Origin of the sequence: Actinomadura madurae (assembly GCF_900115095.1) — a bacterium.
Taxonomy (GTDB): Bacteria; Actinomycetota; Actinomycetes; order Streptosporangiales; family Streptosporangiaceae; genus Spirillospora; species Spirillospora madurae.
This window is the reverse complement of the sequence record NZ_FOVH01000006.1, coordinates 56,759-439,717: the sequence shown is the minus strand read 5'-3', so window position 1 is coordinate 439,717 and position 382,959 is coordinate 56,759. Positions and strand designations below refer to the sequence as shown.

The window sequence follows — 382,959 nt, the reverse complement described above, 5'->3', positions numbered from 1 at the left end:
CCGGCTCGGGCATCGCCATCCCCTTGTGGTTGGGCGCGAACACCGCACCCAGATGCAGCCCGAACAGCGCATGCTGCACCACCATCAACACCACCGCCTTCTCCACCGGCAGCAGCGACAACGCCAGCACCAGATACCCGACCGCATGCGCGACCAGCAGACCACCCTCCACCACCCGGTCACGGCGTGAACGCCCCCGCAAGAACAGCACACTGCCGACCTTGAGGTTCACCCCCTCCAGCGTCAGCAACGGGAAGAACAACACCGCCTGGTGCCGCGCCACCCACCGCAGCACACCCCGCTGCCGCCCCGCCTGCTCCGCCGTCCACGCCAGCACACCCTCCCCCACATCAGGATCCTTCCCGACATGATTCGGGTTCGCGTGATGACGATTGTGCTTATCGCTCCACCACCCGTGCCCCATCCCCAGCAGCAGATTCCCCAGCACCAACCCCAGCCACCGATTCACCCGCGCACTCCGCGCGATCTGCCGATGCCCCGCGTCATGACCCAGAAACCCCGTCCGCGCCGCCAACACCGCCAGCGGAACACCCAGCAAAACCGTCCACCAACTGTCCCCCGCCCACGCCACCGCCCCCCACACAGCGGCCGTGGCGGCCAGGTTCAGCCCGATCGCCCGCACGTAATAGCCGCGACGCCGATCGAGCAGCCCGCTGTCACGGACACGCCGCGCCAGCGGCGCGAAATCACTGCCGGCCTCTTGCCGGGACGGTCGGGAGGGAGCGTGCAGGGCCGCGGGCATGAAGCCTCCAACGGGAGCGGGGACACGATCCCCCGAAGTTACGGAGGGTCAGCCCCAGGGGTCGCCCCGCCAAAGAGCCATCCCGGGTCTGGCTCGCAGGTCCCGGTTCCCACCGCGACCCGTCGCTCCCCTGAATGATCATCGATGGAACCCGCACCCCTGCGCGAAAGCGCCTGCTACGCCCCGATATAAGGTCACAAGTCATGGACGACGACTCTCGGTGGATCGAACTGGACGGTGCCGTCAACGCCCGCGACCTCGGCGGCCTCCCCACGACCGACGGCCGCACGACCCGCCGCGGACGCGTCCTGCGCTCCGACAACCTCCAGGACCTCACCGTCGCCGACGTCCGGCTCCTCCTGGACGGCTACGCCCTCAAGAACGTCATCGACCTGCGCAGCGACGCCGAAGTACGCCTCGAAGGACCCGGCCCCCTCACCCGCGTGCCGTCCGTGACCATCCACCAGCTGTCGCTGTTCCCCGAAGGCGGCCGCCACACCGACGTCGCCGCCGACGTGGACGTCGACAAGGCCCTGCCCTGGCAGGAACGCCCCGCCGACGGCGCCGAACAGGACCGTTCCATCGGCCACTACCTCGGCTACCTCACCGACCGCGGCGACTCCGTCGTCGCCGCCCTGCGCGTGATGACCCGCACCGACGGATCCGCGCTCGTGCACTGCGCCGCCGGCAAGGACCGCACCGGCGTCGTCTGCGCCCTCGCCCTCGACGCCGCCGGCGTCACCCGCGAGGCCATCGTCGCCGACTACGCCCAGACCGGCGAACGCCTCGACGCGATCCTGCGGCGCCTGCGCGGCAGCGACACCTACGCCGCCGACCTCGACTCCCGCCCGGCCGACACCCACCAGCCCCACGCCGCCATCATGGACAAGCTCCTCGCCCGCATCGACGAGGAACACGGCGGCAGCCTCGGCTGGCTGGCCGGCCACGGCTGGACCGACGACGACACCCGAGCGCTCCGCGACCGCCTCCTCGGCTGAGTGACCCCCACACCGCCCACTCACAGCCCGCACGCGTGCCGCGATCCTCGACCCGCCCGCACGCTGGGGATCTCGGCTGATGCTAGGTGATGGGTTTTTGGGATTGCAGGTGGGAGGTTGGGCAATCCACCCGGCGCCTTTACGTTGTAAGTTTCAAAGAAAGACGGCAGACGGCGCGGGGGCTTCCCGCCTTCTCGGTCGATCAGGTGAGGACGGCGCGGACGGCGGCCTGGGCGGCCTGGCGGAGGTCGGCGTGCAGCGCCGCGTTCGCCTCCCGGTCGGTGCGGGCCTCGACGATCCGCAGCCCCTCCCCCGCCATCGCCTTCGGCAGGTCCGCCGCCGCGTCCAGGCGGCGGTACGGGACGCCGTGCGCGGCGGCGACCGCCTCCAGGTCCACCTGGTGCGGGGTGCCGAAGACCCGCTCGAACGGGCCGTGCAGCGCCGCCTGCGGCAGCAGCGAGAAGATCCCGCCGCCCCGGTTGTTCACCACGATGATCGCCAGGTCGGGCCGGCGGTCCCGCGGCCCCACGATCAGCCCGTTCTGGTCGTGCAGGAACGCGAGGTCGCCCAGCAGCGCGTAGGAGCGGCCGCTGTGCGCCAGCGCCGCCCCCATCGCCGACGACACCAGCCCGTCGATGCCGCTCGCGCCCCGGTTCGCCATGATCCGGATGCCGCGCCGCGGCCGCATCACCTGGTCCAGGTCGCGGATCGGCATGCTCGCGGCCGTGAACAGCAGCGACCCGCCCGGCAGCCCCGCGACCAGGTCCCGCGCCAGCCGCGGCTCGCTGACCTCCGGCACCGCGTCCAGCACCGCGTCCACCGCCGCCGCCGCGGCCAGGTCCGCCGTCCGCCACGACTTCAGCCACGCGTCGTCGCCCGACACCACCGGGATCTCCACCTCCGGAGCCACCTGCGTCGCCGACCGGACCGGGTCGGGCCAGTGCGCCAGGTCCGGCGCCAGCACGATGTGCTCCTCGGCCCGGCGCAGCAGCGACAGCAGCGGGCGCGACAGCCCCGGCTTGCCCAGCGTCACCACCACCTCGGGACGGTGCCGCTCCACGAACTCCGGGACGCCCAGCAGGAAGTGGTGCGACGACAGCGCGTGGTCGCCGTAGCGGGCGTTGCCGTTCGGCTCGGCCAGCACGGGCCAGCCGGCCATCGACGCGGCCGCCACGTACCGCTTGACGTTCATCGCGCCGTCCCCGACCACCAGGACGCCGCGCCGCGTCGGCGGGACGTGCAGCACCGACCCCGGCGTCGCCGGCCGCACCTTCGTCCACGCGCCCGTCGCGTCACCGTCGAGCGGCTCGCACCACGTCTCGTCGCCGTCCGGGATCAGCGGCTCCCGGAACGACGCGTTCACATGCACCGGCCCCGGGACCGGCGCCTGCGCCAGCCCCCACGCGCGGCTCATCAGCGACCGCCAGTACGCCACCATGCCCGGCCGGTTCTCCGGCACACCGATCTCGGTGCTCCACCGCACCGCCGTCCCGTACAGCTTCACCTGGTCGATCGTCTGGTTCGCGCCGGTGTCGCGCAGCTCCGGCGGACGGTCCGCCGTCACCACCAGCAGCGGGATGCCCGACTCGTGCGCCTCCACCACCGCCGGATGGAAGTTCGCCGCCGCCGTCCCCGATGTGCACACCAGCGCCACCGGACGGCCCGACCGCTTGGCCAGGCCGAGCCCGAGGAACGACCCCGAACGCTCGTCGATCCGCACATGCATGCGGACCCGGCCAGCCTCCTCGGCGGCGTGCAGCGCCAGCGCCAGCGGCGCCGACCGCGACCCCGGCGCCAGCACCACGTCGGTCATCCCGCACCGCAGCAGCTCGTCGACCAGGACGGTCGCCAGCGCGGTCGCCGGGTTCACGGCCCCTCCTCGATCACCGCGGGGCCGTCCAGGTACGCCTGGGCCTCCAGCGCCCGGCCGCGCCACCGCGTGCCGGGGACCTCCCAGCGCCGCAGCGCCTGCTCGTCCACCACCGGCCGCCGCACCTCGATCTCACCCTCCACGGGCCGCAGCGGATCGCGCACGACGTCGCCCTCAAGCAGCGCCAGCGTCCCCAGCCCGCACGCGTACGGCAGCTCCGGCAGCGCGGCCGCGAGCGCGAGACCCGCCGCCAGCCCCACCGACGTCTCCACCGCGCTCGACACCACCACCGGCAGCCCGCACGCCTCCGCCACCCGCAGCGCCGCCGCGACCCCGCCGAGCGGCTGCACCTTCAGCACCGCGATGTCGGCGGCGCCCGCCGCCCGGACCTTCAGCGGATCCTCGGCGCGGCGGATCGACTCGTCCGCCGCGACCGGGACGTCCACCAGCCGCCGCAGCCGCGCCAGCTCTTCCAGCGTCGCGCAGGGCTGCTCGGCGTACTCCAGCTCCCACCGGTCCAGCGCCCGGATCATCCGCGCCGCGCGGTCGACGTCCCAGCCGCCGTTCACATCGATCCGGACCCTGCCCTGCGGGCCGATCGCCGCGCGGACCGCCTCCACCCGCGCCAGGTCGTCGGCCTCTCCCTGCCCGCGCTCGGCGACCTTCACCTTCGCGGTCCGGCAGCCGGACTCCTTCACCATCTCGAACGCCCGCTCCGGGCCGACCGCCGGGACCGTCACGTTCACCGGGACCCGGTCGCGGACGGGCGCGGGCCAGCCCTCGCACGCCGCCTCGCGGGCGGCGGCCAGCCACCGCGCGCACTCGGCCGGGCCGTACTCGGCGAACGGCGAGAACTCCCCCCAGCCGGCGGGGCCCTGGATCAGGGCGCCCTCCCGCCGCGTCACACCGCGGAACCGCGTCCGCATCGGGATGGAGAACACCCGCACGCGCCGACCCCCTGACCTGCCCGCTGAATCAACGTATTCCGGATCACACCGTCCGTACGAACAATTAGTAGTACCACGGGAAACGCGACCAATCGGGATCGCGCTTCTCCAGGAACGCGTCGCGTCCCTCGGCCGCCTCGTCGGTGCCGTAGGCGAGCCGGGTCGCCTCTCCGGCGAACACCTGCTGCCCCACCAGACCGTCGTCGACCATGTTGAACGCGTACTTCAGCATCCGCTGCGCCGTCGGGCTCTTGCCGTTGACCTTGCGCGCCCACTCCAGCGCCACGGCCTCCAGCTCGGCGTGCGGGACGACCGCGTTGACCATGCCCATCCGGTGCGCCGCCTCGGCGTCGTAGGCCTCGCCCAGGAAGAAGATCTCGCGGGCGAACTTCTGCCCCACCTGCCGCGCCAGGTACGCCGACCCGAACCCGCCGTCGAAGCTCGCCACGTCCGCGTCGGTCTGCTTGAACCGCGCGTGCTCTCGGCTGGCGAGCGTCAGATCGCACACCACGTGCAGGCTGTGCCCGCCGCCCGCGGCCCAGCCCGGCACCACGCAGATGACGACCTTGCCCATGAACCGGATCAGCCGCTGCACCTCCAGGATGTGCAGCCGTCCGGCCCGCGCCGGGTCGATCGTCTCCGAGGTCTCCCCCTCGGCGTACTTGTAGCCGTCCTTGCCCCGGATCCGCTGGTCGCCGCCGGAGCAGAACGCCCAGCCGCCATCCCTGGACGACGGCCCGTTCCCCGTGATCAGCACGCACCCGATGTCGCTGGACATCCGCGCGTGGTCGAGCGCCCGGTACAGCTCGTCCACCGTGTGCGGGCGGAACGCGTTGCGCACCTCCGGACGGTCGAACGCCACCCGCACCGTCCCGTGGTCCACGGCCCGGTGGTAGGTGATGTCGGTGAAGCCGAACCCCTCCACCTCTTTCCACGCGTCCGCGTCGAACAGCTCCGAGACCATGTCATCCTCTCCCGTCGGCGACCGCGCCGCGGCCGGGTCCGCGGCGCGCGTGACCCATTCAACCGGTCCCGCGTTTGAACGCGTTCAGCGGGGTCGTCTACCCTGATCAGATCATGGATCGCCCACTGCACGCCGCCGTTCTGCCGCCCGGTCCGCGCCTGTTCCAGGCCCTGGCCGACGCCCTCGACGGCGGTCCCGCGATCTGCCCGCTCTCCCCCGACCTGCCCGAGCCCGCGCTCCGCGACCTCCTGGACGCCCTGAGCCCGGACGCCGTCCGCACACCGGACGGGCTCGCCCCCCACCGCCCGCACGGCGGCCAGGTCCCCGCCGACGCCGAGACGGCGGTGCTGATCGCCACGTCCGGCTCCACCGGCCCGCCGAAGTTCGTCGAGCTGCCGGCCGGCGCGCTGCGCCACTCCGCCGCGGGGACGCTCGCGCGCATCGAGGCGGCCCCCGGCGACCGGTGGCTGTGCTGCGTGCCCACCAGCCACATCTCCGGCGTCCAGGTCCTCGTCCGCGCCCTCGTCGCCGGCACCGACCCGGTCATCATGCCGCGCTTCGACGCCGCCGCCGTCGCCGCCACCGAGGGCGCGCACGTCTCGCTCGTCCCGACCCAGCTGCGCCGGATCCTCGACACCGGCACCGACCTGTCCCGGCTCGGCGCGATCGTCCTCGGCGGCGCCGCCGCCACGCCCGGGCTGCTCGCCGAGGCCCGCGCCCGCGGAGCCCGGGTGTTCACCACCTACGGCATGAGCGAGACGTGCGGCGGCTGCGTCTACGAGGGCGTCCCGCTGGACGGCATGCGCGTCGGGCTCGGCGCCGGCGGCCGGATCCGCCTCGCCGGGCCGTCCCTGTTCACCGGCTACCGGCTGCGGCCCGAGGAGTCCGCCGAGGTCAGGGACGGTGAGTGGTTCGTCACCCAGGACCTCGGGGCGATCGAGGACGGCCGGCTCCGCGTCCGCGGCCGCCTCGACGACGTGATCAACACCGGCGGGGAGAAGGTCGTCGCCGGCGAGATCGCGACCGTGCTGTCCCGGCACCCGAAGGTCCGCGACGTGGTCGTCGTCGGCCGGCCCGACCCCGAGTGGGGCGAGCGGGTCACCGCCGTCGTCGTCCCCGCCGCGCCCCGCCCGCCGGACCTCGCCGAGCTGCGCGCGTTCGTCCGGGAGACGATGCCGGCGTACGCCGCGCCGCGCGAGCTGGAGCTGGTGGACGCCATCCCGCTGCTGGCGTCCGGCAAGCCCGACCGTGCCCGGTTGCGCACCCCGGCACCCTGACCCCGTGGTCTTCATCACGTTGCCTTCGACCAGCGCCCTTTACGTAGTAAGGTAGGGCAGGATCGGATCGGGCCGTGTGAAAGCGCCGGTCAGGGGCACCACGACCTCCTGGATCGGTCCTCCCCGATCCCGTGCGGAGCGCCGCCGCCCACGGCACCGGGAACAAGAACCCGGTCCTGCGACGTTCCGTTAAGTGCGTGCGCCACGAGCGAACACAATCCGCGCCGCACTCACACACCGAAGGGAGGGGGGTGTCTCCATGCCGCGAAGCGCCGTCGAGACCCCGCTCACGGAGTCGGCGGGCCCCGCGCTCAACGACCTCCTGAAGCGTGGCCGTGCCCAAGGGCACCTCTCGCTCGACGAGGTGAGGGGGGCCTTCGAGTCCGCCGGGCTCAGCCCGGCCCAGGGCCGCTCGATCCTGCGCGAGCTGTCCGAGGCCGGCATCAGCCTGGCCGGCGAGTCCGACACCGCCCGCAAACGGGCGGCCGCCGCCGACCACGCCGCCGACCACGCCACCGGGGAGACCGCCCAGAAGACGCCCGGCACCGCGAGGACCGCCGGGAAGCGCGCCTCCCGCAATGCCGCCGCGAAGACCGCCTCCCCCAAGGACGCCGGGACCGGCGAGTCCGCCGCCAGGGCGCCGCGGGCGGCCGCCCAGGCCGACGCCCCCGCCGACGGGGGGTTCGAGGTCACCGAGGTCGAGGCCGACGAGAGCCAGGCCGACCTGGACGACCAGACCACCGGGATGGGCGACTCCGTCCACACCTACCTCAAGGCGATCGGCCGCCGGCAGCTGCTCACCGCCGAGCAGGAGGTCGACCTCGCCAAGCGGATCGAGGCCGGCCTGTACGCCGAGTACAAGCTGGAGACCGAGGACCTCTCCCCCGCCCTGCGCGCCGACCTGGAGTGGGTCGCCGCCGACGGGCGCCGCGCCAAGGCCCACATGCTGGAGGCCAACCTCCGCCTCGTGGTGTCGGTCGCCAAGAAGTACTCCGACCGCGGCCTGTCGCTGCTGGACGTCGTCCAGGAGGGCAACCTCGGCCTGATCCGCGCCGTGGAGAAGTTCGACTACTCCAAGGGCTACAAGTTCTCCACCTACGCGATGTGGTGGATCCGGCAGGCCATACAGCGCGGGTTCGCCGACTCGGCCCGCACGATCCGGCTGCCCGTGCACGTGCTGGAGATGCTCAGCAAGCTGAGCCGCGTCGAGCGCGACATGCACCAGCGGCTCGGCCGCGAACCGACCCCGGAGGAGCTGGCCGCCGAGCTCGACAAGAGCCCCGAGCAGGTCCGCGAGCTGCTGCGCACCAGCCGGCAGCCGATCAGCCTGGACTCCACCATCGGCGAGGACGGCGAGACCCGCATCGGCGACCTCATCGAGGACACCGACAGCCCCGAGGCGTCCGAGCTGGTGGACCGCCAGCTCATGGCCGACCAGCTGCGCCGCACCCTCGACATCCTGTCCCCGCGCGAGGCCAAGATCATGGCGATGCGGTTCGGGCTGTACGACGGGACGCCCCGCACGCTGGACGAGATCGGCAAGGCCCTCGGGCTGACCCGGGAGCGGATCCGCCAGCTGGAGAAGGAGTCGCTGTCCAAGCTGCGGCACCCCAGCAACGCGCGCCCGCTGCTCGACTTCGCCGTCTGAGGCGTCCCGCCGGCACGCGAAGGGCCCGCCCAGCCATCCCGGCTCGGCGGGCCCTTCGCGTTTCCCCGGGCGCGGGTCAGCAGCCCCGGACGGCGAACGCGAGGAACTGGGTGACCTCCCGGCGGTCGAAGTTGTCGTCCGAGCCGGCGACGAGCGTGCACTCGCCCGACCTCAGCCGCGGCCCCCACGCCAGCGCCTCCAGGTTCTGCTCGGGGGCGGCGTGGCGGCCGAGGTCGGCGACGAGCCGCTTGCGCACCGGACGGAACCGCACGCCCTCGCCGAGGCGGTCGCGGTGCAGCACGTCCGTGGCGCCCCGCACGTCGAACTCGTACAGCCTGTTCCGGTAGCCGACGCCCTCCAGCCAGGTCCGCTCCAGCGCCAGGAACCGGTGGCCGTCGACGGCGAGGATCTCCGAGACCCCGCTGTCGGCGATGCCCGAGGGCGGCCGCGGCGCGGCCGGGAGCCGGTCGACGGGGTAGGCGTACTGGGCGCGGACGCGGCCGGCGCGGCTCCAGAGCGTGAGCCGGGTGAGGGCGCCGTGCCCGACGGCCGGCGGGGCCCCGTCCTCGTAGCGCGGCCCCTCGACCATCGCGGCGATGCCGTGGGAGGTGAAGGTCAGCGCCTCGAAGCCGGAGTTGCGGCGCGGGCCCCGGTGCTCCCCGGTGAGCCGCAGGCCCGGCGGCAGCGGCAACCGGCCGACGTACCGGCCGTCCCGGGACGCCCAGCGCAGCGACATCTGCGACAGCGGGACGTCCGGGTGCGTCTCGTCGGGGCGGTCGCCCTCGCTGCCCCAGAGCACCCGCCGCGACCGCGGGTCGTACCGGATCGTCTCCGGGTCGACCGACCCGGGCTTGCCGAACCCCGGGTAGGGGCCGCCGTCCGGCCGCCTCAGCGTCGACACGCCGCTGATCCGCACACCGGTGAACGCGCCCGTCGCCGGGTCGATGTCGAGCCGCCCGGTGTAGAACCGCGCCGGGTCGTACCGCCACCGGTCGTCGGAGACGAAGTACCAGGTGCCGGTGCGCGGATCGCGGTCGAGGCCCGACAGCCCTCCGAGCGCGGTACCGGCGACCTTCGTCATGTGCGGGAGGCGCCGCTCGCCGAGGAACCGCGTGATCCGCAGCTCGTTCCGCACCGCCCGCGGCCCCGCCGCCGCGTCCGCGGCCCGCGCGGCGATCCGCGCGTCCACGACCGCGGCACCCGCCATCGCCGCGAGCACGGCGGCCGTCGCCGCCGCCCCGCGCCACATCGTCCCGTCCCCGTTCAGATTGCCCATCGTTACCCTTCGCATCCGATCGAGCGCGCAGCGTCGCGCACGGTCAGTATGCGTCATCACGGCGGGTGACGGCGGCGGTTCCGTCAGTCGGCGCGGCGGAACTCCCAGATGGCCACGCCCATCAGGCCGACGCCCATGGCGAGGACGATGAGGAGCTCCAGCCAGATCGGCACGACCCAGCCGCCCCAGGTGACACCCGGGTCGAACGTCCGCATCAGCTCCGGCGAGACGTCCAGCCGGGTGAACACCGCGTGCCGCAGCGGATCGACCGCGTAGGTCAGCGGGTTGAAGCGGGTGAGGACGGTCAGCCAGGTCGGCAGCCCGCTCAGCGGGTACAGGGCGCCGGACAGGAACATCATCGGCATCATCGCCATCTGCATGAGGCCGAAGAACGACTGCATGCTGGTGATCCGCGCGGCCATCATGACGCCGAACCCGGTCAGGGCGAACGCCCCGAGGAACATGATGGCGAGCATCTCCAGCAGGAGCAGCGGGTCGTAGGGGACGCCGGCCAGGCCCGCCAGCAGCACGATCACCGCGCCCTGCAGGGTCGCCACCAGCGCGCCGCCGACGCACTTGCCGACCACGATCGCGCTGCGGCTGACGGGCGCGACGAGCATCTCGCGCAGGAACCCGAACTCGCGGTCCCACACGATCGACCCGGCGGAGAACATCGCGGTGAACATCACCGACATGGCGCACACGCCGGGGAAGATGAAGGTCTTCAGGTCGACGGTCCCGGCGGTGCCGCCGCCGCTGGCCATCAGGTTGGACAGGCCGGTGCCCATGACCAGCAGCCACAGCACCGGCTGGACGAGGCCCGACACCATCCGCAGCTTGTCGCGCCAGAACCGGATCAGCTCCCGGTGCAGGACGATCTTCACGGCGCGCAGGTCCTGCCGCAGGCCGCGCTCGGGCACCCGGACCCGGACGACCTCGGTCGCCGCCGGCTCGGCGGTGCTCGCCATCGTCACCTCCTCATCGCGCGCATCGCGGTGCGCATCCCGTCGCTCGCCGACGCCTCGGCGTCGCGGATCGTCGTGCCGGTGAACGACATGAACACATCGTCCAGCGAGGGCCGCGCCACGTTCACCGCCACGATCGGGACGCCCAGCTCGGCGAACAGCCGCGGCACGAACGCCTCCCCGGACGCGACCGAGAACGTGACCGCGCCCTCCGACACCACCGCCTCCAGGCCGAACCGGTCCTTGATCGCCGCGATCGCCGCCTCGTCGTCGGCGGTCTGGATCCGGATCCGGTCCTCGCCGACGCCGGCCTTGAGCGCCTCGGGGGTGTCGAGCGCGACGATCCGCCCCGAATCCATGATCGCGATGCGCTCGCAGAACTCGGCCTCGTCCATGTAGTGCGTCGTCATGAAGATCGTGATCTCCTCGGCCGCCTGGAGCTGCCGGATGTACTCCCAGATCGACGCCCGGGTCTGCGGGTCGAGGCCGACGGTCGGCTCGTCCAGGAACAGCACCCGCGGCGAGTGCAGCAGGCCGCGGGCGATCTCCAGCCGGCGCTTCATGCCGCCGGAGAAGGTCTGCACCAGGTCGCCGCGCCGGTCCCACAGCCCGACCATCTCCAGGACCTGCCGGATGCGGCCGGCGGTCGCCGACCGCGGCACGCCGTACAGCTCGGCGTGGAAGCGCAGGTTCTGCTCCCCCGACAGGTACCCGTCGAGCGTCGGGTCCTGGAACACCAGGCCGATGTTGCGGCGCACGGCGTCGCGCTCGGTCACCACGTCGTGGCCCGCGACGCGCGCGCTGCCCCCGCTCGGGCGCAGCAGCGTGCAGAGCATGTTGATGGTCGTGGATTTGCCCGCGCCGTTCGGGCCGAGGAAACCGAAGATCTCTCCCGGCCGCACCGAGAGCTCGATCCCCCGCACGGCCTCCACGTCGCCGAACCTCTTCGTCAGGCCGTCGACCTCGACGGCCGGTCCCCCGTCCGGCATGGGGCCTCCCTCCGCGTGGAGCACGAGCCCATGTTTTGGGCCATCCAACGTTAGGTGTACCCTATCTCTCACGTCAAGAGAGATTAGAAGCGCCAACGAAGTCCGAGGAGCCGGACGTGGAGGACCGCCCCGATCCGCTGTACGACTCGCCGACCTACCTCATGTTCGAGACGGTGCGGCTCGTCCGGCGCACCGCGACGCGGATGTTCCCCGGCCAGCCGCGGCTGCCGCACCTGCTCGTCCTGTGGTGCGCGGCGCGGCACGGGCCGCTGTCGCAGCGCGAGGTCGCCGAGCGGCTGCGGATGGACGCCGGCGATCTCGTCGGCATCGTGGACGCCCTGGAGGACGCCGGCCACGTCCGGCGCCGCCGCGACCCCGAGGACCGGCGGCGCTACGCGCTGGAGGCAACCGAGGACGGCCGGCTCAAGCTCGGCGAGGCCCTGGACGCCCGCGTCCGCCTCAACGAGATGCTGTTCGAACCGCTGACACCGGAGGAGCGGCACCTGTTCCGGGACATGCTGCTGCGGATCCTCGCCCATCACGACGAGCGGTTCACCGGCGCTCTGGAACCGCCTGGTCAGCAGACCGGCACCGGGGTCTCGAGCCGCAGCCGCGCCTCGTCGTAGCGGCGCAGCACCAGCCGCGCGGCGGCCGTGTGCGCGCCGACGGGCGGCGCGACGGCGTCGGCGCCGCAGGCCGCCATGCGGTCGTGGAAGCGGCCGGGCGCCAGCAGGTAGGACGCCACCGCCACGCGCCGGGCGCCGCCCGCGCGCAGACCCGCGACGACCTCGTCCAGCGGCGGGCCGCCCGCCGCGACGAACCCGCAAGGGACGGGCCGCCCCAGCCGCCGCGCCAGCAGGCGGGCGGCCCTCCGCACGTCGGCGATGCCCGCCGGATCGGCGGACCCCGCCGCGCCCAGGACGACGGCGTCCGGACGGCGCGACGGGGCCCGGTCCTCCCCTCCACGGGGAGACGGTCCCCCGCGCTCCCCGGCTGGGCGGGCCGGTGCCGCCAGCCGGTCGGCCAGCGCGCCCGCCAGTAGCGCGTCCGGGCCGAGCGGCCGGGAGGTCACCGATCCCGGCAGCAGCCGCCCCGCCCGGTCGGGGATGTCGATGAGCGCGTGGTAGCCGCGCGCCAGCATCAGCGGGACGACGACCACCGGGCCGCCGCGCAGCCCGCGGGCCGCGTCCTCCAGCGACGGCCGCGACAGCTCGCCGTAGGCCTCGGCGACCCGCAGCCCCGGCCGCATCGCCCGCACCCGGGCGAGCAGCGCGCCGACGACGGCGGGCCCGGCCGGATCGCGGGTGCCGTGCGCGACGGCCAGCAGGGCGGGCTCAGCCACCGGCGCCCGCCGCGAGCCGGTCGGCCAGGCGCGGGTCGCACGCCAGCCGGTAGCCGCGCTTGACGACCGTCTCGACGATGCCGGGGCGGCCGAGGCCGCGCCGCAGCCGCGCCACCGCCATCTCCACCGCGTGCTCGTCGGCCTGCGGGCGGGCCTCCCGCGGCCGCCCGTCCCGCGTCCAGGCGTCCCTGCCCGCGGGCGCGCCGACCAGCCGGCTCGGCAGGACCCCGCACAGCTCGGCCCGCGACACCACGTGCCCGGGACGCCGCGCGAGCGCCCGCAGGATCGCCATCGGCGCGGGCGCGATGGGCCGCAGCTGGCCGTCCAGGACGACGGCGTGCCCGCGCAGCTCCAGCGAGAACCCGCGCACCGACAGCCGCCGGGACCGGCGCCTCGGCAGGTCCGAGACCAGGGCCCGCACGAGCGCGCCCAGCCTGGCGCGCTCGGGCTGGACGGTGGGGACGTCGCGGTCGGTGAGCGCCTGCGCGGTCACCGGGCCGACGCACGCCGCGACGACCTGGGTGCGCATCGCCTCCAGCAGGGCCTCCTCCAGCCCGTCCTCGGCGGCGACGGCCAGCGTCGCGGCGACCGCGGGCGCGCTGGTGAACGTGATGGCGTCGACCGTGCCGGCGACCGCCTGCCCGACGAGCCGGCGCAGCGGCGTGGAGTCCTCCGACCGCGACCAGCGGTACACCGGGATCTCGATCACCTCGGCGCCGGCGCCGCGCAGCGCGCCGGTCAGCTCCGGCTCCCGCTCCCCGTACAGCTGGACCGCGACCCGCGCCCCGGCCAGGTCCTTCTCCAGCAGGTGGCGGATGACCTCGGCGCACTCCTCCGACTCCGGCGACCAGCGCTCCTGCAGGCCCTCCGAGCGGATCGCGCCGCGCGCCTTCGGCCCCCGCGCCACGATGTCGGTCTCGGCGAGCCGGGCGATCAGCCCGTCGCGCAGCCCGTGCCCGTCGGCGGCCTCCAGCCATGCCCGGAACCCGATCCCGGTCGTGACGACGACGTGGTCGAGGGGGGCGTCGACGCACGCGCGGGTGGCCTCCAGGAGCTCGGTGTCGTCGGCGAGCGGGACCAGCCGGATGGCGGGGGCGAGCACGACCCTGGCGCCGCGCCGCTCCAGCAGCGTCGCGAGCTCCTCGTGGCGGCGGGCCGCGGTCACGCCCACGGCGAACCCGGCCAGCGGCTCACTGCCGGTGCTCATCGGTGAGCGCCACCTCCACCCGGTCGCCGGCGCGGCGGACCGGGAAGGCCGGCACCGCCACCCGCGGATCGTCCAGGCAGGTCCCGGTGCGCAGGTCGAACACCTGCTTGTACATGGGGGACGCGACGGTGGGCGTCCCGTGCCGGGTGCCGAGGATCCCCCGCGACAGCACGCACGCGCCGCTGAACGGGTCGAGGTTCGACAGCGCGTACAGGGTGCCGTCGAAGGTCCGGAAGATCGCCACCTGCGTGCCCTCCACCATCGCGCAGGCGCCGCGCTCGGGAGTCAGCGCGGCGTAGGAGCAGATGTCGAACCACCGGACCGCGGGCCGGACCGCCCGCTCCCTGACGATCGTCGCATCGGGTGAAGTGGTCATCGCGCGGCAACCTCCTGGCGGGAACTGTCGATGGTCCGATCCTCGGCAGAGGCCGTTTCGCGGTTGGGTCCCCTTTGTCACCGGCGTGTTAAAAGGGGCTCACGGCCGGCGCCGGGGACGCGCCGGCGGAACGCGGCCCGGCGTCCTCCTCGCCCTGCTCGACCGGGGCCAGCCGGACGGCGCAGACCTTGAACTCCGGCATCCGCGACACCGGGTCCAGCGCGGGGTTGGTCAGCAGGTTCGCGCGCCCCTCCCCCGCCCAGTGGAACGGGATGAAGACGGTGTCGTCGCGGATCGCGTCGGTGAGCCGCGCCCGGACGGTCGCCGCGCCCCTGCGGCTCTGCACCCGCACCTCGGCGCCGTCCTCGATGCCGAGGCGCCCGGCCAGGTCGGGGTGCAGCTCGACGAAGGCCCCGGGCGCCGCCTCGGCCAGCTGCCGGACGCGCCTGGTCTGCGCGCCCGACTGGTACTGCGCCAGGACCCGACCGGTCGTCAGGTACACGGGGAAGTCGGCGTCCACGTCCTCCGCGGCGCCGTGATGCTCGACCGGGACGAACCGGGCCCGCCCGTCCGGGGTGGCGAAGCGGTCCAGGTAGGGGCGCGGCGTCCCCGGGTGGCCGGCGGACGGGCACGGCCAGAACACCCCGCCCTCGGCCTCGATCCGCTCGTAGGTGATGCCGGAGTAGTCGGCGGCGCCGCCGGCGCTGGCGCGGCGCAGCTCGCCGAACACCGCCTCGGGGTCGGTGCTCCACTCCCCCGGCGCCGCCAGCCTCCCGGCGAGCGCGCTCAGGACCTCCAGGTCGGTGCGGACGCCGTCCGGTGGCCGGACGGCGCGCCGCCGGCGCAGCACCCGGCCCTCCAGGTTCGTCATCGTCCCCGACTCCTCGGCCCACTGCGCGACCGGCAGGACCACGTCGGCGCGCCGCGCGGTCTCCGACGGCACGAAGTCGGCGACCACCAGCAGGTCGAGCGCGCCGAGCCGCTCCTCCACGGCCGCGGCCCGCGGCGCCGACACGACCGGGTTGGACCCGAACAGCAGCAGCGCCTTCGGCCCGTCGGCGGTGCCGAGCGCCGACAGCAGCTCGTAGGCCGACCGCCCGGGTCCCGGCAGCGAGCCGGGATCGACGCCCCAGACCCGCGCGACGTGCGCGCGGGCCGCCGGGTCGTCGATCCTGCGGTAGCCGGGCAGCTGGTCGGCCTTCTGCCCGTGCTCGCGCCCGCCCTGGCCGTTGCCCTGCCCGGTCAGGCAGCCGTACCCGGAGCCCTCGCGGCCCGGCAGCCCGAGCGCGAGGGCCAGGTTGATGAAGGCACCGACCATGTCGGTGCCGCGCGCGTGCTGCTCGGCGCCCCGCGCGGTGAGGACGTGGGCGCGGCCGGCGCGGGCGAGCAGCCGGACGGCCTCGCGCATCAGCGGGACGGGCACCCCGGTGATCCGCTCGGCCCGGTCCGGCCAGTAGGCGTTCACGACCGTCCGGACGGCGTCGAACCCGGCGGTGCGGGAGGCGATGTACTCCTCGTCGGCGAGGCCCTCGGCGAGCGCCAGGTGCAGCAGCCCGTTGGCGAGGGCGATGTCGGTGCCGGGCGTCGGCTGCAGGTGCAGGTCGGCCTGCCGGGCGGTGGCGGTGCGGCGCGGGTCGACGACGATGAGGGCGCCGCCGCCCTCGCGCATCTCGGTCAGGTGCCGCATGAACGGCGGCATCGTCTCGGCGACGTTGCCGCCCGCGAGCAGGACCGCGCCGGACGCCGCCAGGTCGGTGACCGGTCCGGGCAGCCCGCGGTCCATCCCGAACGCCCGCGCGGACGCCGCCGCGGCCGACGACATGCAGAACCGGCCGTTGTAGTCGATCTGGGACGTGCCGAGCGCGACGCGGGCGAACTTGCCGAGCTGGTAGGCCTTCTCGTTCGTCAGCCCCCCGCCGCCGAACACCGCGACGGCGTCGGGGCCGTGCCGGTCCCGCAGCCGCGTGATGCCGGCGGCGATCCGGTCGAGCGCCTCGTCCCACGTGCAGGGCTCCAGCGGCGCCGTCCGGCTCCGGCGCATCATCGGGGTGGTCAGCCGGTCGGGGACGGTGAGCAGCTCCGCCGCCGTCCAGCCCTTCTGGCACAGCCCGCCCCGGTTGGCCGGCACGTCGTCGCGGGGCGCCACCCGCAGACCGCCCACGTCCTTCTCGTCCCGCAGCGTCATGCCGCATTGCAGGGCACAGTACGGGCAGTGCGTCGGAGTCCCGATCATGCGCCGAGACTCGGCGGGCGCCGTTTCGCCGGCGAGTCCCGGAGGTGACTCCGGCGTTAAATGCGCTTCACCCCCGCGCGTCCGCCGAGGTCAAAAGCCCAGCATGGCGGCGCCCCGGCGACCTTGACGAACGCGTGTCAAGCGTTGTCGAGCCCTGTCATGGCCCTTTCGTCGTCATTTGCCCGCCTATCGAACGGATTCATGGTGACCCGGCGATCTCGCGGTGAATGCGGGCGCCGCCCCGGTACGCCCCGGATCATCGCACGGTGATCACGCCTAACCTCGGTACATGCCCGACCTTGCCTACTACGCCTCCCTGCCGCGCGCCCGCGGCGCCGCGGCGGCCCTGCTCCTGGACGAACTCGGGCGGGTCCTGCTGGTCAAACCCACCTACAGCGAGGGCTGGTACCTCCCCGGCGGGGTGATCGAGGCCGACGAGTCCCCGCTGTCGGCGTGCGTGCGCGAATGCGAGGAGGAGCTCGGCCTCGTCCCCCGGCTCGACGGCCTGGCCTGCGTCGACTGGGGCCCCCCGCGCGACGACGGCGTGGACGCCGTCAACGTCTTCGTCTTCCACGGCGCCATCACCGGCGAGCAGATCGCCGCGATCCGGCTGCCGCCCGAGGAGCTGTCCGACCACATGCTGGTGGCGCCGGAGAAGGTCCCCGAGCTGGCGCCGCCGCACGTGGCCCGCCGGATGGACCCCAGCCTGCGGGCCATGTCCACCGGCCGCGCCGTCTACCTGGAGGACGGCCGCGAGCAGCCGTTCGGCGCCCCCGCGCCCGAACCCGGCGCCGCCTGAGCCCGGCGCCCGAGCCGAGTCCCGCTCACACCGGGACGCTACGCCGGGACCGCGTCCTGGATCGAGCGGGCGCGCTCGGGCTGCTCGGCGCGGGCGCAGTGGGCGCAGCAGTAGAAGTGCCCGCCCACGTCCACGCCGTGCCCCATGATGCGGCACTGGCAGTGCTCGCAGATCGGCGCCATCTTCGTGACCGCGCACTCGAACGAGTCGAACGTGTGCACCTCGCCCTGCGCGTGCACCTCGAACGCCATCGCGTAGTCGTTGCCGCAGACCTCGCAGGTCGCCATCGCTCCAGTCTCCGTTCCCCCGCCGCCCTCGCGGTCCGGTCCTACCCTGACCGGCCCCGCTCTACCCCGCACCTCACAGCCCGGCGGGACACGCTGTGCAGCGGAGTTATCACTGCCGTATGACCGGACACACACGTGCGAAACGCCGGATTCCTACGGTCGGGCCGTCCGAGCGACCCAAGGAGACCGCCTGATGACCGTCACCACCGAAACCGCGCGCCCCGGACGGGCACCTACCCTGAAGGGACGCTGGATCGACGACTGGCGGCCCGAGGACCCCGAGTTCTGGGCGGCCGGCGGCGCCCGGACCGCCCGCCGCAACCTCATCTTCTCGATCTTCTCCGAGCACATCGGCTTCTCGGTGTGGACGCTGTGGTCGGTGATCGTGCTGTTCCTCGGCCCCGCCTACGGCATCGACCCGGCCGGGAAGTTCACCCTCACCGCCGTGCCCGCGCTGATCGGATCCGCGCTGCGGATCCCCTACACCTTCGCCGTCGCCCGCTTCGGCGGCCGCAACTGGACGATCTTCAGCGCGGCGCTGCTGCTCGTCCCGGCCGGCCTCGCCGCGTTCCTCATCGAGCCGGGCGTCTCGTTCACCACCCTGCTGCTCCTCGCCGCCGTCGCCGGCGTCGGCGGCGGCAACTTCGCGTCCTCGATGGCCAACATCAACGCGTTCTACCCGCAGCGGCTCAAGGGCTGGGCGCTCGGGATCAACGCGGGCGGCGGCAACCTCGGCGTCGCCGTCGTCCAGCTCGTCGGGCTGCTCGTCCTCGCCACCGCCGGCAAGGACCACCCCGGCCTCGTCGCGGGCGTCTACATCCCGCTCATCGTCCTCGCCGCCCTCGGCTCCGCGCTCTACATGGACAACCTCTCGCACGCCCGCAACGACCGGCGCGCCATGCGGGACGTCTGCAAGGACGCGCACACCTGGATCATGTCGGTGCTCTACATCGGCACGTTCGGGTCGTTCATCGGGTTCGGCTTCGCGTTCGGGCAGGTCCTGCAGGTGCAGTTCAAGGCCGACTTCGACACCCCGATCAAGGCCGCCTACCTGACGTTCCTCGGCCCCCTGCTCGGTTCGCTGATCCGCCCGGCCGGCGGCTGGCTCGCCGACCGGGTCGGCGGCGCCCGGGTCACCTTCTGGACGTTCGTCGCGATGGCCGCCTCCGCGGGCCTCGTGCTGGCCGCCTCGCAGAGCGGATCCCTCGCCCTCTTCCTCACCGGGTTCGTGCTGCTGTTCGTCTTCAGCGGCGTCGGCAACGGCTCCACCTACAAGATGATCCCGGCGATCTTCCGGGCGAAGGCCCAGCTCGGCGTCGCCAACGGCGGCGACCCGGTGGCCGCCGAGCACGAGGCCCGCCGCCTCGCCGGCGCGCTGATCGGCATCGCGGGCGCCGTCGGGGCGTTCGGCGGCGTCCTGGTCAACGTCGCCTTCCGGCAGTCGTTCCTCACCTACGGGACCGGCGACGGCGCCTACGTCGCGTTCATCGCCTTCTACGGCCTGTGCTGCGTCCTCACCTGGCTGGTCTACCTGCGGATCCGCCCGGGGAAGCCGGCGGGCGTCTGACCGCCTGCCGCCCCGCGCGGCGCCGCCGCGTCCGGCCGGGCCCCTCACCGGGGTCCGGCCAGCGCGGCGAGCGGCCCGACGAGCGCAGCACCGCCTCCCACGCGTCCCCCCGCTCCAGCGGCAGGTGCGGGACGCCCCAGTGCCACGCCGACACCAGCAGGTCCGGGTCCCGCGGCCGGTAGTCCGCCCCGGCCGCGCGGGCCATGTCCCAGGCGTGCAGGTGCCACTCCACGCAGGCCGCGCCCGCGTGGTCGCCGACGGTGTACTTGGTGCCGCGGTAGATCAGATGCGTCCGGTCCCACATGTCGGGCATCAGGTCGGCGTAGGCGCCCGCCGACACCCCGAACGCCAGGATCCGGTCCGGGCCCGGGTCCGGCGGGAGCACCGCCAGCTCCGCCGCGTTCTGCCGCGCCTGCTGCCTGATCAGCACCGCGGTGGCCGCGTCCTGCGCGAACAGCTTCGCCAGCCGGCTGTCGGGCGCGTCCTGGAGGTACTCCAGGAAGTTCTCCGCCACGCACCGCAGGTGCCCCGCGAGATCGATCAGCCGCCAGTCCGCGCAGGGCGTGGGCGCGTCCCAGTCCGCGACGGCCTCCGCCAGCGCCCGGATCGCCCGCACCCCGTCCTGGTAGGACTCGAGTACGCGGCACCGGTCCGGCGGCGTGCGCTCCACCTGACTTCCCCCAACGTCCAGAGCACCGTGTGCCCTCCCCACCGGGCGCGACCGCGCGCACGCCACGCCGGTGCGGCGTGCGGAGCGGGGCGCCCCCGGCGTTCCCCGAGAGGGCAGACTGTCAAAGATCGGCGGCCGCTGCCACCGGGTGGCGCTGTGTCGTCACACGCCGGGAACCTCTCAGACGCGCACCGCCGGGCGCGTCCGAAAGGCGAGCCGGTGCGCCTCGCGGGCGGTGCGCAGCCGGTCGACCTCGTCCGTCCACGGGCGCACCGCCGGGCGCGCCTTGGCCTTGCGGTAGGCGAGCTCCGCGGCGCGGCGGGCCTTGGCGTCCTGCGCCTCCGTCACGTACGTCCGCGGGCCCGCCGCGACCCGCTCGGCCGCCTCCGCGGCGGCGAGCACGGCCGTCAGCGCCTTGTCGAAGGCGAGCGTCAGCTCGCTCAGCTCCGGCTCGGGCGCGTTCGCGGCCTGCGCGTCCCGCAGCGCCCGCTCCGCCTCGCCCGCCGCCGCGAGCCGCTCGTCGTACTCGGCGGCCAGCCGCTGGTCGGCCTCGTACGGCTCCGCGACGTCCTTGCTCACCCGGCGGCCCAGCGGCATGGTGGTACTCCCTCGACGGTCGTGCGATGTCCGGTCCTGCTGTGTTCGATCGAGGTAAGCGTACGCGGCGGTCAGGCGTGTTGTGACGGTGGACACCCGGCTTCGGCCCTTTACGTAGTAAGGTGCATGCTCATGGTCCGGCAGCCCAGCATCAACGCCCAGCACCGCGCCCCGCTCACCACCGAGCGGATCATCGAGGCGGCGCTCCAGATCGTGGACGGCCAGGGACTCGGCCGCCTCACCATGCGCCGCCTCGGCGACGCGCTGGAGGTCGAGGCGATGGCGATCTACCACCACCTCCCGCGCGGCAAGGAGCAGCTCCTGGACGGCCTCGTCGCGCACGTCGCCTCCTCCCCCGCCGCCGAGGCGGCCGCCGGCCCCTGGCAGGACGCGCTGCGCGCGTGGGCCCGCGACTACCGGGACCGGCTGCTCGCGCACGCCGGCGTCCTGCCGCTGGTCGTCACGCGCCGCAACCCGGCCGCGCTCACCGCGACGGCCGCCTCCCTGCGGGAGGTGCTGCGCCGCGGCGGCGTCCCCGAGGACCCGGCCGCGGTCGCCGCCCACGCCCTGCTCGGCTACGTGATCGGCCACACCGCCCTGGAGGTGCGCGGCACCGCCGAGGACGGCGCCGACCGCGCGGTCGACTGGGACGCCCGGTTCGCCGCCGGCCTCGACCTCGTGATCGCCGGCGTCCGCTGACCCGCGGCCGCCCCGGTCAGGACGGCTGGTCCTCGACGACGAGGACCTCCAGGTGCCGGGGGCCGTGCCCGCCCTCGACCCGCGCCGCCTCGACGCCGTGGGTGGCGGACGGCCCGCTGATCCACGTCAGCGGACGCGCCGGGTCGAGCCGCGCGACCGCCTCCGGGACCGTCCCGACGATCTGGTCGGCGTGGACCACGCACAGGTGGTAGTCCGGGACGAGCGTGAGCGCCCGCCTGCCCTGCGCCCGGCCGCCGTCCAGGACGACCGTGCCCGTCCGCGCCACCGCCGCCGCGCAGCCGGTGACGACGCCGTCCGCCGCGGCGAGGGTGCCGAGATCGACCGGCGGGGTGTCGGCCAGCGCGCGCACGCCGTCCAGCTCCGCCAGCCACCCGAACGGCAGGTCCGCCGGGACGACGATCCGCTTGGCCTCGCGGCCCCACAGCGCCGCCGCCACGGCGGTGCCGAGCTCGTCCGCGCCGACGTGCCGGACCGCGGCCCGGTTGTCGGCGACCCGCTCGGTGAACAGGGCGAGGACGTCCGCCCGGCTCCCGGCCTCCGCCTCGGGCAGCCGGCGGGCGTAGGAGCGCGGCACCGGCGGGCGCGCTCCGCGGTCCCCGCCGAGCGCCTCCCGGACCCGCCTCAGCATCTCCTCCCGCGCGCTCATGTGCGCGTCCTCGCCCACCAGGCGCGGAAGCTCTCCGCCGGCGGCGCCGGCAGGTCGCGCGCCTCGGTCCACGCGCCGAGCAGCCCCGGCAGGCGGCGGATGCGCCCGCCGCGCGACAGCAGCCGCGCCCACCGGGCGCCCCGCCGCAGGGCCGCCTCGTGCCTGCGCGGGTCGCCCATCGTCCAGGCGAGGCCGCGCATCAGCACCATCTCGGGCGTCGGCACCGGGCGCCGCCGCCGCGACTCCACCACCATGCCGCGCAGCCGCACCAGGACGTCCGGGATGTCGATCATCACGGGGCAGACGTCGGCGCAGGCGCCGCACAGCGTCGACGCGTAGGGCAGCGACGCGTCGGCCGCGCTCTCCACCCCGCGCGTCAGCGGGGTCAGGATCGCGCCGATCGGGCCGGGATGGACCGGGCCGTAGGGCCGGCCGCCGGCCCGCTCGTAGACCGGGCAGACGTTCGCGCACGCCGAGCACCGGATGCAGCGCAGGGCCTCGCGCCCGGTGTCGCCGGCGAGCGCGCGGGTGCGGCCGTTGTCGAGCAGGACGAGGTGGAACGCGCGCGGCCCGTCGCCCGGCGTGAGGCCCGTCCAGGACGAGACGTACGGCGTCATCCGGTCACCGGACGACGAGCGCGGGAGCAGCTGGAGGAACACCTCCATGTCTTCCCATGCCGGGACGACCTTGTCGATGCCCGCGACCGTGATCAGCGTCTCGGGGAGCGTGAGGCACATCCTCCCGTTGCCCTCGGACTCCAGCAGCACGAGCGTGCCGGTCTCGGCCACCAGGAAGTTCGCCCCGGTGATCGCGACCCGGGCGCCCAGGAACCGCTCGCGCAGGTGGGCCCGCGCCGCCGCGGCCAGCGCCTCCGGGTCGCCGGCGGGCCCCGGGGCCGCCGCCGGAATCTCTCGCCTCAGCAGCTCCCCGATCTCCGCGCGGTCGCGGTGGGCGGCCGGCGACAGCGGGTGGGACGGCGCGTCCTCGCCGAGCTGGAGGATCATCCCGGCGACGTCGGTCTCGCGGACGGTGGCGCCCGCGCGGGCCAGCGCCTCCACCAGGCCGATCTCCCGGAGCGTCGCCGACGCCGCCTTGACGACCTCCCTCGCCCCGGTCTCCCGGAGCAGGCCGGTAACGATGCGGCGCGCCTCCGCCGCGTCCGCCGCCCAGTGCACGGTGCCGCCCGCCTCCGTGACGGCCCGCTCCAGCTCCTCCAGGTGGACGTCCAGGTCGAGCAGGGCCCGGTCCCTGATGGCGCGCCCGGCCTCGCGCAGGTCGTCCCAGTCGGAGATCTCGGCCGCCGCGGCGGCCTCCCGCTCGCGCAGCGCGGCGGTGGCGCCGCGCAGGTTGCGGCGCAGCCGGGTGTCGGCCAGCGCGGACCGCGCGGCGGCCGCGAACTTGGGCCGCGGCGGGGCGGGCCCGCTCGTCCTCGCGGAGGACGGCGTCGTCCCCGGGGAGGAGGCCGTCACGGGGGCCTCGTCTCGGCGAGGATCTCGGCCAGGTGCATCGTCCGGACGCCGGCCCGCAGCCGCGACAGCGCGCCGCCGATATGGGCCAGGCACGCGTCGTCGACCGCGCAGACCACGTCCGCGCCGGTGTCCCGGATGTGCCTGACCTTGTCGGCCACCATCGCGACCGACACGTCGGCGTTCTTCATCGCGAACGCCCCGCCGAACCCGCAGCACTCTCCCGCGGCGGGCAGTTCGACCAGGTCCAGGCCCTACACGGCGCGCAGCAGCCGCAGCGGCCGGTCGCCGGCGCCGAGCGTCCGCATCGACTGGCAGGACGGGTGGTAGGTGACGCGGTGCGGGAAGTAGGCGCCGACGTCGGTGACGCCGAGGACGTCCACCAGGAACTCCGACAGCTCGTGGACGGCGATGCCCTCGGCGGCGCGCGCCAGCGCCGGGTCGCGGGCCGCCCGCGCGATCTTCGGGTAGGCGTGCCGGACCGTCGCGGCGCACGACGCGGACGGGGCGACCACGGCCTCGCAGCCCTCGAACGCGGCGGCGTAGGAGCGGGCCAGGCCGGCGGCCTCGCGGTGGTAGCCGGCCGTCCAGTGGATCTGGCCGCAGCAGGTCTGCCCCGGCGGGAACACCACCTCGTGCCCGAGCCGCTCCAGCAGGACGGTGGCGGCCTTGCCGGTTCCGGGGAACAGCGCGTCGTCGAAGCACGCGACGGACAGCGCGACCCTCACCGGCCTCACTCCCCCCATTGGGGCTTGGCCCACGCGCCCGGCAAGCCCGTTCCCCGCCGAACATCGTAGGGGCTTCGACCCCCGGCGGCGTGTCGTTCTCCGCCTGTCATCGCGCGGGAGGTAGTGCTGTGCCTGGCACCTCGGGGTGAGAGGGATCACAGCCGTCCGGTACTCCGGTACCAACGGACAACCGTCCCAACGGGCTATGGCCGGTGTGGGGCGAACCACATCACACTGGGGTGCGTCATACAGGAAAGCATCACGACCGACCAGTAGTTGAGACCGGAGGCACACGATGTGCCCGCACCAGCCGCCCTGTCCTTCCCACGACGCACCCGACCGCGACGCCGCCCGCACGCTGGCCTCGCACCCCGAGCAGGGGTGGAGCCTTCTGTGCAACGGTGTCGTGCTCTTCGAGGACACCGGTGAGCTGCTGCCCGACGGGGGAGTCATCGCACCGCACCGGCCGACGGACCTGCCTGCGCCGTCCGCCGCTTGAGCGGTCCCACGGGGGACTAGTTCAAACGGGTGATCATCCTCGGGGGCACGGCCACCTGCCCTTCGACTCCGGGTCCGCACCGGACCCGGAGCGACCTACCTCCGGCCCGTCCGCACCGGACGGGCCGTCCATCTTCTCAGCCACGGCTCCACCGCCCGGCCGACCGCCCCGGGGTCCCGGTTCAGGTCGTGCCGCTCCCCGGCCAGCACCGTCACCTGCGCCGCGTCCGAGGGGTCGGGCACCCCGAACGGGTCCCGATCGCCGTTGACGACGAGGACCTCGACCCCCGCCGAGCGGAGCTCGTCCACCCGGGTCTTCTCCGGGTTGCGCGGCGGGCGCAGCGGGAACGCCAGCGCCAGCACGCCGGCGGCCCCGGCCGCCGCCGCGGTCCGGCACGCCACCCGCGCGCCGTTGCTCCGGCCGCCCTGCACGAGCGGGACGTCCCCGAACGGCTCCCGCAGCATCCCGACGATCTCCAGCCACGCGGCGTCCTGCTTGGCCACCGGGCCGGGCGCGCGGCGCCCGGCGAACCGGAACGGCTGCGTCACCCGCGCCACGGCGCCGCCCAGCCCGAGCGCCGTCTCCCGCACCGCCAGCAGGTCGGGGGCGTTCACGCCGCCGTTCGACCCGTGCGTCAGGACCAGCAGGAACTCCGGGCGGGGGACCTCGTCCACCGTCACCTCGGCCGGCCCGTGCGACGTCGCGACCTCCATACGGGCCACCGTAGCCCCCGGCCGGATCGATCTTTGCGGCAGACTGGGCGCATGGAGAAGATGACCGACGGCGAATGGCGCGCGTTCGTGATGGAGGGCACCCGCACCGGCAAGGCCGGCGTCACCCGCAAGGACGGGACGCCGCACGTCACGCCGATCTGGTTCGTCCTCGACGGCGACGCCCTGATGTTCAACACCAGCGGCCAGAGCGTCAAGGGCCGCGTCCTCGCCCGCGACCCCCGCGTCTCCATCTGCGTGGACGACCAGACCCCGCCCTACTCGTACGTGCTGATCCAGGCCGAGGCGGAGATCGTCGAGGACCTGGACGAGTCGCTCCGCTGGGCGACCGCCATCGGCGCCCGCTATATGGGGCCCGAGCGGGCCGAGGAGTTCGGGCGCCGCAACGCGGTCCCGTCGGAGTACCTCGTCCGCGCCCGCATCACCAAGGTCATCGCCGAGCGCGCCGTCTCCGACTAGCCCTCGGGCCAGTTCGGGGCGGGTGTGCCCATGGCCAGGCGGAGCCGCTCGGCGAAGCTCTCGTGCAGCAGCGGGCCCCACGGATAGCCGCTCGGGACCCGCACCGCCTTGCCGAGCACCTCGTGCGTCTCCCCCGGGCGGCGCTCCCCCGGCTCGTCGGCGTACCGGACGGCGAGCAGCGCGTACATGTGGTCCAGGGCACCGAACGCCTCGCCGGTGAGGGCGGGGAGCGTCCCGTCCGACACGGCCTGCTCGACGACCGGCTCCCACCACAGGTCGCCGGAGCCGCCGTCGTCGTCCTCGGCGTCGCCGAAGTCGCGGCGGAGCCGCGCCCGCACCTGCCCGGCCACGCCCGGGTCGCCGAGGCCGCGCCGCCACACCTCGCCCGCCTCGCCGGCGCGCCCCCGCAGCGGCAGCGTCCGCGCGAGCAGCTCGGTGGCGAGCGGCCCGACCTCGGGGTCGGACGGGTCCTCCTCCAGCGCCGCGCCGAACGCGCCGATCGCCTGGTCGAGGTAGGAGATGCCGAGCGCGACCGCGAGCCTGGCGTAGGCGTAGGGGGCGGCGCCGCGGTCGATCAGCCGCAGCCCGGCGGCGAGGATCCGCTGCGCCCGCGCCGGATCGCCCCGCTCCAGCAGCCGCTGCCCCAGGTCGTGGGCGGCGGGCGGCCCGTACTCGGCGTCACCGGTGCCGATGACCGCCTCCCAGTGGTCGCGCGCCGTGTCGAAGTCGCCGGCGTCGTCGGCGATCCTGGCCAGCGCGAGATGGGCCGGCGGGAGGTAGGCGGGGTTGCCGAAGTCGACCACGACCCGCCACGCCGGCGCCGCCCGCTCCGGCTCGCCGGCACGCTCGTGGGTCAGGGCCAGGTGGTAGGCGGCGCGGGGGCCGTACTCGGGGTCGGCGGTCGCGATGGCGGCCCGGTCGGCCTCCCGGGCCCGCTCCACCTCCCCGGCGTCGTCGAGGACGACCGCGAGGCCGAGCGCGGCCTGGGCCCGGCACGGCGTGTCGCCGAGCGCGAGCACCTTCTCGAACAGCAGCGCGGCCCGCACCGCGTCGCCGTTCTCGGCGAGGTCGCGGGCCTCCTCGCACAGCCGCACCGCGTCGTCGGATACCGGATCCGGGGACTCGCTCATCGCTCTTCTGCCCTCTGGGGGTCGGGGTCCGCGACGAGCGTAGCGACCCGCCCCCCGCCGCGTCCCGCGGCGACACTCGAAAGCCCGGCAAGATCACATTTCGTAGGCTTCGGGGGGAGGGCAGGAGCAGACCAGGTTGCGGTCGCCGTAGGCCTGGTCGATGCGGCGGACGGGGGGCCAGTACTTGCCCTCGCGCAGGGACGGGAGGGGGTAGGCGGCCTCCTCGCGGGTGTAGGGGTGCTTCCAGTCGTCGGAGACCAGGCAGCCGGCGGTGTGCGGGGCGTTCTTGAGCGGGTTGTCCTCCCGGTCGTAGCCGCCGTCGGCGACCCGCCGGATCTCCCGGCGGATCTCGATCATGGCGTCGCAGAACCGGTCGAGCTCGGCGAGGTCCTCGGACTCGGTGGGCTCGATCATCAGGGTGCCGGCGACGGGGAACGACAGGGTCGGGGCGTGGAAGCCGTAGTCGATGAGGCGCTTGGCGACGTCCTCGGCGGTGATCCCGGTCTCCTTGGTGATCCGGCGCAGGTCGGCGATGCACTCGTGCGCGACGAGGCCGTTGCGGCCCGTGTAGAGGATCGGGTAGTGCGGGGCGAGCCGGGCCGCGAGGTAGTTGGCGCCGACGATGGCGCCCTCGGTGGCGGCGCGCAGGCCGTCCGGCCCCATCATCGCGATGTAGGCCCAGGAGATCGGCAGGATGCCGGCCGAGCCCCACGGAGCCGCGGAGACCGGGCCGGGGCCCGTCCGCGGCCCGGCCTCCGCGCGGAGGGGGTGTCCGGGCAGGAACGGGGCGAGGTGCTCGCGGACGCCGATCGGGCCGACGCCGGGGCCCCCGCCGCCGTGCGGGATGCAGAACGTCTTGTGCAGGTTGAGGTGCGAGACGTCCGAGCCGAACTCGCCCGGACGGGCCAGGCCGACGAGCGCGTTGAGGTTGGCGCCGTCGACGTAGACCTGGCCGCCCGCGTCGTGCACGGCGGCGCACACGTCGGTGATCGTCTCCTCGAAGACGCCGTGCGTGGACGGGTACGTCACCATGATCGCGGCGAGCCGGTCGCCGTGCTTGGCGATCTTGGTGTGCAGGTCGTCCAGGGCGATGTTGCCGCCCTCGTCGCAGGCGACGACGACGACGCGCATCCCGGCCATGACGGCGCTGGCCGCGTTGGTGCCGTGGGCGGACGACGGGATCAGGCAGACGTCCCGGTGCTCCTCGCCGCGGGAGGCGTGGTAGCCGCGGATGGCGAGCAGGCCGGCCAGCTCGCCCTGCGATCCGGCGTTCGGCTGGACCGACACCTTCGCGTACCCGGTGATCTCGGCGAGGTTCCGCTCCAGCTCGCCGATCAGCTCGACGTAGCCGGCCGCCTGGTCGAGCGGGGCGAACGGGTGGATGTTCGCGAACTCCGGCCAGGTGATCGGCTCCATCTCCGCCGTGGCGTTCAGCTTCATCGTGCAGGAGCCGAGCGGGATCATCGACCGGTCGAGCGCGATGTCCTTGTCCTGGAGCCTGCGCAGGTAGCGCAGCATCGCGGTCTCCGAGCGGTGCGCGTGGAAGACCGGGTGGGTGAGGTAGGGGCTCTCGCGGCGCAGCCCGGCCGGGACGGCCTCGGCGGGCTCGGCGGGCTCGCCGGCCTCCGGGACGCCGAACGCGCCGAGGACGGCGGCGACGTGCTCCGGCAGCGTCGTCTCGTCGCAGGCGATCCCCACCAGGTCCGGGCCGTCCGGGCGCAGGTTGACGCCCCGCTCGCGGGCCGCGGCGGCCACGTCCGCCGCCCGGCCGGGGACGCGGGCGAGCACGGTGTCGAAGAACTCGGCGTGGACGACCTCGACACCGCCCGCGCGCAGCCCCGCGGCGATCTCCGCGGCGCGGCGGTGCGTCCGCTGCGCGATCGCGGCCAGCCCCTCGGGGCCGTGGTAGACCGCGTACATGCTCGCCATCACGGCGAGGAGGACCTGGGCCGTGCAGATGTTGCTGGTGGCCTTCTCCCGGCGGATGTGCTGCTCGCGGGTCTGCAGCGCCAGCCGGTGGGCGGCGGCGCCGTCGGCGTCGATGGACACGCCGACGAGCCGTCCGGGAAGCTGCCGCTGGAGGCCCTCGGCGACCGCCATGTAGCCGGCGTGCGGGCCGCCGAACCCGTACGGGACGCCGAACCGCTGCGCGGAGCCGACCGCGATGTCCGCGCCGGACTCGCCCGGCGGGCGCAGCAGCGTCAGCGCGAGCAGGTCGGCGGCCACGACCGCCTTGGCGCCGCGCTCGCGCGCCCGCGCGATCAGGGGCTCCAGGTCGCGGACGGCGCCGGACGCGCCCGGGTACTGCAGCAGGACTCCGAAGAAGTCGCCGTCCGGGAGCCCCCCGGACAGGTCGGCGGTGACCACCTCGATGCCGAGCGGGACCGCGCGCGTCCGGACGACCTCGATCGTCTGCGGCAGCGCGTCGGCGTCGACGAGGAACGTCCCGGGCTCCTTGCGCCTGGACGCGCGGTGGGCCAGGGCCATGGCCTCGGCGGCGGCGGTGCTCTCGTCCAGCATCGAGGCGTTCGCGACCGGCAGCCCGGTCAGGTCGGCGACGACCGTCTGGAAGTTCAGCAGGGCCTCCAGCCGGCCCTGCGAGATCTCCGGCTGGTAGGGGGTGTAGGCGGTGTACCAGCCCGGGTTCTCCAGCACGTTCCGCATGATCACGCCGGGCGTGATCGTCCCGTGGTAGCCGAGCCCGATCATGGACGTCAGCACGGTGTTGCGGGACGCCAGCTCGCGGAGCCGGTCCAGCGCGGCGGTCTCGCTCAGCGCGGCCGGCAGGTCCAGCGGCCGGGAGGTGCGGATCGCGGCCGGGACCGCGTCGTCGACCAGCGCCTCGACGCCGGAGTAGCCGATGGCGGCCAGCATCCGGGCCTGGTCGTCCGGGGAGGGGCCGACGTGCCGGTCGGCGAACGCGGAACGGGGATGCTGCGGCGAGGCCACGGGGGCGAAGAACTGGGCGGTCATGGAGAGCCTCCTGGCTGCTGCGGTCGCTCAGGGCCACCGCCGGCACCCGGGCCGGCGGCCGTCTCCCCCTCTGTCATCGGCACCTGAGAGCTTCGCCCGCGCAGCGGGGTTTCCCCTTCGGTGAGCCGCCCTCCCGCGGTGGGAGCGGCGCCTGCTTTCCAGAGGTGCCTCGCCCGCGCGGTCCTTTTGCCTGAGAGGTTCCGGGGAGGTTGCCCCTTCGGCGCCCCACGCTGGCGGCGTGGGGTCTCTCCCGCACAGGGTCGACGGCATTTCCTCCAGAAACCCTACCCAAAGACCGGATGTCGCGATCGTTCCGCCCGGTGGCGGAGGGGAGCGGCCCCGCTCCGCCGCCCCGGTACCCCCGAGTACGCTGTGCACACTCACCTGGGACGGGACGGGCTCGAGCCCGGGGGCGGAGATGGGCTGTGGGGTGGACGCGCGCGGCCGGACCGGCGGCCCGTCGCTCGACGGCCCGCCGCCGGTTCTGGGACGCTGATCACGATGACGGACGGTCAGGGCGGCGGTACGGCGTGACACAGACCCGCGGCGGCGCGGTGCGGCCGAGGCAGGGCGCGGCGGCCGGCGTGCCCGTCGACGAGCCCGCGCAGCCGGACCGGATCCGCCGGCCCTCCGACGCGATGAGGTTCGCGGCGTCGGTGGTGGGGCTGGCCGTCGTGATGCTCCTGGTCTCGATCGCCCAGCAGACCACGCACGGCCTGCAGACCGACATCGCCGAGGGCACCGCGCACGCGCCCCGGCTGCTGCTGACGCTGGCGACGCTGGTGTCGAGCTTCGGGGTGCTGGCCGTGCCGGTCGCGTTCGCCGTCGAGCGGCTGTTCCACAAGGACGGGACACGGGTCGCCATCGCGTTGCTCGCCGCCGTGATCGCGTTCGGCATCACGGTGGGCCTGGACGACCTCGTGGTGCGGGCGGGGCCCGGCGGCGTGCTGAACTCGCTGATCTGGGGCGGCACCGAGACCGCCCCGGTGCACACCGACATCGCGCCGGTGATCGCGTTCGTCAGCGCGGTCGGAATGGCGGGCCGCGCGCGCTGGCAGGCGGCGACCTGGTCGATGATCGGTCTGGCGGCGCTGACGGGGCTCACCGCGTCCTACGCGTCGGTCGCGGCGCTCGCGGCCACCTACGCGCTCGGCCGGGCCATCGGGCACGGCACCCTGTACGCGGTCGGCACGCCGAACCCGCGCCCGTCGGGCCGGACGGTCGTCGCGGCGCTCGAACGGCTCGGGCTGCGCCCGAAGCGCGGCGCGCGGCTGGACGAGCCCGCCGACGGAGCCGAGGAGTCCCGCCGCTACGGCGTCGTCCTCGCCCGCGATCCGGCCGGCGGCCTCGGCGGCGGGCGCGGCGGCCGGGTGCCGCTCGGACGGGGCGCGCACGGCGACTGGGATCTGGAGGTCCGCGTCCTGGACCGCGACCAGCAGACCGCCGGCCTTCTCTACCGGATCTGGCGGATGCTGCGCCTGCGCGGCGCCACCACCGGGCGGACGCTGCGGTCGCTGCGCCGCTCCCTGGAACTGGAGTCGCTGATGGCCTACGCCGTGGACGCCGCCGGCGTCCGGACCCCGCGCCTCGCCGGGACGTGCGAGGTCGGCACGGAGGCGGCGCTGCTGGCCTACGAGCACGTGCCGGGGCGGCGGCTCGGGGACGTCCTTGACGAGGAGATCACCGACGAGCTGCTGACCGACGTGTGGCGGCAGTTCCGCTCCCTCCAGGCGGGGCGGCTGGCCCACCGCCGGCTGCAGGAGGAGGCGGTCCTCGTCGGCGAGGACGGCCTCGCCTACATCACGGACCTGCGGTCCGGCGAGACGGCGGCGGGCGACCTGGCGCTGCGGCTGGACCTCGCGCAGCTCCTCACCACGCTGGCGCTGCGGACCGGGCCTGAGCGGGCGGTCCGCACGGCCGCCGCCGTGCTGGGCGAGGAGGCCCTGGGCTCGGCGGTGCCGCTGCTGCAGCGGGTGGCGCTGTCGCGTGCGACGCGCACGGCGCTGCGGCACGACCGGGAGCTGCTCACCCGGATCCGGGAGCAGATCGTCCGGCTCAAGCCGGAGACGGAGGCGCCGCCGGCCCGGCTGGAACGGTTCAGGCCCCGGACGATCTTCAGTATCGTGGCGCTGTCGGTCGCGGCGTACATCGTCATCCCGCAGGTGGCGAGCCTGGACCTCGGCCATCTGGCGTCGACGGCGAGCTGGCACTGGGCGGCGGCGGCGCTCGGCGGGGCGGCCCTGACCTACGTCGCGGCCGCGATGATGCTCGCGGGCTTCGTCCCGGAGCGGCTGCCGCTGGGGCGGACGGTGCTGGTGCAGCTGGCGGCGTCGTTCGTGAAGCTGGTGGCCCCGGCGGCGGTGGGCGGCGTCGCGGTCAACACCCGGTTCCTGCAGCGATCGGGCGTCCGTCCGGCCCTCGCGGTCGCGAGCGTGGGCGCGTCGCAGCTGGTCGGACTGGTGACGCACATCCTGCTGCTGGTGCTGTTCGGGTTCCTGACGGGGTCGACGGCGAAGGCGACGCAGGACCTGGCGCCGTCCCGGACGATCGTCATCGCGGTGCTGGTGCTGGGGCTGCTAGCGGGGCTGGCGATGACCGTCCCGCGGGTGCGCCGGGTGGTCACGACCCGGCTGCGGAGCATGTTCTCCGGGGTCGTGCCGCGGCTGGTGGACGTCCTGCAGTCGCCGCGGAAGCTCGCCACCGGGATGGGCGGGACGCTGCTGCTGACGCTGGCGTTCTCGCTGTGCCTGGACGCCTCGATCCGCGCGTTCGGGGGGTCGCTGCCGTGGACGACGGTGGTGCTGGTGTTCCTGACCGCGAACGCGGTCGGGTCGGCGGCGCCGACGCCGGGCGGTCTCGGCGCCGTCGAGGGCGCCCTCACCCTGGCCCTGACGATCTCGGGGCTGTCGGCGGAGACGGCGACGTCGGCCGTCCTGCTCTACCGGCTGCTGACGCTGTGGCTGCCGGTGCTGCCGGGCTGGGGGGCGTTCGCCTACCTGCAGCGCAAGGAGGCGCTCTAGGGGGCGGCGAGGCGCTCCGGGGGTCAGCCGGTCCGGCGGGCGCGCCGGCGGTCGGCCAGTTCGTCGTGGGGGTGTCCGTTAGGGTCCGCCTCGTCGGCGGTGGCGCGTTCACCGGGTAGTTCGGCCAGGCTGCCCTCCACCTCCTGCCACACCCGTCCGAGGGCGATCCCGAACACGCCCTGCCCGCCCTGGAGGAGATCGACGACCTCGTCGGCGGAGGTGCACTCGTAGACGCTGACGCCGTCGCTCATCAGGGTGATCTGCGCGAGGTCCTGAACGCCGCGGTCGCGCAGGTGGGTGACGGCGGTGCGGATCTGCTGCAGCGACACGCCCGTGTCCAGGAGCCGCTTCACGACCTTCAGGACGAGGATGTCGCGGAAGCTGTAGAGCCGCTGGCTGCCGGACCCGTGCGCCGACCGCACGCCCGGCTCCACCAGCTTGGTGCGGGCCCAGTAGTCCAGCTGCCGGTAGGTGATCCCCGCCGCGGCGCACGCCGTCGGGCCGCGGTAGCCGACATCCTCCGGTGGCGCCGACACCTGCGTGTCGAAGAGCAGGCCCTGCTCTCCGGCGCGCCGGGACGCGACATGCCTCTCGGGGGTCGCCTTGCCCTCGCCGCTGCTCACCGCCACGCGGACCTCCGGCTCCTATCATCCCGTGGCGCTTCGTCAAGGGGGTTTGACGAATTACACCACGGGTGTTCCACCAGCACGGTAGGTGCCGGTCAGGGCGTGGTCAACGTTCACCGTCGGCGCGTCGCATGCCCGGATGAACCGGCTTCACGTGGGCAAACTGCGCACCTTCGCCGCCAACGCACTCCATACCCCGATGGTCCCCTAAAGAAAACCGCCAGGTCCAGGGCCATGCGCGACCAATCACCCCAGAGCATGACCCCGGGCTCCACCGTGACATTCCCCACACCCCGCGGCGGCGCCCGGAGCAGGCGAAACCCGCGGACGCGCGCCTCCGGCCGGCCCCGGTGGCCTCAGCCGGCCCTGCCGAAGTCCTCCGGGGAGATCGTGTCGAGGAACTCGCGGAACTTCTCCACCTCGTCCTCCTGCTCGTCGGGGATGGCCACGCCGGCCTCCTCCAGCACGTCCTCGCTGGCGAAGATGGTGGCCCCGGTGCGCAGGGCGAGGGCGATGGAGTCGGACGGGCGGGCGCTGACCTCGACGCCGTTGGAGAAGATCAGGTCGGCGAAGAAGATCCCCTCGCGCAGGTCGGTGATGTTGACGGTGCGGAGCTGGACGCTGAGGGCGTCGAGCACGTCGCGGAACAGGTCGTGGGTGAGGGGCCGGGCGGGCAGCACCCCCTGCTGGGCGAAGGCGATCGCGGTCGCTTCGACCGCCCCGATCCAGATGGGCAGGTAGCGATCGCCCTCCGTCTCCTTCAACAGGACGATCGGCTGATTGGAGGGCATCTCGACCCGGACGCCGACGACCTCCATCTGCTTCACTGCGGCTCCCTGCTGGTTCTCGCTGTCTCGATCACCACGTGCAGCGGATCGAATCCTGACCGAACCATGTAGCCAACGTACACCCAGGCCCGGACACCTCGTGGTGCGGCGAGGGCGGGAAAATCCTCCGCGGCCCGCATGATCAGGGGTCGAGGCTTTCGCGTAGACCGGCGCTGACCAGCGCGGCGTGCAGCCGGACCGACAGCGCGGCGATCTCCCGCGCGGTCTCGGCGGCCTGCTCGTGGGCGCCGCTGCCGCGGCGGCGCAGCTGCGGCGCGACCATCTGCTCGATGAGGCCGACCTGGCGGTCGGCGGCGGCCTTGACGGCGCGCAGGTGCCGGACCTCGAAGCCGAACTCGCCGAGCGCGGCGGCGACGCGGGCGATGTTCAGCGCGTCGCCGTCGTAGTGCCCGCCGGCGCGGCGGACGAGGCCGTACTCCTCCAGGCGGGCGAGGAGGGCCTCGTCGATCCCGGCGCCGTCCAGGAGCTGGCGGCGGGTGAGGCGGACGGCGGGGTCGGCGGCGGTGGTGTCGGCGGCGACCAGGGTGCGGGGACGGCGCCGCTCCGGCGCGCGGACGGCGGAGTCGCAGGCAGCGGAGTCGCGGACCGCGGGCGCCGGGGCGCTCTCCCCGTGGTCGCGGGCCTCCAGGCGCTGCCTGATGACGCGCAGCGGCAGGTAGTGGTCGCGCTGCGCGGTGAGCACGAACCGGAGGCGCTCGACGTCGGCGTCGCAGAACTTGCGGTAGCCGGAGGGGCTGCGCTCCGGCTCGACGAGGCCCTCGGACTCCAGGAACCGGATCTTGGAGATGGTGATGTCGGGGAACTCCGGCCTGAGCAGCCCGAGGACGTCCCCGATCGTCATCGGGGATCGGGCCGGCTCCGCGTTCAAGGGCCCTCCCATCGTCGCCCCGTACCGTCAGCCGTGCGCCGGGTTGGTCAGGAACACCAGCCGGAACTTGCCGATCTGGACCTCGTCGCCGCCCGACAGCCCGGCCTGGTCGATCCGCTGCCGGTTGACGTAGGTGCCGTTGAGGCTGCCGACGTCCCGGACGGAGAAGGTGCCGCCCTGGCGGGCGAACTCGGCGTGCCGGCGGGAGACGGTGACGTCGTCCAGGAAGATGTCGCTCTCGGGGTGCCGCCCGGCGGACGTGCGGTCCTTGTCGAGCAGGAAGCGGCTGCCGGCGTTGGGGCCGCGCTTGACCACGAGCAGCGCCGTGCCCGGAGGGAGCGCCTCCATGGCCATCTGGTCGGGGCCGACCTGCTCCTCGGCGCCGGTGTCGGTGTCGAGGGCCTCGAACCCGCCGATGGAGATCGTGGACGTGGACTCGCCCGGCGACTCGCGGGGAGGCGGCGGCCCCGCGCTCCTCAGCGGAGTGCCGCAGTTCGAGCAGAAGCGGGCATCATCCGGGTTGGCGTGACCGCACTGCGTGCAGTAGACGCTCGGCATCGATCGGCTCGGCCTCCTACCATCGGCGTGCCGCCCGCGGCGTCCCGCCGCAACGGAAGCCGCCTGCGCCACGCGCATCCTTCACCCAACCCACGCGCCGGGGAACCGCCCCCCGGCCACGGTCCTGCTCACCGTCCGCTGTCGCGACGGTCGCCGCAACTTACGCGGCTATCACCCGAGGGGTCAACTGGAACGGTGAACCGGCTGCACCAAACTACATTCGCCGATGATCGCAGGTCCATGCCGCCGCGCGGACGGCCGCGATCGCGACGCCCCAGCCGGGCGTCCGGTTCACGTCTCCCCCGTTCCCTCTAGGGAGACCGTATCGCGCCCACGGTCACTTTCGCGCGCCGGGCGATCAGGACGGTGGCGCCGGCCCCCTCCAGCGTCCGGACGACGCCGCCCGGGATGTTGAGCGCCGTGGTCAAGGTGTGCGGGTCGCCGATGGCGAGGAAGCGGTACGGGGCGGCGAGGAGCGTGCCGTCCGCCCGGACGCCGTCCCGGCCGTCGACGAAGTGGGTGTCGACGCCGGCCCGGACGTCGTTGACCTGGATGACCTCGGCGCCGGCGTCGCGGAGCTCCTCCAGGGCGTCCAGCAGGCCGAGCGCCCTGACCCGGCCCCCGGGGTCGCCGATGACGAGCTCGATGCCGGGCCCCTCGGCCGGGAGCGTGCCCGCGAGGAGGCCGTAGGTGGCCGCCCGCTCGCGCGCGTCCTCCAGCGCGGTCCCGCCCCGCGCGTCCCGCTCCAGCTCGGCCTTCGTCTGCTCCAGGTCGCGCAGGTCGCCCCGCAGCCGCTCGGACCGCTGGCCCAGGTCGGACAGGATCCCGACGAGCTCGTCCTGGCGCGCGGTGGCGAAGGTGGTGTCGCGCTCGGTCGAGCGCACCTGGGCGACGAAGGCGAAGCCGAGCAGGAGGCAGAGCAGCCCGGCCATGACCTGGCCGGAGCCGGTCCGGGGGCGCAGCAGCGCGGCGAGGGCGGGCAGGCCGCCCGGCTCCGCCGGCGCCTCCGCGGGCTTCTTCTCCTCGCGTTCTTCCTCGCGGTCCTCCGCGGGCTCTTCCCCGCGCGCCCGCTCGCCGCCGGTCATGCGCCGAAGAGCTTCCGCCGGATGGCCGCGGCGTTGGAGAAGATCCGGATGCCGAGGACGACCACGACGCCGGTGGACAGCTGCGAGCCGACGCCGAGCTCGTCGCCGAGGAAGACGATCAGCGCGGCGATGACGGCGTTGCCGACGAAGGAGACCGCGAAGACCTTCTCGTCGAAGACGCCCTCCAGCCGGGCCCGGACGCCGCCGGACATCGCGTCGAGGGCGGCCACGATGGCGATCGGCAGGTAGGGCTGCAGCCAGAGCGGCACGTCCGGTTGCAGGACCAGGCCCAGCGCCACACCGATCACCAGCCCGATCAGCGCGATCATCCTCGGGTCACCTCTCCCCCGCTCACCGGCCGGCCCCGTCGCCCGGGACGGCGTACCGCAGCCGGGACGTCCCCGCGGCGGGCAGCCGCGCCCGGGGCGCCCGGCGCACGTCGTACCTGATGCCGTACCGCTCCTTCAGCGCGTCGAGCCGCCGGTCGGCGGCCGAGCCCGTGAAGGCGTCCCGAAGGCGTCCGGGGTCGCCCAGCGCGGTCACCTCGTAGGGCCCGGCGAGCGGCCGGTAGTCGACCAGGATCGCCTCGCCCGCGGTGCGGATCGCCGTGGTCGGGGTGAGCCGCAGTCCGTTGACGCCGATGGCCGCTGCGCCGGCCGCCCACAGCCCGTTCACCAGCACCTGGAGGTCCTGATCATAGACCCGGCCGCCGGAGGGGGCGCGGCCGGACGCTGCGTTTCCCGACTCGGCGTTCCCGGACTCGGCGTTCCCGGACGCGCCGCCGCGCGGCGAGTCGTCCAGGGTGACGACGACGCCCTCCCCCGCGGCGGGCGTGGCGGCGGCCGCGGCGGCGGCGCGCGCCAGCTCCAGCCGGAGGCGGCGGCCGGCGTCGGTGCGGGCCAGCGCGGCGGCGCGGCGGCGCTCGGTGTCGGCCCGCAGCCGGCCGAGGCGGTCCTGCAGGGCGTCGGTCTCGGCGGTGCGGGCGCGGATCTCGCCGATGAGCCGGGAGCGCCGCTCGGCCGCGACGGGCTCGCCGCGGCGGGCCTCGGCGCCGGCGACGGCGACGAGGGTCCCGGTGAGCACCAGGACGAGCAGGACGCCCCCGCCCCGCAGCCGGCCCCGGCGGGGCGGGGCGCCGGCGGCGGCCCGGCGCGCGGCCGCCTCGGCGTAGCCGGGGTCGAGCCGCCCGGCGACCAGGTCCGCGAGCAGCGACATGGTGGCGTCCGGCCGCCGGCCCGGGGTGTTCCGTCGTGCGATCACCGCCCCATCATGGCAAGCGCGGGCATCGCCCTGACGGGCCGGTCAGGCCGTGGCGGGACGGTGCAGGCCGATGTGCACGGCGAGCCCCGCGAGCACCGAGCCCATGAGGTACCGCTGGACGCGCCGCCAGCCGGGCCGGCTCGCGAGAAAGGCGGCGACCGCCCCGGCGCCGAGCACGATGAGGGCGTTGACGGTGACGGCGACGGCGATCTGGACGAGGCCGAGCAGCAGGATCTGGACGGCGACGCCGCCCCGGCCGGGGTCGGCGAACTGCGGCAGCAGCGACACGTACAGGACCGCGATCTTCGGGTTCAGCAGGTTCGTGACCAGGCCCATGGCGAACAGGCGGCGCGGCGGGTCGGCGGGCAGGTCCCGGGGGGCGAACGCGGCCGTGCCGCCGGGCCGCAGCGCCTGCCAGGCGAGCCACAGCAGGTAGCCGGCCCCGGCCAGCTTGATCGCCGTGTAGAGGGCCGGGACGAGCGCGAACACGGTCGTGAGGCCGGCGGTGGCGGCGGCGACGTAGACCAGGAACCCCGCGGCGACGCCGGCGAGGGAGACCAGGCCGGCGCGGCGCCCCTGCGTCACCGTCCGGGACACCAGGTAGATCATGTTGGGCCCGGGGGTGAGCACGAGGCCGAGGGCGAACAGGGCGATGGCCGCGGCGGCCGTGTACGAGATCATCGGGACTCCAGTCAAAGCGATGATCTCAATCTAGAAGCCGGAGTATTCTCAGTGCAATAATTATATTGCTCTCGGTGCAATTTGGAGTTCGCATGGAGGACTTCCGGCGGGCCGCCGACGCGGTGGCGGCCGACATCGCGGCGGGGCGGCTGCGGCCCGGCGACCGGCTGCCGCCGCAGCGGGCCTTCGCGCGGAGCCGCGGCATCGCGGCCTCCACCGCGGCCCGCGTCTACCGGGAGCTGGCCAGGCGGGGCCTCGTGGTGGGCGAGGTGGGCCGCGGGACGTTCGTCCGCGCCGCGGAGCGCCCTCCCGGCCCCGCGCTCGCCGAGCCCGCGGACGCCCGCGTCGACCTGGAGCTGAACTACCCCGTGGCCCCGGGGCAGAGCGCGCTGCTCGCCGCGGGGCTGGAACGCCTGCGGCGGCCGGACGTCCTCGACGCGGTGCTCGGGCCCGCCGGCGTCGCGGGGACCGCCGCCGCGCGGGAGGCCGCGGCGGAACTGCTGGCCACGCCGGGATGGCGGCCGGAGGCGGCCGGCGTGCTGTTCGCGGGCAACGGCCGGCAGGCGATCGCGGGCGCCGTGGCCGCGCTCGTGCCGCCGGGCGGGCGGCTCGCCGTCGAGGCGCTGACCTATCCGGTGATCAAGGGCGTCGCGGCCAGGCTCGGCGTCACCCTGGTCCCCGTCGCGATGGACGAGGAGGGCCTGCGCCCCGACGCCCTCGCCGAGGTCCATCGCACCGCACCGCTCGGCGCGGTGTACGTCCAGCCGACACTGCACAACCCGCGCGGGACGACGATGCCACCGCGGCGTCGCGCCGAACTGGCCGGCACCCTCGACCGGCTCGGCCTCCACGCGATCGAGGACCGCGTCTGGGCGTTCCTCCCAGAGGACGCGCCCGAGCCGCTCGCCGCGTTCGCCCCGGGGCGCACCGTGCTGGTCGACAGCCTCTCCAAGCGCCTCGCGCCGGGCCTCAGCCTCGGGTTCGCGATCCCGCCCGCGGAGCTGTCGGGACGCCTCGCCGCGGCGCTGCGCTCGGGCGGCTGGGGTCCGGCGGGCTTCGCGCTGGACGCGGCGGCCGGCTGGATGGCCGACGGGACGGTCGAGGCGGTGACGGCCGCCAAGCGCGCCGACGCCGACGCCCGGCGGCGGATCGCGGCCGGCCGCCTCGGCGGCGCGGCCGTCCGGTGGGGCCCCTGCTCGTACTTCGGCTGGTGGGAGCTGCCGACCCGGTGGCGGGCGGAGACGTTCGTCGCGGCGGCGGCGCGGCACGGGATCGCCGTCACGCCCGCCGCCGCGTTCGTCGTCGGTGGCGCCGCCGCCCCCCGCGCGATCCGCTTCGGCCTCGCCTCACCGCCCCCGGACGCCCTGGCCCGCGCGCTCGGCGTCCTCGCCGGCATCGCCGCCGGCAGCCCGGACGACGCCTCCGTCGACTGACCGGGCCCCGGTGCCGGGAGCCGGGTCACGAACCGGCGCGCTCCACCACGACCGCCCACTCCTCCAGCAGCGCCTGGGCGGCGTCCGCGTCCGGCCCCTCCGCCCACAGGTGGGTGACGGCCTCGGCGGGGTCGGGCAGCACGAGGACCCAGCGGCCGTCGTCCTCGACCACGCGGACCCCGTCGGTGGTGTCGATCGCGCGGTCCGCGGCGGCCTCCACGACGTGCCGCATCACGCCGCCCTTGGCCGCCCAGGGCGTCGGGACCGAGCGCCGCAGCAGGTGCGCGTCGGGGATCCGCCGGTCGATCTGGGAGAGCGTCAGCCGGGTCCGCGCGACCAGGCCGACGAGCCGGACGAACGCCGCGATCCCGTCGACGGTGCCGCTGAACTCCGGCATCAGGAACCCGCCGCGCCCGTCGCCGGCGAAGACCACGCTGGGCTGCGCGGCGGCCTTGGTGAGGACGTCCTGGGACGTGGACGTCCACTCGACCTGCACGCCGTGGAACCGGCACACCTGCTCGGCGACCCTGGTCGTCGTCACCGGCAGCGCCACCCGGCCGCCGCGGCGCTCCGCCGCCACCAGGTCCAGCATCACCAGCAGCGCCCGGTCGTCGCCGACCAGCTCGCCGTTCTCGTCCACCAGGGAGATCCGCTCCCCCACCGGGTCGAACCGGACGCCGAACGCGGCCCGCGACGACGACACCAGCTCGCCGAGCCGCTCCAGGTCGCGCATCCGCTCGGCGAGCGTCTCGGTCGGGTTGGCCTCGTCCAGCCCGGCGTTGCGGGTGAGGACCTCCACGCCGACCTTGCCGAGCAGGTTCGGCAGGACGAGCGACGCGACGCCGCCCGCGCAGTCCAGGACGATCTTCAGCCCGGCCTCGCGGACCCCGCGGATGTCGACGCGGCGCAGCAGGTCGCGGGTGTAGGTCTCCACGACCCGCGGCGGGTAGGCCAGCTCGGCGATCTCGCCCGGGAACGCGCGGCGGTACTCCTGCCGGCCGAAGACCCGCTCCAGCTTGCGCTGCGCGCCCTGGGACAGGTCGGCGCCGCCGGCGTCGAGGAACAGGATGTCGACGCCCTGCGGGTCGCCGAGGGTGGTGCGGAGGTAGATGCCGCCGACGGCGTCCTCGCGGCCGGTCTCGAACCGGGCGACGGTCAGCGGCGTCGCCTCCAGGTCGTGGACGTTGATCGCGCTGGCCGTCAGCGCGCTGTTCACCGCGCGCTTGAGGGTGCGGGCGGCGCGGGAGACGTCCCGTCCCGTGACGACCGTGCTGCCCTTCTTCAGCGTCGTCGCGTAGGCGCTGGCGAGCCGGACCGCCAGCTCCGGGGTGATCTCCACGTTGACGAGCCCGGACACGCCGCGCGGCCCGAAGAGGTTGCGCTGCCCGCGCGACTCCCAGATCACGCTGGTGTTGACGACCGCGCCGGCCTCGATGGTCTTGAACGGGTAGACCTTCACGCCGCTGGAGACGTACGCCTCGGCCTCGATGACGCACTCGTCCCCGATGACCGCGCCCTCCTCCACGCGGGCGCCCGCCATGATGTCGGTGTTCTTGCCGACGACGCAGCCGCGCAGGTTCGTGGACGGCGCGACGAACACGTTGTCGTGCACGACGGCCCGGTGCAGGAACGCGCCCTCCTTCACGACGACGTTGCTGCCGAGGACGGTGAACTCGCGCAGCTCGACGCCCGCCTCGACCTTGGCGTAGTCGCCGATGTAGAGCGGGCCCTTCAGCACGGCCTCGGCGTCCACCTCCGCGCCCTCGGCGACCCACACGCCCGGCGACACCTCGAACCCGCCGAGGTCGATGCCGACCTGGCCGGACAGCATGTCGGCCTGGGCCTTGAGGTAGCTCTCGTGGGTGCCGACGTCCTCCCAGTAGCAGTCGGCCACGTACCCGAACAGGCGGGCGCCCTCGGCGAGCAGCTTGGGGAACACGTCCCCGGACCAGTCGACCGGCTCGCCCTCGGCGACGTGCTCCAGGACCTCGGGCTCCATGACGTAGATGCCGGTGTTGACGGTGTCGGAGAACACCTGGCCCCAGGTGGGCTTCTCCAGGAACCGCTGCACGCGGCCCGCGTCGTCCACGATGATGATCCCGAACTCCAGGGGGTTCGGGACCCGCTTCAGGCCGATGGTGACGAGCGCGCCGTTCTCCTCGTGGAACCGCACCATGTCGGTCAGGTCGATGTCGGTGAGGGCGTCGCCCGAGATGACGAGGAACCGGTCGTCGCGCAGCGCCTCCTCGGCGTTCTTGACGCTGCCCGCGGTGCCGAGGGGAACCTCCTCGGTCGCGTAGCTCAGCGACATGCCGAGCTCCTCGCCGTCGCCGAAGTAGTTGCGGATCAGCGCGGCCAGGAACTGGACGGTGACGACGGTCTCGCTGAACCCGTGCCTCTTCAGCAGCCGCAGCACGTGCTCCATGATCGGCCGGTTGACGAGCGGAAGGAGCGGCTTGGGCTGGTTGGCGGTCATCGGACGCAGCCGCGTCCCCTCGCCTCCCGCCATCACGACGGCCTTCATCGGGGGGTCTCAGCTCCCTTCTGGTCGCCGGCCGGCGGTTCCGCGCCCGGATCGGGCGGCTCCGGCTCGCCCCGGCCGGGCCGGGCGCCGGAACCGTGAACGGCGTCCGTCCCGGAGGCCGGCGGCGCGCCGCGGCCGGCCAGCACCAGTTGCCGCGTCTGCGCCCAGTACAGGACGGCCGCCCACCAGTACAGCCCCGTCCCCCAGATGGCGAAGGCCCATCCGACGATCTTCGCCGTGGTCGCCGCGCCGCCGTCGTGGTCGCCGAGCAGCAGCAGCGGGAACGCGTACAGCAGGCACATCGTCGCGGCCTTGCCGATGAAGTGGACGGGCAGCGTGCCGCCGTACCCGAGCCGCCGCACGATCGGCGCGATCGGCAGGATCGCCACCTCGCGGGCGACCAGCACGGCCACCAGCCACACCGGGATGATGTCGCGGATGGTGAGCCCGACGAGCGTCGCCAGGATGTAGAGCCGGTCGGCGGCCGGGTCGAGCACCGTGCCGAGCCTGCTGGTCTGGTCGAGCGCGCGGGCCAGCTTCCCGTCCAGCCAGTCCGACAGGCCCGCGAACACCAGCAGGCCGAGCGCCCACCAGTCCGCCTCCACGAGGACGAGCCACAGGAAGAACGGAACGCCCACGAGCCGGGCCAGGCTCAGGATGTTGGGCACCGTGAAGATCCGGTCCTGCGGGGCCTCCTGCAGTGTGCTCACCGACGCGTTCGCCTCCCCTGGTCCCCCTTGATCCTGACCCTACCGGTAAGGGTTGGAAAGCCCTCGGGGCGGCCGCTCGCGGCGCCGGCGGAGGCTCCGCCCCGTCACTGGGGCGCGGCGGCGCCGGCGAGCGGGAGCACGGCGGTGACGGCGAATCCGCCCTCCGGGCCCGGACCGGCGTCCAGCGTCCCCCCGACGCTGCGCGCCCGCTCGATCATCCCGAGGATCCCGAAACCCCCGGGCGTGTCGCCGGACGGGCCCCTCCCGTCGTCGGCGACCCGCACGACGAGGCCCCCGCCGTCCCGGGCCAGGCTCACCTCCACGCGGGTCGCGGCGGCGTGCTTGACAACGTTGGTCAGGGCCTCCTGGACGATCCGGTACGCCGCGACGCCGATCTCCGGCGGCAGCGTCCCCACGTCCCCCTCCCGGAGGTCGACCTCGAGCCCGCCGGCGCGGGCGTCCCGCGCCAGCCCGGCGATGCCGTCCGCTCCGGGCAGCGTCCCCGGCGCCCGCACGTCGGTGCCCCGCAGGACCTGGAGGGTGCCGCGCAGCTCCGTCCGGGCGTCCCGGCAGGTGTCGGCGATCGAGGCGAGCGCGTCGGCCAGCTCCTGCCGGTCGAGCGGCCGGTCCGCGCGCACCAGATGGGCCGCGGCACCGGCCCGGACGCCGATCAGGGTGATGCTGTGCGCCAGGAGGTCGTGCAGGTCGCGGGCGATCCGCAGCCGCTCCTCGGCGACCCGGCGCCGCGCCTCCTCCTCGCGCGTCCGCTCCGCGCGCTCGGCCCGCTCGGTGATGGTCGCGAGCCGCGCCCGGTGCACCCGCCACACCTGGACGGCGATCACGACGGACACCACGGCCTCGATGACGGCGATCTGCTCGTGCAGCGAGCCGCCGCCCGCCCGCATCGCCATGGCGGCCACGCACACCGCGAGCAGGACCGCGGCGACGCTGAGGACGACCCGCACCCGGCGCCCGAGCACGGCGTAGGCGAACAGCGCGATCACCTCGGCGGGGACCAGCGCGTGGTGCTGGTACTGCGCGAGGTGGTACGGCAGCGCCAGGGCCACGAGCGCGACCAGGCCGGGCGCCGGCCACCGCCTGATCACCGCGAGCGGGAGGTGCGCCGCGGCCAGCAGCAGCGCCCCGGGCGCGTCGAGGCCTCGGACGCCCGGCCACAGCACCGCGACCGCGGCCGCGACCCCCGCCAGGAGCGTCGCGAGCAGAGCGTCCTTCGCCGTCACACCGGACCGGGGCACCGTCACCACGCGCCCATTCTCCAGGAGCCCCCGGCCCCCCGTGCATCACCCTGTGCTCCTGGAGGAAATGATCTCTCTCTTCGTGCGCTCCGCCCCGTTCCGCCACCCCGCCCTATAGTTCTGCAACACCCCGTCACGAAGGGCTGACAGTTGTCCGTCCCCCCGCCCGCCGTCCCCCCGCCCGACCTCCGCATGACGCTCGGCCGCCGAGCGTACCGATGGCCGTTCCGGATCTTCCTGGCCGCGCTCGCGGCCGGGCTCGCCGTCTCGCTGTCCACCCGCTCCAACGCCGAGGCCTGGGACCCGGAGAAGGCCCGCCAGGTCATCACCGCCTACGGCGGCGGCGCCGCGCTCGTCGCCCTCGCCGCCGTGCTCTGGGCCGTCCGGATCCATCGCACCCGCCTCATCGTGACCATCGGCGAGAAGGGCGTGACCCTCCGCCGCGGGCGACGGGAGGCCGCCGTGCCCGTGAGCGCCCTGCGAGCGGTCGGGATCACGTGGCCGGTCACCGACCCGGTCTGGACGCTCTGGCTGGAGTCCGAGGCGGCCCCCGACGTGGCGGCCGTCGCCGGGACCGACGGCCGCACGGTCACGCTGCTGCGGAACGGGTCGCTCCCTTCCGGATGGCTGGAGGCCGTGCGGGAGGCGACCACCGGCACCCTCGGCGTCGCCTGGCGCGTCGTCGACGACGAGGGCGAGGAGGTGCCGGCGCCAGGCGCGGACGCGCTGTCCTCGGCCCGCCGCGTCCTGGTGGACGGCAGGGGGCGGTACCGCGACGAGCGCGGCGGGGCCCTCCTCGCCGTCGCCTGCGGGAGGCTCGCCAAGCGGCCGGGGGGAAGGTCGGGCATGTTCCCGATGAACCCCGCCGCAGGGCGCCGGACGATCGTGCTGCGCGACCCCCACGCCCGCACGCTCCTCGTGTTCAGGCGGCGGTCCCGGCTGCTGGGCCGCGGCGCCATGCGCGTCCTCGACGCGGACGGCCGCCTCCTCGGGATCCTGCGCGGCGGGCAGGAGCCGTCCTTCCACACCACCGACGGCATGCTCCTCGGCAGCACCCGGCCGTCCGGCGACGGCTACGCCGTGACCGGCGTCGACGGGCGCAGGTCGGCCACGCTGCGGACCAGATCCACCGCCGACGACAGCCGCATGTACCTCGAGCGCTCGCCGTCCGCCCCGGACCCGCTCCGGACCCTCGTGCTGGCGCTCCCCATGATGGTGCGGATGGCCCGCCAGCTCTGACCCGCGGCGGCCCCCCGACCGCGGCCCCCTACCTCACGGACGGTGGTTGCGGCAAGCGGGGGCCGTCGGGTTAGCGTCGTGGACGACAGATCGCGGGGGCCCGGCGAACCGGGCTGAGATAGCGGCTGGGACGGCCGCTGACCGCATGAACCTGACCGGGTAATGCCGGCGTAGGGAGAGATCGAGTCGTCATGACCGAACCTGTGGTTCCAGCTGCCCGCAAGACGTACCTCCAGGGCTCGCGCCCGGACATCCGCGTGCCGATGCGGGAGGTGCCGCTGACCAGCGGCGACGCCGTCGTCCTGTACGACACGTCCGGGCCGTACACCGATCCCGGCCAGGACACCGACGTCCGCCGGGGCCTGCCGCCGCTGCGGGAGGCGTGGATCACCGAGCGCGGCGACACCGCCGCCTACGAGGGGCGCGCGGCGCGTCCCGAGGACGACGGGCGCCGGTCGGCGCCCGTCCGGGAGGGGTTCCTGCCGCGCCGGCCGCGCCGCGCGACCGGCGGCGCGGTGACCCAGCGCGCGTACGCGCGGCGCGGCGAGATCACGCCGGAGATGGAGTTCGCGGCGCTGCGCGAGGGCGTGCCGCCGGAGTTCGTCCGGGACGAGCTGGCCGCCGGGCGGGCCGTGCTGCCGGCCAACGTCAACCACCCCGAGATCGAGCCGATGGTCATCGGGCGGAACTTCCTGGTGAAGGTGAACGCGAACATCGGCAACTCGGCGGTCGCGTCCTCGATCGAGGACGAGGTCGAGAAGATGACGTGGGCGACCCGCTGGGGCGCCGACACGATCATGGACCTGTCCACCGGGAAGGACATCCACACCACCCGCGAGTGGATCCTGCGGAACTCGCCGGTGCCGGTCGGGACCGTCCCGCTGTACCAGGCGGTGGAGAAGGTCGGCGGCGACCCGGCCGAGCTGACCTACGACGTCTTCCGCGACACGGTGATCGAGCAGGCCGAGCAGGGCGTGGACTACATGACCGTCCACGCCGGGGTGCTGCTCCCGTACGTGCCGCTGACGGCGCGGCGCAAGACGGGGATCGTGTCGCGGGGCGGGTCGATCATGGCGGCCTGGTGCCTGGCGCACCACGAGGAGAACTTCCTCTACACGCACTTCCGCGAGCTGTGCGAGATCTTCGCCGCGTACGACATCACCTGGTCGCTCGGGGACGGCCTGCGCCCCGGCTCGATCGCCGACGCCAACGACGAGGCGCAGTTCGCCGAGCTGCGCACCCAGGGCGGGCTGACGAGGATCGCGGCCGAGTACGGCAACCAGGTGATGAACGAGGGCCCGGGGCACGTCCCGATGCACAAGATCAAGGAGAACGTCGACCTGCAGCAGGAGTGGTGCGACGGGGCGCCGTTCTACACGCTCGGGCCGCTGACCACCGACATCGCCCCCGGCTACGACCACATCACCTCGGCGATCGGCGCCGCGATGATCGGCTGGCACGGCACCGCGATGCTCTGCTACGTCACGCCGAAGGAGCACCTCGGGCTCCCGGACCGCGACGACGTCAAGGCCGGCGTGATCGCCTACAAGATCGCCGCGCACGCCGCGGACCTCGCCAAGGGCCATCCGGGCGCGCAGGCCTGGGACGACGCGCTGTCGGACGCCAGATTCGACTTCCGGTGGGAGGACCAGTTCAACCTGTCCCTCGACCCGGACACCGCCCGCGCGTTCCATGACGCGACGCTCCCGGCGGCGCCCGCGAAGACCGCGCACTTCTGCTCGATGTGCGGCCCGCACTTCTGCTCGATGAAGATCACGCGGGACGTCCGGCGGTACGCGGGCGAGCGGGGCCTGGCCGAGGACGAGGCCCTCACCGCCGGGATGCGGGAGAAGGCCGAGGAGTTCAGGGCCGGCGGCGGGCGCGTCTACCTGCCGATCTCCCCCGGCGGCTCCTGACCGTCCGCCGCGGGGGCCGCGGCGCCGCGCGCCGCGGCCCCCGCGCGCCCCGGCACCTCCCCGGCGGGAGGTCGCGGGACGGCCGCGGCTAGGATCGAGGGACCGTTCCAAAGCCGCGGATCCCCTCGACTCGCCGCAGGCCCGCCCTACCCGCCGGGAAGGACCGACGACCCAGGTGACCAGCGACGACACGCCGAAGGCCCGCGCCCGGCCGGTACGGGCGGACGTGCGCCGCAACCGCGCCCGGCTACTCGCCGCGGCGCGCGAGGCGTTCCAGCGCGACGGGGCCGGCGCGTCCCTGGAGGGCGTCGCCCGGCTCGCCGGCGTCGGCATCGGCACGCTCTACCGGCACTTCCCGACCCGGCAGGACCTGCTGGAGGCGGTGCTCGCCGACGTCTACGACCGGCTCGCCGCGGAGGCGCGCGGCCTCATGGCCTCTCCCGCGCCCGGCGAGGCGCTGATGACCTGGCTGCGGACGTTCATCGCGGAGGTCACCGCGTTCCCGGGGATGGCGGCGTCGGCGATGGTGGCGCTGCGCGGCGAGGGCCCGGAGCCGTCGCCGTCCCGCCGGGCGATGCACGAGGCGGGCGGGGCGCTGTTCGCCCGCGCGCAGCGGGCCGGCGACGCGCCCGCCGGCGTCCCCTTCACCGACGTGCTGAGGCTCGCGGGCGCGATCGCGGCGGTCACCGAGCGCGAGCCGGAGGCCGCCGGGCGGCTGCTGTCGCTGGCGGCCACGGGGGTGGCGCCGGGCAAGGGGCGCTAGAGGCTCGGGAAGTCCGGGTACGGGCGGCCGGTCTCCGGGTCGGGCAGGATGCGCCGCGGGCCGCGGGGCGCCTCGGCCCATTGGCGCCATTCGCGCGGGTAGCCGACCGATACCTCGATGTGCGGGACGGCTCCGGTCCAGATCGTCCGCGGGATGTGCAGGTGCCCGTACACGACGGACACCGCGCCGAACCTCGCGTGCCAGTCCGCGGTGCGCTCGGTGCCGCACCACTGGGCGAACTCGGGGTACCACAGGACGCGGGTGGGCTCGCGGACGAGCGGCCAGTGGTTGACGAGCACGGTCCGCGTCCCCGGCTCCAGTTCGGCCAGGCGCCGCTCGGTGTAGGCGATCCGGGCGTCGCACCAGGCGTCCCGCGTGGGGTGCGGATCGGGGTGCAGGTAGACCTCGTCGGTGCACACGACCCCCGACTCGTGGGCGACCTTGAGCGCCTCTTCCTTGGTGGACGTCCCCTCCGGCCGGAAGGTGTAGTCGTAGAGGACGAACAGCGGCGCGATCGTCACCGGGCCGCCCTCGCCGTCCCAGACGGGGTACGGGTCCTCGGGGGTCAGCACCCCGAGGTCGCGGCACAGGTCGACGAGCCCGCGGTAGCGGGCCTCGCCGCGCAGCTGGACCGGGTCGTCCTTGATGGTCCACAGCTCGTGGTTGCCGGGCGCCCACAGCACCGTCGCGTAGCGGTCGCGGAGCGCGCGGAGCGCCCACTCGATCTCGGCGAAGCGCTCGGCGACGTCGCCGGCCACGATCAGCCAGTCGTCCTCGGACCCGGGCCGCATCTCCTCGACGAACGCGCGGTTCTCGGAGAATCCGACGTGCAGATCGCTGATCGCATAGACGCCGCCCATCCAGAGATCGTATTCCCCGCGCCCTTCCCGCCGTTCAGCCGCCGTCGGCGGGCAGGGTGAACAGGCGGATGTGGACGGGGCGGGCCCCCGGCGGGGCGTCCTCGCGGCCGTGGGCGTGCTCGTGCAGCAGCCGCACGTAGGCCTCGAAGAACTCCGCCAGCCCCTCCTCCGTCATGTGGGCGAAGCCGCGCGACAGCAGCGCCCAGGAGCGTTCCCGCTCGTAGGCGCCGGGCAGCCCGCGCAGCATCTCCATGTCCTCGGCGTGGCCGGCCCTGAGCAGCTCGTCCAGGACGGGGCGGTCCTCGGGCGGCAGCGAGGCGGGGTCGGGCATCCGGACGTCCCGCGGGCCCTCGGCCCGGCGCCACCAGCGCTCCCGGCCGGCGGACCGCTCCGGGATCTCCTCGATGAACCCGTGCTTCTCCAGCTGCCGCAGGTGGTAGCTGGTCGTGCCGGTGTTGGCGCCCAGCGCCTCGCCGATCGTCGTGGACGTCGCGGGGCCGTGGACCCGCAGCCGGTGCAGGATCCGGCGCCGCAGCGGATGGCTCAGCGCCTTCATCCGCCCCGGGTCGTCCAGGATGACGGGCTCCTCGTCGTCCTTCATGGGGAGAAGCCTAGTACCGCAGACGGATATTTGCAGAGAACTCTTTGCAGAGTTTTCTCTGTAGTTCTAGGGTCACCGGCATGAAGACAGCGATGACCCTCCTCGTGGCACTCCTGCTCGGCGCCCTGAGCGCGGCGCCCGCCGGGGCCGCGCCGCCGGAGGCCGGGCCGCCGGGGGCCGGCCCTGTCCCGGCACCGCCCGGCCTGACCTCGACCGAGGTGAGCTTCACCGGGTCCGGCGGGCTGACCCTGCACGGCTCGGTCCTGGCACCGGCCGCGAAGGGCCCGCCCCTGCCCGGCGTCGTCCTCGTCACCGGGTCCGGCGCCGGCGTGCCGCGCGAGCACCTGCGCACCGAGGCCGTCGAGTTCGCGCGGCGGGGACTCGCCGTGCTGATCTACGACAAGAGGTCGGAGGGGTACACCAAGCTCCGCCGCGACTACTCCGAGCTCGCCGGCGACGCGCTCGGAGGGCTGCGGGCGCTGCGCGCGCAGCCCGGCGTCGACCCCGCGAAGGTGGGCCTGTGGGGGCTCAGCGAGGGCGGCTGGGTCGCGCCGCTGGCCGCGTCCCGCTCGGCCGAGGCGGCCTTCGTGATCGTGGTGGGCGGCAACGCCATGACGCCGATCCGCCAGCAGAACTGGAACGAGACCTCCGCGCTGCGCCGGGAAGGCGTCTCCGGCTCGCTGACGGACCGCGGCAAGCCCGCCCTCGCGCGCCTCGCCGGCGACGTCGGCCTGTTCGCCGAGGCCCACTTCGACGCCGAGGGCGTCCTGCGGCGCGTGCGGCAGCCGCTGCTCGGCATCTGGGGCGAGTACGACCTGCAGACCCCGCCCGAGGAGAACCCGCCGCTGTTCGCGCGGGCGCTGCGGCAGGGCGGGAACACCCGCTACACGTTCCGGTTCTTCCCCGACGCCGACCACGGCGCGCACAGGACGCCGGACCGCGGGATCACCCGCGGCGCCGAACTGGCCCCCGGCTACGCCGACCTCGTCGCGACCTGGGTGCGGGACGTGACCGGCGGGAAGGCGCCGGAGGCCGACGCGGCCACGCCGCCCCGGCAGGAGCACGCGAGCGTCGATCTGCCGCCGCTGAGGTGGTGGGAGTCGCGGTGGGCGCAGCTCGCCGCGGCGGTGCTGTTCCTCGTGGCGTTCACCGCGTACCCGCTGGTGGCGCTGGTGCGGAGGGTGCGCGGGCGGAGGGTGCGGCCGGTGAGCCGCTGGCCGCGCGTGCTGGCCGCCGCCGGTCTCGCCGCCGCGTTCGGCCCGGTCGTCTACCTGTTCTACCTGGTGGCCGGCTCCGCGCCCGATCCGGGGCCCGTCCTCGGCGGCCGGCCCCTGCCGTGGCTGATCCTGCAGGCGCTCGCCGTGGCCGCGGTCGTGGCGGCGGCCGGCAGCGCGGTGGCGTGGCGGCGGGCGGCGGCGGTCCCGCCGGGCGAGCGGGTCCGGCTCGGCCTCCTGATCGCCGCAGGCGCGGTGCTCGTCCCGTGGGGCCTGCACTGGGGGGTGCTGCTGCCGTGACGGACGCGGCCCGTGCTCCTTGCCAGGGCACGGGCCGCGTCCGCCTTGCGTGATCTCAGTTGTTCCTTCCCCAGAGGTACACCCCCAGGCTCATGGCGAGGAGGCTCGCCCAGCTGAACACCGCGCGCGCCGTGTTCCAGGCCGTCCAGCGCCCGGAGTGGTCCGACCAGATCTTCGCCGCCTCGGCCGTGTCGGCGGGGATCGTGACGGCGTCCAGGGCGTTGTTCATCGGGATGTTCACCGCGAAGGTCGGGACCAGCGCGCCCGCGAAGTACACGCCCGCGGCGACGAAGAACAGCAGGGCCGCCGCCTTCTGGTCCAAGGTCAGCAGGAACACCCCCGCCGCGATCGCCACGACCGGCACCAGCATGAACATCGCGATGAAGACCGGGTTCTGGATCTTCTGGTTGATGCCCTGCATCGCGTCGATCGCCGAGGCGGGCTTCGCGGCGTTCAGGCCCGGCATCACGCCGGTGGAGAAGCCGAAGAACGTCCCGGCCATGCCGGCCGCCATGATGAGGGAGAGCGTCACCGAGACGCCCGCGAGAGCCGATCTCATGATCTGTCTCCAATCCGTGGGAGGGGGTGGCGTCAGGGGTTCCAGATGCCGCTGGCGGCGGTCTCCCGCGCGTAGCCGGCGAAGTCCCGCGGCTCGCGGCCGAGGGCGCGCCGGACGCCGTCGGCGGGCCGGGCGTTGCGGCCGTCCAGGACGGTCGTGAACAGGTAGGTCAGGAACCCGATGAGCTCCTCGGGCAGGCCCTGCTCCGCGAGCGCCGCCGCGTAGTCCTCGGCGCCGACCCGGACGTAGGCGATCTCCCGGCCGCAGGCGCGGCCGATCTCGGCGGCGGCCTCGGCGAAGGTGAGCGCCCGCGGGCCCGTCACCTCGTAGACCTCGCCGGCGTGCCCGTCGCCGGTGAGCGCCTCGGCGGCCACGTCCGCGATGTCGCCCGCGTCGATGAACGGCTCGGGCACGTCGCCCGCCGGGAGGGCCACCTCGCCGGCCAGGACGGCGTCGAGGAGGTAGTCCTCGCTGAAGTTCTGCGCGAACCAGCTCGACCGCACGACCGTCCACGCGAGGCCGGACTCCTGGACGATGCGCTCGCACTCCTGCGCCTCCGGCTCGCCGCGTCCCGACAGCAGGACAACGTGCCGGACGCCCGCCTCCACCGCGGCGCCCGTGAACGCGCGGACGGCCGCGGGCGCTCCGGGGGCGGCCAGGTCCGGGTAGTAGGACAGGTAGACCTTCTCGACGTCCCGCAGGACGGGCGCCCAGGTCCCCTCGTCCTCCCAGTCGAAGGCCGGCGACGCCGACCGCGAGCCCATCCGGACCGGGACGTCCCGGGCCTCCAGCCGCTCGACGACGCGGCGGCCGGTCTTCCCGGTCCCGCCGAGGACCAGGATGAGGCCGCTCTCGATGATGTTCTCCGTCGTGTTCGTCATGCCCTTGAGTCAACAGCCGGCCGTTGCCAACGACCATCGTTGAGAAGCTCGCCTCCATACGCGAGCGTCTACGCTGATGCCATGGACGCTCTGGCCGACCTCCTCGACGGTCCGCGCGCACGGGGGGCGTTCATGCTGCGCGTCGCCCTGGCGCCGCCCTGGTCGATCCGGATCCAGGACGAGGCGCCGCTGTGCCTGCTCTCGATGATCAGGGACGACGCCTGGCTGCTCCCGGACGACGGGGAGCCGCAGCGCGTCGTCCCCGGCGACATGGTCATCTTCCGGGGACCCGACCACTACACCGTCAGCGACGACCCCGAGACCGAGCCGCAGATCGTCATCCACCCTGGGCAGCGCTGCACGACCCCCGACGGGACGAGCCTGTCGGGGGCGATGGACCTCGGCGTCCGCGCCTGGGGCAACGACCCCGACGGGTCGACGGTGATGCTGATCGGCGCCTACCAGATGCGCGGCGCCGTCACGCGGCGGCTGCTGTCCGCGCTGCCGGCGATGGCGGTCGTCCGCGGCGACACCTGGCGGTCGCCGCTCGTCGGCGTGCTGCAGGAGGAGATCGGCAAGGACGAGCCCGGCCAGGACGTCGTGCTCGACCGGCTGCTCGACCTGCTGCTCATCGCGACGCTGCGCGCCTGGTTCTCCCGGCCGGACGCCGAGGCGCCCGGCTGGTACCGCGCCCACGGCGACGCCGTCGTCGGCCCCGCGCTGCGGCTGCTGCACGAGGACCTGTCGCACCCGTGGACGGTCGCCGACCTGGCGGCGAGGGTCGGCGTGTCCCGCGCCGCGCTCGCGCAGCGGTTCACCCGGGAGATCGGGGAGCCGCCCATGTCGTACCTGACGGGCGTCCGCCTCGCCCAGGCCGCCGACCTGCTCCGGGAGAGCGACGCCACGCTGGACGCCGTGGCGCGCCAGGTCGGCTACGGCAACGCGTTCGCGCTGAGCACCGCCTTCAAGCGGGTACACGGCGTGAGCCCGCAGGAGTACCGGACCGGCGCGGTCCCCGTCGGCTAGTTTCGCGTGCCGCCGGACGCCTAGTGCTGCGGGCGGAGGGTGGGCTCGGCGCGGACGGGCGAGTCGTCGGCCGCGTCCGGGATGAACGGGACGACGAACGCGTACTCGGCCAGGACGGCCTCGGGCACCTCCCCCGACTCGCCGAACGCGGCGATCTCGCCCCAGCAGGGTGAGCCCAGCGACCCGCTGCGGTGCCGGACCGAGAGGCCCGCGCACAGGTTGGCGAACCGGAGCCGCTCGGCGAGCGGCAGTCCGGCGAGGGTGGCGAACACGAACCCGGCGGCGAACACGTCGCCCGCGCCGGTCGGGTCGAGGGCCTCGACCGGCAGCGCGCTCGTCTCGGCCCGCTCCCCCGACCGGGAGTCGATGGCGATCGCGCCGTCGCCGCCGCATTTGACCACGACGACCGGCACCCGCGCGGCGAGCGCCTCGGCCGCGTCCGCCGGGGTGCGGGTGCGGGTGTAGGACATCGCCTCGGCGGCGTTCGGCAGGAACGCGTCCACGTGCGCGAGCCGGTCGAGGACCTCGGCCGGCCAGGCGCCGGTCTGGTCCCAGCCGAGGTCGCCGAAGACCAGCGCGCCGCGCTCGCGCATCCGGCCGGCCCACGCCGGCACCGGCCGGTCGACGTCCACGAAGCAGGCCCGCGCGGCCGGCGGCGGCGCGCCGAGGTCGTCCAGCGGGGACGGGACCGGCCGGGCGAACGTCACCATGCTGCGGTCGGAGTCGTAGGCCATCGACACCGTGACCGGCGTCGACCAGCCCCGCACCCGGCGCGACAGCCCGAGGTCGACGCCCTCCTGCTCGGCGAGCGTGCGCCACAGGTAGGCGCCGAACATGTCGTCGCCGAACGGCGCCGCGAGCCCGACCCGCAGGCCGAGCCGGCTCATCGCGACCGCGATGTTGGCGACGCCGCCGGGCGCGGAGCCGAGCCCGTCGGTGACGATCTCGGTGCCCGGCGGCGGCAGCCCCGGCAGCCCGGTGAAGATCATGTCCATGAAGACCTGGCCGGACAGGAACACGTCCAGCCCCGGGCGCTCTCCCGGGGCGCGCAGCCGCTCCCCCGCCGGCTCCCGCTCGGCGCAGGGATCGGCGAGGGACGGCTCGGGCGCCCGGCCCGGCGCGGTCTGCTGAGTCACGAGGCCCCCCATGGCGCGGCTCGGGCACGTGTTCCCACGGACCCTAGCCCGCGCCACCGACAACGACACCTACCTCGGAACGTACAGCCGAATGTCGTCCACCTGCGCGGATCCCTCGTAGAAGTTCATGTGCGGGTCACCGATCATGAACCGGTCCGGGTAGGCGGACCCGGCGGGCCAGGTGTCGCGGTCGACGAGGGTGCCGCCCGGTCCGGTCCAGGTCCAGTCGGCGTTGAAACGGCCGTCGTACTCGTCCGGGCGCTGGTTGTAGTGCCAGATCGGCTCGCCGTCCTGGACGAACGAGCGCGTGTACCGGAAGGTCGCCTTGCCCACGTGCGCGAAGACCCCGGACATCTCCATCGTGTAGGCGCCGCCACGCCGCTCGACCGCGAACGTGTAGGGCTCCCGGGGCAGCAGCTCGGGCCGGAGGTCGACGGTCGAGACGATCGCGCCGGCCTTCTTGAACCCGCACTCGCTCTCCATCAGGTACTCGGTGCCCGGCATCGTCGGGTACCGGCGGTCGTCGGTCATGAAGATCGCGTTGACGCCGTTGCCCGTCCCGGCGGAGTACGGCTCGTACTGCCCGGTGGCGGGGTTGCAGTACAGCAGGCCGGTGCCGGTGTACTTGTAGCGGTTGTAGCCGTCCATCGCGACCTTGCGGTGGCCGTGGATGAAGACGTTGTTGTGCGGCGCCACCCGCCGGTAGTCCATGATCGACATGTAGTAGAAGCCGTTGGAGTCGGTGCGCACGTCGGCCCACTCGCACTCCGGCCTGGCGAAGTCGCCGCCCGACGCCCACGGGAAGTTGGTCTTGCAGCCTTCGGGCGAGTAGCCGTTGATCCGGCCGTCCGGATAGTCCCAGAGCCCGCCTCGCTGGCCGCCGAAGTCCAGGCCGCGCAGGGTCATCTCCACCCGGTACTCGGCGGGCAGGTCGCGGGTGGAGCGGATGACGACTCCGGCCTGGTGGGCCGGCTCGTCCAGCCGCGCGACGCCGTCGCGGGACGTCAGCGACGGGGGCGCGTCCGGCCTCCCGTCCCCGTCGGTGTCGCGGGCGGCCAGCTCGGCGGTGAGCCAGCCGTGCTTCCCGAACGAGAAGGACTTGCGGTAGGTCTTCATCGTGGCGAGCTGCGTGCGGAACGCCGGGCCGCCCACCGTGTCGAAGAAGGCGCCGTCGTTGTCGTAGATGTCGACGTTGTAGGGGCTGGACGGGCCGTCGCCGTCCGGCTTCCACGGGAATCCGGCGTCGTCCAGGCGCCGGTCGAACGGCTCGGCCGACACCAGCCGCCATCCGTCGCGGGAACCGGGCGGGGCCGGCTCCGCGCTCGCCGGGGCCGCGGCCAGCGCCGCCGGCATGAGCGCCGGCAGCGCCAGCGCCACGGCACCGCGCACGAACTTCCTCATCTCGCCGCCTTTCCTCGCCGCGCACCCGGGGCGCGGCCTCGAACGGTCACGATCGACGCGCAGGACGATCTTCCGTGACGGTAGAGCGGGCCCGGCGGCCGTGACCACGGCGAACATCGCCAAAAGTGGTATTGACCAGTCGCCACAATGGGACATACCGTGTGCGGCGACAGGAACAGCGCCGAAGGAGGTGACGTGCGTGCCATCCGCTGGCGAGTCCCGCTCCATGAGCACGAAACGGCAGGCGGTGCGCCGCGAACTGCTCGTGATGATGGACGGGCTCGACGTCGGGGACGCGCTGCCGTCCGAGCGCCGGCTGGCGGAGGAGCTCGGGGTGTCCCGGCCGACGCTGCGCCAGGCCATCGACGGGCTCGTCGCCGACGGCCTGCTCGACCGGCGGCACGGGAGCGGCACCTACGTGGCCGAGCCCCGTATCGCGGTGTCGCTGACCATGACCTCGTTCACCGAGGACATGCTCCGGCGCGGCATGAAGCCGGGCGGCCGGGTGCTGTCGTTCCGCACCGAGCCGGCGGGGGCGCGGATCGGCAGGCGGCTGGCCCTGTCACCGGCCGAAGAGGTATTTACCATTCGGCGGCTCCGGCTCGCGGACGGCGCCACCATGGCCATCGAGACCCTCTACCTGCCGCGGGCGCTGATCCCGGGCCTGCGCCGGCACGACCTGGAGGGGCGGTCGTTCTACGAGCTGCTGCGCGGCCACGGCGTCGTGATCGCCTCGGGCACCGAGACGATCGAGCCGACCGTCACCACCGCCGAGGAGGCCGCCGAGCTGGACGTCCCGGTGCACACGCCGGCGTTCCTGTTCGAGCGGGTCACCAGGGACGAGGGCGGGCGGCCCCTGGAGTACGTCCGGTCCGTCTACCGCGGCGACCGGTACCGGCTGGAACTGGACCTGCGACCCCCCAACCACTGACCGCCCGCGCCGGGCACCGCGCCCGGGCGCACGACCGTCCATCCGCGCTGACGGGGGCGACAGCGCAGGACCAATCCCCCGAGATGTGAGGCGACATCACCATGGACTTCATCAAGGAGATCCTCACGTTCCTGGCCGACAACGTCTTCGGCCAGGTGCCCATCCTCATCGGGCTGATCACCCTGATCGGGCTGATCCTGCAGCGCAAGCGGTTCGAGGACGTCTTCGCCGGAGCCCTGCGCGCCACCATCGGCGTGGTCATCCTGTTCATCGGCGTGGAGGTGTTCACCGGAGGGCTGACGAGCTTCCAGACCGTCCTCGCCAGCGCGATGGGCACTACGCCGCCGAAGGCGGACAAGACCCTCGCGGACTTCCTCACCGACCAGGGCGGGACGGTCGCGCTCGTCATCACGGTCGCGTTCCTGCTCCACGTGCTCGTGGTCCGGCTCTTCCCGGCGGCCAGGTACCTGTACCTGACCGGGCACCTGATGTTCTGGATCAGCACCGTCACGGTCGCGTCGCTGGTGACGATCGCGCCCGGCGCCGACCAGCTCACGCTGGTGCTGTGCGGTGCCGGGTTCGTCGCCGCGTACTGGACCGTCCAGCCGCTGTGGATGCGGCCGCTGATGCGCCGCGTCATGCCGGACGACCGGTTCGGCTTCGCGCACACCAGCTCGCTCGCCTGCCTGGTCACCGGGTACGCGGCCCGCCCGCTCGGCAGCCGGGAGCGGCACGACACCGAGAAGCTGAGGCTGCCCCGGCAGCTGTCGTTCTTCAAGGACGTCAACGTCAGCACCGCGCTGATCATCTCGGTGATCATGCTGATCGGGGTGGCGCTGGCCGACGACGGCGTGGTGACCAAGGCCGCCGCGGAGATGGACGACAAACTGTCCCCGTGGGTGTGGGCGCTGCTGGTCGGCCTGCGGTTCGCGGGCGGCATCGCGATCCTGCTGTTCGGCGTGCGGATGTTCCTCGGCGAGATCGTCCCGGCGTTCAAGGGCTTCAGCGACCGCGTCATCCCCGGCACCCGTCCCGCGCTGGACGCGCCGACCGTGTTCCCCGTCGCGCCGACCGCCGTCATGGTCGGCTTCGTGGCGTCCACGGCGGTGTTCCTGGCGTGCCTCGGCGTGTTCGCCGCCGCGGGCTGGTTCACCCTGGCCCCGCCCATGATCATGCTGTTCTTCGTGGGCGGCGCGGCGGCGCTGTTCGGCAACGTGGTGGCCGGCTGGCGCGGCGCGGTGCTCGGCGGTGTGATCACCGGGCTGATCCTCGCGGTCGGGCAGGCCGTCACCTGGGACCTGTACGAGCGGACCGCGCCCGAGCTGGCCACCCTCGCCGACCCCGACTGGTACGCGATCGCGTGGCTGCTGAAGGCCGTCGACCCCGTCGTCGGGGAGAACTCGGTCTGGCTCGTGCCCGCCGTCGCGCTGGCCGCGATGGTCGCCACCCTGCTGCTCCTCGGCCGCGCCGAGAAGCGCCGGGCCGCCGCGTCGGACGCGGTGCCCGGGGACGGGGACCAGGCCCCCGCGAAGGCCTGACCGAACCGACGCCGCCTGACCGAACGACAACGAAGGAAGAGCCGACATGGCACTGGACCGGCAACTGGAAGTCCTCGCGGTCTGCGGGGTCGGCATGGGCTCCAGCCTCATGCTCAAGATGACCGCCGAGGACGCGCTGCGCTCGCTCGGCGTGGACGCACGGGTGGAGAACACCGACGTGTCCACGGCGCGCGGGATGTCGCCCGACGTGGTGATCGGCCAGGGCATGCACACCGGCGAGATCGCCGACCTGGCCCCGGTGGTGATCACGATCAGCGACTTCCTCGACAAGGACGGGCTGGAGGCGCGGCTGAGGGAGCACCTGACCGAGCGGGGATGGCTGCCGTGACGGTGCTCGCGGCGGCCGACGCCGTGACCGCGGCGGACTGGCGGGAGGCCGTCCGGAAGGCGGCCTCCGCGCTGGTCGCCGCGGGCGCGGCGGGCGAGGGCTACCCGGAGGCGTGCGTGCGGGTCGTCGAGGAGAACGGCCCGTACATCGTGCTGGCCAAGGGGCTCGCGCTCGTCCACGCCCGCCCCGAGGAGGGCGGGCTCGCCGTCGGCGTCGGGGTGACCCGGCTGGCGGCGCCGGTCGGGTTCGGCCATCCTGACAACGACCCGGTCGACCTGCTGCTCGCGTTCTGCACCCCCGACGCGGACGCGCACGTCGGCACCCTGTCCGCGCTGGCGCGCGCGCTGTCCGGCGGCCTGGCCGACCGGCTCCGCGCGGCGTCCGGCGAGGACGGCCTGGCCCGCGACCTGAAGGAGGCCCTCCCCGATGACTGACCCGCCGCGGTTCCCCGACCGGGTGCGGCACCTGCTGGACGAGCTCGACGCCGCCGCGGGGAAGGCGGCCGGTGACGCCGCCGCCCTGATCCTGGGGTCGGTCGAGGCGGACGGGATCGTGCACGTCGCCGGGGCCGGGCACTCCCTGGCGATGGTGTTCGAGACGTTCTACCGGGCGGGCGGGCTGGCCGCCGTCCGCCCGATCTGGGACCCGGCCGTGTTCCCCCTCGACCACGCCGTGCGCAGCACCCGCGCGGAGCGGCGGGCCGGGGTGGGGCGCGCGGTGGTCGAGAAGGCGGCGCCCGCCCCGCCCGACGTGGCGGTCGTCTTCTCCACCAGCGGCCGCAACCCGTACCCGGTGGAGGTCGCGCAGGAGTGCGCGGCGCGGCGGGTGCCGGTCGTCGCGGTGACGTCGGCGCCTGCGTCGCGCGGCGCGCAGGCGCGGGCGGGCACGGCGCTCGCCGACCACGCGGCGATCGTGCTGGACACGCGCGTCCCGCCCGGCGACGTGCTGCACCCGGCGGCGGCGCCGCGGACGGCGGCGGTCTCCACCATCCTCGCCGCGTACGCGTGGTCGCGGGTGCTGGCCGAGCTCGACGACCTCGCCGCGGCGCGCGGGGTGGACCTGCCGCGCTGGACGAGCGCGAACGTCCCCGGCGGCGACGAGGCGAACGCCGCGCTGCTGGAGCGCTACCGGCACCGCGTCCCCGAGCTGGCCGGGGACGGCTAGCCGGGGAACCCCGCCCGGCCCCACGGCGTTTCTCATTATGGTCCGGCTCGTCCCCTATGACAGGATGCGAGGTTTACATCGGACCGGAACGAGGAGCGAGATGACGACCAGACCGACCGGGGACGACCTTCTAGCCGTGTTCACGCGCGCGGACCTCGGCGGCGATCAGAAGCTCGACCTGATGGAGTTCACGCTCGTCCTGGACGAGCTGGGGCTCGCCTGGACGCGTGCCGAGACGCAGGACAGGTTCGAGAAGGCGGACGGCAACCTCGACGGGTTCATCTCCTACGAGGAGTTCCGCGCGATCCTGGACTCCCAGGGCTGGGCCGAGGGCCCGCTGCCCGGCGCGCGCGCCTGATCACGCCGAAGACGACGGGCCCGCCGGCGCGGCCGGCGGGCCCGTTCCCGTCCGTCCCCGCGGAATCAGGCGCGGCCTGGTGAGGAGCGGCGGGGTCAGGCACGGCGGGGTCAGGCGCGGCGGCCCCGCAGCGACCGGTACCGGCGGACGAGCTCGGCCGTGGACGGGTCGGGCGCCTGCGCGGGCGGCTCGTCCGAGGTGAGCGCGGGGGCCAGGTCCATCGCCATGACCTTGCCGAGCTCGACGCCCCACTGGTCGAAGGAGTCGATGCCCCAGACCGTCCCCTCCACGAACACGACGTGCTCGTAGAGCGCGACGAGCGACCCGAGCGTCTTCGGGGTCAGCTTCGGCGCGAGGATCGTGCTGGTCGGGCGGTTGCCCGGCATCACCTTGTGCGGGACCACCGCGGCCGGCGTGCCCTCGGCGGCGATCTCCTCGGCGGTCTTGCCGAACGCGAGCGCCGACGTCTGCGCGAGCAGGTTCGCGGTGAGCAGGTCGTGCATGCCGGCGCGGTCCTCGAACGGCTCGGCGAAGCCGATGAAGTCGGCGGGGACGAGCCGGGTGCCCTGGTGCAGCAGCTGGTAGAAGGCGTGCTGGCCGTTGGTGCCGGGCTCGCCCCAGAAGATCTCGCCGGTCTGCGCGACGACGGGCGCGCCGTCGGCCCGCACCGACTTGCCGTTGGACTCCATGGTGAGCTGCTGGAGGTAGGCGGGGAACCGGGACAGGCGCTGGCTGTACGGCAGGACGGCCCGGGTCTGGGCACCGAAGAAGTCGGTGTACCAGACGCCGAGCAGGCCCATCAGGACGGGCATGTTCGCCTCGAACGGCGCGCCGCGGAAGTGCTCGTCGATCTCGCGGAACCCGGCGAGCATCTCCCGGAACGCCTCGCCGCCGATGGCGATCATCAGGGAGAGGCCGATGGCGCCGTCGAAGGAGTACCGCCCGCCGACCCAGTCCCAGAAGCCGAACATGTTGGCTGTGTCGATGCCGAAGCCGGCGACCCGCTCGGCGTTGGTGGAGACGGCGACGAAGTGCCGGGAGACGGCCTTGTCGTCGCCGAGCCGCTCGACGAGCCACTGCCGCGCGACCTTGGCGTTGGTGAGGGTCTCCAGCGTCCCGAACGTCTTGGAGCTGATGACGAACAGCGTCTGCTCGGGGTCGAGGCCGGAGAGCTTGCCGAGGATGTCGGCCGGGTCGATGTTGGAGACGAACCGGCAGGCGATCCCGGCGCCGAGGCGGTCGGTCGGGGTCGGTTGGTCGGGGAGACCCGCGAAGTCGTGCAGGGCCTCGTAGGCCATCGCGGGGCCGAGGTCGGAGCCGCCGATGCCGATGTTGACGACGGTGGTGATGCGCTTGCCGGTGAAGCCCGTCCACTCCCCCGAGCGCACGCGGCCCGCGAAGTCGGCCATCTTGTCCAGGACGGCGTGCACGTCGCCGGCGACGTCCTGGCCGTCCACCGTCAGGGCCTCGCCGGGCGGCAGGCGCAGCGCGGTGTGCAGGACGGCGCGGTCCTCGCTGACGTTGATGTGCTCCCCGGTGAACATCGCCTCGATCCGGGCGCGCAGCCCCGCGCGCTCGGCGAGCGCGGTGAGCAGCCTCAGCGTCTCGTCGGTGACCCGGTGCTTGGAGTAGTCCAGGTACAGGTCCCCCGCGGTCACGGCCATCCGGGCGGCGCGCCCCGGATCGTCCGCGAACAGCTCGCGCAGGTGCCGTCCCGCGAGCGCCGCCTGGTGCTCGGCCAGCGCGGACCATTCGGGCGACTCGGTGATATCAGCCATTGCCTCTCTCATCTCCTCGCGGGGCGAGCGCCGAACGTCCCCCGGGCACCCCGCCGTTCCCCATCCGGCGATCATAGGCGGACCGCGCGTGACCGTATCAGGGCGTCCGCGGCGCCGCGGGGATCCGCCCCGGCCGCCGGGGCCCGCACGGCCCGCGAGTAGGGTCGCCCGCAGGCTGGCAGGAGGTTTTCCGGGATGAGCGACGCCCCGCACGGCATCACGAGCATGTTCGACCTCGCGCCGCTCGGCGAGGACTCGTTCATGGCCACGTCGCCGCCGGTGGGCCGGCCCCGGCTGTTCGGCGGGCAGGTCGCCGGGCAGGGCCTGCGCGCCGCGTGCCTGACGGCCGGCGGGCGCCCGCCGCACTCGATGCACGCCTACTTCATCCGCCCGGGGACGCCGGACGAGCCGCTGACCTTCGAGGTGGCCCGCACCCGCGACGGCCGCTCGTTCTCGACCCGGCACGTGACCGCGAGCCAGGGCGGCAAACCGATCCTGGAGCTGATCGCCTCCTTCCACGACCCCGAGGCCGGGTTCGACTGGCAGGCCGCCCCGCCGTCCGGCACGCCCGGCCCGCAGGGGGTGCCCGAGGCGGAGCCGCCGGCGTTCTTCCGGCACCCGGCCGGGTTCGAGATCCGGGTGGTGAACCCGCCCGGGGAGGGCGAGTTCCCGATCGCGCACCCGTACTGGATCAGGATGGCGGCCCCGGTCGGCGACGATCCCGCGCTGCACGCCTGCGTCATCGCCTACCTGTCGGACATGGGCGTCGTCAGCAGCGCCCGCGCCCCCGGCTCGCCGCGCCGCCTCGCGACCGCGGTCACGCTCGACCACGCGCTGTGGTTCCACCGGCCGCCGCGCGCCGACCGGTGGCTGCTGTACTCGGTGGACCCGGTCACGAACCACGGCGCCCGCGGCCTGGCACGCGGCACCCTCCACACCGAGGACGGGACGCTCCTGGCATCGATCGCCCAGGAGGCGCTCCTGCGCCCGGCATCGGGCTAGGGTCGCGGACTAGAGTCCCGGTCCATGGGAGCTCGCGCGAACTACGTCCTGATCGACGCGGACGGCCTGAGCCTGCACTACTCCCACTGGGGCGCGGACGGGGTGTGCTCCGCGCTGGTCGCGGGCCCGGAGGCGGCGAGGCGGTTCATCGCCGCACAGCACCGCTGCGCCGACCCGGCCCGCGACTGGCTGGACGACCGCTGGGCCGAGGGCGGCGCGGTCGTCGACCACACGGCCCGCCGGCTGGTGTTCTACGGCGACCAGCTGATGCTGGAGATCCCGTGCAAGCGGGCCTTCCTGGCACTGCTCGGCCTGACTTGGCCCGGTTGGACGGTGCGGTGGGCCTACGACGGCATCGGCGATCTCGCCGCGGCGGCCGGGTTCGACCGGTCGCTGGTCCGCAGCCCGGACCGGGACGAGCGCGCCGTCCCGGAAGAGACCGAGACGGACCCGGACGACATGCATCACCTGCTCACGGTCCGGACGGCGGAGGGGATCACCGTCTACCCGCTGTACTGGGAGCTCCACACGGCCTGGCAGGGACCGGGCCTGGCGGACCGGCCGCCCGCCGGCGGGCTTCCGCGGCGGGATCTGGGGACCGTGCCGGTCAGCGGGCTCCATGTGGACGTGCCCGCTCGCACGGCGGGCGCCTGGGTGGGCGCGTCCTGCACGGGGCTGGTCCCCGCCCTGGAGGAGCTGTGGCCGGGATGGCGCGTGGAGTTCTGGGAGGACCGGTACGAGGAGCAGCTCGCCCGCTGCGAGGGCGCGGTCACCGTCCCGGCCCGCGACCCGGTCGCCGCCCTCGACGAGGTGGTCTCCACGCTCGGCCGCCGGCGCGGGGAAGACCCCGTGCCGCGGATGCTGGAGACCGTCCGCCGGCACGCCGGGGACCGGGAGGTCGAACTGAACCCGTACTTCACCGCGCACCGGCAGGTCGACGCCGAAGACGACGAATGGCGATCCGTCCTCGACAGCGCCGCCGAGCTGCGCGCCCGCCTCGCCGCGCGGTCCTGACCGCTCACCGGCGCCGAACGGCGACGGGACTAGGCTCGGTCTTGGCCGCCTCACCAGGGGCGGTGGATCGCGTGAGGAGGGAGTCCCGGGGTGAGCGAGCGGGCGTTCTGGGTGGGCACGTACACCGGTGAGGCCGGTCGGGGCGCCGGGATCTACCGGGTGACCCGGCGGGCGGACGGGACGCTGGAGGGGCCGGAACTCCGGACCGAGGCCGTGTGCCCGTCGTACCTGGCCGCCCATCCCTCCGGGAACGTCCTCTACGCCGTGCGGGAGGAGGAGCAGGGCGGGGTCCTCGCCTACGAGGTGGCGGGCTCAGAGCTGCGGGAGATCGGGACACGCCGGGCGGGGGCGCTGCCGTGCCACCTGTCCGTGGCACCGGACGCCGGGCATCTGCTGGTCGCCGACTACGGCTCCGGGACGGTGCGGGCCGTCCCGCTGGGCCGGGACGGAGGCTTCACCGGCGACCCCGCGGTGGCGGAGGGGCAGGGAACCGGGCCCCGGACCGATCGCCAGGAAGGCCCGCACGCGCACGCGTCGGTGCACGCCCCGGACGGGACCGTCCTCACGACCGACCTGGGAGCCGACCTCATCCGCTCCTTCCGGATCGAGGACGGCGCGCTGCGCCTCGTCGGGGAGACGCCCGTGCCGGCCGGGCACGGGCCGAGGCACCTGGTCGTCCATCCGGGCGGCAGCGTGCACGTGCTCGCCGAACTGGTCCCGTCCGTGCTGGTCTTGCGGCCGGTGGACGGGTACGCGCGGCTGGAGCTCGTGGCCGAGTCGCCCGCGACGGCGGATCCGGCGGGCGATCCCGCCCAGGGCGCGGCGATCAGACTCGGGGCGGGCGGCCGATACGCCTACACCTCCATGCGCGGCACGGACGTCGTCACCGCCCACCGCGTGCTGGACGGCGGCGCGGCGCTCAAGCCGATCGCCGACGTCCCGTCCGGCGGGCACTGGCCGCGCGACCTGTACGTGGACGGCGAGTGGATGCACGTCGCCAACGAGCGGAGCGACACGATCGCGACGTTCCGGATCGGCCCGGACGGTGTCCCGGCGCCCGCCGGGACACCCCTGCGCGTCCCCTCGCCGGTCTGCGTCATCCCGGCCGGGCCCGCGGCGTAAGGGCGTTTCCTGCCGCCCGCCACGGGCACGTCCCCCGAGAACAGGAGGACGAGCAGGGAGCATCCCGACATGACGACGATCGCCACGACCAACCCGGCGACGGGTGAGGTCGAGAAGACCTTCGACGCGCTGGCCGACGAGGAGGTCGACCGGCGCATCGCGCGGGCGGCGGAGACGTTCGCCTCCTACCGCACGACGCGGCTGGAGCAGCGGGCGGAGTGGATGAACGCGGCGGCGGACATCCTGGACCGGGAGGCCGACCAGATCGGCGCCATGCTCACCACGGAGATGGGCAAGACGCTGAAGGCCGCCGTCGCCGAGGTGCGCAAGTGCGCGAAGGCGTGCAGGTTCTACGCCGGGCACGCGGCGGAGTTCCTCGCCGACCGGCGTCCCGCCGAGGCGCGGGAGGTGGGCGCGCGGGACGCCTACGTCCGCTACCAGCCGCTCGGGCCGGTACTGGCGATCATGCCGTGGAACTTTCCGCTCTGGCAGGTGGTCAGGTTCGCCGCCCCCGGCCTGATGGCGGGGAACGTGGGGCTGCTGAAGCACTCCTCGAACGTGCCCCAGACGGCGCTGTTCCTGGAGGACCTGTTCCGCCGGGCCGGGTTCCCCGAGGGCGCCTTCCAGACCCTGCTGATCGGGTCGTCCGAGGTCGAGCGGGTGCTGCGGGACCCGCGGATGAAGGCGGCGACGCTCACCGGCAGCGAGCCCGCGGGGCGGTCCGTCGCGGCCATCGCCGGGGACGAGATCAAGCCGACGGTGCTGGAGCTCGGCGGCAGCGACCCGTTCGTGGTGATGCCGTCCGCCGACATCGAGGCCGCGGCGCGAACGGCGGCGGAGTCCCGCTGCCTCAACAACGGGCAGAGCTGCATCTCCGCGAAGCGGTTCATCGCCGACATCGGCTGCGCGGACGAGTTCGAGCGGCGCTTCGTGGAGCACATGCGGGCGAAGCGGGTCGGCGACCCGATGGACGGCTCCACCGACGTCGGCCCGCTGGTCAGCGAGGAGGGGCGCGCCGAGGTCGAGGAACTGGTGGCCGACGCGGTGGCCAAGGGCGCGACGGTGCTGTGCGGCGGCGAGCGCCCGGACGGTCCGGGCTGGTTCTACCCGCCGACCGTGGTCTCCGGGGTGACGCCCGAGATGCGGATGTACCACGAGGAGGTCTTCGGGCCGGTCGCGTCGCTGTTCCGCGTCCGCGGGGTGTCGGAGGCGGTGGAGGTCGCGAACGCGACCGGGTTCGGGCTCGGCTCGAACGCGTGGACGCGCGACGACATCGAGCGGGACCGGTTCGTCCGGGAACTGGACGCGGGCCAGGTCTTCATCAACGGGATGGTGACGTCCTACCCCGAGCTGCCGTTCGGCGGGGTCAAGCGCTCCGGCTACGGCCGCGAGCTGTCGGCGGACGGCCTGCGCGCCTTCTGCAACGCCAAGACCGTCTGGGAAGGCTGACCCTCAGAGGACGAAGCCCTCGGGGAACGGGTCGTCGGGATCGAGCAGGTAGGTGGCGGTCCCGGTGATCCAGGCGCGCCCGGTGAACTCGGGGATCACCGCGGGCAGGCCGCCGGCGTCGGCGGTGCCGACGAGCCGCCCGGTGAAGCGGGTGCCGATGAACGACTCGTTCACGAACTCGGTGTGCAGCGGCAGCTCGCCGCGCGCGTGCAGCTGCGCCATCCGGGCGGACGTGCCGGTGCCGCACGGCGACCGGTCGAACCAGCCGGGATGGATCGCCATCGCGTTGCGGGAGTGCTTCGCGTCCGAGCCCGGCGCGAGGAACTGGACGTGCTTGCAGCCCGCGATCAGCGGATCGCCGGGGTGGACGGGAGGGTCGGTCTCGTTGATCGCCGCCATGACGGCGAGCCCGGCGGCGAGGATGTCGTCCTTGCGGGCCCGGTCGAACGGCAGGCCGAGCGGTTCGAGATCGGTGATGGCGTAGAAGTTGCCCCCGTAGGCCATGTCGTAGCGGACGTCTCCGAGCCCCGGGACGGTCACGACCGCGTCCCGCCGGAGGGCGAACGAGGCGATGTTGCGGAGCGTGACGTGCTCCGCGGCACCGTCGCGGACGGCGACGCGGGCCTCGACGAGCCCGGCCGGGGTGTCGAGGCGCACGACCGTCTCGGGCTCGGTCACCTCGACCATGCCGGTCTCGACCAGGACCGTGGCGACGCCGATGGTGCCGTGCCCGCACATCGGCAGGAACCCGCTGACCTCGATGTACACGACGCCCCAGTCGGCGTCCGGCCGGGTGGGCGGCTGCAGGAGCGCGCCGCTCATCGCGGGGTGGCCGCGCGGCTCGTCCACCAGGAAGCGGCGCAGCCCGTCCAGGTGCCGGACGGCGTACCGGCGCCGCTCGGCCATGGTGGCGCCCGGGATGGGCGCGACGCCGCCGGTGACGACGCGGGTCGGCATGCCCTCGGTGTGCGAGTCGACCGCGCTGATCGACCGGGCCGACCGCATCAGGCGGCCCGCCGCCGCGCGAGCGCGTCGATCGCGCGGGCCATGTCGGCGGTGACGGCGGCGCGGTGCTCGGGGGTCAGCGGCCCGCGCGGCGGGCGGCAGGGGCCGCCGTACCGGCCGACCTGGTCCATGCCGAGCTTGATGGCCTGGACGAACTCGGTCCGCGAGTCCCACCGGAACGCCGCGACGAGCGGCTCGTAGAGTGCCCGCGCCTCCGCGAGCCTTCCGGCGGTGGCCAGGTCGTAGAGGAGCGCCGACTCGGCCGGGAACACGTTGGGGAACCCCGCGAACCAGCCGGTCGCCCCCATCAGCAGCGACTCCAGGACGACGTCGTCGGCGCCCGCGACGACCTCCAGGCCCGGCGCCCTCTCCTTGATCTCCAGGACGCGGCGGACGTCGCCGGAGAACTCCTTCACGGCGACCACGCCGTCGATCTGGGCGATCTCGGCGAGCAGGTCCGGGGTGAGGTCGACCTTGGTGTCGATCGGGTTGTTGTAGACCATGACCGGCAGGCCGGCGGACGCCACCGCCTCGTAGTGCGCGACGACCTCGCCGCGGTCGGCCCGGTACATCGTCGGCGGCAGGCACAGGACGCCGTCCGCGCCGTCCTCGGCGGCGATCTCGGCCCAGTGCCTCGCCTGGTGGGAGCCGGGGCCGTGCACGCCGGCCACGACGACGCCGTCCCCGGCGACGGCCTCGACGGCGGTGCGGGCGACGCGGCGGCGCTCCTCGTCGGTCAGCGCCGAGTACTCGCCGAGCGAGCCGTTGGGGCCGACGCCGCGGCAGCCGTTGCCGACCAGCCAGCGGCAGTGCTCGGCGTACCGGTCGTGGTCGACGGCGAGCCCGGCGGGGGCCGCGGCGTCCTCGCGGTAGGGCAGCGCCGCCGCGACGATCACGCCGCCCAGGGGCGAGGGCGCGCTCTGCGTCTGGGTGTCGCTCATGGGGAGCTCTCCTTCGTGCCGGGGTCCTCGACGGGCGGCCTCGCGAGTTCGCCCAGCCGGACGGGCTGGGCGATGGGCCGGTGGTGGGGGTGCCCGCTCCGCAGCAGCTCGGCGACCGTCGGGCCGCAGATCCGGGCCTGGCAGGGGCCGAGGCCGGCGCGGGTCGCGAGCTTCACCGCGTGCGCGGAGCCCGTTCCGAGGGCGCACGGCAGGGCGCCGTAGGGGGTGTCCTCGCAGCGGCAGACGATCGTGTCCGGCCGCAGCCAGCCGGGCCAGGCCGCGCCGATCGGGTGGGCGGCGGCCAGGCGCGCGGCGAAGGCCCGCGCCCGGTCGCGGCGGCGGCGCGCGGCCACCGCGGCGGGCGCGTCCGGGGAGCCGAGGCCGGCGGTCCAGCCGGCGAGGAGGCCCTCGGCCCGGGCGGCCGGCGCCCCGGCGATCCCGGTGATCTCCCCCGCGGCGTGCACGCCGGGGACGCTGGTGCGCTGGTCGGCGTCGACCTCGACGAACGCGCCGCCGCGCAGGCGGCACCCGGCCGCGACCGGGAGTTCGAGCCGGGGGGTGAACCCGTGGGCGACGCACAGGGCGTCCACAGCGACGACCTGCTCGGTGCCGGGGACGGCCGACCAGTCGGCACGGAGCCGTGCCGTGACCGCCTCTTCGATTCGGCCGTCGCCCCGTGCCTCGATCACGGCGCGGCCCGTCCGGTACGGGACGCGGTGCCGGGCCAGCAGCGCGGCGTATCCGGCGAGCTCGGCGGCCTTGCCGGTCTGGGCCGCCAGCTCCCAGGGCCGGCGCGTCCAGCCGCGCGCCACGGTCGCGGCGGGGTTGGCCTCCAGCACCGCCCGGACGCTCGCCCCGGCCTCCAGCAGCGACGCGGCGACGGGCAGGAGGAACGGGCCGGAGCCGGCGATCAGCGTCCGGTCGCCCGGCGGCAGCCCCTCCCTCTTCACGAACGACTGCGCCGCCCCGGCGGTGGAGACGCCGGGCAGCTCCCAGCCCGGGAACGGCAGGACGCGGTCGTGCGCGCCCGGTGCGAGCACCAGCGCGCCGGGGCGCAGGACGTGCCGGTCCCGTTCCGCCCCGTCGATCTCCCCGCGCAGCACGTGGACGTGCGGCGGGCCGTCCCCCGCGCGGTCGATCGACCAGACCGCGCTCTGCGGCCACCAGTCGCACCGCGGACGGCCGAGAACGTGGTCGCGGAGCCGTTCGTAGCCGTGCCAGGCGCGGTTCTGGCCGCCGGGTTCCGGCGCCGCGTCGACCAGGGTCACCTCCGACCCGGCGCGCAGCGCTCCCGCCGCCGCGCACAGCCCGGCCGGACCGGCCCCCACGACCACGACGTGCCAGGTCATCGGCCGCCCTCCCCCGCGCGGGACTGGGTGGTGACCGCGTCGCCGTCGCGGGCGCGGCGCAGGCAGGCCCGCACGTCCCGGACCCCGTTCACGGTCACCAGGCAGTCGAAGCACACGCCGATCCCGCAGAACACGCCGCGCGGTGTGCCGGACGGGCTCCGCCGCCAGGACCGGCGGCCGGAGGCCAGCAGCACGCCGGCGATCGTCTGCCCCTCCCTGCCGGCGAGGGTCTCCCCGTCCACGGTGATGCGCAGCGGGCTCATACGGGATCGTCCTCGCACTGGACGGCGGGCCGGGCGGCGCGGAACGGCTCCGCGTCGACGGCCGGCCCGCGGCCGAGCATCAGGTCGCGCAGGACGGCGGCGGTGCCGGTGGACAGCCCGACCCCGGCGCCCTCGTGCCCGGTCGCGTGCCAGAGGCCGTCCAGGTGCGGGTCGGCCCCGATGACGGGCAGGTGGTCGGAGACGTACGGGCGGAACCCGCCGTAGGCGCGCATGACCGGCACGCCGGCCAGCGACGGGAACAGCCGCAGGGCCTTGGCGGCGATGACCGACAGCACCTCGGGGCGCATCCGGTCGTCGAACCCGACGCGGCGGCGCGAGGAGCCGAGCAGGATCGTCCCCGCCCGGGTCGACTCGACGACGGCGGACGCCTGCAGATCCCCGGCCCCGCTCCCGACCGCGCCCACGTAGCCGGCGTCGTAGACCTTGTGGAAGACGGTCGGCGGCATCGGCGCGGTGACCAGGACCTCGCCGCGGCGCGGCGCGACCCCGAGGCGGACGCCGAGCCGCGCGGCGACCCGGCCCGACCACGGCCCGGCGGCGTTGACGAAGGCGTCGCCCTCGATCGTCCCGCCGGTGGTCCGCACCCCGGTGAGGCGGCCGCCGCGCCGGACCGCGCCGAGCACCTCGCATCCGGTGCGCACGGCGGCCCCGGCGCGCGCCGCGGCGGCCAGCAGCGCGGTCGCCGCCCCGGCGGGCTGGACCTGGGCGTCCTGGGGGTAGTGGACGGCCCCGGTGACGTCCCTGGTGAGGTGGGGCTCGGCGGCGGCGAGGGCCGCGGCGTCCAGGTCCTCCGCGGTGACCCCCGCCGCGCGCTGGGCGCCGGCGAACTCCGCCAGGGTGTCCGCCCCGGCGGAGGTGGTGGCGACGACGATGCCGCCCTTGGCGTCCCATTCGGCGCCGGCCGCGCCGGGGGCGCCGTCCAGGACGGCGGGCCACAGCTCCCGCGACAGCTTCGCCAGCTCCAGCTCGGGGCCGGGCCCCTTGTCCGAGACCAGGACGTTGCCCTCGCCGTGGGCGGTCGTCCCGGCCGCGGGCCCGCCGCGGTCGGCGACGACGACCGCGCAGCCCGCCAGGGCCAGCTCGCGGGCGCAGGCCGCGCCGACGATCCCGGCGCCCAGCACCACGACCCGCATGCGACCGCCCGCCAATCGTTCGCTAAACCGAACGATTTCGAGCGTAAGCGGGCCCCGCGCGCGCTGTCAACGAGGGTGCGGCGGCCGGTGTCAGGGGGTCTCGACCAGATGCGACGGAGCGGCCGGGGACGCGTGAAGCCGCTGGTCGGCGCTGTACTCCAGGAGGAGCACGGAGCGGACGGTCCCCTCGGCGGCCGTGTAGCGGTGCGGCAGCCGCGCGTCGAAGCAGACGTAGTCGCCCGGCCCGAGCTCCACGTCGCGGTCGTCCACCCGGACGGCGAGGCGCCCGGCCTGCACGATCGTGTGCTCGACCCCGACGTGGCCGAGCGAGTCCTGGCGGCGGCCGGCCCGGACGACCTGGTCGTACACCTCGACCATGGCGCCGCCGGACTCGATGCCCCGCAGCGGCCGCAGGTCGACGCCCTCGCCGCTCAGCGGCTCCACCTCGGCCGCGCGGACCACGGTGAGCCCGGACGGCCCCCGGTGGTCGAGCAGGTCGGAGATGGGCACCTCCAGCGCGCGGGACAGGCTGAACACCGTCTCGATGGTGGGGTTCCCCGCTCCCGCCTCCAGCTGGGACAGCGTGGCCTTGCCGATCCTCGACCGGCGGGACAGCTCCGACAGCGACAGGCCGAGGTGGAGCCGCGCGCGGCGCAGGTTGCCGGCCAGCACGTCCCGCACCGAGTCCCCTGACGCGTCCACGCTCGCCGCCCCCGTCCCGTCACCTGTCCAGCCGTTCGCTCTATCGAACGGTCAGTGTACCGGGTGGGGCTCGGCCGGGCTCAGAGGTCCACCAGCCTCCCGACCCCGGCCTCGCGGGCGCGTGCCACGATGACGGAGGCCGCCGCCGTGTCCTGCACCCCGACGCCGACGCTGTTGTAGAAGACGATGTCGGCGGCGGACGCGCGCCCGGTGGCGAGGCCGGCGACGACCGGGCCGAGCGGGCGCACGGCGCCCGGGTCCAGCAGGCCGTCGCGGACGGCGGCCACCACGGGGCCGGCGTGCTCCAGCGCGGTCGGCACGTCGTCCACCACGACGGACGCGGCGCGGGTGAGTGTCTCGCCGTCCACCTCCGTCCGGTCCGGCGCGAAGGAGCCCACGCTGACGACCGTGCAGCCGGGGCGGAGCCACGCACCCGAGACGACCGGTTCGGCGCTGGTGGTCGCGGTGACGACGATCTGCGCGTCCTCGACGGCGGCGCGGGCGGACGCCGCCGTCTCGACCGGCAGCTCCAGCTCGGCGGCGAGGTCGGCGGCGGCGGTGCAGGTGTCCGGATGGCGGCAGGTCATCGTGACCCGGCCGAGGGGGCGGACCGCCGCCATCGCCCGGACGTGCGCGCGGCCCTGGACGCCGCAGCCGATCACCGCGAGCCGGGACGCGTCCGGCGCCGCGAGGTGCCCGGCCGCCACCGCGCTCGCCGCGGACGTGCGCAGCGTCGTCACGGCCTCCCCCTCGATGACCGCGACGGGCCGGCCGTCCACCGGGTCCTGGACGGTGACGAGCGCGGCCACCGTCGGCAGGCCGCGCGCCGCGTTCCCCGGGGTGACGCTGCCGAACTTGGCGACGGCGCCGGTGCCGGGCAGCCGGGAGACGTAGCTGAACGCGACCTCGCCGTCCGGCCCGTCCAGCAGCACGCGGGGCGCGAGCCGCGCCTCCCCGCGGCCGAGCGCGGCGAACGCGGCCCGCTGCGAGGCGATCGCGGCGGGCAGGTCGAACACCGCGGCCACGTCGGCGGCGGAAAGCAGCAGGACACCGGCCATGGGGAGATCCTCGCGACCGCGCCGCCGCGCTGTCGAGGCCGAAAGGGCAAGCGGTGCTTACCGATCACTACATGAGATCGCATGCTTGCCCGTCTCGACGCCCGTGCCTGGACGTTTCACGCTTTCACCATCCCTGGCCGCGAGTGACGGAGAGGCGCCGATGACCCTGCTGACCCCGCGGGACCGCGGACGCCGGTTCCGCCTCATCGCCACCGCCGGCGCCGGGCTGCTGCTCGCCCCGCTCGCCGCGTCCTGCGGCTCGGGCGACTCCGGCGACGACGGCGCGATCAAGATCGGCGTGCCGGCGCCGCTGAGCGGCGACTCCGCCTCGGCCGGCCAGGACATCCTCGCCGCCGCCAAGGTCGCCGCCGACGAGATCAACAAGGCCGGCGGGGTGGACGGCCGGAAGATCGAGATCGTCGAGGCCGACGACCAGTGCAGCGCCCAGCAGGGCGCGCAGGCCGCGCAGAAGCTGCTCAACAGCGGCGTCGTCGCGGTGGCGGGCGGCTACTGCTCCGGCGCCGCGGTGCCCGCGATCCCGATCTACGGCAGGCGCAACGTCCCGTTCGTGATGGACGCCTCCACCAACCCGTCGCTGACGGACTCCGGCAAGGGCAAGGTCTTCCGCACCTGCGGGCGGGACGACAACCAGGGCCTCGTGGCGGCCAAGTTCATGACCGGGCCCCTCGGCGCGAAGCGGGTCGCGCTGCTGCACGACAACACGACCTACGCCAAGGGCCTCGCGGACGCGGCGGCGAACTCGGTCAAGCAGGCGGGCGCACAGGTGGTCTACGAGGACGCGCTGCAGCCCGGCCAGTCCGACTACAGCCCGGTCCTGACGAAGGTCGCCTCCACCAAACCGGACGTGCTGTACTTCACCGGCTACTTCGCCGAGGCGGGCCTGCTGATGAAGCAGCGCAAGCAGCTCGGGCTCACGTTCACGCTGATGGGCGGGGACGCGACGACCGACTCGACCGTCCTGAAGACCGCCGGCTCGGCGGCCGACGGCTACATCGCCACGACCGCGCCGCTGGCCAAGGACCTGCCGGCCGCCGCGACGTTCGTCTCGGCGTACAAGTCGGCCAACAACGCCGACCCCGGGCCGTTCTCGGTGTACGAGTACGACGCGGTCAAGGTCGTCGCGAAGGCCATCGACGACGCCGGCTCGACCAAGGGCACCGCCATCACCGAGGCCCTCCACAAGATCAAGGACTTCCCGGGCATCACCGGGCCCATCACGTTCGACGACAAGGGCGACCGGACCGACCCCCTCTACATCACCGTTCAGGTCAAGGACGGAGGGTTCACCGCCTACAAGAAACTCGACCAGAGCGGCTCCACCTGGGTGGACGCCAAGGCCTCCTGACCGGGCGCAGCCGAACGGGGTTCCATGAGCGAGTTCGTCCAGTACCTGGTGAACGGCCTGACGATCGGGGCCTTCCTCGCCCTCATCGCGCTGGGCTACTCGATGATCTACGGGGTGGTCCGGCTGATCAACTTCGCGCACGGCGACGTGTTCATGATCGGGGCGTTCGCCGGGTTCGGGACGCTGACCACGCTCGGCGCGACCGGCGGGATGGCGCTGCCCGCCATCGTCGCCGCGGTGGTGATCGGCGCCCTCACCACCGGCGTGATCGGCACCGGGATCGCCAGGGCCGCCTACGTCCCGCTGCTGGCGTCCCCGCGGCTGGCCCTGCTCATCGCGGCGATCGGGGTCTCGCTGGCGCTGGAGGAGGGCGTGAAGGTGCTCACCGACGCCCGGTTCAAGTCCTACCCGCACGCGCTGGACGGCGGCCGGATCTTCAGCGGCGCCGTCCGCGTCACCTGGGGCCAGCTCGCGCTGGTCGTGCTGTCGGTGGCGCTGATGGCGGCGCTGTGGCTGTTCGTCACCCGCACCGTGACCGGGACCGCGATGCGCGCCCTCGCGATGGACCGCGACGCCGCCCGGCTGCAGGGCATCAACGTCGAGCGGCTGATCCTCACGACGTTCTTCATCGGCTCGCTGCTCGCCGGCGCGGCCGGGGTCATGTACGGGCTGTACTACGTGCAGATCAGCTTCGGCATGGGCTTCCTCATCGGGCTGCGGGCCTTCACCGCGGCGGTCCTCGGCGGCATCGGGAACCTGCCGGGGACGATGGTCGCGGGCGTGGCCATCGGCCTCGTCCAGTCGTTCTCCGCCGGGTACGTCTCGTCCCGCTGGACGGACGTCATCATCTTCGGGCTGCTGATCGCCGTACTGGCGCTGAGACCCACCGGCCTGTTCGGCGAGCGCGTCGTGGAGCGCGCGTGAGGGCCCGGGTCCGGGCGTCCCTCGCGGCGCGGCCGGCGGGCGCGGAGGCCGCGGTCCGGTACGGCGGCTGGCCGCTGCTGATCGCGGCGGCGCTGGTGGCGGGCGGGACCCTCGACGACTACGCGCTGACCGTCGCCGGCACGATCCTGATCTACGCGATCCTCGGGCTCGGCATCAACATCGTCGTCGGCTACGCGGGCCTGCTGGACCTCGGGTTCGCGGCGTTCTTCGCGATCGGGGCGTACACCTCCGGCCTGCTGATGCTGGAACTGGAGTGGGGCTTCTGGGTCACGCTGCCGGCGGCGGTCGCCGCCGCCGCGGTGGCCGGCGTGGTCATCGGGTACCCGACGCTGCGGCTGCGCAGCGACTACCTCGCGATCGTCACGCTCGGCTTCGGCGAGATCATCCGGATCACGGTGGTGAACCTGGAGGTGACCGGCGGGCCGAACGGCCTCACCGGGATCCCGCCGGTGACGGTCGGCGGGCGCGAGATCGTCACGCCCCGGGACTTCTTCTACCTGGCGCTCGCCTTCTTCACCGTCGTCCTCGCCGCGACGGCGCTGCTGGCGCGGTCGCGGCTGGCCTACGCCTGGCGGGCCATCCGGGCCGACGACACCGCCGCCGAGGCGGTCGGCGTGCCGGCCCGGCGGGTGAAGCTGCTCGCCTACGTGCTCGGCGCGGTGACCGGGGCGGTCGCGGGGCCGCTGAACGCCGCGCAGCTCGGCACCGTCGACCCGTCCAGCTTCACCTTCCTCACCTCGCTGATGATCCTGCTCGTGGTGATCATCGGCGGGATGGGCAGCCGGCCCGGCGTGATGATCGGCGCCGTCGTGATCGTCGCGCTGCCGGAGGTGCTGCGGACCGTCCAGGAGTACCGGGGCCTGTTCTTCGCGCTGCTGCTCATCCTGATCGTGATCCTGCGCCCGCAGGGGGTGTGGCCGTACCGGCCGCGCCGCTTCCGGCTGCCCGCCGAGCCGGGGCCCGCGCCGGACCTCCCGGCCGCGGCGGGCACGCTGCTGGAGGTGGACGGCCTGTCCCGGACCTTCGGCGGCGTCACGGCCGTGGACGGGTTCGCGCTGCGCGCCGGCGCCGGGCAGGTGGTGAGCGTGATCGGCCCGAACGGCGCGGGGAAGACGACCGCGTTCAACTGCATTACGGGGATGCTCGCGCCGTCGGCCGGAACGGTCGTGCTCGGCGGGCGGAGCGTCCGGGGCCTCGCGCCGCACCGCGTGGCCGCCGCCGGGCTGGCCCGCACGTTCCAGAGCATCCGGCTGTTCGACGAGATGACCGTGGCGGAGAACGTACTGATCGGCCGGTTCGCCCGGGACCGCGGCCTGCTGCGGCCGCTGTCGCGGGCCGACCTCGACACCGTCCGCCGCTGCCTGGACTTCACCGGGCTGCTGGACGCCGCGGACCGCCCGGCGGGCGGGCTGCCCTACGGCGACCGGCGCCGGCTGGAGATCGCGCGGGCGCTCGCGGGCGACCCGCGGGTGCTGCTGCTGGACGAGCCCGCGGCGGGCGCGAACCCGACCGAGAAGCGGGCGCTGATGGAGCTGATCTCCCGCATCAGCGCGCTCGGCACCGCCGTGGTGCTGATCGAGCACGACGTCGCCCTGGTCATGTCGATCTCCGACCGGGTGACCGTGCTGGAGTACGGGCGGACGATCGCCGTCGGGCCGCCCGCCGAGATCCGGGAGGACCAGCGGGTGATCGCCGCCTACCTCGGCGTGCCGGACGACCCGGAGACCGACCTCGTCACGGAGGTGCTGCGGTGACGCTGCTGGCCGTGGAGGACCTGCACAGCCGGTACGGGCAGGTCGAGGCGCTGGCCGGGATCTCGTTCGAGGTCGGGGAGGGGGAGATCGTCGCGCTGCTCGGCAGCAACGGCGCCGGCAAGACCACCGCGCTCCGGACGCTCACCGGCCTGCACCGGGCCCGGTCCGGGCGGATGGAGTTCGACGGCCGCGACATCACCCGGCTCGCCGCGCACCGGGTCGTCGAGGCCGGGCTCGGGCACGTCCCGGAGGGGCGGCGGGTGTTCCCGGCGCTGAGCGTCGCCGAGAACCTGCTGCTCGGCGGGTACCTGCGGCGCCGCGACAAGGCCGCCGTCGCGGCCCGCCGGGAGGAGGTCTACGCGATGTTCCCGCGCCTCGGCGAGCGGCGCGGGCAGCTCGCCGGGCTGCTGTCGGGCGGGGAGCAGCAGATGCTCGCGATCGGCCGGGCGCTGATGCTGCGGCCCCGGCTCCTCGCCCTGGACGAGCCGACGATGGGGCTCGCGCCGCAGACGGCGCAGCAGGTGCTCCGGGTCGTCCGGGAGATCCGCGACCAGGGCACCACGATCCTGATCGTGGAGCAGAACGCCCACCAGACGCTCCGGCTCGCCGACCGGGCCTACGTCCTGGAGACGGGCCGGATCGTCCTCTCCGGCCCGGCGTCGGAGCTCGCGCGGGACGACCGGGTGAGGGCCGCCTACCTCGGCGGCGACCCGGTCATCGAGACGACGTGAGCAGCTTCCCGGCGGCGTCCTCGATGGCCTCCTCGGACAGCAGGACGTGGTAGGCGGCGTCACCGAGGGGGATGAAGCTGTCCTCGCCGGCGACCCTGCCCGCTTTCCCCTGGAAGCCCGCGTCGGCGAGGGCCGCCAGGACGCCCTCGGAGACGCCTCCGGTGCGGCGGGTCTCGTCCGCCACCAGGACGGCGCCCGTGGCGCGGGCCTCGCGCAGCAGGTCCTCGACGGGCAGCGGGGCCAGCCAGCGCAGGTCGAGCACCCGGCAGCCGACGCCGCGGGCCTCCAGGCGGCGCGCGGCGCGCAGGCTCATGCGCAGGCCGTTGGCGAACGTGACGATCGTGAGGTCCCGCCCGTCGCCGTAGGAGCGGGCGCGCCCGATCGGGACCGTCCCGCCCGCCGGGGCGAGCCAGCCCCCGTCGCCGTCCTCGTGCAGGTCGCGGACGTGGTAGAGCGCGATCGGCTCCAGCACCGCGCACACCCTGCCCTCGCGCTCGGCGGCGTCCGCGCACGCGCGCAGCATCCCCGCGGCGTCGTCGGGGCGGGACGGTGACGCGACGACCAGGCCCGGGATGTCGCGAAGCGCGGCCACGGCGTTGTCGTTGTGGAAGTGGCCCCCGAAGCCCTTCTGGTAGGCGTAGCCGGCGATCCGCACGACCATCGGGTTGGCGTACTGCCCGGACGAGAAGAACGGCAGCGTCGCCGCCTCGCCCCGGATCTGGTCGGCGGCGTTGTGCAGGTAGGCGAGGTACTGGATCTCGGGCACGGGCAGCATCCCGGCCGTCCCGAAGCCGAGTGCGAGGCCGAGGATCGACTGCTCGTCCAGGATCGTGTCGAACACCCGCGCGGGCCCGGCGCGCCTCATCAGCCCGCGCGTGACGCCGTAGACGCCGCCCTTGCGCGCCACGTCCTCGCCGAAGACGACCATCCCCGGGCGCTCGTCCAGCAGCTCGCCGAGCGTCCGGTTGATCGCCTGCGCCAGCGTGACCCGCTCCCCCTCCGCACGCGGCGCCTCGCCCCGGCTTGCCGCGGCGGGCCGGAGCGGCGCCATGACCTCCGCGGCGGAGCCGAGGCGAGGAGCACCGGCGACCTTCCCGGCGAGGGCCATGACCTCTGCGCGCTTGGCCTCGTAGAGGCCGACGACGTCCTCGGCGGTCGCCGCGCCGCGCTCGACCAGGAGGCGCGCGGTCCGCAGGAGGGGGTCGCGGTCGAGGTCGGCGGCCAGCTCGGCGGGCGTCCGGTAGGACGACTCGACGTCGGAGCCCGCGTGGCCCATCAGGCGGACGGTGCGCAGGTGCAGGAACGCGGGACGGCGGTGCTCGCGGACCCAGCCGGCCGCCCGCGCGGCCACGGCGTAGGCGTCGGCGAGGTCGCAGCCGTCGGCGTGGAAGTAGGGGAGGCCGGGCCGGGACCCGTACGCGGCGTGGATCCAGCCGGGCGGGGTGCGGACGCTGATGCCGATCCCGTTGTCCTCGCAGACGAGGAGGAGCGGCAGGGGCAGGCCCTGGAACCCGCAGTTGATCGCCGCGTTGACGGCGCCCGCGGCCGTCGAGTGGTTGGCGGAGGCGTCCCCGAAGGAGCACACCGCGACGGCGTCGCGCGGCCAGGGCGAGTCCAGGCCGAGGCGGGCGGCCCGTTCGATGGCGAAGGCCACGCCGAGCGCGCGCGGGAGGTGCGAGGCGATGGTGGAGGTCTGCGGGATGATGTGCAGCGGGCGGCTCCCGAACACCTTGTGGCGCCCGCCCGCAATAGGCTCCTCCGCGGCGGCGACCAGGCCGAGGAGCACGTCCCGCAGCGGGCTCTGGCCGGGGACCTGGCGTGCGCGCTCCAGGAAGAACGCCCCCGACCTGTAGTGCAGGAGGGCCGGGTCGTCCGGGCGCAGGACGGCCGCGACGGCCGCGTTCCCTTCATGGCCGGACGATCCGATCGTGTAGTAGCCGTGGCCCTCTGCCCGCAGGTGCCGGGCCGCGAGGTCCAGGTGCCGGCTGCCGAGCTGGGCGTCGAACAGCTCCAGGCAGCGCTCGCCGGTGAGCGGCCCGTCCGGGGCCGGCGAGGCGGGCGCCCCAAGGGTCGCGGCCGTCTCCAGGAAGTGGGCGTCGGCGGGCTCGGGCATGCGCGCTCCTGCGGGAAGGGAGATGCGTGTCGAGCATCGGACGCCGGCCGGCCGGAGCCAACCCGCGGGAGGCCGCGAACCGGTTGGGAGTTGGCCAAGGATCGCTTAACGACGTCCCGGCGAGAGCCTCAGCCCGGCTTGGCCTCGCGATTAGGAAGCCGCGCTCTGCCCGATCTTGGCTCTGGCGCGCCGGTCCGTTCAGGCTGGAGGCGTGCTCTCCTCCGTCATCGGCGGCGCCCGGATCCCGGCGGGGCCGCGTAAATACCGCTCGACCGACCCGTCCCGCACGTCCGAGACCGTCGCGGAGGTGTCCCTCGCGGACGCCGGCGACCTCGTCCGCGCCTGCCGCGCCGCCCGCGACGCGCAGGACGCCTGGCGGGACGTGCCCGCGCCCGTCCGCGGGCAGCTGGTCGCCGCGGTCGGCCGGCTCGTCGAGGCCAACAAGGCGGCGCTCGCCCGCGTCGTGACCCGGGAGGTCGGCAAGCCGTACGCCGAGGCGCTCGGCGAGGTCCAGGAGATCGCCGACACGTGCGCGTTCTTCCTCGGCGAGGGGCGGCGGCTGTACGGGCAGACCGTCCCGTCCGAGATGCCCGACAAGCAGCTGTTCACGTTCCGGGACCCGGTCGGCGTCGTCACCGTCATCACGGCGGGGAACTTCCCGGTCGCGGTGCCGTCGTGGTACATCGTCCCGGCGCTGCTGTGCGGGAACGCGGTGGTGTGGAAGCCGGCGGAGTACGCGGCGGCCTGCGCCGAGGCGTTCTACACGCTGTTCGCGCACGCGGGCCTGCCGGACGGCGTCCTCAACGTCGTGTACGCCGACGGCGCGGAGACGTTCCGCGGCCTGGAGCGGGCGCTGGACGGCGGGCTCGTCGACAAGGTCGGCTTCACCGGCTCCACCGAGGTCGGGTCGCGGATCGGCGAGCTGTGCGGGCGCCACCTCCAGACGCCGTGCCTGGAGCTCGGCGGCAAGAACCCGATGGTCGTCGCGGAGGACGCCGACCTGCCGCTGGCCGTCGAGGGCGCCCTGTTCTCCGGGTTCGGCACGGCCGGGCAGCGCTGCACGTCCCTCGGGACCGCGATCGTCCACGAGTCGGTGCACGCGGAGTTCCTCCGGCTGCTGGACGAGGCGGCGCGGGCCGCGGTGGTCGGGGACCCGGCGGGCGACGTCCTGTACGGCCCGCTGATCGGCGAGCGGTTCGCGGACGGGTTCGAGAAGGTCCTCGGCTGGATCGGGCCGGGCCACACCGTGCACGGGTCGTCCGCCACCGGGCGGATCACCGGGGCCGCGCCGCGCGAGGGCTTCACGGGGGACGCCGCGGAGGGCCTGTACTACCACCCGGTGATCGTGGACGGCGTCGGCCCCGGCGACGAGCTGTTCATGAACGAGACGTTCGGCCCGATCATCGGCGTCGCCTCGTACCGCACGCTGGACGAGGCGATCGCGCTCGCCAACGCCCCCGGCTACGGCCTCTCCGCGTCCATCTACACGACCGACCCGGCGAAGGTGTTCGCGTTCCGGCGGCGGATCTCCGCCGGGATGGTCAGCGTCAACAACTCCACCTCCGGCGCGGAGGCGCACCTGCCGTTCGGCGGGAACGGGCGGTCGGGCAACGGCAGCCGCCAGTCCGGCGTGTGGGTGCTGGACCAGTTCACCCGCTGGCAGTCGATGAACTGGGACACCTCCGGACGGCTGCAGAAGGCCCAGATGGACGTGCTGGAGATCTCCCCCGACCTCGGCTTCCGGCTGTAGGAGGGCATGTGGAGAGCACGGCCGAGGTCGTCGTCATCGGCGGCGGCGTGATGGGGACGAGCATCGCCTTCCACCTCGCCGAGGCGGGCGTGCGGGACGTGGTCCTCCTTGAGCGGGACGCGCTGGGGTCGGGCTCGACGTGCAAGGCGGCGGGCGGCGTCCGCGCCCAGTTCTCCGACGAGGTCAACATCCGGCTCGGCGCCCGCAGCCTGGAGGCGTTCGGCCGGTTCCGCGACCGCCCCGGGCAGGAGATCGACCTGCACCGGGTCGGCTACCTCTTCCTGCTGTCGCGGCCGGAGGACGTCGCGTCGTTCGAGCGGAGCGTGGCCCTGCAGAACGCGCTCGGCGTCCCCAGCCGGATGATCCCGGCCGCAGAGGCGCGGCGGCTCTCCCCCATGATCAGCGCGGACGGGCTGCTGGCCGCCGCGTTCTCCCCCGACGACGGACACTGCACGCCCGAGTCGGTGGTCCTCGGGTACGCGGCCGGCGCGCGGCGGCACGGCGCGGCGATCCGCACGCACTGCGAGGTCACCGGGATCGAGACCGACGGCGGCGAGGTGCGGGCCGTCCGGACGTCCCGGGGCCGCGTCGAGACGCCCGCCGTGATCTGCGCGGCCGGGGCCTGGTCGGCGGCGGTCGGCCGGATGGCGGGCGTCGAGCTGCCGGTGGAGCCGCTGCGCCGCCAGATCGTCTTCACCGAGCCGATGCCCGGCCTGCCCCGCCCGGTGCCGATGACCATCGACTTCACCACGTCGTTCTACTTCCACGCCGAGGGCGAGGGGCTGATGCTCGGCATGTCCGACCCGGACGAGCGGCCCGGGTTCCTGCTGAACCGCTCGGACGCTTGGCTCCCCCGGCTCACCGAGGCGATCGGCGCCCGCGCGCCGCGGCTCCTCGACGTGGGGCTGACCGGCGGCTGGGCGGGCCTGTACGAGGTCACGCCCGACCACAACGCGCTCATCGGCGAGGAGGAGACGGTGTCCCGGTTCCTGTACGCGACGGGCTTCTCCGGTCACGGCTTCCTCCAGGGCCCGGCCGTCGGCGAGGTCGTCCGCGACCTGTACCTCGGCCGGGAGCCGTTCACCGACATCGCGCCCCTGCACGCCGCGCGCTTCGCCGGCGACCTCCTCCGCCCGGAGATCAACCGTGTCTGACGTGCTCACGCTGATGGACGAGTGGGGCCCCGAGCGGGTCGTGTGCGTCTCCGACACCCGGACCGGGATGCGGGGCGTCCTCGTCATCGACAACACCGCCCGCGGCATGGGCAAGGGCGGCATGCGGATGAGCCCGACGGTGACCGTCGCCGAGGTGGCGCGGCTCGCCCGCGTCATGACCTACAAGTGGGCCGGCGTCGACCTGTTCTTCGGCGGCGCGAAGGCCGGGATCGCGGCGGACCCGGCGTCGACGGACCGGGAGGCGATCCTGCGGTCGTTCGTCCGGGCGCTGGCGCAGGAGATCCCGCGCCGGTACGTGGCGGGCCTCGACATGGGGCTGTCGGAGCGGGACGCGGCGATCGTCCAGGACGAGCTGGACGACCGCGGCGCGGCGGTCGGCACCCCGCACGCGCTCGGCGGGATGCCCTACGACGAGCTGGGCGTGACCGGCTTCGGCGTCGCGGAGGCCGCCGACGCCGCCGCCCGGCACGCCGGCACGTCCCTGCGGGGCGCGCGGGTGGTGGTGCAGGGGTTCGGGGCGGTCGGGCACGCGGCGGCGCGGCGGCTGGACGAGCTGGGCGCGGCGGTGGTGGCGGTCTCGACCGTCCACGGGGCCCTGTACGACCCGGACGGCCTGGACGTCGGCAAGCTGCTCGGCCTGCGCGCCGAGGCGGGCGACGCCGCCGTGCAGGAGTACGGCGGCCGGCTCCTGGACGTGGGCGCGGAACTGACCGTCCCGGCGGACGTCCTCGTGCCCGCCGCGCTGCAGGACGTCGTCGACGAGCGCGTGGCCGCGGACGTCCAGGCGAGAATCGTCGTGGAGGGCGCGAACCTGCCGACCGGCCCGGAGGCGCAGCGGGTCCTCGCCGAGCGGGGCGTGACGGTCGTCCCGGACTTCGTCGCCAACGCGGGCGGCGTCGTCGCGGCGGGCTTCGCGATGGACGCCCGCCACTCGGCGTTCCGCCCCGATCCGGACGCGGTGTTCACGGCGGTCTCGGCGAAGATGCGGGAGAACACCGTGACGGTGCTCGACGCCGCCCGCGCGCAGCGCACGACCACGCACCGGGCGGCGGTCGCGCTGGCGCAGGAGCGCGTCCGCGCCGCGATGGAGCTCAAGGGCCGGTGGCGCCGCTGATCTCCGCCTCGACGCTGCGGGCGACCTCGGTGAGGCCGCGCATGGCGTCCTTGACGAGCGGGTTGGTGTTGGTGGTGCGGCGCAGCACGGTGACGTGCCGCTGCGGGCTGCGGCGGCTGAGCCTGAGCATCTTCAGGCCCGGCGACGGGACGCAGCCGAGCGCCGGGACGAGCGCGATCCCGAGACCGCAGGCGACGAGCCCGCACACCACGGCGTAGTCGTTGCTGCGGAACGCGATGTTGGGGGTGAACCCGGCGGTGCTGCACAGCCGCAGCAGCGCCTGCGCGCCGGAGCTCTCCGGGCGGCTCGCGATCCACGTCTCCGTCCGCAGGTCCCGCAGCCGGACGGTGCGGCCCCCGGCGAGCGGATGCTCCCGCGGGACGCACAGCACCAGGTTCTCGTCCATCACCGGCGTCTCCACGATCTGGTCGGGCCAGGTGCGCGGGAACAGGTCGTACCGGTAGACGAGCTGGAGGTCGAGGTCGCCGTCGAGCAGCTCGGGCAGCAGCTCGTCCGGCTCGCCCTCCGACAGCGTGATCTCGATGCCGGGCCGGACCCGGGACAGCTCCGCCAGCACCCGCGGCAGGATGCGGGCGCTGGCGGTCGGGAAACTGCCGAGCTGGAGCGCGCCGCGCTCGCCGCTGGCGACCGTGCGCAGCTCGCGCTCCAGCGTGTCGAGGGCCGACAGCACGTCGTTGCCCTTGCTGACCATCAGGAACGCGGCGCTGGTCGGCCGCACGCTGCGGGCCCGGCGCTCGAAGAGCACCAGGCCGCAGGCGCGCTCCAGGGCGGCGATCTGCTGCGAGACGGCGGACGCGGTGTACCCGAGGTTGCGGGCGGCGTCCGCGAACGACCCGGTGCGGACGACCTCGCGCACCGTCTGGATGTGCAGGGGACTGATCATGAGAATAGATGCGCACCCCGTTCATCTCTGAACGTGACCGTCTCCCCCGCGGACGTCCTCCCTCTCGCTCAATACTCACCCGTGCCGCGGCCGTTTCGCCACCAGCGTCAGCACGTCGTACTTGGCGACGGACGCCCCTTCCTGGTTCGTGACGTCGGTGTCCCAGCGGACCTCGCCGTAGTCGGCGCCCTCGCGCGGCGAGATCTGCTTGGCGGTCAGCGTGACGGTCAGCTCATCGCCCGGCTTGACCGGCGTGAGGAACCGCAGGTTCTCCAGCCCGTAGTTGGCGAGGACGGGCCCGGGGGCGGGCTCCACGAACAGCCCGGCCGCGAACGACACGACGAGGTAGCCGTGCGCGACGCGCCCGCCGAAGAACGGGTTGGCCTTCGCGGCCTCCTCGTCCATGTGGGCGTAGAAGGTGTCGCCGGTGAACTCGGCGAAGTGCTCCACGTCGCCGAGCGTGACCGTGCGGGGCCCGCCGACGGCGGTGTCGCCGACGCGCAGGTCCTCCAGGTGCTTGCGGAAAGGGTGCTCGTCGGTGACGGTCCGGTCGGTGCCGGGGACCCAGCGCCCGGTGATCGAGGTGAGCATCGCCGGGCCCGCCTGGACGGCGGTGCGCCGCATGTGGTGCACGACCCCGCGGATCCCGCCCATCTCCTCGCCGCCGCCGGCGCGGCCGGGGCCGCCGTGCACGAGCGGGGGCAGCGGCGACCCGTGCCCGGTCGACTCCTTGGCGTCCTCGGTGTTCAGCACCAGCAGCCGGCCGTGCCAGGGCGCGGTGCCGAGGACGACCCGGCGGGCGAACTCGGCGTCGCCGGTCACGATCGACCCGGCGAGGCTGCCGCGGCCCCGCACCGCCAGCTCGACCGCCTGCTCGGCGCCGTCGTACGGCAGCAGCGTGCTGACCGGCCCGAACGCCTCGACCTCGTGCGGCTCGGCGCGGCCGGGACCGTCGGCGCGCAGCAGGATCGGGGACATGAAGGCGCCGCGCTCGGCGTCCGCGCCCACGACCTCGACGCGCTCGGGGTCGCCGTACACGACGCGCCCGGCGTCCATGAGGGACTTGAGGGAGCGCCGCACCTCGTCGCGCTGGTCGAGGGTGGCGAGGGCGCCCATCCGCACGTCCGGGTCGGCCGGGTTCCCGACCGTGACCTTCCCCAGCCGCTCGCGGACCGCCTCGGTGACGTCGCCGATCAGCTCGGACGGGACGAGCGCGCGCCGGATCGCCGTGCACTTCTGGCCCGCCTTCACGGTCATCTCCGTGACGAGCTGCCGGACGTACAGGTCGAACTCCTTCGTGCCGGGCGCGGCGTCCGGCCCGAGGACGGAGCAGTTGAGCGAGTCGGCCTCGGCGTTGAACCGGACCGCGTTCGCCACGATCACCGGGTGGGTGCGCAGCAGCCGCGCCGTGGACGCCGACCCGGTGAACCCGACGATGTCCTGCTCGGTGAGGTGGTCGAGCAGGTCCCGCGGGTCGCCGCACACCATCTGCACCGAGCCCTCGGGCAGGATCCCGGACTCGACGATCAGCTCGACCAACCGGGCCGTCAGGTAGGCGGTCTGGCTCGCCGGCTTGATCAGGCTCGGCACCCCGGCGAGGAAGGCGGGGGCGAGCTTCTCCAGCGGCCCCCACACCGGGAAGTTGAAGGCGTTGATCTGCACCGCGACGCCGTGGGACGGCGCGCACAGGTGCTGCGCCACGAACGTGCCGCCCTTGCCGAGCGGCTCGACGTCCCCCTCGACCAGAACCCTGTCGTTCGGCAGCTCGCGCTTGCCCTTGCTCGCGTAGGCGAACAGGACGCCGATGCCGCCGTCCACGTCGAACTTCGAATCGTTCAGCGTGGCGCCCGTCCTGGCCGACAGGGCGTACAGCTCCTCGCGGTGCTCTCTCAGGTGGGAGGCGAGGGCCTTCAGCAGGGCCGCGCGCTGGTGGAACGTCAGCTCTCTCAGCACCGGGCCGCCGGCCGACCGCCCGTACTCCAGGGCGGCGCCCATGTCGATCCCCGCCGAGGAGACGCGGGCGACCTCCTCCCCGGTGACGGCGTCATGCAGCGGCGCCCCCTCGTCCTCCGGTGCACGCCATGAACCCGACACATAACTGCGCAGCACAACCACTGGGACCTCCTCGTCCATATCTCCAGACCATTCTTGCCACCTCCCGGCCTCGTTCACGCATCGCAGAGATGACAGCCGGGCCGGGGGCGCTTTGTGTACTCGTTGCCCTCAGCCGCGCGCCGCCGGGGGCGGCGCGACGTCCCAGGCGTCCTGGCGGACCTCCACGTGGGCGGAGCGGCGCAGGCCGTCCAGGAGGTCCCGCCATCCGTCCGGCCACTCGGCGGCCGGGCCCGCCTGCCGGACGAGGGCGACGGCGAGCAGGTGCGACGCGACATCGTCGCGTCCGGCGAGGAGCCGGGCCGCGGGCAGCAGCCGCGCGGTCCCGCCCTCCCTGCGGACGCCGTGGCCGCCGAGCGCGTAGAACAGGCGCCGGTCGGCGATCCTCGCGGTCAGGGCCGGACGGTCGCGGAGGAGGTCCGCCACGGCGACGAGCACGTCCGCGATCCGCTCGGCGCCGGCCCCGTCCCCCGCGAGCCGGGCGGAATCCAGCGCGGCGTCGACGGCCTGGGCGATGTACAGCGGATGCTCCGCGAGCATCCGCACCAGGCGCCGGGCCAGCAGCGCGTGCCGGTGCCCGGCCGGCAGATTGCTGATCGTCTGCGCGATGGACTCCGCCCGCGACCGTGCCCGGCCGTCCGTCCCGGCGGCGAGGAGGGAGCCGAGCACGTCCAGGGCCTCCTCGCCCACCGAACCCGCTCTCACCAGGGCGTTCAGGACGGAGAGCTCCGCGTCTCCGGCCGGGTCGGCGGGATCGGCGACGGCGGTGAAGACCGTGTCGAAGCCGCCGGCGTACCACTGGGCCCACACGGCGAACGCCTTCGACGCCCGGAACCGCACGCCGGGGCCGTCCGCCGCTGTGCCGAGGCGCCGGACCAGGGCGGCGAAGGCGGGCCGATGCGCGGGCGCGTACTCCGAGGGCGCGGCCTGGAAGAGCGCGCGCAGCATCGGCTCCGACGCGTACGGGCCTGCGGCGTCGCCGAGCGCGGCCAGCGCACGCGGATCCTCGGGCATGTGGCGCAGGGCGGTCGCGACGGCGATCCGCACGTCCCGGTGCAGGCCGGGGTCGTTCCAGGCCTGGAGCAGGGCGTCCGCGGCGCCCGGCGGCCGCAGCCTCTCCAGGAGCCGGGCGGCCTGCTTGCGCGCGGTCACCTTGCCGACCGGGCCGGTCAGCGCCTCGGCGACGACCGGCCCGAGGAGCGAGGGCCGGACCGAGGCGCAGCACTGTCCCAGGGCGGCGGTCGCCACCGGCGAGCGGTCTCCCCTGGCGTGCCGCACGAGCACCGGCAGGGCGTCGGCGGGCCGGTCGGCGGCCGCCATCGCCGCCAGGGCGGCCTCGGCGAGGACGGTGTCGTCCCTCCGGTCGGCCAGGGCGACGAGAGCCGGGAGGCCGCCCGGCAGCAGGCCGAGGGACGCCACCGCCTCGGCCCTGACGCCGGCCGGGAGCCGCTCGTCCCCCGCGGCCGAGGCGAGCGCCGCGCGCACCCGCTCGACCTGGGCCGGTGTCCAGCGGCCCGCGTCCTGCCTTTCGACCCGCGGCGCCCATTCCGCCGTCTCGAACCGTCCCGTGCGGTCGCCGTCGAGGACGGGCATGAGCAGGTCGGTGCGGTGGCGGGCGACGGCTCGCCAGACGGCGGGGAGGACGACGGCGGACGCGTCGGCCGCGAGCAGCTCGACGGCCCGTCGCTCGCGGCGGGCGGGATCGGCCAGCCACAGGGCGGCGGCCCGGCGGGCGACGTCTCCGGGCGCGTCCAGGACCGCGGCGCGCAGGCCGTCCTGGACGTCCGGCAGCGCGAACGCCCGCCGGCCGAGCGCTCCCGCCAGCGCCACCGCCGCCGCATGGCCCCGCAGGTGGGGACGCAGCACGTCGGCCAGGTCACGCTCCCGCCCGCGCGGCAGCACGCGGTCGAGGCGGTGGCCGTCGAGCGCCTCCGCCCCGTACCTGGCGACGAGCCGCACGTAGACGTCGAGCGCCCAGCGGGTGAGCGCGGGCGACCCGGCGTGGGCCAGGACCCGGTCCGCGAGGCCGCGCAGCTCCCGCCGGGCCGACGGCGAGGAGTCGCGCGCGTCGACGACGGCGGCGGCGAGGTCGGCGAAGGGCCCGGCGAGCGGGTCGTCCAGGAGCCCGGCCGGCACGGAGGCCAGGGCCGCGAGCAGGTGCTCGCGGTTCGGGTCGCGCTCGTTCCGCGTCCGCCGCACCAGCTCGGCGACGAGGTCGTGCAGGAGGGCGGGGTCACCGGTGCGGACGGTCAGATCGACGAGCAGGCCGCGCGCGAGACCGCGCCGCCTCGGGTCTCCCTCGAACGCCGCCTCCCGGACGGGTCCCACCGCCTCCGCGTAGGGGAGGTGGGCCGTGAGCTTCAGCGGGATCTCCGGATCGTCCAGCCTCGACCGCGCGGAGTGCCACACCGAGCCGTGCCATTCGAGCATCCGGAGCGCCTCACCGGCCGCCCGCTCCGGCGGCAGGAGGGCCAGCAGAGGGAGGGCTCTCAGCCCTCTGTACTGATCGGCGTGGCGTTCCTTCGCGGCGTCGTACACCTCGGCCCTGCGGCGCGGCGGTACGTGCTGGAGCAGATCCCGCAACCGGTGCGGGTCGCCCAAGAGGAACTCGCCGAGATCCTCCGGCGGGAGGCCGCCGACGTTCTCGAAGTACGCGCGCGGAAGGCGGCCCCGGCGCCCGGTGCGGCGCACCACCCGGGCGGTCCGGACCACGTCCACCCGGAACAGGGACGTGACGAGCGCCTGCGGGAGCTGCCGCACGGCCCACGGGGACGGGTTGCTTTCCAGCAGCTCCAGCAGTCCGGCCGGGTCCTGGCGGCCCAGCGCCTGGAGTCCCGCCTTGCACCGGCGCCAGAACGACCACTCCGGGACCCGGTCGCGGGCACGGGCCAGGAACGGGCCGGGGTGGCGGTCGGCGAGGGCCCGCCAGGCGGTGACCGCGTGCTCCAGCTCGGGGAGGAGCCGCGCGACCGTCCCGCCGGTGCACGCGGGCAGCAGCGCCGCGGCCTCCCGGTCGCCCCAGCGGGCGCGGACGCCCGGTAGGAGCCGGTCGGCGAGCGCCGCGCGGTGGGAGTGGCGGAGCGTCCGGTAGAACGCGCGGCGCAGGTCGGCCGGCGCGTCGTCCAGCACCGCCGCGGCGGCGCCGTCGGAGACGGGCAGCGTGCGGACGGCCCGCAGCGCCGCGCGCCTCAGCGCCATGTCGGGCCCGGCGAGGACGCCCTCGACGTACGGGAGATCGCGCGCCGCCATGGCCATGTGCAGGGCCGTGCGGCGCTCGTGGCGGCCGCCCGCGGACAGGGCGGCGAGGAGGTCGCGGAGTTCGGGCGTCCCGGCGAGGCGCCGGGCGCGAAGGGCCAGCTCCCGCGTGCGAAGCGGGCAGGGCAGGGATTCGAGGGCCGGTTCCAGGACCGGCTCGGCGGGGCTCAACGGCCCGGGCGGAGACCGCCCTTCCTGGAGATCATGGGGTCGATCATGACGGACGCGGGCCGCGTCCGGCAAGCGCCCGTTGCTGAAATACTCGTGACCATGACCTATGTGGCGAACACGGACAGATACGAGCGGACTCCCTACCGGCGGTGCGGGCGCAGCGGGCTGCTGCTGCCGGCCATCTCGCTCGGCCTGTGGCACAACTTCGGCGACGACCGGCCCCTGGACGTCCAGCGGGCCATCCTGCGCCGCGCGTTCGACCTCGGCGTCACGCACTTCGACCTGGCCAACAACTACGGCCCGCCGTACGGATCCGCGGAGATGAACTTCGGCCGGATCCTGCGGGAGGATCTCGCCCCGTACCGGGACGAGATCATCATCTCGACGAAGGCCGGGTACGACATGTGGCCCGGCCCGTACGGCGAGTGGGGGTCGCGCAAGTACCTGCTCTCCAGCCTCGACCAGTCGCTGAGCCGCATGGGCGTCGACTACGTCGACATCTTCTACAGCCACCGGTTCGACCCGGAGACGCCCCTGGAGGAGACGATGGGCGCGCTGGACCGGGCCGTCCGGTCCGGGAAGGCGCTGTACGCGGGCATCTCGTCCTATTCGCCCGAGCGCACCGCGGAGGCCGCCGCGATCCTGCGCGACATGGGCACGCCGCTGCTGATCCACCAGCCGTCCTACTCGATGCTCAACCGCTGGATCGAGGGCGGGCTGCTCGACACGCTCGAGCGGGAGGGGGTCGGCTGCATCGCGTTCTCGCCGCTGGCGCAGGGGATGCTGTCCGACAGGTATCTCGACGGCATCCCGGAGGGGTCCCGGGCCAGCAAGGGCACCTCGTTCTCGTCCAGCCTGCTCACCGAGGAGAACCTGCGGCACGTCCGGACGCTGAACGAGATCGCCAAGGGGCGCGGGCAGTCGCTCGCCCAGATGGCGCTGTCCTGGTCGCTGCGGGACGGGCGGGTCACCTCCGCGCTGATCGGCGCGAGCAGCGTCGCGCAGCTGGAGGAGAACCTCGCGGCCCTCGACCGGCTCGACTTCACCGCGGACGAGCTCGCCGCGATCGACCGGGACGCGGTCGAGGCGGGCATCAACATCTGGGCGGCCTCCAGCGCCGGATGACCGCTCCGGCGTGCATCGACCCGGCGTGACGGGGCACGACCAGCACATGGAGCACCGCGACGACGGACCGCGCGACGGCGGGCCGCGGGGCGACGAGCCGCTGCACGCCCGCAGCCCGCTGCGGCTGCGGGCGGTCCTGTCCGCGGTGGCGCTGGTGGCCGCGGTCGCCGCCGCGATGGTGTTCGCCGTCGGCGCGCAGGACGACGGCACGTGGGCGGCGGCGGGCATCTGCGCCGCGGTCGCCGTGATCGCCGCGATCGACCTCGTCGTGATCGCCCGGCGCGCCCGGCACTGACCCGCCCCGCCGCCGGCGGCGGGGCTCAGTGTCGCTGCTCAATGTCGCTGCTCAGTGGCGGTGCTCAGGTGCGGCGGCCTCGGGGTTGGCGAGCAGCCAGCCGATCCGGTCGCGGCTCTCGTCGTCGGTCGGGGTGTAGACGACGAGCCGCGCCCCCGGGGACGCGGTGATGTCCATGCTCGTGGTGCGCGTGCGGATCTCCCCCACCGCCCGGTGCCGGAAGACCTTGACGGCCCCGCCGGGCAGCGCGACGTCCTGGGACGCCCACAGCCGCGCGAACTCGGGGCTCACCGCCTGCAGCCGGCGGACCAGCTCCTTCCAGCCCGGCTCGTCCAGATGCCTGCTGTAGCGGTGCCGGAAGACCGCGACGAGGCCGGGCGCCGTCTCCTCGAGGTTCACGACGGGGTTGCAGCACGGCGGGAGCGTGAACGCCATCCACATCGAGTTGCGCTCGCACGGCCCGGCCGTCGCCACGTGCGGGACCATCGCCGCGTAAGCGGAGTTCCAGGCGAGGACGTCGCAGCGGCCGTTGGACACCGTCGCGGGCATCGGCAGGAGCCCGTCCAGGATCGCCTGCATGTCCATGGGCAGGGTCGGCGCGCCCTCGTCGACCGCAGCGTCGGGGACGTCGGCCAGCCGGTACAGGTGCTCGCGCTCGGCGCCGTCCAGCCGCAGGGTGCGGGCCACCGCGTCGAGCACCTGCGTGCTGGCGTTGATCGGACGGCCCTGCTCCAGCCACGTGTACCAGGTGACGCCGACCCCGGCGAGCTGCGCCACCTCCTCGCGGCGCAGGCCGGGCGTGCGGCGCCGCGGGCCCGGCGGCATCCCCACGTCCTCGGGGGTGATCCGCTCGCGCCTGCTGCGCAGGAACGCGGCGAGCTCGGTGCGGCGGCGCGGTCCGGCCCCGCCGCGGGGGCGCCGTGCGGTGGTCGTGCCGTCGAGGGTCGTCGTGTTCACTCCCCCAGCCTCCCTTTGGACGGCCCTGTCATCCAGGTGCTGTCAGTACCAGTATCGGCAGGCTCTCGTTACCGGTACCGGTCCGCCCGCACGCTCGTACACATGACACAGACAACCGACCTGCGGGGAGTTGTTCCCGGCCGGAGGCCGCGGGACGGGTCCGGCCGGCTCGCGCTCGCCGTGATCCTGCTCGGCCAGTTCATGGCCATCCTCGACGTGAACATCGTCAACGTCGCGCTCCCGACGATGCGCGCGGACCTGCACGCCTCCGGCTCGGGGCTGCAGCTCGTCGTGGCCGGCTACATCATCTCCTACGCCGTGCTGCTGATCACGGGGGCGCGGCTCGGCGACATCGCCGGCCACCGCCGGATGTTCCATCTCGGCCTCGCTGTGTTCGCGGCGGCGTCGCTGGCGTGCGGGCTGGCGCCGTCCACCGGTGCGCTGGTGGTGTTCCGGTTCCTGCAGGGCGCCGGCGCCGCGCTGCTGACGCCGCAGGTGATGTCGATGATCCAGCGGGGTTTCACCGGGGCCGCCCGGGCGCGGGCGCTCGGCCTCTACTCGGCGGTGATCGCCTGCGGCTCCGTCGTCGGGCAGGTCGCCGGGGGGCTGCTGGTCAGCGCGGACCTGTTCGGCACCGGCTGGCGGACGGTCTTCCTCGTCAACGTCCCGATCGGCGTCGCGCTGCTGCTCGCGGGGCCGCGCGTCCTGCCCCGCGACGAGACCGCGCCCCCCGCCGGGGCGCCGCGCACCAGGCCGGACGTCCCGGGCCTGCTCACCCTCGCTCCGGCGGTGCTGCTGTTCGTCACCCCGCTGATCATGGGTCACGAGCTGGGGTGGCCGCTGTGGGGCTGGGCCTCGCTGGCCGGGAGCGCCGCGTTCCTGGCCGCCTTCACCGTCGTGGAGCGCCGCGTCGCGGCCTCCGGCGGGCGGCCGCTGATATCGCCGCGGGTCCTGCGCGCCCCGCTGCTGGTCCCGGCCTGCGTCGCTGTCGTGTTCGCACCGGGCAGCTGGAGTTCGTTCCTGTTCACCACGACCCTGCACCTGCAGGGCGACCTGGCGCTGTCGCCGCTGGAGTCGGGGCTGGCGTTCGTCCCGTGCGTGACGGCGTTCGCGCTGGTCGGGCTGAACTGGCAGCGGCTGCCCGCGCGCTGGCACGGCCGGGCCGTCCCGGCCGGCTTCGCCGTAGCGGCGGCGGGCTACGTGTGGATCGGCCCCCTCTCCGGCGGCGGCGTGCCCTACGAGGCGCTCACCGTGGTCATCGGTGCCGGGCTCGGCGTGATGCCCGTCATCATGACGACGGCCCTGCGGCACGTCGCCCCCGAGGACGCCGCGGACGCCAGCGGCCTGCTGCTCACGCTGATACAGCTGGCCCAGGTGATCGGCATCGCCACCGCCGGGACGCTGTTCCTCGGCCTGGCGGAGTCGGGCGGCTCGACGGGGCACGCCGAGTACGGCACCGGCTGGGCGCTCGCGGGCGCGACGCTGGTGGGCGCGGTGTGCGCCCTTCCCCTCGCCCGCGGGCGGACGGCGGCGTGACCGTCAGGAGGGGGTGTGACCGTCAGGAGGGCGGGGCGGGGATCGGGTTCTCGGCCAGCGCCCTGGCGACCGCCACCAGGTTGGAGGCCATCGCCCGCCCGGTGCTGTGCGACCAGTCCCTGCCCTCCTCGCTCTCCAGGTAGCTCGGGCCGGGGCCCGGGCCGCGGTTCCAGTACGTCCACGCCTGGCCCGGGATCGTGTAGCCGAACTCGTTCAGCGCGCCGCTCAGGTTGTTGATCACGTGGTGCGCGCCGTCCTCGTTGCCCGTGACGATCACGCCCGCGACCCGGTCGAAGGTGACGGGGCGGCCGGCGTCGTCGGTCTCCGACAGCATCGCGTCCATGCGCTCGATGACGCGCTGGGCGATCGAGGAGGGCTGGCCCGCCCACGTCGGCGACGCGAGGATGAGGATCTCCGACTCCAGCAGCGACCGGTGCACGGCGGGCCAGGGATCGCCGTCGCCGAGGTCGGTCTCCACGCCCGGCGGGATGTCGAGGTCCACGGCCCGGATGCCCTCCACCTCGACGCCCCGGTCCCGCAGCGCCTGCTCCACCACCGCGGCGAGGGCCTCGGTGTTGGACGTCTCGGGCGAGCGTTTCAGGGTGCAGTTGATCACTACGGCGCGCATCGGCGCCTCCCTCCGGTTCCGGCGAGCCTGTCCACGGCGGATACCCGGGGCGGCCGCGGCAAACGTCAGTACCCGCTCAGCCGGGCGCGGGCGGCCTCCACCGCCGGCGGGACGGGGCGGCGGGCGCCGGCGAGGGCGGGCAGCGCCCGCGCCGCGCCGGCCAGGGCGGCGCGGCCGTCCCGGCTGCCGAGGGCGGACGCGGCGGTGCGCGCGACCACCGGGAGCGGGCGCCGCAGCCACGCGGTCAGCAGCCGGTTGCGGGCCTGCCGCCGCCGGCGGGCGGCCGGGTCGCGGCCCAGCGCGGACGGATGGTGGTGGACGACCAGCTCCGGGACGTAGGCGAGCCCCCACCCGGCGGCGGCCAGGTCGAGCGCGAGCAGCTCCTCCTCGCCGCCGAAGTGCAGGACGTCGGAGAAGCCGCCGGCGTCGAGGAAGGCGTCCCGGCGGACGACGACGGAGCAGGCGAGGAAGCCCAGGACGGCCGGTCCGGGGAGCCCGTCCGGGCGGCCGAGGGGCGCGCGGGCCATCTCCTCGGACACCGGCTCCGGCCGCTCCTCCTCGCCGACGAGCACCCGCGCGGCGAGCAGCGCCGTCCGGGGATGGGCGTCGAGGATCTCCACGGCCCGCTCCAGTGCGCCGGGCGCCCACCAGGAGTCGTCGTCGGCGAACGCGACGTAGCGGGTGGAGGCGCGCTGGGCCCCCGCGTTGCGGGCGGCGGCGCCCCGGTTGCGCGGCAGCCGGAGGACGGTGGCCCCGGCCGCCTCGGCCACGGCCGGGGTGCCGTCGGTGGAGGCGTTGTCGGCCACGATCACCGGGGCCGTGTGGCGGCGGAGGCTGCGGCGCAGCTCCCCGGCGCGGTCGCGGGTCGCGACCACGACGGTCACATCGGCGTCATTCGCGTCGGGCACGGCCGGTCTCCTAGCTGACGTAGCGGCGGGCGGTGGATTCTCGCTGGGACGTCTCCAGGCTGCGGAGCCGGGCCTCGACGTCGCGCGGCAGCGTCCTGCGCTCGCGGGCCACCCAGGCGAACCCGGCGGCGGCCTCGGCGAGGGCCGCGGCCGTGACGCGGTCGCGCGGCAGGGTGCGCAGCAGGCCGACCGTGCGGCGCGCGGCGGTGGGCAGCGGGCGGCGCAGCCAGGTGAACCAGAGCGTGTTGCGGATGCCGTGGCGGCGCCGGAGATGGGGTTCGCGGAGCCGGGACGGCTCGTGGTGGACGACGACGTCCTCGGCGAAGCACAGGTGCCATCCGAGCGCCATCAGGTCCGCGCTGAGCAGTTCCTCCTCTCCGCCCAGCCATAGCCGGGCCGAGAACCCGCCAGCCGCGCGGAACGCGTCCGTCCTGACCATGGACGCGCCGGCGAGGAACGACCCGAGCGCGGGGCCCGGCAGCCACGGCGGCCCGGGGACGGGCGAGTGCCGCAGCTCGGGCACGATCGGGTCCTCGCGCCCGCCGGGCTCCACCAGGATCCGCCCGGTGACCACGGCGAGCCGCGGGTGCGCGTCCAGCAGGCGGGCGGCGCGGGAGGGCGCCTCCGGTTCCCACCAGGTGTCGTCGTCCCAGAACGCCATGTACGGGGTGCGGACGTGGTCGGCGGCGAGGTTGCGGGCGACGGCGCCGAGGTTGCGCGGCGACCGGACCAGCGTCGCCTCCGGGAACTCCGCGGCGACGGCCCCGGCGGTCCCGTCCCGCGAGGCGTTGTCCACCACGACGACCGGCGCCCGCTCCCCGATCTCCCGCGCGCGGGAGAGGACGGCGCGCAGGGACCGGCGGCGGTCCCGGGTGATCACAACGATGGTGAAGCGCATGGATCCGCGAGTACCCGCCGAATTCCGGTCTATGTGTGCAAATACCGCATGACCTGCTAGTTCGGCTAACTGCGACTTTTCTGACTTCGGAGTTTAGGTCCACGGTTCCCGGCAATGTCGAATCACCTATAGGGGATTCACTTCCCCGGCGAGACCGCCAGGCCGGTGTCTACGACGAAGGCACCCGCCGGATCACCGAACGCTGCACCGAAACGGGGCTCCCATGCGCGTGCTCGGAATCAACGCGATCTTCCATGACCCGGCCGCCGCGCTGGTGTCGGACGGTACCGTCGTCGCCGCGGCGGAAGAGGAGCGCTTCAGCCGCCGCAAGCACGGGAAACGCCCGGTTCCGTTCTCCGGATGGGAACTGCCGGAGCAGGCCGCCCGGTGGTGCCTGGAATCCGCCGGGCTCGAACCCGGCGACCTCGACGCCGTCGCCTACTCCTACGACCCCGCTCTTGTGGAGCCCGGTCTCGACGGCCACGACACGCAGTGGGAAAGGCTGCGGACCCTGTACGCGCGGCGCGCGCCGAACTTCCTGGCGACGGCCCTGCCGGGGCTCGACCCCGGGATCGTCCGGTACGTCCCGCACCATGTGGCGCACGCCGCGTCCGCGGCGCTCGCCGCCCCCCGGCCCGGCGACGGGGACGTGCTGGTCCTCGACGGCCGCGGCGAGTCGCACTCGCACCTGGCCGGGACGTACGAGGGCGGCGTCCTGACAGCGCTGCACGCCCAGCGCCTCCCGCACTCGCTGGGCCTCATGTACGAGGACCTCACCGAGCACCTCGGCTTCCTGCGCTCCAGCGACGAGTACAAGGTCATGGCGCTGGCGTCCTACGGCGAGCCGCGCTTCCTGAACGAGCTCCGCGAACACGTGCGCGCGACCGGCGAGGGGGGCTTCGCGGCCGCCCCGATCGACTGGGGCGCCCTCGCGAAGGCCCGCGCGCCGGGCGGCGAATGGACCCGCGACCACGCCGACCTGGCGGCGAGCGTCCAGGCGCGGCTGGAGGAGGTGCTGCTCGACCTCGCGGCATGGCTGCACGGGCGGACCGGTTCCCGCCGCCTCATGCTCGCCGGCGGCGTCGCGCTCAACTGCGTCGCGAACACCCGCCTGGCCGAGGCCGGCCCCTACGAGGACATCTGGGTCCAGCCCGCGGCGGGTGACGCCGGCACGTCGCTCGGCGCCGCCCTCCACATCGCCCGGTCCGGGGGCGACCCGCTCGCGGCGATGCCGGGCCCGGACCTCGGCCGGCACTGGGACGACCGGGAGATCGCCGCCCGGCTCGACACCGCCGGGATCCCCTACGCGCGGCCGGACGACCTCGCCGCCACCGTGGCGGACGCGCTGGCCCGCGACGAGATCGTGGCGTGGTTCCAGGGCCGCTCGGAGTTCGGCCCCCGCGCGCTCGGGCACCGCTCGCTCCTCGCCCACCCCGGGCACGCGGGCAACGTCGAGCGCCTCAACGACGTCAAGGGCCGCGAGCAGTTCCGGCCGATCGCGCCGATGGTCGCGCTCGGGCACGCGGCCGGGATCTTCGAGGGGCCGCTGCCGAGCCCGTACATGCTCTTCGTGCACCGGGTGAGACCGGAGTGGCGCGAGCGGATCCCCGCCGTCGTGCACGTGGACGGCACCGCCCGCATCCAGACGGTCGCCGCGGAGGACGAGCCGCTGGCGCACCGCCTGCTGGAGGAGTTCCGCCGCCGCACCGGCCTGCCCGTCCTGGTGAACACCAGCCTGAACACCGCCGGCCGCCCCATGGTGGACGACCCGCGCGACGCGCTGGAGTGCTTCGGCTCCGCGCCGGTCGACCTGCTCGCCATCGGACCGTTCGTGGTGAGGCGCCGGGAGGTGCACGCCCGATGAACCACACCGTGGTCATCACCGTGGTCATCCCGACCCTCGGCAGGGAGAGCCTGCGGCTGACCCTGCACGCGCTGCTCGCCTCCCCGGAGGGCGGGGCGGGACCCGCGCCGCGCGAGATCATCGTGGTGGACGACCGCCCCGCGCCCGGCGCGCCGCTGCCGCTGCCGCCGTCCGCGGGGCCGGAGATCCGGGTGATCAGGTCCGGGGGCCGCGGGCCCGCCGCCGCGCGCAACGCCGGCTGGCGCGCCGCCACGACGCCGTGGGTCGCCTTCCTGGACGACGACGTCGTGCCCGAACCGGGGTGGCCCGCCAGGCTGGCCGCCGACCTGGCCGCCCTGCCGCCCGAGGCCGCCGGCTCGCAGGGCCGCGTCACCGTCCCGCTGCCGGACGACCGGCCGCCGACCGACTGGGAGCGCAACACCGCGGGGCTCGCGGACGCCGACTGGATCACCGCCGACATGGCCTACCGCCGCCGCGTCCTCGCCGGCCTCGGCGGCTTCGACGAGCGGTTCCGCCGCGCCTACCGGGAGGACGCCGACCTCGCGCTCCGCGCGCTGGACGCCGGCCACGCGCTGGTCCGCGGGGAGCGGCGGGTGACCCACCCGGTCCGTCCGGCCGGGTTCTGGGCGTCGGTGCGGGCCCAGGCCGGGAACGCCGACGACGTCCTCATGTGGCGCGTGCACGGCACGTCGTGGCGTACCAGGGCCGGTGAGGGCCGGGGGCTCCTCCGCCGCCACGTCCTCACCACCGCGGCGGGGCTCGCCGCCTTGGCCGCCGTCCCCGCGGCACCTCGCGCCAGGGGCGGCGCGGCCGTCGCGCTCGCCGCCGGAGCCGCCTGGACGGCGCTGATGGCACGGTTCGCCGCCGAGCGGATCCGGCCGGGCCCGAAGACACCCCGCGAGGTCACGACGATGCTCGTCACCAGCGCCGTGATCCCGCCGGTCGCCGTCCGGCACCGGCTCCGGGGACTCGCCGTCCACCGCCGGGCACGGGTCTGGGGCGGGCCGCGGGCCGTGCTGTTCGACCGCGACGACACCCTGATCAGGGACGTCCCCTACAACGGCGACCCGGCCCGCGTCGAACCGATGCCCGGCGCCCGCCGCGCCCTCGACCGGCTCCGCCGGCACGGCGTGCGGATCGGCGTCGTGTCCAACCAGTCGGGCGTCGCCAAGGGGCGCCTCACGGCCGGTGACGTGCGGCGCGTCAACGCCCGCGTCGAGGAGATCCTCGGCCGCATCGACGTGTGGGAGTTCTGCCCGCACGACGGCGGCGACGGGTGCGGGTGCCGCAAGCCGCGCCCGGGCCTGATCGAGCGCGCGGCCGAGCGGCTCGGCGTGGCGCCCTCCGACTGCGCCGTCATCGGCGACATCGGCGGCGACGTCGAGGCCGCCGCGGCGGCCGGGGCGCGCGGCATCCTCGTCCCGACCGGCCGGACCCGCGCCGCCGAGATCGCGCTGGCGGCCGAGACGGCGCCGACGCTGGACGCCGCCGTCGATCTGGTCCTCGGCGGAAGGCGGCGCCGATGAGGGTCCTCGTCGCACGCCAGGACAACCTAGGCGACGTGCTGCTCGCCGGGCCCGCCGTGCGGGCGGTCGCCGGACGCGCCGACGAGGTCGTGCTGCTGTGCGGGCCGCGCGGGCGCGCCGCCGCCGGCCTGCTGCCCGGCGTCGACCGCGTCATCGAGTGGCGCGCGCCGTGGATCGACCCCGACCACGTCCCCGTCGAGCGGGCCGCGATCGACGGGCTCGTCCGGGACCTGCGGGGGTTCGACCGGGCGCTGATCCTCACCTCCTTCCACCAGTCGCCGCTGCCGCTCGCGCTGCTGCTGCGCCTCGCCGGGACGCCCTGGATCGGCGGCATCAGCGAGGACTACCCGGGCTCGCTGCTCGACCTGCGGCACCGGCCGGACTCCGACGTCCCCGAACCGCTGCGCATGCTCGCGCTCGCCGAGGACGCCGGCTTCCCCTCCCCCGCCGACACCCGGCTGCGCGTCCGGGAGCCGCTGCCCGACACCGGCCACCTCACCGGCGGGCCCGGGTACGTGGTGGTGCATCCGGGCACCTCGGTGCCCGCGCGCGCCTGGCCGCCGGGGCACTGCGCCAAGGCGGTGCGGCTGCTGGCCGGGGCGGGGCACCGGGTGGTCGTGACGGGCCACCGGGACGAGAAGGAGCTGACCGCGCAGGTCGCCGGCGAGGACGGGCTCGACCTCGGCGGGCGCACGAGCCTGCCGGAGCTGGCGTCCGTGCTGGCGGGCGCGCGCGCCGTCGTCGCCGGCAACACCGGCCCGGCGCACCTGGCGGCGGCCGTGGGCACGCCGGTCGTGTCGCTGTTCGCGCCCACGGTGCCGGCGGCGCGGTGGGCGCCGTTCGGCGTCCCGCTGGCGCTGCTCGGCGACCAGCGGGCTCCGTGCCGGGACAGCCGGGCCCGCGAGTGCCCGGTCGACGGGCACCCGTGCCTGGCGTCCGTCGGCGCGGAGGAGGTGGCGGCGGCCGTCGAGGTCGTCGCCAAGGCCCCGCCGGCGGAGGAGGAGGTGCCCGCCCGATGAGAGTCCTGATGTGGCACGTGCACGGCTCGTGGGCGACGTCGTTCGTGCACGGCCCGCAGACCACGCTCGTCCCCGTCACGCCCGACCGCGGACCGGACGGCAAGGGCCGCCCCGACACCTTCCACTGGCCGGACCGCGCGATCGAGGTCCCGCCGGAGCGGCTCCGCGACGAGGACGTCGACGCGGTCGTCCTGCAGCGCCCGCACGAACTGCGGCTCGCCGAGAAGTGGCTCGGGCGCCGCCCGGGAAGGGACGTCCCCGCCGTCTACGTCGAGCACGACACGCCCCGCCGCACCCCGTCCGACATCGGGCTCCCGGAGGAGGTCGTCCCGGACAGCCGGCACTTCCTGCACGACCGCTCCGACATCCCCGTCGTGCACGTCACCCACTTCAACCAGCTGTTCTGGAACTGCGGCCGGGCGCCGACCACGGTCATCGAGCACGGCGTCGTCGACCCCGGCTACCGGTACACCGCCGACATGCCGCGGGCCGGCGCCGTCATCAACGACCCGCTGCGCCGGGGCCGCGTCTGCGGCACCGACCTGCTCGCCGAGCTGGCCGCCGCCGTCCCCCTCGACCTGTTCGGCATGAACGTCGCGGGCGTCCCCGAACGCCTCGGCATCCCGCCCGAGTCGCTCTGGACGTTCGAGGACCTGCCGCAGGCGAGCATGCACGAGGAGCTCGCCCGCCGCCGCGTCTACGTCCACCCCTACCGGTGGACGTCCCTCGGCCTCACCCTGATCGAGGCCATGATGCTCGGCCTGCCCGTGGTGGCGCTCGCCACCACCGAGGCGGTCGAGGCGGTGCCACCCGAGGCCGGGGTGCTGTCCACGCGCGTCGCCGCCCTGGCGGACGCGGCGCGGGCCCTGGCCTCCGACCCGCCGCACGCGCGCCAGATGGGCAAGGAGGCGCGGGCCTTCGCCGTCGACCGGTACGGCCTGCCGCGCTTCCTGCGGGACTGGCGGCGAACTCTCCAGGAGGTAACGCGATGAGGATTGCCATGATCTCCGAGCACGCCAGCCCGCTCGCCGCCGACGGCGGCCTCGGCGGGGCCGACGGCGGCGGGCAGAACGTGTTCGTCGCGGAACTGGCCACCGAGCTCGGCCGCCAAGGGCACGACGTCACCGTCTACACCCGGCGGGACTCCCGCGACCTGCCCGAGCGGGTGCGGCTCGCGCCCGGCGCGACCGTCGAGCACGTGCCGGCGGGCCCGCCCGAGCACGTCGCCAAGGACGACCTGCTCCCCTGGATGCGCGACTTCGGGACGTACCTGGAGCGGCGCTGGGCGGCGGACCCGCCGGACGTCGCGCACGCCCATTTCTGGATGAGCGGCCTCGCCGCGATCCAGGCCGCGCAGCCGGCCGGGGCGCGGCGCGTTCCGGTGGTGCAGACCTACCACGCGCTCGGCACGGTCAAGCGCCGCCACCAGGGCGGCGGGGACACCAGCCCCGCCTCGCGCATCCGGCTGGAGCGCGCGATCGGGCGCGGCGCCGACTCCGTCATCGCGACCTGCTCGGACGAGGTCGCCGAGCTGGCGGCGATGGGCGTGCCCCGCGACCGCGTCCGGGTGGTGCCGTGCGGGGTCGACCTGGACCTGTTCACCCCCGAGGGCCCCGCGTCCGGCGAGGGCGGGCGGCACCGGCTGGTGGTGCTGTCGCGGCTCGTCGAGCGCAAGGGCGTCGACACGGCGATCCGCGCGCTGGCGCATCTCCCGGACGCCGTGCTCACGATCGCCGGCGGCCCGCCGCACGGTGAGCTGAACCGCGACCCGGAGGTGCGCAGGCTGCGGAAGGTGGCGCGGAACGCGGGCGTCTCCTCGCGGGTGGAGTTCCTCGGCAGGCTCGGCCGCGACGCGGTCCCGCCGCTGCTGCGGTCGGCGAGCCTCGTGGTCACGCTGCCCTGGTACGAGCCGTTCGGCATGGTGCCGCTGGAGGCCATGGCCTGCGGCGTCCCGGTGGTGGCGAGCGCCGTCGGCGGCCACCTCGACACCGTCGCCGACGGTGTCACCGGGGCCCTCGTCCCGCCGCGCGACCCGGAAGGGGCCGCCGCCGCGATCCGGGCCCTGCTGGACGACCCGGCGGCGCGCGCCGCGATGGGGTTCGCGAGCGCCGGCCGGGCGCGCGAGCGGTACTCGTGGGCGCGCGTGGCCGCCGGCACGGCCGAGGTGTACCAGCGCGCCGCCGCCCTGAGCGGGGTGGCCGCCTGATGACCGCCGAGCCAAGCCTTCCGACCCGCGCGTCCACCGTCCACGACCGGCGGCTGGAGGCGCTCGCCGAGGCGGCGCTGCTGTTCCGCGAGCGGGTCCCCGCGATCGAGGCCTGGGGGCGCCGGCTGGCCCTCGTGCTGCGCGCCGGCGGGCGGCTGCTGGCCTGCGGCAACGGCGGCAGCGCCGCCGAGGCGCAGCACCTGACCGCCGAGCTCGTCGGCCGCTTTGAGAACGAGCGGTGCCCGCTGTCGGCGATCGCGCTGCACGCCGACACCTCCTCGTTCACCGCGATCGGCAACGACTACGGTCCGGCCAGCGTGTTCGAGCGGCAGGTACGGGCGCACGGCCGTCCCGGCGACGTACTGGTGTGCCTGTCGACCAGCGGGCGCAGCCCGAACGTGGTCGCGGCGGCGCGCCGGGCCCGGCTGCTCGGGATGACCGCGTGGGCGCTCACCGGGCCGGGCCCGAACCCGCTCGCCGAGGCCTGCGACGACGCGGTCACCGTGCGGACCACCGCCGCCTCGACCGTCCAGGAGGTCCACCTCGCCGCGATCCACCTGCTGTGCGGGGTGCTCGACGAGGCCCTCGGGGCGACCCCGTGACCGCGCCGCTGGTGGTGGTCGGCGACGTCCTGCTGGACGTCGACATCGTCGGCAGCAGCAGCCGGCTGTGCCCGGACGCGCCGGTCCCCGTCGTCGAGCAGGCGGAGGAGCGCCCCCGCCCCGGCGGGGCGGGCCTCGCGGCGCTGCTGGCGGCGGCCGGGGGGCGGGAGGTGGTGCTGGTCACCGCGCTCGCCGACGACGAGCCGGGCCGGCGGCTGCGCGCGATGCTGGAGGACCACGTGGAGGTCGCCGCGTTCCACCTGCACGGCGGCACGCCCTGCAAGCTGCGCATCCGGTCCGGAGGCCAGTCGGTGGCGCGCCTGGACGCCGGGGAAGGGCAGGCCCTCGACGGGCCCGTCGGTCCGCGCGTCACCGACGCGATCGCGGGGGCCGGCGCCGTGCTGGTCGCCGACTACGGCCGCGGCGTCGCCCGGCACCGGGCCGTCCGGTCCCTGCTGGAGGAACTGCCCGGCGGCGTCCCCATCGTGTGGGACCCGCATCCGCGCGGCGAGCCGCCGGTGCCGGGCACCCGGCTGCTCACCCCGAACGAGCAGGAGGCTGCGCGGCTCGCCGCCGCGGACGGCGCCGACATCACCGGCTCCGGGCTGTCGGCCGCCGGGCGGCGCGGCCGCTACCTCGGCCGCTCCCGGCGCATCGAGGGCGTCGCGGTCACGCTCGGCCCCGCGGGCGCCCTGCTGTGCGACGGGTCGGAGGCGCCGTTCCTCGCCCCCGCCCGGCCGGCGCGGGGCGACACCTGCGGGGCCGGCGACAGCTTCGCGGCCGGGACCGCCGGGGCGCTCGCCGACGGCGCGGGCCTGGCCGCCGCCGTCACCGAGGGTGTCCGCCAGGCCTCGGAGTTCGTCCGGGCCGGTGCCGCCGCGGCCGTCGCGGCGCAGCTCGCCGAGTCCGGCACCGCCCGGCTCGTGCCCGAGCGGGGCGAGGACGCGTGGGACGTCGTCGAGCGGACGCGGCGGGCGGGCGGCACGGTCGTGGCGACCGGCGGCTGCTTCGACCTGCTGCACGCGGGCCACGTCAGCCTGCTGCAGCAGGCAAGGCGGCTCGGCGACTGCCTGATCGTCTGCGTCAACTCCGACGCGTCCGTGCGGCGCCGCAAGGGGCCCTCGCGCCCGGTCACGCCCGCCGCCGACCGCGTCCGGGTGCTGGAGGCGCTCAGCGACGTCGACGCCGCGGTGGTGTTCGACGACGACACGCCCTCGACGCTGCTGGAGCGGCTGCGCCCCGACGTGTGGGTCAAGGGCGCCGACTACGCCGGGACGACCCTGCCCGAGGCGGAGACCGTCCGGGCCCACGACGGCGAGGTGGTCCTGCTGCCTCTGCTGGAAGGGCGCTCCACCACGCGCCTGCTGTCCACGACGAAGGGAAACGCGTCATGAACGTCCTCATCACCGGCGGCGCCTCCGGACTCGGCGCGGCCGTCGCGCGCAGGGTCGCCGAAGACGGCGGGCGGCCCCTCGTCCTCGACCGGCACCCGCCGAAGGACGACGTCGAGCACATGCAGGCCGACCTCGCCGACCGCCGCTGCGCGGAACGCGCCGTGCACGGCCTGGCGCGCGCCGCGGGCGGGCTGAACGCCGTCGTCACCGCCGCCGGGATCGACGCGTGCGGGACGCTCTGCGACGTCCCGGCCGAGGACTGGGAACGGGTCGTCCAGGTGAACCTGCTGGGCACCGCCGCCGTCGTCCGGGCCGCGCTCCCCTACCTGGAGAACGAGCCGCACGGGCGGGTCGTCACCGTCGCGTCGACGCTCGGGTTCCGGGCGGTGAGCGACGCCACCGCGTACTGCGCGTCCAAGTTCGGCGTCGTCGGGTTCACCCGGGCGCTCGCCGCCGAGATGGCCGGCCGGGTCGCCGTGACCATGGTCGTGCCCGGCGGCATGGACACCGCGTTCTTCGACGGCCGCGCCGACCGGTACAGGCCGGGACCGGACGCCAGGCTGAACCGCCCGGAGGACGTCGCGGCGACCGTCGCGTTCGCGCTCTCCCAGCCGGCCGGCTGCGAGGTGCGCGAGCTGGTCGTGTGCCCCTCCGAAGAGCCGTCGTGGCCGTAGAAGGCCTCGGCGCCGCCGACCGGGCGCTCGTGCTGCGGGCGCTCGGCCTCGGCGACCTGCTCACCGCCGTGCCCGCGCTGCGGGCGCTGCGGCGCGGGATGCCGCGGGCGCGGATCGCGCTCGCCGCGCCGGCCGCGCTCGCGCCGCTCGCCCGCGCCACCGGCGCGGTCGACGGCGTCCTGCCCGCGTCCGGCCTGGACGCCCCGCCGCGGCCCGCCGGCCCCGTGGACGTGGCGGTCAACCTGCACGGCAGCGGCCCGCGGAGCCACCGGCTCCTCGCGGGCCTCTCCCCGGGCCGGCTGCTGGCGTTCGCCTGCCGCCCGTCCCACCCCGGCGGTCCGGAATGGGACCCCGCCGAGCACGAGGTGGACCGCTGGTGCCGGCTCGTCGCGGCGTACGGGTTCGACGCCGACCCCGGCGACCTGGACCTGCCGGTCCCCGCCGTGCCGTCGCCCGCGCCGGGCGCCGCCGTCGTCCATCCGGGCGCGGCGTTCCCGGCGCGCCGCTGGCCCGCCGAGCGGTTCGCCGCGGTGGCGGCGGCGCTGCGGGACGGAGGGGAGCGCGTCGTCGTCACCGGCGGGCCCGGCGAGGCGCACCTCGCCCGCCGCGTCGTCCGGCTCGCCGGGCTGGACGGGGCCGCCGACCTCGCCGGCCGCACGCCACTGCCGGAGCTGGCCGCGCTCGTCGCGGGCGCCCGGCTGGTGGTCTGCGGCGACACCGGCGTCGCGCACCTCGCGACCGCGTTCCGCACGCCGTCGGTGCTGCTGTTCGGCCCGACGCCGCCCGGCCGGTGGGGACCGCCCGACCGCGCCGAGCACCACGTCCTGTGGACGGGGCGCCGCGGCGACCCGCACGGGCGCGAGCCCTGTCCCGGCCTGCTGGAGATACCCGCGGACAGGGTCGTCGAGGCCGCCGGGGAAGCCCTCGCCCACCAGAACCGATGAAGGGGACATGATGAGACATCCACGCGCCGTCGTCACCGGAGGATCCGGCTTCCTCGGCTCCCATCTGTGCGAGGCGCTGCTCGCCCGGGGCATCTCGGTGGTGTGCCTGGACAACCTGCTGACCGGGACGTCGCGCAACATCGCGCACCTGGCCGGGCGGCGGGACTTCCGGTTCCTGCGGCGCGACCTCACCGAGCCGGTGACCGTCCCGGGCGAGGTCGGCTACGTGTTCCACCTGGCGTCGGCGGCTTCCCCGGCCGACTACCTGCGGTACCCGATCCAGACGCTGGAGGTCGGCAGCCAGGGCACCCGCAACGCGCTGAACCTCGCCGAGGCCAAGGGCGCCCGGTTCGTCCTCGCCTCCACCTCCGAGGTGTACGGGGACCCGCTGGTGCACCCCCAGCCCGAGTCGTACTGGGGCAACGTGAACCCCGTCGGGCCTCGCAGCGTCTACGACGAGGCCAAGCGGTTCGGCGAGGCGCTGACGTCGGCGTTCCGGCACTCCCGCGGCCTGGACACCGCGATCGTGCGGATCTTCAACAGCTACGGCCCGCGGATGCGCCCCGACGACGGCCGCGCCATCCCGACCTTCCTGCGGCAGGCGCTGACCGGCGAGGACCTCACCGTCACCGGGGACGGCTCGCAGACCCGCTCCATCTGCCACGTCGACGACACCGTCCGCGGCATCCTCGCGCTCGCCGCGTCCGGGCACCCGGGACCGGTCAACGTCGGCAGCCCGTACGAGGTGTCCATGGCCGAGCTGGCGCGGCTGATCATCGAGCTGACCGGCTCGCCGTCCGGCATCCGCTTCGTGGACCGCCCGCAGGACGACCCGCGCGTCCGGCGGCCCGACACCTCGCTGGCCGAGCAGGTGCTGGGCTGGCGTCCGCGTCTCACGATCGAGGAGGGCCTGCGCGCCACGATCGAGTGGTTCACCCGGGAACTGCCCGTCGCCAAGCCCGCCTGATCAGTCGGAGCCTCCCGCGGGCAGCAGGTCGCGGATGTCGGGGGGAAGGGCGTGGCGCACCTTGGCGGTGATGGAGCCCTGGGTGGCGTCGTCCACCACCCCGAGGACGCTGCGCGCGAGGAACGCGGCCTTCGCCTCGTCGGTGCCCGCCCTGATCGCGACGCGCTCGATGAACCCGTGCCTGTCGAACCGCTCCCCGGAGCCCGCCCCGCCGTAGACCTCCGTGCGGCGGAGGTGCTCGCCGATCTCGTGCGGCAGCTGCGCGGCGAGGTTGTCGGCGAGCCCCTCCGGCACCCGCTCGCCGAGCGTCTCCAGCGTCGCGCGGGACGCCCGCTCGGCCTCGCCCCATCCCCCGAGCCGCGCCCGGTCCTGGACCTGTCCGATGAACTCTTCGTGCCGCATGTCGGACGCTCCTCTCTACGTGTGAAATGCAGAGGCTGCCCGAATCGTCCGGCGGCTAACGCGCGCCGAGGACGTCCAGCAGCTCGCCGATCACCGACCCGTCCGGCGGCAGCGCGGGGGCCCGCCCGGCCCCTTCGGCCGACAGGCACCAGTCCCACCAGCGGTCCAGCTCCCGCACGTCCAAGAGGCGCCCGTCCGGCGCCGGAGCGGGCACGGTCAGGACGGCGGGCCACGACCACGCCCGCGCTTGGGCCGCCACCTTGGCGCCGCCGGCGACCGGGTCGACGGCCAGCGCGGGGACACCGTTCTTCAGCGCGAGGACGAGGCCGTGCAGCCGCGTCGTGACCACCACGTCCAGCCGGCGCAGCACCGATTCGAGCTCGGCCGCCGTCGTGAACAGGCGCCAGTCGCGCGGATCCAGCCGGGTGTCCAGCGGGAGCCGCGCGCACCCGCGCGACGCGAGCCACTCCGTCAGCTCGTGCTCGACCTGCCCGTGGCGCCGGCGCCGCCCGTACTCGGACTGGCCGGGTGCGAGGACGACACCGGCCACGGGCACCGACGGCGTCGCGGGCAGCGCCGCGAGGTCGTGCCGCGGCGCCTCGACGGGGGTGTCCCGCGCGAGGACGGCGTCGAAGCCCGTGACCGCCGGGTCGCGCGGCTCGATCACCGACACGCCGACGGCGACCCGCGTGCACTGCGCGTAACGGCGGTGCAGGTCCTCGATCTGGCCGCCGTGCAGCGGACCGCAGGCGAACACCAGATGCGTGTAGGACGCCGGATCGGCGTGGTCGAGGTCGAGACCGCCCGGACGGAAGACCGGGCTCCACGCCAGGTCGCAGTCGACCCCCGCCCCGGCGAGCGCCGCCCGCACCGCCTCCATCGCCAGCACGTCGCCCGCCGTCGCCTCACCGTGCAGGAAGCTCGGCCATCCCGTCACCAGCACGCGCATCGCCCAGCCGCCTTCCGCCGTCTCCCCCGGCTGCTACCCGGTGGCGTCCGGCCCATGTGCCGCGCACCGCCGGGACGGGAGGGCGCCTCCCCGCACGGTGACAGTTGAGACACCTACCGGTTTACCGACCGGCGCGAAGGGGGAGAGTGACCTCGCGGCCCACTCGCGAGCTCGGAGCCATGTGCCCCCAGCTGCGAGCCTGGGCCGCACCAGGCGTTTCAGCCCGCGATCGACCGGGCGATCATCATTCCGCCGTAGGCGGCGGCGAGCCCCGCCGCGATGGAGGCCGCCGCGTTGAGGACGGCGTACGAGCGCGCCCCGTCCTCGGCGAGGCGCAGCGTCTCGTACCCGAAGGTGGAGTACGTGCTCAGGGCGCCGCAGAAGCCCGTCCCGGCGAAGGCCAGCACGCCGTCGCCGGCCGGCAGGGCGGCGAGGAGGCCGAGCAGGAACGACCCCGCGACGTTGACGGTGAACGTCCCCCACGGGAACACCGAGCCGTGCCGGGCCTGGACGGCGCGGTCGGCCAGGTAGCGCAGCGGGGCCCCGAGCGCGGCGCCCAGCGCGACGAGCAGGACGGTCACGCGCCCCTCCCCGCCCCGATCACCCGCCGTGCCGCCAGGCGGGTCAGGCGGACGCCCGCGAGGACGGCCGCGAGCGCGGCCAGGAGCGTCCCGGCGAGGTACGCCAGGCCCACCAGCGGCGCGCCGGCGGTCACCGCGTCCTGGATGTCGACGACATAGGTCGAGAACGTGGTGAAGCCTCCGAGCACCCCGACACCGAAGAAGGGCCGCACCAGCGGGTGCGCCCGTCCCGTCTCGGTGACGAGCACCATCAGCGCCCCGATCAGGAGGCACCCCAACACGTTCACCCAGAGGACGACCCACGGGAAGCCGCCCGGCCGGTACGGGAACGCGTCGCTCAGCCCGAACCTTGCGAGCGCCCCCAGTACCCCGCCGGCGGAGATCGCCGCGAGCGTCCGCCAGGGCGCCTCGCGCACCTCGCGGCGCTGTGCGGGGTCATGAAGATCCACGTCGGGGTCGACGGGACGTCCGGGCACGGACACGGGCCCACTCCTACCAGTAGCGACGACATCACCGGTAGGGACCGTCGGCGGATCGCTCCGCGGTTCACCCGGTTCAGGCGCGGCGGGCCCCACCGCCGCCGTCCGGTCGCCCGGACCCCTCGCAGCCTACCCGCGGCCCGCCGCGTACCGGGACTCGATGAACCTCTTGAAGCGCTGCAGGTCCCCCTTCACCCGCCGGCCGAGGGGACCGGGCCCGTCGCCGGTCCGCCCGGCGAAGCCCGCCGGGTCGATCTCCAGCTGGACGGTGACGCGGGTGGTCGTCTCGTCCAGGCGGCGGAAGGTCACCACGCCGGCGTGCGTCGGGCCGTCCAGGGACGTCCAGGCGACGCGCCCGTCGGGCAGCAGCTCGGTGATCCGGGCGGTGAACTCGCGCGTCACGCCGGCGATCCGGACGGTCCAGCGCAGCGTGCCGTCGGCGAGCCGCCTGATCTCCTCGACGTCCTTCATGAACTGCGGGAACGTCTCGAAGCGCGTCCACTGGTCGTAGGCGGCGCGGATCGGCACGGTGACGTTGACCGACTCGCTGATCGTGCTCACGGCCCACCTCCTGCCCCTTCCCGACGGGTACCCGTGCAGGCCCCGTTCATCCGGCGTCCCAGGTGGAGCGGGCCGTCCGTGTGAGGCGCCGATCGTCGGGTAGGGCGACCGCACCGAGCGATCGCCCCCTGCCCTCGCCCGCCTCCGTACAGGAAGGCATCCGCATGACGTCGGCGCAGTCCGCCCACCGGTTCGATGACGGACAGACAGAACTCCTCCTCGCGGAGATGAACCGGCTCCCGGAGGACGATCCCCGGCGGGAACGCCTGCGGGAGCGCATCGTCAGCGTCCACGAGCCCCTGATCCGCGGGGTGGCGCGCCGGTACGCCAACCGCGGGGAGCCCCTGGACGATCTCCAGCAGGTCGCCTATCTGGGCCTGGTCAAGGCCATCAACCGATTCGACCCGGGAATCGGCGACCGGTTCATCACCTACGCCTACCCCGTCGTGACCGGGGAGGTGAAACGGCACTTCCGCGACAAGACGTGGGGCATCCGCGTGACGCGCCGCATCCAGGAGCTGCGGCCGGTCCTGCAGCGCACGGTCCAGGAGTTCACCCGCGAGCACGGCCGGTCCCCGACGACCGCCGAGATCTCCGGCCGCATGGACATCACCGAGGAGGAGACCACCGAGGTCCTCATCGCCTGCGACGCCTACCGGCCGCTGTCCCTGGAGGCGCCGGCCGACGGGTCGCAGAGCGGCGACAACGGCACCGTCGGCGAGTACCTCGGATCGGACGACCCGGCCCTGGCCTCCTTCATCGACGGCCACGCCCTCCGCCCGCTGATCGACGAGCTGCCCGAGCGGGAGCGCACGATCCTGCTCCTCCGGTTCTTCGGCAACAAGACCCAGACGCAGATCGCCGACCAGATCGGCCTGTCCCAGATGCACGTCTCGCGGCTGCTCCGCGCCACCCTGGACCGGCTCCGCACGGGCCTGCTGGCGGAGTCGTGACCTCGTCGGCCGGCGGAACGGCTCCTCTGGCCGGCACCGCCCGCCCGTCAGGGCCGGGGTAGGGCGCACCCGCCTCCCAGGACGACGTCGTTGCCGGCGCCGAGGCAGCGGGCGAGCAGGTACGTCTGCTGGCCGTAGTGCGAGCCGTGCCGGACGGTGACGGCGCCGGTGCGGTCGACCTCGCAGGGGTTGTTGAACGTGCAGCGCTCGCCGTCGTCGTTGCCGGTGTTGTTGACGCCGACGACATCGCGGGTCCGGACGTCGATGACCGGCGACCCGGACGTGCCGTGGATCGTCCGGCACCGCGGCGTGTAGCGGATGGAGTCCTTCCACGTCCAGCCGGCCTCGCGCAGCCGGTACACGGTCGCGTCGATCGCGCAGCCGTAGATCGTCCGCCAGTAGCCGGACACGACGCGGATCGGCGTGCCGTCGGCCGGCCTGGCCGTCGACAGGCGCAGCGCGGGAACCCCGTACCGCCGCCGGATCGCGGCGTAGGTGGTGTCCAGCCGGTAGACGGTCACGTCGGTGTCGGTCATGGTGGCGTACTCGATCTTCGTCGCCCGGAGCGAGCCGAGGGTCCGCCCGCCGGAGGGGTCGAGGAGCGTGAACGTCCGCGACGACCTCCGGTCCACCACGACCTCGCCGGCCTTCGGCATCCCCGACTCCAGGCAGTGGCCGTTGGTCAGCACCAGCGCGGCGTCGGTGTCCCGCGAGCGCGGCCCGCGGACGAGGGAGCCCGAGCAGTTGCTGAGCGCGACGATCCCGGTGAAGTCGACGTCCGCCCGGTGCGTGCCGGGCGCCTCCGGCGGGGCGGGCGCGGGCGCGGCCTCGGCGGCGGCCGCCGCGGTGCCCGTGCCCGCCAGCGTCCCGGCGGCGAGCACGGCCGCGGCCCCCCGTACGAGAACATCGAGGCGCCCGAGCCTCCGGATCCCTCCCATCAGTCGACGTCCACCCAGCCGTAGGTGCGCTCGACGGCCTTCTTCCAGCCCGCGTAGCCGTGCTGCCGCTGCTCCTCACTCCATGTGGGTTCCCAGCGTTTGTCCTCGTTCCAGTTCTGGCGGAGCTCGTCGGTGGTGTTCCAGAATCCGACGGCGAGGCCGGCGGCGTAGGCGGCGCCGAGCGCGGTGGTCTCGGCGACGACGGGCCGCGACACCGGGACGGCCAGGATGTCGGCCTGCATCTGCATGCACAGCTCGTTGGCGGTCACGCCGCCGTCGACCTTGAGGACGTCCAGGGAAACGCCGGAGTCCTCCCGCATCGCCTCGACGACGTCGCGGGACTGGTAGCAGATCGACTCCAGGGTGGCGCGGGCCAGGTGCGCGTTGGTGTTGAACCGCGACAGCCCGACGATCGCGCCGCGCGCGTCCGACCGCCAGTACGGGGCGAACAGCCCCGAGAACGCCGGGACGAAGTACACGCCGCCGTTGTCGTCCACCTGCCGGGCGAGGGCCTCGCTTTGGGCCGCGCCGGAGATGATGCCGAGCTGGTCGCGCAGCCACTGCACGGCCGACCCGGTCACCGCGATCGACCCCTCCAGCGCGTACACGGGAGCGTTGTCCCCGAACTTGTAGCAGACGGTGGTGAGCATCCCCGCCTTGGACCGGACCAGTTCCTCACCGGTGTTCAGCAGCAGGAAGTTGCCGGTGCCGTAGGTGTTCTTGGCCTCGCCCGGCGCGAAGCACACCTGCCCCACCGTCGCGGCCTGCTGGTCGCCGAGGATGCCGGTCAGCGAGACCTCGCCGCCGAGCGGGCCGTCCGCGCGGGTGACCCCGTAGGCGTCCGGTGCCGAGGACGGCTTGATCTCCGGCAGCATCGACCGCGGGATGCCGAAGAACGACAGCAGCTCGTCGTCCCAGCCCAGCGTCTCCAGATCCATGAGCATCGTGCGGCTGGCGTTGGTCGGGTCGGTGACGTGCACGCCGCCGTCCGTCCCGCCGGTCAGGTTCCACAGGATCCAGGTGTCGGTGTTGCCGAAGATCGCGTCGCCGTTCTCGGCGGCCTCGCGGACCCCCTCGACGTTCTCCAGGATCCACTGGATCTTGCCGCCGGAGAAGTACGTGGCCGGCGGGAGTCCGGCGTTGTGGCGGATGGTGTCGCCCTTCTCGTCGCGTTCGAGGGCGGAGGCGATGCGGTCGGTGCGGGTGTCCTGCCAGACGATCGCGTTGTAGTACGGGCGCCCGGTGCGCCGGTTCCACACCACGGTCGTCTCGCGCTGGTTGGTGATGCCGAACGCCGCCAGATCGCTGTGGCTCAGGTTCGCCCTGTTCAGCGTCGACTGGATGACGGCGCGGGTGCGCTCCCAGATCTCGGTCGGGTTGTGCTCGACCCAGCCGGCCTGCGGCAGGATCTGCTCGTGCTCGAGCTGGTGCCGGGCGACCTCGTTGCCGCCGTGATCGAAGATCATGAAACGGGTGCTGGTCGTGCCCTGGTCGAGCGCTCCGACGAAGTCGGGCATGGTCTCTCCCTTTCTGCTGGAGGGGACGGGACCCCGTCAGGAAACGTCGTACTCCGGCTCCGGCTTCGCCCCGCCGGGGCCCTCCTCCTCTTCGGGGATGAGCCGGCCGACGAGCAGGAGGTACAGCCCCGCGCCGAGCACGCCGCCGATGAGCGGGGCGACGATCGGCACCCAGAAGTAGAAGTCCCCGTACTGGTCGCGCCACGCGCCGCCGTACCCGGTGAGGTACTGGGCCAGCCGGGGGCCGAGGTCACGGGCGGGGTTGATCGCGTAGCCGGCGTTGGTGCCCCACGCCATCCCGATCGCCACGACGACCAGCCCGATGATGAACGGGCCGAGGTTGGCCAGCGGAGGCGCGTTGCGCAGGTCGGTGAGGGCGAGCACCAGGAACAGCAGGATCGCGGTGCCGATGATCTGGTCGCGGAACGCGCCCCAGGTGTGGATCGGCAGCGCGCCGTTGCCGGGCAGCGTGGAGAACACGAACTGCGACTTGATCGTCAGGCCCGGGTCGAACTTGTGCAGGACCTCGGTGTAGTTCCACCGGACGATCAGCGCCGCGACGAACGCCCCGAGGAACTGGGCGAACCAGAACGGGATGACCTTGCGCCAGGGGAAGCCCTTGAACACCGCGAGGGCCAGGGTCACGGCCGGGTTGATGTGGCCGCCGCTGATCCGGGCGGAGACGTAGACGCCCAGCGTCACGCCCAGACCCCAGGCCCAGGAGATGCTGTCGTGGTCGCCCAGCGCGGGGCCGCCGGCGACGACCTGCGCGACGACGCCCACGCCGAACAGGATCAGGATCATCGTGCCGGCGAACTCCGCGGACATCTCCGCGGCGAGCTGGGGAACTCTCGGCCGTCGGGTCATGTCTCCCCCTCCTGCCCGTGTGACGTGAGACACAGCCGCCGCGAACGTACGTACGCCCGGCAGGACGGGTCAACGGATTCCTGACGACGATGCGGACACCCTGAGCCGCCCATCACACCCCCTGGAAGATCATCGTGAGAGGGATCGTTCCCAGTGAGCGCGCAACTACACAGTGTCATCGCAGGTCGGCGCTAGTGGCCGCGGAACGCCTCCGCCAGCCACCAGGCCGGGCGCCCCCGGGTGACCTTGGCGTCCACGAGCATGGGACGGTCCCGCGGGCCGGCGAGCCAGTCCGCCACCGCGGCGAGGTCGGCCGGGCGCCGGACGGTCGCGGCCGCGCAGCCGAACCCGCGGCCGATGGCGGCCAGGTCCGCGGGCGGGAACGTGACGGTGTCCAGCGGATGCCCGGCGGGCCCGAAGTGGTGCACCTCGGCCCCGTAGGCCTCGTCGTCGTAGACGAGCACGAGCATTCCCAGCCCCAGCCGGACGGCGGTCTCCAGCTCCGCGACGGACATCAGCGCGCCGCCGTCCCCGAGCGCGGCGACCGTGAGGCGGTCGGGGCGGGCCACCGCGGCGCCGATCGCGGTGGCGAGGCCGAGCCCGACCGACTGGAACGCCTGGGTGAACACGAGGCCGTCGCCGTCCGGGACGTCCAGGAACATCGCGGGATACCCCATGAAGTTGCCGGAGTCGACGGCGACCGTACGCTCGCGGGGCAGCATGCGGTCGAGCGCGATCGTCAGGGTCCGCGGGTCGATGCGCGGGCCGTCCCCGTCCTTGGCCTCGGGATGCTCCTCGTACGGGACGTCCTGCCAGCGGCCCTCCCGGGCGAGCCGCTCGGCGACCTCGGGCGTCCGGTAGCCGGTGGCGCGGTGGCCGCGCGCCGCCAGCTCCGCGGTCACGGCCAGCGCGGTCTCGGCGGCGTCGCCGATCAGCCCGAGGTCGACGGGGCGGTGCGCGCCGAGGGCACGGGCGTCCACGTCGACCTGCACGACCTTCGTCCGCCGGCCGATGAGGGCGCCGTGCCGCGTCGTCCACATGGTCAGCGAGCAGCCCCAGCCGACGACCAGGTCGGCGCCGCGGATCAGCTCCGCGGCGGCCGGGGTGGCGAACCCCCCGCTGACGTCCAGGGCGAACGGGTCGCCGGTGAACAGGCCGCGCGCGACCGCGGACGTCGCGGGCAGCGCGCCGCAGCGCGCGGCGAGCTCGGCGAGGGCGTCCCGGGCGCCCGACAGCCGCGCGCCCCGGCCGGCGATGAACACCGGCCGGCGCGCCGCCTGCAGCGCGTCGGCGAGGCTCGCGACCGCGGCGGGCGGCGGGACCGGCAGCGGCGGCACCTGCCTCCCCCGGCTCCGCGCGGACGGGGGCGGCGCGTCGTCCGGGAGGTCGGCGCCCTGGACGTCCAGCGGCAGCCCCAGCAGGACGGTGCGGCGCTCGGCGACCGCCGTCCGGCAGGCCCGCGCCACGTCCGCCAGCGCGGTCTGCGGCGAGTGGACCCGCTCGGGGACGGCCCCGACCGCCGCGGCGATCGCCGCCTGGTCGACCCGGAAGTTGGAGCGGACCGCCGCGGCGGCCACCTCGCCCGCGACGACCAGCAGCGGCGTGCGGCTCTTGGCGGCCTCCGCGATGCCGGTGACCGCGTTGGTGAGGCCGGGCCCCTGGTGGACGGTCACGACGCCGAGGCCGCCGCTCACCCGCGCGTACGCGTCGGCCATCGTCGCCGCGCCGGCCTCGTGCCGGGCCGCGACGAACCGGGCGCCGCTCGCGACGAGGGCGTTGGTCACGTGGAAGTTCCCGCTGCCGACGACCCCGAAGACGGTGCCGGCGCCGAACCGCGCGAGGGCCTCCCCCACGGCCTGCGCGACGTTCATCGCTCGATCAGCGCGAGCACGCGGGCCGGGCTGCCCGAGCCGCCGACGATGGGCAGCGGCGATGCCACCAGCACGGTGCCGCGGGCCGGCAGCCGTTCGAGGTTCTGCAGCTGGGTGAGGCCGTACTTGCCGGCGCCGAGGAAGTAGGAGTGGCACGGGAAGGGCGGGTCGAACGCGTGGGCGCCGCCCGCGTCGGTGCCGACGGTCTCCGTTCCGAGCCCGAGGACGGGGGTCTCCTCGGCGAGCCACCGGGCGCACTCCGCCGAGATCCCCGGCGTGTGCGGGCCGTTCTCGTCGGCGTTGAGGAAGGACTCCTGGTCGCCGGAGCGCGCGTCCCAGCCCGTCCGGTAGAGCAGCCAGCCGCCGTCCGGGAGCGGGCCGTTCGCCTTCTCCCAGTCGCGGACGTGGTCGATCTCCAGCAGGAAGTCGGGGTCGGCGGCGGCGTGCGCGGAGGCGTCCAGCACCACGGCGGGGGCGACGAGGCGGCCCGGCGGCACCTGCGAGACGTCCTCGCCGTCGCGGCCGGTCGCCCAGTGCACCGGCGCGTCGAAGTGGGTGCCGACGTGCTCGCCGGTCTCGATGTCGTTCCAGTACCAGGCGGGGCCGCGGTCGTCGTACCGGCTGATCTCCTTCAGCCTGAACGGGACGGTGTTGGCGAACGGCTCCGGCAGCCGCAGGATCGGCGTCCGTTCCGACAGGGGGGCGGTCAGGTCGACGATCTCCACCGAGCCGTCGGCGACGGCGGTGAGCAACTGGGCGAGCACGGACATCGTTCCTCCGGGCGGCACGAGCGGCTGAGGGGGCGCGCGGGGCTCCACGAACGTATCGCAGATGGCCCTGTTCGGAGGGTCACCCGACGCAGGCTCCCGGGTGTTCACCGAAACCCACGTCCGGCTCCGCTTTTCGTGTGATCACGCCATGGACGCAGCGTCGCGGCGCGCTCACCATCGGGGGCGGAACCCCGGCCGATCATGCCCCACGGAGGTCCGATGCGCCGCAGGCCCTGGACGCTCGCGCTCGCCGCAGCCGCCGTCACCGCCGCCCTCGCCGCTCCCCCGGCCCACGCCGCTCCCCCCGCCCCGCCCGCGCCGCCGCCCGCCTCCGTCACCGAGCGCCCGGCCGGCTTCGACCGCCTGGTCCCCTCGTCCGACCCCGTCGAGCTGCGCGAGGCCCACCGGCCCCTCTCGGTCACCTACACCTACGAGGGCCGCGAGCACACGCTCGACGACTACCTGGCGCGGACGGGCACGCTGGGCTTCGTCGTCCTCGACGGAAACGACATCGTCTTCGAGCGCTACGTCACCGCGAACCGCGACTCCCTGTTCCAGTCGTGGTCGATGGCCAAGTCGTTCACGTCGGCGGCCCTCGGCATCGCGCTCGGCGAGGGTTTCATCGACTCGATCGACGACCCGGTCACCCGGTACGTCCCGGAGCTGACGGGGTCCGGCTACGACGGCGTCTCGCTGCGGGACCTGCTGCGGATGTCGTCGGGCATCGCCTGGGAGGAGACCTCCGACGTCCCGTTCGTGCACGTGGCGGCGAGCCTCGGATACCCGCTGACCGAACTGGCCCGGCGCCAGAAGCGCGGCTGGGAGCCGGGGACGCGGTTCGAGTACACGAGCATGAACTCGTTCGTCCTCTCCTGGGTCGTGACCGAGGCGACCGGGGTCCCGTACCACGCCTACGTCCAGAAGAAGATCTGGGGACCGGCGGGTATGTCGTCCAAGGCGTACCTGGGCAACGACTCCAACGGCAACAGCATGGGGTACTGCTGCTACTACGCCACCGACCGCGACTTCGCGCGGTTCGGCCTGCTGTACCTGAACGGCGGGAAGGCGAACGGGCGGCAGGTCGTCCCCGCCTCCTGGGTGGCGCTGTCGACGCGCCCGTCGGCGTCCTTCAACCAGGGATACGGGCTGCAGTGGTGGCTCGGCAAGGACGGCGGCTTCTCCGCCAACGGCCTCGGCGGCCAGCACATCTGGGTCTCCCCCCGGTACGGCGTCGTCATCGTGAAGTCGACCCTCGCGACCCTCCTCGGCGCGGAGGAGACCGACGCCGCGTTCGAGGCGCTCGCCGCCGAGGTCGCCCGCACCCGCGGATGAACCCCGCCCGCCCCAGGAGGAACATTCCGGGCGGATCACAGGTTAGGGTGACCTAAGTACTGTGATCTGGATCATCGGAGGATGCATGGCGACGGAACCGGCACGCAGGGGACGCAGGCTCCACCGGGGGACGGTGCTGCGCACCGAGCGCCTCACCCCGCACATGATCCGCGTGGTCCTCGGCGGCGAGGGGCTCGCGGAGTTCGGTGCCGGCGAGTTCACCGACCACTACGTGAAGCTGCTCTTCCGCCGTCCCGGCGTCGAGTATCCGGAGCCGTTCGACGTGGAGCGGATCCGCGCGGAGCTGCCGCGCGAGCAGTGGCCGGTCACGCGGACCTACACCGTCCGCGCGTGGGACCCCGCGTCCGCCGAGCTGACGATCGACTTCGTCCACCACGGCGACAAGGGCATCGCCGGCCCGTGGGCGGCGGCCGCCCGGCCGGGCGAGGACCTCTTCTTCAACGGCCCCGGCGGCGCCTACGCCCCGAGCCCGGAGGCGGACTGGCACCTGTTCGCCGGTGATGAGAGCGCCCTGCCGGCCATCGCCGCCTCCCTCGAACGCGTCCCGGAGCACGCCCCCGTCCGCGCCTTCGTCGAGGTCGCCGGCCCGGAGGAGGAGCAGGAGCTGCCCACGCCCGGCGCCGCGGAGATCGTCTGGCTGCACCGGGGCGGCGGCCAGGTCGGCGACCTGCTGGCCGAGGCCGTCCAGAAGCTGGACTTCCCGGACGGCGAGGTGCACGTCTTCGTGCACGGCGAGGCGAACTTCGTCAAGACGCTGCGCCGCCACCTGCGCGTCGAGCGGGGCCTGCCCATGGACCGCCTCTCGATCTCCGGCTACTGGCGCCGCGGCCGCGACGAGGACGGCTGGCAGGCCGGCAAGCGCGACTTCAACCGCCAAATGGACCAGGAAGAAGCCGAAGCCCTCACCTGAAAGGGGCTAGGCGGTGGCTTCGGTGCGGTCGTCCAGGTCGGGGCCGTCGTCGTCGGCGAAGCCGGGGAGCCAGCGTTCCACCTCGGCGCGGAAGGGGCCCTCGGCCTCCAGCTGGCAGAGGACGCCGCCGCAGCCGGACAGGGCGCGGCTGACGGCGAGGTACTGCGGCGGCAGCCGGAACTGGCGGGCGAGGGCGTTCGGGCGCATGTCGGAGGCGATCCCGATGCCGCGGGCGGTCTGCTCGCGGAGCCACTCGCGCGAGTAGCGGAAGCGCTCCACGGCGAACGGGGCGGCGTGCGGGCCGATGAGGTCGGCGACCTCCTCGGGGTCCACGTCGGCGTCCGGCACGAGGAAGCCCTCCTCGCGGAGCGCGTCGACGATCTCGGCGGGGTCGCCGAGGGTCCCGATGCGGGTGAGCCGGCCGATCGACCACTGGAGCTCGGCCGGGACGCGGGCGGCGCCGCCGAAGTCCATGACGCCGAGGCGGCCGTCGTCCAGCAGCCGGAAGTTCCCCGGATGCGGGTCGATGTGGATCATCTCGCAGCGGGCCGGGCCGGACAGCAGGAAGCGGAACAGCAGCAGGCCGGCACGGTCGCGGCGGTCCTGGTCGCCCTCGGCGATGACCTTCGCCAGCGGGGTGCCGTCCAGCCACTCGGTGACCAGCACGTTGCCCGACTGGGCGACGACGGCGGGGACGACGAAGTCGGGGTCGCCGTCGTAGGCGTCGTGGAACGCGGTCTGGGCGCGGGCCTCGTCGACGTAGTCCAGCTCCTTCTCCAGCCGCCGCTTGAGGTCGGCGACGACCGGCTTGACCTCGACGCCCGGGAACAGCGGGGTGAACAGCCTGCTGAGGCGGGAGATCTGGTTGAAGTCGCTCATCAGCGCCTGGGCGGCGCCGGGGTACTGGACCTTGACCGCGACCGTCCGGCCGTCGTGCCAGACGGCCTTGTGGACCTGGCCGATGGACGCCGCCGCGGCGGGCCGGTCGTCGAACTCGGCGAACTTCTCGCGCCAGTCCTCGCCGAGGCCCTCGGCGAGGACCTGGTGGGTGGTGGACGCCGGCATCGGGGGCGCCGCCTCCTGCAGGCGGGTCAGGCTGGCGCGGAACGGCCCGGCGATCTCCTCGGGCAGCCCGGCCTCGAAGATCGACAGCAGCTGCCCGACCTTCATGGCGCCGCCCTTCAGCTCGCCGAGCACGGCGAACAGCTGCTCGGCGGTGCGGCGCTGCACCTCCAGCGCGACGGCCTCGGCGGGCCGCCCGAACGTCCGCTTCCCGAACCCGAGGGCGGTGCGCCCGGCGAACCCGAGCGGCAGGGTCGCCAGCTTGGCGGTGCGCGTCACCGCGCGGCGGGGGATGTCACTCACGGCCCGGCCGTCCTCTTTTCGACGATGCGTCCAATGAATACAGCCTCTCACGGAGGCGATCACCGGGAAACGGCCCGCCCCCGTCAAGGATTCAGCGTTCGGAGGCGCCCGGGGATTCCCGGCACCCGGACGTGCCGCACGGGCGCAGCAGCAGCTCGACGACCTCCAGCGCCTGGTCGATCTCCGGCCGGTTCCCGCCCAGGTAGTGCGCGTACATGAACGAGTCGGCGACCCGGACGATCGCCTGGGCGATCGTCCGGGTCGGCAGCCGGACGCGCAGCTCCCCGCGGTCGATCTCCGCCTGCAGCTCCTTGGTCAGCAGCTCGGTGGCGCGGTCCTCGATGGTGCCCGGCATGGTGGCCAGCCGGATGAACAGCCGCGGCTCGCGCTCGGTGAACGCCTTCAGGGGCTCGGCCTCCACCACCGCGCGCATGAACCGGTCGAGGAGGGCGAGGATCCGCCCGGCGCCGGAGCCGCCGACGCCCCGCGCGGCGACCCGGTAGGTGCGCTCGGTCATCTCGCCGAGGACGGCCCCGAGGAGCTGCTCCCGGCTCCCGACCCACCGGTAGAGGGTGGCCCGCCCGACGCCCAGCTCGGCGGCCAGCGCCGACATGTCGATCGGCTCGCCGCGCAGGTAGTGGGCGGAGGCGGCGGCGAGCGCGGCCGCGGGCCCGGCCGGGCGGCCGGACGGCGCGGACGGCGGCCGGACGTGGTCGCCCGGAGCTGCGAGGCCGCTCATCCGCACAGCATGTCACAGGCGGGGCGGCGGCCGATCCGATGACATGTCGCGATCGGACGACTACCAGGGGTGAACGGGGGTAATGGGCAGGTGTGAACGAGAAACAGGGGGGCGCCGGACGCAAGGGCCGGCTGCTGATCATCGGCGGGGCCGAGAACCGGACGTGCGGCGCCGGTCCGCTGGAGACGTTCGCCGAGCTGGCGGGCGGCGAGGACGCGCGGATCGTCGTCATCACGACGGCGACCGAGGTGCCCGAGGAGGTCGCCGAGGAGTACACCGCCGTGTTCGGGCGGCTCGGCGTGTCCTCCGTCCGGGAGCTGCGGCTGCTGGGCCGGGCCGCCGCCGACGCGGCGGCCACGCTGCGGGCGCTGGAGACGGCGACCGGGGTGCTGTTCAGCGGCGGCGACCAGTCCCGGATCCGCACCCTGGTCGGCTCGCGGACCAACGACCTGCTCAAGCGGCGGCTCGACCAGGAGGGCCTGGTGATCGCCGGGACGAGCGCGGGCGCCACCGCGATGGGCCACTGGATGATCCTCGGCGGCAACGGCCACGAGGTCGCCGCCTCCAGCGTGAAGGTCGGGCCGGGGCTCGGCCTGCTCGACAACGTGCTGATCGACATGCACTTCAACGAGCGCGGCCGGCTGCCGAGGCTGATGAGCGGGATCGCGCTGGACACCCGGCTGCTCGGCGTCGGCATCGACGAGGACACCGCGATCGTCGTCGGCGACGGCCAGTTCGCCGTCGTCGGGACGGGCGTGGTGACGGTCGTGGACGCCGGGCAGTCGACGGTCGCCTACGCCGCCTCCGACGACGAGCCGATGGCGATGTTCGACGTGTCGCTGCACCTGCTGCCCGCCGGCTGCGTGTTCCAGATGAACGACAAGCTCCCGGCGATCGGCGCCATGCGCGGCCCGGAGGAGGGGTAGCGGTGCGCCTCGACCACGTCCGCCGCCTGGGCGGCCCGAACGTCTACCTCCCCCGCCCGGTCGCGATCGCGCGGCTGGACCTGCAGGGCCTGACCGGTCACGAGACCACCGACCACCCCGGGTTCGCCGAGCGGCTCGTGGACGCGCTGCCGGGCCTGTCCGGGCACCACTGCTCGGCCGGCCGCCCCGGCGGGCTGCTGGACGCGATGGCGCGCGGCACCTACTTCGGCCACGTCACCGAGCACGTCACGCTGGAGCTGTCCGGGCTGATCGGCCGCGAGGTGTACTTCGGCCGCACCGTGCGCGCGGGCGGGCCGGGCGACTACGAGGTGATCCTGGAGTGCCCGGACGACGAGCCGGCGGGAAGCCCGGTGGTGGAGCGGCTGATCGCCCTCGCGATCCGGCTCGTGAACGGGGCGCTCGCCGGGCTCGTGCCCGACCCGTCCGGCGAGCTGGCGCGGGTCGCCGCCGTCCACGAGGAGGAGCGGCTCGGGGTGAGCACCGCGGCGCTGGCGCGGGCGGCGCGCGAGCGCGGGGTGCCGGTGCGCCGGGTCGGCGACCTCAACCTGCTGCGGCTGGGGTACGGGCGGTACCGGCGGATGGTGTGGGCGGCGATGACCGACGCCACGTCGGCCATCGGCATGGAGGTCGCGGGCGACAAGCGGCTCGCGCACCGGGTGCTCGCCGACGCCGGCGTCCCCGTGCCGGAGGGGCGCGTCGCGGCGTCGCCGGCCGAGGCGCTGGAGGCGCTGCGGGCGATCGGCGGGCCGGTGGTCGTCAAGCCGCTGGCCGGGCACCAGGGCGAGGGCGTCCACATCGAGCTGGCCACGCCGCCGGAGGTGGTCGCCGCGTTCGCGTCCGCGGCCGGGGACGCCGGCGAGGTCCTCGTGGAGTCCTACATCCCCGGCAGGGACTACCGGGTGCTGGTGGCCGGCGGGCGGATCGCGGCGGCGGCCGAGCTGACGGCGGCGTGCGTGACCGGCGACGGGTCGAGCACGGTGGCGGCGCTGGTGGAGCGGGTCAACGCCGACCCGGCGCGCGGCGAGGGGCACGGCCGGCCGCTGACGCGGCTCGTCCTCGGCCCGGCCGAGCTGGCGACGGCGGCGCGGCAGGGCCACGGCCCCGGGTCGGTGCCCGCGGCCGGGGAGCGGGTGTGGCTGCGGCGCAACGCGAACCTGTCCACCGGCGGCACGAGCCGGGACGTGACCGGGGAGGTGCACCCCGAGGTCGCCGCGATGTGCGTGCGGGCCGCGGCGGCCGTCGGCATGGACGTGTGCGGCATCGACCTGCGGCTGCCCGACATCGCCTCGCCGCCGCCCGCCGAGCCCGGCGCCGCCGGCGTGCTGGAGGTCAACGCGGCGCCGGGCCTGCGGATGCACCTGGCGCCGCACGAGGGAGCGGGACGGGACGTCGCCGGCGACATCGTCGACCTGATGTACCCGCCGGGGACGCCGTCGCGGGTGCCGGTCGTGTCGGTGACCGGCACCAACGGCAAGACCACGACCGTCCGGATGATCGCCTACATGCTGGAGCTGGACGGGCGGCGGACCGGCATGACCGGCACCGAGGGCGTGTACGTGGGCGGGCGGCTCGTGCACGCCGCGGACGCGTCCGGGCCGCGCTCGGCCGAGATGGTGCTGGGCGACCGGTCGGTGGAGGCGGCGGTGCTGGAGACCGCGCGGGGCGGGATCGTGCGCCGCGGCCTCGGCTACGACCGCGCCGACGTCGCGGTCGTCACCAACATCACCCGCGACCATCTCGGCATGGACGGCACCGAGTCGCTGGACGACCTGGTCGACATCAAGGCCCTGGTCGCCGAGGAGATCCGGCGCGGCGGCCACGTCGTCCTCAACGCCGCGGACGAGGCGGCGGCCGGCCTGGCCCGGCGGCCCGCGGTGCTGCGGCGCGACCCGGTGCTCCGGTTCTTCGCGCCGGCGGCGGACGCGCCCGTCCTCGCCGACCACGTCCGCGCCGGAGGCACCGGCTACCACGTGGCGGACGGCTGGCTGACCGAGGCCCGCGGCGACCGCGCGACCCGGATCCTGCCGGCGCACGAGGTGGCGGGTTCCTCCGGCGGGCGCGCGGACCACGTGATCGCCAACGCGCTCGCCGCGTCCGCCGCGGCCCGCGCCCTCGGCGTCCCCGTCGAGGTGGTGGCGCGGGCGCTGCGCTCGTTCGACCCGCACACGCGCAATCCGGGCCGGGGCTGCGTCTACCAGGTGGGCGACAACCCCGTCCTGGTCGACTACGCGCACAACCCGGCGGCGGTGGCGGCGGTGGGCGCGTTCGTCCAGCGGCGCTGGGGGGCCGCGGGCGTCGCCGCGGTGACGCTGCCGGGCGACCGGTCCGACGAGCTGGTCGGCGAGACCGCGCGTGCGCTGGCGGGGACGTTCGGCCGCGTCGTCGTCTACGAGGACGAGGACCTGCGGGGCCGCCGCTCGGGCGAGATGACCCGGCTGATCGTCCAGGGGCTCCGGGAGCGGCGCCCGGACGTGCGCCACCACCCGGCGGGCGATCTGAAGGGCGCGCTGACGTCGGCGCTGGACATGGCGGGGCCGGGCGAGCCGGTCCTGCTGCTGTACGAGAAGCTGGAGCCGGTCACCGAGCTGCTGGAGACGCTGGGCGCGGAGCCGGCCGGCTAGTGCCGGGCGGGGCGTCCGGCGCCGGCGGGCGCAGCAGCAGGACGGTGACGGCCAGCAGCATCAGCACGACGACGCCGTCCATCCAGTAGTGGTTGGCGGTGGCGACCACCACCGCGAAGGTGGTCACCGGGTGCAGGAGCCACAGCCATCGCCACCGCGTGCGGGACGTGAGGACGAGCCCGACGGCGATGACGGCGGCCCAGCCGATGTGCAGGGACGGCATGGCGGCGTACTGGTTGGAGACCGTGTCCGTCTCGGGCGCCCCGTACACGGCGGGGCCGAAGCGGGCGGCGGTGTCGATGAGCCCCATGGCGGGCATCATCCGCGGCGGCGCCAGCGGGACGAGCAGATGCAGGACGAGCGCCACGGCCGTGAGCGCCACGATGACCCGCCGCACCCACCGGTAGTGGACGGGCCGGCGCAGGTAGATCCAGAGCAGGAACAGCCCAGTCGCCGGGAAGTGGACGTAGGCGTAGTAGGAGTTGGCCGCGTGCACGAGGAACTCGCTGTGCAGCAGGCCGTGCTGGACACCGGTCTCGCCCGGAAGGCCGAGGACGCGTTCGAGGCGCCACACCCGGTGGGCGTTGTCGAAGGCCTCGGTGACACGCCCGTTGGCCAGCAGCCGCCCGAGCTTGTAGGCGCCGAACAGCACGATGATCAGCAGCAGCTCGCGGACGGGCCGCGGCCGCCCGCCGGGACGGATCCCGGACGCCCCAGGGCGCGCGGGCCGGCGCAGCCGGGTCAGCGCGCCGGGGGCCCTGCGCGGCTGGTCGAGGAGGCTCACTGCGTGTCCTTCGCGGATCGGCGTCGTCGGGGAGATGCCGAAGCCTCTCACCTTCCACGCCCACGTTGGAAACGACGCGTGACACGCCAACGATAGAACAAGTTTGCTTGGTCGGCAAAAATGCAGAAGCTGCCAAATTACGTGACGTGCATCTCACCGGAAGGCCGCACGAAACCGGGCGAAGCGTCCTTCCTAGGTGATCGGAAGACCCACGTAGTTCTCGGCCAGCGAGGTCTTGGCCGCCTCCGAGGACACCACGTAGTCGAGGTGGGAGCGCTGGAGCCGCCGCTCGAAGTCGCTCGCGGCGGGGTCGGTGTGCAGCAGCGTGGTCATCCAGTACGAGAAGTGCTCGGCCCGCCAGACCCGCCGCAGGCACGCGGCGGAGTAGCCGTCCAGCAGCGTCTCCGACCCCGTGGCGTACCGCTCGGCGAACGCCCGCGCGAGGACGATCACGTCGGACACCGCGAGGTTCAGTCCCTTGGCCCCCGTCGGCGGCACGATGTGGGCGGCGTCCCCGGCCAGGAACAGCCGGTCGTGGCGCATCGGCTCGGCCACGAAGCTGCGCATCGGCGTGACCGCCTTGTCGGTGATCGGGCCCTCGTGCAGCTTCCAGCCGTCGTCGGTGGCGAACCGCGCCGCCAGCTCATCCCAGATCCGGGCGTCGGGCCAGGCGGCGAGGTCCTCGTCCGGCGCCACCTGGAGGTACAGGCGGCTGACGTGCGGCGAGCGGAGGCTGTGCAGCGCGAACCCGCGGTCGTGGTGGGCGTAGATCAGCTCCTCGGTGGACGGGGCGACGTCGGCGAGGATGCCGAGCCAGGCGAACGGGTAGTCGCGGGTGAACGTCCGCAGCCCCGGCACCGCCGGGCGGCTCACGCCGTGGAAGCCGTCGCAGCCCGCGATGTAGTCGCAGTCGAGGGTGTGCGTCGCGCCGCCGCTCCGGAACGTCACGCTGGGCGCGGACGCGTCCAGGTGCAGGGCCTCCGCCTCGAACCGCACGTCGCCGCCGTCCGCCAGCCGCCGGGCGACCAGGTCCTTGACGATCTCGGTCTGCGCGTACACGGTGACCGTCCGGCCGGTCAGGTCGGTCAGCGGGATCCGGTGCCCCGCGCCGCCGAACCGCAGTTCGAGCCCGTGGTGGACGAGGCCCTCGCGGTCGAGCCGCTCCCCCGCCCCGCTCTCCCGCAGGACGTCGGTCGTGCCCTGCTCCAGCATCCCGGCCCGCTGCCGGTGCTCCACGTAGCCGCGGTCCCGGCTCTCCAGCACCACCGAGTCGATCCCCTGGAGACGCAGCAGATGGGAGAGCAGCAGCCCCGCGGGGCCGGCCCCGATGATCGCCACCTGTGTACGCATCGATCCTCCTCGTGGTCCGCGCAGCTCACCCGCCGATGCTCGCGCCCGTCGCGGCCGCTTCAGGCGCCGGTCTTCCGCTCGGCGGAAAACATGTCGGGATGGCCGTGCCAGTGCGCCGCCACGTCCCGCGACAGCGCCCGCGCCGCCGTGGCCAGCGGCGGCAGCAGCCGCCGCAGGTCGGCGCCGCGGGAGCCCGCCACCAGCGACATCGCCGCCACCACCTCGCCCGCCCCGTCCCGCACCGGGGCGCCCACGGACGACGCGCCGAGCGTCATCTCGTCCCGGGTCAGGGAGTACCCGGCGCGGCGGACCCGCTCGATGCAGCGCCGCAGCTCCGCGGGGTCGGTGATGGTGCGCACCGCGTACCGGGGCAGTTCCCCGTCCAGCACCTTCTCCCGCACCTCGGGCGGCGCGTACGCCAGCAGCACCTTGCCCACGCCGGTGGTGTGCAGCGGCAGCATGGCGCCGACCTGCGTGACGACCGGCACCGACCGCGTGCCGCGCAGCCGCTCGACGATGAGCACGCGGTCCTCGCGGAGCACGCCGAGCTGGACGTTGTCGTGCGTGGCCTCGTACAGGTCCTCCATGTGCGGGAGTGCCAGCTCGCGCAGCCCGGTGACGGCGGGGGCCTGGCTGCCGATGCGCCACAGCCGGGTGCCGATGCGGTACGTCCCGTCCGGGACCCGCTCCAGGAACCCGCCCGCGACCAGCTCCCCGACGAGCCGGTGCCCGGTCGCCAGCGGCAGCCCCGCCCGCCGGCAGATCTCGCTCAGGTTGAGGCGGACGCCGCCCTGCGCGAAGGCGTTCAGGATCGCCATCACCTTGCCGGCCACGCTGACCGGCCGCGCCCGCTCCGCCCTGTGACCTGTCACGTGGCCCCTCCGCCCGGGCTCCCGCCCGTCACTCCTGCTCGGTGAGTACCCGCTGGGCGACGGCGAAGGCCGAGTTCGCGGCGGGTACTCCACAATAGATCGCCGTCTGCAGGAGCACCTCCTTGATCTCGTCGGGGGTGAGGCCGTTGCGCAGGGCTGCGCGCACGTGCATGGCCAGCTCCTCCAGGTGGCCCCCGGCGACCATCGCGGTCAGCGTGATGCAGCTGCGGGTCTTGCGGTCCAAACCCGGGCGGGTCCAGATCTCGCCCCACGCGTACCGGGTGATCATGTCCTGGAAGTCGGCGGTGAATTCGTCCTTGCGGGCCTCGGCGCGGTCGACGTGCGCGTCGCCGAGGACCTCGCGGCGCGTCCGCATGCCCCGCGCACGGCGCCCCTCGTCGGTCATGCCCTCGCTCATCGGCCTGCTCCCCTCCGGACGCGGTCCAGGTGCGCGGTGATCGCCGCGGTGACCTCCGCCGGGCGCTCCGCGTTCGCCAGGTGCCCGGCGCCCTCGATCACGGTCAGCCGGGCGCCCGGGATCCCGGCGGCGAGCCGCGCGGCGTGGCCCTCCGGCGGCGTGGGGCCGTCCTGCGCCCCGGCGATCACCAGCGTGGGCGCGGAGATCTCGCCGAGGCGCGCGGTCGCGTCGAACGCGGCCAGCGCGTCGCAGCAGGCGGCATAGCCCTCCGGGGCGGTGGCGCGGAGCATCTCGACGTACGGCTCCGCCCCGGTGAAGGACGGCGTGAACCAGCGTCCCGCCGCCGTGTCGGCGACCGGGCCGACGCCTTCCCGGCGGACGAGCGCGGCCCGTTCCCGCCACGGCCCCGGATCGCCGAAGCGCGGGGAGGTGCAGCACAGGACCAGCCCGGCGACGCGCTCCGGGGCGCGCAGCGCGAGGGCCGTCCCGACCGCGCCGCCGAGGGACACCCCGGCATAGGCGGCCCGGCCCACGCCGAGCCCGTCCAGGAGCGCGGCGATCCCGTCGGCGAGGCTCTCGACGGTCACCGGCCCGTCCGGCGGGGGCGCGCCGCCGTGCCCGGGCAGGTCGTAGCGCAGGACGCGCCACTCGCGGGTCAGCGCGGGCAGCTGCGGCAGCCACAGGTCCGTGGACGTGCCGAGGGACGGGCCGAGGACGACGACGGGCGCGTCCGGCGGGCCGTCCAGGCGGTACCGCGGCGGCGCGGCGGTCATGTGCGGCTCCTGCGGTAGGCGTCGAGGGCCTGGCCGACGAGGACGGCGGCGGCGCCCGGCCCGGGGTCGCCGCCGAGGACGTCGAGCAGGTCGTCCAGGTCGGCCCGCATCAGCTCGGTGGACACCTCCAGGCCGTCCAGCAGCTCGGCGGCCGTCTCGGCGGCGCCGCCGGTGAGGCGCAGGCACTCGCGCAGCGGCTGCCACTCGGCGTGCCACTCCCCCGCGGGCCGCTCGTGCGCGGCGGCCTGCGCGGCGAGGATCACCTGGACCTGCGCCGGAACCTGCAGGGCCGCGGAGCGGATCAGCGCGGACCGCGCCGGGTTGCGCTTGTGCGGCATCGACGACGAGCCGCCGCCCGCGCCCTCGGCGGCCTCGGCGACCTCGCTCTGCGCCAGCAGCCACACATCGGTGGCGATCTTGCCGAGCGCGCCGGCGACCAGCGCGTGCGCCGCGCCGAGGCCGGCGACCGGGGTGCGGCGGGTGTGCCACGGCAGGACGGGGCGCGCCAGCCCCGTCTCCTCCGCGTAGGCCGCGACGAGGTCGAGCCCCTGGTCCCCGAACGCGTCGAGCGTCCCGGCGGGACCGCCGAGCTGGACGGGCAGCACGGCCGCGGCCAGCCGCTCGCGGGCCTCCAGGCAGCCGAGGAGCCAGCCCGCGGCCTTGGCGCCGAACGTCGTCGGCAGCGCCTGGCGGCCGAGCGTGCGCGCCGCCATCGGGGTGTCGCGGTACCGCGCCGCGAGCCCGGCCAGCGCGTCCAGGGCCCGGTCGAGGTGGGCGAGGACCACGCGCCGCGTGCGGGCCGCGACGAGCATGGCGCCGGTGTCGAGGATGTCCTGGCTGGTGGCGCCCTTGTGGACGTGCTCGCCGGCGCTTCCGGCGAGCACCCGCAGGTCGGCGACCAGCGGCACCACGGGATTGCCGGAGGCGCGCGCCCGGCCGGCGATCCCGGCGAGGTCGAACCGGCCCGCCTCGGCGGCCCCCGTGATCGCCTCGGCGGCACCGCCGGGAATGATCCCGAGGCGGGCCTGCGCGCGCGCCAGCGCGGCCTCCGCGTCCAGCATCGCGGTCAGGTAGGCGAGGTCGCTCGTGGCGGCCTCCGCCTCCGTGCCCGCCCGGACGGGGGACAGCAGCCCCGCGTCCGGCGCCGGGCCGCGCTCCTCAGAAGCCAAGGAAGACCGTCTCCCCCTCTCCCTGCAGGCGCACGTCGAAACGGTACTCCCGCTCGCCCTCGCGTTCGGCGACCAGGGTGCCGCGGCGGTCCTCCGGGACGGCGCCGAGCAGCGGGTCGCCGGCGTGGGCGGCCTCGTCCTCGGGGAAGTACAGGCGGGTGAAGACGGGCTTGAGCAGCCCCCGGGCGAAGACCAGCACGGCGATGTAGGGGGCGCCGTCGCCGACCGCGCCGGGCTTGACGGTGCTGAACCAGTAGCCGCCGGCCGCGTCGGTGGCGCACCGGCCGAAACCGGAGAACCCGTGCCCGGCCCGTGCGATCCCGCCGGGGCGCCGCGGGATCTCGCCGTCCCCGTCGGCCTGCCAGATCTCCAGCAGCGCGTCCGGCACCGGCGCGCCCGCGCCGTCCAGCACCCGCCCGCGGATGCGGACCGCGTCGGGCCGCCAGGGCGGGACGACCTCCGGCCCCGCCGCGTACGGGAGCGCGTAGCCGAAGAAGGGGCCGACCGTCTGGGACGGCGTGGTGAGGGAAGGCGTGCTCATTCAGGCCTCCATCGGGGTGTCGCCGAGGACGATGTCCCACTGGTAGCCGAGCGCCCATTCCGGCACGGTGGTGTCCATGTCGAACCGGGAGACCAGCTTCTCCCGGTCCTTCTCGTCCGGAATCGACTGGAAGATCGGGTCGTAGGCGAACAGCGGGTCGCCGGGGAAGTACATCTGGGTGACGAGCCGCTGGGTGAACGCGGTGCCGAAGACCGAGAAATGGATGTGCGCGGGCCGCCAGGCGTTGTGGTGATTGCCCCACGGGTAGGCGCCGGGCTTGATCGTGACGAACCGGTAGCGGCCGTCGTCGCCGGTCAGGCAGCGCCCGGCCCCGGTGAAGTTCGGGTCGAGCGGCGCGGGGTGGATGTCGCCGAGGTGGTTGTAGCGGCCCGCGGCGTTCGCCTGCCAGACCTCCACGAGGGCGTTCCGCACCGGGCGCCCGGCGCCGTCCAGCACCCGCCCGGTCACGATGATCCGCTCGCCGAGGGGCTCGCCGCTGTGCTGCACGGTGAGGTCCTCGTCCAGCCGGCCGAGCTCCTGGTGGCCGAAGACCGGGGAGGTCAGCTCGACGCTGTCCGGGCCGAGCTTCGGCATGATCAGCTCCTGCGAGGGCGCGCGGAGCACGGTGCTCTTGTAGCCCGGGTACAGGTACGGCGGATGCGTCATGCGCTCTTTCCCTTCTGTTCCCGCTCGGCGACGGTACCCACGGGACCGCCGCCCACCACACTGGCAGCCGGCACCGGGTGCCCCGTCACCGGGTTTCCGGTCAGCGGAAGGGAAGAGGCGTGATCAGAGCCGCTCGGGCAGCCCGAACAGGGAGAACAGGCTCGTGTCGAAGAACACCGAGACGTGCGCGACGCCGTCGCCCGTGATGCTGAGCACCTGGAGCTGGTACGGGCTGTGAACGCCGTTCTCGTCGAGCTTGTACATCCCGAACGCCGGCTGCCCGTTCGCGGCGGCCGGGACCATCCTGATGTCGCCGGGCGCGGGGCGGCACTGGGCGATGATGAGGCGGACGACGTGGTCGGCGCCGACGAACCACTCGGGGAACGGCGGCATCTCCCAGACGACGTCCTTCTTGAACAGCTCGATGAGCCCGGTGATGTCGGCGTCCTCGAACGCCTTGGCGTAGCGCTCCAGCAGGTCGCGCTGGTCGGGGTCGGAGGGCTCGACCAGCTCGTCCCGGACGGGGGCGTGCTCCTCCAGCTGCGCCCGCGCGCGCTGCAGCGCGCTGTTCACCGCGGGGGTGGAGGTGTCGAGCAGTTCGGCGACCTCGGCGGCCTTCCACTTCAGCACGTCCCGCAGGATCAGCACGACCCGCTGCTTGGCGGGCAGGTGCTGCAGGGCGGCGACGAGCGCCAGCCGGGTACTCTCGCGGGCGGCGACGATCGTGGCCGGGTCGGTGGCGTCGGCGCCGAGGACGTCGTCAGGGGCCGGCTCCAGCCAGGGCACCTCGTCGGAGGCCACGACGGGCCGCTCCGGCTCGTCGCTCGGCCCGCCGAGCCCGGTCGGCATGGGCCGCCGGCCGCGCTGGTCGATCGCCGTCAGGCAGACGTTCGTGGCGATCCGGTACAGCCACGTCCGCAGCGAGGAGCGCCCTTCGAAGTCGCCGTACGAGCGCCAGGCGCGCAGGTAGGTCTCCTGCACGAGGTCTTCGGCGTCGTGGATCGAGCCGAGCATCCGGTAGCAGTGCGCCAGCAGCTCGCGCCGGTACGGATCGGCGAGTTCCTGGAAGTCGCGGTCTGTCTCTATGGTGCTGTTCGCCATGGTGGTCGTCACCTCTGCTCGGCGGTATCGCCCGGACGGCGGGCCCCGTCGCCCCCGACCGTAGGCGACCCCACCGACAGAACACGTGCAACGCCTTCGATGGTACGCCCGGCACCTCGTCCGAGCAGCGGTTCCAGCAGGCTCCGCGCCTCGCCGGCCGAGGTCCGGTCACCGGTCCGGCGGCAGACGATCTCCGCCCGCGCGAGATGTTCGCGCGCCTCCTCGGGCCGGCCGAGCGCCAGGTGGATCCGGCCGAGGAGCAGCAGGCTCAGGCCGCGGCCCCACCGGTCGCCGATGCCGGCCTGGATCTCCAGGGCGCGCAGCGCGTGGCGGCGGGCCTCCTCGTGGTCCCCGGCGTCGGAGTGCGCCCGGGCGATGTTGTCGAGGGTGTCGGCCGCGCCGCGCCGGTCGTCGATCTCGTACCGGATGGCCAGCGCCCGGCGCGCGTAGCCGAGCGCCTCGCCGGTGTCGCCGAGCCGCCGCTTCAGCCGGGCCATGGTGTTCAGGCTGTCCCCCTCGCCGCGCCGGTCGCCGATCTCGCGGCGGAGCGCCAGGGCCCGGGTCACGTGTTCGAGCGCCTCGGAGTACCGCCCGGCGTTGCGGTGGATGCGGGCGAGCAGGTCGAGGTCCTCGCCCTCCCCGTACTGGTCGGCGGTCTCGCGGTGGAGGCGCAGCGCCGCGCGGGCCGCGGCGAGGGCGGCCTCCTCCTCGCCGAGCCGCCACCTGGCGTGGGCCAGGGTGTTCAGGCTGTCGGCCTCGCCGCGCCGGTCGCCGATCTCCCGGTGCAGGCCGAGCGCCCGCTCGGCGAGGCCGACGGCGCGGTCGTTGCGGCCCAGCCTGCGGTGGCCGCGCGAGAGGGTGTCCAGGCTCTCCGCCTGGCCGGGCCGGTCGTCGGTCTCGGTGCGGATGCGCAGCGCGAGGCCGGCGTGGCGCAGGGCCTTCCGGTACCGCGCGAGGACGTAGTAGACCCCGGCGAGGACGTCGCGGGCCGCGCTCTCGGCGTCGAGGTCGCCGATCCTGCGCTCGATCTTGATGGCCCTGCGCGCGTGCCGGACGGCGGCCCGGAGCGCGGCCTGCCGCCGGCACGCCCTGGCGAGGAGGGTGAGGGTCCTGCCCTCGGCGGCCGGCGCGCCGATGGCCCGCTCGATCCGCAGCGCGCTCTTCAGGACGCGGCGGGCCGCCGGATAGTCGGCCAGCCGGTAGTGCACGAACCCGATGGCCTCCAGGGTCTCCGCCTCGCCGTAGCGGTCGCACGCCGCCCGCTGGATGGCGAGGGCCTCGCCCAGGCGCGCGAGCGACTCGCCGTGGTGGCCGAGGTGCTCCTGGAGCCGTCCGATCAGCGTGAGCGCCTCGGCCTCCCCGGCGCGGTCGTCCATCTCCCTTTTCGCGTCCAGGACGCCGAGGGTCGTCCGCAGCGCGCGGGCGTACCGGGCCTGCCTGCGGTCGATGTGCGCGAGCGTGAGCAGGTCATCGGTCTCCCCGTGCCGGTCACCGGTCCGGCGGCAGATCTCCAGCGACTCCTGGGCGCACTCGCGGGCCCGCGCGTAGCGCGCGGTGCGGGCGTGGATGCGGGCGAGGACGTACAGGGCGTGGCTGGCCCCGGCGAGGTCGCCGATCTCGCGCTGGATCGCCAGGGCCTCCTCGGCGCGGGCGAGGGCCTCGTCGTAGCGGCTCTGGTGCCAGCGGACGAGCGCGATCTTGGCGATGCTCTCGGCGACCCCGCGGCGGTCGCCGATCTCGCGCCGGATCCGCAGCGACTCCTTGGCGTGCTGGGCCGCCTCGCGGTACCGGCCGGTGCGTATCCCGAGCCGGGCGAGGACGTCGAGCGTCACGCCCTGGCCGGGCCGGTCACCGGTGTTCTGCTGGAGGCGCAGCGCCTCCTCCGCGTGGCGCCGGGCCGCCCTGTGATCGCCCATCCGGCACTGGATCCGCGCGATGGTGGCGAGGCTCTCCCCCTGGCCGATGCGGGCGGCGCGGCCGGCGCCCTTGCGGGTGTGCCGTTCGAGCGCCGCGCGGGCGTGGACGAGGGCTTCGCCGTACCGGCCGGCGCTGCGCTCGATCTCGGCCAGGTTGTTCAGCGTCCTGCCGAGCCCGGAGCCGGCCTTCATCCTCCGCTGGAGGGCGAGGGCCGACTCGACGTCGCGGCGGGCGTCGGCGTGCCGGCCGAGCCGCCGCTCCACGAGGGCGATGAGGTTGAGCACGGAGGCGACGCCGTGCTCGTCCCCGATCCGCTTCCTGATGGCCAGGGCGTGCCGGGCGTGCCTCATCGCCGCCTGGTACTGCCCGGAGTCGTGGTGGAAGACCGCGATGGTGCACAGCGACTCCGCCTCCCCGTACAGGTCGCCGACGTCCCGGCAGATCCGCAGGGCGCGGGAGGCGTCGTCGAAGGCCGCCGGGCAGTCCCCCAGGTTCTCCAGGACCTGCGCGCGCCCGAGCAGGCTGACCGCGAGTCCGGTGAGGTCGCCGATGTCCTCCCGGACGGCGACCGACTCCCGCGCGCACGCCAGCGCCTCCTTCAACCGCCCGCCGCGCCGCAGGGCGCGGCACATCCCGTCGAGGACCGCGCCCTGCCCGCGGCGGTCGCCGAGGCGGCGGCGGACCGCGAGCGCCCGCTCGGCGTAGCGGAGGGCGTGGCCCGTCAGGCCGAGCCGGCGCAGGATGCGGGCGATCATCTCCAGGGCGTCGGCCTCGCCCGCGCCGCCGCCCAGCTCCCGGTGGACGCGCAGCGACTCGCGGGCGTGGCGCAGCGCGGTCCGGTAGTGGGCGAGCCGCCAGTGCACCTGCGCGATCTGCTCCAGTGCCTGGCCGATCCCCTGCCGGTCGCCCTCCCGGGTCAGGACGGCGAGCGCCCGCTCCCCGTACTCCAGGGCCTCCTGGTAGCGGGAGCACTGGCGTTCGACGCGCGAGCGGGTGTTGAGGGCCCAGCCCGCCCGGCGGTGGTCGCCGAGCTCGGTGAAGATCTCGTAGGCCTCTCTGGCCTCCTTCGCGGCCTCCACGTGGTCCCCGGCGTCGCAGTGGACGACGGCGAGCTGGTCGAGCATCAGCGCCTCGGGGTGCCGGTCCCGGGCGGCCCGCGCCGCGGCCAGCCCGAGCCGGTGGACCGCCAGGTTGTCGGCGGCGTGCTTGTCGCGCCTGAGCAGCTGGAACAGCGCGTCGGCGAACTGCCAGGCCAGGTGCGGCCCGGCGCCCTCGGCCGCCCGCCGGGCGACGGCGACGACGGCCGCCCGCTCCCGCTCGAACCAGGCGAGCTCCGGCTCGGCCGGGCGCGGGGTTCCCCCCGCCGCCCCGGACGCGGGGCCGACCGCCGTGGGCGCGATCGCTTTGGCGGCCTCGCGCAGCCGGGCCAGGTACCAGTCCTGGAGCCGCCCGGTGGCCGCTTCGGCCCCCGGCCGGTCCTCGCGGGCGAGCCGTTCCGCGGCGTACTCCGCCAGCAGCTCGTGCAGGCGGAACCGGCCGGCCGTGCCCGGCTCGACGAGGTGCTTGCGGATGAGGCCCCGAAGGACGCCCCGGGCCTCCCGGACGGTCACGGCCAGGAGCGCGGCGAGGCTCTCGGCGCCGAAGTCGAGGCCGCGCATGAGGCCGAGCAGCCTGAACGCGGCCTGCTCGCGGGGCGTCAGGTTGTCGTAGGACAGGTCGAAGGCGGAGCGCAGGGCGAGCTCGGGATCGCCGTCGAGCACCAGCGCGTCCAGCCTGCCCCCGCACGTCAGTTCCCCGACGAGGGAGGCGACGGAGTCGAAGGGGCCCGCCTCCAGCCCGACCGCGGCGATCCTGATCGCCAGCGGCAGCCGGGCGCAGGACTCCGCGAGGTCGGCGATCGCCCGCGGCTCCTCCTTGCTGCGCTCGCCGCCGAGCAGCCGGGCGAGGAGCCGCCACGAGTCGGCGATGGACAGCGGTCCGACCGGGATCGAGACGGCGCCGAACCGGGCGATCAGCGCCTCCAGCCGCGTCCGCCCGGTCACCACGACGAGGGATCCGGCACCGCCCGGGACCAGCGGCACGACCTGGTCGGCGTCCGCCGCGTCGTCGAGGACGACGAGGACGCGGCGGACGGCGACCAGGGAGCGGAAGAGCGCGGCGCACCGGGCCTCGTCGGACGGGATGTCGCGGGCCGCGACGCCGAGGTCCTCCAGGAACCGCCGCAGCGCCCGTCCGGGCGTCCGCGCGGCCGGCCCGCCCATGTCCAGGAAGAACTGGTCCTCGAAGCGGTCCGCGTGCTGGTGGGCCCAGTGCAGGACGAGCGCGGTCTTCCCCGCGCCCGCCATCCCGTGGATGTGGGCCACGGTCACCGAGCCGGCCTCCCGGGCCGAGGCGAAGGCGGCGTCCAGCACCGCGAGCTCGTCCTCCCGCCCGACGAAGTCGCGGGGCGCCGCGGGGAGCTGCCGGATCGGCGGCGCGAACCGCGGCGCCGGATAGTGCACGATCTTGTCGCCGGCGACGATGTCGTCGGCGTGGACCTGGTCGTGGAAGCAGGCGGCCGGGCGGGGCACCGGGGCGTGCGGGCTGTCCGGCGCCGTCTCCGCGCCGTCGTCGGGGTCCGTGGCGTCGATCACGTCGCCTCCTCATGGCCGGGTGCGGCCTCACCTGTCATGAGCGGGGTCCTCCTCAGCAGACCGCCCGGCCTGCGGCGATGACAACGGCGCCCGGAATGCCCGTACAAGCCCGTACAGCGGCCGTCACGCGACCCCCGCCACCCGGGCACGGAGAGTCGTGGCCGGGAGCGGACGATGTGTGTCATCCGCCCCAGACAGGCGTCTGACTCCGTGTGTCAATCGGTGCGGCGGACGGCACCGGGCTCACCTCGGGGGTGCACATGGCGGCGCGCAACCCGGCAGGAAACGGGACTGGCGGACCCGATCCCCGGCGGATCGTGACCCGGCAGGACTTCGCGGCACAGCTCACCCTGCTCCGGGAGGCCGCGGGCCTGACCGTCCGGCAGGTCGCGCGGGCGTCCGGGATCCCCGACGCGAGCGCCGGGGACTACTTCGCCGGCCGCCACCTGCCGCCGCCGCGGCCCGACCGGCTCCCGGCGCTGCTGCGGGCCTGCGGGGTGACCGGCGCCGAGGCCGAGTCCTGGCTGGACGCGCTGCGCCGGGTCCGCCGGACGCCGGGACGCCGTCCCGCGGTCGTCCCCTACCGCGGCCTCGCCCGCTTCGAGGCCGAGGACGCCGGCTGGTACTTCGGGCGCGAGGCCCTGACAGCCACCCTGCTGGAGCGCGTCCGGGGCCTCGGCGGCAAGGGCGCCCTGGTGGTCGTCGGGCCGTCCGGCGCCGGGAAGTCGTCGCTGATCAGGGCCGGGCTGATCCCGGCGCTGCGGGACGAGGCCGGCGCCGTCCTGCACACGGCGGGCGAGATCGACGCCGGCGCGCTGGCGTCGCTGCGCGCCCGGGCCCCCGCGGTGCTGGCCGTCGACCAGCTCGAGGAGATCCTCGCCGATCGCGCCGGAGCCGGCGAGGAGGACCTGATCGCCGGGCTGCTGGAGCTCCCCGCCGCGGTCGTCCTCGCGCTCCGGGCCGACTTCTACGGGCGGGCGCTGCGCCATCCGGGGCTCGCCGAGGTGCTCCAGACCGGCCAGGTGCTCGTGACCCCCATGAACGAGGACGAGCTGCGCCGGGCGATCGTCATGCCGGCGCAGCGGGCCGGGCTGGAGCTGGAGCCGGGCCTGGTCGACCTGCTGCTGCGCGAGGTGAGCCCGGCGCCGGGAGCCGCGCCCGGCGCCGCCCACGACGCGGGAACGCTGCCGCTGCTGTCGCACGCCCTGCTGTCGACGTGGGAGCGGCGGCGGCACGCCATGCTCACGATCGCCGACTACCGGGACAGCGGCGGGATCCAGGGGGCCGTCGCCGCCACCGCCGAGGAGGCCTACCGGGACCTCGGCGAGACCGAGCGGCAGATCGCCAGGAGGCTGTTCCTGCGGCTGGTGCACCTCACCGGCGACACCGGGGTGACGCGGCGGCGGGTGGCGGAGCGGGAGCTCGGGGACGGGACGAGCGCCGTCCTCGCCCGCTTCGTCGACCAACGGCTCGTCACCGCGCGCGCCGACGGCGTCGAGATCGCCCATGAAGCGCTGCTGGCCGCGTGGCCGCGGCTGCGCGCGTGGGTCGAGACCGACCGGGCCGGGCTGCGCGCGCACCGCCGGCTCACCGCGGCGGCCGAGGCGTGGGAGGAGTCCGGCCGCGACCCGGGCACGCTGCTGCGCGGGGTGTGGCTCGCCGAGAGCGAGGAGCTGGCCGCCGACCCGCGGCGCGGAGCCGGCCTGAACGAGCTGGAGATCCGGTTCCTGCGGGAGTCGGTGCGCCGGCGGGAGGCGGAGGCGCGGGCGCTGCGCCGGCTGGTGCGGCGCGGGCGGCGGCTGATCGCCGTCCTGTCGGTCGTGTCGCTGCTGGCGCTCGGGCTGGCGGCGGTCACGGTGAGCCAGCGGCGCGCCGCCGACGAGCAGCGCGACGAGGCGGTGTCGCGGCAGGTGGCGGTCGAGTCCGGCAAGCTGCGCGGCAAGGACGTCGCGCTCGCGGCCCAGACCGCCCTGGCCGCGTACCGGGTGTCGCCCACTCCGGAGGCCCGCTCCGCCCTGCTGGAGTCCTACGCGGGCCCGGCGGTGACCCGGATCGCCGGACCGCGCGGCGTCCTGCAGTCGGTGGCCGTCAGCGCGGACGGCCGCACGCTCGCGACCGGCGGCGCGGACCGCGCCGTGCGGCTGTGGAACATCGCCGAACGCGGGCGCCCCGCGCCGATCGGCGAGCCGCTGGGCGGGCACCGCGACACCGTGTACGGCGTCGCGATCAGCCCCGACGGCCGGACCGTCGCGGACGGCGGCGGCGGGGGGACGGTCATGCTGAGGCGGATCGGCGGGGCCTCCCGAGCCCTCACCGGACCGCGCTCCACCGTGTACGCGGTGGCGTTCAGCCCGGACGGGAGGACGCTCGTCGCCGCGAGCGCCGACGGGACGGTCCGGTCCTGGGACCCGGCCCGTCCGGAGGCCGGTGGCCGGATCCTCCTGGAAGGCGGCGCCGCCGCCCACACCGCGGCGTTCGGCCCCGACGGGACGACGCTCGCCGTCGGGTTCGAAGACGGGACGGTCCGGCTGGTGGACATGGTCCGCCGCGAGCCCGCCGGCGATCCCCTGAAGGCGGGCTCGAAGACCGTGTTCGCCGTGGCGTTCAGCCGCGACGGGAGGACGCTCGCGGCGGGCAACGCCGACGGGAACGTCCGGCTGTGGCGCGTGTCCGGTGCGCGGGCCGTCCCGTCCGGCGAGCCGCTGACCGGCCCGAAGGGATGGGTCAACGGGGTCGCGTTCGCGCCGGACGGCCGGTCGCTGGCCGCCGCGAGCTCGGACGGCCGGGTCTGGGTCTGGGACCTCGCCGGGGGGAGCCCGCGCACCTCGCTGCCGCACCCGGGTCCGGTGACGGCGGTGGTGTTCCTGCCGTCCGGCGCGCTCGCCACGGCCGCGGCGGACGGCACCGCCAGGATCTGGGACCTGCCCGGCCCGGTCGTCCAGGGGCCCGGCGCCGGGATCTTCGCCGCGGGGCTGAGCCGCGACGGCCGCGTCCTCGCGCTCGCGAGCCAGGACGGGACCGCGCGGCTCTGGTCGGTCGCCGACCCGCGCCGTCCCGCGCCGCTCGGGCCGGTGATCCGGCACGCGGCCGGGGACGGCCGGGCGTCGGGGGCGGCGGCGCTGAGCCCGGACGCCGGCACGCTCGCCATCGGCGGCGTCGGCGGCCCGACGCAGCTGTGGGACGTGCGCTCCCCCGGCCGCCCCGCCGCGATCCCCGCGCGGCTCACCGGCCCCGCCGGCCTCGTCCAGGGGCTCACCTTCAGCCCGGACGGCCGCCTCCTCGCCGTCGCGAGCAACGACGCGAAGGTGTGGCTGTGGGACGTCCGCGACCCGCGCGGGCCGGTGCGCCTGGCCGTGCTGGCCGGCGCGACCAACTACGCGTACCAGGCCGCGTTCAGCCCGGACGGCCGCACCCTGGCCTACGGCACGGCCGACAACGAGGTCCTGCTGTGGGACGTGTCCGACCCGCGGCACCCGGCGCGGCTCGGAGGGGCCCTGACCGAGCACGAGAACTACGTGTTCACCGTGGTTTTCAGCCCGGACGGCCGCACGATGGCAACCGCCGGCGCCGACAACACCGTGATCCTGTGGGACCTCGCCGACCGCTCCCGCCCGCGTCCGCTGCCGCGGCGGCTGCGCGGCCCGACGAACTACATCTACTCGCTGGCCCACGGCCCGGGCGGCGTGCTCGCCGCCGCGGCCGGGGACGGGACCGTCTGGCTGTGGGACGTCTCGGAGCCGTCCCGGCCGTCGGCGCCGGCGACGCTCACCGGCTCGGCCGAGGCGCTGTACTTCGACGTGGCCGACTCCCGCCGGCCCCTGCTGGTGACGACCGGGGTGGGCCGGGAGGTCAGGCTGTGGGACATGGACCCGGAACGGGTCGCGGCGCAGATCTGCGCCGTGGCGGGGACGCCGGTCACCGAGGCGGAGTGGCGGCGCCACCTGCCGTCCAAGCCCTACGACCCGCCCTGCTAGAGAATTCGCACTGCTGGAAGGTCTGCACTGCTAGAACTCGAAGCCGCCGGGGCGGCCGTTGCGGTCGGCGATCAGGCCGGCGAGGGTGGCGACGGCGATCTCCGCCGGGGTCCGGGAGCCGATGTTCAGGCCGATCGGGCGGTGCACGCGGGCGATGTCGGCGGCGGGGACCCCGAGCTCGGTGAGGGCCGGGATGTGCGGGGCCGGGTGCCGGGGGTTGCCCATGACGCCGACCCACCGGACGGGCTGGGTCAGCACGTCGCGCAGGACGGGCCCGAGCTCGGGCCGGTGGTGGTCGGTCACGACGACGTCGGCCGTGGCGTCCAGCGGCGGGAGGTCGGTCGCCCCCTCGCGCGACTTGTCGGGGTCGACGAGGAACGACCGGTAGCCGAGGTCGGCGCCGTAGCGCAGGAGGTGGTCGGCGACCGCGCCGGCGAACACCGCGACCAGCGTCCGCTCCTCGGAGGGCGGCGGGACGTCGCCGTGCGCGACGTCGCAGGAGGGGTCGGCTGCGTGCGGTGTGGCCATACCGGAAAGTCTGCCCCGCGCGGCGGCGGCCGGTCCAGGGGCCACGCCTTATCGCAAACAGGTGTTTCCAGAACGTAGAACTTCGGCGCTGGAACGGGTATGCCTTCTGTCTAGACTGCTGTCACCCGGCGGCCACAGGAGGGACCGACCGTGATCGCGAGACCGGAGGGCGGCCCCCGCGTCGTGGTGGGGGTGGACGACTCCGCGGGTGCGCGCTGCGCGCTGTCCTGGGCGATCGGCGAGGCGCGGCTGCGCCGGCTGCCGCTGCTGGTCGCGCACGCCGCGCCGCTGCCCCCGCACGTGTCGGCGGCGGGGCAGCTCGGCTGCGGCATCACCGAGGCGCTGCGCGCGTCCGGGGCGGAGCTCATCGCCCGGTTGCTGACGGAGGTGTGCGACGGACCGCCCGACGGCGTGGAGATGACCGCGCTGGCGCTCGTCGGGGAGCCGGGGGCCACCCTGGTCCGGCTGGCCGGCGAGGACGACCTGCTGGTCGTCGGGCACGGGGCGCGGGGGCCGTTCTCGAGGCTGCTGCGGCCGTCCGTGCGGCTGCACTGCGCCCGCAGGGCCCGCGCGACGCTGGTGTGCGTCCGCCCGCCCGCGTTCGACACGCTGCTGGAGAGCCTGACCGCGACGGGCGAGGCGCCCGGTCATGCCCCCGACTCGCGGTTCCGCAGGCTCGGCCGCCGCCTGCGCCTCCCGCTCTGACCAGGCGGCCGACCATGCGCAAGTACGTCATCATCGGCCCGGTCGGCAGCGGCAAGGGGACGCAGTCGGAGCTGCTCGCGCGGGACCTGGACATCGTGCACATCAGCGTCGGTGACGTCTTCCGCTGGCACGTGAAGAACCACACCAAGCTGGGCGCGCAGGTGCGGCGCATCATGGCGGCCGGGGAGCTGGTGGGGGACGACCTGGCCGAGAGCGTCGTGCGGGAGCGGCTCGACCAGCACGACTGGAACTACGGGTTCGTCGTCGACGGGTTCCCGCGCAGCCGCCGGCAGACGGAGTTCTTCCTGGAGAGCTACGACATCGACGGGGTGATCCACCTCGACCTGCCGGACGCGGAGGTCCGCCGCCGCGCGCTGGCGCGCCGGCTCTGCTCCCGGTGCGGGATGGACTACAACCTGATCGCCGACCGCCCGACGGTGGAGGGGCGCTGCGACGTGTGCGGGGGCGGGCTGGTCCCCCGCGAGGACGACACCGAGGAGGCGCTCGCCGAGCGGATGCGCGACTACCACGAGAGGACCGACCCGATCCTGGAGCTGTTCGGCCGCAAGGAGTACGTGGTCACGGTGGACGCGCGGCCGGGCATCGACGAGGTGCAGCGCGAGATCCGGGAGAGGCTCGGCCTGCCGATGCCGCGATGACCTCGCCGGTCCTGGAGCTGGACGACGACCGCGCGGCACGGCGCGGCCTGCGGCTGTTCCTGAAGCGGGACGACCTGGTCCACCCGGAGCTGCCGGGCAACAAGTGGCGCAAGCTCAAGCACAACATCGGTCCCGCGCGCGAGCACGGGACGCTCCTGACGTTCGGCGGCGCCTACTCCAACCACCTCCGTGCCGCGGCGGCGGCCGGCAGGATCTACGGGTTCGCGACGATCGGGGTGGTCCGCGGCGAGGAGCACCTGCCGCTGAACGACCCGCTCACCTACGCCGCCCGGATGGGCATGCGCCTCACCTACATGGACCGCGGCACGTACCGGCGCAAAGACGAACCGGACGTCATCGCCGCGCTCCGGCGGGAATGGGGCGACTTCTACCTCCTGCCGGAGGGAGGGAGCAACGCCCTCGCCGTCCGTGGCTGCGCGGAACTCGGGGCGGAGGTCCCTGGCTTCGACGTCGTGTGCTGCCCGTGCGGCACGGGCGGGACCCTCGCCGGCCTCGCCGCCGGCCTGGCCCCGGGCCGGCGCGCCGTCGGGTTCTCCGTCCTCAAGGGCGGCTTCATGGAGGGCGAGGTCGAGCGCCTCCAGCGCGAGACCTACGGCGGGCGGCGCGGGACCTGGCACGTCGAGGACGGCTTCCACTTCGGCGGCTACGCCAGGAGGACCCCGGAGCTGGACGCCTTCATCGGCGACTTCGCCGAGCGGCACGGGATCGTCCTCGACCGGATCTACACGGCGAAGATGATGGCCGGGCTGTTCGCGCTGGCCGGCCGGGGCGCCTTTCCCGAGGGGACGCGGATCCTCGCCGTCCTCACCGGCCGCCCGGACGGCCCCGCCGGCGGCGCGGGACCGTCCGGCTGAGCGTCAGGCCGGGGGCAGGTCGACCAGCGCGGCCAGGGCGGCGCGGTGCCGGTCGGGGGTGCCGAGGGCGATGGAGTCGGCCTTGGCCCGCTTGAGGTAGAGGTGCGCGGGATGCTCCCAGGTGAAGCCGATGCCGCCGTGCATCTGCACGCACTCCTCGGCCGCCTCGACCGCGACCGCCGAGCAGTGGGCCTGGGCGACCGCGACCGCGATCGGCGTGTCCTCGTCGCCGGCGGCCACGCACGACGCCGCGTGGCGAGCGACCGCGCGGGCCTGCGTGACCGACGTCCACAGGTCGGCGAGCCGGTGCTTGAGGCCCTGGTAGGAGCCCACCGGGCGGCCGAACTGGTACCGGGTCTTCACGTAGGCGACGGTGTCGTCCAGGCAGCGCTCGGCGAGGCCGAGCTGCTCGGACGCCAGCAGCGCCGCGCCGGTGAGCAGGGCCGTGCGCACGGCACCGGTCCCCTCGGCGACGCGGCGGGCGGGGGCGCCCGACAGGGTGATGTCGGCGAGCCGCCGGGTCATGTCGAGCGAGGTCACCGCGGTGCGGCCGGCGGCGCCGGCGTCCACCGCCCAGAGCGCGCCGCCGGCCGGGACGAGCAGGACGTCGGCGGCCATGCCGTCGGCGACGCTGGTGACCTCGCCGGTCAGCGTCCCGTCCTCCACTCGGACGGTCTCGGCGGCCTCGCCCGGTCCGGTGCTGAACGGGACGGCCAGGACCGCGATCCGCTCCCCCGCCGCGAGCCGCGCGAGCAGGTCCCGCTCCCCGGCGGCCAGCAGGGCGGCGGTGGCGATCACGGAGCTGGTCAGGAACGGGACGGGCGCGGCGGAACGGCCCAGCTCCTCCATGACCACGGCCGTCTCGCGCCACGTGGCCCCCGCGCCGCCGAGGCCCTCGGGGACGGGCAGCCCGGCGCAGCCGAGCTGCCCGGCGACGGCCCGCCACAGATCCGCGTCGTACGGCTCGTCCTTCTCGGTGCCGGCGAGGACGGAGGTCCAGGGGGCCTTGTCGCCGAGCACGTCGCGGACGCTCGCACGCAGATCGTTCTCGATCTCGCCGTACAGCAGGTCGCTCATTTGGGCAGGTCCTTCCACGCCACGTCCTTGTCGACGCGGATCTCGCCGGGCAGGCCGAGGACGCGCTCGGCGATGATGTTGCGGAGGATCTCCGAGGTGCCGCCCTCGATGGAGTTGCCCTTAGCGCGCAGGTAGCGGTAGCCGGGCGAGCGGCGGGTGAAGTCCACCTCGGTGGGGCGGCGCATCGTCCAGTCGTCGTAGCGCAGGCCGTCCTCGCCGAGCAGCTCCAGCTCCAGGCCGGACACCTCCTGGTTGAGCCTGGCGAAGGCCAGCTTGGCGCCCGACCCCTCGGGGCCGGGACGCCCGGCGGCGAGCTGCTGGCGCAGCCGCGCCCCGGTGAGCCGGGCCGCCTCGGTCTCCACCCACGCCCGCAGCAGGGCGTCGTGCAGTGCCGGGGTCCGCAGCTCGGGACGGTCCCGCCAGAGCCCGGCGACCACCCCGATCATGCCGCTCTCGCGCGGCGCGGCGCTGCCGCCGATCGCGACCCGCTCGTTCATCAGGGTCGTCGTCGCGACCCGCCAGCCCTCCCCGACCTCGCCGAGCCGGTGCCCGTCGGGGATCCGCACGCCGGTGAGGAACACCTCGTTGAACTCGGCCTCGCCGGTGATCTGCCGCAGCGGCCGGACCTCGACGCCCGGCGCGGTCATGTCGCAGACGAAGTAGGTCATGCCGCGGTGCTTGGGGACGCCCGGGTCGGTGCGGGTGACGAGGATCGCCCAGCGGGCCTCGTGGGCCATGGACGTCCAGACCTTCTGCCCGTCGACCGTCCAGGCGTCGCCGTCGCGGACGGCGCGGGTGGCGAGCGCGGCGAGGTCGGAGCCGGCGCCGGGCTCGCTGAACAGCTGGCACCACAGCTCCTCGCCGGTCCACAGCGGGCGCAGGAAGCGGCGCTTCTGCTCCTCGGTGCCGAACGCCAGGATCGTCGGGGCCGCCATGCCGAGCCCGATGCCGTTGCGCTCCGGGTGGTTGGCCGGCGCGCCCGCCTCGGCGAACCGGCGGTCGACGGCGGGCTGCAGGTGCCGCGGGGCGCCGAGCCCGCCGAGCCCTTCGGGGTAGTGGACCCAGGCGAGCCCGGCGTCGAACCGGGCGCGCAGGAACTCCAGGGGCTCTGTCACCGAGGGGTCGTGTGCGGCGAGGAACTCGCCGACCCGCCTGCTCAGCTCGTCGGCGTCGGGCGGTGCTGTGCTCACAGGGCGAACCTCCGCGCGTGGCGAGGGTGGCGGCCGGGCCACCCGCAACGAACATACCAACCGGTCGGTATGATCGGTCCAGCCTAGGAACCGCCGGGACGGCGAGTCAACCGCCCGAGCGGCCGGATCAGCCAGGTGCCAGCGCCCGCGCCAGCCCCGGGTGGTCGTGGTAGTCGCGGGACTCCACGATGAGGCCGTCCCGGATCCGCAGCACCAGGATGTTGGCGACGGTGAACGTCCGGCCGGTGGTGGCGACGCGGCCGTCGTAGCCGTACTCCACGACGATCACCTCCGGATCGGCGGTGTCGTGCACCACCACGTCGCGGACGCGCAGCTCCAGCGGCCCGGCGCCGGCGGCGCGGAAGTGCCGGTCGAGCGTCGCGCGCCCCTCCAGGCGCGGCGGCGCGGGCGGGGGCGCCAACGGCTGCTCGACGACGGCGTCCTCGGCGTACAAGGCCGCCAGCTCGTCCCAGCGGCCGGCCGAGATGCCCTCACTGAGCCGTGCGAACACCTCGCGGGGCGACGCGGGCGCGGGGCGCGTCATGCCATCGCCTCGTCGAACGCCCGGTGGTGGGCGTAGTCGCGGGACTCGACGATGTGCCCGTCGCGCACCCGGAGGACGAAGATGTTGGGGACGACGAACTCGCGCCCCGTCTCGGTGTTGCGGCCCTGGTACTCGAACTCCGCGATGATGACCTCCGGGTCTGCGGTCTGGTGGACGACGACGTTGCGCGCCTCGAGCTCCATCGGCCACGTCGTCAGCCGGGCGAAGTGCTCGCGCAGCGCCTCGCGGCCCTCCAGGCGCGAGGCGGGGTGGGCGAACGGGTGCACGACCACGGCGTCCCGCGCGTACAGCTGCGGCAGCCCCTCGGGCCGCCGGGCGGTGATCCCGTCGATCAGCCGCTGGAAGACGGCCCGGGGGCTGGCGAACTCGGACATGGCTCTCCCCTACAATCGGAGTACGTGCTCCGCATGAGAAAATACGGAGCGACAACTCCACTTGTCAACGGAAGGCCGCGATGACATCACCGCCGTCCGGCAGGCCCCTTCGCGCGGACGCCCAGCGCAACCGCGCGAAGGTCCTCGCCGCGGCCGAGGAGGTCTTCGCCGTCCAGGGGACCTCGGCCTCCACCGAGGAGGTCGCGCGGAAGGCGGGGGTCGGGATCGGGACGGTGTTCCGGCACTTCCCGACCAAGGAATCGCTGCTGGAGGCGGTCCTCGTCGCGCTGCTGGAGCGGCTCGCGGCGGAGGCGGAGGACCTGTGCGCCGCCGGCGACCCCGGCGCCGCGTTCTTCGGCTTCTTCTCGCGGGTCGTCGCGCAGGCGACGGCCAAGCAGGCCGTCACCGAGGCGCTGGCGGAGGCGGGCGTCGACGCCCGCGCCGCCACCGGCCGGGCCGGGCCCGGGCTGAGGGCGGCCGTCGGCGTGCTGCTCCGACGCGCGCAGGAGGCCGGCGCCGTCCGCGCGGACGTCGGCCCCGGCGAGGTCATGGCACTGCTGGCCGGGATGTCCTACGCGGCCGGCCGCGCCGGCGCCCGCGACGACGTGCTGCGAATCGCCTTCGACGGCCTGCGCCCGCGCGACGGCCGGGCCACCGCGCCGCCCGCCCCCGCGTCATGAGGCCAGTTCCGCCGGGAGCCCCTCCCGGTGCAGGACGGTGAGGGACGTGACGGCGCGGGTGAGCACGACGTAGAGGCGGGCTAGGCCGCGCTCCTCCGCGGCGGCGATGGCGGCGGGCTCCGCGACGATGACGTGGTCGTACTCCAGGCCCTTGGCGAGCGTCGCCGGGACGACGAGCAGCCGTCCGGTGCCGTCGGAGGCGGCGCCGAGGACCTCGTGGTCCAGCCCGGCCGCCCCCAGCGCCGCCGCGTGCGCCGCGGCCCGCGCGTCGGGCACGATCAGCCCGACCGAGCCGGCGCGGGCGAGGGCCTCGCGGGCGGCCTCGGCGGCGGCCGCGGCGGGGTCGGGGACGCGGCGCACGGCCAGCGCGCCGGCGCCGGGGCGCAGCGAGCGCGGCCGCTCCAGGCCGGGCGCGATGTGCGGGAGCAGCCGGGCGGCGAAGTCCAGGACGGTCCCCGGGACGCGGAAGCCGAGGGTCAGCTCGGTGACCTCCCCGTCCTGCCCGAGGTGGGCGAGGACCTCCTTCCACGACCGCGCCGACCACGGGGTGGTGCCCTGCGCGAGATCGCCGAGGACGGTCGCCGAGCCCGTCGCGCAGCGGCGTCCGAGGGCCCGCAGCTGCATCGCGGAGAGGTCCTGCGCCTCGTCGACGACCAGGTGGCCCAGCGAGGCGGTGCGCTCGATGAGGTCGTTCAGCTCGTCCAGCAGGGCCCGGTCGGCGGCGGTCCACCGGGCCGACCGGTGCGAGCGCGCGGGCCTCTCCCACCGGAGCGCGGCCTGCTCGTCCGCGTCCAGGACGCCCTTCGCGGCCCTCGCGAGGAACTCCCCGTCCGACAGCAGCCGGTGCAGCACCTGCTCGGCGGTCACCTTCGGCCACACCGCGTCCAGGACCTGCTTGACGGGTTTGCTGCGCGCGACCTGGTCCTGGACGCGGTCGTCGGGCGCCTCGCCGCGCCGTTCCATCCGGACGAGGATCTGGTGGGCGAGCCGCTGCGCGAACACCGCGCGCCCGGAGCCGTACCGGGTCGTCCCGCGCAGGCCGGCGGCGATCTCGCGGACCTCGTGGTCGGCGAGCCGGTACCGGGCGGCGCCCCGGGTGACGACGAGGCCCTCCTCGGGCTTGCGGACGTGCAGCCACAGCGCCCTGCGGAGCACGTCCGCCATCCGCGCGTCGCCCTTGGCGGCGGCGACGGCCGCGGGCTCCTCTCCCAGCGGCTCCCCGAGCAGGTCGTCGATCGTGGCCTGCTCGACCCTGACCTCGCCGAGCGCTGGCAGCACCGCCGAGATGTAGGCGAGGAACGCCCGGTTCGGCCCGACGATGAGGACGCCCGACCGCGACAGCCGCTCCCGGTGCGTGAACAGCAGGTAGGCGGCGCGGTGCAGGCCGACGGCCGTCTTGCCGGTGCCGGGGGCGCCCTGCACGCACACCGTGCCGGCCAGGTCGGCGCGGACGAGCACGTCCTGCTCCGGCTGGATGGTGGCGACGATGTCGCGCATCGGCCCGGTGCGGGGCCGCTCGATCTCCTCGGTGAGGATGCGGGACGGGCCGAGGTCGCCGCCGTCCAGGGGCTCGTCCTCGAACGCGGTCAGCTCGCCGGCCTGGAACCCGAAGCGGCGCCGCAGCCGCCAGCCCATCGGGTCGGCCGGCCCGGCCTGGTAGAACGCCCGCGCCACGGGGGCGCGCCAGTCCAGGACGAGCGGGCGGCCGTCGGCGCCGTCGTGGACGTGCCGCCGCCCCACGTACATGACGGCGGGCAGGTCGGGGCCGCCGTCGCCGTCGCGGTCCATCCGGCCGAAGAACAGCGGGGTGTCCGGGTGGTCGGCGAGGGCGGCGACCCGCTGGTCGAGCAGCGACTCCAGGAACTGCCGGGACACCCAGTCGGCGGCGACGTCGGCGGTGAGGCTGTTCGCGTGCTCGCGCATCCGGCGCAGCGCGGCGCGCGACTCGGCGAGGTGAGCGCGCTCGGCGGCGAGGACCGCGGACTCGCTGGGTTCGGCGGGCTCGGCGGGCATGCGGGCAGACCTCCTGCGGCGAGGGGTGGAAGAGGGCGAACCCACGACCTTACCGGACCGCCGCGGGCGCGGACGGCGGAGCGACGTGCGGGGCGGACGGCGCTGCGCCTTGCCGCGCGGGGCCGGGCTGTGTGACCTTGAGCGGCATGCTGACACTCACCGGGCGGTCCGCGTTGGTCACGGGAGCCTCGTCCGGCATCGGGGCCGTCGTCGCGGAGGCGCTCGCCGCCGCCGGGGCGCGGGTCGGGCTGGTCGCGCGGCGCAAGGACAGGCTGGAGGAGGTCCTCGCCCGCTGCCGCGAGCACTCCCCCGGCTCGGCGATGTGGACGGCCGACCTCTCCGACCTGGACGCGGTCCCCGATCTCGCGGCGGACGTCGAGCGCGCGTTCGGCGGCGTCGACGTGCTGGTGAACAACGCGGCGATGCCGAAGCGGCGCCGCGTCCAGGACCTCACCTCCGCCGAGGTCGAGGACGTGATGCGGCTCGACTACCTGTCCCCGGTGCGGCTGACGCTCGCACTGCTGCCCGGCATGGTCGCGCGCGGCCGCGGCCACCTGGTGGCGATGGGCTCGGTCGCGGCGCGGCTCGGGCCGCCGCACGAGGCCGCCTACGGCGCGGCCAAGGCGGCGCTCACGGCGTTCTGGGAGAGCATGGCGGTCGACCTGGACGGGACGGGCGTGCACGTCCACGTGATCCAGCCCGCGCTGATCGCCGGCACGGAGCTGTTCACCCTGCCCGGCAACGAGGAGCCGCTGAGCGACGTCTCGGAGGCCCTGCCGCCGCGGGAGGTGGCCGACGCGGTCCTCGGCGTCCTGGAGAGCGGGCGGTTCGAGCGGTACGTGCCGGACTGGTTCGCCGAGATGGCGTCGGGCAAGGCCGCCGACGTCGACGCGTTCGTCGCGGGGGTCAAGGAGTGGACCCGCGAGCGGCTGGAGCCCCCGGCGCCCTGACCCTGCCGCCCCGTTGCCGCCGCCCTCGCCCGTCAGTAGGGTGTGGAGCCCCTGGTGACCCACATCACACGAGCCGCGAGGTGCGATGGCCGCCGCAGAGGGCCTGCTGGTCCGCGACGTGACGGTCCGGTTCGGCCGGCTGACGGCCGTCGACGGGGCCGGGCTCGCCGCGCCGCCCGGCACGGTGACCGGTCTGATCGGCCCGAACGGCGCCGGCAAGACGACGCTCTGCGACGTCATCACGGGGCTGCGGCGGCCGGTGGCGGGCACCGTCCACCTGGGCGGCGCCGACCTCACCGGCAGCGCGGCGCGCGAGCGGGCCCGGCGCGGCATCGCCCGCACGTTCCAGCGGCCCCGGCGGGCCGGGGCCTCGACCGTCCGGGAGACCGTGCGCGCCGCCGCGGCGAGGCACGCGATGACCCGCGGGTATCCGGGCCGGACGGCGCGCGACCGGTGGCGCTTCCGGTGGGAGGCCCGCCGGGACGCGGCCGGGCGCGCCGACGCGCTCCTCACCCGGGTCGGCATCGAGGAGTACGCCGGGGAGAGCGCGCGCTCGGCACCGCCCGGCGTGGCGCGGCTCATGGACCTGGCGCGGGCCCTCGCCACCGAGCCGGCCGTCCTGCTGCTGGACGAGCCGTGGCAGGACCTGCCCGAACGGAACGCCCGCGCCCTTGAGGTCCTGCTGCGCGACCTGGCGGCCGAGGGCCTCACGATCCTGCTCGCCGGGCACGAGCTGGAGCCGGTGCTGGGCGTCTGCGACGCCCTCCTCGTCCTGGACGGCGGCAGGGTGATCGCGGCGGGCGCGCCGGCGGAGGTCCGCGCCGACCCCCGGGTGAAGGACGCCTACCGGGACGGGCGGCCCGTCACCAGGTGTCGATCCACCGGCGGGGACGCTCCGGCGGGGGCGGGGCCTCGGCCAGCGCGGCGGTGATCCAGCGGCGGGTGTCGGCGGGATCGATCACGTCGTCCAGCTCGAAGACCGTGGCGGCGTGGAGGGCCTTGCCGTACTCGTAGGCGGCGGCGACCATCTCCTCGAAGAGGGCCCGCGGATCGTCGGCGGCCTCCAGCTCCTTGCGGAACCCGAGCCGGACGGCGCCCTCCAGCCCCATGCCGCCGATCTCGCCGGTGGGCCACGCGAGGGTCGCGAGCGGCGCCTTGAACCCGCCGCCCGCCATGGCCTGCGCGCCGAGCCCGTAGCCCTTGCGCAGGACGATCGTGATAATCGGGACGCGCAGGTTGGCGCCGATGACGAACAGCCGGCTGAAGTGGCGGACGGTGGCGGTCTTCTCCGCGTCGGGGCCGACCATGAAGCCGGGGGTGTCGCACAGCGACACGACCGGGAGGCCGTGCGCGTCGCACAGCTGGAGGAACCGGGCGGCCTTGTCGGCGGCGTCGCGGTCGATCGCGCCGCCGAGGTGCGCCGGGTCGCTGGCGATCAGGCCCATCGGGCGGCCCTCGACCCGGACCAGCGCGGTGATGATCCCGACGCCGAAGGCGCGGCGCAGCTCGAGCACCGAGCCGCGGTCGGCGAGGTGGGCGACCGCGCGCCGGACGTCGTAGGCGCGCAGCCGGTTCTCCGGGACGACGTGCCGCAGGATCCGCTGGTCGTCGCACTCCCAGCCGTCCGCCGGCCCGCGGAAGTAGGAGAGGTAGCGGCGGGCGGCGGCGACGGCCTCCGCCTCGTCCTCCACGACGATGTCGACGACGCCGTTGGGCTCCTGGTCGCCGATCGGGCCGATCTCCTCGGGGGCGAACACGCCGAGGCCGCCGCCCTCGATCATGGCGGGGCCGCCCATGCCGATGTTGGCGTCCCGGGTCGCGATGATCACGTCGCAGCAGCCGAGGAGGGCCGCGTTGCCGGCGAAGCAGCGCCCGTTCGCGATGCCGATGGACGGGACGACGCCGCTGAGCCGCCCCATGGCGTGGAACGTCGTGACGTCCAGGCCGGAGATGCCGGAGGTGTCGGTGTCACCGGGCCGGCCCCCGCCGCCCTCGGCGAACAGCACCAGCGGCAGGCGGCGGCGGTGGGCGATGTCGAGCATCCGGTCGGTCTTGCGGTGGTTCTGGTGGCCCTGCGTCCCGGCCAGGACCGTGTAGTCGTAGGACATGACGACCGCCCGCGCGCCGTCGATCTCCCCGATGCCGCAGACCATGCCGTCGGCGGGGGTGCGCTCGATGAGGTCGTCCAGGGACCGGCGCCGCCGCTGGGCGGCGATGGCGAGGGCGCCGTACTCGGTGAACGTGCCCGCGTCGCACAGGTCGCCGATGTTCTCCCGCGCGGTGCGGTGGCCGCGCGCGTGCCGCTTCGCGACCGCCTCGGGCCGGGCGGCGTCGAGGCCGGTCCCGTGCCGGCGCAGCGCCTCGGCGAGGTCGGCGCGGATCAGGCCGAGGTCGGTCCCGGCGTCCTCGGCGGCGTGGTCGCCGTCCGCCTCGGCGGGCTCGGCGAACAGCAGCGGCGCGCCCTCGGCGACGGTGTCGCCGGGCGCGGCGGCGAGGGCCCGCACGATGCCCGGCTCCCCGGCGCGCACGACGTGCTCCATCTTCATGGCCTCGAGGATCAGCACGGGTGTCCCCGACCGGACGAGGTCGCCCTCCGCCACCTCGACGCTCACGACCGTCCCCTGCATCGGGGCGGGGACGGCGACCGTGCCGGGAGGGGCGTCCGGGGCGGCGGCGGCCTCGGGCTCGGCCGCGTCCCGGGCCGTCTCGACGTAGTAGCGGCGGTGCTCGCTCTCCAGCAGCTCGGGCAGGTGCTCGGCGACGAAGGAGGTGTCGGCGCCGCCGGCCGTGAAGCCGGGGTGGCGCAGGACGCCCTGCAGGAGCGGGATGCTCGTCGCCACGCCCGCGATCTCGAACTCGCCGAGCGCGCCGTGCGCGCGGACGGCCGCGGACGGGAGGTCCTCCGCGCGGGCGACGACCTTGGCCAGCAGCGGGTCGTAGCGCAGGCTCGTGCGGTAGCCCGCGTAGCCGCAGGTGTCGACGCGGACACCCGGCCCCGACGGCGGCGCGAACGCGGTCAGCGTCCCCGCCCGGGGCCGGGGCGTGCCGTCCGCGCCGATCGTCTCGGTGTTGACCCGCACCTGGACGGCGCAGCCCGACGCCGGCGGCGGAGCGGCCAGGCCGACGGCCGCCAGGTCCTCCCCCAGGGCGAGCCTGATCTGCGTCTTCACCAGGTCGACGCCGGTGATCTCCTCGGTGACGGTGTGCTCGACCTGGAGCCGCGGGTTGGCCTCCAGGAACCAGAACTCCGCGCCGGCGACGAGGAACTCGAAGGTGCCGAGCCCGTCGTAGCGGACCCGGGCGGCCATCCGCAGCGCCGCGTCCAGCAGCGCGTCCCGGACGCCGGCGGGCAGCGCGGGGGCGGGCGCGATCTCGATCAGCTTCTGGTGGCGCCGCTGGACGCTGCAGTCGCGCTCCCACAGGTGGGTGACCGCGCCGGTGCCGTCTCCGGCGATCTGCACCTCGACGTGGCGGGCGCGCGGCACGTACTTCTCGGCGAACAGGTCGCCGGCGCCGGACGAGGCGAGCGCCTCCGACCGGCACCGCTCGTACGCCGCGGCCACGCCGGCGGGATCGGTGACGGCGCGCATGCCGCGCCCGCCGCCGCCCGCGAGGGCCTTCAGCATGACGGGGCCGTGCTCGCGGGCGAACGCCTCGGCCTCCGCCGCGCTCACCGCGCCGCCCGTGCCGGGCAGGACGGGCACGTCCGCCGCGCGTGCGAGGTCCCGGGACCGGGCCTTGTCGCCGAACAGCTCCAGCAGCTCCGGGCGGGGGCCGGTGAACGTCAGCCCGGCGGAGGCGCAGCGCGCCGCGAACTCCGCGTTCTCGCTCAGGAACCCGTATCCGGGGTGCACGGCCGTGGCACCGGTCTCCTTCGCGGCGGCGATGAGCGCGTCGGCGTCCAGGTAGCCGGCGACGCCCTCGCCCGGCAGGGGCCGGACCGCGTCGGCGCGGCGGGCGTGCGGGGAGCCGGTGTCGTCGCGGGTGTGCACGGCGACCGTCCGCAGGCCCAGCTCCGCCGCGGCCCGGACGACCCGCAGCGCGATCTCCCCCCGGTTCGCCACAAGGATCCCGCCCACCCGGCCTCCCCACCTCGCCTGAGCCGCCGAGCCCCCACTCTAGGGAGCGACCGCGCCGGCGACGAGGTCCCGGTGGGCGCGGATGATCTCCGCGTAGCGGTGCCCGCTGTCCTTGACCACGCGTTCCTGCGTGGCGAAGTCGACGTGCACGAGCCCGAACCGCTGGGTGTACCCGTACGCCCATTCGAAGTTGTCCAGCAGCGACCACGCGAAGTAGCCGTCCAGCGGGACGCCCCCGCGGATCGCCGCCGCGCACGCCGACAGGTGCGCCTCCAGGTAGGCGGTCCGCTCGGCGTCGTGGACGGCCCCGCCGGGCGTCACGGTGTCGCGGTAGGCCGAGCCGTTCTCGGTGACCATGACGCTGCGCGGCGCGTACTCGGCGGTGACGCGCAGCAGGATCCGCTCCAGCCGGTCCGGGTGGATCTCCCAGTCCATGCCGGTGCGCGGCGTTCCCGCCGGGGTGATCTGCCGGGCGCGCGGCGGCGGCCCGGCGGGATCGGCGACGTTCACCGACCGGCGGTAGTAGTTGACGCCGAGCCAGTCCAGCGGCGCGGCGATCACCTCCAGGTCGCCGGGGCGCACCGGCGGCTCGACCCCGTACTCCTCGATCATGTCGGCGGGCAGCCCGCGGCCGTGGACCGGGTCGAGCCACCAGCGATTGTGGTGGCCGTCCTCGCGCCGCGCCGCCGCCACGTCCTCGTCCCGGTCGCTTCCCGGCTCGCAGTCGGTGAGCAGGTTGACGATGCCGACGCGGGCGTCCGGGACGGCGGCGCGGACGGCCTGCGCGCCGAGGCCGTGCGCGAGCAGCAGGTGGTAGGAGGCGGGGACCGCCGCGCGGACGTCGGCGACGCCCGGCGCCATCTCCGCCCGCAGGTGCCCGAGCCAGGCCGCGCAGACCGGCTCGTTGAGCGTCGCCCACGAGGCCACGCGGTCGCCGAGCGCGGCGGCGACGACGGAGGCGTACTCGGCGAACCGCTCGGCGGTGTCGCGGGACGGCCAGCCGCCGCGGTCCTGGAGCGCCTGCGGCAGGTCCCAGTGGTAGAGGGTCGGGTGCGGCTCGATCCCCGCCTCCAGCAGGGCGTCCACCAGCCGGTCGTAGAAGGCGAGGCCGGCCGGGTTGACCGGGCCGTCCCCGGCGGGCAGCACCCGCGGCCAGGCGATCGAGAAGCGGTAGGCGCGCAGGCCGAGCGCCGACATCAGCGCGAGGTCCTCGGGCCAGCGGTGGTAGTGGTCGCAGGCGACGTCGGCGGTGTCGCCGCCGGCGATCGCGCCGGGGACGCGGCAGAACGCGTCCCAGATGGAGGGGGCGCGGCCGTCCTCCGCGACGGCGCCCTCGACCTGGTAGGCGGAGGTGGCCGCCCCCCAGGCGAAGTCGGGGCCGAACGCGGTCAGGTCGTCGATGGGCACAGGTCTCCCTCTTCGTGGGTCGGGCGGGTCCGTGGTTCGGGCTGTCGGGGGTTCGGCGGGTCACTTGACGGAGCCGGCGGTCAGGCCGGCCACCAGGAAGCGCTGGAGCAGCAGGAACCCGGCGACGACGGGGACGCTCACCACGAGGGAGGCGGCCATCACCTGGTTCCAGTAGACCTCGTGCTGGGTCGAGTAGCCCTGCAGGCCGATCGCGAGGGTCCGGGTCTGGTCGTTGGTCATGACGGAGGCGAACAGCACCTCGCCCCACGCGGTCATGAACGCGTACACCGTCACCGCGACGATGCCGGGCCGCGCCGCCGGGACGATCACCCGCAGCAGCGCGCCGACCGGGCCGCAGCCGTCCACCCGGGCCGCCTCGTCCAGCTCGCGCGGGATCGACTCGAAGTAGCCGGCGAGCATCCAGATCGAGAACGGCAGCGAGAAGGTCAGGTAGGTGAGGATGAGGGCGCCCCGGCTGCCGTACAGGGCGAGGCCGGTCGCGTTCCCGGCGTTGACGAAGATCAGGAACAGCGGGAGCAGGAACAGGATCCCCGGGAACATCTGCGTGGAGAGCACCGTCACCGTGAACACCCGGCGCCCGGCGAACCGGTACCGGCTCACCGCGTACGCGGCGCCGATCGCGATCGCGACCGAGGCCAGCGTGGCGCCGCCCGCGACGATGACGCTGTTCACGAAGTAGCGGGCCAGCGGGACCGTCGACCACATGTCGATGTAGGGGCGGATCGTCGGCTCCGACGGTATCCACCTGAACCGCCGCTGGACGTCCTCCAGGGGTTTCAGCGACGAGCTGACCATCGCGTAGACGGGGACGAGGGTGAACGCGGTCAGCAGCGTCAGCACGACGCGGCGCGTCCACACGAAGGAGGCGGGCGGGTCGGTCGGCCCGCGGCCCTTCCTCCGGCGTCCGCCGATCGGGCGCGTCTCAGCCATGGGCGGGCCTCCGCCTCGAGGTGACGATCAGGTACGACGCCGTGACCAGCAGCAGGAAGAGCAGGAGCAGCACCGACATCGCCGAGCCCGTCCCGAAGTTCCAGGTGACGAACGAGGCGTGGTAGATGTGCACCGAGATCAGGTCGCCGCCGGCGGGCGCCGCCCTTCCGAACAGGACGAACGGCGTGTTGAAGTCGTTGAACGTCCACAGGAACAGCACGAGCACGAGCACCTGGTTGATGGGGCGCAGCGCCGGCAGCGTGATGTGCCGGATCTGCCGCCACATGCCCGCGCCGTCCAGCGCGGACGCCTCGTACAGGTCGCGGGGGATGTTCTGCAGCCCGGCCATGAGCACGAGGAACGCGAACGGCCAGGACCGCCACACGATGACGGTGACCAGCGCCCAGAAGCTGTTGTCCCCGATCAGCCAGAACGGCCGGTCGCCGCCCGTGACGCCCAGCTGGTCGGCCAGCACGTGGTTGATCATGCCGTTGTCGCGCTGGAACATGAACGCCCACGTCATGACGGCGGTGTAGACGGGCAGCGCGTACGGAACGAGGAAGATCGCCCGCAGCGGGCCCCGCCCCCGGAAGCGGTCCTGCATCAGGACGGCGGCGGCGGTGCCGAGCAGCCAGGACAGCCCGACCGCCAGCAGCGTGACGGCGAGCGTGACGAGGAACGAGCGCAGCAGGTCCGCGCCGATGGCGCCGTCGAGGTCGACCGCGACGCGGTAGTTGCCGAGGCCCTTGCCGGGCGCCCTGGACCATTCGCGGATGTAGAAGAGCGTGAGCTCCTTGAAGCTCATCCAGACGCCGACGGCGATCGGCACGATGTGGACGACCAGCTCGGCGACGATCGCGGGCGCCAGCAGGAGGTAGGGCAGCGCGCCCCGGGGCGGGCGGAGCCGGCGGCGGCGCCGGGTCGCGGCGGGGGGCCCGCCGCCGCGACCCGGCCGGTCCCGCTCCGGTCCCCCGGCGCGGGACGCTCCGGGCGCCGAGACGTTGGCCGACGCCATCCGCTACTGGCCCATCTGTTCCTGGGCGGCGGCGAGCTTCTGCCTCACCTTCTCCTCGGTGATGGGCCGCCCGGCGGCGGCGTCGGCGAACAGCTCCTTCATCGCGGTGCCGACGGCCGTCTCGAACTGGCTCTCCTCCGGCACCTGCGGCAGCGGCGCCGCGCTCGTGGCGAGGATGTTCTTGAAGACCTTCAGGTCGGGGGTGTCGAACGCCGGGTCGTTCTGCGCGGAGGTGACCGCGGGCAGCGAGCCGTAGGCCTTGTTGAGGATCTTCTGCTCCTCGTCGCCGGTCATGAACTTCACGAACTCCAGCGCGCCCTCGCGGTTGTCGGTGTTCTTGAAGACGGCGATGTTGATGCCGGCGACCATGGAGGTGACGTCGCGTCCCCCGGGCGGCGTCGGGGACGGCTTCGGGATGGGGACGACGCCCCACTCGCCGGGCTTCATGCCGAGGTTGGTGAGGCCGCTGGTGGTGGCCTGCCACAGCAGCATCGCGGCCTTGCCGGTGGCGAAGTCGTTCAGCGACTGGTTGGCGGAGTACTCGGCGTTGCCGGGCGCCGCGATCTTCTCCTTGGCGAGCAGGTCGACGTAGGACTTGACCGCCGCGACCGCCTGCGGGGTGGCGAACTGGGGCTTGCCGTCCGCGGTGAAGAAGTCGGCGCCGTACATCTGGCCGAGGTTGAACGCCTGGTGGACGTTCTCGGGGATGCTGGCGCCCTCGATCGCGATCCCGTACTTGCCGCCCTTGGTGAGCTCGCGGCCGGCGTCGATGAGCTCCTGCCAGGTCTCGGGAGGCTCCAGGTCCGCGTCCGCGAACATCTTCTTGTTGTAGTAGAGCCCGTAGGCGAGCGAGTAGAGCGGCACGGCGGCCGGGTCCTTGCCCTTGGCCCCGGCGGAGGCGAGCGCGGCCGGGACGAACCGCTGCGCTCCGCCGACCTTGGCCATCGTCGCGGAGTCGAACGGCAGCAGCCCGCCGGTCGCCTGCAGGGACGCCGACCAGGTGTTGCCGATGTTGAGGACGTCCGGCCCCTGGCCGGAGGTGGTGGCGGCGAGGATCCGGTTGAGCAGGTCGGTCCAGGGGACGACCTCCATCTTGACCTTGATGCCGGTCCGCTTCTCGAACTTGGCCAGCTCGGGGTTCAGCACCTTCTGGTCGGCGGCGATGTCGGTGCCCTGGTTGCTGGCCCAGTACGTCAGCGTCTTCGGGTCGCCGTCGCCGCCACCGGACGCCGTCCCGCCGCCGCAGGCCGCGGCGGCGGCGAGCAGCAGGGCGGAGGCCAGGACCGCGGCGGGCCGGAGGGCGCGGGCCCGGGGGCCGCCGGCGGGGACGGGCGTGTGCGCCCGCGAGGTGGGATGACGCATCGGCTCGGCCTTCCGGTCAGAGTGACGGGGGTCACTCGGAGAGTTAGATCACACCTTATTTCACGACGTGATCTAAGCAGTGACATAATGGCCGGGTCAAGACCTGAGAACCTGCGGGGGACGCGGCCGGCCGGGCCGCGCGAAAAGGGGGGCCGATGCCGGAACGGCGCCGGAGGACCGTGCGCGACCTGCGCCGCACCAACCGCTCGGTACTGCTGCGGCGGCTGTACTTCGACGGGCCGCTCAGCCGCCAGGACCTGGCTCGCGAGACCGGGCTCAGCCCCGCCTCGGTCAGCAACGTGGTCAGCGAGCTGATCGAGGCCGGGCTGGTGGTGGAGGCGGGCAGCGTCGAGTCCGACGGGGGCCGGCCGCGCGTGCTGCTGAAGACCGCGGCCGGATACGGCCACCTCGTCGGCGTGGACGTCGGCGAGACCCGGGTCATGGTCGAGCTGTTCGACCTGGAGCTGACCCAGCTCGCCAAGGCCGACCTGCCGCTCGGGGACGGCGGGCACGACGAGCGCGCCGTCGTCCGGCAGATACTGGACGGCCTCCCCGCGGTGATCGAGGGGGCGTCGGTCGATCCCGCGTCGATCATCGGCGTCGGGGTGGGCGTCCCGGGCGTGATCGAGCACGGCCCCGAGGCGGTCGTGCACTGCCAGACCATCGGCTGGGACGGGGTGCCGCTGGAACGGATGCTGCGCGACGGCATGGGCGGCCGGCGCCCCGCCCCGCCGCTGTTCGTCGACAACGGCGCGACCTCCCTCGGCCAGGCCGAGATGTGGTTCGGCGCGGGCCGCGGGCACCGCAACGCCGTCGTCGCGCTGATCGGGTCCGGCGTCGGCGCCGCCGTGATGATCGACGGCTCGCCGTACCGGGGCGCGGCGGGCAGCGCGGGCGAGTGGGGGCACACCACGTCCCGGGTGGGCGGCGCGCCGTGCCGGTGCGGCTCCCGCGGCTGCCTGGAGTCCTACGTCGGCGCGACGGCCCTGCTGGAGCGGTACCGGGCGGCGGGCGGCCCGGCCGGGACGGACGAGGAGGCGGCCCTCGCCGGGCTGCTGGCCGACCCGTCGGACACGGCGGCGGCCCTGCGCGACGACATCGCCGAGCACCTCGGGGCGGGCATCGCCGACCTGGTCAACCTGTTCAGCCCCGAGAAGATCATCATCGGCGGCTGGGCGGGCCTGCTGATCGGCGGCCGGATGCTGGACCGGGTCGTGGCGGCCACCGCCGCGTACGCTCTGCGGCAGCCGTTCGCGCAGACCGCGATCGAGCTGTGCCACCTCGGCCCGGAGGCCGTCGCGGTCGGCGCGGCCACCCTCCCGCTCGCCCACCTGCTCGACGGCGGCGGCGACCCGGCCGGGGGCGCGATGGCCCGGCCGGGGGCCCGCGGGGGATAATGGCCGCCCAGCCCGACACCCTGGAGGAACGACGCCCATGGGCACCGCCGGCCGTTCCGTGCGCGAGTCCCTGCTGGACGCCGCCGCGCACCTGCTCGTGGAGCGCGGGTACCGGGCCGTTCGCATGCAGGACGTCGCGTCCGCCGCCGGGGTGAGCCGGCAGACCGTCTACAACGAGTTCGGCGACAAGTGGGGCCTGGCGCAGGCGGTCGTGGTCCGCGACAACGAGCGCTACCTCGACGGCATCGACGCGGTGCTGTCCGAGCACGACGACCTCTACTCGGCGGTGGTCGCGGCGGTGACGTTCACGCTGGAGATGTCGGCGGACGACCAGCTGGCGAAGGCGGTGCTGACCGGCGCGGGCGGCGACGAGATGCTCCCGCTGCTCACCACCCAGGCCGAGCCGGTGCTGTTCACCGCGAGCGCCCGCATCGCCGAGCACGCCCTGCGCCAGTGGCCGCATCTGGACCGCGAGGCCCTCACCGAGGTCGCGGACGCGGCGGTGCGGCTGACGATGAGCCACATCATGCTGCCGTCCGGCCCGCCGGAGGTCCTCGCCCACTTCGTCGCGCGCATGGTGACCCGCTACATGGCCGCGTCCGGGAGCTCCGCGAAAACGCCTGGCCCGCAGGCGGTCCCCCGCGCTAACGTCTGAACCGCCTCGCGGCTGCTGAACCCGAGGACCGAGCGGCGCCGCAACGCCCGCTCCCCCGCCGTCGCGCCTTTCACGCGAACGGCTCTCCCCCCGCGCGCATCGGCGCGCCTCTCAGCAGCCATGAAGGATCCAGCGAATGCCCGCACGTCAAGACCACCGGCTCGTCCGCACGGGCGAGCACTGGTGCTCCCTCCCCAACCCCTCCGGCGTCCCGGTCGACATCTGCGCGAACGATGACGTCCCTCTGGAGCCCGCCGCCGTGGACGAGGCGCTGGCGCTCCTGGAGACCGCCGCCACCCTGGAACGCCTCGCCGAGGCGACCCCCGGCTACGACGGCCCCGCGCCGCGCATCACCCGCGCCGCCCTCACCCCCGACCTCCACAAGGGCGCCGGCATCCCGATCGGCACGGTCCTGGAGACCGAGCACGCGCTGCTGCCCCAGGCGGTCGGCAACGACGTCAACTGCGGGATGCGGCTGGAGGTGACCACCCTGCGGGCCGACCGCGTCCGGCCGCGGCTGGACGCGCTGGAGCGGCGGCTGCGGCACCTGTTCTTCGAGGGCGGGCGGCGGATCGCCCTCACCCCCGCCCAGCGCGAGGGGCTCCTGCGCGACGGCCTGCCCGGCCTGCTGCTCACCGGCGAGCCGCGCTGGCCCGGCCTGCGTCCCGAGGACGCCGAGGACGGCCTGGACCGCGTGCACGCCTCCGGCTACCCCGCCGGGACGGCCGAGGCGTTCGCCGACTGGATCGGCGGCGCGGGCGGGGCGAGCCACGACAGCGTCATCGGCGGGATCGGCGGCGGGAACCACTTCGCCGAACTGCAGTACGTCGCGCGGGTGCACGACGCCGCCGCCGCGCACGCGTGGGGCCTGGCGCCCGGCACCGTCGTGACGATGGCGCACAGCGGGTCGCTGTCGCTCGGGCACCAGGCCAACGCGACCGCGCTGGACCGCCTCCGCGCCGCCTGGCCCTCCGGGCTTCCCCGTCCCCGCAACGGGATCCTGCCGTTCCTGCTGGACGAGCGCTCCGAACCGCTCCGGCGCGGGTACCTCGACGCGTTCGGCAACGCCGCCAACTTCGCGGTCGGCAACCGGTTCTTCCTCGCGCTCACGATGCGCGCCGGGCTCGCCGCGGAGTACGGCGACATGGCGTCCCGGCTGCTGTACGACGCGCCCCACAACCTGTTCTGGCGGGACGGCGACCGCGTCGTGCACCGCAAGGGCGCGACCCCGGCGGGCGGGCACGCCGAGATGGCGGGCGGCCCCTACGCGATGTGGGGCGAGCCGGTCATCGTGCCCGGTTCGATGGGGGCGTCGAGCTTCGTCCTGCGCGGGCACGGGGACCCGCGCACGCTCGCCAGCGCATGCCACGGCGCGGGCCGCCGGGTGCCGCGCGGCGCGTCCGCCCGCGGCGGCGACGCCGAGCTCGACGCGTTCCTGCGCGAGTTCCGGGTCGTGACCCCGCTCGACCACCGGAACCCGGTGGTGGCGCGGCGGTCCGACGTGATGGCCGCGTGGCGGCGCGACCTCAAGCAGGAGGCTCCGTGGGCGTACAAGGACATCGGCCCGGTGGTGTCGAGCCTGCGGGGCGGGGGCGTCGCGACGCCGGTCGCCGAGCTGCGGCCGCTGCTCACGGTCAAGGGGTGACGCTCAAGGGCGACGGTCAAGGGACGACGGCCTGGAGGTGCACGACCTTGACGGCCGTCATCTCGTCGAGCAGCTCGGGCCCGTAACCGAACCCGCGGCCGCTGGCGCGGCGCGGGGTGGCGGCGCCGCCGGGCGCGCCGCCGAACACCGCGTTGATCTTGACCGTGCCGGCGTTCAGCGCGCGCCAGGCGGCCTGCGCGTGCGCCATGTCGCGGGTGAGGACGGTCGCGGCGAGGCCGTAGCGGGAGCGCCGGGCGGCGTCCAGGGCCTGCTCGAACGAGGCCGCGGCGCGGACGGGCGCGACGGGGCCGAAGGTCTCCTCCGCCATGACCTCCATGTGGTCGGTGCAGCCGGCGAGGACGGTGGCGGGGTAGAACGCGCCGGGCCCGGCGGGGATGCGCGCGCCGGTGAGGGCGCGCGCGCCGTCGGCGAGGGCCTTCTCGACCTGCTGGTGGACCCGCGTGCGGTGCCGCTCGTCGACGAGGGGCCCGAGCTCGGTGGACACGTCCGCGCCCGGTCCCATGCGCAGGTTCCGGGCGCGGTCGGCGAGCGCCTCCAGGAAGGGGTCCGCGACGGCCTCGTGCACGTAGACGCGCTCGACGGAGGTGCAGATCTGCCCGGCGTTGGCGAAGCAGCCGGCGGCCGCCTGCTCCGCGGCCCAGGCCGGGTCGACGCCGGCGTCGACGATCAGCGGGTCGGCGCCGCCGTTCTCCAGCAGGGTCCGCGCGCCGGTCCGCGCGGCCAGCTCGGCGACGCGGCGGCCCGCGCGGGTGGAGCCGACGTGCGCGACGACGTCCACGTCCGGGTGCCCGGCGAGCGCCTCCCCGATCACGGCGCCGCCGGTCACCAGGTTCAGGACGCCGTCCGGCAGGCTTCCGGCGAGCAGCTCGGCGAGGAGGGCGCCGGTGTGGGGCGTCCGCTCGGACGGCTTGTGCACGACCGTGTTGCCCGTCGCCACCGCCGCGCCGATGAGCCCGCAGGCGATGGCGACCGGGTCGTTCCACGGCGTGAGGACGGCCGCGACGCCGAGCGGCTCGCGGGTCGTGAAGTCGGCGGCGTCCCGTCCGCCCTGCAGGGTGCGCCCGCCGTGCAGCGGCCCCAGCTCGGCGTACTGGCGCAGCGTCCCGATCCCCGCCTCGATGCCGCCGAGCGCGTCACCGGACGGCCTGCCCATCTCCGCGGTGACCAGCGCGGCCAGCTCGCCCATGCGCTCCTCGACCGCCCGCGAGGCGGCGTGCAGGGCCGCGCCCCGCTCGGCGGCGGGAACGGCGGCCCAGCCCGGCGCCGCGCCGCGCGCCGCCGCCACGGCGGCGTCCGCGTCGGCCGCGGTGGACACGGCCACCCCTCCCAGCGGCTCGCCGGTCGCCGGGTCGGTCACCGTGAACACCTCGTCCCCGCCGCCCTGGCCCCACCGGCCGCCGGTCAGCGTCCACCTGTCACGCGGTCGCATTGCGCTCCCCTCCAGACTCCCCGTCGCGGTGTCGCCTACCCCCGGGCGCGGTGTTCAATGACCACCCGCGTCAGTGACCACTTACTTCGATCGGCTACCGTGGGGCGCACGCGACAGTTCCGAGGGAGGCGCGGTGGACTTCGACCTGCCGGAGAGCGCGGCCGCGGTGCGCGAGGGCGTGCTGGCGATCGCCGGGAAGTACGACCAGGACTACTGGGGCCGCTGCGACGCGGACAAGCGCTGGCCCGAGGAGGTCTGGCGCGAGCTGGTCGCCGGCGGCTGGCACGCCCTGGCGATCCCGGAGGAGCACGGCGGCGGCGGGCAGGGCCTGCTGGAGCTGGCGGTCGCCCTGGAGGCCCTGGCCGAGGGCGGCGCGGGCGGCGCCGCGTCCTTCATGTACCTGCTGACGCCGGCGTTCGGCGGGCTCACCCTCACCCGGCACGGCACCGCCGAGCAGAAGCGCGAGTTCCTGCCGAGGATCGCCTCCGGCGAGATCGAGACCTGCTTCGCCATCACCGAGCCCGACGCGGGCAGCAACTCCATCGCCATCTCCACCCAGGCCCGCCGCGACGGCGACTCCTTCGTCGTCAGCGGCCAGAAGATCTGGATCTCCGGGGTGGAGCGCGCCGACTTCCTCGTCCTGGTCACCCGGACGACCCCGGCGGCCGAGGCGCGTCCCCGCACGTCCGGCTTCACCGTCCTGCTGGTGGACGTCGAGCGGGCCGTCGCCGACGGCACTCTGACCTACCGGCCGATCCCCAAGCTCGGCACCAACACCGTCGCGTCCAGCATGGTGTTCCTGGACGGCGTCCGCGTGCCCGCCGACCGGGTCCTCGGCGAGGTCGGCCAGGGGTTCGCCGTGCTGTGGGACATCCTCAACCCCGAGCGGATCCTGGCCGCGGCGGGCGGCGTCGGGTCCGGCGGCCTGGTGCTGGGGATCGCCTGCGGGTACGCCGCCGAGCGGGCACCCTTCGGCACGCCGATCGGCGCCCACCAGGGCATCGCGTTCCCGCTCGCGCGGATCAAGGCGCAGCTGGAGCTGGCCCGGCTGATGACCTACAAGGCCGCCTGGCTGTGGGACCGGGGCCGCCCCTGCGGCTCGGAGGCCAACATCGCCAAGCTCACCGCGGCGGACGCCGCCTGGCAGGCCGCCGACCGCGCGTTCCAGACCCACGGCGGCATGGCGTACTCGCTGGAGTACCCGGTCGCCCGGATGTTCCGCGACGCCCGCATCGCCAAGAACATCCCGGTGGCCGAGGAACTCGTCCTCGCCCACATCGCCCAGCACGAGCTGGGCCTCCCCAAGTCGTACTGACCCGCCCGGGCCCCGGACGCGCCCCGTCCAGGCCTCCGCCGGGCTCTGCTCAGGGCTCCGCCCGTTCGAAGTGTTAGGGGAACGTTAGACCTCCGGCGATTACGCTGCGCGATCACTCGCCTGCGGTGAGTCTTTGATCTGCAACGGCTCGCTCGCAGGAGGCTCCCATGACACGTTCCCCGGTCGGCGGACCGCCGGACCGCATGCCCTGGCGGGCGGTGATCGGCGGCTCGATCGGCAATCTCGTCGAATGGTACGACTGGTTCGTCTACGCCAGCTTCGCCACCTACTTCGCGGCGGCGTTCTTCCCCCACGGGAACGCCACCGCGCAACTGCTGAACACCGCCGCCATCTTCGCGGTCGGGTTCTTCATGCGCCCGGTCGGCGGCTGGCTGCTCGGCCGGTTCGCCGACCGGCGGGGACGGCGTCCGGCGCTCACCCTCAGTGTGTCGCTGATGTCGGCCAGCGCGCTGCTCATCGCGGTCGCCCCGACCTACGATTCGGCCGGGCACCTCGGCGCGGCGATCCTGCTGGTCGCCCGCCTGATGCAGGGGCTGTCGGTCGGCGGGGAGTACGCGGCGGGCGCCGTCTACCTCGCCGAGTCGGCCCCGCCGGGGCGGCGCGGCCTGGCCTCGGCGTTCCAGTACGTGTCGATGACGGCCGGCCAGCTCACCGGGCTCGGGCTGGAGATCGTTCTCCAGGAGGCCATGTCGGAGCAGAAACTGGAGTCGTTCGGCTGGCGGATCCCGTTCTTCGTCGGGACGTTCGGCGCCGCGGCCGTGTACTACCTGCGGCGCGGGCTGCTGGCGGAGACGGAGGCCTACGCCGGGCAAGAGGACGGCATGCCGGCCCCGGAGCGCGGCACGCTGCGCCGCGTCCTCGCGCACCGGCGAGAGGCCGCGCTCGTCATGGCCCTGACGATGGGCGGGACGGTCGCGTACTACACCTACACGACCTACCTGACGAAGTACCTGTCGTCCACGGCGGGGCTGTCCCGCGAGACCGCGTCGCTGGTGAGCTTCTGCTCGCTGGTCGTCTTCATGCTGCTCCAGCCGGCCCTCGGCGCCCTGTCCGACCGCATCGGCCGCCGCCCGCTGCTGATCGCGTTCGGGCTCGGCGCGAGCCTCGGCACGGTGTCCCTGCTGTCCGCGCTGTCGCGGGTGACCGGCTTCGCGTCCGCGCTGGCGCTGTCGCTCACCGGCCTGGTGATCGTCAGCGGGTACACCTCGGTCAACGCGGTCGTGAAGGCCGAGCTGTTCCCCACGCACGTGCGGGCCCTCGGCGTGGCGCTGCCGTACGCGCTCGCCAACGCGCTCTTCGGCGGCACGGCGGAGTACGTGGCGCTGCTGTGCCGCAAGTGCGGCGTCGAGTCCGCCTTCTACTGGTACGTGGCGGGCTGCTCGGCCGTCTCGCTGGTCGTCTACGTGTTCATGCGCGAGACGCGCGACACTGCACTCACGCAAAGTGACGAAAGCGCCGACGACGTGGCCGCCCATGTCTAGGGTGGCAGGAATGCGGGTGCTCCTGGTCGAGGACGACGACCGGTTCGCCGGGGCGCTGGCGGGCGCCCTCGCGAGGTACGGCCACACGACCGAGCGGACCACCATGGCCACCGACGCCCTCCGGCTCGCGGGCGGCGCCGACTTCGTCCTGCTCGACCTCGGCCTGCCGGACATGGACGGCCTCGACGCGCTGCGCCGCCTGCGGCGCGTCTCCCCGGTGCCGGTCATCGTGGTCACCGCCCGCGCGCAGCCGCGCGACCTGCTGCGCGCGCTGCACTCGGGAGCCGACGACTACCTGGTGAAGCCCTTCCTCATGGCGGAGCTGGTCGCGCGGATGCGGACGGTCATGCGGCGCGGCACCCGGCCGCTGCCGGCGCGCGAGCCGGTCGCGGTCGCCGGCGACATCCGCATCGACCTGGAGGGCCGGGCGGTGACCGTGGCCGGCCGCGCCGTCCGGCTCGCCCCGCGCGAGTTCGACGTGCTCGCGCTGCTGGCGAGCGAGCCCGGCGTCGTCCGCGACCGCGCGGAGATCCTGCACGCGCTGTGGGCCGACACGTCCCAGCCGGCGTCCCGGTCCCTGGACGTCCACGTGTCGGGGATCCGGGCCAAGACCGCGCGGCCGGGTCTCGTGGTGACGGTGCACGGCGTCGGCTACCGCCTCGGCGTCGACACGGCCGGCGACCGGTGAGGGCCCGCCTCGCCGCGCTGTTCACGGCGCTGATGGCCGCGGCGCTCACCGCGCTGGCGGTCCCGCTCGGCTTCGCCTACGCCTCGCACCGCACCGAGCATCTGCTGCTCAAGCGGCGGCCGGAGGTGACCCGGTTCGCCGCGATGGCCGACCGCAGCCTGCACGAGGGCGACTGCACGACACGAAAGGTCGAACGCGAGTGCGCGCTGCTCCTGGAGATCGAGCGCTACGCCGACCTGTACGACGCGGTGCTGCGCGTCTACGACCGACGCGGGCGGCTCGTCCTGGCCGCCGGTGACCTGGACGCCGCCGCCGAGGCCTCGGCGCGGAAACTCGCGGGCACGACGATGCGCGGCGGCAGGATCGAACGGATGCCGCCACTCGGCCCGTTCGGCGCCGGCAGGGTGGCGATGGCCGAGACGGCCGGACGCGACGCCGAGGTGTCGGGCGCGGTGCTGCTGTTCGCGTCGACCGAAAGCGCCCGCTTGGACATCTTGTGCGTGTGGGCGCTCATGGCGGCCGCCGCGGTGGTGGCCCTGGCCTGCACGACCGCCGGTGCCCACGGCCTGGCCCGGTGGATCCTGCGGCCGATCAGCGAGCTGGACGCCACGACCCGCGACATCGCCGAGGGGCGTCTGGAGGCGCGCATCGTCCCGGACACGGGTCCGGTGGAGCTGCGGCGGCTGATGATGCGGTTCAACGCGATGACCGAGGCGGTGTGGGCCGCGATCGACCGCCAGCAGGCCTTCGTCGCCAACGTCTCCCATGAGCTTCGCTCCCCGTTGGCCGTGCTCTCGCTGCACCTGGAGAACCTGCAGCCGCACATGGACTCGGAGGGCCTCGCCGGGCACGAGGAGGCGATGGCGGAGCTGGGCCGGCTCACGGCGTTGCTGGACGGGATGCTCGCCCTGGCCCGCGTCACCTCCGGGCCACCGGCCCAGGACGTCGACGCCGTCGAGGAACTGCGGCCCAGGCTGGCGGCCTGGGAGGAGGCGCTCACCGCCAGGAACCTGACGCTCACGGTGGACCTTCCCGCCGAACGCCGCGTCCGCGCCGTTCCGGACGCCCTCACCCGCATCACCGACACCGTGCTCGACAACGCCTGCAAGTACGTCCCCGAAGGCGGCACGGTCGCGGTCCGGATGGACGGCACCGCGCTCCGGTTCGCCGACGACGGGCCGGGCCTGACGGCCGGCGAGTGCGCGGAGGCGACGGAACGCTTCTGGCGCGCCGTCTCGCACGAGAACGTCCCGGGAAGCGGGCTCGGGCTGGCGATCGCCGCAGATCTGGCGAAGTCCGGCGGCGGGGCACTGCGCCTGGCGCCGAACGAGCCGCACGGCCTGGTGGTCGAGCTGATGTTGGCGGACCCGGCCGGCGCGCGCTCCCGCTAGTCGTAGACGGAGGAGTAGTACTCCCTCGCACCCGGGTGCAGAGACACGTACCCCGTGCCGATCGCATAGCGCTCGTTCAATGAGCGGCCCGGTAGATGCGCGGGGTTGAGCTCGTTGCGGGCCTCGAAGAGAGTCCTGGTGACCTTCTCCGCCTGTTCCTCGGCGAGCCCCGCCCGGCAGAGCAGGTAGCTGGCCGTCCCGACGGTGGGAACCGCCTCCCCGAGACCGTACTGGCCGGCCGGTACGGACGCGTTCTCGTAGACGGCGCCGTGCTCGGACGTCAGCGCCGGGACCACCTCGTCCAGCCGGACCAGCCGGATCGGCGTGCCCTCCTTCACGAAGTCGACGATCGCGGGGGTCGGCGCGTCACCCGACCAGAAACAGGCGTCGATCCTCTTCGAGCGGAGACCGTCGAGCGAGGGGGCGAGGCGCTTCTCCAGGGTGCGGGGAGGGGCGGTGAGGCCGGCGCATCGCAACACACGCCCCGCGGTCAGCGAGGTACCCGAACCATGGGCACCGATCGACACCGTGCGGCCGGCCAAGTCCTCCAGCAGGTCGATCCCGGAATCCGCGCGCACGATCAGATGCAGGTAGTTGAGGTACATGCGGGCCAGGGCGGCCACGGTGCCCCGGTCGAGCCTGTAGTGAGCGGAGTCGGAGAGCACGAAGGCCAGATCGGCGCGGTTCTGCGAGCCGAGGTCCGCAAGCATTTCGAGGTTCTGCCGGCTGGCGTTGGTCGCGACCGCCGTGACACGCAGGCCTCGGTCCTTGAGCTGTTCCGCGAAGAGCCGCCCGAGCTTGTAGTAGGCGCCGCCCTCCTCCCCCGTGGCGAGCGTGAGTGCGGAGTCGCTCGCGATGCGCCCGCAGCCTGACACGGCGGTCGCGGCGGCCAGGAGGAACGTCCTACGGGATAGGCGCATACAGGTAACGCTATGTGAGTAGCCCGTCACCGACCTTCGGAAGGCGGCGGGCTTTACCCGGGTCGTGGGCGGCCCGGAGTTCATGCGGATCTTGCCGGAGTGGTTGCGCGGGACGGCCTCGACCACCTCCTACCAGCGCGGGCACCTGAAGGCACCGATGCGCGCGGCGCCGCACGCGTTCGTGCGGGTCGCGGGGAGCGCGGCGCCGCCCGTCCCAGGCGGACGCCCGGGGGCTCAGCCGAACTCGGGCGGGCGCTTCTCGCGGATCGCCGCGACGCCCTCCCGCACGTCCGGGCCGGTGAACCCGAAGAACTCCATCGCCAGGGACGCGTCGAACGTCGGCCCGGCCAGCCGCAGCCAGTTGTTCAGCGCGTGCTTGGTGAACGACAGGGCCTCGGCGGGGCCGGCGGCGAGCCGGCCCGCGATCTCCAGGGCGCGCTCGTGCACCTCGCCGTCGTCCACGCAGACGGAGACCAGGCCGATCCGCTCGGCCTCCTCACCGGTGAGGACGTCGTTGAGCAGCAGGTAGTACTTGGCCTTGGCCATCCCGCACAGCAGCGGCCACACGATCGCCGCGTGGTCGCCCGCGGCCACGCCCAGCCGCACGTGCCCGTCGATGATCTTCGCGGTGCGGCCCGCGACGGAGATGTCGGCCAGCAGCGCCACCGCCAGGCCGGCGCCCACCGCCGGGCCCTGCACGGCGCTCACCACCGGCTTGGAGCAGTTCACCACGTTCATCACGATGTCGCGCGCCTCGCGCATGATCCGGCGGCGGGCGGCGTGGCCGGTCATCATCTCCTCGATCAGGGCGATGTCCCCGCCGGCGGAGAACGCCGTCCCCTCCCCCCGCACGACGATCGCGCGCACGTCGTCGTCGGCGTCCGCGTCCCGCCAGATCTCCGCGAGCTCGCGGTGCCCGACCGTGTCGACCGCGTTCAGCTTGCCGGGCGTGCTGATGGTGACCCGCAGCACCCCGTCCGCCGCCCAGTCGATCCTCAGCCGCTCGTAGGCGTCATACCGGTTCATGCCGCACTCCCCTGCCGCGCGTGGTCGTCGAATGCCGCGCGCAATCGTCGCACAGCGAACTCCATCGCCTCGGCACCGGCGTCGAAGATCTCGGGGAGCAGGAAGAAGGAGTGCACGACGCCGTCGTAGCGGCGGCGCCCGACCGGGACGCCGGCCGCGGCGAGCCGGTCCGCGTACGCCTCGCCCTCGTCGCGCAGGATGTCGTACTCGGCGGTGATGACGGTGGCGGGCGCCGCGCCGGACACGTCGGGGGCGCGCAGCGGGGCGAGCCTGGGGTCGGACGGGTCGGCGCCCGCCCGGTACAGGTCCATGAACCGGGCCAGCGTCCCGGCGTCCAGCCCGTACCCGGCGCCGTACTCCCGCCAGCTGGGGGTGTCCATCGCCGTGTCGGTCACCGGGTAGACGAGCAGCTGGTGGACGAGCGGCGTCCCCCGGTCGCGGGCCATCAGCGCGACGGCCGCGGCGAGGTTCCCGCCGGCGCTGTCGCCGGCCACCGCGACGGCCCCGGGCACGACGCCGTAGGCGCCCGGCTCCCGCGCCACCGCCGCGACGACGGCCCAGGCGTCGTCCACGGCGGCGGGGAACGGGTGCTCGGGGGCCAGCCGGTAGCCGACGTTCAGCACGGCGCACCCCGCCGCGGCGGCGAGGTCGCGGCAGGCCGCGTCCACGTTGTCGACGCCGCCGAGCACCCAGCCGCCGCCGTGCAGGTAGACGACCGCCGGCAGTGGTCCCCGCTCGGGTGGCACCGGACGGTACAGCCGCACCGGCACGGGCCCGCCGGGACCCGGCACCGTGATGTCGCGGATCCGCGCGAGCTCCCGCCGGACGGCGGGGAACGCCGCGCCGATCCGCGCCCGCATCTCCTCGATCGTGGGCTCGGCGCCGGCCTCCCGGCCCGGGGGCGGGGCCGTCCACGAGGCGAGCAGCTCCAGGAAGCGCGCGGTCTGCGGGTTCAAGGGCATGCGGCGGCCTCCGGTGGTCGGGTTTGCGGCGGAATCTACCGGAACGCCTTCCCCCGGAACCGGACCGTCAACCCCGGGTCAGCGACCGGCGGCCTCGGCGACCAGGGCCTCGAACAGGCGCCGGTCGTCGCCCTCCTCGGGGTGCCACTGGACGGCCAGTCCGAACCGGTGCCCCTGCAGCTCGACGGCCTCGACGACCTGGTCCTCGGCCCACGCCACGGCGGACAGGCCCTTGCCGAGCCGGCCGACGGCCTGATGGTGGTAGGCGGGGACCTCGGCGGCGTCGCCGAGGATCTTGCCGACCAGGCTGGTCGCGCTGATCTGCACCGGGTGCGAGCCGACGATCCCGGTCTCCGGCGCGTGGCCCTTGTGCCCCACCGCCTCCGGAAGGTGCTGGATGAGGGTGCCGCCGCGCGCCACGTTCAGCACCTGCATGCCCCGGCAGATCGCCAGGAACGGCAGGTCGGCCTGGACGACGGCGCGGGCGAGCGCCAGCTCGAACCGGTCGCGCTGCGGCTGCGGCGGCCCGGTCTCGAAGTGCCGGGCGGCGCCGTACAGGTCGGGGTCGATGTCTCCGCCGCCGGCCAGCACGACGCCGTCCAGCCGGGACACCAGGGTCTCCACGCCGCGCAGGGTCGAGGCGGGCGGCAGCAGGACCGGGATGCCGCCGGCCCGCTCGACCGAGCGCGCGTACGGCACCGGCAGCAGCGCGGCTTCGCGCACCCAGACGCCCCAGCGGGCCGGCTCCTGGTAGGTGGTGATGCCGATGAGCGGCGGCGCGCCGTCATCGGGCGCGGGGCGCGGGGCCCCGCGGGCGGTCTCGGACATGCGTGTTCCCCCTCTGCTGAGCACTGGCCACGGGACGCCTTCCGATTTGGGTGATTCGCCCCCCTTTGGCTGCACCTCATGGTGCCTCACCCGCCCCCTCGGACCGTCCCGTCCCCCGGCCTTCTCCCGGCCAGCTTGCCGCACGGCCCGGATCTTCGCAGTCGGAACCGGCGAGCATCCGGCCCGGGGGCGCGCGATGCGGAGGCCGGTCCCGGCCACGCGTACCGGAGAATCGCCAAATCTTCCACCCTGGACCGGATTCGTCCACCACCGGGACACCGATCTCTACCGGGATGCCGGACCAACCGGCAATACCGATCAGTATGCCTACGCGACTCCGCCACTCTCCGGTGACGGACGCGGAGAGATCGCTCACTCTTCGTGACGACCACCGCCTCCCCGGCGGGCCCGTCCTTGAGCGATCGTGAAGCCCGCTGCGAGAATCTCACCAAGCCGGGCACCCGACCTGCCGCGATCGCCGGTGTCCCGCCTTCGACTAGGGAGCGTGCCGGTCATGTCACCGGAACAGCGAATCCTCAAGGAGTGCCTAGCCCGGCTCGACACCGATCCGGCGGGCGCGATGAACTACTTCTACGGGCGCCTGTTCACGGCGGAGCCTCGGCTGCGGGCACTGTTCCCGCCCGCGATGGGCCACCAGCACGACCGGTTCTTCGGGGCGCTCACGCGGCTCGTCTCCGGCCAGGACCACCCGGAGGAACTCGCCGCCCACCTCGAACGCCTCGGCCGCGGCCACCGCAAGTACGGGGTGCTGCCCGAGCACTACCCGGCCGTCGAGGCGGCCCTGACCGCCACGCTCCGCGCCTTCGCCGCCGGCGTGTGGACCCCCGAGGCCGAGGACGCCTGGCGCACCGCCTACCGGTCCGCCGCCGACACCATGATCCGCGCCGCGGAGCGGGACGCGGAGGACGCGCCGCCCTGGTGGGTCGCCGAGGTCGTGGAGCACGACCGCCGCGCCCCCGACCTCGCGGTGCTCACGCTGCGTCCCGAGCGGCCGGTGCCGTTCGCGGCCGGGCAGCACGTGCCGGTCCAGACGGCCCGCTGGCCCCGCGTGTGGCGGCCGTACTCGATCGCGAACGCGCCCCGCCCGGACGGGCTGGTCCGCCTGCACGTCCGGGCCCGTCCCGCCGGCTGGGTGAGCGGCGCCCTCGTCCGGCACACCGGGCCCGGCGACACGCTGCTGCTGGGCCCGCCCGACGGCGGGATGACCCTCGACCCCGGCTCGGACCGGCCGCTGCTGCTGGCCGGCGGCGGCACCGGCCTCGCGCCGATGAAGGCGCTCGCCGAGCAGGCCATCGCCTCCGGCCGCGACTGCGACGTCCACCTCCTCGTGGCCGCCCGGCACGCGACCGGCCTGTACGACCTGCCCGAGCTGCGGCTGCTGGAGTCCCACCACCCCCGGCTGCGGGTCGTGCCCGTCCTGTCGCGCGGCACGGCGGCCGACGGCCTGAGCGGGCGGGTGCCGGACGTCCTGCCCCGCCTCCTGGAGGGCGTCGGCGGCCGCGACGAGCACGAGGCCTACGTGGCCGGACCCGTCCCGATGGTCCGCGAAACGGTCACCGCACTGCAGCGCCTCGGCGTGCCGCTGGCCCGCATCCGCCACGACCTGCTCGCCGCCGGCGGCTGACGCCCGGGATCACATGCCGGCGCGCTCGCGCAGGAAGTCGGCCGTCTCCCGGTCCGCCGGGTAGAACGACTCGATCGCCAGTTCCGCCACCGTGATGTCGACCGGCGTCCCGAACGTCGCGATGGTGCTGAAGAACGACAGCTCCCGGCCCTCCAGCCGCATCCGCAGCGGCACGAACACCTCGTGGCCGGCGGGCGGCGCGATCGCCTCCCCCACGTCCCCCGGGAAGCTCCGCAGCTCCTTGTAGAGCTGGGCGAGCGCCGCGTCCGCGGTCAGCGCCACGTGCCGCCGCACCCGGTCGATCATGTGCGCCCGCCACTCGGCCAGGTTCAGGATGTTCCTGGCCATCCCGTCGGGGTGCATGCTGAGCCGGAGCACGTTCAGCGGCGGCTCCAGCAGCTCCGGCGGCGCGCCCTCCATGAAGAACGCCGCCGCGCCGTTGGCGTCGATCAGGTTCCAGAACCGGTCGACGACCACCGCCGGATAGGGCTCGTGCCCCTCCAGCACCTGCCGCAGCGCCGCGCGGACCGTGTCCATCCTCGGCTCCTCGATCGGCGTCTCGTCGAACACCGGCGCGTACCCGGCCGCCACCAGCAGCAGGTTGCGGTCGCGCAGCGGCACGTCCAGGTGCTCGGCGAGCCGCAGCACCATCTCCCGGCTCGGCGCCGACCGGCCCGTCTCCACGAAGCTCAGGTGCCGGGTCGACACGTCCGCCTCGGACGCCAGCTCCAGCTGGCTGAGCCTGCGCAGCTGCCGCCACGCCCGCAGCTGCTCCCCGATCGGTCTCACGTCGCTCAACGCCGTCGTCATCGTGGTCACGTCCCGACGCTACCGGCCGCCTCGTCGCCCCGGCGATTACGCCCGGGGTAATGGACGAGGGGAGGGACCGGTCGCCAGAGTGACCCCCGTCCACCCCGTCCGAGGAGGCCGAATGACCGTCCAGATCACCCCCGCCCAGCTGACCGACGCCATGCCGTTCGCCCGCGCGCTCGGCGTGGAGATCGACACCGCCGGGCCGGAGGAGGTCACCGGGCACCTGGACTGGGCGCCGGACCGCTGCACAGCGGGAGGCGTGCTGCACGGCGGCGCGCTCATGGCGCTCGCGGACACGCTCGGCGCGGCCTGCGCGTTCCTCAACCTGCCCCCCGACACCTCCACCACGACGCTGGAGTCGAAGACCAACTTCTTCCGCGGGGTGAAGGACGGGCAGGTCCGCGGCGTCTCGCGCCCGCTGCACGCCGGCCGCACGTCGATCGTCGTCCAGACCGACCTGTTCGACGCCGCCGGCCGCCGCGTCGCCCAGGTCACCCAGACACAGGCGGTGCTGCGCCCGTGACGCCCTGAGATCCGTCGGCCGCGTCCGCCACGATCCTCCGATCGGCACAGCGAGAAGAACCGGGCCTGGATCGCAAGGCCTGGCGGCCGTCCTCCGCTCCAAGCCCGGCACCTTTACGTTGTAGATTTTTTAGCGATGTGCTCGGCGAAGAAGGTGAGGATGCGGTCCCAGCCGTCGGCGGCGTTCTCCCGCCCCTTGCCGAGCCCGAAGGCGATCTTCGCCACGGGGCCGAGCGGCGGCCCGGGGGTGAACTCGGTGAGGAAGCCGTGCCCCGTCCCCGGATACTCCTTCACGTCGTGCGCGACGCCGGCGGCCGTGAGGGCCCGCTCCAGCTTGGCCGCGGCACCGCGCAGGGTCGGGTCCGCCCCGCCGTAGCTGGCGACGATCGGGCACGCGCCCCGCAACGACTCCTCGGGCCTGCGCGGAAGGATCGCGTAGTTGGCGGCGGCGGCCGTGAAGTCGTACTTCGCCGCCGCGACGAGCGCGAACCCGCCGCCCATGCAGAACCCGCACACGCCCACGTCGCCGGTGCAGTCGTCCCGGCCGGCGAGCCAGGCGCGGGCCGCCTCGATGTGCTCGTACGCGGGGCCGCGCTGGGCGCGCATGTCCCGCATCGCCTTGGTGACGCAGCGGATCCACGGCGCGCCGCCGTACAGGTCGGGCAGGACGGCGACGTAGCCGTTGGCGGCGAACCGGTCGGCCTGGGCGCGCATGTCCGCGTTCGCCCCCATCGCCTCGAACACGATCACGACGCCGGGCCAGGGCCCCTCCCCCTCGGGGACGGCGAGGTACCCGGGAATCTCACGGCCGCCCGCCGGGATGCTGATATCAGACATACCGTCGAATGCTGCCGCAGGCCACACCGCGCGCCTAGGCCCAACCCGCCCCGGAGCAGGGTCAGACCTTGCGCCATTCGGGGACCCAGGAGCCGTCCTCGACGACGTAGTCGCCGAACAGGTCCGGCGCCTCCTTGCGCATCACCTCGCCGATCTTGCCGAAGAGCAGGCGGATCTCCTCCTCGGCCCCGGGCGCCGTGCGGTTCTCCAGCGTGTGCCGCAGCGTGCGGACGTTGGCCGTCCAGACCAGGCCGGTGCCGACGCCCTCGGGGGCGAAGCGGCGCATGAACGAGGTCTTGTGCTTCTTCTCCTTGAACGGCACGCCCTCGTCGTCCAGGCCGAAGTGCGCGGCCATCCAGCCCTGGAACTCCTCCATCTGCTCCAGCATGGCGGTGGCGCGCTTCATCAGCTCGGCGTCCTCGCGGGCCCACTCGGGGAACCAGAAGGGGATGTCCTGGAGCCGGACGAACCGGAGGGACTCCTGCGAGATGGCCACGCCGGGCCGGTGCCGGACGAGCTCGTGGGTCAGGACGCGGCTGACGTTGTGCAGGACGAAGCTGAAGCTCACGTGCTCCAGCACCGAGCCGTGCAGGCTGCGCAGGATGTTCTGCAGGTACTCGCCGGAATCCGTGCGGATCCTCTTCACGTTCGGGTTCAGGCCCGGCTCCCACGAGCGGTAGCAGAGCCGGCCTGCGAACTCCGCCAGGTTCTGCGGGTCGTTCAGCTCGTCGTCGAGCTCGCCACGGTCGAGCCGCTCCAGCCAGCCCTCCCCGCCCACGTCCCGCAGGTACCGGGCGACCTCGTCGTAGTCCAGTTCGGGGCGCGCAACGAGGAACACCTCGGGCTCGACGCTCTTCACTCTCGTATCTCCCCACGGGTCGTTTCCGTCGCCCCTAGGAAACCACCCCGGTCCGGCACCCGCGACCCGGGGACGGCGGTCGCGTGTCATGAGCATCCGGAACAACGCTCATGATGGTCCATGGCGCAGACTAGTGGGGTTCGTCCAGGTAGGGAGGGTGGATGCGGTCGGAGCTGAAGGTGCTAGGGGCCTGCCCGCTCGACTGTCCCGACGGCTGCTCATGGGTGGTCACCGTCCGGGACGGAGAGGCGGTGGGGCTGCGGGGCAACCCGGACCATCCGTACACGCGCGGGGCGCTGTGCGCGAAGGTGAACCGGTGGCTGGAGCGCGCCGCGCAACCGGACCGGATCCTGCATCCGCTGCGGCGCGTGGGCGCCAAGGGCGAGGGCCGGTTCGAGCGGGTCGGGTGGGACGAGGCGCTCGACGAGATCGCCGGGCGGCTGGAGGAGATCGTCCGCGAGCACGGCGGGGAGGCCATCTGGCCGTACTGGGGGACGGGCACGCTCGGCTACCTGCAAGGCCTCGAGGGGTGCTCGGGCCGCCGGTTCTTCAACGTGCTGGGGGCCTCGGCGCACGACGCGAACATCTGCTCGGCGGCCGGCAGCGCCGGGATGACCGAGGCGGTCGGGTCGCCGGGCGGCATGGACCCCGAGGACCTCGCGCACGCCGGGCTCGTCCTGCTGTGGGGCACGAACCCGCTGACCAGCGGCCACCACGTGTGGAAGTTCGTGCAGGACGCGCGGAGGACCGGCGCGCACCTGGTCGCGATCGATCCGGTGCGGACGCGGACGGCGCGGCAGGCCGACGAGCATCTGGCGCCGCTGCCCGGAACGGACGCGGCGCTCGCGCTCGGGCTGCTCAACGTCATCGTCCGCCTCGGCGCGCAGGACGAGGACTTCCTCGCGCGGCACACGCTCGGGTGGGAGGAGTTCCGGGAGCGGATCGCGGACTTCCCGCCCGAGCGGGCGGCGGAGATCACCGGTGTCCCGGCGGAGCGGATCGTCGCGCTCGGCGAGCGGATCGCCCGGACGCGCCCGACCGGCATCCGCGCCACGCAGGGCCTCCAGCGGCACTCGGGCGGCGGCGCGGCGCTGCGGGTGATCGCCGCCATCCCGGCCGTGACGGGCGACTGGGCCAGGCGGGGCGGCGGGGTCGCGTTCTCCACGTCCGGGCACGTGAAGCTGGACAAGGCCGCGCTCTGGCGCGACGACCTGCGGCCCGGCCCGGTGCGGACGCTGTCGATGAGCCGGCTGGGCGAGGGACTCCTGGACGTCCAGGATCCGCCGGTGAAGGCCCTGTTCGTCATCGCGGCGAACCCGGCGGGCAGCACCCCGCACCAGACCAAGGTGCGCCGGGGCCTGGCCCGCGACGACCTGTTCACGGTGGTGCTGGAGCAGTTCCCCACCGACACCGCCGACTACGCCGACATCGTGCTGCCCGCGACGGCGCAGCACGAGCACGCCGACCTGCACGAGGGGTACGGGCACCTGTACCTGACGTGGAACGAGCCGGCGGTGGCGCCGCCGGGCGAGTGCCTGCCGACGACGGAGACGTTCCGGCGGCTGGCGCGGCGGATGGGCCTTGACGAACCGGCCCTCCACGACTCTGACGAGAGCCTCGCCGAGCAGCTCCTCGCCTCTGACCATCCCTGGATGGCGGGAATCACTCTCGACCGGCTCCGCAAGGAGGGCTTCGTCCGCATGTCGGTCCCCGACCCGTTCCTGCCGTACGCCGGGGGCTTCCCGACCCCAACGGGCAAGTTCCAGTTCCGCTCCCCGGCCGCCGGGCTGGCCGGGTACGTCCCACCGGTAGAGGTGGCGGACGCCGAGCGGGCCGGGCGATACCCGCTCGCGCTGGTCTCGGCGGCGTCGCACGAGTTCCTCAACACCCAGTTCGGCAACAACCCCGAGCTGAGGCGGCGCTCCGGCGGCCTCACCGTCCGGCTGCACCCGGACGACGCGGACGCGCGCGGGCTGAGCGACGGCCAGCAGGTCCGGGTCGGCAACGACCGGGGCGCGTTCGAGGCGGTGCTGAAGGCCACCGACCAGGTCAGGCCGGGCGTCGCCGCGACCGGCAAAGGGCACTGGGCGAAGCTGTCCGGCGGCGCGAACGCCAACGCCGTCGTCGACGAGCGCGACACCGACCTCGTCGGCGGCCCCGTCTTCCACGACACCCGCGTGGAGATCACCGCTATTCCCGACTGATCACGAATATTCAGTTGAATTCGCCGGCCCCCGGCTGATCTCCTAGAGCCATCGCCCTTCCGGTGCGAAGGCCACGGGTTACTTCCCTGTTAAGGAAACCCAACCCCGAGGCCATGTCTGATCTCGGAGGGGCTCGACAACTCCAGAGCGTGCCCGGTGCGCAGGTGAGGGATACTTCGTTTCGGGAACGAGAGGTTGCGGGTTCGAGTCCCGCCGCACGCGCCATGCGCGGGCGTAGCTCAATAGGCAGAGCGCTGACGTCTCCTTCGCCGTCCTGATCTCGGGCACGACCTCTGGCCATAACTGAAAACACGCACCTCCCGGTGCGCAGGCGAACGGATACTTCAGGGTTCGATTCCTTGCAGCTCCACACGTGGGGCTGTGCCCGTCCGGCGGGCGGGCCGTACGCCGACTTGATCTCGGGAGGGAGCACTTTTTCGCGGGTGCCCGGTGCGCAGGCAACGGATACTTCCTTTCTAATCCATGGGTCGTGGGTTCGATTCCCACCGTCGCCTTGTGCGGCGTAGCTCAGTCGGTAGAGCAATGGCGATGGCCGTCGCCGACTCTGATCTCGGGCACCTCCGCGGACTCCAGGGCTCCCTCCATTTTGTCGAAGGGAGCCCTAGCTCATGGCGAAGTTCAACCGCACCGCGGTCCGCAGGGCCGTTTCCAGCCCGGTCCGCACCGAGGCGACGCCGTCCGGCCGCACCCACGAGGGCGCGCCCGGCTACGCCCGTGACGCCAAGGGCGAGCTCTTCCTGCTCGCCGTCGCCAACATGGTCGGCGAGAAGACCTTCTACGAGTCCGCCGGCGACCGTGACGCCCGCTTCCGCGATCTCGTCCACCGGGTCGCGGTCGACGACGTCGAATGGATGGCGGGCTTCCTGCCGTGGCTGCGCGGCGAGGCGAACATGCGCTCGGCGCCCGTCGTCGCCGCCCTGGAGGCCGTCCGGGCGCGTCTGGCCGCCGGGCTGGCCGGCGAGAACCGGCAGCTCGTGGCGAGCGTCCTGCAGCGGGCCGACGAGCCGGGCGAGGCCCTGGCGTACTGGACCTCGACCTACGGCCGGGCGATCCCCAAGCCGGTCAAGCGCGGCGTCGCCGACGCCGTCCAGCGGCTCTACACCGAGCGGTCCCTGCTGAAGTACGACACGGGCGCGCGCGGCTTCCGCTTCGGCGACGTCATCGACCTCGTCCACCCGGCCCCGGCGGCGGACAAGCCGTGGCAGGGCGACCTGTTCGAGCACGCCCTCGACCGCCGCCACGGCCGCGACGAGCCGATCCCCGACCGCCTGGAGACCCTCAAGGCCGCGCAGACGCTCGCGGCCCTGCCCGTCGAGCGGCGCCGCGACCACGTGCTGAACCCGGAGCTGGTGACCTCACCGGGCGGCCTGGCGGGTGCCGGGTTCACCTGGGAGCGGCTCGCCGGCTGGCTGCAGGGTCCGATGGACGCCGCGGCCTGGGAGGCGATCATCCCGTCCATGGGCTACATGGCGCTGCTGCGCAACCTGCGCAACTTCGACGAGGCCGGAGTGAGCGACGCCGCCGCCGGCAAGGTCGCGGCGCGCATCGCCGACCCCGAGCGGGTCGCGCGGTCCCGGCAGTTCCCCTTCCGGTTCTTCTCGGCGTATCTGGCGGCTCCCTCGCTGCGCTGGGGCCACGCCCTGGACAAGGCGCTCACGGCCGCCACGGCGAACGTCCCCGAGTTCCGGGGCCGCACCCTCGTGCTGGTGGACACTTCGGCGTCGATGACCGGTGCGGGCGTCTCGGAACGGTCGAAGATGACGTACGCGCAGATGGCCGCCCTGTTCGGCGTCGCCCTCGCGGCGCGCGGCAACACGGTCGACCTGCACGGCTTCGCCGACGGCACGTTCCGGCACGACGTCGGCCGGGGCGCGTCGGTGCTGCGCGAGGTCGAGCGGTTCGTCGACCGCATCGGCGAGGTCGGGCACGGCACCCGCATCGCCGACTCCGTCCGGGCGACCTATGCGGGCCACGACCGGGTCGTCATCCTGTCGGACATGCAGACGTTCGGCGGCGGCTGGGCGGGCGACGTCACCGGCGCCGCGCCGAAGCACGTCCCGATGTACGGGTTCAACCTGGCCGGATACCGGCACGGCGCCATGCCGACCGGCTCGGGCACGCGCCACGAGCTGGGCGGCATGACCGACGCGACGTTCCGGATGATCCCGCTCCTGGAGGCGGGCCGGAGCGCCGACTGGCCGTGGCGGTCCTGACGACGTGAGGCCTGATGATCTTTCGGGCCGGTACGGTGTGGTCCGGAGGGTTCGATGACGATTCAGGCCGAGACCGGCGCCCTGCTCGACCGGGCCCGCAAGTACGAGCGGCAGGGCAGGCCCGCGGAGGCCGCGGCGGTGTTCGCGAAGGCCGCCGAGGCGATGGAGGCGCACGGCGACCGGATGTCCGCGGTCGCGGTGCGGGCCCGGCAGGCGCGCGCGCTCGCCGCGGCGGGCACCACCGGCGAGGCCCAGCGGCTCCTGGACGTGCTCGACCGCGGCGCCGCGGCCCTGCCCGCCGAGGTCCGGGCCGGCCTGGACGCCCAGGCCGCGCACGTGCTCGCGGCGGCCGGGCGGACGGGCGAGGCCGCGCGGCGCGCCTGGTCGGCGATGTCGGCGTTCGGGGCGCTGCACGACCCGAAGCGGGCCGGGGCCGCGGGCGTGCACGCGGCGCGGCTCATCCTGAAGGACGCCGGGCCGCGCGGGGCGGAGCGGCCGCTGCGCGAGCTGCTGGCGCAGATGCCGCCGGGCGGGGACGACCACCGGCAGGTCGCCAAGCTGCTCGCGGACGCCGAGCGGCGGCCCGGCCGGGACCACGACGTCCTCGTCACCGACCCGGGCAGTGCCGCGTGGGGGCGGCTCGCCGCCGCCCTGGCCGTGGGGGCGCACCTGGCCGTCGGCAACGGGGTCGCCTGGAACGCCCTCGCCGACCGCGGCGCGCGCGACGACCGTGTCCTGCTGGAGCGCGACTGGGGGATCACCGGCGCCGAGGGCTGGCGCGAGCAGATGGACGCGCTGCTCGACGCGCAGAACAGCGACCCGGCCATCCAGATGGTGCTCGACCGGCGCGGGCGCGGCACCGGGGAGCGCGCGTGGCGCGAGGCGATCACCGCCTGGTGCCGCGAGCGCGACATCTCCGACGAGACCGTCCGGCAGGTCGTGGGGCTGTCCGGCCAGATCCTGCGGTACGAGGCGCGGTTCCGGGCGGACGGCCTGCTCCCGCCGGACGGCCGGGTCGAGAGCGTCTACGGCTACGACTTCGGGCGCGCGGTGAACATGGCCCGCTGGGGCCTGAACGCCGGGTACTGCGACGCCGAGGAGGCCGAGAAGTGCGTCCTCACGGCCGGGCACCGCGCCAACCAGGTGTATCCGTCGTGGGGGTCGTTCTCGGCGGGGTACGTCCTCGGCCGGATGCTGCGGTTCGACGAGGGCGAGTTCGGCGAGTGGTACGAGCGCTCGCTCGCCGGCCACCGCATCCTCTCCGAGGACCCCGACAGCCCGTGGCGGCGCATGGCCTGGGGCTGACCGCGCCGCCGGCCCGTCAGCCGAGGGCGTCGATGTCGGCGATGATCGCCTTGCGGCCGTCCTCGTCCAGGCAGGAGGCGGTCACGGCGTTGCGGGCCAGGGCGGCCAGCTCGGCGGGGCCCAGCCCGAACACCTCGGCCGCGACGCGGTACTCGCCGGTCAGGGTCGTGTTGAACATCGGCGGGTCGTCGCTGTTCAGCGTGACGAACAGGCCCTCCTCCAGCATCCGCGGCATCGGGTGCGCGGCGAGGTCGGCGACCTGGCCGGTGCAGACGTTGGACGTCGGGCACACCTCCAGCGGCAGCTGCGTGTCGCGCAGGTGGTCGATGAGGCGCGGGTCGTCCACGCAGCTGATGCCGTGACCGATGCGCTCGGCGCGCAGCCCCTCGATGGCCTCCCAGATCGTCTCCGGGCCGGTCATCTCCCCCGCGTGCGGAAGGCTGCGCAGCCCGGCGGCGCGGGCGGCGGCGAACGCGTCGCGGAACGCGTCCCGGTGCGGCGGGCGCACCTGCTCGATGCCGCCGATGCCGAAGCCGACGAGCGCCTCCGGCGGGTGCCGCAGCGCGTGGTCGAGGGTGCCGCGGGCGCCCTCGGCGCCGAACTCGCCGGGGATGTCGAAGATGTAGGCGACGCGGACGCCGAGCCGGTCGCGGGCCTCGCGGACGGCGTGGTCGAGCGCCTCGGTGACCGCGGGCATCGGCATCCCGGCCCGCTGGTGGGTGTACGGGGTGACGGTCAGCTCGACGTACCGGACGTTCTGCGCGGCGAGGTCGCGGGCGACGCCGAAGACGAGCGTCCCGACGTCCTCGGGCGTGCGGACGAGGCCGGACACGGCCTCGTACACCTCGGCGAAGTGCGGGAAGTCGCGGAACTCGTAGAAGGCGCGCAGCTCGCGCTCGTCCACGGGGACCGGCCCGTCCGGGTGGCGGCGGGCGAGTTCGAGGACGGTGGGGACGGAGGCGGAGCCCACGAGGTGGACGTGGAGCTCGACCTTCGGGAGGGCGTCGATGAACGCCGCGAGGGTGGTGTTCTCGGTAGGCACGCCGCGAAGCTAACAGTCCGCCGACCTGCCGGGACAGCCGAACCGGGCGAACCTCCCAGGAAATTGTCAGGAACGCTCGGCGATGGGGCAGGATGGTGCCGTGCGTGCTGCTCGGCTGATCTCTGCGGTGCTCCTCCTCCAGTCGCGGGAGACGATGACGGCGGCGGAGCTGGCGCGCGAGCTGGAGGTCTCCGAGCGCACGGTGTACCGCGACATGGAGGCGCTGTCGGCGGCCGGCGTCCCGGTCTACGCCGACCAGGGGCGCGGCGGCGGGTACCGGCTGGTCGGCGGGTACCGGACGCGGCTCACCGGGCTGACCCGCGAGGAGGCCGAGGCGCTGTTCCTGTCGGGGCTTCCCGGCCCGGCCGGCGACATGGGCCGCGCGGACGCGCTGGCCGCCGCCGAGCTGAAGGTCCTCGCCGCCCTGCCCGCCTCGATGCGGGACGCGCCCGCCCGCGCGAACCAGCGGTTCCACCTGGACGCGCCAGGCTGGTTCGGCGAGACGGGCCCGCCGCCGCTGCTGCGCGACCTCGCCCGCGCGGTCTGGGATGACGAGACCGTGGAGCTGCGCTACCGCCGCAAGGACTCCGAGGTCACGCGGACGGCCGAGCCGTACGGGCTCGTCCTGAAGAACGGCACCTGGTACCTGGTCGCGCGGGTCGGCGGCAGGACCCGCACCTACCGGGTGGACCGCGTCACCGCCGTGCGGCCGACGGGTGAGCGCTTCGACCGGGACGAGGGCTTCGACCTCGCCGCGCACTGGGGCGAGCAGGCCGGCGTGTTCGTGCGCTCGCTGCTGCGCGAGGAGGTCACCGTGTGGCTGAGCCCGGCGGGGATGCGCGCCCTGCGGTACGCCGTCGAGCCCTACGCCGCCCGCCGGGCGGCCGAGGAGGCCGGCCCCCCGGATGAGCGGGGCTGGGTGGTGACGGCCCTGCCCGTGGAGTCGGCGGTCGTCGCGGAGTCCCAGCTGATGCGGCTCGGCCCCGAGGTCGAGGTGCTCGCCCCGCCGGAGCTGCGGGAGCGCATGGCGGGTGCCGCCGCCCGGCTCGCGGAGCTGTACCGGGCGGCGGGCCCGCGGGCCCCCGGTCCGGCTACCGGTAGCCGGTGACGTCGGCGGGAAGGTCCTTGTCCTGGACCTCGACGACGTAGCGCCAGGCGTCGGGACGGCTGCCGTCGGCGTCGGTGAACCCGTAGACCTTCGCGAGCCCGCCGCTGGACAGGGAGGCCCCGTTCCAGCGCGCCCGGTCGGGGTCGGCGGCGAGGGCGGCGACGGCGCGCCCGACGTAGACCGGCGACTCGGAGATCGCGAAGTGCGGGACCTTCTCGGTGGCGTCGCGCCAGGTGTCCTCGGTGACGCCGAAGTGGTCGAGCATGGCCTCCGAGCGCAGCCAGCCGGGCGTGAGGGAGAGGGCCGTCGCCCCGTAGGAGGCGATCTCCTCGGACTGGGCGAGCGCCATCCGGATGACGGCGCTCTTGGCGAGGTCGTAGAAGAACCCGACGTCCCGGCGGTACTTCGCGTTGTAGTCGGCGGTCCCGTCGGTCACCTCGACGACGAGGCCGCCGGGCTCGCGGATCAGCAGCGGCAGGGCGTGGTGGCTGGTGATGGCGTGGGTGTCGATCGCCAGGCGGAGCATGTGCAGGCCGTCCTCCAGGGACTGCTCCCACAGCCGCTTGCCGAACTCGAAGAGGTGGTCGCCACCCCAGACGTCGTTGACCAGGACGTCCAGCCGGCCCCGCTCGGCGTCGATGCGGCGCACCAGCGCGGCGACCTGCTCCGGGTCGAGATGGTCGACCCGGACGGCGATGCCCTCGCCGCCCGCCGCCGTGACCAGCTCGGCGGTCTCCTCGATCGTCTCGGGACGGTCCATCTCCGACCGGTGCTCCCTGGTGGACCGTCCCGTCACGTACACGGTCGCGCCGGCGGCGCCGAGCTCGGCGGCGATCCCTCGCCCCGCCCCGCGCGTCGCCCCGGCGACCAGTGCGGTCTTTCCTGTCAGTGCACGGCTCATAGGGACGATGCTGGCATCGAAACCTGACAGGTAACGTCAGGGTTTCGTCCCGGCCGCGCGAATTTCGGTCAGGTGAAGATGCTCACCCCGAAGGGCCCGACGAGCAGCCCGACGACGATGAGCACGATGCCCCAGAGCAGGTCGCGCCGGGCGAGGATCACATAGATGCCGGCGATCACCAGGATCACCGCGATGAGCCACAGGATTGTCATCATGGCTCCGGGGGTCCCCCTGGAGAACGCCAAGAAACACCCAATTCATCTTGGATGTCCAAAAAGCCCGTTTTAGACGCGGGAGGGAGGGTGGCCCCCCTCCCTCCCGCGTCCGGGATAACGGCGATCATCCGCGCCGGCCGAAACCGCGCGATGTGGCCGGAACCCAGTCTTCCGCCGCGCCCCCGGGCCGCGACAGGACCCTCGGGACCATTCCGCGCGCCGTCCTCTAGTGCCTTGGGACTAGGGCCGGATCCGCTCGGGGGACGGCCGCCGTCAGGGCCGGCACAGGCGCAGGACGTTGGCCACGATGCGGTGGCCCGCCCCGCCGGCCGCGGTGAGGATCGACTCCGGGTGGAACTGGACGGCCCAGCGCCGCCGCTCCGGGTCCTCGACCGACATCACGACGTCCCCCGTCACCGCCGTCACCTGGAAGCCCTTCACCCGGTCGGGCGTGGTGTGCAGCGAGTGGTAGCGGGCGGCCGTGAACTCGTCGGGCAGGCCGGCGAACAGCTCGCCGCCCGTGACCTTCACCTGGCCGGGCTTGCCGTGCGACGGCTCGGCCAGCAGCGTCAGCTCGCCGCCGGCGTGCTCCACCATCGCCTGCAGGCCGAGGCAGACGCCGAAGACCGGCAGGCCCCGGGCGTCCAGCTCGTCCAGGAGCGCGCGGGTGCCGAAGTCCTCGGGGCGCCCCGGGCCGGGCGACAGGACGACCAGGTCGGGCGCCTGCTCGTCCAGCATCCGCACCGGGAAGCCATGCCGCAGGGTGACCACGGAGGCTCCGTGCTGGCGGAAGTAGTCGGCGAGCGTGTTGACGAACGAGTCCTCGTGGTCGACGAGGAGGACCTTCAGGCCGTCGCCCGGATGCGCGGGAAGCGGCGCCTCCTCCGCCCCGGCGGCCCCGGCGGGCCGCTGCGCGGCGGCGAGCGCGCTCAGCAGCGCGCTGGCCTTCAGGTGGGTCTCGCGCTCCTCCTCGTCGGGGTCGGAGTCGTACAGCAGCGTCGCCCCGGCCCGGACGGTCGCGACGCCGTCGCGGATCTGCGCGGTCCGCAGCGTGAGGCCGGTGTTCATCGAGCCGTCGAAGCCGACGAAGCCGACCGCGCCGCCGTACCAGCGGCGGGGCGACTCCTCGTGGTCCTCGATGAACTGCATCGCCCACGCCTTCGGCGCGCCGGTGACGGTGACCGCCCACATGTGGGTGAGGAAGGCGTCCAGCGCGTCGAAGCCGGGGCGCAGCCGGCCCTCGATGTGGTCCACGGTGTGGATCAGCCGCGAGTACATCTCGATCTGCCGGCGGCCGAGGACCCGCACGCTGCCGGGCACGCAGACCCGCGACTTGTCGTTGCGGTCCACGTCGGTGCACATCGTCAGCTCCGACTCGTCCTTCGCGGACGACAGGATCGCGCGGATCTGCTCGGCGTCCTCCAGGGCGTCGCCGCCGCGCTTGATCGTCCCGGCGATCGGGCAGGTCTCCACGCGGTCCCCGGTGACCCGCACGAACATCTCGGGCGACGCGCCGACCAGGTACTCCCCGTCGCCCAGGTTGAACAGGAACTCGTAGGGCGCCGGGTTGGTCTCCCGCAGCCGCTCGAAGAAGGCCGCGGGCGCGTCGCAGCGCCCGTACATCGCGTGCCCGGGCGTGACCTCGAACAGGTCGCCGCGGACGAACTTCTCCTTGGCCTCCCGGACCATCCGCGCGTACACGCCGGGGACGGGCTGGGCCGGCGATTCCGCCCGCGGCCGGACGGGCGTCGCCCCGGTGTCGCGCGGCAGCCCCCCGGTGCCCGCCCCGTCCACCTCGAAGTCGTAGGAGATCCGGTGCGAGGTCTCGCGCTTGCGGTCGACGACGACCATCTCGTCGGCGAGGTGCAGGACGAGGTCGCGCTGGTCGTCCGGCCGCTCCAGGCGGGTCCGCAGCGGCTCGAACTGCAGCGACAGGTCGTACCCGAAGGCCCCGTACAGGCCGAGGTGCGGGTCCTCGCAGCGGAACAGGTCGACCACGGCGCGCACGGCGGTGAAGACCGTCGGCTGGCGGCTGCGCTCCTCCTCGGCGAAGAACTCCTCCGAGGGCGGGACGAAGACCTCGAACAGGCCGGGCTCGTCCGCCCGCACCTCGCCGGCGCCGCGCAGCGCCCCTGCCAGCGCCGGCAGGACGACCCGGCCGCGCCCGTTCAGCGGCCGGACGGCGACCGTCCGGCCGCGGGCGACGATCTCCAGGCAGGGATCGACGTAGGCCATGTGCCAGCGGCTGTAGCGGCCCGGATACTCCATGCCGGAGCTGAGCACCCCGCCGCGCCGCTCGCCCACGGCGGCGACGAGTGCGTTCAGCACGCTGGACTTGCGCTCGGAGTCGACCGGGGTCGCCGTACGGGTCACCCGTACGCCCCCGGCCGTGACGAACTCGCTGGTCAGCGGCTGCTGTGAGACGGTCTCCACCGTTGGTGGCCCCTCAAGTCGGGCCCCACCCAGGCGAAACGAGAAACGACCGCCGGGTGAGGACGGTCGCCTGGTCTGGAACACGCACGAACCGGCGCCGCCTCAGCGGCGCCACCACCACCGGGAGGCTGCGGTTCGCATGCGGCGAGGTTACCATGGGGACACGGCAAGGGATCACTTACGGCACGGAGAGCGGCGCCCCATGACCAGGAAGAACACCGAGTTCGAGCTGCGCGGGGTCAACCATCTCGCGCTGGTCTGCAGCGACATGAAGCGGACGGTGGACTTCTACGAGGGCGTGCTCGGCATGCCGCTGATCAAGACGATCGAGCTGCCGATGGGCTGGGGCCAGCACTTCTTCTTCGACTGCGGCGGCGGCGACGCCCTGGCGTTCTTCTGGTTCCCCGACGCCCCGGAGCCGGTCCCCGGCGTGTCCGCGCCGAAGGGCCTGCCCGACCGGGGCGAGCTGCTGTCGGCCGTCGGGTCGATGAACCACATCGCGTTCGACGTCCCGCCCGAGCGCATCGAGGAGTACCGCGACCGCCTCATCGCCAAGGGGATCGACGTCGGCGTCCTGCTGAACCACGACGACAGCGAGTTCGGCGTCGCGCCGGAGAACCACGACGGCGTCTTCGTGCGCTCGATCTACTTCAAGGACCCCGACGGCGTCCTGGTGGAGTTCGCCGCGTGGACGCGGGAGCTGAACCTGCCCACCGACGTGCGGCACGAGCCGAAGACCGCCGCGGACCGGACCGTCTGACCGTCCCCTGACCGGCCGTTGATCCGGCTTGACCTGGACGTTCCTGAAATGGACCGATCCATCCAAGTCGTACCGCGGCCGAGATCGAGCTGTGATCAGCGGGTGTGTAGGCTCGCCCGGCCGCATACCCGGGCACGGCCCCCGTTTCGCGAACCGGACGGACCGTGCGCGGGCGAGACGAGGAGGACCCCCTTGGCTCCCGACACATCCAAAGAACCGGCCCCGGACCAGCCCCCGCCGGGGGACGCCCGCTCCGACCGGAGCGCCTGGAACTGGCTGCTGGTCGTCCCGGTCGTGGTCCCGCTGCTGACGCTCCTCTACAACAGCGACAGCCCGCGGCTCGCCGGCTTCCCCGCCTTCTACTGGATCCAGCTCTCCTTCATCCCGCTCGGCGTGGCCTGCACGGTCATCGTCTACCAGATGACGAAGAAGCGGGGCTGAGCCGATGGCGAGCGACCACATCACCGAGATCACCGTATTCGCCGTGCTCTTCCTGCTCGTCAGCGGGATGGGCTTCGTCGCCGCCCGGTGGCGGCGGCCCGACACCATGCACAACCTCGACGAGTGGGGGCTCGGCGGGCGCAGCTTCGGCAGCTGGATCACCTGGTTCCTGATCGGCGGCGACCTCTACACCGCCTACACCTTCGTGGCCGTCCCGGCCCTGGTGTTCGGCGCGGGCGCGGCGGGCTTCTTCGCCGTCCCGTACACGATCGTCGTGTACCCGCTGGTGTTCCTCGTGCTGATCCGGCTCTGGTCGGTGTCGCACGTGCACGGCTTCGTCACGCCCGCCGACTTCGTCCGGGCCAGGTTCGGCTCGCCGACGCTGGCCCTCGTCGTCGCGATCACCGGCATCGTCGCCACGATGCCCTACATCGCGCTGCAGCTCGTCGGCATCGAGGCGGTGCTGAAGGCGATGGGCGTGAACGGGCACTGGCCGATCATCATCGCGTTCGTGATCCTGGCGGCCTACACCTACCAGTCCGGCCTGCGGGCGCCCGCGCTCATCGCGTTCGTCAAGGACCTGCTGATCTACCTGGTCATCATCGTCGCGGTGCTGTACATCCCGGCCAAGCTCGGCGGCTGGGGCGACATCTTCGACGCGGCGAAGGACAAGTTCGACAAGACGCCGGCGCCCGGCGACGGCATCACGATCGCCGGCAGCGGCCAGCTGAACTACGCCATGCTCGCGCTCGGCTCGGCGATGGCCCTGTTCCTGTACCCGCACAGCGTCACCGGCGTGCTGGCCAGCAAGAACCGCAACGTGATCAAGCGGAACATGGCGGCGCTGCCCGCCTACAGCCTCGTGCTCGGGCTGATCGCGCTGCTCGGCTACATGGCCATCGCCGCGGGCGTGACGCCCGTCGGCACCGACGGCAAGGCCGACACCAACACCGTGGTCCCGGTGCTGTTCGACCGCATGTTCCCGGACTGGTTCGCCGGCGTGGCGTTCGCCGCCGTCGGCATCGGCGCGCTGGTCCCGGCGGCGATCATGTCGATCGCGGCGGCCAACCTGTTCACCCGCAACATCTACAAGGAGTACATCCGCCGCGACGCCGACGCGAAGGAGGAGGCGACCGTCAGCAAGCTGGTCTCGCTGATCGTCAAGGCCGGCGCGGTGGCGTGCATCCTCGCGCTCGACCCCGAGTTCTCGATCGACCTGCAGCTCATCGGCGGCGTCATCATCCTGCAGACGCTGCCGTCGGTGGCGCTCGGGCTGATGACGCGCTGGTTCCACCGCGGCGCGCTCATCGCCGGCTGGGCCGGCGGCATGGCCGCGGGCCTGTGGATGCTGTACCAGATCCCGAACCCGGCGAAGGGCAAGGAGCACTTCGGCGGCTCGGCCTACCCGCTGAGCGACCTCGGCCTCGACACCAAGATGACGGTCTACGCCGGCATGCTGGCGCTCGCCGTCAACGTGGTGGTCGCGGTCGCCGGCACGGTGGTGTGCAAGGCCGCCAAGCTCGCGGACGGGGAGGACGCGACCCGCGGGTCGGACTACCTGGCCGACGAGGGCGACCCGAAGGTCAAGGACCTGGAGCTGTCCGCCAGCACCTGACCGGCACCGGCCGGGCACGCAGACGGCCCGGTCGTCCGCTCACGCGGACGGCCGGGTCGTCTTCTTTTCGGCTCTTGACAGGCGGACGGGTGGACATCCATGGTTTGTGAACGATCACGTTAACGTTAATGTGACTCAGTCGACAACGGAAGGCCCCCGCGCATGAGGACCTCTCGTCCCCCCGCCCGCCCCGCGCTCAGGACGGTCACCGCCGCCCTCGCCGCCCTGCTCGTCCCCGGAGCCCTGCTCGTCCCCGCCGGCGGGGCGCAGGCCGCCCAGAAGGGGCGCCGCGGGCTCGACCTCCGGATCGCGACCTACAACACCTGCGGGCACGGCTGCCTGCCGACCGAGCAGGAGTGCGTCGACACGATCGGGCGCGACTGCGCGACCAAGCTGGCCCCCTGGGCGGACGGGCGCGCCGCCCGGGTCGCCGACGACATCGTCCGGGCGCGCGCCGGGGTGGTCGTCACCCAGGAGATCGGCAACAACGCGACCCCGACGCAGCCGGGCGTGGACGTCGAGTCGTTCCGCGCGCCGCTCACCGCGGCGATGCGCGCCCGCGGGTACGCGGAGGCCCCCGCGGACTACGCCGGCACGCGGCACCCGCAGGAGGGCTACCCGCTGAAGTCGGGCGCCGGACGGTTCACCTACTACGACGCCCGCCGCTTCTCCCACCTCGACGAGCGCGGCGGGGCGCTCCCCCACGACCTGCTGTGGCTGCCGGACTCGACCGAGATCTACGGCAAGACCATGACGTGGAACACCCTGCGCGACCTGCGCACCGGGACGCGGTTCGTCGTCGTCGACATGCACCTGGAGTACCGCAAGAACGGCGCGACCGACCCGAACGGCTGGACGAAGAACTGGGACCAGGTCCGCTACCTCGACGCGCGCCGGACGGCCGAGTACCTCACCCGGGACAACGCGTCCACGCGCCGGCTCCCGATCGTGTTCGCCGGCGACATGAACTCCGCGTCCAAGGAGGAGGGGCACAGCGCCTACGACGCGTTCGCCGACGTCGGCTACGTCGACGCGTTCGAGGCGGCACCGCCGAACCGCCGGACGGGCGAGGAGTACGCCTCCTTCAACGGCGGCAAGATCCCGCTGCCGAGGTCCGCGGACAAGATCGACCACATCTTCGTGAAGAACGGCACGCGCGTCCTGCAGTGGACGCTCGTCCCGCAGACCACCGCCCAGGCCGGGGAGCCGCGCGACCTGCTGCGCTCCGACCACAACATGATGCACGCCACCGTCAGGATTCAGGAGCCCACTCGATGACGACCCCCGCGAGCGAGCGGTCACCGGCCGCGGAACTCCGCCGGGCCGACCCCGCCCTGTCCCGTTTCGACCCGCTGGACAGGATCCTCGTCCACGACGACTTCAACACCGGGACGCACGGCTGGATCGAGCTGCTCGGCAACTACGACGGGCACGGGAACCTCGACACCGTCGACGACCACATGCGCGACTTCCGGCCGCCGCAGCTCAGCTCCTGCAACTTCTTCGACGTCGGCACGCACGGCGCGATGTCGGGGACGTACGCGCTGAAGGTCGCCACCCGCCCGCTCGCCGGGCACACCGGCGTCGCCATCCGCCGGCTGACGATGGCGGGACGTGGCCGCGTCCAGTTCGAGGCCTACCTGACGTTCAAGACGGAGGCGGCGTCCGAGGAGAACCAGGCGGCGGACAAGGCCGGCGCCGGGCCGTGGGACGCGAACCTGCACCCGTCCGAGCAGCAGTTCGGCGCGTTCACGATCGCGACCGACATCTGCGACGGCGTCCGCTACCACTGCGTCGCCCGGTACCTGAACACCGACCTGGAGAACAACCTGCGGCGGGAGTGGGTGTACCCGACGGTGCCGGAGCCGACGCCGCGCGAGCACTTCGAGGGCAGGATCAAGCTCCCGCCGACCGCCGACTTCACCGCGCCGGAGCCGGACGACTGGAAGCCGTTCGGCGGGCCGCAGGAACTCTGCTACAACGAGGTCCCGACCAAGGTGAACTGGCACTACGTGCGCTGGACGATCGACACGAGCACCAGGTCGAACGTCGAGCTTCAGGTCAACGACACCGTGTACGACATGCGGGACGTGCCGGTCCCGCCGTACGCCGAGGAGTACGGCTCCCTGCGGAACCTGCTCAACTTCTACGTCTCGGTCAGGACGCACACCGACGTGCGCAACTTCCTGTACCTGGACTCGGTACTGATCTCGGTGGACTGGTGAGGAGCCCCGGAAGCATGCGCGAGTCGTTCACGGCCGTCCTGGAACGCAACCGCACCCTGGCGGGCGAGTTCGCGACCGAGCCCTACGAGGTGGCGTGGGCCGCCGAGGCGCGCTGGTTCGTCCGGACGCTGGAGCGGACCGGGACCGGCACCCGGATGCGGGTGACCACGCAGGTCTCCCCCGACGGACTGCACTGGTGCGACCTCGACGCCGAGCGGGAGGTGGCCGGCGACCTGGCCACCTGGGAGTCGTCGGGGTTCGGCGGCTGGCTGCGGCTGAAGGGCACCGTCGAGGGCGAGGCCGGCGACGGCGCCGAGGCGGCGGCCAAGGTGATGATCTACCTCGCGCTGAAGAGCTGAGGGGGACCGCCATGGACGTGCGCAGGCGCGAGTTCCTCGCCCTGGCCGGCCTGGCCGCGTCGGCGGTGGCGCTCGGCGGCTGCGGCCGGCCGGGCGGCGCCGGGGCCGCGCCGGGCGGATCGCTGCGGGCCGCGTTCGGGCAGCCGGTCACCGACCTCGACCCCTACAACGCGGGGACGGCGGTCGACGAGGCCTCGCTGATCGTCAAGCGGCTGGTGTTCGACACGCTCGTCCGGTACGACGGCGAGCGGCTCGCCCCGGGCCTCGCCACATCCTGGCGGCGGGCGGACGAGACGACGTGGGTGTTCGAGCTGCGCCCCGGCGTCCGCTTCCATGACGGGAGCCCGCTCACCGCGCGGGACGTCGTCGCCTGCCTGGAGCGGACCAAGGCGGTGAAGTCGGCGCAGTCCGCGCTGTGGGCGACGGTGAAGTCCGCGCGGGCGGACGGCGACCACCGCGTCACGTTCGTGACGGACGGGCCGATGGGCACGCTGCCGGTGAACCTGACGCTGCTGTTCATCGTCCCGGCGCGGCTCGTCGCCGACCCCGCGCAGAAGCGGCGGCCAGTGGGCTCGGGGCCGTTCCGCGTCACCGGGTTCACCCCGTCGACCGCCGTGGAGCTGGCCCGGTTCGACGGGTACTGGGGCGGCCGGGCCGGGCTCCCGGGGATCTCGATGCCGTTCATCGCCGAGGCCTCCAGCGCGATCACGGCGCTGCGGAACGGGGACGTCGACCTGTTGTGGCCCGTCCCGTCCGACCAGCTTGCCGAGGTGCGGGGGGAGCGCGGCGTCAGGGTCGAGACGGTGCCGAGCTGGACCTACTACCTGACGTGGTTCAACTGCGGCCGCAGGCCGTTCACCGACCCGCGCGTCCGGCGGGCGATGTGGCAGGCGCTCGACCTGGAGGAGATCGTCGGGAGGCTGTTCGGCGCGGGCGCCGAGCGGATGCGCGCGCCGATCCCCTCGACCGTGTTCGGGCACGCCGGGCAGCGGCCGTACGGGCACGACCCGGACGCGGCCCGCGGGGCGCTGCGGGACGCCGGGCTCGGGGACGGGTTCGAGACCACGATGATGTGGTTCGACGCGACCGGCCCGCTCGCCCGCGAGCTGGCCCAGTCGATGATCTCCGCGTGGGACGAGGTCGGCGTGAAGGTGACCCCGCAGAGCATCGAGAAGGCCCAGTGGCTGCAGCGCCTCAACTCCCTCGACTGGGATATGGAGCTGCAGACCAACACCGTGACGACCGGCGACGCCGCGTTCACGCTCGGGCGGCTCTACACGTCCAAGGCCGACCGGATGGGCTACAGGAACCCCGCGCTGGACAAGGTGCTCGCCGAGGCCGGGCAGTCCGCCGATCCGAAGCGGCGCGAGGAGCTGTACGCCCAGGCGTGCGAGACCATCTGGGACGACGCGGTCGGGATCTTCCCGGCCACGCTCACCACCGCCTACGGGCTGCGGAGCGAAATCACCGGCTTCACCCCGGCCGCGAACAACCAGCCCGACCTGTCCACGGTCAGGAGGACCCCATGACACCCCGCCGCAGGGCCACCCTGCGCGACATCGCCGCCGCCCTCGACCTGTCGGTCAACACCGTGTCCCGCGCCCTCGCCGGCAAGGACGCGGTGAGCCCCGAGACCCGCGAGCGGGTGCGGGCCGAGGCGGAGCGGCTCGGGTACGTGCCGAACACGATGGCGCGGTCCCTGGTGCAGGGCAACGCGATGACGATCGGCCTGGTGATCACCAACCCGTCCAACCCGTTCTACGCCCGGCTGATCAGCGCGATCGAGGAGCGCGGGCGGGTGCACGGCTACGCGCTGATGCTGATGGTCACCGAGGACAGCGTGGAGAACGAGCGCCGCGTCGTGGACGAGCTGATGCGCTGGGGCGTGGACGGCGTGCTCGCCGTGCCCGTCCAGCACGGGTCCGACCATTGGGAGCGGCTCCGCAAGTCGGGGACGCCGGTGGTCCTGCTCAACCGCGACCTGCCGGAGCTGGACACCGACCTCGTCGGCGTCGACTACTACGACAGCGCCCGGCGGGCGACCGAGCACCTCGTGGCCGGCGGCGCCCGCGACCTGTACCTGGTCGAGGAGGACCTGGACATCTCCCCGGTGGCGGAGCGCGTCCGGGGGTTCCGGACGGTTTTGGACGAGCACGGCGTCACGGTCCGCGACGACCACATGGTCAAGGTGCCGACGCGGCGCCGCGAGGCCAGCTCGCAGCCGTGGGACCCCGTCGACTCCTACGAGATCGGGCGGGAGCTCGCCGCGCGCATCGGGCCGGGCGCCGCCGTCCTGGCCGGCAACGACTACTTCGCGCTCGGCGTGTACCGGGCGTTCACCGAGCACGGGCTGCGCATCCCGGGGGACGTGCGGATCGCCGGGCACGGCGACCACGCGTTCGCCGCCTACCTCGCGCCGCCGCTCAGCACCGTCCGGCTGCCGGCCGCCGACGTCGGCGCCACGGCCGTGGACCGGCTCCTCGAACGGATGTCGGGCGAGGCCGCGGCGGGCTCCCCGCGGCAGACGCTGCTGCCCGCCGAGCTCGTCGTCCGCGCGTCGTCCCGTGCGGGAGGCGGCTGATGGGACGGTTCCTGCTCAGGCGCGCCGGCCAGGCGCTCATCGTGGCCTGGGGCGCGATCGCTCTCGTCTTCGTCGTCGTCCGCGTCGTCCCCGGCGACCCCGCGACGCTGATCCTGGGACCGGACGCGAGCCCCGCGCAGCTCGCCTCGGTCCGCGCCGACTTCGGTCTCGACGATCCACTGTGGCGCCAGTACCTCGCGCACATGGGCGAGGTGCTGCGGGGCGACTTCGGCGACTCGTGGCGGCTCGGCGGCGGCGCGATGGGCGCCGTCCTCGACCGGTTCCCCGCCACCCTGTCCCTGGCCGCGCTCGCCCTGGTCATCACCCTCGCGGCCGGCTACCCGCTCGGCATGCTGTGCGCGCGGCGCCCCGGCGGCGTCCTCGACTGGCTCGTCTCGACCGGCTCACTGATCGGGCAGGCGGTGCCGTCGTTCTGGCTCGGGATCGTGCTGATCCTGCTGTTCGCCCGGCAGCTGAACTGGCTGCCGAGCACCGCGGGCGGCGGGCCCGAGGCGGTGGTCCTGCCGTCGGTGACGCTCGCGCTCCCCTTCGTCGGCTGGCTCGCGCGGCTCGTCCGCAACGGGGCGCTGGAGGAGAGCGGCAAGGACTACGTCCGCACCGCCCGCGCGAAGGGCACCGGCGAGGGCGCGGTGATGTACGTGCACGTGGCGCGCAACATCGCCCTGCCCGTCGTCACCGTCCTCGGGCTGCTGATGGGCAACTTCATCGCCAACGCCGTGATCGTGGAGGTCGTCTTCTCCTGGCCGGGCATCGGCTCGCTGATGGTCGACGCCATCACCAACCGCGACTACGCGGTCGTCGAGGCGGCGATCGTGACCATCACGGTCTCCTACATCGCGCTGAACCTGCTCGTCGACGTCCTGTGCGTCGCGCTTGATCCTCGCCTTACCCCGGAGAACGCATGAGCGAAGCGAACCAGGGGGCGTGGGGGGTCGCCCCCCACAAGGAGGCCGCATGAGTGCCATTGCTCCTGCCGCGATCCCGCCGCCGGACGTCCGGCGGCGGAGAAGGAGGCCGCCCGCGCGGGCGTGGGCCGGGCTCGGGATCGTCGGCATGTTCGTTCTTGCGGCCGTGTTCGGGCCGATGCTGCTGCCCTACGACCCGGTCGCGACGGACCTGCCGCACCGGCTGCTGCCGCCCGGGTCGCGGCTCGGCGACGGGTCGGTCGCGTGGCTCGGCACCGACCAGGTCGGCCGGGACATGCTCACCACGCTGCTCGCCGGGAGCCGGGTGTCGCTGCTGGTCGGCACCGCGACCGTCCTGATCGGCGGGGCCGCCGGCCTGGTGGTGGGGCTCGTGTCCGGGTACTTCGGCGGCTGGGCCGACACCGTGCTGTCCCGCTTCGGGGACATGCAGCTGGCGTTCCCGTCGATCCTGCTCGCCATCCTGATCGCGGGCGTCCTCGGGCCGAGCGTCACCAACATCGTCATCACCCTCGCCGTGACCCGCTGGGTGATCTTCGCGCGGGTGGTGCGGGCGTCCGCGCTCGCCACCCGCGACCTGGAATACGTCGACTCGGCGCGGGTGCTCGGCGCCGGGAACCTGCGGATCCTCTTCCGGCACGTGCTGCCGTCCTGCTGGCAGCCGCTGCTGGTCGCCGCCACCGTGCAGATCGGCCTGGTCATGGTGGCGGAGGCGTCGCTGAGCTTCCTCGGCCTCGGCATCCCGCCGGACCAGGCGTCGTGGGGCGCGACGGTCTCGGCGGGCCGCGACTACCTCGGCTCCGCCTGGTGGATCTCCACGATGCCGGCGCTCGCGCTGGCGGCCGTGGTCACCGGCGTCGGCATCGTCGGCGACGCGTTCCGCGACCTGGCCGATCCCCGGGCCCAGATCTGATGGCGCACGTTCCTGAGAGGCGCACATGACCGTTCCAGCCGTCCACCCCGCGCAGACCCCGGCGGCCGGGGGCGCCGCCGCCGAGCTGCGCGGCGTCCACATCGGGTTCCGGTCCGGCCGCCGCCTCACCCCCGTCGTGCGGGGCGTCGACCTGCGGCTGCGGCGCGGGCGCGTGCTCGCCCTGGTCGGCGAGTCCGGCAGCGGCAAGAGCCTGACCTCGCTCGCGCTGATCGGGCTGCTGCCGCCCGGCGCGGAGGTCACCTCCGGGAGCGTCGTCCTGGACGGCGAGGACACCGGCGGGTTCTCGGCGCGGCGGTGGCGCGAGGTGCGCGGCGGCCGTGTCGCGATGGTCTTCCAGGATCCGATGGCGGCGCTGAACCCCGGCTTCGCCGTCGGCCGGCAGATCGCCGAGCCGTTCCGGCGGCGCCTCGGGCTCGGCCGGCGGGAGGCCCGGGAGCGGGCCGTCGCGCTGATGCGCGAGGTCGGCATCGCCGACGCCGAGTCCCGCTACGGCGACCATCCGCACGAGTTCTCCGGCGGGATGCGGCAGCGCGCGGTGATCGCGATGGCGCTGGCGCTCGGCCCGTCGGTCCTGCTCGCCGACGAGCCGACGACCGCGCTGGACGTCACCGTCCAGGCGCAGATCCTGCGGCTGCTCGCCCGGCGGCAGCGCGAGGCCGACCTCGCGACGCTGCTGGTCTCGCACGACCTCGGCGTGGTGGCGCGGGTCGCGCAGGACGTCGCGGTCATGTACGCGGGGCGGATCGTCGAGAGGGGCCCGCTGGACGCCGTCTACACGCGTCCCGCGCACCCCTACACGCTCGGGCTCCTGGAGGCCGTGCCGGACGCGGAGGCGGACGGCCGCCTCAAGCCGATCAAGGGCGTCCCGCCGGACCCGAGGCGCCCGCCGGGCGGCTGCGCGTTCCATCCGCGCTGCCCGTTCGCGACGGAGGTGTGCCGCGAGGAGGACCCGCCGCTCGCCGAGGACGGCGACCGCGCCGTCGCCTGTCACCACTCCGCCGAGGTCACCGCCGCCCAGGACACCGAGGAGCCCCGATGACGGCCACCGCGCAGGACACCGAGGTCGTGCTGAGGGTCAGCGGCCTGGAGGCGGGATACGAGCGGCCCGGCCGGCACGGGTTCGGGCGGCGGCGCGTGCCCGTCGTCGCCGGGATCGACCTCGCCGTCCGCGCGGGGCGCACGCTCGGCGTCGTCGGCGAGTCCGGCTGCGGGAAGTCCACGCTGGCGCGGGCGATCGTGGGGCTCCGTCCCGCCTTCGCCGGCGCCATCGAGTTCGCCGGCGCCGACCTCGCGGCGGTCCCGGCCCGGCGCCGCCGGCGGATGAGCCGCGACCTGCAGATGGTGTTCCAGGACCCCTACACGTCGCTGAACCCGCGGATGACCGTGGCCGCCGTCATCGCCGAGGGCTGGCGCGTCCACCCCGGGATCGTGCCGCGCGAGCGGGAGGACGCCGAGATCGCGCGGCTGCTCGACCTGGTCGGGCTGTCGGCGGAGCACGGGTCGCGGCACCTGCACGAGCTGTCGGGCGGGCAGTGCCAGCGGGTCGGCATCGCCCGCGCGCTCGCACTGCGGCCGAAGCTCATCGTGTGCGACGAGGCCGTGTCGGCGCTGGACGTGTCGATCCGCGCGCAGATCCTGAACCTGCTCGCCGACCTGCAGTCCGAGCTGGGCGTGGCGTACCTGTTCATCTCCCACGACCTGGACGTCGTCCGGCACATCGCGCACGACGTCGCCGTCATGTACCTCGGGACGATCGTGGAGCGGGGCGCCGCCGCCGAGGTGTTCGGCGACCCGCAGCACCCGTACACGCGGGCGCTGCTGTCGGCGGCGCCGTCCGTGCGCGACCGCCCGGACGACGCCGCGCGAGAGATCGTGCTGCGCGGGGAGGTGCCCTCTCCCGCCGCGCCGCCGAGCGGGTGCCGCTTCCGGACCCGCTGCTACATGGCGGCCGAGGTCTGCGAGCGGGAGGTGCCCGGGCTCGTCCGGCGGGACGGGCTGCCCCAGGCGGTCGCCTGCCACTTCGCCGACACCGCGGGGACGACGGCGCCGCGCTAGCCGGGCCCGTCCGCGGAGCGGGCGCCGGACGCCGCCGCCGGGAGCCCGCCGAGGACCAGGTCGACGAGGCCGTCCACGACGGTCTCGCGCGGCACCTCGTCGACGTGGTCGAGCCACCAGTCGCCGGCGGTCTGCACCATGCCGACGATCGCGTGGCCCCACACGTAGGCGCGGGTGCGGTCGGTCATCTCGCCCTCGGCGACCATCACCTCGGCGAGCTCCCGGCTCACGTCCCGGATCATCGTGCTCATCGCGCTGTGCGTGGCCGTGTCCTCGGCGCTCGCCCGGTGCATGAGGAACCGGTAGAGGTTGAGGTTCCGGGAGACCGTCTCCAGGTAGGTGTCGATGGTGGAGCGGGTCCGGTCGCGGATCGGGTCGCCGCGGGAGAACTCGTCCCGGATGCCCTTGATCAGCTTGCGCGTGTGCCGCTCGGCGAGCGCCTGGTACAGGCCGCTCTTGTCGCCGAAGTGGCGGTACAGGATCGGCTTGCTGATCCCCGCCTCCGCGGCGATGGCGGCCATGGACGCCTCCGGGCCCTCCCGCTGGATCACCCGGTCGGCCGCCTCCAGCAGTGCGCGGCGGCGGCCGGGGTCGCGCCGCGATCCGGGCCCCGGCCTGCTCGCCGTCGTGGTCATGGACAGAAAGGTATCCGGGGTGTTACCCGGGGACAACACGGCCCGCCTGCGCGGAACCCGCCGCCCTCCGGACCGGCGGGGGCGGGGACCGCGTCCCCGCCCCCGCCGGTCCGGTGCGGCTACTTGGCGAAGGCCTGCAGCTCGGCGGCGCGGACGAGGCCCGCCCGGGGGCTGGCGGTGCCGCAGTCGGTGCTGGACCGCGGGTCGTCGTCCTGCTCCCCCGCGTACGCCGGCGCGCCGGTGCACTGGCTGGACACCACCTGCAGCCGGAGGTGCGTCGCCTTCACGTCCCGCAGGTCGAACGAGCGCAGCGTGAGGTCGGGCGCGGTCGGCCGCGGCCGGTCGGCGGGGAACGCGTCGCGCGGGCTGGTGTAGACGGTGCGGAAGGAGCCGGCCTTCGAGCAGTCGGCCTTGGTGGCGTCGCACGCCAGGAGCCGGAAGGCGCGCAGGGCGCTGAAGCGGTTCTGCGCGGTGTTCGGGCCCTCCGGGTCACCCGCGACGGTGGGCCGGAGCATCGCGCTGACCTGCACCCGCCCGACCTTGACCGCCCGTTCGCCGGCGAGGTCGACGGTCACCTGGCGGCCGGCGACCGGAGCCTCGACCGACTGCCAGTTGGTCGCCTCGGTCTCGTCCAGCAGGGAGGGCTGGGACAGGCCGTCGCCGGTGGCGGTCGCGCCGTTGGCGCCCGCGGCCTGGTTGCGGGACATGTCCACCCGCAGGCTCCGCGACCCGCTGACCGTGGCGGTGAACCGCTTGTGCCCGAAGCCCTCGCCCACCGCGACGAACGAGTAGCGGCCGGGCGCCATGGAGAAGGCGTCCCCGAGCGGCGTCGCCGGGTCGGTGTCGGCCACCGGGACGGCCCGCGCCTCGTAGTCGCCGACGTACAGCCGGACCTTGCCGCCCTTCGCGTCTCCGCCGGGCCGGAGCGTCAGCTCGGCGTTGCGCGACATCGGCGACGCGAAGCTCGGCACCGGGTCGGCGTCGGCGGGGCCGTTGCTCGCCGCGCCCTCGCCCAGGCCGTGCTGCGCGAAGACCTTCCACATCAGCTCGTGGTCCTTGCCGCCGAAGCGGATGCTGTCGGCGGCCAGCAGGGCGTCGCGGTGGTCGACGTAGCTGACCGCCCCGGTGGCCATGAGCAGCAGCGCGTCGAACGACAGCTGCGCCCACCGGCGGTTGCCCGGGCACTTGGCGACCGGCACCGCGCCCTCCGCGCACTTGCGCTGCAGGGAGGCGCTGCCCGAGCCGTAGCGCTTGACGAACGCCTGCCGCAGGTCGAACTGCGTGGCGCTCCAGATCTCGCCGTCCGCGTGGACCTGGGTGCCGACCAGGTCGTAGCCGAGGTCGGCGTAGTTCAGGGGGCTCCGGCTCATGTCGTAGTTGCGGATCCCGCTGCGCGGGTCGCCCGTGACATAGCCGCCGACGACGTAGGGCGTCCGGCCGGGCGCCCGCAGCCCGTACTCGCTGAGGTACTCCACCGCGAACAGGTCGGAGGTGCTCTCGTTCATCGCCCCGGCCTGCGGCCCGTTCCACCCGGCGTCCGGTCCGGCGATCATGCGGCCGGAGATGGCGTGGGTGTACTCGTGCCCGATGACGCTCATGTCGAAGTCGCCGTCGACGCACGGCGAGTAGAACGCGCCGGCGATCGGCTGCCACAGGTACATGTTGGTGATGGCGGGGGTGCCGTCGGGCGGCGTGATCTGGTTGGCGTTGTCGCGGATGGTGGGGAACCGGGCCCCGGCCTGCGCGTTGCCCTGCTCCGGGTCGCCGCCCAGGCCGCCGCGGTCGCCGTTGTCGACCTGCATGTTCCAGGCCGTCTCGGTGAAGCCGAGCCGGTAGGACCAGTCGTGCATGCGGTTGTGCTGGACGAACAGGTTGGAGATGGCCGGTTCGAGGTCCGCCTCCTGCGGGCTGTCCAGCGTCGCCGGGTCGCACTTGCTCCTGTACCACTGGTTCTTCCAGGGGTAGAGGTAGTTGCGGTCCGCCTTCGGCGCGCTGGTACGGGTGCCGACTGTGAACGGGTCGTCGCTCGCGCGGTTGTCGAACGAGCGGGCCGCGTTGCCGAGGCTGGTCGTGGTCGAGGCGCCGGTCGCCGGGTCGGCGTCCCAGGGCCGCCCGCTGGACGGGTCGCCGCCGACGACGAACCGGCAGCCCCGCGCGGGGGCGAAGCACCAGACCTGCCGCGCGTCGCGGGAGGAGTAGTCGCCGGGCGGGGTGGCCGGGAAGACCGCCCAGCGCGGGTTGTCGCTGTCGTGGTCGACGAGGTTCTCCCGCACGAGGACCGCGCCGGTGCGGGCGTCGACGTAGGACGTGACCGCCTTCGGCTCCGCGCCGGCGGAGTCCATCAGCGTCACCTGGTACGCGCTGCGGACGCCTCCGGCGGTGGGCACCGCCACGAGCCGCACCTTGCGGGTGTCGTCCGCGGAGACGGCGATCCCCGCGTCGCGGCCGGCCGCGTTCACCGCCTCCTTCTCCGAGAGCGTGGCCGGCGCCGGGGCGGCGCCGTCGCGGGAGAGCGTCGAGGTGACCGAGACGACCTCGCCGCCGGTCACGCCGACCGCCACGAGGCCGTCGTACCCGGCGGGCAGATCCCCGAAGCGCTGGCGCAGGAGCACGGCCGCGCCCTCGCCGACGGGGTTGACCGCGACCTTCTCCAGCGCGCCGACGGCGGCGGCGTCCAGTCCGAACAGGTCGCGGTGCCGGGTCAGGTAGGCGCGCGCCGCCTTCTCCGGGTCGTCCGGGAGGCCGGTGGCGAGGGGCCCGGCGGCGGTGACGGCGGCGGGCGTGCCGAGCCTGTTCCACCGCACCGTCACGCCGCGGGCGGCGCCGCGCTGCCCGCCGGTCGGGGCGAGGCTGCCGGTCCGGGCGTCCCGGTCCGGCAGTTCGGGCTGCTCTCCGGGCGGCACGGGGCGCGGCGGCGGCTGCTCGGCGCGGCCGGGGGCGGCGAGCCCGGCGGTGAGGAGCGTCGCGGTGACGGCCAGCGCGGTGACCCTGGTCCGGCGGGTCCTGGGCATCCTTGCCTCCCGGAGGCGGCGGACGACCCCCGTCTCCGGGGATCGGCCGGTTGATCATCCGGCCGATCACGAGACAAGCAGCAGCCCGGGAGGGCGGCCACGGCGATTGCGACGTCAAGTGGGCGCCCACAGCGGCGATCTTCGCCGTTGACAGCGGCGGCTTGCCATGGTTCGCGAGCTAGGCGAAGGAAGGGCCGCGGTCCCGCGCCGCGTCCGCGGGGACCCTGGCCATGTCCGGCCGGGCGTCAGGACGCGTCGGGCTCTCCGGCGTCCCGGGGGGCGAGGAGCCGGTCCATCATCACGTGCATGTGGGTGCGGAAGGAGGCGACCGCGCGGGGGTCGTCGGACCTGCGCATGCCCGGCGACTTCTGGAGCAGCCCCGAGCCCAGGTAGCCGTGCACGCACCAGACCATCGTGCCGACCAGGTAATAGGGGTTGACGTCCGGCGGCACCACGTCGCGGATCTGGCGGACGGCGATGTGCATCAGCGGCCTCGCGTACCGGTCCTCCAGCTCGGTGATGTCGGCGGCGTCGGCGACCCAGCGGTGGGCCCACAGCAGGCGGTTGTGCGGATGCGCCAGGTGGAAGTCCAGGTAGGCGTCGACCATGCGGTGGACGGCGCCGCGCCCGGGCTCGGTCACGGACACGACCTCGTCGAGCATGATGCGCTCGGCCTCGAAGGCCTGCCGCATCACCTCCAGGTAGACCGCGCGCTTGTCGCCGGCCACCTCGGTGATCGCCGCGGGCGTGACGCCCACGGCGTCCGCGATGAGCCGCACGGAGGTCCCGTCGTAGCCGAGCTCGCTGAACAGCCGGGTGGCCACGTCGATGACCTCTTGCCGCGAAACCACGGTCGCCATGCCGTCACCGTACGCAGGATCCCGCACCGCCAAACGCGCGTCCGGTCATGGCGGGTTCAAGTCACGGCAACGTCCGCGATCCCGCGGCTACAGCACGAAGGACGTGTAGTCGCTGCGGTAGGCCTGGCTGGCCGCCCTCGCCGCCGCGAGCCAGGAGGACCTGTTCCCCGGTGTCGGCGTGGAGATCGGCCCGTCGGTGTTGAACCAGCACGCGAACGCGGCCCTCGAACGCTCGCCGCCGCCCGGCGTGCTGGTCAGGTAGGCGATCTGGTCCCGCATCCAGCGCGCGTCCTGGGTGCCGGTCCTGCCGTAGCCGATCTCGGGGACCGCCCACGCGATGCCCTTGGACCGGGCGAACCGCACGGCCGGCCCCCACAGGGACGCCCCGCTCCCGACGTGGGAGTAGCCGTCCACCCCGAAGCAGTCCACCAGCCCGTCGCCGGGCCAGGTGTCGGCGTACGTCGTGCCCGCGGACGGGGAGGTCCCGCTCCAGGTGGTGAGGATCTGGATGGTGTACAGGCGCGGGCGTCCCTCGGCCTGCACCTGCTTGACGAGCCGGCAGAACCGCCGCAGCGCCGCCCTGTACGCCGCCGCCGAGAACTCCCCTCGCCTGATCTTCGCGTCGCCCTCGTGCCAGATGCTGACGAACGCGACGTGGCTCCTCGGGATGGACCGCAGGAACGCCAGGGTCCGCCGGTCGAGGGACCCGTCGGCCATCGCGCCGACGGGCGGCTTGCCCGACCAGCAGGAGGCCCGCTTCCCGACGTCGGCGCCGCCGTTGCAGTCCGCCCAGCTCGCGGGCATCCCCGCGGCCGCCGGCTGGTAGCTCCTCCTGATCGTGAGCGGGCCGAACCGCCGGTCCATGGCCGGGAAGTCCGAGCCGCTCAGCCTTTCGGGGGCGGCCCCCCACAAGATCGCGTTCCTGTCCTCCACCACGGGGCCTCCACGGTCGCCTGGACTCGCCGACCCCACCGACAGTCTGCCCCGGCGCAGAGTCACCGACCGTGCCGTCACGGCTACAGAAGGCTCTCCCCCGCCGCGCCCACCTGGAAGCGCTTCGGGGGCGGACGCTCACCCGACGCCGCCTCGGCGACGATCCGGCCTATGAGCGGCGCGAACTTGGCGCCGTGCCCCGAGCACGGCGAGGCCACGGTGATCCCGCCGGCGCCGTCGACCACGAAGTCCTCCGTGGGGGTGTTGGTGAACAGGCAGGTCGTCTCGGCGTACGGTTCGGGGACGAGGCCGGGCAGGGTCCGCCGGACGTAGGCGATGAGGCGCTCACGGTTGGCCGGGTCGATCTCGCCGTTCTGGACCGCCGCGCTCCGGATCGGCCGGCCGCCGTTGTACTCGGCCACCTTCAGGCCCGCCCGGCCGTCCGGGAGGGCGCCGTCGCGCCCGCCGGGCAGGCCGTAGACCAGCATGCTCGACGCCTTGTGGATGAACGTCGGCCATGGTTCCTCCGGGGCGTCCCGGTAGGGGAAGTGGTAGACGTTCTCCTGCATCACCCGGAGCGGCGGGATCGCGGCCAGGAAGCCCTCCGGCAAGGGGAGCCGGCCGAGCAGGTCGGGCAGCCAGCCGCCGGCGGTGACGACGACGGCCTCGGCCTCCTCGGTACGCCCGTCCGTGCTCAGCACGCGATGGCCGGCGCCCGCCCGCTCGACCGAGGCCACCGGCCAGTCCGTCTCGACGCGGGCGCCGCCGTCCCGGGCCAGCCGCAGCATGGCCGCGACCGCGGTCTCTGCGTCGATCACCCCGGCGGCCGGGTGCCACAGCACGCCGGCGCCGTCGTCGGCGAAGCGGAACCGCGGCCAGCGCGCGGCCGCGCCGGCGGTGGTGAGCAGCTCGTGCTCGACTCCGGCGTCCTCGAACACCGCGGCCAGGGCCTCCGGGGCCCGGCCCGCTCCGAAGTCGAGCGAGCCCGTTGGGGTGATGAGCCGCTCGCCGCCGAGGCGCTCCAGCTCGTCCCACTCGGCCCGCGCCTCGACCACCAGCCGGGCGTAGAACGGGTCGGGATAGCCGTAGCGGAGGATCCGCGCGGAACCGTGGGAGCTGCCCTGGGCGTTGGCCGGTGCGGAGCGCTCCAGCACGGTCACCTCGTGGCCGCGCCGTGCCAGCTGCCAGGCGGTCGCGGCTCCGGTGAGGCCCGCCCCGACGACGACGAACGCGGTCATGGCGACGCCTCCCGGGCACCCGGCGCGACGGGACGCCCGGCGGCCACGATCGTCGCCGCGAGCGCCATCCGGTGGTCCTTCGTCCAGGGCGGTCCGAGCCTCGCCCGCGGGCCGTGGAGGATCTCTTCGGCTCTCGCGCCCAGGAGCCCGGCCGCCCGGCTCTCCACGTCCTTGGCGTCGTACAGGTGGACGGCCCAGCCGCGCGCCTCCGCCGCCTCGGCCACGACCTGGCGGTACATGACGGAGTCCGCGCGGCTCTCGTACGGCACGCGGCGCTGGACGGCGATGTCCTCGGGGAAGTCCGGGGGCCAGGCGCGGAGCGAGACGGAGACGACCGGCTCCCCCAGCGCGGACGCGAGGGCGTCCAGCGAGGCCGCGGTCGCGCGGGCCGCCGACGACCGGACCCGCGCCACCAGTTCCGCGGCCTCGGCGTCACCGACGGAGCCCGCCAGGTGGTGGACGGGCGCCGCCGGCACGCCGGGCTCGATCAGCTCGACCCGCCGGCGGTCCGCCACCCGGTGGCCGGCCGATGCCGTGACGGCCACGGCCCAGCCGAAATGATGGGCCAACCCCACACGCATGCCCCCGAGTATCGCATCGCCGCCCTCGGCGGCCGGCTATCCGGCGGGGTCCGAGGCGACGCTCGATCCGAACGCGGACCCGTCCGGCACGCCGTCGCGGCCGGCGAACCAGTTGTCCGCCACCACCGCCGTGCCGAACAGCGCCCGCCACGGGATCCCGTGTGCGGCGCCCTTGCCGGCATGGCCGGGGGCACCGACCACGACATGTGCCGCGCCGGGGCCGAACGCCAGCGCCGCGCCGAACCGGGCGCCCGCGCGCGGCTCCTCGCCCAGGCCGTCGGTCTCCTGGCTGATCGCCCCGTCCACCCGCGGGAAGGCCCCGACCTGCACGCCGTGCACCCGGCCCGCGTCGGCCAGGTCGCCCACGTCCTCGCCGGGCGCGCCGATCGCCACCGACAGCTCCGGGCCCGGCAGCGACGCCGACTCGACGGCGCCAGCGGCCACGCTCGCGCCGAACCCGTCGCCGTCCTCGTTGGCCCCCGGCACCCCGGCCGTGTTCTGGTGCACGGCCAGGACCTCGGTGGCCTGCCGGCCGTCGTAGCCGAGGACGGTCACCATCCCGGCGTCCGCCGCGTCGCCGAGGTCCTCGCCGGGCGCCCCGGCGGCGACGCGCACCGGCAGGGAGGGGTCCCAGGCCGCCGCGACGCTCGCGCCGAACCGGTCGCCGGGCTCGGACGCGCCGCTCACCCCGGCGGAGTCCTGGCCGATCCCCGTCTCCTCGATCGCCACGACCGGGTCCTCGACGATGTGGATCATCCCCGCGTCCTTCTTGTCGGAGACGTCCTCGCCCGGCACCCCGATCACCGCGGTTGGCTTGTCGAACGAGCCCGCCGCGAGCGACGCGCCGAAGCGGTCGCCGGCCTCCACGGTGCCGTCGAAGTCCTGCCGGTCCTGGGTCAGCTCCGTCACGCCGCCCACCCGGCCGTCGTCGATCGACACGACGTGGACGGCGCCGGCGTCCGCCTTGGCCTCGTTGTCACCCAGGTCCTCGCCCGGCGCGCCGACGAGCACGGTGCCGCCCATCGCGGCCACGGCGGACCCGTAGCCGTCGCCCGCCTCGGACCGGTCGGGCACCCCGCCGCCGCCCTGCCGCAGGGTGATCGGCGCGGGCTGCCCGTCCCGCCCCGGGCCGAAGACCACGTGCACCGCGCCCGCGCCGTCGTTCTCCCCGGGCGCGCCGACGACCAGGTCGTCGGCGCCGTCGCGGTCGATGTCGGCCACCGCGACCGACGCGCCGAACCGGTCGCCGGCCTCGGGGCGGTCGTCCAGGCCGGCCGCGCCCTGCCGCACCGACAGCCACCGGTCGCCGCACCACACCTGGACCGCGCCGGCCCCGGCCTGCCCGTCGACGGCGGCGGCGGGGTCGCCCGCCGCCGCCCGCAGCTCGCAGTTCTCGGCCGCCCGGGCGGTGCCCGCCGGCACCGGCGCGGCGAGCACGGCCGCCGCCGCCACTCCCACGATCCTTCGCCGTCTGCTCATGAACGCCTCTCCCGCGGGGATTCCTGCATGATCACCTTTAGAAGGGAGACGCCCGATGCCCCGCAACGGGTTACCGCGCCCCTCCCTCCGCACGGCCGGCGCGGTCACCGCTCCACCAGTGGGCCCGGCAGTCCCTTGACACACATCGGACTCCCGTGGTTCGCTCCACACGATCAAGCTCGCTAGACCAATGGCCTAGACCACTCGCGTGGACGCAAGCCGTTTCCGGGGGACGAACCCGGGCGCCGCGCCCAGCACCGGCGCCCCCGAGCCGGGAGCAGGCATGGGCCGGATGAGACGCCTGGCAGCGGTCACGACGACCTTCACGGTGCTGCTCGCCTTCACCGCCGGCGGGACCTCGGCCACGACGTGGGCGAGCAACGAGCGGCTCCTGCAGCCGGTGCAGCGGCCGGCGGGCCGGGGCATCGAGGGCCGGGTGGACGCGCTGCTCGCCAGGATGACGCTGGAGGAGAAGCTGCAGCAGATCCAGCTGCTCTCCGACGGGCAGGTGACCGAGGAGGACGCCCGCAAGGGGCTCGGCTCGGTCTTCAGCCTCGTCGACCCGGTGAAGATCAACCGGCTGCAGCGGATCGCGGTGGAGCAGTCCCGGCTGAAGATCCCGATGTTGTTCGCCTACGACACCATCCACGGCTACCGCACCGTCTTCCCGGTCCCGCTGGGCGCGGCGAGCAGCTTCGACCCGGCCGTGGCGGCCGACGACGCCTTCTACGGCGCGCGGGAGTCGGCCGCGGTCGGAATCAAGCAGGTCTACAGCCCGATGGTCGACGTCGCCCACGACCCCCGCTGGGGCCGGATCGTCGAGGGCGGCGGTGAGGACCCGTACCTGAACGGGGTCATGGCCGCCGCGCGGGTCAAGGCGGCGCAGGGCGGCGACTACGGCAGGCCGGGGAAGGTCGTCACCAGCCCCAAGCACTTCGCCGCGTACGGCCAGCCGGAGGGCGGCCGCGACTACGGCGCCACCGAGATGTCCGAGCAGCGGCTGCGCAACCTCTACCTGCCGCCGTTCAAGGCGGCGATCGACGCCGGCGCCGACACGGTGATGTGCTCGTTCAACAGCCTCAACGGCGTGCCCGGATGCGCCAACCGGTACATCGAGACCGACATCCTCAAGCGCGAGTGGAAGTTCGACGGCTTCATCGAGAGCGACTACACCGCCGTCGCGGAACTGCGCGCCTGCCCGCCGAAGGCGCCCGACGAGGGGCCGTGCGGCCACGGCGTCGCCGCCGACGGTCCCGGCGCCGCCGAGATCGCGTTGAACGCGGGCACCGACTCGGAGATGGTCAGCACCACCATCCGCGACAACGGCCGGAAACTGCTCTCCCAGGGACGGATCTCCATGCGGCGCATCGACGACGCGGTGCGGCGGATCCTGCGGGTCAAGTTCCGCGCCGGGCTGTTCGAGCACCCCTACGTCGACCCGTCCAAGGCCGAGGCGGCGCAACTGCGCCCCGACGCCGTGGCGGCCGCGCGCAAGGCCGCCGCGCGCTCGATGGTCCTGCTCAAGAACGACGGCGGCGCGCTCCCGCTGGATCCGGCCAAGAAGACCGCCGTGATCGGGCCGCTCGGGAACTCCCGGCACGACATGCTCGGCCCGTGGTCCGGGCAGGGCCGGGACGAGGACGCCGTCTCGGTCTACGAGGGCGTCAAGGCGCAGAACCCGCGGACCACGTTCGCCCCCGGCTGCGAGATGATCGCCAAGGACCCGCCGGACAACACGCCCGCAGACGAGTGCGGGTCCGACGCCGGCTTCCCCGCGGCCGTCGAGACGGCCGAGGACGCCGACCAGGTCGTGCTCGTGCTCGGCGAGAACAGCAACCAGAGCGGGGAGGCCGCGTCCCGCAGCGACATCGGCCTGCCGGGCTTGCAGGAGCGGCTGCTCGAGAGGATCAAGGCGACCGGCAAGCCGTTCGTCGTCGTGCTGGTCAACGGGCGCCCGCTGACCCTGTCCAAGGTGGCCGCGACGGCGCCGGCGATCCTGGAGGCGTGGTTCCCGGGCGTGCAGGGCGGCAACGCGGTCGCGGACGTCCTGCTGGGCAAGGTCAATCCCGGCGGAAAGCTGCCGGTGTCGTTCCCGCGGACGCTAGGGCAGATCCCCGTCCATTACAACCGCGAGCCGACCGGGCGCCCCTGCGACCCGGCGGTGAAGTGGAACTCCCGGTACCGCGACCTGCCGCACTGCGACGCGCTCTACCCGTTCGGCCACGGGCTCAGCTACACCACGTTCAGCATCTCCGGCCTTGAGCTCAGCTCCGCGACTATGCCGTCGAACGGCGAGATCACGGTCTCGGTGAACGTGCGGAACACCGGCAGGCGAGGCGGGGACGAGGTGGTCCAGCTCTACGTCAACGACCCCGTCGCGAGCATCTCCCAGCCGGTGCGCAGGCTGCGCGGGTTCCAGCGGGTGACGCTCGCCCCGGGCCAGTCGAGGAAGGTGACGTTCAAGCTCGGCAGGCAGGACGTCGGCTTCTACGACAACCGGGGCCGCTTCGTGGTGGAGCCCGGCGCCATCAACGTGTACGCCGGTGACAGCTCCACCGCGAAGCTGGGCGCCGCCTTCCGGGTCACCTCCCGCTGACCCCGTCCGAGGGGGTCAGGCCGCGGGGGCGTCCGCGCCGGTGTAGACGAGGTGGACCACGCCGGTCCCCTCGAAGGTGGTCGAGGACAGCAGCTTCAAGGGCACGGTGTCGCCCTCGGTGAAGAGCTTGGCGCCGTGCCCGACGACGATCGGGTGCACGAGCAGGTGCAGCTCGTCGACCAGGCCCTGCGCGAGCATCCAGCGCACCAGTGCGGCGCTGCCCGTCGTGCCGAGCCGGGTGCCGGCCTTGAGTCTGGTCAGCTCCGCCGCGACGTCACCGTTGATCAGCGAGGAGTTCTCCCAGGTGGCCTCGGTCAGCGTGCTGGACACGACGTACTTGCGCGCGCTGTTCATGGTCTTGGTCATCGGGTCGGCGGGATCGGCGTCGGGCCAGTACGAGGCGAACCCCTCGTAGGTGTGCCGGCCGAGGAGCGTCGCCTCGGCCTCGGTCATCAGCTCGCCCACGACGGCGCCCATCTGGTCGTCGAAGTAGGGGAAGTGCCAGGTCTCCGGCGCTTCGATCACGCCGTCGAGGGAGATGAAGAGGCTGGACTTGATGAATCCCATCGGGATGCTCCTGTGGTCGTCCGGGCCGGCGGCCCCGGGAAGGATGGACACCGTCGACCAGAGGTCGAACGGCGCCTCGGTGAATCGACAACCTAGCGGCGAATTCTCCCGGAAGGCGCCGGTTCATGCGGCGGCCTCCTCGTCGCGGGGGAAGAACGGGAGCGCGATGTGCACCCGGTCGGCGGCGGCGAGGATCTTCGCGGGGTCGTCGACCGGCGGGTGGATGGCCTGGTTGATCCGCCTCTTGATCTCCTTGCCCTCCGGGCCGGAGGCCATCACCCGGCGGTCCCAGCCCCGGGTGAAGATCGCCCCGGCGGCACCGAGATCCAGGCAGGTGACGTACGGCCCCGGGGTGAAGTCGCGCGGCGGCACGCCGAGCAGGTCGGCCGCCGCGTTGTACCCGGCGACCTTGCCGAGCGGGGTGGCGTGCTGGCAGGCCTGCATGACCGTGTGGTCGGCGTCGAACGCCGCCGCGGCGGTGTCGCCTGCCGCGAAGACCTCGGGGAGGGCGCGCAGCCACCGGTCCACCGGCACCCGCCCGAGGTGGTCGAGCCGGTCGGAGATCTGCCGCGTGAGCCCGCTGGCCCGCATCCCCGCGGCCCAGACCACCGCGTCCGCCTCGACCTCGGTGCCGTCGAACAGGACGGCGTGCCCGTCGCCGACCTCCGCCACGGACGTGCCGAGGCGGCGTTCGACGCCCAGCTCGTCCAGCGCCGCCTCGATCGCCTCGCGCGGGCCGGGCCCGAGCGGGTGCGCGATCACCCGCGACCGGTCGACCAGCAGCACCCGGCCGCGGGCGGCCAGCTCGGTCGCCGCCTCCAGGCCGACGAACCCGGCCCCGACGACCACCGCGGCGTAGTCCTTCCGGCCGCGCAGACGGCCGGTGAGCCGCCGGGCCCCCTCCAAGGTGTCGATGTCGAAGAGCCGCCTGGCGCCGGGCAGGTCCCGGGGCCGGACGAGCTCGCTGCCCGCCGCCAGCACCAGGCGGTCGTAGCCGATCTCCTCGCCGCCGGCCACCACCGTTCGCCGCGCGGTGTCGATCGTGCTCACCCGGGCGCGCAGGTGCTCCACGCCGATCGGCTCCAGGATCCTGCCGAGCTCCACCCTGGCCAGGTCGGGCTCGGGCTCGTACAGGCGCGGCCGCAGCACCAGGTGCTCGTCCGGCGCGATGAGCGTGATGCGGAGACCGGCGTCTCCGCGGGCGGTCCGGCGCGCCAGCGCCGCTCCCGCCGCGCTCCACACGCCCGCGAATCCGCCACCGATGATCACAACGTGGGCCATCGTCCCGTCCTCTCAGCCTCGTCCCCCCGGGGATCGGAGGGGTTCGGCAGGGAGTCAAGACGGCGGCGTCAGATGTGACCGATGTGCGCGAACTTCTCGGGATTGGCCAGTCTCCGCAACGCCGTGATCCGCCCGCCGGCGATCTCCACGGTGTCGAGCCAGACCAGCTCGCCGCCGCGGTAGGTCGCGAGGGCCGGCCGCCCGTTCACCTCGATGATCGAGAACGCGTCGGGGCGCCGGAGCCCGATCTGCCTGATTGCCAGCACGGCGATGCGCTCGGCGCCGCGGACGGGCTTGCGCGCGGCGGTCACCTTGCCGCCGCCGTCGGCGACATAGACGGCCTCCGGATCCAGCAGCTCGACGAGCCCGGCCATGTCGCCCGCCTCGGCGGCCGCCCGGAACGCCTTCAGGACGCGTTCGGTCTCCGTCCTGGACGCCGTCGGCCGCTCCCGCACCGCGGCGACCCGCGCCCGCGCCCGGGAGGCGAGCTTGCGGCCGGCGGCGGGCGTGGCACCGAGCACCTCGGCGATCCGGTCGAACGGGAAGCCGAAGACGTCGTGCAGCACCAGCGCGACGCGCTCGGCGGGGGTGAGCGCCTCCATGACCACCAGCATCGCGGTGCTGACCGACTCGTCCATGAGCACCCGGGCGGCGGCGTCGGGCCCGGTCAGCAGCGGTTCGGGCAGCCAGGGCCCGACATAGGACTCGCGCCGGACGCGCGCCGAGTTCAGCACGTTGTAGGACGTCCGGGCGGCCACGGTCACCAGCCAGGCGCGCAGGTCCCGCACCTCGGACAGGTCGGCGGCGGCGGCGCGCAGCCAGACCTCCTGGGTCACGTCCTCGGCCTCGGTGACGGTGCCCAGGATCCGGTAGGCCGCCCCGAAGACCGCCGGCCGGTGGGTCTCCCAGTCGGCCTCCGACAGCGCGCGCGTCGCCTCCACGAAGGCCACCTTAAATGTCCGCAAAGCCGGAACAACGCCGGTTTCGGGCCGTTGTCGTCCGGCGATGGGAGAGGCCGTCCGCTCTCCGGCCATCGCTCACCGCCTCGGAGGACTCCCATGACCAGGCACCTGGACGGGCAGACGGTCGTCCTGATCGGCGGCAGCGCGGGAATAGGGCTCGAGACCGCCCGGCTCGCCCGGGACGAAGGGGCCCGAACCGTCCTCGCCGGCCGCGACCCCGGCCGGCTGGAGCGGGCCGCACTGGACGTCGGGGCGCAGGGCACGATGACGCTCGACGCCGATGACGAGCCCGCCGTGGCGCGCCTGTTCGAGGGCCTCCCGCCGCCGGTCGACCACGTGCTGATCACGGCCGGCGGCCCGCACTACAAGCCCCTGATCGAGATGGACGCCGGCGACGTGCGCCAGGCTGTCGGTGGGCACATGGCGCAGGCGCTGCACGTGGCACGCCACGGCGCGCCGAGGATGCGGCCCGGAGGCACGATCCTGCTCATGGGAGGCACCGGCGGGCGCCGTATCCGCCGCGGCCTCGGACTCATCTCCGCCGCCACCGCCGCCATGCCCCCGTTCACCGCGACCCTCGCGCTCGAACTCGCCCCGGTGCGCGTCAACCTCATCGCCGCGGGCTTCGTCGACACGCCGCTTTCGGCGTCCCTCCTCGGAGACCGGCTCGACGAGCGCCGGGAAGAACTGCGGGCCACACTCCCGATCGGCCGCGTCGTCGGCCCGGAGGACGTCGCCGCACTGGCCGTCCACATCATGGCCAACACGGCGCTCACGGGAGCCACCTACGACATCGACGGCGGCCAGCAATTCGTCTAGCGCGCGAAGGCGAGTCGCGTGCCCGTCACCGGCGAATTCCCGCCGATGCGTGGAGGAACATCTAGCATTTGGTCCAAATGCTAGAGATATCTCTATCGATCGCTCGGCGTGGGCGGTGATCTGCTTGCCGGCATGGCGACGACAGGACGAACGATGGTACCCGCCGGAGAGGGCCGGGCGGTCCGGGTGCGCAGCGGACAGCGGGTGCGGGTGGTGGACGTGGAAGGCGGGCAGGTCGGCGACCTGTTCGCCTTCGCCGCGGACGACCCGCGCGAGCATCTGAGCGCCGCGCATACCCGCAGCGTGACGAGCCGGCTGTTCCCCGAGGTGGGCGAGTCGTTCGTCACCGGCCGCCGGCGGCCGATCCTGGCCCTGGCGGACGACACCTCGCCCGGATCGCACGACATGCTGATCGCCGCGTGCGACTCGGCGCGCTACGAGGCCCTCGGTGCCCCCGGGCACGCCTCGTGCGCCCGGAACCTGGACCTGGCCCTCGCCGAGCTGGGGCTGGCCGTGCCCGTCACTCCGCAACCGGTCAACGTGTTCATGCGGATCCCGGTCGAGGAGTCCGGGCGGTTGCGGTGGCTGACGGCCGAGAGCCGCGCGGGCGACGCGATCACGTTCGAGGCCGCCATGGACTGCGTGGTCGTGCTGTCGGCATGCCCGCAGGACCTGGCCGGCATCAACGGGGGCGGCCTGACGCCGCTGGCGATCGACGTCCTGTGAACGGGGCCCCAGGCGGACCCCGGACCACCCACGAGCAAGGAGACGAAGGATGAGCACCACGGCAACGCATCCGGCGCTGGAGCCGGGAAGCGTCGGCGACCTGCGGACGGCCAACCGGCTGGTCGTGGCGCCGATGACACGGGTGTCGGCCGCGCCGGACGGCACACCGACGCCCGAGATGGCCGAGTACTACGGCGAGTTCGCCCGCGGCGGCTTCGGGCTCGTCGTGACCGAGGGGATCTACACCGACGCCGTCTACAGCCAGGGCTACCTCAACCAGCCCGGTCTGGTGTCGGAGCGGCACGCGGCCGCCTGGCGCGACGTCACCACGGGGGTGCGGGAGGCCGGCGGGTCCATCGTCGCCCAGCTGATGCACGCGGGCGCGCTGTCGCAGGGCAACCCCTACCGCGACGAGACCGCGGGGCCGTCCGCCGTGGTGCCGAAGGGGGTCAAGATGCCCGAGTACGGCGGGCACGGCCCCTGGCCGGCGCCCAGGGAGATGGGCTCCGCCGACATCAAGGAGGCCGTCGAGGGGTTCGTCGCCTCCGCGGTGAACGCCGAGCGGGCCGGTTTCCACGGGGTGGAGGTCCACGCCGCGAACGGCTACCTGCTGGACCAGTTCCTCACCGACTACACCAACCTGCGGGAGGACTCCTACGGCGGGCCGGTCGCGAACCGGGTGCGGCTCACGGCGGAGGTCGTCGCGGCGATCCGCGCCGAGGTGGGACCGGACCGGTGCGTCGGTGTCAGGCTCTCGCAGACCAAGGTGAACGACTTCCAGTACCGCTGGCCCGGCGGCTCCCACGACGCGGAAGTGATCTTCGCCGCGCTGGCCGAGGCGGGCGCGACCTACCTCCACATCGCCAGCGAGGGGCGGAACTGGCTCGACACCGCGCGGCTGGCCGGCGGGCTCACCATCACCGGGCTGGCCCGCCGGGTGAGCGGCCTGCCGGTGATCGCCAACGGCGGGATGCAGGACGCCGCGCTGTCCGCGCAGGTCCTGGGGGACGGCCACGCCGACTTCGTCTCGGTGGCCAGGGGCGCCCTCGTCCACCCCGACCTGCCGCGGCGCCTGGCGGCGGGGAAGGCGCCGGAGCGCTTCGACCATGGGATGCTGTCGCCGATGGTCACCCTGGACAACGTCCGGCGCTGGCGGCTGGCGGCCGGTGCGGAGGCCTGAGGCGGCGGGCGGGACGACGGGAGGGGCCGGGACATGAGCGCTGGCTGGCACGGCGGGGCGGCCGCGGTCGTGACGCTGGGCTTCGACGTGGACGCCGAGACCCCGGTCCTCGCCCGGGGCGGCCGGTACGCCTCGCACGCGGGCACCATGTCGCACCAGGCCTACGGGCCGGACGTCGGGCTGCCCCGCATCCTCGGCCTGCTGGACGAGATGGAGGTGCCGGCGACCTTCTTCGTGCCGGGCTGGGTGGCCGAGCGGCGGCCCGGGCTCGCCGCCTCGATCGTCGAGCGCGGCCACGAGGTGGCGCACCACTCCTACGCCCACCGGCCGGCCGCGTCGATGACCCCGGAGGAGGAGCGCGCGGATTTCGTGCGCGCTCTGGAGGTGTTCGGCGAGCAGGGGATCGAGATCACCGGGCACCGGGCGGCGCTGTGGGAGGCGTCCTGGCTGACGACGGAGCTGGTGGCCGAGTACGGGCTGCGCTACGACTCGTCCCTGATGGGCGATGACCGGCCGTACCGGGTGAGCGCCGCCGCCGGCGAGATCGTCGAGCTGCCGGTGCACTGGTCGCTGGACGACTGGGAGCAGTACGCCTTCCTGCCCGAGCCCGACGTGGGGTCGGTCATCGAGTCACCGCGCAAGGTGCTGGAACTGTGGCGTGCCGAGCTCGACGGCATGCGGCACTACCGGTGCCTGTTCAACCTGTGCGTGCACCCGTTCCTGTCCGGGCGTCCGGGGCGGGCGCTGGCGCTGCGGCAGTTCATCGAGTACGCGCGCGAGTGCGGCGACGTGAGCTTCGCCCGCTGCAGGGACGTGGCGGAGGCGGCGCTCGCCGACCCCGGGGTCGGGCGGCGCCCGCACCGCCCGCCCCAGGTGGACGCGGACGTCTACCCGCACTGACCGGCCGTGCCGCCCCGGCCGTGCCGCCCCGGCGTGAGGCTCAGACCATGTCGGCGGCCTGCAGGGCGAGGAAGAGGTCGACGCGGTCGGCGGTGCGGGCGGTGTCGCGGCCGGTCAACTCGGTGATCTTGGCCAGCCGGTTGCGCAGCGTGTTGACGTGGATCCTCAGCGCGGCGGCGGTGGCCTGCCAGTGGCCGTCGTGGTCCAGGAAGGCGCGCAGCGTGGCCTCCAGCTCGCCGCCGCGCCTGGCGTCGCGCTCGCGGATCGGTGCGAGCACGCCGTCGGCCAGGGTCCGCAGGGTGTCCGCGTCCTGCATGCCGAGCAGCAGCCGGTGGGTGCCGAGCTCGGCGAAGGACCGGACGCCGGGCCCGCCGCCGGCGTGCCGCAGCGCCCTGCAGACCTCGCGCGACCGGACGAGGGGTTCGCGCAGCCCCGCGGGTCCCCGGCCGGTTCCCCCGAGGCCCACGACCGGGCGGTGACCCGGGAACCGGCCGGCCACGGCGGCGGCGAGCCGCCGGGCGAGGGGCGCCGCCTCGCCCTCGTCGTGCCGCCACGACAGGACCGTCACCACGTCCTGCGAACCGGCCGCGACCACCACCGGGATCCCGGCGGAGACGAAGAACTCGCCGACCACCTCCGCGAGCCCGGGGACGGTCGGTTCCGCTCCCGCGAACGCGGTCGTCCACACCGCGAGCGGCCCCTCGGGATCGACGCCGAACGCGCGCAGCCTGCCGGGGACCTCGGCGGCGCGGCTGCCGCCCGACAGCACCATCTCCAGCAGCTCGCTGGCGAACCGCAGCTCGATCGCCTGCACGGCCTGCTGCTTGGCGACCTCCAGGCTGAGGAAGCGGGCCGCCTGGTCCAGCGCGTCCTGCTCGGTGCGGGTCAGGGCGCTCACCGGACGCAGGCAGATCAGCGCCGCGTCCACGTCGCCGACGGCGCCGACCAGGTACAGCGCCGCCCGCCCGGCGGGGCCCAGGTCAAGCTCCAGGGGCGGGGGGCGGCGCGTCAGGCCGGTGGCCACCGTGTGGAGCTGCTCGGCGCTCAGCTCCGCCCCGGCCGAGGCGAGGAGGCGCCCCATCCGGTCGATGACCGCGAGCGGCAGCTCGTGGTCGCGGCGCAGGATCCGCAGCACCCCGGAGGCGCCCGCGCCCCGGGAGATCGCCGTGGCCAGCGCGTCGCCGCGGCGGACCATCCCGACCAGCGCGCCCTGGCGCTCCTCGGCGTAGCGCGTGGCCACCGCCTCCGAGATCGCGGTGAACGGCACCTCCGTCGAGATCTCCAGCAGCGGCACGCCGGCGTCCCGGCAGGCGTCGACCAGCTCGCCCGGCGTGGTGCGCCGCTCCGGGCGCAGGCCGAACACGATGCCCGCCGCCCGCGCCCGCCGGACGTTGGCGACGAACCCGGCGGCCGCGATCCGGTCGCCCCACAGGCCGTTGGTCAGCACCAGCTCGCGCCGGCGGACGTAGCCCGAGGGGTCGGGCAGCTCGGTGTTGTGGACCCAGGCGACCTGCTCCTCCAGTGCCCCCGGCGGGCCCGGAACAAGAACCCGAAGCTGGAGGGACTCATCGTCCAGCAGGGAATTCAGCGTGAACACCCTGTGAATCTATCCAGTGAAACCATCTGATGGTAGAGCTTCCTCTACTTCTGGCCGAGGTGCAGCGGTGCTTTCGTGTGCGGTACGTCACGGACGGAGGAACCATGTCCATCAACGACCCCGCGCACGCGGACCGGCCTGAGCCGGTGCGCTTCGACGAGCACGGCATCGAGCCCATTCCGGCCGGATCCCGGGACTCCACGCCCTGGCAGCAGTTCTGGATCTGGTGCGGCGCCAACATCGCGCCGATCAACTGGGTGCTCGGCGCCCTCGGCGTCACCCTCGGGCTGAGCCTCGTCGAGACCCTGGCGGTCGTCGCGCTCGGCAACCTGGTGGGCTGCGCGATCTTCGGTCTGTTCAACGTCATCGGCCACCGCACCGGCGTGAACCAGATGGTCCTCGGGCGCGGGCCCTTCGGCCGGCGCGGCGCGATCGTCCCCGGCCTGATCCAGGGGCTGCTCACCATGGGATGGGTCGGGGTCAACACCTGGGTGGTCCTCGACCTGGTGATCGCGATCCTCGCCCGGCTGGGCGTGCACGGCGGCACCGGCACGAGGTACCTGGTCGCCGGACTGATCATGGCCGCCCAGCTGGTCCTGGCCCTGTACGGGTTCTACGCCATCCGCACGTTCGAGAAGTACACCGTCCCGGCCACCGTCGTCGTCATGCTGATCATGACCGGGCTGGCGCTGGCGCAGGCGGAGCCGAACTGGACGGCCGGCACCGCGACCACGTCCGCCGACAAGTTCACCGCGGTCACCCAGCTGCTCACCGCCATCGGCATCGGCTGGGGCATCAGCTGGCTGCCCTACTCGGCCGACTACAGCCGCTTCGTGCGGACCACGGCCCCGGACCGGTCGGTGTTCTGGTCCACCGCGCTCGGCATGTACGTCCCGACCGTGTGGCTCGCCGCGCTGGGCGCCTGCCTGGCCAGCGCGGGCGGCGGCACCGACCCCTCCAGCCTGGTGGCGGAGTCCTTCGGGATCATGGCGGTGCCGATCCTGCTGCTGATCATGCACGGGCCGGTGGCGACCAACATCCTGAACCTGTACTCGTGCTCGCTCGCCGCGCTGTCGGTCGGCATCCGGATCGCCCGGTGGAAGCTGACCCTGGTGGCCGGGATCGTGGCCTCGGCCGTGCTGGCGGTGTTCGTGCAGGCCGACAGCTTCGCGCGGGCGTTCGACCACTGGATGGTGTCCATCCTGGTCTGGATCAGTCCGTGGGCGGCGATCGTGCTCGTCGACTTCTTCGTCCTCCGGCGCGGCCGGATCGACGTCGCGGCCCTCTACCGGGACGGCGGCGTCAACGGCAGGGCGATGGTCAGCCTGGCGGCCGGGCTGCTGGCGGGCTGGGCGTGGCAGTTCGGCACGGTCCCGGCGCTGCAGGGGCCGATCGCGCGGACGCTGGGCGACACCGACTTCTCCTGGCTGTCGGGCGGCCTGGTCGCGGGCGGGCTCTACTTCGCACTGGCCCGCGGTGCCCGCGGGCGGGCGGCGCACGCCGCGGTGTCGGCCGAGAGGGTCTCCTGATGAGCGTCAGCGTCCTGACCACCGGTGGCACCATCGCCTCCCTGCCCTCCCCGGACGGCGATGTCCGGGTGGCCGTCCACGGCGCGGAGCTCGTCCCCGGCCAGGCGGTCCGGGTCCACGAGGTGATGCTGGCGCACAGCTTCAACCTCACCCGCGCGGACGTCCTCCGCCTCGCCCGGCGGATCCTGGCGGAGCTGGAAGACCCCGCCGTGGAGGGCGTCGTGGTCACCCACGGCACCGACACCATGGAGGAGACGGCCTACCTGCTCGACCTCGTCCTCCCGCCGGCGTCCACGGTGGTGCTCACCGGCGCCCAGCGGCACGCGTCCGCGCCGGACGCCGACGGCCCCCGCAACCTCGCCGACGCCCTGCGCGTCGCCGCCGATCCACGGGCCCGCGGCATGGGCGCTGTGATCACCATGGGCGGGCAGATCCATGCCGCCCGGTACGCGACGAAGGCCCACACGCTCGCGCTGGAGGCGTTCGCCTCGCCGGGGCAGGGCCCGGTCGGCCTGGTACGGGGAACCCACGTGGACGTCCGCCGTCCGCCGGCCCGGCCGGACGGTTTCCGGCTCACCGAACTGGGCGACCTGGAGGCCCGCGTGGACATCGTCCCGGTGTTCCTGGACGCCGACGGCGTGCAGATCGCCGCCTGCCGGGCCGCGGGCGCCCGCGGTCTGGTCGTCCAGGCCCTCGGCACGGGCAATCCCACCCCGGGCGTACTGCGCGAGCTGGAGACCTGCCTCCGCGAGGGGATCGCGGTGCTCGTCACCTCGCGCTGCGCTCAGGGACCGGCGACCCCGGTGTACGGGGCCGGCGGCGGCGCCGACCTCGCCAAGGCCGGCGCGGTGTTCGCCGGGTCCCTCAACGCCCCCAAGGCCCGGCTCCTGCTCATGGCCGCCCTCGCCGCCGAGCCCCACCCCGCCAAGGCGCTGGACCGCCTACGCCCCCACCTCGGTCAATACCTGTGAACATGCGTGAACGAACACACCCCTCCCCGTGCCGTCCCACGAGTTATGACCGCAAACGCTCCCACCCGTCTGGAGCGCGACGCGTGGCCGGGCCTGTGGACCAGCCCGGCCACCGCCCGCGGCGGCTGACCGCTCTCGCGTTCGCCGTCCGGCGGCTCAGCCCTTCAGGCCCGAATGGGCCAGGCCCTCGATGAACTGGCGCTGAGCCAGGACGAACACCACCAGGATCGGCAGGGTCGACATCGTCGCCGCGGCCAGCTGGACGTTCCACATCGGCCCGCCGTAGGCGTCCACGAACTGGGTGAGCGCCTGCGGCAGGGTGAACATGTCCTTCGAGGACAGGAACACCACGGGCTCCAGGTAGAGGTTCCAGGAGTGCAGGAAGGTGAAGATCGCCACAGCGCCGAGGGCGGGCCTGGCCAGGGGCAGCGCGACCCGGTGGAAGGTCCCGAAGCGGCCGAGGCCGTCCACCCGGGCGGCGTCCTCCAGCTCGTCGGGCAGGCTGACGAAGAACTGCCGCATGATGAAGGTCGCCAGCACGCTCGGGGCCCCCAGCACCGGCACGAGGATCAGCGGCCAGTGCGTGTCGACCATCCCCGCCTTCTGGAACATCTGGAACAGCGGGACGATCGTCACCTCGCTCGGGATCAGCAGCCCGGTCAGGACCACCACGAACAGGACGTTCTGCCCAGGGAAGCGGATCCGCGCGAAGGCGTATCCGGCCATCGACGACACGGCCATCGTCCCCGCCGTGACGACCAGCGCGATGTACAGGCTGTTGAAGTACTGCCGGGCGAACGGCTGGAGCTCCGACGCCTGCCGGTACGCGGTGAGGTCGAACCGGCCGGGCAGCAGCGACGAGGGGAACGCGAACACCTCCGCGGCCGGCTGGAACGAGGCGGTGACCATCCACCAGGTCGGGAAGACGAACGGCACGCACAGCAGGCACATCAGCCCGTACAGGGACAGTCTCGTTCTAGGACTCATGGAAGACCCACTTCCGCCGCATCCGCCACTGCAGGAGGGTCAGCGCGGCGACGATCGCGAACAGCAGGACCGACAGGGTGGCCCCGTACCCGAAGTGGTGGAACTGGAAGGCCTGCTGGTACAGGTAGTAGACGAGCACGGTCGTCGACGTCCCCGGACCGCCCTGGGTGAGCACCGCGATCTGCGCGAACACCTGCAGCGACCCCACGATCGTGATGATCGAGGTCAGCAGGACGGTCGGGCTGATCAGCGGCAGCGTGATCCGCCGGAACCGGGTCCACGCGCCGGCCCCGTCCAGCGCGGCGGCCTCGTACAGCTGCCGCGGGACGCCCTGGAGGGCCGCGAGGAACAGCACCATGTTCAGCCCCACGTTCTTCAGCACCTGGACGACCACGACCGACGCCATCGCGGTCGACCCGCCGCGCAGCCAGTTCGGCCCGGTCACCCCGACCGAGTCGAGCAGCCCGTTGACCCCGCCGTTGGACTGGAGCAGGAACTGCCAGACGATCGTCCAGGCGACCAGCGAGACCACGACCGGTGAGAAGAACAGGGTCCGGAAGAGAACGGTCCCGCGCAGCCGCTGGTTGAGCAGGACGGCCAGCGCCAGCGCGAGCGTCAGGTTGAGCGCGACGAGCCCGGCCGAGAACAGCGCGGTCGCGCCGAGCACCGACCGCAGCGACGGGTCCGCCGCGAGCTTGCGGTAGTTCTCGCCGCCGGTGAACTCGAACGTCCCGGCCAGCACGTTCCACTCGTGGAGGCTGTACCAGAACACCAGCCCGAGCGGCACGAGCACGAACAGCGCCGTGCCGACGAGCTGGGGCGCGGCCATCAGGTAGCCGACCAGGTTGTCGCGGCGCCTGATCGTCCAGAAGGAGCCCCCGGGGGCGGCCTCGGCCGCCGCCTCCCGGGTCCGCGGCCGGGTCGCGACCATCACGATCCCAGCAGCGGCTGGATCTTCGCGCAGACACCGTCGAGCACCGGCCGCACGTCCGCGCCGGGCCTCCACAGCGGGTCGAGCTCCGCCCGGACGGTCTGCGCCAGCTCCGCCTGCCCGGTGTGGCTCGGCTTGACGACGCCCTTGCCGATCCCCGCCACGACGACCTTGTCGAGCTGGTCGCGCTTGAGCAGCGGGTTGCTCTTGGCCAGGGTCTCGGCGTTGAGCTGCGAGGAGCGCGGCGGCGGGAAGTAGGCGGCGAGCTTGGCCGAGTTGGCCCGGTTGGTGAAGAAGGCGAGGAAGTCGGCGGCCGCGGCGGCGTTCCCGGACTTCTTCAGCACGCCGAGCCCGCCCTGGCCGATCACGGAGTACTCCCCCTTCGGGCCGGACGGCAGCGGGACCAGGTCCCAGCCGAACTTCGCGTCCTTCAGCAGCGACGCGCGGGAGATCTGGGTGATCGTCATGGCGGCGTCGCCGGCGAAGAAGTCGACCGTGGTGCCGGGGCCCGGCACCGCCTTGTCGGTGAAGATCGCCTTGTGCAGGAAGGTCATCGCCTCGGTCATCTCCGGGCTGTTGAACCCGCAGGTCTTCCCGTCCTCGCTCCAGGCACGGGCGCCCCAGCCCGTCCAGACCGAGGCGAGGTTGTCCCAGTTCTTGTAGTCGAAGTCGCGGATGACGAGCCCGTTGCCGCCCTTCGCGGCGACGGCGGCGTTGACGGCCGCGACCTTCTCCCACGTCCACTCGCCCGACTCGATCAGCTTGCGCGGGGACTTCTGCCCGGCCTTCTCGAGCGCGTCGGTGTTGACGAACACGCCGAACGGCGAGGTGGAGAACGGGTAGGCGTACAGCTCGCCGTCCTTCTGCCACAGCTTGGTGGTGGAGGGCACCAGCTCCGCGCTGTTCTCGATCTTCGACGTGAGCGGGGCGAGCGCGCCGGAGGCCACGAAGTCGGGTGCCGAGCTCTCCAGGATCCAGGCCAGGTCGGGGGCGTTCCCCCCGGCCAGCTGGGTGGTCAGAGTGGTGGTGTAGGACTCGACCGGGATCGGGTCGAACCTGATCTCGGTGATGTCGGGGTGGGTCTTCTTGTATTCGGCGGCGATGTCGTTGAACAGCTTCAGGTGGGCCTCGTTGGAGGTCCAGATCGTCATGCGCAGCGCGTGCGGGTCCTTGCCGTCCTGCGAGGAGCCGCCGCACGCGGCGGTGGCGGCGAGCAGCGCCGCGACGGCGGCGAGGGCGCGGAGTCTCATGGGGTGGGGGTCTCCTCAGTATCCGACGATCTCGGGCCAGCGCAGGCTGACGCCGTCCCGGGCGAGGCGGTGCTGGAAGTCGGCCAGGAGAGCCTCGTCCTCCCGGACGGCGTGGGGCGTGGCGGCACGGTCCAGGCAGAACGCGGCCAGCGCGCCCGCGGCCTCTCCCGCGTTCCACTCGACCGGATGCAGGCGGTACGCGCCGTTGGTGATGTGGGTGGTGCCGATGTTCTTGCTCGCGGGGAGCAGGTTGGCGACGCGCCGGGGGATCAGCGCGCCGAGCGGGATCTCGAACGGCGAGCAGGCGACGTCGAGGTAGTTGTCGCCACCGGTCGAGGGGTGCAGATCGATCCGGTACATCCCGATGCCGACGGAGTCGGGGTAGGAGACCGCGCCCTTGTCGCCGCGCACCGCCAGCGACAGGTCCTGTTCGGTGACGGTGTACAGCGCCTTGATCCGGCGCGACTCCCGGATGTAGGGGGCCTGGGCGAGGCCGTCGGCGGAGCCGGTGACATCGCCGCGCAGCCGCAGCCCGGGGTAGCCGGTGCCGCCGTCGTGGCGGGGTGCCTCGGTCTGCATCCAGTACAGGACCGACCTCGACAGTTCGCGGGCCGCGGCCAGGTGCTCCGCCGCGTCGGGGACGCCGAAGGCGGGCCCCTCCAGGTAGTCGATCATCGGCCAGTTCACCAGTGTGATATCGCTGGCGTAGGTGCCGGGCAGGAAGGTGCGGCGGGCGGCGATCCGGCGGAAGGTCCACAGATTGCCGTCGCCGGGGCTGAGCCGCTGGTCGGCCAGGACGGCGAGCGGGTCATCGTCCGGGTTGGGCGTGAAGGAGCGCTCCATGATCTCGAGCGTGCGCGGGTTCGGGCAGCGCCAGGACAGGAGCCTGTCGCCCCAGAAGGGCGGCTGGTAGTCGCGCCAGAAACCGTAGGAGGCGGGACGGTCGATCGTGTGGTCGCCGTCGACGTGGTCCATCGCGAAGCACACCGACACGGCCTGCATGTTCAGCGGCTGAGATTCGGCGGGGGCGCTCGGCTCACCGGTCTCGGACTGCGCCTCGAAGCCGGTGACGTACTCGGTCCCGGTCAGCGGGAGAAGCTCGCCGGTCTCGGTCGCGTCCAGGATGTAGGCGCCGGTGACGACCACTTCGCCAGCCTCGCCCTCGAGCGTCACGGAGGTGACCCGGTCGCCGTCCGCGGTGGCGGCGACCGGCCGGTAGGGCTGGAGCACCCGCAGCCGGCCCGGCCCCCGGTAGCGGGCGAGCATCGCCTCGATCACCGCCACCGCGACGCGCGGCTCGTGGCACAGCCTGCTGACATGGCCGCCGCCCGGATTGAGCTCGCGGGCCGCCCGCGCCGCCTCGGTGAGCGGATAGTGATCGCGGTAGTAGCGCCGGATGCCCTCGCGCAGCGCCCGGTAGGAGGCCGTGACGCCGAAGTCCTCCACCCACGACGGCTCGTCCGGCGGCACGGCCTGGCTGGTGAGCTGGCCGCCGAGCCAGTCGAACTCCTCGGACAGGACCACGGTCCGTCCGGCCCGCAGCAGGGCCAGCGCGGCGGCCACGCCGCCCAGCCCGCCGCCGACAACGACCGCGTCCGCGTTGATCTCGTGCACGTCAGGCCTTCCGGTCGCGGGGGGCGGCGAGCGTGGTGCCCTCGACGGGCTCGCACGGCAGCAGTTCCTGCGGCGTTCCGCCGCGTTCGAGGATCTCCGTCAGCAGCTCGACGGCGCGCCAGCCGATCTCGCGCCGCGGGATGCGGAACCCGGTGAAGCCGGGCCGCCGGTCGGGGGTGCCGAGCACCAGGATCGACAGGTCGCCGGGGACCGAGAGGCCCCGGGCCTCGGCGGCCTCGGTCAGGCCGGCGCCGTCGGCCGGTTCCTCGACGAACACGGCGGTGACGCCGGCCGCGCTCAGCTCGTCCAGGATCCGGCCGTGGCCGCCTTCCGCGACGGGGAGGTGCAGGGCCTCGGGACCGGCGGCGTCGCGGAAGCCGCGCATCCGGTCGGTCCGCGACTCGCCGCCCTCCCCCGCCCCGACATAGGCCAGCCGGGTGTGGCCGAGCGCCCTGACCCGCTCGACCAGGGCGCGGACGGCGGGCGGGTAGTCCACCCCGACGTAGGGGACGGGGCCGCCCGCGTCGTCGCGCCGGCCGATCGAGACGAAGGGGAAGCCCTCGGCCAGCAGCCGGGCGAGGTCGTCGCGGTCGACGGTGCGGCCGAGCAGGACGCACCCGTCGGCCAGCCGCACCCGGCTGTCGGCGTTGAAGATCCGCCGCCGCTCCCCCGAGGCCGCCTTGGCACTGGTGAACAGCAGCAGGTCGCACCCCGCGTCCTCGGCCCGCTCCTCGATCCCGAGCAGGAACGGGTGGTAGAAGTCGGCGCTCGCCGAGGGGAACACCGCCTCGTAGGTGAACACGCCGATGATCCGGTTGCGCCGCTCCGCGAGCCTGCGCGCGGCGGGATCGGCGATGTAGCCGGTCTCGCGGATCACGCGCAGGACCCGGTCCCGGGTCTCCGGGGCGATGCGCACCTCGGTGTCGGTGCGGTTGTTCAGCACCATCGACACCGTCGTCTGGCTCACGCCGGCCATCCGGGCGATGTCCTGCTGCGTGAGGCGCTTGGGTGGGGTCACGGTCGGTAGCAGCCCAATCTGGTGATAATGCGCATTGGCATGTCGGCGGGTCTCAGTCTGAGACGACGTTCCCGCACCTGTCAAGAGCTGATTTTCCCTGTAGTAATTCGCATTATCACCTTGACGACCGATCTTGGGGGGGTGAGACTCAGCGGCCAGCCGGACCTTCGCCGTCACCCAGGGCGAGGGTCGCCGCACCACCCCCCGAGGAGCTGGCACGGTGTTGAACCCCCGAGACCTCAGCCGTCGCGGTCTGCTGACCGGAGCCGGAGCGGCCGCGCTGCTCACCGCCCTGCCCGCGCGCCGCGCCTCCGCCGCGCGCTCGCTGCCCGACCTGGCCCCGCTCGGCCCGGTCGCGCGGGTCGCCATCGCACCGGCGGAGCAGCGTGTCGCGTCCTACCTGGTGTCGCTCGCCCCGATGACCAACGACATCTCCGACGCCGGCGCCGACTACGGCTTCTTCACCGGCGGCTGGTGGCGCACGCCCACCAGCGCCACGAACGCCCGTGTGCAGGAGCACGTGCTGACCCTGGCCTGGTTCTACTCCAAGGCCCGCTCCTGGAACCCCTACGCCGGCGATCCCGCGCTCCTCGCGGGGCTCGACGCGGCCCTCGGCCACTATCTGGGGCTCCAGCACCCCGACGGTTCCTGGCCGGAGTACTCCGCCGGCGAGCATTCCCTGGCCGCGACGGGGTTCGCGCTCGGCTACCTCAGCAAGGTCCAGTCGCTGCTGCGGTCGGCGAACGCGCTGCCCGCCCGCCGCGCCCGGATCACCGCGGCGCTGCGGAAGGCCATGACCTGGCTCCTCGACCCGTCCAACGGGAGCGCCTGGCAGAGCGACCTGACCTTCTCCAACCAGGTCACCGCCGGGCTCGCCGGGTCGGCCCTCGCCCTCAGGCAGGACCCGGACGCGGCCCTGCGCGCGCGGTTCACCGCGGCGATCGGCCGCCTGGTCGCCGACGGGCAGAGCCCCGCGGGCTTCTTCTACGAGAAGACGGGGGCCGACATGAACTACAACTTCGAGGTGATGCTGCCCGAGCTGGCCGACTGCTGGCGGCAGAGCGGCGACCCGCGGCTCGTCGCCATGGCGTCCGCCTACACGGACTGGCTCGGCTACAACATGCTGCGCGAGCCCGACGGATCCGGCTGGATCACCAACATCGCGCCGTCGTCCCGCACCAGCACCCTGTTCTACAAGGACACGCGGCCAGATCCGGAGCGGACCGCGCTGAACGGGCAGTTCGTCCCGGACGTCCCCTCGCTCGGGGCGTTCCTGTCGGCGCGCGAGGACCTCGCCGCCGCCCGGGCGGCCTGGGCCGCCGACCCCGCGCCCATCCCGGCCCTCGTCAAGCAGGACACCTCGCCGCGCATCATCGCCCACGGGTTCTACGGCGAGCGCTTCGCGACCCGGAAGGCCAAGCACCAGGCGATCGCGCGGCTGCCGTACCTGGCCTCGGAGCACTTCACCGAGCGCCGCGCCGACCTCGGCCAGGAGTTCCTCTTCCTCCGCCGGCGCGACCTCTACCTCGGCGGCTACTTCGGGACGCGCCGGGCCACCACCGTCTCCCGCACCGGTCTGGCCTTCCTGTGGCATCCGGTCGCCGGAACGGTGATCCAGTCGCTGAACGACAACGACCACGGCTGCTGGGCGACGGTCTTCCCCGGCCAGGTCGCCGACGCCGACGGCCCCCAGCCCGTCGAGTTCCTCGGCGGTTCCCCCTACGCCTTCCGCTTCCGCACCCCCGCCTCCTCGGTGGTCACCACCGTGACGGCCGCCGACGGGCGGCTGACCAGGTCGGTCCGCGCGGCCTCGGCGGCCGGTGAGCAGATTCCGCTGGTGCTGCGCGCCTCCGACACCGTCGTTTTCACCGATGGGACGAGGGCTCCCTACGGCGGCTCGGTCACCACCACCGCCGACGGCCTGGACCTGCACCGGAGCGGGGGCGTCGTCCGGTTCCGCTGGGGCGGGCCGCGGACGGTGAGCTTCAGGTCGTCGTCGGTCCATCTGCTGGACGGCGCCCGGCGCACCCACATCCTGCTCGTCCAGCACGACGGGGGGCTCGACCTGTCCATCGTGCTCTCATACTGACCATGCATCCGAACCTGGACCCCGAACTGCGCGAAGCCCTGACCCGGTCGCCCCTCACCCGGGTCGACTACACCCTCCTGTCCCCGGACGAGCTGCGCGACCTGCGGGAACTGCGGAGGAAGGCCGGCGCGCCACCGTTGCCGGACGTGCGGGTCCAGGACAGGGACCTCCCCGGTTCGGGGATCCGGGTGCGGATCTACCGGCCGCCGGCCGCCGCTCCGCAGGCCCCCTGCCTCTACTGGATCCACGGCGGCGGGATGATCCTCGGCTCCCCAGAGTCGGACGACGCCCGGGTGTCACGGTACGTCGCCGAGACCGGGGCGGTGGCCGTCTCGGTCGACTACCGGCTGGCCCCCGAGCATCCCCACCCGGCCCCGGTGGAGGACTGCTACGCCGGGCTCGTCTGGACCTGGGAGAACGCCGCCTCGCTCGGCATCGACGCCGCGCGCCTGGCCGTCGGCGGCATGAGCGCGGGCGGCGGCCTCGCGGCGGGCACGGCCCTGCTCGCCCGCGACCGGGGCGGCCCTCCCCTGGCCTTCCAGATGCTGCTCTGCCCCATGCTCGACGATCGGGACGCCACCCCGTCCAGCGAGGCCTTCACCGAGGCGATCACCTGGCCGCGCGCCTTCAACGTCTTCGGCTGGTCGGCCCTGCTCGGCGCGGACGCGGGCGGCCCCGACGTCCCCGCCTACGCGGCCCCCGCCCGCGCCACCGACCTGTCCGGGCTTCCACCGGCCTACCTGGACGTCGGCGAGCTGGAGGTCTTCCGCGACGAGTGCGCCGACTACGCCATGCGCCTGGTCCGCTCGGGCGTCTCCGTCGAGTTCCACCTGTGGCCCGGCGCCTTCCACGGCTTCGACGACGCCCCGCTCCCCGCCACCACCCTCGCCGAACGCGCCCGCACGGAGCAGGTCGCGGCCCTGCACCGCGCATTCCGCGCCGCCACCCGCTGCTCGGACGGCGCGCCGCACCGCTGACCCGGCGGAGGCCGGACGGGAGCGTCGGCCGGTCCGAGCTCAACGATCAGACCAGGCCCGCGTTGTGGGCGGCCAGCCCCGCCTGGGTGCGGTTCTCGCAGCCGAGCTTGACCAGCATCCGCGAGACGTAGCTCTTCACCGTGGCCTCGGTCAGGGACAGCCGCCTGCCGATCTGCGCGTTGGACAGTCCCTCGCCCAGGCAGGCCAGCACCTCGGTCTCGCGTTCGGTGAGCCCGGCGACCAGGCTCCGGGCGCGCTCCCTGTGCTGCTCCCCGGCCGTCGAGGCCGCGACCAGCCGCTTCGCGGCCTCGGACGACAGCACGGTGTGCCCGTCGCACGCCACGCGCACGAGGTCGATCAGGTCCTCCGGCGGCGTCGACTTCACCAGGAACCCGGCGGCGCCGGCCCGCAGGGCGCGCAGGACGAACTCGTCGGCGTCGAAGGTGGTCAGCACCACGACCACCGGGGCATCCGGTCGCGCCCTGAGGCGCTCGGTCGCGGTCAGCCCGTCCATCCCCGGCATCCGGAGATCCATCAGGACGATGTGCGGGCGGTGCCGTTCGACGGCGCGCAGCGCGGCCTCCCCGTCATGGGCCGGCTCGATCACGTCGATGTCGCCTGCGGAACCGAGGATGGTCCGCAGATGCGCGCACACCATCGGCTCATCGTCGACGACCAGGACGCGGATCGGGTCAGGGCTCATGAGCCGGCTCTTCCACGGTGCGGGTCGAGGCGGCATGCGACGTGGTGGGCACGCATGCGGGCAGTATCGCATCGAGCACGAATCCGCCGTCGCCGGTGGGCCCCGCCACCAGCGTCCCGTCGACCAGGTCGACACGCTGCCGCACGCCGAGGAGCCCGGTGCCGGAGCCCACGGCCGCCAGGTCCCGGTCTCCGCGGAAGGGCCCGGCGGGCGGCCTGCCGTTGCTGACCCTGACCCGCACCTGCTCCGGGTCGTACCGCACCTCCACGCGGACCTGCGCGCCGTAGGCGTGCTTGCGGACGTTGGTGAGCGCCTCCCCCACGATGCGCCGGGCCGTCCGCGCGATCGCCGGGGACGGCGTCGCCGGATCGCCCGTCTCGACGAGTTCGACCGGCACGCCGACCGACGCGGACTGCGCCGCGAGCCCGGCCAGGTCCACCGGACCTCCGGCGGCCCCGGGGGCGCCGTCACCGGTCTGGAAGGCGCCGGCCAGGTCGTGCAGTTCGTCGAGAGCCTGCCGCCCGGCCGCGGCCAGCTCCGCGGAGGCCTGCGCGGACTCCGCCGAGGGGGCCGCACAGCCCAGCCGGTCCGCCCAGTCCAGCATGTCGTGGACCCGGCCGGACACGATGGCGTGCATCTCCCGGGTGAGCCGGGCCCGTTCCCCGGCCCTCGCCCGTTCTGTGAGCAGCCGCCGTTCACGCCTCGCCCGTTCGGCGCGTTCGGTGAGCGCCACGACGAGGCGGCGCCACACTCCGACGTACAGTCCCAGCAGCGCCGGCAGGCCGATGAACACCGCGGCGACCGAGACGACCACCGCATAGGGGTCCCAGGGACGGGCGGCCAGGGCCAGCAGTGCCAGCACCACGGCGGTCCCCAGGACCGGACGCCTGGAATGCGCGGCCACCGTGTAGGCCACCAGTGGCGCGACCGCCGGGACGAGCAGCCTGGTGGAGTCGCCCGTCGCGAGCAGGCCCGCCGAGCCGGTCACGGCGAGCCCGAGGAGGACGACCGTTCCGGCCAGGGTCGGGACGGCGGCCGCATGGGGATGGCGGCGGCGCAGGACGAGCGCGGCGGCGAGAGGTAGCTGGAGCCCGATCTCAAGCCAGGGCAGGGCCGGCTCGCCGCTGCCGACCGGCGGCGCGGTGGCCACGAGGGTGCTGAGCAGCAGCGTCCACACTCCCGCGGCCGCCGCGAAGCACAGATCGGACCGGTCGATCCGCGGCGGCGCCGCCGAAGGCCCGGTGCCGGTCACGACCGGATCACCCGGCGGTCCGGCCACCGGCGCGGGAGCGGCCGGCCGGGAACCGCGGAGCACGCCGATCAGCTCACGGAGTTCGGCCAGCGCCTCGCACCCGATCGCCCGGACGTTCTCGGCCGCGTCCCGGACGGCGGCGTCGGCCGTGGTGATCCGCAGCGCCCCGGCGTGCAGCACCATCAGGCTGACCCGGTGGGTGACGACGTCGTGCAGCTCCACGGCCATGCGGGTGCGCTCCTGGGCCCTGGCCTGCTCGGCGCACAGGTCCCGCTCGCGTTCGGCGTCGCGGGCGCGGTCGGTCAGGGTCCGCACGAGCATCCGCTGCGTCTGGCGGTAGAACCCGAACAGCATCGGGGCGCAGATGTACAGCAGCCCGTCGGCGGCGGCCTGCATCGACGTCGACCACGGATGCGCGGCGGCGACCGTGAGGAGCGCCACCGCGGTCCACGCCCGCCGCCGGTCCCGGGCATAGAGATGGCCGCCATAGGTCAGGAGGACGGGGGCCAGCGACATCAGCAGGTTCGTGAGCTCGTCCGCGGTGGCGAACCGGCCGGACGCCGCGAGCGCCCACCCCGTCACGCCGGCGACGGCCGCGGCGGCGGCCGCCGGCTCGGCCCCGATCCGGCGGCCCGCGATGATCACGGTGCCGGCGGCGAGCATGGCGGCCGTCCCGGCCAGGGGGCCCCATTCGGCCGGGCCGTCCGGGAACGGCGGCGCCCAGGTGATGCCGGCGACGGCGAGGAGGACCGCGACGTCCAGGCCCCATGCCCGGACGAATCGCGTCGCAGGTGCCGGCAGGAGTCCCATGCGGCACACGGTACGTCCGGCCCCGGCGAAGGAGGCCCTGATCCGGCCGCGAAGCCGACGAAGGAGGGTACGCGGCGGCGGGGCGATCAACTTTCGTGGACAGGGCGCACCGCCTTCTCCGCTAGTGCGGCCTCCCCGCCGTCCACTGGACTCGTGAGCGGACGATCGAGCACACGGAGGGACGTCACCGATGAGAGCCCGGAACCGGCGCCTGCCACTGGCGCTGCTGGCCCTGACCGCCGGGGTGGCCACGGCGTCATGCGCCGACGCCAAGCCCGCGAAGCTCAGCGCGTCGGGAGGGACCGGAGCGACGCACGACGGCGCCGGGCCCGTAGCGCACACCGAGTACGGTGCGGTACGCGGCAAGGCGACCGGGAACGTCCGCGTCTTCCAGGGCGTCCCGTACGCGGCACCGCCGGTGGGCGACCTTCGCTGGCAGGACCCGCGGCCGCCGGCGCCCTGGGGTGACACGCGGGACGCGACCCGGCCCGGTCCGGCGTGCCCGCAGGGCCCCGGCGAGATCCCCAGCGGAAGCAAGAACGAGGACTGCCTCAACCTCAACGTGACCGCGCCGGCCGGCGATCCCGCCAAGCCGAGGCCGGTGGTCGTGTGGGTGCACGGCGGCGGCTACTACATGGGTGCGGGCGGCAACTACACCGCCGACCGCATGGCGGCTCAGGGCGATGTCGTCGTCGTGACCGTCAACTACCGGCTCGGCGTGTTCGGCTTCTTCGGCCATCCCGGCCTGGAGGGATCGGGATCGTACGGCCTCAAGGACCAGCAGGCCGCCCTGTCCTGGGTGAACCGCAACATCGCCCGGTTCGGCGGAGACCCCCGCAATGTGACCTTCGCCGGCCAGTCCGCGGGCGGGGTCAGCGGCTGCGCGCAGCTCACGTCGCCGGGCGCCAGGGGCCTGTTCGGGAAGGCCATCCTGCAGAGCGGCTCATGCTCCCTCGGCTGGCTCAAGAACTTCGACTACCGCGGCCAGAAGCCGGACGACGTGCTCTTGCCGCTCGCGACCGTCCAGGCCCGCGGTCGGCAGACCGCCGCCGACCTGGGCTGCACCGGCGATGACCCAGCGGTCATCGCCTGCATGCGCAAGCTGCCCGTCGACAAGCTGATGCCCGTGCTCAACAAGTACATCCACCCGGCCTACGGCACCGATGTGCTGCCGATGCGGCCGTCCGACGCGCTGCGCGCCGGACGCTTCCACCACGTGCCGGTCCTGTCGGGCAACACCCGCGACGAGTCCACCCAGTCCACGGCGATCTATGACGAGGCCGCGGCGGGCCGGCGCCGGCCCATGACCGAGCAGACCTTCAACACGGTGATGAGCGAGACCTTCGGCGAGGACGAGAAGGCGGTCCGGGCCGAATATCCGCGGTCGGCCTACGACTCGGCCGCGCTGGCGTGGTCGGCGATCGTCACCGACCGCAAATGGGTGTACGCGCAGAACGCCATGTCCCGCACCCTCTCCCGGCAGGTGCCGGTGTACCAGTACGAGTTCGCCGACCCCGACCCGCCGGCGCTGACCCCCGGTCCCCCGAAGATGCCGATGGGCGCCCAGCACGCTTCCGAGCTGTGGTACCTGTTCGACCTGGGCGGCCTCCCGCCCAAGCTAGACCCCGAACAGGCGCGGCTCGCCCAGCAGATGATCGGCTACTGGACGAGCTTCGCGGCCTTCGGAGATCCCGGCAGGGCCGGCGGCCCCCGGTGGCCGCTGTTCCGCACGACCGGCGGCCGCACTCCCCACGTCCAGTCCCTCGCCCCCGGCGCGGGCGGCATCCGCCCGGTCGACCTCGCAGCCGAGCACCACCTCCCCTTCTGGACGCGCCTCGCCCGCTGATCGGGACGGAGACCGGCCACCGGCCGCGGCGATGTGGAACGGATCCTCCAGTCCGTCAGCTCGGCGTCGACCCGCTCGCCCGGCCGTGTCGGGTGCCCGACACGGCCGGGCTACGCGGCGTATCCGCCGTCGATCCTCAGCACTGCGCCGGTGACGTAGGAGGCCTGCGGGCTGGCGAGGAAGACGACGCCCGCGGCGATCTCCTCCGGCCTGCCGTACCGCCCCATCGCCGCGGTCGGAAGGAACATGGACGCGGCCGGGCCGTCGGCGGGGTTTGCTTCGGTGTCGACGAACCCGGGTTGGACGACGTTGACCGTGATGCCCCGGTGCGCCAGATCGCGGGCCGCGCCCCGGCTGAAGCCCTCAAGGGCCGACTTCGTGCCCGTGTAGTACGCCATCCCCTGGAAACCCGCCCGGGTGGCCACACCCGAGCTGATGCTGACGATCCGCCCGCCATCGGGCAGCAACGGCAACGCCGCCTGGATCCCGGCCACCACGCTCGTGTAGTTGACGGTGAGCTGCCGCTCGACGGCGGCCTCGTCGACGGGCTCGCCGTCGAGCAGGCCGCCACCGCCCACGGCCGCGTTGTTGACCAGAATGTCCAGCTTCCCGAACTGCTCGACCACGCGCCCGATCAAGCCGGCCGCCTGCGCCGCGTCCGCCTGGTCGGCCTGGAAGGCCGCCGCGCGCACTCCCTTCGCCTCCAGGTCGGCGACCACGGCCTTGGCCCGATCCGCCGAGGACGAGTAGCTGATCGCGACGTCGGCGCCCTCGTCGGCCAGCGCCAGCGCCGACGCCGCCCCGATCCCCCGCGACCCGCCGGTCACGATCGCCACCTTGCCGTCCAGCTTTCCCATGTGCTCCCCACTTCCCTAGATGCAACGTGCCATGGAGTTCTTGACCGTGCGGTCCACCATAAGGATGGTGGACCGCACGGTCAAGAACTCCGTATCCTGTCCGCATGGCACGTCCGCGATCGTTCGACGAGAAGCAGGTACTGAACGCCGTCCGTGACCAGTTCTGGGACGCCGGCTACGCCGCGACCTCGCTAGAGGACCTGATGCGGGTCAGCGGCCTGGGCAAAGGCAGCCTGTACGCGGCGTTCGGCGACAAGCGCCAGCTCTTCCTCCGGGCGCTGCGCAGCTACACCGACGACAGCCATGGCCACCTTCGCGACGCCCTCGCCGAAAGTCCACGGGCCCTGGACGCACTACGCATGCTCCTCGAGGCACCCATCGACACCGACACGCGGCGTGGCTGCCTCCTGGCCAACAGCACCTGCGAACTAGGCAACGCCGATCCGGAAGTCCTCGACCACGCCCACCGCGCCTACGAGACGTCCACCGCGCTGATCGCCGACTGCGTCGCCCGCGCCCAACGCGAAGGCGATCTACCGGCAGAAACGGATCCGATCGCACTAGCGCGGGCCCTCCTGGCCGCGCAACAGGGGCTCGTCTTCATGAGCCGGACCGGGCTGGACACGACCACACTCACCGCCACAGCACGATCGCTCGCATCCCAACTCCTACCAAACCACCCCACCAACTAACCCAACACACAACGCGCCGCACGCACCAAACTTTGCCGGGCAGGGCCGTGCAGCGTGTCGTGCCCTGTCCAGCCCGCGCGCTCAACCCGCTCGCAGGTCTACCGGCTGAAAGTGCAGGTCATCGCCGACCCGGTCGGGCGGCTGATGCGGATCCTCCTACAGCCAGTCGGCTTCGGTGGCTATTCGGACGGCGTCGAGGCGGTTGCGGGCGTTCAGCTTGGTGACGATCGCCCCGAGGTAGTTGCGGACCGTGCCGCGCGACAGGTGAAGCCGCGCGGCGATCTCCGACGGGTCGGAGCCGGACGCCGCCAGCCTCAGCACGTCCAGTTCGCGATCGGTCAGAGGGTTCTCCGGCGCGGTGAGGGCGCGCGTGGCAAGCGCCTGGTCGATGACCTGCCGGCCCGCGACGATCCGTCTGATCGCCTCGGCCAGTTCATGTGCCGGCGCGTCCTTGACCATGAAGCCGTGCACGTTGGCGGCCAGTGCCCGGCGCAGCATGGTCGGCGTCGCGGAGCCTGTGACCAAGAGCACCTTGCAGCCGGGGAGTTCGGCGGCGATCTGGGCCGCCGCCTCGATGCCGTCGACGCCCGGCATGCCGATATCGAGCACCGCGATGTCGGGGCGGTGCTCGCGCGCGGCGGGGACGATCTGCTCTCCGCTTCCCACCTCGGCGACGACGGTCAGGTCGTCCTCCCGCTCCAGCAACGCGACCAGAGCACCGCGGACGAGATGCATGTCCTCGCCCACCAGCAGTCTGATCATCGGCTCCTCCGGGTTCTCAGGGGATTCTAGGTGTGCGCGGTCCGCTACCGAGCGATGTCCCGCTGGTCGCGCGGGCGGATCGGGCCGCGTCAACGGACAGCTCGAACCGGCCGTCGGGGAGGGGGCGGGCGGTGAGCGCCCCGCCGAGTGCGCCGGCCCGGGCCGTGAGGTTGGCGAGGCCCTGGCCCGGAGGGCTGGACGGGACGGCTTCGGTTCCGTCGTTGACGACGCGCACCCGGGCGCGGTCGTCGTCGCGTACCGCCTCGACCAGGCAGTGGCGGGCGGCGCTGTGTCGCATCACGTTGGTGACGGCCTCGCGCAAGACGGTGGCGAACAGCGCATCCGTCGCCGGGGGGAGGAGGAAGTCCGGCGGCCACGTCACGGTGACCTCGACGCCCGCCGCGGCGAGCAGGTCGAGTGCTGACTCCAACTCGGCCGCGGCCGACAACCGCCCCGTGTCGTCGCCGGGGATGGCCCGCAGGTCGCCGAGGGCGCTCCGTGCGGCCGACGCGGCGTCCGCCAGCGCCTCGTCCGCCGCGCCCGGGTCGCGGGTCGCCAGGTCGGCCTTGAGCATGATCGCCCAGAGCCCCGCGCCGAGCAGGTCGTGCACGTCGCGGGCGATCCGGCGCCGCTCCTGCGCGACGGCCGTCAGCGCCAGCGCCGCCCGGGTCTCGGCTATCTCGTGGACGAGGCGGGTCAGCAGCGCCAGCCCGTAGAACATCAGCGCGCCGCCCGCCGTTTCGATCGTCCACAACGCCGCACCGGCTCCATCGTCGCCGCGGACGAGCAGCGTCGCCGGGACGAGCGCGACATACCCGGTGAACAGGGTCCAGGCCCGGCCGGGACGCGCGGCCAGGATGACCAGCACCGCCCCGCCGGCCAGCCACATGAGCTGCGGGTACGGGCGATCGGGCGCGAACAGCGCCGCGGTGGCCAGCAGCGCCTGCGCGGGGAGCGTCCATACCGCGTGCCGCGGTGGCGCGCCAGGCGGCCGGGGCAGGACGTGGTACACCTGCAATCCGACGACCGCGATGATGTCGGCGATGTAGAGGGCGAGCAGCGTCGGCGGCGGCGCCGCCGAGACCAGGTAGATCACCGCGATCACCGGGTACCAGAGGTGCCCGATGACGATGATGGGCAGCGCGGTCCGCGGCGTGAGGTCACCGGGCGGCGGCAGCGGTGCCGGCGCGGGCGGCTCGGGGGCGCGGCGGACCTCGGCCCGGGCCGCCCGGGCGCGTTCCAGGACGCCTTCCGCCCGCCCTTCGGCGGCCAGCCGGATGATCTCGGACAGGGCGGTGCCGAGAGCGTCCTCCAGCGCGTCCGAGACCCGGGCGCGTTCCATGGCCACGGACCTGGCCGCGAGTTCGCCCCGTGTCGTCGCGAGCTCGTCGCGCAGGTCGCTGAGCCGGGTCAGCGCGTACACCAGCAGGCCTTGGCACAGTGCGTTGCCCATGGCGTTCAGGCAGGAGTACAGGCTGCCGGTGTTGAGTGATCCGGCCGCGGCGACCACGACGGCGAACAGCGGCCCGCGCACCGGGCGCGGCAGCATGAGGAGCAGCGACGCGCCGAGGAATCCGGCGGGGCCACCGAGCGGCAGCAGCAGGACCTGCGCGGCGAGGGTCCAGGCGCCGAACCGGTCGCGGAACCGCCGGGTCCGCGGCAGGCAGTGCACCAGTTGCAGGACGAGCATCGCGACCGCCGCGGGATCCGGCACCGGTCCGTCCGGCGAGACCACCAGGCCCACCAGGACGGCGGCGATCACTGCGGTGACCACGCGGGAATCCTAGGGTGTTCTGTCCGGTTCGTGCATTCTGCATGGTGAGGTGGTGCACGTGGCACTGTCGCCGCCGCAGGGTCGCAGGCGAGCCTGGCCGCATGAAGAAGCTCCCGCTCGCGCTGCTGTGCACGCTCGTGACCCTCATCGCCTTCTGTCCGGCCGTGCGTGCGCAGAGCCGGTCTTCCCCCGATCAAGGCCCGGCCGTGTCCCAGGGGCGTGGATCCCGGAATGGCGACATCGCACGGCTGATCGATGGACTGGTGCCGGCGCAGCTGGCCGAGAACAGGATTCCCGGCGCGTCCGTCGTCGTGGTCAAGGACGGAGCGCAGGTGTTCGCGAAGGGATACGGCGTCGCCGACGTCGCGTCCCGCAGGCCGGTCGACCCCGCGTCGACGGCGTTCTTCCTCGGCTCGACGACCAAGCTGTTCACGGCGACCGCCGTGATGCAACTCGTCCGCGCGGGCCGGCTGAGCCTGGACCAGGACGTCAACCGCTACCTCACCGCGTTCAAGATCAAGAACACCTATCCCGGGCGTCCGGTGACACTGCGGCACTTGCTCACCTACACCGCCGGGTTCGACGAGCACACGCTGGGCCTGGCGGAACGCGACCCGAACGACGTGGTGTCCCTCGGGCGCAGCGTCGAGGAGTGGCAGCCCGAACGGGTCCGGCCGCCGGGGACGCGTGTCGCCTATGACAACTACGGCATCGCGCTCGCCGGATTCCTGGTCGAAGTCGCCTCGAAGCAGCCCTTTGCGGACTACGCCAGGGAGCACGTGCTGAGCCCGGTCGGCATGTCCGGGACGAGTGTCGCGCTCCCCCACCCCGGGGCGTTCGCCGCGCGCCTGGCCAAGGGGTACCGCCCCTCCGGCAGCGGCTTCACCGCCGAGAGCGGCCAGTACGGGCCGTGGACGCCGAGCGGCACCGGGCCCGCCGCCACACCCGCCGACATGGGCCGGTTCATGATCGCGCAACTCGGCGATGACCCCGCCCTCGGCGGCGCCGCGGTCACCCGTCCCTTGCGTTCGCGCCAGTACACCCAGATCGACCCGATGCCCGGCATGGGCTTCACCTTCGAGGAGCGGCCCCGAAACGGCCACCCCCGCTACTACAAGGACGGGGACGTTCCCGGCTTCCACAACGTGCTGGCACTGATGCCCGAGCAGCGCGCCGGCGTGTACGTCGTGTACAACGGCGATGGCGCGAACGGAGACGCGAACTGGCTGGCCCAGCGCGTGGCGAACGCCGTCACCGACCATTACACCCCCGCCACCAGAGCGCAGCCGCTGGCAGCACCGGCGACGAAGGCCCCTGGCGACGCGACCCGCTATTCCGGGACGTACCGGGCCAACCGCACCAGTAACTCCGACCTCACCCGGTTCAACAGCCTGATCGTCAACATCAAGGTGAGCGCCGGCAAGGACGGCACCCTCACCACCACCGGCGTCTCCCCGGACCCGGCCAAGAAGACCCAGCACTGGAAGCAGGTGCGGCAGGGTCTGTTCATCGAGAAGGGCGGGCAGGATCGCCTCGCGTTCGACGGCGAGACGCTGGTCGCGTCAGCGAACCCGGCCGAGTCCTACCAGCGGCTCGCCTGGTACGACGAACCGTCGTTGCACCTCGCCCTGCTGATCGGCGGGGCGTTCGCGTTCATCATCGCCTTCTTCGCTTTCCCGGTGCTCGCGCTCGTGCGGGGTCTGCGGCACCGGCCCGCGCATCCGCTCCCCGCCCGCCTGACCCGTGCCCAGGCCTGGCTGGCCGCCGCACTGACCACCGTGTTCCTCGTCGCCATGGCCCTGGCGATGTCGGACGGCAACTCCCTGATGGAGGCCGTGGTACTCGGCTCACCCCGTCTGACGGTGCTGCCCTACATCGCGACCGCTTCGTTCGTGGCCGCTCTCCCGCTGCCCGTGGCCCTGGCCGGCGCCTGGTGGAAGAACTGGTGGAGGCTCCCCGGCAGGATCGGGTTCACCCTCCTGGTGCTCCTATCCGTCCCCTTCTTCAAACTGTGCGTCACCTACCACCTTCTGGCGCTCCCGTTCCCTACCACCTGACGAGCGCACCGGCCTGCCGAGACGTCAGCGGACGGGCAGGCCGGTGATGGTGCGGCCGATGACGAGGCGCTGGATTTCGGAGGTGCCCTCGAAGATGGTGAAGATCTTGCTGTCGCGGTGCATGCGCTCGACCGGGTAGTCGCGGGTGTAGCCGTTGCCGCCGAGGATCTGGATGGCCTCCTCGGTGACGTGCACCGCCATCTCGCTGGCCATCAGCTTGGCCATCGAGCCCTCGGCGTTCTGGAAGTCCTTGCCGGTGCGGGCCATCCAGGCGGCGCGCCAGACCATGAGGCGGGCGGCGTCCAGGCGGGTCTTCATGTCGGCGAGCTTGAAGGCGATCGCCTGGAAGTCGCCGATCTTCTTGCCGAACTGCTCGCGCTCCCGCGCGTACTGCAGGGCGTAGTCGTAGGCGGCGCGGCCGACGCCGAGGGCCATCGCGCCGACGGACGGGCGGGTGGTCTCGAACGTCTTCAGCGCGGCCTGGCCCTTGGAGCTCTTGCCCTCGCGGGTGCGGGCGATGCGCTCGTCGAACCTCTCCTTGCCGCCGACGATCAGGTGCGACGGGACGCGCACGTCGTCCAGGACGACCTCGGCGGTGTGGGAGGCGCGGATGCCGTGCTTCTTGAACTTCTGGCCCTGCTTCAGGCCCGGGGTGTTCGGCGGGACGATGAAGCTGGCCTGGCCGCGGCTGCCGAGCTCGGGGTACACCGAGGCCACGACGACGTGGACGTCGGCGATGCCGCCGTTGGTCGCCCAGGTCTTGGTGCCGTTCAGCACCCATTCGTCCTTGGCCTCGTCGAAGACGGCTCGGCTGCGGATCGAGCCCACGTCGCTGCCGGCGTCGGGCTCGGACGCGCAGAACGCGCCGAGCTTGACGTCGTCGGTGGTGCCGAACATCTGCGGCACCCACTCGGCGACCTGCGCCTCGGTTCCCACGGCGGCGACGGACGCGGCGGCGAGGCCGGTGCCCACGATGGAGAGCGCGATGCCCGCGTCCCCCCAGAACAGCTCCTCGAACGCCACCGGGATGCCGAGGCCGGTCGGCTCCAGCCACTGGGTGGCGAAGAAGTCCAGGGAGTAGATGCCGACCTTGGACGCCTCCTGGATGAGCGGCCAGGGGGTCTCCTCCCGCTCGTCCCACTCCTCCGCGGCGGGGCGGATGACGTCCCTGGCGAACTCGTGCACCCAGTCCCTGACCTCGCGGACGTCCTCGCTGGGCTCCAGGGAGAACGGCGTCTGCTCCGCACTCGTCATGATTATTGACCCTCTCTCCAATATCGCTGTTACCAACGGTAGCACCATCTGGCGTTACCACGGGTAACACAGCCACCCGGAGAGGGCGGTCACCTGCGGCCGGGCGAGAAGGACCGCGCGGCGGCGTACGCGGGGACCTCGATCATCGGCGGGCGCTCCCCCACCGCGACGTCGGTCGTGCGGGCGTCGTGCCCGTCCGCGGCGCGGTGGAACCGGGTGAGCGCCGTCGAGGGGGCCTCCAGCGGGAGCATCCGGCCGTGCCGCTCCAGCCGCGACCAGGCGGTCAGCATGATCTGCCCGGACATGGCGCCGAGCGCCTCGGTGGACTGGTGGGCGTGCACCCGGCGGCCGAGGTCGACCTGCGCGATCGCGTCGAGGCCGGAGTCCTGGTAGATGTCGAGGAGCAGGCCGAGCTCCACGCCGTAGCCGGTCACGAACGGCATCCGCTCCAGCAGGGCCCGGCGGCCGGCGTACTCGCCGCCGAGCGGCTGCATGACGCCGGCGAGCAGCGGCCAGTGCAGGTTGATCAGGGGGCGCGCGACCAGCTCGGTGACCCGGCCCCCGCCGCCCTCCACGCGCCGCCCGCCCTCGACCAGCGGCCGGTCGTAGCAGCCCTTGACGTAGCCGACGGACGGGTCGGTCAGCAGCGGCCCGAGCAGGCCGGTGATGTAGGACGAGGCGAACTCGCGCAGGTCGGCGTCCACGAACACGATCAGGTCGCCGGACGTCGCGGCGAGGGACTTCCACAGCGCCTCGCCCTTGCCGGACATGCGTCCCTGCTCCGGCAGGACGGCGTCCTGCGCCACCACGCCAGCGCCGGCGGCGGCGGCCACGGCGGCGGTCCGGTCGCGGGAGCGGGAGTCGACCACGACGATCTCGTCCACCAGCGGGATCCGCTCGACCAGGTCGGTGCGGACGGCGGCGACGATCGCGCCGACCGTCGCCTCCTCGTCCCGCGCCGGCAGCACGACGCTGATCCTGGTGTCGCCCTTGGCGGCGAGCAGCAGGCGCGGCGGCCAGTCCTCGGCCGTGCTGGTGCGGCGGTCCAACCACGACGCGACCTCGGGCAGCACGCGCTCTCCCTCCCGTTCGGGGCGTCCTCGACCGGTGTTCCGGGACCGGCGTCCCCTCACCTACTAGGAAACGCCAGATCTCCCCAGATCATTCACTGTCGGCGCAGCACAGGACGAACCGACCCGAAGAGTTAACACCGCCACAACACGCCGGTCATTCGGCGGCGTGCCGGTCCAGGAACTCGTAGACGTCCGCCTCGTCCACCCCCGGGAAGGCCCCGGGCGGCAGGACGGACAGCACGTGGGAGTGCGCCCGCGCCGACGGCCAGGCCATGCCCTCCCACCGGTCGGACAGCTCCTTCGGGGGCCGCTGGCAGCAGTCGCCGTCCGGGCACGCGGACTTGACCCGCCGGGTCGTCTCCCGGCCGCGGAACCAGCGGGAGTCCTCGAACCGGACGCCCAGCGTGATGGCGAAGTCGCGCTCGTGGCTGGGGTCGATGTGCGACAGGCACCAGTACGTCCCGTTGGGGGTGTCGGTGTACTGGTAGTAGACGGAGAAGCGGTCCGCCGCGCCGAACACGTGCCGCCCGGCCCACTCCCGGCACATCCGCTGGCCCTCGATCGCGCCGTCCTCGTCCTGCGGGAAGGCCAGGCCGTCGTTGGCGTAGGCCTTGTAGATCGTGCCGTTCTCGTCGTTCTTGGTGAAGTGCAGCTGGAGGTCGAGGTGGTGGGTCGCGACGTTGGTGAAGCGGTGCGCGGCCATCTCGTAGGAGACGGAGAAGACGTCCGCCAGGTCCTCCACCGACAGCTCCCGCGCGGCCTTCGCCTCCTGCAGGAACGGGACGACGCTCCGCTCGGGCATCAGGATCGCGGCGCCGAGGTAGTTGGCCTCGACGCGCTGGCGCAGGAAGTCGGCGAAGTCGCGCGGCTGGTCGTGGTCGAGCGCGATGTGCCCGAGGGTCTGCAGCAGGATCGTCCGCGGCGTGTGCATGCCGAGCTGCTCGCGCTCCAGGTAGATCCGCCGGTTGCGCAGGTCGGTGACGGACCGGACGGAGCGCGGCAGGTCCTGGACGTACTGCAGGCTGAAGCCGAAGTGCCCCACCAGCGTCATCAGCAACCCCTGGGACACGGCGCCGCGCCGGTACCCGACGGCGTCGAGGGTCCGGGACGCGACGTCCTCGATGTCGGCGAAGTGGTTGCCGCGCTCGTGCATCTGGCGGCGCAGCTCCGCGTTGGCCTTGCGGGCCTCCTCCGGGCTCGCGGTGGGCTTGGTGCGGCTGCGCTTCAGCTCCCCGTACAGCGCGAGGATGTGCTCGATGACCTCGTTCGGCATCCGCTTGCCGACCTTGAGGTGCGACAGGCCGAGCGTCCGGTACAGCGGGTCGCGCTGCGCCTCCTCCAGCTGGATCTCCAGCTGGGCGCGCCGGCTCGGCGGCTGGCGGCGCAGCAGCTCCTCCACCGGGCACTCCAGCGCGGCGGCGAGGGCCTGCAGCAGCGTGAGCTTGGGCTCGCGCCGCCCGTTCTCCAGCAGGGACAGCTGGGACGGGGCGCGGCCGACGCGCTCGCCGAGTTCCGACAGCGTCAGCCCGCGGCCGCGCCGCAGATGCCGGAGCCGCTGCCCGAAGGTGACGAGATCCACGTCACTCGTCAAGTTGATGGATTCTTCTGTCCGCAAGGTCGTCACCGCTTCATGATACCGGAATTTTCGCGCTTCTTTCGTTACTTGCGAGTTCATCCAGGGGTGGCGGCCGGGGCATAGTCGAGGCAAGCACCCAGGGGACGACACGGAAGGGCAAGACGATGAGCGATGGTCGCCTCAAGGGCGCAGCCGACGAGCTGCGGCGACAGTGGGAGACCGACCCCCGGTGGAAGGGCGTCGAGCGGACCTACACGGCCGAGGACGTCGTCCGGATCCGCGGTTCGGTCCAGGAGGAGCACACCCTCGCGCGCCTCGGCGCCGAGCGGCTCTGGACGCTCCTGCACGAGGAGGACTACGTCCACTCCCTCGGCGCGCTGACCGGGCTGCAGGCCGTCCAGCAGGTGAAGGCAGGCCTCAAGGCCATCTACCTGTCGGGCTGGCAGGTCGCGGCCGACGCCAACCTGGCGGGGCAGACCTACCCCGACCAGAGCATCTACCCGGCGAACTCGGTCCCGGCCGTCGTGCGCCGCATCAACAACGCGCTGCTGCGCGCCGACCAGGTCCAGTGGGCCGAGGGCGAGGGCGACACGCACTTCCTCGCCCCGATCGTGGCCGACGCCGAGGCCGGCTTCGGCGGCGTGCTGAACGCCTTCGAGCTGATGAAGGGCATGATCGCCGCGGGCGCCGCGGGCGTGCACTGGGAGGACCAGCTGGCCTCCGAGAAGAAGTGCGGCCACCTCGGCGGCAAGGTCCTCATCCCGACCTCGCAGCACATCAAGACCCTCAACACCGCCCGCCTCGCCGCGGACGTCTCGGGCACCCCGTCTCTGATCATCGCGCGGACCGACGCCGAGGCCGCGACCCTGATCACGACGGACGTGGACGAGCGCGACCGCGAGTTCACCACCGGCGAGCGCACCGCCGAGGGCTTCTACCGGGTCCGCAACGGCATCGAGCCCTGCATCGCCCGCGCCAAGGCCTACGCGCCGTACTCCGACCTCATCTGGATGGAGACCGGCACCCCGGACCTGGAGCAGGCCCGCAGGTTCGCCGAGGCGGTCAAGGCCGAGTACCCGGACCAGATGCTCGCCTACAACTGCTCGCCGTCCTTCAACTGGAAGGCGCACCTGGACGACGCGACCATCGCCAAGTTCCAGCGCGAGCTCGGCCACATGGGCTTCAAGTTCCAGTTCATCACGCTGGCCGGCTTCCACGCGCTGAACTACGGCATGTTCGACCTGGCGCACGGCTACGCCCGCGAGGGCATGACCGCCTACGTCGACCTGCAGGAGCGCGAGTTCGCGGCGGCCGAGAAGGGCTTCACCGCCGTCAAGCACCAGCGCGAGGCCGGCACGGGCTACTTCGACATGGTCAGCACGGCGATCAGCCCGGACTCGTCCACCACGGCGCTGAAGGGCTCCACGGAAGAGGGCCAGTTCCACTAAGCCTCCCGGCGGCGCCACCGGCCCGCCGCTCCGGATCGATCCCCGGGCCCCGAAGGCCCCCGCGTTCCTACACCCGCGGGGGCCTTCCGGTCGTCTCGGGGCCCCCGTCCGGCGAGGCGCGCCCCGGCCGGATGCGGCTAGGGGCTCGACAACGCCCGATAATCGGCGCATCGTGTTCGCGCTAGTTGATCACTCGGAGAGAGGATCCCTGATGGCGCGTCACCCCCGGTCCATCCGGTCCCGGGCGATCCCCGGCCGGGTGCTGCCGCTCGCCGTCGCCGCCGTGAGCGCCGTCGCGCTCGCGCCCGCCGCCTCCGCGGACGGGCACGGCCACCACGGGCGCTTCACCCCCGGCGCCCCCGGCGTCGGCGACCCGTACTTCCCGCTGGAGGGCAACGGCGGGTACGACGCCCGGCACTATTCGCTGGACCTGCGCTACGACCCCGACCACGACCAGCTCGACGGCACCGTCACCATCACCGCGCGGGCCACCCAGAACCTCTCGCGGTTCGACCTGGACCTGTCCGGCATGGACGTGGAGAAGGTCTGGGTCGACCGGCGGCGGGCCCGCTACGAGCGGCGCGGCCAGGAGCTGATCATCACGCCGCGCAAGGGCCTGCGCAAGGGCTCGGTCTTCACGACCGTCGTCAGGTACGGCGGCGTGCCGCAGACCATCGTGGGGTCGCCGATCGTGTTCGGCTCCCCCTACGGGTTCCTGCACACCCCGGACGGCGCCTTCGTCGGCGGCGAGCCGAACGGCGCCCGCACGTGGTTCCCCGTCAACGACCACCCGAGCGACAAGGCGACCTACGACTACACCCTCACGGTGCCCGCGGGGCTCAAGGCCGTCGCCAACGGGCGCCTGACCGGGCACCGCTCCGCCACCGCCTCGTTCAGCCGCCGCGCCGCGCGGACCCGCGCCGAGGTGTTCAGGTGGCGCGAGGACAGCCCGATGGCGAGCTACCTCACCACGATCGACATCGGCAAGTGGGAGGTGAAGCAGGGGCGCACGCCGGGCGGCGTCCCGAACTACACGGCCGTCGACCCGGTCCTCCTCGCCGGGCAGCCGGACGCGGTGGACTTCTTCTTCGACACCACCAGCGAGGTGACCGACCTCTGGTCGCGGACGTTCGGCCGCTACCCGTTCAGCAGCACCGGCGCCATCGCCGACGACGCCCGCTTCAACGGCGAGCCGCTCGGGTTCTCCCTGGAGACGCAGAGCAAGCCGGTGTACTCCGCGGTGCGCAGCACCGGCACGATCGCCCACGAGCTGGCGCACCAGTGGTTCGGGGACGCCGTCTCCCCGGCCCGGTGGAAGGACATCTGGCTGAACGAGAGCTTCGCGACCTGGTCCGCCTGGTACTACACGGAGAAGACGGGCGGCCGCACGGTTCACGACGCGGCCCGCGCCACGTACGCCGCCCGCCCGTTCCCCGACGCCGCGGGCCGCCCGTACTGGTCGGTGCTGACCGCCGACCCGAAGCGCGACACCATGTTCAACGACCGCGTCTACAGCGGCGGCGGCATGATGCTGCAGTTCCTCCGGGAGAAGATCGGCGACGACAAGTTCCTCACCCTGCTCCGGACATGGTACGCGCAGCACAAGCACGGCAACGCCAGGACCGAGCAGTTCACCGCTCTGGCGGAGCAGATCTCCGGCCAGGACCTGAGCCCGTTCTTCAAGGACTGGCTCTACTCCCCGATCAAGCCCGCCATCCCCGAGGACTGACCCCCGCTCCACCGACGGCCTCGCCCTCGACGGGCCCCGGCGCGACCCGCCGGGGCCCGTTCTGTGCGAAATTACCTGGTCGCCCCCACCGCGCCTGTCTAAGCTCCCGGTAAGTGGGCGTTCTTCCGTGGGTGTGGTGGTACGGCTTCCGGCGCCACACGGCGTACCCGCTCGGCTCGCTGACCGAGTCGCTGACCAACACGGTGTTCGGCTTCATGCGCGCCTACGTCCTGCTCGCGCTGTGGGACGTGCGCCCCTCCCTCGGCGGGTACGAGGCCGCCGACGCCGTCACCTTCTGCTTCATCACCCAGGCGCTGATCGGGCCGGTGCAGATCTTCGGCGGCATGGACCTCACCGAGCGCATCCGCAACGGCGACGTCGCCATCGACCTGTACCGGCCGGTCGGGCTGCAGGGCTGGTGGCTCGCCGACGACCTCGGCCGCGCCGCCGGCTCGCTCCTGCTGCGCGCGGGCCCGCCGCTGCTGGCCGGCGCGCTGGTGTTCCCGTTCCGGTGGCCCTCCCCCGTGCACGCCGCCGCGTTCGCGGTCGCGACGCTGCTCGCGGCGCTGGTCGGCTTCGCGCTGCGGTACCTGGTGGCCATGGGCATGTTCTGGCTGCACGACGACCGGGGCCTCAGCGCCGTCACCCTGGTGATGTCGCTGTTCTTCTCGGGGATGATCCTGCCGCTCGTGGTGTTCCCCGGATGGCTCGGCGAGGTCGCGCGGGCGCTGCCGTGGGCGGCGCAGATCCAGGTGCCCGCGGACGTCTTCCTCGGCACCTACACAGGCGGCGCGCTGCTCGGGGCGCTGGCGTTCCAGGCGGGGTGGGCGGCGGTGCTGCTCTGGGCGGGCGCGCTGGTCACGCGGGCGGCGCGGCGGAGGCTGGTGGTGCACGGTGGCTGATCCGATACGGATGTACGGGCTGCTCGCCTGGACGTGGATACGCGCGGCGGCGCAGTACCCGGTGTCGATGGTGCTGCTGGCGCTGGCCACCGCGATCGTCTCCGTCCTGGACGCGGCGGCCATCCTCGTGCTTTTCTCGCGGGCGCCCCGCATCGCCGGGTTCAACGTGTCCGAGGTGCTCTTCCTCTACGGGACGTCCGCCCTGGCGTTCGCGTGCTCGGACATCGCGCTCGGCACGACCGAGCGGCTCGGCCACCACGTGCGGGAGGGGACGCTGGACGCGATGCTGGTGCGGCCGGTGAGCCCGCTGGTCCAGATCGCGACGGAGGGGTTCACACCCCGCCGCCTCGGCAAGCTGGTCCCGGCGGTGCTGGTCCTCGGCTTCGCGCTGCCCCGGCTGGACGTCTCCTGGACGCCGGGCCGGGCGGCGATGATCCCCGTCATGGTGGCGTCCGGCGCGGCGATCTTCTGCGGGCTGTGGGTGCTGACGGGCGCCGTGCAGTGCGTGCTGGTCGACAGCCACGGGGCGAGCAAGTCGCTGACCTACGGGGGCGCGTTCCTGACCCAGTACCCGATGACGATGTTCGCCCGCGACTTCGTCCGCGGGGTGACCTTCGTCGTCCCGCTGGCGTTCGTCAACTGGCAGCCCGCGCTGTACGTCCTGGACCGTCCCGACCCGCTGGGGCTGCCCCACGCGGCGCGGTTCGCGTCCCCGGCGGTCGCCGCCGCGGTGTGCGCGGCGGCGGCGCTGGCGTGGCGGGCGGGGCTGCGGCACTACCGATCGACAGGGAGCTGATGCCGGTGCCGATGATCGAGGCCGGGGACCTCGTCAAGACCTTCACCGTGCGGGCGCGCTCGGGGCCGCTGCGGCGGAGGACGCGGACCACGCTGCGCGCGGTGGACGGGGTGTCGTTCACGGTCGAGCCGGGCGAGTTCGTCGGCTACCTCGGCCCGAACGGCGCCGGGAAGTCCACCACCATCAAGATGCTGACCGGGATCCTCACGGCGTCGTCCGGCACCCTCCGGGTGTGCGGGCTCGACCCGTCCCGGCGGCGCACGACGCTCGCGCGCCGCCTCGGCGTGGTGTTCGGGCAGCGGACGACGCTGTGGTGGGACCTGCCGCTGCGCGACAGCCTCGCCCTCGTCCGGCGGCTGTACCGGGTCGAGGCGGCGGCGCACCGGGCCCGGCTCGCCGAGCTGACCGCGCTGCTGGAACTGGAGCCGTTCCTGGACACCCCGGTCCGGCAGCTCAGCCTCGGGCAGCGGATGCGCGGCGACCTCGCCGCGGCGCTCCTGCACGATCCGGAGCTGCTCGTCCTGGACGAGCCGACGATCGGCCTGGACGTGGTGAGCAAGGCGACCGTCCGCGACTTCCTGGAGCGCATCAACGCCGAGCGCGGCACCACGATCCTGCTGACCACGCACGACCTCGGCGACATCGAGCGGCTCTGCCGCCGCGTCATGATCATCGACCATGGCCGGCTCGCCTTCGACGGCGGGCTGGACGAGCTGCGCCGCACCGTGGACGCCGACCGGATGCTCGTGGTGGAGCTGGCGCGGCCCGGCCCGCCGATCGCGCTGGACGGGATCGAGGCCGAGCGGGTGGAGGGGCCCCGGCAGTGGCTCCGGCTGCCGCGCACCGCCAACGCGGCGGCGGTCGTCGCCGCCCTCGCCCGCGACCACGAGGTCCGGGACATCTCGCTGCGGGAGGCCGGCATCGAGGAGGTGCTGGCGGGGCTCTACCGCGGCGACCACGCGTACTGGTGCTCGGGGCGCCCGGTGGCCCCGTAGCGCAGCGTGACCACGACCCGCCCGGCCTGGGCGAGGGCGGCGAGGTAGCGCTGGGCGGTGGCGCGGGAGATGCCGACCTGGTCGGCGATCTCGGCGGCGGACCGCGGCTCGTCCGCCCTCCGCAGCGCGTCGCAGATCAGCCGGGTCGTCACCGGCGACTGCCCCTTGGGCGCGGGCGGCTGGCCGTGCAGCGGCGCGTAGAGGGCGCGGACGGCGCCGTCCAGGGCCTCCTGGGTCACCTCGCCGTCGCCGGACAGCGCCTCCCGGTACCGCGCGTAGGCGGTGAGGCGCGCGTTCAGCGCGGCGGCGGTGAACGGTTTGACCAGGTAGTGCAGGGCACCGCCGCGCAGCGCCTCCCGCACGACGCCCGGGTCGGCCGCGGCCGTCGCCATGATGACGTCGGCGTCCAGCTCGGGCAGCAGCGTCAGGCCCGAGGCGTCCGGCAGGTACACGTCCAGCAGCACGAGGGCGGGCGCCAGCTCGGCGGCCATCGACCGGGCCCGCGCCGCGGTGTGCGCGAGCCCCGCGACGGAGAACCCGCGCAGCGCGGCCACGAACCCGGCGTGGACCTGCGCCACGCGGAAGTCGTCGTCCACCACGAGCACGTCGATCACCGCACCGCCTCCGCTCCGAGCACCCCGGGAAGCCGGGCGACCGCCACGGCACCGCCGCCGCCGGGCCCGGCCGATCCGGCGTCGACGAACGTCACGTCGCCGTCGCGGGCGCGGGCGGTGCGGCGCGCCAGCCCGAGGCCGAGGCCGCGCGACCGCCCGGCGGCGGGGTCGCGGGTGGACACCCCGTCGTCGAACACGGCCTCGCGGAGCCCGTCGGCGAGCCCGTCGCCGGAGTCGGTGACGGTGACGTGCAGGTCGCGGCCGTCGCCGAGCAGCTCGATCTCGACGCGGGCGGGCCGCCGCCGCCCGAGCCGCGCGGCCTCGACGGCGTTGTCGACGAGGTTGCCGACGACGGTCGTGACGTCGAGCGGGTCGGCGACGCGGCCGGGGACGTAGCTGGCGGCGCCGATGTCGAGGCGGACGCCCTTCTCCGCGGCGACGGCGGCCTTCGCCGACAGGAACGCCCGCAGGTAGGGGTCCGACAGCGGGTCGGGGAGGTTGTCGGGCGCCGGGGCGCGGCGCGCGGCGTCCTCCATCAGCGCCCCGATGTAGTCGGCGGCCTCCTCGCTGTGGCCGAGCTGGAGCAGGCCGGAGAGGGTGTGCAGCCGGTTGGCGTACTCGTGCCGCTGCGCGCGGAGTGCGTCGAAGAGGGTGCTGACCGAGTCCAGCTCGCGGGCGAGGGTCTCCAGGTCGGTGCGGTCGCGCAGCGTGATGACGGCGCCGAGGTCGCGGCGGTGCCGGCGGACCTCCCGGCGGTTGACGACGAGCACCCGCTCCCCCGCGGTGACGAACAGGTTCGTGGCCTCCCGCCGGCCCGTCAGCACGTCCCGCAGCGCGCCCTCGGGGGCCAGGTCCCCGGCGGGCGCGCCGCGCTCCGGGGTGACGCCGAGCAGCCGGGCCGCCTCGTCGTTGCAGACCGCGGTCCGGCCGCCGGAGTCGACGGCGACGACGCCCTCGCCGACGCCGTGCAGCACGGCCTCCCGCTCGTGGACCAGCTCCACCAGCTCGTACGGTTCGAGGCCGAGCGTCTGTCGCTTCAGCCTGCGGCCGATCGCGACGGAGGCGAGCACGCCGAGCAGGACGGAGCCGGCGACGAACAGCGACATCTCGCGCAGCACGTGGCCGAGCTCCCGGTCGATGGCGCGGGCGTCGAACCCGACGCTGACCTCCCCGAGGATCCGCCCGTCCCGGCCGTACAGCGGGACCTTCCCGCGCGCGGACAGGCCGAGCGTGCCCCGCTCGACGCGGACGACCTCCCGCCCGGCGAGCGCGTCGGACGGGTCGGTGCTCACGTGCCGGCCGAGCTCCCTGGGGTTCGGGTGGGAGAGGCGGATGCCCCGGCTGTCGGTCACGACGACGAACAGCGCGCCCGTCCGGACGCGGATCCGCTCGGCCCGGTCCTGGACGAGGCCGTCCTGGACGGCACCATCCTGGACGGCACCGCCCTGGACGGGGCGGCCGGGGGTGGCGGCCGCGACCGCGTCCCGGATCTCGGGGTCGACGGCGACGGTGCGCGCCACCGTGAGGGCCCGCTGGCCGTACTGGTCGCGGAGCCTGCCGTCGAGCATCCAGCCGGTCAGGCCGTATCCGAGGACCGCCACCACGACGACCACGCCCACCTGCAAGATCAGCACCTGGCGGGCGAAGGTGATGCGCGGCCGCACGGACATGACCCGTCACCGTAATCGATGGCGGGCCGCCCGCCCAGCCCCGCGCGAGCAGAACGAGCAAAAGCCGGGATAACGCGCGCAACGTGGGGATTCGCGGCTTGCGAGCACATCGCGGGCAAGGGTTCCGGTGACGCGCGCCACATTCGTACGGTGCCGCCGTGTCCACTACAGCATCGCCCACGCGAGACGGAGCCGGGCGGCCCCCCGGGCCCGTCATCGAGCTGGAGAACGCCACCAAGCGGTTCCGGTCGGCGGGCGGCGTCCACACGGCCGTCCGCGACCTGAACATGTCCGTCGGCCCCGGCGAGTTCGTCGCCGTGGTCGGCCCCACCGGATGCGGCAAGTCCACCACCCTGTCCCTCGTCTCCGGGCTGGAGCCGGCGTCCGCCGGGCGCGTCCTCGTCCAGGGCCGCCCCGTGGACGGGATCCCGGACGGCGTCGGCTACATGTTCCAGCACGACGCCGTCCTGCCCTGGCGGTCCGTCCTGGACAACGTGGCGGCCGGCCCCCGCTACCGGGGCGCGTCCAAGCGGGACGCCCGCGACCGCGCCCGGGACTGGGTCGCCCGCGTCGGCCTCGCCGGGTTCGAGGGCTACTACCCCCACCAGCTGTCCGGCGGGATGCGCAAGCGCGTCGCGCTCGCGCAGACCCTCGTGAACGAGCCGTCCGTGCTGCTCATGGACGAGCCGTTCTCCGCCCTCGACGTCCAGACCCGCGGCCTCATGCAGGACGAGCTGCTGCGGCTGTGGTCGGGGTCCGGCGCCGCCGTCGTGTTCGTCACCCACGACCTGGAGGAGGCGCTCGTGCTGTCCGACCGGGTCGTGGTCATGACCGCCGGCCCCGCGACGATCAAGAGCGTGTTCGACGTGCCGCTGGACCGCCCTCGCGACGCCGAGGAGGTCCGGCTGACCGGCGCGTTCCTCGACATCTACCGCGAGGTGTGGGACTCGCTCCGCGAAGAGGTCCAGATCACCCGGGAGAGAGGAGCCGGCCATGCCGCGTGACGTGCAGGCGAAGGGGGCCACGGCGACCATCGGCGGGGCCGCGCCCGCCGGGGCCGGCGCGCCGGGCCGGCCCGCCGACGACGGCGACCTGGCGGCGATCGCGCGGCTGCGCACCGCCGGGCTGCGGCGCGCCCTCGGCATCAACGCCGTCCGGGTCGCGCTGGTCGCGGCGTGGCTCGGGTCCTGGGAGCTGGCCGCCCGGCACTGGATCGACCCGTTCTACTACTCGATGCCGTCCAAGATCTGGGAGCGGCTCGTCGGGTGGTTCACCGAGGGCACCTCGCAGGGGTCGATCTGGGAGCAGATCTCGGTCACGCTGCAGGAGGCCGTCGCGGGCTTCGCGCTCGGCGCGGCCGGCGGCGTGGTCCTCGGCATCGTGCTCGGCCGCAGCCGGTTCCTGTCGGACGTGTGCGCGCCGTTCATCAAGGCCGTCAACGCGATCCCGCGCATCATCCTGGCCTCGCTGTTCATCATCTGGTTCGGCCTCGGCATGCAGTCCAAGATCGCGACGGCGTTCGTGCTGGTGTTCTTCGCGGTGTTCTTCAACGCCTTCCAGGGGGCCCGCGAGGTCGACCGGAACCTGGTCAACAACGCCCGGCTCCTCGGCGCGGGCCGGTTCCAGGTGCTCTGGACGATCGTGGTGCCGAGCGCCACGTCCTGGATCCTCGCGTCCCTGCACTCGGCGTTCGGGTTCGCCATCATCGGCGCGATCGTCGGCGAGTACACCGGCGCCGACAAGGGCCTCGGCCTGCTCATCAACCACTCCCAGGGCACCTTCGACTCGGCCGGGATCTACGCCGGGATGATCATCATCACGGTGCTGGCCCTGCTCGCCGAGTACCTGCTCACGCTGCTGGAGGGCCGGCTGCTGCGCTGGCGTCCCGCCGCGTCCGGGCACGACGTCCAGATCTGACCGCCCCCACCCGGATTCCGCCCGACCAGGAGAACCGCCCGACCAGGAGAACCGCCATGCCCAGCACCCCCGTCCGGGTGAGCGCCGCCGCGCTCGCCGCCCTCACCGCCCTGTCGTCCCTGTCGGCCTGCCGCGACTCCCGTGCCGGGTCCGGCGGGGACGGCGGCTCGGGCGGCACCGTCAAGATCATGGTCGGCGGGATCGACAAGGTCATCTACCTGCCCGCCAAGCTGACCGAGCGGCTCGGCTACTTCAAGGAGCAGGGCCTGGACGTCCAGCTGCTGACCGAGCCCGCCGGGGCGCAGGCCGAGAACGTCCTCATCTCGGGAGACGTGCAGGCCGTCGTCGGCTTCTACGACCACTCCATCCACCTGCAGGCCAAGGGCAAGTGCGTGCAGAGCGTCGTGCAGATGGCCGACGTGCCCGGCGAGGCGGAGATGGTCGCGGCGTCCAAGGCGGGCTCCCTGACGTCCCCCGCCGGGTTCAAGGGCAAGAAGCTCGGCGTCACCAGCCCGGGGTCGTCCACCGACTTCATCACCCGCGCGCTGGCCGTGCGGAACGGCGTGAAGACCTCGGACTACACGACGGTGAAGGCGGGCGCGGGCCAGACGTTCATCTCCACCATGGACAACGGCGGCATCGACGCCGGCATGACGACCGACCCGACCATCGCCAAGCTCGTCAGCACCGGCAAGGCCAAGGTCATGGTCGAGATGCGCACCGAGGAGGGGACCCGCGCGGCGCTCGGCGGGCTGTACCCGTCCAGCTCCCTCTACATGGACTGCGCCTATGTGAAGTCGCACGGCGAGACGGTGCAGAAGCTCGCGAACGCGTTCGTCAAGACCCTCGGCTGGATCAAGGGGCACAGGCCGGCGGAGATCGCGGCGAAGATGCCCGCGGACTACGCGGGCGGCGACCCGAAGCTGTACGAGAGGGCGATCGGCGACTCGATCAGCATGTTCAACGGCGACGGCGTCATGAAGCCGGACGCCGCGGAGAACGTCCTGAAGGTGCTGGCGGAGTTCTCGCCCGAGGTGGCGGAGAAGAAGAACGAGATCGACCTGACCGAGACCTACACGACGCGGTTCGTCGCCAAGGCGAAGCAGGGATGACGGCGGCGCGCGGCACCTGAGACCGGACCGGGCGCCGGGACGCGGGCCGGGCCTTGCGCGGAGGCCCGGCCCGTCGGCGTCCCCGGGCCGCCGCCCCCGGCGCGCGGGTCAGGGGCCCGGGCCGCCCATGCGATCGCGGTGCATGCTGGAGTAGAAGTCCACGTCGGCGTCGTGGTCCGAGCGCCCCGAGCCCCAGCGGCGCGGCGCCCAGGTGGGCATCAGCAGCGCGAACCCCATCATCCCGTAGATGCCGGACCCCAGCAGCATGCGCAGCCCGAAGTCCATGTCGCCCGCCGGCGGCACCTTGCCCGGCAGGTCGAGGACCCGGCCGGGGTCGACCAGGAAGTAGCCGGACAGGCCGAGCAGCGCCAGCGCGGGGACGAGCGAGACCAGCGGCGACGCCCACCGGGCGACGATCACCACGCCCATCACCAGGCCCACGGCGGCGAGCAGGGCGAACGCCCCGTAGATGCGGGTGCGGTCGGTGATCTCCTGCCCGGTGCCGTCGAAGGACTGTCCCGCCTGGACGTACCCCCAGGCGGCGCCGTACACCAGCGCGGGTGTCAGCAGGACGCCGAGGACGAAGCCGAACGCATGGCGCACCGCGCATCACATCCCATTCGAACGCGCCCGCCGCCGGGCGCGCGTGGTTCCGGTAGCGCACCAATCACAACACGCATCCCGGGCGCGGCGCAGGAAATCCTTGCCGTTTTGTGGTGGTTCGTTTTGAACGCGGCTCTCCGGGCATCGGCGGTTCATTCGATCCGACGCACGTTGGAGGAACACCATGTCGACCGCGATATGGGTCGTCATCGCCGTTGCCGTCGTCGCCGCGCTCGCCGCGGCCGGGTACCTGGCGGTGACCCGGTCCCGCTCCGCGCGGCTGCGGCGGCGGTTCGGCCCCGAGTACGACCGGGCCGTGGAGCGCGAGGGCGGCCGGGCGGCCGCCGAGCGGGAGCTGCGCTCCCGCGAGCAGCGCCATGAGGAGCTCGAACTGCGCGATCTCGACCCCCGCCGGCGCGAGCAGTACCGCGAGCAGTGGGTCCGCGTGCAGGAGCGCTTCGTCGACACGCCGGAGGCCGCCGTCGAGCAGGCGGACGGGCTCGTCACGGTGGTGATGGGCGAGCGCGGATACCCGACGCACGGCTTCGAGGAGAAGGTCGCGCACCTGTCGGTGGAGCACGGGCGCACGATGGACCACTACCGGCACGCCCACACGATCAGCGCCAGGGCGGCGTCCAAGCAGGCGTCCACCGAGGACCTCCGGCAGGCGATGGTGCACTACCGCGCCCTGTTCGAGGAACTGCTGACGCCCCCCGGCGGGGAACGCGCGACCGGCCGCACCCCGGACCACCAGGAGGCCGCGCCCGGCCAGCAGGCGACCGGGCGCACGACGGCCGAGACCGCCGGCGAGGCGGCCCCCGCTCCGCACGCGGCCCCGGCCGCGGCCACCGGCCCCGCGGCCCCCCGCCGCGACGACCAGACCCCGAGGAGCTGACCCCCGATGGACGACAGCCGAGCGGGCACCGAAGCGCCGGCCGCGGACGCCGGCCCGGTCGCGGGCGAGCGCGCCCGCGCCGCCGGAACGGCCGATCCGGGCGTGCCCGGTGACCGGCACGTCGCCGGTCCCGCGCCGGAGGCGCCCGTGACGGGGGCGCCGGAGCCCGTCCCCGACACGGCTCCGGACCCCATCCCGGTTCCCGGCGCCGGGCGCGACCCGGTCGCCACCGAATTCCCCGCGCCGCCCTCCGCGGCACCGTCCGGGTCGCCGTCCGGCACCCCGGCCACGCTGCTCGACCCCGCCGAGGGCGAGCGGTTCCGGGAGCGCTGGCGGGAGGTGCAGTCCGCGTTCGTGGACGACCCCGCCGAGTCCGTGCGCAAGGCGGACGGACTCGCCTCCGAGGCCGTCGACGCCCTCGGGCGCGCGATCGCCGCGCACCGCGGGGCGCTCTCGGAGGCCCTGGAGAAGGGCGAGCAGGCCGACACCGAGCGGCTCCGCCAGGCGCTGCGCGGATACCGCGACCTCCTGGACCGCATCTTCGCGGCCTGACGAGCACGCACGGGCGCCCCGCGGAAGGACCCGGGGCGCCCGTCGCCGTGTCCGGCCGGACCGGCGCATGGGGCCCGTCCCGTGTTCCCGCCCCCGGCCGCTCGTCAGGAGGCCGGCGAGGGTGAATACTGAATCTCATTCGGTAACCCCGTGAGCGGAGGATCCAGGTGCCCGAGAACTTCTCGATGACCATCGACGGCGAGGCCGTCACCGCCCCCGGCGCCTTCGGTGTGATCAACCCGGCCACCGGCGAGGTGGCCGAGCAGGCGCCCGACGCCTCCCGGGAGCAGCTCGACGCGGCGATGGCCTCCGCGCAGGCCGCCTACACCGAGTGGCGCCGCGACGAGTCCGCGCGCCGCAAGGCCCTGCTCGCCGCGGCCGACGTCATGTTCGCCAGGTCCGAGGAGATCGGCCGGATCCTGACGCTGGAGCAGGGCAAGCCGCTGGCCGAGGGGACCATGGAGGTCGTCGGCGCCGGCGTGTGGCTGAAGTACTTCGCCGACCTCGAACTCCCCCGCGAGGTCATCCAGGACGACGGCAACGCGCTGGTCGAGGTCGTCCGCCGGCCGATGGGCGTCGTCGCCGCGATCACCCCGTGGAACTACCCGCTGCTGCTCGCGATCTGGAAGCTCGCCCCGGCGCTGCTCGCGGGCAACACCATGGTCCTCAAGCCGTCCCCGTTCACCCCGCTGTCCAGCCTGAAGCTCGGCGAGGTGCTGCGGGACGTCCTGCCGCCCGGCGTGCTCAACGTCGTCACCGGCGGCGACGACCTCGGCGCCTGGATGACCGCGCACGACGTCCCCCGCAAGATCAGCTTCACCGGCAGCGTGGCGACCGGCAAGCGGGTCGCGGCGGCCGCGGCGCCCGACCTCAAGCGCGTCACCCTGGAGCTCGGCGGCAACGACCCGGCGATCCTGCTGGACGACGCCGACCCGGCCGCGGTCGCCGACCGGCTGTTCGGCGCCGCGTTCCAGAACAACGGCCAGGTCTGCTCGGCGATCAAGCGCGTGTACGTCCCGGACGCGCTCTACGGCGACGTGGTGGACGCCCTCGCCGAGCGGGCGAAGGCCGCCAAGGTCGGCGACGGTATGGAGGAGGGCGTCCAGTACGGGCCGGTCAACAACAGGCCGCAGTACGAGCGGGTCGGCGAGCTGGTCTCCGACGCCCTGGCGAACGGCGCGCGCGCCGCGGCGGGCGGCCGGCCGAAGGACGGGCCCGGCTACTTCTTCGAGCCCACCATCCTCGCCGACGTCTCCGACGGCACCCGGATCGTGGACGAGGAGCAGTTCGGCCCGGCGCTGCCGATCGTCCGGTACACCGACCTGGAGGACGCCCTCGCCCGCGCGAACGGCACCCACTTCGGCCTGTCCGGATCGGTCTGGGGCGCCGACGCCGACCGGGCCGCCGAGGTCGCGGGGCGGCTGGAGTGCGGAACCGCCTGGGTCAACACGCACCTGGCGCTCGCCCCGCACCAGCCGTTCGGCGGGTTCAAGTGGAGCGGCGTCGGCGTCGAGAACGGGCCGTGGGGCCTGTACGGCTTCACCGAGCTCCAGGTGATCCACCGCTCGAAGGGCTGAGCGGCGGCGCGCGGGGGTCCGGCGGCCTGCCGCCGGACCCCTACACGTTTCTGGCGCGTACTACATGAGCGGAAAGTCACGACTTCGAGTCCGGAAAGTGACATCACCACTACTGGCGGTCCGACACCGGAATGGGACACTTTCTGGGCGGGGGGCGTGGTGACCGCACCGCCGAGCGTGGAGGAGCCGGATGCACACCTGGGACGTCATGCGCCAGGACGGCCTCGGCAACACGTTCCACGTCGCCGCCCACGACTCGCGGATCTCGGCCCTGGCGCAGGTCATGGTGCTGGAGAGCGGCACCGGGAACCGGCGGACCCACCGGGTCGAGGGGCCGCCGGGACCGGCCGTCCGCACCAACCGCGACCTGTACCTGGTCTTCCTGCATCTCGGCCAGGAGGCGCGGGCGGCGTCCTGGTCGCTGTCGGCGTTCCTGCGCTCGCTGTGGAAGGTGAGCGCCACGCTCAGCGACCAGGAACGGCTGGAGCCCGACGACGTGGCGGCGATGTTCGCCGCGGCCTCCACCACCCCGCCCGCCGGCTTCGATCCCGCGTGGAGCGGCAAGGACCTCTCCCTGCCCGGCGGCGAGCCGCACGGCTACGCCGACTGGGAGCGGGTCCTGCTGTCCCAGATCGCCGACCTGGAGGACTTCCTGGCCGCTCCCCCGGGCCCGCAGGCCCGGTTCGGCGTGGACGCGCCCCGGCCGCCCGGCTCCGGCGCCCGCGCCACCCCCGCGCGCTGGTACAACTTCGACCCCGCGACCTACCTGGAATGCGCGGTCGCCGGCAGCCTCGGCGGCTGGGACGCCGGCGACGGCGCGCGGGTGCCGCTGCCCACCGGCCCCGGCGAGCCGCCGGCCCGGTCCTATGTCCGCACCATCACCACGATGACCTGGGACGATCTCGCCCGCATCGCGGTGTGCGGGCAGATGTACGAGTAGCGTGTCCTGTCCGTCCCGGGTGGTAAGACTGGCACTGAGCACGGCGAACCGGGAGGCGTGGAGGGTCGTCCCCCGCGACAGGGAGCAGGCGGCATGCCCGACAGGACGGTCCGGACCAGCGACCGGGGCGGCTGGTGGCTCGCGCAGGGCCGCCCCCACCCCGCGCTGCGCCCGTTCCTGCGCTCCTACGACGGCTACTGGGAGACCGAGGCCGTCCCGACCCGGATGCGGACGCTCCCCACCCGCACCACGGTCGTGATCGTCAACCTGGGCCCGCCGCTCCGCCTGGCGGTCCCCGATCCCGGCGTCCGCGACCGCGAGTACGGGTCGTTCGTCGCCGGGATGCACGACGGCCACGGCATGTACCTCAGCCCCGGCGGGCAGCGCGGCATCCAGCTCGACGTGACCCCGCTCGGCGCCTACACCCTGCTCGGCGTGCCGATGGGCCTGCTGGCCAACGCGGCCGTCGAGCTGCCCGACCTGCTCGGCCGCGAGGCGGCCGCCCTGGTCGAGCGCCTCGCCGACGCCCCGTCCTGGGAGGCGCGCTTCGCCATCCTGGACGGCTTCCTGCTGCGCCGCCTCGACGCCGGCCCCGTCCCGGACCGGGAGGTCGTCAGGGCGTGGCGGCTGCTGAACGAGGATTCCGCGGTGTCCGTCGCCGGCATCGCCGCCGACGTCGGCTGGAGCCGCAAGCACCTCACCAACCGGTTCCGCGAGCAGGCCGGGCTCCCGCCCAAGGTGATGGCGCGCGTCCTGCGCTTCCGGCGCGCCGTCGACCTGCTCGGCCGCGGAGCCGGGCTCGCCGAGGCGGCGTTCGCCTGCGGGTACTACGACCAGGCCCACCTCAACCGCGAGTTCCGTGCGCTGTCCGGCTGCACCCCGACCGAGCTCATCGGGGGCCAGCTGGAGCAGCAGCGCGTCAGCACGCTGGCCGAGGATCCTTCCTGAGTCCTGCCCGAGCCCCTCCCGGAGCTCGGCAGGGGCTGGACGTGAACCGGACGCGGGGTGACGATCGAGACATGCCGCGCCTGATCCTGCTCGGTGTCGGAACGGCCCGCTCGTCGCCGCACGCCCCGGCCGGGCTGCTGGTCGAGTACGGGCACGCGCACATCGGGCTGGACGGCGGCCCGGGCTCGGAGCCGCCCGAGATCTCCGCGGCGTGGCTCGTCCGCGACGAGAAGGGCCCGCACCAGCCCGCCCGCCGCCGGATCGCCCGGGAGTGCGGCATGCCCGAGCCGGTCCTCGCGCCGTTCCGGCGGGGCGGGCTGCGCATCGAGCCGCTGCCGGTCCCACACCGGGGCGGCGCGATGCACGGCTACCGGATCGCCGCCGGGCACCGGACGTGCGTGTGGGCGCCGGAGTTCGCCGAGCCGCCCGGGTGGGCCCGGGGCGCCGACCTGATGTTCGCGGGCGTCGCCGGGGGCGACGCGGAGGCCACCGCGCGGGCCGTGCGGCGGCTCGGCGTGGTCAGGCTCGTCCTCGTCCGGCCGCCGCCGGCGGGACGGGGCGCCCCGCCGGCGTTCGGCGAGTGGGCCGAGGCGGGCGCCCTCTACCGGATGTGACGGGTCAGCCCTGGTGGACGCCGCCGCCGAGGTTCATCACGATCACGCCGATCACGATGATGACGGCGCCCGCGATGGCCACCGGCCTGACCGGCTCGTCGAAGAGCAGGACGCCGCCGACGAACGCGCCGATCGTCCCGAGCGCGGACCAGATCGCGTAGACCGGCCCGACGTTCAGCGACATCAGCGCCCGCGCCATGAAGACGAACGAGATCAGGTACCCGGCCACCACGATGGCGATCGGCACCGGCCTGGTGAACCCGTCGGAGGCGCGCATCGCCAGCGTGGCCGTCACCTCGAAGGCGATCGCGAGCGCGAGCAGCACGAACGGCATCAGGGTTCCTCCCCGTACTCGGCGGCGATCGCCTCGAAGACCGGCATGCGGGCCTCGAAGGGGGTGCCGGCACGGGGCCAATGTAGCGCGATCTCGGTGATGCCGAGCTCGGCGTAGCGGCCGGCGAGGTCGGCGAACGCGCCCGCCGACTCCAGCCACGGCTCCCCGGAGAAGCCGGTCAGCAGGATGCGGTCGCCGATCCGGGCGCCCTCCGCCTCGCACGCCGCGTCCAGCGCGTCCAGCCGGGACCGGACGACGTCCTCGGGGCGGCGGCCCGGCGCGCGGCCGCTGGTCACCCATCCGGTGCCGTGCCGGGCGGCGACCCGCATCCCGCGCGGCCCGTTGCCCGCGATGACGAACGGGACGCGGGGCCGCTGGACGCAGCCCGGCCCCTCCACGACCTCGCGGGCCGAGTAGTACGCCCCCTCGAAGGTGGTCTCGGTCTGGGAGAGGAGGCGGTCGAGCAGCTCCACCCACTCGGCGAACCGGGAGGCGCGCTCGTCCGCGCTCCAGTCGTCCCCGCCGAGAATCCCGGCGTCGGAGGCGCGGTTCGTGCCGCCCGCCCCGATGCCGACCGACAGCCGCCCGCCGCTGACGTGGTCGATCGTCTTGATGGCGTGCGCGGTGGGGACGGGATGCCGGAAGTTCGGCGAGGTCACCAGCGTGCCGAGCCGCACCCGGGAGGTGACCGCCGCGGCGGCGGCCAGCGTCGTGTACGCGTCGTACCAGGGCGTCGTCCCGCGCCAGGCGATGTGGTCGTACACCCAGGCGTGCCGGAACCCGAGCTCCTCCGCGCGCCGCCACAGCTCCCCGGCCTCCGGCCAGGACTGCATCGGCCACATCACGACGCCGATCCTCGGTGCGGTCACCGGTACCTCCATCCCCGTCCAGGACGCCCCGCCGCGGGACGCCCCCACAGATCATGCCGTGGCGTCGGCGAGCCATCGACGCAGGGCCCACCACCAGTGCGCGGTGCGCGACACGGCGCCCCCGCCCGCCGGGTCGAGCAGCGGCCGTCCGGCCAGCTCCTGGAACCGCCGGATCCGGTACTTGACGGTGTTGGCGTGGACGTGCAGCGCCGCCGCCGTCGGCTCGATCCGGCCGCCGTGGTCGAGGTAGGCCAGCGCGGTCTCGGCCAGTTCCAGGTGGAACGGCTCGTCCGGGTCGAGCCCGGGCAGCAGCGCGCCGGCGAGCAGCGCGCCCAGCTCCGGCTCGCCCTCGGTGACCGTGAGCAGCGCGAGGTCGGCCAGCTCCCGCGTCCCGGTCAGCCCGGCGCCGGCGCCCGCCCGCAGCGCCCGCCGCCCGAGCGCGTACATCGGCGCGACGCCGCCGGGACGCACCGGCGGCGCCGCCACCAGCAGCGGGCCGGCGGGCCGCGGCTCGGGCAGCCGGGCGACGAGCGCGGCGAACCGGCCGTCCACCAGCCCGCACAGGCCCGGCCCCGCCGCGGTCAGGTTCGCCTCCAGCCCCGCCGCGACCGCCGGGTCGCTGACGTCGGACACCACGCAGTGGTACGTGCCGGACGGGTCGAGCGGCGCGAAAACGGGGACGGCCTCGCCGTGCAGCAGCTGCCGGAGCATCTGGACGCGGCCCTCCCGCACCGTCCGCGCCATCTCCAGCTCCGCGACCCGGTGCGCGTGCACCATCCGCTGGACGAGGATGGTGGTGATCTCGTCGATGCGGGTCACGCCGTCCAGCAGCGCGGCGTCCGGCACGCCCCTGCGGCGGCCGTCGGCGACGAGCGCGCGGACGAGATGGGCGCGGCCCGCCTGGAAGCCGTCCAGGAAGGCCGCGACCGGCACCCCCTGGCGGGCCCGGTCCGAGCCGAGCCGCTCCGCCGCGGCCAGCACCTCCTCGCCCGGCGCGCCCTCCTCCAGCGCGGCGAGCACGCCCCGCACGAGCGCGCGGGTGTGCCGCCTGGTCTCCTCCTCGGGCAGCGCCGCCACCAGCTCCGACCTGCTCCGGGCGGCGTGGACCGCCGCCTCCAGCAGCACCGGGTCGTCGCTGTGCTCGATCAGCAACCGCAGGAACCGGTCGCCCGCGCTGGGCTCCATCCCCCTATTCTGCCCACCGGTTGTCCGGCCGGGACAACCGTCCGGGCGGACGTTGGACCGCCCCGCCCTAGCCGGAGCGCCGGGTTCTGGTGTTCGGTAATGGCAGACGAGCCCAAGGAGTGTCGCGATGTCCGACGAAGACGAGTTCCTGGAGAAGCTGCCGACCGACCTGATCTTCCGGCTGCCGCCCACGTTCGACGATGTCGAGGACGAGCGCCGGCACCGCAAGGAGCGCCTGACCGCCGCGCTGCGCATCTTCGGCAAGTTCGGGTTCGAGGAAGGCGTGGCCGGCCACATCACCGCCCGCGACCCCGAGCGCACCGACCACTTCTGGGTCAACCCGTTCGGCATGTCCTTCAAGCACATCAAGGTCAGCGACCTGATCCTGGTGAACCACGAGGGCAAGGTCGTCCAGGGGCGCTACCCGGTCAACGAGGCGGCGTTCGCGATCCACTCGCAGGTGCACCAGGCGCGCCCGGACGTGGTCGCCGCCGCGCACAGCCACTCCACCTACGGGCGGGCGATCTCGGCGCTCGGCCAGAAGCTGGAGCCGATCACGCAGGACGTGTGCGCGTTCTACCAGGACCACGGCCTGTTCGACGACTACACCGGCGTCGTCACCGACCTGGAGGAGGGCAAGCGCATCGCCGCCGCCCTCGGCGGCCACAAGGCCGTCATCCTGCGCAACCACGGCCTGCTCACCGTCGGCGACAGCGTGGACGCCGCCGCCTGGTGGTTCATCACGATGGAGCGCTCGTGCCAGGTGCAGCTCCTCGCGAAGGCGGCCGGGCAGGTCGTCCCGATCGAGCACGACAACGCCGTCCTGACGCACGGGCAGATCGGCAACGACCTGGTCGGCTGGATCAACTACCAGCCGCTGTACGACCAGATCACCCGCGAGCAGCCCGACCTGTTCGAGTAGCCGCGTCGTTCACGGCCCCGGCGCACCCGCGGGCGCCGGGGTCTCCTCCTGCTCGGTGAGCGGGAGCAGCACCTGAAAGCGGGTGTCGCCGGGCAGCGACTCCACCCGGATGTCGCCGCCGTGCCGGCCCGCCACGATGCGCCAGGAGATGTCCAGGCCGAGGCCCGTGCCCTGGCCCACCGGCTTGGTGGTGAAGAACGGCGTGAAGATCCGGCCGAGGTTCTCCTCCGGGATGCCCTCCCCGGTGTCGCCGATCTCCACCAGCGCGTAGTCGTTCTCGCGCGCGGTGCGGATCGTGAGGGTGCCCGAGCCCCGCATCGCGTACAGCGCGTTCACGATCAGGTTCGTCCACACCTGGTTCAGCTCCGCCGCGTACACCGGGACGGGCGGCAGCGCCTCGTCGTAGACGGTCTTCACCGTCACGCCCTCGCCGAACTTGCGCTTGAGCATGGTCAGGGTGCTGTCCAGGAGCACGCGGAGATCGGTGCGCTGGTAGGCGGCGCGGTCGAGCTGGGAGTACTGGCGGGCGGAGTCCAGCAGCGCGGTGATGCGGCCCATCGCCTCGGAGATCTCCGCCTGGAGCTGGGTCACCTCCATCACCTCCGCGAGCCAGCGCATCGCCGCCGGAAGGTGCTCGCCCGCCGCCCGCGCGACCTCCTCGGCCTGCTCGGTCCCGATCCCGGCGGCCACCAGCTCGGGCGCCAGGTCCCAGGCCCCGGCGACGCCGTGCTCCTCCAGCCAGTCGCCCAGCTCGTCCTCGGCGTCGCTGACCTCCAGCGGGCTCCGCCGGCCCGCCGGCGGCGCGGGCAGCGCGGGACGCAGCGACACCAGCGCGCTCAGGTGGGTGCAGTCGACGCCCTGCGCGGCGAGGTCGGCCAGGCTCTTCTGCGCGCCGAGCAGCCGGTCGCCGAGCTCCGCGCTCGCCCGCGCGGCGGCCGCCGCCGGGTTGTTCAGCTCGTGGGTGAGCCCGGCGGTGATCGTGCCGAGCGCGGTGAGGCGCTCGCGCTGGTCGACGACCCGGCGCGCGTTGGTCATCCCGAAGAAGACGCCCTCCAGCAGGTGCGTCGCCATCGGGAACCACTTGCGGACGACCTTGGCGAACTTGCGGGCCGGCAGCACGAAGAGCTTCGAGGGACGCGTCGCCCGCAGCGTGTGCTGGTACCTCTGCTCGATCTTGTCGCCCAGGTACGCCTGCACGGCCCCGCCGTAGGTGCTCGGGCGGTCCGTCCGGCTGACCTCGACCGAGTGGCCCCGCACCTTCTGCGTCATGGACATCTCGCCGTCCAGCAGCACGTAGAAGAACTCGGCCGGCTCGCCCTGGTCGCAGATGATGCCGTCCGCCGGGTACTCCTCGACCGTCCCGCACAGCGACAGCCAGGCCAGCTTCTCGTCGTCGAGGTCCTCGAAGAGGAACAGCTCCCGCAGCTCCTCCGGTGACGCTGTCTTCATGCGTTCTCCTTGCGAGGGGGCGACCCCCCGCGCCCCCCGGTTCGCTTCGCTCATGCCTGCTCCAAATAGCGATGAACCAGAGCGACGGCCATCGCGCCGTCGCCGACCGCGGACGCGACCCGCTTCATCGACTCCGAGCGGACGTCGCCGGCGGCGAACACGCCGGGCACGCTGGTCTCCAGGTGGTAGGGCTGGCGGGCGAGCGGCCACCCGGCCGGGCGGCGCCCCCCGGCGACGAGGTCCGGGCCCGTCAGGACGTAGCCGCGCGCGTCGCGCTCGACGTAGCCGTCCAGCCAGCCCGTCCCCGGTTCGGCGCCGATGAACACGAACAGCCAGTGCGCGTCGATGGTCTTCTTGCCGCCGGGCCACGCGAACGTGAGCCGCTCCAGCCGGTCGGCGCCCTCGGCCGCGCACACCGTCTTGCCGGTGTGCACCTCGATGTTGGGCGTCGCGGCGATCTGCTCGATCAGGTAGTGCGACATCGACCTCTCCAGGCCGTCCGCCCGGACGATGACGTGCACCTTCCTGGCGTACCCGGCCAGGTACACCGCGGCCTGCCCGGCGGAGTTGGCGCCGCCGACGACGGCGACCTCCTCGTCCTTGCAGGACGGCGCCTCGGTGAGCGCGGCGCCGTAGTACACGCCGCGCCCGACGAAGTCGTCCACGCCGTCGGCGTTGAGCCGCCGGTAGGAGACGCCGGTGGCGAGGATGACGGCGTGCGCGGCGATCTCCGTGCCGTCCGACAGCCGCGCGACGCGGGCGGTGCCGCGCGACTCCAGCGCGGTGACCTCGCCGGCCTGCAGCAGCTCGGCGCCGAACCGGTCGGCCTGCCGGCGGGCCCGGTCGGCGAGCTGCGAGCCGCTCACCCCGTCGGGGAAGCCGAGGTAGTTCTCGATGCGGGAGCTCTGCCCGGCCTGGCCGCCGAGGGCGCGCCGCTCCACCACGACCGTGTTCAGGCCCTCCGACGCGCCGTACACGGCCGCGCCCAGCCCGGACGGCCCGCCGCCGACGACGATCAGGTCGTAGAAGCCGGTGGAGGGGGTGCTCGGCAGCCCGACGGCGGCGGCCAGGTCGGCGTCGGAGGGGGCCGACAGGGTCGTCCCGTCCGCCGTGACGACCAGCGGCAGCTCCGGCGACCCGGCCGCGGCGATCAGCTCGGCGCCGTCCGGGTCGGCGTCCATCAGCCAGGTGTAGGGCACCTGGTGACGGGCGAGGAAGTCGCGGACCTCGTAGCAGCGCGACGACCAGCGGTGCCCGACGACGCGCAGCTCGCCGGGCGGGCGGCGGTCGGTGCGCCGCCACGCGTCCAGCAGCGTGTCGATCACCGGGTAGAACTTCTCCTCCGGCGGGTCCCACGGCTTGAGCAGGTAGTGGTCGAGGTCCACGTCGTTGATCGCGCGGATCGCGGCGTCGGTCTCGGCGTAGGCGGTGAGCAGCACGCGGCGGGCGAAGGGGAACAGGTCCATCGCCCGCTCCAGGAACTCCACGCCGTCCATCTCCGGCATCCGGTGGTCGGCGAGGAGCACGGCGGTGTCCTCGCCGCGCAGCCGCAGCTCGCTCAGCGCGTCCAGGGCCTGGCGCCCGGACTCGGCGCGCACGACCCGGTACGACTCGGCGTACCTGCGGCGCAGGTCCCGCGCCACGGCCCGGGACACGCCCGGGTCGTCGTCGACGGTCAGCAGCACTGGCTTGGGCAACACGTCCCCCTCGTCATGGCACGTCCAGGACAAAAGCCTACGTGGAACCGGCGAATCCGCCACGCGGCGGACCCCGCCGCCCGCCGGGCCGGGCGCCATCGGTCATGATCGTGGCATGGACCTGCGAGTTGCGCTGATCGGATACGGCACCGGCGGCGCGGTGTTCCACGCCCCGCTGATCTCCTCCGTCCCCGGGATGCGGCTGGCCGCGGTCGTCACCGGCGCCCCCCGGCGGCAGCGGGCCGTGCGGGAGCGCTACCCGGAGGCGGAGGTGATCGACGGCGCCGACCGGCTGTGGGGGTCGCCGGGCGGCTACGACCTGGTCGTGGTGACCGCGCCGAACCGGCAGCACGTCCCGCTGGCCCGGGCGGCGATGACCGCGGGCGTCCCGGTCGTCGTGGACAAGCCGGTCGCGGCCTCGGCCGCGGACGCCCGGTCCCTCGCCGCGCTGAGCGCCGTGCGGGGCCTGCCGGTGTTCCCGTTCCACAACCGCCGCTGGGACGGCGACTACCGGACGGTGTCGCGGCTGGCGGCCTCGGGCGCGCTCGGCGACGTCCAGCGCTTCGAGTCCCGGTTCGAGCGCTGGCGGCCGCGGGTGAAGGACGGCTGGAAGGAGAGCGTCGACCCGCGGGACGCGGGCGGCATCCTGTTCGACCTCGGCTCGCACCTCATCGACCAGGCGGTCACCCTGTTCGGCCGCCCCACGCGGGTCTACGCCGAGGTCGACACCCGCCGCCCCGGCGCCGTCGCCCCCGACGACGTGTTCGTCGCCCTCTCCCACCCGGGCGGCACCCGCTCCCACCTGTGGATGAGCGCGACCGCCGCGCAACTCGGCCCGCGCTTCCGGGTCCTCGGCAGCCGCGCGTCGTACACGGTCTCGGGCATGGACGTCCAGGAGGAGCAGCTCCACGAGGGCCTGACCCCGAAGGACCCCGGCTACGGCATCGCCGCGCCGGAGTCGTACGGCCTGCTCGGCACCCCCGGCGGCACGGCTCCGGAGGCCACCGCCCCCGGCGCCTACCACGACTTCTACGCGAGGGTCCTGCGCAGCCTGCGGGAGGACGCGCCGCCCCCGGTCACCCTCGTGGACGCGATCACCGGCCTGGAGGTCATCGAGGCCGCCGCCCGCTCCGCCCGCGAGGGCACCACCGTGGACCTTCCGGCTCAGTAGCGCAGGTCGGCGTGCCGGGCCGGGCGCGGCCGCGGGGTCCGTCGGCCCGCGCGTGCACCGCCAGGCCCGCGTCGGTACCGCCGGCGCCGCCGAGCCTCCGCTCGCCCGACCGGCCGAGAATCGCCTTCTCGCGCCGCTCCCAGGGCCATACCGGACCCGGACGTTCCAGGAGGCGGCCCGGGGGGTCGTCTCGATCAGCGGGCCGTACGGCTGCTCGATGTCGAAGGGCGCGCCGTCAGAGGACGGAGACGTGGATGTGGTCGAAGTGGTTCTGCGTGATGCTGCCCCGGTCCTCCATCTGGCGCCAGCCGCCGCTGCCGCGCATGTCGTAGATGCGCTGCTTCCAGATGACGTACTTGATGCCCAGGCGGGACGCGTTGTCGATCACGAACTGGGCGACGCGGTCGCCGTGGGCCTGGGCGGACGCGCTCGGCATCTTGCCGCCGGTGCTCTCCATGAAGTCGCAGGCCGTGCCGGAGCCGTGGTCCTGGGGGTCGCCGGGGCGCGAGCAGCCGATGGTGGGGAACGGGCCGAACTTCCCGTCGATCTCCACCAGGACGTTGCGCATCCGCGAGGTCATGGAGTTGCCGACGATGGGCGACTTGGTGCCGGTCGCCCCGTCGGGGCGGCCGCCGCCGGGGACGCTCGTGCGGGTCACCTCGGGCTTGTACTTGGCGAGCAGCTTCTTGACGCGGGCGCGCTGGCCCTCCAGGTCGTCGAGCTCCTTCTTGACCTCGGCCAGCTTCTTCTTCGCCGCCTCCTGCGACTGGGTCGCCTTGGCGTTCAGGGCCTGCAGGCTCTGGATGCGGCGGCCGTTGTTGCGGCTGATGTGCTCCAGGACCGCGGCGTCGCGGACGGCGGCGGACGGCTCGGCCGAGGAGACCATCGGGATCGTGTCGAGCCGGCCGGTCATGTAGGTGGTGGAGGCGAGCCGGGCCACGCTGGTGCGGGCGGCCTCGTACTCCCGGCCGGTCTGGGAGGCGTCCGCGCCGGCGCGCTCGGCGGCCTTCTTCGCCTCCTCGAGGGAGACCAGCTCGCCCCGGTACTCCTTGGACAGCTTCTCGGAGCGCGCCTTGAGCTTGGCGTACTCCTTCTTCAGGTCCTTGGGTTCCTGGGGAAGCCCCGCGGCGCTTCCGGACACCGGCGGCAGCGCCGCCGAGAGGCCCGCCGCGAGGGCGATCGCCGTGAGGCGCCGCGCCGCCGTGCGCCCGCGCGAGGGGCGTGCCGTCCTGCCGAGTGGATCGAGGGCCGCCACAGATCTCTCCTAGATAACAAAGCTCAAGATTGGCGGCACGCTACCACAATCACCCATTTAGCCTCAGAAGCTTCAGAAAACACACAGAGTCACACGTAGGCTACTGAAAGATGTCACGGTACAAGATTCAGGGGCCGGACCACCGAAGCGGTCCGACCCCTGGTCCCCGCCACGCGCCGGGCGGCCCGTCAGATGCCGACGAGCTCCTCCCAGCGCGGCACCCGCGGCTCGGACAGCAGCCGCAGGCCGGCCTCGGCGAGCGTGCGGTCCCCCTTGCGGTTGTTGCACCTGCCGCACGACAGGACCGTGTTCTCCCAGGTGTCGCCGCCGCCGCGCGACTGCGGGTGGACGTGGTCGATCGTGTTCCCGCGCTTGCCGCAGTAGCAGCAGGTGCCCCTGTCGCGCAGGTACACGCCGCGCTTGCTCCACGGCGGGCGCCGGCCGTGGCGCCAGCGCATCGCGACGTACCGGACGAGCCGCAGGACCCGCGGCACCGGGAAGCGGCCGAAGGTGCGGCCCTCCTCCGCCTCCTCGACGACCGCCACCTCGCGCACCAGCATCCGGATGGCGTGCCGCAGGTCCACCCTTTGGAATGGCTCGTACGACGCGTTCAGGACGAGCACGTTCACCGGGTCACCTCCTCTGCCCGTGCCGCTCCCCCGCCAGGATTCGAACCTGGATATCCGCATTAACAGTGCGGCGTTCCGCCGTTGAACCACGAGGAAATGCTCCGGCAATTCTCCGCCTTCCGGGCTTTTCCCGGAAGGCCTCCATCAGAGTGCCGATACACCGGTGGCACGGGCAACGCATTTTCCGCCCGGCGGGCGCGAAACCGGGGCAGAGGGGAGGCGGCGGGCGCCCGGTCAGCGGCCGGGGGCGGGCAGGGCGGCGACGGGGGCCAGGTATTCCAGGGACTCGCGTTCGACCCGGAAGCCGAGTTCCTCGTTGACGGCGAGCATGTGGGCGTTGTCGCCGGAATTGTCCGTTTCGATTTCCCGGACCTCGGGGCGTTCCTCCGCCAGCCAGCGCAGCATCGCCGCCTTGACCCAGATGCCGATCCGGCGCCCCCGGTGCTCCGGCACGACGGCCGTGTCGTACTGCGCGGCGCGGCCGGCGGCCCCGGCCGGCACCACGACCTCGGTGAACCCGGCGACGACGTCACCGGTGACGGCGGCGACGGTGTACAGGTCATCGCCGCGCTTGGCGACGATCTCGGCCATCTCGCGGACGCGGTGCGCGTCCCAGGGCGTCCCCTCGTACTCGGCGAAGTCCGCCATGGCGTGCTTGGCGCGGGCGAGGGCGGCGGCGTGCTCGTCCGGGGCCGCGCCCCGCCAGCGGACGAGCCGGTAGCCCTCGGGCGCCGCGGCCAGCAGTCCCTCGACGCGAGCGGCGGGCACGTCGTCCAGCCGCAGCAGCAGGCCGCGCAGGGTCAGCACGCACTCGAAGCCGTGCGACTCCAGGAAAGGGACGGCGGGCGTGCCCGCGAGGACCTGCGCGATCACGCCGGTGCGCGCGTCCGCGCGCAGCCCCTCGGCGGCGACGGCGAGCAGCCGGCTGCCGAACCCGCGCCGGCGGTGCTCCGGGCGGACCCGGATGTCGATCTCGCCGGGGCGTCCCGCGCCGGGCGCCCCGGGCAGCCGGAGCGCCGCCACCGCGACCGGTGCGCCTCCGTCGGCGCCGGCCCACAGCCGCTGCCGCGACCCGGCCTCGGCGCCGAGCAGCCGCCGCGCCGTCAGCTCCGGGTCGGGCGCCGGCTCCGCCGCCGGGTCGGCGGCGTGGACGGCGGCCAGCACGTCGTGCCACTGCCGGATCTGCGCGTCGGTCGGATCATCGAGCGCGATGACGTCCATCCGACTTTTGTACCCGATCCCCGTCCGCGGCGACCGCGACCCTGGTTAACCCGTGGTTTCGGACGCCGGGAACCGGGCTCAGCGGTCCCGCGAGAACGCCTCCAGAATGCGCTCGGCGGCGAGCGCGGGCGTCAGGGTCCCCTCGGCGACCTCCCGCTCCAGCCCGGGCGCCATCCCCCTGACGCCCGGGTGCCCGTGCAGGTCGGACAGGAGCCGGTCGCGCACCAGAGCCCACGTCCACCCGACCTGCTGGCGGCGCCGCCGCGCCTCCAGCTCGCCGGACTCGCGGAGCCGCTCCTGGTGCTCGACGAGCTTCTCCCACACCTCGTCCAGGCCGGTGCCCTCCTTGGCGCTGCAGGTCAGAACCGGGATGGCGCGGGAGCGTTCGTCGCTGCGCAGCAGCCGCAGCGCCCCTGACAGCTCGCGTGCGGCGCGCTTGGCCTCCATCGCGTGCTCGCCGTCGGCCTTGTTGACGGCGATGACGTCCGCCAGTTCCAGGACGCCCTTCTTGATGCCCTGAAGCTGGTCGCCGGTACGGGCGAGGGTGAGGAACAGGAAGGAGTCGACCATCTCGGCGACCGTCGTCTCGGACTGCCCGACGCCGACCGTCTCGACGAGGACGACGTCGTACCCGGCGGCCTCCATGACGACCATCGCCTCGCGGGTGGCCTTGGCGACGCCGCCGAGCGTCCCGGCCGTCGGCGAGGGGCGGATGAACGCGCCCGGGTCGGCGGCGAGCCGCTGCATCCGGGTCTTGTCGCCGAGGATGCTGCCGCCCGTCCGGGTGGAGGACGGGTCGACGGCGAGCACCGCGACCCGGTGGCCCTCCCCCGTCAGGCGGGTGCCGAGCGCGTCGATGAACGTGGACTTGCCGACCCCGGGCACGCCGGTGATCCCGACGCGGCGGGCGTTCCCGGCGTGCGGGGTCAGCTCGACGAGCAGCTTCTGCGCCAGCTCCCGGTGGTCGGGCCGGGCCGACTCCACGAGGGTGATCGCCCGCGCGATCCACGCCCGCGACCCGTCCAGCACCCCGGCCGCGTAGTCCTCCAGGCCCGGCGCGCTCACGTGGCGGCGTGCCCCAGCGCGGCGGACAGCTCGTCCAGCAGGCCGGCCGCCGCGTCCGCGAGGACGGTGCCGGGCCCGAAGATCGCCGCGGCGCCGGCGGCGCGCAGCTCGGCGAAGTCGCCGGGCGGGATGACCCCGCCGACCACGATCATGATGTCGTCGCGGCCCAGCGCGGCCAGCTCCTCGCGCAGCGCGGGCACCAGCGTGAGGTGGCCCGCGGCGAGGGAGTTGACGCCCACGATGTGCACGTCGGCCTCGACGGCCTGGCGGGCGACCTCGGCCGGGGTCTGGAACAGCGGGCCGACGTCGACGTCGAAGCCGAGGTCGGCGAACCCGGTCGCGATCACCTTCTGGCCGCGGTCGTGGCCGTCCTGCCCCATCTTGGCGACGAGGATGCGCGGGCGGCGGCCCTCGGCCTCCGCGAACGCGGCGGTCGCGGCCCGCGCCTTCTCGATGCTCGACACCCGCCCGGCCTCCTCCCGGTACACACCGGAGATCGTACGGATCTGCGCGGCGTGCCGCCCGTACGCCTTCTCCAGGGCGCCGGAGATCTCGCCGACGGTCGCCTTGGCGCGGGCGGCGTCGATGGCGAGGGCGAGGAGGTTGTGCTCCAGGCCGCGCGCCCGGGTGCCGTCCTCGGCGGCCCCGGCGGCGCGGGTCAGCGCCTCCAGCGCGGACCGCGCCGCCTCCTCGTCGCGCTCCTCGCGCAGCCGGCGGAGCTTGTCGATCTGCTGCGCCCGGACCGCCGCGTTGTCGACCTTGAGGACCTCGATCTCCTGCTCGGTGTCCGGGCGGTACTTGTTGACGCCGACGACGGGCTGCCGGCCGGAGTCGATGCGCGCCTGGGTGCGGGCGGCGGCCTCCTCGATGCGCAGCTTGGGCAGCCCCTCGTCGATCGCCCTGGCCATGCCGCCGGCCTGCTCGACCTCGGTGATGTGGCCCCAGGCGCGGCGCGCGAGGTCGTAGGTGAGCCGCTCGACGTAGGCGCTGCCGCCCCACGGGTCGATGGTGCGGGTCGTCCCGGACTCCTGCTGGAGGAGCAGCTGGGTGTTGCGGGCGATCCGGGCGGAGAAGTCGGTCGGCAGGGCGAGGGCCTCGTCCAGCGCGTTGGTGTGCAGCGACTGGGTGTGGCCCTGCGTCGCGGCCATGGCCTCGACGCAGGTGCGGGCGACGTTGTTGAAGGCGTCCTGCGCGGTGAGGGACCAGCCGGACGTCTGCGAGTGCGTCCGCAGCGACAGCGACTTGGGGTTGCGCGGCCCGAACGTCTTCACCAGCCGCGCCCACAGCAGCCGGGCGGCGCGGAGCTTGGCGACCTCCATGAAGAAGTTCATGCCGATCGCCCAGAAGAACGACAGCCGGGGCGCGAACGCGTCGATGTCCAGGCCGGCGTCGCGGCCGGCGCGGATGTACTCGACGCCGTCGGCGAGGGTGTAGGCCAGCTCCAGGTCGGCGGTGGCGCCGGCCTCCTGGATGTGGTAGCCGGAGATCGAGATGGAGTTGTACTTCGGCATCCGCTGCGAGGTGAACGCGAAGATGTCGGAGATGATCCGCATCGACGGCTGCGGCGGGTAGATGTAGGTGTTGCGGACCATGAACTCCTTGAGGATGTCGTTCTGGATGGTCCCCGCCAGCGCCTCCGGCTTCACCCCCTGTTCCTCGGCCGCCGCGATGTAGAGCGCCAGGACGGGCAGGACGGCGCCGTTCATGGTCATCGACACGCTCATCTCGTCCAGCGGGATGCCGTCGAAGAGCTGCCGCATGTCGTAGATGGAGTCGATCGCCACCCCCGCCATGCCGACGTCCCCGGCCACGCGGGGGTGGTCGGAGTCGTAGCCGCGGTGCGTGGCCAGGTCGAACGCGACCGACAGGCCCTTCTGCCCCGCCGCGAGGTTGCGGCGGTAGAAGGCGTTGGACTCCTCGGCGGTGGAGAAGCCGGCGTACTGCCGGATCGTCCACGGCTGCGTCGCGTACATCGCCGGGTAGGGGCCGCGCAGGAAGGGCGCGATGCCCGGGTAGGTGTCGAGGAAGTCGAGCCCGGCCAGGTCGTCGCCGGTGTACAGGGGTTTGACGCCGATGCCCTCCGGGGTCTGCCAGGTCTGGGCGTCGGGGTCGGCGCCCGTGGCGTCGGCGACCGCGGCGCGCCACCGCTTGGCGGCGCCGTCGGCGGGGGGCGCCGTCCCGAGCTCGATCTCGGTGAAGTCGGGGATCATTCGCTCACTCCCAGATCGCGGAGGGTGGTCTCCAGCACCTCGATCGCGTCGCATCCCGCGTACACGGCGGCGTCGACACCCTCGTAGCTTCCCTTACCCGCCAGCCAGACCTTCACCGCGCCCGCGTCGCGCAGAACCCGCGCCGCTCCGGCGGCCTCCTCCTCGTACACCCGGTCACTGGAGCAGACGCAGGCGACGGCCGCGCCGGACGACCCGAACTCCTCGGGTGCGCCGGTGACCGTCTCGATCCCGCCCGCCTGGAACAGGTTGGCGGCGAACGACGCGCGCGCCGTGTGGACGGCGATGGGCCCGAGCGTCGCGAGGAACACCTTCGGGCGCGCGCCGGTGGCGTCCGCGTGGGCGTCGGAGCGGTCGCGGAGCGCCTCGAAGTCCTGCGCGTAGGTGACGACGGGGAGGCCGCCGCCGGGCTCCCGCGGCGCCGGGTCGCGCTCCGGCACGGTCTCGCCGAGGTTCGGGAACTCGCTGACGCCGGTGAGCGGCGCCCTGCGGTGCGCGATGTCCGCGCGGCGCCGGGCCCACGTCGCGGCGAGCCGGCCGGCGACGAGCCCGGAGTCCAGGGCGGCGGCCAGACCCCCGGCCTTCTCGATCTCGGTGAACCACGTCCACGCGGCCTGGGCGAGGCCCTCGGTGAGGCTCTCGGCGTACCAGGAGCCGCCGGCCGGGTCGACGACGCGGGCCAGGCTGGACTCCTCCAGCAGCAGCGTCTGGGTGTTGCGGGCGATGCGGCGGGCGAAGCCGTCCGACAGGCCGAGGCGGGCGTCGAACGGCCGCACGGTGACCGCGTCGGCGCCGCCGGCCCCGGCGGCGAAGGCCGCGACGGTCGTCCGGAGCATGTTCACCCACGGGTCGCGCCGCGTCATCATCGCCGCCGACGTGACCGCGTGGACGCGCGCCGACGTCCCCTCGAAGGCGCCGCTGACCTCGGCGACCCGCGCCCAGAGGCGGCGCATGGCGCGCAGCTTGGCGATCGAGGAGAACTGGTCGGCGTTGACCGCGAGGCGGAACTCGATCTGGCCGAACGCCTCGTCCACGCTCAGCCCGGCCCCGGTCAGCGCGCGCAGGTAGGCGACACCGGCGGCGACGGCGGCGCCCAGCTCCTCGGCGTCGCCGCCGCCCGCGTCGTGGTACGGGGTGCCGTCGGCCACGACCGCGCGCAGCCCGGGGAACTCGCGGGCGCACCGGACGGCCAGCGCGGCGGCCTCGTCCAGGGATCCGGCGGTGCCGGTGCGGGCCTGGAGCCCGAGCGGGTCGGCGCCGAGGACGCCGGACGCGTCCGCGGCGTTCCCCCGCTCGGAGACCAGGGAGAGGAAGGCCTCCGCCGCCTCGCCGGCGGAGGCGCCCGCGTCCAGGACGACGGGCGCGAGGTCGAGCAGGACGCCGCGCAGCATCCCGGGCAGCGCGGCGACCGGCGGGCCGCCGTCGCCGAGCCGCAGCCAGACCGAGGTCGCGCCGTTCTCCAGGTCGGCGAGGATCGCCTCCCGGGTGACGGCGGGATCGGGGTGGGCGTGCCGCTGCCGGACGTCCCAGCCGGCGATGCCCTCCCCGTCGGGACGCACCTCGCGGACGTACGGCGCCAGCCCGGGGCGTCCCGGCGGGGAATCGTCGCGCGTGTAGAGCGGGGCGATCGGCACGCCCTCGTACGACTCGCGGGTCAGCAGACCCTCGATCTCGTCGAGGGGGGTGTCCTCGTCCGCCGCGCCGGACCTGCGCAGCACCCCCTTCACCATCTCCCGCCACCGGTCCCGCTCGGCTCGGGGGAAGGCGGCGGCCAGTTCGAGTTCCTCAGGCGGCACCGTCATGTCCTGGATCGTAGGCGAGCGGCCGAATCCCGCTCGAAACCGGGTCCCGGTGACCAGGCCCCGGGCGGTACCGGTTAGCGGTGCGCCGCCCGGGAAAGAGGCCGTCATGAGTCTCGATCCGCTCCCCGGCGACCTCTACCACATGCAGGAACTCCTCGACGACCGGGAGAAGGAGGTCGTCGGGCGGGTCCGCGCCTTCCTGGAGGCCAAGGTCGCGCCGATCGCGAACGACTGCTGGGCGCGGGCCGAGTTCCCGTTCGACCTGATCCCCGAGTACGGCGAGCTCGGCATCGCGGGCCTCGCGCACGAGGAGTGCCCGGGCGAGAAGCCGAGCAGTCTGCTCACCGGGTTCCTGGCGATGGACATGGCCCGCGTGGACCCGTCCATGGCGACGTTCTTCGGCGTCCACAGCGGCCTGGCGATGGGGAGCATCGGCCGGTGCGGCTCCCCCGAGCAGCGGGCGCGGTGGCTGCCCGCGATGGGGCGGATGGAGAAGATCGGCGCGTTCGCGCTCACCGAGCCCGAGGGCGGGTCGGACGTCGCGCTCGGCCTGCGCACCACCGCGCGCCGCGACGGCGACCACTGGGTGCTGAACGGCGCCAAGCGCTGGATCGGCAACGCCACCTTCGCCGACCACACGGTGGTGTGGGCGCGGGACGAGGCCGACGACCAGGTGAAGGGGTTCGTCGTCGCCAGGGGGACGCCGGGGTTCACCGCCACCCGCATCGAGAACAAGATCGCGCTGCGGACGGTCCAGAACGCCGACATCGTGCTCGACGGCTGCCGCGTCCCCGAGGCCGACCGGCTCGCCGGGGCGAACACCTTCAAGGACACCGCGGCCATCCTGCGCCGCACGCGCAGCGGCGTGGCGTGGCAGGCGGTCGGGGTGATGCTCGCCGCGTACGAGATCGCCCGCGACTACGCGGTGGAGCGCGAGCAGTTCGGGCGGCCGATCGCCAAGTTCCAGCTCGTCCAGGACCTGCTGGTGCGGATGCTCGGGAACGCCACCGCGTCGCTCGGCATGGTGGTGCGGCTCGCCCAGCTCCAGGACGGCGGCCTCTACCGCGACGAGCACTCCGCGCTCGCCAAGGCGTACTGCACCACCCGCATGCGGGAGGTCGTCGGCTGGGCGCGCGAGCTGATGGCGGGCAACGGGATCGTCCTCGACTACGGCATCGGGCGGTTCGTCGCCGACGCCGAGGCGCTCTACTCCTACGAGGGCACCCGGGAGATCAACACGCTGATCGTCGGGCGCGCCGCGACCGGCCTCGGCGCGTTCGTCTGACCGCCCCCCGCGGCCCGGAGGGGTACCCCGGAACGCCCTGTGGCGAGGGGCGTTGCTAGAGTTCGGGTCGTAGATCCCCAACCCCCGAACCGTGCAGAGGGAAGACGAACGCATGTCGACTGGCAGCCACGCCGGGCGCCCGAAGTCCTGGGTCGCCGTGGCCATCATCTTCATCGGTTTCGCCATCGGCGGCGTCGGCATCACCCTCGGCCCCGACTGGATGGTGTTCGGGGTGGGCGCGGCGATCACTGTGATCGGCGGCATCTTCGCGCTGGCCGTCGACATCATGACCGACGTCGTCGTCGACGACCCCCGCCAGTAGCGATGTTCGGCCGCCCGCCAATCGAGGAGCGGATCGCCGCGCGGCAGCGCGAGCGCGGTCCGCTCAAGCCGGGCACCGTCTTCCCCCACGGTCCCGCCAAGATGCTGTTCTTCTTCGGCATCGGCGTGGTCGTGGTGACGCACCTCATCGCGCTGTCTATGTACTTCGTCGATCCCGGCCCCTGAGATCAGCGGCCCCGGTCCGAGCCGTTGGGCGGGCCCTCCCGCCTGCCTCCGAGGTAGAACAGGCCGACCAGGACGAAGACGCCGACGGCGACCAGGATGGCCAGCACGCCCATCGCGGTCGATCCGGCCATTGGAGTTCACCTTCCTTCTTCAGGGTGTTCCTCTCCTGACACTGCCCCGGGGGCAGCGGGCCAAAAGAAAGTCAAGAGAGTTCTGCGCCACTGTTTCCCGGCCGTCCAGGAGGTACGAAAAGGAAGGGTGGGCACGTACGGTCGAAGGGAACGTGGCCGCCTGCGTCGCCCCCTGAGCCCGAGGTGGTGGATGGCCCTGCGATTCGGAATCGAGGAAGAGTACTTCGTCGTCGATCCCGTCTCCCGGGAGGTCGTCCCCCGCGCCCCGGCGGTGGTGCGGCGGGCGCGCGCGGCGCTCGGCGACCGCGCGTCCACGGAGCTGGTCGCGTTCCTCGCCGAGGCCAAGACGCCGCCGTGCGACGACCTGGACAAGCTCGCGGAGCAGATCCGGGCGATGCGGGCGGCGATGGCCGCCGCGGCGGCGGCCGAGGGCGTCCGGCTGGCCGCGACCGGGACGCCCGTGCTCGGCGCGGTGGTGCCCGCGCCCATCGGCGCCGGTCCCCGCTACGCCGAGAGCCTCGCCGTGTACCGGGGGCTGGACGACGAGCAGAGCATCTGCTCGTGCCACGTCCATGTCGAGATGCCCGACCGCGAGCTCGCCGTCCAGGTGAGCAACCATCTGCGTCCCTGGCTGCCGACCCTGCTGGCCCTCACGGCGAACTCGCCGTACTGGGCGGGGCGCGACACCGGCCACGCATGCTGGCGCGCGATGGCATGGGCGCGGTGGCCGGTCGCCGGGCCACCGCCGTTCTTCGCGTCGGCCGCCCACTACGACGATCTCGTCGGCACGCTGCTGGGCTGCGGCGCGCTCATGGACACCGGGACGGTCTTCTGGGACGTCCGGCCGTCGGCGCGGCTGCCCACCGTGGAGGTCCGGCTCGCGGACGTCGCCCCGACGGCCGCCGAGGCCACGGTGTTCGCGGCGCTGGTCCGGGGGCTGGTGGGGACGGCGGCCGCCGCGGCCGCGGCGGGCGAGCCGGCGCCCGACCCGTCCCCGGAGATGCTGCGCGCGGCGTACTGGCTGGCCGCGCGGGACGGCCTCGCCGGGACGGGGGTCGACGTGCGCACGGGCCGTCCCGCCGGATTCCGGGAGCTGGCCGGCGACCTGCTGGCGTACGCGCTGCCCGCGCTGCGCGACGCCGGGGACCTCGACGCCGTCGCCGGCGGCCTGCGGCACCTGCTGGCCGGCGGCACGGGGGCGGAGCGGCAGCGCGAGGCCTACCGCGAGCGCGGGCGGCTCACCGACGTGGTCGACGCCACCCTGCTGCGCGATCGCTGACCCCCGCGCGGAAGCGGTTCGACCGCCCAGAACCCGACCTATCGGCCTTTCGCCCGTTTTCCCTTCGCCGTCCGGGGGTACCGCGTGGGGTGGATGATTGTTCAGCTGACCTCGGGGGACGTCCGCGGGGGGCCGGGGCGCACGGCCGCCCGCCTGCGCGTATCCTCGGTCGGATGCACGTGATCGTGGCAGCGGGACGGACGGAGTAATCGCGCGATGAGCCTCAGGCCCGGCGAGCCGGGTGTGGCGCCGGTCGGCCCGTTCGTCCACCCCGCCCTCTTCTACCTCGGCGACGAGGAGTACCTCGCGGGCACCGTGCCGTTCGTCCGGGCGGGCCTCGACGCGGGCGAGCCGGTCGCCGTCGCGGTGCCGGCGGCCCGCCTCGCCCTGCTGCGCGCGGCGCTCGGCGACGCCGCCGGCCGGGTCACCTGGCTCGATATGTCGGAGGCCGGCCGCAACCCCGGCCGCATCATCCCCGGCGTGCTGCGCGAGTTCGCCGACCGGCACACCGGCGGGCGGGTGCGGATCATCGGCGAGCCGATCTGGCCGGGCCGCTCGGCGACCGAGTACCCGGCCTGCGCCCAGCACGAGGCGCTGATCAACCTGGCGTTCGAGGGCCGCGAGGTGACGATCCTGTGCCCCTACGACCTCGCCGGGCTGGACGCCGGCGTCATCGCCGACGCCCGCGCCACCCATCCCGTCGTGATCGACCGCGACGGCGAGCGGGCCAGCGGCGACTACGCCCCGCACCGCGTCATCAAGGACTACAACCGGCCGCTGCCGGAGCCCGCCGACGCGGTCACGATGGGCTTCGACCTCCACGCGCTCCCCCTCGTGCGGGAGTTCGCGTGCCGCTGGGCCGCGCGGTTCGGCCTCGGGCCCGCCGCCGTGGGCGACCTGGAGCTCGCCGTGAACGAGCTCGCCGCCAACTCGTGCCTGCACGGCGGCGGCGCGGGCACCGTCCGGCTCTGGTCCGAGGACGGCCAGGTCGTGTGCGAGGTCCGGGACGCCGGGACGATCACCGACCCGCTCGCCGGCCGCCGCCCGGTGGACATGAGCCCGTACGGCGGCCGGGGCATCCTCATGGTCAACCACCTGGCCGACCTGGTGCGCGTCCACACCGGCCCCTCCGGCACCGTGATCCGCGTCTACATGCGCGCCTGAACGAGAGGGCGCCGCGTCAGCCCCCGAGGGCCCGGCGGAGCCCGGCGAGCGACTCGGCCAGCAGCGCGTCCCGTCCCGTGGACGCGGCGTACTCGGCGAGCGTCGCGCAGAGGTTCAGCGCCAGCGTGCGCGCCGCCGCCGCCCGCTCCTCCGGCACCGGCCCGTACGCCGCCAGGAAGGACTCCCGCGCGGCGCCCTCGAACCCGGCGTAGGCGAACGAGAGATCGACCGCCGGGTCGGCCAGGCACACATCGCCCCAGTCGATCACCCCGGCGGCCCGGCCGCCCGGATCCAGCAGCAGGTGCCGGACGTGCAGATCCCCGTGGACGAGCACCGGGTCCCCGCCCGGCGCCTCCCAGCCGAGGGCCGCGGACAGGAACTCCTCCAGCGCCGGGTCCCGCTCCCACACCCCGAGGGCCACGAGGGCGTCCAGGCGGCCGGTGGTGCGCGCCGCCCGGAGCGCGGGGTCGGCGCGCTCCATCGGATCGAGCGGCAGCCCCGCGCCGGCCTCCCGGGCGAGCGCCGGATCGTGCAGCGCCCGCAGGAAGGCCCCCGCCTCCGCGGCGAGGGCGACCCGGTCTCCGTCCGGCGGGCGGACGTCGGCGAGCTCCCGGCCGGGGATCAGCCGGGCGCCCCAGAACGGCCACGGGAAGTCCTCCCCCGGCTCGCCCGCGAAGCGGGGGACGGGCACCGCGAGCGGGAGGCGCGGCGCGAGGGCCGGCAGGACCGCCAGCTCGCGCTCGACCCTTGCGACGGCGATCCGGCGGCGCGGGAACCGGAACGCCCACTCCCCCGCGACGAGGAAGACGGTGTTGTCCCAGCCGGTCGCGAGCGGCTCCACCGAGGCTCCGCGCAGCTCCCGGAACCGCCGGCCGATCAGCGCGCCCGCGATCTCCGCGGTGACCTCGTGCTCGGGCGCCCACTCCGGGACCGTCGGCGGGTCGTCCTGGGAAGCCGTCACGTCCGCCGAGGCTACCGCGACCCGGCCGTCCCGGCACGCCCCCACGCGAGGCGGCGGCGCGGCTTGAACACCGACAGGCCCGTGGCGGTGAGCAGCATGACGAGCTGGCCGGAGAGGACCGTCACCTGCCACCACTGGCGTCCGCTGGACGGGTCGGCCCCGCCGGCGGTGGCGTCGGCCAGCGCCTCGGGGGTGAACAGCAGCATCCCGGCGAGGATCACCGCGATCAGCAGGACCAGCTTGGCGAACACCCAGAGGTGGCGCGTCAGGCCCCACGGCGAGCCGACGGCGAGCGCGATGCCGGAGGCGAGCGCGGTGAGGCTGAGCGGTATCCCGCCCCCGAACACCATCACGCTCATCAGCCGGTAGGCGGAGTGGGCGAGCGTCCCGTCCGAGGTCAGCGTCGCGGTGAGGTTGAGCAGCACCAGGCCCCACACCTCCCCGAGCAGCGCGACGGACGCGACCACGTGCACGACGACGATCGTCTTGCGGACGGGCTGGCCCGGCCGCCACCACTGTCCGGTGGCGGCGGGGCGCGACTGGATGGCCGACATGGCGGAACTCCCGGATCTTCTCGGCGACAGCCCGAGCATGCAGGCCGGGCACGGGCGGCGTCGTCGGGCGACCGGAGGTTCCCCGGCTGCTCCGGCCGGAGCAGCCGGGGGCACGGCGCCTGCTCCCCCCGTGGTAGCCGGTGCGGCGGTAGGCCGAGACTTGACCCGGCCATCAGGTGCGGGGGACGGACGCCGGGAAGGGATCCCTGCGCAGGTCTCTCCCGACCCCAGTGAGGAACGATGCGTCTCATCGCCCGCACCCACCAGCTGCCCGTACGGCTGGCCGTCGGCTCCTTCGTCCTGAACTCGGGCCTGTCGAAGCTCCAGAACCTGGAGGAGACGGCCGAGCAGACCCACGGCCTGGCCACGACCGCCTACCCGTTCCTGAAATCGCAGGATCCGCGGGACTTCACCCGCCTGCTCGGCCGGACCGAGGTGGCGCTGGGCGCCGCCCTGCTGGTCCCGCTGGTGCCGTCCGTGCTCGCGGGGGCGGCGCTCACCGCCTTCTCCGCCGGCCTGGCGGGCCTGTACCTCCGGGTCCCGGGGATGCGGCAGGAAGGCGGGCTGCGCCCGACGCAGGCCGGCGTCCCGCTCGCCAAGGACATCTGGCTGGTGGGCATCGGCTCCTCCCTGGTCCTGGACGAGCTGAGCTGTCTGCGCAGGGACCGGCGCGCCCGCGCGTGACGCGGCCGCTTGACGCGGTGCCGCGGCCCGGTGAGGATCGGCGCGTCCCCCAGGAGGCCGCGCCATGACGTCCCAGTCCCGCCCGTCCCCGCCGGTCCGCACCGCGCGGGACGCCGACGCCGCGGAGATCGCCGCGGTCCTCGGGCGCGCGTTCGACGACGACCCCGTGTGGCGGTGGCTGCTGCCGGACGACACGTCCCGGGTGCGGCGGATGACCGCGCTCTTCGGCATCATGCTGCGGCAGGTGCACCTGCCGCACGGCGCCACGGAGGCCACCGGACGCGACGGGACGCAGGCGGCGGCGCTGTGGGCCCCGCCCGGCCGCTGGCGCATCCCCCTCCACCGCCAGGCGGCGCAGGGGGTGCCCCTCCTGCGCGCTCTGGGCACGAGGACGTCCGCCATGCTGCGCACCCTCGGCGCCATCGAGAAGCACCACCCGAAGGAGCCGCACTGGTACCTGGCGGTGCTCGGCACCGATCCTCCCGCGCAGGGCAACGGGCTGGGCGCCGCGCTGCTGCGCTCCAGGCTCGACCGGTGCGACGCGGAAGGCCTCCCGTCCTATCTGGAGTCGTCCAAGGAGCAGAACGTCCCGTACTACGAGCGGTTCGGGTACCGGGTGACGCGGGAGCTGACCCTGCCGGGCAAGGGCTGCCCGCCCGTATGGCTCATGTGGCGGGAGCCCCGGCGGGACCGCTGATCCGGTCGTCCACAGGAGATCCGGCCCTCCGGTCGAGCCGCTGTCATGACCGGAAGCGGCCAACCGCGCTCGCGCCTCACATGGGGAGATAGGCGCACCGCGACCACCCGGCTCCGCGCCGCGTCCCTGCTGCCGGTCGCCGCCGGTCGCCGGGCGGGCGGTCGGCGGCAAACGCATTGGCCCGATTCGGCCAGGCGGTACGCGGGTTCCGGCCCGGACCACCGGCCGCCGCACGCCGCACGCCGGACCGGGCCGCCTACCGTCGAAGGTGAGCCATTGCACCGCCCCCTTCGGCAAAGGCGACAGGACGATGACCATGACCACGGCCGGCACGAGGGCGCCGGAGACGCGGCTCGCCCTGCACAGGCCGGGTCCGGCACGGGTCCAGGACCACCTCCTCGGCGGCAAGGACAACTACGCGCCCGACCGCCAGCTCGCCCAGCGGATCCTGCGGCTCCTCCCGCACGCCGCCGCGACGGCCCACGCCGCCCGCGCCTTCCTCGCCCGGTCCGTCCGGCTGCTCGCCGAGCGCGGCGTTCGGCAGTTCCTCGACCTCGGCTGCGGGCTGCCGCGGGCCGACAACCCGCATCAGATCGCGGCCCGCCACGTCGGCGGGCCCCGCGTCGTCTACGTCGACCACGACCCGCTCGTCATCGCGCACGCCCGCGCCCTGCTCATCGACGGCGGCAACGTCGCGGCGCTGCGGGCCGACCTCCGCGACCCCGACGCGATCCTCGGCAGCGCCGAGGTGCGCCGGCTGATCGACCCGGCCGAGCCGGTGGCGCTGGTCTTCTCCTCGGTCCTGCACTTCCTGCCCGGCGCGGGCGACCTCGTCGCCGCGCTCGCCGCGGCGGCCGTGCCGGGCAGCGCCCTGGTCGTCTCCCACGCCACCGGCGACTTCGCCCCGGCCGCCGTCGGCGTGGCCGCCCGGCTCTACCGCGAGGCGAGCGGCGTCCCGGTCCATCCGCGCGGGGGCGCCGACATCGCCCGCCTCCTCGGGCCCTTCCGCCCGCTGCCGCCCGGCGTGACGCCGATCGGCCCGGCGGAGCCGCCGTTCGAACCGGTCATGTACGGCGTCGTGGGGATACGCTGACGGCCGGCGGTCCCGGATGTGGCATTGACCACATTCACGCCGTCCGGTGCTCCGCCGCCGCCCACCGTGCCGGGCCCGCGGCAGCCCTTCCGCCGCCGGTCATCCGGCCGCCCGGCTCCGTCACGCTCCGTCAGACGCCGGTGCACCACGCGGAGAGAAATCTCATTCAGTCGTTAGAAACGATAACGGTTCGGCCCCTAGGGTGTCCCGGATGCCGACGAACACCCTCACCCCACCGGATACAGAGACCGGCGCTCCCACGGCGAGGGCGCCCCGGATGAGCTGGCTGGACGCCCTGCGCGGCCTCGCCGCCATGGTCGTGGTGTTCGAGCATTCCCTGGACGTCCTGCTGCCCGAGGTCCGCCGCGGCGCGAGCCCGTGGTTCGACTTCGGCCGGTACGGCGTGTTCGTCTTCTTCCTCGTCAGCGGCTACGTGGTGCCGTTCTCGCTGGAGCGGCGCGGCAGCGTCCGGCACTTCTGGGCCGGGCGGGTGTTCCGGCTGTACCCGGCGTGGTTCGTCTCGGCGGCGCTCGCCCTGGCGCTCGGGTCGGCCGGCCTGTCCTACGGGCTCCCCGCCGCGCTCGGCGAGCGCCCCTGGGCGTCCACCCTGGCGCACCTGACCATGCTCCAGGACCTGCTGGGCGTCCCGAACATCGTCAACGTCTACTGGACGCTGTCGTACGAGATGGTCTTCTACCTCCTCGTGACGGCGATGTTCGTCGCCGGCGTCCACCGCTCCAGCGCCCGGGTGGCGCTCGGCTTCGGCGTCGGCGCGGCGATCCTCGGCGTGGCCCTGCCGTCCGGGCTGCTGGCCTCCCGGTGGCCCGGCGGGACGATCCTCGCCGCCGCGCTGTGCCTCGCCGGCGGCCTGGCCGCCATGGTCAGCCGGCGGCGCACGGTGCGCCGCGCCGGGGTCGCGGTAGTGGCCGCGCTGGCCCTCGGCCTGCTGGTCCTCGACAGCCGCATCGGCGCCATCGAGAGCCTGTGCGTCATCGCCACCATGTTCGCCGGGACGGCGATCCGCGGCATCCAGAACGGCAGGCTCCGGGGCCGGCGGGCCGCCGCGATGGTCGCGGTCGTCCCCCTCCTGTCGGTGGCCGCGGGCATGCGCACCCCGACGAGCTGGGCCCTGTACGCCAATCCGAACCCGCTCGGGCGGGACTGGTCCATCGCCGTGGCCGCCGCGTGGCTGACCTTCCTGGCCGGCCTGGCGCTCCGGAACCGCCCGATGCCCCGTTTCCTCGTGTGGCTCGGGCTGATCAGCTACTCGGTCTATCTGCTGCACCCGCTGGTCGTCCAGGGCATCTGGCACGCGGCCGGCAGGGACACCTGGGGCCTGCCCGTCACCGTCCGGGCGGCCTGGGGCGTGGTGCTGCTCGCCACCGTCCTGACGTCCGCGGGCCTCGTGCACCGCTTCGTCGAGCGCCCTGCCCAGAACCTGGGCCGCCGCGTGACGTCCCGCCGCCGTGATGACAGCGTCCGCTTTCTTGCTTACAGTGAGGCCGATTTACGACAAAGCTCCTGAACCTCGTCGAACGGACACCGGATGACAGAAGGGCCCATGCCCGCCGAGCTGCCGGACGTCCTGCGGCAGCATCTCCAGGCCGCCGTCGACGAGATGGAGCGGGAGATCCGCGACCAGGTGCCCGAGTACGCGGGCGCCGACGGCGGCGAGTACGCCAGGAAGGTGGAGCGGGCGGTCAGCGACACCGTCGCGTTCTTCGTCGACTCCGTCGACCATCCGAACGCCGACGCGCGCAACATCACCGAGCTGTACATGCGGCTCGGCGAGGAGGAGGCCCGGCAGGGCCGCAGCCTGGCCGCCCTGCAGAACGCGATGCGGGTGAGCAGCCAGGTCGCCTGCCGCCGGTTCATCAAGGACGCCTACCGGCTCGGCTGGTCGCGCGAGACGCTCGGCCGGCTGACCGACTCGCTGTTCATGCTGCTGGCCCGGGTCGCCGACGCCGCCGCGCAGGGGTACGCCCGGGAGCAGGGGCAGCTGGCGACCGAGCGGGAGCGCCGCCGCGAACGGCTGCGGGACCTGCTGGTCGCCGAGCCCGCCCCCGCGCACGAGGCGATCGCCGAGCTGGCGGTCGCGGCCCGCTGGGACCTGCCGAGGAGCATCGCCCTGGTGGCGCTGCCGCCCGGGGCGCCCGCCGGCGCGCGCATCCTGCCGCCCGCCGTGCTGGCCGACTGGGAGGCGCCGGTCCCCTTCCTCGTCGTGCCCGACCCCGAGGGCCCCGGGCAGGACCGGCTGTGGCCGGCGCTGCGCAGGCTCGGCACGGCGGCGATCGGGCCGACCGTCCCGGTCGGTCAGGGCGCCGTCTCGCTGCGGTGGGCCCGGCACGCCCTCACGCTGATCGAGCGGGGCCTGCTGCCGGACGACGGCCCGGTCCGGTGCGTCGACCACATCGCCTCGCTGGCCGCGCTCACCGCGGAGGAGCTGATCGGCGCCACCGCGGGCGCCGTCCTCGGACCGCTGCTGGAGCTGGCCCCCGCGCGCCGGCTGCCGCTCGCCGAGACGCTGCTGACCTACCTGCGGTGCGGCGACAACGCGGTGATCGCGGCGGAGCGGCTGCACATCCACGAGCAGACCGTCCGGTACCGGCTGCGCCGCATCACCGAGCTGACCGGCGGCCGGTTCACCGAGCCCGAGGGACGGCTGGACGTCATGCTGATGCTGAGCTGGCTGGTGCGGACGGGCCGCGCCGAGCGGACGGCCTAGCCACGCGGACCGGGGTCCGGCCGGCGTCTCCGAGGGCTCAGCGGGTGGCCAGATGCCGTCCGAGGAAGGCGAGCTGCGGCCGGAGCCGGGACCGCCAGTACGCGGCGTCGTGGCACCCTCCGGTCATCGCGCCCGCCGGATGGACGCGGCCGCGGAACTCGCGGACCCGCTCGGCGAACGGATCGCTCGTCCCGCAGTCGACGCGGAGCGGGACGCCCTCCTGGAGGCCCGCCGCGCCGAAGACGTCGTGGCGGGCGAAGTCGCCGGGGCCGTCGAACGCGCGGGCGTTGGCGGCGCGCGCGTCCGCGTAGGACGCGAACAGGGCCGGGGACGAGGCGACCACGGCCGCCGTCCGCGCCGCGCCGAGCCGGCGGGCCAGGACGAGGGCGCCGAAGCCGCCCATGGACCAGCCGATGAGGCCGACGCGGCCGGTCCGCGCGCCGGCGTCCTCCAGGCGCGGCAGGAGCTCGTCCACGATCATGGCGACGGGGTCGTCGCCGGACGCGCGGGGGTGCCAGTAGGAGTCGGGTCCGCCGTCCACGGCGGCGAGGGCGAACGGCGGGACGCCGTGGGCGGCGGCGTCCGGCAGGTAGTGGTCCAGTGCCAGCTTCCGGACGAGCGACGCCCCCGTCTCGGCGCCGCCGTGCAGCGCGACGGCGACCGGCAGCCCGCGCAGGGAGCGGCCCGCGGCGGGCGTGACGACGGTCGCGGTGACGGTGGCGCGGCGGTGCGCGGAGCGCCACGTCATCGTCCGGACGTCCGCGGACGCGGCGGGCGGGGCGGGCAGGTCGCCGCACCTGCCGAGGGCGCGGTCCAGCCGGACCTTGCCGGGGAGGACCTCGCTCTCGACGAGGCCGTACCCGGCGCCGCCCGCGGCGGCGACGGCGCCGAGGCCGCCCAGCCCGCCGAGCAGGAACGCGCGTCTGCTGACCAATCGGGGTCCTTCCTCCTGGGAGTTCGGGAATTGGACGCGGCGGCGGGCCCGTGGTTCCCACCTGCGCGCGACGCGTCAGGCGGCGGCCTCCCGGCCCCGGGCGGCGTGCGCCGACCGTGACAGCAGCGCCACCCCGCCGGTGAGGAACACGACGCTGACCGAGACGGCGGCGAACGCCGCGGCCGTCCCGGGCGGGAGGGTCTCGAAGGCCAGGACGGCGACGAGGTAGGACGCGATCGGGTTCGTCATCGTCATCGCGGTCATCGCCGCGGGCAGCGACCCGGCCGCGAACGCCCGCTGCTCGATGACCAGGCCGAGGAGCGTGCTGCCCGCGAGCGCGTACCCGGGCCAGTCCACGGCGGTGGCGGCGACGCCGCGGTGGACGAGGTCGGCGGTGGTGAGCTTGATCAGCACGGCGGTCGCCGCGAAGCACAGGCCCGCGCAGACGCCGAGCAGCGCGGCCCGGACCGGCCCCGCGCGCAGCCACGCGGCCCGGGACAGCACGGCGATGAGCGGCGCGGCGATCAGCCCGGCGAGGAGGATCCGGGGGCGGGACGGCTCGCCCTCCGGCGGGATCGCCCCCGGCACCGTGAACAGGACGGCGAGGCCCGCGGACACCGCGATGCCGCCGAGCAGGTCGAGCCGCGCGGGACGGCGGCCGGTCCCGACCGTGCCGAGCGCGATGGTGAAGACGAGCTGGGTGACCAGCAGCGGCTGGACGATGGCGGTCGAGCCGAAGTGCAGCGCGATCGCCTGCGCGCAGAACCCGGCGAGGTTCACCGCCCACCCGGTCAGCCACACCGGGTCGCGGACCAGCCGGCGGAGCAGACCGTGCGCGGCGGAGGCGTCCGATCCGCCGCGCACGGCGCGCCGCGCCGCCCGGTACTGCAGCGCCGCCGCCGCGGCGAACAGGAACGCCGCGACCAGGCTGAAGCCGACCGACCACGCCATCAGGCCGTTCCGCTCTGCGCGCCGCTGCCCGCGCCGACCTCGGCGGCGAGCCGCTCGAACGCGCGCAGCAGCGCGTCCGGGAACCGGGCCGCCTCGGGCAGCACCCGCGGTTCGACGGTCACCGAGACGTGCAGCGCCCCGTTCCAGCTCAACGCGCCCACGGCGAACGGCACGCCGTCCGCGAGCGGCAGGATCGGGTGGACGTCGCCGAGCGGCGCTCCGGCGAGCGACATCGGCAGCGGCGGTCCCGGCATGTTGGACACGATGCCGCCGAAGAACCGGCCCCGGTAGGTGCCGCGGGCGGCGCGGGCGTGCAGGGGCGGCGGCAGCGCGCCCATCAGCCGCATCGCGGCGGTGCTGGCGACGGCCCGGCCCGACCGGCGGCGCCGTTCGGCCGCCTCGTGCACGGCGGCCAGCCGGTCGCGGACGGGCATCGGCGCCACCGGGACGTCCAGCCGCAGCGCGGCGGTCAGGTTGCCGGGCACGGCGGTGCGGCCCCGGCCGGGCGGCGCGGGGGCGCGCAGCGTCATCGGGACGGCGGCGCGCAGCGGCCGGCCGTCCACCCGCTCGCCGCGCTCCGCCAGCACCTCCGCGACGACCTCGCCGGTCAGCGCGAGGAGCACGTCGGTGACGCGGGCGCCGGCCGCGCGGGCCGCGTCCCGGACCCCGCCGAGCGGCAGCGTGGCGGTGCCGAAGGCGCGGTCCGGGGCGAGCGTCCCGGTGACCGACACGGTCGGCGCCCGGCCGTCGAGCCCGAGCTGGACGAGGCCGGGCAGGACGGCGGCGGCGCGGGCGAGGCTCCCGGGCCCGCGCACCGGGCCCACCTCCGGGAGCCGCGGTTCGAGGATGCCGCGCAGGATGTCGACGACGCCGATCCCGTCCGCGATGGCGTGGTGGAGGAGGATGACGACCGCGTCCGGGCCGGACGCCCCGCCGCGCACGACCCAGAACCGCCAGAGCGGCCGGTCGCGGTCGAGCGGCTCGGTGACGAGGCGGGCGACGAGGCCGTCCAGGGCGGGGCGCCCGCCCGGCGACGGCAGGTCCGCCTCCAGGACGTGCGCGCGCAGGTCGACGAGGCCGGCGTCCGCCCAGCGCGGCCGGCGCAGGACGCCGCCGGGACTGATCCGCTGGGTGAGGCGCGGCAGGTCGGGCAGCCGCTCGGCCATGAGGGCGCGGACCCGCTCGGCCGAGGGGCCGGGCCCGGCGAACTCGGCGACGCCGCCCACGACCTGCGGGACCTCCGCGCTCTCGACGTGCAGGAAGAAGGCGTCGGCGGCGGCGACGCGCTGCTCCCGTGCGGGCCCGGCGCCGGGCGCGGCGTCCGGCGGCCGGCGTCCCGGCGCGAGGCCGGCGCGCAGCCGCTCGACCCCGGCGGCGGCCGGGACGAGCAGCAGCCCGCCGGGGATGTCGACGACGTAGTGGGCGGCGGTCGCGACGATCACCAGGCCCGTGACCACCAGGTGCAGGGCGCAGAGCCAGGCGAGGAGCGCGCCGCACCGGGCCCGGACCGCGGCGACCCCGATCCAGGCGACCCAGCCGATGTGCAGGCTCGGCATCGCCGCGTACGGGTTAGCGCCGGCGGACACCACGGTGGTGCCCCAGGTGGCGGGCGGGTGGTGGATGGCGATGACGTCGGTGTAGCCCTCGCCGGGCAGCAGCCGCGGCGGGGTCGTGGGCCAGACGGCGAAGCAGCAGATCGCGATCAGGGTGACGAGGATCAGCGTGTTGCGGGCCCACGCGTACGCCGGGTTCCGCGTCCACCACAGGTAGGCGAGGAGCCCGAAGGTCCCGATGACGTACGTCGTCGCGTACTCCCAGGCGGCGACGGCGCCCAGCCACTCGTGCCGGACGAGCAGGTCGTTGAGCGGGCGCTCGGCGTCCAGCCGCGCCCAGCGCTCGAACTCCAGCAGCGCGCGCCCGTGCGCGTCGCTGGCGGCCCGGTCCCCGCTGAAGGCGTGCGTGAACACCAGGTACACCACCAGGACGGCCAGCGCGGCGGCTATCTCCCGCGCGGCCGACGCGGCCCGTCCCGCGTCCCCGTCCTCCGCCCCGGACGCGACCGCTCCGCTCCGGTTCACGATGCCCCTCCCGCCTCGCGCAGCGCACCGCCCTCACCGATCATCCTCCCCACGATCGGGCGGAACGACCATGACCCGCCGGGTTCTTCCGTCTTCGCGCGCAGGAATGGGATTTCCTGCGGAAACTCCCGTCCAGGTCTTGACCTCGGCGACAAACGGGCATAAATACAAGGGAAACAAACTCAAACGGGAGGGAAACCACATGGACCGGGGAACGGCGCGCACATGATCGTGACGGTGACGCTCAACCCCAGCCTCGACCGGACGATCGAGGTGGACGTGCTGACCCGCGGCGCGGTGATCCGGGCCCGGTCCGCGCGGCTGGACCCGGGCGGCAAGGGCGTCAACGTGTCGCGGGCGCTGCTGGCCAACGACGTCGCCTCCGCCGCGGTCGTCGCGGTCGGCGGCGCCGACGGCGACCAGCTCCGCCGGCTGCTGGAGACCGAGGGCATGCGCGTCCGCGCCGTCCGCGTCGCGGGGCGCACCCGGTCGAACGTCACGGTCGTCGAGCCCGGCGGCGTCGTCACCAAGCTGAACGAGCCCGGCGGCCCGCTGTCGCCCGCGGAGCTGGACGAGGTCGGCGCCGTCGTGGCGGCCGAGGCCGGCGCCGCGAGCTGGGTCGTCGGCTGCGGCAGCCTCCCGCCCGGCGTCCCCGACGCGACCTACGCCGACATGTGCCGCCGGTTCGCGCCGGACGGCATCCGCGTCGCGGTCGACACCAGCGGGCCCGCGCTGCGCGCGGCCGTGACCGCCGGCCCCGACCTGATCAAGCCGAACCGGGAGGAGCTCGCCGAGGCGGCCGGCGGCCCGGTCGACACCGTCGCCGACGCCGTGGAGGCGGCCGCGGAGCTGCGGGCGCGCGGGGCCCGCGCCGTCCTGGTCAGCCTCGGCGCGGAGGGGGCGGTGCTCGTCGACGACGACGGCGTCCTCACCGGCGAGGCGCCCGTCGCCCACCCGCGCAGCACGGTCGGCGCGGGCGACGCGCTGCTCGCCGGGTTCCTCGCGGGCGGGGCGCGCGGCCCCCGCGCCCTCGCCGAGGCGCTCGCCTGGGGCGCTGCGGCCGTGCGGCTGCCCGCGAGCCGGATGCCCGGCGCGGCCGACGTGCGGCGCGACGACGTCCGCATCCATCCGCGTCCCGACCTCGCCCGTCCCCTCCTCACCTGATTCCCGCGAGCAGTACCACCCCACCCCCGATCGACAGGAGGCCCGAGATGGCCACCACGTACACCCCGGAGCCCACCGGGAGCGGGCTCCGCGCCCACATCCAGCGGCTCGGCGGCAAGATGGCCGGGATGGTGATGCCGAACATCGGCGCGTTCATCGCCTGGGGCCTGATCACCGCCCTGTTCATCCCGACCGGCTGGCTGCCCAACAAGGACCTGGGCGAGCTGGTCGACCCGATGATCAAGTTCCTGCTGCCGCTGCTGATCGGCTACACCGGCGGCCGGATGGTGCACGGCCAGCGCGGCGCGGTCGTCGGCGCGGTCGCCACCGTCGGCATCATCGTCGGCGCCGACGTGCCGATGTTCCTCGGCGCGATGATGATCGGCCCGCTCACCGCGTACCTGCTCAAGCTGTTCGACGACCTCGTCCAGGACCGCGTCCGGACCGGGTTCGAGATGCTCGTCGACAACTTCTCCGCCGGGATCATCGGCGGCGCCATGGCGGTGGCGGGCAACCGGGTCATCGGCCCGGTCATGAACACCTTCTCCGACTGGGCCGGGGACGGGGTGGGCTGGCTCGTCGACCACGACGTGCTGCCGCTGACGTCGCTGCTCATCGAGCCCGCGAAGGTGCTCTTCCTCAACAACGCCGTCAACCACGGCGTGCTCGGCCCGCTCGGCGTCCAGCAGGCCGCCGAGCACGGCAAGTCGGTGCTGTTCATGCTGGAGTCCAACCCCGGGCCCGGCCTCGGCGTCCTGCTCGCCTACTGGTTCTTCGGGCCGCGCCGGCTGCGCCCGAGCGTCCCGGCGGCGGCCATCATCCACTTCTTCGGCGGCATCCACGAGATCTACTTCCCCTACATCCTGATGAAGCCGCGGATGATCCTCGCCGCGATGGCGGGCGGCGTCACCGGTGTGGCGATCTTCGTGGCGTTCGACACCGGCCTGGTCGCGACCCCGTCGCCCGGCAGCATCTTCGCCTACCTCGCGCAGACGCCGCGCGGCGCGAGCAACTGGATCGGCGTCTACACCGGCATGCTGGCCTCCACCGCCGTCTCGTTCGGCGTCGGCGCCGCGCTGCTCGGCTTCGGCAAGCTCGCCGAGCCCGCCACCGACGACGACCCCGAGGCCGCCGAGGGGCAGGACGGCACCGCGAAGGACGAGACCGCCACGGACGAGACCGCCAAGGACGAGGCGGCCAAGACCGAGGCGTCGAAGGACGCCGGCGACGGCGCCGCCAAGGAAACGACCGCCCACTGACGGAAGGCACGGCCACCATGAACGGCAAGGACATCCACAAGCTCGTCATCGCCTGCGACGCGGGCATGGGCAGCAGCGTCATGCTCGCCGGCCAGCTGCGCAAGACGCTGAAGAAGCAGGACGTGACCGTCGAGCACACGCCCGTCGACGCGATCCCCGCCGACGCGGACGTGGTCGTCTGCCACACCGGGCTCGCCGCCCGCGCCCGGCGCGGCGCCGGGGACATCCCGGTGATCCCGTTCGAGGTCTACCTCGGCGACCCGGCGATCGACCGGCTGGTCAAGGCGATCAAGGACGGCGGTGAGGTCGGTGGCTGAGGGAGCCGCCGGCCTGCTCACCCCCGAGGCGATCCGGCTGGACGCCCGCGCCTCCGGACGCGACCACGCCATCCGCGTCTGCGGGCAGGTGCTCGTCGACGCCGGCGCCGTCGAGCCCGCCTACATCGACGCGATGCTGGAGAGGGAACGCTCCATCTCCACCTACCTCGGCGAGGGGGTGGCCATCCCGCACGGCACGTCCGTGGGCCGCGACCTCATCCACCGGGACGCGCTCGCCTTCGTCAGGTTCCCCGACGGGGCGGACTGGGACGGCAACCCGGTCACCGTCTGCATCGCGATCGCGGCGCGCGGCGACGGGCACATGGCGATCCTCGCCGAGCTGGCCCAGGTGCTCATGGACCCGGACCGGGCCCGCGCGCTCCGCGAGGCCTCCGACCCCGGGCAGGTCCTCGCCCTGCTCGAGCCGGAGACCGAAGAAGAACCCACCGAAAACCGAGAAGAACAGGGACACACCGTATGAAGGTCGCCCGTTTCTATGCACCCGGCGACATCCGGCTGGAGGACGCGCCCGAGCCGGCGCCGGGCCCCGGCGAGCTGAAGATCCGCGTCCGGAACTGCTCCACCTGCGGGACCGACGTCAAGATCTCCCGGTTCGGGCACCACCACATCGTCCCGCCGCGGGTGATGGGCCACGAGATCGCCGGCGAGGTCACCGAGGCCGGCGCGGGCGTGGAGGGCTGGACGGCGGGCGACCGCGTGCAGGTCATCGCCGCGATCCCGGACGGGACGTGCTCGGAGTGCCGCCGCGGCCGGATGACGGTCTGCACCGCGCAGGAGTCGATGGGGTACCACTACGACGGCGCGTTCGCCGAGTACATGATCGTTCCGGCGAAGGTGCTCGCCGTGGACGGGGTGAACCGGATCCCGGACGGCGTGTCGTTCGCCGAGGCGTCGGTGGCCGAGCCGCTCGCCTGCGTCCTCAACGGCCAGGAGCTGGCGGGCGTCGGGGAGGGCGACGACGTCGTGGTGTTCGGCTCCGGCCCCGTCGGCTGCCTGCACGTGCGGGTCGCGCGGGCCCGCGGCGCCGCCCGCGTGTTCCTCGTGGAGGTCAACGCCGAGCGGCTGCACCAGGCCGCCGCGATCGTCAAGCCGGACGCCGCGATCGACGGGAGCGTCACCGACGTCGTCGAGCAGGTCCTGGAGCTCACCGGCGGGCGCGGCGCGGACGTCGCCATCACCGCCGCCGCGTCCGGCGCCGCGCAGGAGCAGGCGCAGCGGCTCATGGCGCCGGGCGGCCGGGTGAGCCTGTTCGGCGGGCTGCCGAAGGACGACCCGGTCATCTCCGTCGACGCCAACCGCGTCCACTACCGGGAGCTGTCCCTGGTCGGCGCGAACGGGTCGAGCCCGGCGCACAACGCCCGCGCGCTGGAGCTGATCGGCTCCGGGCAGGTCCCGGTGGAGGACCTCATCACCCACCGGCTGCCGCTGGACGCCGTGCACGAGGCCCTGGACCTCGTCACACGGGGCGCCGCCATCAAGGTCACGATCGAGCCCTGAACCTGACCCCGAAGGAGTCGGCCATGCCCGAACGAACCGTCGTCATCGCCGCGGCGCAGGGCCTGCACGCCCGCCCGGCGCAGCTCTTCGTGCAGGCCGCCGCGCGGCAGCCGGTGCCGGTGTCGATCCGGGCCGGGGACAAGGCGCCCGTCCCGGCCAACAGCATCCTCGGCGTGCTGTCGCTCGGCGCGCGGCAGGGCACGGAGGTGACCCTGTCCGCCGACGGCGACGAGGCGGACCGCGCGCTGGACGAGCTGGCCGGCCTGCTCGCCCGCGACCTGGACGCCGAGCCCGCCTGACCGTCCCCGCGGACCCCTCACAATGGACGCGCGGCACAACGGAGACGGGACGGGTGGGACGGTCATGTACGCCGAGGAACGGCAGCAGGCGATCCTGGCGCTGGCGCGCTCGAAGGGGCGGGTGGACGTGGTCGCGCTCGCCGAGGAGTTCTCGGTCACGACCGAGACGATCCGCCGCGACCTGACCGTGCTGGAGCGCGCCGGGACGATCCGGCGCGTGCACGGCGGCGCGATGCCGGTCGAGCGGCTCGGGTTCGAGCCGGAGCTGGCGGCGCGGGACGCGGTGATGACCGAGGAGAAGCAGCGCATCGCCAAGGCCGCGCTGGAGGAGCTGCCCGCCGACGGCTCGGTCATCGTGGACGCGGGCACGACCACCGCCCGGTTCGTCCAGCTGCTGCCCACCGACCGCGAGCTGACGGTGATCGTGAACTCGCCGCCGCACGCCGCGGTGCTGGCCACCCGCCCCAACCTCACCGTGATCATCCTGGGCGGCCGGGTGCGCGGCCGGACGCTCGCCACGGTCGACGACTGGGTGCTGCGCCCGCTGGCCGACCTGTGGGTGGACGTGGCGTTCATGGCGACCAACGGCTGCTCGGTCGAGCGCGGGCTGACCACGTCCGACCAGGCCGAGGCCGCGGTGAAGCGGGCGATGATCGCCTCGTCCCGGCGGCGGGTGCTGCTCGCCGACCGCACCAAGATCGGGCACGACCACCTGGTGCGGTTCGGCGACCTGTCCGACATCGACGTGCTGATCACCGACACCGGGCTGGACACCGACCTGGCCGCCGACCTCGCCGCCGAGGGGCCCGAGGTGGTGCGCGCCTGAGCCGCCGTCCCGCGCCCGGGGCGGTGCGCGGGACGGCGGCGGGCGTGCCCGTCAGCCGGCGGGCGGGATGCCGTTGGCGGGCGCCTGCGGCTGCGGTGTCGTGTAGGGCTGGATCGGGCCGTCACCGGCGTCGGTGGTCAGCGGCTGCCCCTGCTGGACGACGTTCTCGCCCTTGATCGTGCCGATCGCCGCCCCGGTGTAGCCGGCGTGCGACTGCCCGCTGTAGGCGAACGGGACGACCCCCGGCCCGGTGAACTTCGACTTCTCCAGCGCCTCGACGAGGCCCTTGCGCGTCGGGTTCTTCCCGGCCGCCTGGAGCGCCTGCACGAAGGTGTAGGCCACCGACATCCCGTAGACGATGTTGCCGTTGAACGGCAGCTTCGGGATGTACTGGGCGTGGATCTTCTTGAACAGCGCCGTCCAGCTGTTGGAGGCGTCGCCCGGCGCCGACAGGTAGCCGTCGGTGATCATGCCCTGGATGAGCGGGCTGCCCTTGACCTCGCTGCCGCCCTCCTTGGCGAAGCTCTCCAGCAGCCCGGTCAGCGTGATCGGGTCGGACCCGACGTTGCTGACGACGAACGTCGGCTTGTAGTTCAGCTTCAGCGCGGCGAGCCGGAACAGCGCCGTGTAGGTGGGGATGCTGAACAGCACGACGACGTCCGCCTTGGACTGGGCGATCGCCTGGGCCTGCGCGCCGATGTCGGTGTTGCCCGGCTGGTAGGACTGCCGGGACACGACCTGCTCCTTGGGGATGTACTTGTCGAGGCCCTTCACCCCGTCCTGGCCGAAGTCGTCGTTCTGGAAGAAGTAGGCGACCTTCTTCCCGGCGAAGGTCTTCTTGACGTGGTCGCCGAGGATCTTGCCCTCGCGGATGTAGTCGACCTGCCAGCCGAAGGTCTGCGGGTGCTTGTCCGGCTGGTCCCAGCAGCCGCAGCCGGACGCGACGAACAGGTCCGGGACGCGCTGGGCGTTGAGGTAGTCGACCACCTTGGAGTGCGTAGGGGTGCCCAGCCCGTTGAAGATCGCGAAGACCTTGTCCTGCAGGACGAGCTTCTGGGTCACGCTGACGGTCTGGGTCGGGTTGTAGGCGTCGTCCACGTACTTGTAGACGATCTTGCGTCCGTGGATGCCGCCGTTGGCGTTGACGTAGTCGAAGAACGCCTTCGAGGCCGCGGAGTTGGCGCTGTAGCCGGGCGCGGCCGGCCCGGTCAGCGGCTGGTGGCTGCCGATGGTGACGGTCGTGGCGGTCACGCCCGGCGCGGCCGACCCGCCGCCGTCGCCGCCGTCACCGCCGCAGCCGCTCGCCGCGACCGCCAGCGTCGCCGCGGTCATCAGGGCGAGCGCCCGCCTTGTCCGGGGTCGCTTCATCTGCTCCTCCTGGGTGCGTTGTGGTAGGCCCCGATGTGTCACTTGGTGCGGAACCGCGCGGCCCGGGAGCCCGGTCGCGCCTGGTGCGTGCACGGCGCCGGACGGCGCCGCCGATGTCGCGCAGGCCCCCCTGGAGGCCGCGCGGGAAGGCCAGCGTCACCACGATGAGGACGAGGCCGTAGATGGCGAGGGGCAGATTCGACGCGATGTTGTGCGAGAGGCCGGACGAGGTGGACAGGTCGGACGCCCACGTCGGGACGTACACCAGGATCAGCGCGCCCCACACCGCGCCCGGCAGGCTGCCGAGGCCGCCGATGATGATCGCGGCGATCAGCTGGAGGGACAGCGTGAGCGGGAAGGCGCCCGGCGCGGCCAGCGTCGCGACCACCGCGAGCAGCCCGCCGCCGAGCCCGGCGCAGGCCGCCGAGACGACGGTCGCGGTGATCCGCAGCCGGGCGACGCGGACCCCGCTGAGCGCGGCGGCGATCTCGTCGTCGCGGCTGGCGCGCAGCGTCCGCCCGAACCGGCCGCGGGTCAGGTTGGCCAGCAGGAACAGGGTGATGACGGCGCCGAGGCAGGAGATCCACGCCTGCCAGCGCTCCAGCGGGAACGTCTCGCCGAGCCCGGCGGGCGGGATCGGCGGGACGAGCGTCAGCCCGTTCTGCCCGCCGAGCTCGTCGGTGAGCGGCTTGTAGTTGGCGAGGCCGGGCAGCCCGACGGCGAAGGCGAGCGTCGCGCCCGCCAGGTAGGGGCCGTGCAGCCGGGCGGCGACCGCGCCGACCACCACGCCCGCGACCGCGGTGACGCCGGCGGCCGCCGCGAGGACCGCGGCGAGCGGCCAGCCCCAGTTCCCGATGACCAGCGCGGCGGTGTAGGCGCCGACCGCCATGAACGCGCCGTGGCCGAGAGAGATCTGCCCGCCGAGCCCGGTCAGCACCGTCAGCCCGGCGACCGCGCAGGTGAGGTAGGCGGCCTGCGCGATCTGCAGGTCGCGGTACGGCCCGACGGCCGTGGTCAGGAAGTACAGCGCGACGATGGCGACGACCGCCCCGGCCGTGTGCCGGGTCAGGGTCGAGCGGCGCAGGGCGCTCAGGACGGGAGCGCTCACCCTGTCGATCGTCACGGTCACACCCTCCGTCCCACGCTCGCGGCGAACAGGCCGTTGGGTCTGACCATCAGGACGGTGATGAGCGCGGCGAGCGCCCCGAACGTGACCAGGTCCGAGCTGACGTAGCCGGACACGTAGCTCAGCGCGCAGCCGAGCAGCAGCCCGCCGACGACGGCGCCGGCCGGGCTGTCCAGCCCGCCGATCACGGCCGCGGTGAACCCGAAGACGAGCATCGAGTCGAACTGGGCGGGCCCGACGAACACCGACGGCGCGATCAGCACCCCGGCGAGCGAGCCGACGAGCGCGGCGAGGGCCCACCCGAGGGTCAGCATCCGGCCGACGCGCACGCCCTGCAGCCGGGCGATCTCGGGGGCGAACGCCGACGCGCGCAGCCGCAGCCCGATGTCGGTGCGGACGAACAGCAGCGTCAGCAGCACCATGACGCCGGCGACGGCGCCGATGACGAACAGGTCGAACGGCGACAGCAGCAGCCGCGTCTCGCCCACCGACAGCCCCTTGATCGTGAACGCCGGCGGGTAGGAGTGCGGCGTGTCGCCCCAGATCATGCCCGCGCCCGCCTGCAGCAGCACGAACAGCCCGAGCGTGACGATGACGGCGTTGAGCGGCGGCTTGTTCTCCACGGGGCGGACCACGACCCGCTCGACGACCGCGCCGAGCGCCAGCCCGGACACGAGCGCGACGGCGAGCGCGACCCAGTAGGAGCCGCCGCCGTCGATGACGCTCCAGGCGAGGAACGTCGTGAACATCAGCATGCCGCCCTGCGCGAAGTTCACGATGCGGGTGGAGCGCCAGATCAGCACCAGCGCGAGCGCGACCGCCGCGAACACGGCCCCGGAGGTGATGCCGGCGAGCGTGAGATTGATGAAACGGACCATCAGAACCCCAGGTAGGCGTGGCGGAGGCGGTCGTCGGCGGCGATGGTCGCGGCGGGTTCGGACGCCACGACCGCGCCGAGGTCGAGAACGACCGCGCGGTCGGCGACCGACAGGGCGCTGCGGGCGTTCTGCTCGACGAGCAGGACGGTCCGGCCGTCCTCGTCGCACAGCCGCCGCAGCACGGCCATGAGCTGGGCGACGACGCGCGGCGCGAGGCCGAGGGACGGCTCGTCCACCAGCAGCAGCCGCGGCGCGCCGGTGAGCGCGCGGGCCAGCGCGAGCATCTGCCGCTCGCCGCCGGACAGGGTGGCGGCGGCGAGCGCCCGCCGCTCGGCGAGCGGCGGGAACAGCTCGTACATCTCGGCGACCCGCCGGGCGAGCGCGGCCCGGTCGCGCCGCCAGAGCCCGCCGAGCCGCAGGTTGTCCTCGACGGTCAGCTCGGTGATGACGCCGCCGCTCTGCGGGACGTGCGCGACGCCGAGCCGGACGATGTCCTCGACCGGCAGCCCGGTCAGGTCCTTGCCGTCCAGCTCCACGCGTCCGGCGCGGGGCCGCAGCAGGCCGGAGACGGTGCGCAGCAGGGTGGTCTTGCCCGCGCCGTTCGCGCCCAGCACGGCGGTGACCGAGCCCTCGTCCACCGACAGGTCCACCCCGGCGAGCGCGCGGACGGCGCCGTAGTTGACGGTGAGGTCCTTCACCTCAAGCACCCCGCACCTCCTCGCCGAGGTAGGCGTCCAGCACGGCCGGGTCGTCGCGGACCTCCGCGGGCGTGCCGCTCGCGATGACCTTGCCGAAGTCCAGCACGACGACCTGGTCGCAGACGTTCATGACCAGGTCCATGTGGTGCTCGACGAGGACGACGGCGGGGCCGCCGCGCAGGCCGCGGATCAGGCCGGCCAGCTCGTCCATCTCGGCCGCCGACAGCCCGGCGGCCGGCTCGTCCAGCAGGAGCAGGTCGGGCTCGGCGACGAGGGCGCGGGCCAGCGCGACCCGCTTCTGCACGCCGTAGGGCAGCTGGCCGGGCAGCCGCCCGGCCTCGCCCTCGACGCCCAGCTCGGCCAGCCGGGCCAGCGCCCGCTCGCGCAGGGCCGCCTCGTCGCGGTCGGCGCGGGGCAGCGCGAACAGGCCGGAGAAGAACCCGGTCCTCGCGTGCGGGTCGGCGCCCACCATCACGTTCTCCAGGACGGTGAGCCCCGGGAACAGGCCGAGGCCCTGCAGGGTGCGGGCGATCCCGAGCCGGGTCAGGTCGTGTGGCCGGTGCCGGCCGAGCACCCGGCCGCGCCAGCGCACCTCCCCCGACCGCGGCCGGACGAACCCGCACACGACGTTGAACAGGGTCGTCTTGCCGGCGCCGTTCGGGCCGATCACTCCCGTGACCCGCCCCTTCGGCGCCGTGAGCGACACGCCGTCCAAGGCGACCAGCCCGGCGAAGCGGACGGTCACCCGTTGAAGTTCTAGTTTTGCTGAGGAGCCGGACATGTCGCCTCACCTCGCCGATGAATCAGCGTGAATCCCCCGAGGCCAGAATGCACATACCGACTGGTCGGATTCCATGAAGATAGAATCACCGGGCGGCTCCGGTCAACAGCCGATTCGCAGGTCGCCGATTACCTAGTCCGCCGAATCATCTTCGGGCGGTAGGCTGATCGGCGATCTGCGGGCGGCCGTGCCGGGGCGGCGCGAGAACCCCGGTGACTCCCGGACGGAGGTGGAGTGATGACGCAGGCGCCCGTGGGCCGGCTCTCCGGCAACCTGCCGCTGCCCGACCGGCTGCTGGCCGTGGCGACCCGGATGTTCGCCGAGAAGGGCTTCGAGAACACCTCGGTCCAGGAGATCGTGAACGCCGCCGGCGTCACCAAGGGGGCCATGTACCACTACTTCGGCTCCAAGGACGACCTGCTCTACGAGATCTACCACCGGCTCCTCGGCCTGCAGATGTCCCGCCTCCAGCAGATCGCCGACGGCCCCGGCACCGCGGAGGAGCGCCTCCGCGGGGCGGCCGTCGACGTCCTCAACACCTCGTTCCTCTACCTGGACGACTTCACCGTCTTCTTCCGCTCGACGCACCTGCTCCCCCGCGACCGCCGCGAGGCCGTCCGCGCCGAGCGCCGCCGCTACCACGAGCGCTTCCGCGCCCTGGTCGAGGAGGGCCAGCGGCAGGGGACGTTCCGGACCGACACGCCCGCGGACATCGCCGTCCACTTCTTCTTCGGCACCGTCCACCAGATCGGCACCTGGTACCGCCCCGGCGGCCGCCTCCAGACGGCCGCCATCAGCGAGCACTACGTCGACCTGTTCCTCAACGGACTGAGGAGCTAGAGGGGCGGCGCCCCTCCGGCTCGCCCGTTCTCAGCGTTCCAGGCGCTCGATCTTCAGGGCGTCGTCCTTGTGGCGGGCGCGGAGGGGCTTCTTGTCGAACTTGCCGACGGTGGTCTTCGGGATCTCGTCCAGGAACGTCCAGTACTCGGGGACCTGCCAGCGCGCCACCCTGTCCGCGAGGAAGGACGCCAGCTCCTCCGCGGTGGCGGCGGCGTCCGGGCGCAGGACGACGCAGGCGAGCGGGCGCTCGTCCCAGCGCGCGTCCGGGATGCCGATGACGGCGGCCTCCGCCACGGCCGGGTGGGACATCAGATGGTTCTCCAGCTCGACCGACGAGATCCACTCGCCGCCCGACTTGATGACGTCCTTCGCCCGGTCGGTGATCTGGAAGAAGCCGCGGTCGTCGACGGTGCCGATGTCGCCGGTGCGCAGCCAGCCGCCGTCGAACTTCTCCGGCGCCGGGTCGCGGTGGTAGGCGCCGGTGATCCACGGGCCGCGGACCTCGATCTCGCCGACCGCCTCGCCGTCCCACGGCAGCTCGGCGCCGGAGTCGTCCACGATCCGCATCTCCACGCCGGCGGCGACGCGGCCGGACTTCAGCCGCCACGCCAGGTCCTCGTCGGTGCCGGGCTCGACGCCGGGCGGCGGGAACGCCATGCCGCCGAGCGGGCTGGTCTCGGTCATGCCCCAGCCCTGGATGATGCGCAGGCCGTACCGCTGCTCGAACCGCTCCAGCAGGACGCGGGGCGCCGCGGCGCCGCCCGAGGTCCCCGCGCGCAGGGACGACAGGTCGATCTCCCGCTGCTCCCCGAGGGTGAGGATGCCGTTCCAGATGGTCGGGACGGCGGACGCGAGCGTGCTGCGCTCCTGCGCGATGAACGCCGTGAGGTGCTCCGGCTGCATGAACGGGCCCGGCATGTGCAGCGTCGCCCCGGACAGGAACGCCCCGTACGGCAGGCCCCACGCGTTCACGTGGAACATCGGGACGATGGTCAGGACGCGGTCGGCCTCGGTGATGCCGATCAGCGACGCCGACTGGACGGCCATGGCGTGCAGGAACGTGGAGCGGTGCGAGTACACGACGCCCTTGGGGTCGCCCGTGGTGCCGCTGGTGTAGCACATCGACGCCGCCGAGCGCTCGTCCACCTCGGGCCAGGCGTAGCCGGGCTCCTCGGCGGCGAGGATCTCGTGGTAGCGCAGGACTGGGGCGCCGTTGCCCTCCAGCGGCGCGGCGTCGCCCTCGCCGACGACCACGAACGCCGCGACGGCCGGCAGCTCCCGCACGACCCGCGCCAGCAGCGGGACGAGGCTGTCGTCGACGATGACGATCCGGTCGTCGGCGTGGTTGATGATGTGCGAGAGCTGCTCGGGGAACAACCGGATGTTGAGCGTGTGCAGCACCGCGCCCATGGCGGGCACCGCGAAGTACGCCTCCAGGTGCTCCTGGTCGTTCCAGCAGAACGTGGCCACCCGGTCGCCCTCGCGCACGCCGAGTCTGGCGAGTGCGGACGCGAGGCGCTCGGCGTTGCGGGCGATCTCCGCGAACGTCGCCCGGCGCGGCGCGCCGCCTCCCGTCCAGGTCACGCACTCGCCGCGGCCGTAGACCCGCGCTCCGTGCCGCAGGATCGCGGCGACCGACAGCGGGAAGTCCTGCATCGTACTGAGGATCATGGCAATTCTCCGAGAAGACCCGCGGCGAGAAAGGGCCGGGAATACCACAAAGCGGGCACATACCGACCGGTCGGTTCACCTTATTTAGGCCTCCGGCCCGCCGTCAATGCCGGACCGGCCGGTCGGTCGGTCGGCCGACGAGCACCGGATCAGTCGACGAGCACCGAGAGCGTCTCGGCGACGCACACGGGCTTGTCGCCGCCCTCGCGCTCGATCGTCACCCGGACGGTGGCGCGGGCGCCGGCGGGGCCGCGCTCCAGCGACAGGAGCTCGGCCCCCGCCCGGACCCGCGAACCGACCGGCACCGGCGCGGGGAACCGCACCTTGTTCGCGCCGTAGTTCACGCCCATCCGCAGGCCCTCCACGCGGTAGATCTGCGCGAGGAGCATGGGGATGAGCGACAGGGTGAGGTAGCCGTGGGCGATCGTGGTGCCGAACGGCCCCCGCGCCGCCCGTTCCGTGTCGAGGTGGATCCACTGGTGGTCGCCGGTGGCGTCCGCGAACAGGTTCACCTGCTCCTGCGTGATCGTGTGCCACTCGCTGTGGCCGAGATGGGTTCCGACGGCCTTCTCGTACTCGTCCACTCCGGTGAACGTCCTCATCCGGTGCCCTCCGTCCGACGGCGCCCGGCCCGGCGCCGGGCGCGACTGTGCGGCAACGCCCCCGATCACAACATACCGACCAGTTGGTATGCAACGCCGCGGAGGGTCAGGGGGCCGGCGGGCCGGGCGGTCCGGCGGCGTCCGCCCCGGCACCGCGGAACCGTCCAGCCCGCCGGCGGGTCACCGGCGCGCGCGGCTGACGCGCGGGCTCCCCTCCTGCACGCCCGCCGGCACCACCGCGATCCGGCTCTCACCCTGCACAGCGCCTACGGGCCGTGAGGTGTCACACACGAGCGCGGAACCATGGTCCACCTGGGAGGACGCGGCGTCATTCCGTCCTGGGGACCAGCGCCTACCGGGCCCCGTCGAGGGCGTCGAGCCCGGACCGCAGCAGCGGTTCGACGGCGTCGCCCACGGTCTCGAACCCCTCCCCCACGGTCTGGCCGTGGATGTAGCGGTAGTGGATCCCCTCGGAGATGACGGCGAGCTTGAAGCACGCCAGCCCCACGTAGAAGCCGATCCGCGACACGTCGCGCCCGCTGCGGGCGGCGTAGCGGGCCAGCACCTCCTCCGGCGCGGGGAAGCCGGGCGCGCCGGACGCGTCGGCCGTGCCCGGCACCGGGGTCTGGCGCCCCATGTAGACGAGCAGCAGCGCCAGGTCGGTCAGGGGATCGCCGAGCGTCGCCATCTCCCAGTCGAGGACGGCGGCGATCCGGTCGTCGGAGTCGACGAGCAGGTTGTCGAGCCGGTAGTCGCCGTGCACGATCGCGGGCGCGCCCTCCGCGGGGAGGCCCGACTCCAGGCGCGCGTGCAGCTCGGCCGCGGCCGGGAGGTCGCGGCTGCGGGAGGCGTCCAGCTGCTTCTTCCAGCGGCGCACCTGGCGGGCGAGGAACCCCTCCGGCCGCCCGAAGTCCGCGAGGCCGGCCTCCGCCGGGTCGACGCGGTGCAGCTCGACCAGCGTGTCGACCATCCGCTCGGCGATCCGCGCCACGCGCTCCGGGCCGAGCGGGCGCAGCTCGGACGCGCTCCGGTACGGGACGCCCTCGACCATCTCCATCACGTAGAAGGGCGCGCCGATGACGGCGGGGTCGTCGCAGAGCGCGAACGTCTCCGGGACGGGGACCGCCGTGCCGGCCAGCGCCGTCATGACCCGGTACTCGCGCGCCATGTCGTGGGCGGTCGCGAGCACGTGGCCGAGCGGCGGCCGCCGGACGATCCAGGAGCTCCGCCCGTCGGTGACCTCGTAGGTGAGGTTCGACCGCCCGCCGTCGATGACCCGCGCGCGCAGCGGCCCGGCGACGGCGCCGGGCCGGGCCGCCTCGAAGAAGTCGCGGAACCGGTCCAGCGCGAGCCCGGGGACGCCCACGTCATCGAATACCCGCAATGTGTCTCCTCCGCAGATCCGCACGTCGATAAGACCATACCGACTGGTCGGTTTCAATGTGGACGGCGAGCTTCGTCCAGACCCCTGGGAGGACGGCCCGGCGAGGACCGCGCCGAGGCTCGCGGCGAGGGGACGGTCGTGCACGAGGGACGTGACCGAGACCATGATACTTAGCCAAGCGAATCTATAGCCGACTTTTATGCGAGCGGCCGATACGGCTCGGCGCATGGATTCGCCGTCCGCCGAGGAGCCGGGCGATCGCCCCGGCCCTGCCGGCGCTGGACCGGCATCATCTGGCGGTGCCCGCTCTACGGCGTCACGGCACTGACGACGATCGCGCTGATCGCGCCCATCGCGCTACGCGCCGCGCGCCAAAACGCGCCGATCTTTTCTGCGCGCCGGTGCGTAGCCCCGGGGATGTGACCCGCGTTACAACTACGGTCATGAAGATCGCCGCGCGGGCGGCGATGGTCGTGGCCCTCCTCGCGACGCTCATCGCCCACCCCCTGCCCGCCGGGGCGTCCGACGACGCTCCAGGCACCACCGAGCACACGATCGCCATGGGCGACTGGGAGCGCCCCTACCTCCTGCACGTCCCGCCCGGACGCAGGCCCGGGAGGGCGCTGCCGCTCATCGTGGCCATGCACGGCGGCCTGAACGACGCCGAGTACGTCCGCAGGCAGAGCGGCCTGGACGAGGTCGCCGACCGCGAGGGCTACGTCGTGGCCTACCCGAACGGGTTCCTCGGCACCTGGAACGCGGGGGCCTGCTGCTCGTTCGCCCGCTGGGCGGGCATCGACGACATGGGCTTCCTCGACAAGCTGATCGCCACGCTGGTGCGGCAGGGCGTCGCCGACCCGCGCCGGGTGTTCATGACCGGCTTCTCCAACGGCGGCGGCATGGCCTACCGGTACGCGTGCGAGCGGTCCGGGCGGATCGCCGGGATCGCCGTGGTGTCGGGCGCGCTCGCCATCGGGTGCACGCCGGACCATCCGGTGTCGGTGCTGGCCTTCCACGGGACGTGGGATCCGTCCGTCCCTTACTCGGGAGGCGGGAACATGGACGCCGACGTCCACTTCCCCTTCATCGCCGTCCAGGTCGTCATGGAGTTCTGGCGGTGGGTGAACAAGCTGCCCGCGCTGTCATGGCCGCTGCCGGGCGGGCCGGACGACTGCGTCGGGACGGGTCCGGGGCCGGTCGTCGTCGCGCTGTGCACGAAGGACCGCGGCGGGCACGAATGGCCCGACTACGCGAGCGACCTGATGGCCCGGTTCTTCACCGAAAGGCCGTCCCTCCCGAACGCGTGACCGTGCGGGGCGGGCGCGAGGCCCGCCCCGGGGTCAGGCGGACAGGCTCCGCGGGCGGATGTCCTTCCAGTTGGCCGTGACGTAGCCGATGCAGTCGGACCGCGACTCCGGCCCGAAGACGGTCGTCCAGCCGGCGGGCACGTCGGCGAAGGCCGGCCACAGCGAGTGCTGGCCCTCGGCGTTGACGAGGACGCGGAACTCCCCGTCGGGGTCGTCGAACGGGTTGGTCATCGTGCCTCTCTCTTTCCTAGACGACCGGGGTGACGCGGGCGGACCGCCGGGCCATGGACCGGACGATCTCGCCGGTGCGGACGGCGGTCATGGACAGCAGCGACGAGGCGATCCCGTGGCTGTGCTCGGTGGCGCCCTGCAGGTAGACGCCCCATTCGCGGCCGGGCTCGGTGGCGATGCGGTAGTCGCGCTCCACCACCGGGCGGCCGTCCGGGCCGGTGCGGCAGTGCGCGCCCGCCTCGCCGAGCAGGTCGAACGGGTCGCGCTCGCGGTAGCCGGTGGCGTAGATGACGGCGTCGGCGTCCAGGTCGGCGACCTCGCCGGTGGGCAGGAACGCGACCCGCACGCGCGCGCCGTCCGGGCCTTCGTCCCGGACCTCCACGACGCGGGACACGTTGAGGATGCGCAGCCGTTCGGCGCCCGCGACCTTCTCGGCGTAGGCGCGCCGGTACAGCTCGTCGATGAGGTCGAGGTCCACCACGGAGTAGTTGGTGTTGCGCGAGTACTCGAACAGCATCCGCTTCACGTCGTCGGGCGCCGCGAAGTAGTGGTCCACGGCCTCCGGGTCGAAGATGCGGTTGGCGAACGAGCTGTCGTCGGCCGGGGAGTACCCGTACCGGGCGAACACGGCGCACACCTCGGCGCCGGTGAACGTCCGGTGCAGGTACTCGACGGCCTCGGCGGCGCTCTGCCCGGCGCCGACCACGACGAGCCGGCGCGGGTCCCAGTGCCCGCGCTCGTCCAGCCGGGTGAGCAGGTCCTCGGTGTGCCAGATCCGCTCCCCCGGCCGGACGCCCTCGGGCAGGACGGGTTCGAGCCCCGCGCCGATGACGACGTTGCGGGCGAGGTGCTTCTCCAGCTCGTCGTCCCGGCGGACGACGACCTCCAGCGTCTCGTCGTCGTGGGGGCGGAGCGCCACGACCTCCGTCCCGTAGCGGACGCGCCCGGCGAACGCGGCGGCCGCCCATTCGAGGTAGTCGTGGAACTCCAGCCGGGTCGGGAACATCGTCTTGTGGTTGACGAAGTCGACCAGCCGGCCCCGCGCGTGCAGGTAGGCGAGGAAGGAGTAGGGGCTGGCGGGGTTGCGCAGCGACACCAGGTCCTTGAGGAAGTGGACCTGCATGGTCGCGCCGTCGATCAGCATGCCCCGGTGCCAGCCGAACCGCGGCTGCTTCTCGAAGAAGACCGCGTCCACGCCGCCGCCGTGCTCCTCGTCGAGCGCGACGGCGAGCGCGAGGTTGGACGGTCCGAAACCGATGCCGACCACGTCGTGGACGGGTGTCTGCATGCGCTCCTCCGGCATCAGGCGGGCTTGGCCGCGCCGGCGGCCTTGGCGATCTTCGGGACGACCTGGTCAGTGACGTAGGGGACGGCGAGGACGGTGGGGGTGCGCAGCGGCCAGAAGGACTTCAGGTCGAGGGCCACGTAGGAGCCCCGCTTCACGACGCCGAGGCTCGCGAAGAGCTTGTTGCCCTCGACCTTCTTCTGCGTGGCCGGGTCGTCGTTGTAGTGGCTGATCAGGACGTCCACGTCCAGGGCGGAGACCTTCTCCATGCTGAGCTCGGCGGCGAACCCCTCACCGGGCAGCTTCGCGATCGGCTCGGGCAGCTTCATCCCGAACTGCTGGAGCAGCTTCACGCTGGTGTCCTCGGGGGACTTCATCACCCCGATGTTCCCGTTCGGGAAGATGCTGGTGAAGGCGAACTCCTTGCCGCTCAGCTCCGGGTGCCGCGTCTTCACCGCCGCGATCCTGGTGTCGGCGGCGCCGACGAGCCTCCTGCCGTCGGCCTCCCGGCCGACGGCCTTCGCGGCCTGCATCGTGATCGCCTGCCAGGCGTCCTCGGCGGGGCCGGTCTGGTAGGCGACGGTCGGCGCGAGCTCGGAGAGCTTCTCGTACTCCTTGTCGATGTAGAAGTCGCCGCCGGCGAGGATCAGATCGGGCCGCAGCGCGGCGATCTCCTCCAGGTTGAACCCGGCCTCGCCGGCCTTGAGCAGCTTCGGCTTGGCGCCCGTCAGCTTGGGCGCGGTCCACGGGGCGAGCCCGTCGGGCTGGACGCCGGTGAGCTCGGCCATGCCGACGGGCGTGATGCCGAGCGCGAGCAGCGCGTCCTGGTCGACCTCGCCGAGCGCGACGATCCGCTTCGGCGCGGACTCGATCTTCGCGGTGCCGAGCTTGTGGGTGATGGTGACCGGGAACGCCCCGGCGCTCGCGCCGCCGGAACCGCCGGAACCGCCGGCGGGTTCGTCGTCGCCGCACGCGGCGGTCATCCCGAGGCTCAGTGTGAGCGCGGCGGTGACGGCGAGGCGCCGCATCGTTCTGCGCATAGAGGACCGGTGTCCTTCCGGATTCAGGGGCGGGGGGGTTTCCGGGCTGTCGATCAGGGATATTAGGTTAGGCTCACCTAACTACGCAATGGGTGGGCCGGTATGAGCCCCCTCACTCCAGCCGGGCGAGCAGGCCCGCCACGGTCGGCGCCGCCATCAGGGTCGCGATCTTCAGGCCCGCGCAGCCGGGTTCCAGCCGGATGCGCCGGACGAGCCGCATCGCGAGCAGCGAGTGGCCGCCGAGGTCGAAGAAGTCGTCGTCCGGGCCGACCTCGGGGACGCCCAGCTCCTCGGCGAAGATCCGGCACAGCGCCGCCTCCCGGTCCCCGGACGCGGTGCCGGACGCGGTGCCGGACGCGGTGCCGGACGCGGTGCCGGACGCGGTGCCGGACGCGGTGCCGGACGCGGTGCCGGACGCGGTGGCGGCCGGCTGCGCGGTCACGGTTCGCGCGGTGAGCTCGGCGGGCAGCGCGGCGACCTTCGTGCCGGGGTCGTCCGCGACGGCCGCGATCAGCGCGATCACGCCGTCCGCCAGCGCGGCGGCGGTGTCCCGGTCGAACAGGTCGGCGGAGTAGTCGACGATCAGGCGGAGCCCGTCCGGGACCTCGCGGAAGATGAAGTCCAGGTCGAACTTCGCCGCGCCGGGCCCGAAACGCGCCTCCCGCTGCTCCAGGTCGGGGAAGCGCACGTCGCCGACGCCCTGGTTCTCGTACCCGACCATCACCTGGAAAAGCGGGTTGCGGCCCGGCACGCGGCGCGGGCGAAGCGCCTCGACGACGGCCTCGAACGGCAGGTCCTGGTTGGCGAGGCCGGCGAGGTCGGCCTCGCGGACGCGGGCGAGCAGCTCCGCGAACGTGGGGTCGCCGGACACGTCGGCGCGCAGGACGAGCGTGTTCACGAAGAAGCCGACGAGGTCGCGCGCGGCGTCCTCGGTGCGTCCCGCGACGGGGCTGCCGAGGGGGATGTCGTCGCCCGCGCCCGTCCGGTGCAGCAGCGCGGCGACCGCCGCCTGGCACACCATGAACATGCTGGCGTTCGCGTCGCGGGCGAGCCGGCCGAGGCCGCGGGCCAGGCTCGGCGGCAGGTCGGCGGTCAAGGTGCCGCCGCGCTGCCCGACGGTGCCGGGGCGCGGCCGGTCCACCGGCAGCGGGATCTCCTCGGGCAGGCCGGCGAGGGCCTTGGCCCAGTGGTCGAGCTGCCGGGCGTGGACGCTCCCGGGGTCGAGCGGGTCGCCGAGCAGCTCCCGCTGCCACAGCGCGTGGTCGGCGTACTGGACGGGCGGCGGCTCCCAGCCGGGGGACTCCCCGTCCAGCCGGGCCGCGTACGCCTCGGCGACGTCGCGGGCGAACGGCCCGAACGACCATTCGTCGAACGCGATGTGGTGGAAGACGGCGAGCAGCAGGTGCTCGTCCTCCCCTTCGGGGAACACCGCGACCCGCAGCGGGATGTCCTTGGCGAGGTCGAAGGGCCTGGCGATGACCTCCTCCGGCGGGCAGGTCGCCACCTCCAGCACCGGACGCGCGTCCTCGGGGTCGAGGATCCGCTGGTAGGGGGCGCCGTCGTGCTCGGCGAACACCGTCCGGAGGCTCTCGTGCCGGGCGGTGACGTCCCCGACGGCCGCTTCGAGCGCGGCGAGGTCGAGGGGCCCGCGGAGCCGGACGGCGAGCGGCAGGTGGTAGGCGTCGCGGGGGCCGTCGTCCTCGCGCAGCAGCTGGTCGAGCATCCACAGCCGCCGCTGCGCGGACGACAGCGGGATCCGCTCCGGCCGCTCCCTGGGCTCCAGGACCGGCCGGGGATCCGCTCCGGCGCGGCCGTGCAGGCGCCCGGCCAGCTCGGCGACGGTCGGCGCCTCGAACAGGTCGCGGATCGCCAGCTCGGCGCCCAGCACCGCGCGGGCCCGGCCCACGAGCCGCGTCGCGAGCAGCGAGTGCCCGCCGAGGTCGAAGAAGTCGTCGTCGATGCCGGCGCCGGGCGCGTCCAGGACCTCGGCGAACAGCGTGCAGAGCAGGCGTTCGACGGGCGTCCGGGGCGGCCGTCCGGCGCGCCGCCGCCCCTCCTGGCCGGGGGCGGGCAGCGCGCGCCGGTCGAGCTTGCCGTTGACGGTGAGCGGCAGCGCGTCCAGCGTCATGATCGCGCTCGGCACCATGTAGCCGGGCAGCCGCCCCTTCAGGCTCTCCCGGACCCGCGCGGCCAGCACGCCGTGGTCGCGCGCGGCGACCGGGTTGTTGGCATAGGAGGCGGGCGGGCGCCCGGCTTCCGCCGGAAGGCACGCCGCTCCCCCGCCGAACACGGCGTCGTAGCATCCCGCCCGGTCGGACGGCGTGAGGACCACGTCCGGGAAGAGCGCGTGCAGCGTCTCCGGCTCGACCCCGGCGGGGGCCGCGGCGAGCACCTCCCGCGCCTCGTCGGGCGAACCGCCGTCGCGGAGCACCCGCAGGGCGGCCGCCTCGCCCGACAGCCGGGGGTCGGGGATCCGCCGGACCCGCAGCGACCCGGCCGGCCGGTCCGCGAGCGCGTCCAGGGTGGTCCAGTCGCGGACCGGGGTGTCCGGGGCGGGCGCCGCCTCCTTGCGGAGGACGACGTCGTAGCGGTGCCGGGTCAGCTCGTTGTGGTGCGTGCCGCGCTTGATGAGGACGTCCACCCGCGCCGGGACGTCCCCGCCGGGCTGGAGCGCGGAGAAGAAGGCCGGGTCGAGGAGGAGTTCCTTCTCCATCCGGACGGCGCGGTCGATCGCCTCCAGGTCGCCGCCGCCGCGGCCGAGCTGGACGGCGGCGTGCAGGCAGCGGACCGTGCGCAGGTCGCGGACGTCGCCGATGAACAGGGCCCCGCCCGGCGCGAGCAGCCGCATCGCCTTGCCGATGACGTCCTGAAGGTAGGCGGCGCCGGGGAAGTACTGCACCACCGAGTTGATCACGATGGTGTCGAAGTGGTTCTCGGGCAGGCCGCCGGTGTCGTGCGCCGGCCGGCAGGCGAGCCGCACGGGCGAATCCGGCCCGATGTCGTGCCACCCCTGGGGGGACGGCGCCCCGGACGCCCCGCCGGCGGCACCGAGATCCTGCCACCCCTGGGGGGGCGACCCCCCAGACCCCCCGGCGGCTTCGCCGAGATCATGGACCAGCTTGGCGATGACGGGCTCGGAGAAGTCGGTCCCCCAGTACTCCTCCGTGCCGGGCGCGAGGCGGGTGAGCAGGAGGCCCGCGCCGACGCCGATCTCCAGGACGCGGCGGGGGCGGAGCGAGCGGATCCGCTCCACGGTCGTCTCGCGCCATTCGCGCATGTCGTCCAGCGGGATGGGGGCGCCGTCGTAGCTGCTGTCCCAGCCGGCGAACTCCTCGGTGTGGACGACGGTGCCGACCTCGGTGTACTCGGCGTCGTAGATCTGCCGCCACTCGGCGAGCTGCTCCTCGGCGGCGCCCTCGCGCGAGCCGTCCGGGACGATGTAGCCCACGAGGCGCTTCACCCCGGGGACGTCGGTCTCTGCGGCCACCACCGCGGCCTGCCCGACGCCGGGCTCGGCGGCGAGCGCGGTCTCGATCTCCTCCAGCTCCACCCGGTAGCCGCGGATCTTGACCTGGTCGTCGGTGCGGCCGAGGAAGTCGATGTTGCCGTCGGCGCGGACGCGCACCAGGTCGCCCGTCCGGTACATGCGGCCGCCCGCGAACGGGTCGGCGACGAAGCGCTCGGCGGTCAGGTCGGCGCGGCCGAGGTAGCCGCGCGCCAGCCCGGCGCCCGCGATGTACAGCTCGCCCGGCGCGCCGGGCGGGACGGGACGCAGCCACCCGTCGAGGACGTAGCCGCGCGTGTTCCAGATCGGCCTTCCGACGGTCGGGGTGGGGCTGTCCTCGGTGCCGCCGCCGAGCGTGTTGATCGTGTACTCGGTCGGGCCGTAGAGGTTGTAGCCGAGGACGCCCTCGGCCTGCGCGAGCCGGTCCCACACCGACGCCGGGACGGCCTCGCCGCCGAGGAGGACGAGCGGCGGCCGGTGCCCGCCGTCCAGCAGCCCCTCGTCCAGGAGCTGCTGGGCGTAAGTCGGGGTCACGTTGATGACGTCGATGCGGTGCTGCCGCAGGTAGGCGGTGAGGGCTTCGGCGTCGCGGCGCAGGTCCTCGTCGCAGACGTGCACCTCGTGGCCTTCGATGAGCCAGAGCAGCTCCTCCCACGACATGTCGAAGGAGAACGAGACCGTGTGCGCGATGCGCAGGCGGCGGCCCGCCGAGGCGACCACCGGGTCGAAGATGTTCGCGCGGTGGTTGTACTGCATGTTGGTGAGGCCGCGGTACGGCGTCACGACGCCCTTCGGGCGGCCCGTCGACCCGGACGTGTAGATGACGTAGGCGGGGTGGTCGAGCCGGCCGGGGGTGCCCGGGGCGAAACCGGGCGGCTCGTCCGGTGCGAGGTCGGCGCCGGGCTGCGCGGCGAGGGACGCGGCGATCTCCGGGTCGTCCAGCGCGAGGGTCGGGCCGGAGTAGGTGAGACCGGCGGCGATGCCGCGGTGCGAGACCAGGCAGGCCGGGGCCGCGTCCTGGAGCATGTAGTCGAGGCGGTCGGCGGGGTAGTCGAGCTCCAGCGGCAGGTAGGCCGCGCCGGTGCGCAGGACGGCGAACAGCGCGACGACCATCTGGGCCGAGCGCGGCAACGCCAGGGCGACGACCTTCTCCGGCCCCGCGCCGTTCGCGAGCAGCAGCCGGGCGAGCCGGTTGACCTCGGCGTTCAGCTCCCCGTAGGTGAGCCGGACGCCGGGCAGCGACACGAGCGCCGGATCGTCCGGCCGCTCCGCGGCCCGCTCGGCGAGCAGCTCGGCGACCGTCAGCTCGGGGACGGGGTGCCAGGCGTCCTCCCAGTCCCGCCGGAGCCGCTCGTGCTCCTCGGGGACGAGCAGGTCGAGGCGGTGGCACGGTTCCCCGGGCGCCTCGGCGAGCCGCCGGAGGACCTGGACGTACCGGTCGGTGATCCGCTCGGCCTCGGCCCCGGTGAACGCGTCGCCCCGGTACATGACGCGCAGGGCGGCGCCCGGCTCGACGACCACGGTGATCGGGTAGTGGGTCGCGTCGCGGACCTCCCGGCCGGTGACGCGCAGGGCTCCGCCGGGGCCGAAGCCGCGGTCGGTGGGCATGCCGGGGAAGTTCTGGAAGACGAACAGCGTGTCGAAGAGCGTGCCGAGCCCGGTGGCGCGCTGGACGTCGGCGAGGGCGACGAAGGAGTGGTCGAACAGCTCCGACTGGGCGGCCTGGACGCGGTCGAGCATGGTGGCGAGCGCGTCCGCCGCCCCCGCCTGGACCCTGACCGGGATGGTGTTGAACAGCAGGCCGACCATGGACTCGACGCCGTCGACGTCGGGGTGGCGGCCGGAGACCGAGGCGCCGAACACGACGTCGTCGCGCCCGGTCAGGCCCATCAGGACGAGGCCCCACGCGGTCTCGAAGAGCGTGCCGGGAGTGACGCCCTGCTCCCGGGCGACGCCGTCGAGGCGCGCGGCGAGGCCGTCCGGCAGCGCCCGGTGCACCTCCCCGGCGTTGGCGAGGTCGGCCGGGGCGTCGACCAGGCCGGGCCGGACGAGGGCGGGCTCGTCGAAGCCGTCGAGCGCGCGGCGCCAGGCGTCCACGGCCTCGTCCTTGTCGCGGCCGTTCACCCAGTCCAGGAAGGCGCGGAAGGACGGGACGGGACGTGCGGCCTCGGCCTCGGCGTCGGTGTAGGAGTCGAGCAGCGAGGTGACGAGGAGCCCGCCCGACCAGCCGTCCAGCAGGATCAGCTCGGAGGTGAGGATCAGGCGGTGGTCGTCCTCGGCCAGGCTGGCGAGGGCGAACCGGATGAGCGGCGGCTCGGCCGGGTCGAACGGCTCGGCGCGCTGGGCGTCGACGAACGCGCCGAGGCCGTCCGGGGTGACGTCGGCGTGCGTCCAGGGGACGTCGAAGTCGTCCGGGACGAACTGGACGGCGCGGTCGCCGTCCGTCCGGAACCCGGCGCGCAGGTTGGGGAACTTCTCCAGCACGGCCCGCGCCGCGAGCGCCATCCGCTCCGGGTGGACCGGGCCGGACAGCGTCACCACGGCCTGCTGCACGTAGATGTCGCGGCCTTCCCCGGCCATCATCAGGTGGAAGAGCAGGCCCTCCTGGAGCGGCGACAGCGGAAGCTCGCTCGCGGGTTCCGCGGCCTGCGCGCCCGCGACGCCGGCGGGCGTTCCGGCGGTTCGCGCCAGGGCCTCGACCGTCCGCAGCCGGAACACGTCCCGGACGGTGAACGACAGCCCGGCGCGGCGGGCGCGGGCGACGAGGAGCGCCGCGCTGATGCTGTCCCCGCCGGTCCGGAAGAAGTCGTCGTCCGCTCCCACCGCGTCGCGGCCGAGGACGGTGGCGGCCAGCGCGGCGAGGACGCGCTCCGCCTCCGTGGCCGGGGCCCGCCCGCCGGACGGGCGTCCCGGCTCGGGCAGGGCGCGCCGGTCGACCTTGCCGTTGGGGTTGAGCGGCAGCTCGTCCAGGACGACCAGCTCGGCCGGGACCAGGTAGTCGGGCAGCAGCGTGCCCAGCGCGTCGTGCAGCGCGCCGGGGTCGGCGTCGCCGGCCACGTAGCCGACGAGCCGTGACCGGTGCGCGGTGACGGCCGCCCGCCGGACGCCCGGCTGGGCGGCGAGCACCGCCTCGACCTCCCCCGGCTCGATCCGGAAGCCGCGGATCTTGATCTGCTCGTCGGCGCGGCCGAGGAAGTCGAGCCCGCCGCCGGCGCGGCGCCGGACGCGGTCGCCGGTCCGGTAGAGGCGGGAGCCGGGCGGGCCGAACGGGTTCGCGACGAACCGCTCCGCCGTGCGGGCGGGGTCGCCGAGGTAGCCGCGCGCCAGGCCGTCGCCGGCGAGGTACAGCTCCCCGACCGGGACCTCGCGGAGCGCGCCGTCCAGGACGTATGCGCGGGTGTTGGCGATGGGGCGCAGGCCGCCGTCCCCGTCGCCCGGCAGGGCGATCAGGCTGTCGCCCGCCGCCTCCGAGCAGCCGTACAGGTTGACCAGCCGTCCCGGGACCCGGTCGGCGAGCGCGGCGGGCAGCGCCTCGCCGCTGCTGATCCAGGTGGTGACCGAGGAGGGCGGGCCGTTCTCCACCAGGGCGGCGAGCAGGCTCGGGACGAGCGTGACCAGCCCGGCCCGGTGCCGTTCGATGAAGTCGGCCAGCGCGACGGCGTCGGTGGCGGTCGCGTCGTCGGCGATGACGACCGCGTCCCCGGCGGCGAGGCCGCCGAGCAGCTCGGTCGTCCCGTCGATGAACGCGGGCGAGCTCTTGGCCACGCGGACCCCGGGGGCGGCGAGGCCCGTCCCCCAGGCGAGCCGGTTGGCGAGGGCGCCCTGCGTGCCGACGACCGCCTTCGGCGTGCCGGTCGATCCGGAGGTGAAGATGACGTAGGACGGGTGGTCCGGGTGGATGTCCGGCCGTGCGCGGCGAGGCGCGTCCAGCGGCGGCTCGTCCTGTCCGAGGACCAGCAGCGGGCGGACGGTGTCCAGCATCATCCGCACGCGGGCGGGCGGATACGCCAGGTCGACCGGCAGGTACGCCGCGCCCGTCTTGAGGACGGCCAGCAGCGCCACGGCGAACTCCTCCGAGCGCGGCAGGGCGAGCGCGACGACCCGCTCGGGCCCCGCGCCGGCCGCGGCGAGCCGGTCCGCGAGGGCCTCGGCGCGGCGGTCCAGGTCGGCGTAGGTGAGGACGGCGTCGCCGAACACCACCGCGGTCGCGTCCGGTGTCCTTGCGACCTGCTCCTCGATGAGGGCGGCGACCGTCCGGGCGGGGAGCTCGCGGGCGGTGTCGGGGTGCTCGACGGGCGCCCCGAGGGACGACAGGCGCCGGTCCGGCACCTCGGTGACCTGGGTGAGCAGCGCGTGCAGGTCGTCCAGCAGCCGCTCGACGGTCGCGGCGTCGAAGAGGTCGGCGGCGAACGCGGCGAACCCCTCGACGTCGTCGTCGCCCTCGGCGAAGTACAGGTCGAGGTCGAACTTCACGCCGCCGGTCTCGGGCAGGAACGGCTCGGCGCGCACGCCCGGCAGGGCGAGGCGCACGTCGTCCAGCCGCTGGTGGACGATCATCACCTGGAACAGCGGGCTGCGGGCGAGCGACCGCTCGGGCGCGAGCCGGTCCACCACCCGCTCGAACGGGACGCCGGCGTGCGAGAACGCCGCGAGGTCGGCGGTCCGCACCCGGTCGAGCAGCTCGGCGAACGTGGGGTCGCCGGACAGGTCGGTGCGCAGGACGAGCGGGTTGACGAAGACGCCGACCAGGCCGGCGAGGTCCTCGTCGGCGCGTCCCGCGATGGGCGAGCCGAGCGCGATGTCGTCGCCCGCCCCGGACCGCTGCAGCAGCGCCGCGACGGCGGCGTGCAGCACCATGAACACGCTGGTGCCGGTCTCGCGGGCCAGGCGCCGCGCCCCGGCGGCCGGCAGCCGGAACGGGACGAGCCCGCCCCGGTGGCTCGCCTCCGCCGGACGCGGCCGGTCGAACGGGAGGAGCGTCTCCTCCGGCGCCCCGGAGAGGGTCTCCTCCCAGAAGTCGAGCTGCGGCGCCGGGTCGGGCGCGGCCTCGCGCTCCCAGGCCGCGTAGTCGGCGTACTGGACGGGCAGCGGCTCCCAGCCCGGGTCGCCTCCGTCCCGGCGGGCCTCGTAGGCGTGCGCGAGGTCGGCGAGCAGGGGCGTGAAGGACCACTCGTCGGCGGCGGCGTGGTGGAGAAGGAGGACGAGCGACCAGTCGTCGTCTCCCGTCCGGACGAGGGTGCCGCGGACGGGCAGGTCGGTGCCGATGTCGAAGATGTGGGAGGCGGCGTCCTTCTCGATGGCCGCGCGCCGCTCGGGGGTCTCGGCGCGCGCGTCGACGACGGCGAGGCGGGCGAGGACGTCCGGGCCCTGGACGCTCTGGACCGGCAGCCCGTCCGGCCCCTCGACGAGCAGGGTCCGCAGCGCTTCGTGGCGCGCGACGACGTCGCCGAAGGCCCGGTCGAGCGCGTCCGCGTCCACGGGGCCGTGCAGGCGGAGCCCGAGCGGCAGCGCGTAGGAGGCCGACGGGCCGCGGAGGCGTTCCTCCAGCCAGAGGCCTCGCTGCGCGGCCGACGCCGGGACGACCTCCGGCCTCTCCACGTCGCGGACGCGGACGGTGTCGGCCGCGACCAGCCGGGGCGCCAGCGCCGCGACGGTCGGCGCCTCGAAGACGTCCGCGATGGACAGCGACCCGCCGAGGACGGCACGGGCCTTGGCGGCGACGCGCGTCGCCAGGAGCGAGTGCCCGCCGAGCGCGAAGAAGTCGTCGTCGATGCCGACGCCCTCCACCCCGAGCAGCTCGGCGAAGATCGCGCAGAGGGCGGCCTCGCGGGCGTCGCGGGGCGCCCGCCCGGAGACCTCCGCCTCCGGCGCGGGCAGCGCCGCGCGGTCGAGCTTCCCGTTGACCGTCCGGGGCAGCGCGTCGAGCGCGACGAGCGCGGACGGGACCATGTACTCGGGCAGCGCCTTCGCCAGCGCGTCCCGCAGGGCCGGCTCGTCCACCTCTTCGGACGGGACGTAGTAGCCGACCAGCCTCGCGTCCCCCGGGCGGTCCTCCCGGACGACGACCGCGGCCTGCGCGACGCCCGGCTGCGCGGCGAGCACGGCCTGCACCTCGGCGGGCTCGATCCGGAAACCGCGGATCTTGACCTGGTCGTCGGTGCGGCCTAGGTACTCGATCGACCCGTCGCGGGCGCGCCGCGCGAGGTCGCCCGTCCGGTACATGCGCGACCCGGGCTCGCCGAACGGGTCGGCGACGAACCGCTCGGCGGTCAGGTCGGGGCGGCCGACGTACCCGCGGGCGAGCTGCTCCCCCGCCAGGTACAGCTCGCCCGGCACGCCCGGCGGGACGGGGCGCAGCCTCGCGTCGAGGACGTGCGCCCGGGTGTTCCAGAAGGGGCGGCCGATGCCGGACGCGGGCAGGTCCGCCGAGGTCGCCCAGATCGTCGCCTCGGTCGGCCCGTACATGTCGGTCGCGAGGGAGGCCGCGTCCGCCAGGGACTCGGCGAGGGCGGGGGGCAGCGCCTCACCGCCGACCAGGACGCGCAGGCCCTTGAGGGCGGCCGGGTCGAGCGTGCCCAGCAGCGACGGGGTGCCCTGGACGATGGTCGCGTCCTCCAGCAGCGCGGCGAGGGCCGCGGGGTCCCGGACGTCCGCGCGGTCGGCGAGGACGATCGTCGCGCCGCTGATCAGCGGGGCGAACAGCTCCAGCGCGGCGATGTCGAACGCGATCGTCGTGACCGCGACGAGCCGGTCGCCGGGGGTGAGCCTGAGCTGGGCCTTCGTCGCGATCAGGAAGTTCGTCAGCGCCCGGTGCGGGATCGCGACGCCCTTGGGGCGGCCGGTCGAGCCCGAGGTGTAGATGACGTACGCCAGCTCGTCCGGCTGCGGGGCGGCCCCGGCGTCATGGCGTGCGTCCCCGGGACCTTCGAGGACGAGGAGGTCCGTCCCGTCCGGCAGCAGGCCCGCGGTCTCGCCGGTGACGATCGCGCAGAGCGGGCCCGCGTCGTCCAGCATGTAGGCGAGCCGGTCGGCGGGGTGGCCGAGGTCGAGCGGCAGGTACGCGGCGCCCGATTTCAGGACGCCGAGCAGGGCGACGACGAGGTCGGCCGTCCGCGGCAGCGCGAGCGCGACCACGCTCCCGGCCCCGGCGCCCCGCCCGCGCAGCTCCGCCGCGAGCGCGGAGGAGCGCGCGTCCAGCTCCGCGTAGGTGAGGGCGCGGGCACCGGCCTCGACCGCCGTCACGTCCGGGGTGCGGGCCGCCTGCTCCTCGAACAGCGCGACGACGTTCGTCTCCGGGAGGGTGCGGTCTGTGGCGTTGGCCCGCTCCACCAGGGCGCGTTCCCGTGCGTCCATGATCTCGAGCGCGCCGATGGAGCGGTCGGGGTCGGCGAGCGCGCCGGCCAGGAGCGTCTCCAGGTGGGCGAGCAGCGCGTCGATGCGCGCGTCGTCGAACAGCTCGCGGCGGAACGTCGCCTCGACCGTCATGCCCTGCGCCCGGACGAAGGCCTCCAGCGACAGGTCGAAGTGCGTCGTCCCGTTGTGGATGTGCGTCCAGCTGGACGTGACCCCCGGGAGGTCCAGCTCGCCGATCTCCTGGGCGAGGAACAGCAGCATCGTGTCGAAGAACGCCGACCGTCCCCGCCCTCTCGCCGGGCGGAGCTCCTGCACGATCCGGTCGTACGGCAGCGCCTGGTGCGCGAAGCCCTCGGTGACCGTCCGGCCGACCCGGCGCAGCACCTCGCGGAACGTCGGCGCGCCGGACAGGTCGGTGCGCAGCACGAGCGTGTTGCCGAAGTTCCCGACGAGCCGCTCGACCTCGGCGTGCTCGCGGTTCATCACCGACGACCCGATCGCCACGTCCTCGGCACCGGTGTAGCGGTGCAGCAGCACGGCGTACCCGGCCATCATCACCATGTACGGGGTGAGGTTCTCGCTGGCGGCGAGCCTCCGCATCCCCTCGGTCACCGCGTCGTCGAACAGCCGCGCGCGGCGGCCGCCGCGCTCGGACACGACGGCGCCGCGCGGATGGTCGGCGGGCAGGTCGAGCGGCGCGGGCGGCGGGTCGAGCCGTGCCCGCCAGTACGCGAGGTCGTCCTCGGAAAGGGGCCGGCGCTGCTCCCACCCGGCGTAGTCGGCGTACTGGACGTCCAGCGGCGGCAGCCCGTCCGGCTCGCCGGTCACGGCCGCGCGGTAGAGGGCGGACAGGTCCCGCGACAGCGAGCCCCAGGTCATGCCGTCCCAGGCGATGTGGTGCACGACGAGGACCAGCGCGTGCTCCTCGTCGTCGAGCCGGAGCAGCTCCAGCCGGATCGGCCGCTCGTCGCGCAGCGCGAACGGCGTCGCCGCGAGTTCCGCCGCCCGCGCCTCGGCGTCGTCGCACGGGACCGGCGCGAGGCCCAGGGAGTCGTCATCGGTGACGATCTGGACGGTGCCGTCCTCTCGCTCGGCATAGACCGTCCGGAGCACGGCGTGCCGGCGGATCAATCCACGCAGCGCCTCCCGCAGCGCATCGGTGTCGAGCGGCCCCGACATGCGCACGAGCAGGCAGACGTTGTAGGCCGGGCTGTCCGGAAACGTACGGTGGTGCAGCCACATGCTCTGCTGCGCGTAGGAGAGGGGCGCCGGCCCGTCCGAGCCTCGGGGGGTGAGCCGCGCGATGTCCGAGCCGAGCCCGGCCTCCGCCATCATCCGCCGCATCAGTTCGCGTCGCCGTGCCGTCGTCTTCTGCTCCTGCACGCTCAACTCTTTCGTTGTCGGCTTCGCCACCGCTGGTTAGGTTAGCCTTGCCTGAGAAAATCGTGCAAGGTTAGCCTTACCTAAGTTTGACCTTCCGGTCGCGAAAGGGAGTTGGCTGCCTTGTCCTCTGGTCTCCGCACCGATGCGAAACCCACCGAGCTGGTCGTCGAGCACACCTCGGACCCGCTCGCGCTCGTGGCCCGCCTGGCCGGATCGGGCCTGTTCGACGACCACGTGGTCTACGAACGTCCCGGATCATGGACGTTCGCGGGCGGTGTGCTCGGCGAGGTGGTGCTGGACGCGGACACCGTCGGCACCCGGTGGCCGGGAAGGCCCGCGACCGCCCGCCCGTGGACGGGCTCCCCCGCGGAGGCATTGCGCGACGCGTTCGCCGAGGCCCCGCTCCCCACCTGGAGCGCCTACGGCTGGATCGCCTTCGAGTTCACCGCGTCCCGCCCCACCGGGAGGATCGCGCACCTGATCGTCCCGCGCACCGAGGTCCGGATCGAGCAGGGCCGCGCCACCATCACCGGCACCGACGCCCCCGACCGGATCGCAGCGCTCCTGACCGACACGAACAACCATCCCCTCGGAACACCCTCCCCGGTCGACGTCCGCGTGGACGGCGACCGCTACCGCACGCGCGTCGCCGCCGCGGTCTCCGAGATCAACGCGGGCCTTTACCAGAAGGTCATCGTGTCCCGCCGCCTGGACATCCCGTACCCGGTCGACCTCGCCTCCACCTACGTCCGCGGCCGCAGGGCCAACACCCCGGCGCGCTCGTTCCTGCTCTCCCTGAGCGGCTTCCAGGCCACCGGCTTCAGCCCCGAGGTCCTCGCGAGCGTCGACGGCGGCGGCCGCGTCATGACCCAGCCCCTGGCCGGCACCCGCGCCTTCGGCTTCGGCGCGGACGCCGACGCCCGCACCCGCCACGACCTGGAGACCGACCCCAAGGAGATCTACGAGCACGCGGTCTCCGTCCGCACCTCGCAGGACGAGCTGTACCGCGTCTGCGAGCCGGGAACCGTCCAGGTCACCGGTTTCATGACGGTCAAGGAGCGCGGTAGCGTCCAGCACCTCGGCTCCAGCGTCAGCGGGATCCTCGCCCCCGGCCGCACCTCCTGGGACGCCCTCGACGCCCTCTTCCCCGGCGTGACCGCCTCCGGCATCCCGAAGCCCGAGGCGATCGACGCCATCACCCGCTTGGAAGAACACCGCGGCCTCTACTCCGGCGCGGTCGTGACCGTCTCCCACGACGGCTCCCTGGACGCGGCCCTAGTCCTGCGAGCCCTCTACGCCGAGAACGGCCAAGCCTGGCTCCGCGCCGGCGCCGGCATAGTGAGCGCCTCGACCCCCGACCGCGAATACGAAGAAACCTGCGAAAAGCTCTCCAGCATCGCCCCCTACGTAGTCCCCCGCCCCTGAACCGCCCGTCAGCCGGTCCGGGTCGTAAAACGGTGCGGTTCGGTGAGGGCACGCGCAGCGTTGTCGAGGTCGGCGAGGCGGGCGGCGAGGGTCGCTTCGGCCAGGTGGCGGGGCAGGTCGGCGGAGAACTTGAGCCCGTGCACGGCGCGGTCGTCCACGTCGGGCATGACGAGGTGGTCCGCCAGTTCCCGGACGGCGGAGCGCCAGCCATCAGGGCGCAGGTCTCCGCGGAGCCGGAGCGTCGCCTTGAGGGTGGCGTTGGCGCGGTCGCCCGCCCATGTCCACCAGTGCAGGTCGCCTGACGGGCTGCGGCTGATCACCGTTCCGCCGGGGTGGACGGAGAAGTCCAGGTCGTCGCGGACGGCGGCCGCACGGCGGGTCAGTGCGACGGGCGGGCCGTCGCCGAGCAGGACGTCGCGGGCGGCGCGGGCCAGCTCGAAGGAGACCAGGCCGGTGCCCGTGCCGATCCAGCCGGCCTTGCCTCCGCCGTCGGCCGGCTCGACATGGCAACGGCGACGCTTCCAGTCGATCCGGGTGACGCGCCAGCTGTACCCGCCAAGGAGAAGCAGACTGGGCCCGATGACGCGTTCGGTGAGGAGCATGGGGTCGGCGCGGCCGACCTCGGTGCGCCCGCTGAGGACGGTGAACTCGGGCGCGGCGGTGAAGACGGCGGTCAGGTCGCGGAAGTGGATGCGGCCGAAGCGTCTCTCGGCCTCTGGGCCGATGAAGAGCATGCCGCCGTCGGAGTCGAGGTAGCCCTGTTCGACCAGATGGCGGGCCTGGGGGGCCGCGGCGGCGCCGAACGGGGCGAGCCCGCCCCACTATTCGGGCCACAGCTTCTCCCCCACCTGGTTCTCCTGGAGGCAGAGGGCGAGGAGTTGCTGAGCCGCGATGTGGCGGGGGTCGGGGGGGCGGCGCGATCGGCTCGACGAATCCGCGGCTCCACTGCAGGAGCAGCGCGGCGGCTCGCAGGACGTCCTCACGGTCGAGGCCGAGGAACAGGCAGTTGCGGCGGGTGCCTGGGGCGGCGGCCCCCGCGGCCGAGGCGCTGCAGGAACGCCGCCACGGTGGGCGGTGAGTTGATCTGGATGACGCGGTCGAGGTCGCCGACATCGATGCCGAGTTCGAGGGTGGACGTGGCGACGATGACGCAGTCGCGCGCCTCCGCGAACGCCTCTTCCGCGCGGCGGCGTTCGTCCAGCGAGAGGGAGGCGTGGGAGAGGAACGTCGTGACGCCGAGGGCTCGCAGCGCTGCACCGAGCTGCTCGACGATCCGCCTGGAGTCGCAGAAGACGAGGCGCTTCTCGCCCCGGTGCAGGGCCGAGATCACCTTGGCGACGTTCTCCACCGAGCCGACGTGGTCGAGCTCGACGTGGGGTTCGGCGGTCGGTCCGGCTTCGGGCGCGACGATCCGGCACGGACGGTCCGTCCCCGATCCTTGGAGCCAGGTGAGCAGTTCCTCGGGGTTGCCCGATGGTGGCCGACAGGCCGATGCGCTGGAGAGATCGTCCCGCGATGCGCGTGAGCCGTTCCAGGACGGCGATCAGGTGCCAGCCGCGGTCGTCGCCAGCGAACGCGTGCACCTCGTCCACGACGACGGCGTCCAGCCCCTCGAACAGGTGGTCATGGTCTACCTTCGCGCTGACCAGCATCGATTCGAGGGATTCGGGGGTGGTCAGCAGGATGTCGGGCGGGTCGGCGAGGATGCGCTGGCGGCGCGACTGGGAAACGTCGCCGTGCCACAGGGCGACGCGCCGGCCCAGCCAGGCGGCGTAGATCTCGAGCCGCGGCAGCAGGTTGTTGGGCAGCGCCTTCAGCGGACACACGTAAAGGACCGACAGGCCGGTCCAGTTCTGCGCGGCCATGGCCGAAAGGATCGGGAACACCGCGGCTTCGGTCTTGCCTCCGGCGGTGGGCGCGAGCAGCAGCACGTCCGCGCCGTCCGCAACAGGTTCGACCGCCGCCTCTTGGAGAGGACGGAGTGACGGCCAGCCCAGCACGTTCACGATGTGGTGACGCAGTGACGGGTGCAGGCGGTCGATCACAGGTCGAGCTCCACCTCGTCCGCGCTTCCTGCGCGCAGGGTCGAGGCCGCGGCATTGCGTTCGACCTCGCTCAGCTCCGACGAGGACAGCGTGAGCCGATAGTCGCGGCGCGGGTCGAAGCCGTCCAGGTAGTCGACGCGGTCGAGGACATCGGCGACGAGTTTGCGCAGGAAGACACGGGGTGCGACGCCGACCTGCCCGCCGAGCCCACCGGTGACGGCCTTGGCGAGTTCGGACAGGTAGGCGTCGTCGACGAGGGAGGCGACGCGTTCGGGATGGCGGGCGCCCATGGCGAACAGATCGCGGACGGTGGCCCCCAGTTCCACCAGTTTCGGCAGGTCGAAACCGGTGAGGCGGAGTTGGACGGCGCGAGGCGAGTCGAAGCGCGGGTCGGTGGAGAAGTCGGTGGCGAGTCGCTGCGCGAGCGGCGGCAGCCGCCGGGCGCCCTGCTGCCCGTCGAAGAACGCGGGCGTGCCGGTGATGACGAGGAACAGCCCGGGGAACCGTCCGCCGTCCACCTCGTCGATGAGTTCCTCGCGAAGCTGGACGACGTCCGGAAGATCCGGAACGAGGTCGCGCATTTCCGTCCCGGCCCGCTCACCCCGGAACAGCGGCAGCAAATGGACATCTTCGCCGGCCTGTTGAAGAGCCTCGTCCCGTGACAACGACGGGTCCCCGACCAGCCGGGCGTCCTCGCCCGCTGTATCCGGGACACCCGGCGTTCATCGGGGCAGGTGGGGCGGTAGTCGAGGGCGGGGACGTTCTGCTTCCATTCCTTCTTGGTGAGGCCGCCGCTGGTGTTCTGGCAGAGGCCCGCCTTGGTGAGCGCCGGGCCGAGGTCGTGGGTGAGGACGGTGCCGCCCTCGGCGACGCTGGTGAGGTGGTGCCGTCCCGGGAGAAGACGAGTGCCATGATCTCGGTCTGGTGGCCGGTCAAGGGCAGGGCGTAAGGGCGGTTGGATCCTGGGTCCCAGAGGCGGATCTGGCCCAGAGCGCCGGTGGCATCGATGGTGTTCTTGCTCCCCGGCGTCGGGGAGACCTTCCGATAGAGCGGCACCGCCGTCGGCGTCGGTGATGGGCGCGTCGCCATCGACATGACCGCACTGCGCGGGGTGCATGCTGCGCTCCAAGCTGTGGACCGCCGTCCCGGACGCCCCTCCGGCCGCCCCGGGCGTCGCGGCGTTCCTCGCGACCGCACCGTTCGCCGTCATCTCCTCGCGCGACGGCGACGAGCGGGCCGACACCCCGCGCAACCTCATGACCTGCCCGGACGTTTCGCTGGCCGCTCTGCTCCCCGGCAGCGGCGAGGTCCTGCACCTCAGCGGCACCGCGGGTCGGCACTGCTCGCGACGATGGCGCTGCGCGACAAGCCGCCGCACGCGGCGATCGTCGAGCACGCCGACCTGACGCGCACCATCACCGTGGACGTCCTGTGGAGCGGCCCGCGCGCCCCCGAGCGCCTGCCGGACCTGACCGGGATCGCGGCCGCCCACGTGGCGGCCAACGCCGAAGGCGGCCGCGCCCAACGAGGGGTACTGATCGGCCGGTACAGCCGGGCAGACCTGATCGAGACCGCGGTTTGAGGATGTGTCGATGTAAATGGCCGCGCATAGGAGCGGCGGACGTCGGGGCTGACTAAAAGCGCGTGGGAGGGGTTTGACACAGAATTGTCACCTTGTTTGGGCTGACCAGCCGTTGTCCGGGCTCTGTCCGGGCACTGGCTCAGCCGATGCGCGTTTCCGGCCCCTTCGCTTTACGGGGGACTACTGCGGATTCTCGCTACCGGAGGGGCGGCTGGTTGTGCTTGTATGTGCGCTTGTGACGGCTCCCCGGTATGTCCCTGTTGGAACTTCTGCAGAGCGAATGCATGACGACGGTGGCGTGGTGCGTGTTCTGGCGAGTACCAGACAGCGTCTTGCGGCTCGCGCCTTCGACTTCCTCGCGGCCTTCCTGGTGGTCATGGTGGCCGTGTCGCCGATCTACGTCTTCCTTCATGTGGCCGACAGTTCCACTTCCACTTCGGCGATTCTCGGGTTGGTGGTCCCGGTCCTGATCTTCGGCATGGCCGGTCCGGTGCTGCTGCGCATCGGGACGATCGCGCAGTGGGGGTGCACCGTCGGCCAGCGGGTCGCCGGGATCCGGGTGGTGCGCGAGGAGGACGGGTTCCGGCCGCCGGGCTGGCGCCGGTCCGGTCGGCGGTACGCGCTGCCCAGGTCCGCCCAGACGTTCGGGTTGATCAGCGACTCCTGGGAGCAGCGGAACGACACGCGGCTGGGGCAGTGCATGCACGACCGCCGCGCGAAGACGGTGGTCGTCCAGGCTCAGGCGCCACCGGCGGCCGCGGAGACCGGTGGCCTTGCGGCGCTGGCGTCACCCGATTCCGGCTCACCCGCCGCTCACGACCACGTGCGGCGGTGGGAGAAGCGGGAACGCGCGCGGCGCATCGCGCTCGGCTCCGCCATCGGGCTTCTCGGTGCGGTCGTCCTGCCCACGCCGTTCGCCGCGGGACGGCTCGCGGCCGCCGAGCCGTCCCGCGGCGAACCCGCTTTCGAGGTCAGCACCTTCTACGAGGACGCCGCCCGGTTCGAGGTCCGGTCCGGGACGCGTTCGGCGACGTTCGAACGCACGGCGTTCAAGGTCTTGGACGACGAGAAGGGCTGCCTCGCCGGCGCGACCAGCGAGCAGGCCCGCAAGGTCCTGCGGGAGAACAGGTGTACCGGCCGGATCGAGGTCGCGTTCAAGACCACGGACGGCGTGCTGGTCAGCAGCCACATCCTGCGCTTCCCCGAACTGGGCTACGCCAACGAGGCCGAGCGGAGCCTGCGGCACACCGACCTGCGCTTCGTTCCGGGCGGCCGGATCGACCCTCCGGGAGGCGCCCGTTCCGGCCAGACGGGCAGCCCGGACCGCTACGTCGTCTCCACGACCGCCGTGTCTCCGCGGCAGCCGGACGCGGCGTCCAAGGCGAGGAACGCCTTCGTTCTGATGCACGCCCCCACCGTCAGCACCATCCTCTGGCTCTGACTCAGACGCGCCCGAAACGGGTGCGGTAGGCGGCCGGGCTGAAGGCGAAGAAGTGCCGGAAGCGGCGACTGGCGTAGTTGGGGTCGTTCCAGCCCACCAGCCTTCCGACCGCCGCGACGGGCAGATCGGTCTCGATGAGGAGGGCCGCGGCGCGCTCGGCGCGCAGCCTGCCCAGATGGGTCATGGGCGGGACGCCCAACTGCGCGGTGAACAGGCGGGCCAGGTAGGCCGGCGACGTGGTCACCGCCGCGGCGAGTTCACTCAGGGTCCAGGCGCGCTGGATGTCGTTCTCCAGCAGTTGCTCCGCGGCCGTCACCGCGGGGTGGGTCCGTCCGGCCGGATCGGCGGGAAGCGATGCGGCCGTGCCTCCCAGCAGGCAGAGCAGCATGCCCACCAGTACGGCATGCGGGGGTTCGGGGCGGGGCCGGTCGGTGATCGCGGTGAGGCCGGTCTCGACGATGCGCAGCGTGGTGGGGTCCAGCCGTAGCGGGTGGCCGGAGCGGCCGGCATCGTGCAGGATCCGTCCGAGCTGCGGGTCGGCTCGCAGCCAGGCCAGTTCGCGCTGGAACACCTCCGGACCGACATAGAGGTTGTGGACCACCAGCCGGCGGCAGTCCCGGTAGCCGTGCCAGTCTCCCGGCCGCAGCATCGTCACCGAGCCGCGATCCAGTTCCCGCTCGCCCGCGGCCGAGACGTGCGTCGCGGTGCCGCCGGTGACCACGGCCAGCTCGATGAAGTCGTGGCTGTGGAGGGCGGCGCCGTTCCGCAGCTCGTACCGTTCGGCGACGGCCGGCGGCCCGCCGGGCGGGAAGACCTCCGCTCGCCGCACGCGATGCACCGGGTCCTCCCTCCGCGGGTGATCGTCAAGATTGTGCTACATCTGCCGGGTTCCCGTGCTAGCCGCGCACCCCTCGTGATGGCGACCGTTGTCGAGACCGACTCCCGGGACACGAGGAAGATGAGCATGGACGCCGTCGCCGCACACCCCCGCACCACCCCGGAGAACCTCTCCGAGGACATCGTCTCCGCCTACCGCCGTGACGGTTTCGTCCATGTCCCGGGAGTCATCTCCCGGACGGACGTCGCCAGGTACGCCGAAGCCGCGCTGGCGGTACGGAACACCGTCCGCGACAACCACGACGGGATGATCTTCACTCAGCTGCTCCAGCTGTGGCGCCAGGACGAGACGCTGCGCGAGCTCACCCTGCACCCCGGCCTGGCGGCCATCGCGTCCCGGCTGGCGGGGATCCCGCTGCGGCTGTGGCACGACCAGCTCCTCATCAAGGATCCGCACAACGGAGCCGCCACCGAGTTCCACCAGGACCAGCCGTACTGGCCCCACGCCGGCTCCCGGCACGCGTTGTCGGCCTGGGTGGCGCTGGTGGACGTCCCGGTGGACCGCGGCTGCATGACGTTCATCCCGGGCTCTCAGCACCTGGACGGGCTGCGCCCGCAGGATCTTTCCGACCATGCGGACATGTTCGCCGTGGCACCCGAGCTGGAGTGGGAGCACCGCGTCACCATTCCCCTGCGGGCAGGCGACTGCACTTTTCACCACTCCCGTCTCGCGCACAGCGCCACACCCAACTTCACCGACGATCCCCGCATCGCCCACGTCATCATCTACGTGGACGCCGACCTGACCCTCGCATCCGGGCCCTCCCACCCCGTCACCGACCCGCTCGGCCTGGACGCGGGCGAGCCGCTGCCCGACGAGCACTTCCCCTGCTTCCCCGGCGCCCGCGGATGACCGCCTGGCACATCGGGTCGGCCGCTGAACGTGCACGCCGCCACGGCCGAGGTCCGTGCACGACGATGCCGGGTCGGCGCCGCAGGTGGCGGTGGCCCGGCCTGCCACGCGGCTGAGCGTGGACCCGGATGCGCCGGCTTCCCATGGACGATGTCCGGTTCGGTGCTCAGCACCGTGTCTCAGCGGGCCTGCTGGATACGGATCAGGTTGCCGGCCGGGTCGCGGAAGGCGCAGTCGCGGACGCCGTAGGGCTGGTCGACCGGCTCCTGGACGACCTCGGCCCCGCCGGCCTCGACCTTCTCGAAGGTGTCGTCGAGGTCGGTGGTGGCCAGGACGATCCAGCCGTAGGTGCCCTTGGCCATCATCTCGGCGATGACGCGGCGCTCGTCGTCGGTGATGCCGGGGTCGGCGGCCGGCGGCGCCAGGAGGATGGACGTGCCGGGCTGGCCGGCGGGGCCGACCACGATCCAGCGCATCTTGCCCTGGCCCACGTCGCTGCGCACCTCGAAGCCGAGGACGTCGCGGTAGAAGGCGAGGGACTCCTCCGGGTCGTCGTGCGGGAGGAAGGTCGTGTGGATGGTGATGTCCATGCAGGTCAGGCTAGTTGGGGTGCCGTGGCCCGCGCTTCTCGATTCCTGATCGGCATCTGGCGCAGGTAGGTGCCGGGCGGCATGCCGGCCAGGTCGGTGAAGCGGGTGCTGAAGGTGGCGAGGGACGAGCAGCCGACGGTGAAGCAGACCTCGGTGACGCTGAGGTCGCCTCGGAGCAGGAGTGCCATCGCGCGCTCGATGCGGCGGGTCATCAGGTACGAGTAGGGCGATTCGCCGTAGGCGAGGCGGAACCGGCGGCTGAGGTGGCCGGCCGACATGTGGACACCGCGGGCCAGGGCCTCGACGTCCAGGGGCTGGGCGTACTCGCGGTCGATCCGGTCCCGGACGCGGCGCAGGATCGCGAGGTCGCGCAGGTGCTGCGCGTGGGCGCGTGCGCGGCTCCATGAGGGGTGGCACATGGGTCAGCGCGTGCCTTCCCAAGCGAAGCCGTCCAGGTCCGTGAAGGGGCCGCTGCCCGCGCCGATGGCGAGGCGGTGCGATCCGGTGCCGTCGGGGTGGACTCCGGCGGTCTTGGCCAGGGCGCGGCGCCCGTAGAGGGCCAGGGTGACGGAGCCGGGCGCGGAGTCGAACTCGACGTACTTGCGGCCGTAGCTCTTCGCCACGGTCAGGCCGTGGTCGACGTAGAACCGCTTGCTCGCGGCCATGTCCGCGACGCCGAGGAGGAGCACGATGTCGTCGATCTCCCGGGTGGCCGGGCCGGTGTCCTTCTTCTCGGACGTCGCGACCTTCCAGATGGTCCCGTCCGGGGCTTGGACGACGCCTCCGTGGCCCCACAGCGACTTCGCGACCGGTTTCACGGGCGAGGCGCCGGCCTCCACCGCGGCGTCGACGAAACCCCGGACGGTGGCGGGCCGGGACACCGTGAGCGACAGCGTGAACCCGCGGAAGCCGGTCGTCGGTGCCTCGGAGGCCCGGAGGCGGATCTGATCGTCCAGGCCGAAGGCGGTCTTGTAGAAGAGTTCGGCGGCGGCGGGGTCGTCCACTTCGAGGGTGACGGATTCGATGAAGGTCATGCCGATGACGCTAGGCGGGGCTCCGTGACCCGCGCTTCTCGATTCCTGACCGATCGGTTCCTACGCGCGGGAGCCCATCGTCCGGTCCATGAAGGCCCTGATGCGGCCGTCGGTCGCCGCGGCCGTCCACAGTTCGACGGTGGTGGGCTCGTCGGTGCCGTCGAGCCGTGCGTGGATCTCGCGGCGGAGCTGGCTCTTGGTGTAGCGGAAGGTGTCGGACGGGATGCCGGCGGCCAGCCGGGCGGCGACGGTCTTCGCGTCGTCCAGCAGCGCGTCCGGGGTGCTCAGGGCGTCGACCAGGCCCAGGGCCAGGGCCTCCCGCGGCTCGTGGTTGGTGCCGTCGATGATCACCTTGCGGGCGCCGGCCGGGCCCAGCGCGAACGCCGTGATCTCCAGGGCCGTGTACGGGAACGGCACTCCGACCCGCAGTTCGGGGACGCCGATCGTCCCGGCGGCCATGATCCGGTGGTCGCAGGCCGCGGCCAGGACGCAGCCGCCGGCGATCGCGTGGCCGTTGACCGCGGCGACGACCGGCTTGCCGAGGTCGAAGACGGAGCGGAAGGCGCGGTTGAGCGCGGGCAGGAACTCCGCCACGTACGCGCCGCCGCCGTCCACGACGCGCTTGAGGTCGACGCCCGCCGAGAACGCGGGTCCCGCCCCGGTCAGCACCACGGCCCGGGCGTCGCCCGCCGGGTCGTCGAGCTCGCGCATCGCCTGCTCGATCGCCCGGCACAGCTCCAGATCGAGGGCGTTGACCTTGCCGTGGGCCAGGCGCACCACGCCGATTCCGTCCGCCACGTCGACCTCGATCACCGTGTTCCTCCTCGCCTCGGTTGGTCTCGATCATGGGCGGGCGGGGCGCTCGCGCGCAACGCCCCTGGGCCCCGGCGTAGTCCCCACGGCCTACCGGGAGGGGGTCGCAGGACCCTGTCCGGGCCCTTGCGCGCCGGATAATCTGCGGGCGCGCGACGCCGCCGTCGCGCGGTAGACGAGGGAGCTGGACGTGTCGGCCGGAGACCCGCGCAAGGAGCGTGCCCGCGCGGTCGCGGACTTCGCCGCGGAGCTGAGGGCGCTGCGCGCCTCGGCCGGCACCCCGCCGTTCCGCGAGATGGCGGCCCACTCGCGGGCGATCTCGCACACGACCCTGCACGAGGCGGCCCAGGGGCACCGCTTGCCCAGCTGGTCGACGACGGTCGAGTTCGCCAAGGCGTGCGGCGCCGATCCCGAGGACCTCCGCGGTCGCTGGGAGGCGGCGAACCGGGTGGTCCGGGGCGCGGCGCAGGCGGCGCCCCCGGGTGACGACGCGGCGCTCGCCCCGGACATGGTGCGGGACGGCTCCCGCCGCCGGTACGCCGCGCTGGGAACGCTGGTCGCCGCCGCGGTGGCCGCCACCGTGATCGGGACGACCCTCCTGACCGGCACCGCGGGCAACGGCGCCGACCGCCCACCGGATGCGCACGCCGAGCGGCAGGCGACCTCGGCGGACTGCCCGGTTCGGCAGCGGAACCCGCCGCCTGCCCCGCCCCGGCACAGGGGCGACCGCGCCGCGTTCGTCAGCGACATCACCCTGCCCGACTGCACCCACGTGCCGCGCGGCGGAACCGTCACGAAGGTGTGGCGCTTCAAGAACACGGGCTCGGTCGGCTGGTACGGCTACTCGCTGCACCGGATCGACCTGCCGCAGCGCCGCGACCAGTGCCAGACGATCGTGGACGTCCCGATCCCGGACACGCCGCCCGGCCGCCTCGTCGACATCCGCGCCCAGGTGACGGCGCCGCCCGTGCCCGGCTTCTGCTTCGTGCGGTTCAAGATGCTCGACGGCGCCGGGAACGTGGCCTTTCCGGGGAACCGGCCGGTGAACTTCCAGGTGGTCGTCGACTGACCGGGCCGGTCACGTCACGCGGGCGGCGAGGGCCTTCTTGCTGATCTTGCCGACCGGGGTCCGCGGGAAGGTGTCGGCGGTCTCCAGGCGGTCGGGGAACTTGTAGGCGGCGACCCCGCGGGTGCGGAGGAAGTCCTTGATCTCGCGGAGGCCGGGCGCCTTCTCGCCGTCCCTGAAGATCAGGAAGGCGCAGGTGCGCTCCCCCATGACCGGGTCGGGGACGCCGACCACGGCGGCGTCGTGGACCGCCGGGTGGGCCAGGAGGTGGTTCTCCAGCTCCTCGGCGGAGATCTTGTCGCCGCCCCGGTTGATCTGGTCCTTCTCCCTGCCCTCGACGATCAGGTGGCCGGACGGGAGCCGCCGGACGAGGTCGCCGGTCCGGTAGAAGCCGTCCGGGGTGAAGGAGCGGGCGTTGTGCTCGGGGGCGCGGTAGTAGCCGCGGAGGGTGTACGGGCCCCGGGTGAGGAGCTCCCCCACCTCGCCGGGGGCGACCTGCCCGCCGTCCTCGTCGACGATGCGGATCTCGTCGGCCGGGGACAGGGGGCGGCCCTGGGTGCGCTCGATGAGGTCCGGGGGGTCGTCCAGGCGGGTGTAGTTCAGCAGGCCCTCGGCCATGCCGAAGACCTGCTGGACCTTGCAGCCCAGCACGTGCGGGACCTCGGCGGCGCGTTCGGCGGCGAACTTGGCGCCGCCCACCTGGAGGAGATCCAGGGACGAGATGTCCTCGTCGGACCAGGTGACCGCGTCCAGCCACAGCAGGGCGATCGGGGGGACGACGGCGCAGACGGTCGCGCGCTCGCGTTCGATCAGCGGGAACGCCTCGTCCGGGGAGCCGGACGGCGACAGCACGACCGTGCCGCCGGTGGCGAAGACGCCGAGGATGCCGGGGCAGGCCAGCGCGAAGTTGTGCGCGGCGGGCAGGACGACCAGGTAGACGGTGTCGGTGTCGAAGCCGCAGACCTCGGCGCTGGCCTCCAGGTTGTAGACGTAGTCGCGGTGCGTCCGGGGGATCAGCTTCGGCAGGCCGGTCGTGCCGCCGGAGAGCAGGAACACCCCCACGTCGGACGGCGCCGGGGGCGCCGCCTCGACCGGGTCGGCGTCCACGGAGGCGAGCGGCGTGAACTCCTCGGCCTCGCCGTCGACGACGACGTGCTCGACGGGCAGGGTGCGGGCCATCGCGCGGTAGTCGAAGTCGCCGTCGCGGTCGGCGCAGACGTAGGCGCGGGCCTCCGAGAGCTCGCAGAGGTAGCGGATCTCGCTCTCCCGGTGGGCCGGGAGGGCCAGGACGGGCGCGGCCCCGATCCGGACGAGGGCGAGGAACGCGACCACGAATCCCGTGGTGTTCGGGAGCTGGACGACCACGCGGTCGCCCGCGCGCAGGCCGAGCCGCAGGAGGCCGGCGGCCGTGCGGGAGGCCCGGGCGTCCAGGTCGGCGTAGGTGAGGCGGTCGTCACCGGCGACCAGGGCCGTCCGCGACGCCTCGCCGCGCAGGACGTCGCCGAGGACGCGGCCGGACCAGTACCCCTCCGCCTCGTAGCGGGCCGCGAGGTCGTCCGGCCAGGGGGTGAAGCCGTCCATGGTCACCGCCCGGCGAGCTGGGCGGGGGCGCCCGGGACGGGCTCGGCCGGGTCGGAGCCGAGCGCGACGATGCGGTTCGCGGCGTCCACGTGCACGACGCGGGGCTCGTGCCGGGACGGGTCGTCCACGGACGCGTACGTGATGATGATCACCATGTCGCCGGGCTGGACCTGGCGGGCCGCCGCGCCGTTGATCCCGATGACGCCGCTGCCCGCCTCGCCGGTGATGGCGTAGGTGACGAGCCGGGACCCGTTCGTGATGTCGACGACGTGGACCTGTTCGCCCTCCACGATGTCGGCCGCCGCCATGAGGTCCGCGTCTATCGTCAGGGAGCCCACGTAGTGCAGGTCCGCCTGGGTGACGGTCGCACGGTGGATCTTTCCGTTCATCAGCGTCCGCTGCACCGGTTCGCCCTCTTTTCTCAAGAACAACTAAGGCTAGGCTTACCTTAGCTACTCCCCCGGCAGAGGAGAACCCCGACGATGCTCCGGCGTCTGGTCATGGACATCGGCCCGCTCCGCGACAGCAGGCCGTTCCGCCACGTCTTCATCGCCCGCACCGTCTCGGTCTTCGGGATCGGGATGCTGGCCGTCGCCATCCCCGTGCAGGTCTACGACATGACCGGGTCGACCGTGCACGTGGGCGGGGTCTCGGCCGCCGAGGGCGTCGCGCTCCTCATCGGGTTCCTGTGGGGCGGCGCCCTCGCCGACCGGCACGACCGGCGGCGGCTCATGCTGTGGGCGCGGACGGCGGCCGGAGCGGGTTTCGCCCTGCTCGCCCTGAACGCGTTCCTGGCGTCCCCGTCGCTCCCGGCGCTGTACGGGCTGGCGGCATGGGACGGCCTCATGACCGGCATCAGCATCACCGCGCTGCTGGCCGCGACGCCCGCGCTGGTCGGACCGGACCAGCTCGTCGCGGCGGGGGCGCTCAACGCGCTGACCGTCCGGCTGGGGTCGATGGCGTCCCCGGCGCTCGGCGGCCTCGTCGTGTCGGCGTTCGGCGTCGAGTGGAACTACGCCGCCGCGGCGGCCGGGACGCTCGGCACCATCGGGCTGCTCGTCGGCCTGCCGCCGCTCAGGCCGGCCGCGGGCGAGGAGACGCACGCCAACCCGTTGAGGGCCATCGCGGACGGCTTCCGCTTCGTCGCCTCCCATCGCGTCGTCGGCTCGCTCATGCTCCTCGGGCTGCTGTTCATGGTCGCGGGCGGCATCCCCGTCCTGATGCCGGCGTTCGCGGAGCGGAGCCTGAACGGTGGCCCCACCACGGTCGGCCTGCTGTTCGCGGCACCGGCGTGCGGCGCGGTGCTCGCGTCGCTCACCAGCGGCTGGGCCGGGTCCTCCCGGGCGCCGGGCCTCGCGCTGCTCGCCGCGTCCGTCACCGGTTTCGCCGCCCTCGCCTGCCTGGGCCTGGCCCGCCATCCCGCGCTCGCCGTGGCGATCCTGTTCGCGTACGGGTTCGTCCAGTCGATCGAGGAGATCATGCGGTACGGGCTGATCCAGTCCCACACGCCCGACTCGCACCTCGGCCGCGTCAACGCGCTGTGGGCCGCCCAGGAGACCGGCGGCGGCGCCATCGGCTCGCTCGGCGCCGGGGCCCTCGGCCGCCTCCTCGCGCCCGGCGCCGCCATCGTCGTCTACGGGACGGTCAGCGCCGTCCTCGCGCTGGCCCTCGCGCTCACCCTCACCGGGCTCCGGACGGCGACGCTGCGCCCGGAGCCCGAGCCGGGCTGACGCGTCAGCCGAGGCGGGCGGTGAGCTCCTCCTCGCTCATGGCCTCGACCTCCAGCCAGATGGCGGCGACGGCCTCCAGGCGCCCCGGCGTCTCCTCCAGTTCGGTGAAGCGGCGGCAGATCCGCTCGATCGTCCGCTCGGCGAACAGCACCCGGACCGGCAGCGCGGTCGTGTCGAGCGCCTCCCGCATCCGCGCGACCACGGTGGTGGCGAGGACGGAGTCGCCGCCGAGGGCGAAGAAGTCGGCGTCCGCGCCGACGCGCTCCCTGCCCAGCACGCCGGCGGCGATCCCGGCGAGCACCTTCTCCAGGGCGGTCCGCGGCTCGACGAAGGCCGCCGCGGCCTCACCGGCCTCGGCGGCGGCCAGCGCGGCCAGGGCCGTGCGGTCGACCTTGCCGTTCGCGGTGAGCGGCAGCTCGTCCACGCGGACGAGCAGCTCCGGCACCATGTGCGGCGGCACCAGGTCCCGGGCGCGGGCGAGCACCGCGTCGCGGTCGAGGCCCGCGGGGGCCACGACGGCCGCGGCCAGGCGCCCGCCGGCGAGCAGCGCGACCGCCCGCCCGACGCCGGGGTGGTCCTGGAGCGCGGCCTCGACCTCGCCCAGCTCGATCCGGAACCCGCGCACCTTCACCTGGTGGTCGCGGCGGCCGAGGAACTCCAGCGTCCCGTCCGGCCGGTAGCGGGCGAGGTCGCCCGTCCGGTACCAGCGGATCCCGTCGTGGACGACGAACCGGTCGGCGGTGCGCGCCGGGTCGCCGGCGTAGCCGTCGGCGACGCCCCCGCCGCCGATCCACAGCTCTCCGGTCACCCAGTCGGGACGGTCCCGGCCGAGTTCGTCCACGACGCGGCACGCGACGCCGCGCAGCGGCACCCCGTACGGGACGGCGTGCCAGTCGGACGGCACCTCCCCCGCGACCTCCTGCACCGTGGAATGGATCGCCGTCTCCGTCGTGCCGCCCAGCGCCACGAACCGGCAGCCCGGCGCGCGCTCGGCCAGCAGCCCCGGCAGGTGCGTCCCGACCCAGTCGCCGCCGAGCAGGACCAGCCGCAGGCTCTCCGCCCGGCCGGCGTGGAGCAGCATCTCCAGGACCGACGGGACGCAGTTCAGGACGGTCACCGACCGGCGCCGCACCAGCTCGCTCCACCGCGCGGCGTCCCGGCGCTCGTCCTCGCCGGGCAGGACGACGGCGCCGCCCGCGTGCCAGGCGGCGAACAGGTCGAACACCGACAGGTCGAAGTCGAGCGCCGACACGCCGAACGTGACGTCGTCCTCCCCGATCGCGAACCGCTCGGCCAGGTCGCCGATGGTGTTCATCGCCGCGCCGTGCGACACCTCGACGCCCTTCGGCTCCCCGGTCGAGCCGGACGTGAACAGCACGTAGGCCACCTGGTCGGGACGGACCTTCACCGGCTCGGGCAGCGGCTCGGCCTCGGGAAGCGCCTCCGGCGTGAGCGACGCGGCGACGCCGGCGCCCGCGCGGATCCTGGCCCGCCGCGCCTCCGGCTGCTCCACGCCGATGGGCACGTAGGCGGCACCGGCGGCCAGGACGCCGAGGACGGCGGCGGCCTGGTCCGGGCCCTTGGGGAGCTCGATCGCGACCCGGTCGCCGGGCCGGACGCCCTGCTCCGCCAGCGCGGACGCGATGCGCAGCGCGCGGCCGGCCAGTTCCCCGTAGGTCTGGGTGCCGTCGTCGCCGAAGTGCAGGGCCGGGGCGTCCGGACGGCTGCCGGCGTGGGCGAAGAAGCCCTCGGCCAGGGTGCGCGGCGGCGGGGCCGGGGTCGCGTTCAGCCGGTGCCGGACGTCCAGCTGGGACGGCGTCGCGCCGATCCCGAGGGGCGCGTCCCAGTCGGCGCCGGGCGCGCCGAGGCGGGTGACGGCGGCCGTGTAGGCGTCGAACATCGCCTCCGCGACGCCGTCCGGGAACGCGGGGCGGCGCACGTCCCAGTTCAGCAGCAGCCCACCGGACACCTCGGTCACCTGCGCGTCCAGCAGCACCTGGGGCCCCTGCGAGATGATCCACTCCGGCTCGCCGAACGACGCGCGGACGCGGTCGCCGAACAGCTCGCCGAGGTTCAGCGCGCTCGTGTAGACGATCGGGGCGAGGACCTGCTCGCCGCGCAGCCGGGACAGGTCGCGCAGCACCTCCAGCCCGGAGTAGTCGCTGTGCGCGCCCGCCGTGTGCAGGTTCGCCTGCAGGGCGCGGGCCCGGCCGATGAAGGGCAGGTCCTCGGTGAGGTCGGCCTCCAGCATGATCGACCCGGTGAAGTCGCCGACGACCGAGTCCACGTCCGGGTGGACGGGCTCGCGGTGGAACAGCGGCAGGTTGAGCAGGAAGCGCGGCGTCGCCGACCAGGCGCCGATGACCTCGGCGAACACGGCGGCGAGGGCCATGGCCGGGGTGACGCCCTCGGCGTGGGCGTGGGCGATGAAGCGGTCCTTGTCGTCCGGCGCCAGCCAGTGGTGCCTGCGCTCGACGCGGTTCCCCGGCTCCGGCACGACCGGCAGCTCGGGCGGGCCCGGCAGGTCGGCCAGCCGCTCGGCCCACCACCGCCGGTCCTGCTCGCGGGCCTCGGCGCGCGGGTCGTCGGCGAGGTAGCGGGCGTAGCCGTAGCGGACGGGGGCGAGGGTCTCGCCCTCGTACAGGGCGGCCAGGTCGGCGAGCATGACGCGGTAGCTCATCGCGTCGGCGGCGACCATGTCGACGTCCAGGTGGAGGCGGGACCCGCCGTCCGGGAGCAGGCTGAGCCGGGCGTCGAAGACGCGCCCCTCCTCGATGGGGAGCCGCTGCTCGGACATCTCGGCGCGGATCCGCTCCAGCTCGGCAGCGGGTTCGCCCGCCGAGCGCAGGTCGTGGACGGTCACCGCGGGCCCGGGGCGCTCGGGCAGGATCCGCTGCGTCCCGTCGTCCGACACGGCGGCGCGGAGCATCGGGTGCCGCCGCACCAGCGCGCGGACGGCGTCCTCGAACCGGGCCGGTTCGATCTCGCGCCCGTCGAGCTCGACGTACAGGTGGGCGGCGACGGAGCCGAGGGACTGGCCGGAGTCCCGGCCGATCCAGTACGCGTGCTGCATCAGCGCCAGCGGGAACGGCTCGTCCGGCTCGATGCCGGCCGTGTCACCCGCGTCCGGATCGCCCGCGGCCGCGGCGGCGGCGGCCGGGGCCGGGCCCGCCGCGGCCTCCACCTGGCCCTTCTCGGCGAGCAGCTCCCACCATCCGGCGAGCGTGGGACGTTCCGCCAGCTCCGCGAAGCGGATCTCGATGCCGCGGCGGCGGAGCCGGCCGGTCAGCTGCATGAGCCGGATGGAGTCCATCCCCAGCTCGATGAGGTTGTCGTCCGCCTCCGCGTCCTCGCCCAGCACCTCGGTCAGCGCGGCGTGGAGCTCATCCCAGGTCAGCACGGAACTCCTCTCAAATTAGGTAAGGCAAACCTAATTTAGAGGTCCGGCACCGTCAACGCCGCCGGCCCGCGGCCGCGAGCAGCCAGGCCAGGTACACGCCGCCGAGGACGCCCGTGACCACGCCCACCGGCACCGCCGTCGGCAGGCGCAGGGAGATCAGGTCACTGACGGCCAGCAGCGCGGCACCGGTCAGCGCGGCGGGCAGCAGCTGCGCGCCGGGACGGCGGGTCATCCGCCGCGCGAGCTGCGGCGCGGCGAGCGCGACGAAGGGCACGGGCCCGGCCGCGGCCGTCGCCGCCGCGACCAGCCCCACCCCGACGACCATGAGGAGGGCGCGGGTGCGCTGGACCGGCACGCCGAGCGCCTGCGCGGCGTCGTCGCCCAGCTCGCCCATGCCGAGCGAGCGGGCGAGGACGAGCGCCGCCGGGACGAGCACGGCCAGCGCGAGGCCGAGCGGCACCGCCTGGTCCCAGTCCCGCCCGTTGAGGCTGCCGGTCAGCCAGAACGCGGCCTCGTACGCCTCGCGCAGCTCGGCGCGGGTGATGAGGTAGGAGTTCAGCGCCTCCAGCATCGCCGCCGCGGCGACGCCGATCAGCACCAGCCGGACGCCGTGCACGCCGCCGCCGCGCCGGTAGGCGACCAGGTAGACGGCCAGCGCGGTCAGCACCGCGCCGCCGACCGAGCTGACGGTGATCGCGACCGCGCCGCCGCCGAACACCAGGATCTGCAGCAGCGCGCCGGTCGCCGCGCCGGTGGTGAAGCCGATCAGGTCGGGGCTGCCGAGCGGGTTGCGGGAGATGCTCTGGAAGATGGCGCCGCTCAGCCCGAGCGCGAGGCCCGCGAGCAGCCCCGTCACGGCGCGCGGCAGCCGCAGGGCGGTGACGATGAACTCGGTGGCCCGGTCGCCCTGCCCGGCGAGGACGCGCACGACGTCCGGCGGCGAGATCGGGAACTCCCCCGAGCCGACGACCAGGACGGCCGCGCAGGCGGCGAAGGCGGCCAGCCCCACGCACACCGCCGCGCTCCGCGGTTCCCACCGCAGCGACAGCCCGCCGGCGCGGATGACCTTCACAGGTCGCGCATCCTTCCCCGCCGGACCATCACCGCGAACAGCGGTGCCCCGAGGAACGCGGTGACGATGCCGGTCTCCAGCTCGCCGGGCGCGACGACCCGCCCGATGATGTCGGCGGCGAGCAGCAGCACGGGGGCGAGCAGCAGCGAGCAGGGCAGGACGAGCCGGTGGTCGGGGCCCACCAGCGCCCGGACGATGAACGGGACGGCCAGCCCGAGGAAGGTGATCGGCCCGGCCGCCGCCGTGGCCGACCCGCACAGCAGCACGACCGCGAGCGCGCCGAGCGCCCGCGTCCGGCCGGGGTCCGAGCCGAGGGCGCGGCCCGCGTCGTCGCCCAGCGCCAGCGCGTTCAGCGGGCGGGCGAGCAGCAGCGCCAGGGCCGTGCCGAGCGCGATGAACGGCAGGACGCGCAGGAACACCGGCACGTCCCGCCCGGCGAGCGAGCCGACCTGCCAGAACCGGAAGCCGCTGAAGGTGTGCGGGGTGAACAGCATGACTCCGGCCGTCATCGCGCTGAAGACGGCGTTGACGGCCGCGCCGGCGAGCACCAGCCGGGCCGGTGACGCGCCGCCGCGCCCGCGCGCGCCGATCATGTAGACGAGGACGGCCGCGCCGGCCGCGCCGGCGAACGCCGCCCAGACGTAGACGAGCACCTCGTCCACGCGGAACAGGCCGATGACGAGGACGACCGCGAGCGCCGCGCCGCCGTTCACGCCGAGCATGCCCGGTTCGGCCAGCGGGTTGCGGGTGAGGGCCTGCATCACCGCCCCGGCCAGCCCCAGCGCCATTCCGGCGCCGATGCCGAGGAGGGTGCGCGGGAGCCGCAGCTCGTGGACGATCAGCTCCGCCCGCGACGAGCCGTCCGGGGAGAACACCCCCGGCAGCACCCGGCCGGGCGGGACGTGCCCGGCGCCGATCGCCAGGCTCGCCGCGATCGTCAGGAGCAGTGCCGCGGCCAGCAGGGCCGGCCACCAGAGCCGCCAGAGCCGCCTGTCGCGTGGCCGCCCCGCCTTCTCCTCCTGGAGCACCGGCGGGCGCCTTCGCGCGAGGGACAGCACCGGATAAGGCTAGCCTAAGCTAACTCAACCCCTCAAGGTCACCTCTGGCCGCCCCCTTGCCATGCAACAATACAGACGTATGGTATACATGCATATTGGAAGTTGAACATCTGTATTGGAGGGAGGGACCGATGGCGGCGACCGGCCGGCGCGGGAGCCCGGCGCCCGAGGATCTGACGGCCCGCGCCCGGATCAGAGAGGCGGCGCTGGAGCAGTTCGCCCAGCACGGCGTGAAGGGCGCGACGTTCCGCGGGATCGCCGAGGCCGCCGGAGTCTCGGTGGGCCTCGTCCAACACCATTTCGGCTCGAAGGAGGCGCTGCGGGAGGCGTGCGACGCCTACGCGCTCGACGTCGTCCGCGACCTCAGCGCGGCGAGCACCGGCGGCGGCATCCACGACCCCGGCTTCCTGGCCGCTACCGTCCGGGCCGACCTGCCGATCCGCCGCTACCTCGCCCGCGCGCTCGTGGACGGGTCCGCGGCCGCGGCGCACCTGTTCGACGACCTGGTGGACACGACCGAGCGGTACTTCGACGACGTACCGCCCGGCTTCAACCCGCCCAGCACGCGCGACCCGCTCGCCTACTCCGCGGCCCTGGTCGCGATGACCGTCGGCATCGAGGTCCTGCACGAGCACCTGTCCCGCGTGCTCGGCGCCGACACCTTCGTCCCCGAGGGCTCGCTGCGGCTGCGCCGGGCCGTCCTGGAGATCTTCAGCGACAAGCTGCTCAGCGACGAGCTCGTGGCCCAGGCGCACGAGGCGATGGACGAATACGAGGCGACACTCTCCAAGGGAGAAGACGATGAATGACGTGGTCCGGGCCGAGGGCCTGGTCAAGACGTTCGGCCGGACGCGCGCGCTCGACGGCCTCGACCTGCGGGTCGCACCCGGCGAGGTGCACGGGTTCCTCGGGCCGAACGGCGCGGGCAAGTCGACCACCATCCGCGTCCTGCTCGGGCTGATGCGCGCCGACGCCGGCACCGCGAGCCTGCTCGGCGGCGACCCCTGGCGCGACGCCACCGCCCTGCACCGGCGCATCGCCTACGTCCCGGGCGACGTCACGCTGTGGCCGAACCTGTCCGGCGGCGAGGTCATCGACCTGCTCGGGCGCCTGCGCGGCGGCCTCGACCGCGAGCGCAGGGCCGAACTGCTCGACCGCTTCGAGCTCGACCCGAAGAAGAAGGGCCGGGCCTACTCCAAGGGCAACCGGCAGAAGGTCGCCCTCGTCGCGGCGTTCGCGTCCGACGCGGAGCTGCTGATCCTGGACGAGCCCACGTCCGGCCTCGACCCCCTCATGGAGGAGGTCTTCCAGGAGTGCGTCCGGGAGGAGAGGCGCGACGGGCGCACGGTCCTGCTGTCGAGCCACATCCTCAGCGAGGTCGAGGCGCTCTGCGACCGGGTCACCATCATCCGCAAGGGCCGGACGGTCGAGACCGGCACGCTCGCCGACCTGCGGCACCTGACCCGCACGTCCATCCACGCCGAACTGGCGGCGCCGCCCGACGGCGTCCCGCTGCCCGGGGCGCACGACGTGCACATCGACGGCACCAGCATCGCCTTCGAGGTCGACACGACCGAGCTGGACGCCGCGCTCAAGGAGCTCACCCGGATCGGCGTCCGGACGCTGACGAGCCGCCCCCCGACGCTCGAAGAGCTGTTCCTGCGCCACTACGAGGACGACCTCGCCAAGGAGCCGGTCTCATGACCGCCACGACCCTGGACTCCCCCGCTCCCGCCACGGCGGGGGACGGCGGGCTGACCGGCGCCGGCCTGCTGCTCAAGCTCTGGCTGCGCCGCGACCGGATCATGATGCCGGCCTGGATCTACGGGCTCACCGCCCTGGTCTCCAGCACCGTGTACAGCTTCAAGTACGGCTACGACACGCCGGGCCTGACGAGCTTCGCGCGGGGCATCAACGACAACCCCTCGATGCGGGCGCTCTACGGGCCCGTCCTGAACGACCACACGGTGGGCGGCGTCAGCGCCTGGCGCGTGGGCTCGACCGGCAGCGCGATGGTCGCCGTCATGTGCGTCCTGCTCGTCGTCCGGCACACGCGCGCCGAGGAGGAGACCGGGCGCCTCGAACTCGTCGGCGCCGCGTCCGTCGGCCGCCGCGCGCCGCTGGCCGCCGCGCTGCTGACCGCCGTGACGGCCGCCGGGACGCTCGGCGCCATCGCCGCGCTCGTCATGGTCCTCTTCGGGCTGCCGGTGGCCGGGTCGGTCGCGTTCGGCCTGTCCTGGCTCGGCGTCGGGCTGGTCTTCGCCGGGGTCGCGGCGCTCACCGCCCAGCTCACCGAGACCTCGCGCCTCGCGAACGGCCTGGCGCTCGCCGTCCTGGCGGCCACGTTCCTGGTGCGCGCGGTCGCCGACGCGGGGTCGGCGCACTGGCTGTCGTGGCTGTCGCCGATCGGCTGGGCGCAGCACGCGCGCCCGTTCGCGGACGAGCAGTGGGCCGCCCTCCTGCTCCCGCCCGCCGCGTTCGTGCTGCTGGTCGCCGCCGCCTACGCGCTGACCGAGCGCCGCGACCTCGGCGCCGGGGTCATGGCGTCGTCCCTCGGCCCGGCGCGGGCGGCGCCGTCCCTGCGCGGCCCGCTGGCCCTCTCGTGGCGGCTGCAGCGCGGCGCGCTGCTCGGCTGGGCCGCCGGGTTCCTGCTGTACGGGCTGTCGATCGGCGGGGTCGTGGACGGCGTCGACGACCTGGTCAACGGCAGCGAGGCCGTCCTGGACGACATCCGCAGGATGGGCGGCGGCCAGCAGGATCTCTCGGACGCGTTCCTCGCCACCGCCATGGGCCTCATGGCGCTGTTCACCTCCGCCTACGCGGTGCAGAGCGTCCTGCGGATGCGCGCCGAGGAGAGCGGCGGGCGCCTCGAACCCGTCCTCGCCACCGCCGTCGGGCGGACCCGCTGGGCCGTCGCGAACCTGGCGGTCACCGCCGGGGGCACGGTGGTCCTGCTGGCCCTCACCGGCCTCGGCATCGGCCTCGTCCACGGCGCCCGCTCCGGCGACCTCGCCGGTGTGCTCCCCCGCGACCTCGGCGCGGCGCTCGTCCAGCTCCCCTCGGTGTGGGTCGTCGCCGCCGCCACCGTGCTGCTGTTCGGCGCGCTGCCCCGCGCGTCGGCCGCGGGCTGGGGCGTCCTGACCGTGTTCCTGCTCCTGGGCCAGGTGGGGCCGCTCCTGGAACTGCCCCAGCTCGTCATGGACCTCTCGCCGTTCACCCACACGCCGAAGCTCCCCGGCGGCGACGCCGACCCGCTCCCCCTCGTCGCCCTGACGGCCACGGCCGCGGCGCTCACGGCGGCGGGCCTGGCCGCCTTCCGGCGCCGCGACGCCGGCTGAGCCCGCTCAGGCGGCGGGATGGTCGGGATGCGCCAGGAGCCAGGCCCAGATCTCCACCGGGTCCTCGGCGGTGAACTGGGCGCCGCAGTGGCAGATGCCGGTGAGGCGGTCGGAGCCCGGCGTCCACTCGACGCGCAGGCGGCCGGTGCTCACCCGGCCGCCTGGCGCCGCAGGATGCGGCGGGCGGCGAGGCCGCCGGTGTCGATGTTGATGGACAGCTCCTGGTAGCCCTCCGGCTCGGCGGCGATGACCCTCTCCAGGATGTTCAGCGCCTCCACGTCCTGCAGGACGACCGTGCGGTTGCTGTCGGCCAGGAACGTCGAGATCTTCTCGTCGCCCGGGGCGAAGTCGCGGGCGACGAGCCAGAAGTCGTGCGTGCTGGTCTCGGTCTCGGGGGTGATGGCGTAGCCGACCTCGACGTGGAACGCCCGCGAGTCGTCGCCGTCCGGGCCGGGCTCCACCCCGGTCGGCGCGATGCGGCTGTGCAGGAGGTACAGGCACGGCGGGTGGTACTCGATGTCCTGCCAGCGGTCGATGCGCCCCTCGATGCCGGTGGACTCGGCGTAGAAGGGCGGGCACTCCACGTCCTTCATGCGGCGGCTCACGTAGACGATGCCGGCGTCCTCGTCGACCTCGGTGTTGATCGGGGTCTGCGCCACCTCGGGGGTGCCGATGTAGCCGGCGTGCAGGTACGTCTCGTGGGACAGGTCCAGAAGGTTGTCGACGAGCAGCTCGTACCGCGCGGCGAGCGGCTCCATCCCGCGGACGGTCGTGTAGTCCGGCGAGCCGAACCACGGCGCGCGCGGGATCGCGGAGGCGTCGCCCTGCCCGTCGCCGATCCACACCCAGACGAACGAGTCCTGCTCCACGACCTGGTAGGCGGGGACGCGGGCGGTGCGGGGGACGCGGGTCTGCCCGGGCACCGCGACGCACACGCCGTCGGGGGCGTAGGTGAACCCGTGGTAGCCGCAGACGATGCGGTCGCCGTCGCGGTTGCTCTCGGAAAGGGGGTAGCGGCGGTGCACGCAGCGGTCGGCGAGCGCGACGGCCTCGCCGGCCTGCGTCCGGTACATGACGAGGGGTTCGCCGCAGATCGTCCGGGCGAGCAGGCCGTCGCCGACCTCCTCGCCGTAGGCCGCCACGTACCACTGGTCGCGCGCGAAGACCATGGATCTCTCCTCCCAGGTGGACGAGGGGATGAGACGACCCTCTCCGCGCGGCGGCGGCGCGGGCCACACCGGTTCCGTCCAACGGAAGGAACGCCCGTCAGCGGGCGTGCAGGGCGGTCTCCGGGGGACGCAGCGCGCGCGGCGCCCCGAGGGCCCGGGAGATGCCGCGGGCGCTGGCGCGGACGGCCGGGACGAGCGCCCGCGCCTCCCACCCGTCCGCGGGGACGACGATCGCGACGGCGGCCACGACCGTGTCGTCCGGGCCGAACACCGGCGCGCCCACCGAGAGCGCGAACGTCTCGACCTGGCCGTCGCTGATCGCCACGCCGGTGCGGCGGACCTCGGCGAGGACGCGCCGCAGCTCGGCGCCGGAGGTGATCGTCTTGCCGGTGAAGCGGCGCAGCGGCCCGGCGATGGCGCGCTCCTGCACCTCGGGGACGGCGTGCGCGAGCATCGCCAGGCCGACGCCCGTCGCGTGCGCGGGCCAGCGCCCGCCGACCCGGGAGAACACGTGCACGGCGTCGCGGGCGGAGATCCGCTCGATGTAGACGACCTCCAGCCCGTCCAGGACGGCGAGGTGGACGTTCTCGTGCGTCGCCTCGTAGAGGTCCTCCAGGAACGGCATCGCCGCGTCGCGCAGGACGGGCCCGCGGGGGGCGAGCGCGGCGACCTCCCACAGCCGCAGGCCGATCCGGTAGAGGCCGACGGCGTCGCGTTCGAGCACGCCCCGGCACGTCAGCTCGCCGGCCAGCCGGTGCGCGGTGGACAGCGGCAGGCCGGCGCGGTGCCCGATCTGCGTGATGGTGAGGGCCGGGCGCTCGGCGGAGAACGCCTCCAGGATGTCCAGGACGCGGCTGGTGACCGTCGGGCGCCGCTCGTCGCGCGCCGTCATGGCATGCCGTACTCCTCCCGCAGCCGCGTCTTGAGGATCTTGCCGGCCGCGTTGCGCGGGATCTCCGCGGCGAGCACCGCCGACTTGGGGATCTTGTAGCGGGCGAGCCGGTCCGCCAGGGAGGCGAGCACCTTCTCCGGGCTCACGTCCGCGCCGGGCCGCGGGACGAGGACGGCGCGGCCGACCTCGCCCCACCGGTCGTCCGGGACGCCGATGACCGCGCACTCCAGGATGTCGGGGTCGGCGAGGATCGCTTTCTCGACCTCGGCCGGATACACGTTCTCGCCCCCGGAGATGATGACGTCCTTGATGCGGTCGACGATGAAGGCGTACCCGTCCTCGTCGAGGCGGGCGGCGTCGCCGCTGCGGAACCAGCCGTCGGTGAACACGGCGGCGGTGGCGTCGGGCCTCCCCCAGTAGCCGGTCATGACGTGCGGGCCACGGACGACGATCTCCCCGGTCTCACCGGGCGCCACGTCCGCCATGCCGGGCCCGACGACCCGGACGTCGCTGAAGAAGTGCGGCACTCCGGCCGACCCCGCCTTGGACACCGCGTGCTCGGCGTCCAGGAACAGCGCGCCGGGCGCCGCCTCGGTCATCCCGTATCCCTGCAGGAACGTCAGCCCCCGCTTCTGGTAGGTCTCGATCAGGGACGGCGGCACCGGGGCGCCGCCGCACGTCAGGATACGCAGCGAGGACAGGTCGGCGCCGGCCCAGCCCGGTTCGCGGGCGACCCGCTGGAACATCGTCGGCACCCCGAACATGAACGTGACCCGCCGCTCCTCGATGAGCCGCAGGGTCGCGGCGGGATCGAACGCGGCGACGAGGACGCACGTCCCGCCCTTGAGCAGCACCGGCAGCGTGAGCATGTTCAGCCCGGCGGTGTGGAAGAGCGGCGCCGACACGAGCGCCACCTCCCCCGCCACCAGGTCGTGGTCGATCAGGACGTTGATCGCGTTCCAGGTGATGTTGCCGTGGGTGAGCGTCGCGCCCTTGGGCGACCCGGTCGTCCCGGACGTGTACATGATCATGCAGGGGTCGTCGAGCGCGACCGGGAGGTCGAGCGGGGTGTCGTCCGCGGCGGCGAGCAGCTCCTCGTACCGGCCGTCGAGGGCGATGTGCTCCCGGACGGGCGTGCCGCCCCGGACGCCGTCCACCAGCTCGGCGTGCGAGGGCGCGTGGACGAGCACCGACGCGCCGCAGTCGGCGAGCTGGTAGGCGATCTCCGGACCGGCCAGCCGCGTGTTGAGCGGGACGAACACCCCGCCGAGCATGCCGGTCGCGAAGAGCGTCTCCATGAAGGACGGGTGGTTGGCGCCGAGGTAGGCGACCCGCTCGCCCGGCTCGACACCGAGGTCGCGCAGCGCGTTGGCGAGACGCGCGACGCGGCCGAGCAGCCCGGCGTAGGTGAGCGTCCCGTCCTCGTGGATCAGGGCGGCCGCCCGCGGGGTCTTGCGGGCACGGCGGGCCGGCCAGGACCCGAGTCCTTCGTTGCGCATGCGCGTCACCCCTCCATCGTCTTCGAGGCCGTGCGGCGCTCCCACCAGCCGGTGGCGGACGGCACGAGCCCTCTCGGCAGGAACAGCACGACCACGACGAGCAGCAGCCCGTAGACCGCGTAGGACAGCACGGTAGGCGCGGACGCGGGCATCCCCTCCCGCGTGCCGATGTCGTTCAGCAGCTGCAGCAGCAGGGTGATCGCGGTGGCGCCGGCGAGCGCGCCCCAGATCGTCCCGGCGCCGCCGACGACGACCATCACGACGTACTCGAACGACAGCAGGACGGGGAACGAGCCGGGCGCGACGTACCCGATGTAAAAGGCGTAGACCCCGCCGGCCAGCCCGGCGAACCCGGCCGACAGGGCGAACACCGCCTGCTTGTAGGCCGCGACCGGCACGCCGGACGACGCGGCGGCGACCTCGCTGGTCGCCAGCGCCCGCAGCCCCCGTCCGGGCCGGGACGTCACGATGTGCCGGGTGATCAGCACGGCCAGCCCGAGGGCGCCGAGCGCCAGGTAGGCGTAGGAGATCTCACCCGCGAACTCGTACCCGGCGACCCGGAGGCGCGGGACTCCCTGCAGGCCGATGTCGCCGCCCGTCCACTCCTGCCGCCCGACCAGGCTCAGCAGGATCAGCTGGATGGCGAGGGTCGCGAACGCGAGCTGGTGGCCGCGCAGCCGCAGCAGGGGGACGCCGACGAGCGCGGCGGCCGCCGCGGCGGCGAGCGGGGCCAGCAGCAGGCCGAGCCCCGTCGGCAGGCCGTGCGTCGCGGTCAGCGCCGCCGTGTAGCCGCCGATCATGGTGAAGGACGCCTGGCCGAGGGAGACCTGCCCGGCGTACCCCATCAGCATGGACAGGCCGACCACCACGGTCGCGGCCAGCACGAGCAGCACGTACACCGACACCTGCGTCTCGGGGAGCAGCACCGGGACGAGCAGCGCCGCCACGGCGACGAGGGCCGCGGCGAGGGCATGGGGCGAGGGCCGCCGCCGCGGCGCCGGCCCGGCCGCGGGACCGGAGGCGCGCGAGGACTTGCGGACGGACACGCTCATCGGGCGGCCTCCTCCTGCAGCGCGGTCCTCCGCGAGGCCCGCACCAGCATGATCGCCAGCATCAGCGCCAGCGCGACGACGGTCTGGTAGGACGCCTCGCCGTAGCCCGCGACCATCGCCTCCGCGACGCCGAGCGTGAGCGCGCCGGCGAGGGCGACGCCCGGCCGGTCCAGCCCGGCGAGCACGGCCGCGGCGAACCCGTTGGTGATCAGCAGGACGTCGCTGTTGTAGGAGATGGGCTGCAGCGGGGTGAGCAGGACGCCGCCGAGGCCGCCGAGCATCCCGCCGAGCGCGAACGCGACCAGGCCCATCCGCAGCGGGTCGATGCCCATGGCCCGCGCCGCGTACGGGTTGGACGCGCACGCGCTGAGCGCCTTGCCCGCGTAGGTGCGCCCGAAGAACACCGCGAGCAGCCCGAACACGGCCGCCGTGACCGCGATGACGAGGAAAGACTGCTTCTGGACGTGCGCGCCGAACAGGGTCACGGCGCCGCCGAGCCCGGGGAAGGAGCGCGGGGTGTCGCCCCAGATCATGATCTCCACCGCGTACGCCAGGAAGCCGAGGCCGAGCGTGACGATCAGCGCCGCCTGGGGGGACGTGCCGCGCCGCCCGGTGGCGACGAACCCGACCGCGAGCCCGGTGGCGCCGGCGACGGCGACCGCGGCGGCCTCCGCGGCCCCGTGCGGCAGCCCGGCCGACAGCAGCGAGCCCGCCGTCATCCCGCCGACGACGGCGAACATGCCCTGCGCGAAGTTCACGACGCGGGTCACCCGGTGGATCGTGACCAGGCCGCTGGCCAGCAGCGCGAACCCGCAGCCGACGGCGATCCCGGAGATGAGGTACTGCAGGAAGGCGCTCATGCCCGCTCCTCCGTCCCGCCGCCGTCGCGCCCGCCCAGGTAGGCGTCGGCGACCTCCGGCCCGGCGGCCAGCTCGGCGGCGGGCCCCTCGGCGCGGATGCGGCCCGCCTCCAGGACGTACCCGCGCCCGCACAGGTCGAGGGCCAGCCGCGCGTTCTGCTCGATCAGCAGGACGGCGAGGCCGCGCGCCGCGTTCAGCGCGCGCAGGTGCGCGACGAGGTCCGCGGTGACGAGGGGCGCCAGCCCGAGCGACAGCTCGTCCACGACGATCACGTCGGGCTCGGCCATCAATGCCCGGCCGAACGCGACCATCTGCTGCTCTCCGCCGGACAGCGACCCGGCGCGCCGCCTCCGCAGCTCGGCCAGCCGCGGCAGCACGTCGTACACGCGGCCGGTGTCGCGGGCGCCCTTCGCGCGGCGGCGCCGCCACGCGCCGAGGACGAGGTTGTCCTCGACGGTCAGGTCGTCGAACATCTGCCGCCCCTCGGGGACGAGCGCCACCCGCCCGCGCAGGTCGACCCGTCCCGCCGCCGGGCGCAGGACCCCGGCGATCGCGTTGACCAGCGAGGTCTTCCCGGCCCCGTTCGGCCCGATCAGCGCGACCAGCTCCCCCGCCCCGACGGTCAGCCCGACCCGGTCGAGCGCCGTCGCCGTCCCGTACCGGACGACCAGGTCGCTGACCTCGACCACGGCCGCCCCGCGATCAGCCGCGCCCTCACTCCGCTCGCTGCGTTCAGTCATGCGGCATCACCCAGGTAGGCCCCGATGACGGCGGGGTCGTCGCGGATCTCCTCCGGGGTGCCCTCGGCGATCAGGCGGCCGAGGTCCAGGACGCTGACGCGGTCGGCGAGGCGCGCGACGAAGGCCACGTCGTGCTCGACGAGCATGATGGTGAGCCCCTCGGCGCGCAGGCCCTCGACGAGCCGGGCGAGGGCCTCGCGCTCCCCGGCCCGCAGCCCGGACGCCGGCTCGTCCAGCAACAGGAGCCGCGGGCGCGCGCACAGGGCGCGCGCCACCTGCAGCGACCGCTGCTGGCCGAGGGGCAGCACGTCCGCCGAGCGGTGCGCCCAGTCGCGCAGGCCGACCCGGTCGAGCGCGGCGAGGGCGTCCGCCCTGATCGCGGCCTCCTCGCGGCGGTGCGCGGGGAGGCGCAGCGTGGCCGACAGGAAGCCGTGCCGGGTCCGGGCATGCGCGCCGACCATGACGTTCTCCAGCGCGGTCATCCCGTGGAAGAGGCGGGCGCTCTGGAACACGATCGCGATGCCGAGCCGCGCCCGCGCGTGCGGCGGCAGGCGGTCGATGGGCCGCCCGCCGTACCGCACGGTGCCGTGGTCGGGGGCGAGGTGCCCGCTGATGAGGTTGAAGAGCGTGGACTTGCCCGCGCCGTTGGGGCCGATCACGCCGCGGGTCTCGCCCTCCGCGACCGTCATGGCCACGTCGCGGACGGCGTACACGCCGCCGAAGGCGCGCGCGACGGAGCCGATCTCCAGGAGCGGCGTCATCCGGCGGCCTTCGCGGTCTCGGCGAGCTGCTTCACCGACCATTCCGTGGGGACCAGCTTGCCGTCCTTGACCCGGTTCATGGAGATGTCGGTGGGACGCAGGCCGGAGTGGTCGGTCTTGGAGTAGGTGTACTTGCCGCAGGGGGTGACGAGGCTGAGGCCCTCCAGCGCGTCCCGGATCTTCTCCCGGTCGGTGCCGCCGGCCTTCTCGATCGCGGCGGCCAGGAGCTTGACGCCCGTGTAGCCGTCCATCGCGAACTGCGGCGGCTCGTAGCCGTACTTCTGCTTGAACGGGACGGACATCTCCTCGACGGCCTGCTTGAGCTTGCCGGCCGGCAGGTGGTCGCCGACGACGCCGATGGCCGACTGGACGTACACGCCCTCGGCCGCCTTCCCGACGGGGTCGAGCCAGAGCTTGCTGGCCTGCGAGCCGGTCATGTAGAGCGGGAGCTTCAAGCCGGACGACGGGTACTGCTTGGCGAGCGTCACGCCGGGCGAGCCGCTGGCCCACGCGACGAGCGCCTGCGCACCGGAATCGCGGACGTGCGTGAACAGCGGGCTGAAGTCGGACGCCGTCGTCTCGTACGTCTCCTCCTTGACGATCTGGACCCCGAACTGCCCCGCGTGCTCCTTCATGCCCGCGAAGCCGGCCTTGGCGTAGGCGCTCTTGGTGTCGTAGGCGACCGCGACCCTGGTGATGTCGTGCGCCTGGAAGTACCCGAGCATCGCCCGCGCGTACATGGACGAGATCGCCGGGACCACGAACGTGTACTTGCGGATCGGGTCGACCTGCTCGTCCGCCGGTGAGAGCGAGATGTAGGGGATCCGCTCCCGCTCGGCGAGCGGCTCGACCGCGAGGCCGACGTTGGAGAAGGTCGAGCCGAGGATGGCGGTGACCTTCTCCGCCTTGAGCTTGTTGAAGTGCAGCACGCCCTGGTCTGGAGCGGTCTTGTCGTCGAGGGTGATCAGCTTGATCTTGCGGCCGTCGATGCCGCCGGCGGCGTTGATCTGTTCCACGGCGAGATCCACGGTCTTCTTCGCCTCGCCGCCGAGCGGAGCGTAGTTGCCGGTCAGCGACTCGATGAAGCCGACCTTGATCGTGGAACCGCCGCCCGATCCGCCGGAGTCGCCGCACGCGGCGGTGAACCCGGCGGCGAGAACGACGGTGGCCAGAAGCGGGACGAGTTTGCGACGCACTGGGACCTCCCGGGGTGGGCGTGCCCCGAAGTTAGGCGTACTCTTCACGACAGTCAATGTTTTGCCCAACATCGACGCGACGGCGGCGGGGCGCCCCCGCGCCGTCGTTACGCTGGCCGGATGACGGGAGCCGCAGTGTGAGTGCACAGAGCGAGGCCGGGCCGGTGCCGTCCGGGCGGCCGTCCCCGCGGCTCCGCCCGCAGTCGCTGATGCTGACCTATCTCGGCAACTACGTCCTCGGGCGCGGCATCGCGGTGTTCTCCGGCAGCTTCATCGACACCTTCGCCCGGCTCGGCGTCGGCGAGCACGCCGTCCGGTCGACGCTGACGCGCATGGTCGGCCGCGGCCTGCTGGAGCGGCACCGCGAGGGCAGGCGCATGCACTTCGGGCTCACGCCGCGGTCCGAGGCCATCCTGCACGACGGCGAGGAGCGCGTCTGGCGGCGCGGCGTGCTCAACACCGACTGGGACGGCAACTGGACCGTCCTCGCGTTCTCCATGCCCGAGTCGTGGCAGCGCGTCCGGCACGACCTGCGGGCCCGGCTCACCTGGGCCGGGTTCGGCTCGCTCGGCAACGGCACGTGGATCGCGCCGTCCCGGGTCGACGTCCGGCCGATCGTCGCGGGCCTCGGCCTGAACGGGCACCTGAAGGTGTTCGCCGGACCGGCCGAGGAGCCGACGGACGTCCCGCACATGCTGCGCGAGGCGTTCGACCTGGACGGCCTCGCCGCCGGCTACCGGGCCTTCCTGGACCGCTGGGACCGTCCCGACCCGCTCCCCCACGCCCCCGACGACCTCGCCCGCTACCTGTGGATGACCACCGAGTGGCTGCAGCTCGTCCGCGACGACCCGCGGCTGCCCGTCGAGCACCTGCCGGAGGGCTGGCCCGCCGTCCGGGGCCAGCAGGTGCTGCTGGACCTGCGCGACCGCTACGAGGCCCGCGCGCGGTCGCTCGCGGACGCGGCCATCGAGTACATCCGGGTGTGCTGACCGCCGCTCCCGCCCCGGCCCGCCGCATGACCTCGCCTCTCGCGGGTACGTCGCGTGCCTGCGACAACATGCCGACGAGGACGCGAGGTGATCGCATGCCGCCAGGGCCCGGCGGACCATCGGGCGCCGCACCCATCGATCCGCTGCGCCTCCGCAGCGGCGCCCGCGGGCCCTGCCTGCTCGTCGAGGCGGAGGGCGAGCTCACCATCCTGACCTCCGACCAGCTGCGCGAGCACGCGCTCGCCGCGATGCGGACCCACGACGGCCCGCCGCTGGTCGTCCTGGACGTCGGCGAGGTCAGCTTCTGCGACTCCTCCGGCCTGAACGCGATGATCATCCTCTGGAAGGCCGCGCACCAGGCCGGGGGCGAGCTCGTGCTGGCGCGGCCGAGGCGCCGGTTCCAGACGATCATCGAGCGCAGCGGCCTGGACCGGCACCTCGTCGCCTACCCGACCACCGACGAGGCCGTGGAGGCGCTCGGCTCGCGCTGACTCCGCGCCCGCGCGGCGCCCGGCGGCTAGAGTCGGCCGGGAGATGACGAGCGACGGCGACGAACTCCTGCGCAACCTCCTCACCGGCGTCCCGGAGAGCGAGCCGCAGACCGACCGCATCCTGGACGCGGCGCTCCGGTCCTTCGAGACCTACGGGCCGCGCCGCACCACCATGGACGACATCGCGCGCGAGTCCGGCCTCGGCCGCGCCACGATCTACCGGCGCTTCCCCACCAAGGGCGACCTCGTCACCGGCGTCCTGCTCCGGGAGGCGCGGCGGTTCTTCGCCGAGCTGGACGAGGCCGTCGCGGCGCTGCCGACCCTGGAGGAGCGCCTGGTCGAGGGGTTCGCTGTCGCGCTGCGGATCAGCCGCGAGCAGCGGCTGGTGACCCGGCTGATGGTCGTCGAGCCCGAGCTGATCCTCCCGCACTCCACGGTCAAGGCCGGGCCGCTGCTGGCCGCCGCCCGCGGCTACCTCGCCGGCCGGCTGCGCACCGCGCAGCGCCGCGGCGCCGCCCCGCCGGACGTCGACCCGGAGGTGGTCGCCGAGATCCTCGTGCGGCTCACCCACTCCCTCGTCCTCACCCCGGAGGGGCACATCCCCCTCGACGACGACGGTGCCCGCGACTTCGCCCGCCGCTACCTGCTCCCGATCGTCCGCAACACCCCGGCCTGACGCCGCCGGCCGGCATCCGCGTCGCGACCGCTAGAGCGGGGCCTCCGGGCGGGGGGCCTGGCCGTCCTCGCCGTGGGCGGGGAGGGTGATGCGGACCGTGGTGCCCTTGCCGGGCGGGCTCTCCACCTCGACGCGGCCGCGGAGCGCGCGGACGCGGTCGGTGAGGCCGGCCAGGCCGCCGCGCGGCGACGTACCGGCGCCGCCGACGCCGTCGTCGCGGACCTCGGCGACGATCACGTCCGCACCGGGCCGGACCGCGAGCGTGATCGAGTCCGCCCGCGCGTGCTTGACGGCGTTGGTGAGCGCCTCGCAGAGCGCGAAGTAGAGCGTCGACTCGATCTCGGGCGCGAACCGGCCGGCGGGCAGGTCGAGGCGGACCGGCACCGCGGCGCGCGCGGCGACCAGCTCGATCGCCTGCGCGAGGCCCTGGTCCTTCAGGATCGCCGGGTGCACGCCGCGGGCCAGGCCGTCCAGCTCGGCGACCGCCTCGGCCAGCTCGCGGCGGCACGTGCGGGCCTGCTCCCGGGCCCGCGGGTCCGCCGCGGCGTCCTCCAGGCGCGCCAGCAGCTCCTCCAGGCCCCGGAGCCGCTGCTGGGCGCTGTGCTGCAGCTCGGCGGCCAGCCGCTCGCGCTCGGCCGCCTGCACCCGGACCAGCCGCTCCTGCGCGTCGCGGGCCCGTTCGAGGTTGGCCTGCGCCGCGGCCTGCAGCCGGACGGTCTCCAGCGCGCGGCCGCCCGCGATCAGCGCGGCCTCGACGAGCGGCTCGTGGTCGCGCAGCGCGATGGCGACGTCGACGGTGGCGAGCGGCTCGCCGCCGGACGTCCGCACCTCGTGCCGCCAGCGCCCCGGGGCGGCGCCCGGTGCGCCCCGGATGCGGCGGCCCGCCACGTCGACGTAGCCGCCGTCCGCCCACAGCCACAGGTCGAGGGTGTCGTCGCGCAGGACGGCCCGCAGCGCGTCGCGGACCCTCGCCATGGAGACCGGGTCGGCGAGCAGCCGGTGCATCCGCTCGGCGACGGTCAGCTCGGCGAGCCGGGCGCGCAGCGCGGTGCCGAGGAACGCCACCGGCATCACGGTCGCGCAGATGCCCTGGACGAGATAGACGTCGAGCACGTCGTCCAGGCCCACGCCGCTGCCGGCGAGCGTGCCCTGGACGGCCAGCGCGCCGGTGACCCCCAGCGTGAGGGCGATCGCGACCGGAACGGTGAGCGCGCGGTCCAGCCGCCCGGTGCGCGGCATCCGGGCCACCAGGATGACCACCAGGACGCCGGCCAGCGCCGCCATCGCGGCCGTCAGCGCCCGCTGGACGCCGTGGAACACCGCCTGGTCGGGGCGGACCACCGGCCAGGCGACCGAGGCGGCGAAGCCGTTCCAGCCCGGCCGGGAGACCGCGCACAGCAGCGCCTGGCCACCGACCATGATCACGACGGCGGCGGCCGTCCAGAGCCGGACGGCGGCGCCCTCCAGCCGGCCGCCCGGGTACAGCAGCACGCCGACGCCGATCGCGAGGAAGAACACCGACTGGGCGAACACCGACACCAGCGGCAGCACGCCGGCGTTCCAGGCCGCCGACCAGGTGACCGCCCAGGCCGCCGCCGCGAACACGAACACCGCGCCCGTCCGCCGGCCGAGCCGCCCGGCGGCCAGCAATCCGCCCGCGATCGCGAAGCCGCCGCAGCACACCAGCGTCACCGCGGCGGCGGGCGGCTGCACCCGCCAGTGCGGCCAGCCGCACACGAGGGCCGCCGCGGCGACCGCCGTGCCGGCGGCCAGGGCGCGCCGGACCCCTGGGCTGAGCCAGAGCGGCCACCGGGAGACGAGCCTCACGCGGTCCCTTCCGTGTCGTCGTCCCGGGAAACCACCGTCCGGGAGTGGTGTTTTCCCGGATGCGCGCGGGGGCACGGCGCCGGGAACATGGGAGCGTGCCGGACACGGTCCTCGAAACGGGCCCGGCGCCGGGCCCGTGGCGCGTCCCGGTGGCGTGCGGGGGCCACCACCGGGCCGCCTGACGCGACCGGACTCGCGCGGTCAGTTTTCCGTACGGCGAGCACGGAGCGCGAGGGGCCGTTACCCGATTGATGCGCGGCCGGGCGCGGCCGGCCGCGGGACGGCGCGCGGCCGTCCGGATCCGGTCAGCGGGACTCGGCGGCGCGCAGCCACGTCAGGACCGCGAGCACCCGCTTGTTGTGGTCCTGCGGCCCCGGCGGCCCGCCGGACGAGGCGATCTTGAGCTTGGTGAAGATGGCCCGCACGTGGTCCTCGACCGTGCGGGCCGACAGGTGCAGCCGCTTGCCGATGCCGGCGTTCGAATGGCCCTCCGCCATCAGCGCCAGCACCTCCCGCTCGCGCTCCGACAGCCGGGACAGCTCGTGCTCGCGGTGCCGCGCCTCGACGAGCCTGGCCACCACGTCGGGGTCGATGACGACCTCGCCCCGGATGACCCGCTCCAGCGCCGAACGCAGGTTCTCCACGTCGGTGACGTGGTCCTTCAGCAGGTAGCCGACGCCGCGCGGCTCGTCGCGGAACAGCTCCAACGCCGGCGGCGTCTCGTTGTAGGCGGACAGGACGAGGACCCCGAGGCCGGGATGGCGCTCCAGCAGCCGGCGGGCCGCGACGACGCCCTCGTTGGTGAACGTCGGCGGCATGTGCAGGTCGACGATCGCCACGTCGGGCGGGTCGCCGGCGACGCGGGCCAGCAGCTCCTCGCCGGAGCCGGCCGACACCACGACCTCGATGCCTACCGTGGTGAGCAGGGTGACCAGCGCCTGCCGGAAGATCCCGCTGTCCTCCGCCACGGCTACTCGCATGGAAGGTCCATCCTTACCGTCATGCCCTCGCCGGGACCGCCCCCGACCTCCACAGTGCCGCGCAGCGCCCGGAGGCGGCCGGACAGCCCGGCCAGCTCCGCGCCGGGATCGGCGGACGCGCCGGAGCCGTCGAGTCCCACCTCGGCGACCAGCCGGCCGTCCTCCTCGCCGACCCGCACGAACACCTGGGTCGCACGCGTGCGGTCGACAGCGTACGACAACGCCTCGCAAAGCGCCGAGTAAAGCGTGGACTCGATCTCCCTGGAGAAGCGGCGGGAGGTGACGTCGAGCTTGACACGCGTGCCGAGACGCTCGGCGACCACCTCCAGCGCGGGCCCGAGGCCGTCCTGGACGAGAAGCGCCGGCTGCACCTCGCGGGCGAGCGTCCGCAGCTCGGCGAGGGCCTCCATCAGCTCCGCGCGGCAGGTCCGGGCGTGCTCCTTGACCGCGGGGTCGTCGGCGACGGCCTCCAGGGCCCCGAGCATCGCGCCGAGCGCCAGCAGCCGCTGCTGGGCGCCGTCGTGCAGGTCGCGGGCGAGGCGTTCGCGCTCGACGGTCTCGGCGCGGACGAGGCGCCGGTAGGCGGACCGGACCTGTTCGAGCCCCGCGTGGACGCTGGCCTGCAGCCGGGCCGTCTCCAGCGCCCGGCCGCCGGCGACGAGCGCGGCCTGCACGAGCGAGCCGTGGTCGCGCAGCGCGCCGCCGAGCTCCACGACGGCGAGCGGGTCCCCGGCGGCGCTGCGCACCCGGCGCCGCCAGCGGCCCCCGTCACGGCCGGCGCGGTCCCCGTCCGGTCCCGGCGGGTCCTCGTCCTCGGGGTCGACGTCCACCGGACGCCCGGCGGTGTCGACGTAGGTCCCCTCCATCGGCGCCCAGAACCACAGCTCCAGCGTCGGGTCGTGCAGCACGTCCCGCAGCGCGTCGCGGACCCGCTCGACCGACACGGGCGCGGTCAGCCGGAGCATCCGCCCGGCGACGGTCAGCTCGGCGAGGCGGATGCGCAGCCCGGACGCCAGCAGGGTCAGCGGGACCAGGACGACGACCGCGCCCTGCACCACGTAGACGTGCAGCAGGTCGTCCAGCGGAATGGACGCCTCCATGATCGGCTTCTGGGTGAGCGCGGCCGAGATGCCGACGGACGCGATGGCGACGGTCACCGGGAGGGCGAGCAGGCGCCGCATCCTGCTCATCCGGGGCAGCCGCAGCAGCAGCACGATGGCGAACGAGAAGGCGAGAAAGACGTAGAGGGCGGCGGAGACCTGGAGGACGGCCTGGAACACCTCGAAATCGGGGAAGGGCGCGGGCCACCACACCGACTCGCCCCGGAACGCGGCCCATTCGGGCTTCGACGTCGTCCACAGCGCGGTCGGGCAGAGCCAGAGGATCGCGCACGCCAGGACCGCCCAGATCCGGTCGACCAGGTACTCCAGCCGCCCGCTCGGATACAGCAGAACGCCGATCATGAGCGCGAGGTAGAAGTTCGCCTGGGCGTACGGGGACATGATCGGCCCGACGGTCGCGTCCCAGCTCGCCGCCCAGTTGGCCGCCCAGCAGACGGACGCGGCCGTGAACAGCAGGCCGGTGCGGCGGGTGCGCCCCCCGGTCGCGAGCAGCACCCCCACCACGGCGATCGCGGCACAGCTCACCAGCGTGATCGCGGCGGCGGCCGGATGGTCCCGCCAGTACGGCCAGCCCGCGCCGAGCGCCAGCCCCGCCACCGCGAGCCCGGAGCCGAGGGCGCGCCTCGTCTCCGCCCCGAACCACGGCGGCGACCTGCGCCTCCGCGGTGCGGAAATCACCACGACCATCCTCTCCATGCTGGGACCTCGGGCCGCGTCCTGCCACCGGAAACCCCCGGGACGGCGGTCCGTGCTTTCCCGGATGCGGGGCCGCCCCGCCGCTTCCCGGTCCGCGGGCGCACCGGAAGTCTTCCCGGTCCCGCGGCCGCCGGCGGCGCCGTTACCCGATCGATGCGAGGCCGTTCCCGGCCATTCCGTCCCGATCATGCGGGACTCCGGCCCCGCATGATCAGGACCATTCGGGACGCGTCCCCCTTGACGCGGCGCCGGCGCCCGGCCGCCGCGCCTCCCGGCGGGCCTTTCATCATCTGTTGAAAGGAAAGGACATTCACCGGGAAAACCCGGCAGGCCGCCCGGGAGAGCCTGGGTTGCCGGTCCGGCCGCTCAATGCCAGGATCGTTTTCCGCCGGCGCCATGGGGGATCGGAAGAAAGGGGCACGGGGGAAATGAGCAACGAGACGGCGCTGCGGGCCGGGAGGCCGGCCCGCGGCGGACCGGACACCGCGGCGGGCGACGCGGTGGCCGACACGGCGGGCGGGACGCGGGCGGGGGCCCTGCGTCCGGTGCTCGTCGACGCGTCCGCCCCGGCGCTCCCGGTCGTGGACCGGGCCCGGGTCCGCCCGCGCTACCGCGCGATCCTGGCCGTGGACATCGAGGGCTCGACCACCCGCACCGACCCGGTGAAGGCCGAGCTGCGCCGCACGCTGTACCGGCTGCTGGAAGAGGCCTTCCTGCGCGCCGGAATCGAGGCGCGCTACCGGGAGGAGTATGTCGACCGGGGCGACGGGGCGCTCGTTCTCGTGCACCCTTTCGACGAGGTCCCGAAAACGCTGCTGCTGCACCCGGTCGTGCCGATCCTGTCCGCTCTGCTGGCCGAATACAATTCCAGGATGGCGGCGGAGGAGGACCGCGACCGGCGAATTCGCGTGCGCGTCGTCGTGCACGCCGGAGAGGTGCACAACGACGGCCGCGGCAATTTCGGCGAGGCGCTCGACGTCGCCTTCCGGCTGCTGGACTCGCCCGAGGCGAAGAGCGCGCTGCGGAGGGCGGGGACGCCACTGGTCCTCGTCGTGTCCGAGGACATCTACCACTCCATCGTCCGGCACGGCTACGCGGGGATCCGGGCCGACGCCTACGTCCCGCTCGTCCGGCTGGAGGTCACCGGCCGCAGCCACCAGGGCTGGGTGCACGACGCCACCGGAGCGGTGGCGCCCGCCGCGCGGCGCCCGGCACGGGTGCGGCTCGGGGTGCGCGGCAGGTACGGCGCGCGCGGGCGCGCCCGGCGGCTCCTGCCGTCCTGACCGCGGTCAGCCGCGGCGGCCGACACCGGCCAGGGTGAAGGTGCGCTCGGGGTGCGCGGCGCCCCCGCCGGGCCGGTCCGGCCGCCACAGGGAGGTGAAGGTCAGGCCCGGCTCGACGAGGTCGAAGCTGGAGACGATCTCCTGGATCTCGGCGCGGCGGCGGCCCCAGAAGTGGCCTCTGGTCGGCTTGAACAGCCTGCCGACCTCGCCGCTGGACTCGGGCTGGGGGTCCCGGGTGATGTGCGTGAACACGACGTGGCTCCCCGGCGACAGCGCGTCGTGCAGGCGGGCCACGGCCTTGGCGGCCTCGGCGGTGTCGTCGACGAAGTGCAGGACCCGGTCGAGCACGAGCCCGACCGGCCGCCCGAAGTCGATGAGCGCCCGCACGTGCGGGTCGCTCGTGATCGCGTCGGGGTGCTTCGGGTCGCACTGGACGACGGCGGCCCGCTCCGTGCCGGCCAGCAGCGCCCGCGCGTGCGCCAGGACGACGGGGTCGCCGTCCGCGAACAGGACCGTGGCGTCGGGCGCGACTTCGGCGACGACCTCGTGGACGTTGCCCTTCGCGGGGAGCTTGGAGCCCATGTCGATGAACTGCCGGACGCCCTGGCCGGCGAGGTAGCGCACGGCGCGCCCGATGAAGGCCTGGTTCTCCCGCGCCGCCGTCCGCGCCTCGGGGATGACCGCGAGCAGCTGCTCGGCCACCTCGCGGTCGGCGGCGTAGTTGTCCTTGCCTCCGAGCAGGTAGTCGTAGATCCGGGCCGTGTTCGGCGTTTCCAGATCGACGGCGGCGGGCGACCACCTCTCGTCAGCCATCGCAACTCCACTCGAATCCCCGGGAAAACGATCGTCTCATGGAACGCCCGGTGCTCCCACGGAGACCCTCGGTGAGCCCTCCGCGGCCGTCTTGACGCGGGCGGTCAGTCGGGCAGCATCGGAACGGACAGTCCGGGATCGCGCCCGATTAGCACGGCGCGGGTGATGGCAGACGAGCCGAACCGCCCCCGGACGCCGTCCACCGCGCCGTCCACGGCCATGGCCTGGTCGAACGGGAGCGAGAGCTGGACGGCGCGATCGTCGTGCAGGTTGCCGAGCGACACGCCGATGAGCGTCAGGCCCCGCTCCTCGATCAGCGGCGCGGCGGCGGCGAGCAGGCTCCGCGCCGTGCGCAGGATCATCGGGGTCTCCGCGGTCGCCTGGGCGAGAGTGTGCGCGCGCGTCGCCCGCCCGTAGTCGCCGAACCGCAGGCGGAGCGTCACCGTCCGGCACACGCGCCGGGCCTTGCGCAGCCGCCCGCCCAGCCGGTCGACGATGCCGACCAGCATCGCGTCCAGCTCCTCCGGTGATCGCCGGCGGCGGCCGAGCGCCCGCTGCGAGCCCATCGACCGCCTCCGCGTCCCGGTGCGCACCGGGCGCGGGTCGCGGTTGAGCGCCAGGGCGCGCAGGTGGCGTCCCGGTCCGGGGCCGAGCAGCGACACGAGCGCGGCCTCCGGCATGGCGGCCACGTCCCCGACCGTGGTGACGCCGAACCGGGCGAGCTTGCGGGCGGTGGCCGGCCCGACGCCCCAGAGGCGCCGCACCGGGAGCGGGTGCAGGAACTCCAGCTCGCCGTCCGGCGGCACCACCAGCAGCCCGTCGGGCTTGGCGACGCCGCTGGCGACCTTGGCGAGGAACTTGGTGCGGGCGACCCCCACCGTGATCGGCAGCCCGACCTCCTCGGCGATCTCCCGCCGCAGCCGCCCCGCGATGTCGGCGGGCGGCCGGCGCAGCCCGTCCACGTCGAGGAACGCCTCGTCGATGGACAGCCCCTCCACCAGCGGCGTCGTGGCCCGGAACACGGCGAACACCGCCTTGCTCGCCTCGCTGTAGGCGCTCATCCGCGGCGGGACGACCACCGCCCGCGGGCACAGCCGCCGCGCCTGCCCGCCGCTCATCGCCGTCCGCACCCCGAAGGCCTTGGCCTCGTAGCTGGCCGCGAGCACGACCCCGGCCCCCACGATCACCGGCCGCCCCCGCAGCCCGGGGTCGTCCCGCTGCTCGACCGACGCGTAGAACGCGTCCAGGTCGGCATGCAGGATCGAAGCACCACCGGACACGAACATATGTTCGCATGCCTGCGGGCCGCGCCCAACCCTCCGCGGCCCCCGTGATCTTGGTCACACTGGAGCGCGCGTTTTCCGGTATGTGTTCCTATTTGCTCCGCACCGATTTTCCAGCAAGGGAACCTCATGCACATTTTGTCGGGGGCGCCGCGCGGATCGGCGCGTGGCGGAGCAATGGACGTGACGCGTTCTCCTAGCGGAGCCGGTCACGGCCTCCCGCGACAGAAAGCGAGACCGATGTCCCTCACCCACATGCTCATCACGGGCGTGTTGTTCACCCTCGTAAGGGCGCTTCACGAGCTCTGCGCCCTCGCCATGGCCTTCCGGGTCGCGCCGGGGAGCACCGTCCAGGTCACCCTGTCCTCCCGGACCAGCCTGCACTATCAGGCCGCCGGCGGCGACACGCCAACGCAGCACCCCACCACCATCGACGATGAGGATGCGGCAGAACGCACGGAAGCCGACTTCATCGAGTTCACGCGGAAGACCTACGAAGATGTCTATAAGACGACCTTCGAAGCGTTTCCAGGTTTGAAGGAGGATGTCCAAGAAGTCGTCAATGACGTTTACGCTGCCATCTGGACAGACTGGGGAAAGCACTCCCGGAAAGACGCCGAGCGCCTGCGGCGGTACGCCACGAAGGCCGCCCGGAACAGGACCATCAGCCGGATCAGAACCGCGAAGAGCGCCGAACGGGCTCTCGATAGGTACCGGCGGGCGCTGGCGGCCCCTCCCGGCCCGGACATCCCGCGCGCCGATGACGACCCCACGCTGGTCCAGGCCGTCCGCGACACCCTGCGGAGCCAGCTGGCGAAGACCCCCAGGAAGTCGCACCAGCAGATCATCACGCTTCGTTTCACCCACCAGCTGACCGCCGCCGAGATCGCCGCCGCGACGGGGATCAGCGAGCGGACCGTGTACCGGGTCATCAAGGCCACACGCGAGGAGCTGATGGCCCGGCTCGGCCTGGATCACCCGGAACTGGTGGAACGGATCGCGATCGAGACGAGGCGGCGTCGCCGCGGAAACCGCTCCGCGGCGGGCGAGACCGAAGAGGAGGCCGGCCAGTGAGCGTGTTCCGCCGCCGTCGGCACGAGACCGACGCGCTGACCCGGCTGATCCGTGACGCGCACCGGCCGGAGCCGCCGGAGATCGACATCGACGCCGCGCTGGCCGACATCCGGCGCCGCGTGCGGCCGCCTCGCGCCGCACTGCCCCGGGTCGCTTCCCGCCGCCTCCGCGAGGCCCTGCGGGGCGGTGTCGCCGCGGCGTCCTGGCCGCGCCCCAGGACACTGGCGGGGAGCGTGGTGGCGGCGGCAACGGTGGTCCTGGCGATGGGTCTCTGGGGCGGCCACGGAGTCCGCCCCCGCCCGGCGCCGCCGCCCGAAGCGGGCCGCACGCATGAACCGAATCGACCGGAGCACGTCCCGACGACCACCTCCGCGGGGACATCCCTGCATCGGACACCGCCTCCCGGTGGGACCGGCGGGAGGTCCACTCCGCTCGGCCGGCTGAAGCTGGTCCACACCCCCGGCTTCGAACCCGACCTCGGATCCGTCACGATCGCGGGACAGCAGTTCGAGTACGGCTGGCAGGTGGGCCCCGAGCAGGTCGCCGCCATGTCCGCGAGCGACCTGTCCTTCGGGTACAAGCTGGATGTCGCGTCCACCGAGTTCGTGGCCACCGTCGGCGCGCACGGCGACGGCCGGGGCGCCCCTGGATGCGTGTGGAGCCTCAGAGCCGACAGCGGCGCGGTGGTCACCAGGACCGTCGCATCAGGAGGAAGCCGGAACATCCGGCTCCCGCTCCGGGACGCGACGGAGTTCAAGATCAAGGTCGCCGCGAACGGCTCGCCCGGAGCACATCACACGGCGCCGACGTGTCCCATGGGCGATCCTCGCGTCCGCCGTTCGGCAGTCCCGGCAGAACGATCGGGGGCTCCGGCGGCGATCCCGTCCGGACGCCCCCCGGGCGGCGAGACCCCGGTGCCCACCTCGACCCCTACCGTCGCGCCGCCGGCCACGACGCCATCGGCGACCCCGACGGACGACGGCGGGCCGGAGCGGAGAACCGGAGGGAGCCCCGGTCCGAGGCCCAGCGTCGAGACCGGGTGAGGGCAAGGGCCCGTGCACGCGGCGGATGCTGTGCGCACGGGCCCCTTGGGGTGGGTCACTCGTCGAAGAGGCGGCCGTAGTCGGCCATGGCCAGGGCTATGTCGGCCTGGGCCCAGAAGCGGTGGTAGGTGAACACGGGCACGGTCGAGCTGTCGCCGTTGGCGTAGGCCATGACGCGCTGGTAGTCGGGATCGCTCTTGTAGAAGGAGCGGATGGACATGAACGTCGAGCTGGAGTTGATGGGGTCGCCGTTGGGCATCGTCCCGGTCCAGCCGGACGGGATGTAGACCGGGTCGATCACGCGCCGGTAGTCGGCCTTGCTCTCCTCGACGGAGACGCCCTTCGCGTCGGCGTGCTTCCAGAGGGCGTCGAGGAGGTCCTTGGCGGCCTGCTTGGCGTCGGCGTCGCCGGACCTGGCTGCGTAGTACGTCAGGGTCTTGGCGTACGCGGCGGCCACGCCGACGTCGCTGGTGTAGTCCTTCACCGAGACGTGCAGGTCGTCGTTCGCGGGCGGCATGCCGGTGGACGACGACCAGTTCGCGTCCGGTTGCCCGGTCCACGTCAGGGTCGACGGGATCTGGATGGATCCCGTGGACGGGTCGACCGTCGTCTCCGACAGCGCCCAGGAGACCCACCTGTCCAGGATCGCCTTGGCGTCCGCGTCACCGCTGACCTGGTAGTATTCGGCGACCCGCTCCATCGACCACGCCTGGAACCCGAACCACTGGTTGCTCGGCGGGTCGTGGTAGACGGGCTGCCAGTCGTAGGCCATGCCGAAGAACTCGGTGAGGCCGGTGGGCGGGGTGCTGTAGCTGCCGTCCCAGCTGTTGGTGACGCCGCCGGCGATGCCGCCCTCGGCGGACTGCAGCCACTTGTAGAGCTGGAGCTGCCGGGTCAGGCTCTTCTCCCAGTCGGCCTTGGCCGTCGCGCCCTTGGGGGCGAGCGCGGGGTCGTTCACCAGCGCGTACGCGGCGAGCGGGTTCTGGTAGCCGAAGTGCGAGGCGCCGTCGCCGATGCGCCACGCCCAGCCGGCGTTGGAGTCCGTGGCGCCGCCCCAGGCGTAGTACCAGGACAGCAGGTAGTGCTCGCTGTCCTTGCCCGTCCCGGCGGGGCAGGACGAGGCCGGATGGCAGTCGCCGATCTTCTTGAAGTACTTGTCGAAGAACGCGTAGCGCAGGTAGTCGCCCATCTTGCCGGCCTTGGCCGCGGTGGCCGAGACGTCGCCGCCCTTGCCCTGCTCCTTGGCCCAGACGTTCGCCCAGTACGCGGCCTGGATCGCGCGGGCGTCCGCGTCGGGCGCGTTGGTGAACTTCCACTGCTCGGCGTAGGAGGAGTCCTTGATGAACAGGTCCAGGTAGCCGTTGGGGCCGCCGAACGCGAACCGGTCGCACGTCGGCTGCGGGACGGTCTCGAAGACCGACTCCTGCGAGCCGCGCTGGTAGGTGTTGATGTAGGAGGGGCCGTCGGCGCCGGGGCCCTCCTCGCAGCCGCCTCCCGGGGTGTTGCCGTAGCCGTACACGTTGTCCACGTCCTGGAGCCAGTGCATGCCGTAGACGTCGTCGGTGCCGTAGGCGGACTTCAGCTCGCTCGCGATCGGGTCCTGGCCGACCGGGATGTCGCCGTCGATCTGGGACGGGTAGTCGCTCGGCAGCGGGTGCTCGGCGGCGTAGGTGGCGGGTTCGGACGGCCGGTAGAAGGAGTTCGTCGGCTGGTCCGCGTGCGTGGGGATCATGTACTTCTCCATCAGCGCCCAGGAGGCGTTGAAGGGGTCCCAGTCCTGCGTGACCTTGCCGTACATGGCCTCCAGCCAGATGAGGTAGCTGTAGGCCTCCGACGTCGTCTCGTGGCCGTGGTCGGGGGCCTCGACCATGAACGTCTCCACCGAGTGGTACGGGATGCCCTCGGGGCTGAAGTAGCCGTTCGCCGGGTCCTTGATCTTGTTGTACTGGTCGAGGAACCGCTGCGTGTAGCCGTCTGCGGAGACGGCCACCTCGGTAGCGGTGACCTCGGCCGCCGTGTACCCGGGCGCGGACGAGGTGAAGGTCGCCTGGCCCGTCCCGGAGTCATCCGCGGTGAGCGTCACGTTCTGCGCGGTGGACCAGTTCCGCGGCGTGAAGGTGAGCGTCCCGCCGCCGGTCACGGACAGGCCGCTGTTGCCCGCGGTGCGGGACGTCGTCACCGTCACGTCCGAGGACGGCGCTTCCGACAACCTGACCGCGTACGTGGCCGTGGCGCCCTGCGCGATCGTCAGCGCGGCCGGGCTCGCCACCACGCTCGCCTCGGCGGTGACGGTGACGCCGACCGGCGCCGACTCGGCCGTCGCGCCCGTGCTGTCGGTCACCTTGGCGTAGATCGAGTAATCGCCCGCCTGCGACGGCGTCCAGGTCAGGCCGTAGGGCGCGCTCGTGTCGGCGTCACCGAGCGGCCCGTCCTGGCTGTGGAACTCGACCTTCGACACCGACGCGCCGGATCCGGCCGCCGCGGTCGCCGCCAGGGGCACCGAGGCGCCGACCGAGTACGTCGCTCCGGCGGAGGGGCTCGTCAGAGCCACCGTCGGCGCGGACGAGCTCTGGTTGCACGGCGTGCCGTTCAGGCTGAACGCGGTGGGGTCGGCGTTGGTCCCGCTGTAGGTGAACTGCGCGCCGACGTTCACGGAGGCGCCGGAGGCGAGCGCCCCGTTCCAGCCCTCGTTCTCAACGGCGACCTGCTGCCCCGACTGGGACCACTTGCCCGACCAGCCGCCGGCGAGCTTCTGGTTCCCCGAGTAGGAGTAGGTCAGCTTCCAGCCGTCCAGGGCATCGCCCTGGTTGGTGATGTCGATGCTCGCGGTGAAGCCGCCGCCCCAGTCGTTCGTCTTGTAGACGACCTTGCAGGCCGCCGCCGCGGCGTGTACCGGAGCCATCACGCCGAGGCCGCCGCAGAGCAAGGTCAGCGTCGCGCCCACGGCAGTGAGGGAGCGCCATCGATGACGTCTTCTCACCGTTCTTCCTTCCTGTCGCGCCCGTTCTCCGGGCATGGCGGGCTCCACCGCCGGCGGAGCCCGGCGGTGGTGTTCGCGGGGGATGCGGGACGGAGCCCGCGTCAGCCCGGGGCCGTCAGCCGGACTCCCGGACGATCAACTTGGTGCGCAGCACGACGCCGCGCTCGGTGTTGGGGCGGCCGCCGGTGCAGGCGCGCAGCTCGCGCGCCAGCCGGGCGCCGAGGTCCTCCGCCGGCTGCCGGACGGTCGTCAGCCGGGGCCGGACCTGCCGGGCGACCGGGGCGTCGTCGAACCCGACGACCGCGACGTCGTCGGGGACGCGGCGGCCCGCCCGGCGCAGCGCGCCGAGGGCGCCGACCGCCATCTGGTCGGACGCGGCGAGGACGGCGTCGACGTCGGGGCGGCGCTCCAGCAGCCGGCGCATCGCCCGCTCGCCGGACAGCCGGCCGAAGTCGCCCTGGCAGACGAGCCCGTTGACGCAGATCCCGGCCTCCCGGGCCGCGAGCCGGTAGCCGGCGAGCCGGTCGACGGCGGCGCCCATGTCGGCGGGCCCGGCGATCGTGCCGATGCGGCGCCGCCCGGACGCCAGCAGGTGCCGGACCGCGGCGTGCGCGCCGCCGCGGTTGTCGACGTCGACGTAGGGCAGCGCCACCTCGTCGAGGGGGCGCCCGGCGAGCACCACGGGGGCGCCGGCCGCCGCCTGGACGAGCGGGGCGACCTGGTCGCGGCGGGCGCCGACGAGCAGCACGCCCGCGGCGCGGCCGCCGCGCAGGTAGCCGGTGGTCGCCCGCCACTCCTCCGCCCGGCCGGCCATGAGCACGACTAGCGGCGCGCGGCCGTCCAGCTCCCGCCGCACGCCCCACAGCAGGCGCGCGAAGAACGCGTCGCCGAGGACGCGGCAGCCGTCCTCGCAGACGACGGCGGCGATCGTGCCGGAGGACTCGCGGTCGGGGGAGCCGGTCCGGCGGCGGACGTAACCGAGCCGCTCGACGGCCTCCTCGACCTGGAGGCGGGCGGCCTTGCTGACGCGGGCGGAGCCGTTCAGGACGCGGGACGCGGTGGCGGGGGACACGCCGGCGAGCTGCGCGACGTGCGCGAGGGTCGGCGGCCGGTCCGGGAGGGCGGGGTCGTGCGGGGGGTGGGTGATGGTCACGCTTTCGGCACTCCCTTCGGGGGTTCCCGGCCATTCGCGGGGGCGGGACCGGGTCGGGAGTAGTGGGAGCGCTCCCAAGAATCCGTTCGGACGCCGATCGTGTCAAGGGTCGCGACGCGATCGAATTCGCCCGGCGACTCCCGTCCCTCACCGCGCGCGCGAGGCGGCGTGAAACATCGTGAAAGGAATGGAACAAGGCTTCCATGCCGCGTCCGAAGCGTTCTACGTTCGCCGCAGTCCAGGAGTGGGAGCGCTCCCAAATGAACGGACACGATGTGAAAGCGGAGATCACATGAGATCGCTTTCCCCGCGCACCGCCGCGGTGGCCGCGCTGACCGGCGCGCGGTTCGCCTACAGCGGCACCAACGCGCCCCCTGCCGCCTTCACCCTCAACGGAACGGAATGCGACACAGGCGCCGACCCGACCGACCCGCCGACCACTCCCCCGCCCGACGGCCCGGCGCCCGAGCTGCCGGTGTCGGGCAACAGGTTCGTCGACTCCGGCGGGAACACGGTGCGGCTCCTCGGCGTGAACCGGTCCGGCGGCGAATTCGCCTGCGTCCAGGGCAGCGGAATATGGGACGGGCCGATGGACGCGCCATCGGTCGCCGCCATAAAGAGCTGGAACGTCAACGCCGTCCGGGTGCCGCTCAACTCCGACTGCTGGCTGGGCTTGGACAACGTCGACCCGGCTTACCGGGGCACCGCTTACCGGAATGCCGTCAAGAATTACGTCGCGCTGCTCGAGGAGAACGGCATCACGCCCATCCTCGAACTGCACTGGAGCCACGGGACGTGGACCGGCTACGACAGCCATTGCGAGACGGCGGACGCCGACTGCCAGAAGCCCATGCCGGACGCCGAGCACGCGCCGGAGTTCTGGCGGCAGGTCGCCACCGCAACCACCTGCAGGCCCTCCCCTGACCTTCCGGAAGCAGCCCACCCCAACCAGATGGAGGAATCCGGATGAGACACCCCCTCCCGCGCAGGAGACCCGGCGCCCGCCGCCGCGGCCTGGCCGCCGCCTCGGCGGCGCTCCTGCTCGCCTCAGGCACGGTCGCGCTGGCCCAGGCCCAGGCCAGCGCGGCCGCCGGCTGCGAGGTCGAGTACACCACCGACGACTGGGGCACCGGCTTCACCGCCTCCGTGACGGTCACCAACCTCGGCGACGCGATCAGCGGCGGCTGGACGCTGGAGTGGGACTTCGCCGGGAACCAGCAGGTGACCTCGGGCTGGAACGGCACCTTCGGCCAGTCCGGACAGCACGTCACCGTGACGAATCCGAGCTGGGCCACGACGCTGGCCACGAACGCCTCGGTCAACCCCGGCTTCCAGGGCACCTACTCCGGCACGAACGCGGCTCCCACTCAGATCAAGCTCAACGGGACCGTGTGCGACGGGTCGACGGGCGGGCCGACCGATCCGCCCACGGACCCGCCGTCCGGTGACCGCGCCGACAACCCGTACGCCGGGGTGAAGGCGTACGTGAACCCCGAGTGGTCGGCCAAGGCGGTGGCCGAGCCGGGCGGAGACGCCATCGCGAACCAGCCGACCGGTGTGTGGCTGGACCGGATCGCCGCGATCGAGGGCGTCAACGGCGGGATGGGCCTGCGCGACCACCTGGACGAGGCTCTGGAGCAGGGCGCGGGGCTGGTCAACCTCGTCGTCTACGATCTGCCCGGCCGCGACTGCTCGGCGCTCGCCTCCAACGGCGAGCTGGGCCCGACCGAGCTCGACAAGTACAAGACGCAGTTCATCGACCCGATCGCGGAGATCCTCGGCGACGCGAAGTACGCCGGCCTGCGGATCGCCGCGGTGGTGGAGATCGACTCGCTGCCCAACCTGATCACCAACGCGGGCGACCGGCCGACCGCCACCGAGAACTGCAACGTCATGAAGGAGAACGGCAACTACCAGAAGGGCATCGCCTACGCGCTGCAAGAGCTCGGCGCCCTGTCCAACGTCTACAACTACATCGACATCGGCCATCACGGCTGGATCGGATGGGACGACAACTTCAGCCCGACCGCGCAGCTGCTCGCCGAGGTGGCGGAGATGTCCGGCTCGAAGGGCAACGTCGCCGGGTTCATCACCAACACCGCGAACTACGGTGCGCTGACCGAGCCCTACTTCACCATCAACGACACCGTGAACGGCACGTCCGTCCGCCAGTCCACGTGGGTGGACTGGAACAGGTACGTGGACGAGCTGTCCTACGCGCAGGCGTTCCGCCAGGAACTCGTCGGCCAAGGGTTCGACTCCGGAATCGGCATGCTCATCGACACCAGCCGCAACGGCTGGGGCGGGTCCGAGCGCCCGTCCGGCCCCGGCCCGACGACGGACGTGAACGCCTACGTGGACGGCGGCCGGACCGACCGGCGCATCCACCTCGGCAACTGGTGCAACCAGGCGGGAGCGGGCCTCGGCGAGCGGCCGAAGGCGGCCCCCGCATCCGGTATCGACGCCTACGTGTGGATGAAGCCCCCGGGCGAGTCGGACGGGGCCAGCGAGGAGATCCCGAACGACGAGGGCAAGGGCTTCGACCGGATGTGCGACCCGACGTACGAGGGCAACCCGCGTAACAACAACAACATGAGCGGGGCGCTGCCGGACGCGCCGCTGTCCGGGCACTGGTTCTCCGCCCAGTTCCAGGAGCTGCTCAGGAACGCCGACCCGCCCGTCCAGTAATCGCCGCCAAGGAGGAAACGGCCCCGTGACACGCTCCGGTCACGGGGCCTCTCCATGTCCGTGGGCGGGGTTCGGGAAAGGGAGCGGCCCGCGGCGTCCCCTGCCGGACGCCGCGGGCCGTGTCGTGTGCCGGAGGCCTTCTCAGGAGGTCATGCAGTGCGGTTCGAGGGCGGTCGCCGCATCCGCTGTCTTGGCGGTGAAACCGAAGGTGGTCGAGGCGCCGACGGCCAGCGAGCCGTTCCAGTTCGCGTTCGTGACCGTGACGTCCGGCCCGGACTGCGTGTAGGTGCCGTTCCACAGGCTGTCGACCGTCTCGCCGTTGGCGAAGGTGAAGTGGGCCATCCAGCCGTTGAGCGGGAGGGTGCCGGTGTTGGTGACGGTGATCTCGCCCTGGTAGCCGCCGCCCCAGCTGCCGGTGGAGCGGTACGCGGCGGTGCAGACCATGCCCGGCTCGCCCGGCGGGTCCGTCGGTCCGCCGCCGTCCTCGCCGACGCCGGTGACCTCGCCGTTCCCGCCGTCGAAGACCACGTCGGAGCAGCCGTAGAACGTCTCGTCGCTGTCCGAGCGCTCCCACACGGTGTAGATGATGTGGCGGCCCGACTTGCCGGACGGCAGCGTCGCGTTCCAGTGGTAGTAGGCGTCCTCGTTGCCCGGCGAGCCGACGCTCGGCGGGTCGGTGGCGCTGTAGAACGGCTGGTCCTCCAGGTCGTCCCAGCCGAGCGGGCGCGTCGGGCTCCAGGTGTCCTTGGTGATGTAGGTGCGGAACGTCCCCGGGTGGGCGGCCCACTTGTTGTACCGGAACTCGATGCCGGCGCCCGACGTCAGGTGGGTGACCGGCCAGTCGTCGCGGGCCAGGTCGTAGCCGCTGAAGTCGTAGACGACGGCGCCGCCGCTGCACAGTTCCCCGTCGGGGATGAAGCCGCGGGTGCGGCCCGCGCCGTCCGAGCGCAGCACGGCGAACCAGTTGTAGAGCGAGCTGGAGCCGCTCTGCGCGACCGCCGCCGCGCAGGCCGGGTTGTGCGGGGTGATCTGCCCTGTCGGGCTGAGGCCGTCCTTCCAGCACAGGTACGTGCGGCTGCCGGGCACCATCATCGCGCCGTGCGCCGACGCCGGCGGGGCGGTGAGCAGCGCGCCCGCCACCATCGCGGGGCCGAGCACCGCCCCCGCCGCCAGCGCCCGCCGTCTTCGCTTTCCCATGTTCCTCCCGTCGCGGGCCGAGGAGACCGTTGTCCAGGCGGACGCTAGCTCCGCCTCCGCCGGCCCGTGAACGGCCCTTTCAGGCTTTCACCGGCCGTCCGGGGACGGGGGTCCATTCGGCGCCTTCGGGAAGGTCGAGGCCGAGCCCCGGGCTCGTCTCCAGCAGGTCGAGGAAGTGCCGGACGGCCGGGGCCCGCGGCCGCCGCGGGTCGGACACGACGCCGATCGGGCGGGAGAGCGCGGGCCGTTCGAGCCGCCGCCGCTCCAGCCGCGCGAACTCGATGAGCGGGAGCACCAGCCCGGGGACGGCCGACACCCCGAGCCCGGCCGCCGCGAGCCCGGCGACGGCGGCGATGTTGCGGGCCTCGGTGACGGGGCCGGGCCGGGCGCCCGCCTCCCGCAGGCCGCGGTCGGCGAAGCTGCGGACACTGCTGGCCCGGTCGAACGCGATGAACTCGTGGCCGCCGAGCGCGGACCAGGGGACGGGCTCGTCCGGGCCGCCGCGGCCGAGCGGGTGGCCGGGCGGGAAGACGCAGAAGAAGTGGTCGGCGGCGATCTGGCGGAAGGCGAGCGGGCCCGGCGGCTCGGTGAGCACGGTGACCGCGAGGTCGGCGTGCCCGGCGTCGACGCGCTCCAGCACCTGGCCGAGCAGGGCGTCCTCGATCTGCACGCGGACCCCGGGCCGGTCGCGCCGGTACCGGGAGACGACGGCCGGCAGCAGCGTCGCCGCGAGGGACGGCAGCGTGGCGATGCGGACCTGCCCGCGGGTGCCGGCGAGGAAGCCGCTGAAATGGTTGATGCCGCGGTCGAACTCGCCGACTATCCGCTCGGCGACCCCGGCGAACTCGTGCCCGGCCGGCGTGAGCAGGACCTGGCGGGTCGTCCGCTCGAACAGCGTGACGCCGACCCGGCGCTCCACATCCGCGACGGTCCGGCTGAGCGAGGACTGGGCGAGCCGCATCCGCTCCCCCGCCGCGGTGAAGCCCCCCTCGCGCGCCACCGCGAGCACGGCCCGGAGCTGCTGGATGGTCAGGTCCATGCGCACCACCCGATTCATGCGTCGACCACATCAATGCATGTCCAATTGATGTTGGACCTACAAGAGTGCCGTGGCTCACACTCGTGGGCAACCCGGACAAGGGAGGTCCCCATGGTGGCCACGCTGGGCTTCGTGACCATCGGGCTGTTTCTCGCCCTGACTGTCACGCGGCGGCTGTCGGTGCTGCTCGCCCTGGTGCTGGTGCCGGTCGCGACCGCGCTGATCGGCGGCTTCGGCGGCGAGCTCGGCGCGATGGTCGCGGACGGGGTGGTGAAGGTGGCCCCGGTCGCCATCATGATCACGTTCGCCGTGCTGTACTTCAGCCTGATGATCGACACCGGCCTGTTCGACCCGGCGATCCGGCGGGTGCTGCGCTGGGCCGCGGGCGACCCGATGCGGATCACCGTCGGCACCGCGGTGCTGACCCTGTGCGTGGCGCTCGACGGCGACGGCGCGTCCACCTTCCTCATCACGGTGTCCGCGCTGCTGCCGATCTACAAGCGGCTCGGAATGCGGCCGCTCGTGCTGTCCGGCGTGGTGTGCCTGGGCGCTGGGGTGATGAACCTCGTCCCGTGGGGCGGCCCGACGGCGCGCGCCATGGCCGCGTTGAAGATGGACAGCTCCGAGCTGTTCGTGCCGCTGCTGCCCGCGATGGCGGCCGGCATCGCCTGGGTGCTGTTCGCCGCGTACATGATCGGGCGGCGGGAGCGGGCGCGGCTGCGGGAGGAGGGCCGCGGCGAGGTCGTCCTGGAGCCCGGCGCCGAGCCCGGCGAGGAGACCGGGGTGCCCGGCGGCGGCCCGGGGACCCCCGCCGCGGCCGACCTGCGGGCGCCCGCCGGATGGCGGCTCTGGTTCAACCTGGCGCTGACGGCCGCGCTGATCGTCGCGCTGGTCGCGGAGCTGATGCCGCTGGAGGTGCTGTTCGTGCTGGCCTTCGCGATCGCGGTCCTGGTGAACCGGCCGGCCTGGGCGCAGCAGCGGGAGCTGCTGGACCGGCACGGCCCGAACGTCGTGCTGGTCACCACGATGATCTTCGCGGCCGGGGTGTTCACCGGCATCCTCGGCGGCACCGGAATGATCAAGGAGATGGCGGAGGCGCTGGTGTCGGCCGTCCCGGACGGGGCCGGGGGCCTGCTGCCGACCGCCACGGCGGTGACGAGCATGCCGCTCAGCCTCGTCTTCACCCCGGACGCCTACTACTTCGGCGTGATGCCGGTGATCGCCGAGACGGCGTCCGGCCTCGGCGGCGACCCCGCCGAGATCGGCCGGGCGGCGCTGCTGGGCCAGATGACCACCGGCTTCCCGCTGAGCCCGCTGACCGCGTCCACCTTCATCCTGGTCGGGATGACGAGGGTCGAGCTGGGGTCGCACCAGCGGTTCATCTTCGGCTGGGCGTTCGGGACGACGATCGTCATGACCGCGGCGGCCCTGCTCACCGGGGCCATCACGGCGTGACCGGCGATTCGGGGGACCCCATGACACGACCGGAGGACCCGCGCACGGTGCGGGTCGGGAGCGGCGCGGGCTTCGAGGGCGACCGGATCGCCCCGGCCGTGGACCTCGCCGAGCGCGGGAACCTGGACGCGCTCGTCCTGGAATGCCTGGCCGAGCGGACCATCGCGCTCGGCCAGCGGCGCCGCCTCGCCGACCCCGCCCAGGGGTACGACCCGCGCCTGCGCGCCCGCCTGGAGGCGCTGCTGCCTCCGGCGTCGCGGGCCGGCGCGCCGATCCTGTCCAACATGGGCGCCGCCAACCCGCGCGCCGCCGGGCGGGCCGCCCTGGAGATCGCGGCCGGGCTCGGGCTGGGCGGCCTGCGGATCGCGGTCGTCACCGGCGACGACGTGCTCGACCGGCTCGACCTGGA

At 74.1% G+C, this 382,959-nt stretch carries 334 protein-coding genes, 2 tRNA genes, 2 pseudogenes and 3 riboswitches (1 of these 341 running past the window's edge); of the genes and pseudogenes, 151 read left to right on the top strand and 187 right to left on the bottom strand.

Translation table 11 applies throughout. The annotated features are described in order from the left end of the window. On the bottom strand, positions 1–763 hold a 763-nt coding region (locus BM339_RS20250; protein ID WP_075021825.1), incomplete at its 3' end, for a fatty acid desaturase family protein. A 203-nt stretch (positions 764–966) separates the two neighbouring features. Here BM339_RS20250 and BM339_RS20245 point away from each other — a divergent pair. Beyond that, a complete protein-coding gene (locus BM339_RS20245) occupies positions 967–1,761 on the top strand; it encodes a tyrosine-protein phosphatase (protein WP_075021824.1) in 795 nt (264 codons plus the stop codon). Positions 1,762–1,963: 202 nt separating this feature from the next. Here the strand turns inward: BM339_RS20245 and menD are convergent, their stop codons facing one another. The 3 genes from menD to BM339_RS20230 all read right to left on the bottom strand — a co-directional run bounded on the left by menD (position 1,964) and on the right by BM339_RS20230 (position 5,542). After that, entirely contained in the window at positions 1,964–3,631 is a 1,668-nt protein-coding gene (menD, locus tag BM339_RS20240) for a 2-succinyl-5-enolpyruvyl-6-hydroxy-3-cyclohexene-1-carboxylic-acid synthase (RefSeq protein ID WP_075021823.1), read from the bottom strand. Next, complete coding sequence (locus BM339_RS20235) at positions 3,628–4,578, bottom strand: o-succinylbenzoate synthase (protein WP_075021822.1); 951 nt, start codon at positions 4,576–4,578, stop codon at positions 3,628–3,630. The genes menD and BM339_RS20235 overlap by 4 nt, the downstream gene beginning before the upstream one ends. A 64-nt stretch (positions 4,579–4,642) precedes the next feature. Then, on the bottom strand, positions 4,643–5,542 hold the full coding sequence (locus BM339_RS20230; protein ID WP_075021821.1) for a 1,4-dihydroxy-2-naphthoyl-CoA synthase: 900 nt from the start codon (positions 5,540–5,542) through the stop codon (positions 4,643–4,645). 113 nt (positions 5,543–5,655) lie between these two features. Here BM339_RS20230 and BM339_RS20225 point away from each other — a divergent pair, with 113 nt between their 5' ends. Further along, positions 5,656–6,819, top strand: coding sequence for a class I adenylate-forming enzyme family protein (locus BM339_RS20225; protein ID WP_177287733.1), 1,164 nt, complete (start codon positions 5,656–5,658; stop codon positions 6,817–6,819). Positions 6,820–7,078: 259 nt separating this feature from the next. After that, positions 7,079–8,467, top strand: a complete 1,389-nt coding sequence (locus BM339_RS20220; protein ID WP_021596296.1) for an RNA polymerase sigma factor — start codon at positions 7,079–7,081, stop codon at positions 8,465–8,467. Between the two features lie 76 nt (positions 8,468–8,543). Here BM339_RS20220 and BM339_RS20215 read toward each other — a convergent pair whose 3' ends face one another. The 3 genes from BM339_RS20215 to BM339_RS20205 all read right to left on the bottom strand — a co-directional run bounded on the left by BM339_RS20215 (position 8,544) and on the right by BM339_RS20205 (position 11,697). Next, on the bottom strand, positions 8,544–9,743 hold the full coding sequence (locus BM339_RS20215) for an esterase-like activity of phytase family protein (RefSeq protein WP_256255398.1): 1,200 nt from the start codon (positions 9,741–9,743) through the stop codon (positions 8,544–8,546). 83 nt (positions 9,744–9,826) lie between these two features. Further along, positions 9,827–10,711, bottom strand: coding sequence for an ABC transporter permease (locus BM339_RS20210; protein WP_024936032.1), 885 nt, complete (start codon positions 10,709–10,711; stop codon positions 9,827–9,829). A gap of 2 nt (positions 10,712–10,713) precedes the next feature. Beyond that, the gene (locus tag BM339_RS20205; RefSeq protein WP_021600240.1) at positions 10,714–11,697 is read right to left on the bottom strand and encodes a daunorubicin resistance protein DrrA family ABC transporter ATP-binding protein; all 984 of its coding nucleotides are present in this window, start codon (positions 11,695–11,697) and stop codon (positions 10,714–10,716) included. Between the two features lie 116 nt (positions 11,698–11,813). Between BM339_RS20205 and BM339_RS20200 the strand changes: the two genes are divergently transcribed. Beyond that, positions 11,814–12,323, top strand: a complete 510-nt coding sequence (locus BM339_RS20200; protein WP_075021820.1) for a MarR family winged helix-turn-helix transcriptional regulator — start codon at positions 11,814–11,816, stop codon at positions 12,321–12,323. Here the strand turns inward: BM339_RS20200 and BM339_RS20195 are convergent. The 4 genes from BM339_RS20195 to BM339_RS20180 form a co-directional block, all read right to left on the bottom strand. Then, on the bottom strand, positions 12,275–13,039 hold the full coding sequence (locus BM339_RS20195; RefSeq protein ID WP_075021819.1) for a sirohydrochlorin chelatase: 765 nt from the start codon (positions 13,037–13,039) through the stop codon (positions 12,275–12,277). The genes BM339_RS20200 and BM339_RS20195 overlap by 49 nt on opposite strands. Further along, positions 13,032–14,246 carry a uroporphyrinogen-III synthase gene (locus BM339_RS20190; protein ID WP_024936030.1) on the bottom strand — a complete coding sequence of 405 codons (1,215 nt, stop codon included), beginning with the start codon at positions 14,244–14,246 and terminating at the stop codon, positions 13,032–13,034. The genes BM339_RS20195 and BM339_RS20190 overlap by 8 nt, the downstream gene beginning before the upstream one ends. Next, on the bottom strand, positions 14,230–14,622 hold the full coding sequence (gene nirD, locus BM339_RS20185; protein ID WP_021598792.1) for a nitrite reductase small subunit NirD: 393 nt from the start codon (positions 14,620–14,622) through the stop codon (positions 14,230–14,232). The genes BM339_RS20190 and nirD overlap by 17 nt, the downstream gene beginning before the upstream one ends. Before the next feature lie 88 nt (positions 14,623–14,710). Then, positions 14,711–16,855: a molybdopterin oxidoreductase family protein gene (locus tag BM339_RS20180; protein ID WP_075021818.1), complete on the bottom strand. Its 2,145-nt coding sequence runs from the start codon at positions 16,853–16,855 to the stop codon at positions 14,711–14,713. A 289-nt stretch (positions 16,856–17,144) separates the two neighbouring features. On the opposite strand from BM339_RS20180, the gene BM339_RS20175 reads away from it, so the two are divergent. Then, complete coding sequence (locus tag BM339_RS20175; protein ID WP_024936028.1) at positions 17,145–17,654, top strand: NUDIX domain-containing protein; 510 nt, start codon at positions 17,145–17,147, stop codon at positions 17,652–17,654. Positions 17,655–17,692: 38 nt separating this feature from the next. Here BM339_RS20175 and BM339_RS20170 read toward each other — a convergent pair whose 3' ends face one another. Then, positions 17,693–17,941 (bottom strand): hypothetical protein, encoded by a 249-nt coding sequence (locus BM339_RS20170; protein ID WP_021598789.1) that lies wholly within the window; start codon positions 17,939–17,941, stop codon positions 17,693–17,695. 193 nt (positions 17,942–18,134) lie between these two features. Here BM339_RS20170 and BM339_RS20165 point away from each other — a divergent pair, with 193 nt between their 5' ends. After that, the gene (locus tag BM339_RS20165; protein ID WP_075021817.1) at positions 18,135–19,508 is read left to right on the top strand and encodes a nitrate/nitrite transporter; all 1,374 of its coding nucleotides are present in this window, start codon (positions 18,135–18,137) and stop codon (positions 19,506–19,508) included. On the opposite strand, the gene BM339_RS20160 is transcribed toward BM339_RS20165, so the two are convergent. Then, positions 19,456–20,178 (bottom strand): maleylpyruvate isomerase N-terminal domain-containing protein, encoded by a 723-nt coding sequence (locus BM339_RS20160; protein ID WP_021598787.1) that lies wholly within the window; start codon positions 20,176–20,178, stop codon positions 19,456–19,458. The genes BM339_RS20165 and BM339_RS20160 overlap by 53 nt on opposite strands. Positions 20,179–20,358: 180 nt before the next feature. Beyond that, positions 20,359–20,775, bottom strand: coding sequence for a plectin (locus tag BM339_RS20155; RefSeq protein WP_075021816.1), 417 nt, complete (start codon positions 20,773–20,775; stop codon positions 20,359–20,361). 132 nt (positions 20,776–20,907) lie between these two features. Here BM339_RS20155 and BM339_RS20150 point away from each other — a divergent pair, with 132 nt between their 5' ends. After that, positions 20,908–21,474: a TetR/AcrR family transcriptional regulator gene (locus BM339_RS20150; protein ID WP_024936027.1), complete on the top strand. Its 567-nt coding sequence runs from the start codon at positions 20,908–20,910 to the stop codon at positions 21,472–21,474. Positions 21,475–21,490: 16 nt separating this feature from the next. Here the strand turns inward: BM339_RS20150 and BM339_RS20145 are convergent, their stop codons facing one another. The 3 genes and pseudogenes from BM339_RS20145 to BM339_RS50720 all read right to left on the bottom strand — a co-directional run bounded on the left by BM339_RS20145 (position 21,491) and on the right by BM339_RS50720 (position 24,335). Continuing rightward, positions 21,491–22,141, bottom strand: a complete 651-nt coding sequence (locus tag BM339_RS20145; RefSeq protein ID WP_024936026.1) for a LutC/YkgG family protein — start codon at positions 22,139–22,141, stop codon at positions 21,491–21,493. After that, positions 22,138–23,610, bottom strand: coding sequence for a lactate utilization protein B (locus BM339_RS47775; protein WP_218163700.1), 1,473 nt, complete (start codon positions 23,608–23,610; stop codon positions 22,138–22,140). The genes BM339_RS20145 and BM339_RS47775 overlap by 4 nt, the downstream gene beginning before the upstream one ends. After that, positions 23,607–24,335 (bottom strand): annotated as a pseudogene (locus tag BM339_RS50720) ((Fe-S)-binding protein). The gene BM339_RS47775 and the pseudogene BM339_RS50720 overlap by 4 nt, the downstream one beginning before the upstream one ends. Positions 24,336–24,630: 295 nt before the next feature. On the opposite strand from BM339_RS50720, the gene BM339_RS20130 reads away from it, so the two are divergent. Beyond that, positions 24,631–24,834 carry a DUF5999 family protein gene (locus BM339_RS20130; protein ID WP_021600469.1) on the top strand — a complete coding sequence of 68 codons (204 nt, stop codon included), beginning with the start codon at positions 24,631–24,633 and terminating at the stop codon, positions 24,832–24,834. Between the two features lie 95 nt (positions 24,835–24,929). On the opposite strand, the gene BM339_RS20125 is transcribed toward BM339_RS20130, so the two are convergent. Further along, positions 24,930–25,547 (bottom strand): alpha/beta hydrolase family protein, encoded by a 618-nt coding sequence (locus BM339_RS20125; protein ID WP_024936023.1) that lies wholly within the window; start codon positions 25,545–25,547, stop codon positions 24,930–24,932. 51 nt (positions 25,548–25,598) lie between these two features. Here BM339_RS20125 and BM339_RS20120 point away from each other — a divergent pair, with 51 nt between their 5' ends. Continuing rightward, complete coding sequence (locus tag BM339_RS20120) at positions 25,599–26,024, top strand: PPOX class F420-dependent oxidoreductase (RefSeq protein ID WP_021599399.1); 426 nt, start codon at positions 25,599–25,601, stop codon at positions 26,022–26,024. Here the strand turns inward: BM339_RS20120 and BM339_RS20115 are convergent. Further along, positions 26,021–27,154, bottom strand: a complete 1,134-nt coding sequence (locus BM339_RS20115) for a tetratricopeptide repeat protein (RefSeq protein WP_075021815.1) — start codon at positions 27,152–27,154, stop codon at positions 26,021–26,023. The two genes, BM339_RS20120 and BM339_RS20115, sit on opposite strands and share 4 nt — an antisense overlap. A 93-nt stretch (positions 27,155–27,247) precedes the next feature. Beyond that, positions 27,248–30,127, bottom strand: a complete 2,880-nt coding sequence (gcvP, locus tag BM339_RS20110) for an aminomethyl-transferring glycine dehydrogenase (RefSeq protein WP_075021814.1) — start codon at positions 30,125–30,127, stop codon at positions 27,248–27,250. Between the two features lie 60 nt (positions 30,128–30,187). Next, positions 30,188–30,295: riboswitch (glycine riboswitch) on the bottom strand. After that, positions 30,296–30,390, bottom strand: a riboswitch (glycine riboswitch). A 267-nt stretch (positions 30,391–30,657) separates the two neighbouring features. On the opposite strand from gcvP, the gene BM339_RS20105 reads away from it, so the two are divergent. Then, on the top strand, positions 30,658–33,147 hold the full coding sequence (locus BM339_RS20105; protein ID WP_024936022.1) for a lysylphosphatidylglycerol synthase transmembrane domain-containing protein: 2,490 nt from the start codon (positions 30,658–30,660) through the stop codon (positions 33,145–33,147). A 23-nt stretch (positions 33,148–33,170) separates the two neighbouring features. On the opposite strand, the gene BM339_RS20100 is transcribed toward BM339_RS20105, so the two are convergent. From BM339_RS20100 to BM339_RS20065, 8 genes are all read right to left on the bottom strand, one after another. Next, on the bottom strand, positions 33,171–33,776 hold the full coding sequence (locus BM339_RS20100) for a MerR family transcriptional regulator (protein ID WP_021599258.1): 606 nt from the start codon (positions 33,774–33,776) through the stop codon (positions 33,171–33,173). Between the two features lie 353 nt (positions 33,777–34,129). After that, positions 34,130–34,600: a bifunctional nuclease family protein gene (locus BM339_RS20095; RefSeq protein WP_021599257.1), complete on the bottom strand. Its 471-nt coding sequence runs from the start codon at positions 34,598–34,600 to the stop codon at positions 34,130–34,132. A gap of 142 nt (positions 34,601–34,742) precedes the next feature. Continuing rightward, complete coding sequence (ftsR, locus tag BM339_RS20090) at positions 34,743–35,489, bottom strand: transcriptional regulator FtsR (RefSeq protein WP_024936021.1); 747 nt, start codon at positions 35,487–35,489, stop codon at positions 34,743–34,745. Between the two features lie 27 nt (positions 35,490–35,516). Beyond that, a complete protein-coding gene (locus tag BM339_RS20085; protein WP_021599255.1) occupies positions 35,517–36,047 on the bottom strand; it encodes an FHA domain-containing protein in 531 nt (176 codons plus the stop codon). Between the two features lie 311 nt (positions 36,048–36,358). Next, positions 36,359–37,132, bottom strand: a complete 774-nt coding sequence (locus BM339_RS20080) for a DUF881 domain-containing protein (RefSeq protein WP_075021813.1) — start codon at positions 37,130–37,132, stop codon at positions 36,359–36,361. Continuing rightward, on the bottom strand, positions 37,129–37,461 hold the full coding sequence (locus BM339_RS20075) for a small basic family protein (protein WP_021599253.1): 333 nt from the start codon (positions 37,459–37,461) through the stop codon (positions 37,129–37,131). The genes BM339_RS20080 and BM339_RS20075 overlap by 4 nt, the downstream gene beginning before the upstream one ends. A gap of 22 nt (positions 37,462–37,483) precedes the next feature. Further along, positions 37,484–38,392, bottom strand: a complete 909-nt coding sequence (locus BM339_RS52315) for a DUF881 domain-containing protein (RefSeq protein ID WP_033333031.1) — start codon at positions 38,390–38,392, stop codon at positions 37,484–37,486. A gap of 42 nt (positions 38,393–38,434) precedes the next feature. Beyond that, positions 38,435–39,073 (bottom strand): LysE family translocator, encoded by a 639-nt coding sequence (locus BM339_RS20065; protein ID WP_021600594.1) that lies wholly within the window; start codon positions 39,071–39,073, stop codon positions 38,435–38,437. A gap of 92 nt (positions 39,074–39,165) precedes the next feature. Between BM339_RS20065 and BM339_RS20060 the strand changes: the two genes are divergently transcribed. Beyond that, entirely contained in the window at positions 39,166–40,506 is a 1,341-nt protein-coding gene (locus tag BM339_RS20060; protein ID WP_075021812.1) for an aminotransferase-like domain-containing protein, read from the top strand. A gap of 25 nt (positions 40,507–40,531) precedes the next feature. On the opposite strand, the gene BM339_RS20055 is transcribed toward BM339_RS20060, so the two are convergent. The 3 genes from BM339_RS20055 to BM339_RS20045 form a co-directional block, all read right to left on the bottom strand. Beyond that, positions 40,532–43,030 carry a mannose-1-phosphate guanyltransferase gene (locus BM339_RS20055; protein ID WP_021599816.1) on the bottom strand — a complete coding sequence of 833 codons (2,499 nt, stop codon included), beginning with the start codon at positions 43,028–43,030 and terminating at the stop codon, positions 40,532–40,534. Next, complete coding sequence (clsA, locus tag BM339_RS20050; RefSeq protein WP_021599815.1) at positions 43,027–43,740, bottom strand: cardiolipin synthase ClsA; 714 nt, start codon at positions 43,738–43,740, stop codon at positions 43,027–43,029. Before clsA ends, BM339_RS20055 begins: the two co-directional genes overlap by 4 nt. A gap of 104 nt (positions 43,741–43,844) precedes the next feature. Next, complete coding sequence (locus BM339_RS20045) at positions 43,845–45,005, bottom strand: sensor histidine kinase (protein WP_218163699.1); 1,161 nt, start codon at positions 45,003–45,005, stop codon at positions 43,845–43,847. A gap of 141 nt (positions 45,006–45,146) precedes the next feature. On the opposite strand from BM339_RS20045, the gene BM339_RS20040 reads away from it, so the two are divergent. From BM339_RS20040 to BM339_RS20030, 3 genes are all read left to right on the top strand, one after another. Then, on the top strand, positions 45,147–46,235 hold the full coding sequence (locus BM339_RS20040) for a hypothetical protein (RefSeq protein WP_075021810.1): 1,089 nt from the start codon (positions 45,147–45,149) through the stop codon (positions 46,233–46,235). A gap of 82 nt (positions 46,236–46,317) precedes the next feature. Beyond that, a riboswitch (TPP riboswitch) is annotated at positions 46,318–46,431 on the top strand. Then, positions 46,427–48,151 (top strand): phosphomethylpyrimidine synthase ThiC, encoded by a 1,725-nt coding sequence (gene thiC / locus BM339_RS20035; RefSeq protein WP_075021809.1) that lies wholly within the window; start codon positions 46,427–46,429, stop codon positions 48,149–48,151. (Overlaps the previous riboswitch by 5 nt.) 175 nt (positions 48,152–48,326) lie before the next feature. Next, entirely contained in the window at positions 48,327–48,914 is a 588-nt protein-coding gene (locus BM339_RS20030; RefSeq protein WP_024936016.1) for a TetR/AcrR family transcriptional regulator, read from the top strand. Here BM339_RS20030 and BM339_RS20025 read toward each other — a convergent pair. Both BM339_RS20025 and BM339_RS20020 read right to left on the bottom strand, forming a co-directional pair. Then, positions 48,911–49,774, bottom strand: coding sequence for a metallophosphoesterase family protein (locus BM339_RS20025; protein WP_021600221.1), 864 nt, complete (start codon positions 49,772–49,774; stop codon positions 48,911–48,913). The two genes, BM339_RS20030 and BM339_RS20025, sit on opposite strands and share 4 nt — an antisense overlap. A 34-nt stretch (positions 49,775–49,808) precedes the next feature. Then, positions 49,809–50,375: a helix-turn-helix domain-containing protein gene (locus BM339_RS20020; RefSeq protein ID WP_021600220.1), complete on the bottom strand. Its 567-nt coding sequence runs from the start codon at positions 50,373–50,375 to the stop codon at positions 49,809–49,811. 80 nt (positions 50,376–50,455) lie between these two features. On the opposite strand from BM339_RS20020, the gene BM339_RS20015 reads away from it, so the two are divergent. Further along, positions 50,456–51,889, top strand: a complete 1,434-nt coding sequence (locus BM339_RS20015; protein ID WP_218163698.1) for an alpha/beta hydrolase family protein — start codon at positions 50,456–50,458, stop codon at positions 51,887–51,889. Between the two features lie 55 nt (positions 51,890–51,944). On the opposite strand, the gene BM339_RS20010 is transcribed toward BM339_RS20015, so the two are convergent. Both BM339_RS20010 and BM339_RS20005 read right to left on the bottom strand, forming a co-directional pair. After that, positions 51,945–52,448 (bottom strand): anthrone oxygenase family protein, encoded by a 504-nt coding sequence (locus tag BM339_RS20010; protein WP_021598655.1) that lies wholly within the window; start codon positions 52,446–52,448, stop codon positions 51,945–51,947. Between the two features lie 32 nt (positions 52,449–52,480). Next, positions 52,481–53,329, bottom strand: a complete 849-nt coding sequence (locus tag BM339_RS20005; RefSeq protein ID WP_021598656.1) for an NAD(P)H-binding protein — start codon at positions 53,327–53,329, stop codon at positions 52,481–52,483. Between the two features lie 81 nt (positions 53,330–53,410). Here BM339_RS20005 and BM339_RS20000 point away from each other — a divergent pair, with 81 nt between their 5' ends. Then, positions 53,411–54,355: an AraC family transcriptional regulator gene (locus BM339_RS20000; RefSeq protein ID WP_021598657.1), complete on the top strand. Its 945-nt coding sequence runs from the start codon at positions 53,411–53,413 to the stop codon at positions 54,353–54,355. Between the two features lie 20 nt (positions 54,356–54,375). On the opposite strand, the gene BM339_RS19995 is transcribed toward BM339_RS20000, so the two are convergent. Further along, positions 54,376–55,491 (bottom strand): carbohydrate kinase family protein, encoded by a 1,116-nt coding sequence (locus BM339_RS19995; protein ID WP_235206505.1) that lies wholly within the window; start codon positions 55,489–55,491, stop codon positions 54,376–54,378. Between the two features lie 69 nt (positions 55,492–55,560). Beyond that, positions 55,561–56,892 (bottom strand): hypothetical protein, encoded by a 1,332-nt coding sequence (locus BM339_RS19990; protein ID WP_075021808.1) that lies wholly within the window; start codon positions 56,890–56,892, stop codon positions 55,561–55,563. 226 nt (positions 56,893–57,118) lie between these two features. Here BM339_RS19990 and BM339_RS52310 point away from each other — a divergent pair, with 226 nt between their 5' ends. From BM339_RS52310 to BM339_RS19960, 6 genes are all read left to right on the top strand, one after another. Then, on the top strand, positions 57,119–57,823 hold the full coding sequence (locus BM339_RS52310; protein WP_021598660.1) for a GntR family transcriptional regulator: 705 nt from the start codon (positions 57,119–57,121) through the stop codon (positions 57,821–57,823). A 101-nt stretch (positions 57,824–57,924) separates the two neighbouring features. Then, positions 57,925–59,361, top strand: coding sequence for a PTS ascorbate transporter subunit IIC (locus tag BM339_RS19980; protein ID WP_075021807.1), 1,437 nt, complete (start codon positions 57,925–57,927; stop codon positions 59,359–59,361). A 46-nt stretch (positions 59,362–59,407) separates the two neighbouring features. After that, positions 59,408–59,710 (top strand): PTS sugar transporter subunit IIB, encoded by a 303-nt coding sequence (locus BM339_RS19975; RefSeq protein WP_075021806.1) that lies wholly within the window; start codon positions 59,408–59,410, stop codon positions 59,708–59,710. Continuing rightward, positions 59,707–60,144, top strand: a complete 438-nt coding sequence (locus BM339_RS19970) for a PTS sugar transporter subunit IIA (protein WP_021598665.1) — start codon at positions 59,707–59,709, stop codon at positions 60,142–60,144. Before BM339_RS19975 ends, BM339_RS19970 begins: the two co-directional genes overlap by 4 nt. Further along, positions 60,137–60,874: a sugar isomerase domain-containing protein gene (locus BM339_RS19965; protein ID WP_024936524.1), complete on the top strand. Its 738-nt coding sequence runs from the start codon at positions 60,137–60,139 to the stop codon at positions 60,872–60,874. Before BM339_RS19970 ends, BM339_RS19965 begins: the two co-directional genes overlap by 8 nt. A 100-nt stretch (positions 60,875–60,974) precedes the next feature. Next, the gene (locus BM339_RS19960; RefSeq protein WP_021598535.1) at positions 60,975–61,232 is read left to right on the top strand and encodes an EF-hand domain-containing protein; all 258 of its coding nucleotides are present in this window, start codon (positions 60,975–60,977) and stop codon (positions 61,230–61,232) included. 110 nt (positions 61,233–61,342) lie between these two features. Here the strand turns inward: BM339_RS19960 and pgi are convergent, their stop codons facing one another. Continuing rightward, positions 61,343–63,010 (bottom strand): glucose-6-phosphate isomerase, encoded by a 1,668-nt coding sequence (gene pgi, locus BM339_RS19955; RefSeq protein ID WP_177287732.1) that lies wholly within the window; start codon positions 63,008–63,010, stop codon positions 61,343–61,345. A gap of 195 nt (positions 63,011–63,205) precedes the next feature. Between pgi and BM339_RS19950 the strand changes: the two genes are divergently transcribed. The 4 genes from BM339_RS19950 to BM339_RS19935 all read left to right on the top strand — a co-directional run bounded on the left by BM339_RS19950 (position 63,206) and on the right by BM339_RS19935 (position 67,597). Next, complete coding sequence (locus BM339_RS19950; protein ID WP_075021804.1) at positions 63,206–64,012, top strand: acyl-CoA thioesterase; 807 nt, start codon at positions 63,206–63,208, stop codon at positions 64,010–64,012. Between the two features lie 24 nt (positions 64,013–64,036). After that, positions 64,037–65,026, top strand: a complete 990-nt coding sequence (locus tag BM339_RS19945) for a hypothetical protein (RefSeq protein WP_075021803.1) — start codon at positions 64,037–64,039, stop codon at positions 65,024–65,026. A 90-nt stretch (positions 65,027–65,116) separates the two neighbouring features. Beyond that, complete coding sequence (locus tag BM339_RS19940; RefSeq protein WP_075021802.1) at positions 65,117–66,148, top strand: lactonase family protein; 1,032 nt, start codon at positions 65,117–65,119, stop codon at positions 66,146–66,148. Positions 66,149–66,217: 69 nt separating this feature from the next. After that, positions 66,218–67,597 (top strand): NADP-dependent succinic semialdehyde dehydrogenase, encoded by a 1,380-nt coding sequence (locus BM339_RS19935; RefSeq protein ID WP_075021801.1) that lies wholly within the window; start codon positions 66,218–66,220, stop codon positions 67,595–67,597. Between the two features lie 3 nt (positions 67,598–67,600). Here the strand turns inward: BM339_RS19935 and BM339_RS19930 are convergent, their stop codons facing one another. The 7 genes from BM339_RS19930 to BM339_RS19900 all read right to left on the bottom strand — a co-directional run bounded on the left by BM339_RS19930 (position 67,601) and on the right by BM339_RS19900 (position 74,069). Continuing rightward, positions 67,601–68,602, bottom strand: coding sequence for a proline racemase family protein (locus BM339_RS19930; protein ID WP_075021800.1), 1,002 nt, complete (start codon positions 68,600–68,602; stop codon positions 67,601–67,603). Next, positions 68,602–69,543 carry a dihydrodipicolinate synthase family protein gene (locus BM339_RS19925; RefSeq protein WP_075021799.1) on the bottom strand — a complete coding sequence of 314 codons (942 nt, stop codon included), beginning with the start codon at positions 69,541–69,543 and terminating at the stop codon, positions 68,602–68,604. The genes BM339_RS19930 and BM339_RS19925 overlap by 1 nt, the downstream gene beginning before the upstream one ends. Continuing rightward, the gene (locus tag BM339_RS19920) at positions 69,540–70,892 is read right to left on the bottom strand and encodes an FAD-dependent oxidoreductase (protein WP_075021798.1); all 1,353 of its coding nucleotides are present in this window, start codon (positions 70,890–70,892) and stop codon (positions 69,540–69,542) included. The genes BM339_RS19925 and BM339_RS19920 overlap by 4 nt, the downstream gene beginning before the upstream one ends. After that, positions 70,889–71,155, bottom strand: a complete 267-nt coding sequence (locus tag BM339_RS19915) for a (2Fe-2S)-binding protein (RefSeq protein WP_021600446.1) — start codon at positions 71,153–71,155, stop codon at positions 70,889–70,891. The genes BM339_RS19920 and BM339_RS19915 overlap by 4 nt, the downstream gene beginning before the upstream one ends. Beyond that, a complete protein-coding gene (locus BM339_RS19910) occupies positions 71,152–72,309 on the bottom strand; it encodes an NAD(P)/FAD-dependent oxidoreductase (RefSeq protein WP_075021797.1) in 1,158 nt (385 codons plus the stop codon). Before BM339_RS19910 ends, BM339_RS19915 begins: the two co-directional genes overlap by 4 nt. A 90-nt stretch (positions 72,310–72,399) precedes the next feature. Then, positions 72,400–73,011: a helix-turn-helix domain-containing protein gene (locus BM339_RS19905; protein WP_024936520.1), complete on the bottom strand. Its 612-nt coding sequence runs from the start codon at positions 73,009–73,011 to the stop codon at positions 72,400–72,402. An 80-nt stretch (positions 73,012–73,091) separates the two neighbouring features. Beyond that, entirely contained in the window at positions 73,092–74,069 is a 978-nt protein-coding gene (locus BM339_RS19900; protein ID WP_075021796.1) for an ornithine cyclodeaminase family protein, read from the bottom strand. A 160-nt stretch (positions 74,070–74,229) separates the two neighbouring features. Between BM339_RS19900 and BM339_RS19895 the strand changes: the two genes are divergently transcribed. From BM339_RS19895 to BM339_RS19880, 4 genes are read left to right on the top strand one after another with little or no spacing between them, the layout of a single operon-like run. Then, positions 74,230–75,435: a branched-chain amino acid ABC transporter substrate-binding protein gene (locus BM339_RS19895; protein ID WP_075021795.1), complete on the top strand. Its 1,206-nt coding sequence runs from the start codon at positions 74,230–74,232 to the stop codon at positions 75,433–75,435. Between the two features lie 24 nt (positions 75,436–75,459). Then, on the top strand, positions 75,460–76,359 hold the full coding sequence (locus BM339_RS19890) for a branched-chain amino acid ABC transporter permease (protein WP_021596799.1): 900 nt from the start codon (positions 75,460–75,462) through the stop codon (positions 76,357–76,359). Next, entirely contained in the window at positions 76,356–78,134 is a 1,779-nt protein-coding gene (locus tag BM339_RS51495) for a branched-chain amino acid ABC transporter ATP-binding protein/permease (RefSeq protein ID WP_021596800.1), read from the top strand. Before BM339_RS19890 ends, BM339_RS51495 begins: the two co-directional genes overlap by 4 nt. After that, positions 78,131–78,865 (top strand): ABC transporter ATP-binding protein, encoded by a 735-nt coding sequence (locus BM339_RS19880; RefSeq protein ID WP_075021794.1) that lies wholly within the window; start codon positions 78,131–78,133, stop codon positions 78,863–78,865. The genes BM339_RS51495 and BM339_RS19880 overlap by 4 nt, the downstream gene beginning before the upstream one ends. Here the strand turns inward: BM339_RS19880 and BM339_RS19875 are convergent. Further along, positions 78,849–80,978, bottom strand: coding sequence for a thiamine pyrophosphate-dependent enzyme (locus BM339_RS19875; protein WP_083597763.1), 2,130 nt, complete (start codon positions 80,976–80,978; stop codon positions 78,849–78,851). The genes BM339_RS19880 and BM339_RS19875 overlap by 17 nt on opposite strands. A gap of 211 nt (positions 80,979–81,189) precedes the next feature. Between BM339_RS19875 and BM339_RS19870 the strand changes: the two genes are divergently transcribed. From BM339_RS19870 to BM339_RS19860, 3 genes are read left to right on the top strand one after another with little or no spacing between them, the layout of a single operon-like run. After that, the gene (locus BM339_RS19870; protein ID WP_075021792.1) at positions 81,190–82,728 is read left to right on the top strand and encodes an aldehyde dehydrogenase family protein; all 1,539 of its coding nucleotides are present in this window, start codon (positions 81,190–81,192) and stop codon (positions 82,726–82,728) included. An 8-nt stretch (positions 82,729–82,736) separates the two neighbouring features. Next, positions 82,737–83,882: an NAD(P)/FAD-dependent oxidoreductase gene (locus BM339_RS19865; protein WP_075021791.1), complete on the top strand. Its 1,146-nt coding sequence runs from the start codon at positions 82,737–82,739 to the stop codon at positions 83,880–83,882. Then, the gene (locus BM339_RS19860) at positions 83,875–85,017 is read left to right on the top strand and encodes a Glu/Leu/Phe/Val family dehydrogenase (protein ID WP_021596805.1); all 1,143 of its coding nucleotides are present in this window, start codon (positions 83,875–83,877) and stop codon (positions 85,015–85,017) included. Before BM339_RS19865 ends, BM339_RS19860 begins: the two co-directional genes overlap by 8 nt. Here the strand turns inward: BM339_RS19860 and BM339_RS19855 are convergent. From BM339_RS19855 to BM339_RS19845, 3 genes are all read right to left on the bottom strand, one after another. Further along, complete coding sequence (locus tag BM339_RS19855) at positions 84,995–85,921, bottom strand: LysR family transcriptional regulator (RefSeq protein ID WP_021596806.1); 927 nt, start codon at positions 85,919–85,921, stop codon at positions 84,995–84,997. The genes BM339_RS19860 and BM339_RS19855 overlap by 23 nt on opposite strands. Before the next feature lie 75 nt (positions 85,922–85,996). Beyond that, positions 85,997–88,036 carry a phenylacetic acid degradation bifunctional protein PaaZ gene (paaZ, locus tag BM339_RS19850; RefSeq protein ID WP_143118504.1) on the bottom strand — a complete coding sequence of 680 codons (2,040 nt, stop codon included), beginning with the start codon at positions 88,034–88,036 and terminating at the stop codon, positions 85,997–85,999. Between the two features lie 108 nt (positions 88,037–88,144). Continuing rightward, the gene (locus BM339_RS19845) at positions 88,145–91,459 is read right to left on the bottom strand and encodes a hypothetical protein (RefSeq protein ID WP_075021789.1); all 3,315 of its coding nucleotides are present in this window, start codon (positions 91,457–91,459) and stop codon (positions 88,145–88,147) included. Between the two features lie 99 nt (positions 91,460–91,558). On the opposite strand from BM339_RS19845, the gene mgrA reads away from it, so the two are divergent. Beyond that, entirely contained in the window at positions 91,559–92,584 is a 1,026-nt protein-coding gene (mgrA, locus tag BM339_RS19840; protein WP_075021852.1) for an L-glyceraldehyde 3-phosphate reductase, read from the top strand. 25 nt (positions 92,585–92,609) lie between these two features. Then, a complete protein-coding gene (locus BM339_RS19835; RefSeq protein ID WP_218163697.1) occupies positions 92,610–92,879 on the top strand; it encodes a DUF6343 family protein in 270 nt (89 codons plus the stop codon). 51 nt (positions 92,880–92,930) lie between these two features. On the opposite strand, the gene BM339_RS19830 is transcribed toward BM339_RS19835, so the two are convergent. Next, positions 92,931–93,836: a helix-turn-helix transcriptional regulator gene (locus BM339_RS19830; protein WP_111831567.1), complete on the bottom strand. Its 906-nt coding sequence runs from the start codon at positions 93,834–93,836 to the stop codon at positions 92,931–92,933. A gap of 102 nt (positions 93,837–93,938) precedes the next feature. Between BM339_RS19830 and BM339_RS19825 the strand changes: the two genes are divergently transcribed. Next, positions 93,939–95,372, top strand: a complete 1,434-nt coding sequence (locus BM339_RS19825; RefSeq protein ID WP_083597761.1) for an MFS transporter — start codon at positions 93,939–93,941, stop codon at positions 95,370–95,372. Between the two features lie 22 nt (positions 95,373–95,394). Here the strand turns inward: BM339_RS19825 and BM339_RS19820 are convergent, their stop codons facing one another. The 3 genes from BM339_RS19820 to BM339_RS19810 form a co-directional block, all read right to left on the bottom strand. Beyond that, entirely contained in the window at positions 95,395–96,000 is a 606-nt protein-coding gene (locus BM339_RS19820; protein ID WP_075021788.1) for a flavodoxin family protein, read from the bottom strand. Positions 96,001–96,065: 65 nt separating this feature from the next. Beyond that, complete coding sequence (locus BM339_RS19815) at positions 96,066–96,908, bottom strand: glycosyltransferase family 2 protein (protein ID WP_075021787.1); 843 nt, start codon at positions 96,906–96,908, stop codon at positions 96,066–96,068. 10 nt (positions 96,909–96,918) lie between these two features. Beyond that, positions 96,919–97,806 (bottom strand): glycosyltransferase family 2 protein, encoded by an 888-nt coding sequence (locus BM339_RS19810; RefSeq protein WP_075021786.1) that lies wholly within the window; start codon positions 97,804–97,806, stop codon positions 96,919–96,921. A gap of 223 nt (positions 97,807–98,029) precedes the next feature. On the opposite strand from BM339_RS19810, the gene BM339_RS19805 reads away from it, so the two are divergent. From BM339_RS19805 to BM339_RS19760, 10 genes are read left to right on the top strand one after another with little or no spacing between them, the layout of a single operon-like run. Next, on the top strand, positions 98,030–99,670 hold the full coding sequence (locus BM339_RS19805) for a carbamoyltransferase family protein (RefSeq protein WP_075021785.1): 1,641 nt from the start codon (positions 98,030–98,032) through the stop codon (positions 99,668–99,670). Beyond that, positions 99,667–101,196, top strand: coding sequence for an HAD-IIIA family hydrolase (locus BM339_RS19800; RefSeq protein ID WP_075021784.1), 1,530 nt, complete (start codon positions 99,667–99,669; stop codon positions 101,194–101,196). Before BM339_RS19805 ends, BM339_RS19800 begins: the two co-directional genes overlap by 4 nt. Next, a complete protein-coding gene (locus BM339_RS19795; RefSeq protein WP_075021783.1) occupies positions 101,193–102,215 on the top strand; it encodes a glycosyltransferase family 9 protein in 1,023 nt (340 codons plus the stop codon). The genes BM339_RS19800 and BM339_RS19795 overlap by 4 nt, the downstream gene beginning before the upstream one ends. Beyond that, positions 102,212–103,207, top strand: a complete 996-nt coding sequence (locus tag BM339_RS19790) for a glycosyltransferase (RefSeq protein WP_075021782.1) — start codon at positions 102,212–102,214, stop codon at positions 103,205–103,207. The genes BM339_RS19795 and BM339_RS19790 overlap by 4 nt, the downstream gene beginning before the upstream one ends. Further along, the gene (locus tag BM339_RS19785) at positions 103,204–104,421 is read left to right on the top strand and encodes a glycosyltransferase (protein ID WP_075021781.1); all 1,218 of its coding nucleotides are present in this window, start codon (positions 103,204–103,206) and stop codon (positions 104,419–104,421) included. Before BM339_RS19790 ends, BM339_RS19785 begins: the two co-directional genes overlap by 4 nt. After that, positions 104,421–105,023 carry a D-sedoheptulose-7-phosphate isomerase gene (locus BM339_RS19780; RefSeq protein WP_083597760.1) on the top strand — a complete coding sequence of 201 codons (603 nt, stop codon included), beginning with the start codon at positions 104,421–104,423 and terminating at the stop codon, positions 105,021–105,023. The genes BM339_RS19785 and BM339_RS19780 overlap by 1 nt, the downstream gene beginning before the upstream one ends. Further along, positions 105,020–106,417, top strand: coding sequence for a D-glycero-beta-D-manno-heptose 1-phosphate adenylyltransferase (rfaE2, locus tag BM339_RS19775; protein WP_075021780.1), 1,398 nt, complete (start codon positions 105,020–105,022; stop codon positions 106,415–106,417). Before BM339_RS19780 ends, rfaE2 begins: the two co-directional genes overlap by 4 nt. Further along, positions 106,414–107,091: an SDR family oxidoreductase gene (locus BM339_RS19770; RefSeq protein WP_075021779.1), complete on the top strand. Its 678-nt coding sequence runs from the start codon at positions 106,414–106,416 to the stop codon at positions 107,089–107,091. Before rfaE2 ends, BM339_RS19770 begins: the two co-directional genes overlap by 4 nt. Then, positions 107,082–108,035, top strand: a complete 954-nt coding sequence (locus BM339_RS19765) for a glycosyltransferase family 9 protein (protein ID WP_075021778.1) — start codon at positions 107,082–107,084, stop codon at positions 108,033–108,035. The genes BM339_RS19770 and BM339_RS19765 overlap by 10 nt, the downstream gene beginning before the upstream one ends. A 10-nt stretch (positions 108,036–108,045) precedes the next feature. Further along, positions 108,046–109,002 (top strand): NAD-dependent epimerase/dehydratase family protein, encoded by a 957-nt coding sequence (locus BM339_RS19760; RefSeq protein WP_218163696.1) that lies wholly within the window; start codon positions 108,046–108,048, stop codon positions 109,000–109,002. Here the strand turns inward: BM339_RS19760 and BM339_RS19755 are convergent, their stop codons facing one another. The 5 genes from BM339_RS19755 to BM339_RS19735 form a co-directional block, all read right to left on the bottom strand. Next, positions 109,003–109,404 carry a DUF2267 domain-containing protein gene (locus tag BM339_RS19755; RefSeq protein ID WP_021599440.1) on the bottom strand — a complete coding sequence of 134 codons (402 nt, stop codon included), beginning with the start codon at positions 109,402–109,404 and terminating at the stop codon, positions 109,003–109,005. It lies immediately after the preceding gene. 55 nt (positions 109,405–109,459) lie between these two features. Next, positions 109,460–110,353, bottom strand: a complete 894-nt coding sequence (locus BM339_RS19750; protein ID WP_075021776.1) for a polysaccharide pyruvyl transferase family protein — start codon at positions 110,351–110,353, stop codon at positions 109,460–109,462. Between the two features lie 218 nt (positions 110,354–110,571). Further along, on the bottom strand, positions 110,572–110,934 hold the full coding sequence (locus BM339_RS19745; RefSeq protein ID WP_075021775.1) for a fluoride efflux transporter FluC: 363 nt from the start codon (positions 110,932–110,934) through the stop codon (positions 110,572–110,574). Beyond that, complete coding sequence (locus BM339_RS19740) at positions 110,931–111,416, bottom strand: fluoride efflux transporter FluC (protein ID WP_083597759.1); 486 nt, start codon at positions 111,414–111,416, stop codon at positions 110,931–110,933. Before BM339_RS19740 ends, BM339_RS19745 begins: the two co-directional genes overlap by 4 nt. Before the next feature lie 126 nt (positions 111,417–111,542). Beyond that, positions 111,543–111,974 carry an SRPBCC family protein gene (locus BM339_RS19735; RefSeq protein WP_021599444.1) on the bottom strand — a complete coding sequence of 144 codons (432 nt, stop codon included), beginning with the start codon at positions 111,972–111,974 and terminating at the stop codon, positions 111,543–111,545. A 164-nt stretch (positions 111,975–112,138) separates the two neighbouring features. Between BM339_RS19735 and BM339_RS19730 the strand changes: the two genes are divergently transcribed. Next, positions 112,139–112,927, top strand: a complete 789-nt coding sequence (locus BM339_RS19730) for a SigB/SigF/SigG family RNA polymerase sigma factor (RefSeq protein ID WP_083597758.1) — start codon at positions 112,139–112,141, stop codon at positions 112,925–112,927. A gap of 47 nt (positions 112,928–112,974) precedes the next feature. Here BM339_RS19730 and BM339_RS19725 read toward each other — a convergent pair whose 3' ends face one another. The 5 genes from BM339_RS19725 to BM339_RS19705 form a co-directional block, all read right to left on the bottom strand. Then, on the bottom strand, positions 112,975–113,865 hold the full coding sequence (locus BM339_RS19725; protein ID WP_075021774.1) for a S1 family peptidase: 891 nt from the start codon (positions 113,863–113,865) through the stop codon (positions 112,975–112,977). Continuing rightward, entirely contained in the window at positions 113,865–115,382 is a 1,518-nt protein-coding gene (glpK, locus tag BM339_RS19720; RefSeq protein WP_075021773.1) for a glycerol kinase GlpK, read from the bottom strand. Before glpK ends, BM339_RS19725 begins: the two co-directional genes overlap by 1 nt. A gap of 36 nt (positions 115,383–115,418) precedes the next feature. After that, complete coding sequence (locus BM339_RS19715; RefSeq protein WP_021600102.1) at positions 115,419–116,249, bottom strand: MIP/aquaporin family protein; 831 nt, start codon at positions 116,247–116,249, stop codon at positions 115,419–115,421. A 191-nt stretch (positions 116,250–116,440) separates the two neighbouring features. Next, a complete protein-coding gene (locus BM339_RS19710; RefSeq protein ID WP_075021772.1) occupies positions 116,441–118,120 on the bottom strand; it encodes a thiamine pyrophosphate-binding protein in 1,680 nt (559 codons plus the stop codon). After that, a complete protein-coding gene (locus tag BM339_RS19705) occupies positions 118,117–118,890 on the bottom strand; it encodes a cyclase family protein (RefSeq protein WP_021599085.1) in 774 nt (257 codons plus the stop codon). Before BM339_RS19705 ends, BM339_RS19710 begins: the two co-directional genes overlap by 4 nt. A 219-nt stretch (positions 118,891–119,109) precedes the next feature. On the opposite strand from BM339_RS19705, the gene BM339_RS19700 reads away from it, so the two are divergent. Further along, positions 119,110–120,222 (top strand): serine hydrolase domain-containing protein, encoded by a 1,113-nt coding sequence (locus tag BM339_RS19700; RefSeq protein ID WP_075021771.1) that lies wholly within the window; start codon positions 119,110–119,112, stop codon positions 120,220–120,222. Between the two features lie 85 nt (positions 120,223–120,307). After that, positions 120,308–121,153: a siderophore-interacting protein gene (locus BM339_RS19695; RefSeq protein ID WP_075021846.1), complete on the top strand. Its 846-nt coding sequence runs from the start codon at positions 120,308–120,310 to the stop codon at positions 121,151–121,153. Positions 121,154–121,159: 6 nt separating this feature from the next. Here BM339_RS19695 and BM339_RS19690 read toward each other — a convergent pair whose 3' ends face one another. Then, on the bottom strand, positions 121,160–122,518 hold the full coding sequence (locus tag BM339_RS19690; protein ID WP_021599082.1) for an ABC1 kinase family protein: 1,359 nt from the start codon (positions 122,516–122,518) through the stop codon (positions 121,160–121,162). 91 nt (positions 122,519–122,609) lie between these two features. Then, the gene (locus BM339_RS19685; RefSeq protein ID WP_021599081.1) at positions 122,610–123,257 is read right to left on the bottom strand and encodes a TetR/AcrR family transcriptional regulator; all 648 of its coding nucleotides are present in this window, start codon (positions 123,255–123,257) and stop codon (positions 122,610–122,612) included. 92 nt (positions 123,258–123,349) lie between these two features. On the opposite strand from BM339_RS19685, the gene BM339_RS19680 reads away from it, so the two are divergent. Beyond that, complete coding sequence (locus tag BM339_RS19680) at positions 123,350–124,183, top strand: cyanophycinase (protein WP_021599080.1); 834 nt, start codon at positions 123,350–123,352, stop codon at positions 124,181–124,183. Between the two features lie 2 nt (positions 124,184–124,185). Then, positions 124,186–126,825, top strand: a complete 2,640-nt coding sequence (gene cphA, locus BM339_RS19675) for a cyanophycin synthetase (protein WP_075021770.1) — start codon at positions 124,186–124,188, stop codon at positions 126,823–126,825. Here cphA and BM339_RS19670 read toward each other — a convergent pair. The 10 genes from BM339_RS19670 to BM339_RS19625 form a co-directional block, all read right to left on the bottom strand. Then, the gene (locus BM339_RS19670) at positions 126,782–127,609 is read right to left on the bottom strand and encodes a phosphatase PAP2 family protein (protein ID WP_021600016.1); all 828 of its coding nucleotides are present in this window, start codon (positions 127,607–127,609) and stop codon (positions 126,782–126,784) included. The two genes, cphA and BM339_RS19670, sit on opposite strands and share 44 nt — an antisense overlap. 192 nt (positions 127,610–127,801) lie before the next feature. Beyond that, positions 127,802–128,959, bottom strand: a complete 1,158-nt coding sequence (locus BM339_RS19665; protein WP_075021769.1) for a 4-hydroxybenzoate 3-monooxygenase — start codon at positions 128,957–128,959, stop codon at positions 127,802–127,804. A 59-nt stretch (positions 128,960–129,018) separates the two neighbouring features. Next, on the bottom strand, positions 129,019–129,831 hold the full coding sequence (locus BM339_RS19660; protein WP_024935264.1) for an IclR family transcriptional regulator: 813 nt from the start codon (positions 129,829–129,831) through the stop codon (positions 129,019–129,021). Positions 129,832–129,859: 28 nt separating this feature from the next. Next, positions 129,860–130,249, bottom strand: a complete 390-nt coding sequence (gene pcaC / locus BM339_RS52490; protein ID WP_021598600.1) for a 4-carboxymuconolactone decarboxylase — start codon at positions 130,247–130,249, stop codon at positions 129,860–129,862. Beyond that, positions 130,246–131,022 (bottom strand): 3-oxoadipate enol-lactonase, encoded by a 777-nt coding sequence (gene pcaD, locus BM339_RS19650; RefSeq protein ID WP_075021768.1) that lies wholly within the window; start codon positions 131,020–131,022, stop codon positions 130,246–130,248. The genes pcaC and pcaD overlap by 4 nt, the downstream gene beginning before the upstream one ends. Then, entirely contained in the window at positions 131,019–132,191 is a 1,173-nt protein-coding gene (gene pcaB, locus BM339_RS19645; RefSeq protein ID WP_083597757.1) for a 3-carboxy-cis,cis-muconate cycloisomerase, read from the bottom strand. Before pcaB ends, pcaD begins: the two co-directional genes overlap by 4 nt. Further along, positions 132,181–132,732: a protocatechuate 3,4-dioxygenase subunit alpha gene (gene pcaG, locus BM339_RS19640; RefSeq protein ID WP_021598603.1), complete on the bottom strand. Its 552-nt coding sequence runs from the start codon at positions 132,730–132,732 to the stop codon at positions 132,181–132,183. Before pcaG ends, pcaB begins: the two co-directional genes overlap by 11 nt. After that, positions 132,733–133,398: a protocatechuate 3,4-dioxygenase subunit beta gene (gene pcaH, locus BM339_RS19635; RefSeq protein ID WP_021598604.1), complete on the bottom strand. Its 666-nt coding sequence runs from the start codon at positions 133,396–133,398 to the stop codon at positions 132,733–132,735. A 123-nt stretch (positions 133,399–133,521) separates the two neighbouring features. Then, positions 133,522–134,499, bottom strand: coding sequence for a sigma-70 family RNA polymerase sigma factor (locus BM339_RS19630; RefSeq protein WP_021598605.1), 978 nt, complete (start codon positions 134,497–134,499; stop codon positions 133,522–133,524). 8 nt (positions 134,500–134,507) lie between these two features. Next, a complete protein-coding gene (locus BM339_RS19625; protein ID WP_075021767.1) occupies positions 134,508–139,049 on the bottom strand; it encodes a tetratricopeptide repeat protein in 4,542 nt (1,513 codons plus the stop codon). Between the two features lie 317 nt (positions 139,050–139,366). Between BM339_RS19625 and BM339_RS19620 the strand changes: the two genes are divergently transcribed. Beyond that, positions 139,367–143,023, top strand: coding sequence for an nSTAND1 domain-containing NTPase (locus BM339_RS19620; protein WP_177287731.1), 3,657 nt, complete (start codon positions 139,367–139,369; stop codon positions 143,021–143,023). Positions 143,024–143,053: 30 nt separating this feature from the next. On the opposite strand, the gene BM339_RS19615 is transcribed toward BM339_RS19620, so the two are convergent. Continuing rightward, positions 143,054–143,551, bottom strand: coding sequence for an XdhC family protein (locus BM339_RS19615; protein WP_021597976.1), 498 nt, complete (start codon positions 143,549–143,551; stop codon positions 143,054–143,056). Positions 143,552–143,701: 150 nt separating this feature from the next. Here BM339_RS19615 and BM339_RS19610 point away from each other — a divergent pair, with 150 nt between their 5' ends. Genes BM339_RS19610 through BM339_RS19600 form a run of 3 tightly spaced genes read left to right on the top strand, consistent with a single transcriptional unit; the run spans position 143,702 to position 145,790 of the window. After that, positions 143,702–144,256, top strand: a complete 555-nt coding sequence (locus BM339_RS19610) for a universal stress protein (RefSeq protein WP_024935267.1) — start codon at positions 143,702–143,704, stop codon at positions 144,254–144,256. A 14-nt stretch (positions 144,257–144,270) separates the two neighbouring features. After that, entirely contained in the window at positions 144,271–144,915 is a 645-nt protein-coding gene (locus BM339_RS19605; protein ID WP_021597974.1) for an adenylate kinase family protein, read from the top strand. Further along, the gene (locus tag BM339_RS19600; protein ID WP_021597973.1) at positions 144,912–145,790 is read left to right on the top strand and encodes a 1-aminocyclopropane-1-carboxylate deaminase/D-cysteine desulfhydrase; all 879 of its coding nucleotides are present in this window, start codon (positions 144,912–144,914) and stop codon (positions 145,788–145,790) included. Before BM339_RS19605 ends, BM339_RS19600 begins: the two co-directional genes overlap by 4 nt. Before the next feature lie 3 nt (positions 145,791–145,793). On the opposite strand, the gene BM339_RS19595 is transcribed toward BM339_RS19600, so the two are convergent. The 4 genes from BM339_RS19595 to BM339_RS47765 all read right to left on the bottom strand — a co-directional run bounded on the left by BM339_RS19595 (position 145,794) and on the right by BM339_RS47765 (position 148,996). Further along, complete coding sequence (locus tag BM339_RS19595) at positions 145,794–146,867, bottom strand: acyl-CoA dehydrogenase family protein (protein ID WP_075021765.1); 1,074 nt, start codon at positions 146,865–146,867, stop codon at positions 145,794–145,796. Continuing rightward, positions 146,864–148,057, bottom strand: coding sequence for an acyl-CoA dehydrogenase family protein (locus BM339_RS19590; RefSeq protein ID WP_075021764.1), 1,194 nt, complete (start codon positions 148,055–148,057; stop codon positions 146,864–146,866). Before BM339_RS19590 ends, BM339_RS19595 begins: the two co-directional genes overlap by 4 nt. 127 nt (positions 148,058–148,184) lie before the next feature. After that, a complete protein-coding gene (locus tag BM339_RS47770; protein ID WP_083597756.1) occupies positions 148,185–148,601 on the bottom strand; it encodes a nuclear transport factor 2 family protein in 417 nt (138 codons plus the stop codon). Next, a complete protein-coding gene (locus BM339_RS47765; protein WP_083597755.1) occupies positions 148,598–148,996 on the bottom strand; it encodes a nuclear transport factor 2 family protein in 399 nt (132 codons plus the stop codon). The genes BM339_RS47770 and BM339_RS47765 overlap by 4 nt, the downstream gene beginning before the upstream one ends. A gap of 80 nt (positions 148,997–149,076) precedes the next feature. Between BM339_RS47765 and BM339_RS19580 the strand changes: the two genes are divergently transcribed. Further along, positions 149,077–149,676: a TetR/AcrR family transcriptional regulator gene (locus BM339_RS19580; protein ID WP_075021763.1), complete on the top strand. Its 600-nt coding sequence runs from the start codon at positions 149,077–149,079 to the stop codon at positions 149,674–149,676. On the opposite strand, the gene BM339_RS19575 is transcribed toward BM339_RS19580, so the two are convergent. Next, on the bottom strand, positions 149,671–151,689 hold the full coding sequence (locus tag BM339_RS19575) for a HelD family protein (protein WP_075021762.1): 2,019 nt from the start codon (positions 151,687–151,689) through the stop codon (positions 149,671–149,673). The two genes, BM339_RS19580 and BM339_RS19575, sit on opposite strands and share 6 nt — an antisense overlap. Before the next feature lie 146 nt (positions 151,690–151,835). Between BM339_RS19575 and BM339_RS19570 the strand changes: the two genes are divergently transcribed. Both BM339_RS19570 and BM339_RS19565 read left to right on the top strand, forming a co-directional pair. Continuing rightward, entirely contained in the window at positions 151,836–152,639 is an 804-nt protein-coding gene (locus tag BM339_RS19570) for an SDR family NAD(P)-dependent oxidoreductase (protein WP_024935270.1), read from the top strand. An 85-nt stretch (positions 152,640–152,724) separates the two neighbouring features. After that, positions 152,725–153,570, top strand: coding sequence for an ABC transporter ATP-binding protein (locus BM339_RS19565; RefSeq protein WP_024935271.1), 846 nt, complete (start codon positions 152,725–152,727; stop codon positions 153,568–153,570). Here the strand turns inward: BM339_RS19565 and BM339_RS19560 are convergent. From BM339_RS19560 to BM339_RS19540, 5 genes are all read right to left on the bottom strand, one after another. Next, positions 153,503–156,718: an acetyl-CoA carboxylase family protein gene (locus BM339_RS19560; protein ID WP_075021761.1), complete on the bottom strand. Its 3,216-nt coding sequence runs from the start codon at positions 156,716–156,718 to the stop codon at positions 153,503–153,505. The genes BM339_RS19565 and BM339_RS19560 overlap by 68 nt on opposite strands. A 39-nt stretch (positions 156,719–156,757) precedes the next feature. Beyond that, the gene (locus BM339_RS19555) at positions 156,758–158,119 is read right to left on the bottom strand and encodes a GH1 family beta-glucosidase (protein WP_075021844.1); all 1,362 of its coding nucleotides are present in this window, start codon (positions 158,117–158,119) and stop codon (positions 156,758–156,760) included. Positions 158,120–158,185: 66 nt separating this feature from the next. After that, complete coding sequence (locus BM339_RS19550; RefSeq protein ID WP_075021760.1) at positions 158,186–159,076, bottom strand: carbohydrate ABC transporter permease; 891 nt, start codon at positions 159,074–159,076, stop codon at positions 158,186–158,188. Then, the gene (locus BM339_RS19545; RefSeq protein ID WP_075021759.1) at positions 159,069–160,091 is read right to left on the bottom strand and encodes a carbohydrate ABC transporter permease; all 1,023 of its coding nucleotides are present in this window, start codon (positions 160,089–160,091) and stop codon (positions 159,069–159,071) included. The genes BM339_RS19550 and BM339_RS19545 overlap by 8 nt, the downstream gene beginning before the upstream one ends. A gap of 3 nt (positions 160,092–160,094) precedes the next feature. After that, a complete protein-coding gene (locus BM339_RS19540; RefSeq protein WP_024935274.1) occupies positions 160,095–161,453 on the bottom strand; it encodes an ABC transporter substrate-binding protein in 1,359 nt (452 codons plus the stop codon). Between the two features lie 155 nt (positions 161,454–161,608). Between BM339_RS19540 and BM339_RS19535 the strand changes: the two genes are divergently transcribed. The 3 genes from BM339_RS19535 (at position 161,609) to BM339_RS19525 (ending at position 165,150) form a co-directional block, all read left to right on the top strand. Then, on the top strand, positions 161,609–162,850 hold the full coding sequence (locus tag BM339_RS19535) for an ROK family transcriptional regulator (protein WP_075021758.1): 1,242 nt from the start codon (positions 161,609–161,611) through the stop codon (positions 162,848–162,850). A gap of 37 nt (positions 162,851–162,887) precedes the next feature. Beyond that, entirely contained in the window at positions 162,888–163,505 is a 618-nt protein-coding gene (locus tag BM339_RS19530) for a TetR/AcrR family transcriptional regulator (RefSeq protein WP_021599954.1), read from the top strand. 136 nt (positions 163,506–163,641) lie between these two features. Next, on the top strand, positions 163,642–165,150 hold the full coding sequence (locus tag BM339_RS19525) for an RtcB family protein (protein ID WP_024935276.1): 1,509 nt from the start codon (positions 163,642–163,644) through the stop codon (positions 165,148–165,150). A gap of 16 nt (positions 165,151–165,166) precedes the next feature. On the opposite strand, the gene BM339_RS19520 is transcribed toward BM339_RS19525, so the two are convergent. Further along, a complete protein-coding gene (locus BM339_RS19520) occupies positions 165,167–166,600 on the bottom strand; it encodes an aldehyde dehydrogenase family protein (protein ID WP_075021757.1) in 1,434 nt (477 codons plus the stop codon). A gap of 133 nt (positions 166,601–166,733) precedes the next feature. On the opposite strand from BM339_RS19520, the gene BM339_RS19515 reads away from it, so the two are divergent. The 4 genes from BM339_RS19515 to BM339_RS19500 all read left to right on the top strand — a co-directional run bounded on the left by BM339_RS19515 (position 166,734) and on the right by BM339_RS19500 (position 171,496). After that, positions 166,734–167,915 carry an acyl-CoA dehydrogenase family protein gene (locus tag BM339_RS19515; protein WP_075021756.1) on the top strand — a complete coding sequence of 394 codons (1,182 nt, stop codon included), beginning with the start codon at positions 166,734–166,736 and terminating at the stop codon, positions 167,913–167,915. A 167-nt stretch (positions 167,916–168,082) separates the two neighbouring features. Beyond that, the gene (locus BM339_RS19510; protein ID WP_083597754.1) at positions 168,083–169,417 is read left to right on the top strand and encodes an MFS transporter; all 1,335 of its coding nucleotides are present in this window, start codon (positions 168,083–168,085) and stop codon (positions 169,415–169,417) included. Between the two features lie 10 nt (positions 169,418–169,427). Continuing rightward, positions 169,428–170,105: a response regulator transcription factor gene (locus BM339_RS19505; RefSeq protein WP_021596148.1), complete on the top strand. Its 678-nt coding sequence runs from the start codon at positions 169,428–169,430 to the stop codon at positions 170,103–170,105. Next, positions 170,102–171,496: a sensor histidine kinase gene (locus BM339_RS19500; protein ID WP_021596149.1), complete on the top strand. Its 1,395-nt coding sequence runs from the start codon at positions 170,102–170,104 to the stop codon at positions 171,494–171,496. Before BM339_RS19505 ends, BM339_RS19500 begins: the two co-directional genes overlap by 4 nt. Here BM339_RS19500 and BM339_RS19495 read toward each other — a convergent pair. The 4 genes from BM339_RS19495 to BM339_RS19480 form a co-directional block, all read right to left on the bottom strand. Then, positions 171,493–172,416, bottom strand: coding sequence for a TAXI family TRAP transporter solute-binding subunit (locus tag BM339_RS19495; RefSeq protein WP_075021755.1), 924 nt, complete (start codon positions 172,414–172,416; stop codon positions 171,493–171,495). The two genes, BM339_RS19500 and BM339_RS19495, sit on opposite strands and share 4 nt — an antisense overlap. A 234-nt stretch (positions 172,417–172,650) precedes the next feature. Then, positions 172,651–173,442, bottom strand: a complete 792-nt coding sequence (locus tag BM339_RS19490) for an enoyl-CoA hydratase/isomerase family protein (protein WP_024935278.1) — start codon at positions 173,440–173,442, stop codon at positions 172,651–172,653. Beyond that, complete coding sequence (locus tag BM339_RS19485) at positions 173,439–174,404, bottom strand: alpha/beta hydrolase (RefSeq protein WP_021596153.1); 966 nt, start codon at positions 174,402–174,404, stop codon at positions 173,439–173,441. Before BM339_RS19485 ends, BM339_RS19490 begins: the two co-directional genes overlap by 4 nt. A 78-nt stretch (positions 174,405–174,482) precedes the next feature. Beyond that, positions 174,483–175,232 (bottom strand): gamma-glutamyl-gamma-aminobutyrate hydrolase family protein, encoded by a 750-nt coding sequence (locus BM339_RS19480; RefSeq protein WP_021596154.1) that lies wholly within the window; start codon positions 175,230–175,232, stop codon positions 174,483–174,485. A gap of 514 nt (positions 175,233–175,746) precedes the next feature. Here BM339_RS19480 and BM339_RS19475 point away from each other — a divergent pair. Continuing rightward, a complete protein-coding gene (locus BM339_RS19475) occupies positions 175,747–176,877 on the top strand; it encodes a globin domain-containing protein (RefSeq protein WP_024935279.1) in 1,131 nt (376 codons plus the stop codon). Between the two features lie 9 nt (positions 176,878–176,886). On the opposite strand, the gene BM339_RS19470 is transcribed toward BM339_RS19475, so the two are convergent. After that, positions 176,887–177,687 carry a helix-turn-helix domain-containing protein gene (locus BM339_RS19470; protein ID WP_021596156.1) on the bottom strand — a complete coding sequence of 267 codons (801 nt, stop codon included), beginning with the start codon at positions 177,685–177,687 and terminating at the stop codon, positions 176,887–176,889. Between the two features lie 121 nt (positions 177,688–177,808). Between BM339_RS19470 and BM339_RS19465 the strand changes: the two genes are divergently transcribed. Then, positions 177,809–178,213 (top strand): PaaI family thioesterase, encoded by a 405-nt coding sequence (locus tag BM339_RS19465; protein WP_075021754.1) that lies wholly within the window; start codon positions 177,809–177,811, stop codon positions 178,211–178,213. 113 nt (positions 178,214–178,326) lie between these two features. Here the strand turns inward: BM339_RS19465 and BM339_RS19460 are convergent, their stop codons facing one another. Together BM339_RS19460 and thyX are read right to left on the bottom strand one after the other, a co-directional pair. Beyond that, positions 178,327–179,049: a dienelactone hydrolase family protein gene (locus BM339_RS19460; protein WP_021596158.1), complete on the bottom strand. Its 723-nt coding sequence runs from the start codon at positions 179,047–179,049 to the stop codon at positions 178,327–178,329. Between the two features lie 61 nt (positions 179,050–179,110). After that, positions 179,111–179,908: an FAD-dependent thymidylate synthase gene (gene thyX, locus BM339_RS19455; RefSeq protein ID WP_075021753.1), complete on the bottom strand. Its 798-nt coding sequence runs from the start codon at positions 179,906–179,908 to the stop codon at positions 179,111–179,113. 161 nt (positions 179,909–180,069) lie between these two features. Here thyX and BM339_RS19450 point away from each other — a divergent pair, with 161 nt between their 5' ends. The 4 genes from BM339_RS19450 to BM339_RS19435 all read left to right on the top strand — a co-directional run bounded on the left by BM339_RS19450 (position 180,070) and on the right by BM339_RS19435 (position 185,651). Continuing rightward, positions 180,070–182,112, top strand: a complete 2,043-nt coding sequence (locus tag BM339_RS19450; RefSeq protein WP_075021752.1) for a molybdopterin-containing oxidoreductase family protein — start codon at positions 180,070–180,072, stop codon at positions 182,110–182,112. Positions 182,113–182,259: 147 nt separating this feature from the next. Next, positions 182,260–182,337, top strand: a tRNA-OTHER gene (locus BM339_RS19445). A gap of 404 nt (positions 182,338–182,741) precedes the next feature. After that, positions 182,742–184,346, top strand: a complete 1,605-nt coding sequence (locus BM339_RS19440; protein ID WP_075021751.1) for a TROVE domain-containing protein — start codon at positions 182,742–182,744, stop codon at positions 184,344–184,346. Between the two features lie 54 nt (positions 184,347–184,400). After that, positions 184,401–185,651, top strand: a complete 1,251-nt coding sequence (locus BM339_RS19435) for a DUF1266 domain-containing protein (protein WP_075021750.1) — start codon at positions 184,401–184,403, stop codon at positions 185,649–185,651. Between the two features lie 16 nt (positions 185,652–185,667). Here BM339_RS19435 and add read toward each other — a convergent pair whose 3' ends face one another. After that, positions 185,668–186,693: an adenosine deaminase gene (gene add / locus BM339_RS19430; RefSeq protein WP_021597938.1), complete on the bottom strand. Its 1,026-nt coding sequence runs from the start codon at positions 186,691–186,693 to the stop codon at positions 185,668–185,670. Positions 186,694–186,793: 100 nt separating this feature from the next. Between add and BM339_RS19425 the strand changes: the two genes are divergently transcribed. Beyond that, positions 186,794–187,801, top strand: a complete 1,008-nt coding sequence (locus BM339_RS19425; protein WP_075021749.1) for a helix-turn-helix transcriptional regulator — start codon at positions 186,794–186,796, stop codon at positions 187,799–187,801. Here BM339_RS19425 and BM339_RS19420 read toward each other — a convergent pair. The 3 genes from BM339_RS19420 to BM339_RS19415 form a co-directional block, all read right to left on the bottom strand. Next, complete coding sequence (locus BM339_RS19420) at positions 187,785–188,702, bottom strand: SDR family oxidoreductase (protein WP_075021748.1); 918 nt, start codon at positions 188,700–188,702, stop codon at positions 187,785–187,787. The genes BM339_RS19425 and BM339_RS19420 overlap by 17 nt on opposite strands. 68 nt (positions 188,703–188,770) lie before the next feature. Next, on the bottom strand, positions 188,771–188,917 hold the full coding sequence (locus BM339_RS49945; protein ID WP_021597935.1) for a GPGG-motif small membrane protein: 147 nt from the start codon (positions 188,915–188,917) through the stop codon (positions 188,771–188,773). A 273-nt stretch (positions 188,918–189,190) separates the two neighbouring features. Continuing rightward, on the bottom strand, positions 189,191–191,350 hold the full coding sequence (locus tag BM339_RS19415; RefSeq protein WP_083597753.1) for an anthranilate synthase component I: 2,160 nt from the start codon (positions 191,348–191,350) through the stop codon (positions 189,191–189,193). Between the two features lie 202 nt (positions 191,351–191,552). On the opposite strand from BM339_RS19415, the gene BM339_RS19410 reads away from it, so the two are divergent. The 12 genes from BM339_RS19410 (at position 191,553) to BM339_RS19355 (ending at position 203,264) form a co-directional block, all read left to right on the top strand. After that, entirely contained in the window at positions 191,553–192,110 is a 558-nt protein-coding gene (locus BM339_RS19410) for a VOC family protein (protein WP_021597933.1), read from the top strand. A 192-nt stretch (positions 192,111–192,302) separates the two neighbouring features. Beyond that, positions 192,303–192,551 (top strand): DUF3311 domain-containing protein, encoded by a 249-nt coding sequence (locus BM339_RS51490; protein ID WP_021597932.1) that lies wholly within the window; start codon positions 192,303–192,305, stop codon positions 192,549–192,551. A 4-nt stretch (positions 192,552–192,555) separates the two neighbouring features. Further along, positions 192,556–194,166, top strand: coding sequence for a monocarboxylate uptake permease MctP (mctP, locus tag BM339_RS19400; protein WP_075021747.1), 1,611 nt, complete (start codon positions 192,556–192,558; stop codon positions 194,164–194,166). Positions 194,167–194,328: 162 nt separating this feature from the next. After that, a complete protein-coding gene (locus tag BM339_RS19395; RefSeq protein ID WP_083597752.1) occupies positions 194,329–195,444 on the top strand; it encodes an exonuclease/endonuclease/phosphatase family protein in 1,116 nt (371 codons plus the stop codon). After that, positions 195,441–196,391 (top strand): DUF6772 family protein, encoded by a 951-nt coding sequence (locus BM339_RS19390; protein ID WP_075021746.1) that lies wholly within the window; start codon positions 195,441–195,443, stop codon positions 196,389–196,391. Before BM339_RS19395 ends, BM339_RS19390 begins: the two co-directional genes overlap by 4 nt. A gap of 14 nt (positions 196,392–196,405) precedes the next feature. Further along, the gene (locus BM339_RS19385) at positions 196,406–196,750 is read left to right on the top strand and encodes a hypothetical protein (protein ID WP_075021745.1); all 345 of its coding nucleotides are present in this window, start codon (positions 196,406–196,408) and stop codon (positions 196,748–196,750) included. An 11-nt stretch (positions 196,751–196,761) separates the two neighbouring features. Next, the gene (locus tag BM339_RS19380; RefSeq protein WP_024935282.1) at positions 196,762–198,279 is read left to right on the top strand and encodes an ABC transporter substrate-binding protein; all 1,518 of its coding nucleotides are present in this window, start codon (positions 196,762–196,764) and stop codon (positions 198,277–198,279) included. Further along, entirely contained in the window at positions 198,276–199,331 is a 1,056-nt protein-coding gene (locus BM339_RS19375) for a LacI family DNA-binding transcriptional regulator (RefSeq protein ID WP_021598356.1), read from the top strand. Before BM339_RS19380 ends, BM339_RS19375 begins: the two co-directional genes overlap by 4 nt. Further along, positions 199,331–200,257 (top strand): ABC transporter permease, encoded by a 927-nt coding sequence (locus BM339_RS19370; protein WP_075021744.1) that lies wholly within the window; start codon positions 199,331–199,333, stop codon positions 200,255–200,257. Before BM339_RS19375 ends, BM339_RS19370 begins: the two co-directional genes overlap by 1 nt. 49 nt (positions 200,258–200,306) lie before the next feature. Next, positions 200,307–201,188 (top strand): ABC transporter permease, encoded by an 882-nt coding sequence (locus BM339_RS19365; protein ID WP_075021743.1) that lies wholly within the window; start codon positions 200,307–200,309, stop codon positions 201,186–201,188. Positions 201,189–201,213: 25 nt separating this feature from the next. Beyond that, the gene (locus tag BM339_RS19360; protein ID WP_083597751.1) at positions 201,214–202,248 is read left to right on the top strand and encodes an ABC transporter ATP-binding protein; all 1,035 of its coding nucleotides are present in this window, start codon (positions 201,214–201,216) and stop codon (positions 202,246–202,248) included. Beyond that, positions 202,245–203,264 (top strand): ABC transporter ATP-binding protein, encoded by a 1,020-nt coding sequence (locus tag BM339_RS19355; RefSeq protein ID WP_021598351.1) that lies wholly within the window; start codon positions 202,245–202,247, stop codon positions 203,262–203,264. Before BM339_RS19360 ends, BM339_RS19355 begins: the two co-directional genes overlap by 4 nt. Here BM339_RS19355 and BM339_RS19350 read toward each other — a convergent pair. From BM339_RS19350 to BM339_RS47755, 7 genes are all read right to left on the bottom strand, one after another. Further along, complete coding sequence (locus tag BM339_RS19350) at positions 203,261–203,899, bottom strand: TetR family transcriptional regulator (protein WP_021598350.1); 639 nt, start codon at positions 203,897–203,899, stop codon at positions 203,261–203,263. The genes BM339_RS19355 and BM339_RS19350 overlap by 4 nt on opposite strands. A gap of 119 nt (positions 203,900–204,018) precedes the next feature. Continuing rightward, complete coding sequence (locus tag BM339_RS19345) at positions 204,019–206,910, bottom strand: M36 family metallopeptidase (RefSeq protein WP_075021741.1); 2,892 nt, start codon at positions 206,908–206,910, stop codon at positions 204,019–204,021. 245 nt (positions 206,911–207,155) lie between these two features. Beyond that, positions 207,156–207,770: a TetR/AcrR family transcriptional regulator gene (locus BM339_RS19340; protein WP_021599708.1), complete on the bottom strand. Its 615-nt coding sequence runs from the start codon at positions 207,768–207,770 to the stop codon at positions 207,156–207,158. A gap of 87 nt (positions 207,771–207,857) precedes the next feature. Beyond that, a complete protein-coding gene (locus BM339_RS19335) occupies positions 207,858–208,706 on the bottom strand; it encodes a glycoside hydrolase family 26 protein (RefSeq protein WP_021599707.1) in 849 nt (282 codons plus the stop codon). A gap of 80 nt (positions 208,707–208,786) precedes the next feature. Further along, entirely contained in the window at positions 208,787–209,941 is a 1,155-nt protein-coding gene (locus tag BM339_RS19330) for an FAD-dependent oxidoreductase (protein WP_075021740.1), read from the bottom strand. Continuing rightward, positions 209,938–210,522 carry a hypothetical protein gene (locus BM339_RS19325; RefSeq protein WP_075021739.1) on the bottom strand — a complete coding sequence of 195 codons (585 nt, stop codon included), beginning with the start codon at positions 210,520–210,522 and terminating at the stop codon, positions 209,938–209,940. The genes BM339_RS19330 and BM339_RS19325 overlap by 4 nt, the downstream gene beginning before the upstream one ends. A gap of 36 nt (positions 210,523–210,558) precedes the next feature. Next, complete coding sequence (locus BM339_RS47755; protein WP_083597750.1) at positions 210,559–212,001, bottom strand: FG-GAP repeat protein; 1,443 nt, start codon at positions 211,999–212,001, stop codon at positions 210,559–210,561. A gap of 208 nt (positions 212,002–212,209) precedes the next feature. Here BM339_RS47755 and bglX point away from each other — a divergent pair, with 208 nt between their 5' ends. Beyond that, entirely contained in the window at positions 212,210–214,597 is a 2,388-nt protein-coding gene (gene bglX, locus BM339_RS19310) for a beta-glucosidase BglX (RefSeq protein ID WP_218163695.1), read from the top strand. 15 nt (positions 214,598–214,612) lie between these two features. Here the strand turns inward: bglX and BM339_RS19305 are convergent, their stop codons facing one another. The 3 genes from BM339_RS19305 to sigJ form a co-directional block, all read right to left on the bottom strand. Further along, positions 214,613–215,164, bottom strand: a complete 552-nt coding sequence (locus BM339_RS19305) for a dihydrofolate reductase family protein (protein ID WP_024935288.1) — start codon at positions 215,162–215,164, stop codon at positions 214,613–214,615. Positions 215,165–215,287: 123 nt separating this feature from the next. Next, positions 215,288–216,445, bottom strand: coding sequence for an NAD(P)/FAD-dependent oxidoreductase (locus tag BM339_RS19300; RefSeq protein WP_024935289.1), 1,158 nt, complete (start codon positions 216,443–216,445; stop codon positions 215,288–215,290). 68 nt (positions 216,446–216,513) lie between these two features. Continuing rightward, positions 216,514–217,386 carry an RNA polymerase sigma factor SigJ gene (sigJ, locus tag BM339_RS19295; RefSeq protein WP_024935290.1) on the bottom strand — a complete coding sequence of 291 codons (873 nt, stop codon included), beginning with the start codon at positions 217,384–217,386 and terminating at the stop codon, positions 216,514–216,516. A 117-nt stretch (positions 217,387–217,503) separates the two neighbouring features. Here sigJ and BM339_RS19290 point away from each other — a divergent pair, with 117 nt between their 5' ends. From BM339_RS19290 to BM339_RS19275, 4 genes are all read left to right on the top strand, one after another. Further along, entirely contained in the window at positions 217,504–218,226 is a 723-nt protein-coding gene (locus BM339_RS19290; RefSeq protein ID WP_021598529.1) for an SDR family oxidoreductase, read from the top strand. A gap of 153 nt (positions 218,227–218,379) precedes the next feature. After that, positions 218,380–218,952, top strand: a complete 573-nt coding sequence (locus BM339_RS19285; RefSeq protein WP_021598528.1) for a DUF1989 domain-containing protein — start codon at positions 218,380–218,382, stop codon at positions 218,950–218,952. Between the two features lie 49 nt (positions 218,953–219,001). Next, a complete protein-coding gene (locus BM339_RS19280) occupies positions 219,002–220,132 on the top strand; it encodes an oxidoreductase (RefSeq protein ID WP_075021736.1) in 1,131 nt (376 codons plus the stop codon). Positions 220,133–220,165: 33 nt separating this feature from the next. Beyond that, positions 220,166–221,032, top strand: coding sequence for a polysaccharide deacetylase family protein (locus BM339_RS19275; protein WP_075021735.1), 867 nt, complete (start codon positions 220,166–220,168; stop codon positions 221,030–221,032). 40 nt (positions 221,033–221,072) lie between these two features. Here BM339_RS19275 and BM339_RS19270 read toward each other — a convergent pair whose 3' ends face one another. Beyond that, positions 221,073–222,629 carry a PucR family transcriptional regulator gene (locus tag BM339_RS19270; protein WP_075021734.1) on the bottom strand — a complete coding sequence of 519 codons (1,557 nt, stop codon included), beginning with the start codon at positions 222,627–222,629 and terminating at the stop codon, positions 221,073–221,075. Between the two features lie 104 nt (positions 222,630–222,733). On the opposite strand from BM339_RS19270, the gene BM339_RS19265 reads away from it, so the two are divergent. Both BM339_RS19265 and BM339_RS19260 read left to right on the top strand, forming a co-directional pair. After that, positions 222,734–224,158 (top strand): cytosine permease, encoded by a 1,425-nt coding sequence (locus BM339_RS19265; protein ID WP_021598450.1) that lies wholly within the window; start codon positions 222,734–222,736, stop codon positions 224,156–224,158. Continuing rightward, positions 224,158–225,129, top strand: a complete 972-nt coding sequence (locus tag BM339_RS19260; RefSeq protein WP_075021733.1) for an asparaginase — start codon at positions 224,158–224,160, stop codon at positions 225,127–225,129. Before BM339_RS19265 ends, BM339_RS19260 begins: the two co-directional genes overlap by 1 nt. 156 nt (positions 225,130–225,285) lie before the next feature. Here the strand turns inward: BM339_RS19260 and BM339_RS19255 are convergent, their stop codons facing one another. From BM339_RS19255 to BM339_RS19235, 5 genes are read right to left on the bottom strand one after another with little or no spacing between them, the layout of a single operon-like run. Further along, positions 225,286–226,116 carry a carbohydrate ABC transporter permease gene (locus BM339_RS19255; RefSeq protein WP_024935293.1) on the bottom strand — a complete coding sequence of 277 codons (831 nt, stop codon included), beginning with the start codon at positions 226,114–226,116 and terminating at the stop codon, positions 225,286–225,288. Continuing rightward, on the bottom strand, positions 226,106–227,047 hold the full coding sequence (locus tag BM339_RS19250) for a carbohydrate ABC transporter permease (protein ID WP_075021732.1): 942 nt from the start codon (positions 227,045–227,047) through the stop codon (positions 226,106–226,108). The genes BM339_RS19255 and BM339_RS19250 overlap by 11 nt, the downstream gene beginning before the upstream one ends. Beyond that, complete coding sequence (locus BM339_RS19245) at positions 227,047–228,297, bottom strand: ABC transporter substrate-binding protein (protein ID WP_021598446.1); 1,251 nt, start codon at positions 228,295–228,297, stop codon at positions 227,047–227,049. The genes BM339_RS19250 and BM339_RS19245 overlap by 1 nt, the downstream gene beginning before the upstream one ends. A gap of 15 nt (positions 228,298–228,312) precedes the next feature. Next, a complete protein-coding gene (locus BM339_RS19240) occupies positions 228,313–229,911 on the bottom strand; it encodes an FAD-dependent oxidoreductase (protein WP_218163694.1) in 1,599 nt (532 codons plus the stop codon). Between the two features lies 1 nt (position 229,912). Beyond that, the gene (locus BM339_RS19235; protein ID WP_218163693.1) at positions 229,913–230,929 is read right to left on the bottom strand and encodes a LacI family DNA-binding transcriptional regulator; all 1,017 of its coding nucleotides are present in this window, start codon (positions 230,927–230,929) and stop codon (positions 229,913–229,915) included. 220 nt (positions 230,930–231,149) lie between these two features. Between BM339_RS19235 and BM339_RS19230 the strand changes: the two genes are divergently transcribed. Beyond that, positions 231,150–233,018 carry a hypothetical protein gene (locus tag BM339_RS19230; protein ID WP_083597749.1) on the top strand — a complete coding sequence of 623 codons (1,869 nt, stop codon included), beginning with the start codon at positions 231,150–231,152 and terminating at the stop codon, positions 233,016–233,018. Positions 233,019–233,020: 2 nt separating this feature from the next. Further along, positions 233,021–233,995 (top strand): alpha/beta hydrolase, encoded by a 975-nt coding sequence (locus BM339_RS19225; protein WP_218163692.1) that lies wholly within the window; start codon positions 233,021–233,023, stop codon positions 233,993–233,995. 46 nt (positions 233,996–234,041) lie between these two features. Here BM339_RS19225 and BM339_RS19220 read toward each other — a convergent pair whose 3' ends face one another. Then, positions 234,042–234,698, bottom strand: coding sequence for a response regulator (locus tag BM339_RS19220; protein ID WP_021599588.1), 657 nt, complete (start codon positions 234,696–234,698; stop codon positions 234,042–234,044). Beyond that, entirely contained in the window at positions 234,688–236,760 is a 2,073-nt protein-coding gene (locus tag BM339_RS49940) for a histidine kinase (RefSeq protein ID WP_075021729.1), read from the bottom strand. Before BM339_RS49940 ends, BM339_RS19220 begins: the two co-directional genes overlap by 11 nt. Before the next feature lie 190 nt (positions 236,761–236,950). On the opposite strand from BM339_RS49940, the gene BM339_RS19210 reads away from it, so the two are divergent. Next, positions 236,951–238,606: a carboxylesterase/lipase family protein gene (locus tag BM339_RS19210; RefSeq protein WP_177287729.1), complete on the top strand. Its 1,656-nt coding sequence runs from the start codon at positions 236,951–236,953 to the stop codon at positions 238,604–238,606. Positions 238,607–238,716: 110 nt separating this feature from the next. On the opposite strand, the gene BM339_RS19205 is transcribed toward BM339_RS19210, so the two are convergent. Next, positions 238,717–239,463, bottom strand: coding sequence for an SDR family NAD(P)-dependent oxidoreductase (locus BM339_RS19205; RefSeq protein WP_024935300.1), 747 nt, complete (start codon positions 239,461–239,463; stop codon positions 238,717–238,719). Positions 239,464–239,567: 104 nt separating this feature from the next. Between BM339_RS19205 and BM339_RS19200 the strand changes: the two genes are divergently transcribed. Then, positions 239,568–240,155 (top strand): TetR/AcrR family transcriptional regulator, encoded by a 588-nt coding sequence (locus tag BM339_RS19200; RefSeq protein WP_021599507.1) that lies wholly within the window; start codon positions 239,568–239,570, stop codon positions 240,153–240,155. A 156-nt stretch (positions 240,156–240,311) separates the two neighbouring features. Here BM339_RS19200 and BM339_RS19195 read toward each other — a convergent pair whose 3' ends face one another. Together BM339_RS19195 and BM339_RS19190 are read right to left on the bottom strand one after the other, a co-directional pair. Further along, a complete protein-coding gene (locus BM339_RS19195) occupies positions 240,312–240,917 on the bottom strand; it encodes a response regulator transcription factor (protein ID WP_075021728.1) in 606 nt (201 codons plus the stop codon). A 16-nt stretch (positions 240,918–240,933) separates the two neighbouring features. Continuing rightward, entirely contained in the window at positions 240,934–242,691 is a 1,758-nt protein-coding gene (locus BM339_RS19190; RefSeq protein ID WP_075021727.1) for a sensor histidine kinase, read from the bottom strand. Positions 242,692–242,792: 101 nt separating this feature from the next. Here BM339_RS19190 and BM339_RS19185 point away from each other — a divergent pair, with 101 nt between their 5' ends. After that, complete coding sequence (locus BM339_RS19185; RefSeq protein ID WP_075021726.1) at positions 242,793–244,748, top strand: serine hydrolase domain-containing protein; 1,956 nt, start codon at positions 242,793–242,795, stop codon at positions 244,746–244,748. Between the two features lie 24 nt (positions 244,749–244,772). On the opposite strand, the gene BM339_RS19180 is transcribed toward BM339_RS19185, so the two are convergent. From BM339_RS19180 to BM339_RS19170, 3 genes are all read right to left on the bottom strand, one after another. Beyond that, positions 244,773–246,002 carry an acyl-CoA dehydrogenase family protein gene (locus BM339_RS19180; protein ID WP_021597656.1) on the bottom strand — a complete coding sequence of 410 codons (1,230 nt, stop codon included), beginning with the start codon at positions 246,000–246,002 and terminating at the stop codon, positions 244,773–244,775. An 89-nt stretch (positions 246,003–246,091) separates the two neighbouring features. Further along, entirely contained in the window at positions 246,092–247,075 is a 984-nt protein-coding gene (locus BM339_RS19175) for a glucosyl-3-phosphoglycerate synthase (RefSeq protein ID WP_021597655.1), read from the bottom strand. Positions 247,076–247,229: 154 nt separating this feature from the next. After that, complete coding sequence (locus BM339_RS19170) at positions 247,230–248,666, bottom strand: helix-turn-helix domain-containing protein (RefSeq protein WP_024935302.1); 1,437 nt, start codon at positions 248,664–248,666, stop codon at positions 247,230–247,232. A 149-nt stretch (positions 248,667–248,815) separates the two neighbouring features. Between BM339_RS19170 and aceA the strand changes: the two genes are divergently transcribed. The 5 genes from aceA to BM339_RS19145 all read left to right on the top strand — a co-directional run bounded on the left by aceA (position 248,816) and on the right by BM339_RS19145 (position 254,521). Next, entirely contained in the window at positions 248,816–250,099 is a 1,284-nt protein-coding gene (gene aceA, locus BM339_RS19165; protein ID WP_021597653.1) for an isocitrate lyase, read from the top strand. 211 nt (positions 250,100–250,310) lie between these two features. After that, positions 250,311–251,828: a M1 family metallopeptidase gene (locus tag BM339_RS19160; RefSeq protein WP_075021725.1), complete on the top strand. Its 1,518-nt coding sequence runs from the start codon at positions 250,311–250,313 to the stop codon at positions 251,826–251,828. A 113-nt stretch (positions 251,829–251,941) separates the two neighbouring features. Continuing rightward, positions 251,942–252,730, top strand: a complete 789-nt coding sequence (locus BM339_RS19155) for an ABC transporter permease (RefSeq protein ID WP_075021724.1) — start codon at positions 251,942–251,944, stop codon at positions 252,728–252,730. Positions 252,731–252,740: 10 nt separating this feature from the next. Then, positions 252,741–253,526 (top strand): ABC transporter permease, encoded by a 786-nt coding sequence (locus BM339_RS19150; protein ID WP_021597650.1) that lies wholly within the window; start codon positions 252,741–252,743, stop codon positions 253,524–253,526. Further along, positions 253,526–254,521, top strand: coding sequence for an ABC transporter ATP-binding protein (locus BM339_RS19145; protein ID WP_021597649.1), 996 nt, complete (start codon positions 253,526–253,528; stop codon positions 254,519–254,521). Before BM339_RS19150 ends, BM339_RS19145 begins: the two co-directional genes overlap by 1 nt. On the opposite strand, the gene BM339_RS19140 is transcribed toward BM339_RS19145, so the two are convergent. Both BM339_RS19140 and BM339_RS19135 read right to left on the bottom strand, forming a co-directional pair. After that, positions 254,470–255,135, bottom strand: coding sequence for a response regulator (locus BM339_RS19140; RefSeq protein ID WP_024935306.1), 666 nt, complete (start codon positions 255,133–255,135; stop codon positions 254,470–254,472). The two genes, BM339_RS19145 and BM339_RS19140, sit on opposite strands and share 52 nt — an antisense overlap. Further along, complete coding sequence (locus tag BM339_RS19135; RefSeq protein WP_052357480.1) at positions 255,132–256,805, bottom strand: sensor histidine kinase; 1,674 nt, start codon at positions 256,803–256,805, stop codon at positions 255,132–255,134. The genes BM339_RS19140 and BM339_RS19135 overlap by 4 nt, the downstream gene beginning before the upstream one ends. Before the next feature lie 158 nt (positions 256,806–256,963). Between BM339_RS19135 and BM339_RS19130 the strand changes: the two genes are divergently transcribed. Genes BM339_RS19130 through BM339_RS19120 form a run of 3 tightly spaced genes read left to right on the top strand, consistent with a single transcriptional unit; the run spans position 256,964 to position 259,834 of the window. Beyond that, entirely contained in the window at positions 256,964–257,809 is an 846-nt protein-coding gene (locus tag BM339_RS19130) for an ABC transporter ATP-binding protein (protein ID WP_075021723.1), read from the top strand. Next, positions 257,799–258,722 carry an ABC transporter permease gene (locus BM339_RS19125; protein WP_083597747.1) on the top strand — a complete coding sequence of 308 codons (924 nt, stop codon included), beginning with the start codon at positions 257,799–257,801 and terminating at the stop codon, positions 258,720–258,722. The genes BM339_RS19130 and BM339_RS19125 overlap by 11 nt, the downstream gene beginning before the upstream one ends. A 56-nt stretch (positions 258,723–258,778) precedes the next feature. Next, positions 258,779–259,834: an ABC transporter substrate-binding protein gene (locus tag BM339_RS19120; RefSeq protein ID WP_021600110.1), complete on the top strand. Its 1,056-nt coding sequence runs from the start codon at positions 258,779–258,781 to the stop codon at positions 259,832–259,834. A gap of 108 nt (positions 259,835–259,942) precedes the next feature. Here the strand turns inward: BM339_RS19120 and BM339_RS19115 are convergent, their stop codons facing one another. Next, entirely contained in the window at positions 259,943–260,437 is a 495-nt protein-coding gene (locus tag BM339_RS19115) for a hypothetical protein (RefSeq protein WP_024936805.1), read from the bottom strand. 184 nt (positions 260,438–260,621) lie between these two features. Here BM339_RS19115 and BM339_RS19110 point away from each other — a divergent pair, with 184 nt between their 5' ends. The 6 genes from BM339_RS19110 (at position 260,622) to BM339_RS19085 (ending at position 265,963) form a co-directional block, all read left to right on the top strand. Further along, positions 260,622–261,332 carry a hypothetical protein gene (locus BM339_RS19110; RefSeq protein ID WP_075021722.1) on the top strand — a complete coding sequence of 237 codons (711 nt, stop codon included), beginning with the start codon at positions 260,622–260,624 and terminating at the stop codon, positions 261,330–261,332. A 6-nt stretch (positions 261,333–261,338) separates the two neighbouring features. Then, positions 261,339–261,884 (top strand): hypothetical protein, encoded by a 546-nt coding sequence (locus BM339_RS19105; protein ID WP_075021721.1) that lies wholly within the window; start codon positions 261,339–261,341, stop codon positions 261,882–261,884. Positions 261,885–262,051: 167 nt separating this feature from the next. Next, positions 262,052–263,461: an aldehyde dehydrogenase family protein gene (locus BM339_RS19100; RefSeq protein ID WP_256255397.1), complete on the top strand. Its 1,410-nt coding sequence runs from the start codon at positions 262,052–262,054 to the stop codon at positions 263,459–263,461. Positions 263,462–263,651: 190 nt separating this feature from the next. Beyond that, positions 263,652–264,401, top strand: a complete 750-nt coding sequence (locus BM339_RS19095; RefSeq protein WP_021599927.1) for a hypothetical protein — start codon at positions 263,652–263,654, stop codon at positions 264,399–264,401. Between the two features lie 93 nt (positions 264,402–264,494). Beyond that, on the top strand, positions 264,495–265,349 hold the full coding sequence (locus BM339_RS19090) for a helix-turn-helix domain-containing protein (protein WP_021599926.1): 855 nt from the start codon (positions 264,495–264,497) through the stop codon (positions 265,347–265,349). 71 nt (positions 265,350–265,420) lie between these two features. Beyond that, positions 265,421–265,963: an MBL fold metallo-hydrolase gene (locus BM339_RS19085; protein WP_075021720.1), complete on the top strand. Its 543-nt coding sequence runs from the start codon at positions 265,421–265,423 to the stop codon at positions 265,961–265,963. Positions 265,964–265,967: 4 nt separating this feature from the next. Here BM339_RS19085 and BM339_RS19080 read toward each other — a convergent pair whose 3' ends face one another. Genes BM339_RS19080 through BM339_RS19070 form a run of 3 tightly spaced genes read right to left on the bottom strand, consistent with a single transcriptional unit; the run spans position 265,968 to position 268,351 of the window. Beyond that, complete coding sequence (locus BM339_RS19080) at positions 265,968–266,297, bottom strand: DMT family transporter (RefSeq protein WP_075021719.1); 330 nt, start codon at positions 266,295–266,297, stop codon at positions 265,968–265,970. Beyond that, on the bottom strand, positions 266,297–267,166 hold the full coding sequence (locus BM339_RS19075; RefSeq protein ID WP_021600429.1) for an LLM class flavin-dependent oxidoreductase: 870 nt from the start codon (positions 267,164–267,166) through the stop codon (positions 266,297–266,299). Before BM339_RS19075 ends, BM339_RS19080 begins: the two co-directional genes overlap by 1 nt. 51 nt (positions 267,167–267,217) lie before the next feature. After that, positions 267,218–268,351 carry a helix-turn-helix domain-containing protein gene (locus BM339_RS19070; RefSeq protein WP_075021718.1) on the bottom strand — a complete coding sequence of 378 codons (1,134 nt, stop codon included), beginning with the start codon at positions 268,349–268,351 and terminating at the stop codon, positions 267,218–267,220. A 127-nt stretch (positions 268,352–268,478) separates the two neighbouring features. Between BM339_RS19070 and BM339_RS19065 the strand changes: the two genes are divergently transcribed. Next, complete coding sequence (locus BM339_RS19065; RefSeq protein ID WP_021599566.1) at positions 268,479–269,273, top strand: class II aldolase/adducin family protein; 795 nt, start codon at positions 268,479–268,481, stop codon at positions 269,271–269,273. A gap of 9 nt (positions 269,274–269,282) precedes the next feature. On the opposite strand, the gene BM339_RS19060 is transcribed toward BM339_RS19065, so the two are convergent. Beyond that, positions 269,283–270,722, bottom strand: a complete 1,440-nt coding sequence (locus tag BM339_RS19060) for an ATP-binding protein (protein WP_021599565.1) — start codon at positions 270,720–270,722, stop codon at positions 269,283–269,285. A gap of 50 nt (positions 270,723–270,772) precedes the next feature. After that, a complete protein-coding gene (locus BM339_RS19055; RefSeq protein ID WP_235206373.1) occupies positions 270,773–272,422 on the bottom strand; it encodes an FAD-dependent oxidoreductase in 1,650 nt (549 codons plus the stop codon). A gap of 112 nt (positions 272,423–272,534) precedes the next feature. Between BM339_RS19055 and BM339_RS19050 the strand changes: the two genes are divergently transcribed. Further along, entirely contained in the window at positions 272,535–273,590 is a 1,056-nt protein-coding gene (locus BM339_RS19050; protein ID WP_024934898.1) for a Gfo/Idh/MocA family oxidoreductase, read from the top strand. Between the two features lie 235 nt (positions 273,591–273,825). Here the strand turns inward: BM339_RS19050 and BM339_RS19045 are convergent, their stop codons facing one another. The 7 genes from BM339_RS19045 to BM339_RS19015 all read right to left on the bottom strand — a co-directional run bounded on the left by BM339_RS19045 (position 273,826) and on the right by BM339_RS19015 (position 281,790). Next, positions 273,826–274,845, bottom strand: coding sequence for a coiled-coil domain-containing protein (locus tag BM339_RS19045; protein ID WP_075021717.1), 1,020 nt, complete (start codon positions 274,843–274,845; stop codon positions 273,826–273,828). A 188-nt stretch (positions 274,846–275,033) separates the two neighbouring features. Continuing rightward, positions 275,034–275,474 (bottom strand): HNH endonuclease, encoded by a 441-nt coding sequence (locus tag BM339_RS19040; protein ID WP_021600284.1) that lies wholly within the window; start codon positions 275,472–275,474, stop codon positions 275,034–275,036. 25 nt (positions 275,475–275,499) lie between these two features. Continuing rightward, a tRNA-Asn gene (locus tag BM339_RS19035) sits at positions 275,500–275,570 on the bottom strand. A gap of 138 nt (positions 275,571–275,708) precedes the next feature. Then, complete coding sequence (locus tag BM339_RS19030; RefSeq protein ID WP_024934899.1) at positions 275,709–276,695, bottom strand: GNAT family N-acetyltransferase; 987 nt, start codon at positions 276,693–276,695, stop codon at positions 275,709–275,711. Positions 276,696–276,773: 78 nt separating this feature from the next. Then, positions 276,774–277,760: a methylmalonyl Co-A mutase-associated GTPase MeaB gene (gene meaB / locus BM339_RS19025; protein ID WP_075021716.1), complete on the bottom strand. Its 987-nt coding sequence runs from the start codon at positions 277,758–277,760 to the stop codon at positions 276,774–276,776. Further along, on the bottom strand, positions 277,757–279,970 hold the full coding sequence (gene scpA, locus BM339_RS19020; protein ID WP_021599740.1) for a methylmalonyl-CoA mutase: 2,214 nt from the start codon (positions 279,968–279,970) through the stop codon (positions 277,757–277,759). Before scpA ends, meaB begins: the two co-directional genes overlap by 4 nt. Further along, positions 279,967–281,790: a methylmalonyl-CoA mutase subunit beta gene (locus tag BM339_RS19015; protein WP_075021715.1), complete on the bottom strand. Its 1,824-nt coding sequence runs from the start codon at positions 281,788–281,790 to the stop codon at positions 279,967–279,969. The genes scpA and BM339_RS19015 overlap by 4 nt, the downstream gene beginning before the upstream one ends. A 106-nt stretch (positions 281,791–281,896) precedes the next feature. Here BM339_RS19015 and BM339_RS19010 point away from each other — a divergent pair, with 106 nt between their 5' ends. From BM339_RS19010 to BM339_RS19000, 3 genes are all read left to right on the top strand, one after another. Beyond that, a complete protein-coding gene (locus BM339_RS19010; protein ID WP_021600297.1) occupies positions 281,897–283,075 on the top strand; it encodes an acyl-CoA dehydrogenase family protein in 1,179 nt (392 codons plus the stop codon). A gap of 112 nt (positions 283,076–283,187) precedes the next feature. Continuing rightward, complete coding sequence (locus tag BM339_RS19005) at positions 283,188–283,397, top strand: HGxxPAAW family protein (RefSeq protein WP_021600298.1); 210 nt, start codon at positions 283,188–283,190, stop codon at positions 283,395–283,397. Positions 283,398–283,399: 2 nt separating this feature from the next. Further along, the gene (locus BM339_RS19000; RefSeq protein WP_021600299.1) at positions 283,400–283,582 is read left to right on the top strand and encodes a hypothetical protein; all 183 of its coding nucleotides are present in this window, start codon (positions 283,400–283,402) and stop codon (positions 283,580–283,582) included. A 2-nt stretch (positions 283,583–283,584) separates the two neighbouring features. Here the strand turns inward: BM339_RS19000 and BM339_RS51485 are convergent, their stop codons facing one another. Beyond that, positions 283,585–283,713, bottom strand: coding sequence for a hypothetical protein (locus BM339_RS51485; protein WP_021600300.1), 129 nt, complete (start codon positions 283,711–283,713; stop codon positions 283,585–283,587). Positions 283,714–283,903: 190 nt separating this feature from the next. Here BM339_RS51485 and BM339_RS18995 point away from each other — a divergent pair, with 190 nt between their 5' ends. Next, entirely contained in the window at positions 283,904–284,992 is a 1,089-nt protein-coding gene (locus BM339_RS18995; protein ID WP_024934901.1) for a carboxylate-amine ligase, read from the top strand. 216 nt (positions 284,993–285,208) lie between these two features. Next, entirely contained in the window at positions 285,209–286,156 is a 948-nt protein-coding gene (locus BM339_RS18990) for a sensor histidine kinase (RefSeq protein WP_024934902.1), read from the top strand. A 16-nt stretch (positions 286,157–286,172) separates the two neighbouring features. Here the strand turns inward: BM339_RS18990 and BM339_RS18985 are convergent, their stop codons facing one another. After that, a complete protein-coding gene (locus BM339_RS18985; protein ID WP_075021833.1) occupies positions 286,173–287,117 on the bottom strand; it encodes a phosphotransferase in 945 nt (314 codons plus the stop codon). Between the two features lie 11 nt (positions 287,118–287,128). Continuing rightward, positions 287,129–287,671, bottom strand: a complete 543-nt coding sequence (locus tag BM339_RS18980; RefSeq protein ID WP_075021714.1) for a hypothetical protein — start codon at positions 287,669–287,671, stop codon at positions 287,129–287,131. 240 nt (positions 287,672–287,911) lie between these two features. Here BM339_RS18980 and BM339_RS18975 point away from each other — a divergent pair, with 240 nt between their 5' ends. The 5 genes from BM339_RS18975 to BM339_RS18955 all read left to right on the top strand — a co-directional run bounded on the left by BM339_RS18975 (position 287,912) and on the right by BM339_RS18955 (position 292,870). Then, positions 287,912–288,355 (top strand): DoxX family membrane protein, encoded by a 444-nt coding sequence (locus BM339_RS18975; RefSeq protein ID WP_075021713.1) that lies wholly within the window; start codon positions 287,912–287,914, stop codon positions 288,353–288,355. A 64-nt stretch (positions 288,356–288,419) separates the two neighbouring features. Beyond that, positions 288,420–289,052, top strand: coding sequence for a GNAT family N-acetyltransferase (locus tag BM339_RS18970; RefSeq protein ID WP_021598796.1), 633 nt, complete (start codon positions 288,420–288,422; stop codon positions 289,050–289,052). Between the two features lie 310 nt (positions 289,053–289,362). Beyond that, a complete protein-coding gene (locus tag BM339_RS18965) occupies positions 289,363–290,145 on the top strand; it encodes an SAM-dependent methyltransferase (RefSeq protein WP_083597746.1) in 783 nt (260 codons plus the stop codon). Between the two features lie 211 nt (positions 290,146–290,356). Further along, positions 290,357–291,670, top strand: a complete 1,314-nt coding sequence (locus BM339_RS18960) for an acyltransferase family protein (protein ID WP_083597745.1) — start codon at positions 290,357–290,359, stop codon at positions 291,668–291,670. Positions 291,671–291,691: 21 nt separating this feature from the next. Beyond that, positions 291,692–292,870, top strand: a complete 1,179-nt coding sequence (locus BM339_RS18955; RefSeq protein WP_033331132.1) for a PucR family transcriptional regulator — start codon at positions 291,692–291,694, stop codon at positions 292,868–292,870. A gap of 37 nt (positions 292,871–292,907) precedes the next feature. On the opposite strand, the gene BM339_RS18950 is transcribed toward BM339_RS18955, so the two are convergent. The 3 genes from BM339_RS18950 to BM339_RS18940 all read right to left on the bottom strand — a co-directional run bounded on the left by BM339_RS18950 (position 292,908) and on the right by BM339_RS18940 (position 296,833). Continuing rightward, on the bottom strand, positions 292,908–293,804 hold the full coding sequence (locus BM339_RS18950) for an alpha/beta hydrolase (protein WP_075021710.1): 897 nt from the start codon (positions 293,802–293,804) through the stop codon (positions 292,908–292,910). A 75-nt stretch (positions 293,805–293,879) separates the two neighbouring features. Continuing rightward, positions 293,880–294,755, bottom strand: a complete 876-nt coding sequence (locus BM339_RS18945; RefSeq protein ID WP_075021709.1) for a DMT family transporter — start codon at positions 294,753–294,755, stop codon at positions 293,880–293,882. Continuing rightward, on the bottom strand, positions 294,755–296,833 hold the full coding sequence (locus BM339_RS18940) for a bifunctional phosphatase PAP2/O-acyltransferase family protein (RefSeq protein WP_075021708.1): 2,079 nt from the start codon (positions 296,831–296,833) through the stop codon (positions 294,755–294,757). The genes BM339_RS18945 and BM339_RS18940 overlap by 1 nt, the downstream gene beginning before the upstream one ends. Positions 296,834–297,070: 237 nt before the next feature. Here BM339_RS18940 and pfkB point away from each other — a divergent pair, with 237 nt between their 5' ends. The 7 genes from pfkB to BM339_RS18905 all read left to right on the top strand — a co-directional run bounded on the left by pfkB (position 297,071) and on the right by BM339_RS18905 (position 302,216). After that, the gene (pfkB, locus tag BM339_RS18935; protein ID WP_244938630.1) at positions 297,071–297,997 is read left to right on the top strand and encodes a 1-phosphofructokinase; all 927 of its coding nucleotides are present in this window, start codon (positions 297,071–297,073) and stop codon (positions 297,995–297,997) included. Positions 297,998–298,044: 47 nt separating this feature from the next. Further along, entirely contained in the window at positions 298,045–299,256 is a 1,212-nt protein-coding gene (mtlA, locus tag BM339_RS18930) for a mannitol-specific PTS transporter subunit IIC (protein ID WP_021599331.1), read from the top strand. Between the two features lie 17 nt (positions 299,257–299,273). Further along, on the top strand, positions 299,274–299,573 hold the full coding sequence (locus tag BM339_RS18925) for a hypothetical protein (RefSeq protein ID WP_021599330.1): 300 nt from the start codon (positions 299,274–299,276) through the stop codon (positions 299,571–299,573). Further along, positions 299,566–300,054, top strand: coding sequence for a PTS mannitol transporter subunit IIA (locus BM339_RS18920; protein ID WP_021599329.1), 489 nt, complete (start codon positions 299,566–299,568; stop codon positions 300,052–300,054). The genes BM339_RS18925 and BM339_RS18920 overlap by 8 nt, the downstream gene beginning before the upstream one ends. Beyond that, positions 300,051–301,091 carry a zinc-dependent dehydrogenase gene (locus tag BM339_RS18915; protein WP_021599328.1) on the top strand — a complete coding sequence of 347 codons (1,041 nt, stop codon included), beginning with the start codon at positions 300,051–300,053 and terminating at the stop codon, positions 301,089–301,091. Before BM339_RS18920 ends, BM339_RS18915 begins: the two co-directional genes overlap by 4 nt. Before the next feature lie 23 nt (positions 301,092–301,114). After that, positions 301,115–301,390 (top strand): HPr family phosphocarrier protein, encoded by a 276-nt coding sequence (locus BM339_RS18910; RefSeq protein WP_021599327.1) that lies wholly within the window; start codon positions 301,115–301,117, stop codon positions 301,388–301,390. Between the two features lie 64 nt (positions 301,391–301,454). Next, a complete protein-coding gene (locus BM339_RS18905; protein WP_024934906.1) occupies positions 301,455–302,216 on the top strand; it encodes a DeoR/GlpR family DNA-binding transcription regulator in 762 nt (253 codons plus the stop codon). A gap of 51 nt (positions 302,217–302,267) precedes the next feature. Here the strand turns inward: BM339_RS18905 and BM339_RS18900 are convergent, their stop codons facing one another. Genes BM339_RS18900 through BM339_RS18880 form a run of 5 tightly spaced genes read right to left on the bottom strand, consistent with a single transcriptional unit; the run spans position 302,268 to position 307,031 of the window. Beyond that, entirely contained in the window at positions 302,268–303,584 is a 1,317-nt protein-coding gene (locus BM339_RS18900) for an ABC transporter substrate-binding protein (protein WP_024934907.1), read from the bottom strand. After that, the gene (locus BM339_RS18895) at positions 303,502–304,707 is read right to left on the bottom strand and encodes a branched-chain amino acid ABC transporter permease (protein WP_218163691.1); all 1,206 of its coding nucleotides are present in this window, start codon (positions 304,705–304,707) and stop codon (positions 303,502–303,504) included. The genes BM339_RS18900 and BM339_RS18895 overlap by 83 nt, the downstream gene beginning before the upstream one ends. Before the next feature lie 2 nt (positions 304,708–304,709). After that, positions 304,710–305,588, bottom strand: a complete 879-nt coding sequence (locus BM339_RS18890; protein WP_021593670.1) for a branched-chain amino acid ABC transporter permease — start codon at positions 305,586–305,588, stop codon at positions 304,710–304,712. Further along, entirely contained in the window at positions 305,588–306,295 is a 708-nt protein-coding gene (locus tag BM339_RS18885) for an ABC transporter ATP-binding protein (RefSeq protein WP_021593671.1), read from the bottom strand. The genes BM339_RS18890 and BM339_RS18885 overlap by 1 nt, the downstream gene beginning before the upstream one ends. Continuing rightward, the gene (locus tag BM339_RS18880; RefSeq protein ID WP_021593672.1) at positions 306,288–307,031 is read right to left on the bottom strand and encodes an ABC transporter ATP-binding protein; all 744 of its coding nucleotides are present in this window, start codon (positions 307,029–307,031) and stop codon (positions 306,288–306,290) included. The genes BM339_RS18885 and BM339_RS18880 overlap by 8 nt, the downstream gene beginning before the upstream one ends. Before the next feature lie 273 nt (positions 307,032–307,304). On the opposite strand from BM339_RS18880, the gene BM339_RS18875 reads away from it, so the two are divergent. Then, complete coding sequence (locus tag BM339_RS18875) at positions 307,305–307,907, top strand: TetR/AcrR family transcriptional regulator (protein ID WP_075021705.1); 603 nt, start codon at positions 307,305–307,307, stop codon at positions 307,905–307,907. A gap of 30 nt (positions 307,908–307,937) precedes the next feature. Here the strand turns inward: BM339_RS18875 and BM339_RS18870 are convergent, their stop codons facing one another. The 3 genes from BM339_RS18870 to BM339_RS18860 all read right to left on the bottom strand — a co-directional run bounded on the left by BM339_RS18870 (position 307,938) and on the right by BM339_RS18860 (position 311,564). Beyond that, positions 307,938–309,578, bottom strand: coding sequence for a long-chain fatty acid--CoA ligase (locus tag BM339_RS18870; RefSeq protein ID WP_218163690.1), 1,641 nt, complete (start codon positions 309,576–309,578; stop codon positions 307,938–307,940). Between the two features lie 149 nt (positions 309,579–309,727). Continuing rightward, complete coding sequence (locus BM339_RS18865; protein WP_021593675.1) at positions 309,728–310,180, bottom strand: MaoC family dehydratase; 453 nt, start codon at positions 310,178–310,180, stop codon at positions 309,728–309,730. A 352-nt stretch (positions 310,181–310,532) separates the two neighbouring features. Next, positions 310,533–311,564 (bottom strand): phosphotransferase family protein, encoded by a 1,032-nt coding sequence (locus BM339_RS18860; protein ID WP_256255396.1) that lies wholly within the window; start codon positions 311,562–311,564, stop codon positions 310,533–310,535. A 443-nt stretch (positions 311,565–312,007) separates the two neighbouring features. Here BM339_RS18860 and BM339_RS18855 point away from each other — a divergent pair, with 443 nt between their 5' ends. Next, positions 312,008–312,871, top strand: a complete 864-nt coding sequence (locus BM339_RS18855; RefSeq protein ID WP_021593677.1) for a CE1 family esterase — start codon at positions 312,008–312,010, stop codon at positions 312,869–312,871. Between the two features lie 33 nt (positions 312,872–312,904). On the opposite strand, the gene BM339_RS18850 is transcribed toward BM339_RS18855, so the two are convergent. The 4 genes from BM339_RS18850 to BM339_RS18835 all read right to left on the bottom strand — a co-directional run bounded on the left by BM339_RS18850 (position 312,905) and on the right by BM339_RS18835 (position 327,668). Next, positions 312,905–313,102 (bottom strand): MbtH family protein, encoded by a 198-nt coding sequence (locus BM339_RS18850; RefSeq protein WP_021593678.1) that lies wholly within the window; start codon positions 313,100–313,102, stop codon positions 312,905–312,907. A gap of 16 nt (positions 313,103–313,118) precedes the next feature. After that, entirely contained in the window at positions 313,119–314,390 is a 1,272-nt protein-coding gene (locus tag BM339_RS18845; protein ID WP_244938628.1) for a lysine N(6)-hydroxylase/L-ornithine N(5)-oxygenase family protein, read from the bottom strand. Positions 314,391–314,404: 14 nt separating this feature from the next. Then, complete coding sequence (locus BM339_RS18840; RefSeq protein WP_075021702.1) at positions 314,405–315,427, bottom strand: iron-siderophore ABC transporter substrate-binding protein; 1,023 nt, start codon at positions 315,425–315,427, stop codon at positions 314,405–314,407. 112 nt (positions 315,428–315,539) lie between these two features. Continuing rightward, on the bottom strand, positions 315,540–327,668 hold the full coding sequence (locus tag BM339_RS18835; RefSeq protein WP_143118500.1) for a non-ribosomal peptide synthetase: 12,129 nt from the start codon (positions 327,666–327,668) through the stop codon (positions 315,540–315,542). A 120-nt stretch (positions 327,669–327,788) separates the two neighbouring features. Between BM339_RS18835 and BM339_RS18830 the strand changes: the two genes are divergently transcribed. Then, positions 327,789–329,093 (top strand): salicylate synthase, encoded by a 1,305-nt coding sequence (locus BM339_RS18830; RefSeq protein WP_075021700.1) that lies wholly within the window; start codon positions 327,789–327,791, stop codon positions 329,091–329,093. Positions 329,094–329,101: 8 nt separating this feature from the next. Here BM339_RS18830 and BM339_RS52485 read toward each other — a convergent pair whose 3' ends face one another. The 4 genes and pseudogenes from BM339_RS52485 to BM339_RS18820 all read right to left on the bottom strand — a co-directional run bounded on the left by BM339_RS52485 (position 329,102) and on the right by BM339_RS18820 (position 331,758). After that, the gene (locus tag BM339_RS52485) at positions 329,102–329,827 is read right to left on the bottom strand and encodes a hypothetical protein (protein WP_337959922.1); all 726 of its coding nucleotides are present in this window, start codon (positions 329,825–329,827) and stop codon (positions 329,102–329,104) included. Positions 329,828–330,072: 245 nt separating this feature from the next. Then, complete coding sequence (locus tag BM339_RS52480; RefSeq protein ID WP_337959921.1) at positions 330,073–330,441, bottom strand: helicase-related protein; 369 nt, start codon at positions 330,439–330,441, stop codon at positions 330,073–330,075. Positions 330,442–330,622: 181 nt separating this feature from the next. Further along, positions 330,623–331,024 (bottom strand): annotated as a pseudogene (locus BM339_RS52475) (DEAD/DEAH box helicase); the annotation flags it as partial. 110 nt (positions 331,025–331,134) lie between these two features. Then, on the bottom strand, positions 331,135–331,758 hold the full coding sequence (locus BM339_RS18820; RefSeq protein WP_256255395.1) for a BREX system ATP-binding domain-containing protein: 624 nt from the start codon (positions 331,756–331,758) through the stop codon (positions 331,135–331,137). A 495-nt stretch (positions 331,759–332,253) separates the two neighbouring features. On the opposite strand from BM339_RS18820, the gene BM339_RS18815 reads away from it, so the two are divergent. The 3 genes from BM339_RS18815 (at position 332,254) to BM339_RS18805 (ending at position 334,161) form a co-directional block, all read left to right on the top strand. Further along, on the top strand, positions 332,254–332,544 hold the full coding sequence (locus BM339_RS18815) for a hypothetical protein (RefSeq protein ID WP_075021699.1): 291 nt from the start codon (positions 332,254–332,256) through the stop codon (positions 332,542–332,544). After that, complete coding sequence (locus tag BM339_RS18810) at positions 332,490–332,720, top strand: hypothetical protein (protein WP_075021698.1); 231 nt, start codon at positions 332,490–332,492, stop codon at positions 332,718–332,720. Before BM339_RS18815 ends, BM339_RS18810 begins: the two co-directional genes overlap by 55 nt. A 280-nt stretch (positions 332,721–333,000) precedes the next feature. After that, positions 333,001–334,161: an RDD family protein gene (locus tag BM339_RS18805; RefSeq protein WP_075021697.1), complete on the top strand. Its 1,161-nt coding sequence runs from the start codon at positions 333,001–333,003 to the stop codon at positions 334,159–334,161. A 1-nt stretch (position 334,162) separates the two neighbouring features. On the opposite strand, the gene BM339_RS18800 is transcribed toward BM339_RS18805, so the two are convergent. Next, positions 334,163–334,999, bottom strand: a complete 837-nt coding sequence (locus tag BM339_RS18800; RefSeq protein WP_024934913.1) for a helix-turn-helix transcriptional regulator — start codon at positions 334,997–334,999, stop codon at positions 334,163–334,165. A gap of 126 nt (positions 335,000–335,125) precedes the next feature. On the opposite strand from BM339_RS18800, the gene BM339_RS18795 reads away from it, so the two are divergent. Further along, positions 335,126–335,911 carry a phytanoyl-CoA dioxygenase family protein gene (locus BM339_RS18795; protein ID WP_075021696.1) on the top strand — a complete coding sequence of 262 codons (786 nt, stop codon included), beginning with the start codon at positions 335,126–335,128 and terminating at the stop codon, positions 335,909–335,911. A gap of 179 nt (positions 335,912–336,090) precedes the next feature. On the opposite strand, the gene BM339_RS18790 is transcribed toward BM339_RS18795, so the two are convergent. Genes BM339_RS18790 through BM339_RS18775 form a run of 4 tightly spaced genes read right to left on the bottom strand, consistent with a single transcriptional unit; the run spans position 336,091 to position 338,348 of the window. After that, on the bottom strand, positions 336,091–336,501 hold the full coding sequence (locus tag BM339_RS18790) for a VOC family protein (RefSeq protein WP_021593695.1): 411 nt from the start codon (positions 336,499–336,501) through the stop codon (positions 336,091–336,093). Between the two features lie 5 nt (positions 336,502–336,506). After that, positions 336,507–336,920 carry a helix-turn-helix transcriptional regulator gene (locus tag BM339_RS18785; RefSeq protein ID WP_075021695.1) on the bottom strand — a complete coding sequence of 138 codons (414 nt, stop codon included), beginning with the start codon at positions 336,918–336,920 and terminating at the stop codon, positions 336,507–336,509. Between the two features lie 3 nt (positions 336,921–336,923). Further along, positions 336,924–337,535, bottom strand: a complete 612-nt coding sequence (locus BM339_RS18780) for a VOC family protein (RefSeq protein ID WP_075021694.1) — start codon at positions 337,533–337,535, stop codon at positions 336,924–336,926. Between the two features lie 60 nt (positions 337,536–337,595). Next, positions 337,596–338,348: an enoyl-CoA hydratase/isomerase family protein gene (locus BM339_RS18775; RefSeq protein ID WP_075021693.1), complete on the bottom strand. Its 753-nt coding sequence runs from the start codon at positions 338,346–338,348 to the stop codon at positions 337,596–337,598. A gap of 190 nt (positions 338,349–338,538) precedes the next feature. Between BM339_RS18775 and BM339_RS52305 the strand changes: the two genes are divergently transcribed. Continuing rightward, the gene (locus tag BM339_RS52305) at positions 338,539–339,417 is read left to right on the top strand and encodes an NBR1-Ig-like domain-containing protein (protein WP_021593699.1); all 879 of its coding nucleotides are present in this window, start codon (positions 338,539–338,541) and stop codon (positions 339,415–339,417) included. A 9-nt stretch (positions 339,418–339,426) separates the two neighbouring features. Here BM339_RS52305 and BM339_RS18765 read toward each other — a convergent pair whose 3' ends face one another. Together BM339_RS18765 and panD are read right to left on the bottom strand one after the other, a co-directional pair. After that, positions 339,427–340,995: a (2,3-dihydroxybenzoyl)adenylate synthase gene (locus BM339_RS18765; RefSeq protein ID WP_075021692.1), complete on the bottom strand. Its 1,569-nt coding sequence runs from the start codon at positions 340,993–340,995 to the stop codon at positions 339,427–339,429. Between the two features lie 2 nt (positions 340,996–340,997). Further along, the gene (panD, locus tag BM339_RS18760) at positions 340,998–341,399 is read right to left on the bottom strand and encodes an aspartate 1-decarboxylase (protein ID WP_021593701.1); all 402 of its coding nucleotides are present in this window, start codon (positions 341,397–341,399) and stop codon (positions 340,998–341,000) included. A gap of 78 nt (positions 341,400–341,477) precedes the next feature. Between panD and entS the strand changes: the two genes are divergently transcribed. Then, positions 341,478–342,725 (top strand): enterobactin transporter EntS, encoded by a 1,248-nt coding sequence (gene entS, locus BM339_RS18755; RefSeq protein ID WP_075021691.1) that lies wholly within the window; start codon positions 341,478–341,480, stop codon positions 342,723–342,725. A 4-nt stretch (positions 342,726–342,729) separates the two neighbouring features. Here entS and BM339_RS18750 read toward each other — a convergent pair whose 3' ends face one another. From BM339_RS18750 to BM339_RS18740, 3 genes are read right to left on the bottom strand one after another with little or no spacing between them, the layout of a single operon-like run. After that, positions 342,730–346,125 carry a non-ribosomal peptide synthetase gene (locus BM339_RS18750; protein WP_075021690.1) on the bottom strand — a complete coding sequence of 1,132 codons (3,396 nt, stop codon included), beginning with the start codon at positions 346,123–346,125 and terminating at the stop codon, positions 342,730–342,732. Positions 346,126–346,177: 52 nt separating this feature from the next. After that, positions 346,178–347,197 carry a FecCD family ABC transporter permease gene (locus BM339_RS18745; protein ID WP_075021689.1) on the bottom strand — a complete coding sequence of 340 codons (1,020 nt, stop codon included), beginning with the start codon at positions 347,195–347,197 and terminating at the stop codon, positions 346,178–346,180. Next, a complete protein-coding gene (locus tag BM339_RS18740) occupies positions 347,194–348,255 on the bottom strand; it encodes a FecCD family ABC transporter permease (protein ID WP_083597742.1) in 1,062 nt (353 codons plus the stop codon). The genes BM339_RS18745 and BM339_RS18740 overlap by 4 nt, the downstream gene beginning before the upstream one ends. 131 nt (positions 348,256–348,386) lie before the next feature. Here BM339_RS18740 and BM339_RS18735 point away from each other — a divergent pair, with 131 nt between their 5' ends. From BM339_RS18735 to BM339_RS18725, 3 genes are read left to right on the top strand one after another with little or no spacing between them, the layout of a single operon-like run. Then, positions 348,387–349,064 (top strand): TetR/AcrR family transcriptional regulator, encoded by a 678-nt coding sequence (locus BM339_RS18735; RefSeq protein ID WP_075021688.1) that lies wholly within the window; start codon positions 348,387–348,389, stop codon positions 349,062–349,064. Further along, positions 349,057–349,959, top strand: coding sequence for an ABC transporter ATP-binding protein (locus tag BM339_RS18730; protein ID WP_021599067.1), 903 nt, complete (start codon positions 349,057–349,059; stop codon positions 349,957–349,959). Before BM339_RS18735 ends, BM339_RS18730 begins: the two co-directional genes overlap by 8 nt. Beyond that, positions 349,956–351,593, top strand: coding sequence for an ABC transporter permease (locus BM339_RS18725; protein WP_024934916.1), 1,638 nt, complete (start codon positions 349,956–349,958; stop codon positions 351,591–351,593). Before BM339_RS18730 ends, BM339_RS18725 begins: the two co-directional genes overlap by 4 nt. A gap of 6 nt (positions 351,594–351,599) precedes the next feature. Here BM339_RS18725 and BM339_RS49935 read toward each other — a convergent pair whose 3' ends face one another. The 9 genes from BM339_RS49935 to BM339_RS18685 form a co-directional block, all read right to left on the bottom strand. Beyond that, positions 351,600–351,746 (bottom strand): hypothetical protein, encoded by a 147-nt coding sequence (locus BM339_RS49935; protein WP_021597837.1) that lies wholly within the window; start codon positions 351,744–351,746, stop codon positions 351,600–351,602. Next, entirely contained in the window at positions 351,743–352,762 is a 1,020-nt protein-coding gene (locus BM339_RS18720; protein ID WP_075021687.1) for an aromatic ring-hydroxylating oxygenase subunit alpha, read from the bottom strand. Before BM339_RS18720 ends, BM339_RS49935 begins: the two co-directional genes overlap by 4 nt. A 97-nt stretch (positions 352,763–352,859) precedes the next feature. Continuing rightward, positions 352,860–353,654 (bottom strand): IclR family transcriptional regulator, encoded by a 795-nt coding sequence (locus tag BM339_RS18715; RefSeq protein WP_075021686.1) that lies wholly within the window; start codon positions 353,652–353,654, stop codon positions 352,860–352,862. Then, positions 353,651–355,153, bottom strand: a complete 1,503-nt coding sequence (locus BM339_RS18710) for an acyl-CoA synthetase (RefSeq protein ID WP_024934917.1) — start codon at positions 355,151–355,153, stop codon at positions 353,651–353,653. Before BM339_RS18710 ends, BM339_RS18715 begins: the two co-directional genes overlap by 4 nt. 5 nt (positions 355,154–355,158) lie before the next feature. Continuing rightward, entirely contained in the window at positions 355,159–356,205 is a 1,047-nt protein-coding gene (locus BM339_RS18705; RefSeq protein WP_083597741.1) for a branched-chain amino acid ABC transporter permease, read from the bottom strand. Continuing rightward, on the bottom strand, positions 356,202–357,065 hold the full coding sequence (locus BM339_RS18700) for a branched-chain amino acid ABC transporter permease (RefSeq protein ID WP_021597842.1): 864 nt from the start codon (positions 357,063–357,065) through the stop codon (positions 356,202–356,204). Before BM339_RS18700 ends, BM339_RS18705 begins: the two co-directional genes overlap by 4 nt. After that, positions 357,062–357,805 (bottom strand): ABC transporter ATP-binding protein, encoded by a 744-nt coding sequence (locus BM339_RS18695; RefSeq protein WP_075021685.1) that lies wholly within the window; start codon positions 357,803–357,805, stop codon positions 357,062–357,064. Before BM339_RS18695 ends, BM339_RS18700 begins: the two co-directional genes overlap by 4 nt. Further along, the gene (locus BM339_RS18690) at positions 357,802–358,566 is read right to left on the bottom strand and encodes an ABC transporter ATP-binding protein (protein WP_075021684.1); all 765 of its coding nucleotides are present in this window, start codon (positions 358,564–358,566) and stop codon (positions 357,802–357,804) included. Before BM339_RS18690 ends, BM339_RS18695 begins: the two co-directional genes overlap by 4 nt. Continuing rightward, entirely contained in the window at positions 358,563–359,762 is a 1,200-nt protein-coding gene (locus BM339_RS18685) for an ABC transporter substrate-binding protein (protein ID WP_021597845.1), read from the bottom strand. Before BM339_RS18685 ends, BM339_RS18690 begins: the two co-directional genes overlap by 4 nt. Positions 359,763–359,899: 137 nt before the next feature. Between BM339_RS18685 and BM339_RS18680 the strand changes: the two genes are divergently transcribed. The 3 genes from BM339_RS18680 (at position 359,900) to BM339_RS18670 (ending at position 361,918) form a co-directional block, all read left to right on the top strand. Further along, on the top strand, positions 359,900–360,751 hold the full coding sequence (locus tag BM339_RS18680) for a PaaX family transcriptional regulator (protein ID WP_200871800.1): 852 nt from the start codon (positions 359,900–359,902) through the stop codon (positions 360,749–360,751). A gap of 95 nt (positions 360,752–360,846) precedes the next feature. Then, positions 360,847–361,242: an STAS domain-containing protein gene (locus BM339_RS18675; RefSeq protein WP_021597847.1), complete on the top strand. Its 396-nt coding sequence runs from the start codon at positions 360,847–360,849 to the stop codon at positions 361,240–361,242. A gap of 43 nt (positions 361,243–361,285) precedes the next feature. Continuing rightward, positions 361,286–361,918: a TetR/AcrR family transcriptional regulator gene (locus tag BM339_RS18670; protein WP_075021683.1), complete on the top strand. Its 633-nt coding sequence runs from the start codon at positions 361,286–361,288 to the stop codon at positions 361,916–361,918. Between the two features lie 30 nt (positions 361,919–361,948). Here the strand turns inward: BM339_RS18670 and BM339_RS18665 are convergent, their stop codons facing one another. The 3 genes from BM339_RS18665 to BM339_RS18655 form a co-directional block, all read right to left on the bottom strand. Further along, positions 361,949–363,745 carry a sensor histidine kinase gene (locus BM339_RS18665; RefSeq protein WP_075021682.1) on the bottom strand — a complete coding sequence of 599 codons (1,797 nt, stop codon included), beginning with the start codon at positions 363,743–363,745 and terminating at the stop codon, positions 361,949–361,951. 305 nt (positions 363,746–364,050) lie between these two features. After that, entirely contained in the window at positions 364,051–364,725 is a 675-nt protein-coding gene (locus BM339_RS18660) for a response regulator transcription factor (RefSeq protein ID WP_024934920.1), read from the bottom strand. Next, positions 364,716–366,533, bottom strand: coding sequence for a sensor histidine kinase (locus BM339_RS18655; protein ID WP_075021681.1), 1,818 nt, complete (start codon positions 366,531–366,533; stop codon positions 364,716–364,718). The genes BM339_RS18660 and BM339_RS18655 overlap by 10 nt, the downstream gene beginning before the upstream one ends. A gap of 437 nt (positions 366,534–366,970) precedes the next feature. Here BM339_RS18655 and BM339_RS18650 point away from each other — a divergent pair, with 437 nt between their 5' ends. After that, positions 366,971–367,825, top strand: a complete 855-nt coding sequence (locus BM339_RS18650) for a hypothetical protein (RefSeq protein WP_075021680.1) — start codon at positions 366,971–366,973, stop codon at positions 367,823–367,825. 6 nt (positions 367,826–367,831) lie between these two features. Here BM339_RS18650 and BM339_RS18645 read toward each other — a convergent pair whose 3' ends face one another. Beyond that, positions 367,832–368,638, bottom strand: a complete 807-nt coding sequence (locus tag BM339_RS18645) for an SAM-dependent methyltransferase (protein WP_075021679.1) — start codon at positions 368,636–368,638, stop codon at positions 367,832–367,834. A gap of 104 nt (positions 368,639–368,742) precedes the next feature. Next, entirely contained in the window at positions 368,743–369,918 is a 1,176-nt protein-coding gene (gene dinB / locus BM339_RS18640; protein ID WP_218163688.1) for a DNA polymerase IV, read from the bottom strand. Positions 369,919–370,161: 243 nt separating this feature from the next. Here dinB and BM339_RS18635 point away from each other — a divergent pair, with 243 nt between their 5' ends. Then, on the top strand, positions 370,162–370,995 hold the full coding sequence (locus tag BM339_RS18635) for an RNA polymerase sigma factor (protein ID WP_075021677.1): 834 nt from the start codon (positions 370,162–370,164) through the stop codon (positions 370,993–370,995). Further along, positions 370,992–372,038, top strand: coding sequence for a hypothetical protein (locus tag BM339_RS18630; RefSeq protein ID WP_075021676.1), 1,047 nt, complete (start codon positions 370,992–370,994; stop codon positions 372,036–372,038). The genes BM339_RS18635 and BM339_RS18630 overlap by 4 nt, the downstream gene beginning before the upstream one ends. Before the next feature lie 55 nt (positions 372,039–372,093). On the opposite strand, the gene BM339_RS18625 is transcribed toward BM339_RS18630, so the two are convergent. Continuing rightward, a complete protein-coding gene (locus tag BM339_RS18625) occupies positions 372,094–374,982 on the bottom strand; it encodes a glycoside hydrolase family 48 protein (RefSeq protein WP_021599008.1) in 2,889 nt (962 codons plus the stop codon). 151 nt (positions 374,983–375,133) lie between these two features. Beyond that, positions 375,134–376,171, bottom strand: a complete 1,038-nt coding sequence (locus BM339_RS18620; RefSeq protein ID WP_024934924.1) for a LacI family DNA-binding transcriptional regulator — start codon at positions 376,169–376,171, stop codon at positions 375,134–375,136. A 292-nt stretch (positions 376,172–376,463) separates the two neighbouring features. On the opposite strand from BM339_RS18620, the gene BM339_RS18615 reads away from it, so the two are divergent. Beyond that, positions 376,464–377,141 carry a cellulase family glycosylhydrolase gene (locus tag BM339_RS18615; protein ID WP_075021675.1) on the top strand — a complete coding sequence of 226 codons (678 nt, stop codon included), beginning with the start codon at positions 376,464–376,466 and terminating at the stop codon, positions 377,139–377,141. Continuing rightward, complete coding sequence (locus tag BM339_RS18610) at positions 377,138–378,859, top strand: glycoside hydrolase family 6 protein (RefSeq protein ID WP_075021674.1); 1,722 nt, start codon at positions 377,138–377,140, stop codon at positions 378,857–378,859. Before BM339_RS18615 ends, BM339_RS18610 begins: the two co-directional genes overlap by 4 nt. Positions 378,860–379,000: 141 nt before the next feature. On the opposite strand, the gene BM339_RS18605 is transcribed toward BM339_RS18610, so the two are convergent. After that, positions 379,001–380,056 (bottom strand): lytic polysaccharide monooxygenase auxiliary activity family 9 protein, encoded by a 1,056-nt coding sequence (locus tag BM339_RS18605; RefSeq protein WP_075021673.1) that lies wholly within the window; start codon positions 380,054–380,056, stop codon positions 379,001–379,003. Positions 380,057–380,135: 79 nt separating this feature from the next. After that, a complete protein-coding gene (locus tag BM339_RS18600) occupies positions 380,136–381,113 on the bottom strand; it encodes a LysR family transcriptional regulator (RefSeq protein WP_218163687.1) in 978 nt (325 codons plus the stop codon). Between the two features lie 93 nt (positions 381,114–381,206). Between BM339_RS18600 and BM339_RS18595 the strand changes: the two genes are divergently transcribed. Beyond that, the gene (locus tag BM339_RS18595) at positions 381,207–382,550 is read left to right on the top strand and encodes a CitMHS family transporter (RefSeq protein WP_024934927.1); all 1,344 of its coding nucleotides are present in this window, start codon (positions 381,207–381,209) and stop codon (positions 382,548–382,550) included. Between the two features lie 20 nt (positions 382,551–382,570). Beyond that, positions 382,571–382,959 carry the 5' end (the start) of an acyclic terpene utilization AtuA family protein gene (locus BM339_RS18590; RefSeq protein ID WP_033331182.1) on the top strand. 979 nt of this gene lie beyond the right edge of the window, so the window shows 389 of its 1,368 coding nt (coding positions 1–389); it begins with the start codon at positions 382,571–382,573; the stop codon falls past the right edge of the window.

Bases quoted from the DNA above. Each gene is read 5' to 3' on its own strand.
- pcaH (WP_021598604.1), bottom strand. From the start codon at position 133,398: ATGACGCATCCGCCGTACCTGTACCCGGGCTACAAGAGCACCGTGCTC.
- BM339_RS19095 (WP_021599927.1), top strand. From the start codon at position 263,652: ATGCACACCTGGGACGTCATGCGCCAGGACGGCCTCGGCAACACGTTC.
- BM339_RS19070 (WP_075021718.1), bottom strand. From the start codon at position 268,351: ATGGAGCCCAGCGCGGGCGACCGGTTCCTGCGGTTGCTGATCGAGCAC.
- BM339_RS18675 (WP_021597847.1), top strand. From the start codon at position 360,847: ATGCCGCCAGGGCCCGGCGGACCATCGGGCGCCGCACCCATCGATCCG.
- BM339_RS19770 (WP_075021779.1), top strand. From the start codon at position 106,414: ATGAACGTCCTCATCACCGGCGGCGCCTCCGGACTCGGCGCGGCCGTC.
- BM339_RS18980 (WP_075021714.1), bottom strand. From the start codon at position 287,671: ATGTCGGCCATCCAGTCGCGCCCCGCCGCCACCGGACAGTGGTGGCGG.
- BM339_RS19080 (WP_075021719.1), bottom strand. From the start codon at position 266,297: ATGCCGTTCGTGCTGCTCGCGCTCGCGATCGCCTTCGAGGTGACGGCC.
- BM339_RS20175 (WP_024936028.1), top strand. From the start codon at position 17,145: ATGCCCGACCTTGCCTACTACGCCTCCCTGCCGCGCGCCCGCGGCGCC.
- BM339_RS19490 (WP_024935278.1), bottom strand. From the start codon at position 173,442: ATGAACCGGTATGACGCCTACGAGCGGCTGAGGATCGACTGGGCGGCG.
- BM339_RS19410 (WP_021597933.1), top strand. From the start codon at position 191,553: ATGACCAGGAAGAACACCGAGTTCGAGCTGCGCGGGGTCAACCATCTC.
- BM339_RS19260 (WP_075021733.1), top strand. From the start codon at position 224,158: ATGAGCGTCAGCGTCCTGACCACCGGTGGCACCATCGCCTCCCTGCCC.
- BM339_RS19305 (WP_024935288.1), bottom strand. From the start codon at position 215,164: ATGGGATTCATCAAGTCCAGCCTCTTCATCTCCCTCGACGGCGTGATC.
- BM339_RS18910 (WP_021599327.1), top strand. From the start codon at position 301,115: ATGCCCGAACGAACCGTCGTCATCGCCGCGGCGCAGGGCCTGCACGCC.
- BM339_RS19550 (WP_075021760.1), bottom strand. From the start codon at position 159,076: ATGGCTGAGACGCGCCCGATCGGCGGACGCCGGAGGAAGGGCCGCGGG.
- BM339_RS20165 (WP_075021817.1), top strand. From the start codon at position 18,135: ATGACCGTCACCACCGAAACCGCGCGCCCCGGACGGGCACCTACCCTG.
- BM339_RS19895 (WP_075021795.1), top strand. From the start codon at position 74,230: ATGACCCTGCTGACCCCGCGGGACCGCGGACGCCGGTTCCGCCTCATC.
- BM339_RS19345 (WP_075021741.1), bottom strand. From the start codon at position 206,910: ATGCCCAGGACCCGCCGGACCAGGGTCACCGCGCTGGCCGTCACCGCG.
- BM339_RS19370 (WP_075021744.1), top strand. From the start codon at position 199,331: ATGGGACGGTTCCTGCTCAGGCGCGCCGGCCAGGCGCTCATCGTGGCC.
- BM339_RS19930 (WP_075021800.1), bottom strand. From the start codon at position 68,602: ATGCGGTCGGCCCGGTCGATCAGCGCGGTCGACTCGCACACCGAGGGC.
- BM339_RS20115 (WP_075021815.1), bottom strand. From the start codon at position 27,154: ATGAGCGAGTCCCCGGATCCGGTATCCGACGACGCGGTGCGGCTGTGC.
- BM339_RS18655 (WP_075021681.1), bottom strand. From the start codon at position 366,533: ATGGTCGTGGTGATTTCCGCACCGCGGAGGCGCAGGTCGCCGCCGTGG.
- BM339_RS18855 (WP_021593677.1), top strand. From the start codon at position 312,008: ATGAAGATCGCCGCGCGGGCGGCGATGGTCGTGGCCCTCCTCGCGACG.
- BM339_RS19050 (WP_024934898.1), top strand. From the start codon at position 272,535: ATGGACCTGCGAGTTGCGCTGATCGGATACGGCACCGGCGGCGCGGTG.
- BM339_RS19950 (WP_075021804.1), top strand. From the start codon at position 63,206: ATGAGCGACGCCCCGCACGGCATCACGAGCATGTTCGACCTCGCGCCG.
- BM339_RS19695 (WP_075021846.1), top strand. From the start codon at position 120,308: ATGGCGACGGAACCGGCACGCAGGGGACGCAGGCTCCACCGGGGGACG.
- BM339_RS20015 (WP_218163698.1), top strand. From the start codon at position 50,456: ATGAAGACAGCGATGACCCTCCTCGTGGCACTCCTGCTCGGCGCCCTG.
- mctP (WP_075021747.1), top strand. From the start codon at position 192,556: ATGGCGAGCGACCACATCACCGAGATCACCGTATTCGCCGTGCTCTTC.
- BM339_RS19505 (WP_021596148.1), top strand. From the start codon at position 169,428: ATGCGGGTGCTCCTGGTCGAGGACGACGACCGGTTCGCCGGGGCGCTG.
- BM339_RS18795 (WP_075021696.1), top strand. From the start codon at position 335,126: ATGGACGCCGTCGCCGCACACCCCCGCACCACCCCGGAGAACCTCTCC.
- BM339_RS47770 (WP_083597756.1), bottom strand. From the start codon at position 148,601: ATGACGCGCCCCGCGCCCGCGTCGCCCCGCGAGGTGTTCGCACGGCTC.
- BM339_RS19470 (WP_021596156.1), bottom strand. From the start codon at position 177,687: ATGACGACGGCGTTGAGCGACGTGAGACCGATCGGGGAGCAGCTGCGG.
- BM339_RS19495 (WP_075021755.1), bottom strand. From the start codon at position 172,416: ATGCGCCTATCCCGTAGGACGTTCCTCCTGGCCGCCGCGACCGCCGTG.
- BM339_RS20125 (WP_024936023.1), bottom strand. From the start codon at position 25,547: ATGGAGGTCGCGACGTCGCACGGGCCGGCCGAGGTGACGGTGGACGAG.
- BM339_RS19810 (WP_075021786.1), bottom strand. From the start codon at position 97,806: ATGCGCTTCACCATCGTTGTGATCACCCGGGACCGCCGCCGGTCCCTG.
- pcaC (WP_021598600.1), bottom strand. From the start codon at position 130,249: ATGAGCGAGGGCATGACCGACGAGGGGCGCCGTGCGCGGGGCATGCGG.
- BM339_RS19935 (WP_075021801.1), top strand. From the start codon at position 66,218: ATGACGACGATCGCCACGACCAACCCGGCGACGGGTGAGGTCGAGAAG.
- BM339_RS20155 (WP_075021816.1), bottom strand. From the start codon at position 20,775: ATGCCGCTGGGCCGCCGGGTGAGCAAGGACGTCGCGGAGCCGTACGAG.
- BM339_RS19300 (WP_024935289.1), bottom strand. From the start codon at position 216,445: ATGGCCCACGTTGTGATCATCGGTGGCGGATTCGCGGGCGTGTGGAGC.
- BM339_RS19575 (WP_075021762.1), bottom strand. From the start codon at position 151,689: ATGCCCGCCGAGCCCGCCGAACCCAGCGAGTCCGCGGTCCTCGCCGCC.
- BM339_RS18975 (WP_075021713.1), top strand. From the start codon at position 287,912: ATGCGTCTCATCGCCCGCACCCACCAGCTGCCCGTACGGCTGGCCGTC.
- BM339_RS18720 (WP_075021687.1), bottom strand. From the start codon at position 352,762: ATGGTCTTCGCGCGCGACCAGTGGTACGTGGCGGCCTACGGCGAGGAG.
- BM339_RS20145 (WP_024936026.1), bottom strand. From the start codon at position 22,141: ATGAGCGCGCGGGAGGAGATGCTGAGGCGGGTCCGGGAGGCGCTCGGC.
- BM339_RS20080 (WP_075021813.1), bottom strand. From the start codon at position 37,132: ATGACCGGCGGCGAGCGGGCGCGCGGGGAAGAGCCCGCGGAGGACCGC.
- BM339_RS19280 (WP_075021736.1), top strand. From the start codon at position 219,002: ATGAGCACCACGGCAACGCATCCGGCGCTGGAGCCGGGAAGCGTCGGC.
- BM339_RS19520 (WP_075021757.1), bottom strand. From the start codon at position 166,600: ATGCGACCGCGTGACAGGTGGACGCTGACCGGCGGCCGGTGGGGCCAG.
- thiC (WP_075021809.1), top strand. From the start codon at position 46,427: ATGACCGAACCTGTGGTTCCAGCTGCCCGCAAGACGTACCTCCAGGGC.
- BM339_RS20220 (WP_021596296.1), top strand. From the start codon at position 7,079: ATGCCGCGAAGCGCCGTCGAGACCCCGCTCACGGAGTCGGCGGGCCCC.
- BM339_RS19220 (WP_021599588.1), bottom strand. From the start codon at position 234,698: ATGAGCCCTGACCCGATCCGCGTCCTGGTCGTCGACGATGAGCCGATG.
- BM339_RS19435 (WP_075021750.1), top strand. From the start codon at position 184,401: ATGACGATTCAGGCCGAGACCGGCGCCCTGCTCGACCGGGCCCGCAAG.
- BM339_RS19790 (WP_075021782.1), top strand. From the start codon at position 102,212: ATGAGAGTCCTGATGTGGCACGTGCACGGCTCGTGGGCGACGTCGTTC.
- BM339_RS19185 (WP_075021726.1), top strand. From the start codon at position 242,793: ATGAAGAAGCTCCCGCTCGCGCTGCTGTGCACGCTCGTGACCCTCATC.
- BM339_RS19980 (WP_075021807.1), top strand. From the start codon at position 57,925: ATGGACTTCATCAAGGAGATCCTCACGTTCCTGGCCGACAACGTCTTC.
- BM339_RS19665 (WP_075021769.1), bottom strand. From the start codon at position 128,959: ATGCGTACACAGGTGGCGATCATCGGGGCCGGCCCCGCGGGGCTGCTG.
- BM339_RS18865 (WP_021593675.1), bottom strand. From the start codon at position 310,180: ATGAGGACGTTCACCGGAGTGGACGAGTACGAGAAGGCCGTCGGAACC.
- aceA (WP_021597653.1), top strand. From the start codon at position 248,816: ATGAGCGATGGTCGCCTCAAGGGCGCAGCCGACGAGCTGCGGCGACAG.
- BM339_RS19685 (WP_021599081.1), bottom strand. From the start codon at position 123,257: ATGAGCGGCCTCGCAGCTCCGGGCGACCACGTCCGGCCGCCGTCCGCG.
- BM339_RS19210 (WP_177287729.1), top strand. From the start codon at position 236,951: ATGAGAGCCCGGAACCGGCGCCTGCCACTGGCGCTGCTGGCCCTGACC.
- BM339_RS19890 (WP_021596799.1), top strand. From the start codon at position 75,460: ATGAGCGAGTTCGTCCAGTACCTGGTGAACGGCCTGACGATCGGGGCC.
- BM339_RS18710 (WP_024934917.1), bottom strand. From the start codon at position 355,153: ATGCGCAACGAAGGACTCGGGTCCTGGCCGGCCCGCCGTGCCCGCAAG.
- BM339_RS19760 (WP_218163696.1), top strand. From the start codon at position 108,046: ATGAGACATCCACGCGCCGTCGTCACCGGAGGATCCGGCTTCCTCGGC.
- BM339_RS19365 (WP_075021743.1), top strand. From the start codon at position 200,307: ATGAGTGCCATTGCTCCTGCCGCGATCCCGCCGCCGGACGTCCGGCGG.
- BM339_RS49940 (WP_075021729.1), bottom strand. From the start codon at position 236,760: ATGGGACTCCTGCCGGCACCTGCGACGCGATTCGTCCGGGCATGGGGC.
- BM339_RS19700 (WP_075021771.1), top strand. From the start codon at position 119,110: ATGCGCCGCAGGCCCTGGACGCTCGCGCTCGCCGCAGCCGCCGTCACC.
- BM339_RS20225 (WP_177287733.1), top strand. From the start codon at position 5,656: ATGGATCGCCCACTGCACGCCGCCGTTCTGCCGCCCGGTCCGCGCCTG.
- BM339_RS19875 (WP_083597763.1), bottom strand. From the start codon at position 80,978: ATGCCCGAGCCCGCCGACGCCCACTTCCTGGAGACGGCCGCGACCCTT.
- BM339_RS18615 (WP_075021675.1), top strand. From the start codon at position 376,464: ATGAGATCGCTTTCCCCGCGCACCGCCGCGGTGGCCGCGCTGACCGGC.
- BM339_RS19785 (WP_075021781.1), top strand. From the start codon at position 103,204: ATGAGGATTGCCATGATCTCCGAGCACGCCAGCCCGCTCGCCGCCGAC.
- BM339_RS18605 (WP_075021673.1), bottom strand. From the start codon at position 380,056: ATGGGAAAGCGAAGACGGCGGGCGCTGGCGGCGGGGGCGGTGCTCGGC.
- BM339_RS18725 (WP_024934916.1), top strand. From the start codon at position 349,956: ATGACCGCCACGACCCTGGACTCCCCCGCTCCCGCCACGGCGGGGGAC.
- BM339_RS19085 (WP_075021720.1), top strand. From the start codon at position 265,421: ATGCCGCGCCTGATCCTGCTCGGTGTCGGAACGGCCCGCTCGTCGCCG.
- pgi (WP_177287732.1), bottom strand. From the start codon at position 63,010: ATGGCTGATATCACCGAGTCGCCCGAATGGTCCGCGCTGGCCGAGCAC.
- BM339_RS19450 (WP_075021752.1), top strand. From the start codon at position 180,070: ATGCGGTCGGAGCTGAAGGTGCTAGGGGCCTGCCCGCTCGACTGTCCC.
- BM339_RS18805 (WP_075021697.1), top strand. From the start codon at position 333,001: ATGCATGACGACGGTGGCGTGGTGCGTGTTCTGGCGAGTACCAGACAG.
- BM339_RS19605 (WP_021597974.1), top strand. From the start codon at position 144,271: ATGCGCAAGTACGTCATCATCGGCCCGGTCGGCAGCGGCAAGGGGACG.
- BM339_RS20055 (WP_021599816.1), bottom strand. From the start codon at position 43,030: ATGAAGGCCGTCGTGATGGCGGGAGGCGAGGGGACGCGGCTGCGTCCG.
- BM339_RS19545 (WP_075021759.1), bottom strand. From the start codon at position 160,091: ATGGCGTCGGCCAACGTCTCGGCGCCCGGAGCGTCCCGCGCCGGGGGA.
- gcvP (WP_075021814.1), bottom strand. From the start codon at position 30,127: ATGACCGCCCAGTTCTTCGCCCCCGTGGCCTCGCCGCAGCATCCCCGT.
- BM339_RS18965 (WP_083597746.1), top strand. From the start codon at position 289,363: ATGACCATGACCACGGCCGGCACGAGGGCGCCGGAGACGCGGCTCGCC.
- BM339_RS19015 (WP_075021715.1), bottom strand. From the start codon at position 281,790: ATGACGGTGCCGCCTGAGGAACTCGAACTGGCCGCCGCCTTCCCCCGA.
- BM339_RS20150 (WP_024936027.1), top strand. From the start codon at position 20,908: ATGGTCCGGCAGCCCAGCATCAACGCCCAGCACCGCGCCCCGCTCACC.
- BM339_RS20205 (WP_021600240.1), bottom strand. From the start codon at position 11,697: ATGCCGGACGGGGGACCGGCCGTCGAGGTCGACGGCCTGACGAAGAGG.
- BM339_RS19820 (WP_075021788.1), bottom strand. From the start codon at position 96,000: ATGCGCGCCGTAGTGATCAACTGCACCCTGAAACGCTCGCCCGAGACG.
- BM339_RS20020 (WP_021600220.1), bottom strand. From the start codon at position 50,375: ATGAAGGACGACGAGGAGCCCGTCATCCTGGACGACCCGGGGCGGATG.
- BM339_RS19630 (WP_021598605.1), bottom strand. From the start codon at position 134,499: ATGGCGAACAGCACCATAGAGACAGACCGCGACTTCCAGGAACTCGCC.
- BM339_RS19540 (WP_024935274.1), bottom strand. From the start codon at position 161,453: ATGCGTCATCCCACCTCGCGGGCGCACACGCCCGTCCCCGCCGGCGGC.
- BM339_RS19915 (WP_021600446.1), bottom strand. From the start codon at position 71,155: ATGAGCCCGCTGCGCATCACCGTGGACGGGGAGACCCTCGCCGGCAGG.
- BM339_RS20215 (WP_256255398.1), bottom strand. From the start codon at position 9,743: ATGGGCAATCTGAACGGGGACGGGACGATGTGGCGCGGGGCGGCGGCG.
- BM339_RS19485 (WP_021596153.1), bottom strand. From the start codon at position 174,404: ATGCCCTTGAACCCGCAGACCGCGCGCTTCCTGGAGCTGCTCGCCTCG.
- BM339_RS18900 (WP_024934907.1), bottom strand. From the start codon at position 303,584: ATGAAGCGACCCCGGACAAGGCGGGCGCTCGCCCTGATGACCGCGGCG.
- BM339_RS49945 (WP_021597935.1), bottom strand. From the start codon at position 188,917: ATGATGACAATCCTGTGGCTCATCGCGGTGATCCTGGTGATCGCCGGC.
- BM339_RS18945 (WP_075021709.1), bottom strand. From the start codon at position 294,755: ATGGCGTGGTCGGTCGGCTTCAGCCTGGTCGCGGCGTTCCTGTTCGCC.
- BM339_RS18845 (WP_244938628.1), bottom strand. From the start codon at position 314,390: ATGCAGACACCCGTCCACGACGTGGTCGGCATCGGTTTCGGACCGTCC.
- BM339_RS19395 (WP_083597752.1), top strand. From the start codon at position 194,329: ATGAGGACCTCTCGTCCCCCCGCCCGCCCCGCGCTCAGGACGGTCACC.
- BM339_RS19030 (WP_024934899.1), bottom strand. From the start codon at position 276,695: ATGGACGTCATCGCGCTCGATGATCCGACCGACGCGCAGATCCGGCAG.
- BM339_RS19855 (WP_021596806.1), bottom strand. From the start codon at position 85,921: ATGATCAGTCCCCTGCACATCCAGACGGTGCGCGAGGTCGTCCGCACC.
- BM339_RS19465 (WP_075021754.1), top strand. From the start codon at position 177,809: ATGACCGTCCAGATCACCCCCGCCCAGCTGACCGACGCCATGCCGTTC.
- nirD (WP_021598792.1), bottom strand. From the start codon at position 14,622: ATGACCACTTCACCCGATGCGACGATCGTCAGGGAGCGGGCGGTCCGG.
- BM339_RS19285 (WP_021598528.1), top strand. From the start codon at position 218,380: ATGGTACCCGCCGGAGAGGGCCGGGCGGTCCGGGTGCGCAGCGGACAG.
- BM339_RS19145 (WP_021597649.1), top strand. From the start codon at position 253,526: ATGCCGGTGCCGATGATCGAGGCCGGGGACCTCGTCAAGACCTTCACC.
- pcaG (WP_021598603.1), bottom strand. From the start codon at position 132,732: ATGAGCACGCCTTCCCTCACCACGCCGTCCCAGACGGTCGGCCCCTTC.
- BM339_RS19975 (WP_075021806.1), top strand. From the start codon at position 59,408: ATGGCACTGGACCGGCAACTGGAAGTCCTCGCGGTCTGCGGGGTCGGC.
- BM339_RS19600 (WP_021597973.1), top strand. From the start codon at position 144,912: ATGACCTCGCCGGTCCTGGAGCTGGACGACGACCGCGCGGCACGGCGC.
- BM339_RS19105 (WP_075021721.1), top strand. From the start codon at position 261,339: ATGGACGACAGCCGAGCGGGCACCGAAGCGCCGGCCGCGGACGCCGGC.
- BM339_RS47765 (WP_083597755.1), bottom strand. From the start codon at position 148,996: ATGTCCGAGTTCGCCAGCCCCCGGGCCGTCTTCCAGCGGCTGATCGAC.
- BM339_RS20210 (WP_024936032.1), bottom strand. From the start codon at position 10,711: ATGGCGAGCACCGCCGAGCCGGCGGCGACCGAGGTCGTCCGGGTCCGG.
- BM339_RS19615 (WP_021597976.1), bottom strand. From the start codon at position 143,551: ATGGCCACACCGCACGCAGCCGACCCCTCCTGCGACGTCGCGCACGGC.
- BM339_RS18815 (WP_075021699.1), top strand. From the start codon at position 332,254: ATGCTGCGCTCCAAGCTGTGGACCGCCGTCCCGGACGCCCCTCCGGCC.
- BM339_RS19375 (WP_021598356.1), top strand. From the start codon at position 198,276: ATGACACCCCGCCGCAGGGCCACCCTGCGCGACATCGCCGCCGCCCTC.
- BM339_RS19275 (WP_075021735.1), top strand. From the start codon at position 220,166: ATGAGCGCTGGCTGGCACGGCGGGGCGGCCGCGGTCGTGACGCTGGGC.
- BM339_RS19380 (WP_024935282.1), top strand. From the start codon at position 196,762: ATGGACGTGCGCAGGCGCGAGTTCCTCGCCCTGGCCGGCCTGGCCGCG.
- BM339_RS19565 (WP_024935271.1), top strand. From the start codon at position 152,725: ATGGCCGCCGCAGAGGGCCTGCTGGTCCGCGACGTGACGGTCCGGTTC.
- BM339_RS18785 (WP_075021695.1), bottom strand. From the start codon at position 336,920: ATGTGCCACCCCTCATGGAGCCGCGCACGCGCCCACGCGCAGCACCTG.
- pcaD (WP_075021768.1), bottom strand. From the start codon at position 131,022: ATGACCGCCGCGCCGCCGCGGTACCGCCTGGACGGCCCGCCGGACGCG.
- BM339_RS18875 (WP_075021705.1), top strand. From the start codon at position 307,305: ATGACGCAGGCGCCCGTGGGCCGGCTCTCCGGCAACCTGCCGCTGCCC.
- BM339_RS19110 (WP_075021722.1), top strand. From the start codon at position 260,622: ATGTCGACCGCGATATGGGTCGTCATCGCCGTTGCCGTCGTCGCCGCG.
- BM339_RS47755 (WP_083597750.1), bottom strand. From the start codon at position 212,001: ATGAGCAGACGGCGAAGGATCGTGGGAGTGGCGGCGGCGGCCGTGCTC.
- BM339_RS18870 (WP_218163690.1), bottom strand. From the start codon at position 309,578: ATGATCCTCAGTACGATGCAGGACTTCCCGCTGTCGGTCGCCGCGATC.
- BM339_RS19945 (WP_075021803.1), top strand. From the start codon at position 64,037: ATGGGAGCTCGCGCGAACTACGTCCTGATCGACGCGGACGGCCTGAGC.
- BM339_RS20075 (WP_021599253.1), bottom strand. From the start codon at position 37,461: ATGATCGCGCTGATCGGGCTGGTGATCGGTGTGGCGCTGGGCCTGGTC.
- BM339_RS19535 (WP_075021758.1), top strand. From the start codon at position 161,609: ATGCCGGAACGGCGCCGGAGGACCGTGCGCGACCTGCGCCGCACCAAC.
- glpK (WP_075021773.1), bottom strand. From the start codon at position 115,382: ATGCCCGACTTCGTCGGAGCGCTCGACCAGGGCACGACCAGCACCCGT.
- BM339_RS18890 (WP_021593670.1), bottom strand. From the start codon at position 305,588: ATGGTCCGTTTCATCAATCTCACGCTCGCCGGCATCACCTCCGGGGCC.
- BM339_RS18695 (WP_075021685.1), bottom strand. From the start codon at position 357,805: ATGACTGAACGCAGCGAGCGGAGTGAGGGCGCGGCTGATCGCGGGGCG.
- BM339_RS19460 (WP_021596158.1), bottom strand. From the start codon at position 179,049: ATGTCTGATATCAGCATCCCGGCGGGCGGCCGTGAGATTCCCGGGTAC.
- BM339_RS18645 (WP_075021679.1), bottom strand. From the start codon at position 368,638: ATGGCTGACGAGAGGTGGTCGCCCGCCGCCGTCGATCTGGAAACGCCG.
- BM339_RS19090 (WP_021599926.1), top strand. From the start codon at position 264,495: ATGCCCGACAGGACGGTCCGGACCAGCGACCGGGGCGGCTGGTGGCTC.
- BM339_RS19480 (WP_021596154.1), bottom strand. From the start codon at position 175,232: ATGTCCGAGACCGCCCGCGGGGCCCCGCGCCCCGCGCCCGATGACGGC.
- BM339_RS18995 (WP_024934901.1), top strand. From the start codon at position 283,904: ATGGCCCTGCGATTCGGAATCGAGGAAGAGTACTTCGTCGTCGATCCC.
- BM339_RS18705 (WP_083597741.1), bottom strand. From the start codon at position 356,205: ATGAGCGTGTCCGTCCGCAAGTCCTCGCGCGCCTCCGGTCCCGCGGCC.
- BM339_RS19965 (WP_024936524.1), top strand. From the start codon at position 60,137: ATGACTGACCCGCCGCGGTTCCCCGACCGGGTGCGGCACCTGCTGGAC.
- BM339_RS19010 (WP_021600297.1), top strand. From the start codon at position 281,897: ATGAGTCTCGATCCGCTCCCCGGCGACCTCTACCACATGCAGGAACTC.
- BM339_RS19150 (WP_021597650.1), top strand. From the start codon at position 252,741: ATGTACGGGCTGCTCGCCTGGACGTGGATACGCGCGGCGGCGCAGTAC.
- BM339_RS19005 (WP_021600298.1), top strand. From the start codon at position 283,188: ATGTCGACTGGCAGCCACGCCGGGCGCCCGAAGTCCTGGGTCGCCGTG.
- BM339_RS19805 (WP_075021785.1), top strand. From the start codon at position 98,030: ATGCGCGTGCTCGGAATCAACGCGATCTTCCATGACCCGGCCGCCGCG.
- BM339_RS18700 (WP_021597842.1), bottom strand. From the start codon at position 357,065: ATGAGCGCCTTCCTGCAGTACCTCATCTCCGGGATCGCCGTCGGCTGC.
- BM339_RS19120 (WP_021600110.1), top strand. From the start codon at position 258,779: ATGCCCAGCACCCCCGTCCGGGTGAGCGCCGCCGCGCTCGCCGCCCTC.
- BM339_RS51485 (WP_021600300.1), bottom strand. From the start codon at position 283,713: ATGGCCGGATCGACCGCGATGGGCGTGCTGGCCATCCTGGTCGCCGTC.
- BM339_RS19060 (WP_021599565.1), bottom strand. From the start codon at position 270,722: ATGAAGACAGCGTCACCGGAGGAGCTGCGGGAGCTGTTCCTCTTCGAG.
- BM339_RS19755 (WP_021599440.1), bottom strand. From the start codon at position 109,404: ATGCGGCACGAAGAGTTCATCGGACAGGTCCAGGACCGGGCGCGGCTC.
- BM339_RS20230 (WP_075021821.1), bottom strand. From the start codon at position 5,542: ATGGTCTCGGAGCTGTTCGACGCGGACGCGTGGAAAGAGGTGGAGGGG.
- BM339_RS20130 (WP_021600469.1), top strand. From the start codon at position 24,631: ATGTGCCCGCACCAGCCGCCCTGTCCTTCCCACGACGCACCCGACCGC.
- BM339_RS18610 (WP_075021674.1), top strand. From the start codon at position 377,138: ATGAGACACCCCCTCCCGCGCAGGAGACCCGGCGCCCGCCGCCGCGGC.
- BM339_RS20085 (WP_021599255.1), bottom strand. From the start codon at position 36,047: ATGCCGAGCGTCTACTGCACGCAGTGCGGTCACGCCAACCCGGATGAT.
- BM339_RS19715 (WP_021600102.1), bottom strand. From the start codon at position 116,249: ATGACCCGACGGCCGAGAGTTCCCCAGCTCGCCGCGGAGATGTCCGCG.
- BM339_RS19920 (WP_075021798.1), bottom strand. From the start codon at position 70,892: ATGACCTGGCACGTCGTGGTCGTGGGGGCCGGTCCGGCCGGGCTGTGC.
- BM339_RS19160 (WP_075021725.1), top strand. From the start codon at position 250,311: ATGGCGCGTCACCCCCGGTCCATCCGGTCCCGGGCGATCCCCGGCCGG.
- BM339_RS19530 (WP_021599954.1), top strand. From the start codon at position 162,888: ATGGGCACCGCCGGCCGTTCCGTGCGCGAGTCCCTGCTGGACGCCGCC.
- BM339_RS19360 (WP_083597751.1), top strand. From the start codon at position 201,214: ATGACCGTTCCAGCCGTCCACCCCGCGCAGACCCCGGCGGCCGGGGGC.
- BM339_RS18765 (WP_075021692.1), bottom strand. From the start codon at position 340,995: ATGGACGGCTTCACCCCCTGGCCGGACGACCTCGCGGCCCGCTACGAG.
- BM339_RS19595 (WP_075021765.1), bottom strand. From the start codon at position 146,867: ATGAGCGACCTGCTGTACGGCGAGATCGAGAACGATCTGCGTGCGAGC.
- BM339_RS18600 (WP_218163687.1), bottom strand. From the start codon at position 381,113: ATGAATCGGGTGGTGCGCATGGACCTGACCATCCAGCAGCTCCGGGCC.
- BM339_RS19350 (WP_021598350.1), bottom strand. From the start codon at position 203,899: ATGACCACGACGGCGAGCAGGCCGGGGCCCGGATCGCGGCGCGACCCC.
- BM339_RS19355 (WP_021598351.1), top strand. From the start codon at position 202,245: ATGACGGCCACCGCGCAGGACACCGAGGTCGTGCTGAGGGTCAGCGGC.
- BM339_RS52310 (WP_021598660.1), top strand. From the start codon at position 57,119: ATGAGCACGAAACGGCAGGCGGTGCGCCGCGAACTGCTCGTGATGATG.
- BM339_RS19795 (WP_075021783.1), top strand. From the start codon at position 101,193: ATGAGGGTCCTCGTCGCACGCCAGGACAACCTAGGCGACGTGCTGCTC.
- BM339_RS20060 (WP_075021812.1), top strand. From the start codon at position 39,166: ATGGAGGACTTCCGGCGGGCCGCCGACGCGGTGGCGGCCGACATCGCG.
- BM339_RS19900 (WP_075021796.1), bottom strand. From the start codon at position 74,069: ATGGCCGGTGTCCTGCTGCTTTCCGCCGCCGACGTGGCCGCGGTGTTC.
- BM339_RS18850 (WP_021593678.1), bottom strand. From the start codon at position 313,102: ATGACCAACCCGTTCGACGACCCCGACGGGGAGTTCCGCGTCCTCGTC.
- BM339_RS18810 (WP_075021698.1), top strand. From the start codon at position 332,490: ATGGCGCTGCGCGACAAGCCGCCGCACGCGGCGATCGTCGAGCACGCC.
- BM339_RS19475 (WP_024935279.1), top strand. From the start codon at position 175,747: ATGTCACCGGAACAGCGAATCCTCAAGGAGTGCCTAGCCCGGCTCGAC.
- BM339_RS19205 (WP_024935300.1), bottom strand. From the start codon at position 239,463: ATGGGAAAGCTGGACGGCAAGGTGGCGATCGTGACCGGCGGGTCGCGG.
- scpA (WP_021599740.1), bottom strand. From the start codon at position 279,970: ATGATCCCCGACTTCACCGAGATCGAGCTCGGGACGGCGCCCCCCGCC.
- BM339_RS19570 (WP_024935270.1), top strand. From the start codon at position 151,836: ATGCTGACACTCACCGGGCGGTCCGCGTTGGTCACGGGAGCCTCGTCC.
- BM339_RS18790 (WP_021593695.1), bottom strand. From the start codon at position 336,501: ATGGACATCACCATCCACACGACCTTCCTCCCGCACGACGACCCGGAG.
- BM339_RS18960 (WP_083597745.1), top strand. From the start codon at position 290,357: ATGCCGACGAACACCCTCACCCCACCGGATACAGAGACCGGCGCTCCC.
- BM339_RS19225 (WP_218163692.1), top strand. From the start codon at position 233,021: ATGCATCCGAACCTGGACCCCGAACTGCGCGAAGCCCTGACCCGGTCG.
- BM339_RS19325 (WP_075021739.1), bottom strand. From the start codon at position 210,522: ATGCGTGTGGGGTTGGCCCATCATTTCGGCTGGGCCGTGGCCGTCACG.
- BM339_RS19420 (WP_075021748.1), bottom strand. From the start codon at position 188,702: ATGAGCCGTGCACTGACAGGAAAGACCGCACTGGTCGCCGGGGCGACG.
- BM339_RS18735 (WP_075021688.1), top strand. From the start codon at position 348,387: ATGGCGGCGACCGGCCGGCGCGGGAGCCCGGCGCCCGAGGATCTGACG.
- BM339_RS19990 (WP_075021808.1), bottom strand. From the start codon at position 56,892: ATGAGGAAGTTCGTGCGCGGTGCCGTGGCGCTGGCGCTGCCGGCGCTC.
- BM339_RS20120 (WP_021599399.1), top strand. From the start codon at position 25,599: ATGGAGAAGATGACCGACGGCGAATGGCGCGCGTTCGTGATGGAGGGC.
- BM339_RS18990 (WP_024934902.1), top strand. From the start codon at position 285,209: ATGAGCCTCAGGCCCGGCGAGCCGGGTGTGGCGCCGGTCGGCCCGTTC.
- BM339_RS18840 (WP_075021702.1), bottom strand. From the start codon at position 315,427: ATGCGCAGAACGATGCGGCGCCTCGCCGTCACCGCCGCGCTCACACTG.
- BM339_RS19330 (WP_075021740.1), bottom strand. From the start codon at position 209,941: ATGACCGCGTTCGTCGTCGTCGGGGCGGGCCTCACCGGAGCCGCGACC.
- BM339_RS19705 (WP_021599085.1), bottom strand. From the start codon at position 118,890: ATGTCCGTGCTCGCCCAGTTGCTCACCGCCGTCGCCGACGGCTCGGTG.
- BM339_RS19265 (WP_021598450.1), top strand. From the start codon at position 222,734: ATGTCCATCAACGACCCCGCGCACGCGGACCGGCCTGAGCCGGTGCGC.
- BM339_RS18925 (WP_021599330.1), top strand. From the start codon at position 299,274: ATGAACGGCAAGGACATCCACAAGCTCGTCATCGCCTGCGACGCGGGC.
- BM339_RS20000 (WP_021598657.1), top strand. From the start codon at position 53,411: ATGGACGCTCTGGCCGACCTCCTCGACGGTCCGCGCGCACGGGGGGCG.
- BM339_RS19255 (WP_024935293.1), bottom strand. From the start codon at position 226,116: ATGAGTCCTAGAACGAGACTGTCCCTGTACGGGCTGATGTGCCTGCTG.
- BM339_RS52485 (WP_337959922.1), bottom strand. From the start codon at position 329,827: ATGCTCTTCATCGGCCCAGAGGCCGAGAGACGCTTCGGCCGCATCCAC.
- BM339_RS19390 (WP_075021746.1), top strand. From the start codon at position 195,441: ATGACGACCCCCGCGAGCGAGCGGTCACCGGCCGCGGAACTCCGCCGG.
- BM339_RS19250 (WP_075021732.1), bottom strand. From the start codon at position 227,047: ATGGTCGCGACCCGGCCGCGGACCCGGGAGGCGGCGGCCGAGGCCGCC.
- BM339_RS19750 (WP_075021776.1), bottom strand. From the start codon at position 110,353: ATGCGCGTGCTGGTGACGGGATGGCCGAGCTTCCTGCACGGTGAGGCG.
- BM339_RS18915 (WP_021599328.1), top strand. From the start codon at position 300,051: ATGAAGGTCGCCCGTTTCTATGCACCCGGCGACATCCGGCTGGAGGAC.
- BM339_RS20190 (WP_024936030.1), bottom strand. From the start codon at position 14,246: ATGAGCACCGGCAGTGAGCCGCTGGCCGGGTTCGCCGTGGGCGTGACC.
- BM339_RS19180 (WP_021597656.1), bottom strand. From the start codon at position 246,002: ATGACGAGTGCGGAGCAGACGCCGTTCTCCCTGGAGCCCAGCGAGGAC.
- BM339_RS19910 (WP_075021797.1), bottom strand. From the start codon at position 72,309: ATGCGGGTCGTGGTGCTGGGCGCCGGGATCGTCGGCGCGGCCTGCGCC.
- BM339_RS19195 (WP_075021728.1), bottom strand. From the start codon at position 240,917: ATGATCAGACTGCTGGTGGGCGAGGACATGCATCTCGTCCGCGGTGCT.
- BM339_RS19290 (WP_021598529.1), top strand. From the start codon at position 217,504: ATGACCAGGCACCTGGACGGGCAGACGGTCGTCCTGATCGGCGGCAGC.
- BM339_RS19730 (WP_083597758.1), top strand. From the start codon at position 112,139: ATGACGTCGGCGCAGTCCGCCCACCGGTTCGATGACGGACAGACAGAA.
- BM339_RS18905 (WP_024934906.1), top strand. From the start codon at position 301,455: ATGTACGCCGAGGAACGGCAGCAGGCGATCCTGGCGCTGGCGCGCTCG.
- BM339_RS18650 (WP_075021680.1), top strand. From the start codon at position 366,971: ATGAGCAACGAGACGGCGCTGCGGGCCGGGAGGCCGGCCCGCGGCGGA.
- BM339_RS18660 (WP_024934920.1), bottom strand. From the start codon at position 364,725: ATGCGAGTAGCCGTGGCGGAGGACAGCGGGATCTTCCGGCAGGCGCTG.
- BM339_RS19725 (WP_075021774.1), bottom strand. From the start codon at position 113,865: ATGGGAGGGATCCGGAGGCTCGGGCGCCTCGATGTTCTCGTACGGGGG.
- BM339_RS19135 (WP_052357480.1), bottom strand. From the start codon at position 256,805: ATGTCCGTGCGGCCGCGCATCACCTTCGCCCGCCAGGTGCTGATCTTG.
- BM339_RS19580 (WP_075021763.1), top strand. From the start codon at position 149,077: ATGACATCACCGCCGTCCGGCAGGCCCCTTCGCGCGGACGCCCAGCGC.
- BM339_RS19510 (WP_083597754.1), top strand. From the start codon at position 168,083: ATGACACGTTCCCCGGTCGGCGGACCGCCGGACCGCATGCCCTGGCGG.
- BM339_RS19960 (WP_021598535.1), top strand. From the start codon at position 60,975: ATGACGACCAGACCGACCGGGGACGACCTTCTAGCCGTGTTCACGCGC.
- BM339_RS20010 (WP_021598655.1), bottom strand. From the start codon at position 52,448: ATGAGATCGGCTCTCGCGGGCGTCTCGGTGACGCTCTCCCTCATCATG.
- BM339_RS20025 (WP_021600221.1), bottom strand. From the start codon at position 49,774: ATGGGCGGCGTCTATGCGATCAGCGATCTGCACGTCGGATTCTCCGAG.
- BM339_RS19000 (WP_021600299.1), top strand. From the start codon at position 283,400: ATGTTCGGCCGCCCGCCAATCGAGGAGCGGATCGCCGCGCGGCAGCGC.
- BM339_RS18595 (WP_024934927.1), top strand. From the start codon at position 381,207: ATGGTGGCCACGCTGGGCTTCGTGACCATCGGGCTGTTTCTCGCCCTG.
- BM339_RS18635 (WP_075021677.1), top strand. From the start codon at position 370,162: ATGTCCCTCACCCACATGCTCATCACGGGCGTGTTGTTCACCCTCGTA.
- BM339_RS19800 (WP_075021784.1), top strand. From the start codon at position 99,667: ATGAACCACACCGTGGTCATCACCGTGGTCATCCCGACCCTCGGCAGG.
- BM339_RS18670 (WP_075021683.1), top strand. From the start codon at position 361,286: ATGACGAGCGACGGCGACGAACTCCTGCGCAACCTCCTCACCGGCGTC.
- BM339_RS19440 (WP_075021751.1), top strand. From the start codon at position 182,742: ATGGCGAAGTTCAACCGCACCGCGGTCCGCAGGGCCGTTTCCAGCCCG.
- BM339_RS18780 (WP_075021694.1), bottom strand. From the start codon at position 337,535: ATGACCTTCATCGAATCCGTCACCCTCGAAGTGGACGACCCCGCCGCC.
- BM339_RS19385 (WP_075021745.1), top strand. From the start codon at position 196,406: ATGCGCGAGTCGTTCACGGCCGTCCTGGAACGCAACCGCACCCTGGCG.
- BM339_RS18970 (WP_021598796.1), top strand. From the start codon at position 288,420: ATGACGTCCCAGTCCCGCCCGTCCCCGCCGGTCCGCACCGCGCGGGAC.
- BM339_RS19780 (WP_083597760.1), top strand. From the start codon at position 104,421: ATGACCGCCGAGCCAAGCCTTCCGACCCGCGCGTCCACCGTCCACGAC.
- entS (WP_075021691.1), top strand. From the start codon at position 341,478: ATGCTCCGGCGTCTGGTCATGGACATCGGCCCGCTCCGCGACAGCAGG.
- BM339_RS18955 (WP_033331132.1), top strand. From the start codon at position 291,692: ATGACAGAAGGGCCCATGCCCGCCGAGCTGCCGGACGTCCTGCGGCAG.
- BM339_RS18715 (WP_075021686.1), bottom strand. From the start codon at position 353,654: ATGACGGCGCGCGACGAGCGGCGCCCGACGGTCACCAGCCGCGTCCTG.
- BM339_RS18690 (WP_075021684.1), bottom strand. From the start codon at position 358,566: ATGACGCCGCTCCTGGAGATCGGCTCCGTCGCGCGCGCCTTCGGCGGC.
- BM339_RS19710 (WP_075021772.1), bottom strand. From the start codon at position 118,120: ATGAACGTCGCGCAGGCCGTGGGGGAGGCCCTCGCGCGGTTCGGCGCC.
- BM339_RS19065 (WP_021599566.1), top strand. From the start codon at position 268,479: ATGTCCGACGAAGACGAGTTCCTGGAGAAGCTGCCGACCGACCTGATC.
- BM339_RS19245 (WP_021598446.1), bottom strand. From the start codon at position 228,297: ATGAGACTCCGCGCCCTCGCCGCCGTCGCGGCGCTGCTCGCCGCCACC.
- BM339_RS19525 (WP_024935276.1), top strand. From the start codon at position 163,642: ATGCCCGCACGTCAAGACCACCGGCTCGTCCGCACGGGCGAGCACTGG.
- BM339_RS20245 (WP_075021824.1), top strand. From the start codon at position 967: ATGGACGACGACTCTCGGTGGATCGAACTGGACGGTGCCGTCAACGCC.
- mgrA (WP_075021852.1), top strand. From the start codon at position 91,559: ATGACCTATGTGGCGAACACGGACAGATACGAGCGGACTCCCTACCGG.
- BM339_RS19200 (WP_021599507.1), top strand. From the start codon at position 239,568: ATGGCACGTCCGCGATCGTTCGACGAGAAGCAGGTACTGAACGCCGTC.
- BM339_RS19925 (WP_075021799.1), bottom strand. From the start codon at position 69,543: ATGAGCGACACCCAGACGCAGAGCGCGCCCTCGCCCCTGGGCGGCGTG.
- BM339_RS20065 (WP_021600594.1), bottom strand. From the start codon at position 39,073: ATGATCTCGTACACGGCCGCCGCGGCCATCGCCCTGTTCGCCCTCGGC.
- BM339_RS19825 (WP_083597761.1), top strand. From the start codon at position 93,939: ATGACACAGACAACCGACCTGCGGGGAGTTGTTCCCGGCCGGAGGCCG.
- BM339_RS18730 (WP_021599067.1), top strand. From the start codon at position 349,057: ATGAATGACGTGGTCCGGGCCGAGGGCCTGGTCAAGACGTTCGGCCGG.
- BM339_RS19340 (WP_021599708.1), bottom strand. From the start codon at position 207,770: ATGGCGACCGTGGTTTCGCGGCAAGAGGTCATCGACGTGGCCACCCGG.
- BM339_RS20170 (WP_021598789.1), bottom strand. From the start codon at position 17,941: ATGGCGACCTGCGAGGTCTGCGGCAACGACTACGCGATGGCGTTCGAG.
- BM339_RS20180 (WP_075021818.1), bottom strand. From the start codon at position 16,855: ATGATCGGGACTCCGACGCACTGCCCGTACTGTGCCCTGCAATGCGGC.
- BM339_RS19125 (WP_083597747.1), top strand. From the start codon at position 257,799: ATGCCGCGTGACGTGCAGGCGAAGGGGGCCACGGCGACCATCGGCGGG.
- BM339_RS20005 (WP_021598656.1), bottom strand. From the start codon at position 53,329: ATGACGAACACGACGGAGAACATCATCGAGAGCGGCCTCATCCTGGTC.
- mtlA (WP_021599331.1), top strand. From the start codon at position 298,045: ATGGCCACCACGTACACCCCGGAGCCCACCGGGAGCGGGCTCCGCGCC.